This is a genomic window from Corynebacterium humireducens NBRC 106098 = DSM 45392 (genome assembly GCF_000819445.1).
Taxonomy (GTDB): Bacteria; Actinomycetota; Actinomycetes; order Mycobacteriales; family Mycobacteriaceae; genus Corynebacterium; species Corynebacterium humireducens.
In genome coordinates, this window is record NZ_CP005286.1 from 280,765 (window position 1) to 731,014 (window position 450,250).

The 450,250-nt window shown below is 68.3% G+C and carries 456 protein-coding genes, 7 tRNA genes, 3 rRNA genes, 1 other RNA gene, 6 pseudogenes and 2 riboswitches (2 of these 475 running past the window's edge); of the genes and pseudogenes, 281 read left to right on the plus strand and 192 right to left on the minus strand.

Features of this window, described 5'->3' with window-relative positions:
• On the plus strand, nucleotides 1-395 hold the 3' end of the coding sequence (locus tag B842_RS01370) for an HNH endonuclease signature motif containing protein (RefSeq protein ID WP_052437668.1). 739 nt of this gene lie to the left of the window's left edge; 395 of the gene's 1,134 nt are visible here — the last part of the coding sequence; the start codon falls outside the window, past its left edge; its stop codon occupies nucleotides 393-395.
• 51 nt (nucleotides 396-446) lie between these two features.
• Here the strand turns inward: B842_RS01370 and B842_RS01375 are convergent, their stop codons facing one another.
• From B842_RS01375 to B842_RS01385, 4 genes are all read right to left on the minus strand, one after another.
• Nucleotides 447-704 (minus strand): metal-sensitive transcriptional regulator, encoded by a 258-nt coding sequence (locus B842_RS01375; protein ID WP_040084752.1) that lies wholly within the window; start codon nucleotides 702-704, stop codon nucleotides 447-449.
• A 10-nt stretch (nucleotides 705-714) separates the two neighbouring features.
• Nucleotides 715-2,328: an FAD-dependent oxidoreductase gene (locus B842_RS01380; protein ID WP_040084753.1), complete on the minus strand. Its 1,614-nt coding sequence runs from the start codon at nucleotides 2,326-2,328 to the stop codon at nucleotides 715-717.
• Between the two features lie 24 nt (nucleotides 2,329-2,352).
• The gene (locus B842_RS13800) at nucleotides 2,353-2,520 is read right to left on the minus strand and encodes a hypothetical protein (protein ID WP_169744841.1); all 168 of its coding nucleotides are present in this window, start codon (nucleotides 2,518-2,520) and stop codon (nucleotides 2,353-2,355) included.
• Between the two features lie 106 nt (nucleotides 2,521-2,626).
• Nucleotides 2,627-4,333, minus strand: coding sequence for a long-chain-fatty-acid--CoA ligase (locus tag B842_RS01385; protein WP_040084754.1), 1,707 nt, complete (start codon nucleotides 4,331-4,333; stop codon nucleotides 2,627-2,629).
• 73 nt (nucleotides 4,334-4,406) lie between these two features.
• On the opposite strand from B842_RS01385, the gene mshA reads away from it, so the two are divergent.
• From mshA to B842_RS01405, 4 genes are read left to right on the plus strand one after another with little or no spacing between them, the layout of a single operon-like run.
• A complete protein-coding gene (gene mshA, locus B842_RS01390; protein WP_040084755.1) occupies nucleotides 4,407-5,678 on the plus strand; it encodes a D-inositol-3-phosphate glycosyltransferase in 1,272 nt (423 codons plus the stop codon).
• A 52-nt stretch (nucleotides 5,679-5,730) separates the two neighbouring features.
• On the plus strand, nucleotides 5,731-6,477 hold the full coding sequence (locus tag B842_RS01395; protein ID WP_040084757.1) for a phosphoglyceromutase: 747 nt from the start codon (nucleotides 5,731-5,733) through the stop codon (nucleotides 6,475-6,477).
• A gap of 10 nt (nucleotides 6,478-6,487) precedes the next feature.
• Complete coding sequence (locus tag B842_RS01400) at nucleotides 6,488-7,741, plus strand: sensor histidine kinase (RefSeq protein ID WP_040084758.1); 1,254 nt, start codon at nucleotides 6,488-6,490, stop codon at nucleotides 7,739-7,741.
• Complete coding sequence (locus B842_RS01405; RefSeq protein ID WP_040084759.1) at nucleotides 7,738-8,433, plus strand: response regulator transcription factor; 696 nt, start codon at nucleotides 7,738-7,740, stop codon at nucleotides 8,431-8,433. Before B842_RS01400 ends, B842_RS01405 begins: the two co-directional genes overlap by 4 nt.
• Before the next feature lie 4 nt (nucleotides 8,434-8,437).
• Here B842_RS01405 and B842_RS01410 read toward each other — a convergent pair whose 3' ends face one another.
• The gene (locus B842_RS01410) at nucleotides 8,438-11,083 is read right to left on the minus strand and encodes an ABC transporter permease (RefSeq protein ID WP_052437669.1); all 2,646 of its coding nucleotides are present in this window, start codon (nucleotides 11,081-11,083) and stop codon (nucleotides 8,438-8,440) included.
• The gene (locus B842_RS01415; protein ID WP_040084760.1) at nucleotides 11,080-11,952 is read right to left on the minus strand and encodes a DUF3109 family protein; all 873 of its coding nucleotides are present in this window, start codon (nucleotides 11,950-11,952) and stop codon (nucleotides 11,080-11,082) included. Before B842_RS01415 ends, B842_RS01410 begins: the two co-directional genes overlap by 4 nt.
• Nucleotides 11,953-11,986: 34 nt before the next feature.
• Between B842_RS01415 and B842_RS01420 the strand changes: the two genes are divergently transcribed.
• The 5 genes from B842_RS01420 to B842_RS13340 all read left to right on the plus strand — a co-directional run bounded on the left by B842_RS01420 (nucleotide 11,987) and on the right by B842_RS13340 (nucleotide 15,292).
• The gene (locus tag B842_RS01420; RefSeq protein WP_082028330.1) at nucleotides 11,987-12,937 is read left to right on the plus strand and encodes a Ppx/GppA family phosphatase; all 951 of its coding nucleotides are present in this window, start codon (nucleotides 11,987-11,989) and stop codon (nucleotides 12,935-12,937) included.
• 2 nt (nucleotides 12,938-12,939) lie between these two features.
• On the plus strand, nucleotides 12,940-13,791 hold the full coding sequence (locus tag B842_RS01425) for a hypothetical protein (RefSeq protein WP_040084762.1): 852 nt from the start codon (nucleotides 12,940-12,942) through the stop codon (nucleotides 13,789-13,791).
• 22 nt (nucleotides 13,792-13,813) lie between these two features.
• Nucleotides 13,814-14,629, plus strand: a complete 816-nt coding sequence (gene proC, locus B842_RS01430; RefSeq protein ID WP_040087211.1) for a pyrroline-5-carboxylate reductase — start codon at nucleotides 13,814-13,816, stop codon at nucleotides 14,627-14,629.
• 149 nt (nucleotides 14,630-14,778) lie between these two features.
• Entirely contained in the window at nucleotides 14,779-14,970 is a 192-nt protein-coding gene (locus B842_RS01435) for a helix-turn-helix domain-containing protein (RefSeq protein ID WP_040084763.1), read from the plus strand.
• A gap of 220 nt (nucleotides 14,971-15,190) precedes the next feature.
• Complete coding sequence (locus tag B842_RS13340; RefSeq protein WP_003855542.1) at nucleotides 15,191-15,292, plus strand: 30S ribosomal protein bS22; 102 nt, start codon at nucleotides 15,191-15,193, stop codon at nucleotides 15,290-15,292.
• Between the two features lie 58 nt (nucleotides 15,293-15,350).
• Here the strand turns inward: B842_RS13340 and B842_RS01440 are convergent, their stop codons facing one another.
• Nucleotides 15,351-16,415: an HAD-IB family hydrolase gene (locus B842_RS01440; protein ID WP_040084764.1), complete on the minus strand. Its 1,065-nt coding sequence runs from the start codon at nucleotides 16,413-16,415 to the stop codon at nucleotides 15,351-15,353.
• 89 nt (nucleotides 16,416-16,504) lie between these two features.
• Here B842_RS01440 and B842_RS01445 point away from each other — a divergent pair, with 89 nt between their 5' ends.
• The 23 genes from B842_RS01445 (at nucleotide 16,505) to B842_RS01555 (ending at nucleotide 38,775) form a co-directional block, all read left to right on the plus strand.
• Nucleotides 16,505-16,741, plus strand: coding sequence for a glutaredoxin family protein (locus B842_RS01445; RefSeq protein ID WP_040084766.1), 237 nt, complete (start codon nucleotides 16,505-16,507; stop codon nucleotides 16,739-16,741).
• 135 nt (nucleotides 16,742-16,876) lie between these two features.
• Nucleotides 16,877-18,208 carry a glutamyl-tRNA reductase gene (locus B842_RS01450; protein ID WP_040084767.1) on the plus strand — a complete coding sequence of 444 codons (1,332 nt, stop codon included), beginning with the start codon at nucleotides 16,877-16,879 and terminating at the stop codon, nucleotides 18,206-18,208.
• An 11-nt stretch (nucleotides 18,209-18,219) separates the two neighbouring features.
• Complete coding sequence (gene hemC / locus B842_RS01455; RefSeq protein WP_040084768.1) at nucleotides 18,220-19,119, plus strand: hydroxymethylbilane synthase; 900 nt, start codon at nucleotides 18,220-18,222, stop codon at nucleotides 19,117-19,119.
• A 28-nt stretch (nucleotides 19,120-19,147) separates the two neighbouring features.
• Complete coding sequence (locus B842_RS01460) at nucleotides 19,148-19,519, plus strand: hypothetical protein (RefSeq protein WP_040084769.1); 372 nt, start codon at nucleotides 19,148-19,150, stop codon at nucleotides 19,517-19,519.
• 47 nt (nucleotides 19,520-19,566) lie between these two features.
• Nucleotides 19,567-20,334 (plus strand): hypothetical protein, encoded by a 768-nt coding sequence (locus tag B842_RS01465; RefSeq protein ID WP_156119397.1) that lies wholly within the window; start codon nucleotides 19,567-19,569, stop codon nucleotides 20,332-20,334.
• Nucleotides 20,335-20,515: 181 nt separating this feature from the next.
• Nucleotides 20,516-20,740, plus strand: coding sequence for a hypothetical protein (locus B842_RS13555; protein WP_156119398.1), 225 nt, complete (start codon nucleotides 20,516-20,518; stop codon nucleotides 20,738-20,740).
• Nucleotides 20,737-21,840: a sensor histidine kinase gene (locus B842_RS13560; protein ID WP_040084772.1), complete on the plus strand. Its 1,104-nt coding sequence runs from the start codon at nucleotides 20,737-20,739 to the stop codon at nucleotides 21,838-21,840. Before B842_RS13555 ends, B842_RS13560 begins: the two co-directional genes overlap by 4 nt.
• On the plus strand, nucleotides 21,837-22,469 hold the full coding sequence (locus B842_RS01480) for a response regulator (RefSeq protein ID WP_040084774.1): 633 nt from the start codon (nucleotides 21,837-21,839) through the stop codon (nucleotides 22,467-22,469). The genes B842_RS13560 and B842_RS01480 overlap by 4 nt, the downstream gene beginning before the upstream one ends.
• 162 nt (nucleotides 22,470-22,631) lie before the next feature.
• Nucleotides 22,632-24,308, plus strand: coding sequence for a bifunctional uroporphyrinogen-III C-methyltransferase/uroporphyrinogen-III synthase (locus B842_RS01485; RefSeq protein ID WP_040084775.1), 1,677 nt, complete (start codon nucleotides 22,632-22,634; stop codon nucleotides 24,306-24,308).
• Nucleotides 24,309-24,552: 244 nt separating this feature from the next.
• A complete protein-coding gene (gene hemB / locus B842_RS01490) occupies nucleotides 24,553-25,548 on the plus strand; it encodes a porphobilinogen synthase (RefSeq protein WP_040087213.1) in 996 nt (331 codons plus the stop codon).
• The gene (locus B842_RS01495; RefSeq protein WP_052437671.1) at nucleotides 25,548-26,129 is read left to right on the plus strand and encodes a hypothetical protein; all 582 of its coding nucleotides are present in this window, start codon (nucleotides 25,548-25,550) and stop codon (nucleotides 26,127-26,129) included. Before hemB ends, B842_RS01495 begins: the two co-directional genes overlap by 1 nt.
• A gap of 7 nt (nucleotides 26,130-26,136) precedes the next feature.
• Entirely contained in the window at nucleotides 26,137-26,637 is a 501-nt protein-coding gene (locus B842_RS01500; RefSeq protein WP_040084776.1) for a hypothetical protein, read from the plus strand.
• 10 nt (nucleotides 26,638-26,647) lie between these two features.
• Nucleotides 26,648-29,257, plus strand: a complete 2,610-nt coding sequence (locus B842_RS01505; protein ID WP_040084777.1) for a heavy metal translocating P-type ATPase — start codon at nucleotides 26,648-26,650, stop codon at nucleotides 29,255-29,257.
• A gap of 44 nt (nucleotides 29,258-29,301) precedes the next feature.
• Nucleotides 29,302-30,369 (plus strand): uroporphyrinogen decarboxylase, encoded by a 1,068-nt coding sequence (hemE, locus tag B842_RS01510; RefSeq protein ID WP_040084779.1) that lies wholly within the window; start codon nucleotides 29,302-29,304, stop codon nucleotides 30,367-30,369.
• A 2-nt stretch (nucleotides 30,370-30,371) separates the two neighbouring features.
• Nucleotides 30,372-31,790 (plus strand): protoporphyrinogen oxidase, encoded by a 1,419-nt coding sequence (locus tag B842_RS01515; protein ID WP_040084780.1) that lies wholly within the window; start codon nucleotides 30,372-30,374, stop codon nucleotides 31,788-31,790.
• 9 nt (nucleotides 31,791-31,799) lie between these two features.
• A riboswitch (guanidine-III (ykkC-III) riboswitch) is annotated at nucleotides 31,800-31,863 on the plus strand.
• 22 nt (nucleotides 31,864-31,885) lie between these two features.
• A complete protein-coding gene (locus B842_RS01520; protein ID WP_040087216.1) occupies nucleotides 31,886-32,200 on the plus strand; it encodes a DMT family transporter in 315 nt (104 codons plus the stop codon).
• Between the two features lie 49 nt (nucleotides 32,201-32,249).
• Nucleotides 32,250-33,566 (plus strand): glutamate-1-semialdehyde 2,1-aminomutase, encoded by a 1,317-nt coding sequence (gene hemL, locus B842_RS01525; RefSeq protein ID WP_040087217.1) that lies wholly within the window; start codon nucleotides 32,250-32,252, stop codon nucleotides 33,564-33,566.
• 16 nt (nucleotides 33,567-33,582) lie between these two features.
• Entirely contained in the window at nucleotides 33,583-34,185 is a 603-nt protein-coding gene (locus tag B842_RS01530; RefSeq protein WP_040084781.1) for a histidine phosphatase family protein, read from the plus strand.
• A 1-nt stretch (nucleotide 34,186) separates the two neighbouring features.
• On the plus strand, nucleotides 34,187-34,786 hold the full coding sequence (locus B842_RS01535) for a TlpA family protein disulfide reductase (RefSeq protein ID WP_040084782.1): 600 nt from the start codon (nucleotides 34,187-34,189) through the stop codon (nucleotides 34,784-34,786).
• Nucleotides 34,783-35,577: a cytochrome c biogenesis CcdA family protein gene (locus B842_RS01540; protein ID WP_040084783.1), complete on the plus strand. Its 795-nt coding sequence runs from the start codon at nucleotides 34,783-34,785 to the stop codon at nucleotides 35,575-35,577. Before B842_RS01535 ends, B842_RS01540 begins: the two co-directional genes overlap by 4 nt.
• 69 nt (nucleotides 35,578-35,646) lie before the next feature.
• Nucleotides 35,647-37,254, plus strand: a complete 1,608-nt coding sequence (locus B842_RS01545; RefSeq protein WP_052437966.1) for a cytochrome c biogenesis protein ResB — start codon at nucleotides 35,647-35,649, stop codon at nucleotides 37,252-37,254.
• A 106-nt stretch (nucleotides 37,255-37,360) separates the two neighbouring features.
• Nucleotides 37,361-38,356 carry a c-type cytochrome biogenesis protein CcsB gene (ccsB, locus tag B842_RS01550; protein WP_040084786.1) on the plus strand — a complete coding sequence of 332 codons (996 nt, stop codon included), beginning with the start codon at nucleotides 37,361-37,363 and terminating at the stop codon, nucleotides 38,354-38,356.
• A gap of 158 nt (nucleotides 38,357-38,514) precedes the next feature.
• Entirely contained in the window at nucleotides 38,515-38,775 is a 261-nt protein-coding gene (locus B842_RS01555) for a helix-turn-helix domain-containing protein (protein WP_040084787.1), read from the plus strand.
• Here the strand turns inward: B842_RS01555 and B842_RS01560 are convergent, their stop codons facing one another.
• Genes B842_RS01560 through B842_RS01570 form a run of 3 tightly spaced genes read right to left on the minus strand, consistent with a single transcriptional unit; the run spans nucleotide 38,776 to nucleotide 40,581 of the window.
• On the minus strand, nucleotides 38,776-39,798 hold the full coding sequence (locus B842_RS01560; protein WP_040084789.1) for a hypothetical protein: 1,023 nt from the start codon (nucleotides 39,796-39,798) through the stop codon (nucleotides 38,776-38,778).
• 53 nt (nucleotides 39,799-39,851) lie between these two features.
• Entirely contained in the window at nucleotides 39,852-40,340 is a 489-nt protein-coding gene (locus tag B842_RS01565; RefSeq protein WP_040084790.1) for a nuclear transport factor 2 family protein, read from the minus strand.
• The gene (locus tag B842_RS01570) at nucleotides 40,303-40,581 is read right to left on the minus strand and encodes a hypothetical protein (RefSeq protein ID WP_040087219.1); all 279 of its coding nucleotides are present in this window, start codon (nucleotides 40,579-40,581) and stop codon (nucleotides 40,303-40,305) included. The genes B842_RS01565 and B842_RS01570 overlap by 38 nt, the downstream gene beginning before the upstream one ends.
• A gap of 35 nt (nucleotides 40,582-40,616) precedes the next feature.
• Here B842_RS01570 and B842_RS01575 point away from each other — a divergent pair, with 35 nt between their 5' ends.
• On the plus strand, nucleotides 40,617-40,952 hold the full coding sequence (locus B842_RS01575; protein WP_245631371.1) for a DUF4229 domain-containing protein: 336 nt from the start codon (nucleotides 40,617-40,619) through the stop codon (nucleotides 40,950-40,952).
• Here B842_RS01575 and B842_RS01580 read toward each other — a convergent pair.
• The 3 genes from B842_RS01580 to B842_RS01590 are packed head-to-tail and all read right to left on the minus strand — an operon-like array spanning nucleotide 40,949 to nucleotide 43,792.
• Nucleotides 40,949-41,884: an AEC family transporter gene (locus B842_RS01580; protein ID WP_040084791.1), complete on the minus strand. Its 936-nt coding sequence runs from the start codon at nucleotides 41,882-41,884 to the stop codon at nucleotides 40,949-40,951. The two genes, B842_RS01575 and B842_RS01580, sit on opposite strands and share 4 nt — an antisense overlap.
• Nucleotides 41,885-42,799 (minus strand): 1,4-dihydroxy-2-naphthoate polyprenyltransferase, encoded by a 915-nt coding sequence (locus B842_RS01585; RefSeq protein WP_082028334.1) that lies wholly within the window; start codon nucleotides 42,797-42,799, stop codon nucleotides 41,885-41,887.
• A 6-nt stretch (nucleotides 42,800-42,805) separates the two neighbouring features.
• Complete coding sequence (locus B842_RS01590) at nucleotides 42,806-43,792, minus strand: RluA family pseudouridine synthase (protein WP_052437673.1); 987 nt, start codon at nucleotides 43,790-43,792, stop codon at nucleotides 42,806-42,808.
• Between the two features lie 81 nt (nucleotides 43,793-43,873).
• Here B842_RS01590 and B842_RS01595 point away from each other — a divergent pair, with 81 nt between their 5' ends.
• A complete protein-coding gene (locus B842_RS01595) occupies nucleotides 43,874-44,740 on the plus strand; it encodes a hypothetical protein (RefSeq protein WP_040084794.1) in 867 nt (288 codons plus the stop codon).
• An 87-nt stretch (nucleotides 44,741-44,827) separates the two neighbouring features.
• On the opposite strand, the gene menE is transcribed toward B842_RS01595, so the two are convergent.
• From menE to B842_RS01610, 3 genes are read right to left on the minus strand one after another with little or no spacing between them, the layout of a single operon-like run.
• Nucleotides 44,828-45,955: an o-succinylbenzoate--CoA ligase gene (gene menE / locus B842_RS01600; RefSeq protein WP_040084795.1), complete on the minus strand. Its 1,128-nt coding sequence runs from the start codon at nucleotides 45,953-45,955 to the stop codon at nucleotides 44,828-44,830.
• A gap of 43 nt (nucleotides 45,956-45,998) precedes the next feature.
• Entirely contained in the window at nucleotides 45,999-46,961 is a 963-nt protein-coding gene (locus B842_RS01605; RefSeq protein ID WP_040084796.1) for a 1,4-dihydroxy-2-naphthoyl-CoA synthase, read from the minus strand.
• A 5-nt stretch (nucleotides 46,962-46,966) separates the two neighbouring features.
• Nucleotides 46,967-47,269 carry a 4a-hydroxytetrahydrobiopterin dehydratase gene (locus B842_RS01610; protein WP_040087224.1) on the minus strand — a complete coding sequence of 101 codons (303 nt, stop codon included), beginning with the start codon at nucleotides 47,267-47,269 and terminating at the stop codon, nucleotides 46,967-46,969.
• Nucleotides 47,270-47,324: 55 nt separating this feature from the next.
• Between B842_RS01610 and B842_RS01615 the strand changes: the two genes are divergently transcribed.
• Genes B842_RS01615 through B842_RS01640 form a run of 6 tightly spaced genes read left to right on the plus strand, consistent with a single transcriptional unit; the run spans nucleotide 47,325 to nucleotide 52,824 of the window.
• Nucleotides 47,325-48,323, plus strand: coding sequence for an o-succinylbenzoate synthase (locus B842_RS01615; protein WP_040084798.1), 999 nt, complete (start codon nucleotides 47,325-47,327; stop codon nucleotides 48,321-48,323).
• Between the two features lie 11 nt (nucleotides 48,324-48,334).
• Nucleotides 48,335-48,748 (plus strand): hypothetical protein, encoded by a 414-nt coding sequence (locus tag B842_RS13050; protein ID WP_052437674.1) that lies wholly within the window; start codon nucleotides 48,335-48,337, stop codon nucleotides 48,746-48,748.
• A 45-nt stretch (nucleotides 48,749-48,793) separates the two neighbouring features.
• A complete protein-coding gene (gene menD / locus B842_RS01625; protein WP_040084799.1) occupies nucleotides 48,794-50,422 on the plus strand; it encodes a 2-succinyl-5-enolpyruvyl-6-hydroxy-3-cyclohexene-1-carboxylic-acid synthase in 1,629 nt (542 codons plus the stop codon).
• Between the two features lie 56 nt (nucleotides 50,423-50,478).
• Nucleotides 50,479-50,868, plus strand: coding sequence for a DUF3592 domain-containing protein (locus tag B842_RS01630; protein ID WP_245631376.1), 390 nt, complete (start codon nucleotides 50,479-50,481; stop codon nucleotides 50,866-50,868).
• Between the two features lie 41 nt (nucleotides 50,869-50,909).
• On the plus strand, nucleotides 50,910-52,109 hold the full coding sequence (locus B842_RS01635; protein WP_040087227.1) for a glycosyltransferase family 4 protein: 1,200 nt from the start codon (nucleotides 50,910-50,912) through the stop codon (nucleotides 52,107-52,109).
• Between the two features lie 25 nt (nucleotides 52,110-52,134).
• Nucleotides 52,135-52,824: a demethylmenaquinone methyltransferase gene (locus B842_RS01640; RefSeq protein WP_040084801.1), complete on the plus strand. Its 690-nt coding sequence runs from the start codon at nucleotides 52,135-52,137 to the stop codon at nucleotides 52,822-52,824.
• Nucleotides 52,825-52,833: 9 nt separating this feature from the next.
• On the opposite strand, the gene B842_RS01645 is transcribed toward B842_RS01640, so the two are convergent.
• Nucleotides 52,834-54,093 carry a geranylgeranyl reductase family protein gene (locus B842_RS01645; protein WP_156119400.1) on the minus strand — a complete coding sequence of 420 codons (1,260 nt, stop codon included), beginning with the start codon at nucleotides 54,091-54,093 and terminating at the stop codon, nucleotides 52,834-52,836.
• Between the two features lie 100 nt (nucleotides 54,094-54,193).
• Between B842_RS01645 and B842_RS01650 the strand changes: the two genes are divergently transcribed.
• From B842_RS01650 to B842_RS01695, 10 genes are all read left to right on the plus strand, one after another.
• Complete coding sequence (locus B842_RS01650) at nucleotides 54,194-55,210, plus strand: polyprenyl synthetase family protein (protein WP_040084803.1); 1,017 nt, start codon at nucleotides 54,194-54,196, stop codon at nucleotides 55,208-55,210.
• A 92-nt stretch (nucleotides 55,211-55,302) separates the two neighbouring features.
• Nucleotides 55,303-55,385: transfer RNA gene (locus B842_RS01655), tRNA-Tyr, on the plus strand.
• 473 nt (nucleotides 55,386-55,858) lie between these two features.
• Nucleotides 55,859-55,931, plus strand: a tRNA-Thr gene (locus B842_RS01660).
• A 66-nt stretch (nucleotides 55,932-55,997) separates the two neighbouring features.
• A tRNA-Met gene (locus B842_RS01665) sits at nucleotides 55,998-56,069 on the plus strand.
• An 80-nt stretch (nucleotides 56,070-56,149) separates the two neighbouring features.
• Nucleotides 56,150-56,225, plus strand: a tRNA-Trp gene (locus B842_RS01670).
• A 117-nt stretch (nucleotides 56,226-56,342) separates the two neighbouring features.
• Nucleotides 56,343-56,666: a preprotein translocase subunit SecE gene (gene secE / locus B842_RS01675; RefSeq protein ID WP_040084805.1), complete on the plus strand. Its 324-nt coding sequence runs from the start codon at nucleotides 56,343-56,345 to the stop codon at nucleotides 56,664-56,666.
• A gap of 128 nt (nucleotides 56,667-56,794) precedes the next feature.
• On the plus strand, nucleotides 56,795-57,709 hold the full coding sequence (gene nusG, locus B842_RS01680; RefSeq protein WP_040084807.1) for a transcription termination/antitermination protein NusG: 915 nt from the start codon (nucleotides 56,795-56,797) through the stop codon (nucleotides 57,707-57,709).
• A gap of 267 nt (nucleotides 57,710-57,976) precedes the next feature.
• The gene (gene rplK, locus B842_RS01685; protein WP_040084808.1) at nucleotides 57,977-58,411 is read left to right on the plus strand and encodes a 50S ribosomal protein L11; all 435 of its coding nucleotides are present in this window, start codon (nucleotides 57,977-57,979) and stop codon (nucleotides 58,409-58,411) included.
• 87 nt (nucleotides 58,412-58,498) lie between these two features.
• Nucleotides 58,499-59,209: a 50S ribosomal protein L1 gene (gene rplA / locus B842_RS01690; protein ID WP_040084809.1), complete on the plus strand. Its 711-nt coding sequence runs from the start codon at nucleotides 58,499-58,501 to the stop codon at nucleotides 59,207-59,209.
• Nucleotides 59,210-59,336: 127 nt separating this feature from the next.
• A complete protein-coding gene (locus B842_RS01695) occupies nucleotides 59,337-61,247 on the plus strand; it encodes a heavy metal translocating P-type ATPase (RefSeq protein WP_169744842.1) in 1,911 nt (636 codons plus the stop codon).
• 7 nt (nucleotides 61,248-61,254) lie between these two features.
• Here the strand turns inward: B842_RS01695 and B842_RS01700 are convergent, their stop codons facing one another.
• Complete coding sequence (locus B842_RS01700) at nucleotides 61,255-61,602, minus strand: DUF6508 domain-containing protein (protein WP_040084811.1); 348 nt, start codon at nucleotides 61,600-61,602, stop codon at nucleotides 61,255-61,257.
• 329 nt (nucleotides 61,603-61,931) lie between these two features.
• Here B842_RS01700 and rplJ point away from each other — a divergent pair, with 329 nt between their 5' ends.
• The 5 genes from rplJ (at nucleotide 61,932) to B842_RS01725 (ending at nucleotide 71,973) form a co-directional block, all read left to right on the plus strand.
• On the plus strand, nucleotides 61,932-62,447 hold the full coding sequence (gene rplJ, locus B842_RS01705) for a 50S ribosomal protein L10 (RefSeq protein WP_040084812.1): 516 nt from the start codon (nucleotides 61,932-61,934) through the stop codon (nucleotides 62,445-62,447).
• A gap of 75 nt (nucleotides 62,448-62,522) precedes the next feature.
• The gene (rplL, locus tag B842_RS01710) at nucleotides 62,523-62,912 is read left to right on the plus strand and encodes a 50S ribosomal protein L7/L12 (protein ID WP_040084814.1); all 390 of its coding nucleotides are present in this window, start codon (nucleotides 62,523-62,525) and stop codon (nucleotides 62,910-62,912) included.
• Nucleotides 62,913-63,162: 250 nt separating this feature from the next.
• Nucleotides 63,163-64,110, plus strand: coding sequence for a cell envelope lipid trafficking protein PgfA (gene pgfA / locus B842_RS01715; RefSeq protein ID WP_040084815.1), 948 nt, complete (start codon nucleotides 63,163-63,165; stop codon nucleotides 64,108-64,110).
• 293 nt (nucleotides 64,111-64,403) lie between these two features.
• Nucleotides 64,404-67,904 (plus strand): DNA-directed RNA polymerase subunit beta, encoded by a 3,501-nt coding sequence (gene rpoB, locus B842_RS01720; RefSeq protein ID WP_082028335.1) that lies wholly within the window; start codon nucleotides 64,404-64,406, stop codon nucleotides 67,902-67,904.
• Between the two features lie 58 nt (nucleotides 67,905-67,962).
• Entirely contained in the window at nucleotides 67,963-71,973 is a 4,011-nt protein-coding gene (locus tag B842_RS01725) for a DNA-directed RNA polymerase subunit beta' (protein ID WP_040084818.1), read from the plus strand.
• Nucleotides 71,974-72,048: 75 nt separating this feature from the next.
• On the opposite strand, the gene B842_RS01730 is transcribed toward B842_RS01725, so the two are convergent.
• From B842_RS01730 to B842_RS01740, 3 genes are all read right to left on the minus strand, one after another.
• On the minus strand, nucleotides 72,049-72,714 hold the full coding sequence (locus B842_RS01730; protein WP_040084820.1) for a DUF1707 SHOCT-like domain-containing protein: 666 nt from the start codon (nucleotides 72,712-72,714) through the stop codon (nucleotides 72,049-72,051).
• Nucleotides 72,715-72,843: 129 nt separating this feature from the next.
• Nucleotides 72,844-73,497 carry an anaerobic ribonucleoside-triphosphate reductase activating protein gene (locus B842_RS01735; protein WP_174520277.1) on the minus strand — a complete coding sequence of 218 codons (654 nt, stop codon included), beginning with the start codon at nucleotides 73,495-73,497 and terminating at the stop codon, nucleotides 72,844-72,846.
• Nucleotides 73,463-75,256, minus strand: coding sequence for a ribonucleoside triphosphate reductase (locus B842_RS01740; RefSeq protein ID WP_245631372.1), 1,794 nt, complete (start codon nucleotides 75,254-75,256; stop codon nucleotides 73,463-73,465). The genes B842_RS01735 and B842_RS01740 overlap by 35 nt, the downstream gene beginning before the upstream one ends.
• Before the next feature lie 493 nt (nucleotides 75,257-75,749).
• Between B842_RS01740 and rpsL the strand changes: the two genes are divergently transcribed.
• The 6 genes from rpsL to B842_RS01770 all read left to right on the plus strand — a co-directional run bounded on the left by rpsL (nucleotide 75,750) and on the right by B842_RS01770 (nucleotide 81,827).
• The gene (rpsL, locus tag B842_RS01745) at nucleotides 75,750-76,121 is read left to right on the plus strand and encodes a 30S ribosomal protein S12 (RefSeq protein WP_040084824.1); all 372 of its coding nucleotides are present in this window, start codon (nucleotides 75,750-75,752) and stop codon (nucleotides 76,119-76,121) included.
• Between the two features lie 3 nt (nucleotides 76,122-76,124).
• Complete coding sequence (gene rpsG / locus B842_RS01750; RefSeq protein WP_040084825.1) at nucleotides 76,125-76,592, plus strand: 30S ribosomal protein S7; 468 nt, start codon at nucleotides 76,125-76,127, stop codon at nucleotides 76,590-76,592.
• Nucleotides 76,593-76,917: 325 nt separating this feature from the next.
• The gene (gene fusA / locus B842_RS01755; RefSeq protein WP_040084827.1) at nucleotides 76,918-79,041 is read left to right on the plus strand and encodes an elongation factor G; all 2,124 of its coding nucleotides are present in this window, start codon (nucleotides 76,918-76,920) and stop codon (nucleotides 79,039-79,041) included.
• A 331-nt stretch (nucleotides 79,042-79,372) separates the two neighbouring features.
• A complete protein-coding gene (gene tuf, locus B842_RS01760; RefSeq protein ID WP_040084829.1) occupies nucleotides 79,373-80,563 on the plus strand; it encodes an elongation factor Tu in 1,191 nt (396 codons plus the stop codon).
• Nucleotides 80,564-80,697: 134 nt separating this feature from the next.
• Nucleotides 80,698-81,105: an aspartate 1-decarboxylase gene (gene panD, locus B842_RS01765; protein ID WP_040084831.1), complete on the plus strand. Its 408-nt coding sequence runs from the start codon at nucleotides 80,698-80,700 to the stop codon at nucleotides 81,103-81,105.
• A complete protein-coding gene (locus B842_RS01770; RefSeq protein ID WP_040084832.1) occupies nucleotides 81,105-81,827 on the plus strand; it encodes a hypothetical protein in 723 nt (240 codons plus the stop codon). Before panD ends, B842_RS01770 begins: the two co-directional genes overlap by 1 nt.
• On the opposite strand, the gene B842_RS01775 is transcribed toward B842_RS01770, so the two are convergent.
• From B842_RS01775 to B842_RS01800, 6 genes are read right to left on the minus strand one after another with little or no spacing between them, the layout of a single operon-like run.
• Nucleotides 81,821-82,378 carry an Asp23/Gls24 family envelope stress response protein gene (locus B842_RS01775; protein ID WP_040084833.1) on the minus strand — a complete coding sequence of 186 codons (558 nt, stop codon included), beginning with the start codon at nucleotides 82,376-82,378 and terminating at the stop codon, nucleotides 81,821-81,823. The two genes, B842_RS01770 and B842_RS01775, sit on opposite strands and share 7 nt — an antisense overlap.
• Entirely contained in the window at nucleotides 82,375-82,911 is a 537-nt protein-coding gene (locus B842_RS01780) for a DUF6286 domain-containing protein (RefSeq protein WP_052437675.1), read from the minus strand. Before B842_RS01780 ends, B842_RS01775 begins: the two co-directional genes overlap by 4 nt.
• Nucleotides 82,901-83,329 (minus strand): Asp23/Gls24 family envelope stress response protein, encoded by a 429-nt coding sequence (locus B842_RS01785; RefSeq protein ID WP_040084834.1) that lies wholly within the window; start codon nucleotides 83,327-83,329, stop codon nucleotides 82,901-82,903. Before B842_RS01785 ends, B842_RS01780 begins: the two co-directional genes overlap by 11 nt.
• Nucleotides 83,330-83,512, minus strand: a complete 183-nt coding sequence (locus B842_RS01790) for a hypothetical protein (RefSeq protein ID WP_040084835.1) — start codon at nucleotides 83,510-83,512, stop codon at nucleotides 83,330-83,332.
• The gene (locus B842_RS13880; RefSeq protein WP_052437676.1) at nucleotides 83,509-83,838 is read right to left on the minus strand and encodes a hypothetical protein; all 330 of its coding nucleotides are present in this window, start codon (nucleotides 83,836-83,838) and stop codon (nucleotides 83,509-83,511) included. The genes B842_RS01790 and B842_RS13880 overlap by 4 nt, the downstream gene beginning before the upstream one ends.
• Nucleotides 83,804-84,241 (minus strand): Asp23/Gls24 family envelope stress response protein, encoded by a 438-nt coding sequence (locus B842_RS01800; protein ID WP_040084836.1) that lies wholly within the window; start codon nucleotides 84,239-84,241, stop codon nucleotides 83,804-83,806. Before B842_RS01800 ends, B842_RS13880 begins: the two co-directional genes overlap by 35 nt.
• 555 nt (nucleotides 84,242-84,796) lie before the next feature.
• Here B842_RS01800 and rpsJ point away from each other — a divergent pair.
• From rpsJ to B842_RS13925, 12 genes are all read left to right on the plus strand, one after another.
• Nucleotides 84,797-85,102 carry a 30S ribosomal protein S10 gene (rpsJ, locus tag B842_RS01805; RefSeq protein WP_003848085.1) on the plus strand — a complete coding sequence of 102 codons (306 nt, stop codon included), beginning with the start codon at nucleotides 84,797-84,799 and terminating at the stop codon, nucleotides 85,100-85,102.
• A gap of 29 nt (nucleotides 85,103-85,131) precedes the next feature.
• The gene (rplC, locus tag B842_RS01810) at nucleotides 85,132-85,788 is read left to right on the plus strand and encodes a 50S ribosomal protein L3 (protein WP_040084838.1); all 657 of its coding nucleotides are present in this window, start codon (nucleotides 85,132-85,134) and stop codon (nucleotides 85,786-85,788) included.
• Entirely contained in the window at nucleotides 85,785-86,438 is a 654-nt protein-coding gene (gene rplD, locus B842_RS01815) for a 50S ribosomal protein L4 (protein ID WP_040084839.1), read from the plus strand. Before rplC ends, rplD begins: the two co-directional genes overlap by 4 nt.
• Nucleotides 86,438-86,743: a 50S ribosomal protein L23 gene (rplW, locus tag B842_RS01820; RefSeq protein WP_040084840.1), complete on the plus strand. Its 306-nt coding sequence runs from the start codon at nucleotides 86,438-86,440 to the stop codon at nucleotides 86,741-86,743. Before rplD ends, rplW begins: the two co-directional genes overlap by 1 nt.
• Nucleotides 86,744-86,766: 23 nt before the next feature.
• Nucleotides 86,767-87,603, plus strand: coding sequence for a 50S ribosomal protein L2 (rplB, locus tag B842_RS01825; RefSeq protein WP_040084841.1), 837 nt, complete (start codon nucleotides 86,767-86,769; stop codon nucleotides 87,601-87,603).
• 15 nt (nucleotides 87,604-87,618) lie between these two features.
• A complete protein-coding gene (gene rpsS, locus B842_RS01830; RefSeq protein WP_040084843.1) occupies nucleotides 87,619-87,897 on the plus strand; it encodes a 30S ribosomal protein S19 in 279 nt (92 codons plus the stop codon).
• Between the two features lie 2 nt (nucleotides 87,898-87,899).
• Complete coding sequence (rplV, locus tag B842_RS01835; protein ID WP_040084844.1) at nucleotides 87,900-88,262, plus strand: 50S ribosomal protein L22; 363 nt, start codon at nucleotides 87,900-87,902, stop codon at nucleotides 88,260-88,262.
• A complete protein-coding gene (gene rpsC / locus B842_RS01840) occupies nucleotides 88,262-89,008 on the plus strand; it encodes a 30S ribosomal protein S3 (protein ID WP_040084845.1) in 747 nt (248 codons plus the stop codon). Before rplV ends, rpsC begins: the two co-directional genes overlap by 1 nt.
• 2 nt (nucleotides 89,009-89,010) lie before the next feature.
• Complete coding sequence (gene rplP, locus B842_RS01845) at nucleotides 89,011-89,427, plus strand: 50S ribosomal protein L16 (RefSeq protein WP_040084846.1); 417 nt, start codon at nucleotides 89,011-89,013, stop codon at nucleotides 89,425-89,427.
• Nucleotides 89,427-89,657: a 50S ribosomal protein L29 gene (rpmC, locus tag B842_RS01850; RefSeq protein ID WP_040084848.1), complete on the plus strand. Its 231-nt coding sequence runs from the start codon at nucleotides 89,427-89,429 to the stop codon at nucleotides 89,655-89,657. Before rplP ends, rpmC begins: the two co-directional genes overlap by 1 nt.
• A gap of 2 nt (nucleotides 89,658-89,659) precedes the next feature.
• A complete protein-coding gene (gene rpsQ / locus B842_RS01855; RefSeq protein WP_040084850.1) occupies nucleotides 89,660-89,944 on the plus strand; it encodes a 30S ribosomal protein S17 in 285 nt (94 codons plus the stop codon).
• Nucleotides 89,945-90,092: 148 nt separating this feature from the next.
• Nucleotides 90,093-90,269, plus strand: coding sequence for an adenylyltransferase/cytidyltransferase family protein (locus tag B842_RS13925; protein WP_248700185.1), 177 nt, complete (start codon nucleotides 90,093-90,095; stop codon nucleotides 90,267-90,269).
• On the opposite strand, the pseudogene B842_RS01860 reads toward B842_RS13925, so the two are convergent.
• Nucleotides 90,256-91,394, minus strand: a pseudogene (locus B842_RS01860) (ISL3 family transposase); the annotation flags it as partial. The gene B842_RS13925 and the pseudogene B842_RS01860 overlap by 14 nt on opposite strands.
• Before the next feature lie 125 nt (nucleotides 91,395-91,519).
• On the opposite strand from B842_RS01860, the gene B842_RS01865 reads away from it, so the two are divergent.
• The 5 genes and pseudogenes from B842_RS01865 to B842_RS01885 all read left to right on the plus strand — a co-directional run bounded on the left by B842_RS01865 (nucleotide 91,520) and on the right by B842_RS01885 (nucleotide 96,879).
• Nucleotides 91,520-92,758, plus strand: coding sequence for an IS256 family transposase (locus B842_RS01865; protein WP_040084852.1), 1,239 nt, complete (start codon nucleotides 91,520-91,522; stop codon nucleotides 92,756-92,758).
• A gap of 93 nt (nucleotides 92,759-92,851) precedes the next feature.
• Nucleotides 92,852-93,145: pseudogene (locus B842_RS01870) on the plus strand (helix-turn-helix domain-containing protein); the annotation flags it as partial.
• A 190-nt stretch (nucleotides 93,146-93,335) separates the two neighbouring features.
• Entirely contained in the window at nucleotides 93,336-94,946 is a 1,611-nt protein-coding gene (locus B842_RS01875) for an efflux RND transporter periplasmic adaptor subunit (protein WP_082028336.1), read from the plus strand.
• 14 nt (nucleotides 94,947-94,960) lie between these two features.
• Nucleotides 94,961-95,617 (plus strand): ABC transporter ATP-binding protein, encoded by a 657-nt coding sequence (locus B842_RS01880; RefSeq protein ID WP_061241406.1) that lies wholly within the window; start codon nucleotides 94,961-94,963, stop codon nucleotides 95,615-95,617.
• On the plus strand, nucleotides 95,614-96,879 hold the full coding sequence (locus B842_RS01885; protein WP_040084860.1) for an ABC transporter permease: 1,266 nt from the start codon (nucleotides 95,614-95,616) through the stop codon (nucleotides 96,877-96,879). Before B842_RS01880 ends, B842_RS01885 begins: the two co-directional genes overlap by 4 nt.
• A 37-nt stretch (nucleotides 96,880-96,916) precedes the next feature.
• Here B842_RS01885 and B842_RS01890 read toward each other — a convergent pair whose 3' ends face one another.
• Nucleotides 96,917-98,518 (minus strand): GTPase family protein, encoded by a 1,602-nt coding sequence (locus B842_RS01890; RefSeq protein WP_040084862.1) that lies wholly within the window; start codon nucleotides 98,516-98,518, stop codon nucleotides 96,917-96,919.
• Entirely contained in the window at nucleotides 98,518-100,209 is a 1,692-nt protein-coding gene (locus tag B842_RS01895; protein ID WP_040084864.1) for a dynamin family protein, read from the minus strand. The genes B842_RS01890 and B842_RS01895 overlap by 1 nt, the downstream gene beginning before the upstream one ends.
• An 81-nt stretch (nucleotides 100,210-100,290) precedes the next feature.
• Between B842_RS01895 and B842_RS01900 the strand changes: the two genes are divergently transcribed.
• The 6 genes from B842_RS01900 to B842_RS01925 all read left to right on the plus strand — a co-directional run bounded on the left by B842_RS01900 (nucleotide 100,291) and on the right by B842_RS01925 (nucleotide 103,131).
• Nucleotides 100,291-100,503 (plus strand): hypothetical protein, encoded by a 213-nt coding sequence (locus B842_RS01900; protein ID WP_040084865.1) that lies wholly within the window; start codon nucleotides 100,291-100,293, stop codon nucleotides 100,501-100,503.
• A gap of 69 nt (nucleotides 100,504-100,572) precedes the next feature.
• Nucleotides 100,573-100,797: a hypothetical protein gene (locus tag B842_RS01905; protein WP_040084867.1), complete on the plus strand. Its 225-nt coding sequence runs from the start codon at nucleotides 100,573-100,575 to the stop codon at nucleotides 100,795-100,797.
• 201 nt (nucleotides 100,798-100,998) lie between these two features.
• Entirely contained in the window at nucleotides 100,999-101,367 is a 369-nt protein-coding gene (rplN, locus tag B842_RS01910; protein ID WP_040084869.1) for a 50S ribosomal protein L14, read from the plus strand.
• Nucleotides 101,368-101,682, plus strand: coding sequence for a 50S ribosomal protein L24 (rplX, locus tag B842_RS01915; RefSeq protein ID WP_040084870.1), 315 nt, complete (start codon nucleotides 101,368-101,370; stop codon nucleotides 101,680-101,682). It begins immediately after the preceding gene.
• Between the two features lie 2 nt (nucleotides 101,683-101,684).
• Nucleotides 101,685-102,239: a 50S ribosomal protein L5 gene (gene rplE, locus B842_RS01920; RefSeq protein WP_040084871.1), complete on the plus strand. Its 555-nt coding sequence runs from the start codon at nucleotides 101,685-101,687 to the stop codon at nucleotides 102,237-102,239.
• Nucleotides 102,240-102,312: 73 nt separating this feature from the next.
• Nucleotides 102,313-103,131: a formate/nitrite transporter family protein gene (locus tag B842_RS01925; RefSeq protein WP_245631335.1), complete on the plus strand. Its 819-nt coding sequence runs from the start codon at nucleotides 102,313-102,315 to the stop codon at nucleotides 103,129-103,131.
• Here the strand turns inward: B842_RS01925 and B842_RS13055 are convergent.
• Nucleotides 103,128-103,427 (minus strand): ATP-grasp domain-containing protein, encoded by a 300-nt coding sequence (locus B842_RS13055; RefSeq protein WP_052437678.1) that lies wholly within the window; start codon nucleotides 103,425-103,427, stop codon nucleotides 103,128-103,130. The genes B842_RS01925 and B842_RS13055 overlap by 4 nt on opposite strands.
• A gap of 367 nt (nucleotides 103,428-103,794) precedes the next feature.
• A pseudogene (locus B842_RS14125) lies at nucleotides 103,795-104,052 on the minus strand (NAD-dependent epimerase/dehydratase family protein); the annotation flags it as partial.
• A gap of 542 nt (nucleotides 104,053-104,594) precedes the next feature.
• On the opposite strand from B842_RS14125, the gene rpsH reads away from it, so the two are divergent.
• Genes rpsH through rplO form a run of 6 tightly spaced genes read left to right on the plus strand, consistent with a single transcriptional unit; the run spans nucleotide 104,595 to nucleotide 107,275 of the window.
• On the plus strand, nucleotides 104,595-104,993 hold the full coding sequence (gene rpsH / locus B842_RS01935; RefSeq protein WP_040084872.1) for a 30S ribosomal protein S8: 399 nt from the start codon (nucleotides 104,595-104,597) through the stop codon (nucleotides 104,991-104,993).
• 17 nt (nucleotides 104,994-105,010) lie between these two features.
• Nucleotides 105,011-105,547, plus strand: a complete 537-nt coding sequence (gene rplF, locus B842_RS01940; protein ID WP_040084873.1) for a 50S ribosomal protein L6 — start codon at nucleotides 105,011-105,013, stop codon at nucleotides 105,545-105,547.
• 3 nt (nucleotides 105,548-105,550) lie between these two features.
• A complete protein-coding gene (gene rplR, locus B842_RS01945; protein WP_040084875.1) occupies nucleotides 105,551-105,949 on the plus strand; it encodes a 50S ribosomal protein L18 in 399 nt (132 codons plus the stop codon).
• A gap of 40 nt (nucleotides 105,950-105,989) precedes the next feature.
• Nucleotides 105,990-106,631, plus strand: coding sequence for a 30S ribosomal protein S5 (rpsE, locus tag B842_RS01950; protein WP_040084876.1), 642 nt, complete (start codon nucleotides 105,990-105,992; stop codon nucleotides 106,629-106,631).
• A 3-nt stretch (nucleotides 106,632-106,634) separates the two neighbouring features.
• Nucleotides 106,635-106,820: a 50S ribosomal protein L30 gene (gene rpmD, locus B842_RS01955; protein WP_040084878.1), complete on the plus strand. Its 186-nt coding sequence runs from the start codon at nucleotides 106,635-106,637 to the stop codon at nucleotides 106,818-106,820.
• Between the two features lie 5 nt (nucleotides 106,821-106,825).
• Nucleotides 106,826-107,275 (plus strand): 50S ribosomal protein L15, encoded by a 450-nt coding sequence (gene rplO / locus B842_RS01960; RefSeq protein ID WP_040084879.1) that lies wholly within the window; start codon nucleotides 106,826-106,828, stop codon nucleotides 107,273-107,275.
• Nucleotides 107,276-107,349: 74 nt separating this feature from the next.
• Here rplO and B842_RS01965 read toward each other — a convergent pair whose 3' ends face one another.
• A complete protein-coding gene (locus B842_RS01965) occupies nucleotides 107,350-107,649 on the minus strand; it encodes a hypothetical protein (RefSeq protein ID WP_040084880.1) in 300 nt (99 codons plus the stop codon).
• Nucleotides 107,650-107,712: 63 nt separating this feature from the next.
• Here B842_RS01965 and B842_RS01970 point away from each other — a divergent pair, with 63 nt between their 5' ends.
• The 17 genes from B842_RS01970 to B842_RS02050 all read left to right on the plus strand — a co-directional run bounded on the left by B842_RS01970 (nucleotide 107,713) and on the right by B842_RS02050 (nucleotide 122,172).
• Entirely contained in the window at nucleotides 107,713-108,177 is a 465-nt protein-coding gene (locus B842_RS01970; protein ID WP_040084881.1) for a MarR family winged helix-turn-helix transcriptional regulator, read from the plus strand.
• 19 nt (nucleotides 108,178-108,196) lie between these two features.
• Nucleotides 108,197-109,480: a hypothetical protein gene (locus tag B842_RS01975; RefSeq protein WP_040084883.1), complete on the plus strand. Its 1,284-nt coding sequence runs from the start codon at nucleotides 108,197-108,199 to the stop codon at nucleotides 109,478-109,480.
• A 147-nt stretch (nucleotides 109,481-109,627) separates the two neighbouring features.
• Nucleotides 109,628-110,950, plus strand: a complete 1,323-nt coding sequence (gene secY, locus B842_RS01980) for a preprotein translocase subunit SecY (protein ID WP_040084884.1) — start codon at nucleotides 109,628-109,630, stop codon at nucleotides 110,948-110,950.
• Nucleotides 110,947-111,492: an adenylate kinase gene (locus B842_RS01985; RefSeq protein WP_040084886.1), complete on the plus strand. Its 546-nt coding sequence runs from the start codon at nucleotides 110,947-110,949 to the stop codon at nucleotides 111,490-111,492. The genes secY and B842_RS01985 overlap by 4 nt, the downstream gene beginning before the upstream one ends.
• A gap of 74 nt (nucleotides 111,493-111,566) precedes the next feature.
• On the plus strand, nucleotides 111,567-112,361 hold the full coding sequence (gene map / locus B842_RS01990) for a type I methionyl aminopeptidase (RefSeq protein ID WP_040084887.1): 795 nt from the start codon (nucleotides 111,567-111,569) through the stop codon (nucleotides 112,359-112,361).
• Between the two features lie 29 nt (nucleotides 112,362-112,390).
• Nucleotides 112,391-113,071, plus strand: coding sequence for a L,D-transpeptidase (locus tag B842_RS01995; protein WP_040084888.1), 681 nt, complete (start codon nucleotides 112,391-112,393; stop codon nucleotides 113,069-113,071).
• A 189-nt stretch (nucleotides 113,072-113,260) separates the two neighbouring features.
• Nucleotides 113,261-113,479, plus strand: coding sequence for a translation initiation factor IF-1 (gene infA / locus B842_RS02000; protein ID WP_003854422.1), 219 nt, complete (start codon nucleotides 113,261-113,263; stop codon nucleotides 113,477-113,479).
• Nucleotides 113,480-113,677: 198 nt separating this feature from the next.
• The gene (gene rpsM, locus B842_RS02005; RefSeq protein ID WP_040084889.1) at nucleotides 113,678-114,046 is read left to right on the plus strand and encodes a 30S ribosomal protein S13; all 369 of its coding nucleotides are present in this window, start codon (nucleotides 113,678-113,680) and stop codon (nucleotides 114,044-114,046) included.
• 3 nt (nucleotides 114,047-114,049) lie between these two features.
• The gene (gene rpsK / locus B842_RS02010; protein ID WP_040084891.1) at nucleotides 114,050-114,454 is read left to right on the plus strand and encodes a 30S ribosomal protein S11; all 405 of its coding nucleotides are present in this window, start codon (nucleotides 114,050-114,052) and stop codon (nucleotides 114,452-114,454) included.
• 21 nt (nucleotides 114,455-114,475) lie between these two features.
• Nucleotides 114,476-115,081 (plus strand): 30S ribosomal protein S4, encoded by a 606-nt coding sequence (rpsD, locus tag B842_RS02015; protein ID WP_040084892.1) that lies wholly within the window; start codon nucleotides 114,476-114,478, stop codon nucleotides 115,079-115,081.
• Nucleotides 115,082-115,200: 119 nt separating this feature from the next.
• Nucleotides 115,201-116,223 carry a DNA-directed RNA polymerase subunit alpha gene (locus tag B842_RS02020; RefSeq protein WP_040084894.1) on the plus strand — a complete coding sequence of 341 codons (1,023 nt, stop codon included), beginning with the start codon at nucleotides 115,201-115,203 and terminating at the stop codon, nucleotides 116,221-116,223.
• Nucleotides 116,224-116,293: 70 nt separating this feature from the next.
• Nucleotides 116,294-116,887 (plus strand): 50S ribosomal protein L17, encoded by a 594-nt coding sequence (gene rplQ / locus B842_RS02025; RefSeq protein WP_040084896.1) that lies wholly within the window; start codon nucleotides 116,294-116,296, stop codon nucleotides 116,885-116,887.
• 106 nt (nucleotides 116,888-116,993) lie between these two features.
• A complete protein-coding gene (locus B842_RS02030) occupies nucleotides 116,994-117,200 on the plus strand; it encodes a YgaP family membrane protein (RefSeq protein ID WP_040084898.1) in 207 nt (68 codons plus the stop codon).
• 31 nt (nucleotides 117,201-117,231) lie between these two features.
• Nucleotides 117,232-118,080 carry a tRNA pseudouridine(38-40) synthase TruA gene (gene truA / locus B842_RS02035; RefSeq protein WP_040084900.1) on the plus strand — a complete coding sequence of 283 codons (849 nt, stop codon included), beginning with the start codon at nucleotides 117,232-117,234 and terminating at the stop codon, nucleotides 118,078-118,080.
• Nucleotides 118,081-118,157: 77 nt separating this feature from the next.
• Nucleotides 118,158-120,437 (plus strand): DUF6541 family protein, encoded by a 2,280-nt coding sequence (locus tag B842_RS02040; protein ID WP_245631336.1) that lies wholly within the window; start codon nucleotides 118,158-118,160, stop codon nucleotides 120,435-120,437.
• Nucleotides 120,438-120,481: 44 nt separating this feature from the next.
• Nucleotides 120,482-121,708 (plus strand): type VII secretion protein EccB, encoded by a 1,227-nt coding sequence (eccB, locus tag B842_RS02045; protein WP_245631334.1) that lies wholly within the window; start codon nucleotides 120,482-120,484, stop codon nucleotides 121,706-121,708.
• A 35-nt stretch (nucleotides 121,709-121,743) separates the two neighbouring features.
• Nucleotides 121,744-122,172, plus strand: coding sequence for a TIGR02611 family protein (locus B842_RS02050; RefSeq protein ID WP_040084903.1), 429 nt, complete (start codon nucleotides 121,744-121,746; stop codon nucleotides 122,170-122,172).
• Here the strand turns inward: B842_RS02050 and B842_RS02055 are convergent.
• On the minus strand, nucleotides 122,135-123,214 hold the full coding sequence (locus B842_RS02055; protein WP_169744843.1) for a S8 family serine peptidase: 1,080 nt from the start codon (nucleotides 123,212-123,214) through the stop codon (nucleotides 122,135-122,137). The genes B842_RS02050 and B842_RS02055 overlap by 38 nt on opposite strands.
• Nucleotides 123,211-124,557, minus strand: a complete 1,347-nt coding sequence (eccD, locus tag B842_RS02060; RefSeq protein WP_040084904.1) for a type VII secretion integral membrane protein EccD — start codon at nucleotides 124,555-124,557, stop codon at nucleotides 123,211-123,213. Before eccD ends, B842_RS02055 begins: the two co-directional genes overlap by 4 nt.
• A gap of 187 nt (nucleotides 124,558-124,744) precedes the next feature.
• Between eccD and eccCa the strand changes: the two genes are divergently transcribed.
• The 10 genes from eccCa to B842_RS02110 all read left to right on the plus strand — a co-directional run bounded on the left by eccCa (nucleotide 124,745) and on the right by B842_RS02110 (nucleotide 134,988).
• A complete protein-coding gene (gene eccCa / locus B842_RS02065; protein ID WP_245631333.1) occupies nucleotides 124,745-128,359 on the plus strand; it encodes a type VII secretion protein EccCa in 3,615 nt (1,204 codons plus the stop codon).
• Nucleotides 128,356-129,312: a type VII secretion-associated protein gene (locus B842_RS02070; protein ID WP_040084907.1), complete on the plus strand. Its 957-nt coding sequence runs from the start codon at nucleotides 128,356-128,358 to the stop codon at nucleotides 129,310-129,312. Before eccCa ends, B842_RS02070 begins: the two co-directional genes overlap by 4 nt.
• Before the next feature lie 169 nt (nucleotides 129,313-129,481).
• Entirely contained in the window at nucleotides 129,482-129,799 is a 318-nt protein-coding gene (locus tag B842_RS02075; RefSeq protein ID WP_040084908.1) for a WXG100 family type VII secretion target, read from the plus strand.
• Nucleotides 129,800-129,820: 21 nt separating this feature from the next.
• Nucleotides 129,821-130,108 (plus strand): WXG100 family type VII secretion target, encoded by a 288-nt coding sequence (locus tag B842_RS02080; RefSeq protein ID WP_040084909.1) that lies wholly within the window; start codon nucleotides 129,821-129,823, stop codon nucleotides 130,106-130,108.
• Nucleotides 130,109-130,568: 460 nt separating this feature from the next.
• Nucleotides 130,569-131,012 carry a 50S ribosomal protein L13 gene (rplM, locus tag B842_RS02085; RefSeq protein ID WP_040084911.1) on the plus strand — a complete coding sequence of 148 codons (444 nt, stop codon included), beginning with the start codon at nucleotides 130,569-130,571 and terminating at the stop codon, nucleotides 131,010-131,012.
• Nucleotides 131,009-131,557, plus strand: coding sequence for a 30S ribosomal protein S9 (rpsI, locus tag B842_RS02090; RefSeq protein WP_040084913.1), 549 nt, complete (start codon nucleotides 131,009-131,011; stop codon nucleotides 131,555-131,557). The genes rplM and rpsI overlap by 4 nt, the downstream gene beginning before the upstream one ends.
• Nucleotides 131,558-131,643: 86 nt before the next feature.
• Nucleotides 131,644-132,987 (plus strand): phosphoglucosamine mutase, encoded by a 1,344-nt coding sequence (glmM, locus tag B842_RS02095; protein ID WP_040084915.1) that lies wholly within the window; start codon nucleotides 131,644-131,646, stop codon nucleotides 132,985-132,987.
• A gap of 83 nt (nucleotides 132,988-133,070) precedes the next feature.
• Nucleotides 133,071-133,370, plus strand: coding sequence for a hypothetical protein (locus B842_RS02100; protein ID WP_040084917.1), 300 nt, complete (start codon nucleotides 133,071-133,073; stop codon nucleotides 133,368-133,370).
• Nucleotides 133,371-133,405: 35 nt separating this feature from the next.
• Nucleotides 133,406-134,758, plus strand: a complete 1,353-nt coding sequence (locus tag B842_RS02105) for a hypothetical protein (RefSeq protein WP_061241403.1) — start codon at nucleotides 133,406-133,408, stop codon at nucleotides 134,756-134,758.
• Nucleotides 134,758-134,988 carry a hypothetical protein gene (locus B842_RS02110; RefSeq protein ID WP_040084919.1) on the plus strand — a complete coding sequence of 77 codons (231 nt, stop codon included), beginning with the start codon at nucleotides 134,758-134,760 and terminating at the stop codon, nucleotides 134,986-134,988. Before B842_RS02105 ends, B842_RS02110 begins: the two co-directional genes overlap by 1 nt.
• A 63-nt stretch (nucleotides 134,989-135,051) precedes the next feature.
• Here the strand turns inward: B842_RS02110 and B842_RS02115 are convergent, their stop codons facing one another.
• Nucleotides 135,052-135,909 carry a poly(ethylene terephthalate) hydrolase family protein gene (locus B842_RS02115; RefSeq protein WP_040084920.1) on the minus strand — a complete coding sequence of 286 codons (858 nt, stop codon included), beginning with the start codon at nucleotides 135,907-135,909 and terminating at the stop codon, nucleotides 135,052-135,054.
• 144 nt (nucleotides 135,910-136,053) lie between these two features.
• Between B842_RS02115 and glmS the strand changes: the two genes are divergently transcribed.
• A complete protein-coding gene (gene glmS / locus B842_RS02120; protein WP_082028338.1) occupies nucleotides 136,054-137,904 on the plus strand; it encodes a glutamine--fructose-6-phosphate transaminase (isomerizing) in 1,851 nt (616 codons plus the stop codon).
• 13 nt (nucleotides 137,905-137,917) lie between these two features.
• Here glmS and B842_RS02125 read toward each other — a convergent pair whose 3' ends face one another.
• A complete protein-coding gene (locus B842_RS02125; RefSeq protein WP_040084922.1) occupies nucleotides 137,918-139,057 on the minus strand; it encodes an NAD(P)/FAD-dependent oxidoreductase in 1,140 nt (379 codons plus the stop codon).
• Nucleotides 139,057-139,254, minus strand: a complete 198-nt coding sequence (locus B842_RS02130; protein ID WP_040084924.1) for a ferredoxin — start codon at nucleotides 139,252-139,254, stop codon at nucleotides 139,057-139,059. Before B842_RS02130 ends, B842_RS02125 begins: the two co-directional genes overlap by 1 nt.
• A 153-nt stretch (nucleotides 139,255-139,407) precedes the next feature.
• Between B842_RS02130 and alr the strand changes: the two genes are divergently transcribed.
• Both alr and tsaE read left to right on the plus strand, forming a co-directional pair.
• Nucleotides 139,408-140,505, plus strand: coding sequence for an alanine racemase (alr, locus tag B842_RS02135; protein WP_040084925.1), 1,098 nt, complete (start codon nucleotides 139,408-139,410; stop codon nucleotides 140,503-140,505).
• Entirely contained in the window at nucleotides 140,502-140,990 is a 489-nt protein-coding gene (gene tsaE, locus B842_RS02140; RefSeq protein WP_040084926.1) for a tRNA (adenosine(37)-N6)-threonylcarbamoyltransferase complex ATPase subunit type 1 TsaE, read from the plus strand. The genes alr and tsaE overlap by 4 nt, the downstream gene beginning before the upstream one ends.
• 1 nt (nucleotide 140,991) lies before the next feature.
• Here tsaE and B842_RS02145 read toward each other — a convergent pair whose 3' ends face one another.
• The 5 genes from B842_RS02145 to B842_RS02165 all read right to left on the minus strand — a co-directional run bounded on the left by B842_RS02145 (nucleotide 140,992) and on the right by B842_RS02165 (nucleotide 145,573).
• A complete protein-coding gene (locus tag B842_RS02145; protein ID WP_040084928.1) occupies nucleotides 140,992-141,477 on the minus strand; it encodes a hypothetical protein in 486 nt (161 codons plus the stop codon).
• A 49-nt stretch (nucleotides 141,478-141,526) separates the two neighbouring features.
• Complete coding sequence (locus B842_RS02150; protein ID WP_040084930.1) at nucleotides 141,527-142,666, minus strand: CHAT domain-containing protein; 1,140 nt, start codon at nucleotides 142,664-142,666, stop codon at nucleotides 141,527-141,529.
• Nucleotides 142,667-142,753: 87 nt separating this feature from the next.
• Nucleotides 142,754-143,332 (minus strand): lipoprotein LpqH, encoded by a 579-nt coding sequence (locus B842_RS02155; RefSeq protein WP_040084931.1) that lies wholly within the window; start codon nucleotides 143,330-143,332, stop codon nucleotides 142,754-142,756.
• A gap of 88 nt (nucleotides 143,333-143,420) precedes the next feature.
• Nucleotides 143,421-144,350, minus strand: a complete 930-nt coding sequence (locus B842_RS02160) for a hypothetical protein (RefSeq protein WP_052437681.1) — start codon at nucleotides 144,348-144,350, stop codon at nucleotides 143,421-143,423.
• The gene (locus tag B842_RS02165) at nucleotides 144,347-145,573 is read right to left on the minus strand and encodes a hypothetical protein (RefSeq protein WP_052437682.1); all 1,227 of its coding nucleotides are present in this window, start codon (nucleotides 145,571-145,573) and stop codon (nucleotides 144,347-144,349) included. Before B842_RS02165 ends, B842_RS02160 begins: the two co-directional genes overlap by 4 nt.
• 78 nt (nucleotides 145,574-145,651) lie before the next feature.
• On the opposite strand from B842_RS02165, the gene B842_RS02170 reads away from it, so the two are divergent.
• On the plus strand, nucleotides 145,652-146,974 hold the full coding sequence (locus B842_RS02170) for a hypothetical protein (protein WP_061241400.1): 1,323 nt from the start codon (nucleotides 145,652-145,654) through the stop codon (nucleotides 146,972-146,974).
• Here B842_RS02170 and B842_RS02175 read toward each other — a convergent pair.
• Complete coding sequence (locus B842_RS02175) at nucleotides 146,971-147,786, minus strand: LPXTG cell wall anchor domain-containing protein (RefSeq protein WP_040084935.1); 816 nt, start codon at nucleotides 147,784-147,786, stop codon at nucleotides 146,971-146,973. The two genes, B842_RS02170 and B842_RS02175, sit on opposite strands and share 4 nt — an antisense overlap.
• A gap of 455 nt (nucleotides 147,787-148,241) precedes the next feature.
• The gene (locus tag B842_RS02180; protein WP_040084936.1) at nucleotides 148,242-149,690 is read right to left on the minus strand and encodes a tryptophanase; all 1,449 of its coding nucleotides are present in this window, start codon (nucleotides 149,688-149,690) and stop codon (nucleotides 148,242-148,244) included.
• Nucleotides 149,691-149,793: 103 nt separating this feature from the next.
• Here B842_RS02180 and B842_RS02185 point away from each other — a divergent pair, with 103 nt between their 5' ends.
• The 8 genes from B842_RS02185 (at nucleotide 149,794) to groL (ending at nucleotide 156,840) form a co-directional block, all read left to right on the plus strand.
• Nucleotides 149,794-151,407: an aspartate:alanine exchanger family transporter gene (locus B842_RS02185; RefSeq protein ID WP_040084937.1), complete on the plus strand. Its 1,614-nt coding sequence runs from the start codon at nucleotides 149,794-149,796 to the stop codon at nucleotides 151,405-151,407.
• Nucleotides 151,408-151,485: 78 nt separating this feature from the next.
• Nucleotides 151,486-151,962, plus strand: coding sequence for a hypothetical protein (locus tag B842_RS02190; protein WP_040084939.1), 477 nt, complete (start codon nucleotides 151,486-151,488; stop codon nucleotides 151,960-151,962).
• A 16-nt stretch (nucleotides 151,963-151,978) separates the two neighbouring features.
• The gene (tsaB, locus tag B842_RS02195; protein WP_040084940.1) at nucleotides 151,979-152,641 is read left to right on the plus strand and encodes a tRNA (adenosine(37)-N6)-threonylcarbamoyltransferase complex dimerization subunit type 1 TsaB; all 663 of its coding nucleotides are present in this window, start codon (nucleotides 151,979-151,981) and stop codon (nucleotides 152,639-152,641) included.
• On the plus strand, nucleotides 152,641-153,111 hold the full coding sequence (rimI, locus tag B842_RS02200) for a ribosomal protein S18-alanine N-acetyltransferase (protein ID WP_040084941.1): 471 nt from the start codon (nucleotides 152,641-152,643) through the stop codon (nucleotides 153,109-153,111). Before tsaB ends, rimI begins: the two co-directional genes overlap by 1 nt.
• A 10-nt stretch (nucleotides 153,112-153,121) precedes the next feature.
• Complete coding sequence (gene tsaD / locus B842_RS02205) at nucleotides 153,122-154,171, plus strand: tRNA (adenosine(37)-N6)-threonylcarbamoyltransferase complex transferase subunit TsaD (RefSeq protein ID WP_040084942.1); 1,050 nt, start codon at nucleotides 153,122-153,124, stop codon at nucleotides 154,169-154,171.
• Between the two features lie 92 nt (nucleotides 154,172-154,263).
• Nucleotides 154,264-154,695 (plus strand): hypothetical protein, encoded by a 432-nt coding sequence (locus B842_RS02210; RefSeq protein WP_040084943.1) that lies wholly within the window; start codon nucleotides 154,264-154,266, stop codon nucleotides 154,693-154,695.
• A 212-nt stretch (nucleotides 154,696-154,907) separates the two neighbouring features.
• Complete coding sequence (groES, locus tag B842_RS02215; RefSeq protein WP_040084944.1) at nucleotides 154,908-155,207, plus strand: co-chaperone GroES; 300 nt, start codon at nucleotides 154,908-154,910, stop codon at nucleotides 155,205-155,207.
• 19 nt (nucleotides 155,208-155,226) lie between these two features.
• Complete coding sequence (gene groL, locus B842_RS02220) at nucleotides 155,227-156,840, plus strand: chaperonin GroEL (protein ID WP_040084945.1); 1,614 nt, start codon at nucleotides 155,227-155,229, stop codon at nucleotides 156,838-156,840.
• Nucleotides 156,841-156,934: 94 nt separating this feature from the next.
• Here the strand turns inward: groL and B842_RS02225 are convergent, their stop codons facing one another.
• Nucleotides 156,935-157,264 (minus strand): WhiB family transcriptional regulator, encoded by a 330-nt coding sequence (locus B842_RS02225; protein WP_040084946.1) that lies wholly within the window; start codon nucleotides 157,262-157,264, stop codon nucleotides 156,935-156,937.
• Between the two features lie 346 nt (nucleotides 157,265-157,610).
• Between B842_RS02225 and B842_RS02230 the strand changes: the two genes are divergently transcribed.
• Entirely contained in the window at nucleotides 157,611-158,204 is a 594-nt protein-coding gene (locus tag B842_RS02230; RefSeq protein ID WP_040084947.1) for a sigma-70 family RNA polymerase sigma factor, read from the plus strand.
• Nucleotides 158,204-159,019, plus strand: coding sequence for a hypothetical protein (locus B842_RS02235; protein ID WP_052437683.1), 816 nt, complete (start codon nucleotides 158,204-158,206; stop codon nucleotides 159,017-159,019). The genes B842_RS02230 and B842_RS02235 overlap by 1 nt, the downstream gene beginning before the upstream one ends.
• An 80-nt stretch (nucleotides 159,020-159,099) precedes the next feature.
• Here the strand turns inward: B842_RS02235 and B842_RS02240 are convergent, their stop codons facing one another.
• On the minus strand, nucleotides 159,100-159,474 hold the full coding sequence (locus B842_RS02240) for a DUF5319 domain-containing protein (RefSeq protein ID WP_040084948.1): 375 nt from the start codon (nucleotides 159,472-159,474) through the stop codon (nucleotides 159,100-159,102).
• A gap of 121 nt (nucleotides 159,475-159,595) precedes the next feature.
• On the opposite strand from B842_RS02240, the gene guaB reads away from it, so the two are divergent.
• Complete coding sequence (gene guaB, locus B842_RS02245; protein WP_040084950.1) at nucleotides 159,596-161,116, plus strand: IMP dehydrogenase; 1,521 nt, start codon at nucleotides 159,596-159,598, stop codon at nucleotides 161,114-161,116.
• Between the two features lie 135 nt (nucleotides 161,117-161,251).
• Nucleotides 161,252-162,403 carry a GuaB3 family IMP dehydrogenase-related protein gene (locus tag B842_RS02250; RefSeq protein ID WP_040084951.1) on the plus strand — a complete coding sequence of 384 codons (1,152 nt, stop codon included), beginning with the start codon at nucleotides 161,252-161,254 and terminating at the stop codon, nucleotides 162,401-162,403.
• Between the two features lie 87 nt (nucleotides 162,404-162,490).
• Here the strand turns inward: B842_RS02250 and B842_RS02255 are convergent, their stop codons facing one another.
• Nucleotides 162,491-163,378 (minus strand): EamA family transporter, encoded by an 888-nt coding sequence (locus B842_RS02255; protein WP_040084952.1) that lies wholly within the window; start codon nucleotides 163,376-163,378, stop codon nucleotides 162,491-162,493.
• A gap of 47 nt (nucleotides 163,379-163,425) precedes the next feature.
• Between B842_RS02255 and guaA the strand changes: the two genes are divergently transcribed.
• Entirely contained in the window at nucleotides 163,426-165,027 is a 1,602-nt protein-coding gene (gene guaA / locus B842_RS02260; protein ID WP_082028339.1) for a glutamine-hydrolyzing GMP synthase, read from the plus strand.
• A gap of 74 nt (nucleotides 165,028-165,101) precedes the next feature.
• On the opposite strand, the gene B842_RS02265 is transcribed toward guaA, so the two are convergent.
• Nucleotides 165,102-166,199, minus strand: coding sequence for a PspC domain-containing protein (locus B842_RS02265; protein WP_052437685.1), 1,098 nt, complete (start codon nucleotides 166,197-166,199; stop codon nucleotides 165,102-165,104).
• 112 nt (nucleotides 166,200-166,311) lie between these two features.
• Here B842_RS02265 and B842_RS02270 point away from each other — a divergent pair, with 112 nt between their 5' ends.
• The 3 genes from B842_RS02270 to B842_RS02280 are packed head-to-tail and all read left to right on the plus strand — an operon-like array spanning nucleotide 166,312 to nucleotide 168,394.
• Nucleotides 166,312-167,508, plus strand: a complete 1,197-nt coding sequence (locus tag B842_RS02270; RefSeq protein ID WP_040084954.1) for an ATP-binding protein — start codon at nucleotides 166,312-166,314, stop codon at nucleotides 167,506-167,508.
• An 8-nt stretch (nucleotides 167,509-167,516) separates the two neighbouring features.
• Nucleotides 167,517-168,164: a LuxR C-terminal-related transcriptional regulator gene (locus B842_RS02275; protein WP_174520254.1), complete on the plus strand. Its 648-nt coding sequence runs from the start codon at nucleotides 167,517-167,519 to the stop codon at nucleotides 168,162-168,164.
• Nucleotides 168,164-168,394 carry a hypothetical protein gene (locus B842_RS02280; protein ID WP_052437686.1) on the plus strand — a complete coding sequence of 77 codons (231 nt, stop codon included), beginning with the start codon at nucleotides 168,164-168,166 and terminating at the stop codon, nucleotides 168,392-168,394. Before B842_RS02275 ends, B842_RS02280 begins: the two co-directional genes overlap by 1 nt.
• A 38-nt stretch (nucleotides 168,395-168,432) precedes the next feature.
• On the opposite strand, the gene B842_RS02285 is transcribed toward B842_RS02280, so the two are convergent.
• Together B842_RS02285 and B842_RS02290 are read right to left on the minus strand one after the other, a co-directional pair.
• Nucleotides 168,433-168,840: a hypothetical protein gene (locus B842_RS02285; RefSeq protein WP_040084957.1), complete on the minus strand. Its 408-nt coding sequence runs from the start codon at nucleotides 168,838-168,840 to the stop codon at nucleotides 168,433-168,435.
• Nucleotides 168,841-168,870: 30 nt separating this feature from the next.
• A complete protein-coding gene (locus B842_RS02290; protein WP_040084958.1) occupies nucleotides 168,871-169,728 on the minus strand; it encodes a hypothetical protein in 858 nt (285 codons plus the stop codon).
• Between the two features lie 94 nt (nucleotides 169,729-169,822).
• Here B842_RS02290 and B842_RS02295 point away from each other — a divergent pair, with 94 nt between their 5' ends.
• Nucleotides 169,823-170,485 (plus strand): hypothetical protein, encoded by a 663-nt coding sequence (locus B842_RS02295; RefSeq protein ID WP_306306302.1) that lies wholly within the window; start codon nucleotides 169,823-169,825, stop codon nucleotides 170,483-170,485.
• A gap of 1 nt (nucleotide 170,486) precedes the next feature.
• The gene (locus B842_RS02300) at nucleotides 170,487-172,031 is read left to right on the plus strand and encodes a Y-family DNA polymerase (RefSeq protein ID WP_040084959.1); all 1,545 of its coding nucleotides are present in this window, start codon (nucleotides 170,487-170,489) and stop codon (nucleotides 172,029-172,031) included.
• Here the strand turns inward: B842_RS02300 and B842_RS02305 are convergent.
• Nucleotides 172,028-172,672: an AMIN-like domain-containing (lipo)protein gene (locus B842_RS02305; protein WP_052437687.1), complete on the minus strand. Its 645-nt coding sequence runs from the start codon at nucleotides 172,670-172,672 to the stop codon at nucleotides 172,028-172,030. The genes B842_RS02300 and B842_RS02305 overlap by 4 nt on opposite strands.
• Before the next feature lie 150 nt (nucleotides 172,673-172,822).
• Here B842_RS02305 and B842_RS02310 point away from each other — a divergent pair, with 150 nt between their 5' ends.
• Nucleotides 172,823-173,764: a ferredoxin family protein gene (locus B842_RS02310; RefSeq protein WP_040084960.1), complete on the plus strand. Its 942-nt coding sequence runs from the start codon at nucleotides 172,823-172,825 to the stop codon at nucleotides 173,762-173,764.
• A 3-nt stretch (nucleotides 173,765-173,767) separates the two neighbouring features.
• Here the strand turns inward: B842_RS02310 and B842_RS02315 are convergent, their stop codons facing one another.
• Complete coding sequence (locus B842_RS02315) at nucleotides 173,768-174,124, minus strand: MerR family transcriptional regulator (RefSeq protein WP_040084962.1); 357 nt, start codon at nucleotides 174,122-174,124, stop codon at nucleotides 173,768-173,770.
• 109 nt (nucleotides 174,125-174,233) lie between these two features.
• Here B842_RS02315 and B842_RS02320 point away from each other — a divergent pair, with 109 nt between their 5' ends.
• Nucleotides 174,234-175,769 (plus strand): SulP family inorganic anion transporter, encoded by a 1,536-nt coding sequence (locus B842_RS02320; RefSeq protein ID WP_040084964.1) that lies wholly within the window; start codon nucleotides 174,234-174,236, stop codon nucleotides 175,767-175,769.
• Complete coding sequence (locus B842_RS02325; protein WP_040084965.1) at nucleotides 175,766-176,086, plus strand: hypothetical protein; 321 nt, start codon at nucleotides 175,766-175,768, stop codon at nucleotides 176,084-176,086. Before B842_RS02320 ends, B842_RS02325 begins: the two co-directional genes overlap by 4 nt.
• On the opposite strand, the gene B842_RS02330 is transcribed toward B842_RS02325, so the two are convergent.
• The 4 genes from B842_RS02330 to B842_RS02345 form a co-directional block, all read right to left on the minus strand.
• Nucleotides 176,079-176,849 (minus strand): HAD family hydrolase, encoded by a 771-nt coding sequence (locus B842_RS02330; RefSeq protein WP_040084967.1) that lies wholly within the window; start codon nucleotides 176,847-176,849, stop codon nucleotides 176,079-176,081. The genes B842_RS02325 and B842_RS02330 overlap by 8 nt on opposite strands.
• Nucleotides 176,850-177,056: 207 nt before the next feature.
• Nucleotides 177,057-177,734, minus strand: coding sequence for a methionine ABC transporter permease (locus B842_RS02335; protein WP_040084968.1), 678 nt, complete (start codon nucleotides 177,732-177,734; stop codon nucleotides 177,057-177,059).
• Nucleotides 177,731-178,780, minus strand: a complete 1,050-nt coding sequence (locus tag B842_RS02340) for a methionine ABC transporter ATP-binding protein (RefSeq protein WP_040084969.1) — start codon at nucleotides 178,778-178,780, stop codon at nucleotides 177,731-177,733. Before B842_RS02340 ends, B842_RS02335 begins: the two co-directional genes overlap by 4 nt.
• Nucleotides 178,781-178,885: 105 nt before the next feature.
• Nucleotides 178,886-179,746: a MetQ/NlpA family ABC transporter substrate-binding protein gene (locus B842_RS02345; RefSeq protein WP_040084971.1), complete on the minus strand. Its 861-nt coding sequence runs from the start codon at nucleotides 179,744-179,746 to the stop codon at nucleotides 178,886-178,888.
• 121 nt (nucleotides 179,747-179,867) lie between these two features.
• Here B842_RS02345 and B842_RS02350 point away from each other — a divergent pair, with 121 nt between their 5' ends.
• A complete protein-coding gene (locus B842_RS02350) occupies nucleotides 179,868-182,999 on the plus strand; it encodes an error-prone DNA polymerase (protein ID WP_040084972.1) in 3,132 nt (1,043 codons plus the stop codon).
• A 46-nt stretch (nucleotides 183,000-183,045) separates the two neighbouring features.
• On the plus strand, nucleotides 183,046-183,585 hold the full coding sequence (locus B842_RS02355) for a hypothetical protein (protein WP_040084973.1): 540 nt from the start codon (nucleotides 183,046-183,048) through the stop codon (nucleotides 183,583-183,585).
• A 135-nt stretch (nucleotides 183,586-183,720) separates the two neighbouring features.
• On the opposite strand, the gene B842_RS02360 is transcribed toward B842_RS02355, so the two are convergent.
• From B842_RS02360 to B842_RS02380, 5 genes are read right to left on the minus strand one after another with little or no spacing between them, the layout of a single operon-like run.
• Nucleotides 183,721-183,927: a hypothetical protein gene (locus B842_RS02360; RefSeq protein WP_040084974.1), complete on the minus strand. Its 207-nt coding sequence runs from the start codon at nucleotides 183,925-183,927 to the stop codon at nucleotides 183,721-183,723.
• 5 nt (nucleotides 183,928-183,932) lie between these two features.
• Nucleotides 183,933-184,790: a metal ABC transporter permease gene (locus B842_RS02365; protein WP_040084975.1), complete on the minus strand. Its 858-nt coding sequence runs from the start codon at nucleotides 184,788-184,790 to the stop codon at nucleotides 183,933-183,935.
• Entirely contained in the window at nucleotides 184,787-185,689 is a 903-nt protein-coding gene (locus B842_RS02370; RefSeq protein WP_040084977.1) for a metal ABC transporter permease, read from the minus strand. Before B842_RS02370 ends, B842_RS02365 begins: the two co-directional genes overlap by 4 nt.
• Nucleotides 185,686-186,423 carry a metal ABC transporter ATP-binding protein gene (locus tag B842_RS02375; RefSeq protein WP_040084978.1) on the minus strand — a complete coding sequence of 246 codons (738 nt, stop codon included), beginning with the start codon at nucleotides 186,421-186,423 and terminating at the stop codon, nucleotides 185,686-185,688. The genes B842_RS02370 and B842_RS02375 overlap by 4 nt, the downstream gene beginning before the upstream one ends.
• A gap of 5 nt (nucleotides 186,424-186,428) precedes the next feature.
• Nucleotides 186,429-187,367, minus strand: a complete 939-nt coding sequence (locus B842_RS02380; RefSeq protein WP_040084979.1) for a metal ABC transporter substrate-binding protein — start codon at nucleotides 187,365-187,367, stop codon at nucleotides 186,429-186,431.
• A gap of 110 nt (nucleotides 187,368-187,477) precedes the next feature.
• Between B842_RS02380 and B842_RS02385 the strand changes: the two genes are divergently transcribed.
• From B842_RS02385 to B842_RS02395, 3 genes are read left to right on the plus strand one after another with little or no spacing between them, the layout of a single operon-like run.
• The gene (locus B842_RS02385) at nucleotides 187,478-188,164 is read left to right on the plus strand and encodes a metal-dependent transcriptional regulator (RefSeq protein WP_040084981.1); all 687 of its coding nucleotides are present in this window, start codon (nucleotides 187,478-187,480) and stop codon (nucleotides 188,162-188,164) included.
• A 29-nt stretch (nucleotides 188,165-188,193) separates the two neighbouring features.
• Complete coding sequence (locus B842_RS02390; RefSeq protein WP_040084983.1) at nucleotides 188,194-188,643, plus strand: PH domain-containing protein; 450 nt, start codon at nucleotides 188,194-188,196, stop codon at nucleotides 188,641-188,643.
• Entirely contained in the window at nucleotides 188,640-189,944 is a 1,305-nt protein-coding gene (locus B842_RS02395) for a PH domain-containing protein (protein WP_040084985.1), read from the plus strand. The genes B842_RS02390 and B842_RS02395 overlap by 4 nt, the downstream gene beginning before the upstream one ends.
• Here B842_RS02395 and B842_RS02400 read toward each other — a convergent pair.
• Complete coding sequence (locus B842_RS02400; protein ID WP_040084987.1) at nucleotides 189,917-190,387, minus strand: tRNA (cytidine(34)-2'-O)-methyltransferase; 471 nt, start codon at nucleotides 190,385-190,387, stop codon at nucleotides 189,917-189,919. The genes B842_RS02395 and B842_RS02400 overlap by 28 nt on opposite strands.
• 24 nt (nucleotides 190,388-190,411) lie before the next feature.
• Between B842_RS02400 and B842_RS02405 the strand changes: the two genes are divergently transcribed.
• Nucleotides 190,412-191,266, plus strand: coding sequence for a bifunctional methylenetetrahydrofolate dehydrogenase/methenyltetrahydrofolate cyclohydrolase (locus tag B842_RS02405; protein ID WP_040084990.1), 855 nt, complete (start codon nucleotides 190,412-190,414; stop codon nucleotides 191,264-191,266).
• Nucleotides 191,259-191,579, plus strand: coding sequence for a DUF3017 domain-containing protein (locus B842_RS02410; protein WP_040084991.1), 321 nt, complete (start codon nucleotides 191,259-191,261; stop codon nucleotides 191,577-191,579). Before B842_RS02405 ends, B842_RS02410 begins: the two co-directional genes overlap by 8 nt.
• 70 nt (nucleotides 191,580-191,649) lie before the next feature.
• On the opposite strand, the gene metX is transcribed toward B842_RS02410, so the two are convergent.
• The 3 genes from metX to B842_RS02425 all read right to left on the minus strand — a co-directional run bounded on the left by metX (nucleotide 191,650) and on the right by B842_RS02425 (nucleotide 196,706).
• Nucleotides 191,650-192,744 (minus strand): homoserine O-acetyltransferase MetX, encoded by a 1,095-nt coding sequence (gene metX / locus B842_RS02415; RefSeq protein WP_245631332.1) that lies wholly within the window; start codon nucleotides 192,742-192,744, stop codon nucleotides 191,650-191,652.
• A 226-nt stretch (nucleotides 192,745-192,970) separates the two neighbouring features.
• Complete coding sequence (locus tag B842_RS02420; RefSeq protein ID WP_040084993.1) at nucleotides 192,971-194,302, minus strand: O-acetylhomoserine/O-acetylserine sulfhydrylase; 1,332 nt, start codon at nucleotides 194,300-194,302, stop codon at nucleotides 192,971-192,973.
• Between the two features lie 187 nt (nucleotides 194,303-194,489).
• Nucleotides 194,490-196,706 (minus strand): NADP-dependent isocitrate dehydrogenase, encoded by a 2,217-nt coding sequence (locus B842_RS02425; protein ID WP_040084995.1) that lies wholly within the window; start codon nucleotides 196,704-196,706, stop codon nucleotides 194,490-194,492.
• A gap of 98 nt (nucleotides 196,707-196,804) precedes the next feature.
• On the opposite strand from B842_RS02425, the gene B842_RS02430 reads away from it, so the two are divergent.
• The 6 genes from B842_RS02430 (at nucleotide 196,805) to B842_RS02455 (ending at nucleotide 202,085) form a co-directional block, all read left to right on the plus strand.
• The gene (locus tag B842_RS02430; RefSeq protein ID WP_040084997.1) at nucleotides 196,805-197,704 is read left to right on the plus strand and encodes an exodeoxyribonuclease III; all 900 of its coding nucleotides are present in this window, start codon (nucleotides 196,805-196,807) and stop codon (nucleotides 197,702-197,704) included.
• Nucleotides 197,705-197,707: 3 nt separating this feature from the next.
• Nucleotides 197,708-198,544, plus strand: a complete 837-nt coding sequence (locus B842_RS02435; protein WP_082028341.1) for a trimeric intracellular cation channel family protein — start codon at nucleotides 197,708-197,710, stop codon at nucleotides 198,542-198,544.
• Between the two features lie 60 nt (nucleotides 198,545-198,604).
• Nucleotides 198,605-198,793 carry a hypothetical protein gene (locus B842_RS02440; RefSeq protein ID WP_040084998.1) on the plus strand — a complete coding sequence of 63 codons (189 nt, stop codon included), beginning with the start codon at nucleotides 198,605-198,607 and terminating at the stop codon, nucleotides 198,791-198,793.
• Between the two features lie 78 nt (nucleotides 198,794-198,871).
• A complete protein-coding gene (gene trpS / locus B842_RS02445) occupies nucleotides 198,872-199,903 on the plus strand; it encodes a tryptophan--tRNA ligase (protein WP_040084999.1) in 1,032 nt (343 codons plus the stop codon).
• 145 nt (nucleotides 199,904-200,048) lie between these two features.
• Entirely contained in the window at nucleotides 200,049-201,128 is a 1,080-nt protein-coding gene (locus B842_RS02450) for a YhjD/YihY/BrkB family envelope integrity protein (RefSeq protein ID WP_040085000.1), read from the plus strand.
• 87 nt (nucleotides 201,129-201,215) lie between these two features.
• The gene (locus B842_RS02455; protein ID WP_040085002.1) at nucleotides 201,216-202,085 is read left to right on the plus strand and encodes an RDD family protein; all 870 of its coding nucleotides are present in this window, start codon (nucleotides 201,216-201,218) and stop codon (nucleotides 202,083-202,085) included.
• Here the strand turns inward: B842_RS02455 and B842_RS02460 are convergent.
• Nucleotides 202,027-203,244, minus strand: coding sequence for a D-alanyl-D-alanine carboxypeptidase family protein (locus B842_RS02460; RefSeq protein WP_052437689.1), 1,218 nt, complete (start codon nucleotides 203,242-203,244; stop codon nucleotides 202,027-202,029). The genes B842_RS02455 and B842_RS02460 overlap by 59 nt on opposite strands.
• Before the next feature lie 38 nt (nucleotides 203,245-203,282).
• Here B842_RS02460 and B842_RS02465 point away from each other — a divergent pair, with 38 nt between their 5' ends.
• Nucleotides 203,283-204,224: an amidohydrolase family protein gene (locus B842_RS02465; RefSeq protein ID WP_245631331.1), complete on the plus strand. Its 942-nt coding sequence runs from the start codon at nucleotides 203,283-203,285 to the stop codon at nucleotides 204,222-204,224.
• 32 nt (nucleotides 204,225-204,256) lie between these two features.
• On the opposite strand, the gene B842_RS02470 is transcribed toward B842_RS02465, so the two are convergent.
• Genes B842_RS02470 through B842_RS02485 form a run of 4 tightly spaced genes read right to left on the minus strand, consistent with a single transcriptional unit; the run spans nucleotide 204,257 to nucleotide 207,470 of the window.
• Entirely contained in the window at nucleotides 204,257-205,486 is a 1,230-nt protein-coding gene (locus tag B842_RS02470; RefSeq protein WP_040085003.1) for a hypothetical protein, read from the minus strand.
• 22 nt (nucleotides 205,487-205,508) lie between these two features.
• Nucleotides 205,509-206,390, minus strand: a complete 882-nt coding sequence (locus B842_RS02475) for a C40 family peptidase (RefSeq protein ID WP_040085005.1) — start codon at nucleotides 206,388-206,390, stop codon at nucleotides 205,509-205,511.
• Nucleotides 206,387-206,656: a YceI family protein gene (locus tag B842_RS02480; RefSeq protein ID WP_040085007.1), complete on the minus strand. Its 270-nt coding sequence runs from the start codon at nucleotides 206,654-206,656 to the stop codon at nucleotides 206,387-206,389. Before B842_RS02480 ends, B842_RS02475 begins: the two co-directional genes overlap by 4 nt.
• 43 nt (nucleotides 206,657-206,699) lie before the next feature.
• Nucleotides 206,700-207,470 (minus strand): metal-dependent hydrolase, encoded by a 771-nt coding sequence (locus tag B842_RS02485; protein ID WP_040085008.1) that lies wholly within the window; start codon nucleotides 207,468-207,470, stop codon nucleotides 206,700-206,702.
• Nucleotides 207,471-207,623: 153 nt separating this feature from the next.
• Between B842_RS02485 and upp the strand changes: the two genes are divergently transcribed.
• From upp to B842_RS02505, 4 genes are all read left to right on the plus strand, one after another.
• Nucleotides 207,624-208,259: a uracil phosphoribosyltransferase gene (gene upp / locus B842_RS02490; protein ID WP_040085009.1), complete on the plus strand. Its 636-nt coding sequence runs from the start codon at nucleotides 207,624-207,626 to the stop codon at nucleotides 208,257-208,259.
• A gap of 81 nt (nucleotides 208,260-208,340) precedes the next feature.
• Nucleotides 208,341-208,862: a helix-turn-helix transcriptional regulator gene (locus B842_RS13065; protein ID WP_052437691.1), complete on the plus strand. Its 522-nt coding sequence runs from the start codon at nucleotides 208,341-208,343 to the stop codon at nucleotides 208,860-208,862.
• A gap of 48 nt (nucleotides 208,863-208,910) precedes the next feature.
• Nucleotides 208,911-210,119 carry a M20 family metallopeptidase gene (locus B842_RS02500; protein ID WP_082028479.1) on the plus strand — a complete coding sequence of 403 codons (1,209 nt, stop codon included), beginning with the start codon at nucleotides 208,911-208,913 and terminating at the stop codon, nucleotides 210,117-210,119.
• A gap of 76 nt (nucleotides 210,120-210,195) precedes the next feature.
• Complete coding sequence (locus B842_RS02505; protein WP_040085010.1) at nucleotides 210,196-211,605, plus strand: NAD(P)H-quinone dehydrogenase; 1,410 nt, start codon at nucleotides 210,196-210,198, stop codon at nucleotides 211,603-211,605.
• 48 nt (nucleotides 211,606-211,653) lie between these two features.
• Here the strand turns inward: B842_RS02505 and B842_RS02510 are convergent, their stop codons facing one another.
• Nucleotides 211,654-212,976, minus strand: coding sequence for a short-chain fatty acyl-CoA regulator family protein (locus B842_RS02510; protein ID WP_040085011.1), 1,323 nt, complete (start codon nucleotides 212,974-212,976; stop codon nucleotides 211,654-211,656).
• 178 nt (nucleotides 212,977-213,154) lie between these two features.
• Between B842_RS02510 and prpD the strand changes: the two genes are divergently transcribed.
• The 4 genes from prpD (at nucleotide 213,155) to B842_RS02530 (ending at nucleotide 220,513) form a co-directional block, all read left to right on the plus strand.
• The gene (gene prpD, locus B842_RS02515) at nucleotides 213,155-214,669 is read left to right on the plus strand and encodes a 2-methylcitrate dehydratase PrpD (RefSeq protein ID WP_040085013.1); all 1,515 of its coding nucleotides are present in this window, start codon (nucleotides 213,155-213,157) and stop codon (nucleotides 214,667-214,669) included.
• Nucleotides 214,669-215,595 (plus strand): methylisocitrate lyase, encoded by a 927-nt coding sequence (gene prpB, locus B842_RS02520; RefSeq protein ID WP_040085014.1) that lies wholly within the window; start codon nucleotides 214,669-214,671, stop codon nucleotides 215,593-215,595. The genes prpD and prpB overlap by 1 nt, the downstream gene beginning before the upstream one ends.
• Nucleotides 215,596-215,638: 43 nt before the next feature.
• Nucleotides 215,639-216,790, plus strand: a complete 1,152-nt coding sequence (locus B842_RS02525) for a bifunctional 2-methylcitrate synthase/citrate synthase (RefSeq protein WP_040085015.1) — start codon at nucleotides 215,639-215,641, stop codon at nucleotides 216,788-216,790.
• Nucleotides 216,791-217,099: 309 nt separating this feature from the next.
• Complete coding sequence (locus tag B842_RS02530) at nucleotides 217,100-220,513, plus strand: pyruvate carboxylase (RefSeq protein WP_040085016.1); 3,414 nt, start codon at nucleotides 217,100-217,102, stop codon at nucleotides 220,511-220,513.
• A 66-nt stretch (nucleotides 220,514-220,579) separates the two neighbouring features.
• Here the strand turns inward: B842_RS02530 and B842_RS02535 are convergent, their stop codons facing one another.
• Together B842_RS02535 and B842_RS02540 are read right to left on the minus strand one after the other, a co-directional pair.
• Entirely contained in the window at nucleotides 220,580-222,352 is a 1,773-nt protein-coding gene (locus tag B842_RS02535) for an acetyl/propionyl/methylcrotonyl-CoA carboxylase subunit alpha (protein ID WP_040085017.1), read from the minus strand.
• A 303-nt stretch (nucleotides 222,353-222,655) separates the two neighbouring features.
• Nucleotides 222,656-223,537 carry a sulfurtransferase gene (locus B842_RS02540; RefSeq protein ID WP_040085019.1) on the minus strand — a complete coding sequence of 294 codons (882 nt, stop codon included), beginning with the start codon at nucleotides 223,535-223,537 and terminating at the stop codon, nucleotides 222,656-222,658.
• Nucleotides 223,538-223,792: 255 nt separating this feature from the next.
• On the opposite strand from B842_RS02540, the gene B842_RS02545 reads away from it, so the two are divergent.
• The 3 genes from B842_RS02545 (at nucleotide 223,793) to mmsB (ending at nucleotide 227,460) form a co-directional block, all read left to right on the plus strand.
• Nucleotides 223,793-224,857 carry a Cj0069 family protein gene (locus tag B842_RS02545; protein ID WP_040085020.1) on the plus strand — a complete coding sequence of 355 codons (1,065 nt, stop codon included), beginning with the start codon at nucleotides 223,793-223,795 and terminating at the stop codon, nucleotides 224,855-224,857.
• 159 nt (nucleotides 224,858-225,016) lie between these two features.
• Nucleotides 225,017-226,537 carry a CoA-acylating methylmalonate-semialdehyde dehydrogenase gene (locus B842_RS02550; protein WP_040085022.1) on the plus strand — a complete coding sequence of 507 codons (1,521 nt, stop codon included), beginning with the start codon at nucleotides 225,017-225,019 and terminating at the stop codon, nucleotides 226,535-226,537.
• A complete protein-coding gene (gene mmsB, locus B842_RS02555) occupies nucleotides 226,483-227,460 on the plus strand; it encodes a 3-hydroxyisobutyrate dehydrogenase (protein ID WP_346190134.1) in 978 nt (325 codons plus the stop codon). Before B842_RS02550 ends, mmsB begins: the two co-directional genes overlap by 55 nt.
• Here the strand turns inward: mmsB and B842_RS02560 are convergent.
• A complete protein-coding gene (locus B842_RS02560; protein ID WP_040085023.1) occupies nucleotides 227,429-228,022 on the minus strand; it encodes a TetR/AcrR family transcriptional regulator in 594 nt (197 codons plus the stop codon). The two genes, mmsB and B842_RS02560, sit on opposite strands and share 32 nt — an antisense overlap.
• Before the next feature lie 72 nt (nucleotides 228,023-228,094).
• Between B842_RS02560 and B842_RS02565 the strand changes: the two genes are divergently transcribed.
• A complete protein-coding gene (locus B842_RS02565; RefSeq protein ID WP_040085024.1) occupies nucleotides 228,095-229,114 on the plus strand; it encodes a 3-hydroxyisobutyryl-CoA hydrolase in 1,020 nt (339 codons plus the stop codon).
• Nucleotides 229,115-229,136: 22 nt separating this feature from the next.
• Nucleotides 229,137-229,913 carry an enoyl-CoA hydratase gene (locus tag B842_RS02570; protein ID WP_040085025.1) on the plus strand — a complete coding sequence of 259 codons (777 nt, stop codon included), beginning with the start codon at nucleotides 229,137-229,139 and terminating at the stop codon, nucleotides 229,911-229,913.
• On the opposite strand, the gene B842_RS02575 is transcribed toward B842_RS02570, so the two are convergent.
• From B842_RS02575 to B842_RS02590, 4 genes are all read right to left on the minus strand, one after another.
• On the minus strand, nucleotides 229,904-230,722 hold the full coding sequence (locus tag B842_RS02575) for a CoA transferase (protein ID WP_040085027.1): 819 nt from the start codon (nucleotides 230,720-230,722) through the stop codon (nucleotides 229,904-229,906). The two genes, B842_RS02570 and B842_RS02575, sit on opposite strands and share 10 nt — an antisense overlap.
• Before the next feature lie 27 nt (nucleotides 230,723-230,749).
• Nucleotides 230,750-231,253: a MarR family winged helix-turn-helix transcriptional regulator gene (locus B842_RS02580; RefSeq protein WP_040085028.1), complete on the minus strand. Its 504-nt coding sequence runs from the start codon at nucleotides 231,251-231,253 to the stop codon at nucleotides 230,750-230,752.
• Between the two features lie 45 nt (nucleotides 231,254-231,298).
• A complete protein-coding gene (locus B842_RS02585; protein ID WP_040085029.1) occupies nucleotides 231,299-233,041 on the minus strand; it encodes an AMP-binding protein in 1,743 nt (580 codons plus the stop codon).
• A gap of 107 nt (nucleotides 233,042-233,148) precedes the next feature.
• Entirely contained in the window at nucleotides 233,149-233,769 is a 621-nt protein-coding gene (locus B842_RS02590; protein WP_040085030.1) for a TetR/AcrR family transcriptional regulator, read from the minus strand.
• A gap of 103 nt (nucleotides 233,770-233,872) precedes the next feature.
• On the opposite strand from B842_RS02590, the gene B842_RS02595 reads away from it, so the two are divergent.
• Genes B842_RS02595 through B842_RS02610 form a run of 4 tightly spaced genes read left to right on the plus strand, consistent with a single transcriptional unit; the run spans nucleotide 233,873 to nucleotide 239,372 of the window.
• Nucleotides 233,873-235,081, plus strand: a complete 1,209-nt coding sequence (locus tag B842_RS02595) for an acyl-CoA dehydrogenase family protein (RefSeq protein ID WP_040085031.1) — start codon at nucleotides 233,873-233,875, stop codon at nucleotides 235,079-235,081.
• 30 nt (nucleotides 235,082-235,111) lie between these two features.
• Nucleotides 235,112-235,906, plus strand: a complete 795-nt coding sequence (locus B842_RS02600) for an SDR family NAD(P)-dependent oxidoreductase (protein ID WP_052437693.1) — start codon at nucleotides 235,112-235,114, stop codon at nucleotides 235,904-235,906.
• 11 nt (nucleotides 235,907-235,917) lie between these two features.
• A complete protein-coding gene (locus B842_RS02605; RefSeq protein WP_040085033.1) occupies nucleotides 235,918-238,248 on the plus strand; it encodes a GNAT family N-acetyltransferase in 2,331 nt (776 codons plus the stop codon).
• Nucleotides 238,245-239,372: an acetoin utilization protein AcuC gene (locus B842_RS02610; protein ID WP_040085035.1), complete on the plus strand. Its 1,128-nt coding sequence runs from the start codon at nucleotides 238,245-238,247 to the stop codon at nucleotides 239,370-239,372. Before B842_RS02605 ends, B842_RS02610 begins: the two co-directional genes overlap by 4 nt.
• A 12-nt stretch (nucleotides 239,373-239,384) precedes the next feature.
• On the opposite strand, the gene B842_RS02615 is transcribed toward B842_RS02610, so the two are convergent.
• Complete coding sequence (locus B842_RS02615) at nucleotides 239,385-239,807, minus strand: DUF3151 domain-containing protein (protein ID WP_040087257.1); 423 nt, start codon at nucleotides 239,805-239,807, stop codon at nucleotides 239,385-239,387.
• Nucleotides 239,808-239,890: 83 nt separating this feature from the next.
• On the opposite strand from B842_RS02615, the gene B842_RS02620 reads away from it, so the two are divergent.
• Entirely contained in the window at nucleotides 239,891-241,990 is a 2,100-nt protein-coding gene (locus tag B842_RS02620; RefSeq protein WP_040085037.1) for an acyltransferase family protein, read from the plus strand.
• Here B842_RS02620 and B842_RS02625 read toward each other — a convergent pair.
• The 4 genes from B842_RS02625 to B842_RS02640 all read right to left on the minus strand — a co-directional run bounded on the left by B842_RS02625 (nucleotide 241,987) and on the right by B842_RS02640 (nucleotide 246,052).
• On the minus strand, nucleotides 241,987-242,580 hold the full coding sequence (locus B842_RS02625) for a Maf family protein (protein ID WP_040085039.1): 594 nt from the start codon (nucleotides 242,578-242,580) through the stop codon (nucleotides 241,987-241,989). The genes B842_RS02620 and B842_RS02625 overlap by 4 nt on opposite strands.
• Entirely contained in the window at nucleotides 242,580-242,798 is a 219-nt protein-coding gene (locus B842_RS02630) for an acyl-CoA carboxylase subunit epsilon (RefSeq protein ID WP_245631330.1), read from the minus strand. Before B842_RS02630 ends, B842_RS02625 begins: the two co-directional genes overlap by 1 nt.
• A gap of 10 nt (nucleotides 242,799-242,808) precedes the next feature.
• Complete coding sequence (locus B842_RS02635) at nucleotides 242,809-244,350, minus strand: acyl-CoA carboxylase subunit beta (protein WP_040085043.1); 1,542 nt, start codon at nucleotides 244,348-244,350, stop codon at nucleotides 242,809-242,811.
• 70 nt (nucleotides 244,351-244,420) lie between these two features.
• A complete protein-coding gene (locus B842_RS02640) occupies nucleotides 244,421-246,052 on the minus strand; it encodes an acyl-CoA carboxylase subunit beta (protein WP_040085044.1) in 1,632 nt (543 codons plus the stop codon).
• A 152-nt stretch (nucleotides 246,053-246,204) separates the two neighbouring features.
• Here B842_RS02640 and B842_RS02645 point away from each other — a divergent pair, with 152 nt between their 5' ends.
• From B842_RS02645 to B842_RS13575, 10 genes are all read left to right on the plus strand, one after another.
• Nucleotides 246,205-246,981, plus strand: a complete 777-nt coding sequence (locus B842_RS02645) for a biotin--[acetyl-CoA-carboxylase] ligase (protein ID WP_040085045.1) — start codon at nucleotides 246,205-246,207, stop codon at nucleotides 246,979-246,981.
• 20 nt (nucleotides 246,982-247,001) lie between these two features.
• Entirely contained in the window at nucleotides 247,002-247,475 is a 474-nt protein-coding gene (locus B842_RS02650; RefSeq protein WP_040085046.1) for a PH domain-containing protein, read from the plus strand.
• Between the two features lie 84 nt (nucleotides 247,476-247,559).
• A complete protein-coding gene (locus B842_RS02655; protein ID WP_040087258.1) occupies nucleotides 247,560-248,777 on the plus strand; it encodes a 5-(carboxyamino)imidazole ribonucleotide synthase in 1,218 nt (405 codons plus the stop codon).
• 9 nt (nucleotides 248,778-248,786) lie between these two features.
• Entirely contained in the window at nucleotides 248,787-249,287 is a 501-nt protein-coding gene (purE, locus tag B842_RS02660; protein ID WP_040085048.1) for a 5-(carboxyamino)imidazole ribonucleotide mutase, read from the plus strand.
• 10 nt (nucleotides 249,288-249,297) lie between these two features.
• Entirely contained in the window at nucleotides 249,298-250,668 is a 1,371-nt protein-coding gene (locus tag B842_RS02665) for an aldehyde dehydrogenase family protein (RefSeq protein ID WP_040085050.1), read from the plus strand.
• Between the two features lie 58 nt (nucleotides 250,669-250,726).
• A complete protein-coding gene (locus tag B842_RS02670; protein WP_040085052.1) occupies nucleotides 250,727-251,002 on the plus strand; it encodes a hypothetical protein in 276 nt (91 codons plus the stop codon).
• The gene (locus B842_RS02675; RefSeq protein ID WP_156119405.1) at nucleotides 250,999-251,442 is read left to right on the plus strand and encodes a hypothetical protein; all 444 of its coding nucleotides are present in this window, start codon (nucleotides 250,999-251,001) and stop codon (nucleotides 251,440-251,442) included. Before B842_RS02670 ends, B842_RS02675 begins: the two co-directional genes overlap by 4 nt.
• A gap of 7 nt (nucleotides 251,443-251,449) precedes the next feature.
• Nucleotides 251,450-251,908, plus strand: a complete 459-nt coding sequence (locus B842_RS02680; RefSeq protein WP_040085055.1) for a YdcF family protein — start codon at nucleotides 251,450-251,452, stop codon at nucleotides 251,906-251,908.
• A 101-nt stretch (nucleotides 251,909-252,009) separates the two neighbouring features.
• Nucleotides 252,010-254,217, plus strand: coding sequence for an MMPL family transporter (locus B842_RS02685; protein WP_040087259.1), 2,208 nt, complete (start codon nucleotides 252,010-252,012; stop codon nucleotides 254,215-254,217).
• Nucleotides 254,218-254,234: 17 nt separating this feature from the next.
• On the plus strand, nucleotides 254,235-254,858 hold the full coding sequence (locus B842_RS13575; RefSeq protein WP_052437695.1) for a TetR/AcrR family transcriptional regulator: 624 nt from the start codon (nucleotides 254,235-254,237) through the stop codon (nucleotides 254,856-254,858).
• Nucleotides 254,859-254,912: 54 nt separating this feature from the next.
• Here the strand turns inward: B842_RS13575 and B842_RS02695 are convergent, their stop codons facing one another.
• The 6 genes from B842_RS02695 to B842_RS02720 all read right to left on the minus strand — a co-directional run bounded on the left by B842_RS02695 (nucleotide 254,913) and on the right by B842_RS02720 (nucleotide 260,258).
• Complete coding sequence (locus tag B842_RS02695; RefSeq protein ID WP_040085056.1) at nucleotides 254,913-255,110, minus strand: hypothetical protein; 198 nt, start codon at nucleotides 255,108-255,110, stop codon at nucleotides 254,913-254,915.
• Nucleotides 255,107-255,934 (minus strand): carbohydrate ABC transporter permease, encoded by an 828-nt coding sequence (locus tag B842_RS02700; protein ID WP_040085057.1) that lies wholly within the window; start codon nucleotides 255,932-255,934, stop codon nucleotides 255,107-255,109. The genes B842_RS02695 and B842_RS02700 overlap by 4 nt, the downstream gene beginning before the upstream one ends.
• Nucleotides 255,931-256,941, minus strand: coding sequence for a carbohydrate ABC transporter permease (locus tag B842_RS02705; RefSeq protein WP_040085058.1), 1,011 nt, complete (start codon nucleotides 256,939-256,941; stop codon nucleotides 255,931-255,933). Before B842_RS02705 ends, B842_RS02700 begins: the two co-directional genes overlap by 4 nt.
• Nucleotides 256,942-257,033: 92 nt before the next feature.
• The gene (locus tag B842_RS02710; protein ID WP_040085059.1) at nucleotides 257,034-258,335 is read right to left on the minus strand and encodes an ABC transporter substrate-binding protein; all 1,302 of its coding nucleotides are present in this window, start codon (nucleotides 258,333-258,335) and stop codon (nucleotides 257,034-257,036) included.
• 102 nt (nucleotides 258,336-258,437) lie between these two features.
• A complete protein-coding gene (locus tag B842_RS02715) occupies nucleotides 258,438-259,442 on the minus strand; it encodes an ABC transporter ATP-binding protein (protein WP_040085061.1) in 1,005 nt (334 codons plus the stop codon).
• Nucleotides 259,443-259,610: 168 nt separating this feature from the next.
• On the minus strand, nucleotides 259,611-260,258 hold the full coding sequence (locus B842_RS02720) for a TIGR03089 family protein (RefSeq protein WP_040085062.1): 648 nt from the start codon (nucleotides 260,256-260,258) through the stop codon (nucleotides 259,611-259,613).
• A gap of 43 nt (nucleotides 260,259-260,301) precedes the next feature.
• Between B842_RS02720 and B842_RS13805 the strand changes: the two genes are divergently transcribed.
• The 3 genes and pseudogenes from B842_RS13805 (at nucleotide 260,302) to B842_RS02735 (ending at nucleotide 263,362) form a co-directional block, all read left to right on the plus strand.
• Nucleotides 260,302-261,150 (plus strand): phytoene/squalene synthase family protein, encoded by an 849-nt coding sequence (locus tag B842_RS13805; RefSeq protein WP_040085063.1) that lies wholly within the window; start codon nucleotides 260,302-260,304, stop codon nucleotides 261,148-261,150.
• Nucleotides 261,147-262,686 (plus strand): annotated as a pseudogene (gene crtI / locus B842_RS13810) (phytoene desaturase family protein). The gene B842_RS13805 and the pseudogene crtI overlap by 4 nt, the downstream one beginning before the upstream one ends.
• Before the next feature lie 322 nt (nucleotides 262,687-263,008).
• The gene (locus B842_RS02735; RefSeq protein ID WP_040085064.1) at nucleotides 263,009-263,362 is read left to right on the plus strand and encodes a RidA family protein; all 354 of its coding nucleotides are present in this window, start codon (nucleotides 263,009-263,011) and stop codon (nucleotides 263,360-263,362) included.
• A gap of 1,109 nt (nucleotides 263,363-264,471) precedes the next feature.
• Here B842_RS02735 and B842_RS02745 read toward each other — a convergent pair.
• Nucleotides 264,472-265,679, minus strand: a protein-coding gene (locus B842_RS02745) for an IS3 family transposase (RefSeq protein WP_428839101.1) whose coding sequence is annotated in 2 segments (ribosomal slippage) — nucleotides 264,472-265,379 and nucleotides 265,379-265,679 — 1,209 coding nt in all. Because the reading frame shifts where the segments join, the coding sequence is not laid out codon by codon here.
• Nucleotides 265,680-265,752: 73 nt separating this feature from the next.
• Nucleotides 265,753-266,664 (minus strand): annotated as a pseudogene (locus tag B842_RS02755) (ISL3 family transposase); the annotation flags it as partial.
• A 137-nt stretch (nucleotides 266,665-266,801) separates the two neighbouring features.
• Between B842_RS02755 and B842_RS02760 the strand changes: the two are divergent.
• A pseudogene (locus tag B842_RS02760) lies at nucleotides 266,802-267,650 on the plus strand (ISL3 family transposase); the annotation flags it as partial.
• Between the two features lie 219 nt (nucleotides 267,651-267,869).
• On the opposite strand, the gene B842_RS13585 reads toward B842_RS02760, so the two are convergent.
• Both B842_RS13585 and B842_RS02770 read right to left on the minus strand, forming a co-directional pair.
• Complete coding sequence (locus B842_RS13585) at nucleotides 267,870-269,174, minus strand: P-loop NTPase family protein (protein ID WP_156119407.1); 1,305 nt, start codon at nucleotides 269,172-269,174, stop codon at nucleotides 267,870-267,872.
• A gap of 134 nt (nucleotides 269,175-269,308) precedes the next feature.
• Nucleotides 269,309-270,916, minus strand: a complete 1,608-nt coding sequence (locus B842_RS02770) for an LCP family protein (protein WP_040087263.1) — start codon at nucleotides 270,914-270,916, stop codon at nucleotides 269,309-269,311.
• A 25-nt stretch (nucleotides 270,917-270,941) separates the two neighbouring features.
• Here B842_RS02770 and B842_RS02775 point away from each other — a divergent pair, with 25 nt between their 5' ends.
• The 3 genes from B842_RS02775 to B842_RS02785 all read left to right on the plus strand — a co-directional run bounded on the left by B842_RS02775 (nucleotide 270,942) and on the right by B842_RS02785 (nucleotide 273,575).
• The gene (locus tag B842_RS02775; RefSeq protein ID WP_373277300.1) at nucleotides 270,942-271,895 is read left to right on the plus strand and encodes a glycosyltransferase family 2 protein; all 954 of its coding nucleotides are present in this window, start codon (nucleotides 270,942-270,944) and stop codon (nucleotides 271,893-271,895) included.
• Nucleotides 271,888-272,976, plus strand: a complete 1,089-nt coding sequence (gene manB / locus B842_RS02780; protein WP_040085069.1) for a mannose-1-phosphate guanylyltransferase — start codon at nucleotides 271,888-271,890, stop codon at nucleotides 272,974-272,976. The genes B842_RS02775 and manB overlap by 8 nt, the downstream gene beginning before the upstream one ends.
• 350 nt (nucleotides 272,977-273,326) lie before the next feature.
• The gene (locus B842_RS02785; protein WP_174520280.1) at nucleotides 273,327-273,575 is read left to right on the plus strand and encodes a WhiB family transcriptional regulator; all 249 of its coding nucleotides are present in this window, start codon (nucleotides 273,327-273,329) and stop codon (nucleotides 273,573-273,575) included.
• A gap of 58 nt (nucleotides 273,576-273,633) precedes the next feature.
• On the opposite strand, the gene B842_RS02790 is transcribed toward B842_RS02785, so the two are convergent.
• Nucleotides 273,634-274,089 (minus strand): metallopeptidase family protein, encoded by a 456-nt coding sequence (locus B842_RS02790; RefSeq protein ID WP_040085072.1) that lies wholly within the window; start codon nucleotides 274,087-274,089, stop codon nucleotides 273,634-273,636.
• An 87-nt stretch (nucleotides 274,090-274,176) separates the two neighbouring features.
• On the opposite strand from B842_RS02790, the gene B842_RS02795 reads away from it, so the two are divergent.
• From B842_RS02795 to manA, 4 genes are all read left to right on the plus strand, one after another.
• Nucleotides 274,177-274,671: a DUF3499 domain-containing protein gene (locus tag B842_RS02795; protein WP_082028482.1), complete on the plus strand. Its 495-nt coding sequence runs from the start codon at nucleotides 274,177-274,179 to the stop codon at nucleotides 274,669-274,671.
• A gap of 265 nt (nucleotides 274,672-274,936) precedes the next feature.
• Entirely contained in the window at nucleotides 274,937-276,310 is a 1,374-nt protein-coding gene (locus tag B842_RS02800; protein WP_040085073.1) for a phosphomannomutase/phosphoglucomutase, read from the plus strand.
• A 35-nt stretch (nucleotides 276,311-276,345) separates the two neighbouring features.
• A complete protein-coding gene (locus tag B842_RS02805) occupies nucleotides 276,346-277,362 on the plus strand; it encodes a hypothetical protein (RefSeq protein WP_040085074.1) in 1,017 nt (338 codons plus the stop codon).
• Nucleotides 277,363-278,523, plus strand: coding sequence for a mannose-6-phosphate isomerase, class I (manA, locus tag B842_RS02810; RefSeq protein ID WP_040085075.1), 1,161 nt, complete (start codon nucleotides 277,363-277,365; stop codon nucleotides 278,521-278,523).
• A gap of 30 nt (nucleotides 278,524-278,553) precedes the next feature.
• Here manA and B842_RS02815 read toward each other — a convergent pair whose 3' ends face one another.
• Complete coding sequence (locus B842_RS02815) at nucleotides 278,554-279,333, minus strand: hypothetical protein (protein WP_040085076.1); 780 nt, start codon at nucleotides 279,331-279,333, stop codon at nucleotides 278,554-278,556.
• 141 nt (nucleotides 279,334-279,474) lie between these two features.
• Here B842_RS02815 and B842_RS02820 point away from each other — a divergent pair, with 141 nt between their 5' ends.
• From B842_RS02820 to B842_RS02860, 10 genes are all read left to right on the plus strand, one after another.
• On the plus strand, nucleotides 279,475-279,828 hold the full coding sequence (locus B842_RS02820; protein WP_040085078.1) for a DUF4259 domain-containing protein: 354 nt from the start codon (nucleotides 279,475-279,477) through the stop codon (nucleotides 279,826-279,828).
• On the plus strand, nucleotides 279,829-280,440 hold the full coding sequence (locus B842_RS02825; RefSeq protein WP_040085079.1) for a dTMP kinase: 612 nt from the start codon (nucleotides 279,829-279,831) through the stop codon (nucleotides 280,438-280,440).
• Between the two features lie 6 nt (nucleotides 280,441-280,446).
• The gene (gene mtrA / locus B842_RS02830) at nucleotides 280,447-281,127 is read left to right on the plus strand and encodes an MtrAB system response regulator MtrA (protein ID WP_040085080.1); all 681 of its coding nucleotides are present in this window, start codon (nucleotides 280,447-280,449) and stop codon (nucleotides 281,125-281,127) included.
• 120 nt (nucleotides 281,128-281,247) lie between these two features.
• Nucleotides 281,248-282,690, plus strand: coding sequence for an MtrAB system histidine kinase MtrB (gene mtrB, locus B842_RS02835; RefSeq protein WP_211257058.1), 1,443 nt, complete (start codon nucleotides 281,248-281,250; stop codon nucleotides 282,688-282,690).
• Entirely contained in the window at nucleotides 282,687-284,387 is a 1,701-nt protein-coding gene (gene lpqB / locus B842_RS02840; RefSeq protein ID WP_040085084.1) for an MtrAB system accessory lipoprotein LpqB, read from the plus strand. The genes mtrB and lpqB overlap by 4 nt, the downstream gene beginning before the upstream one ends.
• A 12-nt stretch (nucleotides 284,388-284,399) precedes the next feature.
• On the plus strand, nucleotides 284,400-285,008 hold the full coding sequence (locus B842_RS02845; RefSeq protein WP_040085085.1) for a ComF family protein: 609 nt from the start codon (nucleotides 284,400-284,402) through the stop codon (nucleotides 285,006-285,008).
• Between the two features lie 90 nt (nucleotides 285,009-285,098).
• The gene (hpf, locus tag B842_RS02850; protein ID WP_040085086.1) at nucleotides 285,099-285,767 is read left to right on the plus strand and encodes a ribosome hibernation-promoting factor, HPF/YfiA family; all 669 of its coding nucleotides are present in this window, start codon (nucleotides 285,099-285,101) and stop codon (nucleotides 285,765-285,767) included.
• Nucleotides 285,768-285,886: 119 nt separating this feature from the next.
• Entirely contained in the window at nucleotides 285,887-288,418 is a 2,532-nt protein-coding gene (secA, locus tag B842_RS02855) for a preprotein translocase subunit SecA (protein WP_040085087.1), read from the plus strand.
• Between the two features lie 6 nt (nucleotides 288,419-288,424).
• Complete coding sequence (locus tag B842_RS13590; protein ID WP_156119408.1) at nucleotides 288,425-288,568, plus strand: hypothetical protein; 144 nt, start codon at nucleotides 288,425-288,427, stop codon at nucleotides 288,566-288,568.
• Nucleotides 288,561-289,841: an amidase gene (locus B842_RS02860; RefSeq protein WP_040085088.1), complete on the plus strand. Its 1,281-nt coding sequence runs from the start codon at nucleotides 288,561-288,563 to the stop codon at nucleotides 289,839-289,841. The genes B842_RS13590 and B842_RS02860 overlap by 8 nt, the downstream gene beginning before the upstream one ends.
• Here the strand turns inward: B842_RS02860 and B842_RS02865 are convergent.
• Entirely contained in the window at nucleotides 289,822-290,199 is a 378-nt protein-coding gene (locus tag B842_RS02865) for a hypothetical protein (RefSeq protein ID WP_040085089.1), read from the minus strand. The genes B842_RS02860 and B842_RS02865 overlap by 20 nt on opposite strands.
• A 91-nt stretch (nucleotides 290,200-290,290) precedes the next feature.
• On the opposite strand from B842_RS02865, the gene B842_RS02870 reads away from it, so the two are divergent.
• The 4 genes from B842_RS02870 (at nucleotide 290,291) to B842_RS02885 (ending at nucleotide 293,665) form a co-directional block, all read left to right on the plus strand.
• The gene (locus B842_RS02870; RefSeq protein WP_040085090.1) at nucleotides 290,291-290,701 is read left to right on the plus strand and encodes an HAD family hydrolase; all 411 of its coding nucleotides are present in this window, start codon (nucleotides 290,291-290,293) and stop codon (nucleotides 290,699-290,701) included.
• Nucleotides 290,702-291,208, plus strand: a complete 507-nt coding sequence (locus B842_RS02875; protein ID WP_040085092.1) for a DUF6912 family protein — start codon at nucleotides 290,702-290,704, stop codon at nucleotides 291,206-291,208.
• Between the two features lie 81 nt (nucleotides 291,209-291,289).
• Entirely contained in the window at nucleotides 291,290-292,333 is a 1,044-nt protein-coding gene (locus B842_RS02880; protein ID WP_040085093.1) for a ferredoxin reductase, read from the plus strand.
• 12 nt (nucleotides 292,334-292,345) lie between these two features.
• Nucleotides 292,346-293,665, plus strand: a complete 1,320-nt coding sequence (locus B842_RS02885) for a fatty acid desaturase family protein (protein WP_040085094.1) — start codon at nucleotides 292,346-292,348, stop codon at nucleotides 293,663-293,665.
• A 66-nt stretch (nucleotides 293,666-293,731) separates the two neighbouring features.
• Here B842_RS02885 and B842_RS02890 read toward each other — a convergent pair whose 3' ends face one another.
• The 3 genes from B842_RS02890 to aroA form a co-directional block, all read right to left on the minus strand.
• Nucleotides 293,732-294,091 (minus strand): hypothetical protein, encoded by a 360-nt coding sequence (locus B842_RS02890; protein WP_156119409.1) that lies wholly within the window; start codon nucleotides 294,089-294,091, stop codon nucleotides 293,732-293,734.
• A gap of 113 nt (nucleotides 294,092-294,204) precedes the next feature.
• A complete protein-coding gene (gene rsgA / locus B842_RS02895; protein WP_040085097.1) occupies nucleotides 294,205-295,212 on the minus strand; it encodes a ribosome small subunit-dependent GTPase A in 1,008 nt (335 codons plus the stop codon).
• Between the two features lie 12 nt (nucleotides 295,213-295,224).
• Complete coding sequence (aroA, locus tag B842_RS02900; protein ID WP_156119410.1) at nucleotides 295,225-296,505, minus strand: 3-phosphoshikimate 1-carboxyvinyltransferase; 1,281 nt, start codon at nucleotides 296,503-296,505, stop codon at nucleotides 295,225-295,227.
• Nucleotides 296,506-296,524: 19 nt separating this feature from the next.
• On the opposite strand from aroA, the gene B842_RS02905 reads away from it, so the two are divergent.
• A complete protein-coding gene (locus B842_RS02905; RefSeq protein WP_040085100.1) occupies nucleotides 296,525-297,187 on the plus strand; it encodes an SOS response-associated peptidase in 663 nt (220 codons plus the stop codon).
• On the opposite strand, the gene ybaK is transcribed toward B842_RS02905, so the two are convergent.
• Nucleotides 297,160-297,642, minus strand: coding sequence for a Cys-tRNA(Pro) deacylase (ybaK, locus tag B842_RS02910; protein ID WP_040085101.1), 483 nt, complete (start codon nucleotides 297,640-297,642; stop codon nucleotides 297,160-297,162). The genes B842_RS02905 and ybaK overlap by 28 nt on opposite strands.
• A gap of 68 nt (nucleotides 297,643-297,710) precedes the next feature.
• Between ybaK and B842_RS02915 the strand changes: the two genes are divergently transcribed.
• Both B842_RS02915 and B842_RS02920 read left to right on the plus strand, forming a co-directional pair.
• Nucleotides 297,711-298,322, plus strand: coding sequence for a sigma-70 family RNA polymerase sigma factor (locus B842_RS02915; protein WP_373277298.1), 612 nt, complete (start codon nucleotides 297,711-297,713; stop codon nucleotides 298,320-298,322).
• A complete protein-coding gene (locus B842_RS02920) occupies nucleotides 298,322-298,588 on the plus strand; it encodes an antirepressor (RefSeq protein WP_040085104.1) in 267 nt (88 codons plus the stop codon). The genes B842_RS02915 and B842_RS02920 overlap by 1 nt, the downstream gene beginning before the upstream one ends.
• A gap of 94 nt (nucleotides 298,589-298,682) precedes the next feature.
• On the opposite strand, the gene B842_RS14130 is transcribed toward B842_RS02920, so the two are convergent.
• Nucleotides 298,683-298,757 (minus strand): 50S ribosomal protein bL37, encoded by a 75-nt coding sequence (locus tag B842_RS14130; RefSeq protein WP_373277303.1) that lies wholly within the window; start codon nucleotides 298,755-298,757, stop codon nucleotides 298,683-298,685.
• Nucleotides 298,758-298,851: 94 nt separating this feature from the next.
• Nucleotides 298,852-299,112 carry a WhiB family transcriptional regulator gene (locus tag B842_RS02925; protein WP_040085106.1) on the minus strand — a complete coding sequence of 87 codons (261 nt, stop codon included), beginning with the start codon at nucleotides 299,110-299,112 and terminating at the stop codon, nucleotides 298,852-298,854.
• A gap of 514 nt (nucleotides 299,113-299,626) precedes the next feature.
• Here B842_RS02925 and B842_RS02930 point away from each other — a divergent pair.
• Complete coding sequence (locus B842_RS02930) at nucleotides 299,627-300,067, plus strand: hypothetical protein (RefSeq protein ID WP_052437697.1); 441 nt, start codon at nucleotides 299,627-299,629, stop codon at nucleotides 300,065-300,067.
• Here B842_RS02930 and B842_RS02935 read toward each other — a convergent pair.
• A complete protein-coding gene (locus tag B842_RS02935) occupies nucleotides 300,064-301,278 on the minus strand; it encodes an Rv3212 family protein (RefSeq protein WP_040085109.1) in 1,215 nt (404 codons plus the stop codon). The two genes, B842_RS02930 and B842_RS02935, sit on opposite strands and share 4 nt — an antisense overlap.
• Complete coding sequence (locus tag B842_RS02940) at nucleotides 301,275-302,660, minus strand: DEAD/DEAH box helicase (protein ID WP_040085110.1); 1,386 nt, start codon at nucleotides 302,658-302,660, stop codon at nucleotides 301,275-301,277. The genes B842_RS02935 and B842_RS02940 overlap by 4 nt, the downstream gene beginning before the upstream one ends.
• A 38-nt stretch (nucleotides 302,661-302,698) precedes the next feature.
• Between B842_RS02940 and B842_RS02945 the strand changes: the two genes are divergently transcribed.
• Genes B842_RS02945 through B842_RS02980 form a run of 8 tightly spaced genes read left to right on the plus strand, consistent with a single transcriptional unit; the run spans nucleotide 302,699 to nucleotide 314,838 of the window.
• A complete protein-coding gene (locus B842_RS02945) occupies nucleotides 302,699-302,926 on the plus strand; it encodes a DUF3107 domain-containing protein (protein WP_040085111.1) in 228 nt (75 codons plus the stop codon).
• 20 nt (nucleotides 302,927-302,946) lie between these two features.
• Nucleotides 302,947-303,855 carry a DUF3152 domain-containing protein gene (locus B842_RS02950; RefSeq protein ID WP_040085112.1) on the plus strand — a complete coding sequence of 303 codons (909 nt, stop codon included), beginning with the start codon at nucleotides 302,947-302,949 and terminating at the stop codon, nucleotides 303,853-303,855.
• Between the two features lie 11 nt (nucleotides 303,856-303,866).
• The gene (locus B842_RS02955) at nucleotides 303,867-304,640 is read left to right on the plus strand and encodes a TIGR02569 family protein (RefSeq protein WP_082028347.1); all 774 of its coding nucleotides are present in this window, start codon (nucleotides 303,867-303,869) and stop codon (nucleotides 304,638-304,640) included.
• A gap of 3 nt (nucleotides 304,641-304,643) precedes the next feature.
• Nucleotides 304,644-307,685 carry an ATP-dependent helicase gene (locus B842_RS02960; RefSeq protein ID WP_040085114.1) on the plus strand — a complete coding sequence of 1,014 codons (3,042 nt, stop codon included), beginning with the start codon at nucleotides 304,644-304,646 and terminating at the stop codon, nucleotides 307,683-307,685.
• Nucleotides 307,678-310,941, plus strand: a complete 3,264-nt coding sequence (locus tag B842_RS02965) for an ATP-dependent helicase (protein ID WP_040085115.1) — start codon at nucleotides 307,678-307,680, stop codon at nucleotides 310,939-310,941. The genes B842_RS02960 and B842_RS02965 overlap by 8 nt, the downstream gene beginning before the upstream one ends.
• A gap of 39 nt (nucleotides 310,942-310,980) precedes the next feature.
• The gene (locus B842_RS02970) at nucleotides 310,981-312,078 is read left to right on the plus strand and encodes a potassium channel family protein (RefSeq protein WP_040085116.1); all 1,098 of its coding nucleotides are present in this window, start codon (nucleotides 310,981-310,983) and stop codon (nucleotides 312,076-312,078) included.
• Nucleotides 312,050-312,793 carry an NAD(+) diphosphatase gene (locus B842_RS02975; RefSeq protein ID WP_040085117.1) on the plus strand — a complete coding sequence of 248 codons (744 nt, stop codon included), beginning with the start codon at nucleotides 312,050-312,052 and terminating at the stop codon, nucleotides 312,791-312,793. Before B842_RS02970 ends, B842_RS02975 begins: the two co-directional genes overlap by 29 nt.
• Nucleotides 312,790-314,838, plus strand: a complete 2,049-nt coding sequence (locus B842_RS02980; protein WP_040085119.1) for an ATP-dependent DNA helicase UvrD2 — start codon at nucleotides 312,790-312,792, stop codon at nucleotides 314,836-314,838. Before B842_RS02975 ends, B842_RS02980 begins: the two co-directional genes overlap by 4 nt.
• Here B842_RS02980 and B842_RS02985 read toward each other — a convergent pair.
• On the minus strand, nucleotides 314,793-315,668 hold the full coding sequence (locus tag B842_RS02985; protein WP_052437698.1) for a hypothetical protein: 876 nt from the start codon (nucleotides 315,666-315,668) through the stop codon (nucleotides 314,793-314,795). The genes B842_RS02980 and B842_RS02985 overlap by 46 nt on opposite strands.
• Before the next feature lie 33 nt (nucleotides 315,669-315,701).
• On the opposite strand from B842_RS02985, the gene B842_RS02990 reads away from it, so the two are divergent.
• Nucleotides 315,702-316,190, plus strand: coding sequence for a M48 metallopeptidase family protein (locus tag B842_RS02990; protein WP_040085120.1), 489 nt, complete (start codon nucleotides 315,702-315,704; stop codon nucleotides 316,188-316,190).
• Here the strand turns inward: B842_RS02990 and B842_RS02995 are convergent.
• Nucleotides 316,175-316,423: a Pathogenicity locus gene (locus B842_RS02995; protein ID WP_040085121.1), complete on the minus strand. Its 249-nt coding sequence runs from the start codon at nucleotides 316,421-316,423 to the stop codon at nucleotides 316,175-316,177. The two genes, B842_RS02990 and B842_RS02995, sit on opposite strands and share 16 nt — an antisense overlap.
• Nucleotides 316,423-317,814, minus strand: a complete 1,392-nt coding sequence (locus B842_RS03000; RefSeq protein WP_040085122.1) for a zinc-dependent metalloprotease — start codon at nucleotides 317,812-317,814, stop codon at nucleotides 316,423-316,425. Before B842_RS03000 ends, B842_RS02995 begins: the two co-directional genes overlap by 1 nt.
• A 115-nt stretch (nucleotides 317,815-317,929) precedes the next feature.
• Here B842_RS03000 and B842_RS03005 point away from each other — a divergent pair, with 115 nt between their 5' ends.
• Complete coding sequence (locus B842_RS03005) at nucleotides 317,930-318,970, plus strand: YlbL family protein (RefSeq protein ID WP_040085124.1); 1,041 nt, start codon at nucleotides 317,930-317,932, stop codon at nucleotides 318,968-318,970.
• Here B842_RS03005 and B842_RS13365 read toward each other — a convergent pair.
• Both B842_RS13365 and B842_RS03020 read right to left on the minus strand, forming a co-directional pair.
• Nucleotides 318,967-319,671 carry a hypothetical protein gene (locus B842_RS13365; RefSeq protein WP_373277302.1) on the minus strand — a complete coding sequence of 235 codons (705 nt, stop codon included), beginning with the start codon at nucleotides 319,669-319,671 and terminating at the stop codon, nucleotides 318,967-318,969. The two genes, B842_RS03005 and B842_RS13365, sit on opposite strands and share 4 nt — an antisense overlap.
• 31 nt (nucleotides 319,672-319,702) lie before the next feature.
• Entirely contained in the window at nucleotides 319,703-320,191 is a 489-nt protein-coding gene (locus B842_RS03020; RefSeq protein ID WP_373277301.1) for a PPA1309 family protein, read from the minus strand.
• Between the two features lie 138 nt (nucleotides 320,192-320,329).
• Between B842_RS03020 and B842_RS03025 the strand changes: the two genes are divergently transcribed.
• From B842_RS03025 to B842_RS03040, 4 genes are all read left to right on the plus strand, one after another.
• The gene (locus B842_RS03025) at nucleotides 320,330-323,290 is read left to right on the plus strand and encodes a UPF0182 family protein (protein WP_040085128.1); all 2,961 of its coding nucleotides are present in this window, start codon (nucleotides 320,330-320,332) and stop codon (nucleotides 323,288-323,290) included.
• A 99-nt stretch (nucleotides 323,291-323,389) separates the two neighbouring features.
• Nucleotides 323,390-323,466, plus strand: a tRNA-Met gene (locus B842_RS03030).
• 307 nt (nucleotides 323,467-323,773) lie between these two features.
• Nucleotides 323,774-323,850 (plus strand) — tRNA-Met (locus B842_RS03035).
• A gap of 207 nt (nucleotides 323,851-324,057) precedes the next feature.
• Nucleotides 324,058-325,260, plus strand: coding sequence for a S1 family peptidase (locus B842_RS03040; RefSeq protein WP_245631384.1), 1,203 nt, complete (start codon nucleotides 324,058-324,060; stop codon nucleotides 325,258-325,260).
• Nucleotides 325,261-325,340: 80 nt separating this feature from the next.
• Here the strand turns inward: B842_RS03040 and hisN are convergent, their stop codons facing one another.
• Complete coding sequence (gene hisN, locus B842_RS03045; RefSeq protein WP_040085131.1) at nucleotides 325,341-326,126, minus strand: histidinol-phosphatase; 786 nt, start codon at nucleotides 326,124-326,126, stop codon at nucleotides 325,341-325,343.
• On the minus strand, nucleotides 326,123-326,992 hold the full coding sequence (locus B842_RS03050) for an inositol monophosphatase family protein (RefSeq protein WP_040085133.1): 870 nt from the start codon (nucleotides 326,990-326,992) through the stop codon (nucleotides 326,123-326,125). The genes hisN and B842_RS03050 overlap by 4 nt, the downstream gene beginning before the upstream one ends.
• Before the next feature lie 54 nt (nucleotides 326,993-327,046).
• Here B842_RS03050 and B842_RS03055 point away from each other — a divergent pair, with 54 nt between their 5' ends.
• The 11 genes from B842_RS03055 (at nucleotide 327,047) to B842_RS03100 (ending at nucleotide 334,215) form a co-directional block, all read left to right on the plus strand.
• On the plus strand, nucleotides 327,047-327,466 hold the full coding sequence (locus B842_RS03055) for a hypothetical protein (protein WP_052437699.1): 420 nt from the start codon (nucleotides 327,047-327,049) through the stop codon (nucleotides 327,464-327,466).
• 52 nt (nucleotides 327,467-327,518) lie between these two features.
• On the plus strand, nucleotides 327,519-328,622 hold the full coding sequence (gene prfB, locus B842_RS03060; protein WP_040085134.1) for a peptide chain release factor 2: 1,104 nt from the start codon (nucleotides 327,519-327,521) through the stop codon (nucleotides 328,620-328,622).
• Nucleotides 328,623-328,712: 90 nt separating this feature from the next.
• On the plus strand, nucleotides 328,713-329,402 hold the full coding sequence (gene ftsE / locus B842_RS03065) for a cell division ATP-binding protein FtsE (protein WP_040085135.1): 690 nt from the start codon (nucleotides 328,713-328,715) through the stop codon (nucleotides 329,400-329,402).
• 12 nt (nucleotides 329,403-329,414) lie between these two features.
• Entirely contained in the window at nucleotides 329,415-330,317 is a 903-nt protein-coding gene (gene ftsX / locus B842_RS03070; RefSeq protein WP_040085136.1) for a permease-like cell division protein FtsX, read from the plus strand.
• Nucleotides 330,318-330,322: 5 nt separating this feature from the next.
• Complete coding sequence (locus tag B842_RS03075; RefSeq protein ID WP_040085137.1) at nucleotides 330,323-330,919, plus strand: hypothetical protein; 597 nt, start codon at nucleotides 330,323-330,325, stop codon at nucleotides 330,917-330,919.
• On the plus strand, nucleotides 330,919-331,557 hold the full coding sequence (locus B842_RS03080; RefSeq protein ID WP_040085139.1) for a hypothetical protein: 639 nt from the start codon (nucleotides 330,919-330,921) through the stop codon (nucleotides 331,555-331,557). Before B842_RS03075 ends, B842_RS03080 begins: the two co-directional genes overlap by 1 nt.
• 13 nt (nucleotides 331,558-331,570) lie before the next feature.
• Complete coding sequence (gene smpB, locus B842_RS03085) at nucleotides 331,571-332,059, plus strand: SsrA-binding protein SmpB (RefSeq protein WP_040085141.1); 489 nt, start codon at nucleotides 331,571-331,573, stop codon at nucleotides 332,057-332,059.
• Complete coding sequence (locus tag B842_RS03090; protein WP_040085142.1) at nucleotides 332,056-332,427, plus strand: DUF488 domain-containing protein; 372 nt, start codon at nucleotides 332,056-332,058, stop codon at nucleotides 332,425-332,427. Before smpB ends, B842_RS03090 begins: the two co-directional genes overlap by 4 nt.
• Nucleotides 332,428-332,473: 46 nt before the next feature.
• Nucleotides 332,474-332,850, plus strand: a transfer-messenger RNA (tmRNA) gene (gene ssrA, locus B842_RS13370).
• 191 nt (nucleotides 332,851-333,041) lie between these two features.
• Nucleotides 333,042-333,623 carry a hypothetical protein gene (locus B842_RS03095; RefSeq protein WP_040085143.1) on the plus strand — a complete coding sequence of 194 codons (582 nt, stop codon included), beginning with the start codon at nucleotides 333,042-333,044 and terminating at the stop codon, nucleotides 333,621-333,623.
• A 187-nt stretch (nucleotides 333,624-333,810) separates the two neighbouring features.
• Nucleotides 333,811-334,215: a hypothetical protein gene (locus B842_RS03100; RefSeq protein WP_040085144.1), complete on the plus strand. Its 405-nt coding sequence runs from the start codon at nucleotides 333,811-333,813 to the stop codon at nucleotides 334,213-334,215.
• Between the two features lie 70 nt (nucleotides 334,216-334,285).
• On the opposite strand, the gene B842_RS03105 is transcribed toward B842_RS03100, so the two are convergent.
• Both B842_RS03105 and B842_RS03110 read right to left on the minus strand, forming a co-directional pair.
• Nucleotides 334,286-335,377 carry a type I restriction endonuclease gene (locus B842_RS03105; protein ID WP_040085145.1) on the minus strand — a complete coding sequence of 364 codons (1,092 nt, stop codon included), beginning with the start codon at nucleotides 335,375-335,377 and terminating at the stop codon, nucleotides 334,286-334,288.
• A gap of 119 nt (nucleotides 335,378-335,496) precedes the next feature.
• A complete protein-coding gene (locus tag B842_RS03110) occupies nucleotides 335,497-336,732 on the minus strand; it encodes a WYL domain-containing protein (protein ID WP_040085147.1) in 1,236 nt (411 codons plus the stop codon).
• A gap of 200 nt (nucleotides 336,733-336,932) precedes the next feature.
• Here B842_RS03110 and B842_RS03115 point away from each other — a divergent pair, with 200 nt between their 5' ends.
• The 9 genes from B842_RS03115 to B842_RS03155 all read left to right on the plus strand — a co-directional run bounded on the left by B842_RS03115 (nucleotide 336,933) and on the right by B842_RS03155 (nucleotide 350,327).
• On the plus strand, nucleotides 336,933-337,940 hold the full coding sequence (locus B842_RS03115; protein WP_040087268.1) for a siderophore ABC transporter substrate-binding protein: 1,008 nt from the start codon (nucleotides 336,933-336,935) through the stop codon (nucleotides 337,938-337,940).
• Nucleotides 337,941-337,964: 24 nt separating this feature from the next.
• On the plus strand, nucleotides 337,965-338,984 hold the full coding sequence (locus B842_RS03120) for an ABC transporter permease (RefSeq protein WP_082028349.1): 1,020 nt from the start codon (nucleotides 337,965-337,967) through the stop codon (nucleotides 338,982-338,984).
• Nucleotides 338,977-340,044: an iron chelate uptake ABC transporter family permease subunit gene (locus B842_RS03125; protein ID WP_040085149.1), complete on the plus strand. Its 1,068-nt coding sequence runs from the start codon at nucleotides 338,977-338,979 to the stop codon at nucleotides 340,042-340,044. Before B842_RS03120 ends, B842_RS03125 begins: the two co-directional genes overlap by 8 nt.
• A complete protein-coding gene (locus B842_RS03130; protein ID WP_040085151.1) occupies nucleotides 340,041-340,796 on the plus strand; it encodes an iron ABC transporter ATP-binding protein in 756 nt (251 codons plus the stop codon). The genes B842_RS03125 and B842_RS03130 overlap by 4 nt, the downstream gene beginning before the upstream one ends.
• 729 nt (nucleotides 340,797-341,525) lie before the next feature.
• Nucleotides 341,526-343,048: ribosomal RNA gene (locus B842_RS03135) — 16S ribosomal RNA — on the plus strand.
• Between the two features lie 421 nt (nucleotides 343,049-343,469).
• A 23S ribosomal RNA gene (locus B842_RS03140) occupies nucleotides 343,470-346,545 on the plus strand.
• Between the two features lie 146 nt (nucleotides 346,546-346,691).
• Nucleotides 346,692-346,809: ribosomal RNA gene (gene rrf / locus B842_RS03145) — 5S ribosomal RNA — on the plus strand.
• Together the 16S, 23S and 5S rRNA genes form the textbook arrangement of a ribosomal RNA operon.
• A 231-nt stretch (nucleotides 346,810-347,040) precedes the next feature.
• A complete protein-coding gene (locus B842_RS03150) occupies nucleotides 347,041-347,799 on the plus strand; it encodes an ABC transporter ATP-binding protein (RefSeq protein WP_040085152.1) in 759 nt (252 codons plus the stop codon).
• Entirely contained in the window at nucleotides 347,796-350,327 is a 2,532-nt protein-coding gene (locus tag B842_RS03155) for an ABC transporter permease (protein ID WP_052437700.1), read from the plus strand. The genes B842_RS03150 and B842_RS03155 overlap by 4 nt, the downstream gene beginning before the upstream one ends.
• A 3-nt stretch (nucleotides 350,328-350,330) precedes the next feature.
• Here B842_RS03155 and B842_RS03160 read toward each other — a convergent pair whose 3' ends face one another.
• Genes B842_RS03160 through B842_RS03170 form a run of 3 tightly spaced genes read right to left on the minus strand, consistent with a single transcriptional unit; the run spans nucleotide 350,331 to nucleotide 354,892 of the window.
• Complete coding sequence (locus B842_RS03160) at nucleotides 350,331-350,978, minus strand: DUF3239 domain-containing protein (RefSeq protein WP_040085153.1); 648 nt, start codon at nucleotides 350,976-350,978, stop codon at nucleotides 350,331-350,333.
• Nucleotides 350,979-350,988: 10 nt separating this feature from the next.
• Entirely contained in the window at nucleotides 350,989-352,647 is a 1,659-nt protein-coding gene (locus B842_RS03165; RefSeq protein WP_040087270.1) for a DNA repair helicase XPB, read from the minus strand.
• A 22-nt stretch (nucleotides 352,648-352,669) separates the two neighbouring features.
• The gene (locus B842_RS03170; protein ID WP_040085155.1) at nucleotides 352,670-354,892 is read right to left on the minus strand and encodes a helicase-associated domain-containing protein; all 2,223 of its coding nucleotides are present in this window, start codon (nucleotides 354,890-354,892) and stop codon (nucleotides 352,670-352,672) included.
• Nucleotides 354,893-354,957: 65 nt separating this feature from the next.
• Here B842_RS03170 and B842_RS03175 point away from each other — a divergent pair, with 65 nt between their 5' ends.
• Complete coding sequence (locus tag B842_RS03175) at nucleotides 354,958-355,152, plus strand: hypothetical protein (protein WP_040085156.1); 195 nt, start codon at nucleotides 354,958-354,960, stop codon at nucleotides 355,150-355,152.
• Between the two features lie 200 nt (nucleotides 355,153-355,352).
• Here the strand turns inward: B842_RS03175 and B842_RS03180 are convergent, their stop codons facing one another.
• Complete coding sequence (locus B842_RS03180) at nucleotides 355,353-355,937, minus strand: transglycosylase family protein (RefSeq protein ID WP_052437701.1); 585 nt, start codon at nucleotides 355,935-355,937, stop codon at nucleotides 355,353-355,355.
• A gap of 13 nt (nucleotides 355,938-355,950) precedes the next feature.
• A riboswitch (cyclic di-AMP (ydaO/yuaA leader) is annotated at nucleotides 355,951-356,135 on the minus strand.
• A gap of 369 nt (nucleotides 356,136-356,504) precedes the next feature.
• Between B842_RS03180 and B842_RS03185 the strand changes: the two genes are divergently transcribed.
• A complete protein-coding gene (locus B842_RS03185; RefSeq protein WP_040087272.1) occupies nucleotides 356,505-356,888 on the plus strand; it encodes a cold-shock protein in 384 nt (127 codons plus the stop codon).
• 55 nt (nucleotides 356,889-356,943) lie between these two features.
• Here the strand turns inward: B842_RS03185 and B842_RS03190 are convergent, their stop codons facing one another.
• Both B842_RS03190 and B842_RS03195 read right to left on the minus strand, forming a co-directional pair.
• Complete coding sequence (locus tag B842_RS03190) at nucleotides 356,944-357,513, minus strand: DUF2771 domain-containing protein (protein ID WP_040085157.1); 570 nt, start codon at nucleotides 357,511-357,513, stop codon at nucleotides 356,944-356,946.
• Nucleotides 357,514-357,524: 11 nt separating this feature from the next.
• The gene (locus B842_RS03195; protein ID WP_040085159.1) at nucleotides 357,525-358,346 is read right to left on the minus strand and encodes a glutaminyl-peptide cyclotransferase; all 822 of its coding nucleotides are present in this window, start codon (nucleotides 358,344-358,346) and stop codon (nucleotides 357,525-357,527) included.
• Between the two features lie 29 nt (nucleotides 358,347-358,375).
• Between B842_RS03195 and B842_RS03200 the strand changes: the two genes are divergently transcribed.
• Nucleotides 358,376-359,074 (plus strand): DUF3027 domain-containing protein, encoded by a 699-nt coding sequence (locus B842_RS03200; protein WP_040085160.1) that lies wholly within the window; start codon nucleotides 358,376-358,378, stop codon nucleotides 359,072-359,074.
• Here the strand turns inward: B842_RS03200 and B842_RS03205 are convergent.
• On the minus strand, nucleotides 359,071-359,778 hold the full coding sequence (locus B842_RS03205) for an aminotransferase class IV (RefSeq protein ID WP_156119411.1): 708 nt from the start codon (nucleotides 359,776-359,778) through the stop codon (nucleotides 359,071-359,073). The two genes, B842_RS03200 and B842_RS03205, sit on opposite strands and share 4 nt — an antisense overlap.
• Before the next feature lie 116 nt (nucleotides 359,779-359,894).
• Between B842_RS03205 and B842_RS03210 the strand changes: the two genes are divergently transcribed.
• The gene (locus B842_RS03210) at nucleotides 359,895-361,391 is read left to right on the plus strand and encodes an NCS2 family permease (RefSeq protein ID WP_040085161.1); all 1,497 of its coding nucleotides are present in this window, start codon (nucleotides 359,895-359,897) and stop codon (nucleotides 361,389-361,391) included.
• Between the two features lie 9 nt (nucleotides 361,392-361,400).
• Entirely contained in the window at nucleotides 361,401-362,210 is an 810-nt protein-coding gene (locus B842_RS03215; RefSeq protein ID WP_040085162.1) for a TrmH family RNA methyltransferase, read from the plus strand.
• Here B842_RS03215 and B842_RS03220 read toward each other — a convergent pair.
• The 3 genes from B842_RS03220 to serC form a co-directional block, all read right to left on the minus strand.
• A complete protein-coding gene (locus B842_RS03220; RefSeq protein ID WP_040085163.1) occupies nucleotides 362,207-363,037 on the minus strand; it encodes a DUF6928 family protein in 831 nt (276 codons plus the stop codon). The genes B842_RS03215 and B842_RS03220 overlap by 4 nt on opposite strands.
• A gap of 9 nt (nucleotides 363,038-363,046) precedes the next feature.
• Nucleotides 363,047-364,024, minus strand: a complete 978-nt coding sequence (sepH, locus tag B842_RS03225; RefSeq protein ID WP_040085165.1) for a septation protein SepH — start codon at nucleotides 364,022-364,024, stop codon at nucleotides 363,047-363,049.
• A 109-nt stretch (nucleotides 364,025-364,133) separates the two neighbouring features.
• The gene (gene serC, locus B842_RS03230; RefSeq protein WP_040087274.1) at nucleotides 364,134-365,264 is read right to left on the minus strand and encodes a phosphoserine transaminase; all 1,131 of its coding nucleotides are present in this window, start codon (nucleotides 365,262-365,264) and stop codon (nucleotides 364,134-364,136) included.
• Between the two features lie 521 nt (nucleotides 365,265-365,785).
• On the opposite strand from serC, the gene B842_RS03235 reads away from it, so the two are divergent.
• Nucleotides 365,786-367,063, plus strand: a complete 1,278-nt coding sequence (locus B842_RS03235; RefSeq protein WP_040085167.1) for a citrate synthase — start codon at nucleotides 365,786-365,788, stop codon at nucleotides 367,061-367,063.
• Nucleotides 367,064-367,170: 107 nt separating this feature from the next.
• Nucleotides 367,171-367,530 (plus strand): FKBP-type peptidyl-prolyl cis-trans isomerase, encoded by a 360-nt coding sequence (locus B842_RS03240; protein ID WP_040085168.1) that lies wholly within the window; start codon nucleotides 367,171-367,173, stop codon nucleotides 367,528-367,530.
• A gap of 72 nt (nucleotides 367,531-367,602) precedes the next feature.
• Here B842_RS03240 and B842_RS03245 read toward each other — a convergent pair whose 3' ends face one another.
• Nucleotides 367,603-368,790, minus strand: coding sequence for an NAD(P)-dependent malic enzyme (locus tag B842_RS03245; protein ID WP_040085169.1), 1,188 nt, complete (start codon nucleotides 368,788-368,790; stop codon nucleotides 367,603-367,605).
• Nucleotides 368,791-368,862: 72 nt separating this feature from the next.
• On the opposite strand from B842_RS03245, the gene B842_RS03250 reads away from it, so the two are divergent.
• The 4 genes from B842_RS03250 (at nucleotide 368,863) to B842_RS03265 (ending at nucleotide 373,007) form a co-directional block, all read left to right on the plus strand.
• Nucleotides 368,863-369,714: an aldo/keto reductase gene (locus B842_RS03250; protein WP_040085170.1), complete on the plus strand. Its 852-nt coding sequence runs from the start codon at nucleotides 368,863-368,865 to the stop codon at nucleotides 369,712-369,714.
• 459 nt (nucleotides 369,715-370,173) lie between these two features.
• Nucleotides 370,174-370,455 (plus strand): DUF485 domain-containing protein, encoded by a 282-nt coding sequence (locus tag B842_RS03255; protein ID WP_052437703.1) that lies wholly within the window; start codon nucleotides 370,174-370,176, stop codon nucleotides 370,453-370,455.
• Nucleotides 370,456-370,459: 4 nt separating this feature from the next.
• Nucleotides 370,460-372,103, plus strand: coding sequence for a solute symporter family protein (locus B842_RS03260; RefSeq protein WP_040085173.1), 1,644 nt, complete (start codon nucleotides 370,460-370,462; stop codon nucleotides 372,101-372,103).
• Nucleotides 372,104-372,179: 76 nt separating this feature from the next.
• The gene (locus tag B842_RS03265) at nucleotides 372,180-373,007 is read left to right on the plus strand and encodes a hypothetical protein (RefSeq protein WP_245631400.1); all 828 of its coding nucleotides are present in this window, start codon (nucleotides 372,180-372,182) and stop codon (nucleotides 373,005-373,007) included.
• On the opposite strand, the gene B842_RS03270 is transcribed toward B842_RS03265, so the two are convergent.
• The 5 genes from B842_RS03270 to B842_RS03300 form a co-directional block, all read right to left on the minus strand.
• Nucleotides 372,976-373,803: a DUF1906 domain-containing protein gene (locus B842_RS03270; protein ID WP_040085175.1), complete on the minus strand. Its 828-nt coding sequence runs from the start codon at nucleotides 373,801-373,803 to the stop codon at nucleotides 372,976-372,978. The two genes, B842_RS03265 and B842_RS03270, sit on opposite strands and share 32 nt — an antisense overlap.
• Nucleotides 373,804-374,198: 395 nt before the next feature.
• Nucleotides 374,199-374,543, minus strand: a complete 345-nt coding sequence (locus B842_RS03275; protein WP_040085176.1) for a hypothetical protein — start codon at nucleotides 374,541-374,543, stop codon at nucleotides 374,199-374,201.
• Between the two features lie 463 nt (nucleotides 374,544-375,006).
• Nucleotides 375,007-375,390, minus strand: a complete 384-nt coding sequence (locus B842_RS13075; protein ID WP_052437705.1) for a hypothetical protein — start codon at nucleotides 375,388-375,390, stop codon at nucleotides 375,007-375,009.
• 3 nt (nucleotides 375,391-375,393) lie between these two features.
• The gene (locus tag B842_RS13080; RefSeq protein ID WP_082028350.1) at nucleotides 375,394-377,046 is read right to left on the minus strand and encodes a glycoside hydrolase domain-containing protein; all 1,653 of its coding nucleotides are present in this window, start codon (nucleotides 377,044-377,046) and stop codon (nucleotides 375,394-375,396) included.
• A 380-nt stretch (nucleotides 377,047-377,426) separates the two neighbouring features.
• On the minus strand, nucleotides 377,427-378,149 hold the full coding sequence (locus B842_RS03300) for an alpha/beta hydrolase family protein (RefSeq protein WP_040085178.1): 723 nt from the start codon (nucleotides 378,147-378,149) through the stop codon (nucleotides 377,427-377,429).
• Between B842_RS03300 and B842_RS03310 the strand changes: the two genes are divergently transcribed.
• Nucleotides 378,148-379,355, plus strand: a protein-coding gene (locus B842_RS03310) for an IS3 family transposase (RefSeq protein ID WP_373277311.1) whose coding sequence is annotated in 2 segments (ribosomal slippage) — nucleotides 378,148-378,448 and nucleotides 378,448-379,355 — 1,209 coding nt in all. Because the reading frame shifts where the segments join, the coding sequence is not laid out codon by codon here. The two genes, B842_RS03300 and B842_RS03310, sit on opposite strands and share 2 nt — an antisense overlap.
• Nucleotides 379,356-379,673: 318 nt before the next feature.
• On the opposite strand, the gene B842_RS03315 is transcribed toward B842_RS03310, so the two are convergent.
• The 9 genes from B842_RS03315 to B842_RS03360 all read right to left on the minus strand — a co-directional run bounded on the left by B842_RS03315 (nucleotide 379,674) and on the right by B842_RS03360 (nucleotide 392,253).
• The gene (locus tag B842_RS03315) at nucleotides 379,674-380,387 is read right to left on the minus strand and encodes a LamG-like jellyroll fold domain-containing protein (RefSeq protein ID WP_040085181.1); all 714 of its coding nucleotides are present in this window, start codon (nucleotides 380,385-380,387) and stop codon (nucleotides 379,674-379,676) included.
• Entirely contained in the window at nucleotides 380,384-380,992 is a 609-nt protein-coding gene (locus tag B842_RS03320) for a hypothetical protein (protein ID WP_040085182.1), read from the minus strand. The genes B842_RS03315 and B842_RS03320 overlap by 4 nt, the downstream gene beginning before the upstream one ends.
• Nucleotides 380,993-381,005: 13 nt before the next feature.
• Entirely contained in the window at nucleotides 381,006-382,874 is a 1,869-nt protein-coding gene (locus tag B842_RS13085) for a collagen-like domain-containing protein (RefSeq protein ID WP_052437707.1), read from the minus strand.
• 39 nt (nucleotides 382,875-382,913) lie between these two features.
• Nucleotides 382,914-384,121 (minus strand): IS3 family transposase gene (locus B842_RS03335; RefSeq protein WP_428839102.1). Its coding sequence is split into 2 segments (ribosomal slippage): nucleotides 382,914-383,821 and nucleotides 383,821-384,121, totalling 1,209 coding nucleotides; the frame shifts between segments, so codons are not numbered across the junction.
• A gap of 145 nt (nucleotides 384,122-384,266) precedes the next feature.
• On the minus strand, nucleotides 384,267-384,944 hold the full coding sequence (locus B842_RS03345; RefSeq protein WP_040085186.1) for a DUF7172 family protein: 678 nt from the start codon (nucleotides 384,942-384,944) through the stop codon (nucleotides 384,267-384,269).
• A gap of 2 nt (nucleotides 384,945-384,946) precedes the next feature.
• Entirely contained in the window at nucleotides 384,947-385,159 is a 213-nt protein-coding gene (locus B842_RS13595) for a hypothetical protein (protein WP_156119414.1), read from the minus strand.
• Between the two features lie 74 nt (nucleotides 385,160-385,233).
• Nucleotides 385,234-386,403, minus strand: coding sequence for a hypothetical protein (locus B842_RS03350; protein ID WP_040085187.1), 1,170 nt, complete (start codon nucleotides 386,401-386,403; stop codon nucleotides 385,234-385,236).
• A complete protein-coding gene (locus tag B842_RS03355; protein ID WP_040085188.1) occupies nucleotides 386,400-387,695 on the minus strand; it encodes a hypothetical protein in 1,296 nt (431 codons plus the stop codon). The genes B842_RS03350 and B842_RS03355 overlap by 4 nt, the downstream gene beginning before the upstream one ends.
• A gap of 13 nt (nucleotides 387,696-387,708) precedes the next feature.
• Complete coding sequence (locus tag B842_RS03360; RefSeq protein ID WP_156119415.1) at nucleotides 387,709-392,253, minus strand: tape measure protein; 4,545 nt, start codon at nucleotides 392,251-392,253, stop codon at nucleotides 387,709-387,711.
• Nucleotides 392,254-392,571: 318 nt separating this feature from the next.
• Between B842_RS03360 and B842_RS13600 the strand changes: the two genes are divergently transcribed.
• A complete protein-coding gene (locus B842_RS13600) occupies nucleotides 392,572-392,766 on the plus strand; it encodes a hypothetical protein (RefSeq protein ID WP_156119416.1) in 195 nt (64 codons plus the stop codon).
• A 277-nt stretch (nucleotides 392,767-393,043) separates the two neighbouring features.
• Here B842_RS13600 and B842_RS03365 read toward each other — a convergent pair whose 3' ends face one another.
• The 17 genes from B842_RS03365 to B842_RS03440 all read right to left on the minus strand — a co-directional run bounded on the left by B842_RS03365 (nucleotide 393,044) and on the right by B842_RS03440 (nucleotide 407,495).
• Complete coding sequence (locus B842_RS03365) at nucleotides 393,044-394,282, minus strand: IS256 family transposase (protein ID WP_040084852.1); 1,239 nt, start codon at nucleotides 394,280-394,282, stop codon at nucleotides 393,044-393,046.
• A gap of 533 nt (nucleotides 394,283-394,815) precedes the next feature.
• Entirely contained in the window at nucleotides 394,816-395,457 is a 642-nt protein-coding gene (locus tag B842_RS13375) for a DUF2335 domain-containing protein (protein WP_082028351.1), read from the minus strand.
• 161 nt (nucleotides 395,458-395,618) lie between these two features.
• Nucleotides 395,619-396,086, minus strand: coding sequence for a DUF7240 domain-containing protein (locus B842_RS03380; protein ID WP_156119417.1), 468 nt, complete (start codon nucleotides 396,084-396,086; stop codon nucleotides 395,619-395,621).
• A gap of 63 nt (nucleotides 396,087-396,149) precedes the next feature.
• Entirely contained in the window at nucleotides 396,150-396,629 is a 480-nt protein-coding gene (locus B842_RS03385) for a hypothetical protein (RefSeq protein WP_040085196.1), read from the minus strand.
• A gap of 37 nt (nucleotides 396,630-396,666) precedes the next feature.
• Nucleotides 396,667-397,080, minus strand: a complete 414-nt coding sequence (locus B842_RS03390) for a hypothetical protein (RefSeq protein ID WP_082028352.1) — start codon at nucleotides 397,078-397,080, stop codon at nucleotides 396,667-396,669.
• 3 nt (nucleotides 397,081-397,083) lie between these two features.
• Nucleotides 397,084-397,299: a hypothetical protein gene (locus B842_RS13605; protein WP_156119418.1), complete on the minus strand. Its 216-nt coding sequence runs from the start codon at nucleotides 397,297-397,299 to the stop codon at nucleotides 397,084-397,086.
• Nucleotides 397,300-397,351: 52 nt separating this feature from the next.
• The gene (locus tag B842_RS03395; protein WP_052437708.1) at nucleotides 397,352-397,864 is read right to left on the minus strand and encodes a hypothetical protein; all 513 of its coding nucleotides are present in this window, start codon (nucleotides 397,862-397,864) and stop codon (nucleotides 397,352-397,354) included.
• 3 nt (nucleotides 397,865-397,867) lie between these two features.
• Nucleotides 397,868-398,581, minus strand: a complete 714-nt coding sequence (locus tag B842_RS13090) for a hypothetical protein (protein ID WP_156119419.1) — start codon at nucleotides 398,579-398,581, stop codon at nucleotides 397,868-397,870.
• 94 nt (nucleotides 398,582-398,675) lie between these two features.
• Entirely contained in the window at nucleotides 398,676-399,245 is a 570-nt protein-coding gene (locus B842_RS03405) for a hypothetical protein (protein ID WP_040085198.1), read from the minus strand.
• 228 nt (nucleotides 399,246-399,473) lie between these two features.
• A complete protein-coding gene (locus B842_RS03410) occupies nucleotides 399,474-400,235 on the minus strand; it encodes a hypothetical protein (protein WP_052437710.1) in 762 nt (253 codons plus the stop codon).
• A 78-nt stretch (nucleotides 400,236-400,313) separates the two neighbouring features.
• A complete protein-coding gene (locus B842_RS03415) occupies nucleotides 400,314-400,661 on the minus strand; it encodes a hypothetical protein (protein ID WP_040085199.1) in 348 nt (115 codons plus the stop codon).
• A gap of 10 nt (nucleotides 400,662-400,671) precedes the next feature.
• The gene (locus B842_RS13095) at nucleotides 400,672-401,403 is read right to left on the minus strand and encodes a hypothetical protein (protein WP_052437711.1); all 732 of its coding nucleotides are present in this window, start codon (nucleotides 401,401-401,403) and stop codon (nucleotides 400,672-400,674) included.
• Nucleotides 401,404-401,499: 96 nt separating this feature from the next.
• Nucleotides 401,500-403,146: a major capsid protein gene (locus tag B842_RS13100; protein ID WP_052437712.1), complete on the minus strand. Its 1,647-nt coding sequence runs from the start codon at nucleotides 403,144-403,146 to the stop codon at nucleotides 401,500-401,502.
• 92 nt (nucleotides 403,147-403,238) lie between these two features.
• Entirely contained in the window at nucleotides 403,239-403,388 is a 150-nt protein-coding gene (locus tag B842_RS13610) for a hypothetical protein (protein ID WP_156119420.1), read from the minus strand.
• A complete protein-coding gene (locus tag B842_RS13105; protein WP_052437713.1) occupies nucleotides 403,385-405,688 on the minus strand; it encodes a phage minor head protein in 2,304 nt (767 codons plus the stop codon). Before B842_RS13105 ends, B842_RS13610 begins: the two co-directional genes overlap by 4 nt.
• A gap of 4 nt (nucleotides 405,689-405,692) precedes the next feature.
• A complete protein-coding gene (locus tag B842_RS03435; RefSeq protein WP_052437714.1) occupies nucleotides 405,693-407,177 on the minus strand; it encodes a phage portal protein in 1,485 nt (494 codons plus the stop codon).
• A complete protein-coding gene (locus tag B842_RS03440) occupies nucleotides 407,178-407,495 on the minus strand; it encodes a hypothetical protein (RefSeq protein WP_052437715.1) in 318 nt (105 codons plus the stop codon).
• 98 nt (nucleotides 407,496-407,593) lie between these two features.
• Between B842_RS03440 and B842_RS14050 the strand changes: the two genes are divergently transcribed.
• From B842_RS14050 to B842_RS03450, 5 genes are all read left to right on the plus strand, one after another.
• Nucleotides 407,594-407,725, plus strand: a complete 132-nt coding sequence (locus B842_RS14050) for a hypothetical protein (RefSeq protein WP_281178881.1) — start codon at nucleotides 407,594-407,596, stop codon at nucleotides 407,723-407,725.
• 52 nt (nucleotides 407,726-407,777) lie between these two features.
• Nucleotides 407,778-407,933, plus strand: a complete 156-nt coding sequence (locus tag B842_RS13615; protein WP_156119421.1) for a hypothetical protein — start codon at nucleotides 407,778-407,780, stop codon at nucleotides 407,931-407,933.
• Nucleotides 407,930-408,148 (plus strand): helix-turn-helix transcriptional regulator, encoded by a 219-nt coding sequence (locus tag B842_RS03445; protein ID WP_040085201.1) that lies wholly within the window; start codon nucleotides 407,930-407,932, stop codon nucleotides 408,146-408,148. Before B842_RS13615 ends, B842_RS03445 begins: the two co-directional genes overlap by 4 nt.
• Nucleotides 408,149-408,262: 114 nt before the next feature.
• Nucleotides 408,263-409,792 (plus strand): hypothetical protein, encoded by a 1,530-nt coding sequence (locus B842_RS13620; protein WP_156119422.1) that lies wholly within the window; start codon nucleotides 408,263-408,265, stop codon nucleotides 409,790-409,792.
• Entirely contained in the window at nucleotides 409,789-410,658 is an 870-nt protein-coding gene (locus B842_RS03450) for a DNA adenine methylase (RefSeq protein WP_040085203.1), read from the plus strand. The genes B842_RS13620 and B842_RS03450 overlap by 4 nt, the downstream gene beginning before the upstream one ends.
• Nucleotides 410,659-410,672: 14 nt before the next feature.
• Here the strand turns inward: B842_RS03450 and B842_RS03455 are convergent, their stop codons facing one another.
• Nucleotides 410,673-411,071: a hypothetical protein gene (locus B842_RS03455; protein WP_156119423.1), complete on the minus strand. Its 399-nt coding sequence runs from the start codon at nucleotides 411,069-411,071 to the stop codon at nucleotides 410,673-410,675.
• Between the two features lie 118 nt (nucleotides 411,072-411,189).
• Here B842_RS03455 and B842_RS03460 point away from each other — a divergent pair, with 118 nt between their 5' ends.
• Nucleotides 411,190-412,503, plus strand: a complete 1,314-nt coding sequence (locus tag B842_RS03460; RefSeq protein WP_040085205.1) for an ISL3 family transposase — start codon at nucleotides 411,190-411,192, stop codon at nucleotides 412,501-412,503.
• Between the two features lie 38 nt (nucleotides 412,504-412,541).
• Nucleotides 412,542-413,294 (plus strand): terminase large subunit domain-containing protein, encoded by a 753-nt coding sequence (locus B842_RS03465; RefSeq protein WP_052437716.1) that lies wholly within the window; start codon nucleotides 412,542-412,544, stop codon nucleotides 413,292-413,294.
• Here B842_RS03465 and B842_RS03470 read toward each other — a convergent pair.
• The 22 genes from B842_RS03470 to B842_RS13380 form a co-directional block, all read right to left on the minus strand.
• Complete coding sequence (locus B842_RS03470) at nucleotides 413,281-414,594, minus strand: ISL3 family transposase (RefSeq protein WP_040085205.1); 1,314 nt, start codon at nucleotides 414,592-414,594, stop codon at nucleotides 413,281-413,283. The two genes, B842_RS03465 and B842_RS03470, sit on opposite strands and share 14 nt — an antisense overlap.
• Before the next feature lie 102 nt (nucleotides 414,595-414,696).
• Nucleotides 414,697-415,020 carry a hypothetical protein gene (locus tag B842_RS03475; RefSeq protein ID WP_040085207.1) on the minus strand — a complete coding sequence of 108 codons (324 nt, stop codon included), beginning with the start codon at nucleotides 415,018-415,020 and terminating at the stop codon, nucleotides 414,697-414,699.
• 31 nt (nucleotides 415,021-415,051) lie between these two features.
• Complete coding sequence (locus B842_RS03480; protein WP_040085210.1) at nucleotides 415,052-415,504, minus strand: hypothetical protein; 453 nt, start codon at nucleotides 415,502-415,504, stop codon at nucleotides 415,052-415,054.
• 4 nt (nucleotides 415,505-415,508) lie between these two features.
• Nucleotides 415,509-415,763 (minus strand): hypothetical protein, encoded by a 255-nt coding sequence (locus B842_RS03485; RefSeq protein ID WP_040085211.1) that lies wholly within the window; start codon nucleotides 415,761-415,763, stop codon nucleotides 415,509-415,511.
• A 138-nt stretch (nucleotides 415,764-415,901) separates the two neighbouring features.
• Nucleotides 415,902-416,228 (minus strand): hypothetical protein, encoded by a 327-nt coding sequence (locus tag B842_RS03490; protein ID WP_040085213.1) that lies wholly within the window; start codon nucleotides 416,226-416,228, stop codon nucleotides 415,902-415,904.
• Nucleotides 416,229-416,684: 456 nt separating this feature from the next.
• Nucleotides 416,685-416,900, minus strand: a complete 216-nt coding sequence (locus B842_RS03495) for a hypothetical protein (protein WP_040085214.1) — start codon at nucleotides 416,898-416,900, stop codon at nucleotides 416,685-416,687.
• Nucleotides 416,897-417,103 (minus strand): hypothetical protein, encoded by a 207-nt coding sequence (locus B842_RS03500; protein WP_040085216.1) that lies wholly within the window; start codon nucleotides 417,101-417,103, stop codon nucleotides 416,897-416,899. Before B842_RS03500 ends, B842_RS03495 begins: the two co-directional genes overlap by 4 nt.
• Nucleotides 417,096-417,380 carry a hypothetical protein gene (locus B842_RS03505; RefSeq protein ID WP_040085217.1) on the minus strand — a complete coding sequence of 95 codons (285 nt, stop codon included), beginning with the start codon at nucleotides 417,378-417,380 and terminating at the stop codon, nucleotides 417,096-417,098. The genes B842_RS03500 and B842_RS03505 overlap by 8 nt, the downstream gene beginning before the upstream one ends.
• A 10-nt stretch (nucleotides 417,381-417,390) precedes the next feature.
• A complete protein-coding gene (locus B842_RS03510; RefSeq protein WP_040085218.1) occupies nucleotides 417,391-417,828 on the minus strand; it encodes a hypothetical protein in 438 nt (145 codons plus the stop codon).
• Nucleotides 417,803-418,201, minus strand: coding sequence for a single-stranded DNA-binding protein (locus B842_RS03515; RefSeq protein WP_052437717.1), 399 nt, complete (start codon nucleotides 418,199-418,201; stop codon nucleotides 417,803-417,805). Before B842_RS03515 ends, B842_RS03510 begins: the two co-directional genes overlap by 26 nt.
• A gap of 3 nt (nucleotides 418,202-418,204) precedes the next feature.
• A complete protein-coding gene (locus B842_RS03520; protein WP_040085219.1) occupies nucleotides 418,205-418,399 on the minus strand; it encodes a hypothetical protein in 195 nt (64 codons plus the stop codon).
• Complete coding sequence (locus tag B842_RS03525) at nucleotides 418,392-418,709, minus strand: hypothetical protein (RefSeq protein WP_040085220.1); 318 nt, start codon at nucleotides 418,707-418,709, stop codon at nucleotides 418,392-418,394. Before B842_RS03525 ends, B842_RS03520 begins: the two co-directional genes overlap by 8 nt.
• Nucleotides 418,702-419,184: a hypothetical protein gene (locus tag B842_RS03530; protein ID WP_040085222.1), complete on the minus strand. Its 483-nt coding sequence runs from the start codon at nucleotides 419,182-419,184 to the stop codon at nucleotides 418,702-418,704. The genes B842_RS03525 and B842_RS03530 overlap by 8 nt, the downstream gene beginning before the upstream one ends.
• Before the next feature lie 30 nt (nucleotides 419,185-419,214).
• Complete coding sequence (locus tag B842_RS13815; protein WP_169744844.1) at nucleotides 419,215-419,664, minus strand: hypothetical protein; 450 nt, start codon at nucleotides 419,662-419,664, stop codon at nucleotides 419,215-419,217.
• Nucleotides 419,665-420,267: 603 nt separating this feature from the next.
• Complete coding sequence (locus B842_RS03545; protein WP_040085225.1) at nucleotides 420,268-420,723, minus strand: hypothetical protein; 456 nt, start codon at nucleotides 420,721-420,723, stop codon at nucleotides 420,268-420,270.
• Complete coding sequence (locus B842_RS03550) at nucleotides 420,723-421,118, minus strand: RusA family crossover junction endodeoxyribonuclease (RefSeq protein ID WP_040085226.1); 396 nt, start codon at nucleotides 421,116-421,118, stop codon at nucleotides 420,723-420,725. Before B842_RS03550 ends, B842_RS03545 begins: the two co-directional genes overlap by 1 nt.
• Nucleotides 421,115-422,323: a hypothetical protein gene (locus B842_RS13625; RefSeq protein ID WP_156119424.1), complete on the minus strand. Its 1,209-nt coding sequence runs from the start codon at nucleotides 422,321-422,323 to the stop codon at nucleotides 421,115-421,117. Before B842_RS13625 ends, B842_RS03550 begins: the two co-directional genes overlap by 4 nt.
• Nucleotides 422,324-422,326: 3 nt before the next feature.
• Nucleotides 422,327-422,608: a WhiB family transcriptional regulator gene (locus B842_RS14135; RefSeq protein ID WP_040085227.1), complete on the minus strand. Its 282-nt coding sequence runs from the start codon at nucleotides 422,606-422,608 to the stop codon at nucleotides 422,327-422,329.
• A gap of 3 nt (nucleotides 422,609-422,611) precedes the next feature.
• Entirely contained in the window at nucleotides 422,612-423,463 is an 852-nt protein-coding gene (gene recT / locus B842_RS03565) for a recombination protein RecT (RefSeq protein ID WP_052437719.1), read from the minus strand.
• Nucleotides 423,464-423,491: 28 nt separating this feature from the next.
• Nucleotides 423,492-424,484, minus strand: a complete 993-nt coding sequence (locus B842_RS03570; protein WP_040085228.1) for a YqaJ viral recombinase family nuclease — start codon at nucleotides 424,482-424,484, stop codon at nucleotides 423,492-423,494.
• 66 nt (nucleotides 424,485-424,550) lie between these two features.
• On the minus strand, nucleotides 424,551-424,859 hold the full coding sequence (locus B842_RS03575; RefSeq protein WP_040085229.1) for a helix-turn-helix transcriptional regulator: 309 nt from the start codon (nucleotides 424,857-424,859) through the stop codon (nucleotides 424,551-424,553).
• Nucleotides 424,856-425,086: a helix-turn-helix domain-containing protein gene (locus B842_RS13380; RefSeq protein WP_040085230.1), complete on the minus strand. Its 231-nt coding sequence runs from the start codon at nucleotides 425,084-425,086 to the stop codon at nucleotides 424,856-424,858. The genes B842_RS03575 and B842_RS13380 overlap by 4 nt, the downstream gene beginning before the upstream one ends.
• A 159-nt stretch (nucleotides 425,087-425,245) precedes the next feature.
• Here B842_RS13380 and B842_RS03585 point away from each other — a divergent pair, with 159 nt between their 5' ends.
• Genes B842_RS03585 through B842_RS03595 form a run of 3 tightly spaced genes read left to right on the plus strand, consistent with a single transcriptional unit; the run spans nucleotide 425,246 to nucleotide 427,389 of the window.
• A complete protein-coding gene (locus B842_RS03585) occupies nucleotides 425,246-425,710 on the plus strand; it encodes a hypothetical protein (protein WP_156119425.1) in 465 nt (154 codons plus the stop codon).
• 51 nt (nucleotides 425,711-425,761) lie between these two features.
• Nucleotides 425,762-426,160: a hypothetical protein gene (locus B842_RS03590; RefSeq protein ID WP_052437720.1), complete on the plus strand. Its 399-nt coding sequence runs from the start codon at nucleotides 425,762-425,764 to the stop codon at nucleotides 426,158-426,160.
• Nucleotides 426,160-427,389 (plus strand): tyrosine-type recombinase/integrase, encoded by a 1,230-nt coding sequence (locus B842_RS03595; RefSeq protein WP_040085232.1) that lies wholly within the window; start codon nucleotides 426,160-426,162, stop codon nucleotides 427,387-427,389. Before B842_RS03590 ends, B842_RS03595 begins: the two co-directional genes overlap by 1 nt.
• Nucleotides 427,390-427,487: 98 nt before the next feature.
• Here B842_RS03595 and B842_RS03600 read toward each other — a convergent pair.
• Nucleotides 427,488-427,560: transfer RNA gene (locus tag B842_RS03600), tRNA-Arg, on the minus strand.
• Nucleotides 427,561-427,686: 126 nt separating this feature from the next.
• Here B842_RS03600 and B842_RS03605 point away from each other — a divergent pair.
• Nucleotides 427,687-427,965, plus strand: coding sequence for a cg0963 family protein (locus B842_RS03605; protein WP_040085234.1), 279 nt, complete (start codon nucleotides 427,687-427,689; stop codon nucleotides 427,963-427,965).
• Here B842_RS03605 and B842_RS03610 read toward each other — a convergent pair.
• Genes B842_RS03610 through B842_RS03625 form a run of 4 tightly spaced genes read right to left on the minus strand, consistent with a single transcriptional unit; the run spans nucleotide 427,962 to nucleotide 430,366 of the window.
• Nucleotides 427,962-428,216 carry a mycoredoxin gene (locus B842_RS03610; protein ID WP_040085235.1) on the minus strand — a complete coding sequence of 85 codons (255 nt, stop codon included), beginning with the start codon at nucleotides 428,214-428,216 and terminating at the stop codon, nucleotides 427,962-427,964. The genes B842_RS03605 and B842_RS03610 overlap by 4 nt on opposite strands.
• 1 nt (nucleotide 428,217) lies before the next feature.
• A complete protein-coding gene (locus B842_RS03615; protein ID WP_082028484.1) occupies nucleotides 428,218-428,751 on the minus strand; it encodes a dihydrofolate reductase in 534 nt (177 codons plus the stop codon).
• Nucleotides 428,752-428,756: 5 nt separating this feature from the next.
• Nucleotides 428,757-429,563, minus strand: a complete 807-nt coding sequence (locus tag B842_RS03620; protein WP_040085237.1) for a thymidylate synthase — start codon at nucleotides 429,561-429,563, stop codon at nucleotides 428,757-428,759.
• Nucleotides 429,564-429,607: 44 nt separating this feature from the next.
• Nucleotides 429,608-430,366, minus strand: a complete 759-nt coding sequence (locus B842_RS03625; RefSeq protein WP_040085239.1) for a 3'(2'),5'-bisphosphate nucleotidase CysQ — start codon at nucleotides 430,364-430,366, stop codon at nucleotides 429,608-429,610.
• A 34-nt stretch (nucleotides 430,367-430,400) separates the two neighbouring features.
• Here B842_RS03625 and B842_RS03630 point away from each other — a divergent pair, with 34 nt between their 5' ends.
• Together B842_RS03630 and B842_RS03635 are read left to right on the plus strand one after the other, a co-directional pair.
• A complete protein-coding gene (locus B842_RS03630) occupies nucleotides 430,401-434,966 on the plus strand; it encodes an ATP-dependent helicase (RefSeq protein WP_040085241.1) in 4,566 nt (1,521 codons plus the stop codon).
• A gap of 143 nt (nucleotides 434,967-435,109) precedes the next feature.
• Complete coding sequence (locus B842_RS03635; protein WP_052437721.1) at nucleotides 435,110-435,958, plus strand: DNA-formamidopyrimidine glycosylase family protein; 849 nt, start codon at nucleotides 435,110-435,112, stop codon at nucleotides 435,956-435,958.
• On the opposite strand, the gene B842_RS03640 is transcribed toward B842_RS03635, so the two are convergent.
• Both B842_RS03640 and B842_RS03645 read right to left on the minus strand, forming a co-directional pair.
• Complete coding sequence (locus B842_RS03640; protein WP_040085243.1) at nucleotides 435,855-436,505, minus strand: DedA family protein; 651 nt, start codon at nucleotides 436,503-436,505, stop codon at nucleotides 435,855-435,857. The genes B842_RS03635 and B842_RS03640 overlap by 104 nt on opposite strands.
• Before the next feature lie 10 nt (nucleotides 436,506-436,515).
• Nucleotides 436,516-437,031 carry a DUF1707 SHOCT-like domain-containing protein gene (locus B842_RS03645; RefSeq protein WP_169744846.1) on the minus strand — a complete coding sequence of 172 codons (516 nt, stop codon included), beginning with the start codon at nucleotides 437,029-437,031 and terminating at the stop codon, nucleotides 436,516-436,518.
• 40 nt (nucleotides 437,032-437,071) lie between these two features.
• Here B842_RS03645 and B842_RS03650 point away from each other — a divergent pair, with 40 nt between their 5' ends.
• The gene (locus B842_RS03650) at nucleotides 437,072-437,485 is read left to right on the plus strand and encodes a YccF domain-containing protein (protein WP_040085245.1); all 414 of its coding nucleotides are present in this window, start codon (nucleotides 437,072-437,074) and stop codon (nucleotides 437,483-437,485) included.
• A 21-nt stretch (nucleotides 437,486-437,506) separates the two neighbouring features.
• On the opposite strand, the gene B842_RS03655 is transcribed toward B842_RS03650, so the two are convergent.
• On the minus strand, nucleotides 437,507-438,628 hold the full coding sequence (locus B842_RS03655; RefSeq protein WP_156119426.1) for an HNH endonuclease signature motif containing protein: 1,122 nt from the start codon (nucleotides 438,626-438,628) through the stop codon (nucleotides 437,507-437,509).
• 110 nt (nucleotides 438,629-438,738) lie between these two features.
• Nucleotides 438,739-440,226: a glutamate-cysteine ligase family protein gene (locus B842_RS03660; protein WP_040085248.1), complete on the minus strand. Its 1,488-nt coding sequence runs from the start codon at nucleotides 440,224-440,226 to the stop codon at nucleotides 438,739-438,741.
• Between the two features lie 104 nt (nucleotides 440,227-440,330).
• On the opposite strand from B842_RS03660, the gene B842_RS03665 reads away from it, so the two are divergent.
• From B842_RS03665 to B842_RS03675, 3 genes are read left to right on the plus strand one after another with little or no spacing between them, the layout of a single operon-like run.
• Nucleotides 440,331-441,101: a hypothetical protein gene (locus tag B842_RS03665; RefSeq protein WP_156119427.1), complete on the plus strand. Its 771-nt coding sequence runs from the start codon at nucleotides 440,331-440,333 to the stop codon at nucleotides 441,099-441,101.
• A complete protein-coding gene (locus B842_RS13385) occupies nucleotides 441,098-441,304 on the plus strand; it encodes a hypothetical protein (protein WP_040085250.1) in 207 nt (68 codons plus the stop codon). The genes B842_RS03665 and B842_RS13385 overlap by 4 nt, the downstream gene beginning before the upstream one ends.
• A complete protein-coding gene (locus B842_RS03675; RefSeq protein WP_082028355.1) occupies nucleotides 441,297-443,117 on the plus strand; it encodes a radical SAM protein in 1,821 nt (606 codons plus the stop codon). Before B842_RS13385 ends, B842_RS03675 begins: the two co-directional genes overlap by 8 nt.
• Here B842_RS03675 and pgi read toward each other — a convergent pair.
• Nucleotides 443,114-444,751 carry a glucose-6-phosphate isomerase gene (pgi, locus tag B842_RS03680; protein ID WP_040085252.1) on the minus strand — a complete coding sequence of 546 codons (1,638 nt, stop codon included), beginning with the start codon at nucleotides 444,749-444,751 and terminating at the stop codon, nucleotides 443,114-443,116. The two genes, B842_RS03675 and pgi, sit on opposite strands and share 4 nt — an antisense overlap.
• Nucleotides 444,752-444,854: 103 nt before the next feature.
• Between pgi and B842_RS03685 the strand changes: the two genes are divergently transcribed.
• Entirely contained in the window at nucleotides 444,855-445,157 is a 303-nt protein-coding gene (locus tag B842_RS03685; RefSeq protein ID WP_040085253.1) for an antibiotic biosynthesis monooxygenase family protein, read from the plus strand.
• A 17-nt stretch (nucleotides 445,158-445,174) separates the two neighbouring features.
• The gene (locus tag B842_RS03690) at nucleotides 445,175-446,635 is read left to right on the plus strand and encodes an NAD-dependent succinate-semialdehyde dehydrogenase (RefSeq protein ID WP_040085255.1); all 1,461 of its coding nucleotides are present in this window, start codon (nucleotides 445,175-445,177) and stop codon (nucleotides 446,633-446,635) included.
• Here the strand turns inward: B842_RS03690 and B842_RS03695 are convergent.
• From B842_RS03695 to B842_RS03705, 3 genes are read right to left on the minus strand one after another with little or no spacing between them, the layout of a single operon-like run.
• Nucleotides 446,632-447,204 (minus strand): class I SAM-dependent methyltransferase, encoded by a 573-nt coding sequence (locus tag B842_RS03695; RefSeq protein ID WP_040085256.1) that lies wholly within the window; start codon nucleotides 447,202-447,204, stop codon nucleotides 446,632-446,634. The two genes, B842_RS03690 and B842_RS03695, sit on opposite strands and share 4 nt — an antisense overlap.
• 45 nt (nucleotides 447,205-447,249) lie before the next feature.
• Entirely contained in the window at nucleotides 447,250-447,603 is a 354-nt protein-coding gene (locus B842_RS03700; protein WP_040085257.1) for a hypothetical protein, read from the minus strand.
• The gene (locus B842_RS03705) at nucleotides 447,596-447,901 is read right to left on the minus strand and encodes a chorismate mutase (protein WP_040085258.1); all 306 of its coding nucleotides are present in this window, start codon (nucleotides 447,899-447,901) and stop codon (nucleotides 447,596-447,598) included. The genes B842_RS03700 and B842_RS03705 overlap by 8 nt, the downstream gene beginning before the upstream one ends.
• Nucleotides 447,902-447,956: 55 nt before the next feature.
• Here B842_RS03705 and pcrA point away from each other — a divergent pair, with 55 nt between their 5' ends.
• Nucleotides 447,957-450,250, plus strand: partial view of a DNA helicase PcrA gene (gene pcrA, locus B842_RS03710; RefSeq protein ID WP_040085259.1) — the 5' portion only. It continues 37 nt past the right edge of the window; the window shows 2,294 of its 2,331 coding nt (coding positions 1-2,294); it begins with the start codon at nucleotides 447,957-447,959; the stop codon falls past the right edge of the window.

The window sequence follows — 450,250 nt, forward strand, 5'->3', positions numbered from 1 at the left end:
TGGCCACCGTGGGGGTGGTGGGTCTGTACGACCCGGTCTCCGGTGGGGTGAACATGTACCGGGAGGAGCGTTTCGCCACCTGGAAGCAGCGGATGCTGTTGGCGGCGGAGACGATCCTGTGTCCGCACCCGGGGTGTACCACTCCGGCGAGTCAGTGCCAGGTGCATCACCTGACAGCGTGGGAGCAGGGTGGGGAGACCAACATCGAGAACCTGTCGATGGCATGCGCGGTGCACAACGCGCGCAATGATGATGATCCGAATGCCCCACCCCGGAATGGGCGCCTGGAGCGCCGACCTGGTGGGGTGGTGCATCTGCCGCCGGATGGTGGGCCACCACGGAGCAACATTCACCCGATACGGAAACTCTCCGCCATGGCGCTCATCAACGCCTGAGAAACAGACAGGCGCCCGACCCACACGGGGTCGGGCGCCTACCGGGGCGTGCTACGCCAGCGAGAGGAACATCCGCTCGAGCTTCTTCTCGTCGAGCTCGGAGCCCTCGGAGGTGAAGCACTTCTTCATGCCTGTCGAGACGATGAGGTAGCCGGCCCGGTCGATGGCCTTGGCCACGGCCGAGAGCTGCATGACGGCGTCCTCGCACTCCTGTCCCTCCTCGAGCATGCGGATGACAGCCTCGAGCTGTCCCTTCGCGCGCTTGAGACGGGTGACGGAGGGCTTGACCTCTTCCGGGGTGAGCTGCATGTTACCGATCCTAATTCCGTGACAGCTGGCCATGGGTCCACGTCACATATCCGCCATCGAGGTTTGCGGCCTCGATGCCCAGGTTGCCCAGGAGACTACAGGCCACGTGCCCGCGCAGGCCAACCTGGCAGTGCACGAGAACCTTCTTGTCCCTGAATGTATCTGCATTATCCCGCAGGTCGTCAACGGAGATGTTGACGGCCCCCGGGATCTGGCCGCGCTGGTACTCGCCGGGAGTACGCACGTCGACCAGGGTCCAGCCGTCGGCGAGCGCCTCGTCGAGTTCGTGCCACTGGAAGGTGCGCTCGCCCTGGACCATGTTGTCGTTGATGAAGCCGACCATGTTGATCGGGTCCTTCGCGGAGCCGAACTGCGGCGCGTAGGCCAGTTCGAGGTCGGCGAGGTCGGTGGCGGTGAGGCCGGCGCGCATGGCGGTCGCGAGGACGTCGATACGCTTGTCGACGCCGTCGCCTCCCACCGCCTGCGCACCCAGGATGAGGTCGGTGTCGGCGTCGACGACGACCTTGAGGTGGATGGTCTCCGCGCCCGGGTAGTAGCCGGCGTGGTTCGCCGGGTGCAGGTGGATGACGCGGATGTTCCGGCCGGCGCCGCGGGCGCGCCGTTCGTTCCAGCCGACGGAGCCGGCGGCGAGGCCGAACACGCCGACGATGGCGGTGCCGAGCGTCGGGGTGCGCTGCACGTCGCGGCCGGTGATGATGTCGGCGACGAGGCGGCCGTGCCGGTTCGCGGTCTGGGCGAGGGGCACGAGGGTGTCCTCGCCGGAGACGTGGTCGGCCTTCTCGGCGGCGTCGCCGACCGCGAAGATCCGCGGGTCGGAGGTGCGCTGCCGGTCGTCGACCTTGATGCCGCCGCGCTCGCCGATGGCGAGGCCCGCGGCGACCGCGAGTTCGTTCGCCGGGCGGACGCCGATGCTGGCGATGACGAGGTCGGCGGGGATGACGCGGCCGTCGGAAAGCTCGAGTGTGTCGGCGCCGATGCTGGTGGTGTCGCCGTCGGTGATGACGGTGACGCCGTTGTCGGTGAGCCGCTTCTCGACGATCGCCGCCATCTCCTCATCCAGCGGGGTGAGGATCTGCGGGGCACGCTCGATGACGGTGACGTCGAGACCGCGGTGGCGCATGTTCTCCGCGACCTCGAGGCCGATGAAGCCGCCGCCGATGACGGCGACGGACCTCACGTCGTCGGTGAGGGCCGCGATGATGGCGTCGACGTCCTCGATGGTGCGCAGGTGCAGGGCGCGCTCGATGCCGGGGATCGGCGGGATGATGGGGGTCGCACCCGGGGAGAGCACCAGGTGGTCGTAGGCGATGGTGTCGCCGGTGTCCGTGGTGACGGTCTGCTTCTCGCGGTCGATGGCGGTGGCGCGGGTGTTGATGCGCACGTCCAGGTTGAACCGCGCGGCGAGGGACTCCGGGGTCTGCAGGAGCAGGGAGGAACGCTCGGGGATGACGCCCGAGACGTGGTAGGGGAGTCCGCAGTTCGCGAAGGAGACGTGGCCGGAGGCCTCGAGGACGATGATCTCCATGTCCTCGTCACGACGGCGCAGTCGGGCTGCGGTGGACATACCGCCGGCGACACCGCCGACAATCACTGTGGTGGTCATAGGTGGATGCTACCCCCGGGGTGGCTAGCGTCCGAAGATGCCGGCGAAGATGCCGGGCTTCTTGTCGGCGGCGGACTCGGTGCAGGTGCACCACTGGTTGTCCGGGACGGAGGCCTTCACCTGGTCAATATGCTGGCCGCAGCCGCTCCAGGTGGTCTTCTTGCAGGACGGGCAGTTGACGGGACGGCACATGGGTCACTCCTGTGGGGTTGTTGGGGTCCGTGAATATTACGGATCCCAATATACCCCCCAGGGTATCCACTTTGGCAAGTGTCCGTGCCCCGAATCACATTTTCCGCTACTTCTCCAGCAGGCGCAGCAGATCCTCCTGGACCTCCCGGCGGCGGATCTTGCCCATCTGGTCACGGGCGAGTTCCTCGAAGTGGTAGAAGGTGCGGGGCACCTTGTAGCGGGTGAGGCGCTCGCGGGCGTAGGCCTTCAGGCCCTCCGGGTCCATCGCCGCGCCGTCGCGGAGCGTCACGCAGGCGACGACGTCCTCGGAGCCGTCCTCGCGCGGGCGACCCACGACCGCCAGGTCCACGATGTCCGGGTGGTCGCGCATGGCCTCCTCCACCTCGGCGGGGTAGACGTTGAAGCCGCCGGTGATGATGACCTCCTTGATGCGGGCCACCAGGCGGATGAAGCCGTCCTCCTCCATGACGCCGATGTCTCCGGTGCGGTACCAGCCGTCGTGGAAGCTGTTCTCCGTCGCCTCCGGCTGGTTGAGGTAGCCGGGGAACACCTGCGGACCCTTCACCAGGATCTCGCCATCGGTGCCGTCGGGCTGCGTCTTGTCCAGGTCCTCCGGGTCGGCGATGCGTACCAGGGTGTCCGGGAAGGGGATGCCGACGTAGCCGGGGCGGCGGTCGTCGTTCATGGGGTTGCCCACGATGACCGGGGACGTCTCCGTCAGGCCGTAGCCCTCCACGAGCCGGCCGCCGGTGTACTTCTCCCACTTCTCCACCGTCGACACCGGCAGGGTCGCCGCGCCGCAGAAGGCGTTGCGCACGCCGGAGATGTCGATGTTGTCCTTCTCGGCGGCCTCGACGATCTTCTCGTAGAGGGTCGGCACGCCCGGCAGCCACGTGGGGGTGCGCTTCTTCATCACGTCCATGATGAGGGGGATCTTCGGGGCGGGCAGGAGGATCATCTCGCCGCCGATGTACACCGACAGGGTGCCGACCATCGTCAGGCCGTAGGCGTGGAACATCGGCAGGGCGGCGAGCATGCGTTCGTCCTGCTCGCCGAGGCCCGGCACCCAGTTCTTGCCCTGCAGCATGTTGGCGAAGAGGTTGCCGTGGGTGAGCTGCGCGCCCTTCGGGGCGCCGGTGGTGCCGGAGGTGTAGAGGATGAGGGCGATGGAGTCCCTGGTCACGGTGGGCTCGGACTCGATGTCGTCGCCCTCGCCGCCGATGGCGGAGCCGAGGAGCACCTCCCACGGGACGGTGTTCGGGGCGGAGGCGGACAGGGCCTCGCGCTGCTCCTTGACCTTCTTGATCGGCAGCTTCAGTGCCAGCTGCTTGAAGGTCGGCATGGCCTCGATCATGTTGACCGAGATGATGGTCTCCAGGGAGGTCTTGCCGCGCAGCTTCTCCAGCGTGGGGGCGGCCTTGTCCCAGGCGATGACCACCCGGGCGCCGTGGTCGGCGAAGGGGCCCTCCAGCTCGTGGGCGGTGTAGAGCGGGTTGTGCTCCACGACCGTCGCCCCCAGCTTGAGCACCGCGTAGAAGGCGGCGATGTGCTGCGGGCAGTTCGGCAGGATGATCGCGACCCTGTCGCCCGGGCGGACGCCGAAGGCGCGCAGGCCGGCGGCGGCGCGGCGGACCTGGCGGTCGAGATCGGCGTAGGTCTGCGACTTGCCGAAGAACCAGGTGGCAGACTTCTCGGCGTTGATGGCCAGGTTGTTGTCGTAGACGTCGAGCAGGGTCGTCTCGTCGTAGTCGAGAGAGTGGGGGGTCCACTCGGGGTAGTGCTTCAACCAGGCCTTGGTCTCGAATGCCGACATGAGGGTGCCTTCCGCTGCTGGGTTCCTGTGAGGTGGGGACCAGTATACGGACGGCCGCACCTATCATTGGGGCATGCGCGTCGCGATGATCTCCATGCACACCTCTCCGCTGCAGCAGCCCGGCTCGGGGGATGCCGGTGGCATGAACGTCTACGTCCTTAACACCGCCCGGGAACTCGCCCGGCAGGGGGTGGAGGTGGACATCTTCACCCGCGCCACCCGCCCGAGTCAGGGGGAGGTGGTGGACGTCGAGAAGGGGCTGCGGGTGATCAACATCGTCGCCGGGCCCTACGACGGCCTCGAGAAGGAGGCGCTGCCCACGCAGCTGGCGGCCTTCGCCGGCGGCGTCGTGCAGTTCCACCGCTGCAACGACGTGGACTACGACCTCATCCACTCCCACTACTGGCTGTCCGGCCAGGTCGGCTGGCTGCTCCGCGACCTGTGGGAGGTGCCGCTGGTCCATACCGCGCACACCCTGGCGGCGGTGAAGAACGCCCACCGGGGCGACGACGACTCCCCGGAGTCCGAGGCGCGGCGCATCTGCGAGCAGCAGCTCGTCGACAATGCCGAGGTGCTCGTGGTCAACACCCAGGAGGAGACCCTCGACCTCATCGACCACTACGACGCCGACCCCGACCGCATCGCGGTGGTCACCCCCGGCACCGACACCGCCCTGTTCACCCCGGGCACGGACCGCAACACCGAACGCTCGCGCCGCCTCCTCGGTATCCCCCTCGACGCCGAGCTCGTCGCGTTCGTGGGCCGTCTCCAGCAGTTCAAGGGCCCGCAGGTGCTCATCCGCGCGACCGCGGAGATGCTGCGCCGCAACCCGGAGCGCAAGCTGCGCGTCATCATCTGCGGTGGGGCCTCGGGAGCCGCGACCACGGAGCGCCAGTACATGAATCTGGCCGCTGAGCTAGGGGTGTCGCGGAGGGTCCGCTTCCTCGACCCCCGCCCGCCGGAGGAGCTGGTGACCATCTACCAGGCCGCCGACATCGTCGCCGTGCCCAGCTACAACGAGTCCTTCGGACTGGTCGCCATGGAGGCGCAGGCCTGCGGCACCCCGGTGGTCGCCGCCCGCGTCGGCGGTCTGCCGGTCGCCGTCTCCGAGGGGGAGACGGGAGTGCTTGTCGACGGCCACGACACCGGCGACTGGGCCGACGCCCTGGAGAACCTCCTCGACGACGACGACACCCGCCTGCGGATGGCGACCGACGCCGTCCAGCACGCCGCGAACTTCTCGTGGTCGAACTCCGCCGCCCAGCTGGCGGCGGTGTACGCCGAGGCCCTGAGCCTGGAGGTCGACAACTGCCCGCAACGCCGCGAACGGGCCGAAGGGCTCTAAACGGGGGGTATTAATCCGCACGCTACCGGCGGAATCGTGGCATATTGGAGACATGACCAACGGAAAGCTCATTCTTCTTCGCCACGGGCAGAGCCAGTGGAACAAATCGAACCAGTTCACCGGCTGGGTGGACGTTGACCTGACCGAGCAGGGCGTCGCCGAGGCTGTCCGCGGCGGCGAGATGCTCAAGGAGGCTGGTCTCCTGCCGGACATCGTCTACACCTCCCTGCTGCGTCGTGCCATCCGCACCGCGAACATCGCGCTCAACGCCGCCGACCGTCACTGGATCCCGGTCGTCCGCGACTGGCGTCTCAACGAGCGCCACTACGGTGCGCTGCAGGGCCTGGACAAGGCCGAGACCAAGGACAAGTACGGCGACGAGCAGTTCATGGCGTGGCGTCGTTCCTACGACACCCCGCCGCCGGAGCTGGCCGACGACGCCGAGTACTCCCAGTCCGACGATGTGCGCTACGCCGCCCTGGAGAACGCACCGCGTACCGAGTGCCTCCTGGACGTCGTCAAGCGTTTCATCCCGTACTACCAGGAGGAGATCGAGCCGCGCGTCAAGCGTGGCGAGACCGTCCTCGTCGCCGCGCACGGCAACTCCCTGCGCGCGCTGGTCAAGCACCTGGACAACATCTCGGACGAGGACATCGCGGCCCTCAACATCCCGACCGGCATCCCGCTGGTCTACGAGCTGGATGCTGACGGCAAGGTCGTCAACCCGGGCGGCACCTACCTCGACCCCGAGGCGGCCGCCGCCGGTGCTGCCGCTGTCGCGGCACAGGGTGGCAAGTAGCCTGTAGGGCGTGTCCGCCGTTCTCGCGTTCCTGTTGGGCGTCGCCGTCACCGGCGTCGCCTTTCCGGCGTTGAACTGGGCACGTAAGCGGATAGTCCGCCACCGTTCCTCGGCCACGCTCGAGGACAACCAGGTCACCACCGTCGGCCAGGTCCTGCACCTGGCCATCCAGGGTTCCCCCACGGGCGTCACCGTCGTCGACCGCGGCGGTGAGGTGATCCTGTCGAACGCCCGCGCCCACGAGATGGCCCTCGTCCACGACCGCACCCTCAACGAGCAGGTGTGGCAGGTGGCGGGGGAGGTCTTCGCGGACAAGGAGTCCCGCACGCTCGACCTCTCCATGCCCTACCGGCGCACGGGCAACCGCGTCTTCTCGGTGCGCGCACTGGTCAAGCCGTTGACGCTCGTCGACGACCGCTTCGTCATCATCTACGGCACCGACGAGAGTGAGAACGTGCGCATGGAGTCCGCCCGCCGTGACTTCGTGGCGAACGTCTCGCACGAACTCAAGACCCCGGTCGGCGGCATGGCGCTGCTGGCCGAGGCCCTCCTGGAGGAGGTCGACGACCCGGAGCACGTCATGTACTTCGGGCAGCGCCTGCACAAGGAGGCCCACCGCATGGCGGGCATGATCAACGAGCTCATCTCGCTGTCGAAGCTGCAGGGAGCGGAGCCGCTGCCGGAGATGGAGCCCGTCTCCGTCGACGACATCATCGACGAGGCCTTCACCCGCAACCAGGTCGCCGCCGACAACGCGGACATCACCCTCACCAAGGGCGCCGACTCCGGCGTCTTCGTCATGGGTGACAAATCCCTGCTGGTCACCGCGGTGTCGAACCTCATCTCCAACGCCATCAACTACTCCCCGCAGTCGGTGCCGGTCTCAGTGTCGCAGAAGGTGGCGAACGCGGACGTCGTGCTCATCCGCGTCACCGACCGGGGCATCGGCATCTCCCCCGAGGACCAGAAGCGCGTGTTCGAGCGTTTCTTCCGCGTCGACAAGGCGCGTTCCCGTTCGACGGGTGGCACCGGTCTGGGGCTGGCGATCGTCAAACACGTGGTGGCGAATCACGGCGGTAACATCAAGGTGTGGTCCCGTCCGGGTACGGGATCCACATTCACCATCGAACTTCCGATTCACCATCCCGACCCCGCGCCGGCCGCGATGACGGCGACGGGGCAGGATGATGAGGCACCATCCACCGGAACACTGCGTCAGGCGGTGTCCCGGGTGGCGACACGTCGAAAGGACAAAGCATCATGACGACGACCATCCTCATCGTCGAGGACGAAGAGTCTCTCGCCGATCCGTTGGCGTTCCTCCTGCGCAAGGAGGGCTTCGAGGTGATCATCGCCGGCGACGGTCCGACGGCGCTGGTGGAGTTCGAGAGGAACGACATCGACATCGTGCTGCTCGACCTCATGCTGCCGGGCATGTCCGGCACCGACGTGTGCAAGCAGCTGCGCACGACCTCCTCCGTCCCGGTCATCATGGTCACCGCGCGTGACTCCGAGATCGACAAGGTCGTCGGCCTCGAGCTGGGCGCGGACGACTACGTGACCAAGCCGTACTCCTCCCGTGAGCTCATCGCCCGCATCCGTGCGGTGCTGCGCCGTGGTGCGGACACCGACAACGCCGCCGACGACGTGGAGGAGCAGATCCTCGAGGGGGGCCGCGTCCGCATGGACGTCGAGCGCCACACCGTCACCGTCGCCGGGGAGCCGGTGCCGATGCCGCTCAAGGAGTTCGACCTCCTGGAGTACCTCCTGCGCAACTCCGGCCGGGTGCTCACCCGTGGCCAGCTCATCGACCGCATCTGGGGCGCCGACTATGTCGGGGACACCAAGACCCTCGACGTGCACGTGAAGCGCCTGCGCTCCAAGATCGAGGAGGAGCCCTCCCGACCGAAGCACCTGGTCACCGTCCGCGGCCTGGGCTACAAGTTCGAGGCCTGACCGCTCACCTCTCAATGGCCTCGAGCGGGGGGATGGCGGCCGCCTTCACGGCGGGGACGATCGAGGCCAGGATGCCGACGACCACCGCCGCCCCCACCATGAGCATGATGGCGGGCCAGGGGACCTCCTGCACCGTCAGACCCTTCACGGCGAGCACCCGCACGGCGGCCCAGCCGGCGGCCGTGCCCGCGACGACGCCCACCACCGCGCCGTGCACGGTGATGATGAGCGACTCGACCTCGATGATGCGCCGGATGTCGCCGCGCTGCAGCCCGATGGCGCGGAGCGTGCCGATCTCGCGGACACGTTCCGCCACGGAGAGCAGCAGCGTGTTGATGATGCCCAGCGTCGCGATCACCACCGCCAGCGCGAGCAGCGAGTAGATGATGAGCAGCAGCTGGTTGATCTGGGTGCCCAGCGCGGTGCTGTACTCCGAGTTCGACTTCACCTGGACGACCAGCAGCGGGGACATCGCGGCGTCGAGGTTGCGGCGCAGCTGCGTGGCGGGCACGGAGCCGTCGGAGGTGACGAACACCGACTGGCGGTTCACCTGGGCCGCGGCGTTGTCCAGCACCGCCTCGGCGGCGGCCCAGCTCACCGCGATGTGGCCGAGCAGGGCGGTCTCCTGGTAGATGGCCGTCACGGGGATCCAGATGGCGTTCTCCTCGACGCCCTCGTGGACGGTCAGGGGGATGTAGTCGCCGACGCGGAGGTTGTTCTGCTCCGAGTACTCGGCGGACAGGGCGGCGGCCGGGGCGGACCCGTCGCTCAGCGCGCCGCTGGTGACACCGAGGTCCATGAACAGCGAGAAGTCGTTGTCGAGCACGGTGGTGGTGCGGTGATTCCAGTTGTCGGCCTGGAGCGGCGCGGACATGAGGGTGCCGGTCTCCGCGACGCCCTTCACCTGGTCGGTCACCTCCCGGATCTCGGGCGGGAGGAAGAGGCCGCTGCTGTTGCTCGCGCGGCCCTGCACGGAGCCGCCGCCGAGGCTGTCGAGGACGAAGGGGGCCGTGATCGTCGACTCGATGGCACCGGACACGCTCGCCCTCGCGGAGGCGCCGACGGTGCCCACCCCGGCGACGAGCCCGACCCCCAGGGCCAGGGCCAGGGCGGAGGTCGCCGAACGGCGGGGGTTGCGCACCGCGTTCTGCCGGGCGATGGTGCCCACGATTCCCAGGGGGAGGGTGAGGATCCGCCCGAGCGTCAGGCCGACGGCCGCGACGAGGGTCGGTCCGGCGAGCACCAGGGACCACAGGCCGAGGACCAGGCCGAGGGCGATGAGGGACAGCCGCAGGTCCACCGAGAGCACCCGGTCGTTCACCGAGCTGATGTACGCCGCACCGAGGATGAGCAGCGCGCTGAGCGACGTCACCGCCCCCGCCAGGAGGAGCTTGAGCCGGGGGACGCGGGAGGTGCGGGTGTCGGAGAGGTCGAAGGACTGCACCGGCGGCAGCATGGCGGCGCGCCGGGCGGGGGCGAGGGAGGCCGCCATCGTGATGACCACGCCGAAGAGCAGGGGAATGACAAAAGCCTCGGCCGGCCACACCATCGGCAGCGTCGCCAGCTCCCCGCCGGTGGCCGCGAACACCGCCAGCAGCACCGAGACGAACGCCACCGCCAGAGCGACGCCTACGACCGAACCGGCCAGGCCGACGAGCGCCGCCTCCAGGATGACGCTCACCGCCACCTGCACGGTGGACACCCCGAGGGAACGGAGGAGGGCGAACTCGCGGGTGCGCTGGCCGACGACCATCGCGAAGGTGTTGACGATGTTGAGGGACCCGATGAACAACGCCACCGCGCCGAAGATCACCAGGATGTAGCGCACGAACTCCAGCTGCTGGAGACGGTCGTCGGTCATGCGCTCGATGATCTGCTCGGGGAGCAGGGGGGTCAGCCCCCGGTAGGTGAGCCCCAGGCGGTTGCGCACGTCCATGGGGTCGGTGCCCGGCTCCACCGAGATGACGACCTGCGACGCGAAGTCCCCCTCCGTGAAGGAGGACAGGTAGGCGTCCGGGGTGAACATCACCCCGATCCAGCCGGTCGTCTCCCGGGGGGACTCGTAGACGCCGACGAGGCGGACGTCGAGACGCTCCTGGGGGCTGATGACCAGCAGCCGGTCACCGACCTCCAGTCCGGCCCGCCGGACGGCGTTCGCGTTGACCATCACCTCGTCGGGGGTGATGGGCCAGCGGCCCTCGAGGATCGACGGGACGGGGCCGACGATCTCCCGGAACGGGTAGGCCGCGAACGGGTGGGCGCCCGAGGAGCCGGCCTGCAGGGGGGTGCCGTCCGGGCCGACGACGATGATGCCGGAGGCGCCGGCGGAGCGGGTGCCCGTCGGCAGGCCGGGGCCGTCACCGATGACGTTGACGGCGCGGACGTCCGGCCAGGCGCGGACCTCGTCGATGACGGAGAAGGGCACCCCCTGCGGGGAGGAGGAGCTGCCCACGAGCCCGACGTCGACGCCGTCGACGCCGGCGTCGAGGATGTCGTCGAAGGAGCGTGCCAGCGACGAGGTGAGCAGCAGCGACCCGGCGATGAACGCGGTACCCAGGACGACGGACAGGAAGGTCAGGGCCAGTCGGCCCCGGTGGGCATGGAGGGAGCGCCTGGAGACGCGGAGGACCGGAGCCAGGCGACCCCTCATCGCGACGCCGGGTGGACGGCGGTGAACCCTCCGGCGGCGCGACGCTCGCAGTGCTCGGCGAGGATGTCGTAGGAGGGCTGACCCATCAGGGCGATGAGCTCCCGGCGCATCGACTTCCACAGCGGGTCCGGGTGGGTGTGGCACGCGCTCGCGCTCGAGCACCACCAGTCGAAGTCCTCGCCGCCGTTGCCCCAGGCACGGCGGTCGTACTCGCCGATGGTGGTGCGCAGGATCTCGACGCCGTCGGTACGCTCCTCATAGTCCTCGTAGCGGCGCAGCGGCACCTGCCAGCACACCTCCGGCTTCTCGACGGTCAGGTCGCGCCCCTCGGCCACCGCCCACTGGTGGATGGCGCAGCCGGTGCCCGTCGGCCAGCCCGCACGGTTGGCGAAGATGCAGGCGCCGCCGACGGTCTTCGTCTTGAGCGAGGGCTCGGCCTCGCCGTCGTCGCCGTCGAGTTCATCCCACACCAGCCAGGGCTCGAGGTCGATGGCCTCCCCCGTGGCGAAGTACTCGTCCACCCCCTTAGGGCGGTGCTGCCAGTACTTCGCGGGCATCTCGTGCACGGCGTTGTACAACTGGTCCCGGTCGGTCTCGTCGGCGAGGTAGGCGCCGTGGACACAGCAGCCGATATCGGTCTGCTGGAAGTCGATGCCCTGGCACGCCTCCTGCCCGAAATGGCAGGTGTAGTGGGATTCCACCCAGGTCAGGTCGATGCTGAAGGTGTGCAGGGGGTCTTCGGGGTTGACGAACTCGAACCACTCCCGCGGGAAGTCGGGAGCAGCCTCAGCGCCGGCGAGAATCTGCTTGCCGGCGGGAGAGGACTCGGGGAAACCCAGAAAAACCTGGGTCGAACGTGGGCGATTCACACTTGACTACGTTAGACCGTCTACCCTTGGACATGTGCGACTAGGTGTATTGGACGTGGGCAGTAACACTGTCCACATGGTGGCGGTTGATGCCCGGAACGGTGGTCACCCGACCCCGATGAGCGACTGGAAGACCAGCCTGCGACTCGTCGAGCTCATCGACGGCGACGGCGCCATCGGTGACAAGGGTGTCAAGAGGCTGACGAGGGCCGTGGCTGAGGCCGCGGACCTCGCGAAGACCCTCGGATGTCAGGAGGTCATGTCCTTCGCGACGTCGGCGGTCCGTTCGGCGACGAACTCCGACGAGGTCCTCGACTCCGTCGAGGGGGACACGGGCGTGCGCCTCGAGGTTCTCTCCGGCGAGGACGAGGCCCGGCTGACCTTCCTCGCGGTGCGCCGCTGGTACGGCTGGTCCGCCGGCCGCATCACCAACCTGGACATCGGCGGCGGCTCCCTCGAGCTGTCCACCGGCTCCGACGAGACCCCCGACGTCGCGATCTCCCTCGACCTCGGCGCCGGTCGACTCACCCACCAGTGGTTCGACACCGACCCGCCGGAGCGCAAGAAGATCAACCTGCTGCGCGACTACATCGACGCCGAGCTCACCGAACCCGCCCGTCAGATGCGCGCCTACGGCACCGCCGGACTGGCCGTCGGAACGTCGAAGACCTTCCGCACCCTCGCCCGCCTCACCGGCGCCGCACCCAGCGCCGAGGGCCCCTACATCAAGCGCACCCTGACCGCACCGGGTCTGCGCCAGCTCATCGCCTTCATCTCGCGCATGACCGCCGCCGACCGCGCGGAGCTCGAGGGCATCAGTTCGGACCGTTCGCACCAGATCGTCGCCGGTGCGCTCGTCGCCGAGGCCAGCATGCGTGCCCTCGGCCTGGAGAAGATCGAGATCTGCCCGTGGGCGCTGCGCGAGGGCGTCATCCTCCGTCGCATCGACAAGGGGCTCGACCCGATCCCTGAGGAAAGGAAGTGACCATGAGCGACAAGCAGCTGACAGTCGCAGAGTTGCTCGCCCGCTCCGGCCGGGACACCGGGGACAGCAAGACCCCCCGCCCCCGTCGCCGACGCAGCCTGGAGGAGGGCGGCATCTCCGTCGCCGAACTCACCGGATCGATCCCGGCCGTCAAGGCCAAGCCCGCGGAATCCCGGCACTCCTCCGTGCCCATCGACGCCCCGGAGGGGGAGACCACCACCCCCGCCGCGCAGGTCTCCGACAAACAGGACAAGCAGGAACTGAGCCCGGTCGACCGGACCGCGGCGAAGGTCGCGGAGAAGCAGGCGGAGAAGGCCGAGAAGACCGAGGCGCCCGCGAAGGCCGAGGCGCCTGCGAAGACGGCCACCCCGACCCCGGGCACCGACGAGACAGTCGTCTTCCAGAAGGTCCCGGGTGAGGCGGCGGAGACCCCGGCCCCCGAGACCGGCGAGATGCCGGCGGTGAAGACCGCCGTCGCCACCTCCACCACCTCCACCGTCTCCGCCGTCGCGACGGCGGAGGACGTCGAGAAGCAGGAGGAGTCCGACGCCCTCGAGGTCACCGAGGACGCCGAGGATGGGGAGGACGAGGTCGAGGAGAAGACCTCGGTCACCGGTGTGATCCTCATGGCGCTGATCGGCATCGTGCTCGGCGTCGTCGTGTTCAAGGGCTTCGAGCTGCTCTGGGAGAGCTTCTCCCGTCCGGTGGTCGCCGTGCTGGCCGTGCTGGCGACGGTGGGCATCGTGGGTGTCGTGAAGGCCCTGCGTACCGCGAATGACGGCCTGTCGATGTTCCTGGCGGGACTCGTCGGTCTGGTGATGACGTTCGGACCGTTGGCGGTCGTGCTCATCTGATCGATGTGGCACTCTGGTGGCCATGACGAAAATTGTGGTTATCGGAGGAGGCAAGATCGGCGAGGCGCTGATCTCGGGTCTTGTCAACGCGGGTGTCTCCCCGCAGTCGATCACGGTCACCGGCCGTCGCCCCGAGCGTGGCGAGGAGCTGCGTGAGCGTTACGGCGTGCGTGACTCGACCGACAACCGGCAGGCCGCCGAGGACGCCGACGTGGTGTTCCTGTGTGTGAAGCCGAAGATGATCCTCGATGTGCTGGGGGAGATCAGCGGGGCGATCGAGGAGAATGACGTCACCACCGTGCTGGTGTCCATGGCGGCCGGTGTGACGCTGTCCGCGATGGAGGACGCCGTCGTCGCGGGTACCCCCGTCGTGCGTGTCATGCCGAACACCCCGATGCTCGTGGGTCGTGGCATGAACGCCATCGCGACGGGACGGTTCGTCACCCCCGAGCAGCTGGAGCAGGTGCAGGAGCTCCTCTCGGTCGTCGGTGAGGTCCTGCCGGTCGCGGAGTCGGACATGGACGCCGTCACGGCGCTGGCGGGCTCCTCGCCCGCGTACTTCTTCCTCGTGGCGGAGGCGCTCATCGACGCCGGCGTCTCCCTCGGACTCACCCGTGACGTCGCGGAGAAGCTGGTGGTCACCTCCGCTGCGGGGGCGGGGATCATGCTGTCGGAGTCCGGGCAGGACCCGGCGACGCTGCGGGCCAACGTGTCCTCCCCGGCGGGCACGACGGTGGCGGCGCTGCGGGAACTGGAGGAGTCCGGCATCCGGGGGGCCTTCTTCCGGGCGACGGAGGCCTGCGCGCAGCGTTCGGAGGAGCTCGGGAACACCCTCTGAGGGGTACCATGGGGGAAAATCCGGAAAATATCGGGCACTTAAGTCGCAGCAGTCACACAATTCACGCTAAGCTTGTCCAAGCACGTGCGTGTCCGTCCTGCGGGAGGGGAAGCCTGCAGCGCGCCACATGCTGAAGGGTTGAATGAAATATGACTAATGCAGACAAGGGCACCTTTCTCACGGTTGCGGAGGTCGCGGAGATCATGCGCGTCTCGAAGATGACCGTGTACCGGCTGGTTCACTCCGGTGACCTGCCGGCGGTCCGCGTGGGCCGTTCCTTCCGTGTTCACGAGAAGGCGGTCGACGATTACCTCGACTCCTCGTACTACGAGGTCGGTTAAGTCCCCCGATGCGGCGCCGGTCACCCCTGTGGGTGACCGGCGCCGCAGTCTTTCCGTCGTTTTCTAAGGGGAGCCACTTTTGGAGGCGCGGCAGGGCGCCGGTATGATGAATCCCATTCGTGCCGACGGTACCTACCCGCGCAGCCAGCGTGGTCGAGAGTGCACCTCGAGGAAAGTCGGCAGGTTACGTACGTACTCACTCACGATCTGAGGAGACCCCATGGGTTCTGTCATCAAGAAGCGCCGCAAGCGCATGTCCAAGAAGAAGCACCGCAAGATGCTGCGTCGTACCCGCGTCCAGCGTAGGAAGCTGGGCAAGTAGTACCGGACGATCACAGGCCGTTCCCTCCGGGGGACGGCCTGTGGTGATTCCGGGGGGACTACTGCTGGTGCGGAGTCGGACGCCTCCGGAACACCCGCCAAGAACCCAGGCTGGCCGCCGCGGTGAACAGGGCGGGCAGCCCGAAGGTGCGGATCGCACGGCGCACCGAACGGTAGTCCCGGACCTGCCAGCCGCGGCGCGCGGCCTCCTTGCGCAGCTTCGTGTCGGGGTTGATGGCCACGGCCGTGCCGACCATCGACAGCATGGGGATGTCGTTGATGGAGTCCGAGTAGGCGGTGCAGCGCTGCAGGTCGAGCTGCTCGATGGCGGCCAGGGCGGCGACGGCGTGCTTCTTGCCGGGCCCGTGGAGGATGTCGCCGACGAGGCGGCCGGTGAAGCGGCCGTCCTCGACCTCGGCGACGGTGCCCAGCGCCCCGGTGAACCCGAAACGCCGCGCCAGGATCTGGGCGAGCTGGACGGGGGTGGCCGACACCAGCCACACCTGGTGGCCGGCGTTGAGGTGCATGCGGGCCAGTTCGCGGGTGGCGGGCCAGGCCTTGTCGATCATGGAGGAGTCGACGATGTCCTCGCACAGTTCCACGAGCTCGTCGACACGCCTGCCCCGGATGAACTCGAGGGCCTGGTTGCGGCCCTCCGCGACGTCGGCGGCGTTCTCGGAGCCGGTGACGCGGAACTTGATCTGCTTCCAGGCGATCGGGAGTATCTCGGAGAGGCGGAAGTACTTCCGGCGGGCCAGTCCCATGGCGAACACGATCAGGGAGGAACCCTGGATGAGGGTGTTGTCCACGTCGAAGAAGGCGGCGGCGCCGACGTCCTGCGGGATGTCGGGGTCCGGCACGGAGATGTGGAGGCCGCCGGCGGCCTCGATGGAGCCGGAGACGGAGTCGACGCCCGAGGAGAAGGCGTCGAGCTCGATGCCGAAGGTCTCCTGGACGGCGGCTGCCGCGGCGGCCTCGCCGGCGGTGCGCTGCGACTCCTCGTCGATGGGCGGCAGGGCGCGGTCCTCGAGGAAGCGCCGGAGGTTGCCTCGGGTGGCGCTCCAGCTGGCGAGGAACTCCGCAGGCGTTCCGGGGAACAGGGGATCCGGGTGGGAGGGGCTCACGTCGCGGTCCGAGCCTTCCTGTGTGCTTCGGTGGATGGGTGGGGCGGTATCGTGTCCATGGTAGGCCCGGATGAAGGAGACTGTGGACCATGGCGGAGTCGGTGGAGCTGTTGATCCGGACGACGTGTGGCTCGTGCGCGCGCGTCGAGAAGCAGATCACGCCTGTCGTGGAGGCGGCGGGACTGGTGCTCGACGTGGTCAACGTCGACGAGGACCGGGGTCTGAAACTCGAGTTCGGTGACCGTGTTCCCGTGGTGCTCGTCGACGGCGACGAGTTCGCGTGCTGGGAGGTCGACAGTGAAGAACTTGCGGCGGCGCTGGCCTGATCGGGCCGGTCGGCTGTGGATTTCCCGCACATCGGGGGTATCCTTTTGTATGATCCACCCCGCGGGTGTGTGCACGGCACGCCCCGGGGTCTGTGAATTGAAGTGTCCGTGATGCGGAAAGCGGTGAAGGAAAACGTGAGTGTGCTCGTCGTGGGAATGTCTCACCGGTCGGCACCGGTGGCGCTGCTCGAGCGACTGAGTATGGATGAGACCGTCCGCCACGACACGACCTCACGCCTGGTGCAACGCCCCTCGCTCAGTGAGGCGATGATCGTGTCCACGTGCAACAGGCTCGAGATCTACTCGGTGACCAACTCGTTCCACTCCGGCGTCCAGGACGTCGTCGAGGTGCTCCACGAGATCTCCGACGTCGACATCGACACCCTCCGCGGCTACCTCTACGTCCGGTACGCGGACGCGGCGGCCGAGCACATGATGGTGGTCGCCTCCGGTCTCGACTCCATGGTCGTCGGCGAACAGCAGATCATCGGCCAGGTGCGCACCGCGTACCAGGAGGCCAGTGAGAAGGGCACCGTCGGACAGACGCTGCACCGCCTGGCGCAGACCGCCCTGCACACCGGCAAGCGCGTCCACTCGGAGACCGACATCGACGACGCCGGCGCCTCCATGGTCTCCGTCGCCGTCGACGAGGCCCTCGTGCACCTCCGCGCCGAGAATCTGGAGGGTCGTGTCGCCCTCGTCCTCGGCGCCGGGGCGATGGCCTCCCTGGCGGCGACGCACCTGGGCCGGCTCGGTGTGGAGAAGCTCGTCATCTCCAACCGCACCCGCAGCCGCGCGGAACGCCTCGCCGAGCACTCCCGTGAGGCGGGCGTCCCGGCCGACGTCATCGACTTCGACGACCGTGCCTCCGCCCTGTCCTACGTCGACCTCGCGGTCTCCGCGACGGGCGCCGACGACTTCACCATCACCCCCGCCGACATCCCGGCGGAGCGCCCCCGCGACCTCATGCTCGTCGACCTGTCCATGCCGCGTGACATCGACGACGCCGTCGTCGAGTCCGAGGGCGTGCACCTGGTCAACATCGAGCGCCTCCACCAGACCATCTCCGGCCGCGGCGAGAACGCCACCGGACACGAGGAGGCGCTGGCCATCGTCGCGGAGCAGCTGCAGGAGTACAGCTCCGAGCAGCGGGTCCGCGACGTCGTCCCCGCCGTGTCCGCCCTGCGCCGGCACGCCGCGGAGCTCATCGAGTCGGAACTGGACCGCCTGCGCGGGCGTACCCCGGCCATCGACGACCCCGACTTCGAGGAGGTGTCGCGGACGGTGCGCCGGGTCGTCGACAAGCTCCTCCACGAGCCGACCGTGCGCGTGAAGCAGCTCGCCGCCGAGTCCGGCGTCGTGTCCTATGAATCCGCGCTCCAGGAGCTGTTCGGCCTCCAGACCGAGGCTCCGGCCGTCGCCGTCGACGTCGCCGACCTGCCCGAGGGCAAGCTCACCACCAACTAAGGAGAACACACGTGACCCGCACGACCCTGAAGATCGGTACCCGCCGCTCCAACCTCGCCACCACCCAGTCCGGGCACATGCGTGACGCCCTCATTGCCGCCGGTTACGAAGCCGAGCTGCACCTGGTGACCACCGCCGGTGACGTCAACATGGCGCCCGTCGAGCGCATCGGCGTCGGCGTGTTCACCCAGGCGCTGCGGGAGGCCCTGCACGCCGGGGAATGCGACATCGCGGTCCATTCCTTCAAGGATCTGCCCACCGCCCCGGATGAGCGTTTCCACCTCGTCGTGCCCGTGCGCGCCGACGCCCGCGAGGCCCTCATCGCCCGCGACAACCTCACCCTGGAGCAGCTGCCGCAGGGCGCCCGGGTGGGCACATCCGCGCCGCGCCGCATCTCCCAGCTCAAGGCCGTGCGTCCGGACCTGGACATCCGTCCGCTGCGCGGCAACATCGAGACCCGCATGGGCTATGTCACCGACGGGGAGCTCGACGCCGTCGTGCTGGCCTACGCCGGCCTGTCCCGCGTCGGGCTGGGGGAGCGCGCCACCGAGGTCTTCGGCCCGGACGTGATCCTGCCCGCCCCGGCCCAGGGTGCCCTGGCCATCGAGTGCCGCGCCGATGATGAGGAGGCACGCGCCGCCATCGACCTGCTTCTCGACGCCGCCGCCTACACCTGCGCGAACACCGAGCGCATCGTGCTCAACCGTCTCGAGGCCGGCTGCACCGCCCCCGTCGCCTCCCATTCGACGATCGACGCCGACGGCACCATCCACCTCACCGCGGGTGTCTTCGCCCTCGACGGCTCCACCCAGCTGGTCTACGAGGGCTCCGGCACTGATCCGGTGACCCTCGGTGAGGCTGCCGCTGCTGATCTTCTGGGCCGCGGCGCGGCGAACCTGATCGACCGTTAGCCGGCGGGCGTATACACTCGCCAACACCATGGCTGTTCTGAAGATCAGCGACCGGCAGGTGACGGTCGCCCTTGACTGGTGGGAGAAGCTCGCGGCACGACGTTCGCACTTCACCATCCCGACCCGTGTGATCACGGGTGTCTCCGTCGTCGATGACGCCTGCGGGCTGGCGCATGCCGTGCCCGCCGGGCGCCGTGCCCCCGGCACACGCATCCGCGGCGTCACCAACACCGGCACGTTCACCGCGGCGGACGGTACCGGGGCCAGCACCTTCGCGGTATGTCACGGCAGTGGTCTGGGCATCATCCTCGAGCTGAAGTCCGCCACCGTCAACCGCATCATCATCTCCACACCGCTGGCGGGGAAATACGCCGAGCAGCTGGCCGAGATCTGCCCCTGAGGTAGGGGCGTCGACCACTGGTGGGGGCCAGGGGTAGACGAAAGAGGATGGTGCAGTTCGCGGGGCTGTCGGACACTGGTTGCCGGGTCAGGCCGATGGGGCCTGACCATGAGCACAGACAGGAATCTGTAGTGGCACATCGAATTACCACCGTGTTGCTGGCGACGAGTGTCGTGGCGGCCCTGGGGATGACAACTTTAGTTCCCACGGCGACAGCTGCCCCCAAATCCCTGGAGCTTCCGGCCCCGGGTCCGGTGAGTGCGGAAGCTGTGTATCTCGGGGAAGTCGATCTGATGCCGGAGCAGCAGGACTACTTCGACAATGTTGTCGCGATCGGCGCGGAGTTTGAATACGACGAAGAGGGAAAACTCACTCTTCCGACGAGCGACGCGTCGTTGCTTGATCAGGGCTTTTCGCGGGAAGAGATCCGGTTACTCCGCGAGAGCATTGCGGGAGCAGGGAATCACGTCGGTGCCGTTGCGCCTGACCGCACGCAATATCTTCCAGCCCCGAACGTTCACGTTTCGAATGGAACGCTCTACATTTCAAATCACGATCTGAAAGCCGGCATTGCGACCGGCATTGCCACAGCTGCAGCGATTGGCCCCGCAGCACTTCAGGCAGCATTCATCGCTCTGGGTACCATGCTTGGTGGCCCCGCGGGCACCATCATCGGCATTACCATTGCGATTGCAGGTGCGCCGAGCATGATCGAATTGGCAGGACGGGTCACATTCGCTCTTGCCACGGGGCAAGGGACCTATATTCGTCCTGTTGCTTCGTACCCGCCCATGGAATTCGGGTACTGGCGGTAGCTTACTGCCTCACTTGATCAGCTGAAGAAGGGGTGAAGCCATGACCTGGAGAGACACTGGAAAGTGGGTACTCCACCTTGCTCCGTTGATCTGGTGGGGAGGCCTCGCATCGTATGTGCGGGTGAGGTCCGCGACCCCCGGGAATCCCCCGGTCGGTGACCTCGCGGCGACTGTTCCGTTTATGGCCATCGGGCTCGTGGCACTTGCCGCAATTGTCTGGTTGCGGAAGTCGGACCTGAAGCTGTTGACCACAGTATTCGTTGCGATGGCCACCATCACTCTGGCCGTGTTCGTTACCGACTGGGATGGCTGGAGTTTCTATCTCCCGGTTGGGTTGTCGGCGGTCGTGCTTCAGTACCTGGTGTACCGACCTTATTTGGGTGGCACGCGGAAGCGACAACAATGATCTGGCTTCGGCGCCGACTCGCCGACGGCGGGTGGGAGGTCCTGCTTGCCAGCGGCATCCTCGTCGCAGCGCTCATCCGGCAGGGGCACTGGTATAGCTGGTCCACCGCCTCCGCGCTCATCCTGTTCGCTGCGGTGTTCGTCGCCAACGTGAGCGGCGTCCGAGCCACGGTCATGGTGTGCTGTTCGCTCTTCTCCCTGTTCATTGACCCGGACCTCTGGCCAGGGCTCGCCCTGTACCAGGGCTTCATCATCGTTGAGCTGCTCTTTTTCCGCTGTTTTCACCGTTCTGCGATGATTACTTCCGCAGCTGTCTTCGCGTGGTTCGCCGTGGCGGGTCCGGATGAGGTCGGCGTCTACGGGTTGACCCTGAATATCTACTTCGCTGTTGCCGGACTTGTTGTCGCTTTCCTGGTGGCGCGGCTGAGAGTGCTGCTTCACGTCGAGAAGGAAAATCTTCGGCTCATGCGCAGTGTCGTTGAGAATCAGCTTCGCAGCGACCTCGCTGTTCGGGTCCACGATGACATTGCCGGCTCTCTCACCCGGGTGGTTCTTCGGGCGGAGCGCCTGAGAGAAACCATGAACAATGACCGGGCCTCGAGCGAGGCCTCTGAGATCGCGCATTCCGCACGGCAGGCACTCCAAGGGGCTCATCACCTGATCACTGGGCTCGCCCGCGGCTCCGGGTCCCCGGAAGTCGATGCGGTGACCATCGAACAGGCGTTACGGAAACACTCGGCACTGCTGGCGCAGCTCGGGATGCCCGTGGACGCCAGCATTGAAGGCACACCAGCACAAGTTCCACCAGAGACCAATGACCTGATCAGACAAGCTCTCGCTGAAGGCGTACTCAATGTCGCGAAGCACGGTGCGGCTAATGAGACGGTCCGCATCCGTCTCGACTACGGGGATGCGGCGATCCTGCAGATCGTCAACCAACTCAATGCCAACCCCGACGCCCCGTCGACAGGAAGTGGTATGGGTATTCAAAGCATGCGCCGCGCGTTCACAGCCGCGGGCGGAACACTCCACGCGGAGGCAGCGGGTAATGTGTGGATGCTGGTCGCAAAGTTGCCACTGAAGACGAAGGAGAGTGCGTGAGTCCCACCCGTCTCCTTGTGGTTGACGATGACCCGCAGGTCCTCGACGTTCTCCCGTCCTACTTCACTGAAGCGGACGGGTTCGTCCTTGCAGGCACTGCCGCCGACGGCTTTCAGGCCCTCGATGCAGTCGCCAGGCTGCACGTCGATCTGGTCCTCACCGACGTCCGGATGCCGGGGATGGATGGCGTGGAACTGGCACGTCGTCTGGCGCAGAACCCCCACGGCCCCGGTTGTCTCGCCCTGACGAGCTACAACGACGAAGTCGCCATGGTGACGTTGCTGAGGGCGGGCGCACGGGGTTATGTGAAAAAGTCTGCACCCCCGGAGGAGGTCCGCCGGGCGGCCAAAGTCGCCGCCGGGGGAGGAGTGGTCATGTCCGGGCAGGTTGCGGCGGCGCTGCGGAGCAACCTCCGTCACCCCGAACCGCCGACAGACGGTTTCACTGACAGGGAGATGAGCGTCCTCCGGCAGGTGCTCCTGGGTAAATCCAACAAAGGCATCGCCACCGATCTGCACCTGGCCGAGGGAAGCGTAAAGAAATACGTGTCCGCCCTGCTCCTCAAGTTCGGCGTCCCATCCCGGCTGGAACTGGTGGTGAGGGCCATGGAACGGGGCTTCCGTCCGTGAGTCCCGGCAGCCGGAGTTTTCGTATTCCGGCGTTCCTAATTTAAGGTGTGAATACCACACTGTGTACGCCCCCGAATGATATGGCCCCCTTTGAAGCCCTCCGACGGGGCGTGCATCTGTGTCATGCCCTGTTGTGAGTAGTCCACACTAGAAAAGATCTGTATGAGCATGGTCCCTCAGACCTCCCAGCCGGGAAAGGTCGTCTTCGTCGGCGCAGGCCCCGGAAACCCCGAGCTGCTGACCGTTCGTGCCCGCGAGGTCCTCGCTGCAACATCCATCGCCGTGACCGACCCGGGCGTGCTCAATGGTGTGCGCGAGGTGGTGGCCTCCGCGCTGCCCGTTCCCCAGGAGCGTCTCGACGCCGCCGAGGCCGAGTACGAGCGCATCTGCGCCGAGGCCAAGGAGGCCGGCGCCCGCCGCCGTCCTCCGCGCCCGCCGGCACCGACCGCCGCTGACATCCGCGAGGTCATCTCCGCCCGACCCGATGAGATCGTCGCGCAGCTGCGTGACGCCCTCGCGGAGGATGACGGCGATGTCATCCGCCTGGTCACCGGCAACCCCCTGACCCGTGATTCCACGATGGCGGAGATCGCCGCCGTCGCCGCCGCCGGCATGGAGTTCCAGGTCGTGCCGGGCATGTCCCTGCCTTCCACGGTGCCCTCCTTCGCCGGTATCGGCCTCGGCTCCACCTACACGGAGACCGACGTCACCGGCAACAACATCGACTGGGATCAGCTCGCCTCCGCCCCGCAGCCGCTCGTGCTGCAGGCCACCGCAGACGACCTGCCGACCATCGCCACGGAGCTGTCCGCCCGCGGCATGGTCCCCGAGACCCCGGTCTCCGTCACCGTCAACGGCACCACCCGCCTGCAGCGCACCCATGACGCCACCCTGGGTACCCTGGGCCGTCTGGATGCCGAGCTGCCGGGTCAGCTGGTGGTCACCCTGGGCAAGGGCGTCGACGACCGCACCAAGTACTCCTGGTGGGAGAACCGTCCGCTCTACGGCTGGCGCGTGCTGGTGCCGCGTACCAAGGAGCAGGCCGCTGCGATGAGTGCGCGCCTGTCCGGCTACGGCGCCATCCCGCAGTCCGTGCCGACGATCTCCGTGGAGCCGCCGCGCAACCCGGCCCAGATGGAGCGCGCCATCAAGGGCATCGTCGAGGGCCGCTACCAGTGGGTCGTGTTCACCTCCGTCAACGCCGTCTCCGCGGTGTGGGAGAAGATCGTCGAGTTCGGCCTCGACGCCCGCTCCTTCGCAGGTGTCCGCCTGGCGGCCGTCGGCACGAAGACCGCCAAGGCCATCAGCGACCTGGGCATGACCCCCGAGCTACTGCCGGCCGTGACCGAGCAGAACGCCGCGGGCATCGTCAAGGTGTTCCCCGAGTACGTCGAGGACCTCGACCCCGTCGGGCGCGTCCTGCTGCCGCGGGCGGACATCGCCACCGACGTCCTCGTCGACGGACTCGTCGACCTGGGCTGGGAGGTCGACGACGTCGTCGCCTACCGCACCGTCCGGGCCGCCCCGCCGTCCGCCGACATCCGCGAGATGATCAAGTCCGGTGGCTTCGACGCCGTCTGCTTCACTTCGTCCTCGACGGTGAAGAATCTCGTCGGCATCGCCGGTAAGCCGCACCCGCGCACCATCATCGCATGCATCGGTCCCATGACCGAGGCCACCGCGAAGGAGATGGGCCTGCGCGTCGACGTGGTCCCGGAGATCGCCGAGGTCCCGGAACTCGTCGACGCTCTCGCGGACCACGTCGCCGGACTGCGTGCCGCCGGGCAGCTGCCGCCGCCGCGCAAGAAGCGCCGCACGCGCCGGAAGACGACCTCCTAGTCCCGGAAGCCTCACGCGCCTGTCTCAACCTGTCGAATCTGTTCTCGAGGGCATCCCGCGACCTGCGGAGACGATGACCCCGTCCAGACAGAATCGACAGGTTGAGACAGGCGCTTCCGGCATCAGGCGCATGCACTCCTGAATTCGTGGGAGCAGGCGAGCGCCTATGATGGCGGGGAACACCGACTGACCCACTTTTCCGGAAGGACCAGCGCCCGCTGTGACTGACCAGTCCACCCCTTTCCTGTCTGTGCCCACCCGTCGCCCGCGCCGCCTGCGCTCGAACCCGGCGATGCGTGAGCTCGTCGCGGAGACGGCTCTGCGCCCGGCGGATCTCATCCTGCCGATGTTCATCGCCGACGGCATCGACGCCCCGCGTGCGATCTCCTCGATGCCGGGCGTGCAGCAGCACACCCTGGACTCCCTCAAGCGCGCCGCCCACGAGGCCCTCGAGGCCGGGGTGCGTTGCGTTGACCTGTTCGGCGTGCCGCTCGACGAGGACAAGGACGCCGACGGCACCCCCTCCTGCCGGGAGGACGGCGTGCTCAACCGCGCGCTGGTCGCCATGCGTGAGGAGTTCGGCGATGACCTGCTGCTCATGGCGGACACCTGCCTCGACGAGTTCACCGACCACGGCCACTGCGGTGTCGTGCGGGAGGACAGGTGGGGGCGGGCGGTCGTCGACAATGACGTCACGCTGGACCTCTACCAGAAGATGGCGGTCGCGCAGGCCGACGCCGGCGCCCACATCGTCAGCCCCTCCGGCATGATGGACGGCCAGATCCTGGCCATCCGTGAGGCTCTCGACGCCGCCGGCCACGAGGACGTCTCGATCATGGCCTACTCCGCGAAGTACGCCTCCGCGTTCTACGGCCCGTTCCGCGAGGCCGTCGGCTCCTCCCTCGAGGGGGACCGCCGCACCTACCAGCAGGACCCGGCGAACCTCCGGGAGTCGCTGCTCGAGGCGGAGCTCGACATCGACGAGGGCGCCGACTTCATCATGGTCAAGCCGGCGATGCCCTACCTCGACGTGCTCGCCGCCGTCGCCCAGATGTCCCCGGTCCCGGTCGCCGCGTACCAGGTGTCCGGCGAGTACGCGATGCTGCAGGCCGCGGCCGCCAACGGCTGGCTCGACCTGGAGGCCGTGATGATGGAGTCGCTGACCTCGATCAAGCGGGCCGGCGCGAACCAGATCCTCACCTACTTCGCGACGGACGCCGCCCGACTGCTGAACCGCTGATGACTGACGCCACCGACACTACTGGCACCACCGGCACCACCGGCACCGACAAGAAGCCGGAGACGGTCCGCCTCATGCTGCTGCTGTTCGCGGTGGCGGTCGGCGGGGAGATCATCCACCAGATCCTCAACGTCACCATCGGGTTCATGGACCCGTCCGCGCTCATCGCCACCGCGAAGGAGGCGATGAGTGAGGAGCAGCTGGCGGAGATCACCGACGGCCGTCTCCGGGCCACGGTCATCGCGTCGATGCTGCTGGCAGGTGGTTTCGGCATCGCCGTGATGGGACTGCTGGCGTTCATGCTGGTGCTCATCCACCGGCGTTCCAGCTACGCGGGCCTGGCCCGTCGCATGCTGCTGGTGTTCGGCTTCTACTTCGGCTTCCGCATCCTCATGCTCTTCATGGCCAGCCCGGGCGGGAACAACGTGCCCGTGGCAATGTATCTGCTTGACGGCAGCGTCCAGATCCTGGTCGGGGTGGCCGCCGTCCTGGGTCTGGTCTTCTCCCTCCGGGTGGAGACGCTGAAGTGGACCCGTGAGATCGACGCGTCCGGCAAACGGATCGACCCACGAAGGAAGTGAGCCACAGATGCCCAGCATGTTCCCCGGCATGGTGCCCTCCCCGGATGACCCCAACCGCGGCCCCCGTCGTACGCCCTCCGGGGCCGACCCCGGCACCTGGCCCGGCTCACTGAAGTGGGGCTACTACGTCAGCGTGGCGGCCGCGATGCTCATGGTGGTCACCGGCATGATCGGTCTGGCACAGGACCACGGGGCCACCCCCGACGTCAGTGCGGAGGTCATCGCCGCCTTCCACCGCAACGTGCGTTTCATCGGCGTCTACAACATCATCGCGGGTCTGACCGTCGCCGCCCTCGCGGCGCAGCTGAGGTCGGGTGGCAGGATCTCCCGCCGCATCCTGGTGGGTGTGTTCGCGCTCTCCATCTTCTTCAACATCGCGGCCTTCGCCATCCAGGTCAGCGGGTTGGCGGCTGTCGTGATCTGCGTGCTCCTCGGTGTGGCGGCCGTCATGATCTTCCGCCCGGACGCCAACGCCTACATCGCGCGGATGAGCAGCAGCAACGACTAGTCTGACGGGCATGGACCGCAATGATCAGGTGACGTCGGCGCTCGAGGAGGCCCGGGCTGCGGCGCGGGCTGTCGGGATCGACGTCGACACCGGGCCGCTGCAGGTCGACGACGACCGCCCGAAGGTCTCCTACGCCTTTGAACTGGAGGGTCTCACCGCCGCCCCCGACGTCGCCGACATCGAGATGGCGCTGGAGGAGATCCCCGGTGTCCGTGCGCGGGTGGTGTTCCCCAAGTCGACCGTCTGGATCACCGCCCCCGACACCGTGGACCCGGACGACCTGGCGGCGGTGATCGCCTGCTTCGACGTCCGCGCCACCCTCACCGACTCCTCGCTGCGCCGCCGCATCATGCGGCCGGACCTGGTGGAGCGGCCGCGGCCGACGGTCCGCGCCAGCCGTCTGCCCTGGAAGTACCGCCGCCACCTCGAGGACGAGGAGCGCAATCTGGAACGTGCCCGGCGCTCCGGTTTCCTGCTCGAGCAGGAGGACCGGGAGCGGCTGGAGGCCGCCCAACCGCGGGACCTGCTGTTCACGGCCCGTGACCTGCTCACCCCCACCCGCTTCATCGTCAGCCTCATTCTCGCGGTGCCGGTGCTGCTCATGTCCTATCTGGAGACGCTCCAGTTCGACGGCTGGCAGTGGCTCTCCCTGGGCCTGGCGCTGCCGGTGGTGACCTGGGGGGCGTGGCCCTTCCACCGGGCGATGGTCGGAGGCGCCCGCCGCGGACTGACGGCTCTCGACGCCGCCAGCTCGGTGGCGGTCATCGCAGCGACGATCTGGTCGATCGTCATGCTCCTGTTCACCGCGGCCGGTGACCTCGGCTGGCACTCGACACCGCACTGGTTCGCGTTCCAGCAGCAGCGCATCGTCGACGGCGAGCTCTTCCTCGACGTGGCCTGCGGCATGACGGTGCTGCTCTTGGCGGGGCGGCTGCTCACGATGCGCACGCGCGTCAGCCTCCTCGAGGAGATGGACGCCCGCCGGCCGGGGCCGCAGCACATGGTGCACGTGGCGCCGAAGACCCGCGTGCCCGGCACCCCGGCCCGGGGCCAGGCCGAGGAGGAACGGATTCCGCTGCAGGAGGTCAACGTCGGCGACGACATCGTCGTCCTGCCGGGGGAGGTCATCCCCGTGGACGGCACCGTGGTGGGTGGTTCCTGCACGATCAGCCGCGGGCTCATCAACACGGGCGGCGGTGACCGCGAGCAGGTGAAGGTCAACTCCTACGTGCACGCCGGCTCCCGCAACCTGGACGGCCGGATCAAGGTCCGCGTCGTCCACACCGGGCACCGCACCCGCATCGCGGCGATCCACCGCTGGGTGGAGGAGGCCAACATCAAGCAGCAGCACTCGACGCTGCTGTCGACCCGTACCGCGGCCATGCTCATCCCGGCGGCCCTCAGTCTGGCGGCGCTGGACTTCCTGCTGTGGGTGCTCATCGCGGGCAACTTCAACGCGGCCTTCGCCACCTCCCTGGCGGTGCTCGCCTCCGTGGCCCCGGTCGCCCTGGCGCTGTCTCCGGCCCTGGCCATCCGCCACGGCATCGAGGCGGCGGCCCGGAACGGCATCCTCATCCGGGACGGCGCGACGATCCGCCGGACGGAGATGATCGACACGGTCATCTTCAACCGGGTGGGCACTCTGGCGGAGAACTCCATGACCGTGGAGTCCGTCACCGCCGCCCGCGGGGAGAACCCGGAGCTGATCCTCCGTGTCGCCGGCGCCCTGGCGCTCGAGTCCGACCACCTCGTCTCCCGCGCGCTGGTGAAGGCGGCCCGTGAGGCCCGTGACACAGGCGCCGGCGGCGACGACGTCCCCCACTGGATCGAGGTGGCGCACGCCGAGAGTGACGGGGAGGGCACCTTCCGGGGTCTCGTCGAACTCCCGGTGACCGCCCCCGACGGCACAGTCACCATGACCCAGGTCGAGGCGTCGGTGTGGCGTCCCCGCACCATGTCCGACCTGCACGGACGCCTCGCGGCGGCGGTCGTCTCCGGCGGCACCCCCATCGTGGTGCGCTGGAAGGGCCGGGACCGCGGCGTCATCAGCCTGCATGACACCGTCAAGGACGACGCCCAGGAGGCGATCGAGCAGCTCGAGCAGGAGGGCATCGAGACGATCATGCTCTCGCGGGACACGTACCCGGTGGCGCGTCGTTACGCGGACCGCATCGGCGTCTCCCAGGTGCTGGCGGGCATCGCCCCGGCGAAGAAGCCGCACACCGTCCGCGCCGTACACACGCAGGGCGCGACGGTGGGCATGGTCGGCGACGTCTCCGTGCTGTCCTCCCTGCGGGTGGCGGACGTGGGCATCCTCGTCGGGGACGGCAGCACCAGCGACGAGGTCGACCAGATCACCCACTCCGGTCACCCGGACGTGGACATCATCGTGCTGCGGCAGGACGTCTCCGCGATCCCGGAGCTCATCGCCCAGTCGCGCCGGGTGTGCCGCATCATCGACCAGAACATCCTCTTCTCCTGGGTCTACAACGGGGTGGCGCTGGTGGCCTCCGTGGCGGGCGTCCTCCATCCGATGGCGGCGACCTTCCTCATGCTCGGTTCCTCCCTCCTCATCGAGGCCCGCTCGAACAGCGCGCGTACTTTCCGACGCGCGGCGTAGACCCAATTACCCCCGACTACAACTTTTGGACCACAATGGTGCACATGACTCGTCGTTCCATTCCCGATGCCCCGTTCCTCGCCGCCGCTGCCGGCCGTACCCCGTCCCGTACCCCGGTGTGGTTCATGCGTCAGGCAGGACGTTCGCTGCCCGAGTACCTGAAGGTCCGGGAGGGGATCTCCATGCTGGACTCCTGCTTCATGCCGGAGCTGCTCGCGGAGATCACCATGCAGCCGGTCCGTCGCCACGACGTCGACGCCGCGATCCTCTTCTCCGACATCGTCGTGCCGCTGCGTGCCGCGGGCGTCGGCGTGGAGATCGTCGCCGGACGGGGTCCGGTGATGGACAAGGCCATCACCACCCGCGCCGACATCGACGCCCTGCCGATCCTCGACCACGAGGTCGCCGAGGTCACCGAGGGTATCCGCATCATCCTCGACGAGCTGCAGGACCACCAGGCCCTCATCGGTTTCGTCGGCGCCCCCTTCACCCTGGCCAGCTACCTGGTCGAGGGTGGCCCGAGCCGGAACCACGAGAAGACCAAGGCCATGATCCACGGTGAGCCGGACACCTGGCACGCCCTCATGGAGCGTCTCACCCCGACGATCGTCGCGTTCCTGCGCCAGCAGATCGACGCCGGCATCGACGCCATGCAGCTCTTCGACTCCTGGGCAGGTTTCCTCACCGAGCGTGACTACCGGGAGCATGTCCTGCCGTACTCCGTCGAGATCCTCAAGGAGATCGAGGGCGAGATCCCGCGCATCCACTTCGGTGTCGGCACCGGTGAGATCCTCGGCGCGATGTCCGAGGCCGGTTCCGAGGTCATGGGCGTCGACTGGCGGGTGCCGCTCGACGTCGCCGCCGAGCGCATCCACGCGGCCTCCGGCCCGAAGGTCCTGCAGGGCAACCTGGACCCGGCGATCCTGTTCGCCGGCCGGGACGCCGTGGTCTCCGAGGTCGCCCGCATCAAGGCGGAGGCGGCCCGCGCCATCGAGGCCGGCCACGCGACGGCCCACATCTTCAACCTGGGCCACGGCGTCCTGCCGAACACCAGGGCGGAGGACATCACCGAGGCCGTCTCGATCATCCACGCCACCAACGAGGAGAACTAACGGTGGAACCCACCAGGTACGCCATCATCGGCGCCGGCCTCGCCGGCCTGACCAGCGCCTACGAGATCCGCAAGACGGATCCGGGGGCCGTCATCCATGTCTTCGAGGCGGAGGACCGCATCGGTGGCAAGCTGTTCACCGTGCCCTTCGACTCGGGTCCCACCGACATGGGCGCCGAGGCGTACCTGGCCCTGCGTTCCGACGCGACCGACTTCTTCACCGAGCTCGGCCTCGCCGACGACCTGGTCAGCCCCTCGGGTCTGCGCTCACTCGTCTACTCCGACGGGGAGCTGCGCGGCCTGCCCGCCGGCGGCGTCATGGGCATCCCGGCCTCGTCGGACCCGGTGGCGCACGTCGTTTCCGCGGAGACCGCGGCGCGTATCGACGCCGAGGCCACCGACGCCCCCTCCATCGACTGGGAGGTGGGGGGCGACGTGAGCGTCGGCAAGCTCGTGACGGAGCGCTACGGCGCGGAGGTCACCGACCGCATCGTGTCCGCCCTCCTGGGTGGCGTGTACTCCTGCGCGGCCGAGGACCTCGGCGTCCGGGCGACGATCCCGCAGCTCGCGGAGGCCCTCGACGAACTCGCGGAGGCAGGGGAGAAGGTCACCCTGTCCGCCGCGGTGCGGATCTGCGAGGCACGCCGCACCCCGCGCGACCCGGGGGCGACCCCGACGCCGGTGTTCGCCACCTTCCGCCACGGCTACGCGCAGGTCTATGAGACGCTGGCGGAGAAGTCCGGGGCGGACATCCACCTCGACGCCTTCGTCTCGTCGGTCACCCGGGATCTGCGCGGCTTCCACCTCAAGGGCCCCGGCGTGAGCACCGAGGCCCCCTACGACCGGCTCATCGTCGCCACCCCGGCGCCGACCACGGCCCCGCTGCTCCGGGAGGTCGCCCCGGCCGCCTCCGCGGCGTTGAAGTCCGTGCAGCTGGCGTCCTCCGCGGTGGTGGGCATGAGGTTCGACTCGGACGAGGGGCTGCCGGAGAACTCCGGCGTGCTCGTCGCCATCGACGAGCCGGGCGTGCAGGCCAAGGCCTTCACCTTCTCCTCGCGCAAGTGGCCGCACATCGGCGCGCGCGGCGGGGCGCTGGTCCGCGCCAGCTTCGGCCGCTTCGGTGACGACGCCCTGGTGCGCGCCGAGGAGGACCTCCTCGTTGACGCCGCCCTCGACGACCTGCAGACCATCACCGGCTTCGACGGCCGCGCCGCCGGACTCTCCGAGATCTACGTCCAGCGCTGGTTCGGCGGTCTCCCGCGTTACGACGAGACCCACCTGGCCACCGTCGCCACGGTCCGGGCGGCCGTCGCGGAGGTCCCCGGCCTCGAGGTGACCGGCGCGTGGGCCGGGGGAGTGGGCGTGCCCGCCGTCATCGACGACGCACGCGCCGCCGTCGCCCGCGTCATCCAGGTAGGATAAGCGCTCGACATCAGCCCGGGGGTCCGGGCCCGGACGAGGGAGCCGTACCCGGCGTTGCGACAAGACGGCCAGGAAGGTTTCCCGTGTCCGTCACCCTGTCCTGGGTCATCCTCGTTCTCTCCGGCGCGTTCGAGGCGGTGTGGGCGGTCGCGCTCGACCGCTCCGACGGGTTCACCCGGCTGTGGCCCTCCGTCGTGTTCTTCGCCGCGCTCTTCGTCTCGATGGGTGGCCTGGCGGTCGCGCTCAAGCAGCTGCCGGTCGGCACCGCCTACGCGGTGTGGGTGGGCATCGGGGCGTCGATAGCCATCGTGTGGTCCTTCGCCACGGGCCAGGAGATGTTCTCCCTGGCGAAGGCCTTCTTCTTCGCCATGATCATCGGCGGGATCATCGGACTGAAGTTGGTCAACTGACCGGGGGGAAAGTTTAACCCCGGTTGACCCCGGTCGTATGATGGTGGGCATGACTCTGAGCTCCCCGACCTCCGCACGCACCCAGAAGTCCGCGCAGATGCACGACCGTGCCCGCACCCTCATCCCCGGCGGGGTGAACTCCCCGGTCCGCGCCTTCGGCTCCGTCGGCGGCCAGGCCCGCTTCATCGACTCCGCCCACGGCTCCACGCTCGTCGACGTCGACGGCAACGAGTACGTCGACCTCGTCTGCTCCTGGGGCCCGATGATCAACGGCAACGCCCACCCGGAGATCACGGACGCCGTGGTCAAGGCGACGGCGAAGGGCCTGTCCTTCGGTGCGCCGACCGAGGCGGAGATCGAGCTCGCCCAGATGATCATCGACCGCACCTCCGTCGAGGAGGTCCGCCTGGTCAACTCCGGCACCGAGGCCACCATGTCCGCGGTCCGCCTGGCCCGCGGCTTCACGGGCCGCTCCAAGATCATCAAGTTCGACGGCTGCTACCACGGCCACGTCGACGCGCTGCTGGCCGCCGCGGGCTCGGGCGTCGCGACGTTCGCGCTGCCGGACTCCCCGGGCGTCACCGGCGCCTCCGCGGCCGACACCATCGTCGTGCCGTACAACGACCTGGAGGCCGTGAAGCAGGCCTTCGCCGAGCACCCGGGCGAGATCGCCGCCGTGATCACCGAGGCCGCCGCCGGCAACATGGGCACCGTCGCCCCGCGCGAGGGCTTCAACGCCGCCCTCAAGGAGATCGCGCACGCCGACGGCGCGCTGCTCATCATGGACGAGGTCATGACCGGTTTCCGCACCTCCTACTCCGGCTGGTACGGCGTCGACGGGGTGGCGGGCGACCTCACCACCTTCGGCAAGGTCGTCTCCGGTGGTCTGCCGGCCGCCGCCTTCGGTGGCCGCGCCGACATCATGGAGCACCTCGCGCCCTCCGGCCCCGTCTACCAGGCGGGCACCCTGTCGGGTAACCCCGTCGCCATGGCCGCCGGCATGGCCTCCCTGCGTCTGGCCTCCGAGGACATCTACCCGCTGCTCCACCAGCACGCCGACCGCCTCTCGGGCCTCATCTCCGAGGCACTCACCCGCGAGGGCGTGGCACACCACATCCAGCGTGCCGCGACGATGTTCTCCGTGCGTTTCGCCGAGGGCGAGGGCCACAACTTCGCCGACATGAAGGCCGCGGACACCTTCCGCTTCCCGCCGTTCTTCCACGCCCTGCTCGACAACGGCGTCTACGCCCCGCCGAGCGTCTTCGAGACCTGGTTTGTGTCGACCGCCCTGAGCGACGATGATTTCACCCGTATCGAGGAAGCACTCGTCCCGGCCGCCCAGGCCGCCGCCGCAGCCACCGCGTAAAGGAAACACACCCTCCATGTCGCACACGATCGTCCACCTCATCCGCCACGGCGAGGTCCACAACCCGGAGCGCATCCTCTACGGCACCATCCCCGGGTACCACCTGTCCTCCCGGGGCCGTTCCCAGGCGGCCCGCGTGGCCCGCACCTTCGAGGACCACGACGTCACCTTCCTCGGCGCCTCCCCGCTGCAGCGCGCCCAGGAGACCGCGGAGCCTTTCGCGGAGACGCTGCTCCTCGACGTCGAGACGATCCCCGAGATCGTCGAGGCCGGCAACCGCTTCGAGGGTCTGCGCACCAAGGGCTGGAACTCCCAGCTGTGGAATCCGGTGCGCTGGCCGCTCATGTTCAACCCCTTCGAGCCGAGCTGGGGCGAGGCGTACGTCGACATCGCCGAGCGGATGATGGGCGCCGTCGAGAAGGCACGCCGTAAGGCGGAGGGCCACGAGGCGATCCTGATCAGCCACCAGCTGCCCATCGTCATGGTGCAGCGCAGCGTGCTCGGCGTCCCGCTGGCCCACGCCAGCCGCCAGTGCGAGCTGGCCTCCGTGACCTCGCTCGTCTTCGACGGTGACGAGATCACCGACATCTTCTACACCACCCCCGCGAAGGACATCTGACATGCGCCTGCGTGCGATCGCGGCCGTGCTCAGCGCGGCCGCGCTGACGCTGACCGCCTGCGGCCAGGACCCGGACGCCGCGAAGAGCGCGGTCGCCGTCGGCGGCACCTTCCAGTTCCACTCGCCCGGCGGGCAGATGGAGATCTTCTACGACGAGTCCGAGCGCGCGCCGCTGCCGGACATCTCCGGTGACTCCCTCATGGAGGAGGGCACCGAGATCTCCCTGTCCGATTTCGAGGGCGAGGTCGTCATCCTCAACGCCTGGGGTCAGTGGTGCGCGCCGTGCCGTTCCGAGGCGGATGACCTGCAGCGCGTCCAGGAGGAGATCGAGCCGCTCGGCGGGACGATCCTGGGCATCAACGTCCGTGACTACAACCGGACGATCGCGCAGGACTTCGTCATCGACAACGGCCTGACCTACCCCTCGCTGTACGATCCGCCGTTCCGTTCCGCCGCCCTGCTCGGCGGCGTGCCGACGTCAGTCGTGCCGACGACGATCATCCTCGACCGCCAGCACCGCCCGGCCGCGGTGTTCCTCGAGGCGGTCACGGACCGCGAGCTTCTCGACGCCGCCCTGCCCCTCATCGAGGAAACTGCATGACCGAACTCGGGCAGCTCTTCGCCGACGCCGCCGCCTCCGGCCCCCTGATCCTGGGGCTGCTCGCCGCGGCGGCCGCCGGCCTGGTCAGCTTCGCCTCCCCGTGTGTCGTGCCGCTGGTGCCGGGTTACATGTCCTACCTCGCCGGTATCGTCGGCGGGGAGGTGCGGCACGACGCGCAGTACGGCGCCGTCGTGACGAAGAAACGGCAGTGGGCCGTCGCCGGGGCGGCGTTGATGTTCATCCTCGGGTTCACGGTGGTGTTCGTGCTGGCCACGGTCACCGTGTTCGGGGCGATCAGCATGCTCACCCTCAACGCCGAGACCCTCATGCGGGTCGGCGGTGTGATCACCATCGTCATGGGCGTGGTGTTCATGGGCATGATCCCCGCCCTGCAGACCGACACCCGCATGGCCCCGAAGCGGCTGACCACCTGGGTGGGCGCCCCGCTGCTCGGCGGCGTGTTCGCCCTCGGCTGGACGCCCTGCCTGGGGCCGACCCTCGCGGCGATCATCTCCGTGTCCGCCGGCACCGAGGGCATGACCGCCGTCCGCGGCGTGGCGCTCATCATCGCCTACTGCCTGGGTCTCGGCCTGCCGTTCCTGGTCATCGCGCTGGGTTCCGCCCGGGCGATGCGGACGATCGGCTGGCTGCGGAGGCACTCCCGCAAGGTGCAGCTCCTCGGCGGCGTGCTCATGATCCTCGTGGGACTCGCCCTGCTCACCGGCGCGTGGGCACACTTCATCAACTTCGTGCGTCAGTGGACCGTCGAGTACGGCGCCACGATCATCTAGGAAGAGACGGAAAGAGCATTGCGTACGGTCGTGACGTACCTCAAGAAGGCCTGGCACTGGCTGACCAGCATGCGCACCGCCCTGGTGCTGCTGTTCCTGCTGGCCATCGCCGCCATCCCCGGCGCCCTGCTGCCACAGCGCTCCCTCAACGAGGAGAACGTCAACGAGTACATCGCCAACAACGGCCGACTCGCCGAGTTCTACGACCGGCTGCAGCTCTACGACGTCTTCGAGTCCACCTGGTTCCTCGCGATCCTCACGCTGCTGACGATCTCCCTCATCGGCTGCATCCTGCCGCGCTCCTGGGACCACTACTTCGCCTGGAAGACCCCGCCCACCCGCGCGCCGCGGAACCTCGGACGCCTGCCGCTGCACGCGGAGGGCGACGTCGACAAGCCTGTCGAGGAGGTCGCCGCGGAGGCCCGCGGACTGCTGCGCCGCTGGCACGTCGCGGAGTACCAGCCGACGGATGACCGGGCGGGTAAGTTCTCGCTGGCGGCGGAGCGGGGTTACGCGCGTGAGCTCGCCAACCTGCTGTTCCACCTGGGGCTCGTCGGCATGATCGTCACCGTCGCGCTGGGCCGGATGGTGTACTACGAGGGTCAGGTCATCGTGGTGACGGAGTCCGGCAACTACGAGACCCCGCTCGGCGACCAGAACACCGAGTTCTGCAACACGTCGACCGCGAACTTCGACTCCTTCCGCGCCGGCCCGCTCTTCGACGGCACCGGCCTGACCACCTTCTGCTTCGACGCGCACGACTTCTCCGCGGACTACCTGCCCAACGGCCAGGCCGAGATGTTCACCTCGAACGTCTCCTACGCCGTCGGGGACGACATCCACCGGCCGAAGTCCGAGTGGACCGACTACGAACTCAAGGTCAACCACCCGCTGCGCGTCGAGGGTGACCGCGTCTACCTGCAGGGCCACGGTTTCGCCCCGACCTTCACCGTCACCTGGCCCAACGGCGAGTCCCGCACCCAGACCATCCAGTGGCGCCCCGACGACCTGACCTTCTTCCTGTCCTCCGGCGTCATGCGCTTCGACCCGCCGGCCGGCATGTACCCGGAGCTGTACGACCGCCGCCAGAACCAGATCGCCATCCAGGGTCTGTTCGCCCCGACGGCGCAGTGGGACGGCGAGAACAACGAACTGCTCACCTCCCGTTTCCCGGCGATGACCGACCCGGCCGTGGCCATCGACATCTACCGCGGCGACGCCGGCCTGGACACCGGCCGCGCCCAGTCGATCTTCAGCCTCGACACCGCGCTGCTGCACTCCGGTCAGCTGCAGAAGATTGAACGCGTCAACCTCTCCCGCGGGGACTCCGTCACGCTGGACGACGGCACCGTGGTCACCTTCGACGGTGCCAGCGAGTTCGCCAACTTCCAGATCTCCCGCGACCCCTTCCAGCCGTGGGTCCTGGTGACCACCGTCATCATGCTGGCCGCCCTCGTCGGCTCGCTGCTGATCAAGCGCCGCCGCATCTGGATCCGCCTGGCCCCGCGCGAGGACGGCGGCACCCTCGTCGAGCTCGGCGGCCTGGCGCGTACCGACCGGGCCGGCTGGGGCGCGGAGTTCGACCGCATCCACCGCGAACTCCTCGGCCTGCCCGACCCGGACGAGGTCGAGGAGGACCTTCTCGTCCCCGAGGATGCCCGCCTCGTGGCCAACTAAAGTTGGGGAATAGGTGGCCCAAGGGTTGGAATCGCCCGGTCCGGTGGGGTACCGTCACAGAGGTATCTCACCGGCCCACCTGACTACCTGAGGGTGTCCTTCACACATGACCGTCAATCAGACTCTCTCCAACTTCTCGGACGTCGCCTTCCAGTCGGCGTTCGTCATCTATGTGCTGGCTCTCGTGCTGTCGCTCGTCTACTACGGCCGCATGCAGAGCGTCATCGACGCCCGCCGGTCCCTCGCCCGCGCCGAGCAGAAGGAACTCGTCGCGGTCGGTGACGGCGGTTCCACCGTGCTCGACGACGCCCCGGACCTCTCCGAGGTGGAGAAGCTCGAGGCCGGCGCCAACAAGTTCGGCGGCATGACCCAGGCGATGGTGTGGCTGGGCATCATCGTGCACTCGGTCTCCGCGGTCCTGCGTGGCCTGGCCACCAACCGCTTCCCCTTCGGCAACCTCTACGAGTACGTGCTGGTCACCACCGCCTTCATCATGATCGGTGCGGCGCTGGTCATCCAGCGCAAGGAGTGGCGCATCGTCTGGCCGTGGCTCCTGCTGCCGATCCTGGCGCTCCTGTTCTTCGGCGGCACCAAGCTCTACGCCGACTCCGCCCCGGTCGTCCCGGCCCTGCAGTCCCACTGGCTGCCGATCCACGTCTCCATCGTCTCCTCCGGCGCCTCCCTCGGTGTGCTCTCCGGTATCGCCTCGCTGCTCTACCTGCTGCGCATCTGGCAGCCGCAGGGCAAGGAGCACGGCTTCTTCGGCGCCATCGCCAAGCCGCTGCCGAGCACCAAGAAGCTCGACGGCATGGCCTACAGGACCGCGATCCTCACCCTGCCCGTCTTCGGTCTGGGCATCGTCCTCGGCGCGATCTGGGCGGAGGCGGCCTGGGGCCGCTTCTGGGGCTGGGACCCGAAGGAGACGGTCTCCCTGATCTCCTGGGTCCTCTACGCCGCGTACCTCCACGCCCGTGCGACCGCCGGCTGGCGTGACTGGAAGGCCGCGTGGATCAACATCGCCGCCCTGGCGACCACCATCTTCAACCTCTTCTTCATCAACATGGTCGTCTCGGGCCTCCACTCCTACGCGGGACTCAACTAGACCGCTGCTGAACAGCACGCACGCCGCGCCAGAACTCTCTGGCGCGGCGTTCCTGTTTCCCCTGATGTGCCGGGCCTCCCCGCCGCGCGGACCCCGATGAGTCTCCGCAGGCTAGACTTGAACATATTCCGAACAGCTTCTGAGGGAGGAGTCGGACAGTGACAGGGACGTCAGCCCCCAGGAAGAAGACCGGCAAGCCTGCCGGCGACGATCCGGTGCTTCTCGATCTCGGTGCCCGGCTGGCTCAGCGCCGCCGCGACATCGGCGCCCTGCAGGCGGACATCGCGGAGAAGGCCGGGGTCTCCCGCTCCACGCTCCACACGATCGAGCACGGCGGCACGGGGGTCCGCTGGGAGAAGGTCGCCGCTGTGGCGCACGCCCTCGGCATGGCCATGACCTTCGAGGTCACGGACGGGTAGTCAGCCGCTGACCACCGGATCCCACACGCGGAGCATGCCCACGGGCATGCCGGCGTCGGTGGGGTAGCCCATGTCCGCGGGGTCGACGTCGAGGGCGACCCGTCGACCGACCAGCGGCCGCCACGTGGCGGAGTCGTCGCTGTACTCCGACCTCTCACCCAGGCTGATCTCGGAGACCGTCTCGGTGCGTTCGGACCACGGCCCCTGGGACGCGGTGACCTCCTGTGGGGCATCCAGGAGGAGGGTGTAGTAGCGGTTGCTCTCCGGCTCGCCGTTCGGTGAGGGCTCCCCGCCGGTCATCTCGCTGGTGCTCTTCTCCGCGACGACACCGGTGAAGCGCACCATGCCCGCGGCTGGTCCGCTCTGTGGCGACGTCGGGGCGGGGGCGGCCGCGGGCGTCGCGCCGCGGAGAGCCGCCAGGCCGGAGTGGTCGGTGGAGGGCAGCCACGTGATCGTCTGGTGGTCCGGCAGGGCGCCGAGCGCCTCGAAGACGGTGGGCTCCCCGACGCTCACCAGCGACGTCCCCGTCAGGCGGTAGAGCGTGCTCGTGCCCTCGCGCTGCGTGGACACGTAGTCGACCTGGTACACGCCGGCCCCCGACCGGGAGGCCTCCAGCCGCGCCCGGCTGCCACCGGCTCCGGCGGCCCCGTCGACGAGGTAGTCCGTCGAGCGGATGAGCTGCCCGTCGGCGTCGGTGGAGTACAGGTGGACGCGGGAGAACTCCGTGCCGTCGATCCGGAGCAGCATGTCGGGCCGGTGGTCGCCGGTGGCCTCCACGATGGCGTAGGACCACGAGCCCGTGGGGTGGAAGCGGCTCATGCGGTCCTCCGGGTAGGTGGGGGGATTCTGCAGCACGCCGCGGTAGGCGTCGGCGGTGTGGTCCCCGTTCTGCTCCGGCTGGGGCGCGGCATCTGCCGCGGCGGCCGTCTCGGTGACCACCACCGTCTCCACAATGGCCTGTTCGTTCCCGGCGCTGCAGCCGGTGAGGAGGAGGACGGTGGCGAGGCCGAGGACTGGACGCATGGGGGCTCCCTGGGGCGCGGAGGGGTAGTCAGGAAGCAGCCTAGTCCGCGTGCCTACCCCAGGCGCGGCATCAGCCACTTCTCGACGCCCCGCACGATCCACCCGAGCGGGCGCGCCGCCACCGACGCCGCCCGGGCCCCGGGACGCAGCGCACCCCGCGACGCCAGGCCCGGGCCGATCCGCCCGAGCAGCATCACCGCGGCGGGCATCGGCCGGATGAACAGGGTGATCTCGCTGATGAGCCCGTCCCCGTCCAGGCGGAGCCACTGGATCTCCTCCAGGTTCTGCCCGTCGAGGACGTTGTGCCCCCACAGGACCCAGTCGTCGCCGGACCCGGTGAGGCGGTGGATGCGGATGTCGTCGAGAAGCGCGAACGCCGACTCGAAGACCGCCATGACGGCGTCCACGCCGCGGAAGTCGAAGCCGTCGGTCAGCGGGGAGACGAGCCGCACGTCGGCGGCGAGGCAGGCGCGCATGCCGGCGAGGTCGAGCCGGCGGTCGGCCTCAGTCCAGCGGTGGATCGTCGTCGGTGTCGGGTTCACGGTATCGCTCCTCGGCACGCCTGCGGCGTTCCTCTTCCTCGCGTTCCGCGGCCTCACGGGCGCGGCGTTCCTTGAATCGGTCCTTCTCGATCTTCCACAGGAACTCCTCGTCGTCATCCGGCCCCTTGATGGCCCGGGGCTGCGGCTCCACCTGACTGCGCTTCCATGTCTTCGGCCCGAAGGCCTTCCACACGAGCACAATGGCGACGACAACCAGCAGTACGAGTAAAAGACGTCCCATGTGGCCCACTCTAATGGCAGCAGTAGACTGCAGGTGTGACTGCACCAGATACTCCCCAGCACCCTTCCGACGCGCCCCCGGAGCTTGATCCGGCGGTCCGCCGCCAGGCGAACATGGCGCTGCTCAAGTACGGCGGCGCCCGACTCGGGCTGTTTGTGGTGTTGACCATCGTCATCCAGCTTTTCGCCGTGCTTATCGACGCCCCCGTGCCCCTCGTCATGTCCGCCCTGCTGGCGCTGCTCGTGGCGTTCCCGCTGTCGATGCTCGTGTTCAAGGGCATGCGTGTCGAGGCCAACCGTTCCGTCGGCGCCTGGAACGCGCAGCGCAAGGCCCGCAAGGAATGGGTCAAGCGGGAGCTGGACGCCCGCTAACGTCCGAAGAGGAGCGCGATCACCAGCATCACCGGCAGGGAACCGAACGTGGTCAGGAAGACGGTGTCGCGCGCGATGATCATGCCGCGCTGGTAGGAGGCGGCGAAGTTGTACACGTTCTGCGCCGCCGGCAGCGTGGCCAGGATGACCGACGCATAGAGTTCGTTGCCCTCCAGCCCCAGGCTCAGGGCGATGCCCCACGCGATGAGCGGCATGCCCACCAGCTTGAGTCCGGTGGCGACGATCGTGCCCGGCCGGTCGGCGGGGGTGGTCAGCGGAGCGGTGTTGCGCAGCGACGCACCGAAGCTGATGAGGATCATCGGGATCGACGCACCACCGAGGATCTCCAGGGGGCGCATGACCGGGTCGGGGATCTGCAGGCCGACGAGCGCCACGACGAGGCCGAGCACCGAACCGATGACCACGGGGGAGAAGACCGCCGTGCGCACCGGACCCCAGATGCGGGCCACGCGGGACCGTTCGCCCGAGTCCTCGGAGACCAGGCCCGCGAGGATGAACGGCGTGAACACGACCATCTGCAGGACGAGGACAGGCACGACGTAGGTGGCCTCGCCGAGGACGTAGACGCTCACCGGCAGGCCGATGTTCACCGAGTTGAAGTAGCAGGAGGAGGCCGCGCCCATCGTCGTGGTGGGCAGGTCCTGCCGGAAGAACAACGTTGACGCGATGATGTACACGACCGCGGTGGCGACCGTCGCCAGGAAGATGACGAGGATGACCGGCGAGAACAGCGTGTCGGCGTCCGACTTCGCCACCGACGAGAACAGCAGCGCGGGCGACGCGGCGTAGAACGCGACGCGGTTGAGCACGAGGCGTTCACGGTCGTCCCGGATCACCCCGGTGCGTGAGAGGATCACGCCGACGGAGATGACCGCCAGGATGATGGCGAAGCCGGTGATGACCCCCGACATCTACAGGCCCGGCGCGTTGAGGAAGAGCACCACCGCGGTGACGACGGCCCACACCAGCATCGCCTGGCCGGTCGTCTTGATCAGCGGGATGAGCGCCGGCCCCCGGTTGCCGCGCAGGGCGACCATGATGCCCTTGAACGCCAGGGGCAGGGCCACCAGCGCCAGTGCCAGGTAGGGCAGCTGCGTGGCCAGGAGCAGGGAGACGAGGAAGGGCGTGAGCGCCAGCGCCGTGTAGAGGTAGCGGGTGTTGCGGTCGCCGAGACGCACCGCGAGGGTCACCTTGCCGGCGGCGGTGTCCGAGGGGATGTCGCGCAGGTTGTTGGCCAGGTTGACCGAGGATGAGATCGCGCCGATCGCCACCGCACCGCCCAGGCCGACCCAGGAGACGGCCCCGGCCTGCGTGTACTCGGTACCCAGCACGGCGACGAGGCCGAAGAAGATGAACACGGCCACCTCCCCGAGACCGCGGTAACCGTAGGGGTTCTTGCCGCCCGTGTAGAACCAGGCGCCCAGGATCGCCACCGCGCCGACCAGGATGAACCACCAGGCACTCGCCAGGGAGAGCGCGACGCCGGCCACCGCCGCCACCCCGAAGGAGAGGAACGCCGCACGCTTGACGTCCGCGGGCGCGGCGAGGCGCCCACCGGTCAGGCGCGCCGGGCCGGTGCGGTCCTCGTCGGTGCCGCGGATACCGTCGGAGTAGTCGTTGGCGTAGTTGACGCCGACGATGAGCGCCCACGCGACCACGAGCGCCAGCAGGGCCCGCCACCAGGAGAAACCACCGGCGAAAGCGGCGGCTCCGGAGCCGACGATGACGGGGGAGAAGGCGTTGGGCCAGGTGTGCGGGCGCGCGGCCTGCCACCAGTCCCGCGGCGTGGCCGGGTAGGGGTGAAGATCAACGGACATGGGGCTCATTGTGCTTCATCGCCGTCGCGGACGCCGAGCCGGGGTGCGGCGCGGGCCCTGCGGGGCGTCCCGGCGCCCGCCCGCCAGGCGGTCCAGCGTGCGGTCCCAGTCGGGGGAGGTGGGGGCGGTGACGTCGAGAAGTGTGCCGTCCGGCAGCGGGATGCGTAGGGAGTGCGCGTGCAGGAACATCCGGCGTCCCCCGAGGCGGGCGATCTCGGCGGTGAAACGCGGGTCGCCGTAGCGGGAGTCGCCGGCGATGGGGTGTCCGGTGTGGCTGGTGTGCACGCGGATCTGGTGCTTGCGGCCGGTGATCAGCTGCGCGCGGATGAGGGTGGCGCGTCGGCCGAAACGGCGCTGCACACGCACGTGGGTGAGGGCGTCCTGGCCGTCGGGGCGGACGGTGACGCCGGAGTCGGTGGTGAGGAGGGGGGCGTCGATACGCGTGAGCGTCTCCGGGTAGGCACCCCGGACGAGCGCGAGATAGTGGCGTTCGACGTCCCCGGCGCGCAGCACCTCCTGCAGGTGGCGCAGCATGGTCGGCCGCTTCGCCACCATGAGCAGGCCGGACGTCTCCCGGTCGATGCGGTGAGCCAGCTCGAGTTCCTCCCCCGGGCGGAGCTCGCGCAGCGCCTCGATGACACCGGCCTGCACGCCGGTGCCGACGTGGACCGCCAGGTCGGCCGGCTTGTTGAGCACCAGCAGATCAGCCGTCTCGTGCACGATCGCCCCCGCGACCGCCTTCTTCACCGCACCCGGCACCGCGACCCTGTCCGGCGGGGGCAGGTCCAGCGCCGGCACGGAGATGACCTCCCCGGCGGCGAGGCGGTGGTCCGGTTTGGCCCGGCGGCCGTCGACACGCACCGCGCCCTTACGCAGCAGCCGGAAGATCACTCCCGCCGGCACCCCCTTGAGGCGGGAGCGGAGGAACTTGTCCAGGCGACGCTCGGCGTGCTCCTCGGAGACGGTGATCTCGTGGGCGGGGGAGCGTCGGTAGGCATTCATGTCGGCTACACCCTACCCTGTACCCGGGGCCGGGCGGCCGGCAGGCAACCACGGGGCCGGAAAAGTAAGGTGGTGCGGGTTATGTGGATTTCTTATGTGCTTGGCCAGGCGGTCAGCTTCTTCTTCACCCTGTTCAGGATGATTCCGCTGGCGTGGAACAACCGTTTCTCGCGGACCCGTTTCCCGCAGGAGGGCGACGTGGTCATCTCGCTGACCTCCCACGGCGAGCGGCTCAACCGCGTCCACTACACGCTCGAGTCGATCGTGCGCGGGCACAGCCGGGCACCCGTCGTGCTGTGGCTCGACCGGAGGGACTACGAGTCCGAGTGGCCGCGCTCCCTGCGCCGCCTCGTCGGTCGGGGCCTCCAGGTGCGCTGCTCCGACGGGCTCTACGGCCCGCACACCAAGTACTGGGGGCAGTTCCGGGAGGTCGTCGGCACCGGCACCCGCGTCGCCACCATCGACGACGACATGATCTACCCCGAGTGGTTCCTCGAGCGGCTGCTGTTCATCGGTGACCTGCGCAGCGACGTCGTCATCGCCTACCGCGCGCACCGCATCGAGCTGCGCGACGAGGAACTGCTCCCGTACGTGAAGTGGACCGCCGCCGACACCTGCCGCGCCAGCTTCCTGCACTTCGCCACCGGCGTCTCCGGCGTGCTGTACCCGGCCAGCTTCATCGACTACGTGGTCGGGCAGGGCGACGTCTTCCAGGAGCTGACCCCGCGTGCCGACGACGTCTGGCTCCACGCCTGCGCCCTGCGTTCCGGGCACCGTGTCCGCCAGGTCTACTCGCACCCGCGGAACTTCGCGGTGGTGCCGTCGACGCAGTCGGGGGCGCTGGTCATCGGCAACACGCTCATGGGCGGCAACGACGAGCAGATCAACCGCGTGTACACGGACGAGGACGTGGCGAAGCTGGTCGCGGCGAGCCGCTCGGAGGACTAGTCACGGCTCTTTGGGGTGGGTTGGGTGCTTTGGTGCTGATTGATCCGCCCCAGAGTGCTCAACCCGCCCCACAGAGCGGTGACATAATCAGAAGAGCTTCTCGACGCCCCGCCGGTCCACCTTCCCCGGCCCCGTGAGCGGCAGCGCGGCCACGCGCCGCAGGTCCTTCGGCAGCTGCCAGCGGGGGAGATGGTCGAGCCCCTCGATGACCTCGCCCGGGGTGGCCGACCCGGTGTAGGCGGCGACGATGGCCTGCCCGAGCCGCAGATCCGGGATGCCGACCACGCAGGCGCCGGTCACGCCCGGGACGGCGAGCATCGCCTGCTCGAGGACCTCCGGCTGGAGCTTGAGGCCGCCGGAGTCGATGATCGCGTCGAGGCGGCCCGTGACCCGCAGCGAACCGTCCTCGATGGTCCCGGCGTCCGAGGTGGCGAACCAGCCCTCCTCCGCGAAGGCCACGTGGTCGGGGTCGTTGCGGTAGCCCTGCGCGATCATCGGCCCGCCGAGGTGGATGCGGCCCCGGTCGACGCGGACCCGCGCGCCGGGCAGCGGGTGCCCGCCATAGACGCAGCCGCCGGCGGTCTCGGAGGACCCGTAGGTGGTCACCACCGTGATCTGCATGTCCCGTGCCGCCCGGGCGAGCTGCGGGTTGAGGGCGGCGCCGCCGACGAGGACGGCGTCGAAAAGCCGCAGTGCCTCGATCCCCCGGAGAGTGTCCATGAGTTTGGCCAGCTGCATCGGGGTGAGCGACGTGTAGCAGCGGTCGCCGGTGGCGTGGAGCTCCGCGGCGGCGGCGGCGAAGTCGGCGGTGTGGAAACCGAGGCGCAGGTCAAGGGCCAGGGGGTCGACGCCCGCGATGAGCGAGCGGACGAGCACCTGCAGCCCGGCGATGTGGTGAGCGGGCATGGCCAGCAGCCACTGCCCCTCGCCGCCCAGGCGCCGGTGGGTGGCGTCGGCCGAGCTCACCAGGTTGGCGGGTGTGAGCTGCGCGCCCTTCGGGGTGCCGGTCGAGCCGGAGGTGGCCACGACCAGGGCGATGTCCGGGGAGATGGGCTCCCCGGCGCGCTGGGAGTCCCGCAGCAGCGTGGCCCGGGTCGGGTCCTCGGCCGGGACGGGCAGGAGGGTGCGCTGCCCGGCGATCGCCTCCTCCAGCACCGGCAGGATGGCGACGGGGTCGCGCGGGTCGACGATGAGGGGTTCCAGGAGGCGGGTCACGGGCGTTGATCCTAGCGTGGCCCCACGGTCCACCAGGTGGGAACTAGTAGTAGAAGGGGTACTGGTCCCAGTCGGGGTCGCGCTTCTGCAGGAAGGAGTCGCGGCCCTCGACGGCCTCGTCGGTCATGTAGGCCAGGCGGGTGGCCTCGCCGGCGAAGACCTGCTGGCCCATGAGGCCGTCGTCGAGCAGGTTGAACGCGAACTTGAGCATGCGCTGGGCAGTGGGGGACTTGCCGTTGATCTCGCGGGCGACCTGGATGGCCTCCTCCTCGAGCTGGCCGTGGTCGGCGACGATGTTGACGGCACCCATGCGCTGCATGTCCTCGGCGGAGTAGGCGCGGCCGAGGAAGAAGATCTCGCGGGCGAACTTCTGGCCGACCTGCTTGGCCAGGTAGGCGGAGCCGTAGCCGGCGTCGAAGGAGCCGACGTCGGCGTCGGTCTGCTTGAAGCGGGCCTCCTGGCGGGAGGCGATGGTCATGTCGCAGATGACGTGCAGCGAGTGCCCGCCGCCGGCGGCCCAGCCGTTGACCACGGCGATGACGACCTTCGGCATGGTGCGGATGAGGCGCTGCACCTCCAGGATGTGGAGGCGGCCGCCCTCGACCTTGGTGCGGGCCTCGTCGATGGTGGAGGCGTCGGCGGCGGCGTCGTCGGAGTCGTGCTCGCGGGCGTACTGGTAGCCGGAGCGGCCGCGGATGCGCTGGTCGCCGCCGGAGCAGAACGCCCAGCCGCCGTCCTTCTCGGAGGGGCCGTTGCCGGTGATGAGGATGACGCCGACGTCGGGGGTCCGGCGCGCGTGGTCGAGCGTGCGGTAGAGCTCGTCGACGGTGTGCGGGCGGAAGGCGTTGCGCACCTCGGGGCGGTCGAAGGCGATGCGGACGATACCGTCCTTGCGCTCCGTGCCCACGTGGCGGTGGTAGGTGATGTCGGTGAGGTCCTCGAAGCCCTCGACCGCCTTCCACTGGGAGGCGTCGAAGGGGTTGTCTGTGCTGTAGCTGCGGGTCATGTCCTTCAGCTTAGGTTGAGGCCCTTCGCGTGGTCGTTGATCACCCGGGCCAGCTCGACGTCGCGGATGGTCAGCCCGCCGACGTCGTGGGAGGACAGGGCGACGTCGACCGCCCCGTAGGTGAGGGTGATGTCGGGGTGGTGGTTGGCCTCCTCGGCGGACTCGCCGATGAGGTTGACCAGCTGGAGGGCGGTGGCGAAGTCACCGGTGTCGAAGGAGGCGGTGATGTGGTCCCCCTTGTTGTCCCAGCCGGTGAGGTCGGCGTCGGTGATCTGTTCGGGGGTGAGGATCTGCTTCTTGTCGGTCATGGACGCCATTGTGCGGAAAAACCGGTTCCGCCGCCATGACGTTACTGTGAGACCCATGCACATCGATGAGATCCTGGACCGTTCCCATGTCGTCGCGCTGCCGATGGCGGTGCGTTTCCGGGGGGTCGACACGCGGGAGGCCCTGCTCATCGATGGTCCCGCCGGCTGGGGTGAGTTCGCCCCCTTCCTCGAGTACGACGCCCGCGAGTCCGCGGCGTGGCTGCGCGCGGGGCTGGAGGCGGCGTTCGAGGGTTTCCCCGCTTACCGACGCTCGGTCGTCGAGGTCAACGCCACCGTCCCGGCGGTCATCCCGGGGGAGGTCGAGTCGGTGCTGGCCCGCTACCCGGGGTGCCGGGTGGTCAAGGTGAAGGTCGCGGAGAAGGGGCAGACCCTCGCCGACGACGTCGCCCGTGTGCAGGCGGTGCGTGCGGTGCTGCCGCAGGCGGTCGTGCGTGTCGACGCCAACCGCGGCTGGACCGTCCCCGAGGCCCTGGAGGCCGCCCGGGTCCTCGGCCCGCTGGACTACATGGAGCAGCCCTGCCACTCGGTGGAGGAGCTCGCACAGCTGCGCGGTGAGCTCATGCGCGCCGGGCTGTTCGTCCGGGTGGCCGCCGACGAGTCCATCCGCCGGGAGGAGGACCCCTACCGGGTGGCGGAGCTGAGGGCGGCCGACGTCGCCGTGGTCAAGGTCGCCCCGCTGGGTGGGGTGCGGCCGGTCCTCGCGCTCACGGAGCATCTGCGGGCCCGGCACATGGACGTCACGGTCGCCTCGGCCCTGGACACGGCGGTGGGCATGAACGCCGGCCTCGCCGCCGTCGCCGCGCTGCCGGTGCTGGAGGACGATGACGGCCTCGACGTCCCGCCCGCCGCCGCCGGACTGGCCACCGGGTCGCTGTTCGTCGAGGACGTCGCCGCGCCGCGGGAGATCGTCGACGGGCACATGTCCGTGGAACCTGTGGTCCCTGACCCCGCCCGCCTGGCGGCCTTGGAGGCACCTGCTGATCGTCGTGACTGGTGGTTCGCCAGGGTCCGCGAGGCGCTGCAGTACGTGTAGCTTTAGGCATCATGAGCGATGACACCCGCTACCTCGGACCGACCGGCGCGGACGGAGAGCCGCCCCGCCAGTACTTCCCCAGTGAGCAGGAACAGCAGTGGAACCAGCAGCAGCCGGACTACCAGCAGTACATGGTGCCGGAGACGCCGCAGCCGGCGGCGTCGAGAAGCGGCGGTGCCCTGCCCCTGGTCATGGGCATCCTCTTCGGCCTGACGCTCCTCGCGGCCGGCCTGTTCTTCTTCCTGTGGCGTAACGCCGCGGCGGAGCTCGCGAAGCCGGTGCCGCCGGTGACGGTGACGCAGACGACGTCGGTGACCGTCACGGAGACGACCACGGCGCTGCCGCCCATCCCGACCGAACTGCCCACCGAACTGCCGGAGATCGACGTCGAGGGCTGGCTCAACGACCTGCTCGGCTCCCGCTAGTCGCCGCGGTTCGGCCCGCCGGGCCCGCTCAGTAGACTCAGGCACATGGTCAACCAGGTCAACCAGAACGCACAGCCGGACTCCGTGGAGCTGGCGCAGGTCGTCGTCGAGCAGCTCTCCCCTCACGTCAGCGATGTGGTGGTGTGCCCCGGGTCGCGGAACTCGCCGCTGAGCCTGGCGCTGCTGGCGCGGCAGGACATCCGCGTGCACGTGCGTCACGACGAACGCGCCGCCGCCTTCCTCGCCCTCGGCATCGCCAGGGTGCAGAAGCGGCACGTGGCCGTCGTCATGACCTCCGGCACCGCCGTGGCCAACTGCCTGCCCGCGATGGTCGAGGCCTACTACTCCCACGTCCCGCTCGCGGTGGTCAGCGCCGACCGCCCGCGCCGCATGCAGGACACCGGGGCCAGCCAGACCATCGACCAGGTGGGCATCTTCGGCCGCTACGCCCCGACCACGGAGATCTCCGCGCGGGGCCACATCCCCGAACTGGCGGAGGCGTTCACGACGCAGCTGCAGGTGCACGTCAACGTCGAGTTGGACGCCCCGCTCGTCGGTGCGCAGCTCCCCGAGACGCCCACCAACCGCACCCTGGGGCGTGCCCCGGGCCCCCGCCCGCACGACCACGGGGAGGTCGCCGTCGATCTGAGCCGGGACACCCTGGTCATCGCCGGTGACGAGGCCTGGACCGTCGAGGGGCTGGAGGACGTGCCCACCATCGCCGAGCCGACCGCCCCCGCCCCCTACCACCCGGTGCACCCCCTGGCGGCGGGGATCTTCCGCAAGCCGCAGATCAGCGCCAACGACTACGTGGTGGACACGAAGCCGGAGCAGATCATCGTCGTCGGGCACCCGACGCTGCACCGGGACGTGCTGGCCCTGATCAACGACCCGGACATCGAGCTCGTCGTCCTGTCCCGCACCGCCGACTTCACCGACCCGCGCCCGGACTCCCGGCGCGGCACCACCGTGAAGGTCACCGGTGAGCCGACGAGGCAGTGGATGAAGATCTGCGACGCCGCCTCCGACCTGGCGGCCGACACCGTGCGCCTGGTCATCGCCGACCCGAGCCACGGCTTCACCGGGCTGCACGCGGCGGCGGCGGTCTCCGACACCCTCGGCACCGGCGACACACTCGTGCTCGGCGCCTCGAACCCGGTGCGGGACGCCAGCTTCGTCGGCCTGCCCTACGACGGGGTGGACACGTACTCGCCGCGCGGCGCCGCCGGCATCGACGGCACCGTCTCCCAGGCGGTCGGCATCGCCCTGGCCACCCAGGCCGCGCACCCCGACGAGCCGCGTGCCCCGCGCACCGTCGCGCTCATCGGTGACGTCACCTTCCTCCACGACGTCGGCGGCCTCCTCATCGGGCCCGCCGACACGCACCCGGAGAACCTCACCATCGTGGTGGCCAACGACGACGGCGGCGGCATCTTCGAGACCCTCGAGATCGGCGCCCCCGAGCTCCGCGCCTCCTTCGAGCGGGTCTTCGGGACGCCCCACGGGGCGTCGATAAGCGAGCTGTGCGCGGGCTTCGGCGTCGCGTACCGGGAGGTCACGGAGCTGCGTGAGCTTCTCGACGCCCTCAGCGAGCCCCACGACGGCTTCACCGTCATCGAGGCCCGCACCACCCGCGCCACGCGCCGGGCGATGCACGAGGCGCTCCGGAAGTGAGGGAGCGGATCGGGCGGCGGGGCCGGCAGCTGGTGCTGCTGCTGTGGGCCGCGGTGATGCTCGGGGCGGTGGCGCTGGTCGCCGGGCCCTTCCTCAACGACCGCGCCATCGACGAGGACCCGGGCCGGGCGCTGGCGACCGTCACCGGCGTGAGCCGGCTGCGCACCACCGTCGACTTCCGCGACGAGCAGGGCATCTACCACGCGCCGTCGACCGGGCTGCTGTACCCCACGGGCCTCGGGGAGGGGCAGCGCGTGTGGGTGACCTACGCGAAGGGGGACCCGGACCTGGTCAAGGTGGAGGGCCGCGAATGGACCCTTTCTATCATCCCCGCCTTAAGTGTCGCTCTAGTGGCAACGGTTGTCGCTGCCGTATTGTGGTGGGCAATCGGTCGGGTCACCAGACCGCGACCCAGTTCACCCGAAATTCGCCCGACGTTGACCTGAAACTCAGGGCGTCGTCGTCTAGGTAGGAGAACATGTCGTCCATGCGTGTTGCCATTGTCGCCGAATCCTTCCTGCCCAACGTCAACGGTGTGACGAACTCGGTTCTCCGCGTTCTGGAACACCTCCACCGCGAGGGGCACGAGGCGATAGTGGTGGCACCGGGGGCCCGGGACTTCCAGGAGGAGATCCACGAGTACCTCGGCTTCGAGATCGTGCGCGTGCCCACCGTGCGCATGCCGCTCATCGACTCGCTGCCGATCGGCGTCCCCAACGCCACCGTCACCGAGGCCCTCCGCGGCTTCAACCCGGACATCATCCACCTCGCCAGCCCCTTCGTGCTCGGGGCCGCCGGCGCCTACGCCGCCCGCCAGCTGCGCATCCCGGCGGTGGCGCTCTACCAGACCGACGTCGCCGGCTTCGCCTCCAAGTACCACCTCGCCCCGCTGGCCGCCGCCGCCTGGGAGTGGACCCGGCACATCCACAACATCTGCCAGATGACCCTGGCGCCCTCCTCGCTGACCATCGCCGACCTGGAGGAGCACGGCATCAACAACGTGCGCCACTGGGGCCGCGGCGTCGACGCGGTGCGTTTCCACCCGGAGAAGCGCGACCCGGCGCTGCGCCGACAGTGGGACCGCACGGGCCGCAAGAAGATCGTCGGCTTCGTCGGCCGCCTCGCCGCGGAGAAGGGCGTCCACCGCCTCGCCTCCCTCCACGGCCGCCGCGACATCCAGCTGGTCATCGTCGGCGACGGTCCCTCCCGCCCGGAGCTCGAGGAGCTCATGCCGAAGGCGGTGTTCACCGGCGCCCTCGGCGGCGAGGAACTGGCCCGCGCCTACGCCTCCCTCGACCTGTTCGTCCACGCCGGCGAGTTCGAGACCTTCTGCCAGGCCATCCAGGAGGCCCAGGCCTCCGGCGTCCCGACCATCGGCCCTCGCGCCGGCGGCCCGGTCGACCTCATCCAGGAGCGCTACAACGGACTGCTTCTCGACGTCGACACGTTCTCCCGCGACCTCCCCGTCGCCGCGGAGTGGATCCTGCACCGCGAGCGCCACGACCAGCTGTGCCGCAACGCCCGTACCTCGGTGGCGAACAAGACCTGGGAGGCGCTGTGTGAGCAGCTCCTCGGCTACTACGCGGAGGTCATCGAGGAGACCCGTCGCGTCCCGCTGACCTTCTTCGGCCCCCGCCCGGAGCTGCCGCTGTGGGCCGCCCGCGCACTGGGTGCGCGCGTCGCCTGAGGGGGCCTCGCCTACACTCAGGTGCGTGGCTAAGGCAGACCTGGACAAGAAACCCTTCGACGTGGCGTCGATGTTCGACGCCGTCGGTGAGAGATACGACCTGACCAACACGATCCTGTCCTTCGGGCAGGACGCCCGGTGGCGTCGTCGGACCCGCGAGCGTCTCAACCTGCGGCCGGGCGAGAAGGTCCTCGACCTCGCCGCCGGCACCGCCGTGTCGACCGTGGAGCTGGCGAAGTCCGGCGCCTGGTGCGTGGCCTGCGACTTCTCCCAGGGCATGCTCGCCGCGGGCCGGGACCGGGACGTGCCGAAGGTCTGCGGCGACGGCATGCAGCTGCCCTTCGCCGACAACACCTTCGACGCCGTCACCATCTCCTACGGCCTGCGCAACATCCACGACCACGAGGCCGGCCTCCGGGAGATGGCGCGCGTGACCCGGCCGGGCGGAAGGCTGACGATCGCCGAGTTCTCCACCCCGGTCGTGCCGGTGTTCGGCACGCTGTACAAGGAGTACCTCATGCGCCTGCTGCCCAAGGTGGCGCGCCTGGTGTCCAGCAACCCGGAGGCCTACGAGTACCTCGCGGACTCCATCCGCGCGTGGCCGGGCCAGGAGGGCCTGGCGCGGGTGATCAACGACAACGGCTGGGAGAACGCCGGCTGGCAGAACCTCAGCTTCGGCATCGTGGCGCTGCACTCGGCGACCAAGCCGCTGTAGAGGGGCCTGCTACACCGTCGAGGACCAGAGCGGCGTGTCCCGGCGGGCCCGGGACACGACCCCGCCGGACAGGCGCCAGAGGCGGGCGACGAGGTCACGGTCCTCGTCGGTGATGAGGTTGCCCATGAGCCGCGCCGCCGCCGGCATGACGACTGCCCCCACCGGCCCCCGCAAACCCAGCGGCCCGACGACCGGCAGGAACCGCGGGTACGTGAGCAGCCGCGCGGCGGTCCGGGCCAGGAGGAAGGCCTCGCCGTAGGCCCCGCGCAGCAGGTGCGGCCACACGAGGGTGAGGTCGCGCCGGCCGGCGTCGAGAAGCAGGTCGACGGCCATCTCGGCGGACTCCATGCCGTAGTCGATGCCCTCCCCGTTGAGGGGGTTGACCAGGGCGGCGGAGTCGCCGATGAGCAGCCAGTTCGGGCCGGCGACGTTGGACACGGCGCCACCCATCGGCAGCATCGCCGAGGTGACGTCCTGCTCGGGGCCCAGCTGCCACTCCGTGCGCTTCTGCGCGGCGTAGTGGGAGAGCAGCCTCTTCGTGTTGACCCGCGCCGGACGGGTGTCCGTCGACAGCGCGCCGGCGCCGAGGTTCACGCGGCCGTCACCGAGGGGGAAGATCCAGCCGTAGCCGGGCTGGACGACACCGTCGGCGTCGAGAAGCTCGACGTCGGAGTGGATCCACGGCTCCGTCGACATGGGCGACGTGCAGTAGGAACGCGCGGCGATGCCGTACACCTCACCGCGGTGCCACTCGCGCCCCAGCAGCTTGCCGAACGTGGACCGCACCCCGTCGGCCACCAGGACCCATCGCGCCCGCACCTGCTTCTCGATGCCCCCGTGCCGCACCGTCACCTCACCGATCCGACGCCCCTCACGGCGCACCGCCGTGGCCGTCGCGCCCTCCCACAGGGTCGCGCCCCGCGCGACGGCGGTACGCACCAGGAGGTGGTCGAACTCGGTGCGCGGCATCGCCGAACCGAGGGTGCCGTAGTGCCCCTCCGGCCAGGGGGCGGTGACGGAACCGCCGAATCCGCGCAGCTTGAGACCCTTGTTGTGGTAGTCCCGCGTCACCTCGTCAGCCAGGCCCAGACGACCCAGCTGGTGGATGGCCCGCGGGGTGAGCCCGTCGCCGCAGGTCTTGTCGCGGGGGAAGGTGGCGGTGTCGACGAGCAGGACGTCGAGGCCGGCGTCAGCCGCATGGATCGCGGCAGCCGCACCCGCGGGACCCGCACCGACAACAAGGACATCCGCGTCACAGACCACACTCATGCGCCCCATTGTGACACCCTGACTACGGAGGGCGGCAACTTTGGACTACGGTTGAACCCGATCAACCTGACCCTCATCACCGTTGCAAGGACATTCCGACATGACCCACGGCACTACCTACCAGCCCAGCCCGGCGGGGCACGTGGACCTGGGAGACGCCGAGCTCAACGAGCGCATCGCGACCGGAATGACCGAGGTCGAGGTCATGCTGCGCGAGGAACTGGCGAAGGGCGAGGACTTCCTCGTCGACAAGGTCACGCACCTGCTCACCGCCGGCGGCAAACGCTTCCGCCCGATGATGACGCTCCTGGCGTCCGAGTACGGCCCCCGCGCCGGCTCCCTCGAGGTGGTCAAGGCCGCCGCCGTCCTGGAGACCGTGCACCTGGCGACTCTCTACCACGACGACGTCATGGACGAGGCCGAACTCCGCCGCGGCGTCGACTCCGCCAACGCCCGCTGGGACAACTCCGTCGCCATCCTCGCCGGCGACATCCTGTTCGCCCACGCCTCCCGCCTCATGAGCGAACTGGACACCCACACCGTCGGCCACTTCGCGCAGACCTTCCAGGACCTGGTCACCGGCCAGATGCGCGAGACCATCGGCGCGGAGGACCGGGACCCCGTCGAGCACTACATGGACGTCATCCGCGAGAAGACCGGCATCCTCATCGCCTCCTCCGGCTACCTCGGCGCGTACCACGCCGGCGCCAGCGAGGAACACTGCGACGCCCTCCAGCGCATCGGCATGGCCGTCGGCATGATCTTCCAGATCGTCGACGACATCATCGACATCTTCTCCGACCACGAACAGTCCGGGAAGACCCCCGGCACCGACCTCCGGGAGGGCGTGTTCACCCTCCCCGTGCTCTACGCCCTCGAGGAGGACAGCGAGGTCGGCGAGGAACTCCGCGGACTGCTCACCGGACCACTCACCGAGGACAAGGACGTCGAGCGGGCCCTGGAGCTCTTGGGGCGCTCCCAGGGGCGTCAGCGTGCGCTTGACGACGTCCACCGCTACCTCGCCGACGCCGAGGCCCAGATCGGCCGCCTGCCCGACTGTGCCGCCACCGACGCGCTGCGCCTGCTGGCCGGCTACACGATCCGCCGCGTCGGTTAGCTGGAAATAGGTGCACTGAGCAGCCGATTTGCGGATTGCTCGGGGTGTCATAGTAAAGTGTGTAACGCACCACGCGAGTGGTGCTGAAGTTTGCCAGATTGCCCGAGCGGCCAAAGGGAGCGGACTGTAAATCCGCCGGCTCACGCCTACAGAAGTTCGAATCTTCTATCTGGCACACGGATGGGAACCCATCCGGACAGCAATGTCCGGGTGGGTTTTCTGCATTTCGGGGTGGGGTCGGGTCGGCGCGGTGTCGGCGTCGCTGCGCTGCGGCACGTTCGAGAGGAGATGTTCGGAGGGGGAGTGGTCTCGAACGTGCGGGGCGGCTGGCGGGGTCCTCCCGACGATGTCGGCCCGAACATGTCCTCTCGACCCTGTGGCGGCCGACTGGAGGTCACCCAGCGGCCCCAGGGCACAGACACGGTCCCCGCAGCGCCGGCCGCTTCACAGGCCCCACAGGACGCCTCCAAGCATGCCGCCAGCAAGCCACTTTAAGCGCGCCTCAAAGCACGTTTATAGCGCGTTATAGAGCGTTGAAAAACATGGGTTGACCTGGCGATTTGTGTTAGTAAGCAACATCGGGTTAATCTTTACAAGGCTTCAACGGAGCGGCCAAGAGAAATCAAGGCCAAAACTTCAAGAGGCTGTGCCCCCTTAGCTCAGTCGGCAGAGCGTTTCCATGGTAAGGAAAAGGTCATCAGTTCGATTCTGATAGGGGGCTCTGTTTCTTTTCTCCCTCGGTCGCGAGTTAACCGTCGGTGGCTGGGAGAGTGTGAAACAGTCACCTGGCGGTGTAGCTCAGTGGTAGAGCAAGCGACTCATAATCGCTGTGTCGCGGGTTCAATTCCCGCCATCGCTACCGGTTAGCCACCGGAGGGGATATTTCGGTAGAGATGGTCCTTCTGGTAAGGTGAGCCGTGCTGTTTGATCAGCGCACCTAGGGGCGTAGTTCAATTGGTAGAGCAACGGTCTCCAAAACCGTAGGTTGCAGGTTCGAGTCCTGTCGCCCCTGCCAATACGGGCCGGTCATCGAGGATCATTCCTCGGGACCGGCCCGTTCTGCTTGCCGTGCCATGCTTCTGGTAGGCTCATCGGAGTCCTGAACACGAGAGAACATTTTGCGAGGAGTGCTGTGACCGATCGACAGCCCAACCAGCCCGGTGCTGCCCGTCCCACGGGCAAGCGTCAGCTCGCCGGTGTCGGCACGACCTCGAGTGCCTCCTACGAGGCGAAGCGTGTCGTGAAGGCCGACGCGGAGGACGAGAAGCCCGGCGGTGGCGTCGCGTCGTTCATCCCGGAGGTCGTCTCCGAGATGCGGAAGGTCATCTGGCCGACGGCACGTCAGATGGTCGTCTACACGCTCGTCGTGTTCGCGTTCCTCATCGTGGTGACGGCGCTGGTGTCCGGCGTGGACTTCATCGTCGGCCTCGGAGTTGAGAAGGTTCTCACTCCTTAGGTAGAGTCGTCACCATCAGATTTCATCCCGCCGGACCTGTCGAGGGTCGGCGGGATTATTCATTGGGCCGCGGCCGCTAGACTGGCGCGAAAGGCCCACCACGTAGGAAGACACGTCTGGAGCACACCATGACCGACGAGAACATCACCAACGACGAGTTCGACACCGAGGACCGGGAGATCAGCGACGCGGAGCGTCTTCTCGGCGATGACCCCTCGAACGTCGACGAGACGATCGACGCCGAGCCGGCGGTTGCCCCGACGACCGACGAGGACGTCCCGGAGGCCGCCGAGGACGACACCGACGAGGACGAGGTCGTCGAGAAGGAGCCGCAGGAGCAGGATGAGGTGGCAGCTGCCGCCGCCGCTCTCGGCGACACCACCGAGGAGGACGCGGAGGCCGAGTACCGTCGCCGTCTGCGTCGTTACGTCTCGGAGCTGAAGAAGCTGCCGGGTGACTGGTACATCATCCAGTGCTACTCGGGCTACGAGAACAAGGTGAAGACGAACCTCGACATGCGTGCCCAGACCCTCGAGGTCGAGGAGTACATCTACGACGTGGTCGTGCCGATCGAGCAGGTCCTGGAGATCAAGGACGGCAAGCGCAAGCTCGTGAAGCGCAAGCTGCTGCCGGGTTACGTCCTGGTCCGCATGGAGATGAACGACAAGGCGTGGTCCGTCGTGCGTGACACCCCGGGTGTCACCAGCTTCGTGGGCAACGAGGGCAATGCCACGGTGGTCAAGCACCGGGACGTCGCGAAGTTCCTCATGCCGAAGGAGGCCTCCGTCGAGGGCGAGGCCGCGGCGGTCACCGCCGACGGCGAGAAGGTCGTCGCCATGCCGGACGAGCAGGCGAAGCCGACCGTCGCGATCGACTTCGAGGTCGGCGAGGCCGTCACCATCCTCACCGGTGCGCTGGCGTCCGTCTCGGCGACGATCTCCGAGATCGACCCGACCACCGGCAAGATCCAGGCGCTGGTGTCGATCTTCGGTCGTGAGACCCCGGTGGAGCTCACCGCGGACCAGATCGAGAAGATCAACTAGGCCGCTTTCCGACGCCACCCCCGTTCCCCCTCGTCACCGAGGGGGAACGGGGGTTTCGCTTTCCGGTGGGCGGGATTTGGGGCATGGCCGCCCGATGCCGTAGGCTTGACCCTCGCGCGTGTACGCATGCGCGACCCAGAAACATTCATCCCCGGTGGCCGGGATACGCGGAGACCCAGCGGCAGACGCTGGTAGCGGGGCCCGGCATCCGGACGGGGGTCGTCATCATCGTGGCGGTCCACCGGTAACCAGGAACGAGGTAATTCGATGGCTCCCAAGAAGAAGAAGGTCACCGGTCTGATCAAGCTGCAGATCGAGGCTGGCGCCGCTAACCCGGCTCCCCCGGTCGGCCCGGCTCTCGGTGCCCATGGTGTCAACATCATGGAGTTCTGCAAGGCCTACAACGCCGCCACCGAGTCCCAGCGTGGCAACGTGATCCCGGTTGAGATCACCGTCTACGAGGACCGCAGCTTCGACTTCATCCTGAAGACCCCGCCGGCAGCCAAGCTGCTGCTCAAGGCCGCTGGTCTGCAGAAGGGTTCCGGCGTGCCGCACACCCAGAAGGTCGGCAAGGTCACCATGGCCCAGGTCAAGGAGATCGCCGAGACCAAGCAGAAGGACCTCAACGCCCGCGACATCGACGCCGCCGCGAAGATCATCGCCGGTACCGCCCGCTCCATGGGCATCGAGGTCGAGGGTTAATCCCCTCCCTTCTCTCACCCTGAACATCACGTGGCAGGGCCCGCTTCGGCCCGTCGACCACACCAATCCCGCAAAGGAATTGACACAATGAGCAAGAACTCCAAGGCATACAAGGCCGCCGCCGAGAAGATCGACAAGGGTCGCGTCTACTCCCCGCTCGAGGCTGCGAAGCTCATCAAGGAGACCTCCTCCAAGAACTTCGACTCCACCGTGGACGTCGCCATCCGTCTCGGCGTCGACCCGCGTAAGGCCGACCAGCTGGTCCGCGGCACCGTCTCCCTGCCGCACGGCACCGGTAAGACCGTCCGCGTCGCCGTCTTCGCCGCCGGCGAGAAGGCCACCGAGGCTGAGCAGGCCGGTGCCGACGTCGTGGGCACCGACGAGCTGATCGAGGCCATCAACGGTGGCACCATCGACTTCGACGTCGCCATCGCCACCCCGGACCAGATGGCCAAGGTCGGCCGCGTCGCCCGCGTCCTGGGCCCGCGTGGTCTGATGCCGAACCCGAAGACCGGCACCGTCACCACCGACGTCGCCAAGGCTGTCGCCGACGTCAAGGGCGGCAAGATCTCCTTCCGCGTGGACAAGGCCTCCAACCTGCACGCCGCCATCGGCAAGGCATCCTTCGACGAGAAGGCTCTGGCTGAGAACTACGGCGCTCTCCTCGACGAGCTGCTCCGCATCAAGCCGTCCTCCGCCAAGGGTGTCTACCTGAAGAAGATCACCCTGTCCTCCACCAACGGCCCGGGTGTCCCGGTGGACTCCGGCGTCCAGAAGAACTACGCCTCCGAGGCCTAGTTCCCGGCTGCTTGTCGACGCCCCGCCCGCTCCTCTCCGGAGCAGGCGGGGCGTTCTGCGTTCCCTGCCCGGTGAGGTAAGCCTGTACTTGCTGGTCAGGCGCGGTTTTTTCCGGGACAATGGTGTTATGACCACCGCAACCGCGCCCCCTGTCCCTCGCCAGCCCGCGATGCTCTTCCTCCGTTCCCGGGACGGCATCATCACCCTCGCCACGGTCGTGGCGATCATCGTGCACCTCATCCTGTGGTTCGGCGTCGGCCTGGACGGGTGGGCCCGTGACTGGCCGCTCGTGGCCATCGTCGTCGTCGGCGGCCTGCCGCTCATGTGGGAGGTGCTCAAGTCGGCGATCGCGACCCGCGGTGGCGCCGACACCCTGGCGGCGGTGTCCATCATCACCTCGGTGCTGCTGGGGGAGTGGCTGGTCGCCGCGATCATCGTCCTCATGCTCTCGGGCGGTGAGGCGCTGGAGGAGGCGGCGTCGAAACGCGCGTCGGGCACCCTCGACGCGTTGGCCCGGCGTGCCCCCACCACCGCGCACCGGCTGCGGGGAAGGTCGATCCTCGACGGCACCGAGGAGGTGCCGGTGGAGGACATCGCGGTGGGGGACCTCGTCGCGGTGCTGCCGCACGAGCTGTGCCCGGTGGACGGCGAGGTGGTCGAGGGGCACGGCACGATGGACGAGTCCTACCTGACCGGTGAGCCCTATGTGGTGAGCAAGTCGAAGGGCTCGGAGGTCATGTCCGGCGCCGTCAACGGTGACACCCCGCTCACCATCGTGGCCAGCCGGCCGGCGCAGGACTCGCGGTACGCGCAGATCGTCGGCGTGCTGCGGGAGGCGGAGGAGAACCGCCCGGGCATCCGGCGTCTGGCCGACCGGCTGGGTGCCTGGTACACCGTCATCGCGCTCAGCCTGGGTGCGTTGGGCTGGGCGATCTCGGGCGACCCGGTGCGGTTCCTGGCGGTCGTCGTCGTAGCCACCCCGTGCCCGCTGCTCATCGGTGTGCCGGTGGCGATCATCGGGGCGATCTCCCTGGCGGCGCGGCGGGGCATCATCGTGAAGAATCCGGGGATGCTGGAGAACGCCTCCAAGGTGCGGACGGTGATGTTCGACAAGACCGGCACGCTGACCTACGGGCGTCCGGTGATCACGGAGATCCACACCGGCCCCGGATTCGCGGAGGACGAGGTCCTCGCACTCGCGGCCTCCGTGGAGCGCTACTCACGGCACCCGCTGGCCAACGCCATCCGCGACGGTGCGGCGGAGCGTGACCTGCCGCTGCCGGACGTCACCGAGGTGTCCGAGAAGCCCGGCCAGGGTCTCACCGGCATGGTGGGTGGCCGGCACATCCGCATCACCAACCGGAAGACCGCCCACCAGATCGATCCGGCCAGCCGGGAGCACATCCCGGTCACGCCCTCGGGCATGGAGTCGATCGTGCTCGTCGACGACGCCTACGCCGCCATGATCCGCCTGCGGGACGAGCCGCGTGCCTCCGCCGCAGAGTTCATCGCCCACCTGCCACGGATGCACGACGTGGACAAGCTCATGATCATCTCCGGCGACCGCGAGTCCGAGGTGCGCTACCTCGCGGACCGGGTGGGCATCGGGGAGGTGCACGCCGGGGTGAGTCCGGAGGGGAAGCTGGCGATCGTCGAGAAGCACAATCAGCGGGGGCCGACGATGTTCCTCGGCGACGGCATCAACGACGCGCCGGCGATGGCCGTCGCCACCGTCGGCGTGGCGATGGGCGCGGACTCCGACGTCACCTCCGAGGCCGCCGACGCCGTCATCCTCGACTCCTCCCTCGAGCGTCTCGACGACCTCCTCCACATCGGTGCCCGCATGCGGCGGATCGCGCTGCAGTCGGTCATCGGCGGCATGGCGCTGAGCATCATCGGCATGATCCTCGCCGTGTTCGGCCTGCTCACCCCGCTGATGGGCGCCATCGCACAGGAGGTCATCGACGTGCTCGCCGTGCTCAACGCGGCGCGCGTGGCGGTGGTGCGTGGTCCGTTGAGCGACTTCGACGGGAAGTAGCCCCCGGTCAGGTCGCGGGCGTCAGTTCGAGCCAGCGCTCGAAGAGCCACATGCCCTTGCCGCACTCGAACATCCGGTCCCAGGCGCCGTCACAGAAGCGCTCCTCCCGGGCCAGCGACGTGAGCAGCAGGAGGGTGGTCTGCCGGTCGAGCGTGGCCACCCGTTCGGGCGTGAGCTCGGCGTAGAGGTCCGCGCCGGCCCGCCAGTTGGGCCAGTCGTGGGCGAGGGGCCCGTGGTCCCGGAGGAAGTCCATCGCCTCGCTCACCGGAGGGTGCTCCTCCGCCGGGGTCCATCCCCGCGGGGAGCTCATGTGGGAACGCAGCTTCTCGACGATCGCCGCCAGTCCTTCGCGCATTATTTCCTCCCGGACTCAGAGTGTCGTGGATCACATTGCTCTCCAGTCTCCCACGCGATTTGGAGTTGGTCGAGGGTTGGCACTAATATCATGAAGCGAAGTTTGAACGGCTCCCTTCTGGGGGATCCGAGCTCAAGTTTCACCGCAGACCGTCGGTCATCCGAGAGGATCGAAGGCGTCCAGGAATCTGGACCGGCCCACGCAGGAGACACTTTCGAGCCACCACTCCTTCCACGGAGTTGATGCGCCCTGTGCTCTTGCACGGGGCTCTTTTCATTGGGAAGGGCCCCGGCGGATCAACCACCACGTAATTGGAAGGAGGCGAAGTAATGGCAAACGCGAAGAACACCGCCGAGCTCGCAGAGCTCAAGGCAAAGTTCGAGGAGGCATCCTCCATCGTTCTCACCGAGTACCGCGGCCTGACCGTTGCGCAGATCTCTGAGCTGCGTAACGCTCTGGGCTTCGACGTCCAGTACTCCGTCGCCAAGAACACCCTGATCAAGATCGCTGCCCAGGAACAGGGCATCGAGGGTCTTGACGAGCACCTGACCGGCCCGACCGCCGTCGCCTTCATCAAGGGCGAGGCCGTCGACGCCGCCAAGGTGATGAAGAAGTTCGCCGATGACAACAAGGCGTTCATCGTCAAGGGTGGCTACATGGACGGCAACGCTCTGTCTGCCGACCAGGTCAAGGCCATCGCCGAGCTGGACAACCGCGAGACCACCCTCGCGAAGCTGGCCGGTGCCATGAAGGGCAATCTGGCAAAGGCCGCAGGCCTGTTCAACGCCCCCGCTTCCCAGGTCGCACGCCTCGCAGCTGCGCTCCAGGAGAAGAAGGACGCGTAAGTCGCCATTCGGCGCATCACACCCCCCAAACACTTCGGGTCTGTCGGAACAGGCCCTTAAAGAAAGGAAGCCACCATGGCTAAGCTCACCAAGGACGAGCTCATTGAGGCCTTCAAGGAGATGACCCTGATCGAGCTCTCCGAGTTCGTCAAGGAGTTCGAGGAGGTCTTCGAGGTCACCGCTGCTGCTCCGGTCGCCGTCGCTGCCGCAGGTGCCGCTGGCGACGCCGGCGCTGCCGCTGCTGAGGAGAAGGACGAGTTCGACGTCGTCCTCGAGGACGCCGGCGCCAAGAAGATCGGCGTGATCAAGGCTGTCCGCGAGCTCGTCTCCGGCCTGGGCCTGAAGGAGGCCAAGGAGCTTGTCGAGGGTGCCCCGAAGGCCATCCTCGAGGGTGCCAACAAGGAGGACGCTGAGGCTGCCAAGGCCAAGCTGGAAGAGGCCGGCGCCAAGGTCTCCCTCAAGTAGGCTTCTGCTTCTCGACGCCCCCGTGCTCCGTTTCGACGGAGCACGGGGGCGTTGTCCGATTCCTGGGGTCATGGTGCACGCAGTCCTCTGACCCTGCATGCCGGTGAATGTCGGGCTTCTTCTGCTGTTGGTGCGGAGAACACCATCAGGCGAAAGGTTTTCAGTGTTGTCGAGGAAATCTGGTGTCGCGAATCGCGCCGAGCAGGTCCGCTCAATGAGCGGGAAGGAGAGGGAAGGTAGAGTCATCGGCATGCTGCCCATGTCCCGTCTGCTCTCCTTCCTCCTGCTCGGCGTCGGTGTGGCTCTGCTGGTGGCGGGGCTGGTCGCGCCACGATTCCTCCCGGAGGACGCCCGCCTGCCGCTCGGGTTGGAGGCCACCACCTACACGCTTGTCGACGACGCCGCTGACACCCGCCTCATGACTGACCCGGACGGCCGCGTGGTCACCGCCCCGGTGACGCATCAGCTGCACATGGAGATCCAGAACCCCTCCGACGCGGACACCGCCACCTTGCGCATCGGCGAGACCTACATGCGTGGCAGCCAGCAGGAGGAACTGGACCGGCTCATCTCCGCCGAGGTGTGGAGCTACGGCATCGACCGCACCACCGGGGCGGCGACCACGCCGGCCACCCTCACGGACCAGCTCGCCAGCCCGGTGAGCGAGGTGGACGTCGACGGGGTGTGGCTGAAGTTCCCCTCCGACGCGCAGCAGACCACCTACGAGGTCTTCGACCCGCAGCTGCGGGAGACCCGCCCGGCCGAGTTCGTCGAGGAGCTCGAGATGAACGGCCGTTCCGTGTACCGCTACCGGCAGGAGATCGGGCCGACGGACCTGAGCACCCTCTACGAGTCGCCCTTCAACGTGGTCACCCTGCCCGACTTCACCGAGCTCCACTGGTTCCACTCCGTCACCCGCGACCTGCTCGTCGACCGTGTCTCCGGTCTCGTCGTCGAGATCCGCGAGGACATCGACTCCTGGTACGGCGCCCCGGAGAGTGAGGAACGTCAGCAGATCCTGCGCTTCGAGGGCCGCATGCCGCAGGAGCAGATCGACACCCTCCTGGATGAGGCCTCCGCCGTCCGTGATCCCGGCACCTCCGGGACCATCCGCTGGGTGGTTGTCGGCGTCGGTGGTGTGCTCACCCTGATCGGCCTCGCGGGCGCCTTCGGGGCGTTCGGACGGGGACGTCGATAAGCGGGTGACACGCCCGCTTGTTGCGTCACGCGGGGAGAGTCATGGTAGAGTCCCCGCCTGAATCCGGACACACCCCACCAGCACCGGGGCTTGCCAAAGAGACGATCTTGATATAGGCTACTTCGTTGCGCTGGAATTCGTCTCTGGGCTGCTAGGAAACCTTGATCAAACGACCTGCAAAAGTCGACTTGACAAGGTGATTTTGTGCTACCTGGGGACGGTCATTCCACAGCAGACCGAATGCTAAATCTACCAGCGGATCCGGTGGCCCGAACAGCCACAGTCCGCGTGAGGTGCTGGAAGGACCCATCTTGGCAGTCTCCCGCCAGACCAAGTCAGTGGCCGATATCCCCGGAACTCCGAAGCGCTACTCGTTCTCCAAGAACGCAGAGCCGATCGAGGTCCCGGGTCTCCTTGACCTGCAGCGTGAATCCTTTGCATGGCTGATCGGTACGCCCGAGTGGCGCGCCCGCCAGCAGGAGGAGCGTGGGCCGGAGGCCCGCGTCACCAGTGGTCTTGAGGACATTCTCGAAGAGCTCAGCCCGATCCAGGACTACTCCGAGAACATGTCCCTCTCCCTGTCCGCCCCGCGATTCGAGGACGTCAAGTACTCCGTCGATGAGTGCAAGGACAAGGACATCAACTACTCCGCCCCGCTCTACGTGACGGCGGAGTTCATCAACAACGAAACCCAGGAGATCAAGTCCCAGACCGTCTTCATCGGCGACTTCCCGATGATGACCGACAAGGGCACGTTCATCGTCAACGGCACCGAGCGTGTCGTGGTCTCCCAGCTGGTCCGCTCCCCGGGCGTCTACTTCGATCAGACGATCGACAAGTCCACCGAGCGTCCGCTGCACTCCGTCAAGGTCATCCCGTCCCGTGGCGCCTGGCTCGAGTTCGACGTCGACAAGCGTGACACCGTCGGCGTTCGCATCGACCGTAAGCGTCGCCAGCCGGTCACCGTCCTGCTCAAGGCACTGGGTTGGACCACCGAGCAGATCCAGGAGCGCTTCGGCTTCTCCGAGATCATGATGTCCACCCTCGAGTCCGACGGTGTGGCCAACGTCGACGAGGCACTGCTCGAGATCTACCGCAAGCAGCGTCCGGGCGAGCAGCCGACCCGCGATCTCGCGCGTTCCCTGCTCGACAACGCCTTCTTCCGCCCGAAGCGCTACGACCTGGCCAAGGTCGGCCGCTACAAGGTCAACCGCAAGCTCGGTCTCGGCGGCGACCACGAGGGCCTGATGACCCTCACCGAGGAGGACATCGCCACCACCCTCGAGTACCTGGTCCGCCTGCACGCCGGCGAGCGCACCATGACCTCCCCGACGGGTGAGGTCATCCCGGTCAACACCGACGACATCGACCACTTCGGCAACCGTCGTCTGCGTACCGTCGGTGAGCTCATCCAGAACCAGGTCCGCGTGGGCCTGTCCCGCATGGAGCGTGTCGTGCGCGAGCGCATGACCACGCAGGACGCCGAGTCGATCACCCCGACCTCGCTGATCAACGTCCGCCCGGTCTCGGCCGCCATCCGTGAGTTCTTCGGCACCTCCCAGCTGTCCCAGTTCATGGACCAGAACAACTCGCTGTCGGGTCTGACCCACAAGCGTCGTCTGTCCGCCCTCGGCCCGGGCGGTCTGTCCCGTGAGCGCGCCGGCATCGAGGTCCGAGACGTGCACCCGTCCCACTACGGACGCATGTGCCCGATCGAGACCCCGGAGGGACCGAACATCGGTCTGATCGGTTCTCTCTCCTCCTACGCACGTGTCAACGCGTTCGGTTTCATCGAGACCCCGTACCTCAAGGTCGTCGACGGCAAGATCACCGACGAGGTCCACTACCTCACCGCCGACGAGGAGGACCGCTACGCCATCGGCCAGGCGTCCACCGAGCGTGACGCCGAGGGCAACATCACCACCAACCGCGTCGAGGTCCGCCTCAAGGACGGCGACATCGGTGTCCGTGACCCCAAGGCCGTGGACTTCATCGACGTCTCCGCACGTCAGATGGTCTCCGTCGCCACCGCGATGATTCCGTTCCTCGAGCACGATGACGCCAACCGTGCCCTCATGGGTGCGAACATGCAGCGTCAGGCCGTGCCGCTGGTCCGCGCCGAGGCCCCCTACGTGGGCACCGGCATGGAGAAGCGTGCCGCCTACGACGCCGGTGACATGGTCATCGCGCCGAAGGCCGGCGTCGTCGAGAATGTCTCCGCCGACCTGATCACGGTCATGGACGACGACGGCATCCGCGACACCTTCCTGCTGCGCAAGTTCGAGCGCACCAACCAGGGCACCTGCTACAACCAGACCCCGCTGGTCAACATCGGCGACCGCGTCGAGGCCGGCCAGGTCCTCGCCGACGGTCCGGGCACCCACAACGGTGAGATGTCCCTCGGCCGCAACCTGCTGGTCGCGTTCATGCCGTGGGAGGGCCACAACTACGAGGATGCGATCATCCTCAACCAGAGCATCGTCGAACAGGACATCCTCACCTCGATCCACATCGAGGAGCACGAGATCGACGCCCGCGACACCAAGCTGGGCGCCGAGGAGATCACCCGTGAGATCCCGAACGTCTCCGAGGACGTCCTGCGCGACCTCGACGAGCGCGGCATCGTCCGCATCGGTGCCGACGTCCGCGCCGGCGACATCCTCGTCGGCAAGGTCACCCCGAAGGGCGAGACCGAGCTGACCCCGGAGGAGCGCCTCCTGCGCGCCATCTTCGGTGAGAAGGCCCGCGAGGTCCGCGACACCTCCATGAAGGTGCCGCACGGTGAGAACGGCAAGGTCATCGGTGTCCGTCGCTTCGCCCGTGAGGACGACGACGATCTGGCACCGGGCGTCAACGAGATGATCCGTGTCTACGTCGCCCAGAAGCGCAAGATCCAGGACGGCGACAAGCTCGCCGGCCGCCACGGCAACAAGGGTGTCGTCGGCAGGATCCTGCCGCCGGAGGACATGCCGTTCCTGCCGGACGGAACCCCGGTCGACATGATCCTCAACACGCACGGTGTCCCGCGTCGTATGAACATCGGCCAGGTCCTCGAGATCCACCTCGGCTGGCTCGCAGCCGCCGGCTGGAAGGTCGACCCGACCGACCCGGAGAACGCCGAGCTGATCAAGACCCTGCCGGAGGACCTCTACGACGTCCCCGCCGGCTCCCTGACCGCCACCCCGGTCTTCGACGGTGCGACCAACGACGAGCTGGCAGGTCTCCTGCGCAACTCGCGTCCGAACCGCGACGGAGAGGTCATGGTCAACCCGGACGGCAAGGCCGTGCTCATCGACGGTCGCTCCGGTGAGCCCTTCCCGTACCCCGTGTCCGTGGGCTACATGTACCAGCTCAAGCTCCACCACCTGGTGGACGAGAAGATCCACGCCCGCTCCACCGGTCCGTACTCCATGATCACCCAGCAGCCGCTCGGCGGTAAGGCCCAGTTCGGTGGCCAGCGCTTCGGTGAGATGGAGGTGTGGGCGATGCAGGCATACGGCGCCGCCTACACCCTGCAGGAGCTGCTGACGATCAAGTCCGATGACGTCGTCGGCCGTGTCAAGGTCTACGAGGCCATCGTCAAGGGCGAGAACATCCCGGACCCGGGCATTCCGGAGTCCTTCAAGGTTCTGCTCAAGGAGCTGCAGTCCCTGTGCCTCAACGTGGAGGTCCTCTCCGCCGACGGCACCCCGATGGAACTGTCCGGCTCCGATGACGACGAGCTCGACGCTGCCGGATCCTCGCTGGGCATCAACCTGTCCCACGACGAGCGTTCCGACGTCGACGCCTCCTAACCTCTAACCCGATATTCGCCATTCAATCCCTCCCCACCGGGAGGGGAAAGGGAGTTACGTGTTCGACGTAAACCTCTTCGAAGAGCTCCGCATCGGCCTGGCCACCGCCGACGACATTCGCCGCTGGTCCAAGGGCGAGGTCAAGAAGCCGGAGACAATCAACTACCGCACCCTCAAGCCGGAGAAGGACGGTCTCTTCTGCGAGCGCATTTTCGGCCCCACCCGGGACTGGGAGTGCGCGTGTGGCAAGTACAAGCGCGTCCGCTACAAGGGCATCATCTGTGAGCGCTGTGGCGTCGAGGTGACCAAGTCCAAGGTCCGTCGTGAGCGCATGGGCCACATCGAGCTGGCCGCCCCGGTCACGCACATCTGGTACTTCAAGGGTGTGCCGTCCCGCCTGGGCTACCTGCTGGACCTCGCCCCGAAGGATCTCGAGCGGATCATCTACTTCGCCGCGAACATCATCACCTCCGTCGACGACGAGGCACGTCACAACGACCTGTCCACCCTCGAGGCGGACATGCTGCTCGAGAAGAAGGACGTCGAGGCGGACGCCGAGGCCGAGATCGCCGAGCGCGCAGCCAAGCTGGAGGAGGACCTCGCCGAGCTCGAGGCCGCCGGCGCCAAGGCTGAGGCCCGTCGTAAGGTGCAGACCGCCGCCGACAAGGAGATGCAGCACATCCGCGAGCGCGCGGAGCGTGAGATCGACCGTCTCGAGGAGATCTGGCAGACCTTCGTCAAGCTGGCTCCGAAGCAGATGATCATCGACGAGACCGTCTACGAGGAGCTCCTCGACCGCTACGAGGAGTACTTCACCGGCGGCATGGGCGCGGAGGCCATCCAGACCCTGATCCGCAACTTCGACCTCGACGCCGAGGCCGAGGAGCTGCACACCATCATCAACGAGGGCAAGGGCCAGCGTAAGATGCGTGCGCTCAAGCGCCTCAAGGTCGTCGCCGCGTTCCAGCGTTCCGGCAACGACCCGGCCGGCATGGTCCTGGACTGCATCCCGGTGATCCCGCCGGAGCTGCGTCCGATGGTCCAGCTCGACGGTGGCCGTTTCGCCACCTCGGACCTGAACGACCTGTACCGTCGCGTGATCAACCGCAACAACCGCCTCAAGCGCATGATCGACCTCGGCGCGCCCGAGATCATCGTGAACAACGAGAAGCGCATGCTGCAGGAGTCCGTCGACGCCCTGTTCGACAACGGCCGTCGCGGCCGTCCGGTCACCGGACCGGGCAACCGCCCGCTGAAGTCGCTGTCCGACCTGCTCAAGGGTAAGCAGGGTCGCTTCCGTCAGAACCTGCTCGGTAAGCGAGTCGACTACTCCGGCCGTTCGGTCATCATCGTCGGTCCGCAGCTGAAGCTCCACGAGTGTGGTCTGCCGAAGCTCATGGCGCTCGAGCTGTTCAAGCCGTTCGTCATGAAGCGTCTGGTGGAGAACGACTACGCGCAGAACATCAAGTCCGCGAAGCGCATGGTCGAGCGTCAGCGTCCCGAGGTCTGGGACGTCCTGGAGGAGGCCATCGCCGAGCACCCGGTGATGCTCAACCGTGCGCCGACGCTGCACCGCCTGGGTATCCAGGCCTTCGAGCCGAAGCTCGTCGAGGGTAAGGCCATCCAGCTGCACCCGCTGGCCTGTGAGGCCTTCAACGCCGACTTCGATGGTGACCAGATGGCGGTCCACCTGCCGCTGTCCGCTGAGGCGCAGGCCGAGGCCCGCGTGCTCATGCTCGCCTCGAACAACATCCTGTCCCCGGCGTCCGGCAAGCCGCTGGCGATGCCGCGTCTGGACATGGTCACGGGTCTGTACTTCCTGACCATGGACAAGGCCGAGGGCGAGATCGGCGGCCAGGGCGCCTACAAGCCCGCCGACGAGAACGGTCCGGCACAGGGCGACTACTCGTCCTTCGCCGAGGCCATCATGGCCCGTGACCGTGGTGTCCTGGGTCTGCAGGCACCGATCCGCGTCCGCATCTCGCACCTGCGTCCGCCGGCCGAGATCGAGGCCGAGTTCTTCCCGGAGGGCTGGGAGCAGGGTCAGGTCTGGACCGCCCACACCACCCTGGGCCGCGTCATGTTCAACGAGCTCCTGCCGTGGAACTACCCGTACCTCGAGGGCGTCATGGTCCGTAAGGGCGGCGGCGCGGGCTTCATCATGCTCGGTGACGTGATCAACGATCTCGCCGCCAAGTACCCGATGATCACCGTGTCCCAGACGATGGATAAGATGAAGGACGCCGGCTTCTACTGGGCGACCCGTTCCGGCGTCACCATCGCCATGTCCGACGTCATCGTCCTGCCCAACAAGGACGAGATCCTCGAGGCGTACGAGGCCGAGGCCCGCGAGATCGAGCACAAGTTCTGGGTCAAGGGTGCGCTGCGTGAGCGTGACCGCTACGACCGTCTCGTCGAGCTGTGGCAGGACGCCACGAACAAGGTCGGTAAGGCCGTCGAGGAGCTGTACCCCGACGACAACCCGATCCCGATGATCGTGAAGTCCGGCGCCGCCGGCAACATGCGTCAGATCTGGACCCTGGCCGGCATGAAGGGCATGGTCGTGAACTCCAAGGGTGACTACATCACCCGTCCGATCAAGACCTCCTTCCGTGAGGGCCTGTCGGTCCTGGAGTACTTCAACAACTCCCACGGTTCCCGTAAGGGCCTGGCCGATACCGCTCTGCGTACCGCCGACTCGGGTTACCTGACCCGTCGTCTCGTCGACGTCGCGCAGGACGTCATCGTCCGCGAGGACGACTGTGGCACCCGCCAGGGTGTCCGCGTCCCGGTGGCCGTCGAGGTCAAGGACGCCGACGGCAACGTCACCGGCTACACCGAGCACTCGCTGGTCGAGACCTCCGTCTCCGGACGTGTCTTCGCCACCGAGGTGACCGGCGAGTCCGGCGAGGTCCTCTACGAGGCGGGTTCCGACCTGACCGACGAGGCCATCGACAAGCTCGTCGAGCTGGGCATCACCGAGGTCAAGGTCCGCTCCGTGCTGACCTGCCAGACCCCGACCGGTGTCTGCGCGAAGTGCTACGGCAAGTCCATGGCCTCCGGCCAGCTGGTCGACATCGGCGAGGCCGTCGGCATCGTCGCCGCCCAGTCGATCGGTGAGCCCGGTACCCAGCTGACCATGCGTACCTTCCACCAGGGTGGTGTCGGTGGTGACATCACCGGCGGTCTGCCGCGTGTCCAGGAGCTGTTCGAGGCCCGCGTGCCGAAGAACGCCTCCCCGATCGCGGAGTTCTCGGGCACCGTCGCCCTCGAGGATGACGGCAACTTCTACAAGCTGATCCTCACCTCCGACGATGGTTCCGAGGAGAAGGTCTACGAGAAGCTGTCCAAGCGCCAGGGCCTCGCCCAGGTGAAGGTCCCGATGGACAACAACCCGTCGGTCCTCATCGAGCGCACCCTGCGCGACGGTGACCACGTCGAGCTCGGTGACCGCCTGCTCCGCGGCCCCGCCGACCCGCATGACGTCCTGCGCGTCCTGCGTCGTCGCGGCGTCGAGAAGCACCTGATCGACGAGGTGCAGGCCGTGTACCGCACCCAGGGTGTGGCCATCCACGACAAGCACATCGAGATCATCATCCGCCAGATGCTGCGCCGCGGCACCGTCATCGACGCCGGTTCCACGGAGTTCCTGCCGGGCACCCTGGTCGACCTCACCGAGGCCCGCCGCATCAACGCGGCGGTCCGCGCCGAGGGCGGCCAGCCGGCGGAGCTGCGCGACCAGATCATGGGCATCACCAAGGCCTCGCTGGCCACGGAGTCCTGGCTGTCCGCCGCGTCGTTCCAGGAGACCACCCGTGTCCTGACCGACGCCGCGATCAACAAGCGCTCCGACCAGCTCATCGGCCTCAAGGAGAACGTGATCATCGGTAAGCTGATCCCGGCCGGTACCGGTATCTCGCGCTACCGCAACATCCAGGTCAAGCCGACCGAGGCGGCCCGCAACGCGGCCTACTCGATCCCGACCTACGGCGACTCCATCTACGGTGACGACGGCTACGCCGAGTTCACCGGCGCCTCCGTCCCGCTGGACGAGGACTTCCAGATGTAGTTCCACCGGATGACCCACGAAGGCCCCGAGGATTCACTCCCCGGGGCCTTCGTGCTGCCTGCGGACGATCCCGGGTCAGCGCACGCCGCGGGCCTTGCGGGTGACCTCCACCCCGCCCATGAGCGCCAGGCCCCGCAGGCGGATCACCGGCGCATCCAGCGGGATGTCCTCCCGTGCGAGGGTGACGCTCTTGTCGTCGCTGACCCCGAAACCGCCAATGATACCGACTCCGTCGCAGATGATCCGGACGTCCTCCGGGACGGTGATCTCGATCCCGCCCATCACGGCGACAGCGTGGATGACCGTCTCACGGGCGCTGAGGCGGGCGTGCCGCAGGTCCAGGACGGTGCCGCCCATGAGGGCCAGGGAGGTGTGCGTGGGGGCGCACAACCAGCCACCGGCGCGTTCGGAGCCGCCCATCACGGCGACACTGAAGGAGTCCCCGCCGGGTTCACCGGTGACCTGCTGCAGCGACATCGCCTGGGCCTGCGGGGGAGGCGTCGGCGTGTGATCGGGCCGCACGGCGGGCAGCTGCTGGTCGAGGACCCGGGCCGGATCCGGGTACAGGTCAGCCAGGGGGAGAAGCAGCTCGTCGCGGTACTTCGTGGCCCAGACCGTGGAGGTGCGTTCATCGAATTCCGCGTAGTCGAGCTTCCCCTGGGCGAAGGCGTGGCTCAGGGCCTCTGCTGCCCGGCTGCGGTCCTCGTCGCTGGCGCGGAGGCGGGACGGATCGTTGCTCATGCCCTGATGGTACGGGGCACCGGCGGGGGACGCGTGTCTCAACCTGTCGAATCTGTGCACGGCACATCTGTATACGTGCAGCTCAGGGAAGGCGCGGAAAAACACGTTCGACAGGTTGAGACACGGGGGTCAGGCGACCCGGTGGTGGCCGTCGGCGTCGACGCCGCGGGCGTACTGCACGACCAGCTCATGTCCGGCATCGCGGACCCGCGCCCGCAGTTCCGGCAGCTGTCGTTCGAGGAGGGAGCCCGGCCACACGGTGGTGCGCACCTGGACCTCGACTCCGGCGGCGGTCACCACGTCGAGGGACTCCCACATCCGCCGGGCGGTGGCGGGCGTGCAGCCGACGACGCCGGGAGTGGAGGCCGGCAGCCCCTTGACGTCCAGGCCTATCCAGTCGGGGCGCGTGGTGGGCTCGGCGAGCAGGGCCGCCAGCCGGGTGGGGGAGTATCCGCTGGTGTGCAGGCCCACGGGGAAGCCCCGGGCACGGGTCGCGGCCACCGCCGCCCCCAGCCCGCGGTGGACGGTGGGTTCGCCCCCGGAGATGACCAGGCCGTCGAGGAGTCCCCGGCGGGTGTCGAGGAACTCCAGCACCCCGGGGAAGGACACCTCCCCACCGCGGAACGCCTGCAGCGTCGGGTTGTGGCAGTAGCGGCAGGACAGCGGGCAGCCCTGCGTGAAGACGGTGGCCGTGAGGAGCCCCGGCCAGTCGGTCGCGGAGAAGGGGATCACCCCGGCGACGGGCAGGTCAGGCACGGGTCGGGTCGAAGTAGACGCGCTCACGGAACTCCCCCTTCTTGCCGGTGTTGAAGCTGCTCACCGGGCGGAAATAGCCCATGACGCGGGTCCACAGCTCGGTGGGCTCCCCGCAGTCGGGGCACGCCGGGTGCTCGCCGGAGAGGTAGCCGTGGGTGGGGCAGACGGAGAAGGTCGGGGTGATGGTGAGGTAGGGCAGCCGGAAGGTGGACAGGGCCCGGCGCAGCAGCGTGGCGCACGCCTCCCCGGACTCCAGGGCGGCTCCCATGTAGAGGTGCAGCACCGTGCCGCCTGTGTACCTCGCCTGCAGGTCCTCCTGGGCGGCGAGCGCGGCGAAGGGGTCCGGGGTGTGCGACACCGGCAGCTGCGTGGAGTTGGTGTAGTACGGCTCCTCGTCGGTGCCGGCCTGCAGGATGCCGGGGTAACGCTCCCGGTCGGCGCGGGCGAGGCGGTAGGTGGCGCCCTCGGCGGGGGTGGCCTCCAGGTTGTAGAGGTGCCCGGTCCTCTCCTGCGCCTCCACGAGCAGGGTGTTGAGGTGGTCGAGCAGCCGCCCGGCCAGGGCGTGGCCCTGCGGGTCGGTGATGTCGTAGGCGTCGCCGGTGAAGTTGCGGATCATCTCGTTGCAGCCGTTGACGCCGATCGTCGAGAAGTGGTTGTCGAGGCCGGGCAGCCAGCGTGCGGTGTAGGGGTACAGGCCGGCGTCGAGCTGCTTCCCGACGAACGCCCGTCGCCGCTCCAGCGTGTCGACGGCGAGGTCGACGAGTCGGGTGGTGGCGTCGAGAAGCGCCTGTTCATCGCCGGCGTGGACGTGGCCGAGGCGGGCGCAGTTGAGGGTGACCACGCCGATGGAGCCGGTCAGTTCGGCGGACCCGAACAGCCCGTTGCCGCGGGCGATCAGTTCCCGCAGATCGAGTTGCAGGCGGCAGCACATGGAGCGGATCATGCCGGGGTCGAGGTCGGAGTTGAGGAAGTTCTGGAAGTAGGGCAGACCGTAGCGGGCGGTCATGTCGAAGAGCGCGCGGGCGTTGGGGGAGTCCCAGTCGAAGTCCGCGGTGATGTTGTAGGTGGGGATGGGGAAGGTGAAGGGGCGGCCGTCCGCGTCGCCGGCGCCCATCACCGCGATGAAGGCCCGGTTGATCAGGTCCATCTCCTCCTGCAGGTCCCCGTAGGTGAAGTTGACGGGTTCGCCACCGATGAAGGGGTACTGGTCGCGCAGGTCCGCGGGGCAGACCCAGTCGAAGGTGAGGTTGGTGAACGGTGTCTGCGTGCCCCACCGGGAGGGCACGTTGAGGTTGAACACGAACTCCTGGAGGGTCTGCTCGACCTGCTCGTAGGTGAGGGAGTCGAGGCGCACGAACGGCGCCAGGTAGGTGTCGAAGGAGGAGAAGGCCTGCGCACCCGCCCACTCGTTCTGCAGGGTGCCGAGGAAGTTGACGATCTGCCCGCACGCCGAGGACAGGTGCCGCGGAGGGGTGGAGGAGATGGTGCCCGGCACCCCGCCGAATCCCTCGGCCAGCAGCTGGCGCAGCGACCAGCCGGCGCAGTAGCCGGAGAGCATGTCGAGGTCGTGGATGTGGAGATCGCCCTCCCGGTGGGCGCGGCCGGCGTCCGGGTGGAAGACCTCGTCGAGCCAGTAGTTGGCGACCACTTTCCCGGAGGTGTTGAGGATCAGCCCGCCCAGGGAGAAGTCCTGGTTGGCGTTGGCGTTGACGCGCCAGTCGCGGCGGTCGAGGTACTCGTCGATGGTGGTGGCGGGGGAGATGGAGGCGCGCGTCAGGGGAGTCATGACCTCCACCATAAGTTGGAATTACCCCGTTGTAACTCTCGCTAATGAGTTTCATAGCCACATGGTGTGGTGTGTTGCGGGCGGCCGCACCACTACATGTTGTGTCACGCCGTGGGGTGCTTCCGGTGGCCACCCACAACATGTGGGCCGGGGAGGGGCCGGAATCGCGTCCCCCCGATCGGGTGACCGGCGGGTGATCGTGCCTCCCCGGACGTCCCGGGTGCCCGGGGAGGAAGGTGGCGTCGAAAAGGGGATTTGGGGATGGGGAGGGGATTCCGGTAACGTGCACGGAAGTCCCACGTCTCCATGGTGGGAGCCTGAACTTCCTCCCGGTAGGCCAGCGAGAGCGGCTGACTGGGTTACGCACGTTTAAAAGCGAGACCGGAGAAACCCGGCCCCGCACCAGGTGTGCGGGTGTCAGGCGAAATCAACTTCCGAAGTCTCTCGGTCGGCTCATCCGGCCGGATAAGCCGATCAACACAGAAAGACGGTTATGCCCACTATTCAGCAGCTGATCCGCAAGGGTCGCCACTCCAAGGCAGCGAAGATCAACTCCGCTGCCCTGAAGGGTTCCCCGCAGCGTCGCGGCGTGTGCACCCGTGTGTACACCACCACCCCGAAGAAGCCGAACTCCGCTCTGCGTAAGGTCGCCCGTGTGCGCCTGACCACCGGCATCGAGGTCTCCGCCTACATTCCGGGCGAGGGCCACAACCTCCAGGAGCACTCCATGGTGCTCGTCCGTGGCGGTCGTGTGAAGGACCTCCCGGGTGTCCGTTACAAGATCGTCCGCGGCACCCTCGACACCCAGGGTGTCAAGGACCGCAAGCAGGCCCGCTCCCGCTACGGCGCCAAGAAGGGACAGTAAACAATGCGTAAGAACCGTGCAGTCGTTCGTCCCGTCGTCAAGGATCCGGTCTACAACTCCGAGATCGTGACCCAGCTGGTCAACAAGGTCCTCCTCGACGGCAAGAAGTCCACCGCCGAGCGCATCGTCTACGGTGCCCTCGAGGCCTGCCGCGAGAAGACCGGCACCGACCCGGTCGGCACCCTCGAGAAGGCTCTGGGCAACATCCGCCCGGACCTCGAGGTCCGCTCCCGCCGCGTGGGTGGCGCCACCTACCAGGTTCCGGTTGAGGTCCGCCCGGGCCGCTCCAACACCCTGGCTCTGCGCTGGCTCGTCACCTTCACCCGTCAGCGTCGCGAGAACTCGATGGTTGACCGTCTCGCCAACGAGATCCTGGATGCGTCCAACGGTCTCGGTGCTTCCGTGAAGCGCCGCGAGGACGTCCACAAGATGGCCGAGGCCAACCGCGCCTTCGCCCACTACCGCTGGTAGTAGCAGGAAATCACACCACGATGGCCCAGCACCCTGTCGCACTCCTCCGTCCCTCACCGTCCTGCCGCGTCTCCACTGCGGCCGGCCGGCCGGGGCGGGTCTGAGGCGACTCGTTGTTGGGCCACTGGTGTCTTTCCGGGTGGGCCGCGAGGCGCACCCACTGAGCTAGACCACTGATTGACGTACACTTGGATGTCGGCGAATTTCGTCACTGACGGGTGCCAGCACGGCCAATCAATGGCAGTATTGAACAAGAACTATCCACCGACGGCGTCCCAGGCGTACAACGCGCGGGCGTCCAAGATCTACAAGTTGGGGTAAGACTGTGGCACAAGAAGTGCTTAAGGACCTGAACAAGGTCCGCAACATCGGCATCATGGCCCACATCGATGCCGGTAAGACCACCACCACTGAGCGCATTCTCTTCTACACCGGTATCAACCGTAAGGTCGGCGAGACCCACGACGGTGGCGCCACCACTGACTGGATGGAGCAGGAGAAGGAGCGCGGTATCACCATTACCTCCGCTGCGGTCACCTGTTTCTGGGACAACAACCAGATCAACATCATCGATACCCCGGGTCACGTCGACTTCACCGTCGAGGTTGAGCGTTCCCTGCGCGTTCTCGATGGCGCCATCGCCGTCTTCGACGGCAAGGAGGGCGTCGAGCCGCAGTCCGAGCAGGTCTGGCGTCAGGCCACCAAGTACGACGTCCCGCGTATCTGCTTCGTCAACAAGATGGACAAGCTGGGCGCTGACTTCTACTACACCGTCGGCACCATCGTCGACCGCCTCGGCGCCAAGCCGCTGGTCATGCAGCTGCCGATCGGCGCTGAGGATGACTTCGACGGCGTCGTCGACCTCGTCGACATGAAGGCCCTCACCTGGCGCGGCAAGACCGAGATCGGCACCGAGGCCACCGTCGAGGAGATCCCGGCCGACCTGCAGGAGCGCGCCGAGGAGTACCGCGAGAAGCTGCTCGAGACCGTCGCAGAGTCCGACGAGGAGCTCATGGAGAAGTACTTCGGCGGCGAGGAGCTGACGAAGGAGGAGATCCAGGGCGCCATCCGCAAAATGGTCGTCAACTCCGAGATCTACCCGGTCTTCTGTGGCACCGCCTACCGCAACAAGGGTGTCCAGCCGCTGCTCGACGCCGCTGTCGCCTACCTGCCGAGCCCGCTGGACGTCGGCGAGGTCATCGGCTCCGCCGTCAACAACGAGTCCGAGAAGATCACCCGTAAGCCGTCCACCGACGAGCCCTTCTCCGCTCTGGCCTTCAAGATCGCCGCTCACCCGTTCTTCGGCAAGCTGACCTTCGTGCGCGTGTACTCCGGTCGCGTCGTCCCGGGTGACCAGGTCATGAACTCCACCAAGCAGAAGCGCGAGCGCGTCGGCAAGCTCTTCCAGATGCACGCCAACAAGGAGAACCCGGTCGAGGAGGCACTCGCCGGCAACATCTACGCGTTCATCGGCCTGAAGGACACCACCACCGGTGACACCCTCTGCGCCACCGATGCACCGATCATCCTGGAGTCCATGGACTTCCCGGACCCGGTCATCAAGGTCTCCATCGAGCCGAAGACCAAGGCCGACCAGGAGAAGCTGGGCGTCGCCATCGGCAAGCTCGCCGAGGAGGACCCGACCTTCACCGTCGAGCTGGACGAGGAGTCCGGCCAGACCGTCATCGGCGGCATGGGCGAGCTCCACCTCGACGTCCTCGTCGACCGCATGAAGCGCGAGTTCAAGGTCGAGGCCAACGTGGGTGCCCCGCAGGTCGCGTACCGCGAGACCATCCGCAAGCCCGTCGAGAAGCTCGAGTTCACCCACAAGAAGCAGACCGGTGGCTCCGGCCAGTTCGCGAAGGTCATCATCGGCATCGAGCCCTACGCTCCGGCCGAGGAAGAGCTCGAGGAGGGCCAGTCCCCGCTGTACCACTTCGAGAACGCCGTCACCGGTGGCCGCGTCCCGAAGGAGTACATCCCGTCCGTCGACGCCGGTATCCAGGACGCCATGCAGTACGGCTTCCTCGCCGGCTACCCGCTGGTGAACATCAAGGCCACCCTGATCGACGGCCAGTACCACGAGGTCGACTCCTCTGAGATGGCGTTCAAGATCGCCGGCTCCCAGGCTCTGAAGGAGGCTGTCGCCAAGGCGAAGCCGGTCCTGCTCGAGCCGCTGATGGCCGTCGAGGTCATCACCCCGGAGGAGTACATGGGTGACGTCATCGGTGACATCAACTCCCGCCGCGGCCAGGTCAACGCCATGGAGGACCGCTCCGGCGCCAAGGTCGTCAAGGCCAAGGTCCCGCTGTCCGAGATGTTCGGCTACGTCGGTGACCTGCGTTCCAAGACCCAGGGTCGTGCGAACTACTCCATGGTCTTCGACTCCTACGCTGAGGTTCCCTCCAGCGTCTCCGAGGAGATCATCGCTGAGCGCACCGGCGCTTAAGCTCCCCCGGTGAACCCCTCCCACCGAGGCCTGCCGACGTCCCCGTGCCGACGTCGGCGGGCAGGGTGGGGAACACCAAACACGGAGGGTAGCGGCTGCGCTGAGCAGACACCCCAGGGTGTGTGCTGAGCCGGCCGTTACCCACCGTGAGATCCCGGATCGGGTCAGCCGGCCGCGGTTTGAAAAAACGGCGGTGTAAATCTAGGATCGTGTAACTGGCACATTGTGAAACGCCATCCGGCGCGCCCTGAATCAGGTCGTACCGGCATGGTGACTGTCAACCACGTGGCTGCGAAGGTCGTAGCCACCATGAAGTCCAGGAGGACATACAGTGGCAAAGGCGAAGTTCGAGCGTACGAAGCCCCACGTCAACATCGGCACCATCGGTCACGTTGACCACGGCAAGACCACCACCACCGCCGCCATCACCAAGGTTCTGGCCGACGCTTACCCGGACCTGAACGAGTCCTTCGCCTACGACGCCATCGACAAGGCGCCGGAGGAGAAGGAGCGTGGCATCACGATCAACATCTCCCACGTCGAGTACCAGACCGAGAAGCGTCACTACGCACACGTTGACGCCCCGGGTCACGCCGACTACATCAAGAACATGATCACCGGTGCCGCTCAGATGGACGGTGCCATCCTCGTGGTCGCCGCCACCGACGGCCCGATGCCGCAGACCCGCGAGCACGTGCTGCTGGCCCGCCAGGTCGGCGTCCCGTACATCCTCGTCGCCCTGAACAAGTGCGACATGGTCGACGATGAGGAGATCATCGAGCTCGTCGAGATGGAGGTCCGCGAGCTGCTGGCTGAGCAGGACTACGACGAAGAGGCTCCGATCATCCACATCTCCGCTCTGGGCGCCCTGAACGGCGAGCAGAAGTGGGTCGACTCCGTCCTCGAGCTCATGCAGGCCTGCGATGACTCCATCCCGGACCCGGAGCGCGAGACCGACAAGCCGTTCCTGATGCCGGTCGAGGACATCTTCACCATCACCGGTCGTGGCACCGTCGTCACCGGCCGCGTCGAGCGCGGTCAGCTGAACGTCAACGACGAGGTCGAGATCATCGGCATCAAGGAGAAGTCCACCACCACCACCGTCACCGGTATCGAGATGTTCCGTAAGCTTCTCGACTACACCGAGGCCGGCGACAACTGTGGTCTGCTGCTCCGCGGCATCAAGCGTGAGGACGTCGAGCGCGGCCAGGTCATCATCAAGCCGGGCGCCTACACCCCGCACACCGAGTTCGAGGGTTCCGTCTACGTCCTGTCCAAGGACGAGGGCGGCCGCCACACCCCGTTCTTCGACAACTACCGTCCGCAGTTCTACTTCCGCACCACCGACGTCACTGGTGTCGTGAAGCTGCCGGAGGGTGTCGAGATGGTCATGCCGGGCGACAACGTCGACATGTCCGTCACCCTGATCCAGCCGGTCGCCATGGACGAGGGCCTGCGCTTCGCTATCCGCGAGGGCTCCCGCACCGTCGGCGCTGGCCGCGTCACCAAGATCATCAAGTAAGTCACCTTACTGATCTGACCTGAAGGGTCCGGAGGGGTTCATCCCCGCCGGGCCCTTCGGCGATTCAGAAGGTTACGCAAACGTAACCGTCCACCCCTTTGGTAAAAGCGGGTGGTGCAGGTATCTTCTTACGCATGCTCAAGACCATCCTGGGGGCCAAGATCCACCGCGCCACCGTCACGCAGGCCGACCTGAACTACGTCGGTTCCGTCACGGTGGACGCCGACCTGCTTGCTGCGGCCGGACTCATCGAAGGTGAGAAGGTCGCGATCGTGGACGTCACCAACGGTGCACGTCTCGAGACCTACGTCATCACCGGTCGACCCGGTACCGGAGAGATCTGCATCAACGGTGCCGCCGCGCACCTCATCCACCCGGGTGACATCGTCATCCTCATCTCCTACCTGCAGGCCACTCTCGAGGAGGCCCTCGAGTACGAGCCGCGCATCGTCCACGTCGACGAGAACAACCGCATCGTCGCCCTGGGCAACGACATCGCGGAGGCCGTCCCGGGCTCCGACTGCGTCTCCGCCCGCTTCTGATGCAGGACCCCCTGCGCATTCCCGGCGTCCTCGCCGCGGTGCAGCGGGTGTGGGAGGGGCAGCCCGACCTGTCGTTGCCGACGTTGTTCGGCATCCTGTCCAACCGGGGTATCGGGTGGGGCGCCACCGATGAGGACCTCGTGCGTGAGCTCGGGGTCCTCGCGCGTGTCCACCCCGGGGAACTGCCGCTTGTCGACGCCCGCGTCACCGCCCGTTACCTCCTGCGCACGGAGTCGCCGGAGCACCGCGTCATGGTCGACCCGTGGCGCGTCATCGTCCGCCGTCCGGGGGTGACGGCGCAGCCGGGTGTGTGGTCCTACGCCACGCTGCGGCCCGCCTTCGTCGGCGGTCCGCTGGTGGTCACCTCGCAGGAGGGCATCGACCACCGTCTCGGGGTGCTCAGCGGGATCACGCTTCTCGACGCCGCCCCGTCCGCCACCGTCCCGTCCCTGTGCGGGGTACAGCGCCGCGACCGGGGCGACGCGGTGCACCTCATCTCCCTCGCCGACGACTCGACGGTGCTGCTCTCCCACGGCCTGGAACGTTTCGTGGCCGGCCGCCGCAGCCTCGACCGGGAGGAGAGGACGTGGGAGTCCCTGGTGCAGTGCCGTCCCGGGGTGCCCCTGGTGGTGCAGCCGCCGGGAGGGGGCCCGCCGGTGGAGTACGCCGCGGTCCAGGAGATCCTGTCCGTCGAGGACGCCCCCTGGTCGGAGGATCACTGATCCGCGGGCAGCAGGTGCAGCCGGTACTCCGTGGTGACGGTGATCCCCGGGGTGGCGGCCCGGAACTCCTTCTCCACCTGCTCGAGGGTGTCGCGCAGGGCGGGGATGTCCGCGCCTGGTCGGGCACGGACCGTGATGGTCATGGTGGGGCGGTCCCAGTAGCGGGTGACGCTGTGCAGCACGGAGTCGACGCGGGGGTGCTCCTCCAGCTCCCGGGCGATGGCCCCGGCCAGCGTCGCCAGGTTGAGCTCGATGGTGCCCGCGGTGCCGGACGCCGGTGACGTGACCCGGCTGACGCGGTAGCGACGCAGATTGAGGGCGATGAGCCAGCCCCCGAGCACGGCGCTGACCACCAGGAGGCCGGCGAGCAGCCAGTCGAACCAGGGCTGTTCCGGGGCGGCGCGCCACGCGGGGAAGTCGATGAAGTCGGTCAGCCGCTGGGACAGGGGCAGGTCGAGGTAGAGCCCCACCGCCCAGGACCCGCCGGCCAGGATGAGCAGCCCGACGGCGAGGACGACCAGCCGGTTGAAGTAGTTGATCCGCCGGTTCACCGCTGCTCCCCGCTCTCCGCGAGCGGCCGCTGCCGCACCTGGAGCGTGAGGCCGACGCCGAGGGAGTCGAGGAGGGGGGTGAGGGCGGCGTCGACAAGCGGGGCGAGGTCCTCCCGGTGGCCGGTGACGGAGACGTGGGCGGTGTCCCCGCTGACGTGGCTGGCCGCGGAGGCGACGCCGGGGACCGTGCGGGCGGCGGCGCAGAGCATGCGGGAGACGTCGACGGGGCGCATCCACACGGGGGCCGTGGACTGGATGCGCCGGTGGGTGCGGGTCCGCGGACGGAAGGCGCTCCACACGAGCAGCAGGCCGAGCAGGGCGGCGATCACGCCCGTCGGCAGCATCCAGGGCTGGTAGGTGGCGTTGCCGATGGTGCGGAAGATCGGGTCGGCCCACGGCTCCCAGTCGATGGAACGGGAGTTGCGCAGCCAGATCTCCCGGCCGCAGAGGACGGCGACCACGAGCAGCGCGAGGCCGATGAGGATCGCGACGTAGCGGGCCAGGGGAGTGGCGCGGGGGATGTCAGCGGACACGGCGCCTCCCCACCGTCACGGGACGCAGCCGCACCGGGGCGGGCGTGGTCACGGGGCGCAGGCTCGGGTGCGTCGGATGGGCGGCGACCAGCCCGGCAGTCACCGGACGCCCGTTGACTACCGGACCGACCACGACGTTCACCCGCGTGACGGTGAGGCCGGTCATGTCCTCCACGGAGTGCGCGATCGTCGTGCGGACGGCCTCCGCCACCGCCGTCACCGGCGAGGGCCACACCACCGCGATGAAGGCCTCGATGGAGCAGGTGCCGGCGGCGTCGTCGACGACGACGTCGTAACGCGGGTAGCTGCGGCCCGCGATCCGCTCCAGGCTGCGCCCCAGCTCCGTGGTGCCCGGGACCGACGCCGCGGCGACGGCCACGATGCGGGACACGGCCTTCTCGGTGATGCGTAGTGCCATCTAGTCCTGCCCCCTGACCGCCCGGGACAGTGCCCGCAGGTCGATGCGGCCGTCGAGATGGGCGCCGATGACGCCGCCCAGCCCGCCGAGGACGAGCGCCAGGAGCAGGCCGGTCCACCCGCCGAGGATCGCGGCGAAGGCCAGGGCCAGGCCGAGCATGACGCCGGTGCGGGTGTGGTTCACGGGGTGCCTCCCGTCGCGTCGGCGAAGACGATGTCGAGGTGCGGTGGGGCGTCGGCAAGTTCCTGCGTGACGACGCCGCGCACCTCCGCCGCCACCTCCGCCAGCGGCCGCGCCGCAGAGAGGTCGACGACGAGGTGCACCTCGAGGACCTCCGGGGTGTGCCGCAGGCCCACGACACGGTGCCGGGGATAGAGGAGCGCGACCTCCCCGAAACGTCCCGGGTGCAGACCGGCGACGCCCGGGATGCCACGGAGGCGGGCGGCGAGCCGGTCCGCGACCGTGCGGTCCGGCCTACTGGACGCGGGACGCGTGATCTGCGTGGACATCGGGCTCCTCCTCCGGGCCGCCCTCGAGGTGGACGTCGTGGACCGTGACGTTGACCTCGGTGACCTCCAGGCCCGTCATCCGCTCCACGGCGGTGATGATGTTGGAGCGGATCGCCTCCGCGAGGTCGTGGATGGCGACGCCGTACTCGGCCACGATCGACACGTCCACCGCCGCCTGCTTCTCACCGACCTCCACGTGCACGCCCTGCTGGATGTTCGCCCCGCCGGCGAAGGACTCACGGAAGGCGCCCACCATGCGGGCCCCGGTGCCTCCGAGGGCGTGCACCCCCGACACCTCGCGGGCGGCGAGCCCGGCGATCTTGCCGACCACGACATCCTCGATGCGGGTCACGCCACGGCTGCCCGTGATGGTGAGGTCAGACGGGGGATGCGGCTCCGACATGATGTGACTCCTACGACAAACGGGGCGGTTGGGTGATCTCCATACTAGTTCCGGTCGAGGGGGTTTGTTTTCGGCGCCGTGACGTGCTTTAATACATGGGTTGCTTTAACACGACATGACCACGGGTGCAGCCCGGGAGGCCATCGTCGCTGGTGAGGCAAACATGACACCTTCGTCAGACGGTCCGTCAGGGCTGGCTGGGAAGGCTCCGTAATCGGGTCAAGGTCACCTACAAGGTTCGACATACCCGAGCGCGGAGACCGGAGAAGGGGCATGGCAAATAAACAGCGGCAGTACACGTAAGGGCCCACGCTTATCGCGAGATATACGTTCCCTTCCACTTGACTACGGGTCTTGTACCCCGTCAGGAGCACTTCCGGTTGCGTTGTTTGTCGGTTCGACATGAACAGCCCCGGACACCTCCCGGCCAGTCATGGCAGTCAGTAACTGGCGTTGCGCCCAGGCCCCATAGCCCGGACAACGTTATAGAGAAATCGAGAAGCGAATTCCCACCGCTCCATCAGGGATGTGGGACAAGCGAGGAAGAGGATAAGCGTGGCCGGACAGAAGATCCGCATTCGGCTTAAGGCCTACGACCACGAGGCGATCGACGCATCCGCTAAGAAGATCGTCGAGACCGTCACCCGCACGGGTGCCCGCGTCGTCGGCCCGGTGCCGTTGCCCACCGAAAAGAACGTGTACGCCGTTATTCGTTCTCCCCACAAGTACAAGGATTCTCGCGAGCACTTCGAGATGCGCACCCACAAGCGCCTGATCGACATCCTCGACCCGACGCCGAAGACGGTTGATGCCCTCATGCGCATCGATCTTCCGGCCAGCGTCGACGTGAACATTCAGTGATCGACGAAATACTTGGCGGAGAATAAATAATGAGTGAAAACGAGATCAAGGGCATTCTGGGCACCAAGCTCGGCATGACCCAGGTCTTCGACGAGGAGAACCGGGTCATCCCCGTCACCGTCGTCGAGGCCGGGCCGTGCGTCGTGACCCAGATTCGCACCAAGGACATCGATGGCTACAACGCCATCCAGATCGCCTACGGCGAGATCGACCCGCGCAAGGCCAACAAGCCTGCCGCAGGTCACTTCAAGAAGGCCGGCGTCACCCCGCGTCGCCACGTGACCGAGATCCGCATGGACGACGTCTCCGGCTACGAGGTCGGCCAGGACATCACCGTCGAGATCTTCGACGGCGTCAAGTTCGTCGACGTCACCGGCACCTCCAAGGGTAAGGGCTTCGCCGGCGGCATGAAGCGCCACGGCTTCGCCGGCCAGGGCGCCGCCCACGGCAACCAGGCCGCTCACCGTCGCCCCGGTGGCATCGGTGCCGCTGCTACCCCGGGTCGCATTTTCAAGGGCAAGCGCATGGCTGGCCGTATGGGTACTGACCGCGTCACCACCCAGAACCTCAAGGTTCAGAAGATTGACGCCGATGCCAACCTGCTGCTCATCAAGGGCGCAATCCCGGGTAACCGTGGCGGCATCGTGACCGTTAAGACCGCAGTGAAGGGCGGTGCTCACGCATGACCAATCTGAAGCTCGACGTCCACACCGCTGACGGTAAGACTGACGGCCAGGTTGAGCTGCCGGCCGAGATCTTCGACCGTGAGGTGTCCATCGCTCTGATGCACCAGGTCGTCAACGCCCAGCTCGCCGGCGCCCGTCAGGGCACCCACTCCACCAAGACCCGTTCCGAGGTCCGTGGTGGTGGCCGCAAGCCGTTCCGCCAGAAGGGAACCGGTCGCGCCCGTCAGGGTTCGATCCGCGCTCCGCACTTCACCGGCGGCGGCATCTCGCACGGTCCGAAGCCGCGCGACTACAGCCAGCGCACCCCCAAGAAGATGAAGGCCGCCGCACTCGCAGGCGCCCTGACCGACCGCGCACGCAACGCTCGCATCCACGTGATCACCGAGCTCGTTCCGGGTCAGACCCCGTCGACCAAGTCGGCACGCACCTTCATCGAGCGCCTGACCGACCGCAAGTCGGTTCTGCTCGTCGTCGGCCGCGAGGACCTCAACGCCCGCCGCAGCGCCAACAACCTGCCGGGTGTCCACATCCTGGATGCCGGCCAGCTGAACACCTACGACGTCCTCAACTCGGACGACATCGTGTTCTCCGTTGAGGCGCTGCACGCCTTCATCAACCGCAACGCTGTTGCGGACCAGGAGGAGAACTAATGGCAAAGATCGCCAACCCGCGTGACATCATCATCGCGCCGGTCGTCTCGGAGAAGTCCTACGGCCTGATGGAGCAGAACGTCTACACGTTCCTCGTCGACCCGACCTCCAACAAGACCCAGATCAAGATTGCCGTGGAGCAGATCTTCGGCGTCAAGGTGGACTCCGTGAACACCGCGAACCGCGAGGGCAAGCGCAAGCGCACCCGCACCGGTTACGGCCAGCGTAAGAACACCAAGCGCGCCTACGTCACGCTCCGTGAGGGCAGCGACTCCATCGACATCTTCGGCGGCTCCGCCTCCTAAGGGTCGAGAGAAAAGGACACATTATGGCTATTCGTAAGTACAAGCCGACAACCCCGGGTCGCCGTCAGAGCTCCGTCTCCATGTTCGACGAGATCACTCGTTCGACCCCGGAGAAGTCTCTGCTGCGCCCGATCCACAAGACCGGTGGCCGCAACGTGCACGGCCACATCACCACCCGTCACAAGGGTGGCGGACACAAGCGTCGCTACCGCGTCATCGACTTCCGTCGCAACGACAAGGACGGCGTGCTGGCCAAGGTCGCTCACATCGAGTACGACCCGAACCGCACCGCCAACATCGCTCTGCTCCACTACTTCGACGGCGAGAAGCGCTACATCATCGCCCCGAAGGGTCTCAAGCAGGGCACCATCGTCGAGTCCGGCGCCAACGCCGACATCAAGGTGGGCAACAACCTGCCGCTGCGCAACATCCCGACCGGTACCACCATCCACAACGTCGAGCTGAAGCCGGGCGCCGGCGCCAAGCTCGCACGTTCCGCTGGTGCGTCCATCCAGCTGCTGGGTAAGGAGGGCACCTACGCGGTCCTGCGTATGCCGTCCTCCGAGATCCGCCGCGTCGACATCCGCTGCCGCGCAACCGTCGGCGAGGTCGGCAACGCCGAGCAGATCAACATCCGCTGGGGCAAGGCCGGCCGTATGCGCTGGAAGGGCATCCGCCCGTCTGTCCGTGGTGTCGTCATGAACCCGGTCGACCACCCGCACGGTGGTGGCGAGGGCAAGACCTCGGGTGGTCGCCACCCGGTGTCGCCGTGGGGCCAGAAGGAAGGCCGCACCCGCAACCCGAACCGCTACTCCAACAACATGATCGTGCGTCGTCGCCGGTCCAACAAGAAGCGCTAAGAGGAGGTTAACGATATGCCACGCAGCCTTAAGAAGGGCCCGTTCGTCGATGAGCACCTCCTCAACAAGGTGGATGCTCAGAACGAGGCCGGCACCAAGCAGGTCATCAAGACCTGGTCCCGCCGTTCCACCATTCTCCCGGACTTCATCGGTCACACCTTCGCCGTCCACGACGGTCGTAAGCACGTGCCGGTGTTCGTGGACGACTCCATGGTCGGTCACAAGCTGGGCGAGTTCGCACCCACCAAGACCTTCAAGGGTCACGTCAAGGACGACAAGAAGGGACGTCGATAGCGATGAGTGACACCATCACCTCCGCACGCGCGACGGCCAAGTACGTCCGCACCTCCTCGATGAAGGCTGGCCGCATCCTGGACCTGGTCCGCGGCAAGTCCGTCTCCGAGGCACTCGCGATCCTGAAGTACGCTCCGCAGGACGCTGCCAAGGCCATCGCCAAGGTGGTCGCCTCCGCAGCTGCCAACGCCGAGAACAACTTCGGCCTGGACCCGCGCACCCTGGTCATCTCCGAGGCCTACGCCAACGAGGGTCCGACCATGCGTCGTTTCCAGCCGCGCGCTCAGGGCCGTGCTTTCCAGATCCGCAAGCGCACCAGCCACATCACTGTTGTGGTTGAGAGCCAGAAGGAAGGGGCCAAGTAGTGGGCCAGAAGATTCATCCTCACGGCCTCCGGCTGGGCATCACTTCCGACTGGAAGTCCCACTGGTTCGCCGAGCAGAACTACGCTGATTACGTCGCCGAGGACATCAAGATCCGTGAGTTCCTGTCCACCGGACTGGAGCGCGCCGGAATCGCCGATGTCGTCATCGAGCGCACCCGTGACCGCGTCCGCGTCGACATCCACACCGCCCGCCCGGGCATCGTGATCGGTCGTCGCGGTGCTGAGGCCGACCGCATCCGCCGTGAGCTCGAGAAGCTCACCGGCAAGATGGTCGCCCTCAACATCCTCGAGGTCAAGAACATCGACGCGAACGCGACCCTGGTCGCGCAGTCCGTCGCCGAGCAGCTGGTCAACCGTGTCGCGTTCCGTCGCGCCATGCGTAAGGCCATCCAGTCCGCCATGCGCCAGCCGCAGGTCAAGGGCATCAAGGTTGTCTGTGCGGGTCGTCTCGGCGGTGCCGAGATGGGCCGTATCGAGCGCTACCACGAGGGTCGCGTTCCGCTGCACACCCTGCGTGCCGAGATCGACTACGGCACCGCAGAGGCCCACACCACCTTCGGCCGTATCGGCGTCAAGGTGTGGATCTACAAGGGTGACGTCGTCGGCGGCCGTCGCGAGTCCGAGATCAACGCACCGGCCGAGCGCCGGGGACGCGGTGACCGCAACGCACGCCCGCGTCGTGGCGGCCAGCGTCGTCAGCGCGCCGAGCAGAAGCAGGAGGGTTAAGAATGCTTATCCCCAAGCGCGTGAAGTTCCGTCGCCAGCACCGTCCGCACCGTTCGGGCATCTCCAAGGGCGGCAACAAGATCAGCTTCGGTGACTACGGCATCCAGGCTCTCGAGCCGGCCTATGTCACCAACCGCCAGATCGAGTCGGCCCGTATCGCCATCAACCGCCACGTCAAGCGTGGTGGCAAGGTCTGGATCAACATCTTCCCGGACCGCCCGCTGACCCAGAAGGCACTCGGTGTGCGTATGGGTTCCGGTAAGGGCCCGGTCGAGAAGTGGGTCGCCAACGTCAAGCCGGGTCGCATCCTCTTCGAGATGTCCTACCCGGATGAGGCAACCGCCCTCGAGGCTCTGCGCCGCGCCGGCCAGAAGCTGCCCTGCAAGGTCCGCATCATCAAGAAGGAGGACCAGTACTAATGGCAACCGGTACCCCTGCTTTCGAGTTCCGCGAGCTTGATGCCGCGGAGCTGGAGAACCGCCTGAACGAGGCCAAGGAAGAGCTGTTCAACCTGCGCTTCCAGCTGGCCACCGGTCAGCTGACCAACAACCGCCGCCTTCGCACGGTCAAGCGCGACATCGCCCGCATCTACACTGTCATCCGCGAGCGTGAGCTGGGCCTGTCCGTCGTTCCGGGAGCTGAGGCTTAATCATGAGTGAGGCAAACGTGAACGAGAACAAGAAGGAGAAGGGCGCTCGCAAGATCCGCACCGGCTACGTGGTTTCTGACAAGATGCAGAAGACCATCGTCGTCGAGCTCGAGGATCGCAAGCAGCACGCCCTCTACGGCAAGATCCTGCGCACCAACTCCAAGGTGAAGGCGCACGACGAGGACGAGATCGCCGGCATCGGCGACCGCGTCCGCATCCAGGAGACCCGTCCGCTGTCCAAGGACAAGCACTTCCGTCTCATCGAGATCGTCGAGAAGGCCAAGTAGGCTCTCACCGCCTACCGCCCGAAGACCCCCGCCCCCGGAACCCTGTTCTGGGGGCGGGGGTCTTTCTGCTGCAGTGAGACTCTCGTCACAACTGAGTCGTGTTAATGTGTCGTTAACTTGATGCAGTAAGGCTGAGGGGTTGTTTGGCGTGAGTGAACAGCAGATCCCGAATCAGACTCCCCGGGTCGGATACGTACCCGGTGGCTTCGACATGCTGCACGTGGGACACATCAACGTCCTCATCGCCGCCCGTGATCTGTGTGACTACCTGGTCGTGGGAGTGGCCACCGACGAATCCGGCTCTTCACGATTTAGAGTGCGTTGATCCTGGTTTGCAGCTGCCCGGAGTGAATCAGTGACCGCAAGATGTAGTGGTTGAGGTTCCTGAACCCCGGGGCGATGCCGCGCAGGTGCTCGAGCCGTCCGTTGATCGCCTCGACCGGCCCGTTGGATGCGCCGATATCGAAATAGGCGAGGATGTCCTCACGCCGGCGCCACAAGGTGCGCCCGAGTTGGGCGAGCTCCTCCAGCCCGGCGGGTAGTCCCTTACGAATGCTGTTGATCACCCTGCTCATCAGCTTCTTTCCCTCCGATTTCTTCGGATGCCCGTACGCCTGGATCATGTCCTGGTAGAACATCCAGGTGACCTCGAGTGCGACGTACTCATCGTCGGTGGCCCACAACAGGTCCAGTCGCTGTTTCTGCCGCTGCGTGAGGTAGTTCGTGCGGGTCAACAAGGTCCGGCGGTGCTTGTACAACGGGTCGTCCTTGCGTCCACGACGCCCGGTGGTCTCCCGTTGCAGTCGCTGCCGGCACCCGCTGAGCTTCCCAGCTGCCAGATGGATTACGTGAAACGGATCCATCACCTTGGTTGCGTCCGGGAGGACCTGGTCCACGGCGCAGGCATAGCCGGCAAACCCGTCCATGGTCACCACCTGCACCTGCTGGCGGAACTTAGGGTCGCGTTCCTGCAGCCACGTGCGCAGCACTTCCGCGCTTCGTCCGGAGCGGATCTCCAGCAGTCGGGCAGGCCCACGCCCATCCACCAGCGGGGTGAGGTCGACGAGGATGGTCACCAGGTTCGACGGTTCCGTGGGGCGACGGGTGTGTTTCCAGACGTGCTCGTCGACGCCGAGGATGCGCACCCCGTCGAGGTGGTGCGGGTTGTCGTAGACGAGCTTACGGCAGGCATCGAGTGCCACCTGGTTGACCAGCTCCCACCCGATACCCAACGCTTTGGCGGTGGCGGACACGCTCATCCGGTCGATCGCCAGTCGCTGGAGGATCCAGCGGGTGACCCGGTGGGTGAGCTTCGCACCGTCATCGGCACACGTCAGGGAGGCCTGGAAGATCTTCCTGCCGCAGGCTGGATAGCTGCAGGTGAACCTCGGGGGACGCGCACGTGCAGACGGGTGGGAAACCCGACGACGGGAAGGTCGACCAGGGGCCGGACGGGTGACGTCCGTTAGCGTGGTGTATCTGTAACTGCCGGTGAGGACCCCATGGAAGATGTGGGCGACCACCGCAGTACCTTTCGAATCAACTCCTACATCTCCTCGAAAGGGACAACCCACGATGGCCGCTGGCCCCCATCATATCGACCCGACCACCTACCTCGACGACCTACTGTCTCAAGCCTCCCCGGACCTGATGAGACAGATGCTGCAGAATTTCATCAACCAGATCCTGTCCACCCAGGCCGACCAGATCTGCGGCGCCGATTACGCCACCACATCCGAGTCCCGCACCAACGTCCGCAACGGCTACCGCCACCGAGACCTCGACACCAGAGTCGGCACCATCGACGTCGCCGTGCCGAAACTACGCACCGGTTCCTTCTTCCCGGACTGGCTGCTGGAACGACGCACCCGGGCCGAACGGGCCCTGACCACCGTGATCGCCACCTGCTACCTCAAAGGCGTGTCGACCCGCAGGATGAACGACCTGGTCGCCAGCTTGGGGATCAACAATCTCTCGAAATCACAGGTCTCAGAGATGGCCAAAGATCTTGATCAGATGGTGGAGGATTTCCGGACCCGCCCGTTGGATTCTGGCCCGTATCTGTATGTTTCCTGCGACGCGTTGACCATGAAGGTCCGTGAAGGCGGGCGGGTGGTCAAGACCTCCGTCCTGCTGGCCACCGGCGTCAATGCCGAAGGCTATCGGGAACTACTCGGTATGCAGGTCGCCACCTCGGAGTCGGTGGCCTCCTGGACCGGTTTCTTCCGCGATCTCAAGGCCCGGGGCCTGGACCAGGTGTACCTGGTCACCAGCGACGCGCACCTGGGGATCCAGCACGCCATCGGCGAGGTGCTGCCCAACGCCTCCTGGCAGCGGTGCCGCACGCACTTCGCTAAGAACCTCTCCGGGCTGGTGCCCAAGACGCAGTGGCCGACGTTGTCGGCGATGTTTCAGACGATCTTCCAGCAACCCGATGCCCAGGCTGTGTGGGATCAGGCACGGGAGGTGGTGGGCTTCTGTGAGCAGAAGTTCCCGCATGTCGCGGACTACCTCGAGGAGTCCCTCGACGAGCTGCTGGCTTTCACCCACGCCCCGAAGGCGGTGTGGACGAAGGTGTGGTCGAACAACCCGACCGAAAGGCTCAACCGGGAGATCCGCCGGCGCACCGACGTCGTCGGGATCTTCCCCAACCGCGAGGCCGTGGTCCGCCTCGTGGGTGCCGTGTTGGCGGAGCAGCACGATGATTGGATCCAGCAGAAGCGCTACATGTCGCTGACGAGCCTGGAGCAGACGAAGGCGATGATGGCTGCCCACCTCATCGATGCCGGCGAAGCCACTCAGGAGGTCGCATGAGCCAGTCTCACCATCGGGCTCGTGCCGGTCCCTGACACCGTCATGCTGCTTGTTTTATCGAAAGGCAGATACACCACTCCCGCGGACTTGACCTACGTCGCCCGGCGTACCGAGGAGGGGTTGTCGAAAAGGGAGATTATTCGCTGCCTGAAGCGCGCGATCGTCCGGGAGATCTACCGGGTCATATGCACCAGGCGCAGTACGCCACAGCCCAGGGATCTTCGTCGGGATGAGTTGAAAGAACTGCGTATCGCGAAGCATCTCACCCAGGTGGTTGTAGCGAAGCATCTGGGGTGTGCCCCGGCGAGGATCAGTGACATCGAGACTGGAAAACGTCCGTTGACGGAATTAGCATCGGCCTACGAAAAATTTCTGAAAAGCGCTTGACACAATATAGGAGCATCGCAACCCGAAGAGCCCGAAAAGGGGAGACCTTAGGCCGATATAACCGCACGTAGGGGCATATATTCTGCAAATTGGCCCACGGGGGCGTTGGCGCCTCTGTCGGGAAACCTTCAGGGGAATATCCGGGGATACCCTGAGGCTCTGGGAGTCATAGGCCGTTACACTAGTTGCTGTGAAAAGTCTTACCTTCTCCCGTCTCTCTGACCGTCGTGTACTGCTGGCCCTCGGCGTGGTCCTGCTGCTGGCCCTCGGCGCAGCCGCCTGGGGGATCCTGCGCCCCGGGGCGGGCCCGGTGCTGGCCGCGAACGAGGTCACGGAGCTGCGGCCCCGGGAGGTGGTCTCGACGGTGCCGGTGACCGCCACGGTCGAGTCCCGGCACTCTGTGGCGCTGTCGACGCACCTCAGCGGTGCGGTGGAGGCCCTGCACGTGCGTGTCGGCGATCGGGTGCAGGAGGGGCAGGTCCTCGCGGAGATCGACGTCTCGGGGGTGCAGAAGGAGATCGACACCCAGCTCTCCCAGCAGCTGGCCACCGACGCCGCGAACCTCTCCGCCGTCGAGAACGCCCAGCTGCAGCACCAGCACCTGCAGGACTCGGTGAATCAGGGACTCAATCCGCAGATCACCGCGGCCGAGGCGGCCCTGAGGCAGGCGGAGTCCCAGTACACGGAGGCCGAGGAGGCCTTCGCGGTGAAGCGCGCCAACGTCGAACAGGGGGCGGAGGCTGAGCTGCACTCGCAGGCGACCGCCGTCGACAATGCCCGACGGGACGTCTACTCGGCGGCCCTGGACGCCGCGCGGGCCGGCATGGCCACCGTCAACACCGCCCTCGCCGCCGACGCCGACGCCGTCTCCCCGATCCTCGGTGAACTGCAGGCGGACCACCGCTACGACAGCGCCGACAAGTCCCTCACCACGGCGCAGGAGAGCTACGACCTCACCCTGCGCCGCCTCGACCAGGAGCTGGCCAACCAGCAGCGGGCCGTCGCCCAGGCCTTCGCCGCCCGGACCGAGGCGGCCGTCGCCCTGGAGGCGACGAAACTCGGTGTCCAGCAGCAGCTCGACACCAGTGCCGCCGCCGTGGACCAGGCCTGGCGGGGCATGGCGGCAGCGCAGTCGGCCGCCGGCCAGTCCGTGAGCCGCCTGCGCGTGGACATCTCCGCGCGGGAGGCGCGGGCCCCGATGGCGGGGGTGGTCACCGCGGTGGGGGCGAAGCAGGGGACGGCCGCCACCGGACCGCTGTTCACCATCGCCGACCCCGAGCGCCTCATTCTGCGTTCGAACGTGAAGGAGATCGACGCCGCGAAGATCTCCGTCGGTGACGAGGTCACCTTCACCACCCCCGGCACGGGGACGAAGAGGTACACCGGCCGCGTGCTCAGCGTGTCGCCGGTCGCCCAGGCCCCCGCGGCCGGCGCCGGTGAGTCCGGCGGGCAGTCCCCGCGCCCCGAGTTTCCGGTGGAGATCGAGGTGACCGGTGACGTGGAGGGTCTGCGGATCGGTGGCAGCGCGAAGGTGCAGATCGTCACCGACAAGGAGACGAAGGGGCTGGCCGTGCCACGGGAGGCGCTTCTCGACGACAACGGCAGCCACCACGTCCTCGTACTGCGTCCGGTCGACGGTGGGCACGAGGTGACGAAGGTGCCGGTGACCATCGGCATCCTCACCGACCTCGAGGCCTCCGTCAGCGGCGTGGAGGCCGGTGACCTGGTGCTCAACCAGGCGGCGAATCACCGGGACTCGGTGGGCCAGCGGGTGAACGTCGAGAAGCAGGCCGATCAGTGACCGCACTCATCGAGATGCGGGACATCGTCAAGACCTTCAACATCGGCACCCCGGCGGAGATCACGATCCTCCACGGCTGCGACGTCACCGTCGAGGAGGGCGAGTTCGTGTCCGTCATCGGCGCCTCCGGCTCCGGCAAGTCCACGCTCATGAACATCATCGGCCTGCTCGACCGGCCGACCTCGGGCACGTACAGCCTCGCCGGGACCGACGTCCTCGGCATCTCGGACGACCAGCTGGCCCGGTTCCGCAGCCAGAAGATCGGCTTCGTGTTCCAGAACTTCAACCTCATCGGGCGTATCGACGCCCTCCGCAACGTCGAGATGCCCATGATGTACGCAGGCGTCCCCGCGCGGGAGCGGCAGGAGCGGGCCCGGGAACTGCTTGAGCTGGTGGGCATGGGGGACCGGACCGGGCACCTGCCCAACGAACTGTCGGGTGGACAGAAGCAGCGCGTCGCCATCGCCCGTTCCCTGGCGAACTCACCTGACCTGCTGCTCGCCGACGAACCGACCGGTGCCCTCGACTCCGCGACCGGACGCCTGGTCATGGACCTCTTCCACGAACTCCACCGGGACCACGGCATGACCATCATGTTCATCACCCACAACCCGGAACTCGCCGAGGAGACCGGGAGGATCATCACCATGAGGGACGGACTCATCGCATGAGCATCTGGGAATCCGTGGGGCTCGCCCTGGGCAGCCTCCGCACGAACAAGATGCGTTCGATGCTCACGCTGCTCGGCGTCATCATCGGCATCGCCGCCGTCATCGCCATCATGACCCTGGGCAAGGCGATGCAGACCCAGACGATGAAGAGTCTCGAGCAGTTCGGCGTCAACGACATCACCCTGCAGGTCCAGTCCCGTGACGAGGATCAGGAGTCGGCCGGACCGGTGTTCTCCGCCGTCACCGTCGAACCCTCCGCGCAGATCACGCCCGACATGGTCGACGAACTGTCCCGCCGCTTCGCGGACCGCGTCAGCGGCGTCTCCCTTGAGGCGGGCAGCCACACGGGCAAGCTCACCCGGGGGCTGGCCACCGGGCAGGCGCGGGTGAGCTACGTCAACGCCGACGCCGTGAGCATGAACAACCACACGCTGTCGGCGGGGCGTCTCCTCTCGGCCGATGATGTGGCCGGTGACCGGGCGGTGGCGGTCATCTCGCCGGAGATCGTCCAGAGGTTCTTCAACGGTTCCCCGCAGCAGGCCATCGGCCAGGACCTCGACGTGGAGATCGACGGACAGTACCTCTCCCTCCAGGTGGTCGGGGCGTACGCGCCGGCCGGGCAGCAGTCCGTCCTCGTCGGCTCCATGGAGGAGGCGCTGGTGTACGCGCCCTACCCGTTGGAGTCGCGTATCTCCACCAAGGCGACCGGCAACGTCGACTCCGTGCGGCTGCGCGTGGCGCCGGACGTGGAGGTGGAGTCCCTCAAACGGGACATCCAGGCGTGGGCCGACGTCCGCTACGACGACAACCCCGACTACCGCGCCAAGGTGCTGGACATGAAGAAGGAGGTCGAGCAGCTCAACCAGACGATGAACATGATGAGTGTCGCGATCTCCGCCATCGGCGGCATCTCGCTCCTCGTCGGCGGCATCGGTGTCATGAACATCATGCTCATCACCGTGACCGAGAGGACCCGGGAGATCGGTGTGCGCAAGGCACTGGGCGCCACACGCCGGCACATCCGCACCCAGTTCGTCGTCGAGGCGATGATCGTGTGCCTCATCGGCGGCGTCATCGGTGTGGTGCTCGGCGGTGGACTGGGCATGGTGGGCGCGAAACTGCTGGGTCAGTTCGTGCTGCCCCCGGTGGCGGTCGTCATCGTCTCCCTGCTCTTCGCCCTCGGCATCGGCCTGTTCTTCGGCTACTACCCGGCGAACAAGGCCGCCAAGCTCGACCCCATCGAGGCGCTGCGCTACGAGTAGGCCGTCCCGCCCTCCGGGGTGGGCCTGCGCCCCGCTCCTAGTTCCCGGCGTTCCCGGCCGCCCGCCGGATGGCGTCCAGGAACTCGAGGTAGCGGGCGCGCACCGCGAGGAGCGGTTCGACGACCTTCTCCTGGGAGATGGACGCCACCTCCCTGCGCAGGGCGCGCCGGGTCCGGTGTTTCACGCCGGAGCCGATCGCCAGGCCGAAAACCCCGGTGAACATGCCCAGCACGATGCCGAGCAGCAACCCGCCGACGATGAGCAGCGTCGGGATCGGCCAGCCCTCGATGTCGGGGATGATCTCGTCCATGAAGGGGTAGAGCACCCCGGGCAGGAAGGCGGCGAGCAGGTACCAGCCGATGCCCACCAGCGCGGCGACGAGCGCCAGCCACTGGACCACGGTGAACAGCCCCCAGGCCCGCGAGGGCTGGGCGGGCAGCTTCGTGCGTGCCGCGGCGCGGTCGAGGTCCTCGGGCAGCGAGTCGACGATCTGCTCCGTCTGGTCCACCACCGCCGACGCCCAGCGGTCCGGCAGTCCGGCGGACACCGCCTGGGCGTAACCACGTACACCCCGGTTGGCCACAGCCCGGCCGGAGGCGTCGAGCTGCGGGATCGAGGAACGGTGTACGCCGGTCTCGTCGGCGTCCTCCCGCAGACCCAGCCGCTTGAGGGGGTCGGCGCGCAGCCGCAGCAGCCAGGAGGTGAGCAGCCAGCCCGTCTTCTGTCCGAGCCGTTTGCGGTACGCCGCGGCGGTCGCGGCGGCGAGGCGGTCCGCGCCGGCGGCCTCCGCGAGATGGTCGTCGAGGCGCCGCTTGTCCGTCGCGGTGGGTTCCTTCAACGACTGCCTGCCGACGAACGGGGCCGTCACCGTCCGCAGGTCCGCCTCGATGCGGGCCTGCTGTGCGGAGTGTGCGGAGGCGACCTTCGCGATCGCCTTCCGCAGGTCGTCGATGCCGGAACCGTCCCGGGCGGAGGTGCGGATGACGCTGACCTTCTTCAGACCGTCGTCGACGAGCAGCTGCTCCAGGGAGGCGGAGACGCGGCGGGCATCCTCCGCGGTGAGGCGGTCGGACTTGTTGAGCACCGCGAGGGTGACCGAGCTGTGCGAGGCGTGCGGGCGGATGAAGTGGTCGTGGATGATCGAGTCGGCGTACTTTTCCGGGTCGGTCACCCACACCAGCACGTCGACCTGGCCGGCCAGGCGGGTGGCGATGGCCCGGTGCTCCGGCTCCACCGAGTCGAAGTCCGGCAGGTCCAGCAGGATCACGGGGCCCGCGCCGGGCGCGAAGTCGCCGGTGCGGTTGCGGCGGTCCTCGACCTGCAGCCAGTCCAGCAGCTCTTCGGAACCCGCGGGGTCCCACACCGCCGCCAGCGGGGAGGAGGTGGTGGGACGGCGGGCGGCGGTCTTGCCCAGGTCCTCGCCCACCACCGCGTTGAACAGGGAGGTCTTGCCGGAGCCGGTGGCGCCGAAGAAGCCGACGACGGTGTGCTCGCCGGACAGTGCGCGTCGTTCCGCGGCGGCGTCCGCCACCCGGGCCAGGGCGGCGTGCTCGGCGGGGGAGACGAGGCCCTCGCCCAGGTCGGTGGCCTCCCGCAGGGCCTCCAGGCGTTCGGTGAGGCTCAGTTTCTTCCGGAACATCAGGCTTCTCCCGTCTGGGTGCGGACATCGCGTTCGGCGGAGGCGGCGGCGTCGAGAAGCTCCCCGGCGGAGGTGCCGGCGGTGAGCTCGTCGGTGATGTCCCAGTAGCGGGCACGCTCGGCGTCGAGCAGCGCGGTGGTGCGCTCGTCGAGGTCCTCGCGGGCGCGGGCGGCCATGCGGCGCACCGCCTCCTCACCGAACACCGTCTCCAGGAGTTTCTGGCCGACGACCGCGGAACCACCGGCGATGGCGATCTCGCCGCCGGTGAGCCCGGCGGTGGAGGCGAAGACGATGAGCATCAGCGCCACGGTGACCACGTTGAGGCCCAGGGACATGATGCGGGCCTTCATGCGCTTGTCGCCGGCGGTGGACTGGATCGTCTCGACGAGCCCGGCCTGCCAGTCACGGACCAGCCGCGCGGCGATCTCGTCGATGCCCGGGCTGGCGTGGGCCAGACCCGGGTGGGCGGCGGCGCGCAGCTCCGGGGCGACGGAGCCGAGGTGGGACCAGCTGCGGGTGGCGGCGGTCTCGGCGGCGTCGACGATGACGGCGTGGAGGCCGGCCTCGATCTCCGTCTCCACCTCCCGCACCGGGGCGGGACGGCCGGTGAAGAAGCTGCCGATCGCGTCCAGCGCCGCCGAGTACCAGCGCTCGATGGTGCGGAAGGCGTCCGAGGTGCCCACGAAGTCCTGCCAGCGCTGCAGCACCTCCTGCCGCAGCAGGTTGCCGTCGGAGGTCGCGTCGATGACGTGACGACGCGCGGAGGCGTAGGTCTCGTCGAGGGCGTCGCCGAGCATCCCGGCGAACTCCTCCTGCCGCTGCCGGGTGTCCGCCAGCGCCTCCACCCGCTTGTTCACGCTGCCCAGGGCGCCGAGCACCGTCTTCGCGGCCATGGTGCGGCGGGCCGCGGCGTCCGCGGCGAGGTGGTCGAGGTGGGTGCGCAGGGGATTGACCAGGGCGGCGGGCAGCAGATCCTCCACCTGGCCGGCGTCCGGCACCGTGAACATGGTGGCGTCGCCGAGGCCCGCCTCCGTCATCATGCGGCGCAGATCATCGGGCACGGTGGCCAGCGCGTCCTCGTCCACGCGGTTGAGCACCACGATGACCTCGATGTCCCGCCCGGCGGCGTCGTGCAGGAAGTTCCACACCAGCTGGTCGGCGTAGCGCGAGGGCGTGGTCACGAACACCCACAGGTCGGCCGCGGCCAGCAGCTGGGAGGCGAGGGCGCGGTTACGGTCGTCGATGGAGTCGAAGTCGGGGGCGTCGAGAAGCGCCAGCCCGGGGCTGATCGACTCGGTGCTCACCAGGCGCAGCGACGTCGCCGAGGGGTTCGCGCCGGGTTCGCCCTGTTCCCGGGCCAGGCCCGGGAGGACCCGGGTGGAGTGGAACCAGGCGGAGTCGGAGGGGTGGCTCACCAGCACCGGCTGCCGGGTGGTGGGGCGGATGACTCCCGAGGTGGACACCTGCCTGCCGACGAGGGCGTTGACCAGCGTCGACTTGCCGGATCCGGTGGAGCCACCGACCACCGCCAGCAGCGGGGCGTCGATGTGGGCCAGGCGGGGCAGGATGTAGTCGTCGATCTGGGCGACGACGGCGCGGGCCTCCGCCTCTGCTGTCGGGTTGGTGGAGAACTCCGTGGCGGCCACCGCGTCACGCAGCCTGCCGACGGACTCCAGGGTTGTTTCGGTCACAGTCACATTCTTTCAGAATTCACTCAGGTTGGCCCGAACTCCCGCCACCCGGACCGCGCGGTTCTGTGCTTGACTGGGGCCATGTTCCGCAGCCTGCGCAATACCGTCACCGGCCTCGTCGCCCTCGACGGACTGGCGGTGACGGCCGCCTGCGGACTCCTGCCCGATGCCGGCCCCGCCGTGGAGAGGATGCAGCACAACGCCGCTGAACAGGGGCTGGACGGGGAGGTCCGCTTCCTGGCCCGTTCCATCGGCGGACTGGGGACCGCCCCGCACGTCACGGTCTCGGGGTAGCGGGCCACGCCGGAGGATCTGGAGAGACTGCTCGAGCTTCTCCGGCAGAGCGAGCAGGTGGCCCGCGACATGAGGACGGAGCGGCTGGGTGTGAGCGTGAGGATGACGGTGGAGGACGGCCACGCCGACCTGCTGCCGACGCTCGCCGGGCGACTGCGTTCCCTGGACCGGGGGACGTGGGCCTTCGCGCGGGTCGACGGCATGACGCTGAAGACCGTCGTCGGGGGAGCCTGGGAGCACCCCGCGGAGAGCCCGGAGGAGGAGGCGTGGCGGGCGATCCTCGAGAAGCGGTGATTTGGATTCCCACCTGCCCCTATGGTTGAATATCCGGGTTGACCGTGCTGGTCGGCGACGTGTGCTTTTCCGGACGCGACGCCGAGACCCTTCGACCCTGAACAGGGGTTCGTCGATAAGCGCGGAAAACTGCAAGACATAGACCAGGTGCGTTCAGGCCGGAAATCTGACGCACGTCAATCCAGGTCAAGGAGACCCATCGTGATCCAGCAGGAATCGCGTCTCAAGGTCGCCGACAACACCGGTGCACGTGAAATTCTGTGCATCCGCGTGCTCGGCGGTTCCGGTCGACGCTTTGCTGGCATTGGCGACGTCATCGTCGCCACTGTCAAGGAGGCCGCCCCGGGCGGCAACGTGAAGGCCGGCGAGATCGTCAAGGCCGTCATCGTCCGCGCCAAGAAGGAGACCCGTCGCACCGACGGCTCCTACATCCGCTTTGATGAGAACGCTGCCGTCATCATCAAGCCCGACAACGAGCCCCGTGGTACCCGTATCTTCGGCCCTGTCGCCCGCGAGCTGCGCGACAAGAAGTTCATGAAGATCGTGTCCCTGGCTCCGGAGGTGATCTAGTTGAAGATTCACAAGGGCGATATGGTCCTCGTCATCTCTGGCCCCGACAAGGGTGCCAAGGGCAAGGTCATCCAGGCGTTCCCGCAGACCGAGAAGGTTCTCGTCGAGGGCGTCAACCGCATCAAGAAGCACGTCGCCGACTCCTCCCAGGAGCGTGGCGCACAGTCCGGCGGCATCGTCACCCAGGAGGCCCCGATCCACGTCTCCAACGTGATGGTCCTGGACTCCGACGGCAACCCGACCCGCGTCGGCTACCGCTTCGACGAGAACGGCAAGAAGGTCCGTGTCTCGCGTCGTAACGGGAAGGACATCTAGGCATGAGCGAGAACTACACCCCCCGTCTGAAGACCCGTTACCGTGAGGAGATCCGCACCAAGCTCGGTGAGGAGTTCTCCTACGACAACGTCATGCAGATCCCGGGCGTCGAGAAGGTCGTCGTCAACATGGGCGTCGGCGAGGCTGCCCGTGACTCCAAGCTGATCAACGGCGCACTCGAGGACCTGACCCTCATCACCGGTCAGAAGCCGCAGCTGCGTCGCGCCAAGCAGTCCATCGCGAACTTCAAGCTCCGCGAGGGCATGCCGATCGGTGCCCGCGTCACCCTGCGTGGCGACCGTATGTGGGAGTTCCTCGACCGTCTGCTGACCGTCGCCCTCCCGCGTATCCGTGACTTCCGCGGTCTCTCCGACCAGCAGTTCGACGGCCACGGCAACTACACCTTCGGCCTCACCGAGCAGACCATGTTCTACGAGATCGACGTCGACAAGGTCGACCGCCCGCGTGGTATGGACATCACCGTCGTCACCACCGCGACCAACAACGACGAGGGTCGTGCTCTGCTCCGCGAGCTCGGCTTCCCGTTCAAGAAGTAACCACTTCTTCCCGACGCCCCCTTCCCCTCGTGGGAAGGGGGCGTTCGTCGTTGCCGGGGGAGGGGCTGGTTCAATGGCGGGTATGCAGCCGATCCACTCCAGCGCGACTGCCGCGATCACCGCGAAGGTCGCGCTTTTCGACGCCGACCTCCCCCGCTTCGCCGTCCGCTCCATCCTGGCGGGCGTCTACCTCACCCTCGGCACCGCTTTCGCGGTGGTGGCCGGCAACGCGGTCGAGGTCCTGGCCCCCGGGCTCGGGGGCGTCGTCTTCGCCCTGCTCTTCGGCCTGGGACTGTTCTCCATCGTGGTGCTGGACTCCGAGCTGGTGACGGGCAACATGATGTCCATGTCCTACGGGGTGGTCGCCCGCCTGGTGTCCGTGCCGAAGGCCCTGTGGCTGCTGGTGGTGTGCACCGTGTTCAACCTGGTCGGCGCCCTGCTGGTGGGGCTGGCGCTGGGGCAGGCGGCGAAGTTCTCGGGCCTGACACCGGACCACCTGCTGGGTGTCCTCACCGCGGGCAAGCTGGTGAAGGGGCCGGCGCTGGTGGAGGCGATCCTGGCGAACTTCGTGGTGAACATGGGCATCCTCGCGGCCCTGCGGACCCCGGACATCACCGCCAAGTTCTTCAGCATCGTGCCGCTCATCGCCATCTTCGTCGGGCTGGGGCTGGAGCACGTCGTGGCCAATTTCTCCCTGTTCAGTCTGGCGTTGTTCTCGGTGCCGTCCGTGCTGTCCGCCCCGGCGGTGGCCCTCAACTGGTCCGTCGTGTGGCTGGGCAACCTCATCGGCGGGGGACTGCTCATCGGAGGGGTCTACGCCTGGCTGGCGGGTGGGGAGGCGGACGCGGAGGCGCCGGTGAGGTCTCCCGCGACTCCGGGACGTCCGGGCTAACGGCAACCCAAGTCAGGGGAGAGCCCCGGCTCGAGGTCCGCGGTGAGGTCCTCCAGGAGGGCGTCGAGGATCTCCGGCGCCAGGGCGCTGTGCGCGCCGAAGCGGGCGTTGACCGAGAGGACCACGGGGCGTCCGTCGGCCAGGCAGCGGAGACTGACGTTGACGGGGCCCCGCAGCCCGAGCGCCCGGGCCGCCCCCAGGGCGATCCGGCCGACCTCCGGGTGCTCGTCCGCGGGGAGGCGCTGGACCTCGCGCCCACTGCCGTCCTCTCCGCCGAGCTTCTCGACGACGACCACTGTCGGCGGTTTGTCCCCTGGGGGGGGGGAGGTAGACCATCGGGGCGAACTCCTGCCCCGGTGCGAACTCCTGGAGGAGGACGTTCTCGCCGACGTCCGCCCACTCGGACTCCGCCATCAGGCCCGGGTGGATCTCCCGTACCCAGCGGGGACCGCGGCACTCCCGGGGCTGGATGACGGCGCGGTCACCGACCGCCTCCACCATGGTGGCCGGATCCTGGTGGAACTCCGGACGGGTGAAACGGGGGATGGGGACCCAGCTCTCCTCCAGGAGCAGCATGGTGCGGTACCTGTCGCAGGAGACCTCCACGTCAGCGGGCTCCGGGACCACGACCCGGGCCGGGTAGAAACGACACTCCCGGGCGGCCCGGGCCAGGGCCGGGAGCTCCTCCTGGACGGTGGGGATGATCACGTCGACGTCGTGGCGCCGGACGAGGTCGCTGAGGTTGTCGATCAGGTCCGGGTCGCTGGCCGCCGGCACCTGTTCGGCGGCGTGGAGGGCGGGGTGGTCGACGGGTTCCGTGTCGACCCCGATGATGCGGTGGTGGCTGTGGCGTGCCTCCGCGAACTGGGCGAGGAGGGCTTCACCGGCCGGGCCCTGGACACCAGTGATGAGGATGTTCATGGGACTACCTCCTTCGCTGTGTCGGTCGGGGCCCGGCAGCGGGCGTGCAACGCGGGCCCGGACCGGCAGGGGCTGGAGCCCCGTGGTTCCCGGGACGGTGGTCGGTGTAACGTCACTACAATTTTAGGACCATCGCCTGAGGCCGTCAATCAATTGTATAGAGGTATTATCACTCTGACCTGCAGTTTTGCCGGGGATAGCTTTGTGTCGGGGGGATTGCGGGAAGCGGTGGGGGTGCGCCGGGGTGTGCTGTGACGCCCGGACGAGGTGAGAATCCGGAGGGATTTTGGTATCCGGGGCGCGGACCTGTAGTCTTGACCGCTGGACTTGTGTTCCCGTGAGGGAACGCCGGCCAATCCAAGAACTGAACATCCCAACTTTGTTGCAGGCCCCCCGCCAATCTGTGGCGACCGGGTGAAAAGCGGCAGCGAGCGCCCCAGACTACTGAGTCTGCGGGAGCGTCAAGTGGCCCGACGGAACACCCTGTTAACGCCCCTCGGTGGGAGCGGAACCGTGACGAGAAAGGTATACGGTCACAACACATGACCATGACTGACCCCATTGCCGACATGCTGTCGCGCGTGCGCAACGCAAACCATGCGCACCACGACACCGTGTCGATGCCGTCCTCGAAGATCAAGGTGAACATCGCCGAGATCCTCAAGCAGGAGGGCTACATCGCCAACTACACCGTCGAGGACGCCAAGGTCGGCAAGACCCTGTCCCTCGAGCTGAAGTACGGCCCGTCCCGCGAGCGTTCCATCGCTGGTGTCCGCCGCGTCTCCAAGCCGGGTCTGCGCGTGTACGCCAAGTCCACCAACCTGCCGCAGGTCCTCGGTGGCCTGGGCGTGGCGATCATCTCCACGTCCCAGGGCCTCCTGACCGACCGCCAGGCTACCGAGAAGGGTGTGGGCGGAGAAGTTCTCGCCTACGTCTGGTAACAGGGAGGATTTGAACAATGTCGCGTATCGGTAAGAACCCGATCACCATCCCGTCCGGCGTCACCACCTCGGTGAACGGCCAGCTCGTCGAGGTCAAGGGCCCGAAGGGCACCCTGTCCTTCGAGGTCCCGGCCCCGATCACCGTCGCCGTCGAGGACAACGAGATCGTTGTCTCCCGTCCGGACGATCACCGCCAGAACCGCGCACTCCACGGTCTGTCCCGCTCCCTCGTCAACAACCTGGTTGTCGGCGTGACCGAGGGCTACACCATCAAGATGGAGATCTTCGGCGTCGGTTACCGTGTCCAGGCCAAGGGCAAGAACCTCGAGTTCTCCCTGGGCTACTCCCACCCGATCCTGATCGAGGCTCCGGAGGGCGTCACCTTCGCGGTCGACGGCACCACCAAGTTCTCCATCACGGGTATTGACAAGCAGCAGGTCGGACAGATCGCAGCCAACATCCGTCGTCTGCGGAAGGACGACCCCTACAAGGGCAAGGGCATCCGCTACGAGGGTGAGCAGGTCCGTCGCAAGGTCGGAAAGACGGGTAAGTAAGCAATGAGCACTGAGAACACCAAGCGCACCCCGGTCGGCAAGGACATCTCCACCCGCCGTCGCGAGGCTCGCGCACGTCGTCACTTCCGTATCCGCAAGACCCTGCGTGGCACCCCCGAGGCGCCGCGTCTGGTCGTGCACCGCAGCTCCCGCCACCTGCACGTCCAGGTCATCGACGACCTGGCCGGCCACACCCTGGTCGCCGCCTCCTCCATGGAGCCGGAGATCCGCTCCTTCGAGGGCGACAAGAAGGCCAAGGGCGCAGAGGTCGGCAAGCTCATCGCTGAGCGTGCCAAGGCCGCAGGCATCGAGCAGGTCGTCTTCGACCGTGCGGGCTACAAGTACCACGGCCGCATCGCCGCTCTGGCTGATGCCGCTCGTGAAGGTGGTCTGAAGTTCTAATGACCATCTCCATCAAGAACATCAACGGAAGGAATGCGTAATGCCGGGACGTGAACGGCGTGACGGCGGACGCTCCGCCGACAACACCAACGAGCGCAACGAGCGCCAGGGCCGCGGCGGCAACCGTCGCGACCGCGACGATCGTCGCAACCAGCAGCAGGACGAGCGCGACAAGTACATCGAGCGCGTCGTCACCATCAACCGTGTCTCCAAGGTCGTCAAGGGTGGTCGTCGCTTCAGCTTCACCGCTCTCGTGATCGTCGGCGACGGCCAGGGCATGGTCGGCGTCGGCTACGGCAAGGCCAAGGAAGTTCCCGCCGCCATCCAGAAGGGTGCAGAAGAGGCTCGCAAGAACTTCTTCCGCGTCCCGATGGTCGGTGGCACCATCACCCACCCGGTCCAGGGTGAGGCTGCAGCGGGCATCGTCATGCTCCGCCCGGCCGCCCCGGGTACCGGTGTCATCGCCGGTGGCGCAGCCCGCCCGGTGCTTGAGTGCGCCGGTGTCCAGGACATCCTCTCGAAGTCCCTGGGTTCCGACAACGCCATCAACGTCGTCCACGCCACCGTGGCCGGCCTGAAGCAGCTGGTCCGCCCCGAGGAGGTCGCCGCACGTCGCGGTAAGACCCTCGAGGAGGTCGCCCCGGCTCGTATGCTGCGCGCACGCGCAGGTCAGGAGGCGTAAACCATGGCACTGAAGATCACCCTCGACAAGGGTTACATCGGTGAGAAGCCGAAGACCCGTGCAAATCTGCAGGCCCTCGGCCTGCGGAAGATCCGCCAGTCCGTGATCAAGCAGGACAACGAGGCCGTCCGCGGTCAGATCCACGTTGTCCGCCACCTGGTCACGGTCGAAGAAGTGGCAGGGGAGTAGGAACCATGAGCGATATCATCAAGCTCCACGATCTGCGTCCCGCAAAGGGCGCCAACAAGCCCAAGCACCGCGTCGGTCGCGGTGAGGGTGGCAAGGGCGGCAAGACTGCCGGCCGCGGCACCAAGGGCACCAAGGCCCGCAACAAGGTTTCCGCAGCGTTCGAGGGTGGCCAGATGCCGCTCCAGATGCGTCTGCCGAAGCTCAAGGGCTTCAAGAACCCGAACAAGGTCACCTTCCAGGTCGTCAACGTCGTCGACCTCGAGAAGGCCTTCCCGAACGGTGGCGACGTCACCGTGGCCGACATCGTTGCAGCGGGCCTCGTGCGCCCGAAGCAGCCGGTGAAGGTCCTGGGCAACGGCGACCTCGGCGTCAAGCTGAACGTCACCGCGACCAAGTTCTCCAAGTCTGCCGTCGAGAAGATCGAGGCAGCCGGCGGAACCGTCACCGAGGCCTAAGACAGCTTCGCGACGCCACGTCGTCACAGCACCCCCGCACCGTCCACCGGTGCGGGGGTGCTGTCGTTGGCGGGTCAGTCGGTCACGGGTTGGGGGTGGGAGAAGCCGAAGATGGCGAAGCCGAGAAGCAGGACGAGGAAGGGGGCGGCGATGGCCACCAGCGCGACGATCCCCAGGATCCACCTGCGCTGTGCGAGGGCGACGAGGGTGGCGAAGATCAGCACCGGCACCAGGACGACGTAGTAGCTCGTGTACATGGTCTGACCCCACTCGTGCGGGACCGTCCAGATGACGTAGCTGAAGGCCCACTGCAGGGCCACGAGGGTCCAGGCGAGAGGGCCGAAGGAGGGGCGTCGGAATGCATCGAGTCGCATGAAAACAGTATGACATGTGGTACGGCCACGCGCCTGATATGTAACCAGTTGTACAATTGGGGCATGGACACCTCCGCCGACCACACCCGTGAGGCGCTCTTCGCCGGCGTCCTCCTCCTGGCCAACCGCATGCAGCGCGAGTACGACTCCCGGCTCGCGCCCCTCACCCTCAAGCAGTGGCTGGCGCTGGCGGTGGTGGACAACCTCCCGCAGCCCGTGCCCTCGGTGGGCGTCATCGCGCGGGCTCTGGGCACCACACACCAGAACACCAGCAAGCTCCTCAGGGCGCTGGAGGCCCGCGGACTGCTGGAGTCCGCCCCGTCGCCGGAGGACCAGCGCGCCCGCACGATCGCGGTGACCCCGGCGGCCCGGATGTCGCCGGAACAGGAGGAGTGGGGGCAGCGGATGCTCGACGAGCTGTACGCGGGCGTCGACAAGCAGGAGCTGGCCACCTGCCTGCACGTGCTGGAGCGCATGTCCCGCAACCTGTGCGGCGAGAGCCTGCTGCCGCCGAAAGGGGAGGGGTGACCGTGTCCGTCCTCGCCTGGTGCTCGCACTGCTGGCGTTCCTCGCCGCGCCGCTCAGTCTCGTGGCGGGTGCCGTCCTGCTGGTGCTCTCACTACTGTCCGCCGGCGGGCACCTGCGGCGGGGGACCGGACGCCGGGTCCTCGGGGTCGCTCTCGTGTGCGCGCTCGCGGCCGGCGGCCTGCTCGCCTTCGAGACCTGGGAACGGTACCGGCCCCCGGGGATGGCGGCAGTGGACACGGCCGCCTACGAGCGGCCCGGCACCGACCGTGACGTGTGGCTGCCGCTGACCGCCGCCCGCTACGAGGTCACGGCGCTGGCGCTGCTGGAACTGGAATCTGACGCCGATCCCGTCTACTCGGGCTTCGAGCCCCAGTTCATCGACCGCGGCGCGGAACGCGGCTACCGGGTCATCGGCTACCGCCACGACGGCTACGCCGACTTCTTCGACGACCTGACGCTGCGCCCCGACACCGGGCTGAGCAGCGGCGTCACCGGCAAGGGGCTGGGGGAGTACTCCCGGCAGGACCTCGGGGACCCGACGATCGAGGTCGACGGGCACGGCCGGGCGACCATCCGTTTCCGCCTGGTGGATCCCGCGGGCCGCCGGGTGAGCGTGGACATCCGCGAGGGCGTCACCGCACGCTCGGTGCCCCTCAACGTGCTCGCCCCGATCGGCATGTCCTCCACCGACCCGGAGGAGTTCCCGCTGTTCATGGTCAACGACCTCGAGTTCCTGCGTACCCGTCACCTGACGTCCGAGGTGCTTGTCGACGACACCCCGGTGGCACTGCTCGACTTCCCCGGGCCCGTCCCCCTGCAGGGGCAGGTGCGCAGCTGGGCCAAGTACACCCTCGACGCCGAGATCATGGAGATATTCCCCACCGACGGGGCAGAGATTACCCGGGTGCGCACCACCGGCGACCGCTACGAGGAGGACGGCACCCGCTACCTCTTCGCCGGCGACGCCCTCGAACGGATCCACCTCGTGGACACCGAGATCGTCTTCGACCCGCCACTGGACATCGCGGTGGCCGGGAAGGGCCGGGTCACCATGACCTCCTACCCCGATCGGGGTCACGTCGCCGGGGACTGGAGCGTCACCCGGACGGGGCAGCGCAGCGAGCTGCACATCGCCCTCGACGAGGTCCGGGTGCCCCGGCAGCGGGGGCTGATCTACCGGCTCATCGTCAACGACCGCTCCCTCTTCGCTGCCTGGCCCAGGGAGTACTCCTTCACTGCCCGCGTCGATCTTGGCACGGGGCAGCGGGAGGCGCAGTGGCGCAACGCGGATCCGCAGGGGTGAGCGGGGCGTCGGGAAGCGGGGGAGAGACAGACAGCCACCGTGACTGAGCCGTTACATGAGGGCGCTGGTAGGCTGAACCAGTCAATCTTGTCAATTCCCTCACCCCCTTCCGCTCCGCGCGCGGGGGGAGTGTGGCCAGGAGGATCCGTGTCCGCCATTATCCAGGCATTCAAGGACGTCGACCTGCGGAAGAAGATCATCTTCACCGTGCTCATGGTGATCATCTACCGCATCGGTGCGCAGATTCCGTCGCCCGGCGTCGACTACGCGTCGATCAGTGGTCGACTCCGCGAGCTCACCCAGGAGCAGGGCAGCGTCTACTCGCTGATCAACCTGTTCTCCGGTGGTGCGCTGCTGCAGTTGTCGATCTTCGCGATCGGCATCATGCCGTACATCACGGCGTCGATCATCACCCAGCTGCTCACCGTCGTCATCCCCCACTTCGAGGAGCTGAAGAAGGAGGGGCAGTCCGGTCAGTCGAAGATGACGCAGTACACGCGTTACCTCACCCTGGCGCTGGCGCTCCTGCAGTCCGCGGGCATCGTCGCCCTCGCCGACCGCGAGCAGCTCCTGGGCCAGGGCATCTCCGTGCTCATCCCCGACCGCACCATCTGGGACCTCATCCTGCTGGTGCTGGTCATGACCTCGGGTGCCGTCCTCGTCATGTGGCTCGGTGAGCTGATCACCGAGAAGGGCGTGGGCAACGGCATGTCGCTGCTCATCTTCGCCGGTATCGCCACCCGTCTGCCCACCGACGGCATGAACATCCTCCAGACCTCCGGTGGAGTCGTGTTCGCGGTGGTCGTCGCCGCCGTCGTCGCCCTCGTCGTGGGCGTCGTGTTCGTCGAGCAGGGCCAGCGCCGCATCCCGGTGCAGTACGCCAAGCGCATGGTGGGACGTCGCCAGTACGGCGGCACGTCCACCTACCTGCCGCTCAAGGTCAACCAGGCCGGCGTCATCCCGGTCATCTTCGCGTCCTCCCTGATCTACATGCCGGTGCTCATCACCGAGATCGTCAACTCGGGCAACGCGGGGGCGGCCGACAACTGGTGGCAGCGCAACGTCATCCAGTACCTGATGACCCCGTCGTCGTGGCAGTACATCCTCCTGTACTTCGTCCTCATCATCTTCTTCTCCTACTTTTATGTGTCGGTTCAGTACGACCCGGCCGAGCAGGCGGATAACATGAAGAAGTACGGCGGCTTCATCCCGGGCATCCGCCCGGGGCGACCGACCGCGGAGTACCTCGGTTTCGTCATGAACCGACTGCTCTTCGTCGGCGCCGCCTACCTCGGCATCATCGCTGTGCTGCCGAACATCGCTCTCGACCTGGGTGTGGGCAACGCCAGCGCAGGCATGACGGCGTTCGGTGGTACCGCCATCCTGATTATGGTGTCGGTCGCCCTGACCACTGTGAAGCAGATTGAATCCCAGCTTCTCCAAAGCAACTACGAAGGACTCCTCAAATGAGACTTGTACTCCTCGGACCCCCCGGTGCCGGCAAGGGCACCCAGGCCGTTCTCCTCTCAGAGAAGCTGGGTGTGCCGCACATCTCCACCGGCGACCTCTTCCGCGCCAACATCGGCGAGGGCACCCCGCTGGGTGTCGAGGCCAAGAGCTACATCGACGCGGGCAAGCTCGTCCCGACCGACGTCACCGCACGCATGGTGAAGTCCCGTCTCGAGGAGGCCGACGCAGCTGAGGGTTTCCTCCTCGACGGCTTCCCGCGCACCGTCGAGCAGGCCGAGATCCTCCAGGACCTGCTCGCCGAGAACGGCCAGAACCTGGACGGCGTGCTGAACTTCGTCGTCGCCGAGGACGTCGTGGTCGAGCGCATGCTCGCCCGTGGCCGTGCCGACGACAATGAGGAGACCATCCGCACCCGTCTCGGCGTCTACCGTGACGAGACCGCCCCGCTCATCGAGCACTACGGCGATCAGATCATCTCCATCGAGGCGGAGGGCGAGGTCGAGGAGATCAACGACCGCGCCATGGCAGCCCTCGGTAAGTAAGACCCGCACCACCCTCCGGCCGCGACCCGTCCACGGGCCGCGGCCGGTTCCCTTTTCCCCACAGGAGCATCCACATGGGATTCCGATCCAAGCGCCGTGTCATCCCGGCCAAGTCCCCCGGCGAACTCGACGCCATGCAGGCCGCCGGCGAGATCGTCGGCCGGGCCCTGCAGGCCGTGAAGGCCGCCGCCGCCCCCGGCGTGAGCACCCTCGAGCTCGACCAGATCGCGGAGCAGACCATCCGCGACGCCGGCGCCGTCCCGAGCTTCCTCGGCTACGAGGGCTTCCCCGGCTCCATCTGCGCCTCCCCCAACGACGTCATCGTCCACGGCATCCCCTCCGCGGACGTCGTGCTGCAGGAGGGAGACCTGCTCTCCGTCGACTGCGGCGCCACCTTCGAGGGCTGGGTCGGTGACTCGGCGTGGACCTTCGGCATCGGGGAGGTCGACGAGGACATCGAGAAGCTCAACCTGGCGACCGAGTGGGTCCTCCACGAGGGACTCAAGGCCATGGTCCCCGGCAACCGCCTCACGGACGTCTCGCACGCCCTGGAGCAGGCCACCCGCGCAGCGGAGCAGAAGTTCGGCGTGCAGCTCGGCATCGTCGAGGGCTACGGCGGGCACGGCATCGGGCGCACCATGCACGAGGAGCCCTTCCTGGCCAACGAGGGCCGCCCCGGCCGGGGGCCGCGTATCCAGGCGGGTTCGGTGCTGGCGATCGAGCCGATGCTCACGCTCGGTACGACGGACTCCGCCGTCCTCGAGGACGACTGGACCGTGGTCACCCTCGACGGTTCCTTCTCCTCGCACTGGGAGCACACGGTCGCCGCGACCGACACGGGGCCGCGGATCCTCACCCCTAGGCGGTAGAAAACCTCTTTCGGGTTTATACTTTACGCATGCGTTCCATTTCCCGCCGTTTCGGTGCTGTTCTCGCCTCCGTCGTCACCGCCGCCACCCTGCTCGTGGCGCCCGCCGCCGCCCAGGCGCAGGACCTGTCGTCGCAGGTCGGTTCCTCGCAGCAGGACCTGCAGGATGCGGCGTGGAACACCCGCAACCAGATCCACCGTCAGACCCGGGTGCTCGACCCGCAGTCGTCCAACGCCGTGCGAGGTGCGGTGGACGCGGCCCTCGAGTCCGCCTACCCGGGCCTGATCAACCAGCGCATGGAGGCCGCCCGCCCGAAGCCGGCACCGGCGCCCGCCCCGGCTCCGAAGCCGTCCTTCGACTACGGCCCGTGCCCGGCTGACGCGAAGGTCTGCGTCGACATCGACGGCCGCCGCACCTGGCTGCAGAACAACGGCGAGCTCTACTACGGCCCCGCCTACCACGCGCCGGGCAAGCCGGGCGAGGAGACCCCGCGCGGCACCTTCTGGGTCAACCGCAAGGTCAAGGACGAGGTGTCCTACCTCTTCAACAACGCCCCGATGCCGTACGCCGTGTACTTCACCTACAACGGCCACGCCTTCCACCAGGGCAACACCTACTACGAGTCCGCCGGCTGCGTCCGTCTCGCACCGCAGGACGCGCAGAAGTACTTCAACGATCTGCAGATCGGCGACAAGGTCTTCATCTACTAGGACCGGTTTCTCCGGGTTTGAGGGGCGTCGGGAAGCGGGGGAGAGCTTCCCGACGCAACGGGGGTTTGGTTTTCCACGCCTGTGCAGGTAGTGTGTCTGTTTGGTGTATACGCGAATGCGCATACCCCTGCAGTAGATCTGTGAAACCAGCACGGTAGCCGCTCAGACGGCACCAGGAATGTGGAGGATATGGCTAAGGAAGGCGCCATCGAGGTTGAGGGCCGCATTGTCGAGCCCCTGCCGAATGCAATGTTCCGTGTCGAGCTCGACAACGGACACAAGGTTCTCGCTCACATCAGTGGCAAGATGCGCCAGCACTACATCCGTATCCTCCCCGAGGATCGCGTCGTTGTGGAGCTGTCTCCGTACGACCTGACCCGCGGACGCATCGTCTACCGCTACAAGTAAGAACACCCGCCTCCTTACTCACCGGCGTGGCACCCGGGGCGCATCACTGTGCCCCGCACGCCCGTTCACCTTCAGCCGCGGTGGCTGAAGCCCCACGAAACACGATCCATCGTCCGGTCATCGGTCCGGGCAAAGCATCGCCAGGTGGGGACGAGTAGGGAGAAAACCACCGTAAACAACCCGAAAGGTACGTACCACATGGCACGTCTTGCAGGTGTTGACCTTCCGCGCAACAAGCGCATGGAGGTCGCACTCACTTACATCTACGGCATCGGCCCCGCCCGTGCCGCCCAGCTTCTCGCAGAGACCGGCATCTCTCCCGACCTGCGCACCGACAACCTGTCCGATGACCAGGTTGCCGCCCTCCGTGACGTTATCGAGTCCTCCTGGAAGGTCGAGGGTGACCTCCGCCGCGAGGTGCAGGCCGATATCCGTCGCAAGATTGAGATCGGCTGCTACCAGGGTCTGCGCCACCGTCGTGGCCTGCCCGTCCGTGGCCAGCGCACCAAGACCAACGCACGTACGCGTAAGGGTCCGAAGAAGACGATCGCCGGAAAGAAGAAGTAGAACATGCCTCCGAAGACTCGCTCTGGCGCGCGCCGCACTGGTCGTCGCGTCGTCAAGAAGAACGTGGCCCAGGGCCACGCCTACATCAAGTCCACCTTCAACAACACCATCGTGTCCATCACCGACACCACCGGTGCTGTCGTGTCCTGGGCCTCCTCCGGCCACGTCGGGTTCAAGGGCTCCCGTAAGTCCACCCCGTTCGCCGCGCAGATGGCCGCCGAGAACGCTGCCCGCAAGGCAATGGACCACGGCATGAAGAAGGTCGACGTGTTCGTCAAGGGCCCGGGTTCGGGCCGCGAGACCGCAATCCGTTCCCTCCAGGCCGCCGGCCTCGAGGTGTCCTCCATCTCGGACGTCACCCCCCAGCCGCACAACGGCTGCCGTCCGCCGAAGCGTCGTCGCGTCTAAGAAAGGAAGAGGTAACTTACCATGGCTCGTTACACCGGCCCTGTCACCCGTAAGTCCCGCCGCCTCCGCGTCGACCTCGTCGGCGGAGACATGGCATTCGAGCGTCGCCCCTACCCCCCGGGTCAGGCTGGCCGCGCCCGCATCAAGGAGTCCGAGTACCTCCTGCAGCTGCAGGAGAAGCAGAAGGCGAAGTACACCTACGGTGTGCTCGAGAAGCAGTTCCGCCGCTACTACGCCGAGGCGAACCGTCGCCCCGGCAAGACCGGTGACAACCTGCTCGTCCTGCTGGAGTCCCGTCTGGACAACGTCGTCTACCGTGCAGGCCTCGCCCGCACCCGTCGTCAGGCACGTCAGCTCGTCTCCCACGGTCACTTCCTCGTCAACGGCAAGAAGGTCAACGTGCCTTCCTACCAGGTGTCCCAGTACGACATCATCGACGTGCGTGACAAGTCCCAGAAGATGATCTGGTTCGAGGAGGCCCAGGACGGCCTCGTCGACGCTGTCGTCCCGGCCTGGCTGCAGGTCGTTCCGTCCACCCTGCGCATCCTCGTGCACCAGCTGCCCGAGCGCGCCCAGATCGACGTTCCGCTGCAGGAGCAGCTCATCGTCGAGCTCTACTCGAAGTAAGACTTCCCCTCCGGCGCGGCTCTGCCGTGCCGCGAGGAGAAATCCTCTTCATCTGCATCAACGCATCCCTCGTTTTCTTCACCGACGTCAAATAGCGGGCGTCGACAAAGGAGAGTCCCATGCTCATTTCCCAGCGTCCTGTGCTCACCGAGGAGTACATCGATACCGCTCGTTCCCGGTTCATCATTGAGCCGCTCGAGCCGGGCTTCGGCTACACCCTCGGCAACTCGCTGCGCCGTACCCTGCTGTCGTCCATCCCGGGCGCAGCCGTCACCTCCGTCAAGATCGACGGTGTGCTCCACGAGTTCACCACGATCAGCGGTGTGAAGGAGGATGTCTCCGAGATCATCCTCAACATCAAGGGTCTGGTCCTGTCCTCCGACTCCGACGAGCCGGTGGTCATGTACCTGAGCAAGGAAGGCCCGGGAGAGGTCACCGCAGGCGACATCCAGCCGCCGGCCGGTGTGGAGATCCACAACCCGGACATGCACATCGCGACCCTCAATGAGCAGGCACGTCTGGACATCGAGTTCATCGTCGAGCGTGGCCGCGGCTACGTTCCGGCGGCCCTCACCGCTGGTGGTGGAGACATCGGCCGTATCCCGGTCGACCAGATCTACTCCCCGGTGCTGAAGGTCACCTACAAGGTCGAGGCCACCCGTGTCGAGCAGCGCACGGACTTCGACAAGCTGATCATCGACGTCGAGACCAAGAACTCCATCACCGCCCGTGACGCCGTCGCGTCCGCCGGCAAGACCCTCGTCGAGCTCTTCGGCCTCGCCCGTGAGCTCAACGTCGCCGCAGAAGGCATCGAGATCGGTCCCTCCCCGCAGGAGACCGAGTACATCGCCGCCTACGGCATGCCGATCGAGGACCTGAACTTCTCCGTTCGTTCGTACAACTGCCTGAAGCGTCAGGAGATCCACACCGTCGGTGAGCTCGCAGAGTGCACCGAGTCGGACCTGCTGGACATCCGCAACTTCGGTCAGAAGTCCATAAACGAAGTGAAGATCAAGCTCGCCGGCCTGGGTCTGACCCTGAAGGACGCACCGGAGGACTTCGACCCCTCCACCATCGAGGGCTATGACGCCGCCACCGGCGACTTCGTCGACAGCGAGCCTGCAGCTGAGGAAACCGAGTAGCACGCCCCCGCGGCCCCCGGTCTGACCGGGAGCCCACGCGCTCACCAATACGTACCCGAGGAGTACCAACATGCCTACCCCCAAGAAGGGCGCCCGTCTCGGCGGCTCCGCAAGCAACCAGAAGAAGATCCTCTCTAACCTGGCTGCCTCGCTGTTCGAGCACGGTGCAATCAAGACCACCGACGCCAAGGCCAAGACCCTGCGTCCGTTCGCGGAGAAGCTGATCACCAAGGCCAAGGACGGCTCCGTCGCCGCCCGCCGCCAGGTGCTCGCCGAGCTGCCGCAGAAGGACGTCGTCGCCTACCTCTTCAACGAGCTGGCGCCGAAGTTCGAGAACCGCCAGGGTGGTTACACCCGCATCATCAAGCTGGAGAACCGCGCCGGCGACAACGCCCCGATGTCTCAGATCTCCCTCGTTCTCGAGGAGACCGTGAGCGCCGAGGCCACCCGCGCCACCCGCGCCGCAGCCTCCAAGAAGGCTGCCGAGGAGTCCGCCGAGGAGTCCGAGGTCAAGACCGAGAACGTCGAGGTCAACGCCGAGGACACCGCGGCTGACCCGGCTGAGCCGGCCGAGGGCGACGTCTCCGCTGAGGCTCCGGCCCAGGAGGGCTCCGTCGCCGAGGCCGAGGCTGAGGCCAAGGCTGAGGAGACCGAGGACAAGTAGGTCCCCGTCCCCCCGCAGACACACCGCACGCTCCCTCCGGGGAGTGTGCGGTGTCTCTCTTTTCCGGGCCCTCCCGTCGACACCGGTGCAGGCGTAGTCTGAGTCCATGAACCTGACACCGAATGAGTCCCCCGTCGACCGCGGCGCCCGCGGTCTCGTCGCCGTCCTCGCCGCGATCCTGGCCTTCACCGTCACTGAGCCGGGCAAGCCCGCCGGCATCGGCCTGCTCGCTGTCTCCGCCATCATGGGGCTGACCGCCGTGGTCGGCTTCTGCCCGATCTACCGTCTGCTGGGTATCGGCACCCGGAAGTAGGCGACGGGGCAGGGGGTAGTCTTGACTGACCATGACTGACCACCTCATCCGCCTGCGCCTGGACCTGGCGTACGACGGCACCGACTTCCACGGCTGGGCACGTCAGAAGCAGCCCGGCCTGCGCACCGTGCAGGGCGTCCTCGAGGACGCCCTGTCACTGATTCTGCGTATCGACGCCGCCCTCACCGTCGCCGGCCGCACCGACGCCGGGGTGCACGCCGCCTGGCAGGTCGCCCACCTCGACGTGCCGGCCTCCAGCCTCGCGCAGCGCAGCATCGACGGCGACCCCGGGCGTCTGGTCCGCCGCCTCGCGCGGCTGCTCCCCGCCGACGTCCGCGTCCACGCGATCACGGAGGCCCCACCGGGTTTCGACGCCCGCTTCTCCGCCCTGCGCCGCCACTACGTCTACCGTGTGACCACGCACCCGCGGGGCCCGCTGCCCACCCGGGCACGTGACACGGCGCACTGGCCGCGCCCGGTCGTCTTCGAGGACCTGCAGGCGGTCGCCGACGTCCTCGTCGGGCTGCACGACTTCGTGGCCTTCTGCCGCGCCCGGGAGCACGCCACCACGATCCGGGAGCTCCAGGAGTTCACCTGGCACGACGTGTCCACCCGCACGGAGCCGCAGCTCTACGAGGCCCACGTCACCGCCGACGCCTTCTGCTGGAACATGGTCCGCTCCCTCGTGGGGACGTGCCTGACGGTGGGGGAGGGGCGTCGGGAAGCATCTCTGGCGGGACAGCTGCTCACGGAGACGGAACGCTCGCCCCTCGTCCCCCTCGCCCCGGCGAAGGGCCTGAGCCTGCACGGCGTGGACTACCCCGCGGACGAGGAACTCGCGTCCCGGGCGGAAGTGACCCGTGACCGGCGGAGCCTGTGACGTGTAAACCCGCGGGGTTGTAGAGTAATGGCTTGTTTGTGATTGAACCACTTGAGTGAGAGGTGTCCGGGGTGGAGATGTACCAGCTGGTGCTGATTGCGGCGCTGGTGTTCACCATGCCCGGTGCGGCGGTGGGATGGGTGTCGGGCCTGCGGCTGCCGTGGGCGCTGGCGACCTCCATCCCGGTGACCTTCGGCCTGTTCGGACTGGCGGGCTGGGTGCTCGGCCAGCTGGACATCCGTTACGACTGGCTCTCCTTCGTCATCTTCTGGCTCCTCGTCCTCGTCCTGGCGGCGCTGTGGCGGGGTGGTTTCCTCCTCGTCGCCCGCCGTCGGCGTCCCGCCGCAGACCCGGAGGAACCCCGCGGCAGCCCCTGGTCCCGGGTGTGGGAGAACAGGCAGGGCGGCGTCCTCGACCCGGCCTGGATCCTTCCGGCGGCGGGCGTCATCACCGGCGGGTGGCTCATCATCGACCACAGCATGAGGCTGTTCGAGAAGGTCCCCCGTGGCCTGGGCAACATCGTCCAGGGCTGGGACGTCCACTGGCACGCGTCGATGGTGCGGTGGTTCATGGACGCCGGCATCGGCGACCCGACCCGCATGGGCGAGCTCCGGCACCTGGAGACCGGCGACCACATGTACTACCCCTCGGCGTGGCACGTCGGGGCGGGCCTGGCCGGCGAGGCCGCGAACATCAACCCCATTGAGGCGCTCAACCTCACCAGCGTCGTGCTGCCCGGCATGCTGCTGCCGCTGTCCGTCGCGATGATCGCCTGGAAGATGGTCGGTCGCGGTGGCCTCACGGCCCAGCTGGCGGCCGGTGTCGCCGGTATCGCCGTGTTCGGTTCCCCGGTGCTCATGTGGGTCGGCTACTACGTCGGCGTGTGGCCCTACCTGGGGTCCCTGGCGGCCTCGGGTGTGGTCATCGCGCTGTTCATGCACGTGCCCTACCGTCCGGTGGCGGCGTTCGCGGCGATGATCTCGCTGACCGGCATGGTGCAGATGCACCCGGCCCCGGTGACCATCGTCGTCCTCGCGCTGGCCCTGTGGTGGCTGCTGTACCTGGTGTGGGTGCCGTCGCACCGCCCGGACACGGGGAGGCAGGCGCTGTTCGTGCGTCTGCGGGACGTCGGGTGGCTGGCGTTGGCCGGTGGCCTGGGCGTGGCGATCCTCCTGCCGCAGCTGCTCTCCGGTTCGGAGGCCAGCGAGGAGGTCTCCTCGTGGACCGCGTTCGAGGACGTCACCCGCGCGGAGTCCTGGGCGAAGGCCCTCGAGATGCAGACCCGCCACACGGACATGTTCCCCGACTTCAACCAGACCCTGCTGCTGTGGCTGGCCGGCCTCGGCGGCGTCGCGCTGCTCGTGTGGCGCCGCAACCTGTGGGCGCCGCTGTTCTGGTTCCTCTCCGCCGCGATGACCGCCAACGCCCTCATGCTCTTCGGGGAGCCGTGGGGCGACTGGCTCAACATCATCGGCACCCTGCACTACGCCACGGCACACCGTCTGGTCATGCCGGTGGCCATGTTCACCTACGCCGCCGCCGCGGTGGGTGTCGCGGTGCTCATCCGCCTCATCAGCCTGGCGCCGCTGAAGATGAACACCACGTGGGCCCGGGTGTCGGTGGCGCTGTCGGTCATCCTCGGCGTCGGTGCCGGCTACGGCACCGCCCTGTGGGCCACCCGCGACAGCGTCCTCGAGGGCGTGGAGGCCACCCTCAACAGCCCGCGTGTCGACGACCGCATGGTCAGCGAGGCCGATATCCGCGCCTTCGACTGGCTCTCCGCGCAGCCCGGCGCGTACGAGGGCTCCATCTTCGGTGAGCCCGCCGACGGGCACGGCTGGATGTACGCCTACAACGGCCTGCCCGCGGTGATGCGGCACTACCTGTGGCCGGACGTGCACCGCACCTCGGCCACGGACCTGCTCTACTGGCACCCGGATCTGCTGGGCGTGGGGAACCACGGTGACCCCGACCAGATGAACAATGTCGACAAGGCGGCGGAGCAGCTGGACGTGCGTTTCTACTTCGTCTCGCCGTGGAGTTTCTGGGAGTTCCAGGAGCCGCGCTTCCAGATGATCGACGGGCTGTGGGAGACCCCGGGCGTCACCCCGGTGTACCGGGACCACAACGTCTCGATCTTCGCGGTGAACCGGGCGTTCACCGACGAGGAGCTGCTGCGGATGCGCGCCCCGGGGAACTCCCCGGAGGAGCTGCCGCCGCTGCCTCTCGACGCCACCGGCGCCCCCACCTTCCACCGGCCCACGAAGCCGGACATGGGCGGCGCGAATCCCCTGGAGACCCCGGGGAACCCGGCCCTCGACGACCCTCCGGTTGAGATCCCCGCGACCCGGCCTTAGTCTGACGCCGTACACCGTCACAGTCATTCAGGGGGGGGGATGGCGTGGGTCAGTCAGTGCTGCCGACCACCCGCGCGCAGGTGTCCGGTCACCGGTTCCTGCGCCGCCGGGTCGAGCACGGCCTCGTGCTCGGTGACATCCGCATGATCCACGACCCGTTGGCCGCCCGCTCGCGGGCGCTGCTCTTCGGTGTGGTGGCGGTGGTGATGATCGGGCTAGGCGCGGGGCTGCTCGCCTGGCTGCGACCCGCCGCGCACCCGGGGGAGGCGCCGATCCTGCAGACCTCCGGGGGCGCGTTGTTCGTGCGTGTCGACGACCGCGTCCACCCCGTCACCAACCTCGCCTCCGCGCGGCTCATCGCCGGCGGTGACGAGGACCCGGCGCGGATCGGGGACGGGGTGCTCGCGGAGCTGGAACGGGGCGTGCCGGTGGGGATCCACCCGGCGCCGCTGGTGCTGGGGGAGTCCCCGGCCGGGGAGCCGGAGTGGTCGGCCTGCGCGGACGGCGAGGGCGTGGTGACCGTGGCGGTCGGCGACCACACCAACCCCCTCGGCGGGCACCGGGGCGTGCTGGCCACCGGGGCGGGCGCGGACTGGCTGCTTACCACCGCGGGGCGGCACCGCCTGCCGCACCCGGAGTCCCCGGAGGGACGGACCGTGCGCCGGGCCCTCGGGGTGACGCCCACGACCCCGCGCTGGGAGCCGCCCGTCGAGGTGCTCAACGCCGTGCGGGAGCTCGATCCGGTGCTGCTGCCGGAGGCCCCCGCGGAGATCCTCGACACGGGGACGGGGCTGTGGGCGCTGCTGCCGACGGGCGTCGCCCCTCTCAGCGACACGCAGGCGGAGGTGCTCGCCGCGACCGGCGTGCCGCGCCGGGCCGTTCCCCGGGAGGAGCTGTCCCACCACCCGGACACCCCCTATGACGTGCGGCTGCCCGCCGTCGCCCCGCTCTTCCTCGATCCGCGGGAGGTCACCGTGTGCGCCACGGACGGACAGGTGGCCACGCTCGTCTCCGACACCCGGCCGGTGGCCCTGTCCGGGACGGGGGTGGCGGACGAGTTCCGGGGCGGGGTCCGCGCGGCCCTGGCGGTGGACACGGGCCACGGGCACCACGTGGTGGACACGACCGGCCTGCGGCACCCGGTACCCGAGCGGGAGGATCTGGTGGCGCTGGGGCTGCCGGAACCCGTCGCCGCCCCCTGGTCGGTGGTCCGCCTGCTGCCGGAGGGACCACCCCTGTCGCGGGTGGCGGCCCTGCAGGCCAGCTACTGAGGGAACTTCCGCGCGGGGCCGGGCGTTGAACATGCATGCCGTCGATGAGAGAGATGGTGTCGGACCGCATCGACCGGATCAAGGACACCCACTCCCGCGCCAAGGAGGGCCGTTACGGCTTCCTGGTGCGGCCGCTGACACTCACCCTCGGGTGGACGATCCTCATCATCGGCGTCGTCACCATCCCGCTGCCCGGGCAGGGGTGGCTGACCACCTTCATCGGCGTGGGCATCCTCTCCCTGGAGCAGGCGTGGGCGAAGAATCTGCTCGTCCGGGGCGTGCACGTCTACGACCGTTTCTTCGACTGGTTCCACCGGCAGCGGCAGTCGGTGCGGATCACCCTGGTGACCCTGCTCATCGTCGTCATCTGGATCGTGTTCCTCGGCGTCGGCTACGGCATGTGGCGGGCCGGCACCCTCGACTTCCTCACGCCCTGGGCCCACGAGCTCGAACTGGTGCGGTGAGCAGCACGGCGAGCAGCGCCACCAGGAGGAGGGTTCCTGCCCGGGCGGGCACGCCGCCGGTCTCCGCCCGGTGCTTCTCGACGCCCACCTCCCGCCCCTCCCGCGCGTAGTCACCCGCCAGGTGGGTCACCGTCGTGTGCGTGTCGACGACACCATGCCCCGGTTCCGCGGCCTCCACGATGCGGTGCCGCAGGTCAGCGGCCGAGTCGAAGGGGTGCCGTTCCCGCAGCAGCGCCGCCACGCCGGACACCACGGGGGCGGCGAAGCTCGTGCCCTCGAAGGAGGCCTCCTGCCCCTGGGCGTTGACGGTGCCCGTGGCATGGCCGTGCCCGGCAGGCGACAGCCCCACCGGGACCCGTCCGGCGGCGGCGACCTGCCCGCCGGGCAGCACGTACCCGGCCAGGGCGTGCGGGTCCCCGGGGTGGACCGCCCCGACGGCGAGGACGGTCTCCTCGTGCGCCGGGTGGACCACCATGCCCGGCTGGCACTGGCCACCCGCGTTGCCGGCGGCCGCGACGACGACCACCCCGTCCTCCTCCGCGCGCCGGAGGGCGTGGTGGAGCGGGGCGGCGTCGAGAAGCACCGCGGGATCGAGGCAGGACACGACGGAGATGTTGATCACCCCGGCGCCCGCGTCGAGGGCGGCGTGGACCGCCTGCGTGAGGGTGTCGAGGGTGCCGCCGGAGGAGTCGCGGTAGTGGCCGCTCGACTGCCGGATGCTGAGGATCTCCGCACCCGGGGCGACCTCCCGGATGACACCGGCGACGACCGTCCCGTGGCCGTCGCAGTCGAACCAGGGGTCCGGCGCCCACGGGGAGACCAGGTCCGCGACCGGCTCCACGTGCCCCAGGGAGGGGTGCGGGGCGACGCCGGTGTCAATGACCGCCACCCGGACACCCTCCCCGCGGGCGATGCGGTGCACGTCGGGTTCCGCGGCGACCGGGGGCGGCGCCTCGACCGGGCGGACGCAGGCGACGTCCTGGGCCGCCGCCGGGGGAGCGAGCAGCAGCGCGGGGACGAGCAGCCCCGCGGCGCGCCTCACCCCAGCCCCCGGATGAGCACGAAGAACCCGGCCAGGTGGGCGGCCAGCGGCAGGGACGCCGCCAGGGCCAGGGACTCGGCGTGCTCCCACCACACGACGGTGGTCGGCTCCACCTCCGGGACCCGGGGCACCCACAGCGGGGCGGTGAGTGCGGTCGCGGCGCACGCGAGGGCCGGCACCCACTGCGCCGGGTGACCGGGGTCGGTGGCGGCCCACACCCCGGCGAGGCAGGCGACGAACCCGACCGACATCCACGACCACGCCGGCACCACCTGCCGGTGCCGGGAGGCGTGGAGGGCGACGGCCCCCAGGGCCGCCACGCACAGGGCCTGCGCGAAACCTCCGCCGTGGGCACCGACGGTGAGCAGCGCCGGGGTAAGGGCCAGGGCGGCGCCGAGGGCGGCCCCGTCGTGGAGGCGGCGGGCGCGCCGGGCGCGGGCGTCGACGTCTGCGGGGCCGCCGTCACCGCCGTCGGAGTTGTCCGCCACCCCGAGATCCTGTCCCGCGGTGGGTAGCCGCGGCACCCGCAGCCCGGCGACGCGGATGACCAGGTCCGGCAGCTGCCCGGTGAACACCACCCCGGCGGCGATGACCAGCGCCGCGGCCGCCACGGCGGGGTCGGCGGCATGCGCGGGGAGGAAGGCCCCGACGGCGCCGACCGCGCCCAGTCCGAGCAGCGTGGCGGTGGCTGCGGCGGTGCGGGGGCCGGTCCCGCGGAGGACGATGAGCAGGACCAGCACGGCCGTGGCCGTCGCCGCCGCGCTGAGGGCGGCCCAGCCGAATGTGTGCGGGTGGGTGAGCTCCTCCGGGCGGGCGGCCTCCACCACGGCGGCGGCCGCGGCCCCGGCCGCCAGCAGACAGATGACCGGGGCGAGGACACGGACCTCACGGCGGGCGAGGAGCAGCAGGAGGGCGACCCCCGCCGCCAACGCCAGGGCCTGTGACCAGGGAAGATACGTACCGGCGAGGATGAGCGACGCCAGGGTGCCGGTCACCGACCCGGCCGCCGCCAGCCCCCGGGTGTCGGCGTCGACGTCCGCCTCGACGAGGGCCTCGGCGGCGTCGCGGATGACGGGCAGGGTGCCCTCGTGACGCGGGGAGAGGACCACCACCGCCCCGTGGTCGAGCGACGTCCGGTGCAGCGGGACCGCCGGGCCCAGCGGGGTACCCGCGGCCGTGGTCGCCAGCCAGGGCCGGGAGATCCGGGGCGCGCCCACCAGGGTGACGATCTCCGGGATCACCTCCGCCAGCGTGGAACCCGCCGGGACCGCGACGTCCGCCTCCCGCAGGTAGGTGCCGATCTGGAAACGGGTGGTCAGACGCAGGACATGGTCCACGGACACAGTGGGATCCCCCTCGGATCGGCGGGCGCACCCCCTGTGCCTCCCGCATCACCGGGCATTGTCCACCGGGGAGGGCGGGCTGTCCACCGGAGGGACGGCGGCGAGCGGGCGTCGGGAAGCTGTCCTATCATGACGGGCGACTGCGCCGGTTGGGGTGACCGGCGGGCACATCCGGAGGGGGATGGGGATGTCTCTGCCCATGGACGCCGTCAGCACCGGCGTCATCGTCACACCGCTCACGCCTGCCGAGAGGGAACCGGCGCCGCCGTTGCCGCAGGGCACGCTCAGCGTCGAGCAGGTGCCGGCGGCGCACCGGCCGGGACCGGTGCCGCTCATCCGGATCCTCATGCCGGTCATCATGGTGGCCGGCATGGTCGCGATGGTGGGGCTCATGCTGCTCGGCGGGGCCGGAGCCAACCCGATGTTCCTGCTGTTCCCGCTGATGATGGCGATGTCGATGCTCATGATGTTCGCGCCCCCGCAGGGCGAGGACGCCGACGACACGCGCCGCACCTACCTGCGGCACCTCGGGGCGCTGCGGGAGCAGGCCCTGCGCAACGCCGCACGCCAGCGGGCGCACGAACTGCACCGGCACCCGGAGCCGACGGAGCTGTGGACGCAGGTCGACGGGCCCCGCCTGTGGGAACGCGGGCCGGAGGACCCGGACACGCTGGAGGTGCGCATCGGCACCGGGGACACCGCCCTGTGCACCCCCGTGCAGGTGCCGGACTCCGGCGCGGCGGAGGACCTTGACCCGGTGTGCGCGGTGAGTCTGCGTCGCACGGTGCAGGCGGTGGGCACCTGCCCGGCGATGCCGGTGGCGGTGCAGCTGCAGGCCTTCCGGTTCCTCGCCATCGGCGGCCCCGGGGCCGGGGACCTGGCGCGGGCGATGGTCGCGCAGCTGGTGGTCGCGCACGGCCCGGAGACGGTGGCGGTCTCCGCGGTCGGCGGCGGCTGGGACTGGCTCAAGTGGCTGCCGCACACCCGCCGCCCGGAGCAGGCCCGCCACCGGATCCTCGTCGTCGACCACACCACCACGACCGGCGCCGAACCCTACCTCGACGACCCCACGTGGACCACGATCATCGACGTCGGCTCGTGCGCCACCACCGCCCTCGGGATGCGGGCGGAGCAGGAGGGACTGTCGCTGTCCGCGGACGGGGACCTGGTGGCGCACACGGCGGCGGGCGTCGAGAAGCTCGGGCGGGCCGACCGCCTGCGGCCGGCGGAGGCGTTGATCCTGGCCCGCGCCCTGACACGTTTCCGCCGGGCGGACGGCGCGACAGCCGACGGCGGCCGCGACCTCACCGCGCTCCTCGGCCTGGCCGACATCGAGCAGCTCACCCCGGAGACCATGTGGCCGGGGCGGGAGCTGAGCCCCCACCGCCTCGTGGTGCCGATCGGGACGACGCCGCAGGGGGTGCCCGTGCGGCTCGACCTCAAGGAGTCCGCGCACGGCGGCATGGGGCCGCACGGGCTGTGCATCGGCGCCACCGGGTCCGGCAAATCAGAGCTGCTGCGCACCCTGGTGGTGTCGCTGGCGGCGACGCACAGCCCCGAGGAACTCAACCTCGTGCTCGTCGACTTCAAGGGCGGTGCCACGTTCCTCGGGCTCGAGGGCCTGCCGCACACCTCGGCGGTGATCACCAACCTGGCGGACGAGGCCGTGCTCGTGGAGCGCATGTACGACGCCCTCTCCGGGGAGCTCAACCGCCGCCAGGAGGTGCTGCGGGAAGCGGGCAACTTCGCCAACGTCACCGAGTACACGACCGCCCGCCTCGGAGGCCGTGACCTGCCGCCGCTCCCGGCGCTGGTCATCGTGGTCGACGAGTTCTCCGAGCTGCTGGCCGCGCACCCCGACTTCGCGGACCTCTTCGTCGCCGTCGGCCGCCTGGGACGTTCCCTGCACGTGCATCTGCTGCTGGCCAGCCAGCGCCTCGAGGAGGGACGTCTGCGCGGCCTCGACTCCCACCTGTCCTACCGGATCGGCCTGAAGACCTTCTCCGCCGCCGAGTCACGCCAGGTCCTCGGCGTCACCGACGCCCACCACCTGCCGGCCGAACCCGGCGCGGGCTTCCTGCGTCACGACGCCGACCAGCTCCTCCGCTTCCGGGCCGCCTACGTCTCCGGCCCGCTGGAACGCCGCGCCGTGCCGACCGGCGCGCCGGGCCGGGTGGAGCTGTTCACCGGCTGGGAGCAGTTCGATGAGGCGGAGGCGCCCACGGTCATCGACGAGTCCACGACGCTTCTCGACGCCGTCGTCACCCGCGCCCGCGCCACCGCCGCCGCCCGCCGGCAGGAGGCGCACCGGGTGTGGCTGCCGCCCCTGCCCGCGGCGGTGGAGCTGGCCGGCGTCGCCGAGGACGTCGGTGACCTGCGGGCGGCGGTGGGCATCATCGACCTGCCCTACCACCAGCGCCAGGACCCGCTGGTGCTGGACCTGGCGGCGGCCGGCGGGCACGTGGCGGTGTGCGGCGGCCCGCAGACCGGCAAGTCGACGGCGCTGCGCACCATCGTCGCGTCCCTGGCCGCCACCCACGGGACCGACCGGGTGCGCTTCTACGTCATCGACCTCGGCGGCGACCAGCTCGCCACCCTGGATCGCCTGCCGCACGTCGCCGGCGTGGCCGGGCGCGCGGACCCGGAGCGGGTGCGCCGCATCGTCGACGAGGTCACCGGCCTCGTCGAGGACCCCGCGGAGGAACGTCGGCACACCTTCCTCGTCGTCGACGGCTGGCACGCCCTGGCCGCAGACTTCGAGGACCTCCTGGAGCCGTTGACGGGGCTGGCGGCGGACGGGCCGTCGAAAAGTGTGCACCTCATCGTGTCCACCCCACGGTGGACGGTGCTGCGGCCTGCGGTCCGGGACCTCATCGCGCACCGCCTCGAACTCAAGCTCGGGGAGGCGATGGACTCGCTCATCGACCGCCGGGTGCAGCAGAAACTGCCCGCCCTGCCCGGTCGGGGGCTGGACCCGGAGGGACGGCCGATGCTCGTGGCCCGCAGCTCCAACCAGGACCTCGCGCACATCGCGGCGGCGTCGGCCGGGCAGGAACCGGTGCCCGCGCTCAAGGTGCTCCCGCCGCTGGTGCACGCGGCGGAACTCGCGCCGGGCGGGCCGGGGATCGCGTTCGGAGTCGGTGGCCCGCGCCTGGCGACCCTGTGCTGGGACCCCGCCACCAGCCCCCACCTGCTGTGCATCGGCGGGCAGGGCGCGGGCAAGTCGACGCTGCTGGCCACCGTCATGGAGGGCATCGCCCGACTGGGGCGGGAGGCGGCGAGGATGGTCGTCATCGACCACCGGCGGGCGCACCTCGGGCGTGTCGACGACTCCCTCCTCGCCGCCTACTCCGCCACGACCACGGCGACCGCGGAGACGCTCCGCGACGTGGTGACGACCCTGAACGCCCGCCTGCCGGGTCCCGACATCACCCCGGCGCAGCTCGCCGCCCGCGACTGGTGGAGCGGCCCGGACATCCACCTGGTCATCGACGACCTCGACCTCGTCGCCGACCACGACCTCACCCGCCTCACCGGGCTGCTGCCGCACGCCCGCGACATCGGCCTCCACCTCATCCTCGCGCGTAAGTCCGGCGGCATCGGCCGCGCGCTGTTCGCACCGTTCCTGTCCGCCGTCCGTGACCAGTCCCCGGCCGTCCTGCTTCTCGACGCCGACCGCGACGAAGGCACCGTCCTCGGAATCCGCCCCGTCCCGCAGCCACCCGGACGCGGCACGTGGCAGGTCCGCGGAGAGACGGTCGGGGTGTGCCAGGTCGCCGTCCCCACCCAGGAGAAACCATGAGCGCACCCACCCTGCCCGGCACTCTGACCATCACCGTCCTCGACACCGCCACCATCTTCGAGGGCCCCGACACCGTCTACCGCTACGACCTGCCCGGCACCGGCATCATCGACGGCTGGGCCCTGCCCGCCGTCCTCGACCAGGCGAAGGAACTGTGCAGCCTCAACTGGCCCGACGTGGAGGTCATCGTCGACGCCGACGACCCCACCACCGAGGTGCTCACCCGCTCCCTGCTCAACAAGGGCGTGGCCGCCTACCCCTCGGAGGTGCTGCGGGAGAAGGCCCTGCCTGAACCGGAGGAGGTGCCCCTCACCCGTCCCACCCGGCGCGCCGGACGACACCGCCTGGAGGGACTGCCCGTCGACCCCTTCCACGTGATCGTCGGGGTGGTCGTCCTCGCGATCCTCGGGCTGAGCTGGTGGGTCGTCGGCGGGACGCGGTCCCCGGCGCCGGCTGCGGCACCCGCGTCGACGGCGCCGGCTGCACCCCCGGTGACGACGAGTGCGGAACCGGTGACGTCGACAAGCAGCACACCGGAACCCCGCGCCGTCCTGGAGCACGAGTCCCTCCGGGTGGAGGTGCCGCGCGGCTTCCACCTCGAGGACCGCGAGGGCCTGCTCCTGGCCACCGGCGACGACCCCGACCTGCGGATCCGGCTGGCCGCCGACCCCGTGTTCACCGTGCCGCCGGAGGAGGTGGAGGCGCAGATCCACGCGATGATCGACACCGACGACACCCTGCACCCCCTCGACCCCGAACGCGCGGCGCGGGGCCTGCAGGTCATCCGCTACCGGGAGACCCCCGGCGACGGCTCCGAGGTCACCTGGCACACCTGGATCGAGGACGCCCACCAGCTCTCCGTGGGCTGCCACACCCGCACCGAACCGACCCTCCCGCAGAAGGCGGCCTGCCGCATGGCCTTCGACTCGGTGGAGCTCCTCGGGGCCCACTGACCTGCGGGTACGAGGTGGGGGAAAGTATTTCGCCGGGCGCGGGAACCTTTGGCGGGTTTCCGGAGTCCAACAATGGTGGAGAGGCCGCGGAGACGGCCCTCCGGGGGACGGTCGGGGAGGGGCCCCGACTCCGGACCCCGCACACACATCAACTCGGGAGGGGCAAGACATGACACAGATGTTCAGGACCGAAGCCGACGTGATGCTGGCGACCGCCGGCCACGTCGACACCACCAACAACGAGGTACAGGGCGAACTGACCCGCCTCCAGGGCGTCGTCGACGGCGTCCGCGGCAGCTGGGCCGGCAGCGCCCAGGTGTCCTTCGACCAGCTCATGCAGCGGTGGAACACCTCCGCGCGGGAGCTGCGCGAGGCGCTGACCAGCATCTCGGACAACATTCGTCACAACGCGCGCTCCTTCGAGTCCATGGAGGCCCAGAACGCGCAGGCATTCACCAACGTCGGCGGCCAGGGCCTCGCGCTCTAGCCACAGGAAAGGACACAGACAATGGACGCAATCAAGTACCAGTTCGGCGCCATCGCAGCCGCCGCCGGCGACATCAACGCCACCTCTGGCCGCATCAACGCGCTTCTCGACGACCTCAAGTCCCAGCTCCAGCCCATGGTCGCGACCTGGGAGGGCGAGTCCGCCACTGCCTACGCCGAGGCGCAGGCAAAGTGGGACCGTTCCGCCGCGGAGCTCAACACCATCCTGGCCACCATCTCCCGCACCGTCTCGGAGGGCAATGACCGCATGTCGGACGTCAACCGCATGGCGGCCGCCAGCTGGGGCTGATCCCGCATGATCCTGCTGCGGCGGTGCCGGACCGTCCCTGACACTGACAGGGCACGGACGCGACCCTGGTCCGGCACCGGGTGCGGTCACCCGGGCAGGTGACCGCGCCGTCACTGCGGCTTGCTACCGCCCGTCCTCTCCGTCGCCGGGGAGGGCGGGCGGTTTTCTGCGTGGTGCCGCGGGGCGTCGGCAAGGTCGAGACGACATCGTCGAACTCACATCGTCGGGAGGGCGCCCCACGGCGTCGGCAAGGTCGAGACCACTCTCCCTCCGACCATCTCCTCTCGAACCTGCGCCAGGGGCCACCAGGAGGCGGTTTGGTTTCCGTGGCCCCCACCCCTTACACTGGACAAGTTGTGTGCGCTGTGCACGGGTCTCCACCGGCCGCCGTGTCCAGCTATGCACCCACCAGCACGATCCATGGCCGGCAGCCCCCAGACAGACTTTCAAGGAGTCATTAGTGTCTACTTACCACCCGAAGAGCGGTGACATCACCCGTAAGTGGTACGTCATCGACGCCACCGACGTGGTGCTGGGCCGACTCGCCACCCACGCAGCAGGCCTGCTGCGCGGCAAGGGCAAGCCCCAGTACGCACCCAACGTTGACTGCGGTGACCACGTCATCGTCATCAACGCCGACAAGGTTCACGTGTCCTCCAACAAGCGTGACCGCGAGATGCGCTACCGCCACACCGGTTACCCGGGTGGTCTGCGCTCCATGACCCTGGGCAAGGCTCTGGACACCCGTCCGGAGCGCGTGGTCGAGGAGGCTATCACCGGCATGATGCCGCACAACAAGCTCTCCCGCGCTTCCGTCAAGAAGCTCCACGTTTTCGCCGGCTCTGAGCACCCGTACGCCGGCCAGCAGCCCGAGACCTACGAGATCAAGCAGGTGGCACAGTGACCGAGCAGAACCAGAACGAAGATCTGAACGTGGCTGAGGCTGGCGACATCGAGGCCGCCACCGCCGCCACCGAGGAGTTCAACTACACCATCGGCGATGCCGTCGCTCCGGAGGTTTCCGAAGACGAGGCCGCCGAGATCGCCGCTCCGATCGAGCTGGACGGTCCGATCCAGACCGTCGGTCGTCGTAAGCGCGCCATCGCCCGCGTCCACCTGGTCGCCGGCTCCGGTGAGATCACCTGCAACGGCCGCTCCCTCGAGGAGTACTTCCCGAACAAGCTGCACCAGCAGGACATCATGCAGCCGCTCGCTCTCCTGGAGCGCGAGGGCCAGTTCGACATCCAGGCGAACATCGCCGGCGGTGGCCCGACCGGCCAGTCCGGTGCCCTGCGTCTGGCTATCGCCCGTGCGCTGAACCTGTACAACCCGGCTGACCGCGCCGCCCTGAAGAAGGCCGGACTGCTCACCCGTGACGCTCGTGCAGTCGAGCGTAAGAAGGCTGGTCTGCACAAGGCACGTCGTGCCCCGCAGTACTCCAAGCGTTAAGCTCCGTCTTCGCCTGTCGACGCCGCTCCACCACACGGTGGGGCGGCGTTCGCCGTTCCCGGGCGGGGCGGGGCATAATGTCCGTCATGACTCGACTTTTCGGTACTGACGGTGTTCGTGGACTGGCGAACAAGGATCTGACTGTCTCCCTGGCGTTGCAGCTGGGTGCGGCGGCGGCGGATGTGCTCACGAAGCACCGTAAGTCGAGTGAGCGTCGTCCCACCGCGATCGTCGGTCGTGATCCGCGTGTCTCGGGTGAGATGCTCGCCGCCGCCCTGTCGGCCGGCATGGCGTCCCGTGGCGTCGATGTACTGCGTGTCGGTGTGATCCCGACCCCGGGCGTGGCCTTCCTCACCGACGACTACGGTGCGGACATGGGCGTGATGATCTCCGCGTCGCACAACCCGATGCCGGACAACGGCATCAAGTTCTTCTCGGCGGGTGGCCGGAAGCTGCCGGACGCCGTCGAGGACGAGATCGAGGCGGCGATGGCGTCCCTGCCGGAGAACGGTCCGACGGGCACGGGTGTGGGCCGTGTCATCGAGGAGTCCCCGGACGCGCAGGACCGTTACCTCAAGCACCTGGCGGCGTCCTCCCCGGTCAGCGTCGCGGGCATCAAGGTGGTCGTCGACGCCGCGAACGGTGCGGCCTCGGTCGTCGCCCCGAAGGCCTATGAGGCGGCGGGTGCGGAGGTCATCGCGATCCACAACAAGCCGAACGCCTACAACATCAACGACAACTGCGGTTCCACCCACATCGGGCAGCTGCAGAAGGCGGTCATCGAGCACGGTGCGGACCTGGGTCTGGCGCACGACGGTGACGCGGACCGTTGCCTGGCGGTCGACGCGGAGGGCAACCTCATCGACGGTGACCAGATCATGGCGATCCTGGCGGTGGCGATGAAGGAGAAGTCCGAGCTGCGGAAGAACACGCTCGTCGCCACGGTGATGTCGAACCTGGGTCTGCGTCTGGCGATGGAGGAGCAGGGCATCACCATGCTGGAGACGAAGGTCGGCGACCGGTATGTCCTCGAGGAGCTCAACGCCGGTGACTACCGCCTGGGTGGGGAGCAGTCGGGGCACATCGTCCTGCCGGTGCACTGCACCACCGGTGACGGCACCCTCACCGGTCTGAAGCTGATGGCGCGGATGGCGGAGACCGGGAAGTCCCTGGCGGAGCTGGCCGGCGTGATGAAGGTCCTGCCGCAGGTGCTCATCAACGTGCCGGTGGAGAACAAGGCCGGGATCATGGGCTCCCCCGAGGTGCAGGCCGCCATCGAGGCCGCCGAGGCCGAGCTGGGTCACTCCGGCCGTGTCCTGCTGCGTCCCTCGGGTACGGAGGAGCTGTTCCGCGTCATGGTCGAGGCCGCGGAGACCGAGCAGGCGCGTCGCGTCGCGGGTCGCCTCGCGGCGGTGGTGGCCGCCGTCTAGCCACCCCCGGGAACCTTTCGCCCCCTTGAGCAGTCCAATGATGGTGAACCCATCCACCACGGACGCCACAAGGGGGATTTCTCATGTCCGGGATCCATCTCGACCACGGGGCCGCGCTGCAGGCGCTGTCCCGTCTGCTTCTCGACGGCGAGGAGCAGCACCGCCGCCACCTCAGCACCCGACCCGCCCTGCCGGTCGCCGCTCTCGGCCGTGACTTCGCCGCACACGGCGCGCAGATCGCGGCGATGCTGCACCGTGTCCACGACACCGGCAGGGAGCGTATCGACGCCCTGCGTACCACCGCCGAGTCCGCCGCGGCGCAGGTGCGGGTGTTCGGGGACATCGACAAGCACCTGGGCGCGCACCTGCGGGGTGTCCACTGATGTCGGGCCCGCTGATAGCGGAGGGATTCAGCAGCGTGACCCGGATGCTCGCGGGCGCCTCACACGGCGCGTACCGCGGGCCGGGGGTCTCCGCGGACACCATCGCGCAGGCCGTGTCCGCGACGGAGGGACTCGACGCGGGGCAGCTGGTCACCGCCACCCGGGCCGCCGTCGGCGAGGCGGACGCGACGACGCTGCAGGGTGGGATCCTCGGGCAGGTCGCGTCGACCCTCGGTGAGGTCGCGATGGGGGAGATCCTCCGCCGGGTGGTGGACCACGCCCGGGACTGGTTCGACAACCGCGACCGCTCCGGGGAGCTTCTCGACGACTCCCGGCACGCCGCCGACGCCCTCGAGGACATCGACGCCGTCGCCGAGACCGCCTGCACCGAGGTGGTGCTCGCGCTGCGGGCGGTCATCGCGCAGCTGTGCACCTTCCTCAACCACCTCGATCCCGCAGTGCACACGCGGGAGTTCTCCGAGTGCGTCGGCGCGGGCGCCGCACTCATCGAGGACGCCGGGCAGCTGATCCTCGACTGCTGCCAGGACCGCGACACCGCCGTCGCGGCCTGCCTCGACGAGTTCCTCGCCCGGGGCACAGCCCTCTGCGAGGCACCCGTGTGCCGCACCGAGGTCGTGGACTGCCCACCAGCGGTGCCTCCCGCACCGGAATCTGCGCCGGAGCCCGTGGCACCGCCGAAGAAACTGGTGGAGGTGTCGGCCATCCCGCAGGCGGTGGAACCACCGGCCCCTGAACCGGTGGAACCTGCACCGCCGCCGAAGAAACAGGTGGAGGTGCCGGTCGCCCAGTCCGCACCGGAGCCGCCTGCCCCGGCCCCTGAGCCGGCAGAACCCACTCCACCGCCGAAGATGGTGGAACCGTCGACCCCTGAGCCGGCAGACCCCACTCCGCCGCCGAAGAAACAGATGGAGGTACCGACGACGCCGCAGTCCGCACTCGTAGAGGAGCCGGTGGAACCACCGGTTACTGAACCGGCCCCGGAGGAACCCGCCGTCACGGAGGAGGTGTGCGTGGAGACCCCGGCGGGGGAGGTTCACTGCGGAGTGCTCGGGGAGGTCGGCATGGGCATCGCCCTGCTGGGGCTGGCCCTGCTGATCGGGGCCCTGGAGGACTGCCTTGTGGAGATCGAGGCCCCGGTGGAACCGGAGCCGCTGCCGGAACCTGAGCTCCCGGTGGAACCTGCGGCGGTGGAGCCTCCGCCGCCGCCCAAGCAGGTGGAGAACCCACCGACACCGGTCGCTCCACCTGCGCCGGAGACACCCCTGACGTCCCCGGTTCCCCCGGCACCTGCGCCGGAAGCACCACCGACACCACCATCCCCACCGGCCGCGGTGCCGGGTAGCGCACGAAAGGCAGGAGCCTGGTAATGGAGTTCGAGGAGTTCGCCAAGCAGTTCCGGCAGCGTACGACGCAGCGGATGATGGAGTTCGAGAAGGCGTTGGCTGCGGCGCAGCAGCGGGTGGAGCACGCGGTCGCGGCCCCGGCCCCGCGCAGGACACCACCGGCGTCACAGACATCACCGCAAGCCGAGCAGCCCCTGCGCACCCGGCGCGGTGCGGCGCGCGGGCAGGTGCAGGGGCTGCTGCGGAAGGGCTGAGGACACGAACGGGGTCGCCCCACCGCACGGGCAGGGGCGACCCCGGTCGGGGACCGGCCTGAATTACAGGCGGGTGCTGGAGGTCAGGTCGATGTTGGCCTTGTCTGCGAGGTCGGCGTCGCTGAAGGAGGTGACGTTCCTGCCCTCGGCCAGCTGCGCGGAGAAGGCGGCGTACTTGCGCTCGCCGCCCAGCTGGTGGAGGAGGAAGCCGGTGAGCAGGCCGCGGGCGGTCTCCTGGGCGGAGTAGCGCGGGATGCCCTGGCCGAGTGCGAGCTTGATGAGGGTGTCCTCGGAGAAGCCGGCCTGGTTGCCGTTCTTCACCTCGCGGTAGACCACGTCGCCGCCCCAGTTGAAGGCCACGCGGGCGGGGTTGCCGGGGTCGAGGAGGTCGCCGACGAGTCCGGGGTGGCCGCCGCCGATGACCAGGCCGGGGGCCTTGACCGCGCGGGCGGCCTCCGTGGCGGGCGGGGCGGTGACGGCGGGGTAGAGGGCGCCGACGGCCTTGATGCGGGGGTTGTTGGCTGCGCAGAGGATGGCGGCACCGGCTCCCATGCCGTGGCCGGCGATGCCGAGCTTGCCGGGGGAGACGGTGACCTTGCCCTGGCCGAGTTTCACGCCGGCGGCGATCTGCAGGGCGGTCTCCAGGTCGGAGGAGAAGCCGCGGTGGTCGGGGACGAGGCCGGTCTCGGTGTCGGGGGCGGTGACGACGATGCCCCAGCTGGCGAGGTGGCGCAGGGTGGCGTGGTAGGTCCGGACGGGCTTCATCCAGTCGTGTCCGAAGGCGATGGCCGGCACGCTGTTGCCTTCCGCGGGGGCGTAGACCTTGCCGGGCAGTCCGGCGTAGTCGAGGTCGCCGACGAGCACGCGGTGGGGGCCGCGCTTGGACAACTGGGCCAGGTGCTTCTTCAGATTCGCAGACACGAACCCAGGATAACGGATGGGCGGCGTTATGAATGTCACACCACGGAAAACCCCGTGTTGAGGGGCGGGTGAGGGGTTGGGCGGGGCGTCGGAAAGCATCTTGTACCTGTTGTGCGACAGGGGGATTCCTCTACGATTCTCCCCATGTGTGGAATCGTTGGATACGTCGGTGAACGACAGGGACTGGGCCTCGCGCTGGAGGCGCTGCGACGCATGGAGTACCGCGGCTACGACTCGTCGGGTATCGCCGTCAATGACGGCACCATCGACGTGGTGAAGAAGGCCGGCAAGCTGGCGAACCTCGAGGAGATCCTCGACCCCGCGGCGCTGCCGGGCACCACCGCGATCGGCCACACCCGCTGGGCCACCCACGGCCGCCCCACGGACGCGAACGCGCACCCGCACGTCAGTTTCGACGGCCGCGTGGCCATCGTGCACAACGGCATCATCGAGAACTTCGCGCCGTTGCGGCAGGAGCTTCTCGACGCCGGCGTGACCCTCCACTCCGACACCGACTCGGAGGTCGCCTCGCATCTGCTGGCGCGCGCCTACAACGAGGGGGAGACCGCCGGGGACTTCCGCGCCTCGGCGCTGGCCGTGCTGGGCCGCCTGGAGGGCGCCTTCACGCTGTTGTTCACGCACGCCGACCACCCGGACCAGATCATCGCCGCCCGCCGCTCGACGCCGCTGATCGTGGGCGTCGGGGAGGGGGAGATGTTCCTCGGTTCCGACGTCGCCGCGTTCATCGAGTACACCCGCAACGCGGTGGAGCTGGACCAGGACAACGTCGTCGTCATCACGCGGGACGGGTACGAGGTCCTCAACTTCGACGGCTCGCCCGCCGAGGGCCGTCCCTTCACCATCGACTGGGACCTGGCCGCCGCGGAGAAGGGCGGCTTCGACTCCTTCATGATGAAGGAGATCCACGAGCAGCCGGCGGCCGTCCGCGACACCCTCGGCGGGCACTTCCACGACGGGCGCGTCTTCCTCGACGAGTCCCGCATCTCCGAGCAGGACCTCAAGTCGGTCAACCAGGTCTTCGTCGTGGCCTGCGGCTCCGCGTACCACTCGGGCCTGCTGGCCAAGTACGCCATCGAGCACTGGGTGCGTGTCCCGGTGCAGATCGAGGTGGCCTCCGAGTTCCGTTACCGGGACCCGGTCCTCGACGAGCGGACGCTGGTGCTGGCCATCTCCCAGTCGGGGGAGACCGCCGACACCCTGGAGGCCGTCCGTCACGCGCGTGCCCAGGGGGCGAAGGTGCTCGCCGTGTGCAACACGAACGGCTCGCAGATCCCGCGGGAGTCCGACGCGGTGCTGTACACCCACGCGGGCCCCGAGATCGGCGTCGCCTCGACGAAGGCGTTCCTCGCGCAGGTCGCCGCGAACTACATCGTCGGGCTCGCCCTGGCCCAGGCGAAGGGCACGAAGTACCCCGACGAGATCGCGGAGATCTGGCAGTCGCTGGAGGAGATCCCCACCCGGATCGAGGAGCTTCTCGACGTCCGCGGGCAGGTCGCCGGCATCGCCGCGGAGCTCGGCGCGGTGCAGACCATGCTCTTCCTCGGCCGCGGCGTCGGTTTCCCCGTCGCCCTCGAGGGGGCGCTCAAGCTCAAGGAGCTGGCCTATATCCACGCGGAGGGTTTCCCGGCCGGGGAGCTCAAGCACGGCCCGATCGCCCTCATCGAGGAGGACCTGCCGGTGGTCGTCGTCGTGCCCTCCCCGCGGGGCGTGAAGCTGCTGCACTCCAAGATCGTGTCCAACATCCAGGAGATCCGGGCCCGCGGGGCACGCACCATCGTCATCGCGGAGGAGGGGGACGAGGCAGTCCGGGAGTTCGCCAACTACCTCATAGAGATCCCCGCGACCTCCTCCATCATGCAGCCGCTGCTGGCGACGGTGCCGCTGCAGTTCCTCGCCGCCGACATCGCCCGGCAGTGCGGCAACGAGGACATCGACAAGCCGCGCAACCTGGCCAAGTCGGTGACGGTCGAGTAGACCGCCGCCGGTCTCAGCCCTCCCCGGCCGCCAGCCTGTGCAGCCGGGGGATCGGCATGCGCATGTCCAGGGCCGCCGCCGCGTGGTGCTCCGGCCAGCGGATGACGAAGGCGCGTTCCTCCAGGGAACCCTTCACCACCTCCGGGGCGACGTCCTCCCGTGGCGGGGAGCCGGACACCTTGAGGCCCACGCCCCACTGGTCGGTCCAGAAGTAGAAGGGGTGGTCGCGTTCGGCGGCGGCGTCGCCGTTGAGCAGGCCGTCCGCGGCGACGCGCCCCTGCTCGATGGCGGACGTCCACACCGGGGAGCGGCGGGGCCCGTCCGGGCCGTCGAGCCAGCATACGTCCCCCGCGGCGACGATCCCCGGGTGCCCGGGGACGCGCTGGCGGGAGTCGACGATGAGGCGGCCGTCGGCAAGTAGTCCGGAGTCGGCGAGCCAGTCGACGGCCGGGTCGTCGCCGATGCCGGTGAACACGATGTCCGACTCGATGACCTCACCCGAGGGCAGCGTCACGGCCATGCCGTCCGCGGTCTCCGCGACGGAGTCGACGAGGGTGTCGAGGATGCGCACGCCCGCCTCCTCCGCCAGCGTCGTGAGGAGGCCTCCCAGCAGGGGACCCAGGTGCATGGACAGCGGGACCCCCGGGTTGAGCAGGGTGACCTCGCAGCCCAGGCCGACGGCCGCGGAGGCGACCTCCATGCCGAGCGGGCCACCACCGATGAAGGTCACGCGCGGCCGCTCGAGGAGCTTGGCCCGCAGCCTCTCCGCGTCCGCCAGGGAACGCAGCGTGAACTCGCGGGGGGAGTCCGTGAGGTGGCGCGCCCGCGAACCGGTGGCGATGACCAGTCCGTCGTAGGGGAGGGAGGTGCCGTCGTCGAGAAGCACCGTCCGGGCGTCCGTGTCGAGGGAGACCGCCCGACGCCCGAGGAGTTCGACGGTGTCGTCCGTGTCCGCGCTGATGCGCGGCAGCGGGGCGAGGTGGATGCCGCCGTCGCCGGGGGCGAGCGCCGCCTTGGACAGCGAGGGGCGGGAGTACGCCTCGACGTCCTCGGCACCGACGTAGGTCAGGGTGCCGGTGAAGCCGAGACGGCGGAGGTTGTCGCCGACGGTCAGCCCCGCGATGCTGTGGCCGACGATGACGATCCGGTCCATCACTCCACCAGCCGGAGCGCGGAGACGGGGCAGACCCGGACGGCGTCGCGGGCGTCGTCGAGCTGTGAGGGGCTGAGGTCGCCGGGGACATCGATGATGAGGTTGTCGTCGTCATCGAGGTGGACGAGGTCCGGGGCGGCCTGCTCGCACAGTCCGTGGGCCTCGCAGCGGTCCTTGTCGAGTTCCAGTCGGGTCATGATTCCTCCTTGTGAGACGGGTATGTGACCAGCGTCGCAGAATATGAACGGAAAAACCAGGTTTAAGGAAAAATGGGTGCCGGATCATGGCGTGCCCCGCCTCCGGAGGGCGGGACTGCGGCACGCCGGGCCGGGAGTGGCACAATGTCACCCATGGAGCTCTTGACCACCCGCATCGACCTGGATGCCATCGCACACAACACCCGCCTGCTCAAGGACCTGGTGGGTGACGTGCGGCTCATGGCCGTGGTCAAGGCGGACGGTTACGGGCACGGCGCCGGCCGCGTCGCGCAGGTCATGGCGGAGAACGGCGCCGACTGCTTCGGCGTCGCCACCCTGCAGGAGGCCGTCGACCTGCGCAACGAGGGCATCGCCAAACCCATCCTCGCCTGGATCTGGTCCCCGGAACAGGACCTCACCGAGGCGCTCTCCCTCAACATCCAGCTCGGCATCCCCTCGGTGGCGCACGCGCAGGCGCTTGTCGACGCCGCCGTGCCCGCCCGCGTCTCCGTCAAGGTGGACACCGGGCTGCACCGCTCGGGCGTCGACGAGGCGGACTGGGCCCGCGTGTTCACCCTCCTGCACGAGGCGGAGCACCTCACCGTCACCGGCGTGTTCTCCCACCTGGCCTGCGCCGATGAGCCGGACAACCCCACCAACGACGCCCAGGCCGCCGCCCTCGGGAGGGCCATCGACCTGGCCCGTTCCCTGGGCCTGGACATCCCGGTCAACCACCTGTGCAACTCACCCGGCACGCTCACCCGTCCCGACCTGCACCACGAGCAGGTGCGCGTCGGCCTGGCGCTCTACGGGCTCTCCCCGCTCCCGGACGTCGACCCCGGACTGCGTCCGGCGATGAGCTGGATCGGGCGGATCACCGTGGTCAAGCCGATCGAGCCGGGCGAGTCCACCTCCTACAACCACACCTGGACTGCCGAGGAGCCCGGCTGGCTGGCGGTCGTCCCCGCCGGATACGCCGACGGCGTGCCGCGCTCCTGGCAGGGAGACCTGCAGGTGGGCATCGGCGGCAAGCTGTACCCGCAGGTCGGGCGCGTGTGCATGGACCAGATCGTCGTCTCCCTGGGGGCCAACGAGTTCGGGGTCCAGCCCGGCGACGAGGCCGTCATCTTCGGTGAGGGAGGACTCAGCGCCACCGAACTGGCCGCCGCCACCGGCACCATCAACTACGAGATCATCTGCCGGCCCACCGGCCGCACCGTCCGTGAGTACGAGGGAGGGATCGACCTGTGAGCTTCCCCGCGGAAGGCACCCGGGAACTGACCACCGCCGAGGACACCCAGGCCTTCGCCGAGGAACTGGGCCGCACCCTGCAGGCCGGGGACGTGGTCATCCTCGACGGCCCGCTCGGCGCCGGCAAGACCACCTTCACCCAGGGCCTGGCCCGGGGCCTGCAGGTCAAGGGGCGTGTGACCTCGCCGACCTTCGTCATCGCCCGTGAGCACCGCTCCACGGTCGGCGGGCCGACGCTCATCCACCTCGACGCCTACCGGCTCCTCGGGGAGGGCTCCTCGGGGGACCCGCTCGGGGAGCTCGACGCGCTCGACCTGGACACCGAACTCGCCGACGCCGTCGTGGTCGCCGAATGGGGCGGCGGGCTGGTGGAGCAGATCGCCGAACGCTACCTGCTCGTCCAGTTCGACCGGGAGACGGCCGTGCTCCGCGACCCGGACTCGGAGGCGCGGATCATCACCTGGCGGTGGGTGGACGCGGCCTGACTCAGGCCGCGAACAGCCGCGCGGCCTGCAGGTAGTAGGGCTCGGACTCGCGGCCGGCGTTGAGGCTGCCGAAGGTGCCCGGCTCGATGGTGCCCTCCCCGTCGGCCCGGCGGTCGAAGATGTAGAGGATGGGCTCCGCGCCGAGGCGGGCGAAGGTCTGCCGGACGTCGTGCGAGCCTAAGGCCCGGGCCAGCGCGGGGGCGGCGTCGAGGTGGGCGTCGAAAAGCGCGCACACCTCGGTGAGCCGCGGGGTCCGCAGGGCGATGCCGGAACGCTCCGGGCACCAGCGGGCCACCGGGGAGGCGTCCGCGCCGGGGCCGTCGGAGTCGCCGAGGTCGGCGAGGACGGCGAACCAGGGGAGGAGGGTCTCCTCGGTGCGCACGAGGGTGGCGCCGTAGATCTTGTCGCCGGGGAGGTGGTCGGTGTGTTGCTCGAGGGCCTCGACGAGCGCCGAGGACAGTACATGGCTGAACGGTGTGATGGTCATGGTGCCTCCTGGGATGAGGTCGAGCACACCACACCCTAATCGTTGGGGGTCAGCCCTGCCTGTCGAGACGCCAGACCGCCGGTGCCGCCCACCAGGCAGGATTGTCCGCGGCACGTCCCTCCGCGTACCAGGCGCGCGCCTTCGCGAGCTGCCAGTCCAGCAGCGACCGCACCGGGTCCTCCGCCCGCAGCGCACGGTCGGTGGCCAGGATCAGCTCCCGCAGCGGCTGCACCCCGGCGTCCAGGGTGTCCAGGGCGGCCTCGGTGGGCAGGGTCCACAGGCTGGCCACGACCGTGTCCGCGCCGCAGGCCACGGCGGTGGTCGCCAGGCCGAAGGGTTCGGGGTAGCGCAGGTCGGAACCCGAACCGCAGCCGAGGAGACCGACCCGCGCCGGGGCCTGCCATCCCGCACGCAGCAGGTCACCGGCACTCACCGGCTCCGCGAGGTGCAGCGTCGAGGACTCCGCGGAGGCGGACTCCACACCCGCGGCCGACACGTGGCCGACGAACAGCAGACTCCGGGCCCGCGCCGACAGGGAGAGGAACTCCTCCCGCCCGAGGGTGGTGCGGGCGAGCTCCGGGTAGGTCACCGCCTCCGGGACGGTGGTGGGGCGCAGGAGGGCGGCCAGGGGGTCCGTGGGCGTCGGCCTGCCGAGCACCGACCCCAGGGGGCCGGTGGGTGGCTGGCCGGGGATCTTCGGGTCGATGACCATGAGCTCCCCCGCGGGCTGCGCGCCGGGACGCGGCTCCGGGGCGAGGGCGACCACCGAGTCGGGGGCGTAGAGGCTCACGTCGGCGACGTCACCGAGCATCCTGTCCTTCCTGCCTGTCGGCAGCAGCGCCCAGGGCACCTGCGCGAGGCCCGGGGAGGGACGGATCAGCAGCTGTCGGCGGCGCGCAGGGTGGAAGTTACGGAGCAGCTCAGGCGGGAGGAGCAGCTGGGAGAGCTGCGAGAGGTACGTCCACGTGTCCTGGGGGGAACGGAAGGCCCCGTCGTGGAACGTGCGTCGCAGGGCCTCCTCCTGGGTCTCTCCGGGGACGGCGTCGGGGAAGCTGCGTGCGAAGGAGTCCCGCAGGGCGGCGTTCCGCTCCGGGCTGATCCGGGCGGTGCGCACCTCCGCGGAACCCTCCACCCGCCAGGAGAAGTAGGTGTGGACGGCATCCGCGTACGTGAGGAAGACCCTGCTCATGAGGGTCCACGTTAGACCAGGGGTCCCCGGACAGCAGCGCAACGTTAAAGGCCCCGGCCGTGGGCCGGGGCAGAGGGGTCGGGCGGACTAGGGGCAGGTGACCGAGAGCTCGAAGGACTTCTCCTGCGGGCCGGCCATCGGGTTGTTCATGTCCGCCGCGGTGAGGACACCGGTGATCTCGTAGGTGTTGCCGTTCTTCGTGGCGGTGGCCTCGTTGCCGGGGATGCCTGCGGCGTAGGCCAGGGCCTCGCCGGTCTCGGTGGAGCCCATGCCGACCGCCTGGACCTCCGGGTTGTCGCCGGTGCTGAGGACAGCGCTCAGACCGGTGGCGGAGTCCATCGTGGCGGAGGTGGAGCCGACCGAGAGGGAGATGGTGTCGCCCTGCTCGGCGCAGACCACGGTGGCGTCGGTGATCTCGACCGGGGTGCCGTCGACGGAGGCGCTCCACTCGCCGCCGGTGGTGACGGTGGTGTCACCCGCGGTGATGGTCGTGGCGTCGCCGGACTTGCCGGACTTGCCGGACTTGCCGGAGTCGGCCGCCGCAGCCGCGGTGGTGGTGGCGGAGTCGCCGGAGTCGGCGGAGGAGTCGGAGCAGGCGGTCAGACCGAGGCCACCGATGAGGGCGGCGGCAGCGGCGGCGGTGAGCTTGAGGGCGGTGCGGTTCATGATCTTCTCCTTGGCTTCCCGGTCAGCCCCTGTGGCTGTCCGGTGATCTCAAGGTATGAAGGGGCCGCGGCTACCGTTCACAAAAAGCTCACCAGTCCTCGATGATGAGTTCGCGTTCCGCCTGGTAGAGGGGGCCGTTGTGGTCGGGGGTCCCGGTGCGGCGCTGCGCGACAAGCGTGCGTACCGACGCCCGCTCCTCACCGTCCTCCGCCACGTCCACGCCGATCCGGACGTCGACGTCGGCGGCGGTGAGGGCCCACGCGGCGGCCGGTTCCAGGGGCAGGGACAGCTGCGCGGTCCCGGCGGCGTCGAGGACGCCCGCGGCCTGCGCCGCACCGGCGGTGGCGCGCACGGCGATGCCCGCCACCTGCGCGCCGGGCAGCAGCTGGACCGCGACGGACAGCTCGGGGTGGTCGGTGACCTCGAGGACCCAGGCGACGGCGTGTTCGGAGGCGTCGATACGCCCGGCCGGCACCGCCGCCCAGGCGTGCGGGCTGGTGCCGCTCAGCACGGCGGTGGCCCCCGGGGTGAGGCGGTCACCGGCGACCAGCGCGTAGTCCTCGCGGGTGGGGACGGTCGGGGCCGGGACCGCCACCCCGAGGAGCTCCAGGGCCCGGGCAGCCAGCGGGTGGCGCAGGGTGCGCAGCGCCTCCTCGTCGAGGGGGATCTCCCCGTCGGGGGAGAACGCCATGATCTCGTCGAGGTCGTCGGTGAGCAGGGCGAGCTCGGCGTCGAGAAGCGTCCGGTCCAGGGGTGGGACGCCGTCGAGGACGCTGGTCGGCCACCAGGCACGCAGCCAGTGGCCGAAGGCGAGGTGACGCAGCCGCGCCGCCAGGGGCCGGTTCCACGCCGGGGCGTGATCCTCGCCGCGGAGCAGCCCGACGTGGGCGGCCTCGCCGATGAGGAGATGCAGCCAGTCGGCCTCGGCCGGGTCGTGGACGGTGAGGCGGGGGAGGGTGTCGTCCCGGAGCGGCCACTCGAGGGTGGCGCCACGGGCCTGCAGTGCGAGGGTGATCATGCGGCGGACTCCAGGGCGTCGCGGATGAGCTGGCGGTGGTCGTACATGACGGAACGGGCCACACCCGTGAGCAGGTCCCACACCTCGTCGGTGTCGGCGGGGGAACGGCCCAGGACGTCGAGGCCGTGGAGCCGGGCCCACAGGCGGTTGAGGTAGGGCAGCCAGAAGGCGTGGAGCTCGGCGACGACCTTCTCCTGCCGGGGGTCGATCGCCTGGCCGGCGGCGAGCAGGCGACGCAGGTGCAGGACGTAGGCCTCCTTCGCCAGACGGGACTGCACCTGCCGCAGCAGGGTGGGACCGAAGTCCCGTCGTCCGGCGAGGGGCTCCAGACCGGCGGCCAGGAGCACGCCGGCGGCGAAGGTGGAACGCCAGAAGGGGTCGTGCAGGCCGAGCGGGGCGAGCGCGCGGTCGACCTCGGCGGCGAGCAGGTCAGCGGCGGAATCGGCCTGCTCCCGGGCGCGGCGCAGGGCGGCGCGGGCGCGGATCTCCAGGGAGCGGTCGAGGGCGTGGGTGGACTCGCCGCGCAGGGGCGGGGCCGGCAGGGGGTCCGCCGCGGACAGACGCAGTCCCGCGACCGGGCCGGGCCACTCGAGTGCGGTGAACAGGGCGTCGAGCTGGCCCGGCGTGTGCCGCAGCGCCGTGCCCCACACGGCCACCTCGTGTGACTCCTCGAGGGTCTCCCCGGAGTCGAGCAGGTCCCACAGCTCGGCGGCGAGCGTCCCGAGGTCCGGGGCGGGGCCGGGGGCGTCCCACCCGGGGAAGGGGTCGGCGGGGAGGGCGTCGAGAAGCGGGGCGAGGTCGCCGACGGAGACCTCGCCGTGGACCGCCGCGATGACCCCGTCGCACAGGTCGGCGGCGTCCGCGCCGGGGGCTCCGTGGAGGCTGGCGAGCTCGAAGGCGCGGGGGAAGTAGAGCTCCTGGGCGTTGCCGTCGGTGATACGCGCGCGGCGCCGCGCGGCACGCAGCAGCAGGAACCAGTCGCTCGTGTGCTCCAGGCGGGTGCGGTGGGCGTCGAAGAGCTCGGTGAGCGCGGACGCCTCCGCCGGGCCGAGCAGCGGGGCGGCGAGTTCCGGGCGCAGACGGGGCCGGATGACGAGGGGATCGAGCAGACACTTGACCGCGCGGGCCACCGGCAGACCGTCGCGGGTCAGCGCGGGGGCGTTCACCGACGCCGCCACCCAGCTCTCCGCGAGCACCGCCCGCCGCGGACGCATGTCACCCATGTTTCCCTTCCTCATGAGACGATGTGTGCCGTGCCCAGTGTAAACACGACAACGGAGTTCAGCGCCCTACTCGAGACCGTGACCGCGCAGATGGAGAGCGGTGACCCCGCGTGGGAGCGGTCCCTGGCGCAGGCCCGCGCGTCGGTGGGACGGCTGCCGGCCGCGGAGCAGACGGTGGCCGAGGTGCGGCTGCTCGTCCTCGACAACCGGGTGGCGATCCTCCGCGGAGACCTGCGGGCCGCCCGCTGCGCCATCGGGGAGGCCCTGTTCCTCGTCGACGACGAGGATCCCGGCAACGCCCAGATGCGTTTCCACCTGCTCGGGGCGCTGCTCGGGACCCATCTCCACGCCGAGGACCTCACGGCGGCATCCGGGGTGCTGGGGCTCATGCGGGAGGCCGGGTGGGATGACCCCCTGGCCGATGCGATGCTGCGCCTCCGCGAGGCGGACCTCGCCCTCCGGCAGCACGACTACCGGCTCGCGCAGGCCACCTACGCCGAGGCGGTCGACCTGCTGCGCAGGGACCCCACCCAGGGGGAACTGCTCGGATCGGCGCTGGTGAGCCTGGCGACGGCGCACTCCTTCGCCGGTGACGCCGATGCCGCGGAACGTACCGCCGCCCAGGCGCGTGGTCTCGCCTCCACCCGGGCCGAGGACCTCGCCGGGCTCCACGAGGTCGACATCAACGTCGCCCGCATCCGCGGGGACGTGGAGGAGATGCGCCGCCTCTACGCCGAGTACCAGCAGTTCGCGGCCGAGCGGGGAAGCGGACTGCGGACGGACCTGACCCTGGAGGCCGCCGCCGGGACCGCCCTGGAGGCCCAGGCCGCAGGTGACCACGTCGGCGCCGCCCACCTCTACCGGGAGCTGGCCCGGCAGCAGAGCACCCCGGCGAACGAGGCCCTGTCGCTCATGCGGGCCGCCGCCGCCACCTGGGACAGCGGGGACCACCGGGCGGCGTTCGCGCTGCTTGACGACGCCGCCGCGCTCCTCCGCGGCGACTCCTACCTCACCCTGCGGGCCAGCCTCGAGGTGTACCGGGCGCAGTTCCTGATGCAGCTGCCGCAGCTGTACATCCCCATGGTGCAGGCGCTGCTCCCGCGGGTCCAGGCCGCGGCGATCGTGCTGCGGCACCTGTCCTTCCAGGTGGACACGGCCCCGGCGCGCCGGGAGTTCGCACTCCACTGGGCGACCGAGGCCGTGGAGGTGAGCTGCCACCTCGCGTTCGAGATCGGCGACAACCGGGGCGTGGCCGACATGATCGAGCTCGTCGCGGCGACCCCGGCGGTGCGGGTCGCCGGACCGTCCCTGCTCATAAGTGCGCCGCCGCGAACCCGGGGCCTGGATGAGGCCTACGGGATCGCGGCGGCGGAGTACGGGGTGCTGATCCTGGAGGATTAGGCGGCGCGGCGCTTCAGGATGAGCGCGGCACCACCGGCGGCGGCCAGCAGACCGACGGCCAGGATGGTCAGGACACCGCTGATGCCGGTGTTGGCCAGCTGCTGCTGCTGGGCGGCCTGGGCGGCGGTGGCCGGGGCAGCTGCCGGGGCGGCGGCTGCGGTGTTGGCGGTGTTGGCGGCGGCCGGGGCGGCAGCCGGGGCGTTCACGGCCTGCTGCTGGGCCAGGACCTTGAAGTCGACGAAGTTCTCCTGGCCTGCGCCGAGGACCTGGGACTCGCTGCCCCGCTCGTTGCCCTGGCCCTCGCCACCGCGGGTGCGGTCACCTTCGCCACCCTCGCCGCGCTCGGTACGGGTCTCGTCCATGCACGGGACCTCGTGGCGCTCGGTGCGGGTGCTGGACTCGGTGACGTCCTCCTCGACGACCTTGAAGGTGACGGTCTCGGAGACCTGGTTCTTGGAGAAGCTGAAGTGGAGTGCCTCGGCGGTGTACTCACCGGCCGGGGTGCCCTCCGGGATGTTGGCGGTGATCGCGTGGTTGGCGCGGTCCTGGCCCTCGCCGACGGCCTTCTGCTGGAAGGTCCAGCCCTGCGGGCCCTTGACCTCGCCGACCTGCCAGTCGCTGGCGCGGGTGCCGGTCTCGGCGACGGTGCGGGTGCCCACGACCTTCTCCTCGGTGATGACCTTCTCCACGTAGCACTGGTCGCCGACCTTGATGATCTCCTCGGCGCCCTCGCCGGCGACGGCGGTGGGGAGGAAGGCGAACGGGACGAGGGAGGCACCGGCGACCGCTGCGGCAATACGCTTGTTGAACATGTTTTTCCTTCGTGTGATGTTTTGTTGTCGGTAGTCGCTCTGGGCTCGGGCCAGGCGGTGGAGATTTCGGGATTTGGTGCCGAACAGGTGGATTCCTTGCTGTGAGTACCAACACTAAGCCACACCGTTGGGGGAGTGTTGATCGAGACGCGCCGCACACGCGAAAGGCCATTAAAATACTACGTATTTCAGCCCTTTACGGGGGTAAAAAGGGGCCGGCCCGGTCGTTCTGGTTGCGATTGTCAAAAATCTCACGGACGAAATGTGACGGCGGTGAATTGGAGGGAAACGGGTGATTTTTGAGGAAAGCCATTGCGACGGAATTGTAGGCCGAAGCTATGGGCTAGATAGGTCGCTTGTTCTGCGATTTCGGGCAGCAAAAAGCCGGATGATGTCCGATTGTGTGGCAATCGGACATCATCCGGCGATGATGCGGGAGAGACCTCCGGGAGCGGCTAGAGCGAGTCGCCGAAGTCCTCGCGGAACTTCTCCACCAGCTGCTCCAGCCAGTCGTTCTTCGGCTTCAGGCGACCGTAGAAGAAGCGCAGGATCTCCGGCTCCTCCTCCCACTCGAGGCCGCCGATGAGCTGACGGTTCTGGTACAGCCAGTCGAGACGGTCGATGACGTAGTTGACCTGGGAGAGGGTGAACACGCGGCGCGGCATGGCCAGGCGGACCAGCTCCATGTCGGCCAGCGGCTCGACACCTTCTGCGTCACGTGCCTCGGACATCGTGCCGCGCTCCATGCCGCGGACGCCGGAGCAGACGTAGAGGGCGGCGGCGAGGGCGGCGGCCGGGTACTCGGTCTGCGGGATGTGGTCGACGAAGCGCATGGCGTCGACGTGGGCGCCGAGGCCGCCGGCCGGGGTGATGACCGGGATGTTGCGCTTGTCCAGCTCGGTGACCATGTACTCGATGAACTGCGGACCCTGGTTGATCATGTCCTCGTCCATGGTCTCGTCGAGACCGACGGTGATGGCCTCCATCTCACGGACGGACATGCCGCCGTAGGTGAGGAAGCCCTCGAACATCGGGACGTAGCCGCGCATCTTCTTGTACAGCTCCTCGTCGCGGATGCAGATGCCGCCGCCACGGCCGAAGCCGAGCTTGCGGGCGGAGAAGTACAGCACGTCGGAGAGGTCGGCGATCTCCTTGGTGATCTCGCGGATCGACTTGTCCCGGCAGGACTCCTCGCGGACCTTGTTGAAGTAGAGGTTGTCCGCCAGCAGGGAGGCGTCGAGAACGAGCGGGATGCCGTGCTCGCGGCAGACGGCGGAGACCTCGCGGAGGTTCTGCACGGAGAAGGGCTGGCCACCGATGAGGTTGGTGCCGGCCTCCATGCGGACGTAGGACAGGGCCTCGGCGCCGCGCTCGTCGATGAGCTTCCGGAGCGCGTCGACGTCGAGGTTGCCCTTGAACGGGTGGTCGGAGGTGACCTCGAGGCCCTCCGGGATGACGAGCTCCACGACCTCGCCGCCGTTGACGGTGATGTGCGCCAGGGTGGTGGTGAAGTGGTAGTTCATCGGCACGAGGGTGCCCTCGCGGACCATGACCTTGGAGATGATGTTCTCCGCGGCGCGTCCCTGGTGGGCGGGCAGGAAGTACTCCATGTCGAAGATCTCGACGAGCTTGTCGTGCAGACGCGTGTAGGTGGCGGAGCCGGCGTAGGCGTCGTCGGCCATGAGCATGGCGGCCTGCTGGTCCTGGGACATGGCGTTGACACCGGAGTCGGTGAGCATGTCGAGGAAGACGTCCTTGTTCTCCAGGAGGAAGGTGTTGTAGCCGGCCTCGGCCATCGCCTCCTTGCGCTCCTCGATGGGCAGAAGGGTGAGCTTCTGGATGATGCGGACCTTGTGCATCTCGAGCGGCAGCTGCTGGCCGCGGAAGAACGTCACCTTCGACACGGTGAGACTCCTTGTTTGAATGAATGTAATTCGGCTGGACCGTCTGCCATTGTCCCACGCGCCACGGTTGCCCGTCCCGTCACCCGGGAGTTCAATGGGATCTGTGCTGGATTTCCTCGTAGCCCAACCCCTCGTCGCCCTCGTCGCGATTCTCACCGTGGGCCTCGCCCTGGGGAAGATCCGCGTCCTCGGGATCTCCCTCGGTGCGGCGGCCGTCCTCTTCGTCGCGCTCGGCCTGTCGACGGTCGACCCGGGCATCCAGATCCCGCCCCTGCTCTACCAGCTCGGCCTGGCGATGTTCGTCTACGCGATCGGCCTGACCGCCGGCGCGCAGTTCTTCGCGGAGTTCCGGTCCCGCGGCTGGCGGCTCACCCTGTTCATGGTCGCGCTGCTGGCCACCCTCGTCGGCGTGGCCTACGGCGCCGTGAAACTCCTCGGACTCAACGAGCTCATCGGTGTCGGCATGTTCGCCGGCGCGCTGACCTCGACGCCCGGCATGGCCGCGGTCGTCGAGATGGTCGAGGGAGGGACGCTTGTCGACGCCTCCCGTTCCGCCGAACCCGTCATCGGCTACTCCCTGGCGTACCCCGGCGCGGTGATCGGCTCGATCCTCGTCGCCGCGGTGGGTGCGGCGCTGCTGAAGGTCAACCACGTGGAGGACGCGCGGAAGGAGGGCCTCATCATCGCGCCGCTGCAGTGGGACGGCGTGCTCATCGGCCCTGGCGTCGAGGGCACCGTCGCGCAGCTGCCGACGCTGGCGGGGGCGGAGATCATCGCCACCCGCATCGTCAACGGCCCCCACGACCACCGGCTGGCCGCCCCGACGGACCGTCTGCACGAGGGGATGGTCCTGCTCATCAACGGCACGCAGGAGGCGATCACCACGGCGCAGCGCACCCTCGGGCAGCCGGCGCAGGTGACCATCGAGGGCACCGACCTGGTGTACAAGCGCATCACGGTGTCTAACCCGCGGGTGGTGGGGCGGAGGATCGAGGACCTCGACACCGTCTCCGCCGGTTTCCAGATCGCCCGCATCCGGCGCGGCGACGCCGATGAGGTCCCGCACCCGGACGACGTGCTCAACTACTCGGACCGCGTCCGCGTCGTCGCCCCACCCAACCGCATGGCCGAGGCCCGCGCCTTCCTCGGCGACTCGGAGCGTTCGCTCGCGGCCCCCGACCTCCTGCCCTTCGCCCTCGGGCTGCTCGCCGGTCTGCTGCTCGGTTTCATCCCGGTCCCGCTGCCCGGCGGCTCCGTCCTGTCGCTGGGCTTCGGTGGTGGCCCCATCGTCGCGGGGCTCATCCTCGGTGCGCTGCACCGCACGGGGCCGGTCACGTGGACGATGCCGTACCACGCGGTGCACACCCTCAGCACCCTGGGGCTCTCGCTCTTCCTCGCGGGCGTGGGCACCACCGCGGGCGCCGGATTCCGGAAGGCGCTCACCGACCCCTCCTCGCTCACCGTCATGGCCGCGGGGCTGTTCATCACAGTCGTCTCGGCGCTCATCAGCGCGGTGGTCGGCATGCTGGTCCTGCGTCTGACGTGGGACGAGTCGATGGGTGTGGCGGCCGGTGCGACGACCAACCCGGCGATCATCTCCTACCTCAACGGGCAGACCGGCACCGAGCTCGCCACCCGTGGCTACGCCACGGTGTACCCGACGGCGATGATCGGCAAGATCGTCGCCAGCCAGATCCTGCTTCTCCTTCTTGTCTAGGCGGTGAGATTCAGCGGACTGCCAGACTGGGGGAGTACTGTGAGCGGGTCTGTCGATCAACCCCTCTAGGAGCCCTCTGTGTCGCTGTCCTCCACCGCCAAGTACCTCATCGCCATCGTCCTCGTCGCCTGGATCGGCGTCCTGGCGCTGCTGATCAGCCTGCGCCCCATGGCCGAGACCCGCTTCAGCACCGCCGGCGCCCTCGAGCAGGCCGTCGCCTCTGTGGCGTCGGGGCAGGGCATCGTGGGTCTGGTCCCGCAGGACCTCTACGGCGAGGAGTGGATCGCGGCGGCCATCGTCTGCCCGTACGCCACCGAGGAGGGCATCGCGCGCAACCTCGACGTCGACGCCTCCGAGCTGGAGCTGGGCGGCGCGGGCGTCCCGGAGGACACCAACTACCTGCTGCTGCGTTCCGCTGACGGCGGCCACGCCTTCGACCGCATCGACCGCGCCGACATCGACCTGTGCACCGTCCCGCTGGGCCAGTACATCGACTCCCGCGCCATGCTCCCGCTGGGCAAGACCGAGCAGGGTGGCTGGGCACTGCTCAACTAGCACTAGGGTGGGTGTCGTGCTTGTACTGGCGATCGACACCTCCACCCCCGACCTGGTCACCGGCCTGGTCGACACCTCCACCGGCCGCAGCTGGGACCGGGTGATACCCGGCACGCGCGCGCACAACGAGCAGCTCACGCCCACCGTCCGGGCCCTGCTTGCCGACGCCGCCGTCACCTTCCCCGACCTCGGGGCCGTCGTCGTCGGCTGTGGCCCGGGCCCCTTCACGGGGCTGCGCGTCGGCATGGCCTCGGCGGCCGCGTTCGGCGACGCCCTGGGCATCCCGGTGCACGGCGTCTGCTCCCACGACGCGATCGCCCGCCGCCTGCCTGCCGGACGGGCGCTGGTGGCCACCGACGCCCGCCGCCGGGAGATCTACTGGGCCACCTACGCGGAAGGGGTGCGTACGGCGGGGCCGGACGTCGTGAAGCCTGCGGAGCTGCAGGTCCCGCACGACGTCGACGTGCTCTCCGTGCCGGAGCACCTGGCGTCGCAGCTGCCGGAGGCGCTCCATGCGGTCCCGCACCACGATCTCGTCCCGGACGCCGCCTCCCTGGTGGCCGTCGCGGACCTCGACGCCCCGCCGGAGCCGCTCGTCCCGCTCTACCTGCGCCGCCCCGACGCCAAGGAGCCGCAGCCGGCGCCCAGGTCCCCCGCGATCCCGGAGGTGGAGCTGTAGTGGAGATCCGCCGCCTCACCTTCGAGCACGCCGCCCGCTGCGCCGAGCTCGAGGAACTGCTCTTCCCCGGGGAGAACCCCTGGACGCGCGACATCTTCGTCGTCGAGTTCGCCCAGCCGAACCACCTCTACCTCGGTGTCTTCGACGATGACGAGCTGCTCGCCTACGGCGGCATCGCGCAGCTCGGCCCGCGGGAGGACCCGGAGTTCGAGATCCACACCATCGGCGTCGACCCCGCGCAGCAGCGCCGGGGGCTGGGACGCCTGCTCATGGACCAGCTCATGCGCCTGGCGGACGGCCTCGACGGGGAGGTCTTCCTCGAGGTGCGCACCGACAACGAGGCCGCCATCGCCATGTACCGGTCCTTCGGTTTCGAGGTCATCGGCGAGCGCAAGGGCTACTACCAGCCCTCGGGCGCGGACGCGTACACGATGAAGCGGCCTGCGGGAAGCGACCGCCGCGGGGTGTAACCTCAGGACCATGATTGTCCTGGGTGTGGAGACCAGCTGCGACGAGACCGGTGTCGGCGTCGTCGAGCTCGCCGACGACGGCACCGTGACCATCCTCGCCGACACCGTGGCCTCGTCCATGGCCGAGCACGCCCGCTTCGGCGGTGTCGTGCCGGAGATCGCCTCCCGCGCGCATCTCGAGCAGATGGGCCCGGTGATGCGGGCGGCGCTGGAGGAGGCGGGCGTCGGGAAGCCTGATGCGGTGGCCGCCACCGTCGGCCCGGGGCTGGCTGGCGCGCTGCTCGTCGGCGCCTCCGCGGCGAAGGCCTACGCCGCCGCGTGGGACGTCCCCTTCTACGGGGTCAACCACCTCGGCGGGCACGTCGCGGTGGCCAACCTGGAGGGGGAGGCGCTGCCGCACTCGGTGGCGCTGCTCGTCTCCGGGGGCCACACGCAGCTCCTCGAGGTGGAGGCCGTGGGGCGTCCGATGCGGGAGCTGGGTTCCACGCTCGACGACGCCGCCGGTGAGGCCTACGACAAGGTGGCCCGCCTCCTCGGGCTGGGGTACCCGGGTGGCCCGGTGATCGACAGGCTGGCCCAGCGCGGCGACCGGGACGCCGTCCCGTTCCCGCGCGGCCTGATGAAGCGGGTCGACGAGGAGCGGGGACACCGCCACAACTTCTCCTTCTCCGGGCTCAAGACCTCGGTGGCCCGCTACGTCGAGGCCGCCGAACGGGAGGGCCGGGTCATCTCCGTGGAGGACGTGTGCGCGTCCTTCCAGGAGGCCGTCTGCGACGTGCTCACCTTCAAGGCCGTCCGGGCCTGCCAGGACGTCGGGGCGCAGGTGCTGCTGCTCGGCGGCGGGGTGGCGGCGAACTCGCGGCTGCGGGAGCTGGCGGGGGAGCGCTGCGCCGCGGCCGGCATCGGGCTGCGTGTCCCGCGTTTCTCCCTGTGCACCGACAACGGCGTCATGATCGCCGCGCTGGCCGCCCAGCTCATCCACGAGGGCTCCGGGGCCAGTGATCTGGGCGTGGGCACCGACCCCTCGCTCGAGGTGGAGATCCCGCTCGTCTCGTCCTAGGGGAACCCGGGGGGCCTGCGTTCGCGCTGCGCGACCGGGGGCGCGGGGTTACGGTGAGCGGTGACACGTTTTCCCGCTCCTAAGGACCGCTCATGATCACCGGATTCCTGGTACGCCCTGACCTGACCCACAACATCGTCGAGTTCGAGCTGGACTCTGCCGCGCAGTTCCTCGGCGGCATCAGCCAGGACCGCGTCGCCGTCGCCTTCCAGGAGGACGGCACCGACTACGCGGCCCTGTTCAACCCGGAGGCCAAGAGCAACGGCGCCGAGCCGAACCCGGTCGCCTCCCTGGGCCGGAACGCCGCCGCCACGGGCAACGCCGCGTTCTTCTCCGATCCGACCGCCGCCATCTGCGGCACGGTCATCTTCGTCGGCGCCGAGGGCGAGGACATCACCCTCGACGACATCCGGCGCGTCAAGGACGGCATCCGCGCCGTGCGCAACTACCAGGAGGACCAGCCGGAGGACTACCGCCTGTGGCGTGCCGCCGTCCTCAACATGGGGCAGCTGCGCATCGACTAGCCCGCCGTCCCCGGCAGGCGGGTGGCGGTCCCCCGGGTGGGGGACTCCCGGCCTCCGGGGCGTGTTGGCAGCCCGAAAGGTTGAGTGCTGGCACTCGCGTAGGTAGAGTGCCAGGAAGGTTGTCTCACCCACAGTTGTTCACCCGCGACGACGGCTGTGCTGGCACCACAACCGGCACATACAACTCTCTCAACTTTTCACGGAGGAATATCGTGGCAAACGTCAACATCAAGCCGCTCGAGGACAAGGTCCTGGTCGAGATCACCGAGACCGAGAACACCACCGCCTCCGGCCTCGTCATCCCGGACTCCGCCAAGGAGAAGCGCCAGGAGGCGACCGTCGTCGCCGTCGGCCCGGGCCGCATGGACGATGACGGGGACCGCATCCCGGTGGACGTCAAGGTCGGCGACGTCGTCATCTTCTCCCCCTACGGTGGTACCGAGCTGAAGTACGAGGACAAGGAGTACCTCCTGCTCTCCGCTCGTGACCTGCTCGCCATCGTCGAGAAGTAGTCGGGGGTAACACAGCCCCATGGCAAAGCTCATCGCATTCGACCAGGAGGCCCGTGAGGGCATCCAGCGCGGCGTGAACACCCTCGCCGACGCAGTGAAGGTCACCCTCGGCCCCCGCGGCCGCAACGTCGTGCTCGACAAGGCCTTCGGCGGCCCGCTGGTCACCAACGACGGTGTCACCATCGCGCGTGACATCGACCTCGAGGACCCCTTCGAGGACCTCGGCGCCCAGCTGGTCAAGTCGGTCGCCATCCAGACCAACGACGCCGCCGGTGACGGCACCACCACCGCGACCCTGCTCGCCCAGGCACTCATCGCCGAGGGCCTGCGCAACGTCGCCGCCGGTTCCAATCCGGTCGAGCTCAACAAGGGCATCGCCGCAGCCGCCGACAAGACCGTCGAGCTGCTGAAGTCCCGCGCCACCGAGGTGGCCTCCTCCACGGAGATCGCCAACGTCGCCACCGTCTCGTCCCGCGACGAGATCGTCGGCGAGATGGTCGCCGGCGCCATGGACAAGGTCGGCAAGGACGGCGTCCTGACCGTCGAGGAGTCCCAGTCCATCGAGTCGTCCCTGGACGTCACCGAGGGCATCTCCTTCGACAAGGGTTTCCTGTCGCCCTACTTCATCACCGACATCGACTCCCAGCAGGCTGTGCTTGACGACGCCCTCGTGCTGCTCGTCCGCAACAAGATCTCCTCCCTGCCGGACTTCCTGCCGATCCTGGAGCAGGTCGTCGAGTCGGGCAAGCCCGTCCTCATCATCGCCGAGGACATCGAGGGCGAGCCGCTGCAGACCCTCGTGGTCAACTCCATCCGCAAGACCCTGCGCGTCGTCGCCGTGAAGTCCCCGTACTTCGGCGAGCGCCGCAAGGCCTTCATGGACGACCTGGCCGTGGTCACCTCCGCGACCGTCGTCGACCCGGAGATCGGCATCCACCTCAACGAGGTCGGCGCCGAGGTCTTCGGTTCCGCACGTCGCGTCACCGTGACCAAGGACGAGACCGTCATCGTCGACGGTGCCGGCACCCCGGAGGAGGTCGAGTCCCGCCGCGAGCAGATCCGCCGCGAGATCGAGAACACCGACTCCACCTGGGACCGCGAGAAGGCGGAGGAGCGACTGGCCAAGCTGTCCGGTGGCGTCGCCGTCATCCGCGTCGGCGCCCCGACCGAGACCGAGGTCAACGAGCGCAAGCTGCGCGTCGAGGACGCCATCAACGCGGCCCGCGCGGCCGTGCAGGAGGGCGTCATCGCCGGCGGCGGTTCCGTCCTCGTGCAGATCGCCGAGGAGCTCAAGGCCTGGGCCGAGGAGTTCGAGGGCGAGCAGCGCACCGGCATCCTGTCCGTGGCCCGCGCCCTGGTGAAGCCGTGCTTCTGGATCGCCGACAACGCAGGCCTCGACGGCGCCGTCGTCGTCGCCCGCACCGCCGAGCTCCCGAACGGTGAGGGCTTCAACGCCGCCACCCTCGAGTACGGCAACCTCATCGAGCAGGGCATCATCGACCCGGTGAAGGTGACCCACTCCGCAGTGGTCAACGCCGCCTCCGTGGCCCGCATGGTGCTCACCACCGAGGCGTCCGTGGTGAACAAGCGTGAGGAGCCGGAGGCTGCGGCCCACGGCCACCACCACCACTAGTCACCACTGGTCACCCCGGCGCACACGCGCTGAAGCCCGGTCCTGAGCCATTGTGCTCGGGCCGGGCTTTGGTGTCTGTGCGGGGGAGTGGGGGTCAGCTGCGGGCGGTGGCGGGGACGCGGGCGGCCTGACGGCCGCCCCGGACCATGCCGCGGTTGCGCAGGACCGTGAGACGCTCGGACTCGGAGAGTCCGCCCCAGATGCCGTAGGGCTCGGCGACCTTGAGCGCGTGCTCGCGGCAGGCGGAGATCACGGGGCAGGTGTGGCAGATGGCCTTGGCGCGGTTCTCACGCTGGGCGCGGGCGCGACCGCGCTCGCCGTCCGGGTGGTAGAACACATCCGACTCTTCGCCCCGGCAGGCGCCGTGGAGCTGCCAGTCCCAGAAATCGGCGTTCGGTCCGGGAAGCAGGTGCGGCTGTGACATGTTCTGATTCTCCTCAGGTAAAGAAGTCATAGACTCGTGTGCATCGGTGCAGAGTCCGGGACGGTGAGTCACACTCTCCGACGCACCTGTGGAGTGTGTACCGACGTGATGAACATCAAATGGCCGGTATGTGTCCCAGTGGTGGACCGGGCATGACCGCAATGTGGCCTCCTCGGCCGCCAGACTCCTGACCTGCATGAATGCGATAGGTTAACCCTTAATGAACTCTTGGTGCACTAGCAGCTGGCATGGAGGATGCGGAAATGAAACTCGGATTCCGGGGTGAACAGGTATCCTGGTTCCGCCTGTGCCACAAGGGGCCGCAGGTGATCCGGAGGAGTGCTACGTGAGTGAGACCGAGGCAGAGCTGGCCGACCTTGTGCCGCTGGCCGTCGACGGTGACCGTCGTGCACTGCAGAGGATCATGGCGATCGTCCATCCGATGGTCCTGCGTTACGCCCGCGCCCGCGTGGGCGGCGGAAGGACGCCGACCCCCGAGGACATCGCCCAGGAGATCTGCCTCGCGGTCGCGACGTCGATAGGCAACTACGTGGACAAGGGTCGCCCCTTCATGGCCTTCGTCTACGGCATCGCCTTCAACAAGGTGGCCGACGCGCACCGCGCCATGGCCCGTGACCACTCGCTGCCCACCGACGAGGTGCCGGACACCGTCACCGAGCGCGATACCCCCGAGGACTACGCCCTCACGACCGACGGAAGTAACAGAGTGAGGGCTCTGCTCGATTCATTAAGTGAGAAGGCGCGCGACATCGTGATTCTGCGCGTTTTCGTCGGACTGTCGGCGGAGGAGACCGCCGCGGTCGTGGGCAGTACCCCCGGTGCCGTGCGCGTGGCGCAGCACCGTGCGCTGGCCACGTTGCGCAAGACCCTGGGCACTCAGGATGACGCCCAGGCCACGGAGAATGAAGGAGCACAGTGATGAAGCGTAGGCATCCCGATGCCACAGCAGGTGACATCACCACACAGCTGAAGCCGCTGATGGATGATGACGCCTTCCTCACCGAGCTCTCGCAGGGCCTCGACCCCTCCGACGGCACCGACGAACTCGCCGCGCTCTTCCTGGAGCTGCGCGAGGACGTCGAGAAGCAGATGCCGCCCGCCCCGCTCATCGAGGGCGCCGACGAGGAGCCCGTGGTCATCTCCCTGGTCGCCCGCCGCCGCGCCCGCCGCGGACGCCCCTTCGTGTCGGGCCTCATCGGCGCCGCCGCCGCGACGCTGGTCATCGCCGGCTCCGGCTCCATGATCTACAACGCCACCCCCGGCTCCCCGCTGTGGGGCATGTCCAGCGCGCTGTTCAGTGACCGCGCCGCCGTCGTCGAGCTCGCCGGCACGCTGGAGGAGATCGACTCCCGCGCCGCCGAGGGCGACATCGACGGCACCCGCGAACTCCTCGAGGAGGCCCGCCGCGTGGTGCAGAACCTCCGCGACGCCCAGTCGCCGACCGGGCAGCAGACCCCGCGTGAGTCGGGCACCACGGTGACCGCCACGACGACGGCCACCCTGCCGGGCGAGACCCTCGCCCCGGAGCCGGTCGACCCGACCACCGAGACCGTCACGGAGACCGCGCACCAGACCACGACGGCGACCGTCACGGTCACCCAGGGTCCGCCCCCGATCCGGGACAACCCGCTGCCGAACCCGGTGGAGCCGGTCCCGCTGCCGGAGCCGGTCGATCCGGTGGAGCCGGCGCCGACGGTGGCCCCGACCCTGGCCCCGCCGCAGATCCAGGAGTAACGGTCCGGGAGTGAGACACGAAGAGACCGCCGGCAGAACCTGCCGGCGGTCTCTTCATGTGTTCCCCTCTGACGGGGCCTCTAACGGGGCGCGTTGATCCCGTCGAGGAATCCGACCGCGTAGTCCCAGGGGACGTAGGCGTTCACGTCGGGCTCGACGGAGGGCTCGTGCACCGGGGCGAGCTCACCGCGCAGGGTGGCGGCCATGTTGGCGGCCATGATGTCCCAGTCGTAGTAGTGCAGGTCGTCGCAGTCCTCGCACAGGAAGAAGATGCCGAGGATGCCGTGCGGCGTCAGCTCCTCCCGGAAGCGGGCGACGAGGGCCAGATCCTGGGTGATGTGCAGGCGCTCCTCGTCGGTCAGCGGGGGTGCCGGCTCCTCGGGGTCCAGGAAGGACGCCGGATCGTTCGGATCGTCGGCGAACGGGTCGAGCGGCATCTGCGAGTCGTAGTTCACACTCGTCACCCTATTGTGGACCAGCTCAATGGGCAATTCCCTGCCGCTACCTGTCAAGAGGGAAAAGGGATTAGGGTGTAGTCATTGCGGAAGCCACACAGTGCGAAGGAGCCACATTTCCATGACCGATCAGCGTGTGTCCACCGGGGGCGACGATCCTCACAAGATTGCCCTTCTGGGCCTGACCTTCGACGACGTCCTGCTCCTGCCGGCGGAGTCGAACATCATCCCGAGTGAGGTGGACACCTCCACCCAGTTCACCAGGAACATCCGCCTGGGCATCCCGGTCATCTCCGCGGCGATGGACACCGTGACGGAGGCCCGCATGGCCGTCGCCATGGCCCGCCAGGGTGGCCTCGGCGTCCTGCACCGCAACCTCTCCGCGGAGGAGCAGGCGGAGCAGGTCGAGATCGTCAAGCGTTCCGAGTCCGGCATGGTCACCGACCCGGTCACCGCCACCCCGGACATGACCATCGGCGAGGTGGACGCACTCTGCGCCCGTTACCGCATCTCCGGTCTGCCGGTCGTCGACGCCGAGGGCATCCTCGTCGGCATCTGCACCAACCGTGACATGCGCTTCGAGCCGAACATCGACCGTCGCGTCGCCGAGGTCATGACCCCGATGCCGCTCGTCGTCGCACCGGAGGGCGTGACCAAGGAGCAGGCTCTCGAGCTGCTGTCCGCCAACAAGGTGGAGAAGCTGCCGATCGTCGACAAGCAGGGCAAGCTCGCCGGCCTCATCACCGTCAAGGACTTCGTCAAGACGGAGCAGCACCCGAACGCCTCCAAGGACGACCAGGGTCGCCTGCTCGTCGCCGCCGGCATCGGCACCGGTGAGGAGTCCTGGGACCGTGCCGGCCAGCTGGTCGAGGCCGGCGTCGACGTCCTCGTCGTCGACTCCGCCCACGCCCACAACAACCGCGTCCTCGAGATGGTCTCCCGCGTGAAGAAGGACTTCGGCGACCGCGTCGACGTCGTCGGCGGCAACCTGGCCACCCGCTCCGCCGCGCAGGCCATGATCGACGCCGGCGCCGACGCCATCAAGGTCGGCATCGGCCCGGGCTCCATCTGCACCACCCGCGTGGTCGCCGGTGTCGGTGCCCCGCAGATCACCGCCATCATGGAGGCCTCCGTCCCGGCCCACGCCGCCGGCGTCCCGATCATCGCCGACGGTGGCATGCAGTACTCCGGTGACATCGCCAAGGCCCTGGCCGCCGGAGCGTCCTCCGTCATGCTCGGCTCCATGCTGGCCGGCACCACCGAGGCGCCGGGCGACATCGTCGTCGTCGGCGGCAAGCAGTACAAGCGCTACCGCGGCATGGGCTCCATGGGAGCCATGCAGGGCCGTGGCCTCACCGGTGAGAAGCGTTCCTTCTCCAAGGACCGTTACTTCCAGGCCGACGTCCGCAGCGAGGACAAGCTCGTGCCGGAGGGCATCGAGGGTCGCGTCCCGTTCCGCGGCTCCATCGACGCCATCACCCACCAGCTCGTCGGCGGCCTCCGCGCCTCCATGGGCTACACGGGCTCCGCCACCATCGCCGAGCTGCAGACCAAGCAGTTCGTGCAGATCTCCACCGCAGGTCTGAAGGAGTCCCACCCGCACCACATCCAGCAGACCGTCGAGGCCCCGAACTACCACTAGTCCGCGGCTCCGCGGAGATCGTCCGCTGAAAGTTGGCCGGAGACCCACTGTGATGGGGCTCCGGCCTTCGTGCTGTGCGGTAGAGTTGATCCGTCATGTCCGCCCGCAACCGGGCAGAAGAAAGGGAACGCCACCATGCGCGACTACGTCGAGATCGGAGTGGGCCGGGAGGCCCGCCGCACCTACAGCCTCGAGGACATCTCCATCGTCCCGTCCCGGCGCACCCGCTCCTCCAGCGATGTCGACACCACCTGGCACATCGACGCCTACACCTTCGGTATCCCCGTCATGTCGCACCCGACCGACGCACTCGCCAGCCCCGAGTTCGTCATCGAGATGGACCGGCAGGGCGGCCTCGGTGTCATCAACGCCGAGGGCCTGTGGGGCCGTCAGGCGGATCTCGACGCCGCCGTGGCCCGCGTCGTCGAGACCGTCAACGCCGTCGACAGCATGGACTTCACCGGGGAGCAGGCCATCGCCCTGCTCCAGGAGCTGCACTCCGCGCCCATCGACGAGGACCTGCTCGCCGAGCGCATCGGTGAGGTCCGGGCCTCCGGCGCCACCGTCGCCGTCCGCGTCAGCCCCCAGCGGGCCCGTGAGCTGGCCCCGATGGTGATCGAGGCGGGCGCCGAGATCCTGGTCATCCAGGGCACCATGATCTCCGCCGAGCACGTCGCCACCGGCGGCGAGCCGCTCAACCTCAAGGAGTTCATCGGCTCCCTCGAGGTGCCGGTCATCGCCGGCGGCGTCGCCGACTACACCACCGCCATGCACCTCATGCGTACCGGTGCCGCCGGCGTCATCGTGGGTGGCGGCACCAACACCAACGAGTACGCGCTCGGCATCGAGGTTCCGATGGCCACCGCCATCGCCGACGTCGCCGCCGCCCGCCGCGAGTACCTCGACGAGACCGGTGGCCGCTACGTCCACATCATCGCCGACGGTGAGCTGTCCACCTCCGGTGACATCGCCAAGGCCATCGCCTGCGGTGCCGACGCCGTCATGCTCGGCACGACCCTGGCCCCGGCCGCCGAGGCCGCCGGCAAGGGCTGCTTCTGGCCGGCCGTCGCCGCCCACCCGCGCTTCCCGCGCGGTCTGGTGGAGACCCCGCAGGAGTACCTCACCGAGGGTGTCGAGCCGCCGAGCCTGGAGAAGATCCTCCAGGGCCCCGCAGCCGACCCCTTCGGCAACCAGAACATCGTCGGCGGCCTGCGCCGCGCGATGGCCAAGTGCGGTTACACCGACCTGAAGTCCTTCCAGAAGGTCGGCCTGGCGGTCAAGCGCTAGGCTCGGCCAGCACCGGAGCAGCCCGGTCACCACGTCGGTGGTGACCGGGCTGCTCTTCTGTTTCTGGGGTGACCCCCGACGGGGCGGTCACGCGGACTGCTGCGTCTCCTCCCGCTTCTCCGCGGGGGCGGGCCGTGCCGTGAGTGTCGTGCCCATCGACGCCGCGACCACCATCCCGACCGCGACGAGGAGCCCGACCGAGGCGGTCTGACCGAGCACGATCCAGCCGATGAGGGCCGCGAACACCGGTTCCAGGGCCAGCAGCACCCCGAACACGGCCGGCGGCAGCGACCGCAGTGCCACCAGCTCGAAGGAGTAGGGGATCAGCGACGCCAGCACCGCGGTGAGCACTGCCAGGCCGAGCAGGGCGGGGGAGAGGACGATCGTCGCCACCCCGGTGGCCCCGAAGGGGGCCACCACCGCCGCGGCGATGAGGAACGCCATCGCCAGTCCCCCCTGGCCGGGCACGATGCGGCCGACGCGCCGCGACATGAGGATGTAGCCCATCCAGAACACACCGGCGACCAGGGCCCAGGTCACGCCCCAGAGGTCGAGGGGTTCGCCGGTCCAGGAGTCCCAGCCCAGCAGCGCCAGCCCACCTGCGGCCAGGCCCACCCAGAGGAACTCCCGCGCCCCGCGCGAGAGGATCGCCGCGAGCAGGAGAGGCCCGATGAACTCGATGGTGACGGCGGGCGCCAGCGGGATGAGGGCGATGGCGGCGTAGTAGAAGCCGTTCATCCCCGCCAGGGTCAGGGCGAACAGTCCCACCGCCAGCCACTGCTGACGTGACCACGCGCGTAGCGCCGGCCGGGCGATGAGCGCCAGCAGCAGTCCCGCGACGAGCAGACGGACGGTGGTCACACCCCACGGCCCGGCGTGGGGGAACACGTGGGTGGCCACCGCGCCGCCGAGCTGCAGGGAGGCACAGGAGGCGAGAACCAGTCCCACGGCACCGGGAGACACACGATCAGACATAGTGACCTCACCATAGCTGGGCTGGGGATACGCGGTCGTCGAGAAGCATGTCGGGACCGCGGCCCCCGCGTAGTAGTATCGAATCCGTGACTTCCGCATCCCCCCGCCCCGTCCTCGTCGTGGACTTCGGCGCACAGTACGCCCAGCTCATCGCCCGGCGCGTACGTGAGGCCCGCGTCTACTCCGAGGTTGTCCCGCACACCGCCACCGTCGAGGAGATCAAGGCCAAGAACCCGGCCGCGCTGGTCCTCTCCGGTGGCCCGTCCTCCGTCTACGCCGACGAGGCTCCGAAGCTGGATCCGCAGATCCTCGAGCTCGGTATCCCCGTCTTCGGCATCTGCTACGGCTTCCAGGCGATGACCGCCGCTCTCGGCGGCACCGTCTCCGAGACCGGTGCCCGCGAGTACGGCCGCACCGACCTCGAGGTCGTCGGCGACGGCGGCGTGCTCCACGACCAGCTCGACGCCACCCACAAGGTGTGGATGAGCCACGGTGACGCCGTGACCGAGGCCCCCGAGGGCTTCACGGTCACCGCCTCCTCCGCCGGTGCGCCGGTCGCGGCGTTCGAGAACGTCGGGAAGAAGATGGCCGGCGTGCAGTACCACCCGGAGGTCCTGCACTCCCCGCACGGCCAGCAGGTGCTCACCCGCTTCCTCACCCAGATCGCCGGCCTCGAGCCGACCTGGACCGCGGCGAACATCGCGCAGCAGCTCATCGACGAGGTGGCCGCGCAGATCGGCCCCGAGGGCCACGCCATCTGCGGCCTGTCCGGTGGCGTCGACTCCGCTGTCGCCGCCGCCCTCGTGCAGCGTGCCATCGGTGACCGCCTGACCTGTGTCTTCGTCGACCACGGTCTGCTGCGTTCCGGCGAGCGTGAGCAGGTGGAGAACGACTTCGTCGCCGCCACCGGCGCCCGCCTGGTCACCGTCGACGAGCGGAAGGCCTTCCTGGACAAGCTCGCCGGCATCAGCGAGCCGGAGGCCAAGCGCAAGGCCATCGGCGCCGAGTTCATCCGTTCCTTCGAGCGTGCCGTCGCCGGCGTCCTCGAGGGCGAGCAGGTCGACTACCTCGTGCAGGGCACCCTGTACCCGGACGTCGTCGAGTCGGGTGGCGGTTCCGGTACCGCGAACATCAAGAGCCACCACAACGTCGGTGGCCTGCCGGACGACGTCGAGTTCGAGCTCGTCGAGCCGCTGCGCCTGCTGTTCAAGGACGAGGTCCGTGCCGTGGGCCGCGAGCTGGGCCTGCCGGAGGAGATCGTCAACCGTCAGCCCTTCCCGGGCCCGGGCCTGGGCATCCGCATCATCGGTGAGGTCACCGAGGAGCGCCTGGAGATCCTCCGCGCCGCCGACCTCATCGCCCGTACCGAGCTGACCGCCGCGGGTCTGGACGACCAGATCTGGCAGTGCCCGGTCGTGCTGCTCGCGGACGTCCGTTCCGTCGGCGTCCAGGGTGACGGCCGTACCTACGGCCACCCGATCGTGCTGCGCCCGGTCACCTCCGAGGACGCGATGACCGCCGACTGGGTCCGCATCCCGTACGAGGTGCTCGAGCGCATCTCCACCCGCATCACCAACGAGGTCAAGGACGTCAACCGCGTCGTGCTCGACGTGACCTCGAAGCCGCCGGGAACCATCGAGTGGGAGTAGACCTCCCCACGTGACAGCGCCCCTGACAGTGAGTGTCAGGGGCGCTGTGCTTTTGCTTGTCGACGGCCGCGGCGTCAGTCCTGCGGGGCTGCCGGGGCCTGCGGCGCCGCCGCCTGGGGCGCGGTCACCCGCACCGGCCCGATGCCGCCGCTGACCGTCAGGTACAGGGTCTCACCGTCGGCCTCCGGGTTGTAGAGGCCGGGGGAGCAGTTGCTGTCGCCCAGGCCGTCGTCGCAGGACAGCTGGACCGGCACGAGCTTCGGGAGGTGGACGTTGAGGGGGCCGACACCGCCGGAGACGAGGACGTGGTGGGGGTCGATGAGCTCGGGGAGCCCACGGAGGTCGACGACCGTGTCCCCGACGCCGCCGTCGTAGGTCAGGGGCAGCTCCGCCTCACTCGTGGGGGCGTACTCCAGGGTGCCGAAGGGCTCGTCCTTCACCACGCCGATGCCGAACATCGTGGCCAGGGCGCTCATCACCCCGAGGGCACCGACGACGCCGAGGGCCACCCACGGCCAGACCCGTGGCTTGCGGGGCGTCGGCTGCGGGGCCGGGCCCGGGTCGGGCAGGTCCCAGGCGAAGGGGGCCGCCCCGAGCGGGTCCCAGGAGGGCGGGGTGGCCCGTCCCGGGGGAGTGTCGGCGCCCTCGGCGGGGGTGTACATGGACAGGTCGACGGGCTCGGGCATGGTGCGGACGGGGGCGTCGGCAAGCAGGCCGGCCGGGGGCTGCGGCTGGTGGGCGTGGAGGAACCACCAGGCGACGATGAGGAGGGCGATGCCCAGCAGCCCGATGGAGCCGCGCCCGTCCCCGGCGGTGAACAGTCCGGAGGTGATGACGAAGAAGAACATCAGCCACCAGCCGGTGCTGCGTTCCTTCCGGTCCGGGGGCCCCAGCTCCTCCTTGCGGCGTATGACGGCCTCCGCCGGGGACAGCGCCAGGCCGTAGCGGGGCATGGTCATCCAGGCCAGGAGGTAGGCGGGCAGTCCGCCGCCGAGGAAGAAACCGACGACGAACAGCACACGCACGACGGTCGGGTCGACCTGGTAACGGACGCCGATGCCCTCACAGACACCGGCGATCTTGGCGTTGCCGCCCTGTTCGGAGGGGATCCGGGGCGGGCGGGTCTCCCACATCTCCCGGAAGGTGTCGGTGAAGGATGTCTGTGTGCTCATGACCTCATTGTCGGTGAGCGCGGCGGCGGGCGGTATCGGGATTCGCCCGGATTTCCGGATCTCAGGGTCTGCCCCGATGTGCGGGGGTGGGGGCTCTGACAGAATCACAGGCATGGATACCTCTGCCTCCGCGGTCCCGTACGGGGCCGACCGCCCCGCGATGCCGCCCTACCCGACGTACCACCGCGCCGGGTCGCAGCGGGTCATCGCCGGTGTGGCGGGTGGCCTGGCCGCGCACCTGGGCGTGGACGTGTTCTACGTGCGGCTGGCGTTCATCGTCGGGGCGTTCCTCTCCGGCCTGGGCGTCGGGGTGTACGCGGGACTGTGGGTGTTCTCGAAGGCCTCCGACGCGGTGGTGCCGGCCCCGGGCAGGCACGAGTTCTCCCGGCCGGCGTACCTCGTGCTGGCGGCGGTGGGCGTGGCCGGCTTCCTGGCGTCGGTGGCGCTGGTGTCGGGTCTGCCGGGGGCGGTGCTCGTGCCGCTCATCGTGGCGGGTCTGGGCGCGACCCTGGCGTGGCAGGCCTACGACCGCGGATTCGGGTCCGGGCGCAGTTACGTCACGATCTTCGGCGGGGCGGTCCTCGTCCTCGCGGGTGTCCTGATGACGGTGTTCTTCGCGGAGAACGTCGGTGGTTTCACCGCGGCGCTCGTGGGTGTGATGCTCACGTTGGCGGGTGTCGCGGCGCTCGGCGTCCCGCTGGTCGTGCGGCTGTGGAACTCCCTGGCGGAGGAACGGGCCGCGAAGGCGGCCAGCGAGGAGCGCGCCGAGATCGCCTCCCGCCTGCACGACTCGGTGCTGCAGACGCTGGCGCTCATCCAGAAGCGTGCCGACGACCCCGTCGAGGTCGCCCGCCTGGCGCGCGGTCAGGAGAGGGAGCTGCGGCAGTGGCTCTTCGACGCGGAGGAGAAGGCGATGCAGTCGGTGTTCGCGGCCGTCGAGAAGGCGTGCGGTGAGGTCGAGGACCTCTTCAGCATCCGGATCGCCCCGGTGACGGTGGGCGAGGACGTCGACCTCACGGAGGAGACCCAGACGGTGGTGCTCGCGGCGCGGGAGGCGATGGTGAATGCGGCGAAGCACGCGGGCGTCGAGAAGCTCGATGTCTACGCGGAGATCCTCGCCGGCGAGCTGAGCATCTTCGTCCGTGACCGCGGCGCCGGTTTCGACCCGGAGGACATCCCGGCGGACCGCCACGGCATCCGCGACTCCATCGAGGGCCGCATGGCCCGCATCGGGGGCGGCGCCCGCATCCGTTCGACGCCGGGGGAGGGCACCGAGGTCTCCGTGACCTACCGACTGCCGGTATCCTGAGCGGCATGGTGAAGGTGTTCCTCGTCGACGACCACTCAGTCTTCCGTTCCGGCGTCCGCGCCGAGCTCGCCGGGCAGGTGGACATCGTCGGCGACGCGGGGACCGTCGCCGACGCCATCGACGGCATCAACGCCGCGTGCCCCGACGTCGTGCTTCTCGACGTCCACATGCCCGACGGCGGCGGCCTCGCCGTCCTGCGCGGCGTCTCCGTGGACACCGTCTTCCTCGCGCTGAGTGTCTCCGACGCCGCCGAGGACGTCATCTCCCTGATCCGCGCGGGTGCGCGTGGCTACGTGACCAAGAACATCTCCGGCGCGGAGCTGGCCGAGGCGATCGAGCGCGTCCACTCCGGTGACGCCTACTTCTCCCCGCGGCTGGCGGGTTTCGTGCTCGACGCCTTCGCCGGCGGCGAGATCGTGGAGGACGAGCCCGAGGAGCCGAAGAAGATCGAGGACCCGGTGGTCGACGCGCTGACCCGCCGCGAACTGGAGGTCCTGCGTCTGCTGGCGCGCGGCTACACCTACCGGGAGATCGGCTCCGAGCTGTTCATCTCCGTCAAGACGGTGGAGACCCACGCCTCCAACATCCTGCGCAAGACCCAGCAGTCCAACCGCCACGCGCTGACCCGCTGGGCCCACTCGCGGGACCTGGACTGATGGCACGCGAACCGAAGACCTACGAGTTCAACCTGGGCCGGGTGCTCGTCGCGGCGGCGATCTTCACCGCGATCCTCGCCTGGCAGGCGGACCTCTCCTGGAACTGGTGGGCCCCGGCCTTCTTCATCATCTCCGCCGTGTTCGCCCTCATGCACGCCTTCTACAACTGGGCGAACCTCAAACTCAACGAGATGGGGCACCGGGCGCGGGAGGTGGAGGACCAGCTGTAGGTGGCGGTGACATCTCCGTCCCTGCGTGAGGGGTGTACTTACGCGTACGCCAGTGCCCGGGTGCCGTCGACATGCGGGAACACCAGGTACATCCACCCGAACACGGCCAGTCCGACGAGGACGGTGCCCCAGATCGGCAGGGGGGCGAACACCGGCACGATCATGAGGGCCAGCCACACGAGGAACAGCGGCATCATCTGGCCGAGCTGCGGCTTGATCACCGCGTTCCTCGCCTCGAGGAACTCCTTCATCTCCCGGCGGTAGGGGTGGCCGAACAGCAGGAGCAGCCCGGCGGCGATCGCCCCCACCATGACACCGACCTGGATCCCGCGGGCCAGGTCCGTCGACAGCGCCGCCACGCCCACGGCGATGAGCAGGGAGGTGCCCACGCGGACGATCGGCGGGGTGGGGATGGGCGTGCGGCGGGAGCGGATGTCGGAGTACATGGTGTTTTACGCTAGCAGCCGGGGTGGGGGCTATCCGCAGGCCCAGTCGAAGACGTCGTTCTCCAGGTCGATCTGGGCGTTGCCGCCGCCGAAGTTGAGGGGACCGAACTCCTCGATCTCCAGGTGACGGGGGCCCAGCCCCTTCGGCAGGGCCTGGATGGGGAAGACGGTGCCGCCGAAGTGGCAGCGGCCCTCGTGGGCGTCGCACCAGCGGGACCACTCGTCCTCCTCCCCGTACTCGGGCTGGCGGTAGCCCGCGCCAGTGTCGTCCCAGGCGTTCTCCGGGGCGAGGCCCACGTTGGGGTCGCCCTCCCGCGGGCCCATCCAGATGCCGGTGCTCGTGGAGTGCTCGGCATCGTCCCAGGCGTTGGGGCCTTCGTCGGTGGCCTCCCGGTCCGGCAGGCGGACGTCCTCCGGCGGGGCGCAGGGAGTGCCGCTCAGTTCATCCTCGGTGAGCCAGAGCAGGGCGAACTGTCCGCCGATGATGTCCTCCATGCGGCGCAGGCGGGGGTGCTCCCGGCCCACGGTCCCGGCCAGCTGGGCGAGGAAGGGGTCGGCGGCCTGCTCCGGGGTGAGGGGGTGTCCGGAGAGGATGGCGGTGACGTCCTCATCCTGGTCGGCGAACTGTCCCTCCCCCTGGAAGAAGGCGATCCCGACCAGGTCCGGCCCCTGCGTGCGGTACCCCTCCGGGACCCGGACGGTGAGGACGTGTGCCATGGGGAGTCCCGTGAGGGGACCGCGGGGCCACTGCTCCGGGGTGATCGCGGGCCCGTGGGGGCCGGTGTGGCCGACCCTGACGGCGTCGGTGAGGACGAGGGGGCCGGGGCGGTCGGGGTGCTTCCGGAGCCGGGCGGGGTCAGATCCGAAGCCGAGATCGTGGGCGTGCATGTCGACACGGTAACTGAGCAGGGCGGTTGACGCAGCGCGACCGGGGACGCATACTGAAACGGTGAATAGAACGGGTGTTCGGAAACTGCAGGGGGTGGACGACCTCGCGGGCCTCAGCCGGGCCGAGCGGGTCGATCTCCTGCGTTCCCGGATGGCGGCCCTCGGCGGCGGTGTCCCGCAGCCGACCGTCGGTGGACCGGACGTCATTGCCGTGCCCTCTGACCTGGCCCGCGTCCTGCCGGGCGGGGGTCTGGTGCGCCGGGTGGTCACCCAGGTGTCGGACTGCCCGGCGCTCATCGTCGAACTCATCGCCCAGGTTACCGCGACGGGCGGACACGTCGGGGTGGTCGGCTGGCCGGAACTCTCCCTCGCCGGTGTGGTCGAAAACGGGCGTCTGGAGAGCATTATCGTCGTGCCCGACCCGGGCGCGGACCCGCTGGGGATCGTCGGCGTGCTCGTCGAGGGGCTGGACCTGGTGGTCGCACGGTGGGCGGTCCCGCTGGAGCTCTCGCCGGTCCGCGCGCGTCCGCTGCTGGGCAGGCTGCGCGGCGGTCAGGCGGCGCTGGTGCTCGTCGGGGCGGGGGTGCCCTCCCCGCACGTGCGTGTCGACGCCACGGTGACCACCTTCCGTGGCATCGGCCGGGGGGCCGGGCGGATACGGGGCGTGGACATCGCCGTGCGCGTCGAGGCGAAGGGACGTCCCCCGGCGTCGACGACCGTGACGGTGGGGCAGCGGGCGGAACTGCGGGTGGTGTGACGTGCGCGTCGCCGCCCTGTGGTTCCCGGACTGGCCGGTGCAGGCGACACGCATCGACGACGAGGATCTGCCCGCCACCCTGGCCGTCGCCCGTCAGCACCGCATCCACGTCTGCTCGGATGCCGCCCGCCGCACCGGGGTGCGCCGTGGCATGCGCGTGCGTCAGGCACAGGCCGTGTGCCCCGACCTGGTGGTTCTCGACGAGGACCCCGACCGCGACGGGCGGATGTTCGAGTCGATCGCCGCCGGCCTCGACGACGTCGCCGCCTCCGTGGAGGTGCTCCGTCCCGGCCTGGTCGTCGTCGAGGCAGGTGCCGCGGGCCGCTTCCACGGCTCGGAGTCGCGCGCCGTGGAGATGCTCATCGACGCCGCCGCCCGCCGTGGCGTCGACGCCCAGGTCGGGGTGGCCGACGAGATCGCCACCGCGCTCATCGCCGCCCGCGTCGGGGGCGGGCAGGTCGTCCCTGCGGGCGGGTCGCGGACCTTCCTCGCCGGGCAGCCGGTGGAGCTGCTCGCAGCGGAGACCTCCCTGCACTGCGATCATGCCCTCGTGCAGTCGCTCGGGGACCTCGGCGTGCGCACCCTCGGGGAGCTCGCCGCCCTGCCCGCCACGGCGGTGACCACCCGTTTCGGTGCCGACGGGGAACGCTGCCACCGCATCGCCCGCGCCGCCGCCGACCGCCGCGTGGCCCCGGAGCTGCCGGCCGCGGACCTCTCGGTCGCGGTCACCCCGGAGGACCCCATCGACCGGGTCGACGCCGCCGCCTTCGCCGCCCGGCAGCTGGCCGCCATCCTCCATGAGCGGCTGCGCGCCGCCGGTCTGGTCTGTCTGCGGCTGCGGGTGCTGGCGGAACTGTCCGACGGCACCCGCCTGGAGCGGGTGTGGCGCACCCGCGAGGCGCTCACCGAGTCCGCCACGGCGGACCGGGTGCGCTGGCAGCTCGACGGCTGGCTCACCGCCGGTGGCGCCGGGGCCCTCGCCGCGCTCATCCTCGAGCCCCTGGAGACGGGCCCGCCGGACATCGTCGGTGCGTTGTGGGGTGAACACCGCGACACCACCCGGGTCCGGCGCGTCGTGGGGCGGGTGCAGTCGACCCTGGGGGTCGACAGGGTCCTCGTCCCGCGGCTGATCGGCGGCCGGGGAGTGGCGGAACGCATCGCCTTCGTGCCGTACGGGGAGGAGGGGGGCGTCGAGAAGCAGGGGACGTGGCCGGGACGCATACCCGGACCCCTGCCCGCGCACCTGCGGCACCCGGCGACGCAGGTGCGGCTGCTCAGCCGGACGGCGCGGGACGTGACAGTGACGGCGGAGGCGTTGCTCAGCGACGTACCCTATGCGGTGGGCTGGGGCAACCGCCGTTACCGGGTGGCGGCGTGGGCGGGGCCGTGGCCCGTCGACGCCGGATGGTGGGGCCCGGAGGCGCAGAAGGTGGCGCGGCTGCAGGTGGTCGGGCAGGCCGAGAATGAGCGGCACCCCCGCGCCTGGCTGCTGCTGTGGCTGGGCGGGGGTGTGGGGTGCTGGCGGATCGAGGCGGGATACCGCTAACGGTGGCGGACGTCGATGACCAGGCGGTGCGGGTCGTGGAGGACCGCCACGGAGTAGGGCAGCTTCTCCTTGAGGCCGATGATGAACTGGGAACGGCCCTCGAACGTGCCGACGGCCTGCACCTGCGTGACGTTGCCGGAGCCCGCGACCGTGCCGATCCGCGGATCCTCGATTCCCAGCTCGAAGGGGTAGGCCGTGCCGTCGATGTTGACGTTGAGGGCCACCGACCCCGGGAACTCCACCGGATTGCCGGACCCCTGCTGCGTCGGGGCGGTGGTGTAGTCGATGAACCAGCCCGGCTCGCCGTCGCCGGCCAGGTCGAAGACGATCCGGTCGAAGCCCTCGTGGGCGGCGACGCGCACCGACTCGACGACCAGCAGGGAGGGGGCCGCCGGGCGGGCGGTCTTGAGTGCGACGTCGCCCTCGCCGAGCGGGGCGACCTTGCCCGTGCCTCCGAGGGTGGCGGCCGTGATGGTCCCGACCAGCGAACGCTCCTCCCCGCCGACGTTCTTCGCGCCCCCGGACTCCATCCCGGTCCCGGTGCCGCAGGCGGCGAGGCCGAGGGAACCTGCGGCGAGGATGGCTGCGAGGGTTGTGCGGCGTTGCGAGGATCTGCGAAGCGGCGCCCGGGAGTCAGTCATGTTCTTAACCGTAGCCACAGGAACCCCTCCCGATGAACTCAGAAAGGGGGTTCCGGGCGGATCGTGAACAAATCGTTGCAAACCGGTCACTGGTGTCTCCCGGGCGGGGGTGGCGACCTGTGCTAGAAACAGATCGCTAGGCTGGACCACATGACTGATGCTGCCGATGTTGCCCCCCTGCGCTGCTCAGACGTCCCCGGCGAACCGCTTCCCGGGTCCGCGAAACAGGAACGCGTCTACGTCATCCTCGAGTGGCCGCACGGCTGGAGCCGCGACATCCTCGACGGCGGCGTCTTCGGTGAGGAGCTCACCGCCCGCCTCAAGGAGAAGCTGGGCAAGGACGCCGGACTGCAGCTCATCCGCCACCCCGGCCGGGACGGCCGACGCATCACCAGCCACCACCTGTTCCTGGTGTTCGCGGAACAGGGGCGCATGGAGAAACTGCTTGTCGACGGCCCCGAGGCCATCCTCGACCTCGACCTCTCCGGCCCCGGCCGCAACGGCGCCGAGCCGGTGGACGCCCCGCTGGTCCTCGTCTGCACCCACGGCAAGCGTGATGTGTGCTGCGCCCTCAAGGGGCGGCCGCTGGCGGCGGAACTGTCGGCGCAGCACCCCGGCGACGGACTTCCGGTGGTGTGGGAGACCTCCCACACCAAGGGGCACCGTTTCGCGCCGTCGGTGCTGCTCATGCCGTGGGGATACAGCTACGGCCGCCTCACCGGGGAGACCGGTGACGCGCTGGTCCGGGCGGCCCTCCAGGGGCGCTACTTCTACCCGGGCAACCGCGGGCGGGGTCTGCACGGCCCCCGCGGCCAGGTCGCGGAGCTGGCTGTCGCCCGGCAGCTGCTGCTGGCGGGGGAGGACCTGTACTTCGGCGGACTGGCGGTGCTGGACGACACGGACGGCGCGGACGGCGCAGCCAGCGTCGTCGTCGTGCACGCCGACGGCCGTTCCTGGCATGTCCGGCTCGAACCGCGGGAGATCCCCGGGGTGGTCTCCTCCTGCGGCGACGCCCCGAAGACGGGTCAGGTGTGGGTGGCCACCAGCATCACCGCCGACCAGGCGGACCTGGGGTGGGACGACCGGGAGTAGGGGTCACAGCTCCTCGATGATGCCGAGGAACTCCTCGGCGTAGCCCACCCGCTGGCGCAGCTTCGCCAGGCGGTTGCGGGCCTCCTCGTGCACGCGCTCGATCGTGGCGCGGGCCCCGGGGGAGTCGGGGTTCTCGGCGGCGTCGAGGAACTCCCGCATCTCCTCGAGCGTGAACTGCAGCGGTTTCATGCGGCGCACGAGCAGGATGCGTTCGACGTCGCGTTCGGAGTAGAGGCGGAAGCCGCCGGGGGTCTTGCCGGAGGGGGAGACGACGCCGACGTCGTCGTAGTGGCGCAGTGAGCGGATGGACAGTCCGGTCCTCTCGGCGACCTCGCCGATCTTCATGCCCTCATCGTCCATGCTCAGCACCCTTCCCGGAGTTGTACCCGGCAAACTCTACCGTTACGGTAGGTTTCGTTTTCCGACCTCTCCCATCCACCGTAACCGTTGACCCCAGGAGACCCCTCACGTGTCACACACCGTTGTCGACGCCGCCCCCGACCAGGCAGCCCCCACCGGCGTCGCGGCCTCCTTCCGCCACGCCTTCTCCTCCGCCACGCGCCTGCGTACCGAGGTCCTCGGCGGGCTGGTCGTCGCCCTCGCCCTGATCCCCGAGGCGATCGCCTTCTCCATCCTCGCGGGCGTCGACCCCCGCGTGGGCCTGTTCGCCTCCGTGACCATGGCCGTCACCATCGCCTTCACCGGTGGACGCCCGGCCATGATCTCCGCCGCGACCGGGGCCGTCGCGCTGGTCATCGCCCCGGTGATGCGCGACCACGGCTACGACTACTTCATCGCGACGGTCCTGCTCGCCGGCGTCATCCAGATCGCGATGGCGGTGCTCGGCGTCGCGAAGCTCATGCGGTTCATCCCGCGCTCGGTGATGACCGGCTTCGTCAACGCCCTGGGCATCCTCGTGTTCACGGCGCAGCTGACGCACCTGTGGGACGTGCCCTGGCTGGTGTACCCGTTGTTCGTGCTGGGCATCGTCATCATGCTCGGCTTCCCGCGGATCACCACCGTCGTCCCGGCGCCGCTCATCACCATCGTCGTGCTCACCGGCCTGGTGCTCCTCCTCGGCTGGGACGTCCCCGACGTCGCCGACCAGGGCGAACTGCCGAGCTCCCTGCCGGAGCTCTTCCTCCCCGCCGTCCCGCTGGACCTCACGACCCTGCAGATCATCGCCCCCTACGCCTTCGGCATGGCGCTCGTCGGACTGATGGAGTCCCTCATGACCGCCAAACTCGTCGACGACCTCACCGACGTCCACTCCGACAAGACCCGCGAGAGCTGGGGGCAGGGTGTGGCCAACCTCGTCACCGGCCTCTTCGGCGGCATGGGCGGCTGCGCCATGATCGGCCAGACCATGATCAACGTCCGTGAGGCCCGGGCCCGCACCCGCCTGTCGACGCTCCTCTCCGGCGTCTTCCTGCTCATCTTCGTCGTCGCCCTCGGCGACATCGTCGGCATGATCCCGATGGCCGCGCTCGTGGCCATCATGGTGCTCGTCGCGCTGGGCACCATCGACTGGCACTCCGTCCACCCGCGCACCCTGCGCCTCATGCCGCGCAGCGAGACGCTCGTCATGCTCGTCACCGTCGTCGCGACGCTGGCCACGCACAACCTCGCCGTCGGCGTCATCCTCGGCGTGCTCACCGCGATGATCATGTTCGCCCGCCGCGTCGCCCACATGGTGGAGATCGAGAAGGTCCGGGAACTCGACGTCGACGACGACGGGAAGATCGACATCCGCACCTACCGGGTCCGCGGCCAGCTCTTCTGGGCCTCCTCCAACGACCTCGTCTACCGCTTCGACTACAACGACGACGCCGGCCACATCGTCATCGACCTGTCGCAGGCGGAGATCTGGGACGCCTCCACCGTGGCCACCCTCGACGCCATCCAGCAGAAGTTCCAGTCCCGCGGCCGGATCGTCGACATCATAGGCCTCGACGGGCAGAGCAAGTACCGCCTCGACCGGCTCTCCGGCAAACTGGGGCCATGAGCGACTTCTCCACCTGGGTCACCGCCCGCCGCCAGCGGGCCGCCGCCGCGATGGCTGAGCTGTCCGGCAACGCCTCCGCCTGCGCGATGGGGCGCGCCGGGCGCAGCTTCCCGGCCTTCAAGTACCACGAGGGGGCGACCGCCTCCCTCGGGGCGCTCACCCGCGCACTGCGCCGGGGAGAGGGGGAACGGGGGAGCGTCGAGAAGCTCCTGGGGGAGTGGCAGACGCCCGGCGGGGTCGGCCGCGACTGGGAGGCCTACACCGCCGGCGGCCGCGAGGCGCTGGAGGAGGCCCGCGAACAGCTCGACGCTAGGTGAGGCGGCGCAGCGCCGGGGCGACGGCCTCGATGACCTCGTCCGCGGCGTCCATCACCTCGTCGGGGGACCAGGAGAAGGCGTAGGAGCGGTCCGCGATCGCGTGGAGCGCCAGGTCGTTCCAGGAGTCACCGAAGGTGTAGAGCGTGACCTCCTCACGCGGCAGCCCCAGGTGGGCGATGACCTCCCGCATGCCCGTCGCCTTGTCGACTCCCGCCGGCACGATGTCCAGGAACGTGCGGTGGATGTGCACCGCCAGCTCGGGGTGGGCGCGCAGGATGTCGTCGCGCAGCTGCCGCTGGCGGGAGGGGTTGTTCGGCACCCACACCGGCAGGCAGGCCACGTCCCCGGTGTCCAGCTCCGCGAGGTCCACCCGCACCCAGTCCTGCAGGATCGTGCCGGTGAACCGGGCGGGCTCCGCCGAGAGCAGCGCGTCCGGGCCGTGCAGCGGCATGGCGTAGACGGCGACGGAGGGGTCGTCGAGGAGAGGGACCAGGATCTCGCGCAGGCTGTCGACGGGCACCGTCCGGGAGAAGAGGTAGTCCCCCGCGCGGTCCGCGACCCCCGCCCCGGTGAACGCCACCGAGTAGTCGAAGGTGAGGTCGTAGGGCTGCAGGGCGCTCTGCAGCGCCGAGAGGGACTTGCCCGTGGCCGCGACCGCCAGGTGGCCCGCCTCCTGCCAGGCGCGGATGGCGCGGATGTCCTCCTCGGCGATGCCGTGGGGGAACAGCAGGGTGTCGTCGATGTCGAAGGCGGCGATCTTCATGACATCCAGGCTAGCTGCGTTCTGAGGTACCCGTCTGTGTCTGCAGGCCAGGTTGTGTCCTGGGGAAACAGTGCGGTCGAGCGGGCAGAAGGGTACTTCCGCACGGCAGGTCGTCGCCCCGACGTGTTCTCGATCGGGAGCCCCCGTTTCGGCTCCGGGTACGCAAAACCCCCGACACGGGGTCGGGGGTGTGAACGGCGGGCGACGCTAACGCCGCATGAGCTTTCGCGAGAGCCAGTTGCCCAGCAGCTGCGCGATCTGCACGATGATGACGATGACGATGACCGCCGCGTACGTGACCTCCAGGTCGTAGGCGCGGTAGCCGTAGACGATGGCGAAGTCACCCAGGCCACCACCGCCGATGTAGCCGGCCATCGCGGACATGTCGACCACCGCGATGAAGATGAACGTGTAGCCGAGGACCAGCGGGCCGAGGGCCTCCGGGATGATCACCGTGCGGATGATCCGCCACGGCCCCGCCCCCATGGCGCGGGCGGCCTCGATGACGCCGGGGTCGATGGCCACGAGGTTCTGCTCGACGATGCGGGCCACGGCGAAGGCGGCGGCGATGCACATGACGAAGATCGCCGCGGACCGGCCGATGGTGGTGCCCACGACCTGGACCGTCACCGGCGCCAGCATGGCGATGAGCACGATGAAGGGGATCGGGCGGACGAAGTTCACCAGGATGTTGAGCGTCCAGTACAGCGGCTTCGACTGCAGGATGCCGCCCGCGCGGGACGTGTACAGCAGCAGGCCGATGAGCAGGCCGCCGAGGCCGCCGAGCACCATCGTGAGGGACACCATGACGAGGGTGTCGCCGATGGCGTCGATGAAGGTCGGGCCGAGACGGTTCCAGTCTGCGGCGAGGAGGGTCTCGTTCATCGCGTGATCTCCTGGATGTCGGTGGTGCGGGACAGCGTGTCACGGAACTTCTCGACGGCCGCGTCCGGCCCCGTCACCCGGACGGTCATCTTGCCGAAGGACTGCCGCTGCAGCGTGGTGACGCCGCCGTGGACGATGTTGATGAGCATCCCCTCCTCACGGCCGGCGGCGGCCGCGGCGAAGAACCCGGAGTCCTCCGTGAGGGTGATGGTGAACAGGCGGCCCTCGTGGGCCAGCAGGTCCTCCGCCTCGACCTGGTCGGGGGTGTTGCGCAGCGAGGTGGACACGAAGCGCCGCGCCACCGCAGTCTGCGGGCGGGAGAACACCTCGTAGACGCTGCCGTGCTCGACCACCCGGCCGGCCTCCATGACGGCGACCTTGTCGGCGATGGAACGCACGACGTCCATCTCATGGGTGATTACGACGATGGTGATGCCCAGCTCGCGGTTGATCTCCCGGAGCAGGTCGAGCACGTCCTGGGTGGTCTCCGGGTCGAGGGCCGAGGTGGCCTCGTCGGCGAGCAGGAGCCGCGGGTTGGTGGCCAGGGCGCGGGCGATGCCGACGCGCTGCTTCTGGCCGCCCGACAGCTGCTCCGGGTAGTTGTCGCCCTTGTCGCCCAGGCCGACGAAGTCGAGGAGCTCGGCGACGCGCCGCCGCCGCTCCGCGCGCGGCATGCCGGCCAGCTCCAGCGGGTAGGCGATGTTGCCGGCGGCCGTGCGGGACTGGAAGAGGTTGAACTGCTGGAAGATCATGCCGATGCCCCGGCGGATCGAGCGCAGCTTGGACTCGGGGAGTCCGACGATGTCGGTGCCGTCGAGAAGCAGCTGGCCGGAGGTTGTGGAGTCCAGCCCGTTGATGAGGCGGACGAGCGTCGACTTGCCGGCGCCGGAGTAGCCGATGACGCCGAGGATCTCGCCGGGTTCGACGGTCAGGGTGACGCCGTCGACGGCGCGGGTCTCGGTCTTCCGCTGGTTGGTGAAGACCTTGGTCACATCGCGGAACTCGATGCGGGTACCGGTACGCGGCCGGGTGGGTGGTGCGGTCACAGGTTCGGTCACGGTGTTCTGGGGGCCGTTCTGGGAGGGGGACTGGTCAGGTAAATGCTAAACCCCGCCGCGGGAACGCGACGGGGCAGGTGGGCGGAGTGCGGCCTACTGCTCGCGGGCCGCGAGGCGCTCCATGATCGCGGCGAGCTCCTCGGGCGAGCGCTCGACGGTGACGGCGGTGTTGCCGGAGGTCTCCAGGACGGCGGCGGTGACGGCCGGGTCCTTCCACAGCTCGGCGAGACGGATGAGGGTCTCGTCGTCGGCCTTGTCGCGGGTGGTCACCCAGGCGTTGATGTACGGCTCGGCCTGCTCGGTGCTCGGGTCATCCTGGAAGATGGCGAGGGACGGGTCGATGCTGGCGCGCTCCAGGAAGGAGTTGTTGATGATGGCCGGGCGACCCTCGTGGTAGGCGGTGGTGGTCTGGGCGGCGTCGACGGTGACGATGGAGACCTTGGACTTCTCGGTGTCGACGTCGGCCGGGGTCGGGTTGTAGACGCTGTCGTCGCGCAGGGTCACCAGACCGGCCTGGGCGAGGACGTTGATGGCGCGGCCCTGGTTGGTGTCGTCGTTGGGGATGACGACGCCCTCGCCCTCGATGCCGTCGAGGGAGTCGTGGTCCTTCCAGAACAGGGACAGCGGGTTGATCTCGGTGGCGGCGTACGGCACGAGGTCGGCGTTGGCGCCTTTGTTGTAGGAGGCGAGGAAGTCCAGGTGCTGGAACTTGTTGACGTCGATCTCACCCTGCACGAGCGCGTCGTTCGGGGTGTTGTAGTCGGAGAACGGCACGATCTCGATGTCGATGCCCTCCGCCTCGACGATGTCGGCGAAGACGTCCCACTCCTTGAGCTGGGCGTCGGTGGTGCCGATGCGGACGGTCTCCCCGGAGGAGCCGGAGCCGCAGGCGACGAGGCCCACGGAGGCGATGACGGCGGCGGCGGTGCCGGCCAGGAGGCGACGGAAAGTCATGGTGGTGTCCTTACGTGTTCGGTTCGTTGGTTCTGAAACCTAGCACCGGGCGTACCGCTCTGTCTAGTCCTTGCCGCGGGCAGTGTGGCACATCTGTTCGATCAGGGGTAGATTGCGGGGCATGGGATTCCACGGTGGGGCACACCTCGGCTGGTCGCGGCTGGAGCGCATCCTCTCCGGCCGCCCGGGCCCCACGCCCGTCCCGGTCGGCCATCTCGGGGAGGGTGCTTGCCGACGCCGCCCCGTCGCCCCCTCCGCCCTCCCCTTCGCGGAGCTCCACGCCGTGAGCTCCTACAGCTTCCTCCACGGGGCCAGCGATCCCGAGGCCCTCGTGGAACGGGCCGCCGAACTGGGGATGACCGCGTTGGCGCTGGTGGACAGGGACGGCTTCTACGGTGCCGTCAAGTTCGCCGAGGCCGCCGCGGAGGTGGGTCTGCCCACCGTGTTCGGCGCGGAACTGACCCTGGGGGAGCGGGTCCTCCCCGTCCTGGCGCGCGGTCCGGAAGGGTACCGGCGGCTCTCGCACCTCATGACCGACGCCCACCTGGCCGGCGGAACGAAGGGGGAGGTGGCCTACCCGCCGCTGGCCGGGATCGCCGGGGTGCTGGACGGGCACGGGGTGGTCCTGCTGGGACCCGCCTGGATCGCCGACGTCGATCACGTGGTCGATCTGTTCGGGGTGGAGGGTGCCGTGCTCGAGTACCCCGTCACGATGACCCCGGAGGACGCGGACCACCACGAGAAACTTGACGCGTGTAGACGGCACGGTCTACGCGGCATCGCCACCGCGACCCCCGCTGCCGCCACCCGCCGGGAGGCCCGCCTGGCCGGGGCGAAACGGGCCCTGGCCAGGCGCCTGTCCCTCGGGGAGGCCGAACCCGACCTGCACCCCATGGGCGCGCCCTGGCTGCGTTCCGGGGAACAGCTGGCCCGGCTGCTGCCGGGACGCCCCGAGCTGCTGGCCGCCTCCGTGGAGCTGGCGCAGGAGTGTGCCTTCACCCTCAACCTCGTCGCCCCCGGGCTGCCGGACCACCCCACCCCGGAGGGGCACACCGAGATGACCTGGCTGGCCGAGCTGACACGGCAGCGGGCGCGACGGCGGTACGCCTCCCGCCCCGCGGACATCCGGGACCGGGCCGCCGCCCAGATCGAGCACGAACTGGCGGTGATCGGGGAGCTCAACTTCCCCGGCTACTTCCTCATCGTCACCGACCTCGTCGACTTCTGCCACGACCACGACATCCTCTGCCAGGGGAGGGGCTCGGCGGCGAACTCGGCGGTGTGTTTTGCACTGGGCATCACCAACGCGGAACCCGTCTCCGCGGGGCTGCTCTTCGAACGTTTCCTCTCCCCGGACCGCGACGGCCCGCCGGACATCGACATCGACATCGAGTCCGGCCGTCGGGAGGAGGTCATCCAGTACGTCTACGAGCGCTACGGCCGCGACAGGGCGGCGCAGGTGGCCAACGTCATCACCTACCGCACGAAGGGGGCGCTCCGCGACGCCGCCCGCGCCCTCGGCCACCCGCAGGGGGCGGTGGACGCCTGGTCGAAGGGCACCGCCGAACCCCCGGCCGCCGTCGTGGACCTGGCGGCCCGGTTCAAAGGACAGCCCCGCCACCTGGGCATCCACTCCGGCGGCATGGTCATCTGCGACCGGCCCATCGCCGACGTCGTCCCCGTGGAGTGGGCCCGGATGCCGGGACGCTCGGTGGTGCAGTGGGACAAGGACGACTGCGCCTCCGCCGGCCTGGTCAAGTTCGACCTGCTGGGCCTGGGCATGCTCGAGGCGCTGCACCACATGATCGACCTCGTCGAGGAGCAGCACGGGCAGCGCATCAACCTGTGGGAACTCGACCTCGCCGACGAGGGCGTCTACGACATGCTGTGCCGCGCCGACGCCGTCGGGGTCTTCCAGGTGGAGTCCCGCGCCCAGCTGTCGACCCTGCCGCGCCTGCGTCCCCGCTGCTTCTTCGACCTCGTCGTCGAGGTCGCCCTCATCCGCCCCGGCCCCATCCAGGGCGGCTCCGTGCACCCCTACCTGCGGCGCCGCGCCGGGCAGGAGGCGGTCACCTACGACCACCCCGTGCTGGAGAAGTCACTGGGCAAGACACTCGGCATCCCCCTGTTCCAGGAGCAGCTCATGCAGATCGCCGTCGACGCCGCCGGATTCAGCGGCGCGGAGGCCGATGCGCTGCGCCGCGCGATGGGCTCCAAACGTTCCCCGGCGCGGATGGCGGCGCTCCGGGACCGCTTCTTCCGCGGCGTGTGGGACACCAACGGCATCGGGGAGGAGGTGGCGGAGACACTGTGGAACAAGATCGTCGCCTTCGCCGCCTACGGATTCCCCGAATCGCACTCGCAGTCCTTCGCCTCGCTGGTGTACTTCTCCGCCTGGTTCAAGCACCACCACCCGGCGGAGTTCTGCGTGGGGCTGCTGCGCGCCCAGCCGATGGGCTTCTACTCGCCGCAGTCGCTCATCCAGGACGCCCGCCGCCACGGCGTGGAGATCCTGCCCGTCGACGTGCAGACCTCCGGGGAGGAGGCCTGCGTCGACCGGGGTCGCATCCGCCTCGGCCTCAACCTGGTCAAGGGGCTGGGGGCGGAGGCCGCCGCCCGCATCGCGGCCGCCGCGCCCTTCACGGGCATCCCCGACATGGCGCGCCGGGCGGACCTCTCGGTCGCGCACGTCGAGGCGCTGGCCCGGGCCGGGGCGCTGGCGGGCCTCGGGGTGGACCGTCGGCAGGCACTGTGGGAGGCGGGCATCGCCGCCACCGAACGCGAGGGCATGCTGCCGGGGCTCTCCGCGGTCACCGCGCCCACGCTGCCCGGCATGAACGCCCTCGAGCTCATGGTCGCCGACATCGCCGCCACGGGCGTCACCCACGACCGGCAGCCGCTGGAGGTGCTGCGTTCCTCGCTTGCCGACGCCGGCGTGGTCACCGCCGCCGCCCTTCGCACCGTCCCCGACGGCACCCGCGTCCGCGTCGCCGGGGTGGTCACCCACCGGCAGCGTCCCCGGACCGCCTCCGGCCTGACCTTCCTCGGCATGGAGGACGAGACGGGGCTGCTCAACGTCATGGTCTCCGTGGGGTTGTGGAACCGCCGCCGGACGGTGGCGCGCACCGCGAAAGCCCTGGTGGTGCGCGGTATCGTGCAGAACGCCTCGGGGGCGGTGACCGTGGTCGCCGACCGGTTGGAACCGCTGGCACTGGGGGAGTGGCTCAGCCGTGGTTCGCGTGACTTCCGCTGACCCGGCCGGGCATGTCGGGCTCATGCGGTCCACCTATGATTGAGGCATGGAGACCGCATCCTCTTCCCGGGTAACGCTCGATCAGATCGCCGATGACATTGCCGCCGCCACCACCGTCACAGACGTCCTGTCCTCCCTGATCCGCGAGTGCGACCTCTCCACCGCGGAGGCCTCCCGCGTGGTGCAGCTGCAGGCCGACCAGCTGTCCAGTGCCCTCTTCCCGGCCGGTTTCTTCCCCGTCGGCGAGGTCTACGACGAGGACCGGTACCAGGAGTGGCTCATCCGGGGGCTGATCGACACGTTCAGCGGGGGAATCGACAAGCTGGAGGAGGACGTGGCCGGCTTCCTCCGGGTGGTGTTCGGCCAGGGAGACGAACCGACCGCCGAGTTCAACGCCGCCATCTTCCTGGGGGCGAAGAAGCGGGTCGCCCAGGCGATCTCCTCTGTGCCGGTGGGCCTCTTCTGCCGTGACGGCATCGCGCACCTCAGGGAGCACGGCGCCCAGTGGCAGAACCACCCCTTCACCTCGCCCGGCTGGTCGGACTCGCGGTCCTATGAGGTGCGCCGCGACGACGAGGGGCTGTAGGGCCGCGCCACCTGCGCCACCCCACCCCGTCCCTCCGCAAGGTCGAGACCACACGGTCGAGCGGAGACTGGTCTCGACTCTGTGGGTGCCCTGGCGGGCTGGTCCCGAAGAAGTGGTCTCGACCGTGTCGGGCGGCTACAGCCAGTGGTCGCGGGCGTACTCCAGGAACGCGAGGATTGCCGCGGCGGCGATGGTGCCGGCCAGCCACACGCCCAGGAAGAAGATGATGTCCAGGAAGTCGAGGGGCATCTCGCGGGTCATCAACGTCGAGGCGAAGGCGATGAGCACGGCGACGGTGGCGCCGGTGGGCATCTTGGCGATGAGGTATTCGAGGGCGGTCACGTCAGTCAGCGTAGCTGGCGGCGTCGGGAAGCATGGCGTGTACTCAGCAGCACCGCGAGAAACAGCACACCGTAGAACACCGCCATCGCCGCGGAGGTGGACGTGTCGGTGACGTAGGCCAGCCAGAAGCCGGTGCCCGCGCCGGTACCGGCGATGGTGAGGGTCCACAGGATCATCCGGTCGAGGCGGGTGCTGAGGAGCAGCGCGGTGGCGGCGGGGGCGACCACGAGGGCGATGACCAGGATGGCGCCGGCCGCGTGGAAGGCCGCCGTGACGGTGACCGAGACGAGGAACATGAAGGCCAGGTTGAGCCGCCGGACGGGGATGCCCTGGACGGCGGCGGCCTGGGGGTCGAAGGTGGAGGCCTTCATCTGGGGGAGGAAGGCGGTGAGGAACAGTGCGTTGACGCCCAGCACCGCGAGCATGACGTAGAGGTAGGCGGGACCCGCATCGACACCACCCACCAGCAACCGGTCGAAGGACGCCAGGTTGAGGTCGCCGACGAGGACGGTGTGGACGTCGAGGTGCACGTGCGCGAAGCGGGAGGTCACGAGGATGATGCCCCCGGCGAAGAGGGCGGGGAAGATGAGGCCCTGGGGGGCGTCGCCGGTGAGCAGGCGGGTGGCGGTCAGCCATTCCGAGCCGATGACCACGAGCAGCCCGGTCGTGGCGGCCCCCAGGATGAGCCAGGGGGACCGCAGGTCGTAGGTCAGCATGAACCCGACGACGATGCCGGGGAAGACGGCGTGGGACATGCCGTCGACAAGCATGGAGTTCTTCCGCAGGACCACGAACACGCCGGGCAGGGCACAGGCCAGGGCGGTGACCACGGCGAGGGCCGCGGTGCCGAGGATGAAGATCATGACACGACCTCCAGGGAGAGACGGCGGTGCCGCCACGCGCGGGCGACGATGCTGCGCGGGGAGAACACCAGGGAGAGGAGCAGGAGGACGAAGAGGACGAGCACGATGACGGGCCCGGTGGGCAGCGGCCCGAGGGCGATCGACAGGTAGGCGCCGAGGGCGGAGCCCACCGCGCCGAACACACCGGAGAGCACGACCATGCCCCGCATCGTCCGCGTCCACTGCCGGGCGGCGGCCGGGGGCGTGACCACGAAGGCCACCATGAGCACGAGTCCGACGGCCTTGACCCCGATGACCGTCGCCAGGGCGATGGTGACGAAGATGAGCGGGTCGACCCTCCGGTGGGAGAAGCCGAGCAGGCCGGCCAGGTCACGGTCGAAGGTCGAGAGCACGAACTCCTTCCAGAACACCGCCACCACCAGCAGCGCCAGCGCCCCGACGACGAGGGAGACGGTGAGGTCGGCGCGCGTGATGGTGGAGGCGTTGCCGAAGAGGTAGTCCTGGATGCCGCCCTTGCCGGGCAGCGGGTGGCGCTGGATGTACTGCATGAGCAGCATGCCCAGGCCGAAGAGACTGGACAGGACGACGGCCATGGCGGTGTCGACGGCGATGGGGGAGACCCGGGTGATGGCGTTCGCGGCGGCGATGGCCAGGGTCCCGGCGAGGGTGGCGCCGACGAGCATGCCGGTCATGGAGCGGCCGTCGAGACCCAGGGCGGTGAGCACGAGGAACGCCAGGAGGGTGCCGGGGAGGGCGGCGTGGGCGATGACGTCGCTGATGAGCGACTGCCGACGCAGGTAGGCGAAGGATCCCAGGGCGCCGGCGACGGCCCCGATGACGGTGGTCCCGGCGGTGACCATCATGTAGGTGTGGTCGGCGAAGAAGCTGGTCGGGCTCATGGTGTCACCGAGAGCCCGTAGGCGGCGGCGATGTTCTCGTGCGTGAAGTGGGTCGACACCTCGCCGCTGGCCACCACGCCGCGGCGGGCGTCGCCGCCGAGCAGGGTCACGTGGTCGCAGTAGTCGGCGACCGTGGACAGGTCGTGGTGGACGAGGATGACGGTCCGGCCCTGTGCGCGCAGGTCATGGAGGACGTCGACGATGGCCTGCTGGGAGAAGGCGTCGACCCCCTGGAAGGGTTCGTCCATGATGAACAGGTCCGGTTCCTGGGCCAGGGTGCGGGCCAGGAACACGCGCTGGCGCTGGCCGCCGGACAGCTGCCCGATCTGGCGGTCGGCGAGGTCGGTGACACAGGTGGCCTCCATGGCGCGGGCGGCGGCCTGCTTCTCCGCCCTGCCGGGCCGGCGCAGCCAGCCCAGCCGTCCGTAGGTGCCCATGAGCACGACGTCGGCGACGGTGGTGGGGAAGTCCCAGTCGACCGAGGTGTGCTGCGGCATGTACCCGACCTGCTGGCGGACCTGCGCGAGCGGACGCCCGAAGAACAGGGCGTCACCGGAGGCCGGGGGCACCAGCCCGAGCATGGCCTTGAGCAGGGTGGACTTGCCGGAGCCGTTGGGGCCGACCACACCCATGACCACCCCGACGGGGACCGTCAGGGAGATGTCCCGCAGGACCGGGGTGGAGTGGTAGGCGACGGTGAGGCCGCGGGCCGCGGCGGCGACAGACGGAGACATCTCCCCTACCCCGCGTTCCTCGCGCCCAGGCCCCGGGCGACGGTGCTGACGTTGTGCTCGAACGCGCCGAGGTAGGTGTCCACGGGGGCCTCCGGGCCGAGGGAGTCGGCGAAGAGTTCCTCGGCGGAGATGGTGACGGACCAGCCTCGGGAGGCGACGGCCTCCTCGAGCGAGGTGATCGCCTGGGGGCTGGCCTGGTTGTCACGGAAGATCACCGGGATGCGGTTGTCCGCGATGTAGTCGGCGAGTTCGGAGAGTTCGGTGGGGGAGAGCACCGCCTCGGTGGAGATGAAGTCGGTGGCGCGGACCTCCAGGTCGAAGGTCTGCCCGAAGTAGCCGAAGGCGTCGTGGCCGGTGACGAGGATGCGCGGGGCCTCCAGGTCGGCGAGTTCCCGCTGGGAGCGTGCGGCCAGCTCGGCGATCTGCCCGTTGTAGGTCCGGGCGTTGTCGCGGTAGGTCTGTGCGTTGTCCGGGTCCTCCTCGGCGAGGCGCTCGGCGATGTCGTCGACGACGAGCTGCCAGGCGTCGGGGCTGTTCCACACGTGGGGGTCGAACAGTTCGTTGCCGTCGGGGTCGGTCTCGTCCCAGGGGAGGAGCAGGTCCTGCGGCAGACGGTCGCCGAGGGCGCGGTGCCGGTCGCCGAGCGACTCCAGCTGGGTGATCATCTGTGCCTCGAGGTACAGGCCGTTGGAGAAGACGATGTCGGAGGTGCGCAGGGTCTCGACGTCGCGGGTCGACGGCTGGTAGGTGTGCGGGTCGCCGCCGGGGCCGACCATCGTGGTCACCTGCGCGTCGGGGGCGATGGTGCGGACGGCGTCGGCGATGTAGCCGGTGGTGGCGTAGACGGTGAGTGGGCGGTCGGCTCCGGTGCCGCCGTCCCCGGCGCAGGCGCTGAGGGGCAGGAGCAGGGCGAGGGCCGTGGCCGCCCCGAGGATGCGTCGCATTGAAACGTCCTTTCTGGTATTCTGGACTATCAAGTTCAATGGATTGAACTTCCAGGTACGGTAGTGCCTGACCTGCCGGGAGGCAAGACGGCTCCGGCTACCATGGCCCCATGCACGTCCATGACCTCCCCGACCGTTCGCAGGACTACCTCAAGGCCCTGTGGGACATCGCGGAGCTTTCCGACGCCCCCGGCACCCCCGCCGCCCTCGGCGACCTCGCCCGCCTCACCGGTCAGAAATTGCCCACCGCCTCCGAGGCGGTCAAGCGTCTGGCCCGCCAGGGTCTCGTCCACCACGAGCCCTACGCCGGCGTCACCCTCACCGCCGAGGGGCGTCGCCTCGCGCTGGCGATGGTGCGCCGCCACCGGCTCCTGGAGACCTTCCTGGTCACCGTCCTCGGCTACACCTGGGACGAGGTCCACGAGGACGCTGACCTGCTGGAACACGGCGTCTCCGACCGGCTTCTCGAGCGCATGGACGCCCACCTCGGCCACCCCGCCCGCGACCCCCACGGCGACCCGATCCCGACGGCGGACGGGAGCGTCGAGAAGCTGCCGGGCCTGAGCCTCACCGCCGTCGCGCCGGGCACGGAGGTCCTCGTCGAGCAGATCAACGACCGCGACCCGGACCTCCTGCGCTACCTCGCGGGTCACGGCATCGTCCCCGGCGCCCACCTGCGTGTCGACGCCGCCCCCGCCGCCGGCCTGCTCACCGTCACCGTCGCCGGGGTCCCGGTGCCCGTCGCGGAGTCCAGCCTCGGCGACATCCGCGTGAGCCTGCCGGGGTCGGCGGAGTAGTTCACGCCCGCTTTCCCTAGGGTGGAGGCGTGAACCCTGTCTCCCCGAAACTCGTCACCGCCCGCTACATCGGCCGCCTTCCGGCGTTCGTCATCGCCGCGGGGCTCCTCGCGGCCCTGGCCTGGTGGGTGAGTCCGTGGTTCTGGATCGGCGCGGGCGTGTTCCTGGCGCTCCTCGCCTGGCAGGTGTGGCTCATCCCGGCGCAGGTCAGGCTGCTGGGATGGCAGGAGACGGAGGATGAGCTGCTCATCACGAAGGGACGCCTGTGGCACACGTTCACGGTGGTGCCCTACGGGCGGATCCAGTTCGTCGACGTCACCGCCGGGCCCGTCGAACGCGCCCTGGGGATGAAGACGCTCAAGCTGCACACGGCGTCGGCGTCCTCGGACTCGGTCGTCGAGGGGCTGCCCGCCGACACCGCCGACGCCCTGCGTGACCGGCTGGCGGTCAAGGCCCGGGAGAGGATGAGCGGGCTGTGAACAACTGGCGTCACGTCCACCGCCTCACCCCGCTGCTGAAGTTCTGGACGGTCATCCTGGCCGTGCTGGCCGTCGTCGTGGTCAACGTCAACGTCGCGGTGCTCACCCGGGCATGGGCCTGGCTGGAGCAGGGCCAGTTCCTGCCCCTGCTGGGCCTGGCGGGCGCGTTCGTCCTGGCCTGCGCCCTGGTGTGGTTCGCGTCCCAGGTGTGGTGGCAGGCGATGGGTTTCCGCCTCGACGCCGAGGAGGTGTCGCTGCGGCAGGGGGTGTTCAACAAGGCGCTGCGCACCGCGCGTTATGACCGCATCCAGGCGGTCGACGTCGTCGAGTCCGTCGTCGCCCGGGTCTTCGGGCTGGCGTCCGTGCGGGTGGAGACGGCCGGCGGCGGTGACTCCGTCATCGAGATCGCCTACCTGCCCCGGGCGGAGGCCGAGGCGGTGCGCCGCGAGGTCCTCGCCCGCGCCCGCACCACGCCCGCCCCCGGGGCCGACCACCCCGAGCAGGGCCGGGTCATCGTCCCGGAGATCCCCGTCGCCCGTTCCCTGGCGGCCGCAGCGCTGCAGGGCAGCAGCCTCGGCGGCGTCCTCGCGGTGTTCTCGGTCCTGCTCTCCCCGCTGAGCTGGGCCACCCTCGTGCCCGTCCTCCTCGGTTTCGTGCCCGTCATCTGGAATCAGATCGACAGGGCCTGGCGTTTCACCGCGCGTCTCGACGACGACACCCTCCACCTCTCCTACGGTCTGGCCGACCGTCGGAAACAGTCGATCCCGCTGGAACGCATCCACGGCGTACGCCTCGTCCAGCCTGCCCTGTGGCGGGCCACCGGCTGGTGGTTCGTGTCGGTCTCGGTGGCGGGCTACGGCGCGACGTCGGGACGCAACTCCGCGACGACCACCCTCCTGCCCGTCGGTTCCCGGGAGCAGGCCGACGCCCTGCTGGCGGTCATCGCCCCCGCCCCGCTTGTCGACGCCCCCACCTACACCTCCCCGGCCCGCGCCCGCTGGGTCTCACCCATCGACCTGCGCCAGCAGTCGGTGACGGTGCGCGACGACGCCGTGATCACCCGGAAGGGACGCCTGAGCACCCGGATCGCGGTGATCCACCCCAGCCACATCCAGGAGCTCTCACTCACCCGCGGGCCCCTGCAGCAGCTCCTCGGCCTGTGCACGGTGCGTTTCGACCTCGTGCCCGGGCCCGTCCGCATGGCCGGGGAGGACCTCACCCCCGAGGACGGCAACGCCCTGCTCAACCAGCTGCGGCGGCGTGCCCTGCCCGCCTACACCCCGCCCGGGAAGCCGAGCTGACGCCAGGCCTCGTAGGTGGCCACGGCCGCCGAGTTGGACAGATTCATCGAGCGACGCCCCGGGATCATGGGGATGCGCACCTCGTGTTCCAGGCGCGGGTGCGCGAGCACCGACTCCGGCAGGCCGGTGGTCTCGGTGCCGAAGAGCAGGGCGTCACCCTCCCGCCACGCCACGTCGGTGTGCCACACGGTCGCCTGTGTGGTGAAGGGGAAGATGCGGGAGGAGGGGAGCGTCGACAAGCATTCCTCGAAGGAACCGTGGACGGTGACCTCCGCGAGGTCGTGGTAGTCCAGACCGGCGCGGCGCAGGTGCTTCTCGCTGAGATCGAAACCCAGCGGCTCCACCAGGTGGAGGTGCGCCCCGGACCCCGCGCACATGCGGATGGCGTTGCCCGTGTTCGGGGGAATGACGGGGTTATCGAAGATGACGTGCAGTCGGGCCATTCACAAGAGTCTAGGATGAGGGGCGTGACTGCGATCAAACTTGACGGACAACTCTACCGCGACGAGATCTTCGAGGACCTGGCGAAGCGCACCGCCGCCCTCAAGGAGAAGGGCATCGTCCCCGGCCTGGCGACGGTCCTGGTCGGCGACGACCCGGCCTCCCACTCCTACGTGAAGATGAAGCACCGCGACTGCGAGCAGATCGGCATCAACTCGATCCGTAAGGATCTGCCGGCGGATATCTCCCAGGAGGACCTGCTCGCCGTCATCGACGAGCTCAACAACGACCCGGCCTGCACCGGCTACATCGTGCAGCTGCCGCTGCCGAAGCACCTCGACGAGAACGCCGTGCTCGCCGCCATCGACCCGGACAAGGACGCCGACGGCCTCCACCCGGTCAACCTGGGCAAGCTCGTCCTCAACGAGCCGGCCCCGCTGCCGTGCACCCCGAACGGCTCCATCCACCTGCTGCGCCGCTTCGGCGTCGAGCTCGACGGCGCGAAGGTCGTCGTCATCGGCCGTGGCGTGACCGTCGGCCGCCCGATCGGCCTCATGCTCACCCGCCGCTCCGAGAACTCCACCGTCACCCTGTGCCACACCGGCACCAAGGACCTGGCGGCGGAGACGAAGAACGCGGACGTCATCATCGCCGCCGCCGGCGTGCCGCACATGCTCACCGCCGACATGGTCAAGCCGGGTGCCGCGGTCCTCGACGTCGGCGTCTCGCGTCTCGACGGCAAGCTCGCCGGCGACGTCCACCCCGACGTCTGGGAGGTCGCCGGCTACGCCTCCCCGAACCCGGGCGGCGTCGGCCCGCTGACCCGCGCCTTCCTCGTGGCCAACGTCGTCGAGAGGGCGGAACTGCTCGCAGGTGAGTAGACCCCTGGATAATCCCCACGACCTGGACGTGGCGCCCTCGCGGCTGCCCCGGTGGGTGCAGTGGGGATTCGTCGTGTGGTTCCTGCTCGGCGTGGTCGTGGCGAGCGTCTTCGCGCTCACCGAGCACTGGCGCCGCGCGACGTTCGTGCTCGGCGTCTCACTCATGTGGCTGGCCGTGGTGCGCTACGCGTGCGACTCCCGCATCGTCGGGGTGTTCGCCGTGCGCTCCCGGCGTTTCGACGCCGCCTTCTGCACCGTCCTCGGGGGGACGATGGCGTTCCTGGCGGCCTCGGTGGACGCGCTGGGCTCGTGACCCCGCGAAACGTGCCGCGAGGGGGCTCCCAACCGATGGCTGGGAGCCCCCTCGCGGCACGTTCGGGTTGCTAGATGAGGTAGCCGTCGTCCTCCTGGGCGTCCTCGTCCAGCACGCTGAGGACGAAGAAGCGCCGGAGGATGCGGTCCATCTGCCGGAACTCCGCCAGGAAGGCGTCGTGGCCGACAGGGGAGGAGATCCGGGCGATGCCCATCAGCTCACCGACGTTGCGGGAGAGGTGCTCCTGCTGGTGGTACGGGTACAGGATGTCCGTGTCGACGCCGACGATCATCGTCGGCACCGTGCAGGCCGCCAGCGCCTTGTTCAGGCCCCCGCGGCCCCGGCCGATGTTGTGCCGGTTGAGGGCCTCGGTGAGGGTGACGTAGCTGCCGGCGTCGAAACGCTCGACCAGCTTGCGGCCGTGGTACTGCAGGTAGCTCTCGACGGCGAAACGCTGGGCGGGGTCCCGGAAGGTGCCCAGCGGGTTCTCCCCGTCCTGGCGGGCGGCGCCGAAACGCTCGTCGAGCTCCTGCTCACCGCGGTAGGTGAGGTGGGCGATGCGGCGGGCGGCGGCGAGGCCGGCGTCGGGGGAGGCACCGGTGTCGTAGAAGTCGCCGCCCTGCCAGGCGGGGTCACGCTCGATGGCGGAGATCTGCGCGGACTGGATGCCGATCTGCCAGGCGCTGGCCCGGGCGGAGACGGCGATGACGCACACGGCGTTGACCTTGTCCGGGTACATCATCGCCCACTCGAGGGTGCGGGCACCGCCCATGGAACCGCCGAGGACGGCGTGGATGCGGGAGACGCCGAGGGCGTCGAGGAACTGCTTCTCCGCGGTGACCTGGTCGCGGATGGAGATCGCCGGGAAGCGGGATCCCCAGCGGCCGCCGTCGGGGTGTTCGGAGGCGGGGCCGGTCGAGCCCTGGCAGCCGCCGATGACGTTGGTGCACACGATGCACCACGCGTCGGTGTCGAGCGCCCGGCCGGGGCCGAGCAGGTCACACCACCAGTCGGCGACGTTGGTGTCGCCGGTGAGGGCGTGTTCGATGAGCACGAGGTTGTTCATCCCGTCCGGGTCTCCCCGGAACTCGCCCCAGCGGCGGTAGGCGATGGTGACGTCGTTGATGACGCCACCGGCCTCCGTGTGGAGATCACCGATGCGCACCTGCGCGAGTTCGCCCTGGGGGGCCAGGTTGAGGGTAGAGATGGAAACTCACCGTCCTAGTGGTCTGGTGGGGGTCCCGGGGGACAGTTTGTCGTCCTCGGTGCCTACATTCGGCACGGTCTCCTGAAAGGGTAGGTTTCCGCGCGTGACCACGCAAACAGAAGGGTCGCCGACATCCACGTCTCCCCAGGTGGGGGACGTGAATGTATGTGGACCAAGCTGTCTCTTAGACGGCGTTCAGGGCGTTCTCCAGGTCGGCGATGATGTCGGTGATCTTCTCGATGCCCACCGACAGGCGGATCGTCCGCTGCGTGACCTGCGCCCGCGCCAGGCCCTCGGCGTCGGACTGGGAGTGGGTCGTCGTCGCCGGGTGGACCACCAGGGAGCGGACGTCGCCGACGTTCGCCAGGTTGGAGTGCAGCCGCAGCGCGTCGATGAGGGTCCAGGCGTTGGCGCGGTCCTGCTCGTCGGAACCCGCCGGGGCGAGCTCGAACGTGAGCACCGAACCGGTGTAGGTCAGGCCGAGCCTCTCCTTCACCGCGCGGTAGGGGGAGTCCTCCGTGCCGGCGAAGTTCACCTTCGCCACCTTCGGGTGGTTGCGCAGGAACTCGACGACCTGCAGGGCGTTCTCGTTGTGCCGCTCGACGCGCAGGCTCAGGGTGTCCAGGCCCTGCAGCGTCACCCAGGCGTTGAAGGGGCTTATCGACGCCCCCGTGTCGCGCAGCAGACCCACCCGGGCCTTGAGGCCGAAGGCCGCGGCACCGAGGTCGGCGTAGCGCAGACCGTGGTACGCCGGGTCCGGGGTGACGAACTGCTCGTGGACCGGCTGGCCGTCGCGCTCGACGGTCCAGTCGAACTTGCCGCCGTCGACGAGGATGCCGCCCAGGGCGGAGCCGTTGCCGGTGTAGAACTTGGTGAGGGAGGCGACGACGACGTCGGCACCCAGCTCCAGCGGGCGGACCAGCGCGGCGGTGGCGATGGTGTTGTCCACGATGAGCGGCACACCGTTGCGGTGCGCGACCTCGGCGACGGCCGGGATGTCGAGGATGTCCGCGGCCGGGTTGCCGAAGGTCTCGCCGTAGAAGGCGCGGGTGTTCGGCCGGACGGCGGCCTGCCAGGACTCCGGGTCGGCCGGGTCCTCCACGAAGCCCACCTCGATGCCGAGGCGCTTGAGCGTCACCAGGAAGAGCGTCTCCGTGCCGCCGTAGAGGTGCGGGGAGGTGACGATGTGGTCGCCGGCGCCCGCCACGTTGAGGATCGCCGCCGTCTCCGCGGCCTGGCCCGACGCGAACGCCACCGCGTGGACGCCGCCCTCGAGCGAGGCGAGGCGGTTCTCCAGCACCTCCACGGTGGGGTTGGTCAGGCGCGAGTAGACGGGACCGAGGTCCTCGAGGGCGAAACGCTGCTTCGCGTGCTCGGCCGAGTTGAAGACGTAGGAGGTCGTCAGGTGGATCGGCTGGTTACGGGAACCGGTCGCGGGGTCCGGGTTCTGGCCGGCGTGGATGGAGCGGGTCTCGAAGTCCCACTGGTCTGCTGCGGAGTTGTCGTATCGGGTCATGGGAGAAGAGTACGGCGCACCGCTTTTCGACGTAAACCGAGCTGTCTGTCCAAACCCTGTCTCCGCAGTTCAGGGCGCATGAATAAAAATAAAGGGACGGTAGACCAAGTGGTTCGTCCGGGGCCCTGCCCAAAGGCGACGCCGCCCTGCCCCGGTGGCGGGGCAGGGCGGCGTCGGAAAGCGGGGGTTACTTCTTCAGACCGTCGATGATCTCGTTGAACTTCGCGGACGGACGCATCACGTCGGAGGTCTTCTCATCGGACGGGGCGTAGTAGCCGCCGAGGTCCACGGCGGAACCCTGGTTGTCGATGAGCTCCTGGTCGATGGTCGCGGCGTCGGCGGCCAGGGCCTCGGCGACCGGCTGGAAGGTCGCGGCCAGCTCGGCGTCGTCGGACTGTGCGGCCAGGGCCTCGGCCCAGTAGGACGCGAGGTAGAAGTGGGAGCCACGGTTGTCGATCTCGCCGACCTTGCGGGACGGGGACTTGCCCTCGGACAGGACCTTCTCGGTGGCCTTGTCCAGGGCGTCGGCCAGGACGGCGGCCTTCGCGTTGTCCTGGGTGCGGGCGACGTGGCGCAGGGACTCGGCCAGGGCGAGGAACTCACCGAGGGAGTCCCAGCGCAGGTGGTTCTCCTCGACGACCTGCTGGACGTGCTTCGGGGCGGAGCCACCGGCACCGGTCTCGAAGAGGCCGCCACCGGCCATCAGCGGCACGACGGAGAGCATCTTGGCGGAGGTGCCCAGCTCGAGGATCGGGAAGAGGTCGGTGTTGTAGTCACGCAGGACGTTACCGGTCACGGAGATGGTGTCCTCGCCGCGGCGGATGCGGTCGACGGACAGCTGGGTCGCCTCGACCGGGGAGAGGATGCGGATGTCCAGGCCCTCGGTGTCGTGGTCGGCCAGGTACTTCTCCACCAGGGTGGTGAGGTTGCGGTCGTGGGCGCGCTCCGGGTCCAGCCAGAAGACGGCCGGCATGCCGGAGATGCGGGCGCGGTCGACGGCCAGCTTGACCCAGTCCTGGATCGGGGCGTCCTTGGTCTGGCAGGCGCGCCAGATGTCGCCCTCGGAGACCTCGTGCTCGAGCAGGACGTCACCGGCGGAGTTGCGGACCTCGACCTTGCCGTCCGCGGCGATGCGGAAGGTCTTGTCGTGGGAGCCGTACTCCTCGGCCTTCTGGGCCATGAGGCCGACGTTCGGGACGGTGCCCATGGTGGTCGGGTCGAAGGCGCCGTTGGCCTTGCAGTCGTCGATGACGGTCTGGAAGACGCCGGCGTAGGAGGAGTCCGGGATGACGGCCAGGGTGTCCTGGGTCTTGTCGTCCTTGTTCCACATCTGGCCGGAGGTGCGGATCATGGCGGGCATGGAGGCGTCGACGATGACGTCGGACGGGACGTGCAGGTTGGTGATGCCCTTGTCGGAGTTCACCATCGCCAGGTCAGGGCCGTTCTCGAGGGCCTCGTCGAAGGCACGGCGGATCTCCTCGCCGTTCTCCAGTTCCTCGAGTCCGGAGAAGATGGCGCCGAGGCCGTTCTCGCCGTCGAGACCGGCGGCCAGCAGCTCCTCGCCGTACTTCTCGTAGACGTCGGCGAAGAAGGCGCGGACGACGTAGCCGAAGATGATCGGGTCGGAGACCTTCATCATGGTGGCCTTGAGGTGGACGGAGAACAGGATGCCCTCGTCCTGGGCGCGCTTGACCTGCTCGGCCAGGAACTCCTGCAGGGCGGCGGCGCGCATGACGGTGCCGTCGACGACCTCGCCCTCGAGGACCTTGAGGTCGTCGCGGAGCTTGGTCTCGGTGCCGTCGGTGGCGACGTGGACGAAGGAGAGGGTGTCCTCGGCCGGGAGGATGACGGACTGCTCGTTGTGACGGAAGTCGTCGGAGTCCATGGTGGCGACGTTGGTCTTGGAGTCGGCGGACCACTCACCCATGCGGTGCGGGTTCTTGCGGACGAAGTTCTTCACGGCCTCCGGGGCACGACGGTCGGAGTTGCCCTCACGGAGTACCGGGTTCACAGCGGAACCCTTTACTACGTCGTAGCGCTTGCGGGCGTCCTTCTCCTCGTCGGTCTCCGGGGAGTCGACGTAGTCGGGGAGGTCGTATCCCTGGTCCTGCAGCTCCTTGATGGCTGCCTTGAGCTGCGGGACGGACGCCGAGATGTTCGGGAGCTTGATGATGTTGGCTTCCGGGGTCTTGGCCAGGTCGCCGAGCTCGGTGAGGGCGTCAGCGACTCGCTGCTCCTCGGTGAGGCGGTCCGGGAACTGGGCCAGGATGCGGCCGGCCAGGGAGATGTCGCGGGTCTCGACATCGATACCCGCGGTGGCGGCGAAGGCCTCAACAACAGGCTTGAACGAATAGGTCGCGAGCAGCGGGGCCTCGTCGGTGCGGGTCCAGATGATCTTTGCCATGTAACTCCCTAACGCTTTCTTCAATCTCGGCAGTGTCAACGGCTAAGGATACCCGGCGGGGCAGGGGCCCTGCCACCAACGGCGATATGGTGGTTCCTATGAGTCTGACCATCACCTCCGTCAACGTCAATGGAATCCGCGCCGCCGTCAAGCAGCGCAACGAGGACAATCCGGGCATGCTGGCCTGGCTGGAGCAGTCCCCGGCTGACGTGGTGCTCCTGCAGGAGGTGCGCGCGACCGTCGAGGAGTCCGTCAAGGCGTTGCAGCCCGCCCTCGACGCGGGCTGGCACTACGTCGGCGCCCCGGCGGTCGCCCGGGGTCGGGCGGGGGTGGGCATCCTCTCCCGTGCCCCGCTTTCCGACGTCCGCGTGGGTCTCGGTTCCTTCCTCGATTCCGGCCGCTGGATCGAGGGCACGTACGAGGGCGTGCGGGTCGCCTCCCTCTACCTGCCCTCCGGTTCGGCGGGTTCGGAGAAACAGGACGAGAAGTACCGCTTTCTCGACGAGTTCGGCCCCTACCTCGACAGCCTGGCCGCGGAGTACGAGGACATGGTCATCGGCGGCGACTGGAACATCTGCCACCGCCGCGAGGACCTGAAGAACTGGAAGGGGAACATGCGCAAGTCCGGCTTCCTCGCTGATGAGCGGGCGTTCATGGACTCCGTGTTCGGCTGTTTCCCGGACGGGTCGCCGCAGGAGAAGCCCGGACTGGGGGAGTACTTCGGGGTGGTCGACTACGACGGGCGTACCATCCGGGGTACAGCCACCGAACCGCGGTGGTTCGACGTGGCCCGCCGCCTCCAGCCGGAGGGGGACGGACCCTACACCTGGTGGACCTACCGTGGGCAGGCGTTCAACAACAACGCCGGCTGGCGCATCGACTACCAGGCGGCGACGAAGAGCATGCTCGACCGAGCCGAGCGCAGCTGGGTCGACCGCGCACCCACCGTGGAGACCCGCTGGTCCGACCACTCCCCACTGAATGTGACCTACTCATAGATCATGGACGCTGTCGATACCGCACATCTGCTCGTCATCACCTTCGTCATCGGCATCACCGCCGAGGCCATTACCGCTGCCCTGGCCGCCGGTAAGCAGCGGATGGACCTCTTCGGTGTCGTGGCCCTGGCCGCGCTCACCGCTCTCGGCGGCGGCACCATCCGCGACATGGTGCTCGACACCTACCCCCTGACGTGGGTGGAGCAGCCGGTCTATCTCGTCATCGTGGTCGTCACCGCACTGGTGACGGTGTCCCTGTCCTTCCTCATGCACTACTTCCGGAAGGTGTTCCTGCTCGCCGACGCCGTCGGCCTCGCCACCTTCTCCGTCATCGGCACCCAGATGGCCCTGGAACTGGGTTACGGCTTCGTCATCGCGTGCGTGGCCTCGGTGGTCAACGGCGTGTCGGGCGGCATCCTGCGCGACCTGATGAGTGACCGGGTGCCGCTGGTGTTCTCCAAGGAGCTCTACGCGACGATCTCCATCATCGCGACGTCCATCTACATGGGCCTGCTGGCCATGGGGGTGGGGGAGAACTGGACGATCGTCATCACGCTCGTCGCGGCCTTCGTCATCCGCGTCATCGCCATGTACTTCGGACTCAGCCTGCCGGTGTTCGAGTACCAGACGGAGGGGGAGTCGAAGAACCCCCGCTCCTCCCTGCACTACCAGTCCACCCGCCGCAGCCTGCTGCGCTCCCGCAACCGCGTCTCCTTCGACACCTCCCGGTACTCCCTGCTCAGCAAGCTGCCGGGGCGCAAGGGCAAGGCCCAGAAGAAGCAGCGGTGGGTCCTCCCGGAGGATGATCCCGAGACCGATCTCGAGGACAACCCCAGTTAACTCCCCCGGGTGCTAAAGTCATTGCACGACTGTCGAACTTAAAGAGAAGTGGAATACAACATGAGCGCTCTCATCTACCTGGTCCTTGGTGCCGCCCTCCTCGCCGGTGGCGTGTTCTGGTACATGGCTGTCGGCTTCTCCGTGATGGCCGTTGTCGCTGCCCTGGTCATGGGCACCGGCGGTGCCCTCATCGTCTCGGGCATCGCCGTCCTGCTGGACAAGTACAGCCCGACCTCCCGCAAGCTCTAGGCGGATCCGGGCGGAAGGCGGCGTCGATAAGCAGGTCATCGACGCCGCCTTAAGCATTGCGGGCTACACTCAACAGCCATGAACGAGCAGAACCCGTCGACCGAATCCCGCCAGCGCGTACTCTCCGGCATCCAGCCGACCGCCGACTCCTACCACCTGGGCAACTACCTGGGTGCGCTGAAGCAGTGGATCGAGCTGCAGAACAACTACGACGCGTTCTACTTCATCCCCGACCTGCACGCGATCACCGTCGACCAGGACCCGGAGGAGCTGCGCCTGCGCACCGTCGCGGGTGCCGCCCAGCTCATCGCCCTGGGCATCGACCCGGCCAAGTCCACCCTGTTCGTCCAGTCGCATGTGCCGCAGCACGCGGAACTGACCTGGGTGCTCAACTGCCTCACCGGCTTCGGCGAGGCGTCGCGCATGACCCAGTTCAAGGACAAGTCCGCCAAGCAGGGCACCGACCGCGCCACCGTCGGACTGTTCACCTACCCGGTGCTCATGGCCGCGGACATCCTCCTGTACAAGCCGCAGTACGTGCCGGTCGGTGAGGACCAGCGCCAGCACCTCGAGCTGACCCGCACCCTCGCCGAGCGCTTCAACTCCCGCTACGGCGAGACCTTCGTCGTGCCCGAGGGCTTCATCCCGGAGGGCTCCGCCAAGATCCAGGACCTGCAGAACCCGACCGCGAAGATGTCCAAGTCCGCGGACAACCCCAAGGGCTGCATCAACCTTCTCGACGACCCGAAGACCTCCGCCAAGCGCATCCGCTCGGCCGTCACCGACAACGACGGGGTCATCGCCTTCGACAAGGAGAACAAGCCGGGCGTGTCCAACCTGCTGGTCATCCAGTCGGCCCTGACCGGCACCCCCGTCGACGACCTCGTCGCCGGCTACGAGGGCCAGGGCTACGGCGCCCTCAAGGTCGACACCGCGGACGCCCTGGAGGCGTTCACCACCCCGCTGAAGGCGCGTTTCGACGAGCTCATGGAGGACCGCGGCGAACTCGAGCGCATCCTCGCCGCCGGTGCGGAGCGGGCCCGCGAGGTCTCCGAGCCGCTGCTCCAGGACGTCTACGACAAGGTCGGTTTCCTGCGTCCGCTGCGCTGACCGGACGCTGACCGGACGCTGTACCGGCGCTGTACCGGCGCCGGTGTAACGGTTCAGCAGCAGCGGGTGCACGGCGCCGCGTTCTTACCTACCGTTGAAGTCATATCAACACACTGATAGATGCGACATTCAACGAGGAGTTCCCGTGGCCACCAGCACACACCCCGATGAGCGTTACACCGACGAGTTCGGCATTGAACGGGTCCGCGACGACGAGCCCGGTGCCGTCGACAAGGTGCGGGAGAAATCCGAGATGGTCGACCATCTCATGCGGATGCAGCAACGCTACTCGTCCATGGGCGGCAACCAGTACTCGGCGGGCATCACCTACTTCTCCGTGCTGGCGATCTTCCCGCTGCTCATGCTGGTGGTGGCGGGCATCGCCACCTTCCTGGCCAACAGGCCCGAGGTCCTCGGGCAGGTGCAGGACCAGATCTCCGGGGCCGTCGACGGCGAGGTGGGCGTGCTCATCAACGACATCCTCGAGACCGCCATCGACCAGCGTGGCGCTGTCGCCGGTATCGGTGCGCTGACCGCCCTGTGGTCGGGGCTCGGCTGGATGAACAACCTGCGTTACGGCGTGTCCAAGATGTGGAAGGTCGACCCGACGGCGGTGGGCAACTTCTTCAAGAACAAGTTCTCCGACTTCCTCGGCCTCCTCGGCCTGGGCCTGGCGCTGGTGCTGGCGTTCTCGGTCACCGCGATCGGCAGCTCGGGGCTCACGGAGTACGCGCTCGACTTCGTCGGGCTCGGGCATGTCCCGGGTATCCGGGTGGTCACGTTCCTCGTGGCCGTGGTCGTCGGTGTCCTGGCGAACTTCCTGGTCATGGCGTGGTTCGTGTTCTACCTGCCGCGCACGAAGGTGCCGCGCCGCTCCGGCGTGCAGGCCGCCCTCATCGGGGCGGTCGCCTTCGAGGTGATCAAGCAGCTGGGTTCGCTGTTCGCCTCCAACGCCCTGTCCAACCCGGCGGGTGCGACCTTCGGGCCGATCATCGGACTCATGGTCCTGCTCTACCTCGTGTGGCGTCTGGTCATGTACGTCTCCGCGTGGGCCGCGACCACCGAGGAGTCCATGCAGCTGGCGCAGATGCCGGCCCCGGAGCCGGCCGTCATCCGCGTCCGCCAGGAAATCCGGCGGGGGCCGGGCGCCGGCACCGCCGCCGGCCTGGGTGCTGCGGCGGCCGCCGTCGGCGCGGGCGTCATCGCGCTGCTCCGCCGGAAATAGGGGTCGGTATCAGGGCAACTCCTGATGTGGGATCGGGTCCCGTCTCCTAGTCTGGAGTCACAACAACCCGCAGCGAAGGTGACTGACATGACTTCCCCGATGCCGAATCTCTACGAGATCCTCTCCCTCGACCGCTCCGCCTCCTCCGAGCAGCTCGCCCGGGCGATCGCCGACCGCGACCTCGAGCTCGAGCAGCGGATGCTCCCCGACACCGACCCGCAGCGGCGTCAGCTGCACACGGCGTTCTCGGTCCTCGCGGACGAGCAGCGCCGCGCCACCTACGACGAGGCGCTGTCCTCCTCCCGGGCCCTGGAGTGGTCCGACCTGGAGTACCTGGGCAACTTCGGGTCCTTCCCGGACCCGGTGTTCCGACCCCAGCCCCAGTCGGCGCCCCCGCCGCAGTCGAACCCCTACAACTACCCGACCTACAGCCCGGAGGCCCCGGCCCCCGGCCCGGTGAGCAACCCCTTCGCCCAGCCCTACACGGCCCCTACGCCTGCCCCGTACGGGGGCCCGGCCCCGGTCCCGGACGTCCACGCGGACCGTCCCTCGGCGGGTCTGCGTCTGGGCATGGCGCTTCTCGACGGCCTGACGTTCTCCATGGTCTCCGGCCTCCTGCTGGTGGGCGCGAACTCCGAGAACGTCTTCTCCGGCATGCTGGTGGGACTGGTCGGCGTGGCCTGGTTCCTCGGCTTCGAGGTGCTCACGGGCGCCTCCCCGGTCAAGCACCTCTTCGGTTACCAGGTCCGCGACTCCGCCACCGGCGAGAAGCTGAGCTGGGAGCAGTCGCTGAAGCGTCAGTGGTGGCGGGCGGTCAGCGTCGTGCCGGTGATCGGCTGGCTGGCCAGCTTCATCGGCATGATCGCCATCGGCACCTCGATCAAGCCGCAGACCGGTTTCATCGGTTCCCACGACCGCTGGGCCGGCGCCGAGGTGGTCCGGAAGCCCGGACGCTGAGCACCGCCGTCACCAGCGCGAGCAGCACCACGGCAGTCACCGCGATGACCCCCGGTTCCTCCAGGAGCCGGGGGTCCTCCGGTTCCCGGACACCCGGCACCTCGACGGGGTCGGGCTCCGGCGCGGGGGTCGACTCAGGCGCCGTGTCCACGGGCTCCAGCAGGCCGACACCCGTGCCGGCGGTGGTGCGGAAGGCGGCGTCGAGAAGCAGCTGTGCCTGGCGCCAGGGGCGTGCCTTCTCGACGGTGGTGTCCAGCACCACCGCGAACAGCCGGCGTCCCCCGTGCTCCTTCGCGCCGACGAAGGTGTGGTTCGCGTCGTCGGTGTACCCGGTCTTGCCGCCGAGGCCCTCCGGGTCGTTGCGGAGCAGCCCGTTGTCGTTCCACACCTCGTAACCCTCCCGGTCGTCGTAGCCGGGGAAGGGGATGTGCCCGGTGCCCATGATGGCCAGCAGCTCCGGGTTCCGGTACGCGGCGCGGTAGACCAGGCCCATGTCGAAGGCGGAGGTGGACATGCCGGGGGCGTCGAGGCCGGAGTAGCTGGCGGCGACGGTGTCGGTGGTGCCGAGCTCCCGGGCCAGGTCGTTGATCCGGCGCAGCGTGACCTCGTCACCGCCGAGCTCCTGGGCGAGGGCGTGCGCGGCGTCGTTGCCGGAGGCGAGCAGCAGGCCGTGGAGCAGCTGGTCGACGGTGTACGTCCCTCCCGCGCCGATGCCCACCGCGGAGCCGATCTGGTCCGCCGACTCCCGGCCGACGACCACCTCGGTGGAACGGTCCAGCTCCTCCAGGACGACCATCGCCAGCAGCATCTTGATGATGCTCGCCGGACGGTAGCGTCCGTGCGGGTCCTTCGCGGCGATGATCTCACCGGAGTCGATGTCCGCGACCAGCCACGCACTGGCGTGGACCTCGTCGGGCACGGTGAGACCCGGCGGCGCGGACACCCCGCACGGCCCCCGGTGGACCACGGGCAGGGGAGTGGGTTCCGCGCCGGGCACGGGCACCTCGGAGGTGGTGCGCGGCTCCGGTGGGCGGACCGCGTGGGGGCAGTCGTCGGTGACCGGGGCGTGTTCGCGGGTGGGCGGGGCCTCCGCGGTGGAGGTGGGCGTCAGGGGCGTGCCCAGCGCCGCGACGAGCGCGAGGGAGGCGAGGATCTTCATGGCTGAGGCCATCGTAGGCCGCGGTTAGTATGGTCCCCATGAATGACATCTCGGCAGTAGTCGCCGACCTGCCCAAGGTCCTGCTCCACGACCACCTCGCCGGCGAACCGGCCCAGAACCCCGACGCCCTCGCCGCGCAGGTCCGCGGGCACCTCGAGCGCCTCGCGGCCGACCGGGTCGTCCACGTGGAGCTGCGCATCACCCCCGAGCTGCACACCGCCGACGGGCTCACCCTCCAGGAGGTCATCGACTGCGCGGTCGCCGGACTCGACGTCCCGCTTGTCGACGCCCGCCTCATCCCCACCGCCCTCCCCGACGGGGACGTCGCGGCCGTCGCGGAGCTGGCCGTGCGCAACCACGGCGAGCATGTCGCCGGTTTCGCCGCCACCGCCGGCACGGGGTCCCTGACCCGCCACTCCGACGCCTTCCGCCTGCTGCGGGAGAACTACGTGCCCTTCGTCGTGGACGCCGGCCTGGACGGTGGCCACGGTGGCATCGAGGAGATCGGCGAGGCCCTGCAGCTCGGGGCCGTGCGCCTGGGACACGCGGTGAACCTGGTCGACGACTTCCACATCGACACCGAGGGCTTCGAGGGGGTCCTGCCCGGCCGGGTCTCCGGCTGGGTGCGTGACCGTCACGTCACCGTCGACCTCTCGCCGACCCACGAGGTCGACGCCGGGGCCGTCCCGGACCTGGCCGAGCATCCGCTGACCCTGCTGCAGCAGCTCGGCTTCACGTGCACCGTCAACACGGGTGCGGGCGCGGGCACGCTGAGTGAGGAGTTCTCCCGCCTCGCCGAGGTCCACGGCTACGGGCTGGAGGAGTTCTTCGACCTGACCGTCAACGCCGTGAAGGGGGCCTTCCTCACCGAGGTCGAGCGCCAGGATCTGCTCGAGCGCATCATCCTGCCGGCCTACGAGGCGCAGGACCTCGAGGCCGGGCTCGACGAGTTCGGGGAGCACGGGGACTTCACCGGGTAATCGGTGGGGTGCCCCGGGCGTCGATAAGCCCCCTAGAACTTGGAGAAGCGCTTGACCAGCATCTCCTCCAGGTCCTTCCACGAGTTCGCGTGGTCGGTGAAGGGCTTGGAGGGCACGTAGCCGGGGGTCTCGGTGGAGCCGAGCATGTAGGAGAGGTAGTCCTGCGTGCGCGGGTTGGCCAGCAGGTAGGAGTTGAGCGAGTCGTCGGCGGCCCAGTCGGCGGCGTCGGCGAACAGCTCGTAGCCGCGGGACATCTGCGCGGTGTCCACGGCCTCCGGGCCGGCGTTGATGTCCGCGACGAGCCCCTGGTACGAGTACTGGTTGTCCGGGTGGACGATGACGTCGAGTTCGCCGGCGTTGGCGTGGGTCATGACGGTCTCCCAGGTCGGGAGGGCGGCCATGTCGTGCTCGTCGTTCTCGACGAGCCAGCGGGCCAGCTGGCGGGTGGTCGGGAAGGTGAAGATCTCGCCGTACCGGCCCAGGAACACCGGGCGGCCGTCCATGTAGCAGCGCAGCGTGTAGACGGACTTGCCGTCGAGGGTGACCTTGATCGGGTCGATGCCGGCCACGCCCCAGACGGAGGAGTCGTACGGGTCGGCCTGCTCCTCGGCCTCCTTGGCGGCGGCCTCCGCGGCGGCGCGGGCCTCGGCGGTGGCGATGCGGGCGTTGTCGATGAGCTTCTGCGCGGCGGCGGTCTCCTCCTCGGAGACGTCGATGACGCGGACCTGCTCGTCGAGACCCTTGACCACCATCGGCCAGTTGTCCAGGACGGTGCGGCCGACGGCGGACCACTCGCCGAGACCGTGCTCACCGGAGTAGTGGTCGGCGCCGCGCTGGACGTTGCCCAGCACGGAGTGGGAGGCGAAGAAGAGGATGACGTCGTCGATGCCGAGGACCTCGGCCAGCGACTTCGTCATCTGGAAGGAACGGGCCACCGCGCCGACGTTCTCGTAGGACGGACGACCGGCCAGGAACGCCGGGGTGCCGATGATGTCGAAGGTCTCCTTCTTGTCCGGCACGATCATGTCCGCCGGCTGCGCGGAGAACTGGCCCCACTTCGGGTGGGAGACCAGGTCGTGGCGCTTCCCGGACTGCAGGAAGGCGTAGAGCTTTGCCGGGGAGGTGAAGAGGTAGAGCCCGGCCTCGTCACCGAGGAAGGCCTGCCATTCGGCCCCGTGCTCCTTCCAGCTCGGCGCCCACAGGGTGTAGTAGTCGCCCTCGGTCAGAGACAGTTTCACGGGAATGATCGCACGGGAGGTCATGGGGCGGGATTCTACCGGAGTCCTAACCCGTCGGCCGCCAGAAGCCCTTGAACGCCATCCCGGCGTTACTGGTCCGCAGCGGGTTGAGGGAGACGGGGTCACCCGCCTCGATGAGCTGGCCGTCGCCCGCGTACATCGCGACGTGCCCGTCCCACACCGCCAGGTCCCCGGGCTGCAGCTCGTCCATGCCCACCGGCACGCCGACGTTCTGCTCCTGCGCCAGCCGCGGCAGCTCCACCCCGGCCTGCCGGTAGGCCCACTGGGTCAACCCGCTGCAGTCGAAACCGGCGGGCGTCGTGCCTCCCCACAGGTAGGGGGTGCCCAGCGCGCTCTTCGCCGCGGCCACCGCAGCGTCACCCGCCGACGACTGCTTGTCGACGTCCCGGGGCTCGTCCTCCACCGTACCCTCCGGGGCGGCCTCCTCCGTGGGGGCCGGCAGCGCGGCGGTGTGGTCCGTGGCGGCGACCCGGTCGAGGTCGGCGGCGAGCGGGGCGAGCAGCGAGTCGAGGTCGGTGACCCGGGCGGTGGCCTCGTGGACGAAGACCTGCCCCAGGTGCTGCAGTTCCAGCAGCGCCCCGGCCTGCGCGCCGGGCACCGGGGACAGCAGGCGGGGCAGGACGCCCGACGCCTGCCGGAGGAGTTCGTGGCCCAGGTGGGTGAGCTCGGCGCGCGTGGTCTCGACGTGGGCGGCGGCCCGGTCGCTGAGCTCCGTGACCAGGGCCCGGTCCCCGCTCAGGGCGCGGGCGGCCTCGACCAGCACGGTCCCGCCGGTGCTGCCCTGCGCGAGCATCTCCGCGAGCGGGACCGCCGCCTGGAAGTCCGGCAGGGCGGGCAGACGGACCGGGGACAGGTGGGCGGGATGCAGGCCGACGATGTGCTGCAGCGCGAGGACGACGTCCCTCATGCGAGCCTCCCGAGGTCCGCGGCGAGGAGGTGGTCGGCGTCCTCGAGGTCCGTGACCGCCCGGTGCGAACGCTCCCCGAGCAGGCGGGCCCGGTCGTGGACGCGGCGGGTCTGGGTGTCGAGGTTGAGGAGGGCGTCGAGAAGCGCGTCCGCGAAGCGGCCCTCCCCGGAGACGGTGACGGGGGTGGCGGGTGGATGGACGGCGGCGTCGAGAAGCTCGGAGGAGAGGAGGCGGGCATGGGCGGGATCGAGACGCAGGGTGCTCATGCCTTAATTGGACTGCGGAAACGGCCGAAAGGTTCCCGCGGATCTAGGAGACCGTGGTCCCCGAGGCCACGGCGATGGTCTGCGCTGCCACCAGCAGGGAGAACACGGCCAGCAGCATCCGGTCGGCGAACCCGGACGCCGGGATGCGCAGGGGCTTCGGCAGCCGGAACTTCCACCAGCGGCGCCGCCCCACCGGCACCAGCGGAGCGAGCAGCGGGATGCCGTTGCGCGTGATGGAGTCACCCGCCAGGTGGGTGAGCACGCCGACGGTCACCGCGGAACCCATCACGAGCGCGGACGACGTCGTCGGGACATACACCCAGGCACCCGCCGCCACCAGCGCCGAGACGCCGGTGACCGCCAGCCAGTCCTTCTTCTTCGACCACTCCGGGAGCAGCCCCCGGATCGCCAGACCGAGGAACACGAACAGCAGACCGATCTCCGCCGGCTTCCCGAACGCACCGATCAGGTAGGAGGCCGCCACACCCGCCAGGAGCGCGAACCACAGGGTGTGCGTCGCCGTGCGGTGCCCGTGGCCGCAGCGCCTGTCGCGGGAACCACGGGTGAGATTGACGAAGGACCGCGCGGTGCCCTCCATCACCCGCGACAGCGCGAGGGAGAAAGGACCGAAGGAGCGGGAGACGGTGGCCTGCGGGGAATCGAGGTCCGGCAGGAGGGCGGCACCCGCGGCGATCCCCGCGTAGACGAACGCCTCCTCCGGTGAACTGACCCCACCCCAGGAGGCGGGCAGCGCCTGGGCGACGGCGAGGCCGACGGCGGCGCCGCTCATCGAGTGGGTGGGGCCCATGACCATGGTGGTGGTCCTTTCGTGGTCGTGCTCCCGGGAAGAAAGACGAGGACCCCTCCGGGAAGGGGTCGAGAGTTTGATGCTACCAAGCGGGGTGGGGTCTGCGGAGGTGCGCCGGCAGACATTACCCGCCGCGCGTGCGCGTCTATTCTGGGGCGCATGGAGATCACCATCGTCGACCATCCGCTCGCCGCCTCGCGACTGACCATCATGCGCGATGAGCGCAGTGACAACGCCGCCTTCCGCGCCGCCCTCGCCGACCTCGGCGCCATGCTCGTGTACGAGGCCTCCCGGGACCTGCCCGTGGAGCACTTCGACTGCCGCACGCCGGTGGCCGTCGCCGACGGCACCCGCCTGCAGGATCCGCCGATCATCGTGCCCGTCATCCGCGCCGGGCTGGGCATGATCGACCCGGCGCTGTCGATGATCCCGGACGCGCAGGTCGGTTTCATCGGGCTCGCCCGCAACGAGGAGACCCACGAGCCGGTGCCGTACCTGGAGGCGCTGCCGCACGACCTGAGCGGCCGCACGGTGTTCGTCGTCGACCCGATGCTCGCCACCGGTGGTTCCCTGCTGCACGCCATCCGGCTGCTCGCCGAGCGGGGTGCCACCAACATCACGGCGATCTGCATGGTCTCGGCGCAGCCGGGTGTCGACGCCCTGGCGGACTCCGGTCTGCCGGTGCGTCTGGTCACCGCGTGCGTGGACCCCTCGCTCAACGCGGACGCCTACATCGTCCCTGGTCTCGGCGATGCCGGCGACCGTCTCTACGGTCCGCGCAACATCGATCTGTAACCCTGCGGGACGGTTCCCGCCACGCGACTCCGCCCACTGCAGTGGGCGGAGTTCTCCCATTCCAGTGGGCACCGTGGAGGAATGGCGCAGGAACAGGACTGGAACGGCTGGCCGAGCTTCGGGCTCAGCCTCGGCCGTAACCTCCGTCGCCTGCGCAAGGCCCGCCGACTGACGCAGGACGACCTCGCCGAGCTCACCGGCCTGACGCGCAACACCATCTCCAACATCGAGAGGAACCTCGGCAACGCCGACACCCCCGGCGATCCCCGCCTGTCCACCGTCTACCGTCTGGCGCGGGCCCTCGACGTCCCACCGGCCGTCCTGCTGCCCGCCGGCGGCGAGATGGTGGCGGACATCTGCCCGGCCGACGCCTACGGAATCACGCTGCGCTGGCCCGCGGACACCGTCCTGGAGCCCTTCCGCGCGGAGTACGTCGACCACGGCACCGGGCCGCGCTACGAATCGGTGGTGGTGGACGAGGCCCGGGAGGTCCGGCAGAGCAGGAGGAAGCGGGGAACCCGGGCAGCACGGGGCAAGGGCACTCCCGCGGTCGAGGGTGGCGGCCAGGGTGGGGACGACGGTGGGGATTCCGTGACGGAGTAGCATTGAGGCCGTTGACCCTCTGGTGTGGTCTGCGGAAAGGGGCAGTTCGTGAAGGGTATCGCCGCACGCGTCGATGACTGGCTGATCCGGCACAAGGACGAGGTGATCGGCTGGCGTCGTCACCTGCACTCCCACCCGGAGCTGTCGCACATGGAGTACGAGACCACCGAGTTCATCGAGGAGACCCTCCGCAACCGGGGTCTGACGCCGCACCGCTTCCCCGGGACCGGTCTCATGGTGGACATCGGGCCGGACACCGACGACAAGCTCGCCTTCCGGGCCGACATCGACGCGCTGCCCGTCACGGAACTGACGAAGCTGCCCTTCGCCTCCGCGGTGCCGGGCGTGTCGCACTCCTGCGGCCACGACGTCCACACGACCATCGCCCTGGGGTTGGCCTGTGCGCTGGCGGACCACGCCGACTCCCTCACCCACGGCATCCGCGTCATCTTCCAGCCGGCGGAGGAGGTCATGGACGGCGGGGCCACCGACGTCATCGCCTGGGGTGGTCTCGACCGTGTCGGCTCGATCTTCGCGGTGCACGTGGAGCCGAAGCTCAAGGTGGGCAAGGTCGGCGTGCGCACCGGCGCCATCACCTCGGCTGCGGACGTCCTGCGGATCAAGGTGGCCGGCCCGGGCGGGCACTCCTCGCGTCCGCACCTGACCAACGACGTCGTCTACGCGCTGTCCTCGCTGGTCACGCAGCTGCCGGCGCTGCTCTCGCGCCGCATCGACCCCCGCACCGCAACGGTGCTCGTCTTCGGTTCCCTCAACGCCGGCTACGCCCCGAACGCCATCCCGGAGTCCGGCCAGCTCACCGGCACGATCCGCACGGCGGACATCACCACGTGGCGCACCCTGCAGGAGCTCCTCGAGGAGCTCATCACCCAGGTCCTCGCGCCGACCGGCTGCTCGCACGAACTGTCCTACCAGCGGGGCGTCCCGCCGGTGCTCAACGACGACGTCGCCACCGCCATGCTTGCCGACGCCGCCCGTGCCATCGACCCGCAGGCCGTCGTCCAGGCGCCGCAGTCCTCCGGCGGCGAGGACTTCTCCTGGTACCTGGAGAAGGTCCCCGGCTCCATGGCCCGCCTGGGATGCTGGTCCGGCGAGGGACGGATGGGCGACCTGCATCAGGGTGACCTGGTGGTCGACGAACGCGCGATCGGCGTCGGCATCCGTCTGTTCGCCTCCGTGATGGAGCAGTACGCGGAGGTCACCGGAACGGGTGGAACCAGCGGCGGCTTCCTCTCCTAGCGACTAAACTCGGGCAGCAGTTCTGCACAACCCGAGTGAACCCGCATACCTTGAAATCGCGCGTGGAGGAGACCCCTTGAAGAATCGCATCGTCATCATCGGTGGAGGACCGGCCGGCTACGAGGCCGCCCTGGCCGGAGCCAAGTACGGAGCGGATGTGACGGTCATCGAGGAACGCGGCATCGGCGGCTCCTCTGTCCTCCTCGACTGCGTGCCCTCCAAGTCCTTCATCGCCGGAACCGGCATCAAGACCGACCTGCGTCGCGCCGATGACATGGGCCTGAACTCGCTGCTCGGCCGCGCCCGCATCCACCTGCCGGCCCTCAACCAGCGTGTGAAGAACCTGGCGCAGGAGCAGTCGGACGACATCATCGTCCAGCTCGAGCGCGCCGGCGTACGTTTCGTCCACGGCCGCGGCCGCTTCGCGGAGTCGCAGATCGACCAGGTGCACCACGAGATCACCGCCACCCTGGAGGACGGCACCGAGGAGGTCTACGAGGCCGACCTCGTCCTCATCGCCACCGGCGCGACCCCGCGCATCCTGCCGAACGCCAAGCCGGACGGCGAGCGCATCCTCACCTGGCAGCAGGTCTACGACCTGGAGGAGGCCCCCGAGCACCTCATCGTCGTCGGTTCCGGTGTCACCGGTGCGGAGTTCGTCTCCGCCTTCGCCGAGCTCGGCGTCAAGGTGACCATGGTCGCCTCCCGTGACCGCATCCTCCCGCACGACGACGCCGACGCCGCAGACGTCCTCGAGCACGTCCTCTCCCAGCGCGGCGTCTCCCTGGAGAAGCACGCCCGCGTGGAGTCCGTCACCCGCACCCGGGACGGCGGCGTCTGCGTGAAGACCTCCGACGGCCGCGAGATCTTCGGCTCCCACGCCATCATGTCGATCGGTTCCATCCCCGCCACCGAGGGCCTGTGTCTGGAGAACGTCGGCGTGAAGACGACGGACTCCGGCCACATCAAGGTCGACCGTGTCTCCCGCACCAACGTCGCCGGCATCTACGCCGCCGGTGACTGCACCGACCTGTTCCCGCTGGCCTCCGTCGCCGCGATGCAGGGCCGCATGGCCATGTACCACGCTCTCGGCGAGGGCGTCACCCCGATCCGCCTCAAGACCGTGGCGACGGCCGTGTTCACCCGCCCGGAGATCGCCGCCGTCGGCGTCACCCACGCCCAGGTGGAGAGCGGCGAGGTCTCGGCCCGCGCCGTCGTCCTGCCGCTGCAGTCCAACCCGCGCGCGAAGATGCGTTCGCTGAAGCACGGCTTCGTCAAGCTGTTCTGCCGCCGGAACTCCGGCCTCATCATCGGCGGTGTCGTCGTGGCCCCGTCCGCGTCCGAGCTGATCCTGCCGATCGCCATCGCCGTGTCCAACAACCTCACCGTCAAGCAGCTCGCCGAGGTGTTCGCGGTGTACCCGTCGCTGTCGGGCTCCATCACCGAGGCGGCCCGCCGCCTGGTGGCCACCGACGACCTGGCCTAGATCCCACGGGCAACCGCCCCGGCGCAGGTGCCGGGGCGGTTTCGCGTCTCAGTAGGTGGTGTAGGAGAAGTCCAGGGTGGCGTCGAGGTCGACGACGACCTGACGTCCGACATGGGGGAACGCGCGCTGGGGGCAGCGCTCGCGGGGGCAGGTGGTGCAGCCCGGGCCGATCGGGGTGGCGGAACCGGGGGAGAGGTCCAGGCCGGTGGCGTAGACGAGGCGTTCCGCCTGGTCCAGGTCGCAGCCGAGGCCGACGGCGAACTCCTTGCGGGGCTGCCCGAAGCCGTGGATCTGGCCCGCGACGGTACGGGCGATCCACAGGTAGTGGCGGCCGTCGGGCATGCCGGCGACCTGGCGGGTGACCCGTCCCGGGGTCTCGAAGGCGCGGTGGATGACCCACAGCGGGCAGGAGCCGCCGGAGCGGGAGAAGTGGAAGCCGGTCGCCGACTGGCGCTTGGAGATGTTGCCCGCGCGGTCTGTGCGGACGAAGAAGAAGGGGACGCCGCGGTTGCCGGGGCGGTTGAGCGTCGACAAGCGGTGGCACGTGGTCTCGAAGCCGGTGCCGAAGTGCACCGCGAGGCGGTCGATGTCGTAGCGGACGTCCTCCGCGGTGGTGAGCATCTGCTCGTAGGGCATGACGACGGCTGCCGCGAAGTACTGGGCCAGCGCCAGGACGGCGATCTCGCGGGCCTCCTCGGTGGGCAGTTCGGCGGCGATCTCACGGAGCAGTTCCTCGTGGCCGGTGAGCCCGTACTGGAGGGCGAGCTCGAAGCACAGCTGCGCCTCGGACAGGCCGGTGCGCAGGTGCAGTTCGCGGGTCTCGGGGTGGTAGACGCGGCGGGGGCCGGTGGTGATCTTGCGGAAGCGGACGACGATACCGAGGTCGCGGTCGAGGGACGTCGCCAGGCGGGTGAGGCGCAGCTGCGGGTCGCCGAGGCGGCGGGCCAGCTCCTCGCCGAGGAGGTCGAGTTCGTGGACGTAGTTGTGGGCGTCGTAGAAGAAGTCGCGGACGAGGCGGTAGGGGGAGTCGTCGATGGGGGAGGGGGCGCGGTCGGCGAGCTCGAGGACCTGCCCGACGAGCTCCGGGTAGCGGGCGGCGAGGTCGGCGAGCTGGTCGTCGGGGACGGTGGGGAAGGCGTCGCGGAGGGCTCCGATGGTGCGGGCGTCGTGGTCGGGGGAGAAGAAGGCGGGGTCGACGTCGAAGTGCTGTGACAGCGCCATGAGGACGGTGACGGTGAGGGGGCGCTGGTCGTTCTCGAGCTGGTTGAGGTAGCTCGTCGACAGGCCGAGACGCTTGGCCATGTCCTGCTGCGTGAGGCCGCGACCCCTCCGCAATGTGCGGATCCGTGCCCCCGCGAAGTGCTTGCTCATGTGATGCCCTCTCCGGTGATTCCCTGTGTGACCAGCGCTTTCCACAAGTTTTGCAGTAAGCGCGGTGTGATGCCACAACTTTACACAGACTTCACTGTGACTCCCAACACAAAATTCGCACTACTGTGAGGGCCAACGCAGAACCAGCCAGCACAGAACGAGGAGTAGCTCGAGAACCATGATCAACCACACCGTGCGTACCTACCGCTCCGCCGAGGACTTCCCCCACGAGGAGCACCTGGCCTACAAGATCGCCCGCGTCGCCGCCGACCCGGTGGAGGTCCCGGAGGAGACCAAGGAGATGATCATCAACCGGATCATCGACAACGCCGCCGTCCAGGCCGCCGCGGTTCTCCGCCGCCCCGTCACCTCCGCCCGCGTCATGGCCCAGGCCCGCCCCGTCACCGACGGCCGCGGCGCCTCCGTCTTCGGCCTCCCGGGCAAGTACGCCGCCGAGTGGGCCGCACTGGCCAACGGCACCGCCGTCCGCGAGCTCGACTTCCACGACACCTTCCTCGCCGCCGACTACTCCCACCCGGGGGACAACATCCCGCCGATCCTCGCCGCCGCCCAGCAGGCCGGCAAGGGCGGCCGCGAGCTCATCCGCGGCCTGGCCACCGGCTACGAGATCCAGGTCGACCTGGTCCGCGGCATCTGCCTCCACGAGCACAAGATCGACCACGTCGCCCACCTCGGCCCGTCCGCCGCCGCCGGCATCGGCACCCTCCTCGACCTCAACGTCGAGACCATCTACCAGGCCATCGGCCAGGCGCTCCACACCACGACCGCCACCCGCCAGTCCCGCAAGGGCGAGATCTCCTCCTGGAAGGCCTTCGCCCCGGCCTTCGCCGGCAAGATGGCCATCGAGGCCGTCGACCGCGCGATGCGCGGCGAGGGTGCCCCGTCCCCGATCTGGGAGGGCGAGGACGGCGTCATCGCCTGGCTGCTCTCCGGTCCGGGCCACGAGTACACCGTCCCGCTGCCGGCCGAGGGCGAGGAGAAGCGCGCGATCCTCGACACCTACACCAAGGAGCACTCCGCCGAGTACCAGTCCCAGGCCCCGATCGACCTGGCCCGCTCCATGGGCGAGCGCCTCGCCGCCGAGGGCAAGGACCTGGCCGACGTCGAGTCCATCGTCCTGCACACCTCGCACCACACCCACTACGTCATCGGCACCGGCTCGAACGACCCGCAGAAGTTCGACCCGAAGGCCTCCCGCGAGACCCTCGACCACTCCATCATGTACATCTTCGCCGTGGCCCTCGAGGACCGCTCCTGGCACCACGAGCGTTCCTACGCCCCGGAGCGCGCCAACCGCCCGGAGACCATCGAGCTGTGGCACAAGATCTCCACCGTCGAGGACCCGGAGTGGACCCGCCGCTACCACTCCTCCGACCCGAACGAGAAGGCCTTCGGCGCCCGCGCCGTCATCACCTTCAAGGACGGCTCCGTCGTCGAGGACGAGCTGGCTGTCGCCGACGCCCACCCGCTCGGTGCCCGCCCGTTCGCCCGCGAGCAGTACATCGAGAAGTTCCGCACCCTGTGCGAGGGCGTCGTCTCCCGGGAGGAGCAGGACCGCTTCCTCGCCGCCGTCCAGGACCTCGAGAACCTGACCGACCTGGCCGAGCTCAACATCGAGCTCGACGAGGACGTCCTGGCCCAGGCACCCACCGTCGGCGAGGGTCTGTTCTGATGGCCGGCCTGTTCTCCTCCCAGGTGACGCCGACCGAGCGTCGGAAAGCCTTCCGCGACGGCCTGAACAGCGGAAAGATCCAGAAGTTCCCGGGCGCCTTCTCCCCGCTGGTGGCACGCGCCATCCAGGAGGCCGGCTTCGACGGCGTGTACGTCTCCGGTGCCGTCGTCGCCGCCGACCTGGCCCTGCCGGACATCGGACTGACCACCCTCAGCGAGGTCGCCCACCGTTCCCGTCAGATCGCCCGCGTCACCGACCTGCCCGTGCTCGTCGACGCCGACACCGGCTTCGGTGAGCCGATGTCCGCGGCCCGCACCATCTCCGAGTTCGAGGACGCCGGCGTCGCCGGCTGCCACCTCGAGGACCAGGTCAACCCGAAGCGCTGCGGCCACCTCGACGGCAAGGAGGTCGTGCCCACCGAGCTCATGCTGCGGCGCATCACCGCGGCGGTCAACGAGCGTCGCGACGACCAGTTCGTCATCTGCGCCCGCACCGACGCCGCCGGCGTCGAGGGCATCGACGCCGCCATCGAGCGTGCCAAGGCCTACGCCGACGCCGGCGCCGACCTCATCTTCACCGAGGCGCTGCACACGCCGGCGGACTTCGAGAAGTTCCGCGCCGCCGTCGACGTGCCGCTGCTGGCCAACATGACGGAGTTCGGCAAGTCCGAGCTGCTCTCCGCCCAGCAGCTCGAGGAGCTCGGCTTCAACGCCGTCATCTACCCGGTGACCACCCTGCGCATCGCCATGGGACAGGTCGAGGAGGCTCTCGCGGAGATCGCCGCCACCGGCACCCAGACCGGGTGGGTCGACCGCATGCAGCACCGCTCCCGCCTCTACGAACTGCTCCGCTACAACGAGTACAACGCCTTCGACCAGGAGGTTTTCACGTACTCCGCCGACACCTACCAGCCCACCTTCCAGTAGCCCACCAGCAACTCCTGACATTCCTTGAAAGGGGATGAGTACCATGTCCGACAACACCAACATCGAGGTCCGCAAGGGTCTCTACGGCGTGATCGCCGACTACACCGCAGTCTCCAAGGTCATGCCGGAGACCAACTCCCTGACCTACCGCGGATACGCCGTCCAGGACCTCGTCGCAGAGTGCTCCTTCGAGGAGGTCTTCTACCTCCTGTGGAACGGTGAGCTGCCGAACGAGGAGCAGCTGGCGGAGTTCAACAGGCGCGGCCGTTCCTACCGCAAGCTCGACGCCGGCCTGATCGCACTCATCCACTCCCTGCCGCTCGACTGTCACCCGATGGACGTCATGCGCACCGCCGTGTCCTACATGGGCACCAAGGACTCCGAGCACTTCACCCCGGACGCCGACCACATCACCCACGTCGGCCACAACCTCCTCGCCCAGCTGCCGATGGTGCTGGCCATGGACATCCGCCGCCGTCAGGGCCTCGACATCGTCGCCCCGGACCCGGACAAGTCCGTCGCCCACAACCTGCTGTCGATGGTCTTCGGCAACGGCCCGGAGTCCCCGGCGTCCAACCCGGACGACGTGCGTGACTTCGAGAAGTCGCTCATCCTCTACGCCGAGCACTCCTTCAACGCCTCGACCTTCACCTCGCGTGTGATCACCTCGACCCGCTCGGACGTCTACTCCGCGATCACCGGTGCCATCGGCGCCCTCAAGGGCCCGCTGCACGGCGGCGCCAACGAGTTCGTCATGCACACCATGCTGGAGATCGACGACCCGGAGAAGGCCGCCGACTGGGTCAACAACGCCCTGGACAACAAGGACCTCATCATGGGCTTCGGTCACCGCGTGTACAAGAAGGGTGACTCGCGTGTCCCGTCCATGGAGGCGTCCTTCCGTGACCTCGCCGAGCGTCACGACGGCGCCAAGTGGGTCGCCATGTACGAGAACATGCGCGACGCCATGGACGCCCGCACCGGCATCAAGCCGAACCTGGACTTCCCGGCCGGCCCGGCGTACCACCTGCTCGGCTTCCCGGTCGACTTCTTCACCCCGCTGTTCGTCGTCGCCCGCATCGCCGGCTGGACCGCCCACATCGTGGAGCAGTACAACGACAACTCCCTGATTCGTCCGCTCTCCGCCTACAACGGCCCCGAGCAGCGCCAGGTCACCCCGCTGGCCGCCCGTTAGCCCCACGGCCGGCACCGGACCACCGCGACGCCCACGGCACTGCCCACACATTGGGGTGGTGCGCGTGGGTTTCGCTGTTCGGAACACCTGTCGGCCCATTCCGCAGGGCGGGACAGAAACGGCCTTTCGGGCGCCCGTCCCGCGGAGTGCGGAAATGGACCGCACCGGGTCCACCACCTGCAGATACCCCCTGTGACTAGGGGATACTCCCCCGAAGACAACCCTCTTTCTTGCGATACTGTGGTGTGCCAGAGAGCTCACCCGCTCTCAGACACACCCCCGACATGACGTTCGGAAAGGAACCCCACCGTGGCCACAACCACTCTGCCAGCCTTCACAAAGGTGCTGGTCGCCAACCGCGGCGAGATCGCCGTCCGCGCCTTCCGTGCCGCCTTCGAGACCGGTGCCTCCACCGTCGCGGTCTACCCGAAGGAGGACCGCAACTCGCACCACCGCTCCTTCGCCTCCGAGGCCGTGCGCATCGGCACCGAGGGATCGCCGGTCAAGGCGTACCTCGACATCGACGAGATCATCCGCGCCGCCAAGAAGACCCACGCCGACGCCGTCTACCCCGGCTACGGTTTCCTCTCCGAGAACGCCCAGCTCGCCCGCGAGTGCGCCGAGAACGGCCTCACCTTCATCGGCCCGCCGCCGGAGGTCCTCGACCTGACCGGCGACAAGTCCGCCGCCGTCGAGGCCGCCCGGAAGGCCGGACTCCCGGTCCTGCAGGACTCCGAGCCGTCCACCGACATCGACGAGCTCGTCGAGATGTCGAAGGACTTCACCTTCCCGATCTTCGTCAAGGCCGTCGCCGGTGGCGGTGGACGTGGCATGCGCTTCATCGAGAAGCCCGAGGACGTCGCCCAGCTGGCCACCGAGGCCTCCCGCGAGGCGGAGGCCGCCTTCGGTGACGGTCATGTCTACCTCGAGCGTGCGGTGCTCAACCCGCAGCACATCGAGGTCCAGATCCTCGCCGACCACACCGGCGACGTCATCCACCTCTACGAGCGTGACTGCTCCCTGCAGCGCCGCCACCAGAAGGTCGTGGAGATCGCCCCGGCCCAGCACCTCGACCCAGCCCTGCGCGACCAGATCTGCGCCGACGCCGTGAAGTTCTGCCGCTCCATCGGCTACGTGTGCGCCGGCACCGTCGAGTTCCTCGTCGACGAGAACGGCAACCACGTCTTCATCGAGATGAACCCGCGCATCCAGGTCGAGCACACCATCACCGAGGAGGTCACCTCCGTCGACCTGGTCAAGGCGCAGATGAACATCGCCGCCGGCGCGACCCTCAAGGACCTCGGCCTCACGCAGGAGTCCATCAAGCTCCACGGCGCGGCCCTGCAGTGCCGCATCACCACCGAGGACCCGGCCAACAACTTCCGCCCGGACACCGGCACCATCACCGCGTACCGCTCCCCGGGTGGCGCGGGCGTGCGTCTCGACGGCGCCGCGTCCCTCGGCGGCGAGATCTCCCCGAACTTCGACTCCCTGCTGGTCAAGATGACCTGCCGCGGCGCCGACTTCGCCACCGCCGTCGCCCGTGCCCAGCGCGCGCTCAACGAGTTCACCATCTCGGGCGTGGCCACCAACATCGGCTTCCTCCGCGCCCTGCTGCGCGAGGAGGACTTCCAGACCCGCCGCATCTCCACCAACTTCATCGGCGAGCACCTCCACCTGCTGTCCGCCCCGCCGGCCGACGACGAGGCCGGCCGCATCCTCAACTACCTCGCGGACGTCACCGTCAACCGTCCGCACGGCAAGCGCCCCACCGAGATCCGTCCGGTGACCAAGCTGCCGGCCCGCGACGACAGCCCGCTGCCGCGCGGTTCCCGCGACGTCCTGCGTGACCTGGGCCCGCAGAAGTTCGCCGAGCAGCTGCGCAACCAGGACGCCCTGGCCGTCACCGACACCACGTTCCGTGACGCGCACCAGTCGCTGCTGGCCACCCGCATCCGTTCCTCCGCGCTCGTCGCCGCCGCCGAGCACGTCGGCCGCCTGACCCCGGAGCTGCTCTCCGTCGAGGCGTGGGGCGGTGCGACCTACGACGTCGCGATGCGTTTCCTCCACGAGGACCCGTGGGAGCGTCTCGACGACCTGCGCCGCGCCATGCCGAACGTCAACATCCAGATGCTGCTGCGCGGCCGCAACACCGTCGGCTACACCTCCTACCCGGACAGCGTCGGCCAGGCCTTCGTCAAGGAGGCCGCCGACTCCGGCGTCGACATCTTCCGCATCTTCGACGCCCTCAACGACGTGGACCAGATGCGCCCGGCCATCGATGCCGTCCTGGAGACCGGCACCACCGTCGCCGAGGTCGCCATGGCCTACTCCGGCAACCTGCTGGACCCGAACGAGAAGCTCTACACGCTCGACTACTACCTCCGTCTGGCCGAGGAGATCGTCGAGTCCGGTGCCCACATCCTGGCCATCAAGGACATGGCCGGTCTGCTCCGCCCGACCGCGGCCTCCCGCCTGGTGAAGGCGCTGCGCAGCAACTTCGACCTGCCGGTGCACGTGCACACCCACGACACCGCCGGCGGTCAGCTGGCGACCTACCTGGCCGCCGCGCAGGCGGGTGCCGACGCCGTCGACGGCGCCTCCGCCCCGCTGGCCGGCACGACCTCGCAGCCCTCGCTGTCCGCGATCGTCGCGGCCTTCGCCGACACCCACCGCGACACCGGCCTGTCCCTGCAGGCCGTGTCCGACCTCGAGCCCTACTGGGAGGCCGTGCGCCAGCTCTACGCCCCCTTCGAGGCGGGCGTGCCCGGCCCGACGGGCCGCGTGTACAAGCACGAGATCCCGGGTGGTCAGCTGTCGAACCTGCGCACGCAGGCCAAGGCCCTGGGTCTGGAGGACCGCTTCGAGCTCATCGAGGACTACTACGCCGCCGTCAACGAGATGCTGGGCCGCCCCACCAAGGTCACCCCGTCCTCCAAGGTCGTCGGCGACCTGGCGCTCCACCTCGTCGGCGCGGGCGTCGACCCGCACGACTTCGCCAATGACCCGCAGAAGTACGACATCCCGGACTCCGTGATCGACTTCCTCCGCGGTGACCTCGGCAACCCGCCCGGTGGCTGGCCGATGCTGCGGGAGAAGGCCCTGGCAGGTCGTTCCTCCACGCAGTCCAAGCTTGTCGACGTCGCCCCGGAGGACGAGGAGGCCCTGCAGAGCGCGGACCGCCAGACCCGCCGCTCGACCCTGGACAGGCTGCTGTTCCCGAAGCAGGCCGCCGAGTTCGCGGAGCACCGCCGCCAGTACGGCAACACCGCCGCCCTCGAGGACCGCGTGTTCTTCTACGGCCTCAAGGAGGGCGAGGAGAACGTCATCCGCCTCATCGGGGAGCACGGTCAGCCGCCGATGGTCGTGCGTCTCGACGCCGTCGGTGAGCCCGACGAGAAGGGCATGCGCCAGGTGGTGACCAACGTCAACGGCCAGATCCGTCCGATGAAGGTCCGTGACCGCTCCGTCGAGTCGGTCACCGCCTCCGCGGAGAAGGCCGACACCACCAACCCGGGCCACGTCGCCGCGCCGTTCGCGGGTGTCGTCATGGTCACCGCGAAGGTGGGCGACGAGGTCAAGGCCGGCGACCCGGTAGCCGTGATCGAGGCCATGAAGATGGAGGCCACCATCACCGCCTCCAAGGACGGCGTGGTCGACCGCGTCGCCCTGGCCCAGGCCACGAAGGTGGAGGGCGGCGACCTCATCGTCGTCATCGCCTAGCCGCACAACGCGAAAGCCCCGCCACTCCTTCCGGGAGTGGCGGGGCTTCTCTGTGCGGGTGGGCCGCTACTTGATCTCGAGCAGGACCTGGCCCTTGGTCACGCCGGCACCGGCCTCGACGGACAGGCCCTCGACCTTGCCCGACTTGTGGGCCTTGACCGGGTTCTCCATCTTCATGGCCTCGAGGACCACGACGACGTCGCCCTCGGCGACCTCCTGGCCGTCCTCGACGTTGACCTTGATGACGGTGCCCTGCATCGGGGCCGCCACAGCGTCACCGGAGGCACCTGCGGCACCGCCGGAGGCGCGGCGCTTCTTGGCCTTCTTCTTCGGGGCGGCGCCGCCACCGATGGCCAGATCGCCCGGCAGGGAGATCTCGACGCGGCGGCCGTCCACCTCGACGACGACCTTGTGGGCCGGGACGGACTCGTCCTCGGGCAGGTCGGCCGGGTCGACGAAGGGCTCGATCGGGTTGTCCCAGACCTCCTCGATCCACTTGGTGTAGATCTCGAAGCCGTTCTCGTCACCGACGAACGCCGGGTTCTCGACGATGTGGCGGTGGAACGGGATGACGGTCGGCATGCCCTCGACGATGAACTCGTCCAGTGCACGTGCGGCGCGCTGCAGCGCCTCCTGGCGGTTCTCGCCGGTGACGATGAGCTTGGCCAGCATGGAGTCGAACTGGCCGCCGATCACGGAGCCCTCGCGGACGCCGGAGTCCACGCGGACACCCGGGCCGTCCGGCTGCTGGTAGCGGGTCACGGTGCCCGGGGCCGGCATGAAGTTCAGGCCGGCGTCCTCGCCGTTGATGCGGAACTCGAAGGAGTGGCCGCGCGGGGTCGGGTCCTCGGTGAAGCGGAGCTTCTGGCCCTCGGCGATGCGGAACTGCTCGCGGACCAGGTCGAGGCCGGTGGTCTCCTCGGTGATCGGGTGCTCGACCTGCAGGCGGGTGTTGACCTCGAGGAAGGAGATCAGGCCGTCGGAGCCGACGAGGTACTCGACGGTGCCGGCGCCGTAGTAGCCGGCCTCGCGGCAGATGCGCTTGGCGGACTCGTGGATCTCGGCGCGCTGCTCGTCGGTGAGGAACGGGGCGGGTGCCTCCTCCACGAGCTTCTGGAAGCGACGCTGCAGGGAGCAGTCACGGGTGCCGGCGACGATGACGTTGCCGTGCATGTCGGCGAGGACCTGGGCCTCGACGTGGCGGGCCTTGTCCAGGTAGCGCTCGACGAAGCACTCGCCGCGGCCGAAGGCGGCGACGGCCTCACGGGTGGCGGACTCGTAGAGTTCCGCGACCTCCTCCATCTTGTAGGCGACCTTCATGCCGCGTCCGCCGCCACCGAAGGCGGCCTTGATGGCGATCGGCAGGCCGTACTCCTCGGCGAAGGCGACGACCTCCTCGGCACCGGCGACCGGGTCCTTGGTGCCCGGCACCATCGGGGCGTTCGCGCGCTGGGCGATGTGGCGGGCGGTGACCTTGTCACCGAGGTCGGCGATGGCGGACGGCGGGGGGCCGATCCAGATGAGGCCGGCGTCGATGACGGCCTGGGCGAAGTCGGCGTTCTCGGCGAGGAAGCCGTAGCCCGGGTGGACGGCGTCGGCGCCGGACTTGGCGGCGGCCTCGATGATCTTCTCGATCACGAGGTAGGACTCGGCGGAGGACTGGCCGCCCAGGGCGAACGCCTCATCTGCCATTCCGACGAACGGCGCATCCGCGTCCGGCTCGGCGTAGACGGCGACGCTGGCGATGCCCGCATCCTTGGCGGCTCGGATCACACGGACCGCGATCTCGCCGCGGTTGGCCACGAGGACCTTCGTGATCTTCTTGGTCTCTACTGCCACTTTGGGGGTCCCTTTCATGTGCTGCGTTGGTGGTTCGCGTCGGCCCGCCCGCGTGAGGCGGCCGCGCGACGCATGCGACTATTCTTGCACACAAAAACGTGAGCATTCCGTCAGGTTCGAGATTTTGCCCGAAAAGATCGTGAATCGCCAGTAGAACCGCCCTGAAATCATTTTGTTATCTTCGGCGTGCCGCGGGGACATGTCGCCGTCCGGCACTTTCGGGGGCGAAACCGTCGGGCCGGGGAACGCGAAAAACCCGGCCCCCGCGCGGGTGCGCGGGGGCCGGGGGCGTCGGAAAGTTCTTTATGCGTGCGGGGCCTGGCCCCGGGCGATGGGCATGCGGACCATGTTGCCCCACTCGACCCAGGAACCGTCGTAGTTGCGGACCTTCTCGAAGCCGAGGAGGTACTTCAGCACGAACCAGGTGTGCGCGGTGCGGTCGCCGACGTGGCAGTACACCGTCGTCTCCGAGGCGGGGTCGAGGGCGGAGTAGAGCTCGTCGAGCTCCGCGCGGGACCGGAAGCGGGAGTTCGGGTGGACGTTGTCCTGCCAGGGCAGGTTCACGGCGGTGGGGATGTGGCCCTTGCGCAGGGTGGGGGCCACCGCGGGCTCCTCGCCGTCGCCGAGCAGCCCGTTGTATTCCTCGAGGGAACGGACGTCGACGATGGTGGCCGAGCCGATCTGCTCGAGCATCTCGTTGACGAAGACGCGGTAGTCGGTGTCGTTGCGCTCGACGACGGGGTAGTCGGCGGAGGGGTACTCGGGCACGACGTAGGAGGTGTCGCGCTCCTCGGCCATCCAGGCGTCGCGGCCGCCGTCGAGAAGCCGGACGTCCTCGTGGCCGAAGAGCTCGAAGACCCACAGCGTGAAGGCGGCCCACCAGTTCGACTGGTCGCCGTAGATGACGACCGTGTCGTCGCGGGAGATGCCCTTGGAGTTCATGAGGGCGGCGAAGGCCTCGCCGTCGATGATGTCGCGGGTGACGGGGTCGTTGAGGTCCTTCTGCCAGTCGATGCGCACGGCGCCGGGCAGGTGGCCGATGTCGTAGAGGAGGGAGTCCTCGTCGGACTCGATGACGCGCAGTCCGGGGCTGCCCAGGCGGGCGGAGAGCCAGGACGCGGAGACGAGCCGCTCGGGGTGGGCGTACTCCTGGAAGGGCGCGTGAGGATCGAAGGGGACGGCCACGGTGGTCCCGCCTTTCTGGCGAATACGAGAGCTGGAGGCCGGATCCGTCGGGGTTTTAGTGTGACGAATCGGCGCGAGAGTCTGCTCCCAGAGTAGATCAGGGGGGTGCGGGGGGTCACGTGGGGGAGTGGAGTGTGTCCTTAATTACTAGTTGTTTTCTCATCTCTCTCATTCTCCTCCCAGGCACTAAAATTGCATGTTAACGGCCAGAACCATATGTGCCGGACAACGCGTTTTCCCTGAAAGGGGTGCTCAGTGCACAAGGCAATTGTCGTCTTCGAGGTCGAGGGCGGATCCGACAAGTACTTCGACGGCCACCGCAAGGACACCATGCCGATCGTCAACGCCATCAAGGCGAAGGGCTGGCATGCCGAGGTCGTCTACTTCCGTCCGGAGTGGGCCGACGACATCTTCGACTACGTCACCGCGAACTTCGACGCCTACATCTCCCGAGTCAACCCCGGCAACATCCCCGGCGGTGAGGAGGGTTACTTCGCGCTCCTCGCACGCCTCGACTACGAGGGCATCGTCGGCATGTCCACCCCCGTCGAGATGATGGCCTACGGCGCCAAGGACGCCCTGGTCAAGCTCCGTGAGACCGAGCTGGTGCCCAGCGACACCTACGCTTACTACGAGCCGGAGGACTTCCACGCGAACTTCCCCGTCTCCCTGTCCTACGGCGAGCGGGTGCTCAAGCAGAACCGCGGCTCCACGGGCTCCGGCATCTGGCGTGTCCAGATCGTGGACAAGGACCTGGCCGCCTCCGTCGAGCCGGGCACCGCCCTGCCGCTGGACACGAAGATCAAGTGCACCGAGGCCGTGGACAACCACACCGAGATCCGTGAGCTCGGCGAGTTCATGGACTTCTGCGACCAGTACGTCCTGGGCCGCAACGGCATGCTGGTCGACATGCGCTTCATGCCGCGCATCGTCGAGGGCGAGATCCGCATCCTGCTGGTCGGCCCGCACCCGGTGTTCGTCGTGCACAAGAAGCCGGCCGAGGGCGAGGACAACTTCTCGGCCACCCTCTTCTCCGGCGCCACCTACACCTACGACAAGCCGGAGGTGTGGCAGGAGCTCATCGACATGTTCGACGAGGCCCGCCCGGTCATCGCCGAGAAGCTCGGCGGCGACAACATCCCGCTCATCTGGACCGCGGACTTCATGCTCGACGACGCCCCCGACGGCGGCGACACCTACGTCCTCGGTGAGATCAACTGCTCCTGCGTGGGCTTCACCTCGGAGCTCGACATGGGCATCCAGGAACTGGTGGCCGAGGAGGCCATCGGCCGCGTCGAGAAGAAGTACGCCGACGCCTGACATTCCTTACACGCAGACAGCGCCGGTCCCTGCGGGGGCCGGCGCTGTCCGCTTGTCGACGCCCCGCGCCTGGGGTGAACGCCGTTCACCTCTGGTGACGCCTGCCGACCGTGGATAGCGTGATGTGCACCACAACATCCGTTCCCCTGAGGAGATCCCATGGTCCGCGCAATCCACCACTTCATCGACGGGGCCGTCCGCCCCGGCACCTCCGGCCGCACCGCCGACGTCATGAATCCGTCGACGGGCGCGGTGCAGGCGCAGGTCGACCTGGCCACCGCCGAGGAGGTCGACGAGGTCATCGCGAACGCGGCGCAGGCGCAGCCGGGCTGGGCCCGGATGAACCCGCAGAAGCGCGTCCGCGTGCTGGTGGAGTGGGTGCGCCTGATCAACCGGGACATGGACGACCTCGCCCGGCTGCTCTCCCTCGAGCACGGCAAGACCCTCGACGACGCCCGCGGCGACATCCAGCGCGGCCTCGAGGTCATCGAGTTCTCCTTCGGCGCCCCGCACCACCTCAAGGGGGAGTACTCCGACTCGGTCGGCACCGGGGTGGACACCTACTCGATGCGTCAGCCGCTGGGGGTGGTCGCCGGCATCACCCCGTTCAACTTCCCGGCGATGATCCCCCTCTGGAAGGCGGGCCCGGCCCTGGCCGCGGGCAACGCCTTCGTGCTCAAGCCCTCCGAACGCGACCCCTCCGTGCCGGTCCGCCTGGCGGAGCTCTTCGTCGAGGCCGGCGGTCCGCCCGGGGTGTTCAACGTGGTCCACGGCGACAAGACCGCCGTCGACGCGCTGCTGGACAGCGACGTCATCCAGGCGGTCGGCTTCGTCGGCTCGACCCCGATCGCGCAGTACATCTACGAGCGCTGCGCCGCCACCGGCAAGCGCGCCCAGTGCTTCGGCGGGGCGAAGAACCACATGCTCATCCTGCCGGACGCCGACCTGGACCAGGTGGCCGACGCCCTCATCGGGGCGGCCTACGGGTCGGCCGGCGAACGCTGCATGGCCATCTCCGTGGCCGTGCCCGTCGGCGAGGAGACCGCCGACCGGCTGCGCGACGCCCTGGTGGAGCGCATGGGGTCGCTCAAGGTGGGGCACAGCCTCGACCCGGAGGCCTCCTACGGTCCGCTCGTGGCGCAGTCCGCGCTCGACCGGGTGCGTGACTACATCGGCCAGGGGGAGGCGGCCGGCGCGGAACTGCTCGTCGACGGCCGCACGCAGGCCGCCACCGACGCCGAGTTCGAGGGGGAGTCCCTCGCCGGGGGCTACTTCATCGGCCCGACGCTCCTCGACCACGTCACCCCCGACATGTCCGTCTACACCGACGAGATCTTCGGCCCGGTCCTCGTCATCGTCCGGGCCCGCGACTTCGAGGAGGCGCTCGCCCTGCCGAACGAGCACGAGTACGGCAACGGCGTGAGCATCTTCGCCAGCAGCGGCGAGGCGGCCCGCGAGTTCGCCCAGCGGGTCCAGGTCGGGATGATCGGCGTCAACGTGCCCATCCCCGTGCCCATCGCGTACCACACCTTCGGCGGCTGGAAGGCCAGCGGTTTCGGCGACCTCAACCAGCACGGACCGGACGCGTTCCGGTTCTACACCCGCACCAAGACGGTCACCAGCCGGTGGCCCCGACCGGCCCGCAGCGGCGCGGACTTCGCCATGCCGCTCATGGACTGACCGGACGCCACAGGGAAGATATTAAGGAGCAGACAGTGAAGAACATCGCTTTCATCGGACTGGGCAACATGGGCGGCCCCATGGCAGCCAACCTCGTCCGCGCCGGGTACACCGTCCGGGGCGTCGACGTCGTCGAGCAGGCGCAGGCCGCCGCCCGCGAGCAGGGCGTCGAGGTGGTCCCCACCGCCGCGGAGGCCGCCCGCGGGGCGGACGTCGTCATCACCATGCTCCCCACCGGGGCGCTCGTGCGGAAGGTCATCGAGGAGGTGCTGGAGGGCGGCGTCGGGAAGCCCCTGCTGTTCATCGACTCCTCCACCGTCTCCGTCGCCGAGTGCCGCGACAACGCCGCCGTGGTGCGGGCGGCCGGGTACCGCTTCATCGACGCCCCGGTCTCCGGCGGCACCGTCGGCGCGCAGGCCGGCACCCTGGCCTTCATGGTCGGCGGCAGCGCGGAGGATGTCGCGGAGGCGGCGCCGCTTCTCGACGTCATGGGCCGCGTCACCACCCACTGCGGGGAGGTGGGCGCCGGGGAGGCCGCGAAGCTGTGCAACAACATGGTGCTCGGGGTCCACCAGGTCGTCATCGCGGAGGCGATGATCCTGGGACGCCGCCTCGGGCTTGATCCGCGGACCCTCCACGACGTGATGGCCGGTTCGACCGGCGCCAGCTGGGCGCTGACCACCAACTGCCCGGTGCCCGGGGTGGTGGAGTCCGCCGCGTCCTCCCGGGATTTCGCGGGCGGGTTCGGCACGGACCTGATCATCAAGGATCTCCACCTGGCGCAGGTCAGTGCCACCGACACCGGGACGCCGACGCCGCTGGGCGATCTCGCGGCGGCGCTGTTCCGGGAGTCCGCCGCGGCGGGTCACGGCCGACGGGACTTCTCGGCGGTCATCGAGCTGCTGGAGTCGCAGAGCCGGTGAGGATGTCCTGCACCAGTCGCGCGTAGTGGTGGTGCAGCTCCTCCCGGTCGAAGGACGTGAACTCCGTGTCCCCGACCCGCCGCATGAATGACAACCCGGTGAGCAGTGCGACCGCGGACTGGGCCCGGAGTTCGGGTGCCGGGTACGGGTGGGGCGCCTCCGTGGCGATGCGCCGGGTGAGCACCTCGAGGATGTCCCCGGAGATCCGCCGCCCGATGGCGCTCAGGGAGTCGACCGAGCCGCCGGTCACCGACAGGGTCCGGATCATGGAGTAGTGCGCCGTGAAGGGAGCGGACAGCGTCTCCCCGACGGCGGTCCACCCCAGGTCCTCGAAGGGGCCGGCGAACAGGGCCCGGGCGGAGGATGAGAAGTCGACGGTCTCCTCGAAGAGGCGTTCCTTGCTCTGGAACAGCTTGATGATGAGCGTCGTGCTCACCCCGGCCTCCCGCGCGATGGCGGCGAGGGAGACCTCGGCGAAGGAGTAGGAGCTGAACAGTTCGCGGGAGATCTCCAGGACACGGTCCCGGGTGGAGGTATCCGGGGGAGCGGTAGGGGCGGACATGCGTCTCAACATACCCGTCCGCGACACAAAACGATACGATACGAACGATAACTGTACTAAACGGAGGTTCCGATGAAGAATGACATGCATGACGGGGAGGTCCTCGTCAGGAGGCGGGGACGCGCGGGCGTGCTCACGCTCAACCGCCCCCAGGCGATGAACGCCCTCACCGCGGAGATGGTGACGACCCTCACCCGGGCGCTGGAGCAGTGGCGCGACGATCCGGAGGTGGACCTCGTCATCATCCGGGGCGCCGGCGACCGCGGGCTGTGCGCCGGCGGTGACATCGCCGCCCTCTACCGCCACGCCCGCGACAACCCCGCCGTCAACGACGCCTTCTTCCGGGAGGAGTACGCCCTCAACCGGCTCATCGCCGAGTACCCCAAGCCCTACGTCGCCTTCATGGACGGCATCGTCCTCGGCGGTGGCGTGGGAGTGTCCGCGCACGGCTCGCACCGCATCGTCACCGGGGACACGCGGATCGGGATGCCGGAGGTGGCCATCGGCTTCGTCCCGGACGTCGGGGGCTCCTGGCTCCTGGCCCAGGCCCCCGACCACCTGGGGACGCACCTCGCCCTCACCGGCATGCACGTCGGGGCGGGCGCCGCGCTGGAGGCGGGGCTGGCCGACTGGTACGTCGAGAAGGAGTACCTCGACCAGCTCTGCGAGGACCTGTGCCGCACCGGCGACGCGTCCACCATCGCCGCCTACGCCACCACCCCGCCCACGGGTCTTGCCGAGCGGGAGCAGGTCGGGCAGGTCTACGACGCGCCCGACGTGGAGGAGATCCTCCGGCGGCTGGACGCCACCGACGCCGACTGGGCGCGCGACGCGGCCGTGCGGATCCGGCGGGCCAGCCCGCTCGCCGTCCGGGTCGCCTTCGAGGCCCAGCGCCGGATCCGCGAGAACCTCTACACCCTGCCGGAGGCCCTCGGGCAGGAGCTGCGGGTCGCCGAGACGCTGCCGCGCCAGCCCGACTTCGTGGAGGGGGTGCGGGCCCAGATCATCGACAAGGACCGTAACCCCCGCTGGCAGCCGGCCACCCTGGCGGAGGTCTCCGACGCCGCCGTGGCCCACGTGTTCCAGGAATGACCCCCGACAGCAGGAGAAGACCATGCAGAACTACGAGAACATCCTCACCGAGCTCACCGGCCGCGTCCTGGTGATCACCCTCAACCGCCCCCGGGCCCTCAACGCCCTCAACCACGCCACGATGGAGGAGATCGTCGACGCGGTCACCCGCCACGACGACAACCCCGACGTCGGCTGCATCATCATCACCGGCAACGAGAAGGCCTTCGCGGCGGGCGCCGACATCAAGGAGATGGTGGACAAGTCCGCCACCGAGATGTACACGAGCAACTGGTTCGCGGGCTGGGAGGGACTCACCCGGGCCCGCACCCCGCTCATCGCCGCGGTCGCCGGCTACGCTCTCGGCGGGGGCTGCGAGGTGGCCATGATGTGCGACATCATCATCGCCGCCGACACCGCCCGGTTCGGTCAGCCCGAGGTCAACCTCGGCGTCCCCCCGGGTATGGGCGGCTCGCAGCGGCTCACCCGCGCGATCGGCAAGTCCAAGGCCATGGAGATGTGCCTCACCGGCCGCATGATGGACGCCCACGAGGCGGAGACCGCCGGACTCGTCGCCCGGGTGGTGCCCGCCGCGGAGCTTGCCGACGCCGCCCTCGACCTCGCCACCACCATCGCCGCCCGCTCCAAGGTGGCCACGACGATGATCAAGGAGGCCGTCAACGCCGCCGACGAGATGACGCTGTCACAGGGCGTCCTCTTCGAACGCCGCATCTTCCACGCCGCCTTCGCCTCCGCGGACCAGAAGGAGGGCATGTCCGCTTTCGCGGACAAGCGCGACCCGGAGTTCCGTCACCGCTGACAGGCGCTGAGCGGGATGTCGTGCTCCGCGGCCCACTCCACCCAGTACGCGGTGGGGTGGGCCCGGAAGTGCCCGCGGAGCCCCTCCCGTTCCGTGGTCCCGGTGACCTTCTCCACCCGCTCCCGGAAGTGGGGCTCCAGGGCGGCCAGCGCCACCGAACCGTCGCTGGTGTCGTAGACGTCGTAGCAGGGGTCCCCGCCGCCGAGCAGCTGCCCCGGTCCCGTCAGCCCGTGGGTGAGGGGCAGCGCCATGAACGCCGCCGCCTCGGAGAGCGCCACCCGGCGGTGGACGGGACGGCCGGTGGCCTCGACGAGCATCACGCCCGACAGCGCCTCGAAGGCGGCCTGCTGGCCACCCGCCATGTCGGAGACGAGGGTGCGCGGCAGCTGCCGGTCCACCAGTCCCTGATCCGCCTGGTACGTGAGGTCATGCCCCGGGCGGTCGGCGTCCGCGCCGGGGAATCCGACGATGTCCACCTGGCACAGGCGCGGGTTGAGGGCGCTGGTGGTGCGGAAGTCCATCCCCATGCGGACCAGGGCCTGCGGACGGGAGGAGGTGATGAGCACATCCGCCCGGGCGAGCAGCTCGTGGGCGCGGGCGCGGCCGGCGTCGGAACGCAGGTCGAGGGTCAGCAGCTCCTGCCCCTCGTGCAGCGCGTCGAAAAGGGTGGGGGAGTAGCTGTTCATCGGGTCGCCGCCGGGCGGCAGGATCGTGGTGACCTGCGCCCCGGCCTCCTGCAGGGCCCGCGTGGCGACGGGGCCCGGCAGGTTGACGGCGACGGAGAGGACGTGGAGGGAGGACAGTGGCATGGGGCTCCTCGGGGAGGGTAGGGGGCCTCAACCCTCCCGCGGCTGGTGGTCGAGCACGGTGCCGCACAACGAGATGAGCAGCTCCGCCTGCTCCGTGTCCAGGCCGAGGTCGAGGAAGACCCTGTTGAGTTGGGGGGTGGCGGCGTTGACCAGGGCGATGCCCTCGTCGGTGATGCCGATCAGTGTCCCGCGGCCGTCGCGGGGGTTGGGCAGACGGGTCAGCAGGCCGTCCTTCTCCAGGCGACGCACCGTGTGCGTCATCGAGGCCGGCTGCACCTGGAGACGGGAGCTCACCTTCGACATGGGCAGTGCCCGCGCCGAGGAGAACATGAGCAGCGCGAGCACCTCGTAGCGGGCGAACGTCAGGGCGAAGGGCTCCAGGGCCGCATCCACGCGGGCCCGCAGCACGTGGCCGGTGCGCACGACGGAGGTGAGGGCCGCCATCCCGGGGGTCGCCTCGGACCAGCCGCGGTGATCCCAGTGACGGCGGGCGGCGGAGAGCGGGTCGTGGGGGACGGAGGAGGTGTTCATGATCCTCCGTGACTTTAGTCCACTGCCCGCCCCGTCCTGGGCGTGTCAGTCGCGGAGTGCCGGGAAATCCGAGTCCGCGTACTCGGTGGGCACGGTGGTGGCGCCGCCGTCGGTGGCGTGCATCTGGTCCTCCCGCTTACGCAGCTCCACGCGGCGGATCTTGCCGGAGACCGTCTTCGGCAGGTCGTGGAACTCCAGGCGCCGGATCCGCTTGTACGGGGCCAGTCCGTCACGGCAGTGCCGCAGGATCGACTCGGCCACCTCCGCGGAGGGCTCCGCCCCGTCGACGAGGCTGACGTAGGCCTTCGGCACCGCCAGGCGGATCGGGTCGGGGGAGGGAACCACCGCCACCTCGGCGACCAGCGGATGCTCGATGACCACCGACTCGAGCTCGAAGGGGGAGAGGCGGTAGTCGCTGGCCTTGAACACGTCGTCGCCGCGCCCGATGTAGGTGAGGTAGCCCTCGGCGTCGCGCTCGGCGATGTCGCCCGTGTGGTAGAAACCGTCGCGGAAGATCTCCGCGTTCTTCGCCGGCTCCTCCAGGTAGCCCGGGGTCAGCCCGACCGGGGGCGAATCCAGCCGCAGGCAGATCTCCCCGTGGTCGCCGATCTCGTCGGTCGCCGGGTCCTTGAGCACGACGTCCATGCCCGGGAGCGGGCGACCCATGGAACCTGCCTTGACCTTCTGCCCGGGGGAGTTCGCGACCTGCAGGGTGGTCTCCGTCTGGCCGAATCCGTCCCGCACCGTCGTTCCCCAGCCGCGCTCCACCTGGGCGATGAGCTCGGGGTTCAGCGGCTCGCCGGCGGCGACCACCTTGCGCGGCGGATTCGCCATGGACGCGAGGTCCGCCTGCACGAGCATGCGCCACACCGTCGGCGGGGCACAGAAGCTGGTGACCTTCTCCTGCTCCATCTTCTCCATGAGCGCGCGGGCGTCGAAACGCGCGTAGTTGTAGACGAAGACGGTGGCGCCGGCGATCCACGGGGCGAAGAAGTTGGACCAGGCGTGCTTCGCCCAGCCGGGGGCGGCCACGTTGAGGTGGACGTCCCCGGGGGTGAGGCCGATCCAGTACATCGTGGTGAGGTGCCCGACGGGGTAGGACGTGTGCGTGTGCTGGACCAGCTTGGCGCGTGACGTGGTTCCGGACGTGAAGTAGAGGAGCAGCAGCTCGTCCGCCGCCGTCGGCTCCGTCAGGGAGAACTCGGAGGGGGCGGCGAAGGAGTCCGCGAAGTAGTGCGTGCGGTGCCGGGACTGGGCGGGGGAGTCGCCGCCGACCTGGATGATCCCCAGATCCCCGGGCACCTCCCCGAACTTGGAGGCGTCGGCGGCGTTGGCGATGACCCAGGAGACGCCCGCCCTGTGGACCCGGTCCTCCAGGTCGGCGGAGCCGAGCATGGTCGTCGCCGGGTTGAGGACGACCCCGGAACGGATGCAGGCCAGCATGGCCTCCCACAGTTCCACCTGGTTGTTGAGCATGAGCATCACCCGGTCACCCCGGCGGATGCCGATCGAGTGCATCCAGGCGGCCAGCTGGGTCGAGCGCTCCGTCATCTGGGCGAAGGTGCGGCGGGTGTCGGAGCCGTCGATCTCGGAGATGACGAGTGCCTCCCGGTCGCGGGAGTCGGCGTCGGTGGCGAGGTGGTCGAACCAGTCGGTGGCGAAGTTGAAGTACTCGAAGCGGGGCCAGTGGAAGGAGTCGCGGGCGGCGTCGTAGTCGTGCTGCAACCGGACGAGGTGGTCGCGGGCGGCGCGGAACTGCTCGGTGACGGTGGTGGTGGACAGGGTCATGTGTTTCCCTCCGGGAGTGCGGGTGTGATGCAGGTCGCAGCCCACCATAGTTTGAGTTCAAACTATCGTCACCCCTTTTATGGAACGGGAGGGGCCCTTCCGGGGCCTCAGGCGGAGGGGGTGCGGTGTGCGACCACCCCGTGGAGGATGAGCTGGCCGAGCTCCCGGTAGGCGTCCTGGGCAGGGAGGATGGTGTTGAACTCGCCGCTGCGGATCAGGTCCATCGCGGACTCGATGACGGTGGCGGTGAAGCGGGCGGAGTGCCGGCGGAACTCCCCCGACTCCACCCCCGCCTCGATGGCGCGGATGATCCGCTCGGTGGCCAGCTCGGTGTTGCGGCGGTACACCTGCTGGCCGACGGGGTCGCGGTGCAGGTCCGCGATAAACGCAGGTGAGGCGGGTTCGAGTGCGGTGACGATGGCGTCGAAGTAGGACTCCAGCGCCGCCGCCGAGCTGCGGTGGCCGGCGAGGGCGGCGTCGGTACGCACCGCGATCTGGCGGAAGAAGCTCACCAGGACGCGGGAGACGATGGCGTCCCGCGTGGGGCCGAGCGCGTACAGCGTCGTCTTGGAGCACCGCAGGTCGCGGGAGGCCCGGTCGATGGTGAAGTCGGCGAATCCCCGGGTGAGGAACTGGTCGAGGAGGGCGTCGAAGACGCGTCGCTGCCGGTCGGTGAGGGGTGCCGCGGAGGGCTTTCCGGGGGGCGTGGGGGAGTCGGGGGTGGACATGTTTCATCTCCAGATTCTCGGTTGCGCGTGAAATTATCGGGATCAGACGATACAGTCATCGTTCAGACCGTACTGACAGCCCTCTGAACCCGAAGGAGCGGACATGCAGACCGCCACTCGTCTCCAGACCAGAAAGCCCGTCGACCCCACCCTGATCCCCTTCCCCGACGCCGACATCCTCGGCATCGCGGACATGCTCGCTCCCGAGGAGCGGGCCCGCCTGGAACAGGTCCGCACCGTCCTCCAGGAGGAGATCCGGCCGGCGGTGGGGAAGTACTGGGACCATGAGGAGTTCCCCTTCGATCTTCTCACCCGTCTCGGGGAGATCGGCCTCGGGGAGCTCGAGATCACCGGCGGGTCGCGTCTGCTCCGCGGGCTCATCTACGCCGAGGTCACCCGCGCCGACGTCTCCCTGTCCACCCTCGTGGGCGTGCACAACGAGCTGGTGGTCGACCTCATCGACCAGCTCGGATCCCCCGCCCAGCGGGAGGAGTGGCTGCCGGGCCTGCGCACCTTCGCCCGCACGGGCTGCTTCGCCCTCACCGAACCCGAGCACGGCTCGGACGTCGCCGGCGGGCTCGTCACCTCCGCGACCCGCACGGCGGACGGATGGCTGATCAACGGCGAGAAGCGGTGGATCGGCCTGGGGACGTTCGCGGACTTCGCCGTCCTCTTCGCCCGCGACACCGCCGACCAGCAGGTGAAGGGCTTCATCGTGGAGCTCGACCGGCCCGGGGTGCACCGACGCAAGATCAGCAACAAGACAGGCCTGCGCATCATGCAGAACGCCGACCTCGTGTTCGAGAACGTGGAGATCCCGGCCGGGAACCACATCCCTGGCGCGCGCTCCTTCGCGGACACCAACATCTTCCTGCGCAACTCCCGCGCCTGGGTGGGGTGGCAGGCCGCCGGCCTGCAGCTGGCGATCTTCGACGTGGCCCGTGACTACGCCGTCAACCGTCAGCAGTTCGGCCGCAGCATCGCCCGCTTCCAGCTGATCCAGGAGAAGCTGTCCCGGATCCTGGGCAACACCTCCGCCACGTTGTCGATGATGACGCGGATCGCCCACCTGCAGGAGACGGGCGGCTTCGACATGCCGCACGCGGCGCTGGTCAAGGGGACGGGCACGCGCCTGTCCCGGGAGTCGGCGGCGCTGGGACGGGAGGTGCTGGGCGGCAACGGCATCGTCTCCGACTACGGGATGGCCCGCCTCTTCGCCGACGCCGAGGCCATCTACACCTATGAGGGGACCTACGACATGAACGCGCTCATCGTCGGTCGTGCCGTCACCGGCCAGTCCGCCTTCGTCTAGACACCCCGCCCCCAGAGGAGAGAATCACCCGTGAACACCCAGTACCCCACCAACACCACCACTGCCCCAGCCACCGCCATCGTCACCGGCGGTGCCTCCGGACTCGGCGCCGCGACGGTCCGCCGGCTGGTCGACACCGGCCACCACGTCGTCGCCCTCGACCTGGAATCCAGCATCGACCGGGCCCGCGCGGAGGGCACCGCCCTGGAGCCGGTCACCTATCTCGCGGCCGACGTCACCGACCCCGCTCAGGTCCGGGCGGGCGTGGAGGCGGCCTGCGCCATCGCCCCGCTGCGGGTGGTGGTGGCCTGCGCGGGGATCCTCTACTCCGAGCGCATCCTGCACCGGGGCGGGCACCATGACCTCGAGGGCTTCGCCCGGGCCATCTCCGTCAACCTCAACGGCACGTTCAACATCCTCACCCTGGCGGCGGAGGCGATGGCCGCGCAGGAGCCGGTCACTGAGGACGGGGAGCGCGGCGTCATCGTCCTCACGTCCTCGGTGGCCGCGTTCGAGGGGCAGATCGGGCAGGCCGCCTACGCCGCCTCCAAGGGCGGGGTCAACGCGCTGACGCTCACGGCGGCCCGTGACCTGGCGCGCTCCGGCATCCGGGTCAACGCCATCGCCCCCGGCGTGGTGGAGACCCCGATGATGGCGCAGATCACGCCCGAGTTCCGGCAGGAGCTGGAGGCCCGCGTGCCCTTCCCGGCGCGGCTGGCCCGCCCCGGGGAGTTCGCCGCCCTCGTGGGCACCTTCCTGGACAACCACTACCTCAACGGCGAGGTCGTGCGTCTCGACGGTGCCCTGCGCATGCCGCCGCGCTAGGGTGTGCGCCCATGACCCCCACACCGCCCGGTCGGGAGGCCGACGTCATCCTCGCGGACGGAACCGTCGCGGTACTCCGTCCCGTCCTGCCGACGGACCGCCCCCTGTTCGTCGAGTTCTACTCCCACGTGTCGGAGGAGTCCCGGTACCTCCGGTTCTTCGGCCCCCACCCGGAGCTCACGGAGCAGGATCTGAGCGACTGGGTGGACGTGGACGGCCGGGACCGGGTGACCCTCGTGCTCACCCGGCAGGGGCGGATCGTGGCCACCGCCCACTACGCGCTCGTGCCGGACGCGGCACCGGAGCGCGTGGCGGACGTGTCCTTCCTGGTCAGCGACGACACCCAGGGCAGAGGGGCCGCGAACATCCTGCTGGAGCACCTCGCCCAGGTCGGGCGGGAATCGGGTGTCACCCGCTTCTCCGCCGAGATGATCACCTCGAATCAGTCGATGCGGCAGGTCTTCCTCCGCGCCGGGTACGACGTGCGCCCCGCCCTGGAGGACGGGGTGATCACCGTCGACTTCGCCATCGACCCCACCGAGCGGTCCCGCACCGTCATGCACCAGAGGGAGCACCGGGCGGAGGCGGCGTCGATAAGCGCACTGCTCACCCCCGCGGCGATCGCGGTGCTCGGCGACAGTGAGCGCATGGCGCCCCTGACCGCGGCGATCCGCGCCAGCGGCTACCCGGGGCGGGTGGACACGCACCTGCGGGACCCGGTCGACCTCGTCATCGCCGGGTACGGGCCGGACCTGCCGGACGTCATCGCGGGGGCCGCCCGCCACGGGGCCCGCGGCATCGTCGTGCTGGCCGACGGCGACAACCCCAACCTGAGCACCGCCGCCGCGGCGGCGCTCGTCTCCCGGGCGCGGGCCCACGGGATCCGCGCCTGCGGGCCGGCCTCCCTGGGGCTCATCAACACGGCTCTGCCCCTCAACGCCACCCCGGCCCCCGCCGTGCCGGCGGGCAGGGTCGGGCTGTTCACCCAGTCGGCGGGAGTGGCCACCCTCACCCTGTCCCGGGCCCTGGAACGCGGCTGCGGGCTCTCCTCCTTCGTCGCGTCCGGGGCGTTCGCCGACGTCACCGCCAACGACCTCATGCAGTACTGGTCGGACGACCCGGACACCGACATCTGCCTGCTCACCCTCGACGCCATCGGCAACCCGCGGAAGTTCTTCCGTGTGCTGCGCCGCCTGGCGCTGGAGAAGCCGGTGGTCATCTTCACCCCCAGCCGGGCGCTGCTCTCGGCGCGCCACCACACGGCCGTGGGCCTGGTGGCCGTGCCCCCGGGCGCACTCGACGAGGTCATCCGCCACGCCGGGGCCATCGTCACCGCGCGCCGGGACACCATGTTCGACGTCGCCGGGATCCTCGACCGGCAGCCGGTGCCCCCGGGCCGCCGCGTGCGGGTCATCTCCAACTCCGCGGGGCTCACCGCGCAGATGCGGCAGGCCGCCCACCGTTTCGGCCTCCACCCCAGTGCGGTGACGGTCTCCGGGGACCCGGTCGAGGGGCTCATCCGCGCCGCCCGGCAAGCGCTGGCCGACCCGCACGTCGACATCGTGCTCACCGCGGCCGTGGAGATCAGCCACCCCGTCTCCGGACCCGTGCACCGGGGACTGGAGGAGCTCGCCGCCGCGTGCCGACGCCCCCTCGTCGGCGTCTTCGTCGGCTTCGGCCCGCCGCCCGTCGGCGCCGACCTGCCGGTGTTCACCTCCTACGCCGACGCCCTGGAAGCCCTGGCGCTCATCGCCGACAACGAGGAGAAGCGCGCCGCGGCCCGCCCCGACCCCGCCGATGAACTGGCCCCGTCCCCGGAGGAGGACGCCACCGGGCTGCTCCGCGGGCTGCTCGCCGCGCACCCGGGCGGCGGGTGGCTGAGTGACTCCGAGTGCGGGCGGCTGCTCGCCGCCTACGGCATTGACACTGCAGACACGGCAGACACCGCCGGCACCGCCGTCACCATGCGCGCGGTGGAGGATCCGGTGCTCGGCCCCATCATGTCCGTGGGGCTCGCCGGTCCGGTCCCTGAGCTTCTCGACGACCGCTCCTGGCGCGTCCCACCCCTGCGCCGCCGGGACGCCCGGGACATGCTCACCGGTCTGGGCACCGCCGCGCTGCTCACGGGACACGACGGCGCGGAGTCCGCTGACCCGGCCGACCTGGCCGCCCTGGAGGACCTGCTCATGCGGCTGGGACGGCTCAAGGACGAGCTGGTCAGCGTCGTCGAGGTGGAGCTCAGCCCCGTCCTCGCCGGGCCGGACGGGGCGCGGGTCACCGGGGCGCGGGCCCGTGTGCTCCCCCTAGGCCCGGAGCGTGACCCCCTCGCGAGGTCCCTGTGACGCCGCTGCTCCTCCACACCGGGGAGCTCACCCGCTACCACTTCGGGGCCGGCCACCCGATGAGCCCCCACCGGGTAAGCCTGGCGGTGCAGCTGGCCCGTTTCCTCGGGCTCACCGACCTCTTCGACGTCATCGAACCACCCCCGGCCCGGGATGACCTCCTCCTGCGGGTGCACACCCCGGGCTACCTGGCGGCGTTGCGTTCCGGGCGGGCGCACCCGGAGCACGGCATCGGCACCCCGGACCAGCCCCTCGCCCCCGACCTGCCGCCGGTGGCGTCCCGGATCGTGGCGGCCTCGGTCGCGGCGGCGGAGGCGGTGTGGGAGGGCCGGACGTCGCGGGCCGTGAACCTGGCGGGCGGGCTGCACCACGCGGCGCGCGACCGGATGAGCGGGTTCTGCATGTTCAACGACGCGGCGGTCGCCATCGACCGGCTCCTGGAGCTGGGGGCGCAGCGGGTCGTGTACCTCGACCTGGACGCGCACCACGGGGACGGCGTCGAGAAGCTCTACTGGGATGACCCCCGCGTGCTCACCATCTCGATCCACGAGTCGGGCCTCTACCTCTTCCCCGGCACCGGGCACGCCGGGGACATCGGGGGACCGGGGGCGCTGGGGACGGCGGTCAACATCGCCCTGGACCGGCGGACGGGGGATCGGGAGTGGCTGCGGGCGGTCCACGGCATCGTCCCGCCGCTGCTGCAGGCCTTCTCCCCGGAGATCATCGTCAGCCAGCACGGCACCGACGCCCACCGCGCGGACCCCCTCACCGACCTGGAGCTCAGCGTCGACGTCATGGGACTGGTGTACCGGACGGTCGGGGCCTGGGCGCGCCGCTACGCGCAGGGCCGCTGGGTGGCGCTGGGCGGGGGCGGCTACCACGTCGACTCCGTCGCCCGCGCCTGGGTGCTGCTCCTCGCGGCGGTCGCGGACGTGAGCATCGACGCCACCGTGCGCATGCCCCGCGCCGGCGGTCTGCTGACGTCGCCGACGCTGGGGGACCCGGGCGCGGAGGAGCGGCTGCGTGACTACCGCCCGGGGATGGTGCTCAGCGAGCGGCCGGCCGCCGCGCTGCGGGCGACCTCCCGGGCGGTGTTCCCCTACTGGGGGTTGCAGCCCTACTGACGGGCGCCGGGACTAGGCGACGTCGTCGATGAGGCGCCCCACGCACTCCGGGTCGGCGTCGGAGAGCATCTGGCGGCAGCGGTCGTACTCGTTGTCCTCGCCGATGAGCTTCGCGGCGCGGGCCAGCGCGGCGATCGCGCGGAGCACCGGCTGGTTCGGCTCGTGCGCGAAGGGGACCGGGCCCCAGCCCTTCCAGCCGTTGGCGCGCAGGCGGTCGAGGGAGCGGTGGTAGGCGGTGCGGGCGTGGGCGTAGGCGGTGAGGAGGGCGGCGTCGTCGAGTGCCCCGGCCGCGAGCAGCATCTCGGCGCGGGTGACCCACACGAGCGGGCTGTCGGGGTGCTTGAACGCGGTCTCGGAGGAGGCGGTGTCGAGGCCGGCCGCCGGGTCGGCCGGGAGGTGCAGGGGCGGGGGCGCCATCATGTCGTTGATCTTCATGTCCACCGAGCCTAGTGATCTTTTCTCCGCCCCGATCTGCGCTGTTACCCTGACTGGGTACTTGAGGAAGGAAATGAGGTTCCATGCAGTCGTCGGACACCGTCGTGCAGGCACCCCCGGTGAGGTCGGTGTCCTACCGATACGACCTGGACGGGCTCCGGGGCATCGCCATCGCCTTTGTCGTCCTCTTTCACGTGTTCGTCGGGCGGGTGTCCGGCGGCGTCGACGTCTTCCTCCTGCTCAGCGGGTACTTCTTCCTCGGTTCGCAGCTGCGTTACGCGCGCCGGGAGGACGCCTCCCCGAACCCCTGGTGGCCCCTCTGGCGCACCATCCGGCGGCTCTACCCGGGGCTGCTGGTGGTGCTCGGCACGACGGCCACGGTGGTCATGCTCGGCATCCCCTGGATGCGCAGCGTGGAACTCATGGACCAGTTCACGGCGAGCCTGCTCTACTACCAGAACTGGACGTTGGCCTCGCAGGACGCGGACTACAACGTCGCCTCCGGCGGGGTCAGTCCGCTGCAGCACCTGTGGTCGATGGCGGTCCAGGGGCAGTTCTACGTCATGGCGATCGCCCTGGCGATGGTCGTCCTCTGGGCGCGGCGGGCCGGCGTCGATCTCTCCCGGTGGGTGACGGGGTTCCTCGCCGTGGCCACGGTCGCGTCCTTCGTCTATGCGACGTGGCTGCACGGGGAGTGGCAGGAGCTCAACTACTACTCCACGTGGTCGCGCATGTGGCAGCTCACGCTGGGTGCCCTCCTGGCGCTGCACGCCCACCGGGTGCGGGTGAACCCCCGCCTGCAGGAGCTGTTCATCGTGGTGGGCCTCGCGATGGTGCTGACGACGGGCCTGCTTCTCGACGGCGCCCGCCTCTTCCCGGGCCCCGCCGCCCTGTACCCGATCGGCGGTGCCGTCCTGGTCATCCTCGGCGGGGGACAGGGCCGCGTCGCCGGGTGGCTGGCCCACCGCTCGATGCGCTGGCTCGGTGACATCGCCTACCCGCTGTACCTGTGGCACTGGCCCCTGCTCATCCTCAGCCTCATCGTGCTGGGCCTCGACGAGGTCCCCTGGTGGCTGGGTGTCGCGGTCGTCGCGGTGTCGCTGCTGCTCGCGGACGTGACGCACAGGTTCGTCGAGAAGCCCCTGCGGCAGCACGCCCCCCGCCCCCGCGCGGGCGAGCGGCGGGTGCAGGAGGCGATCGCGCAGCTGCGCACCTCCGCGGTGGCCCGCGCCCGCGCCGTCGGGGCCGGCGTCCTGGCGCTCGTCATGGCGACGCTGCTCATCCTCCAGGGCATCTGGGAGGTCCGCCTCCACCTCGCCGGGGGACTGCTTCTCGACGCCACCCAGTACCCCGGCGCCGCCGCCCTCACCGGCGCCCCCGTGCCCGACAAGAAGGTCCGCCCGGACCCGGAGCTCGCGGGCGCGCTGATCTCGCGGATCTGGACGGAGAAGTGCATCTCCCGCTTCGGCGACGACCCGCACGTCCTGCCTGTCGACGAACGCGGCTCCGACTGCGTCTTCGGCGATCCGGCGGCGACCCGGGACGTCTACCTCGTCGGCGGCTCCCACTCCGAGCAGTGGGTCATCCCCCTCGACGTGCTGGGCAAGGAGCACGGCTTCCGGGTCATCCCGCTGGTGCGGCAGTCCTGCCCGACGTTCGTCGAGGAGCGCGACGGTCTCTTCGAGCCGGACTGCGCCCTGTTCAACGAGCAGGTCATCGACCGCCTCGCGGAGGCGCGGCCGGAGCTGGTCATCTCGACGACGACGCGCCCCTTCCTGGAGTCCGGTGACTTCCAGGAGGGCGTCCCGGAGTCCTACCTCACGTTCTGGGACTTCCTCGCCGAGGAGCGCATCCCCTTCGTCGGTCTGCGCGACAACCCGTGGAAGTTCCTCCCGGACGGCTCCGACGAGTCGATCCCGTTCTGTCTCCGCGTGGCCGAGGACCCGGCGCACTGCGGCGTGGTGGAGGAGGACTTCTACCGGCCGGTCGATCCCGCGGCGGCGTACCTGGCGGACATCCCCACGGCCCGCGCCGTGGACACCTCGTCGTGGTACTGCACGGACGGGTTCTGCCCGGCGGTGATCGGCAACATCCTCGTGTACCGCGACGGCAACCACCTCAGCCTCGCGTACCTCAACTCCCTGGTGCCCCAGGTGTGGGCGGAGATCGGGGAGTTCCTCTAGGAACGCCAGAAGGCGCTGGCGTCGAGCCCGAAGCGGTACAGGGCCCGGCGCACGGTCGGCAGGCTCAGTCCGATCACCGAGGACGGGTCCCCCTCGATCCGGTCGATGAACCAGCCGCCGAGGGCCTCCAGGGTGAAGGCACCGGCGCACTGCCAGGGCTCACCCGAGGCGGCGTAGGCGCGGATGTCGGCCTCCGAGGCTGCGGCGAAGTGCACGGTCGTGGAGGTCGTCTCCACGAACTCCTCACCCCGGTGGACGATGCAGTGGCCGGTGAGCAGCTGCGCCACCTTGCCGGCCTGCTCGCGCCAGCGCTCGACGGTGGCCTCCTCGGTGTGGGGTTTGCCCTGCAGGCGGCCGTCGAGAAGCAGCATGGAGTCGCCGCCGATGACCACGTCCCCGTGGAACTGCCCGGCGACGGCGTGGGCCTTGGCGCGGGCCAGGGCCGCGACGGCGTCGGCGGGGGAGGCGTCCTGCAGGGACGCCAAGAGGGCGTCCTCGTCGACGTCCGCGGGCTGGATGACGGGGTCGACACCGGCGTTGGCCAGGATCATCCGCCGCGACGGGGACGAGGACGCGAGAACGATCCGCATCAGTAGAAGGTGACGTTGCGGAACGCGTTCGGGTTGTAGAGCGTGGTGCGCTGCAGGCGGTCCTCCGGGCGGCCCCAGAGGTTGCGCTCGCCGGACTCCTCGTCCGGGCGCTTCTTGGCCAGGGCGGTGAGCACTGCGGTGAGGGCAGCGAGCTCGGTGGCGTCCGGGTTGCCCTTGAGCACGCGGAACAGCGGCTTGGCGGCGGTGGTGGTGGTCACGATCGGCTCCTTAGAGGGGGATGTTTCCGTGCTTCTTCGGCAGGGTCTGGATCACCTTGCGGTCCAGCAGGCGCAGACCCTCGATGAGCTGCGGACGGGTGGTGGACGGCTCGATGACCGCGTCCACCAGGCTGCGCTCCGCGGCGAGGTAGGGGTTGATGTGGTTGTCGGCGTAGGCCTGCTCGTCGATCTTCCCGTCGAGGGCGGCCACGGCGGCCGGAGCCTCGGTGACGGCGATCTCCGCGGTCGGCCACGCGAAGACGAGGTCGGCGCCCAGGTCCTTCGACCCCATCAGGACATACGACGGGCCGATGGCCTTCCGGGTGATGACGGTGACCTTGCCGACGGTCGCCTCGGCGTAAGCGTATGCCAGCTTGGCACCCCGGCGCAGCACTCCGGCGTGCTCCTGGTCCTCACCCGGCAGGAAACCGGGGGAGTCGACGAACTCGACGATCGGGATGTTGAAGGCGTCGCAGGTGCGGATGAAGCGGGCGGCCTTCTCCGCGGAGGCGGAGTCGAGACAGCCGGCGAGGTCGGTCGGCTGGTTGGCGACCACACCCACCGCGCGGCCCTCGACGCGGGCCAGCGCGGTGATGATGTTGGGCGCGTACCCGGCCTGCAGCTCCAGGAGCTCGCCCTTGTCGACGATCCGGCGCACGACCTCGTGCATGTCGTAGGTGTGGGCGTCGGAGTCGGGGATGAGGGAGTCGAGCTCGCGGTCGGTGTCGTTGACCTCCAGGGAGGTCTCGGTCTCCGGGCGCGGGGCCTCGGCGCGGTTGTTCGACGGCAGGTGGCCGACCACGTCCCGCACCAGGGAGAGCGCCTCGAGGTCGGTGGGGGCCGTGAGGTGCGCGGTACCGGAGGTGGAGGCGTGCACGGCGGCGGAGCCCAGGGACTCCGGCGTGGCGGCCTGCCCGGTGACCTTCTCCACCACGTCGGTGGCGGCCAGGTGCAGCGAACCGCCGTCCTCGACCATGACGACGACGTCGGCGAAGACCGGTGGGAGGGCGTGCATGCCCTCGGTGTGGCCGGTGATCACGGAGATCTGCGGGATGAGACCCGAGGCGGTCGTGGCGCGGGACAGGATCCTCGAGTACATCGACAGGGTGACGATGCCCTCGGCGACACGCGGACCCGCGCCCTCGTGGATGCCGATGACCGGCACGCCGGTCTTGATGGCCAGGTCGTAGACCTTGATGATCTTCTCGCCGTACACCTCACCCAGGGCGCCGTCGAACACGGTGGAGTCCTGCGAGAAGACGCAGACCTTCCGGCCGTTGACCGTACCGTAACCGGTGACGACACCGTCGGTCAGCGGGCGCTCGGCGTCGAGGCCGAACTGGGTGGAACGGTGGCGTGCGAGGGCGTCGGTCTCGACGAACGAGGCGTCGTCGAGGAGTGCCAGCACACGCTCGCGTGCGGTGGCCCGACCGGAGGCGTGGGTCGCCTCGACGGCGTCGGTCCCCACCGGGGCCTCGGCCTCCGCCAGGCGGGCACGCAGGTCGGCGAGCCTTCCGGCGGTGGTCGTGAGATCAGGGGAGGTGGAAGTCATGGTCCTCTAGTCTAGACGGCTACGCCCCGCCCACGACACTTCAGGCGCAGGCGGGGCGTACGGGGCCGGTTTACAGCGGGATGTTGCCGTGCTTGCGGGCCGGGCGGGACACGTTCTTGTCCTTGTACAGGCGCAGGTTGCGGGCGATCATGCCGCGGGTCTCGGACGGCAGGATGACCGCGTCGATGAGACCGCGCTCGGCGGCCTTGTACGGGTTGAGCATGTGGTCCTCGTACTCGCGCTCGAAGGACTTCGCCAGCTCGACGACGTCGAGGCCCTTGTCGGTGGCCTCCTTGAGCTCCTTGCGGTAGATGAAGCCGACGGCGCCGGCGGCACCCATGACGGCGATCTGGGCGGTCGGCCACGCCAGGTTGACGTCCGCGCCCAGGCCCTTGGAGCCCATGACGCAGTACGCGCCGCCGTAGGCCTTGCGCATGGTGACGGTGATCTTCGGGACGGTGGCCTCACCGTAGGCGTAGAGCAGCTTCGCGCCACGACGGAGGATGCCGCCGTACTCCTGGCCGGCGCCGGGGAGGAAGCCCGGGACGTCGACAAGCAGGACGATGGGGATGTTGAAGGCGTCGCAGGTGCGGATGAAGCGGGCGGCCTTCTCGGAGGAGTCGATGTCGAGGCAGCCGGCGTAGACGGACGGCTGGTTGGCGACGAAGCCCACCGACTGGCCCTCGATGCGGCCGAAGGCGATGACGACGTTCTCGGCGCGCTCGGCCTGGATCTCCAGGTACTCGCCGTCGTCGGTGAGGCACTCGATGACCTCGCGGACGTCGTAGGGCTGGGTCGGGGAGTCCGGGATGATGCCGTCGAGCTTGAGGTCGTCGGCGGTGATGTTGTCACCCACGGCGCCCTCGTCGGCGGTGAACTCGTCGTACGGGGCGACGGTGCGGTTGTTCGACGGCAGGAAGCCGACCAGGTCATGCACCCAGTCGAGGGCCTCCTCGTCGGTCTTCGCGGTGAAGTGGGAGTTGCCCGCGGTGGTCATGTGGGTCTGGGCGCCGCCCAGCTCCTCCTGGGTGATCTCCTCACCGGTGACGGTCTTGATGACGTCCGGGCCGGTGACGAACATCTTGGAGGTCTTGTCCACCATGACGACGAAGTCGGTCAGGGCCGGGGAGTAGGCGTTGCCGCCGGCGCAGGCGCCCATGATCACGGAGATCTGCGGGACGACGCCGGAGGCGTGGATGTTCTGGTAGAAGGTGCGGGCGATCATGTCCAGGGACACGGCGCCGTCCTGGATGCGGGCGCCGGCACCCTCGTAGAGGCCGATCAGCGGGCGGCCGGTGGTGACGGCCAGGTCCATGATCTTGATCATCTTCTCGCCGTAGACCTCGCCGAGGGCGCCACCGAAGACGGTGCCGTCCTGGGAGAAGATGCACACCTCGCGGCCGTCGATGGTGCCCCAGCCGGTGACGATGCCGTCGGTGGTCGGGCGCTTCTTGCCCATGCCGAAGTCGGTGGTGCGGTGCTTGGCGAGCATGTCGGTCTCGACGAAGGAGCCCTCGTCGAGGAGGTAGTCGAGGCGCTCACGCGCGGTGAGGCGCTCCTGGGAGTGGACGCGCTCGACGGCCTTCTCACCCATCGGGTAGGTGGCCTCGGCACGGCGACGCTTCAGGTCGGCGATCTTGCCGGCGGTGGTGGTGACGTCGGTCAGCTCGGACAGGTCCGTCAAAGGTGAGGAAATGGTCATGTTTGGGGAGTGTAGACCTCTTTGCGGCTAGTTTCCATAACGAAACCTATGTGATGCCCGTCACTTCTTGCGTTTTCGCAGGTGGCTCTAGTTTTTTCGGCGAAACAACGGCGTGTCGGAAGTGGCGCGTGTGACGGGATAGGCTGGTCCCCGTGACTTCTGCCTCCTTCTCCGCGCGCCTACCCCAGTACGCCCAGGTCCGCTGGGTCGACACCACCGGCTCCACCAACGCCGACCTCCTCGCCGACACCACCGCCCCCGCCTTCTCCGCCCTCGCGGCCGGGGAACAGACCTCCGGCCGGGGCCGCCTCGGCCGCCCGTGGGTCTCCCCCCGCGGGGCGCAGTCCATCATGTCGGTCCTCCTGCGGCCCGGGACCGCCGAACTCGACCGCCTGGGCACCGTGCCGCTGGCCGCGGGGCTGGCGGTCCTCGACGCCGTCCGCGCCGTCGCAGGCGTGCAGGAGGGGCCGGAGCTCAAGTGGCCCAACGACGTCCTGTGGGACGGGCGCAAGCTCTGCGGCATCCTCGCTGAGGGCGCCGGCTTCCCCGAGGACCCCCGCATCGTCGTCGGTCTCGGCGTCAACGTGTCCCTGACGAAGGAGCAGCTGCCCGTGCCCCACGCCACCTCCCTCGCCCTGGAGGGCGTCGACGTGAGCACCGAGGACGTCACCGTCGCCGTCCTGGAGGCGCTCCACCGGCGCCTCACCCAGTGGGCGACCGGGGACCGCAGCCTCATGGACGACTACCGGCGCGAGTGCATCACCATCGGCAAGCCCGTGCGCGTGGAGGCGCCCGGCGGAGACCTCCACGGCACCGTCGCCGACATCGCCCCGGACGGCCGCCTCGACCTGCTCGCCGACGACGGCGACCGGCACCTCATCTCCGCGGGCGACGTCACCCACCTGCGCCGCACCGACGCCCGCTACTAGTAGGGGTAGGATCCGCGCCCATGGCACTGTTCCGACCGGTGGAGGGGGAGGTGGTGCGCGCCGACCTCACGGCGCCGCTGCACACCCTCACCTTCCCGACCCTGGAACTCATCCTCGTCACCGGACTGAGCTGGATGCTCATCGGCTGGCTCGACCAGCCCGGCATGTACACGGACCCGCAGCTGCGCAACGCCGTCCTCGTCGTCTGGCTGCTGCTCGCCTGCTGGCGTTTCGTCCTGCCGCTGCTCAAGGCGCGCCGCCGCCGCTTCGTGGTCACCGACCAGCGCCTCGTGGTCCGCGCGGGGGAGTTCCGTTCCCGCACCGACTCCATCCCCTTCCGCGACATCCGCTCCGTGCAGCGGCGCCGCAGCGGCATCTTCCTGGCCATCAGCGGCTACGACCGGCCCCTCTACTTCCCGGACGTGCCCCGCGCGAAGCGCGTCGCAGCCCTGATCGAGGAGTCCCTGCCCCCGACGCCCACCCGGTACTGGTAGCGGCCCGTCGGCGGAGGAACCGGAGGAAACGGAGGAAACGGAGGAACTTCGGGGAAACACCGGCCGCTGACTATAGTTATGGCCGTGACTGAACCTGCAGGAAACCCGAACGCCCACGTCCCCGGCATGCCTGTCGTCGCCGTCATCGGCGACGGTCAGCTGGCCCGCATGATGCAGACGGAGGCGATCGAGCTCGGCCAGTCGATCCGCCTCCTCGCCGGCGCACCCGACTCCTCCGCCGCCCAGGTCGCGGCGGACGTCGTCCTCGGTGACTACACCGACCTCGACGACCTGCGCACCGCCGTCGCGGGCGCCAGCGTCATGACCTTCGACCACGAGCACGTCCCCACCGAGCACCTGCACCAGCTCATCAGCGAGGGCGTCAACGTCCAGCCGGGCCCCGACGCCCTGGTCAACGCCCAGGACAAGCTCGTCATGCGCGAGAAGCTGCGCTCCATCGGCGCCCCGGTCCCGCCGTTCGCGGCCATCGGGTCCGTCGCCGACGCCCGCGCGTTCTCCGACTCCGTCGACGGCGCCGTCTGCCTCAAGGCCCGCCGCGGCGGCTACGACGGGCACGGCGTGTGGTTCCCGGAGCCCGCGGAACTGGAGTCCCTCGTGCAGGAGCTTCTCGACGCCGGCACCCCCCTCATGGCCGAGAAGAAGGTGGCACTCGTCCGCGAGCTGTCCGCCATGGTCGCCCGCCGCCCCTCCGGCCAGGTCCAGCCGTGGCCGGTCGTGGAATCCGTCCAGACCGACGGCATCTGCACCGAGGCCGTCGCCCCCGCCCCGGACCTGTCCCCGGAACTGGGGCAGCAGGCCCGCGACCTGGCCGTCACCATCGCGCAGGAACTCGGTGTCACGGGCGTCCTGGCCGTGGAGCTCTTCGAGTACCGCGATGAGAACGGCGAGCCGGCCATCGCCGTCAACGAGCTGGCCATGCGCCCCCACAACACCGGCCACTGGACCCAGAACGGCTGTGTGACCAGCCAGTTCGAGCAGCACCTGCGCGCCGTCCTGGACTGGCCGCTGGGGTCTGTCGAGCAGACCGCCCCGGTCACCGTCATGGCGAACGTCCTCGGCGGGCAGACCGACCCGGAGAAGCCGATGGCCGAGCGCATGCTCGACGTCCACGCCCGCTTCCCGCAGGCCAAGATCCACATGTACGGCAAGACGTACCGCGCGGGCCGCAAGATCGGCCACGTGAACATGTCGGGTGAGGATCTGGGACGCGTGCGTCGAGAAGCGAACCTGGCAGCCGACTACCTCGTCAACGCCCGCTGGGCTGACGGCTACACCGCATAAGGAGAACCAATGTCCCCGCTTGTCGGCATCATCATGGGCTCGGATTCGGACTGGCCCACCATCGCCCCCGCCGCCGAGGCGCTCGCCGAGTTCGGCGTGCCCTTCGAGGTCGGCGTCATGTCCGCGCACCGCACCCCGGAGCGCATGCTCGCCTACGCCAAGTCCGCGCACGAGCGGGGCCTGAAGGCCATCATCGCGTGCGCCGGTGGCGCCGCCCACCTGCCGGGCATGGTCGCCGCCGCGACGCCGCTGCCGGTCATCGGCGTGCCGCGCGCGCTGGCCGACCTCGACGGCATGGACTCCCTGCTCTCCATCGTGCAGATGCCCGCCGGCGTGCCGGTGGCGACCGTCTCCATCGGCGGCGCGAAGAACGCCGGCCTGCTGGCCGTGCGGATGCTCGGGGCGGGGGACCCGGCGCTCGTCGAGAAGATGGCGCAGTACCAGCAGAACATGGCCGCCGAGGTGGAGGCCAAGGACGAGCGTCTGCGGAAGAGCCTGCTGGAGGGGTAAAGATGGGGGCATGACCACTGTTGCCCTCATCAACCCCAGCACCGGCGAGACCGAGGAGACGTTCCCGCGTTTCGACGACGCCGACCGCGACGCCCTCCTCGACCGCGCCGTCACCGCCCAGCGTGCGTGGCGCGCGACCCCGCTCGAGGAACGCGCCGCCGTCCTGCGCCGCACCGCCGCCCTCTACCGCGAACGCGCCGAGGACCTCGCCGGCCTCATCGGCCGCGAGATGGGCAAGCTGCGCCGCCAGGGGCTCGGCGAGCTGCGGATCGTCGCCGACATCTACGACTGGTACGCCGAGCACGCCCACGAGCTGCTCGCCCCGCAGGAACTGCCCGCGCAGGGGGCGCTGCGCACCTTCGTGCGGAAGGACGCGCTCGGCGTCGTCCTCGGCATCATGCCGTGGAACTTCCCCTACTACCAGGTCGCCCGCTGGGCGGCACCGAACCTGCTGCTCGGCAACGCGCTGGTGCTCAAGCACGCCTCCCTCTGCCCGCTGTCCTCGCAGGCCTGTGAGGACGTGCTTCTCGACGCCGGCCTCCCCGCCCACGTCTTCCGGAACGTCCGCGCCTCCGGCTCCCAGATGGCCGATTTCATCGCGGACCCGCGGATCGCCGCGGTCTCCCTGACGGGGTCAGAAGAGGCGGGTGCGGCCGTCGCGGAGGTCGCGGGCGCGCACCACAAGAAGTCCGTCCTCGAGCTCGGCGGCAACGACCCCTTCCTCGTCCTCGACGACCACAACCTGGAGAAGGTGCTCGGCCGCTACGTCAGCGCCCGCATGGCCAACGCCGGGCAGGCGTGCAACGCGCCGAAGCGGCTCATCGTGCTCGCACCCTTCTATGAGCGGGCCCTGGAGTTCCTCCGGGAGCGCATCGGCGCCCTGCCGGTCGGCGCGTGGGACGACCCGGACGCGAAGGTCGGGCCGCTGTCGTCGGTCGAGGCCCGCGACGAGATCGTCCGGCGCCTCGCGGAGGGCGACGCCACCGTCGTGGTCGGCGGCCGACCGCTCGACCGCCCCGGCGCCTTCCTCGAGCCGACCCTGCTCACCGACGTCGACCCCGCCTCCGACCTGGGCTGCAACGAGATCTTCGGGCCCGTCGCTATCCTCCACCGCGCGGCCGACGTCGAGGAGGCCGTCGCCCTGGCCAACGACACCGACTACGGCCTGGGCAGCTACGTCTTCGGGTCCGACCTGGAGCTGGCGCAGGAGGTGGCCTCCCGCATGGAGGCCGGCATGACCTACGTCAACGAGACCGGGGCCTCCCGCCCCGGCCTGCCCTTCGGCGGCATCGGGCGTTCCGGATACGGGCGCGAACTGGGGGAGTGGGGCGTCGACGAGTTCGCCAACCTGCACCTCTTCCGCGTCAGCCCGGCACTGTAGGGGACCTGTTCGAACACCCGGCGGGTGACGTGTCGGAGTGGCGCGATACCGTCAGGGGGTGACTGACACCGCCCCCGCACCCACCACCCCGGCGGACGGCCCCGAGGACATCCGGTGGCTGCGTACGCGCCGCCGCACGGCGACCACCGCCGCCGAACAGGCCGTCGTCCGCCATCAGCTGAGCCGTCTGGCCCGCCACCTGGAGCAGCGCCCTGCGGCCGAGTCGCCGACCCACTACGTGGTGCTCGCCGTCGTCACGCTGATCGGCGGGATCACCCTCGGCGTCGGCCTGTACGCCCTGGCCGACTCGATGTGGATGTGGTTGACCTCATGAGCAGGCAGAACTCCGGTTGCGGCATGCTGCTCATCGGCGTGTTCGTCCTCGCCGCGGTCTTCTGGGCGGTGGGCGTGGTGCTGTGGCTCCTGGCGCTGGCCGTGCCGGTGGCGGGACTGCTCGGGGCCGGCTACTTCCTGGTCCGGGCGACACAGGTCCGCGACGAGGCCGTTGAGCGTGCCGCCGCAGACGCCGAGCTCGAGATCCTGGTGCAGGACGCCGCCTTCGACCTGGCGGACACCATCACCCGGTGGGACACGCTGGTGTTCACCAAGGGGATCGGCACGGAACTGCAGGGCCATGAGGAGGAGGCTGTCGCCATCCAGCAGCAGCTGTTCGCAGCGCACGAGGCACTGCTCTCCGCCCCGACCCTGCCGCACCGTCTCCGGGCGGTGGTCCGGGCCGACGAGCTCCGCGAGTCCGCCGAGCGGTACCTCTAGGGCGCCCATGCCGCTCCTCATCCTCGGTGCCCGCACGTTGCACGGCTACCCCAGCCGCATCCTCGTGGACCGGCTGCGCCGTGCGCTCCCGCTTGTCGACGCCGCCCCCGTCGTCGTCTCCGGCGACGGCGAGGCCGCCGTCATGGAGCAGTGGCTCACCGCGCACGGCGTCGACCCGGCCCTGATCGTGCGGGAACCCCGTGCCCGGTCGACGAACGAGAACCTCGAGAACGCCCGTGCTCTGTTCCCCGACGTCCCGCGCTGGACGATCGTGACCTCCGACTTTCATGTCTGGCGCACGCGCCTGTGGGCCTGGCACCTGGGTGTCCCGGCGGACGTGGTGGGGGCGCCGACGCAGCGTCGCGACCTGCTCGTGGCGGTGCTTCGGGAGTGCCTGGCGCTGCCGCACTCGGCGCTGCGGATCGCGTGGCGGCGGGTGAGGTCGATCGCCGGTGAACACCGCTGATCCCGGGGCGCGTGGGGGCCGGAAATCACCGGCGATCCACCGCGAAATAGTTCTCAACGAGCAATCTTGCGCAATGGGCAATTCGGTGGAAGTGTGGTGGCATGTCCACACTGCTCGCCCGACTGGGCTCCCACTCCTTCCGCCACCCCGCCCGGGTGCTGGCCGTCTGGCTGCTGATCCTCATGGCGGTCATCGCGCTCGTCCTCAGCACGGACGGCCGCATCCGTTCCTCCGTCACCGTCGACGGCACCCCCGCGCAGGAACAGCTCGACCGGATCAGGGCCGAGCTTCCCGACGCCGGCGGCGCCCAGGGCTCCATCGTCTTCCGCGCCGGCGACGACACGCCTCTCGACGCCGCCGAACTCGGGACCGTCGCCGCGGCGGTCCGTGCCGCGGAGGGGCTGGACTTCGTCGTCGACAAGGCGGCCCGTACCGCCCAGCGGCAGGCCGAACTGCAGGCGCGGGCGCAGTCCCCGCAGCAGCTCCAGACCATGACCGCCATGCTCGGCGAGCTCCAGCGCGGCACCGACCCGCAGGGCCGGCCCCTCGTCCTTGACGGCACCCCGGTCCCCGGCGTGACCCTCAGTGTCGACGGCACCATCGCCGTTTACGACGTGCAGCTCAGCGACGCCCTCGACGACCTGCCCCCGGGCGTGGCCGACGAGCTCATGGAGGCGGTGGACGGGCAGCTCGCGGGGACCGCGCTGCAGGCCTACCCGAGCGACTCACTGCTGCCGCTGGAACCGCCGGTCGGCGGGCATGAGCTGGTGGGTCTCGCGGTGGCCGCGGTGGTCCTCCTGCTCACCCTCGGTTCCCTCGTGGCCGCCGGTCTCCCGCTGCTCACCGCGGTGACGGGCGTGGCCATCGGCGTGGGCGGGGCGTTCGGCCTCTCCGGCTTCTACACCATGACCTCGACCACGCCGGTGCTGGCGCTCATGCTCGGCCTGGCGGTGGGCATCGACTACGCCCTGTTCATCCTCCACCGGCAGCGTTCGCTCATCCTCCACGAGGGCATGAGCGCGCACGACGCCACACGACGGGCGGTGGGCACCTCCGGCACGGCCGTCGTCTTCGCCGGGCTCACCGTCATCGTCGCCCTCCTCGGCCTGCTCGTCCTGCGCATCTCCTTCGTGTCCACTATGGCCCTGGCCACCGCGGCGACCATCGCGATTGCGGTGTCGCTGTCGGTCACCGCGCTGCCGGCGCTGCTGGGGCTGGTGGGCGAACGGGTCGTCGGGAAGCGTGCCCGGGCCCGCGCCGCAGCGGGCGGGAAGGCGGAGGAGCACCGCGTGGACCGCGGCTGGGCCCGCGCCCTCACCGCCCGCCCGCTGGTGGTCATCGTCGGCGTGGTCCTCGCGCTGGGGCTGCTGGCGCTGCCGGTCGCCGACATGCGCCTGGGGATGCCGGGTGGAGGGGCGGCGTCGGAAAGCTCCCCGGAGAGGATCAACCACGACCTCACCGCACGGGCACTCGGGGAGGGCGCGAACGGGCCGCTGCTCGTCGCCGTGGAGAAGCCGGCCGGGGAACCGGATCTGGCGGGTGTCCGGGCGACGCTCGACACGCTCGGCGGCTTCGAGGGCGTCGCCAGCGCGGCGCTGCGCGGCACCAGCGAGCACCTGGAGATCTACGCCCTCACCCCCGTGACCGGCCCTCTCGCGCCGGAGACCACCGACCTGGTCCACGATCTGCGCGACGCCGGCTACGGCGTCACCGGACTCACCGCGATCAACATCGACCTCTCACAGAAACTTGCCGACGCCGTCCCGCTCTACCTCAGCATCATCGCGGGACTCTCCCTGCTCATCCTGCTGCTGGTGTTCCGTTCCGTCGTCATCCCCGTCGCCGCGACGCTGGGTTTCCTGCTCACCATCGGTGCCACCTTCGGCGTGACCACGCTGGTGTTCGGCACCGTCCTCAGTTTCCTGCCCATCATGGCCACCGGCATCCTCTACGGCCTGGCGATGGACTACCAGCTCTTCCTCGGCACCGCGATGCGCGAGGCGTACGTCCACGGGGCCACGCCCCGGGAGGCTGTCGTCGAGGGATTCGCGCACGCCAGCCGCGTCGTCGTCGCGGCGGCCGTCATCATGATCTCGGTGTTCGGCGTCTTCGTGCTCACCGACGACATCACCATCCGCCAGTTCGGCCTCACCCTCGCGGTGGGCATCCTCATCGACGCCCTCCTCATCCGCATGGTCCTCATCCCCGTCGTGATGAGCCGGGCGGGCCGCGCCGCATGGTGGCTGCCCCGCTGGCTCGACCGCGCCCTGCCGCGTCTCGACGTCGAGGGGTCCGCCCTGCGCAACTGATGTGTCATGCTGGATCCATGACCTCCAGCCTCAGAGACACCAAGCGGGCGGCCACCCGGCGCGCGCTCGCCGACGCCACCTACCGCCGTGTCCGCGAGCACGGTTTCGACGGGGTCACCATCGAGGAGATCACCACCGACGTCAACGTCTCCCGGCGCACCTTCTCCAACTACTTCGCCAACAAGGAGGAGGCGGTGGCCTTCGTCCCCGTGGACCGCATCCGCGCGGAACTGGAGGAGTGGGTCGTCCCGGAGCAGGCGGACATCCCCACGGCCGTCCGCTCCGTCGTCGGGCACCTCATGAACAGCGGCCTGCCGCTCCTGCTCGCCGAACTGGACCGCCTCGGCCGCAGCCACACGCCCTTCGGCCCCCACGCCCGCGAGGCGCAGTGGGCGGTGTGGGAGGCCGTCGGCGACAGGCTCCGCGCCGAACTGCTTATCGACGACCCCCGCGAGCGCCGCAACCTCGCCATGCTGCTCGGTGCCCTGTACGGCATCGTCTCCGCCCGACTCGCCGAGTCGGAGGAGGCGGCGGACCTCGCCGCGGTGCAGGAGAGCGTCGCCGAGGTGTTCACCTGGCTGGAACCGGCGATCCGGGGGCAGGCCGGGGCGCCGGGCGCCGGCGGCGTCGATCGCCGGTGAGCATCGCTGATCCCGGGCGTCGCGGGGGCCGGTGTTCACCGCCGATCGACCGAGCTAGCGGCGGCGCCACACCCACCACGTGAGCCCGACGAACACCGCCGCCACGACCCCCGGCCACAGGGCCGGCTCGGGGGAGAAGAGGTTGAGCACCGCCTGCACCAGCGCGAGGAAGGCGAAGAAGCCGAGGAAACCGAGCAGGGTCTCGTGCTGGAGCGTCCGGCGGCGACCCCGCCCGGGATCGGGGTCGGTCACGCCTTCACACCACCGGCGGTGAGGCCGGAGACGATGCGCCGCTGGAAGATGAGCACCATGATGATGAGCGGGACCGTCACCAGGGCACCCGCCGCCATGATGGAGGCGTAGGGGTACTCGAAGGCGCTCGGCCCGGAGAAGCGGGCGATGGCGACGGTGACGGGCTCGGTGGCGGTCGTCGAGAGCTGGCGGGCGAGCATGAACTCGTTCCAGGTGGCGATGAACGCCAGGATCGCCGTCGTGAACAGCGCCGGGGCCGCCAGGGGGAGCAGCACGAGGCGGAAGGCCTGGCCGCGGGAGGCGCCGTCGACACGCGCGGCCTCCTCCAGCTCCCAGGGCAGCTGCCGGAAGAAGGACACCAGGGTGTAGATCGTCAGCGGCAGGGCGAAGGAGATGTTCGGGATGATCATCGCGCGGTAGGTGCCGATCCACCCGAGGTCGCCGAAGAGCTGGAACAGCGGGGTGACCAGGGCGATGCCCGGGAACATCGACGCGGCGAGGATGATGCCGGTGACCACGCCCTTGCCGGGGAAGTTCAGCCGGGCGAGGGCGTAGGCGGTGAAGACGCCGACCATGACGGCGAGGGAGGTCGTCGCCACGGAGATGAGCAGCGAGTTGCCGATCGCCCCGAGGAAGTCGTTGCCCTTGTTGGTGGCCAGCGCGTCGCGGAAGTTCTCCAGGGTGACGTGCGTCGGCCAGGGGGTGGTGTCGAAGGTGTAGCGCTTGTCGCGCAGGGCGACGATCACCATCCAGTAGAAGGGCGCGAGGCCCCAGAACATGATGAACAGCACTCCCAGGTAGTGCCACAGTGTTGCGCGCCTCATGACACGAGCTCCTCTTCCTCCATCTTGACCTGCCTCCGCTTCCGCATCCCGGGGACCTTCCGGCCCTTCACGCCGCGCTGTCCCGACACGTCGGCGCCGAGGAAGCGGATCATGATGAACGCCACGGCGAAGATGAGCAGGAAGATGAGCGTCGACAGGGCGGAGGCGGAGTTGAAGTTGTTCTGCCGCATGTCCTCGACCACCAGCTGCGAGATGGTCGCGGTGGGGGAGTTGGAGGACGCGGAGATCATGATGACCGGCAGGTCGTACATGCGCAGCGCGTCGAGCGTGCGGAACAGCACCGCCACCATGAGGGCCGGCTTGACCAGCGGCATGGTGATGAGCCGGAACTGCTGCCAGCGGGAGGCGCCGTCGACACGCGCGGCCTCGTAGACGTCCTTGGGGATCATCTGCAGGCCCGCGAGGATGAGCAGTGCCATGAAGGGGGCCGTCTTCCACACGTCGGCGATGATGACCGCGGAACGCGCCGCCCAGGGGTCGGTCGTCCAGGAGATGTTCGTGTCGAAGAGGGAGTTGACGATGCCCCGGTCCGCGAAGATGAACTGCCACAGCTTCGCGGTGACCGCGGTGGGGATGGCCCAGGGGATGAGCACCGCGGCGCGGACGAGACCCCGGCCGCGGAACTCACGGTTCATCACCAGCGCCATGAACATGCCGAGGATGGTCTCCAGGGCGACGGTGACGACCGTGAAGAACAGTGTGATCCGCACGGCCGGCCAGAAGTCGGTGGCGAGCACCCCCGGCGGACAGGTGGAGACCGTGCCGGAGGGGGACATGCAGCGGTTCGACAGCCAGTACAGGTAGTGGTCGAGTCCGGCGAAGCCACCTTCGACGAAGAGTCCGGTGGTGGGGTCGAGCGACTTGTCCGCCTGGAAGGACAGGAAGATCGCGCGCAGGATCGGGTAGCCGATGACGATGGCCAGGACGATGAGCGCGGGGGCGATCAGCCAGGCCGCGGAGCGGGCCTGACCGGCACGTGTGTTCATGTGCGGCTCCTTCGGTTCAGTGTTACGTCCCACACAACCACAAAAGACCTGCCCGGGGTGGGCAGGTCTTTCACGGTGAGGCGGTGTGGCGCTTAGCGGGAGGCCTGCTCGATGGCGGCCTTCATGTCGGCGGTCGCGTCATCGACGGACTTGCCGGCGGTCAGGGCGGCGTAGGCGTTGTCCTGGATGGCCTTGGAGACGGCCGTGTAGAACGGGGAGACCGGACGCGGTGCGGCGTTCTCCAGGGACTCCTTCAGGGCCGGCAGGTACGGGAACTGCTCGACCAGGGCGTCGTCCTCGTAGATGGAGGCGAGGACCGGCGGGAAGGAGGCCTCGGCGAAGGAGGTCTGGTTCTCCTCGTTGATGATGAACTTGATGAAGTCCAGCGCGGTGCGCTTGTTCTCGGAGTTGATGTTGATGCCGTTGTTGTAGCCACCCAGGGTGGAGACACCGACACCGTCCTTGCCGACGAGCGGCTGGACCTCGAACTTGCCCGCGACCTCGGAGGTCTCGCCCTCGGCGTTGGTGTACATGTACGGCCAGTTGATGGCGTACGCGGTGTCACCGCCGACGAACGCGAGGTTGGTCTCCTCCTCCGTGGCGGAGGTGGACGCGGAGGAGATGGTGCCGTTCTCGTAGGCGTCGACAAGCGCCTGGAGGCCTTCCTTGGCCTGGTCGGAGTCGACGGTGACGTCACCGGCGTCGGAGAGGACGGAGCCGCCCCAGCCCTCCATGAAGCCGACGGTGTTGACGGTCAGGCCCTCGTACTGCTTGAGCTGCAGGGTGAGGCAGTCGGTCTCGAGCCCGGCGCAGGACGCCTCGAGCTCGGCCCAGTTGGTCGGGGCCTCCGGGATCAGCTCGGTGTTGCGGAAGAGCAGCTGGCCGTTGGTGTTCTGCGGCAGTGCGTAGAGGGTGCCGTTGTAGGTGGCGGAGTCGACGGTGGACTGCAGCAGGTCGGAGGTGTCGACCTCCAGGTCGCCGGTCAGCGGTGCGAGCCACTGGTTGGCGGCGAAGTCGGCGGTCCAGACGACGTCGAGCGCCATGACGTCGTAGTCGGAGTTGCCCGCCTGCAGGGACTGCACGAGGGTCTCACGCTGGGCGTCGGCCTCACCGGCGAGCTCACGGAGGGTGACCTGCTCGTCCGGGTTCTGGGCGTTCCACTTCTCGATGATCGGGGTGATCTTGTCGGTGTCGTTCTTGCCCATGGCGAAGGTGATCGGGCCGCGACCCTCCTCCGAGTCGGAGGCTGCCTCGGTGGCGGTGGTGGTGTCGGTTGCCGTGGCGGTGGTGGTCTCCCCGGTGTCGCCGCTGTCGGCGCAACCTGCGAGAACCACGGTCGAGACGATGGCGATGGCCGCCAGGGAACGGCCCGGGCGCTTCAGTGCGATGTTCATCTGTGATTCACCTTTCATAAAACTACGGTTGTTCCTTAATGTAGTGACGCAGGTAATAGCCCGGACCTAACTTGTTCCCGATCACCCCCTCGCGGGGGTGTGTCAGAGACGGTTTCCCGAGGACGGGTCAAAACGGTGCGCCGCCGCCGGGTCGTACGCGAACGTGACCGCCGACCCACGCTCCGGCACCGCCCGGTCACCCAGCCGCGCGACCAGCCGCACGCCCTCGCTCGTGGCGTACACGTAGGACTCGGACCCGAGCTCCTCCACGAGGTCCACGGTGGCCGCCCGGGTCACCCACCCCTCCGGCGCCTGCTTGTCGACGACCACCTGCATCGCCTCCGGCCGCACCCCCAGGGTCACGCCCTCCCCCGGGAAGAGGTTCATCGAGGGGGACCCGATGAAGCCGGCGACGAACTCGTTGACGGGGGAGTCGTAGAGCTCCCGCGGGGGAGCGACCTGCTGGAGGACGCCGTCCTTGAGCACCGCGACGCGGTCACCCATCGTCATCGCCTCGACCTGGTCGTGCGTGACGTAGACGGTGGTCGTGCCGAGGCGGCGCTGCAGGGCGGCCAGCTCGGCGCGGGTCTGCACACGCAGCTTCGCGTCGAGGTTCGACAGCGGCTCGTCCATGAGGAACACCTTCGGGTCACGCACGATCGCGCGGCCCATCGCCACGCGCTGCCGCTGACCACCGGACAGGTCCTTCGGCTTGCGGTCGAGGAACTCCTCGAGGCCGAGCATCTCCGCGGCGTCCTGCACCCGCTTCCTGATGTCCGCGGCCGGCATCTTGGCCAGCTTGAGGGCGAAGCCCATGTTCTTCGCCACGCTCAGGTGCGGGTACAGCGCGTAGTTCTGGAACACCATCGCGATGTCCCGGTCGCCCGGCTCCACGCCGGTGACGTCCTTGCCGTCGATGAGCAGGTGGCCGGAGTCGACGGGCTCGAGCCCCGCCAGCGCACGCAGCGTCGTGGACTTCCCGCAGCCCGAGGGGCCGACCAGCACGAGGAACTCGCCGTCCGCGATCTCCAGGTCGAGATCCTTCACCGTCGGACGCTCCGCGCCCGGGTAGCGGATGGACACCTTGTCGAATGTGACCGTTGCCATGTGTGAACGATAACACCGAAGCGCATCACCGGAGCGCGTCACGCTGGGACGGGCAGGCCCCGTGTTCGCAGGTACCCGTCTGTGCGCCGGACGGCGGGAAACGCCAGGTCGAAAAATGAGGGTCACGGGGAAAAGGGTATCTCCGCACGGGGGTGGGTCCGCAGGACCCTACAAACGGGCGGTCACCTTCTCCGCTGCGGCGATCTCCTCGAGCCGCGCCGCGTCGACCATCCCGGCGACCACCACGGCGGAACCACCCGCGGACATCGGCTCGAGGACGGCGCGGACGAGCCCCTCCTCGGTGCTCCACCCGGTGGACAGCACACGCTCCGGCCCGCTGTCGGCCACCACGATGTCGAGGAGCGAGGGCGCGGGGCCGTAGAAGTCGTCGCCGTAGAAGCGGACCGTCGGACCGAAGTCGACGGCGCCGGCGGGGAGCTCACCGCCGGACTCGACGACGCCCCGGCCGAAGGGGTCGTCGGTGACCAGCACGACGTCGGAACCGGCGCCCGCCCAGGAGTCGAAGGACTCCGGCGACGTGAACACGACGTCGCCCTCCCCGTCGAAGCCCCACTCGACCTCCGCGGCCAGGGCCCCGAGCACGATGGCCACGGCCTGCCAGCTCACGGGCAGGTCGATGACGATGCGGGAGGAGGGGTCGAGGTCGAGTTCCTCGAGCAGCATGTTGCCGACTTTCGCCGCCCAGTTGTCCAGGGTCACTGCGGAGAAGTCGAGCCGCGCGCCGGTGGACTCGTTGTAGACGGTCAGCCGCGGGGTCGAGGGGTCGGTCCTGAGCAGATGTGCGAGAAGCTCCATGCCGCCCCATGGTAGGCAGCTCGCGTGGGATACGCTGCTATCCATGTCAGAGATGGTGGATCCCCTGCGCAGGTTCGACCGGATGGCCCACCGGGCCGCCCGGGAGGTCATCGGCAGTTACTCCACCAGTTTCTCCCTGGCGGCGAAGCTGCTGGCGCCGGGCATCCGCCGTGACGTGCAGAACATCTACGCGATGGTGCGTGTGGCGGACGAGATCGTCGACGGCCCCGCCGCGGAGGCCGGCGCCAGCCCTTCCGCGCTTCTCGACACCTACGAGCAGTCCGTCCTCGCCTCCCTCACGGGACGCTTCTCGGTGGATCCCGTCGTCCACGCCTTCGGCCTCACCGCCCGGCGCTGCGGCATCCCGGCGGAGCACGTGACGGCCTTCTTCCGTTCGATGCGGGCGGACCTCACCGAGACGTCCCACACCCCGGAATCCCTCGAGGCGTACATCTACGGTTCCGCGGAGGTCGTCGGGCTGATGTGCCTGGCGGCGTTCCTCGTCGACCACCCCGTCACCCCGGAGGAGCGGGCGCGCCTCGAGCACGGGGCGCGGGCACTGGGCTCGGCGTTCCAGAAGATCAACTTCCTCCGCGACCTCGCGGAGGACTCCCGCGACCTGGGCCGCAGCTACCTCGGGGATCTGAGCGACGACACGAAACCGGCGTTCATCGCCGGGATCCGCGAAGAGCTCGCCGCCGCCCGCGACGTTCTCCCGCTGCTGCCCGGGCAGGCACGTGTCGGCGTCCTCGCGGCCACGGACCTCTTCTCCGAGCTCACCGATCTTCTCGACGCCGCCCCCGTCGCCGAACTCCGCGCCCGCCGACTGAGCGTGCCGATGCGCCGCAAGGTCGCTCTCGCCGCCCGCGCCATGGTGAAGGCGGGCCGATGAGCACCGCCGGGAAGGGCCGGGCGCTGGTCATCGGTGCCGGAGTCGCCGGTCTGGCCACCGCCGCGCTGCTGGGCCGTGAGGGTTACGACGTCACCGTCCTCGAACGCACCGACGCCGTCGGCGGCCGCGCCGGGATCCACGAGGTCGACGGGTTCCGCTTCGACACCGGCCCCTCCTGGTACCTCATGCCCGACGCCTTCGAGCACTTCTACCGACTGCTGGGCACGTCGAGTGAGGAGCAGCTCGACCTCGTCCCCTCGATCCCGCGTACCGGCTCTTCCCGGAGGGGGAGGAGCCCCTCGACGTGCCCTCCGGTCCCGGGATATTCCGGCTGGCGGAATCGCTCGAGCCCGGGGTGGGGGAGAAGCTGCGCCGCTACCTGGAGTCTGCGGGGGACTCCTACGGCATCGCCGTCGACAGGTTCCTCTGCACGACGTTCTCCGACCCCCGCTCCTTCCTCCACCCCGCGACGCTGCGCCGTTCGGTGAAGCTGACGACGCTGATCACGCAGAGCCTGGCGGGGTTCGTCGAGAAGCAGTTCCGGGACCACCGCCTGCGGCAGATGCTCACCTACCCGGCGGTGTTCCTGTCCTCGCACCCGGAGCGCACCCCCGCGCTGTACCACCTGATGAGTCACACGGACCTCGTGCAGGGGGTGCGTTTCCCGGTGGGCGGATTCGCGGCCGTCGTCCGGTCCCTCGAGAATCTCGCGCGGGAGCAGGGCGTGGAGTTTCGGCTGGGCGCGGAGGTGACCGCCATCCGCAGCGCTGAGGGCCGCGCCACCGGCGTCGAGCTCACCGACGGCACGCTTCTCGACGCCCCCTCGTCGTCTCCGCCGCCGACCTCCACCACACCGAGACCCGCCTGCTCCCGCCGGAGCAGCGCACCTACCCGGAGAAGTACTGGAGGCGCCGCGAGCCGGGGCTGGGCACCGTCCTCGTCCTGGCCGGCGTGCGGGGCGAGCTCCCGGAGTTGACGCACCACAACCTGCTGTTCTCCCGCGACTGGACCCCCGACTTCGACGCCGTCTTCGACGGCACCGGCTCGGGGCGTGCCTCCCGGTCGATCTACGTGTCCAAGACCTCCGCCACGGAGACCGACGTGGCACCGGAGGGGCACGAGAACCTCTTCCTCCTGGTCCCCGTCGCCGCCGACCCCGCCCTCGGGCACGGGTCCCTCTACCGGGGGACCGGATCGCCCGCGGTGGAGGCCATCGCCGATACCGCGCTCAGGCAGCTCGGCGAGTGGGCCGGCGTCCCCGACCTCGGCGACCGCGTGGTCGTGCGGGAGCCCCTCGGCCCGGCGGACTTCGAGTCGCAGTTCCACTCCTGGTCCGGCGGTTCCATCGGCCCCGCGCACACGCTGTGGCAGTCGGCCTTCTTCCGCGGCCGCAACGCCTCCCGCAAGGTGCAGGGCCTCTACTACGCCGGTGCGACCACCGTCCCGGGCGTCGGTGTGCCGATGTGCCTCATCTCCGCGGAGAACGTGGTCAAGCGCCTGCGCGGAGACCGCTCCGCCGGGCCGCTGGAGGGGTGAGGGGCCGGGGATCTCCCCGCTAGGATCGGGAATCATTCACCCCCCGGTGGCCGTGATCCGACCCGACACGAAAGGAGAGCCCCATGAACGGCTCTGCCTGGTATCTCTTCGAGTTTCTCTTCTGGAACGTGTTCGCCCGCTCGAGTCTGCTGCTCGACTCGGCGACCTTCCTCTCCAGCCTCGGAGGCTGACGCCGACGCCAGGGTGACCCGTGCCGTGAGCGTCTGGTACTCCCTTTTCAGGGGTGGTTTCCGGAAATGGTGGCGGACGTCACGCCGGCTCGCCATCATGGGGTGAATATCGACCCAGAAAGGACCACCTCATGCAGCCGACCTCCGATCACCCCTACGCGATGGCCAAGCGGGCCGGTGACTTCATCTTCGTCTCCGGTGCGCTGTCCGTGGACAAGGACTACCAGCCGGTTGAAGGCCGCAGGGAGGCCCTCGCGGCGGCACTCGAGCGCATGACCGAGCGCCTCGCCACCGCGGGCGGCGAGCTCAAGGACCTGGTGAAGCTCACGTACTTCGTCACGGACATCACCCTGCGCGAGGAGGCCAATGAGCAGTTCTCCGAGCACTTCGCGGAGGCCCGCCCGGCGCGCACCTTCCTCGAGGCCTCGAACCTGCCCTACGGGGCGACGGTGGAGATTGACGCGATCGCGTACGTGGGGGAGTGACCGAATAGGAGGGACGTAATTGTTTGAAGCGCATACGAACCTAAGAACTTGAGAAGGTGTTTCGCGAAAACTCGTGATTTACATGCGCTGCTCGTTGGTATTGGGAAGTGATCTCGAATTTGGATTGAATTCAGTTTTCGATATTGATGGGCAATTTGGATAGTCATTGCGATCGTGTCGCCACACCTGATGTCTAAATCCTTGGGCAAGTGCGGTCTTCCTGCAAGGTCTGACATTTATGAGAGGTCTGACTCCGCTATTGAGGTTAGTGGCAATGGCGAAACAAGGTGCTGCTTCGTTGAGGTCTCGATGTTCTTCCTCGGGAGGTTATGAACGGTGTGAGCGCAAACATGAGAACTTCCATGACACGCTGCAACTCCCCCACTGACCATTGCGGGAAGACAACGCCTCGTCCACCTGGTCTTTAAACAAGGTGGGACCCATCGCCGAGCCGCAGAACGATTCCATGTACCTGCTGACACCGTCAACGGGTGGGTGCAACGAGCCCGGGCCTGCGAAGACCTGTCCGACCGGACCAGTCGGCCCCGTTCCTGCCTACACCGACTACGCGCACGCACCGAACGACGCCTCATCACTCTGCGTGTCACCCGCCGGTTGGGACCGCACCGTATCGGCTATCACGATCCACAGTGGGCCAGATCCTGGCCCTGTGCGACATTCCCCGCCTGGCGGTATACAGCCAGCCCGGCGCTGCGAGTATCTCCACCCCGGTGACATGGCCCACGTCGCCATCAAAAACTTGGACTCATGCCTGACGGGGGTGGGGAGAGAATCTACAGTCGTGGCTCTGCACAGAACCACACCTCAGGACGCTAACGTGATGCTCAGTCGCGGCCGGGGCGTTGGGTATATCTACCTTGCTCACGTCGTCGAGGACCATTCCCGTGTGGCCTACTTCGAGACCCTGGGAGATGAGAGGAGGGGGACCGCTGCCGGGGTCTGGACCCGCGCCTGGGCCTTTGGGTTTCAAAGTGACGCGGGTGATGACCGATAACGGGCTCTTCACGATTTGGAGTGCGTAGCTGACCACGGGGTGGGGTTCGGGGTGGCAGGGCCCGACCCCCGGAAAGTAGACACAGGGGATGTGATCAGGAAGCAGATCTCAGCATAACAGGACACCGCTCCTCAAACACTGCTGGCGCGAGATATTTACACCAGGAATGTCGACGCGTGGTGTTGTAGCGGGTACACCAGCGGAAAACATCTCGCCGGCACTGCAACTGATTGGTAAACGTCTTCGCGTCCTGGAGGACCTCGCGCTTCAACGCGGCGTTAAATGACTCCGCCAAGGCATTGTCAGCACTGGCACCAATCGCGCCCATCGACTGCCGGATCCCTAACTCCCCGCACGTGTCCTGGAACGCATGCGAGGTATAGACACTTCCGTGATCCGAGTGAAAAACAGCATCCTTTAGACTTCCACGCTGTCCCTTCGCCATCACCAGCGCGTCCTGGACCAGGGAGGTGCGCATGTGATCGGCGATCGCGAAGCCGACCAGCCGGCGGGAATAGCAGTCGATGACGGTGGCCAGGTACATATTCGACCCGTCCGCGATCGGCAGGTAGGTGATGTCGCCGACGTAGACCCGATTGGGATGCTCAGCGGTGAATTTCCTTCCCACGAGATCCGGAAAAACCGACTTCTTTCCCTCGGACACCGGGGTGGTGATCTTGCGTTTCTTCGAATACCCGAACAGCTTCAACGAGCGCATGATGCGGGCGACTTTCTTGTGGTTGACCGGGGTTGCGGTCGAATCGTCGTTGAGTTCCGCAGTGATGCGTTTCGCCCCGTAGCATCCGCGTTCCTTGGTGAACACGGCCTTGACCCTTGCGCCGAGGATCGCGTCGCTGAGCAGACGTTTCTTCCTGGTGGCGGAGGTGTTTTTCCATTTGTAGTACGAGGACCGATTGAGCTGGAGGACCTCGCATAACCGCTTAACCGAATGGTCGTTCCGGGCGTCGTCAACGAACTGGAAGCGGATCACCAGTTCGTCTCTTCCGCAAAATATTTCGCGGCCTTGCGCAGAATGTCGCGTTCCTCCCGGAGTCTGCGAACTTCTCGTTCCAGCTGGCGGATGCGTTCCGCTTCGGTCACCACGGTCGGTGTGTCAGAGCTGGAGGAAGAATCCGAGCTGCTGGTGCGGGCGCCGGTGCCGTATTTGCGGACCCAGATCTGGAGCGTGTTGCGGTTGACGCCGAGTTCTGTGGCGAGGGCGTTGATCGATACCCCGGGTGAGTTCTCGTAGAGGGCGACCGCGTCGCGGCGGAACTCCTCGGTGTAGGTCTTGATCGGCATGGTGGCAGGTTACCTTTCTTCCCCGGCAGAAAGCCGGGTTGTCGGGTGTCTACCAAACAGGGGTCAGGTCCATGAGGTAGTCCGTCCTGGTCAGTAGCGTGCGACGGTGCTTGTACAGCGGATCGTCCTTGCGGCCCCGGCGTCCGGTGGTCTCTCGTTGGAGCCGTTGCCGGCATCCGGTGAGCTTGTCAGCTGCCAGATGGACCACGTGAAAGGGATCCATGACCTTGGTGGCGCCCGGGAGGACCTGGTCGACAGCGCTGGCGTAGCCGGTGAACCCGTCCATGGTCACGACCTGCACCTGCTCCCGGAAGCCAGGGTCGCGTTCCTGCAGCCACGTGCGCAGCACGTCTGCGCTGCGGCCTGGGCGGATATCCAGTAGTCGGGCCGGCCCACGTCCGTCGACCAGCGGGGTGAGGTCGACCAGGATCGTCACCAGGTTGGACGGCTGGCCTGGCTTTCGGGTGTGCTTCCAGACATGTTCGTCCACACCGAGGATCCGGACTCCATCGAGGTGGGAAGCATTGTCGTAGACGAGCTGGCGGCAGGCATCCAGTGCGACCTGGTTGACCAGCTCCCACCCGACGCCCAGCGCTGTGGCGGTCGCAGCCACGCTCATCCGGTCAATCGCTAGTCGCTGGAGGACCCAGCGGGTGACGCGGTGGGTGAGCTTGGATCGGTCATCCGCGCAGGCCAGTGAAGCCTGGAAGATCTTGCGGGGACAGGACGCCATCGTGCACAGGAATCTGGGGACGCGCACATGCAGGCGGGTGGGGAACCCCACCACCGGCAGGTCGACCAGAGTCCGGACCACGTGATCACGTTTCGTCCCGGGGTGTCCGCACTCGGGACAGGTGGTGGCCACGGCCACCGGGGTGGCGTCGATGATGGTGATGTTGCCGGCGTCAGCGGCTCCGGTGATGGTCAGGCCGATTTCTGCCGTGCGGCAGATGGTGTCGGCGACGAGGTTGCCACTAGGCTGCACAGTAGGGTCCTGGTTCGGTCAGATGGAAGCTTCGCAACTCTCATCTTGTACCGGCCAGGACCTCTACATGTTGTGCCACCCCGAACCCCACCCCGTGGTCAGCTACGCACTCCAAATCGTGAAGAGCCGACAATGCTTCCCACCTCGATGGAGTCCGGATCCTCGGTGTGGACGAACATGTCTGGAAGCACACCCGAAAGCCAGGCCAGCCGTCCAACCTGGTGACGATCCTGGTCGACCTCACCCCGCTGGTCGACGGACGTGGGCCGGCCCGACTACTGGATATCCGCCCAGGCCGCAGCGCAGACGTGCTGCGCACGTGGCTGCAGGAACGCGACCCTGGCTTCCGGGAGCAGGTGCAGGTCGTGACCATGGACGGGTTCACCGGCTACGCCAGCGCTGTCGACCAGGTCCTCCCGGGCGCCACCAAGGTCATGGATCCCTTTCACGTGGTCCATCTGGCAGCTGACAAGCTCACCGGATGCCGGCAACGGCTCCAACGAGAGACCACCGGACGCCGGGGCCGCAAGGACGATCCGCTGTACAAGCACCGTCGCACGCTACTGACCAGGACGGACTACCTCACCGAGCGGCAGAAACAGCGACTGGACATGCTGTGGGCCACCGATGACGACTACGTGGCCCTGGAGGTGACGTGGATGTTCTATCAGGACGTGATCCAGGCGTACGGGCATCCGAAGAAGTCGGAGGGCAAGAAGTTGATGGACCGGATCATCAACACCCTGCGCAAAGGCTTGCCGAAAGGTCTGGAGGAGCTGGCTCAACTCGGGAGAACCCTGTGGCGTCGGCGGGAAGATGTCCTGGCGTACTTCGATATCGGGGCGTCCAACGGTCCGGTCGAGGCGATCAACGGACGGCTTGAGCATCTACGCGGGATTGCTCTGGGGTTCAGGAATCTCAACCACTACATCTTGCGGTCACTGATCCACTCCGGCCAGATACACAACCGGATCAACGCACTCTAAATCGTGAAGAGCCCGATAACGGAGCCTGATACCGTTCCTGTGCGTTTGCCGCTTCCCTCGGCGAGGATGTGATGACCGAGTGGGCCTACGCCCAGCCCTATGCGAGCAAGCAACGTATGCGGATTTCTTGCATAACTACAATTTCCACCCAGACCGCTATCGGCAGGCTAGCTCCAAGCGATGCGTTCACAACGTCACAGAGCAGTACACCTAGGGCCGCTAGTCTGTCGGCGGTAAGAGAGTTGTATTTCTGCTCTCGGGAAGGTGTATGGCCTTCAGTGAACTCGGGGCCCATCTTAGGTAGTAGGCAAAAAATGGGTCTACCAAGTGTAGCGTGGAATATTCGGGATCGTAATCGAGGACAGGCTCACCTTCGATTTTCTCTCTAGCGATGTTGGTCATTTGGTCGAGTACGTTTGTTACCTCATGTCGCTGCGGTAAGTCCGATTTCATGACTTCGCGAAGGGCACTGCGTATTTCGTCGTACGTGAGCATTGTGCGTGGTCCGGTATGCTCTATTGCAGCCAAAACGGCGCCGTAGATATCAGTATGTACTCCACTTTTTAGAATGCGCGGCTTTCGGTCAGTGCGAGTTCTAGGGCCAGTTTTCAGCAAGTCAAATGCAGACTTAGAGGTGGCCGATGCCTTCTGCTCGAAGAATGGTTTCCATTCGGGAGCTGTCAGTGTGAGAGCATGCTCACTCCCTCGTCTTGCTCCGTTCTCATGGCAAAGTTCAAGGCAGTGAGTCTGCATGAGATGCGGACTTCCGAAACTCTCGTCTACTAGTCGATCGACGATTTCTGGATTGCATTGGAAATTCAGTGCGGAGAATCCCTGACGGGCAATAAGGGCGAGGTCATGGTTGCTCCAGGGCTCGACAGTGAGTGTTTCGACCCTTGCGGTCATTTCCTTCTCGACTCGCACTACATCGTAAGCTCTGTGGGGGACGGCAGCTACAATTACGCCCAGTCCGTCGAATATAAGATCTTTAAGGCCTCTGACGATATTGAGTTGTTCAGAGCTTTCAATATAGTGGAAATCGTCGACAATGATAGCTGGAGCCTGGTCCTCTCGCATTAGTTTTCGCAACCATTTGCGGGCTGCGGGCCGAGGTTGTGAAGCGCGGCTACGTGCTATTGACTTGAGTCTTGAAGATTCTGAATGCGATTCGGCTGATCCTCGTGCTATATGTGCATCGATTTCCGCGTTATATGACTCGCCGATGGTTCCCTCTACTGCTCCTGCGATAGAGTGGTCGGTGAAGACTTCTAGTTCGTCGCAAATTGCTTCCCAGAAATCTTGGGCTGAGTCAATTGCTCCTCCTGAAAGCCAAACAGCATTTGGAATGAGCCGCTTCAAGAGTACGGTTTTTCCGGATTTCGTAGGGCCAGACACCGACAGTAGGGGCTTCTGCTTTCTTGAAACCCATTCCTCTAGTTCGGGCTCAAGTGATAGGTGTTCCCGCTTAACGTAAGTTTCTGTTGGCATACCGCCCGGAATAAAGACCTCGTCTACTCTCTTCATGTTCGTAGACTGTATCAAACCGCAGTGGGTTCTCGACGTGTCTGGAAGGTCTAATCTTCATTGACTGTCAACGAGACAGTCTCGGTATGTTCGTGCGAGCTATGTCCTAGAGCTTGATGGATTCTCGTGAAGTCCTAGTTCACGCACCTCGGCCCGTCGCCGCCGGCGTCGATCTCGGGGGCGACCTCCGCCTCCCCGAAGTCGGAACCCGGGGTGCCCACGGTCTCGGTCTCGCCGACGCCGACCCCGGCGCCCGAGGACGGGCCGACGGAGGAGTCGCCCACCAGGGAGGCGTCGCCGAGGGGGCCGGACCACTCGTCGTGGGTGACCACGATGAGGGTGTCCGAGTTCAGGCCGGCGTTCTCGGTGACCGGCAGCCCGCCGAGGGCCTCCGCCAGGGCGATGGCGTCCGGGTCGGAGGCGTCGGCGGCGACGACCTGCGAGAAGGTGTAGATGCCCGGCAGCGCGTTGGTGACCTCGACCACGGAGTAGCCCTCCGCGGACAGCCAGCCGCCGACGTTGCCGGCCAGGCCGGTGGTGAATCCGGCGTTGAGCACGTGGATGTCCTTGCCCGGGAGCTGCATCTCGGCGGGCGCGTCCCCGGCGGCGTCCTCCGGGGCCCCGGTGATCTCCATTGAGCCGAGCAGCTCGTCCATGAAGGCGTGCACGGTGGGGACGTCGACGGTGACGATGGACTCGCCGTAGTCGCCGACGCCGTCGATGGAGGTGACCGGGATGGTGTTGAACACGACGTTGCCGCCCGCGAGGTTGGCCAGCTGGGTGGCGAACGACATGATGTCCCAGTTCTGGTCGATGACCACGGAACGTTCGACGGCGGTGCCCATGTCGGAGAGTTTCTGTGGGTTGGTCAGGGTGCCGGCGGCGAGGACCTTGTTCACCAGGGAGGCCATGTAGGCCTGCTGGCGGACGATGCGGTCGAGGTCGCCGCGGGGCAGGCCGTGGCGCTGGCGGACGAAGGCGAGGGCCTGGGCGCCGTCGAGGGTCTGCACGCCGGCGTGGAAGTCGGCGCCGGAGAACTCGTCCTGGACGGCGTTGTTGAGGCAGACGTCGACGCCGCCGACGGCGTCGGTGAGCAGGACGAAGCCGAAGAGGCCGATCTCGGCGTAGTGGTCGACCTCGATGCCCGTGAGGTCGGAGACCGCGCCGATGAGGCCCTGGCGGCCCGCCTCGGTGGCCTGCCGCTCGATCTCCAGGTCGGAGGCGCCCCGGGCCAGGAGCTGCTCCGCCTTCGCCCCCTTGTGGGCGGCGAAGACGCCGTTGATCTTCATGTTGCCGTACTTCTCGTCGGCGATGTAGGTGTCACGGGGGATGGACACGGCGGTGGCGGAGGAGCCGTCGTTGGGCACACGGATGACCATGAGGGTGTCGGTGTTCTCCTCACCGTCGTCGACGCCGGCGCGCAGGCGGGCGAGCTCCTCGTCGGAGAGGGGGTTGCCCTGGGCGTCGGTACGCGAGTCGGAACCGACGAGCAGGATGTCCGTCGCCCCGTCGGGCGCCCGGCCCTTGAGGCCCTGGCCACCGCCGAGCAGGAGGTTGCCCGCGGAGGCCATGTCGTTGCCGAGGCGGCCGACGGCGGCGTAGCCGAGGCCGGAGGCGAGCAGCACCAGGACAGACAAGAACGCCAGCAGCGCCTTGAGGGGCGCGGGGCCTGCCTGACGTGCCGGGGCGGCGGCGGACGGGGCGGGCTGGATGTCGCGCACACGGCGATACTTGTCACTCACGGGGGTCAAGTCTAGGTCATGGCGAGTGGCGCAGCGGGTCGCCGACGGGGATCGACACTATGCTTCACACATTGTGACCACCTCCCAGACTCCGATCGCCGTCATCACGGTGACCTATTCCCCGGGGCGCCACCTCCGGGCGTTCCTCGACAGCCTGCCGGGCGCCACCTCCCGGGGCGTGCATGTCGTGCTCGCCGACAACGGTTCCCGGGACGGGGTGCCGGAGGAGGCGGCGTCGAGAAGCGGGAACGTCGAGTTCCTGCCCACCGGAGGCAACCTCGGCTACGGCACCGGCATGAACGTCGGCGCCCGCCACCTGCGGCCCGCCCGCGACGCCGGTGACATCGACCCCGAGTACCTGCTGCTGAGCAACCCGGACGTCGTGTTCGGGGAGGGCGCCATCGACGCGATGATCGCGTGCATGGAGCGGCACCCCGAGGCCGCGGCCGTCGGACCGCGGATCGTCGAGCCGGACGGTTCCATCTACCCGAGCGCCCGCGCGGTGCCGACGCTGCGCAACGGCATCGGCCATGCGCTCCTCGGGCAGGTGTGGCCCTCGAACCCCTGGACGCGGTCCTACCGGGACAACGCCGACATGGACAGTGAGCGGGAGGCGGGCTGGCTCTCGGGCTCCTGTCTGCTGGTGCGCTGGGACGCCTTCGACGCCGTCGGAGGTTTCGACGAGCGCTACTTCATGTACATGGAGGACGTGGACCTCGGTGACCGTTTCGCGCGCGCCGGGTTCCGCAACATCTACTGCCCGTCCGCCGAGATCGCCCATGACAAGGGGCATGCGGCAGGCCGCCACGCCGAGACGATGCTCCCGGCCCACCACGAGTCGGCGTACCGTTTCCAGGCCGACCGTCTGCCGCACCCGTGGCAGGCACCGCTGCGGGGGCTCATCCGCGCGGGTCTCAACGCCCGCAGCGCGATCGCCGTCACCCGGGCACGCACCAACCGAAAGGACTCCCATGTCTGATGCCATTGATCCTTCGCGTACCGACGCCGTCATCCTCGTCGGCGGCCGCGGCACCCGTCTGCGTCCGCTGACGGTCAACACCCCCAAGCCGATGCTGCCGACCGCCGGCTACCCGTTCCTGCAGCACCTGCTCGCGCGCATCAAGGCGGCCGGGATGACGCATGTCGTGCTCGGCACCTCCTACAAGGCGGAGGTCTTCGAGGAGTACTTCGGCGACGGCTCCGACATGGGCCTGGAGATCGAGTACGTCGTGGAGGAGGAGGCCCTCGGCACCGGCGGCGGCATCCGCAACGTCTACGACAGGCTGCGCCACGACACCGTCATGGTCTTCAACGGTGACGTCCTCGGTGGCACGGACCTGCGCGCCATCCTCAGCACCCACGCCGAGAAGGACGCCGACCTCACGATGCACCTCGTGCGCGTGCCGGACCCGCGGGCCTTCGGCTGCGTGCCCACCGACGCCGACGGCCGGGTGCTGGAGTTCCTCGAGAAGACCGAGGACCCGCCGACCGACCAGATCAACGCCGGCTGCTACGTCTTCCGCCGGGAACTCATCGAGGAGATCCCCGAGGGGCGCGTCGTCTCCGTGGAGCGCGAGACGTTCCCGCAGTTCCTCGAGCAGGGGCGTCGCGTCTACGGCCACGTCGACTACGCCTACTGGCGTGACATGGGCCGCCCGGACGACTTCGTCCGCGGCTCCTCCGACCTGGTGCGCGGCATCGCGCACTCGCCGCTGCTCGAGGGGCGTACCGGTGAGTCGCTTGTCGACGAGACCGCGGGCGTCGCCGCCGGCACGATCCTGGTCGGTGGCACGTGGGTCGGCCGTGGCTCGGAGATCGGTGCGGGCTGCCGCCTGGACGACACGGTCGTGTTCGACGGCGTGACCATCGAGCCGGGTGCGGTCATCCGTGACTCGATCATCGCCTCGGGCGCTCGCATCGGTGCGAACGCCCGGATCACGGGGTGCGTCATCGGTGAGGGGGCCCAGATCGGTGCCCGTTGTGAGCTCCAGGACGGCATGCGCGTGTGGCCTGGTGTGATCATTCCGGACAATGGAGTCCGTTTCTCCTCGGATGCGTAACGACACGCCGGGGGAGTGCCCCAGATCCTGTCAGTTGTTGCCAGGAAGGTAGTGCACCACAACATGCCGTACCCCCGCGTCCTACCCCCTATAATGTGACCCTGTTACTCGTGTGACTGGTGTGACTGGCCGCCAGCGGGAATGTGATTTCCGGGATTATGCCCGCTGATTCCGGTTGACGGGATTCGTCGACCGTGTGTGTAATCGCATCAGTGTAAGAAGCACCACAACGATCATCGGCGGACGTCACCGCCGAACGCCGAACGGAGAAGGGGGGCACCATGGACAACAATGGTGACGGCACCGTTTTCCGTGGAGGGCTTGCGAGCGTCAATGGAGCAGCCGTGGAAATGAGCCTCGACGAGCTTTTCGGGGCGGTGGAGAGGGAATGGCAGGACCAGGCCCTGTGTGCACAGACCGACCCGGAGGCGTTCTTCCCCGAGAAGGGCGGCTCCACCCGCGAGGCCAAGCGCATCTGCATGGCGTGCGCGGTCCGGGACGAATGCCTCGAGTACGCACTCGAGCACGATGAGCGCTTCGGCATCTGGGGCGGACTCTCCGACCGAGAGCGTCGCCGTCTGAAGAAGCAGATCGGCTGACTCCCCGGAGAACGGGCGGCGACCCTGCGGGGTCGCTTTTGTGATTCCGGGGGGGCGCCTAGAACTGGAATCCCGGGTCGATGTCCCGCGGATCCAGGTTGAGGTACTGCGCCACCAGGGCGGTGAGGATGCCGGTGAGCAGCTCATCGCGCTCCTGCGGGCTGGCGCAACGCTGCTCAACGGGCATGCGGAACAGCACGAGACGGGCGCGGGTGGGGCGCCCCTGGGGGTCGACGCCCGCCGGGATGACACGGCCGAGGGGGACGGGGCCGTCGGCCACGATCTCGTCGGGCAGCACGGTCATGTCGGCGCGCAGCCGCATGCGGGGGACGGTGTCCACCGCGATGTCGAGGTTGGCCAGCTGCTCCGGGTAGGAGTGCAGGATCGGGGCGTAGGCCTCCAGGACGGCGACGTCGAAGGACTCCGCGCGGGTGCGGTAGCGGGGCGCGTCCATGGGGAGCAGCGGCCCGCGTACTCCCCGGCCGTGGCGGTCGCGGAACGTCCTGGTGTGCATGGGGATGATGCTAGTTCGCCCGGTCCGCGAAGGGGTTGCGGCGCGCGGGGTACCAAATCCTCAAGGAAATGTTTAGACTTGGTGGCCGTGAGCCAGTTCCGACGTTGTTCCCGCCCGGGTTGCGGCAAGCCTGCCGTGGCCACCATGACGTACGCCTACGCCGAGTCCACCGCCGTGGTCGGCCCGTTGGCGCCCGCCGCCGAGCCTCACAGCTGGGATCTGTGTGACCACCACGCGGAGAAGATCACCGCCCCGCTCGGGTGGGAGATGCTGCGTGTCAACCACATCGACATCGACGATGACGAGGACCTCACCGCACTGGCCGAGGCCGTGCGTGAGGCCGGCCGCGTGACCAGCGGTCTCGTCGAGTCCGAGGGCCCCGAGCTGCATCCCGAGGACCCCGCCGACCCCGAGACCTCCCTGCATCCGGTCCACCGCGCCCGTCGTATGCAGGACGAGAGGCAGCGCCGTCGCGCCCACCTGCGGGTGGTCCCGGCGGAGGGGGAGTCCGAGTTCCCCGGGGCTGATGACGCCGACGACACTGACGGTGCCGACGCTTCTGTGGACTACCCCGAGAACTGAGAACCGGCAGAAGCCGGCTCAGAACTTTCCTATGCGGGGCTGGGGTACGGAACGTTCCACCTGTGTGGCGGTGACTGGCCCCGCCACCCTCGCCGGCACAGCGGCTGAGCTTCCTGATAGTTCGGCCCTGCAGACGATCCGACTGTCCCGTCGCTCCAGGATCGCGGACGCGTCACCGGCCGCAGCCCTGCCGTCCTGACAGTGAACATCCACCTGACGGGGGTAAGCTCTTCTGCTTAGTGACCGCCGAAGAGCAGGAGACCCCATGACCCAGCGCACCCGCGAAGATGTATCCCGTGTGATCAAGGCCTACGACGTCCGCGGAGTCGTCGGCGAGGAGATCACCCCCGAGTTCATCCGGGACGTCGGTGCCGCCTTCGCGGGCCTCCTGCGTGCCGAGGGCGAGAGCCGGGTCGCCGTCGGCCACGACATGCGCCCCTCCTCCCCGGAACTGGCGGCCGCCTTCTCCGAGGGCGTGCGCGCGCAGGGCCTCGACGTGGTCATGCTGGGCCTCAACTCCACCGACCAGCTCTACTTCGCCGCCGGCACACTCGGCTGCGCGGGCGCGATGTTCACCGCCTCGCACAACCCGGCGCAGTACAACGGCATCAAGCTGTGCCGTTCCGGCGCGCGCCCGGTGTCCCAGGACACCGGACTGTCCGACATCATCGACATGCTTGTCGACGGCGTCCCGGCCTACGACGGCCCGGTGGGCGTCGAGAAGCACCAGGACACCCTCGAGGTGTACGGCGAGTACCTCCGTGATCTGGTGGACCTGCACAGCATCCGCCCGCTCGTCGTGGCCGTCGACGCGGCGAACGGCATGGGCGGACACACGGTGCCCGAGGTGTTCAAGGGACTGCCGCTCGATGTGCGGGCCCTGTACTTCGAGCTCGACGGCACCTTCCCCAACCACGAGGCCAACCCGCTGGACCCGGCGAACCTCGTCGACCTGCAGAGGTTCACCGTCGAGCAGCACGCCGACATCGGCCTGGCCTTCGACGGCGACGCCGACCGCTGCTTCTTCATCGACGAGAAGGGTGAGCCGGTGAGCCCGTCGGCGATCTGCGCGATCGTCGCGAAGCGTTACCTCCAGGAGAACCCGGGGGCGACGATCATCCACAACCTCATCACCTCGAAGTCGGTGCCCGAGATCATCGCGGAGGAGGGTGGCACCGCCGTGCGCACCCGCGTCGGCCACTCCTTCATCAAGGCGAAGATGGCCGAGACCGGCGCCGTCTTTGGTGGCGAGCACTCCGCGCACTACTACTTCTCCGAGTTCTTCAACGCCGACTCCGGCATCCTCGCCGCCATGTACGTCCTCGCCGCCCTCGGCTCCCAGGACAAGCCGCTGTCCGAGATGATGGCCGAGTACAAGCGCTACGAGGCCTCCGGTGAGATCAACTCCACCGTCGAGGACCAGGCCGCCAGCACCCAGGCCGTGCTCGACGCCTTCGCCGACCGCATCGAGAGCGTCGACCGCCTCGACGGCGTCACCGTGGAACTGAAGGACACCCCCGCGTGGTTCAACGTCCGCGCCTCCAACACCGAGCCGCTCCTGCGCCTCAACGTGGAGGCCCCGACCCGCGCGGAGGTCGACGCGCTCGTCGAGGAGATCCTGGCGGTCATCCGCGGCTGACCGGCCCGGGGCCGACCGGACACTATCCTGAGAGAATGGACGACCGCATGGACAACAGCTCGCTCGACGCCTACCTCGACGGCTCCGCCTACGGTGGTGAGACCGTGCGGTTCTACGACGTCGCACACGAAGGTGCGCAGATCCGCGCCGTCGCCGGGGCGATCCCGCAGATGGCGGGCCTGTACGGGCTGCAGCCCCGCAGCGTCGTCGTCATCGCGACGGACCAGGTGGCGACGGCGTCGGCACGCTTCGTCACCCGGATGCGCTCCCCGCTGCGCGTCCCCGTGGTGATCACCGACTCGCTGCCCACCTACGTCGGCGCCCTCGACATCGTCATGGTCGTCGGTGACCGCGCCGACGACCCGGACGTCTCCCAGGGGCTCATCGCCGCCGACCGCCGCGGTGCCACCACCCTGCTCGTCGGCCCGCCCCGCGGCCCCATCCTGGAGGACGCCCCCTCCGGCACGATCCTCATCCCGGCGTTGCCGACCGTCTTCGGCGCCTCGCCGGCCCGCTCGATCACGGCGATCAGCACCGTGCTCGACCTGCTGGAGGAGGACCCCGACCTCGTGTCCCAGCGGCTGGAGGACACCGCCGGCCTCATCGACGAGGAGCTCGAGCAGCTCTCGCCCGAGCGCGACACCGTGGTCAACCCCGGCCGACAGCTCCGCGAGTTCGGTGACCTCTCCCGCGTGCTCCACACCGGAGGCAACCGCACCGGCGCCGCCGTCGCGGAGATCATGGCCGTGCTGTGGTCACGCAAGGGCATCCCGTCGGGGGTGACCGCCATGGACGAGCTGGAGATGCCGGCCCCCGCCCCCGTCCGCGATGTCTTCCACGACCCGCTCATTGACGGCCCCCTCGATTTGATACCGTTGAGGACTGTTGTCTGGGCGGAGAACCCAGACGTGGCCGCCGCGTTCCCCGACGCCCTCGCCGTGAACTGCGAGACACCCGGTGTCGGTCCGCTGGCCGCTGCGCTGAAACTCATCACCCGGGGACTCGCGGCCACGACGTACGACCTGCCTGAAGCACCAAGCGAGGACTACTGAATGCACAAGCTCACCGGCACCCTCCGGAGCTACCCCTGGGGCTCCCGCACGCTCATCCCCGAGCTGCGCGGGGAGCCGTCCCCGTCCTCCCGTCCGGAGGCGGAGCTCTGGTTCGGTGCACACCCGGTGGGTTCCGCGCTTGTCGACGGCATCCCGCTCACCGACATCATCGCCGCCGACCCGCAGGCCGCCCTCGGCCCGCGGGTGCAGCGGGAGTTCGGTGACGGCCTGCCCTTCATGCTCAAGCTGCTCGGCGCCGCCGAGCCGCTGTCCCTCCAGGCCCACCCCTCGGCGGAACAGGCCCGCGACGGCTTCGACCGGGAGAACCAGCTCGGCATCCCGCTGACGGCGCTCAACCGCAACTACCGCGACCCCTTCCACAAGCCGGAGCTCGTCGTCGCGCTCACGGACTTCTACGCGATGGTCGGTTTCCGCCCCCTGGAACGCACCCTCGAGCTCTTCTCCGCGCTGCACTGCCCGGAGCTCGACCGCTACCTCACCATCCTCGACCCCGAGTCCGAGGAGAGCAGCCTGCGCGGCCTGTTCACCACGTGGATCACCATCCCCTCCGTGGCCCGCAACGAGCTCATCGACGGCATCGTCCGGGCCGCCCGGGAGCAGCTCGACCGGGACGACTGGATCTCCGGCGTCCTGCGCACCGTCCTGGAGCTGCACGAACGCTACCCCGGTGACATCGGCGTCCTCGGTGCGCTCCTGCTCAACCACCTGGTGCTCCGTCCGGGCGAGGCGATCTTCCTCGAGGCCGGTCACCTCCACGCCTACGTCTCCGGGCTCGGCGTCGAGGTCATGGCCAACTCCGACAACGTGCTGCGCGGGGGCCTGACCTCGAAGTACGTCGACGTCCCCGAGCTGGTGCGCATCCTGCGCTTCAACTCGATCACCGACCCGGTGGTCAAGGTCCGCGACGGCGAGTACCCCGTGCCGGCGCCGGAGTTCCGGCTGCACCGTTTCGAGCTGGCCCCCGCCGACGCCTTCGGCTACGACCACGACGGGCCGGCCATCGCCCTGTGCACCGCCGGTGAGGTCCAGCTGGGCAACCTGGGCCTGCTCCCGGGGGAGGCCGCCTGGATCCCGGCCGGCGACCCCGAGTGGGAGGTCTCCTCGGTCGAGGGCGGCGAGCTCTTCATCGCCTGCGCCTAGTCAGCGCATCCGGCCCGCGACGGGCGCGGGTCAGGAGCTGCGTGCGGGAGGCAGTCCGGCGGAGACGTGCTGTGACGGCTGTGCCGTGGTGACGGCGGCCTGCTCGATCTCCGGTTCCGGGGCCGGAGCCGGAGCCTCGGCCGGTGAGGGGGCCGCGGGTGCGTCCCCGTCCTCCGTCGCGGTGGGCCCCATGGGGGTGGTGGGCTCCGGTTCGGTCGTCGCGGACGCCGCCCCGGACTCGGGGGTCGGCTCCGGGCTGAGTGCCGGCAGGGTGGGCTCGGGAGTCTCGGGGGTCCCGGGGGTGAGGCCCGGCTCCCCGGGGAGCACCGGGGTCTCGGTGGGGGTCGTCTCCTCCACGTCGGTGGGCTCGGTGGGCGCGGTGGAATCCGGGGTCTCCGGCGTCTCAGGCGTCTCTGCGGGCTGGGTCATGAGCTCGGTCGGCTCCGCCGGGGTGTCCGACGTGGGGGCGACGGGACGGATGTTCTCCGGGCGGTACACGGTCGTCGGGGCGATGGTGCTGGGCACCGCCTGGACGATGGCGTGCGGGGCGAGGAAGGGGTCGTCGGGAAGCGGAGGGGCGGGCGCCTGCGGCGCGGCCTCCAGCGAGACCTCCTCCGGCTCGGAGGTGGGGGTGATGAGCGCGACGGGTGCCGACTCTGAGAGGGTGGATACCTCGGGTGTGGCCGTGGCAATATCAGAGGCGGAAGGGGTCGTGGGAGCTCCGGCGCGCCAGACTCCGTAGCCGATGACGCCGGCGGCCATCAGGCCGACCGCGATGAAGAGATAGACGCGACGTGTGTCCGTGTTCACCTGGGCCCCCTTCCGAGGCATGCTGGTAACAACTCGGTAACAACATATCAGACGAATAAGTTCGACACGACTAGTTTTGCGGATCTCATCTCATCATTGTGTGGGCCCCGCAGAGCATCAGAGAGGAAAAGGGAGACAGTAATGAGCGCTTGGGACGTCGCCATCTTCAACGAGGACGACAACATCGATTTCCTGGAGGAGCTCAGTGACCTCGACAACGACGACATCGTGGAGGCCGTCCGCGATGCCTGCCTGCTCGTGCTCAGGCAGCCCAACGTGGACGAGGTGGAGAAGCTCAACGGCCTCGCCGCCGCGACGATCGCCGCCATCTGGGCCGGCGCGCCGTTCTCCGCCGGTGACGTGGCCGACACCTACCCGTTCATCCGGGAGCTCATCGGCGCCGGCGACGAGGCACTCAACGAGGCGGCCGCCGAGCTGCTCGAGTCGGTGGAGGACGACGAGGACGTCGAGGTCTTCACCGAGGCCCTGTCCTAGATGATCATCGCGATCGAGGGGATCGACGGCGCGGGCAAGAACACGCTGACGCGTGCCATCCGCGAGCGTGTCGACGCCGACATGCTGGCGTTCCCCCGCTACGAGACCTCCGTGCCCGCCCAGCTGGTGCAGGAGGCCCTGCATGGGCGCATGGGGGACCTCACGGACTCCGCCTACGCCATGGCGACGCTGTTCGCGCTGGACCGGCACGGGGCGCGGGAGCAGCTCGCGCCCTACGTCGACAGTGACCGGATCATCCTGCTCGACCGCTACGTCGCCTCGAACGCCGCCTACTCGGTGGCGCGGCTGCGCGACGCGACGGTGGCCGACTGGGTCCACGACCTCGAGTTCGGGCGGCTCGGCCTGCCGCAGCCGGACCTGCAGGTGCTGCTGGCGACGGAGCCGGAGACGGCGTCGCAACGCGCCGCGCAGCGGGAGGCGCAGGACGCGAGCCGGGAGAGGGACCGTTACGAACGTGACGCGGACCTGCAGCAGCGCACCTATGATGCATATCTGGGGCTCGCCGAGCGGAGCTGGGCGGGTCGCTGGCTAGTGACCACGAGCGCGGACGTAGTATTGCAAGAGATTGCACACATAACACAAGGACTGTGACTTTCCATGGCACCCAAGATTCTCGTCGTCGACGATGATGCGTCGATCTCCGACATGCTCACTCTCGTCCTGGAGACGGAGGGGTTCGACCCGGTTCCGGTCATGGACGGCAATGAGGCGGTGCCCGCGTTCCGTGAGCACCAGCCGGACCTGATCCTGCTCGACCTCATGCTGCCCGGCATGAACGGCGTCGACATCTGCCGTGCCATCCGCCAGGAGTCGAGCGTGCCGATCGTCATGCTCACCGCCAAGACCGACACCGTCGACGTGGTCCTCGGCCTCGAGTCCGGCGCCGACGACTACATCACCAAGCCCTTCAAACCGAAGGAGCTGATCGCCCGCATCCGGGCGCGTCTGCGCCGCACCGAGTCCGAGCCGACCGAGATCCTCGAGGTCGGCGACCTGACCATCGACGTCCCGGAGCACACCGTCAAGCGCGGCACCGAGGAGATCGCCCTCACGCCGCTCGAGTTCGACCTGCTCCTGGAGATGGCGCGTAAGCCGCGTCAGGTCCACACCCGTGAGGAACTGCTCGAGAACGTGTGGGGTTACCGCCACGCCTCCGACACCCGTCTGGTCAACGTGCACGTGCAGCGTCTGCGCGCGAAGATCGAGAAGGACCCGGAGAACCCGCAGATCGTGCTCACCGTGCGTGGCGTCGGCTACAAGACGGGCATGGGGGAGTAGCCCATATCCCCGCAGCTTCCCACCCAGCTCAACCGGGCCTATGAGCGCGTCAGTGAGACATGGCGGACCTCGCTGCAGGTACGCGTCATCGGCTCGATCTTCGTCGCGTCCGCGGTGGTCATGCTCATCCTCGGGATGGCACTGATCTCCGTCGTGACGTCGCGTCTGGTGGACGCGAAGCTGGACATCGCGAACTCGGAGATCGACCGCGCGCGCGTCTCCGTCGAGAGACAGATCGACGCCACGTCGGCGACGTCGACGATGCAGGTGCGCCTCAACTCCGCCCGCGCCTCCCTCACGCAGCGCACCTCGCAGACCGCCACCGCGACGGTCTACGAGCCGGTGCTCGTGGTGGCCAACCAGGACGGCACGACGACGACCTCCCCGGAGGGCTACCGCATCCCGGAGAAGCTCCGCCGCTTCGTCAGCGAGGACCAGATCTCCTACCAGTTCGCCACGATCGACCGGGATGACGGTTCGACGTACAACGCGCTGGTCATCGGCACGCCGACGGAGACGGACATCCCCGACCTGCAGGTCTACCTGGTCATGTCGATGGAGTCCGACGCCTCCACCCTGGCCCTGCTGCGCGGTCTGCTCAGTGCGGCGGGCGTGGTGGTGGTCGTCCTCCTCGTGGGAATCGCCTGGCTGGCGACGCAGCAGGTCACCGCACCCGTCCGTTCCGCCTCCCGCATCGCCCAGCGGCTCGCCGCCGGTCACCTGCGTGAGCGCATGATCGTCGACGGCGAGGACGAGATGGCGCGTCTGGCGCTGTCCTTCAACGACATGGCGGAGAAGCTCTCGAAGCAGATCCACCAGCTCGAGGAGTACGGCAACCTGCAGCGCCAGTTCACCTCGGACGTCTCCCATGAACTGCGTACCCCCCTGACCACGGTGCGCATGGCCGCGGACATGATCGCCTCCGACCCGGACAGCCTCGAGCCGCACACGCGGCGCGCCTCGGAGCTCATGATCCGCGAGCTCGACCGCTTCGAGGAGCTGCTCGCGGATCTGCTGGAGATCTCGCGTCACGACGCCGGCGTCGCCGACCTCTCCGAGGCGCGTATCGACGTCCGCTCGTGCATCACCTCCGCGTGGGAGCAGACCTGCCACATCGCCGAGAAGCTCAACGTCGACGTGCGCTTCCACACCCCGGAGGAGCCGGTGCTGATGACCGGCGACTCGCGTCGCATCGAGCGTGTCCTGCGCAACCTCATCGCCAACGCCATCGACCACTCCGAGGGCAACCCCGTCGACGTCACCCTCGCGGAGAACGACGACGCCGTGGCCATCACGGTCACAGACCACGGCGTGGGCCTCAAGCCCGGCCAGGAGGAGCTGGTGTTCAACCGCTTCTGGCGTGCCGACGCCTCCCGCCGCCGCCACTCCGGCGGCACCGGCCTCGGCCTGGCGATCGCCCGTGAGGACGTCGTCCTCCACGGCGGGCAGCTCGACGCGGCGGGCAACCACGGCGTGGGCTCCCAGTTCCGCGTGGTCCTGCCGCGTGAACCGCGCAAGCCGATCACCGAGAGCCCCCTGGAACTGGAGGCGCCGACATCATGAACCGTCTGAGGAAGCTGGTGGCGCTGGCCGCCACGACCGGTCTGCTCACCGCCTGCACCACCCTGCCCACCAACACCGAGCCGCAGGCCCTGCGCTCCTTCGAGCCGCAGGTGGAGGAGGAGTCCAACCTGGGCCCCCGCCCGGGCCGGGAACCCGACCTGCTGCTGCGTGACTTCTACACCGCCAGCGCACACCCCACGCAGAACTTCCAGACCGCCCGCGCGTACCTCACCTCCGACACCGCGCAGCAGTGGGACGCGAACGAGTCGATCCTGGTGGTCAATCGCATCGACCTGGTGACGGCCGCGGGCGCCACCCCGGAGCGGCGCTCCTTCAACGTGCGTGGTGCCGTCGTCGGCCGGATCACCACCGGCGGCGCCTACGAGCCGGAGAACGGCGTCTACGAGGCCACGATCGAGATGATCCGCACCGGCGGCGAGTGGCGCATCGAGTCCCTACCCGCTGGCGTGGTGCTCGAACGCACCGAGCTGCGCAACCAGTTCCAGCCGCAGCGGGTGTTCTTCTTCGAGCCGGGCGGACAGGTGCTCGTCTCGGACCGCCGCTGGATCTACTCCGGCCACCAGGCGCTCGACTCCGCGCTCATCACCCTCATGATGGAGGGGCCCTCGCCGACGCTGTCGCCCGGCGTGCGTCGCGTGCTGCCCACCGACGCGACCTTCGCGGGCGTCGTCGACGGGGTGTACCACTTCACCGGTTTCGCGGACGTCGACTCCGACGACCGGCTGCTCTTCGCCGCGCAGCTCGTGTGGACCCTCGCCGTGGCGAACATCCCCGAGCCCTATTCCGTGGTCGTCGACGGGGCGCCCCTCGCGCCGGGCTACGAGCAGCTCAAGACCGACGACTTCGCCGAGTTCAATCCGCGGATCAACGCGGCGGCCCCGGTGCCGCTGTACTCGCTCACCGACGGCGTGGTCAGCCGTGTCTCCTCGAACCAGGTCATGCCGGTCGAGGGGGACCTGGGCAGCCTCGGGGACATCGAGTCCGTGGACATCACCGGGGAGGGCACCGTGGCGGCCGTCCGTCGCCGGGGGGAGGAGTCTGTGCTGCTGGTCGGCGACCTCGGCGGGGACCTGGGGGAGGCGCTGCGGGCCCAGACGATCTCGCGGCCGACCTTCGAGTTCGACCCGGCCATCCAGTGGGTGGTCGTCGACGGGGACAAGATCGTCCGGGTCGTCCGGTCCGGGCCGACCGGGGAGTTCAGCCCCACCGACGTCGACACCTCGGCGCTGGACGACGTGCCGGGGGAGATCTCCGTCATCCGTCTGTCGGACTCGGGGGCCCGGATCGCCATGATCATCGAGGGCCGGCTCCACGTCGGCGTCGTCGAGCGTCCGGGGCCGGCGGAGCGGCGCATCGTCAACCTGCGGGAACTCGCCCCGCAGCTGGGCGGTACGGCACTGTCGCTGGACTGGCAGCCGGACGGCTCGCTCCTGGTGGGCACCTCCACCCCGGAGACCCCGGTGTGGCGCGTCGAGCAGGACGGTTCCGCTGCGACCTCCCTGCCCTCCGGCAACATCACCGCTCCGGTGGTGGCCGTCGCCGCCACGCCGTCGATGCTCTACCTCACCGACTCCCACGCGACCCTGCAGCTGCCGACCAGCGGGGGCGACAACGTCTTCTGGCGTGAGGTCTACGGCCTCCAGGGCGTCCGCTCGGCCCCGGTGGCGGCCAACTAGATGGACATCTAGATGGATCTGCTCCTCCCGCGGCGGTGCGCCGGCTGCGCCGCCCCGGGGGAGCACCTGTGCCCGCGATGCCGGCAGGCGCTGCGCACCCCGCCCCGGCGCATCCACACCCGCGTCGACCCGCACGTGCCCGTGTGGTCGCTCGGGCCCTACGACGGCACCCACCGCCGGGTGGTCCTCGCGATGAAGGAACACCGGCACCTCGCGGTCCGGGGGATGCTCGGCCCGGTGCTCGCCGCAGCGGTGGAGTTCCTGCAGGTGCGCGGGGAGATCGACGCGGCGCCCGCCCCCGTGCTCGTCCCCGCGCCCACCCGTGCCCGGGCGGCGCGGCTGCGGGGCGGGGACCCGGTGGCCGACGTCTGCCGGGCCTCCGGCCTCGCGGTGAGCGAGGCACTGCGGCACCGCCCCGGGGTGGCGGACCAGGTGGGACTGGGCGTCGCGAAGCGGAGGAGCAACCTCGCCGGGGCGCTGGAGCTGCGGCGGATCCCGCCTGGTCGGGTGCTGCTCGTGGATGATGTCGCGACCACCGGATCGACGCTCGCGGCCAGCTCAGAGGCCCTTTTGGCGGCGGGGTGCCGGGTGGTCGGCGCCATTGTGATCTGCCACGCTTGAAAGGCGGGGGGGTGATGGCCGCCCGGTTATGACCAGATGTACGATGGGGGTTGACTTGAAGTTGTCCCACCAATAGTAGGGAGGAAGCAGATGACATCACCTGCTGAGAACACCGATGTCCTGAGCCCCGAGGCACAGGTCACCATCACGGGCCGTAACGTTGAGGTGCCGGAGCACTTTGCCGAGCGCGTCAACTCCAAGCTCGCGAAGATCGAGCGCCTGGACCCGACCCTGACCTTCTTCCACGTGGAACTCCAGCACGAGCCGAACCCGCGCCGTGAGTCGGAGTCCGACCGTATCCAGATCACCGCCACCGGTAAGGGCCACCTGGCTCGCGCCGAGGCCAAGGAGGACAGCTTCTACGCAGCCCTGGAGACCGCTCTGGCCAAGATGGAGCGTTCCCTGCGCAAGGTGAAGGCACGTCGTTCCATCTCCCGCTCGGGCCACCGTGCCCCGACCTCGACCGGCGTCGCCGCCGCGGAGATGGTCGCCGAGGCCCAGAAGGCCCGCGAGGAGCAGGACCAGTACTCCGTCGACCCGTACGCCGACACCGTCAAGGACGTCGTCCCGGGCCAGGTCGTCCGCACCAAGGAGCACACCGCCACCCCGATGAGCGTCGATGACGCCCTGTCGGAGATGGAGCTCGTCGGGCACGACTTCTACCTCTTCATCAACGAGGAGAACAACCGTCCGTCCGTGGTCTACCGTCGTCACGCATTCGACTACGGTCTGATCTCCCTGGCGGAAGAGTCCCAGTAGGAACTGCATCAGTACCACGCGAGGCCGTCGTCCCCATCCCGGGGGCGGCGGCCTCGCGCTTGTTGCGTACAATGACGCGGAAGAAACTAGTTCCCATCTGATCCTAAGGACGACTGCACGTGTTTGGACTGTCCAGGCTGCTTCGCGCCGGTGAAGGGCGCACCGTTAAGCGTCTCCACAAGATGGCGGAGCAGGTGATCGCGCTCGACGACGAGTTCTCCGCACTGAGCGACGCCGAGCTCAAGGCCAAGACCGACGAGTTCCGGGCCCGCCTGGCAGACGGTGCCACGCTCGACGACATCTTCCTCGAGGCCTTCGCCACCGCCCGTGAGGCGGCGTGGCGTGTCCTCGGCCAGAAGCCCTACCACGTGCAGATCATGGGTGGCGCGGCCCTGCACTTCGGCAACGTCGCCGAGATGAAGACCGGTGAGGGCAAGACCCTGACCGCGGTGCTCCCCGCCTACCTCAACGCCCTCGAGGGCAAGGGCGTCCACATCGTCACGGTGAATGACTACCTGGCCAAGCGTGACGCCGAGATGATGGGCCGTGTCCACCGCTACCTCGGCCTTGAGGTCGGCGTCATCCTCTCCGAGCTCCAGCCGGACCAGCGTCGTGCCGCCTACGAGGCGGACATCACCTACGGCACGAACAACGAGCTCGGCTTCGACTACCTGCGTGACAACATGGCCCGCAGCCTCAGCGAGCTGGTCCAGCGCGGCCACAACTTCGCCATCGTGGATGAGGTCGACTCGATCCTCATCGACGAGGCCCGTACCCCGCTCATCATCTCCGGTCCCGTGGACGGATCCTCGCAGTTCTACCACGTGTTCGCCACCCTGGCGCCGCGCATGAAGGACGGCATCCACTACGAGGTGGACCACCGCAAGCGCACCGTCGGTGTGCTCGAGGAGGGCGTCGAGTACGTCGAGGACCAGCTGGGCATCGACAACCTCTACGCCCCGGAGCACTCCACCCTGGTCAGCTACCTGAACAACGCGCTGAAGGCGAAGGAGCTGTTCGTCCGCGACAAGGACTACATCGTCCGTAACGGCGAGGTCCTCATCGTCGACTCCTTCACCGGCCGTGTCCTCGCCGGCCGCCGCTACAACGAGGGCATGCACCAGGCCATCGAGGCCAAGGAGAATGTGGAGATCAAGAGCGAGAACCAGACCCTCGCGACGATCACGCTGCAGAACTTCTTCCGCCTCTACGACAAGCTGGCCGGCATGACCGGTACCGCCGAGACCGAGGCCGCCGAGCTGCACCAGATCTACAAGCTCGACGTCGTCCCGATCCCGACGAACCGCCCGAACCAGCGCCAGGACCTCACCGACCGCGTCTACAAGACGCAGGAGGCGAAGTTCGCGGCCGTCGCCGACGACATCGCGGAGCGTGTGGAGAAGGGCCAGCCGGTGCTGGTCGGCACCACCTCCGTCGAGCGTTCCGAGTACCTGTCCGAGCTGCTGCAGCGCCGCGGCATCGCGCACAAGGTGCTCAACGCGAAGCACCACGAGCAGGAGGGCCAGATCATCGCGCAGGCCGGCCTGCCCGGTGCCGTCACCGTGTCCACCAACATGGCCGGCCGTGGTACCGACATCGTCCTCGGTGGCAACCCCGAGGTCATCCTCGACATCAAGCTGCGTGAGCGTGGCCTCGACCCCTTCGAGGACGAGGAGGCCTACCAGGCCGCGTGGGACGAGGAGCTGCCGAAGGCCCGCCAGCGCGCCAACGAGCTCGGCGACAAGGTCCGGGAGGCCGGCGGCCTCTACGTCCTGGGCACCGAGCGCCACGAGTCCCGCCGCATCGACAACCAGCTGCGTGGTCGTTCCGGCCGTCAGGGCGACCCGGGTGAGACGCGCTTCTACCTCTCCATGCGCGATGAGCTCATGGTCCGTTTCGTGGGCCAGACCATGGAGAACATGATGAACCGCCTCAACGTCCCGGACGACGTCCCGATTGAGGCGAAGATGGTCACCAACTCCATCAAGGGTGCGCAGGCGCAGGTGGAGAACCAGAACTTCGAGATGCGCAAGAACGTCCTGAAGTACGACGAGGTGCTCAACGAGCAGCGCAAGGTCATCTACGCCGAGCGCCGCGAGATCCTCGAGTCCAAGGACATCCGCGAGTACATCCGCCACATGATCGACGAGACCGTCTCCGCCTACGTCGACGGCGCCACCGCCGTCGGCTACGTCGAGGACTGGGACCTGGACCAGCTGTGGAACGCCCTCGAGTCCCTCTACGGCCCGACGTTCACCTGGCAGTCCCTGCTGGAGCAGAACAACGGCGAGCTCACCGCCGACCAGCTGCGGGAGGCCCTCCTCGCCGACGCGAACGCCCAGTACGACGAGCTGGAGGCCAACGTCTCCCGCCTCGGCGGCGAGGCCCAGATGCGCAACATCGAGCGCATGGTCATCCTGCCGGTCATCGACACGAAGTGGCGCGAGCACCTCTACGAGATGGACTACCTCAAGGAGGGCATCGGCCTGCGTGCCATGGCGCAGCGCGACCCGCTGGTCGAGTACCAGAAGGAGGGCGGCGACATGTTCAACGGCATGAAGGACGGCATCAAGGAGGACACGGTGCGTAACCTCTTCATGCTGCGTAAGCAGTTCGAGCCGCAGCCGGAGCCGGAGACCACCCAGGTCTAGCCTCCCGTGGACGATCTGGTCCGGGAGCTGCTGCTCAGCCGCGGCATCCCCGTCACCGAGGGGGAGGCCGAGGTGCTCGCCGAGCGGCACCGCGCGCTCCGCGAGCTGCGCCCGCCGAGCCCGGGGCCGGAGGAGTGGGCCGGTGACTGAGCTGCTTCTCGACGACGCCCTCACCGCCGGCCGCGCCCTCGCCGCCGGCGAGATCACGCCGGTCGAGCTTGTCGACGCCCAGCTCGCCCGCATCGACGCCCAGGACCCGGGCATCGGGGCCTATATATCGGTGCGTCACGACGCCGCCCGCGCCGAGGCCCGCGCCCTCACCGCAGAGCTGGCGGCGGGGCACTCCCGGGGGCCACTGCACGGCGTGCCGGTGGCACTCAAGGACAGCATCCACGTCGGCGGCGAGGTGACCACGCTCGGTTCGCGGACCCACCGCGACTTCGTGGCGCCCCATGACGCGACGGTGGTGGCGCGGCTGCGGGCGGCGGGCTGCGTCATCCTGGGCAAGCTGCAGATGAACGAGTACGCCTGGGGCGTCACCGGCGACAACCCCTGGTACGGTCCGGCCCGCAATCCGCGGGTCCTCGGCACGCTGGCCGGCGGCTCCAGCGGCGGCAGCGCGGCGGCCGTGGCCGGGCACCTGGCCTTCGCGGCCCTCGGGGCGGACGCCGCCGGTTCCATCCGCCTGCCCGCCGCGGTGTGCGGGGTGGTGGGACTCAAGCCGACGCACGGGCTGGTACCCACCCACGGGGACGTGCCGCTGGCCCCGACCCTCGGGTGCCTCGGCCCGCTGACCCGTTCCGTCGCGGACAACGCCGCGGTGCTCGGCGCTCTCACCGGCCGCACCTACCGGTCCTCCGGCGGGCCGCCGCTGGTCATCGGCGTGGAGGAGGAGCACCTCCTGGCGGGCGTCGGGAAGCGGGTGGCGGAGCTGTTCCACGCGAGCGTCGGGAAGCCGGGGTGGGAGGTGCGTCCCGTGTCCGTGCCCGCCCTGCGCGACGCCTCCTGGGCGACGTCCACCATCGCCCTGGCGGAGGCCGCGGCGATCCACCACCGCACGCTGCAGGAACGCCCGCAGGACATCTCCCTGCCGGTGCGTCTCAACCTCCAGCTCGGGGAGGTCGTCTCCGCGGTGGACTACCTCGAGGCGCTCCGGGTGCGGGAGGCAGTCCGCGCGGACCTCGACCGTGCGCTCGCCGAGGTCGACGTCATCCTCGCGCCGACCCTGCCCTCCCCGGGTCTCTCCCTGCGCGGGGACCTCACCGCGCTGCTCGTCCCCGCGAACCTCACCGGCCATCCGGCCCTGACGGTGCCGGTCGGAGAGATCGACGGCCAGCCCGTCGGGGTGCAGGTCATCGGACGCCACCACGACGAGGAGACGGTCTACCGCGCCGGGCAGGCCCTCACAGCACCCGGAAGCTGACCAGCCGCCGTTCCGCGACGCGACCGGTGAATGCGTGGGCGCGGCCGCCGGAGACGGCGGTGCCGAAGACCTCGCCGTCGGCACGCAGGTGGAGGGTGTCGAGGCGCACCTGCCCCCGCATCCCCTGCCGTTGCCGCGCGGCGACGTGCACGCGCACGGGCCCGTCGAACTCGGTGGGGCGCAGGTGCGGCAGCGGGCGCATGCCGAAGGCGGTCTCCAGGGCGATCCGCACGAGGGCCTCCGCGCGGCGCTGCACGCCGGTTCCGCGGGGCGGGGGCGGGGGAGGAGTGGCGTCTGCGGGTGGTGGGGCGGGAGTGAGCACCTTGAGGTGCGTGAGGCCGGGGACGGGGGACAACATGGCTGCTCCAGTGGGTCACCGGGCACGGACGCGGGGTGGGCTGGGTATCATTGTGGCACGTAGTAAGCGAATTGACATGAGGGAGCAGCGAGTGCGTGGACTGATCGTCGACTTTGTCGGGGTACTGGACGGACCTGAGGAGGATCAGCGCCGCTGGCGTGAGCTTTTCGCGGCGGCGAAGGCGAACGGTGTCTCCACCGCGATCCTCTCGAATGACCCGGGCGGCCCGGGGGCCGAGCACATCCGTGAGTGGGAGTTCAAGGGCATCGTCGACGCCGTCGTGCTCTCCGGGGAGGTCGGCGCCGAGAAGCCGGAGCCGGAGGCGTTCGCCGCCGCGGCCGCCGCCCTCGACCTGCCGATGAACGACTGCGTTCACGTCGACGACTCGATCCTCAACGTGCGTGGCGCCGTCGAGGCGGGCCTGGTCGGCGTGCTGTACCAGGTCTTCGACCGCGCGGTCATCGAGATCTGCTCCATCTTCGACATCGAGGGCGAGTTCTAGGTGCGCGTCTACCTGCCGGCGACCTTCGCCATGCTCACCGGGCTGCACGAGACCGGCGTGATGTCGGCACGCTCCGGCTGGGGCTTCGCGGCCACTCCCGCGCTGCTGGAGTTCTACACCTCCGGCGACGAGGACGAGATCGGCTACGCCGCCTTCCTCGACGCGGCGGAGGCCTCGCTGCGGCTGCTGGCCATCGGCGACGAGGAGACCTTCCCGTACCGCCGCGTGGTCGTGTCCGTCGACGTGGCCGACGAGGTGGTCACCCTGACGCCGGAGAACGGCGAGTCGGTGGTGTCGCTGAACCCCGCGCAGATCCGCGTGGAGGACATCGCCGCGATCCACATCGACACCGAGGAGTCCGAGGAGGCGACGAAGGCGGCCATCGCGGCGGTCGACGCGGCGGATCTCGGCGACGAGGACGCGGAGCTGACCGTGGGGGACGCCCAGGACAACTTCATGGCCTTCTACGACCCGACTGAGCTGCCGTTTCTCATAGAGCTCCTCTAATTGGTTTCGTCCGGTGATGGACAAGGGGGTTACGTTGGCGTAGGCTACGCTGACGTAACCAACTGACTGAAGGAGGGGCCGATGACCGAATCGCCCGATGGACTCGCACGCTTCCGCGGCATTCTGCGCCGATTCACCACCCCGTTGCTGCCGGACGACTACACCGTCCTGGCCAACCCGCTGTGGTCGAGGCGCGAACTGCGCGGCAAGATCGAGAGTGTCGAACGCTGCCCGGACGACACCATCCACCTGGTCATCCGCCCCGGCTGGGGCGTGCCCGTCACCTTCGAGGCAGGCCAGTACATCGGCATCGGTCTCCGCGTCGACGGACGCTACACCTGGCGCTCCTACTCCCTGACGAACGTCCCGGACACCCGCGACGGACTGTTCTCCATCACCATCCGCGCCGTGGAGAAGGGCAAGCTCTCCACCCACCTGGTCGGCACCGCCCGCCCGGGCATCAACGTGCGCCTGGCCGCCCCGGCCGGTGACTTCCACCTCACCGACCCGCTGCCGGAGAAGCTGCTGTTCGTCACCGCCGGTTCCGGCGTCACCCCGGTGATCGCCATGCTCCGCAGCATGGAGGGCCGCCGCGACAGCACCGACATCAAGGTCGTCCACTCGGTGCGCAACCGCTCCGACCTCATCTTCGAGGACGTCCTCGCGGACTACGACGCCCACATCCAGGTCACCTCCGAGGAGGGCCGCGTGTCGCCGCAGGTCCTGGAGAAGCTGGTCCCCGACTTCCGGGAGCGCGTCGTCTACGCCTGCGGACCGGCCACCATGCTCGACGAGCTGGAGTCCTGGGCCTCCGACAACGACATCGAGATCCGCGTCGAGCGTTTCACCCTCGACCGCGCCTCCGACGCGAAGGGCGGCACGATCACCTTCGCCCGCCAGGGTGTGCAGACCACCGTCGACGGTGCCACCACCATCCTGGAGGCCGGCGAGGCCGCCGGCGTCCAGATGCCCTTCGGCTGCCGCATGGGCATCTGCCAGACCTGCGTCCGTGAGCTTGTCGACGGCCACGTCCACGACCTGCGCACCGGCGACACCAAGGAGCCCGGCTCCCGCATCCGTACCTGCGTCGGCGTGGCCGCCGGCGACGTCACCATCGACGCATAAGGAGACCTCACCATGGCTATCGACAACATCAAGGCATACTCCCACCTCAGCGACGAGGACATCCGTGAGATCGGTCGTCGCCTCGACGCCATCAAGGAGGAGTTCGAGGCGGACCTCGGCGAGAAGGACGTCCGCTACATCAAGAGCCTCATCCGCACCCAGCGCTACATGGAGATCGCGGGCCGTGGCGCCCTGATCTTCTCCGGCTGGCGTCCGGCCTGGCTCGCGGGCGTCGCGCTGCTGTCGCTGTCCAAGATCCTCGAGAACCTCGAGATCGGCCACAACGTCATGCACGGCCAGTGGGACTGGATGAACGACCCGGAGATCCACTCCACCACCTGGGAGTGGGACAACGTCTGCCCCTCCTCCCAGTGGATGCACACCCACAACTTCGCGCACCACAAGTACACCAACATCCTCGGCATGGACACCGACGTCGGGTACGGCGTCCTGCGCGTCACCCGTGACCGCAAGTGGACCCCCATGCACGCCTTCCAGCCGGTCATCAACGTGACCCTGGCGTCGCTGTTCCAGTGGGCCGTCGGCTTCTACGACGTGGAGCTGGGCAAGGTCGCCGCCGGCCGCGCCACCTGGAAGGAGACCGCCCCGAAGTTCTGGGAGACCATGCGCAAGGCCGGCACCCAGGGCCTGCGTGACTACGTGCTCTTCCCGGCCCTGTCCGGCCCGAACTTCATGCGCACCGTCTCCGCCAACGCCACCGCCAACTTCGTGCGTTCCGTGTGGGCCTACGCCGTTATCTTCTGCGGCCACTTCCCGGATGAGGCCGAGACCTTCACCAAGGAGCAGTGGAAGAACGAGACCCGCGACGAGTGGTACCTCCGTCAGATGCTCGGCTCCGCGAACTTCCGGGGCGGCAAGATCCTCACGATCCTGTCCGGCAACCTGAACTACCAGATCGAGCACCACCTCTACCCGGACATGCCGTCCAACCGCCTGGCGGAGATCGGCAAGCGCGTCGAGGCGATCTGCGAGGAGTTCGACCTGCCCTACAACACCGACTCCTTCCCGGTGCAGCTGCTCAAGGTCCAGAAGACCCTGCTCAAGCTGACCCTGCCGAACAAGTACCTCGCCGCCGACCGCGACAACGCCCCCGAGGTGCGTTCCAACGCGGCGTTCACCAAGTACCCGGAGGTCTCAGAGAAGCTCTGGGTCGGCGCCGACGAGAACGGTCAGCGTGCCGGCCTGCGCACCGGTCTGCCGCTGCTGGCCCAGCTGCGTCCGACGGTGAAGGAGGCCATGCTCAACTTCACCGGCCGCACCCCCGAGTGGCGCCGGAAGGTCGCCGCCGCCGAGGCCCAGAAGGCCGTCTAGGCTCCTGCTTGTCGACGCCCCACCCTCCCCGGCCTGTCCCGGGGAGGGCGGGGCGTCTTCCGTGGTTCAGCGGTGGGGGAGTTCGGTCCAGGTGATCTCGACCTCGGCGTCCGCGCCCTCCGCCACCGCGTGCAGTTTCCCGGCCCAGTGGGCGATCGAGTCGAAGGCGTCCTCGCCCTGCGACACGATCCAGGCGGTGGTGTGCAGGTCGTTGAGCCGGAGCAGGTCCGGGATCTCGCACCCGCCGGCGTGGGTGACGCCGCCCTCCCGGGGCAGTGCGTCCCGCCAGGCGGTCAGTGCCTCCCACACCTCATCGCCCCGGTGGTGGGAGTGCAGGTCCACCTGCAGGGTGACCACGGAGTCCTCGCTCCACTGCGTCGGCCCGATGCGGGCCCAGCCGTAGTTCAGTTCGTATCGTTGTGCCATGACCACAGCGTAGGTGCGTCACCTGCCGCGGAAACAGGGCCGGCGGGACAGTGTGCGTGAGTCCGCAGACAACGCCCAGTCAGTCCGCAGACGAGGACGCGACCGGGGCGGGGTCACAGCTCCCACTCCTCCTTGGAGCGCAGCGCCTCCAGCAGTTTCCGTACCGCGTCACGGCGCCGCGCCGAGGCAGTGTCCGGCTCGAAGTCGTCCAGGGCGCACTCCGGGTCGGCCGGGGGACCGAGGTGGGAGCAGCCGCGGGGGCAGTCCTCGGCGGCGGCCGCGAGGTCGTCGAAGACCCGGATGACGGTGTCGTCGTCGACGTGGGCCAGGCCGAAGGAGCGGATGCCGGGAGTGTCGATGATCCAGCCGCCGTCCTCACCGGGTAGGCGCAGGGCGACGGACTGGGTGGAGGTGTGGCGGCCCTTGCCCACGCCGGAGACCTCGCCGGTCTCCCGGTAGGCGTCGGGGACGAGGCGGTTGACCAGCGTGGACTTGCCCACGCCGGAGTGGCCGACGAGGGCGGTGACCTTCCCGGCGACCAGGTCGGTGACGGGGTCGAGGGGGTCGTCGACACCCGCGATGACCACGGGGACGTCGAGGTCGGCGAACTCGGCGGCGAACGGCGCCGGGTCGGCGAGGTCCGACTTGGTCAGGCACAGGACGGGCTGGACGTTGCCCACGAAGGCGGCGATGAGGGCACGCTCGACGAAGCCGGAGCGCGGCGGGGGATCGGCGACGGCGCTGACGATGAGCAGCTGCTCCGCGTTGGCCACCACGATCCGTTCGTAGGGGTCCGTGTCGTCGGCGGTGCGGCGGAGAACGGAGGTGCGTTCCTCGAGCTTGACGATGCGCGCGAGGGTGCCCTCGCGGCCGGAGGTGTCGCCGACGACGCCGACGCGGTCGCCGACCTCGACGGGGGTGCGGCCCATCTCGCGGGCCCGCATGGTGACGATGGGGTCCTCCCGGCCGTCGAGCACCACGCCCCAGCGGCCCCGGTCCTTGGTCACGACCATGCCGAACTCGGCGTCGTCATGGGCGGGCCGGTCCTTGGTGCGCGGACGGGTGCCGCGCCGGGAGGGGCGGATGCGGACGTCGGATTCGTCCCACTGTCGTCTACTCATGAGGCCTGCGTCCTACCCACGTGCGACCATGTCCTCCCACATCGTCTCGAAGCCCGGCAGCGTCTTCGCGGTGGTCTGGACGTCGTGGACCTCGACGCCGTCGACACGCAGGCCGATGATGGCGCCGGCGGTGGCCATGCGGTGGTCGGCGTAGGAGTGCCACACGCCGCCGTTCATCACGGTCGGGGTGATGCGGAGGCCGTCGGGCAGCTCCTCGCAGTTGCCGCCGAGGTTGTTGATCTCGGCGGCGAGGGCCGCGAGACGGTTCGTCTCGTGGCCGCGCAGGTGCGCGATGCCGGTGAGCTCGGAGGGGGTCGACGCGAGGGTGGCCAGGGCGGCGACGGTGGGGGTGAGCTCACCGATGTCGGACATGTCCAGGCTGATGCCCCTGAGCACGCCGGCATCGGGGCCGGTGACCTGCAGGTCGTGTCCCGGACCGGAGTCGGCGGTGAGGATGTCGACCTCACAGCCCATGGTCTCGAGGATGAGGCGGATCGCGTCGCCCGGCTGGGTGGTGTCCAGCGGCCAGTCGCGGACGCGGACGGTGCCCCCGGTGACGGCGGCGGCCGCGAGGAACGGGGTGGCGTTGGACAGGTCGGGTTCGACGTGCCAGGTGCGTCCCTGGATGGGGCCGGGGTGGACCTTCCAGGAGTTCTCGGTGACGTCGACCTTCACGCCCGCCTTGCGGAGCATGTCGACGGTCATCTCGATGTGGGGCAGGGAGGGCAGGCGGCCGCCGACGTGGCGGACGGTGATGCCCTTCGTGAAGCGGGGGCCGGCGAGCAGCAGGCCGGAGACGAACTGGGAGGAGCCGGAGGCGTCGATCTCGACGACGCCGCCCTCCGGGGTGCCGTTGCTCGTGACGGTGAACGGCAGGGAGTCGCCCTCGATGCTGACCCCGAGGGTACGCAGGGCGTCGAGAATGGTGTTCATCGGGCGGACGCGGGCCTGCGGGTCGCCGTCGAAGACGACGGTGCCGGAGGCCATGGCGGCGACGGGCGGGACGAAACGCATGACCGTGCCGGCGAGACCGCACTCGACCTCACCGCCGTGCAGTGGTCCGGGTTCGACCCGGACGACCCCGTCGACGTCGAGAATGTGCACTCCGAGGGTGCGCAGGGCACCGGCCATGAGGTCGGTGTCGCGGGAGTGCAGCGCGTTCTCGATGACCGACGGGTAGTCGGCGAGGGCGGCGAGGATGTAGGCACGGTTGGTGATCGACTTGGATCCGGGGACGTGTTGGGTCCACCTGATCGGTCCTGAAGCAGTGGGCGCAGGCCAAAGGGCAGTCATGGGGTCCATAATAGAGACTATGTGCGGCCGATTCGTTCTGTTCACCTCCGACGAGTCGCTTCTCGACGCCGTCGGCACCCTCCCGGGGGTCACCGAGGTCCATGCACCGGACGGCACCCCGCCGCCCCGCTACAACCTGGCGCCCACCCAGATGGTGCCGCTGGTGCGCCTCGCCCCGCCCCGGGCGCAGGTCGACCCCGCCCGGTGGGGGCTGCTCCCGCACTGGAAGAAGGACGACTCCGGCCCGCCGCTGTTCAACGCCCGCGGTGAGACGGTGGCCACCAAGCCGAGCTTCCGGGACGCCTTCCGCAGCCAGCGGGGGCTCATCCCCATGGACGGCTACTACGAGTGGCACGACGACGGCACCGGCAAGCAGCCGTACTTCGTCTCCCTCGGGAAGGTCATGTGGGCGGCCGCGTTGTGGGCGACCGGCCTGGACCGCCTCTCAGCGACGATGGTCACCACCGACTCCCACGGCCCGCTGGAATGGCTGCACAACCGCCTGCCGCGCCTGCTCGCCACCGAGGAGATCGAGCAGTGGACCACGGGTACCCCCGAGCAGGCCGCCGAACTGCTGCACCCCACGTCGGCCGACTACCTGGAGCGGCTCACGGTGCGGCCCGTCGACAGGGCGGTCGGCAACGTGCGCAACGACTACCCGGAGCTGATCGCCGAGAACTGAGCCCCCGTCAGCCGCGCCAGGTCCTGCGGGTCGAGCGCGATGTCGAGGCCGCGCCGTCCACCGGAGACGTACACCTGCGGCTGCTTCTCGACGCTCGCGTCGATCACCGTCCGCAACCTGCGTTTCTGCCCCAGGGGAGAGATGCCGCCGGTGACGTACCCGGTCGCACGCTGCGCCTTCGCCGGGTCGGCCAGATCGAGGGACTTGACCCCGAGGGCTGCGGCGGCCTTCTTCAGGGAGAGTCGGCCGGTGACCGGCACGCAGCACACCGCCAGTTCCCGCCCGGTGTCGACGACGAGCGTCTTGAGGATGAGGTGCGGGTCGACGTCCAGTGCCGCGGCCGCCTGCTCGCCGAAGTCGTCGGTGCCGGCCTCGAAGGTGTGGAGGAGGTGGGGCACGGCGGCGTCGAGAAGCACGCGCACGGCGGCGGTGGGGGCGGAGGGTCGTCTGGCCACTCATCTACAATGGATGAGAATCGACCTGGAACACAAGAAAGGCGCCGATGTCGGATACTTCGGGTGCTTTGGGCACTCAGGGCACTGAGCTCGCGAACCGCTTCGAGGAGGAGGCACTGCCGCTCCTCGACCAGCTCTACGGCGGCGCCCTGCGCATGACCCGCAACCCCACGGACGCCGAGGACCTGGTGCAGGAGACGTACCTCAAGGCGTTCCGCGCCTTCGACTCCTTCAAACCGGGCACCAACCTCAAGGCCTGGCTCTACCGGATCATGACGAACACGTACATCAACGTCTACCGGAAGAGACAGCGTCAACCCGTCCAGGCCCCCGCCGAGGAGATCAGCGACTGGCAGCTCTACACCACCAGTTCGCACGATTCCACGGGTCTGGAGTCGGCCGAGGTCGAGGCCCTGAAGAACATGCCGGACGGCAAGATCGCGGAGGCGATGAACCAGCTCTCCGAGGACTACCGCATGGTGGTCTACTACGCCGACGTCGAGGGCCTGGCGTACAAGGAGATCGCCGAGATCATGGACACGCCCATCGGCACCGTCATGTCACGACTGCACCGGGGAAGAAAGCAGCTCCGTCAGTTGTTGAAGGAAGTGGCGCATGCACAGGGCATCGGCCTCGATCACCCTGACATGGACATCACGACCCCGGAAGCGAGCAAGTAATGAAGGAACCCTGCATCGGCCGTTGCGAGGAGATCCAGGCCCAGCTGTGCACGCTCTTCGACCCCTCCACCACCCCTGAGCAGGCACGGGAGATCCTCGCGGTCATCGCCGAGTGCCCCCACTGCCACGGTCGTCTGCGTTCGGAGCGGGAGATCCGGGCGCTGCTGCAGAAGTGCTGCAACGCGGAGGCCGCGGCGCCGGCGACGCTGCGGCAGCGGATCTCGATGCAGATCCGTGAGGTCCGGGTGACGCGTTACCAGGGGTGAGGCCGGGCGGGGCCGGGGGCATCCGGGGGAGAAAAGCAGAGACCGCCCACCGAGCGTGTGCTCGGTGGGCGGTCAAGCCGCTTTACATCCTGCTTTAGGAGTTCGGGCGCTTACCGTGGTTTGCGCTCTTCTTGCGACGGGCACGGCGCTTGCTACCACGCTTGCTCATGTGATTCTCCTTGGGTGAGAGGGGTTGTCAACTTCCGACAACTCTAGCGCTCGGGCCCGGTCGCGAAAAATTGAGGTCTTGTTTAGGAACCTGGTTATGCAGCGACGCGGGTGCGACGGCCGCGGGAGTTGCGACGCTTCAGTGCGCGACGCTCGTCCTCGGACATGCCGCCCCACACGCCGGCGTCCTGGCCGGTCTCCAGGGCCCACTTCAGGCACTGGGAGGTGACGGGGCAGCGGTTGCAGACGATCTTGGCCTTGGCGATCTGGGACAGGGCCGGACCGGAGTTGCCGACCGGGAAGAACAGCTCGGGATCCTCGTCGCGGCAGACGGCCTCGTGGCGCCAATCAGACATGGGTTATTCTCCTTACACAGTTGGAACGCGGGCGAAACGGTGCACACCAGAATGGCGGCCACGGGTGTGGCCGACTGAAAAACAAGTTGCATCCCCCACGATGTCGGGTCCGGGCGCGGGGCCCTCACCTCGTTCATGTGGCGTTAACCCCGTGGTGTGTCAGGGTTAAGGGCCGATTTACCGACCGGCCGTTTTGCTACCCGAGAATAATGGCACGTGAACACAAAGTGCGCTAGGGGTAAACGCCGAATTGTGTCGTAATTCACACAATATTATCCATTGTTAAGGTTGCAAAGTGTTCTGTGTCACTGTTTTGGGGCTTTGTCATCGACGCTATGACCTGCGCAAACGCTAAAGTGCCTGCAAGCATGCCGAGGCTCCGAACGTCAAGTTCTCCGTCCCTCCGGCCGTTACGCAGCCTGTCAAGTCATGTCCGGCGCGCCGCAACCGCCACCTGACGTCCGGCCCCTCGGGAGCATCCGCCCAGCGGAGCGGGGGTATAGAGTAATGAGCCGTGACTGACGTGAACCCCAGCCCCCAGCGTCCCCTGCCGCCCGCCCCCATCCGGTGGGCCGGCCTCATCGCCATCGTGCAGTCGGCCATCGTGCTCGCCTTCGCCGGACTCCTCGTCGCCCGGGACATCATGGGCGCACGCGAGGCGGACCTCGTCTCCGACAGTGCCAACATCAGCTGGGTCGGCACCGGCACAGCGGTCTTCCTCGGCCTGATCTTCGGTGCCGCGATCTTCGCCGCGATCTGGATGATGCGCGGCCACCAGTGGGGCCGGGGCCTCGTCATCTACCTGGAGATCATCACCCTGGGTCTGTCGTACTTCATGTTCACCGGCGGCCTGTGGCCCGCCGGCGTCGCCACCGCCGCCTCCGCGATCGCGGCGCTGTTCTTCCTCTTCAACCCCCGCTCACTGGAGTGGGCGGAGGCCAGGCACGGCTTCTAGACCTCCGGGACGAGCCCCACGACGAGGTCGCCCCGCTTCTCGACGACCGTCCCGCCTGCCACACCCAGCGTGACCATCCCCTCGTACCCGCCGCGGTCGACGGGGATGGTCCTCTCTGTCTCACCGGTCGTCCAGTCGACGACGCTGATGCCCTCCGGCACGGGCACGAGCAGACGCTCGCCCACCGCGACGCCGGTACCCAGCGCCGGGATCTCGTGCTGCACCTCGAGATCGCCCGGGGAGAAAAGGAGGAGGCTCCCGCCGTCGAACCAGGTGAGGTGGTGCGGCAGGTCCGCGGCGACCGGGGCGTGGGGCAAGCCCTCCGCTGCGGTGGGCAGGGGAGCGCCCCGCTCGTGGCGGTGCAGCTCGACGCCCTCGTCCGAGTAGGACACGACGGCCCCCTCGGTGACCACAGCCGCGCCCTCCTCGCCGACGGCGACCAGGAAGGCGCCTGCGTCGGAGAGCTGTACCGAGGTCCTGATCTCCGGGGTGCGGGACTCCTCCGGGGTGGCCTCCTGGAAGCGGAGCCAGACGCCGTCGTCGCACACCTCGGTGACCGCCAGCAGCTCGGTACGGGTGAGGGCGGAGGTCAGCTCACACCCCGGGTGCGGCTGCAGGTTCGGTTCCTGCCGTCCCTCCACGTGGCCGTACTCGACGGTGCGGACCATGTCCGAACGCCACAGCTCCAGGCGGTCGGCACCCACCGTGCCGATCCGGTCGTTCGAGGCCACGGCGACGACGTCATCAGGGGAGATGGCGGAGCGGGTGCGCTCGTACCTGCCGGTCGAGGTGTCGATGGAGACCACGTCGCCGCATCCGTGGTCCGCCCGCCACGTGGTGACGACCCGGCCCCACGCCGCACCGAGGGAACACAGCTCGAGGTCACGCTCGTAGTCCCACACGACCCCGCCCGTGGGGGAGGGGTCGACGGCGAAGACACGGTGACCGTTGTTGGTCATGACCAGCCCGTCCGAGATGACGGGCTGGTGGACGCCGGGCAGGGGCACGTCAGGCAGGGACCATGACTCGACCAGGGCCCGGGGGACCTCCTCCAACGGTTCCGCGGCGACATGCTCCACCTCGGCGGAGTTGAGGTGGGAGGAACGGACGGGGGAGGTCAGCCACACGCCGGCGACGGCGGCGACGGACACGGCGGTGATGACACCGGTGGCGATGAGGTCACCACGGGTGCGGCGGAGCGGACGATTCATCGGCGGCGACCCCGCCCGCCGCGTTCGCCACGGTCGCCGTGCTCACCCCGGGGAGCGCGCGCGGAACCGGAACGCGGGCCGCGCGGGGTGCGGGGGCCACGGCCCCGCACGGCGGCGGCCGCCCCACCGAACACCCGTCGCGGCTTGCCCACGGACTCCTGGGCGCCCTCGGGGATCGAGAGGGCGTCGAAAAGCTCCGGTGACGTGGAGAACCACTGCGGCGGCTCCGGCAGATCCAGGTCGAGTTCCTCGTTGATGGCCTTCCACTTGGGCAGCTCGTCGTAGCCCACGAGGGTGATGGCGGTGCCGGAGTGTCCCGCGCGGCCCGTGCGGCCGATGCGGTGGACATAGGTCATCGGGTCGTCCGGGGTCTGGTAGTTGATGACGTGCGTGACGTCGTCGATGTCGATGCCACGCGCGGCGACGTCGGTGGCCACGAGGATCTCGATGGTGCCGTCGCGGAAGGCGTTGAGCGACTTCTCACGGGCCGGCTGCCCCATGTCACCGTGGACCGCGCCGACGGTGAAACCACGACCGGCCAGCTCCTCGGCGACCTCCGCGGCGGTGCGCTTCGTGCGCGCGAAGATGATGGTGCGCCCCCGGCCGTTCGCCTGCAGGATGCGGGCGGTGACCGCCGGCTTGTCCATGCGGTGCGCCATGAAGACGACCTGCTCCGTCGTGGAGTGGGTCTGCGCGGCACCGGCCTCCTCCGCGCGGATGTGCACCGGCTGGCTGAGGAAGCTGCGCGCCAGGGTGATGATCGGACCGGGCATCGTCGCGGAGAAGAGCATCGTCTGGTGCTCGTGTTCGAGAGCGCGGAGGATCTTCTCGATGTCCGGCAGGAAACCGAGGTCGAGCATCTCGTCGGCCTCGTCGAGGACGAGGATCGCGACGCGGTCCAGCTGCAGGTCACCGCGCTGGTAGAGGTCGATGATGCGGCCCGGGGTGCCGACCACGACGTCGACGCCCGCCTCCAGCGCCTCGATCTGCTCCTCATAGGGGCGGCCACCGTAGATGGTGGTCAGACGCACCGGGATCTTCGCGGCGGCGCGGGCGAGGTCCTCGCCCACCTGGACGGCGAGCTCACGGGTCGGGACCACGACCAGGGCACGCGGGGTGCCGTCGAGCTCCTCGACGTCGGCCGAGTCGAAGACGCGGTCGAGCAGCGGCACACCGAAACCGAGGGTCTTGCCCATGCCGGTGCGGGCCTGACCGATGAGGTCCGTGCCGTCGAGCGCCAGGGGGAGGGTCAGTTCCTGGATCGCGAACGTGCGGGTGATTCCCTCGGCGGCGAGAGCCTCACAGATCTCCACCGCCACACCGAGTTCAGCAAAGGTCGGGGAGGCGGACCGGGACGAGGAATGCGAGGTAGGTGCAGACACAACCTAGATACTATCGGTCCCGGTCTATGATGGGGCCCATGGATATCAAGATCGGTTTTGCAGATTCGCCCCGTGAGCTCGTGATCACCACCGAGGACAACCAGGAGGACGTGGCCAACCAGGTCGCCGCGGCCCTGGAGAATGACCAGGCGACGCTGCAGCTGACCGACGCCAAGGGCGTCCGCTACATCGTCCGCGCCCGTCAGATCGCCTGGGTCGAGCTGGGCACCACCACCCAGCGTTTCGTCGGTTTCGCCGGCGCCTGACCCTCCGGACCACGTACTCCATGAGCTCCCGCTCCTCCGGGTCCGTGCTGGCCCGATACGCCCGTGACCTGGGATGGCGTGCCTACGCCATCCCGGTTCTCGTCGTGATCACCGTCTGGGTGCTTTTCGACGTCTTCACGTCCCCCGCGGAGACGGACACGATGGACGGCGCCGTGAGCGCCACGTCACGGACCGAGAACCGGGACGCCACCGAGGGCGACGGGACCAGGCACGGACCGAACCCCGCCGACGACCCCGACCAGGCGCTGCCGATCAACCAGCTCCCGCCCGGCGGCCCGTTCACCGAGCAGGGCGAGGGGACCTTCCGCACGGTGGGTACCCCCGGCATGACCGCGGGTGAGGGGCTGGAGACGGTCATCCGTTACGTCGTGGAGGTGGAGGACGGCGTCGACACGGCCGGTTCCGGTGGCGACGACGCCCTGGCCGCCATGATCGACGCCACCCTGTCCAACCCCAAGGGCTGGACCAACGACACCGCCTTCCGCTTCGAGCACGTCGCCCCCGACCAGGAGCCGACCATGCGGATCCAGCTCACCAGCGTGGGCACCACCCGCGAACTGTGCGGCGGCCTCGACCTCGAGATGGAGACCAGCTGCCACATCCGCATCGACGGCGTCTCCCGCGTGCTCATCAACGAGTCCCGCTGGGTCCGCGGCGCCGCCCCGTTCAACGGCGACCTCGGTTCCTACCGCCAGTACCTGGTCAACCACGAGGTCGGCCACGGCCTGGGCTACGCCGCCCACGAGCCCTGCGGGGCCGACGGCGAGCTCGCGCCGATCATGATGCAGCAGACGCTCTCGCTCAACAACGCGGAGCTCCACGCCATCAACCCGGACGAGGTCTACCCGGACGAGAACGTCACCTGCCGCTACAACCCGTGGCCGTACCCGCGGCCCGTGGTGCTGTAGGGAGCGCCCGCATGATGTACCAGGAGACCGTCCCCGCCCACGTGGTCAACGCCTTCCAGGGCGAGTCCGGCATGCCGGAACCGGCCGGTCACGCCTGGGACCACGGCTGGCGGATCGGCCCCGTCGTGTACTCCCGGGCCTCCGGCGTCGCCGCCGGCTGGTCCGCGAAGCTGCGCGGCTCCCTCCACGTCGACGGGGTGCGTCTGGCCCGCCCCGTGCGGTCCACCGACGGCCGTTTCATCGTCGCCGGCTGGAAGGCCTCCACCTGGATCGACGGGGAGCTGGCGCGCCGGGTGGATGAGACGGTGCTGGTGGCGCTCCGGCTGACGGAGGCCCTCGCGGGGCTCAACGGGCATGCACTGCCCCCGGAGCCGGAGGCCTCCGACCCCTTCGTCCTCGCCGAGCACCGTGCGTGGGAGGAGGACGCCCCGGAATACCGGGAGATCACCGGGCCGCTGCAGTTCGGACACGCGGATCTGCTGGCCTGTACCCTCTACCACGGGAATCAGGCTCCGGCGGTGACGGACCTGGTGCCCTTCGCCGCGCCCCGCCCGCCCGCGTACACCGCCGCGCTGGTCATGGTGGACGGCCTCATCGCGGGGGCCGTCGACGACGGCATCATCGACCGTTTCCGTCACCTGCCGGACATCGACCAGCTGCTGCTGCGGGCGGTCGCCTACCGACGCCACGTCAACGAGCTGCACCCGCGGGGGTCCTCGAACGCGCGGGCCCACATCCGGAGGGTGGAGGATCTCCTCATGTCGGAGGCAGCTGATACAAACTAGGGCATGACGTCTCCTGCCCCGAAGCCCGTGGTCCGCCTCGTCGCGCGGAACCGGGATCTGCCCACCCGTACCTGGCCCGGCGAGCTGCCCACGAGCGGTGTCTGGCGGGTGACGGGGCCCGCGGGTTCCGGCGTCACCAGCCTGCTGGTGGACACCGTCCTGGCGCGTATCGACGCCGGCGTGGACCCCACCGGCATCCTCGTCGTCGCCGCCTCCAAGGAGACGGGCGCGCTCATCCGCCGGGAGCTCACGGACCGTCTCGCGGGCACCGACTTCGCCTCCGAGGCCCCGCTCGTCCGTTCGGTGCACTCACTCGCCTTCGCGCTGCTGCGGGACGCCTCCGAGGACCCGGTGCGCCTCATCACCGGCGCGGAGCAGGACGCCGTCATCCGGGACCTGCTGCGGGGGCACGCCGAGGAGGGGCGGGGGACCTGGCCGGCCGAGCACCGTCCCGCCCTCACCTTCGTGGGTTTCGCCCGCCAGCTGCGTGACTTCCTGCTGCGTGCCGCCGAGCGGGGCCTGTCCCCGGAGGACCTCGAGCGCCTGGGGCAGCAGTACCGCCGTCCCATCTGGAGCGCCGCCGGGGACTTCCTGCGGGAGTACGAGCAGACGATGGCGCTGTCCGCGGCGTCGAGCTACACCAGCTACTCCGCATCGGAGCTGGTCAGCGCGGTGCTGGAGAAGCCCGTCAGCTCCCGCTGGCACACCCTCGTCGTCGACGACGCCCAGCACCTCGACCCGACCTCCGCCGAACTCATCCGCCGCCTCATCCCGGGCACGGAGCTGGTGGTCGTCGGCGGTGACCCGGCGCAGTCGATCTTCCGCTTCCGCGGTGCGTCCCCGGAGTTCCTCACCGACCTCCCCGTCGACCGGGAGATCGTCCTGCCGGAGTCCCGCCGCGACCCGGAGCGTGAGGTGGTCATCGTCGACTCGACCACGGTGCAGAACGCCCTGATCGCCGACCGTATCCGGCGCGCGCACCTGCTGGAGGACGTCCCGTACTCCGACATCGCCGTCATCGTGCGGTCGACCGGCCAGATCGCCCCGGTGCGTCGCGCGCTGCTCGCCGCGGGGGTGCCCGTCCACCTCAACCCGACGGACGTGGTGCTCTCGGAGCAGCGCATCGTGGCCAACCTGCTCCTCGGCGTCCGTGCACTCACCGAGGAACTCCCGCCCGCCGACCTGGAGGACCTGCTCCTCGGCCCCGTCGGTGGCGCCGATCCGGTCACGCTCCGCCGCCTCATCCGCGGTCTGCGGCGTTTCGACCCGGCCACCCGCGGCATGGACACCCTCCGCGGCCTGCTGCTTCCCGACGCCCCCCTGCCCGACTTCGGCGACCTGCTCACCGACCGGGAACGCGCGATCCTCGACCGCATCCGCGGGGTGCTCGAGGCGGGACGCGCGGCGCTGGGCAGCCGCAACGTGGAGGAGGTCCTGTGGGCGGTGTGGTCCGCCACCGGCCTGGCCGACCACCTGCTCGCCGCCTCCCTGCGCGGCGGTGCCACCGGTTCGCAGGCGGACCGCGACCTCGACGCCATGATGTCGCTCTTCGACGCCGCCGGCGACTACGCCGAGCGCCGCCCCACCGGCTCCGTCCGCGGCTTCCTCACCCACATCGAGGAACAGGAGCTGCCCACCGGCGTCCGCGACCGCCGCACCGCCACCCCGGAGGCCGTCACCCTGCTCACCGCGCACGGCACCGTCGGCGGTGAATGGGGCCACGTCGTGCTGGCCGGAGCCCAGGAAGGGGCATGGCCCTCCCTCGGCTCCACCGGATCGCTCTTCGACCAGGAGGAACTCGTCGAGCTCCTCGACTCCGACATCGACCCCGACCTGCCGATCTCCCACACCGCCGAACGCCTCAAGGAGGAACGCCGCCTCTTCCACGTCGCCGCCTCGCGCGCGACAGAGCGGCTGCTCATCACCGCCGTCCACGTCCCGGAGGGCGATGACCCGACCGAACCCTCCCGCTTCATCGAGGAGTTCTGCACCACCCACGGGCTGGAGGCGCAGCGCCACGCCGTCGACCCGGCGGACGACACCGCCGACTACGACCCCCTGCACGTGCGGCTGCTCTCCGTGCCCGGCCTGCTCGCCGAGCTGCGGCGCGTGGTCTGCGACGAGTCCGCGCGTGCCGACGAACGCACCCAGGCCGCCCGCCAGCTCGCCCGCCTCGCGGCGGCCGGGATCCCCGGCGCCGCACCGGAGGAGTGGTGGACGACCACGGAGGCGTCGACAAGCACGCCCCTGCCGGCGGTGACCGCGCTGTCGCCCTCCCGCATCGAGGGACTGCTGACGTGCCCGCTGCGGGAGGTCGTGGGCAAGCTCTACGACGAGGAGGAGTCCCCGGTCGCGCTCACCCGCGGCAACCTTGCCCACTACTTCCTCGAGGCACTCGGCAGGGGAGTGGACCCGGAGGTCGCCGCCCGGCTCACCGAGGAGGCCTTCGCCGCGATCCAGGATGACCCCGTGTGGCGGGAGGAGACCGCCAGGCTTGACTTCGCCCGTCTGCTGTCGCGTACCCGCGAGTGGTACGAGTCGTCGCAGGTCAACCACTCCCTGGTGGGCGTCGAGATCCCGGTGGACGTGAACGTCGCCGAGGGGGTGCGTATCCGTGGGCGGATGGACCTGCTCAACGTGGACCCGGAGGGGCGCCACACGATCGTCGACCTGAAGACGGGCCGCTCCCTCCCGAGTCAGGAGAAGGTCCAGGAACACGCCCAGCTCATGGCCTATCAGCTGGCGCTCACCCGGGGCGCGCTGATCGACGGCACTGTCACCGACTCACCACCCGGCACCCCGACGCTGGAGGTGGAGGGCGGGGTGCTCGTCTACCCGGGTGCGGACAACGTCAGCGTCCCCACCCGCACACAGGCAGCGAAGTCCGCGGAGGAGCTCGAGGAGTTCGCCGCACTGCTGCCCCCGCTGCTCAGCGAACTCACCGGTCCGCAGCTCACCGCCCGGGCCAACGACACCTGCGACAACTGCCCCATCCGAGCCCTCTGCCCGATCCAGACCGAAGGAATGCTGACCACCCATGCCTGACCACCACGCACCCAAGGTGACCCCGGAACTGCTCTCCGCCTGGCTCGGGCAGGAGCACCGGCCGACTCCGCAGCAGTCCGCGATCATCGGCGCACCACCCGGCCCGCTGCTCGTCGTCGCCGGCGCGGGTGCCGGAAAGACGGAGACCATGGCCGCCCGCGTCGTGTGGCTGGTGGCCAACGGCTACGTCACCCCCGACCAGATCCTCGGTCTGACGTTCACGCGCAAGGCGGCCCAGGAACTCGCCGCCCGTATCCGGCACCGCCTCGGCGTGCTGGCGGGCATCCCGAAGATCAGCCAGCTCGACCCCTCCGGCCAGCTGGCCGATGACCTGGCGCACCTGGCACCCACCGTGTCCACCTACGACGCCTACGCCGCCCAGCTGGTCCGCGAGTACGGGCTCCTCGTGCCTGTGGAACCGGCCGGACGCATGATCACCGCCGCTGAGCTGCACGGTATCGCCCACCGGGTCGTCTCCGACTACCGCGGCAGGCACTCCTCGACGAACCAGGTCAAGACCGTCACCGAACGCGTCCTGGGTCTCATCACCGAGATGGGCAACGCCGTCGCGCAGGAGGAGGACGTCGTCGAGGAGACCCTGGCGTTCATCCGGGAGCTCGAGTCCCTGCCGCCGTACGGAAAGAAGGCACCCGACTACTTCACCAAGGACCAGCAGACGTGGCTCAAGGCGCAGCGCGAGCGCCTCGATCATTTCCCGCTCATCCACGAACTGCGTGCTGAACTGGCCTCCCTCGGAGTGACCACCTTCAACGAACAGATGTCGGTGGCCGCCCGCCTGGCCTCCACCCACGCGTCGGTGGGGGAGTCCCAGCGTCGTCGCTTCAAGGTCGTCATGCTCGACGAGTACCAGGACACCTCCCATTCCCAGCGCGTCTTGCTGTCCAGCCTGTTCGGCGGTGAGGACAGGGACATCACCGTCACGGCGGTCGGCGATCCCATGCAGGCCATCTACGGCTGGCGTGGCGCCACCTCCGAGAACCTGCGCGAGTTCGTCAATGACTTCCCCGCGGACGGTGCTCCGGCCCCGAAGAGGCAGCTCACCACCTCCTGGCGCAACCCCCCGGAGATCCTCGACCTGGCCAACGGCATCTCGGGGCAGCTGCTCGGTACCGGCCCCGACCGTGCGGTTGAGCCCCTCGACCCACGCCCCGGAGCGCCCACCGGGGACGTGGCCCTCGGCTACTTCCGTACCAGGGAGGAGGAGATGGACTTCGTCGCCGACCGTCTGGCCGCGGAGTTCCACGCCAAGCAGGAGGCCAAGGCCGCGGCGGCCTCCATCCGGGACGAGGAGGAGCGGAGGAAGGCGCTGAAGAAGGCGACCTTCACCGGTGCTGTGCTGGTGCGCAAGAACCGGCACACCGCCGACATCGCCCATGCCCTGGAGGTCCGGGGCATCCCCTACGAGATCTTCGGTCTCGGTGGGCTGCTCAGCCTGCCGGAGATCGCCGACGTCGTGGCTGTCGCCACCATGCTCGTCCGGCCCCAGGACTCCCCCGCGGCCCTGCGGGTGCTCACCGGCCCGATGGTCGGTCTGGGACTGTCCGACCTGGTGGCGCTGCGTAACCGGGCACGCAACCTGACCGCCGGCGGAGAGGGGCACACCCGCCACGACATCGACCCTGACCTGCCGGCGGAGGACCGTCTGCGCGCCCAGTTGGCCGCACTGGTCGACGAACCTCCGGAGCAGGTCTCCGGCCTGACGGACGCCGTCGCGGACCTGGGGGAACTCAGCCGCTACTCGGAGGAGGGGGTGCGCCGTCTGAAGCGGCTCAGCTCGCAGCTGCGCCGTCTGCGTACGAACAGCCTCAGCAAGTCCCTGCCGGACCTGTTCGCCGACATCATCGAGGTGTTCGGCGTCCGCACCGAGGTGCTCACCCGACCGGGCCCCACCGGTGCCGTCAACCTGGACGCGTTCCTCGACATGGTCGCCGCCTACCCGGGGGACAACCTCGGCGCGCTGCTCGACTACTTCGACCTGGCACGCGAGCATGAGGACGGACTCGCTCCGGGAGACGCCGCGGTGAAGGACGAGTGCGTCCAGATCATGACCGTCCACAAGGCCAAGGGACTGGAGTGGGACGTCGTCAGCGTCATCCGGGCGGACCAGTCGACCTTCACGGGTAACACGGAGACCTTCCTCACCCAGTCGCAGAGGATCCCCGACGCAGACGACGTCGACACGACCGAGGCGGAGAACCGGTCGCAGTTCTCCAGGATCTACGGCGAGTACAGGGAGGGGAAGAAGGCGGAACTGGCGGAGGAGAACGCCCGTCTGTTCTACGTCGGCATCACCCGCTCCGAACGGGTACTCACCGTCACCGCCTCCCCGGCGGGTCGTTCCCCCAAGCCCTACGAGCACCTGGAGACCCTCCGCCGGCTCGCGCCCGACGCCGTGGTGGCCTGGGAGACGGACGCGGACGTCGAGAAGCAGGAGCAGGAGCCGGAGAACGGCACGTTCCCGCAGCTGGACCCCCAGCCCGCGGCCCTGGCCGGCGCAGAGCTGGTGCGTCAGGCCCTGGCGGAGCTGCCCGCCCCTGCGGCGGGCGAGACCTTCGACTTCTGGGAGGCGGAGGTCACGGCGCTGATCGAGGAGCACGAGGCCGCGCAGGCCCCGGTCGTGGAGGTGGCGCTGCCCGGTGAGCTCACCGCCACGGACCTGGTGAATCTGCGGGCGGATCCGCTGCAGTTCGCGCGTCGGCAGCGACGTCCCGTGCCGTTCCGGCCGAACCAGTACGCCAAGCGCGGCACGGCCTTCCACGAGTGGCTCGAGGACCGTTTCGGGGCCACGGCGCTGCTCGACGAGGATCAGCTGCCGGGCCTGGACGAACAGCCCGTCGACGCCGATGACCTGGTGAAGCTCAAGGAGTCCTTCCTGGCCAGCGAGTGGGCGGAGCGGACCCCGGAGTTCGTGGAGCAGCCCTTCGAGGTGACCATCGGCGGGTCGGTGGTGCGCGGACGCATGGACGCCGTGTTCCGTGACCCGCAGGACCCGGAGGGCTGGCTGATCGTCGACTGGAAGACCGGCCGGCCGCCGAGCGGTCCGGACCGGAAGGCCGCGATCATCCAGCTGGCGGTGTACCGGGAGGCGTGGCGCCGGATCATCGGCGAGGACGTCCCCGTGCGTGCCGCATTCCACTACGTGGGCTGGGGCGAGACCCTCGAGCCGCACGATCTGCCAGGTCATGCGGAACTGGAGCAGATGTTGGCGGAGGCGGTCGTCGACAAGGAGGCGTAGGCAGTAGAGTCAGGGAGCAGAAACAGGAAGGAGTCGGGCATGCGCAACCGCATCCGCGCGAGATTCCGCGGTGACACGGAGCTGAGCAAGCTGCCGGATCACGCACTGCTCGGGATCATCAACATCCCCGGCTCCGTGGCGGCGAGCCCGTGGGCGCTCATCGGGCGCCGTGTGCTCTACGCCTATCTCCTGCTGCTCCTGGTGGCGACCATCGTCTACCTGGACAAGGACGGCTACACCGAGGACCTGACGTTCATCGACGCGTTCTACTACTCGGCCGTGTCCCTGTCGACGACCGGTTACGGCGACATCACCCCGGTGACGCAGTCCGCGCGACTGATCAACATCGTGGTGATCACACCGATCCGAATCGCCTTCGTTATCCTCCTCGTCGGTACGACCCTGTCGGTGCTGACGGAGAATTCCCGCAAGACCCTGCAGATCCAGCGTTGGAGGAAGTCCGTGCGCAACCACACCATCGTCATCGGCTACGGCACCAAGGGGCGTTCCGCCGTGTCGGCGCTGCTCGCCGACGGCGTGCCGGCCAACCAGATCGTCGTCGTCGACACGGACAAGCAGGCGCTGGCCCGCGCCGAGAATCAGGGTCTGGTCACCGTCTACGGTTCCGGCACCAAGGCGGAGGTGCTCAAGATCGCCGGTGTCACGCGCGCCCGTTCCGTCGTCGTCGCCCCGAGCATGGACGACACCGCCGTGCTGGTCACGCTGTCGGTCCGGGAGATCGCGCCGTCGGCGATGATCGTCGCCAGCGTCCGCGAGTCCGAGAACCAGCACCTGCTGGAGCAGTCCGGCGCCGACTCGGTGGTCATCTCCTCGGAGACCGCCGGCCGTCTCCTCGGTCTGGCCACCGTGACACCCTCGGTCGTGGAGATGATGGAGGACCTGCTCAGCCCCGACGAGGGCTTCTCCGTCGCGGAACGTCCCATCGCGGAGGACGAGGTCGGCGCCAACCCGCGTCACCTCGCCGACATCGCCCTCGGACTGGTCCGCTCCGGCGAGCTCTACCGCATCGACTCGCCCGAGGCCGAGACCGTCGAGCCGGGCGACCGCCTCCTGTTCATCCGCCACGTCACCGGGGAGGACGTGAAACATGTTCCTGCCGATCGGCCCCGCGGGTGAGGTCCCCGTCGCGGAGGACGGCGCACCCCTGCGCTTTCCGACGTCCCCTTTCCCCGGCCTGACCGTCCAGGTCACCGCCGACCTGCACGCCGTGCGTGTCAGCCGGGAGCAGCTGGAGTCCCTGCTGCCCGCCGGTGGGCGGGTGGCCGACCCACGGGTCTTCGGGCATGACCGCACGATCTCCCGGGCGATCGCCCTGCTGCGGCACCGGGAGCTGTCGGGTTTCGACCCGGTCGACGGGACCCCGCTGTCCTACGGGGCGGACGGGGTCGTGGCGGTGGGTGGCGCGGGCCGCCGGATCTTCCCGCGCCTGGACCCGGCGGTCATCGGTCTGGTGGAACTGGCGGGGGAACAGCGCATCCTGCTGGGTCGGAACGCACGCCGGGGCTCCTACTGGTCGCTCATCGCGGGGTACGTCGAGCCGGGGGAGAACCTCGAGGAGGCCTTCGCCCGGGAGGTCCGGGAGGAGACCGGCCGCCGCGTGCGTGACGTGCGCTACTGGGGCAGTCAGCCCTGGGCGGTGAGCAGTTCGCTCATGGTGGGGTTCACGTCCCTGACCAGCGACGAGAATCCGGTGGGGGAGACCGACGGGGAGCTCGTCGAGACCCGCTGGGTGGCGCGTGCCGAGCTGGACGATCTACCCCTGGCCCGTCCGGGTTCGATCGCACATGCGATGATCACCGAGTGGAGGAACGCAAGGAGGACCACCCAGTGATCGACCTGTCCGAGCTCGACGACGACCAGCGTGTCGCCGCCACCGCCCCCCGCGGGCCGGTGTGCATCCTGGCGGGTGCCGGCACGGGTAAGACCCGCACCATCACCTACCGCATCGCCCACCTCATCGACCGCGGTTTCGTCAGCCCGAACCGGGTACTGGCCGTGACGTTCACGTCGCGGGCCGCCGGGGAGATGCGGCACCGCCTCCACCTCATGGGCATCGGCGGGGTGCAGGCGCGGACGTTCCACGCGGCGGCGCGTCGGCAGCTGTCGTACTTCTGGCCGCAGATCGCCGGATCCCTGCCGTGGCGTCTGCTGGACAACAAGTTCCCCCTCGTCGGCCGCGCCGCCCGGGGCGTGGGCGTGGAGTCCACCACGGAGAACGTGCGTGACCTCCTCGGGGAGATCGAGTGGGCGAAGGCCAGCCTCATCACCCCGGACCAGTACCCGGAGCGCGTCGAGAACTCCGACCGCACCCCGCCCGTCCCGGCACTCAAGGTGGCCGAGGTGTACCGCCGTTACGAGGCGGCGAAGACCACCGAGGAGGGCATGCTCCTCGACTTCGACGACCTGCTCCTCCACGTCGCCGCCGCCCTGGAGAACGCGCCGGGCGTGGCCGACGAGTTCCGGGAGCAGTACCGCACGTTCGTCGTCGACGAGTACCAGGACGTGACCCCGCTGCAGCAGCGGGTCCTGCAGGCGTGGCTCGGCGACCGGGACGACCTCACCGTCGTCGGCGACGCCAACCAGACCATCTACTCCTTCACCGGGGCGACCCCGCGGTACCTCCTCGACTTCCCGCGGACGTACGAGAACGCGACCCTGGTGAAGCTGCAGCGTGACTACCGTTCCACCCCGCAGATCACGGACCTGGCGAACACCGTCATCGGGCAGGCCACGGGCCGGGCCGCCGGCACCCGTCTGGAGCTGCAGGGCATGCGTCCCGACGGCCCGGCGCCCACCTTCAACGCCTACGACGACGAGCCCACCGAGGCCCGTGAGGTCGCCGGGCAGATCCTCACCCTGCTCAACCGGGGGGTGCCCGCCAGTGAGATCGCGGTGCTCTACCGCATCAACGCCCAGTCGCAGGTCTTCGAGCAGGCGCTGGCCGACGCCGGCATCGTCCACCAGGTGCGCGGCGGGGAGGGCTTCTTCACGCGCCCGGAGATCCGGCAGGCGATCTCGGAGCTGGTCCGCGTCGCGCAGCGCACCGACCTGCCCGATGACCCCGTCGCCGTCACCCGCGCCGCCCTCGCCCCGCTGGGGCTGACCCCCACGGAGCCGGAGGGCGCGCAGGCCCGCGAGCGCTGGCAGTCGCTGGTCGCGCTCGTCGACCTCGTGGAGGAACTCGTCCGGGCCCAGCCGGACCTCGACATGACGGGTGTGCTCCAGGCGCTGCGCCAGCGTGCCGAGTCGAAGCACCCGCCGACCATGGAGGGCGTGACCCTGGCCAGCCTCCACGCGGCGAAGGGTCTGGAGTGGGACGCGGTGTTCCTCGTCGGGCTCGTCGAGAACACCCTGCCCATCTCCCACGCCATCAAGGCCGGTGCGCATCAGATCGAGGAGGAGCGCCGCCTCTTCTACGTCGGCATCACCCGCGCCCGTGAGCACCTCCACCTGTCCTGGTCCCTGGCCCGGCAGGAGGGCGGCCGGAAGTCGCGCACCCGCTCCCGCTTCCTCGACGGGGTGGTCCCGGAGCTGGAGATCGAGAAGGTCCCGGCCCGCACGGTCCGCCCGAAACGCTGCCGCGTGTGCGGCGGGGAACTGACCACCCCGGCGGAGAAGGTCCTGGGCCGCCACGAGGACTGCCCCTCCGGCGCCGACGAGGAGATCTTCGAGACACTGCGCGCCTGGCGCGCTGAGGCCTCCCGGGAGGCCGGCGTCCCTGCCTACATCGTCTTCTCCGACGCCACCCTCATGGCGCTGGCCGAGGCACTGCCCGCCGACCGCAACGAGCTTCTCGACGTCCCCGGCGTCGGCCCCGTCAAGGTCCAGCGCTACGGCGCGCAGCTGCTCGCCGTGCTCGAGACCTTCCGCTCGTAGACGAAGCACACCGGGCACCGCGGGTGGACGTCGAGCACCTCGCGGGAGACCCCGGCCCACGGGTCGGTGGTGAGCAGATCGCCCGGCGCGGGGGAGGGGAGCACCACCCCGGGCGGGGCGGGGACGTCGACCAGCGACGCGACGACGGCCGTGGCCTGCGCCGCCACCATCGCCAACGTGGCCGGCACCGGACTCACCGGCCCACCGGGCAGCTGCGTGACCACCCGGTGCCAGAAGGGGTCCCGGTCGGTGAGGTGCAGGTCGGCGCAGAGGGGGCAGGGGCCGGTGTCGTCGATACGCAGCGGACCGATGACCCCGCGGTGGTCGAGCACCGACACGCTCACCCACGTCCGCGCGAAGCGGGTGAGCATCGGCGCCATCGCCCGCGAATGGGCGAGCCGGTCCACGACCACCACCGGGACGGTCACCTCGGCCGCCGCCAGGTAGGCGTACTCGGACTCGCCCCGGAGCGGGGTGCGCACGTCGATGCCCGAACGGTGCAGCAGCTCCGATAGCGTCTGTGCCAGTCGGCCGCGCCCCAGCAGGATGACGCCGTGTTCCCGGCGGGGCACGAGGATGCGGTAGGCGAGCAGGTCATCGAGCAGGCTCACTGCCGCGGCACGGGACAGCCCCGCCGCGCACAGGCCGGTGAGCAGGGCCTCCCGGGGGCGGGCGCGCCGGGCCCCGAGCAGCGTCGCCATGATGAGCGGGGCGTGCGACGTCTCGATGACGCCCGCCCGCGTCGCGTCCAGACCGAACTGCAGTGCGTCCCGGCCGCGCAGATAGACGTGCGCCCCGTCGGCCAGTCGCAGGCTGATGCCTTCCCCCATGGACACATCTGACCACAGATACAATGCCGTGGCATGCCCACCGTTGAGGTCATCCGTTCCGCCCGCCGCACCCGCACCGTGCAGGCCCGTCTCGTCGGCGACACCGTCGAGGTGCGTATCCCCGCGCGGATGACGAAGGCGGAGGAGGAGCAGGCCGTCGCCGACATCCTCGCCCGCCTCCGGCGGAAGCAGATGTCCACGGCCACCTCCGACGAGGCGCTGCGGGCCCGGGCCGAGGACCTCAACGCCCGGCTTCTCGACGGCCGCGCCACCATCGGCTCCATCCGCTGGGTGTCCAACCAGCGCACCCGCTGGGGGTCATGCACGCCCTCCACCGGGGCGATCCGCATCACCGACCGGCTGCAGCAGGTGCCGGACTACGTCCTCGACGCGGTGATCCTCCACGAACTCGTCCACACCTTCATCCCCGGGCACGGGCCCGAGTTCTGGGAGTGGGCCGACCGCGCCCCGCAGGCGGAGCGGGCGAAGGGCTACCTGGAGGCCTATCAGCGTTTCGGGTGAGAGTGCGCGCGTGCCGCGGACACGGCACCTTCCACGGCCTTCCGTGCCTGGGGCGAGTTACGCCAGCACGTCGAGCCGGTGGCGGCTGCCCCGCCGTCGAGGATGTCCGCGGGGTCCGCGGCGGCGAGCGCCCCCAGGCTGGTGTACCCGAGCTGCTCCAGCCGGGAGACCACCGCAGGGCCGACGTACCGGACGGCCAGCAGGATCTCCCGTTCGGCCGGGTGGAACGGCACTACTTCTCCCGGTTGTCCGGGTTCTCCGGGTCCTCAGGGGACTCCGGGTCCTTCCCCTCCTGCTCCCGCAGCATCTCCTCGAGCTTCGCGAACTCGCGGTCGAACTCGTCGGAGTCGCCCTCGCCGAGCAGGCCGTCGATGAAGTCGGCGGAGTTGTCCAGCTGCTCCGCGGAAGGCATGAGGTCCGGGTGCTCCCAGATCCCGTCGCGACGCTCCTGGCCGACGGCGACGTCCACGCGGCGCCACAGCTCGACGGCCTCGGCGACCTTCGGGGCGGCGAACTCGATGCCGACGATCTTGGCGAAGGCCTGCTCGGCGGAACCGCCGGTGGCACGGCGGCGGCGCCACGCCTCGGTCATGACCGGGGTCGAGGGGATGCGCTCACCCATGGCCCGGTCGACGACGTACTCGACCCAACCCTCGACGAGGGCCAGCAGCGTCTCCAGGCGGGAGACCGCCTGGGCGTTGCGGGAGGAGATCCGCGGGGAGAGGTCCATGCCCTGCAGGCGCTGCATCGCGTCCTGGATGGCGGCCGGGTCCCCGGACTCGAGGTTGAGCTCGCGGGTGGCCTCCTCGATGTGGGAGGTGTCGATGACCAGGCCGGCGGCGTACTCCTCCACGGAGGACACCAGACGCTCGACCAGCCACGGCACGTGGCGGTAGAGACGCTGGCGTGCGGACTCGCGGGCCGCGATGTAGACCATGAGCTCCTGGCCGGCGACGGTGAGCTCCTTGCCCGCGGCGGTGATGTTCGCCGGCAGGAGGGCGGTGACGTCGGTCGGGGCGACCGGCAGGCCGAAGTCGGAGCCGGTGAGGGCCTGCTTGGCCAGGTCACCGAGGGCGTTGCCCAGCTGCATGCCGAAGTTCATGCCGGACATCTGGTTCATCATCTGCAGCATCGGGCCCATCATCTCGCGGGCCTCCTCCGGGAGGGAGGCGAGCTGGGCGTCGGCCATGTGCTCGGCGACCGGGCTGACCAGGCGCTTCCACATGGGCAGGGTCTGGGTGAGCCAGTCCTCGGCGTTCCAGGCCACGACGCGGCCACCGGCGGTGGGCATCTGGGTGGCGTCGTCGAGCCACAGGTCCGCGAGACGCGCGGCCTCCTCGACGGCCGTGCGGTCCTGGTCACGCACCGGGGTGACCTGTCCGATCTGCTGCCGTGCGATCCGCTCCGCGAGGGCGTAGTTCACCGGTCCCTGGCCCTCGGGGGAGTTCATCGAGGAACCCATGCCCGAGAGCATCTGGCCGAACTGGCTGAGCATGTCGCCCAGCCCGCCCGATCCGTCAGCACCGCCGAAACCGAACGCGCCGAACGGGTTCTGGTCGCGGCGCGACTTGTCGTCGTCATCGTCGCCTGGTCCGAAAGAGAAGCCGAATCCGCCTGTGTTCATGGCACCCAATCTACCGGCCGCCGCGGACCACGGGCCATGATGTCGGCAACGCTGACAGCGAACACAGGTACCCTGATCTCTCGTGAACGCGACATCGACCCCAGCCAGCCGCCGCATGCGCACCCTCGTGTGGGGTGGAGTACCGGTCCTGGCCCTGGCCGCGCTGGTCTCCATGGACCACATCCCGGGCACGGACATCTCCCTGACCGTCCCGTACGCGGCGGAGGGGCCGGGCCCGATGTTCGACACCCTCGGTGAGGTCGACGGCATCCCGGTGGTGGAGATCGACGGGGCGGAGTCCGACGACACCGCCGGGGAGCTGCGGATGACCACCGTCTCCGTGCGCTCCGGCATGACGCTCGCGCAGGCGCTGAGCCGCTGGCTCACCACCGACGACACCCTCGTTCCCATCGAGCAGGTCTTCCCGCCGGACCTCAGCCCCGAGGAGGTGGAGCAGGCCAACAAGCAGGCCTTCACCTCCTCGGAGGCCGCGGCCACCGTCGCCGCGATGAACCATCTGGGCCGTCCGGTGGAGATCGTCGTCGCCGACACCATCCCGGAGTCGGCGGCCACCGGCCGTCTGCTCAGCGGTGACGTGATCGTGGGGGTTGACGGGCAGGGCGTCGACAAGCCGGGGCAGGTGCAGGAGATCGTCCGGTCGAAGAAGCCGGGCGACGACATCACCCTCGAGCTGCGCCGTGACGGGCGGACCGTCACCGAGACCATCGAACTGGGGGAGAACCCGCACGACGGGAGGGTCCCGATGCTCGGCGTCTACATGAACTCCCAGCCGGTCAACGGGCTCGAGGTGTCCTACAACCTGCAGGACATCGGCGGTCCGAGCGCGGGCATGATCTTCTCGCTGGCGGTGATCGACAAGCTGACGCCGGGGGAGCTCAACGCGGGGCGCACCGTCGCGGGCACGGGCACCATCGCGGAGGACGGTTCGGTGGGCACGATCGGCGGCATCGAGCACAAGGTGCGGGCGGCGGCCGAGGACGGCGTCGAGCTCTTCCTCGCGCCGGCGGGCAACTGTGCGGGGGCGCTCAAGGGGCAGAAGGGCGACATCGTCGTGGCGAAGGTGAACAACCTCGCCGAGGCGATCACCGCGATGGAGGACTTCGGGGCGGGCCGCGACGTCGTCACCTGCGGTTAGGCGTTGGTCTCCTCAGCTTCTTCCGGCTCCTCGGAGGGGCGTTCGGCGAGGCCGAGCTCGTAGATGCGCTCCTCCGGGTCCACGCGGTCGGAGGAGACCATCTGCTGCATGACCAGGCCCTCGTCATTGTCGACGACCGTGATCACCGCCGTCGTCCCCAGCGTCGACCAGCCCACGACCCGGCGGCCCGTGTCCTCCACGACACGCGAGCTGCGCAGTTCCGTGATGAGCTGCGTCGTCGACGCCGCCTTCGACATCGACTGGAAGAACTGGAACTGTCCGACCTCCGGGCCGGAGCACTCCCACGCGTTCGCGATGCTGTCGTTGCACGCCTCGAACTGACGGAACAGCGACGCCGGCGCCACGGAACCGAAGATCTTCTGGACCTTCTCGACGTCCGCGGGCACCCCACGACTGCTTGTCGACGACACCGTCGTCGACTTCGACCCCGTCTCCCGGGGAGCCCGGGTGGTCGTCTCCTCGGAGGTGGTCTCCTCGGTGGTGGTCGCCGCCGAGGAGACGGTGGTGGGGGTGGCCGTGGTGGTCGGGGCGGCGCTCGTCGGGGATGCCGTGGTCTCCGACGGCTCCGGGGCCTCCCCCTCGGAGGAACACGCCACGAGGCCGACGCTGAGCAACGCCGCCGAGGCGACGGCGGTGGCGCGGGCGAGGCGGGCAGGGCGGTGAAGTCGCACGGGGCTCAGGCTCCTTGGGGGAATGATGTTCCGGCCCAGTCTAGTCGACCGGATCCGGGTCCTGCTCGAGTCCGAAGCGCAGCGCCTGGAGCACCCCGGGGGCGACGTCCGGGCCGCCCCGCAGCTCGATGTTGTCCTCGGCGAAGGCGCCACCCTCCTCCAGTTCCTCCTCGGTGGGACGCAGCTGGAGGAGCGTCAGTTCGACGCCCTCCTCCCGCAGCACGCCGGAGAAGAGGCGGGCGGGGCGGGCGTCGGCAAGCGTGGGGTCCGCGGAATCGCGGAACATGATCTCCTGCGCCAGCACCACACCCCCGACGAGCTCCGGCCACGCCAGACGGGAGAGGTAGTCGCCGAGTTCATCGGAGCCCGGGAGGATGTGTTCGGGCAGGTCCTGGACGACGAGCGTGAGCGGGGCGGCCTCGTCCGGATCGGCCAGCTGATCGGCCAGCAGCCGGGTGGGCACGAGCGCGAACAGGGTCGGTGCGGCGTCCCAGCCCTCGGCGTGCACGAACTCGACGGCCTCCATCATGGCCTTGTTCAGCGCCTGCGCGGTATTTTCGGGAACAGTCACGGGCCCTCCTTCGTTGGTCACACAGGGGTGTACTTCTCTAGGCTAAGGACAGTACACCGGCAGAAATGTATGTCTTAAATATTTAGGAGAAGGACTTTGGCCACCGGCCTCTCACAACCCTCCCCGTCCGTCAGCAGACCACCCAAGGTACTCAGCTGGATCATCGGCATCGTCGCCGCTCTGTTCATCCTGGCTCCCCTGGCCATCGGCTTCTACACCGACTGGCTCTGGTTCGGCGAAGTCGACTTCCGTGGCGTGTTCACGAAGGTCCTGCTCGTCCGTTTCGCGCTGTTCTTCGCGTTCGCCCTGATCGCCGGCTTCATCATCTGGCTGGCCGGCTTCTTCACGTGGCGCAACAGACCGGACACGCTGGAGACCATGGACCTCAACTCCCCGGTCCACCAGTACCGCCAGGCCCTGGACAAGTCCGTCCGTGCCCTGCTCATCGGCATCCCCGTCGTCGTGGGCCTCTTCGCCGGCTTCGTCGGCCAGGGCACCTGGCGCACCGTGATGATGTTCCTCAACGGCGGGAACTTCGGGGTGAAGGACGCCCAGTTCGGGCATGACCTCGGCTTCTACGCCTTCAACCTGCCCATGATCCGCCTCACCGTGGACACCCTGTCCATGCTGCTGGTCGTCGCGTTCATCATCTCGATGATCGGCCACTACCTCCTCGGCGGCATCCGCATCGGCAACCAGGCGATGGGCATCAAGGGCTACATCTCCCGCGCCGCCCGCATCCAGCTCGCCGTCACCGGCGGCCTGTGGATGGTGCTGCAGGCGGTGTCCTACTTCCTGGACCGCTACACCCTGCTGTACTCCTCCCAGGAGACCTTCACCGGCGCCAGCTACACCGACATCCACGCGCACCTGCCGGCCAAGATGATCCTCATGATCATCGCGGTCTTCGTGGCCGTGGCGTTCTTCTCCGCGATCGTGCTCAAGGACCTGCGCATCCCGGCGCTCGGCGTCGTCCTGCTGCTGCTGTCCTCCTTCGTCATCGGCGTGGCCTGGCCGCTGCTCATGGAGCGCTTCTCCGTCCAGCCGAACCGTGTGGCCAAGGAGGCGGAGTACATCTCCCGCAACATTGAGGCCACCCGTCACGCCTACGGCCTGACCGACGAACAGGTGACCTACCTCGAGGACTGGGGCGCCGGCGGCGCCTCCGACGAGGCCGTCGCCGCCGACGAGGCCACCATCTCCAACATCCGCCTCCTCGACCCGGAGATCCTGTCCCCGACGTTCACGCAGATGCAGCAGCTGCGTAACTTCTACGGCTTCCCGGAGACCCTCAACGTCGACCGCTACGAGGTCGACGGTGAGATGCGTGACTTCGTCGTCGCCGCCCGCGAGATGGACCCCAACGCCCTGCGCGAGAACCAGCGCGACTGGATCAACCGCCACACCGTGTACACCCACGGCAACGGCTTCATCGCCGCGCAGGCCAACACCGTCGACGAGGCGGCCCGTGACGCCGGTTCCACCCGCGGTGGCTTCCCGGTGTTCACCGTCTCCGATCTGCAGACCAACGCCGCTCGCCAGGCAGCGGAGGAGGCCGAGGAGCTCGGCATCAAGGTCGACCAGCCGCGCATCTACTACGGCCCGGTCATCGCCAACTCGAACGACGGCGCCGACTACGCCATCGTCGGTTCCGACGGCTCCGGCCCGGTCGAGTACGACACCGACAACTCCTTCTACACCTACGACGGCAAGGGTGGCGTCGACATCGGCAACATGTTCAACCGTGCCGCCTTCGCCATGCGCTACCAGGAGATGAACCTCATCCTCTCCGACCGTGTCCACGGCGAGTCGAAGATCATCTTCGAGCGTGACCCGCGGTCCCGCGTCGAGAAGGTCGCCCCGTGGCTGACCACCGACTCCAAGACCTACCCGGCCGTCATCGACGGTCGCGTCAAGTGGATCGTCGACGGCTACACCACGCTGCGTGCCCTGCCGTACACCGAGCAGACCTCGCTCACCGAGACCACCGTCGACGCCCTCAACCCGGATGGCACGACCCGCGCGCTCATCACCGACAACGTCGGCTACATCCGCAACTCGGTCAAGGCCACCGTCGACGCCTACGACGGCACCGTCGAGCTCTACGAGTTCGACACCGAGGACCCCGTCCTCAAGGCGTGGCAGGGCATCTTCCCGAACACCGTGAAGCCGGAGTCCGAGATCTCCGACGAACTGCGTCAGCACCTGCGCTACCCCGAGGACCTGTTCAAGGTCCAGCGTGACCTGCTGGCCCGCTACCACGTCTCCGACCCGGGCACCTTCTTCACCAACGACGCCTTCTGGTCCGTCTCCGAGGACCCGACCGCGCCGGAGGGCCGCTCCAACCTCAACCAGCCGCCGTACTACATCGTGGCCGCTGACCCGGAGACCAACGAGTCCAGCTTCCAGCTGATCACCCCGTTCCGTGGCCTCAACCGCCAGTTCCTCTCCGCGCACATGGCCGTCAGCTCCGACCCGGAGACCTACGGCAAGATCACCGTCCGCGTCCTGCCGACCAACACCCAGACCCAGGGTCCGAAGCAGGCACAGGACGCCCTCATGTCCTCCGACCAGGTGGCGCGTGACCGCACCCTGTGGGAGGGCACCAACGAGCTGCACAACGGCAACCTGCTGACCCTGCCGGTCGGCGGCGGCGAGATCCTCTACGCCGAGCCGATCTACTCGCAGCGCAAGAACCAGGAGTCGGCGTTCCCGAAGCTCCTGCGTGTGCTCGTGTCCTACAAGGGCCGCGTCGGATACGCCCCGACCATCTCCGAGGCGCTCGCCCAGGTCGGCATCGACCCGCGCGCCGCCCAGGACATCGCCGGCTCCGAGACGACCCCCGAGCCGGAGACCCCGGACACCACGGACGAGGACGCGGCGGAGGAGACCCCGACCCCGCCGGCCTCCGGCACCGGCACCGAGGGTGAGGCCATCGACCGCATCAACGAGGCGCTGCGCAAGCTCGAGACCGCCCGTGACGGCTCCTTCGAGGAGTACGGCAAGGCACTCGACGAGCTGGACCGCGCGGTGGCCGAGTACCGTTCCGCCAACTAGCACCCACCTGGCCTGGGGATTTGCCTGAATCCCCGGGCGGTGGGTATAGTTCAACACCTGCTACGGAAACGTGGCCAGGTGAAAGTGAATAGCACCCGTCGCGGGGTGGAGCAGCTCGGTAGCTCGCTGGGCTCATAACCCAGAGGTCGTAGGTTCGAATCCTGCCCCCGCTACCAATTCACCACGGAACCCTCCCGACTTAGGTCGGGAGGGTTTCGTCGTTCCCGGGGTGCTCGGACAAGGTCGAGTTCACTTCTTCGAGAGGAGGCCCGTGGGGGCCGGACATGTTCGAGACGAGTCTCCGCTCGACCATGTCCTCTCGTCGTTGCGGTGGACCCCGCACTCCACGCCTGTCCCCGGGCACTGGTCTTGCCCGCCCGTGTCCCGCGGAAGCGTCCTGAACTGGCGATTTGGGTTCCGGGTGGGGAGGTTGGTATAGTCACACATGTCGTTACGGCGACGGTGTAAGTGAATAGCACCCATCGCGGGGTGGAGCAGCTCGGTAGCTCGCTGGGCTCATAACCCAGAGGTCGTAGGTTCGAATCCTGCCCCCGCTACCAATTCACCACGGAACCCTCCCGACTTCGGTCGGGAGGGTTTCGTCGTTCCCGGGGGCGGCGCGGTGGTTTCCGCGTAACCTTTCGGATACGACATCCATGTCCATGCTCGGTCGCGGGAACGACGTGGCATGATGTGAGGGTATTCCTGCAGCTCCACCAGAAGAGGACCCCACCCCTATGCGACGGCACGCCCGCGTTAAGAACTCCATGACGGCAGCGATCGTGACGGGTGCGGTGATGCTCGCGGTGCCCGCGGTGGGCGCCGTCAGCTCGGAGGGCGCGACGTCGGACACCACGCCGCTGACCTCCTCCGTCGTGGACTCCACCACCGAGATCACCGGCACCGAGGTCGACTCCGCGGATGTCGTCAACAGCGTGCGTGCCCAGCTGGCGGCACTGGGGGTGCAGGTGCCGGGCGTCGACAGGGCCGTGACCGACGCCATCGACCACGCCATCGTCACTCACGTGCCCCACACGCGGCTGCGTGCGGAGGAGGTCACCGCCGACAACACCGACACCGCCGACACCACCGCAGCAGAGGAGCAGACCACCGAGATCACCGGCGACACGCCGCCGAGCATCCGGGGGCTGTCCTCCCTGCCGGGGGAGCGGGCCGCCTACTCGGACGGTGAGGCGCTGGTCCCGGAGGAGCAGGCCGGTCTCGACCAGAACTACCGCTGGGTCAATGACCCGATCGCCAAGGTCATGGCCGGCAAGCCCTCCTCGGAGTGGATACTCCACCGTGTGCCGGTGTCCTGGTTCGACGCCCCGCGCATCCCGGAGGAGTCGATGGTTGTGCAGGAGCAGGGGGCGTCGCTGTACGGTCCGGGTACGCCGATTGTCGTCGGCAAGTCGAAGATGTGCACCATCGGTGTCGTCGGCACCGACGCTGAGGGCCGGAAGGTCGGCATCACCGCCGGCCACTGTGGTGATCCGGGGGAGAAGGTGTGGTCCGCGGACTCCTGGCAGGTCGGTGCGTCCGGCACGGTGGTCACGAGCAACAAGCTCCACGACTACTCGGTCGTCGAGCTGGGTTCCAACACGCAGATCACCCGCAGCTACAACGGCGTGACCGTCAACAGCATCGGTGGCCCGGCCCGTCCGGGTGACATCCTGTGCAAGCAGGGCGTGGCCACCGGTCACACCTGCGGCAACGTGTGGACCTCCGACGCGGAGATCCACATCTCCCAGCTGTGCGCGATGGTCGGCGACTCCGGTGCGCCGGTCATGGCGGGGGACCGCATGGTCGGTCTGATCTCCGGTGGCGTGCTCTCTGACCAGCGCTTCTCCTGCCGCACCCCGCTGCAGGGCCAGCTGTTCATGCCGACCGTCTCCACCAGCATGGACACCGTCCTGCAGGATCTCGACGCCCGGGGTGGCGTCGGCGCCGGCTTCCGCCTGGCGGACTGACCTGCACAGAAGCACACGCAGACACTGAGAAAGGGCCTCGTTCTCCCGGGAGAACGAGGCCCTTTCTCGGTGTCCGGGGCCTAGCGGTTGAGGGCGGACAGGGCGGCGTCGTGAAGCAGGCCGTTGGTGGCGACGGCGTCGCCGCCGTGCGGGCCGTCCTCGCCGGCGAGGGAGGAGAAGCGGCCGCCGGCCTCGGTGACCAGGATCGACAGGGCGGCCAGGTCCCAGAGGGAGACCTCGGGCTCGGCGGCGATGTCGACCGCGCCCTCGGCGACGAAGCAGTAGGAGAGGAAGTCACCGTAGCCGCGCAGGCGCCAGGTCGCGTCGGTGAGGCCGACGAAGTGCTCGCGCAGGCCACGCTCCTGCCAGCCGGAGAGGGAGGAGAAGGAGAGGGAGGCGTCGGCAAGCTCGGAGACGCCGGAGACGCTGAGCTTCTTCGGGGAGCCGCCGTTGAAGGTGCGCCAGGCGCCGGAGTCGGCGGCGGCGTACCAGCGGCGGGCGAGCGCCGGGGCGGAGATGACGCCCACGACCGGCTCGCCGTCGACGAGCAGGGAGATGAGGGTGGCCCAGACGGGGACGCCGCGGACGAAGTTCTTCGTGCCGTCGATCGGGTCGATGACCCACTGGCGGCCCTCGTGGCTGGCCTCGCCGCCGAACTCCTCGCCGAGGATGGCGTCGGCGGGACGCGCCTCGGCGAGCTTCGCGCGGAGCGCCTCCTCGCAGGCGATGTCGGCGTCGGAGACCGGGGTCATGTCCGGCTTGGAGGTGACGTTGAGGTCGGTGGCCTCGAAGCGGTCGAACGTGAGGGAGTCGGCGAGGTCCGCGAGTTCGAGGGCGAGGGCGAGGTCATCGGTGTAACTGGTCATGCAGACATACTAACCAGCGCGGACGCGACCTGTTCCACTGCGCGGGAATTGCCGGCCACGCACCACGTGACCCCACCGGCCTCAACCTTCACGCCCTCACCACCGGCACCGGCGACCAGCGCGAGGCCGGGCAGCCAGTCCCAGTCCTCGACGGAGTGCTGCACCCACAGGCCGAGGGACCCGTCGGCCACGGAGGCCAGATCCACGCTGCCGGCACCGAGCATGCGCAGCGTCGCCACCTTCCCGACGGCCCGCATCCACGCCTCCGCCCGCTCCGGCCGCGCCAGGGAGGTGGGGTGGATGTAGGTGCCCAGGCACAGCTGGTCGGCGTCCACGTCCTGCAGCTTCGCGACGCCCTGTCCGTCCCGCGTCGTGGGAATCTCCGGGCCCCCGAGCCACGTGTAGCCCATCGCCGGACGGTGGACGGCACCGAGGATGAGCGTGTCCGGGTTCGCCGGCTCCCCCTCGACCAGGGCCAGGGCGGAGCACCAGTAGTCGGAGCCGGAGGCGAAGTTGTAGGTGCCGTCGACCGGGTCGACCACCCAGTGGCGGCCGTAGGTGGAGGTGCGCTCGGCCCCCTCCTCGCCGAGGATGCCGTCCTCCGGGCGCAGCTGGGCCAGCGCCCCGGAGATGAAGTCCTCCGCCGCGCGGTCGGCGATGGTGACCACGTCGGACACGGAGGTCTTCTGCTCCGTGGGCACACCCTGCTCACGCAGACGCCAGGCCAGGCGGCCGGCGTTGTAGACGAGCGCCTGGGCGAGGTGCTCATCGGAATCCTGTTCATGGGCGATGACGAAGGTCTTGGTGATCGCGGCGATCATGTCGTCGAGGCTGGCGGCAGGGTGCTGTTGAGTCATGCGGTCCATTGTGCCCCGTGCGGTGACACACCTCAGGACGAGGGCGGACCTATCGTGGGGGACATGACCCTCCTCGGACTCCTCGTCATCGGGCCGGTGCTCTTCCTGCTCATCGCCCACCGGGGGAAGCCGGGGGCGGTGCCGACCATGCTGATCGCGTTCCTCGGTGGCCTGGTGGTGTGGCTGGCCACCATGAGCTGGCCGCTCGGTCCGCACGGGGACTACCTGCCCTGGCAGGTCGTGCTCTCCGGGTCCCTCATGGTGCTGCTCACCGTGGTGGCCGCCGTCCGGTGCCCCGCCGTGGGCGGGCCCGTCGGCTGGAGCGCGGCCAGCGGTTTCGCCCTGGCCTGGGGTGTCTGGGCCTTCGCGCAGGACGACACGGGGCAGTCGGGGGTCGGGCTCATCTTCCTCCTTCTCGGGGCCGGTGGATCCCTGGCGTTGGTGGGGCTGCTCGTCGGCGCGCTGCGCAGGCGCGTGGGTTGAGGGGCTGAGGGTCTGCGGGCGGGCGTCGGCAGGCACAGTAGAGTAGGGGGTTATGCGACCGGAACTCTCTGCAGCACTCGACGACCTCAACTCCACCCTCACCACCATCGAGAAGGTGATGGACCCGGAGGAGATGTCCGCCCGCGTGCGGGAACTCGAGCAGCAGGCCGCCGACCCCAGTCTGTGGGACGACCCGGACCACGCCCAGCAGGTCACCTCCGAACTCTCCGCCGTGCAGGGCAAGCTGCGCAAGCTCACCGACCTGCGCCAGCGACTCGAGGACCTGCCCATCATGTACGAACTGGCGGAGGAGGAGGGCGAGGGCGACGAACTCGCCGACGAGGAGCTCGCCGACATGCGCGCCCAGATCGAGGCGCTCGAGGTGCAGACCATGCTCTCCGGCGACTACGACCAGCGTGAGGCCCTCATCAACATCCGCTCCGGCGCCGGTGGCGTCGACGCCGCCGATTGGGCGGAGATGCTCATGCGCATGTACACCCGCTGGGCGGAGAAGAACGGCCACAAGGTCGACGTCTACGACATCTCCTACGCGGAGGAGGCGGGCATCAAGTCCGCCACCTTCGTCATCCACGGCGACTACATGTACGGCCAGCTCTCCGTCGAGCAGGGCGCGCACCGCCTGGTGCGCATCAGCCCCTTCGACAACCAGGGCCGCCGCCAGACGTCGTTCGCGGAGGTGGAGGTGCTGCCGGTCGTCGAGAAGGTCGACTCCATCGACATCCCCGATGCCGACGTGCGCGTCGACGTCTACCGTTCCTCCGGTCCGGGTGGACAGTCGGTGAACACCACCGACTCCGCCGTCCGTCTGACCCACATCCCGACGGGCATCGTGGTGACGTGTCAGAACGAGAAGTCGCAGATCCAGAACAAGGCCTCCGCGATGCGCGTGCTGCAGGCGAAGCTGCTGGAGCAGAAGCGCCAGGAGGAGCGCGCCGAGATGGACGCCCTCGGTGCCGGCGGCCAGGCGTCCTGGGGCAACCAGATGCGCTCCTACGTCCTGCACCCGTACCAGATGGTCAAGGATCTGCGCACGAACTACGAGGTCAACGACCCGTCGAAGGTGCTCGACGGGGACATCGACGGTTTCCTCGAGTCCGGCATCCGCTGGCGGATGGCGCAGCAGCAGGCGGAGTAGCCTGCCGCCGACGCAGCCCCAGGTGTCGCGTTCCCTGTGAATCCTCCCACCCGCCCCGATCGCCGCAGGCCGTTGGCTAAGGTGTGAGACGTGATCACCTTCGACTCCGTCACCAAGGTCTACCCGACCTCGACGCGTCCGGCCCTGGACAACATCTCCCTGACCATCGACAAGGGTGACTTCGTCTTCCTCATCGGGCCCTCCGGCTCCGGCAAGTCCACCTTCCTGGAGCTGCTCATCCGGGAGGAGAACGTCACCGAGGGTGACATCCACTTCGCGGATTTCCACGTGAACAAGCTGCGCGGCAGGCAGATCAACGAGCTGCGCCGCCGCATCGGCTACGTCTTCCAGGATTTCCGCCTGCTGCCGAAGCTCAACGTGCACGACAATGTGGCGTTCGCGCTGGAGGTCATCGGCAAGTCGCGCGCGCAGATCGCCAAGGCGGTCCCCGACGTGCTCGACATGGTCGGCCTGGCCGCCAAGGCGGACCGCATGCCCAACGAACTGTCCGGCGGTGAGCAGCAGCGCGTGGCCGTCGCCCGCGCGGTGGTCAACCGGCCGCTGCTCCTGCTCGCCGACGAGCCGACCGGCAACCTCGACCCCGAGACGTCCGACGGCATCATGGCGCTGCTCAGCCAGATCAACCGCGGCGGCACCACGGTCGTCATGTCGACGCACAACGCCCGCGCGGTCGACGACATGCGCCGCCGGGTGATCGAGCTGCACCTCGGCAAGCTCATGCGTGACGACGCCCGCGGCGTCTACGGCGAAACCCGCTAGAAGGAGACACCCATGACACTCGGATTCGTTCTCCGTGAGGCCCTGCGCGGACTGGGCCGGAACATCACCATGTCCATCGCGCTCATCATCACCACCGCGATCTCGTTGGCGCTGCTGGCGACCGGTTTCCTGGTCACGCAGATGACCGAGGACACCAAGGGGATCTACCTCGACCGCGTGGAGGTGATGATCCAGCTCGACGAGGACATCTCCGCGAACGACAGCGACTGCTCCTCCGAGGCGTGTGTCGAGGTCAAGGGGCTTCTCGACGGCGCCGACGGCGTCGAGTCCGTCATCTTCCGCTCGCGTGAGCAGTCCTTCGAGCGTTTCGTCGAGGTCTTCGAGCACACCGACCCGCAGCTGGTCGCCGAGACCTCCCCGGACGCCCTGCCCGCCGCGCTGCACGTGCGCCTGAGTGATCCGCTGGACCAGCGGCCGCTGGAGCCGGTGCGTGACCTGGAGCAGGTGGACACCATCGTCGACCAGGTCGATGACCTGCGGGGGGCGACCGACAACCTCGACGCGGTGCGCAACGCCACGTTCCTGCTGGCGGCGGTGCAGGCGGTGGCGGCGGTGTTCCTCATCGCGAACATGGTGCAGATCGCGGCCTTCGCGCGCCGGGAGGAGATCTCCATCATGCGCATGGTGGGTGCGTCCCGGTGGTACACCGAGGCGCCCTTCGTGCTGGAGGCGGTCCTGGCGACGCTCATCGGCGCGGTCCTCGCGGCGGCGGGGCTGTTCCTGGGCAAGGAGTTCGTCATCGACAAGGCGTTGGGCGGGCTGTACGATTCGCAGCTCATCGCACCGCTCACCACGGGCAGTATCTGGCTGGTGATGCCCCTCGTGGCCGTCGCCGGCATCCTCTTCGCCGGCCTCACCGCTCAGGTGGCGCTCCGCAGCTATGTGAGAAAGTAGACCCCATGACCTGGACCCTGGCACTGACCGCCACCCCCCTCGGACTCGGCACCGCGAAGCTCGGGGCGTCGGGCATCATCGAGATCACCGGCTTCTTCCCGGAGGTCGACCGCGCCGTGCGATTCTCCGCCGAGGGGGAGGAGACCCGTGTCCCCGACAAGGTCGTCCTCATCATCGAGTCGGATCTGCAGCCGCACGAACTCAAGTGGTACCTGGGTGAACTCGTCATCGCGGGTATCCCGGGGCACAACGTGCAGGTGCGCAACGACGTCGAGGTGCTCTCCACCGCCCTCGGTGAGCAGGCCACGCTGGTGACGTACCCGACGGCCGCCCCGAAGAAGAACTTCTTCGGTCCCCAGCCGGAACCGCGGCCGACCCCCGTGACCGTCTCCTTCCCGACGCTGGGGGAGAGGTCCTACGAGCGTGTCGACGTCGCGAAGCTGGCGCTCGAGTTCCCCACCGAGGACTCCCTGGTCACCATGCCCCCGCCCTCGGATACCCCCGTGGAGCTCAACCCGGAGCGCAACATCAACACGACGCGCATGGTGCTCATCCTCGTCCTCGCGCTCATCGTCGTCCTCGCGGTGGTGTTCCTGCTCTGATGTGGGAACTGGGTCTGTCGTACGGGGATGGCGGCGTCGGGTGCGCGATCACCGGTGCCGCGGGCGTGCAGCTCATGGGTTCCTTCCCGACGCTCGCCCGGGCCGTCGATGTCGCCGCCCGCGCGACCGACGGTGCCCCGCAGCGTGTCGTCCTCGTGCACCCGGCGGACCTGCCCGTCACGCAGCTGGGCAGGGTCGTCGGGGACCTCGCCCTCGCGGGCGTCACCGGGGACGACGTCCAGCTGCTCACCGACGTCGAGGTCCTCCATCGCCTCACCGGCCACCGGGTGCTGCTCATCGACGCCGACCGTGACCTCCTCACCGTCCATCCCGGGCGCAGCGAGCGTTTCGACGCGGACCGGGTGGCGGCGCTCGTCGCGAAGCACCCTTGGGAGACGACCGTGGCCCTGACCGGGCACCCCGAGAACCGCGACCGCTACCACGTGGCGGTGCGTGACCACGGACCCATGATCGTGGAACGCGCGGCGCTGGCCGCCCTCGCCCTGCAGGTGCCCGCGACCACCGCGCTCAGCTCCACCCCGCGGACCGCCGGGGCGCTCCGCCGGCGTCCGGTCGCGCCGTGGGTGCTGGCGGCGATCCCGGTGATCGCGCTCATCCTGCTGATTCTCCTGCTGTAACATGGTCCTGACTATGGGCAAGAAGAAAAAGAATCAGGATCGCAGCATCCTGGCCACCAACCGCCGGGCCCGGCACGACTACCACATCCTCGAGACCTACGAATGCGGCATCGTGCTGGTGGGCACGGAGATCAAGTCGCTGCGCGAGGGCAAGGTGTCCATCGCCGACGCCTTCGCCACCGTCGACGAGGGCGAGGTGTGGCTGCGCAACCTCCACATCCCGGAGTACTCCATGGGGTCGTGGACCAACCACCCGCCGAAGCGCACCCGCAAACTCCTCCTGCACCGCCGCGAGATCGACTCCATCATGGGCAAGGTCCGCGACGGCAACCGCACCCTCGTACCGCTCCAGCTCTACCTCAAGAACGGATACGTCAAACTCGAGCTCGGCCTCGCGCAGGGTAAGCAGGACTACGACAAGCGCCAAGACATCAAACGACGCACCGAGGAACGCGAGATCACCCGCGAACTCGGCCGCCGGGTGAAGGGCATCACGGGATGATCCACACCGCCAAGGTCCACGACGTCCTCCGTGGCGACGCCACCGTCCACGGCCGGGGCGTGCTCACCGACCGACTGTGGCCCCGTGGGGTGGCGAAGGCGGACATGGAGTGGGCGTGGCTGAAGAACGTCGCCCCCAGCACCGAACTGCGGAAATGGTACGGCCACGACCCGGAGAAGTGGACGGAGTTCCGGAAGCGCTACCGCGCGGAACTCGATGAACTGGCGGCGGAGGGACAGGAGGACGTCGAGAAGCTCCTGCAGTGGGCGGAGGACGACCTCACCCTCCTCTACGGTGTGGCCGACCGGGAGCACAACCAGGCGATCGTTCTCGCGGAGTGGTTGACGAAGCGGCTTCACAAGAGTTAGCATGAACCATCCTGCGGAACGATTGCACAATCCCGCCGCAGAGTACGGGGCTGATTCAGGTTTCGACTTCGTATATTGAGCCAGGGGAAGCGTGCCGGTGCAGGCTGAGGACCACCGTAAGCGTCGCAGCAAACCCATAAGCGCCGAGAACACTCAGCGCGACTACGCCCTCGCTGCCTAAGTAGCGACCGCGTGTCTGTCAGACCGGGCTCGTTCCCGACCCGGACCCTGGCATCGACTAGGGAACTTGCCGTCCGGCCGCGTCAGCGGGGTTGGACGGGACACCCACCGCTGACTGGGCCCATCATCCGGAACGTGTTCGTCCGAGCCGGAGGGTCGAGCAGAGATCCAGCGCGAACTGCGCACGGAGAAGCCCTGGCGAGGTTGCGGAGGACCCGGGTTCAATTCCCGGCAGCTCCACAGAAGGCAAAACCCCTGGTCGTCACTGACCGGGGGTTTTGTCGTGTCTGTGCAGGTGGTGGCCCTGTGCGGCCCCGAACGGTGAGGTCCCGCAAGGGCCCAGAATGAACCTGTTACGGGAATATTGTAGGAATCCCACCCCCCACGTTCTGCGTGCGCTGCGACGTGCAGGACCCGGTAGTAGCATCGCCCGCATGACTGACTTCACCCGCCTGGATGCCGCCATCTCGACCACCCTCCGGGAGGGTGTCGCCGAACTGCTTGCCGCCGACCCGACCCTGACTCTGATGGCCTGCGGCGTCGTGGAGGACCTGACGGGGTTCTACGTCGCCGGGGCCGGGGCGGAGTGGCTCGCAGAGGCGCAGTCGGGAGGTGAGGAGGATCTCGCAGCCCTGTGGTACCCGTCGGAATGGCCGCTGGAGGCAGAGCACCCCGAGGATGTCCCACCCGGACGCGTGGCCAGCGCCATCTGGGAACTGTCGGGTTGTCAGGCGTTCGGTACCGGGGACGTGATCGACGATGACGCCTACGCCGCCCTGACCCGTGATTACGAGGAGCGGATCGTGCTCGCCCTCCGGGAGCTCCGTGAGGAGGGCGTGCTGCGCAACGGGTCGGGGGAGCAGATCCTGGTGTGGCTGCACTCCTCCGATGAGTCCGCCCCCGACCTCGACGCCCGGACTTTCGCCGCGCTTCAGGAGCCGGCGCTGGCGGCGCTCTTCAGGGACCGTTTCGGGGACGGCGGCAGGGTCCTGGTGGAGAGGATTCTGGGCCCGTAGCGGGCACGGAAGAATCCCCTGGGTGGTGGCGGTTTCCGTCCATCTCTCGGCGCTCCGACGTGGGGCGTCGACAAGCAGCTTGTCGACGCTCTGTGGCGGCCCGCCACCGGGCGGTACTTGACGTGACCGCATTCTCTCGCTATCCTTTGTTGTAGATACGTCAACAACTTAGCGAGGAGCAACAACCATGTCCTTCATCTCCGATGCCATTCTGCGCGGCGTTACCGGTGCCTTCATCACCAACTCCGGTGTGGGCAAGATCGGCATGCCGGCCGAGTACTCCGCCGGCATCCAGCAGGCCGCCGCCACCGGCATCCCGGCCCTGGCCAAGCTGCCGTCCGACAAGTTCGGCACCTGGCTCGGCTACGCGGAGACCGCCATCGGCGCCTCCCTGCTCGCTCCGTTCGTCTCCAACAAGCTGGCCGGCGCTGCCCTCACCGCCTTCTCCGGTGGCCTGCTGTCCATGTACTTCCGCAACCCGGAGAACACCGAGGCCGACGGCATCCGCCCGTCCCAGGAGGGCATGGCCCTGTCCAAGGATGTGTTCATGCTGGCCATCGGCCTGGCACTGATGACCAAGGGTGGCAAGTAGTCGGCTTAAGCAAAAGTAAAGTGCCGCCGTCCCCGGGTTGGGGCGGCGGCACTTTCATCTCTTCGGCAGCCTAATTGTCACGAAGGGCTGAGACCCGGGCCCGGAGGGCATGCGAGTGCTCGTAAATATCCTCGATATCCCCCAGGTCGTGGTAATGCTCCCTGCGGTTTTCGTCGAAAATCCCGATGCGAGGAACCTTTCGGTCGAAGTAGAGCCGCGCGATCGGCTTGCGGTTGTTGTCCTGGTAAAGGATCGCGCAGTAGGACTTGGCGTCACGCATCGTGATGTCTGCGCTCGGGACTTCGGCGCAGCCAATGGCACGGATGATGCCGTAGGCGTGCAACTCCTCCTCCGTGGTGACGATGCCGTCCTCGGGAAGAATGTCCTCCTCCTGCGGGATCTCTGCGGGGTCCTCGGGAGACGCCACTCGGTCGGCGCGGTTTTCGTCAAGTTCCTGGGCGGACCTGAGTCGCCGGTTAGCCTCGTCCTTGAGGAACTGCGACTGGGCAGTGGACACCAACTTCTCGAACACCTCGAGATTTGCGGCGGTCATCCGCTTGCTGGTCACGCGGGCGGCGAGCTGTTTGACCCATTCGGTGTCCGGCTCGCGGAACTGGGAGGACAGGACCTTCTTGAGCTCGGCGACGTACTTGAGTTCTTCCGCGCTGGCGGCAATGGTGTCGAAGTCAAACTTCGACTTGGTGCACATTTCCAAGTGCGGGAAGACACGGTCATCGACGTTGGAAAGGTCGATGGTCATGAAGGGTTTCTCGTCCATGCGGTTAGCCGCATCGAGCTGGGCGTAGAACTTGTACACCTCGCCATTGGTGAGGATGGCGAACTCGGTGTCGGTGACATTGAAGTACCGGACGAGCTGGTTCGCGTGATCGAGATGGAGGGGAGCGCCGACCTTCTTGCACTCGATGAGGAATCGGAAGTCGTCGCCGATCTTGATGGCGAAATCGACCTTCTCGCCCTTCTTGATCCCCACGTCTGCGGTGTACTCGGGAATGACCTCGCGCGGATCGGTGACGTCGTATCCCAGAACATTATTGATGAACGGGATGACGAATGCGGTCTTTGTGGCCTCCTCTGTCTCAATTACAGACTTCAGCTCGCGAACGCGATTTGCGAGGTTGTAGATCTCCTGGGCAATGGACATGGATCGTGCTTTCCTTAACTGACGTGTGGATTCGGCGGGGCAAGTGTTTTTGCTTGAGAATGCATACAGGTTATCCGTTACCTGCGGAATCTTCAGGGCATTGAGGAGGTTGCAAGTAGTCACCAGGCGCGCCGGACGCGGGAGATCTGGTCGATCCGGAACGTCCGGTCCTCGCCGCGGAGGTGGCAGAAGCCGCGGAGCAGGGTGTTGCTCACCAGGGTGGGGTTGGTGATTGTGCGGCGCGACTCGACGCCCGCCTTGTTCCGGTAGTCGATGGTCACCGCGGTGCCCAGTGTCAGGGCCTCCGCGAGGATCTGGGCCTCCGCGGCGGGAAGGTCGTCGTACAGCCTCATCCCTGTCCGTGCGATCTCTGCTCGGATACGCGTGGGGCGCTCCGGCGGAACCTCCTCGACTGTCGTCCGGCGGGTGAGCAGCAGGGACGTGACGTCGCGTCGTGTCGCCAGGAGATTGCCGCCGATGACCCGGGGATCGTATGTGCGCAGCAGGGGGTCGAGGGCGACCGACGTCTCGGAGAGCGGGGAGTCGAAGGCGTAGAGGTAGTGCCGGCCGAGGGCACGCACCGGGGACGTCGTCTGCGTGGCGGGGGTGCGGACGGCGAACTCCGGGTACGTCCACAGTTCGGCGGCGCTGAGGTCGGTGCCGTCGGGAATCCACGAGTGGGGATCTGGCTCCAGCAGTGCCCGGTACTCCTCCACGAGGGAGGCCTGTGGATCGGCGGCGAGCAGGTCCTGTAGTGGTCCGATGGCGGGGTCCGGGCTCTGCCAACCGAGGAGTCGGCTGGTGGCGTCGACCCCTGCGGGGAGGTCTACCGGGGAGGGGTGGCCCAGAGGGTGTGTGTCCGCGATGGTGCGGGCTGCCGCCGCCATCACCCGGGCGGGGTCGAGAGGTTCGGGCATGGCGGCGATGTCCTCCCGGAAAGTGGGGGAGGCCAGGAGGTACACGACCGCGCGCGTGAAGATGTCGCCGGCCGCGGGGTGTTCCTGGGGCAGGCTGCGACGCAGCCGGTGGGCGACGAGCAGGAGCGCGACGGCGCTGCGGGACAGGGCCTGCCGGATGTCGGAGTTCCACTCGGTGACAGCGAACACGGGGTGGTCGGGCGGGTCGGTCAGGGCCGGGCCGAGCAGTTCCTCGGGGTCGATCCGGAAGCGCGTGCCCTCGGGGAGGACGTGGCCGGAGTTGACCAGGTCGTGGAGCAGCCAGGCCACCCTGTCGCGGTCAGGGGGTACGGGCCAGCCGCAGGGGTCGAGGCTACGGAGGGTGGCGGCGGCGTCGTCAAGCGTGAAGGTCTCGCCGAGGTGGGGGAGAGCACGCAGGAGTGTCCGGGAGTCGTTCATGCCTCCAGCGTAAGGCGCTTCCCCGACATGGTCGGGGGGACGTGTTCGAACCTGCAGGTGGGAGGATGGATCTCCGGCACGGTGGAGGTAAGCCTTGCCTTAGTTAGGGTTGCCTTGTATCGTCTCCGTCCGGGGCGCCCTCACCTCACCACCAGGACGCTGGTGCACGACAACAACCCATGAAGGACACCACTGACACCATGGCACGCTTCCGCCACACCTTCCTTGCCGCCGTCGCCGCCTCCGCCCTGCTGCTGACCGCCTGCTCCGACGCCACCGGCACCACCGCCGGCACCGATGCCGACGTGAGCACGGCGGCGTCGGAAAGCACGATCACCGTCGAGGACAACTTCGGCACCCAGGAGATCACCCTCCCCGTGGAGAGGATCGCCTCCACCGACAACCGCACCTTCGAGGTTCTCGACGCCTGGGGCGTCGACCTCGTGGCGGCACCGAAGCGGCTCGTGCCGTTCACCGTCGAGGGCTACAAGACGAATGACGAGATCATCGACCTCGGCACCCACCGCGAACCGGACCTCGAGGCACTCACCGCCGCGCAGCCGGACCTCATCATCAACGGTCAGCGCTTCGCGCAGCACTACGACGCCGTGAAGAAGCTCAACCCGCAGGCCGTCGTCGTCGAGTTCGAGCCGCGCAAGGGCGAGCCGCTCGACGCCGAGCTCAAGCGCCAGGTCGAGGAGCTGGGCAAGGTCTTCGGCAAGGAGTCCGAGGCCGAGCAGCTCATCGCCGACTTCGACGAGGCGCTCGAGCGCGCCAAGGCCGCCTACGACCCGCAGCAGAAGGTCATGGCCGTCAACGTCTCCGGCGGCACCATCGGCTACATCGCGCCCAAGGTCGGACGCACCTACGGCCCCGTCTTCGAACTGCTCGGCCTGACCCCGGCGCTCGAGGTCGCCAACGCCTCCGACGACCACCAGGGCGACGACATCTCCGTCGAGGCCATCGCCTCCGCCAACCCCGACTGGATCCTCGTTCTCGACCGCGACGGCGCCACCGACACCCGCAACACCGACGAGTACGTCGCTGCTGCGCAGGTCATCGAGGGTTCCGATCCCCTGAAGAACGTCACCGCCATCCGCGAGGGCCAGGTCGTCTACGCGCCGGCGGACACCTACACCAACGAGTCCATCATCACCTACACCGAGATCCTCAACGGTCTCGCGGACGCCTTCGAAGCGGCCAGGTAAGACCCGCAGAAAGCTGGCCAGAGCATGACCACATCAACGACAGAGACGGCACAGACGCAGAAGACACAGACGCCCCCGGCCCGGAACGCCCGGACGAGGAGGAGACTCCTCGACTGGAGGTTGGCCCTCGGGGTCGTGGTCGTCCTCGTCCTGCTCGGCGTGTCACTGTCGGTGGGGGAGTACGACATCCTCGGCACCGACGACGGCTGGGAGATGTTCGCCGCCACCCGCATCCCACGCACCATCGCGCTGGTCCTGGCCGGCGCCGCGATGGCGATGTCGGGCCTGGTCATGCAGCTGCTCACGCAGAACCGTTTCGTCGAGCCGACGACCACCGGCACCACCGAGTGGGCCGGCCTCGGTCTGCTGGCGGTGACCTACTTCATCCCGGCGGCCTCGATCATGGACCGCATGCTGGGCGCGGTGGTCTTCGCGTTCATCGGCACGATGGTGTTCTTCCTCTTCCTCCGTCGTGTCTCGCTGCGGTCGAGCCTCGTCGTGCCGATCATCGGCATCATGCTCGGCGCGGTGGTGAGTTCCGTGTCCACCTTCTTCGCCCTGCAGACGGACATGCTCCAGAGCCTGGGCGTGTGGTTCGCCGGGTCCTTCACGGACATCCTCCGCGGACAGTATGAGGTGCTGTGGGTCGTGGTCCTCGTCGTCGTGGCCATCTTCCTCTTCGCCGACCGTCTCACCGTCGCCGGCCTGGGCGAGGAGATCGCCACCAACGTCGGCCTTAACTACCACCGGCTGATCCTCATCGGGACGGGGCTGATCGCGGTCGCTACCGGCGTGGTCACCGTCGTGGTCGGCAGTCTGCCGTTCCTGGGGCTCATCGTGCCGAACATCGTCTCGATGTTCCGCGGCGACGACCTGCGTTCCAACCTGCCGTGGGTGGGGTTGCTGGGCGTCGGCATCGTCACCGTCTGTGACCTCATCGGACGCACCATCATCTCGCCCTTCGAGATTCCGGTGTCCGTGATCCTCGGCATCATCGGTGCGGCCGTCTTCATCACCCTGATCGTGAGGCAGCGCCATGGATAGCAACACTCGCGTCGAAAACCTTCTCATCGGGGATGTGCGGTCGGCCGGCCCGCGGTCGTCGCGTCCGGTCGGCGCCTTCCGGACGGCCGACGCCGCCCGCCGGTACTGGATCATCCTGTCCGCGCTCGTCGCCGCCGGACTGCTCTTCGCCGGCGGGCTGCTGGCCTGGAACAACCCGATGCCCTTCGGCACCGAGACGTTCTGGCTCATCGCCGAACGGCGGGCCGATGCCCTCATCGCGATGGCCGTCGTCGCCGTCAGCCAGGCGGTGGCCACCGTGGCCTTCCAGACGGTGACGAACAACCGGATCATCACCCCGTCGATCATGGGTTTCGAGTCGCTGTACACCGCGATCCACACGACGACGATCTACTTCTTCGGCGCCGCCGGGCTCATCGGGGCGCGGACGCTCGGGACCTTCCTCGTGCAGCTGGTGCTCATGATGGGACTGTCCCTCCTGCTGTACTCGTGGCTGCTGACCGGTCGCCGCGGCAACATGCACGCGATGCTGCTCGTCGGCATCGTCATCGGCGGGGGCCTGGGCTCGGTGTCGACGTTCATGCAGCGCATGCTCACCCCGAGTGAGTTCGACGTGCTCACCGCGCGACTCTTCGGCTCGGTCAACAACGCCGACCCCGCGTACTACCCGGTGGCGATCCCGCTGGTCGTGGTGGCCACGGCGCTCCTGTACCTCAACTCGCGCCGGCTCAACGTCATCTCCCTGGGGCGTGACGCCGCCACGAACCTCGGCCTGAATCACCGGGCGGTGGCGATCTCGACGCTGGTGCTCATCTCGGTGCTCATGGCCGTGTCGACCGCGCTCGTCGGCCCGATGACGTTCCTCGGGTTCCTCGTTGCGACGCTGGCCCACCAGTTCGCCGGCACCTACGACCACCGGTACCTCTTCCCGATGGCCACGGCAGTCGCCTTCGTGGTGCTTACCGGCGCCTACTTCATCATGAACCACATTTTCGACGCCCAGGGCGTCGTCTCGATCATCATCGAGCTGGTCGGTGGTTCCGTGTTCCTCTTCGTCATCCTCCGAAAGGGTCGGTTGTGATCACTCTCCGGAACGTCCGCAAGGACTACAACAGCGACGTCGCCATCGGCCCGGTGGATCTGGAGATCCCGGCCGGCGGCATCACCGCCCTCGTCGGCCCGAACGGTGCCGGCAAGTCGACGCTGCTCACCATGATCGGTCGGCTGCTGGGCATGGACTCCGGTGACATCCGGGTCGCCCAGTTCGACATCACCACGACGAAATCGAAGGATCTCGCCCGTGTCCTGTCGATCCTGCGCCAGGAGAACCACTTCATCACCCGGCTGACCGTCCGTCAGCTCGTCGGTTTCGGCCGCTTCCCCTACTCCCAGGGACGTCTCACCGCAGAGGACGAGGAGATCATCTCCCGCTACATCGACTTCCTCCGCCTCACGGATCTTGAGGACCGCTACCTCGACCAGCTCTCCGGCGGCCAGCGGCAGCGCGCCTATGTCGCGATGGTCCTGTGCCAGGAGACGGACTACGTGCTTCTCGACGAACCCCTCAACAACCTCGACATCGCCCACTCCGTCGAGATGATGAAGCACCTGCAGTCCGCCGCCCGGGAATTCGGCCGCACCATCATCGTCGTCCTCCACGACATCAACTTCGCCGCCCGCTACGCGGACTACATCTGTGCCGTGAAGTCGGGACGCATCGCAGAGTTCGGTACACCGGAGGAGGTCATGCGGGACGACATCCTCACCGACATCTTCCACACCCCGGTCCAGGTGATTGACGGACCCCAGGGCCTCCTCGCCGTCTACCACTAGGGCTGCTCGCTTATCGACGCCCCGGGCACCTGCCGTTCACGCGGCGCAGCGTTTGCATGGTGTCCGGAGGGCCGTTGAAGAGTGTCGTTTAATGCGTCTGAACTGGCGATTTGCCTTATCGCGAGCAAACTTCGTATAGTTTTCATCGTTGCCAAGAACGGTTACCGAGAGGTTGCTGGGAAGGGAACAGAGAAAAATAAAAACAAGAACTTCACAGCCTGGATTTGACACAGTCAGTCCGATAGCGTAAGTTCAATAAAGCCGCTTGAGAGCCGGAGTCCGAGAGGGAAACGGGGAAAAGCGTGCGGATGTTGTGTGAGAACTCAATAGTGTGCCAATGTACTTTTGTTTGTGGTCTATTGGTTGTGTGTGCCGGCCAGCCTCGGGCGTATGATGTTCGGGTTGGTGGGTGTGTGCCGGGTGGTACCTTCTTCTATGACAGGGTGCCACTGGAAATAATGCGCATCAGTGTTGTCTGGTGTGAGTTGTTGTGGCGCAGACATGATCATGACCGTGAATTTTTTCCGGCCTCCTTCTTCTTCCTCGTCGAAGTGGTGGGGGCCGGGTTGCGGACATGTCCCCGGTACCAGCCTGTGGTTGGTGTGGGGGTGTTTGTGAATCATCATTTTGGACAATCATTTTCATCATCGCCCGGTTGGGTGGTGGTGTGCTGGTTGTTTGTTTTTGGTTGGGTTTGGGCTTTCCTGCCTGATTCTTCTGATAGAAGTTTTTGTGGAGAGTTTGATCCTGGCTCAGGACGAACGCTGGCGGCGTGCTTAACACATGCAAGTCGAACGGAAAGGCCCCAGCTTGCTGGGGTACTCGAGTGGCGAACGGGTGAGTAACACGTGGGTGATCTGCCCTGCACTTCGGGATAAGCCTGGGAAACTGGGTCTAATACCGGATAGGACCCTCCTTTAGTGTGGGGGGTGGAAAGATTTTTCGGTGTGGGATGAGCCCGCGGCCTATCAGCTTGTTGGTGGGGTAATGGCCTACCAAGGCGTCGACGGGTAGCCGGCCTGAGAGGGTGGACGGCCACATTGGGACTGAGATACGGCCCAGACTCCTACGGGAGGCAGCAGTGGGGAATATTGCACAATGGGCGGAAGCCTGATGCAGCGACGCCGCGTGGGGGATGACGGCCTTCGGGTTGTAAACCTCTTTCGACAGGGACGAAGCCTTTTGGTGACGGTACCTGTATAAGAAGCACCGGCTAACTACGTGCCAGCAGCCGCGGTAATACGTAGGGTGCGAGCGTTGTCCGGAATTACTGGGCGTAAAGAGCTCGTAGGTGGTTTGTCGCGTCGTCTGTGAAATTCCGGGGCTTAACCTCGGGCGTGCAGGCGATACGGGCAATACTTGAGTGCTGTAGGGGAGACTGGAATTCCTGGTGTAGCGGTGAAATGCGCAGATATCAGGAGGAACACCGATGGCGAAGGCAGGTCTCTGGGCAGTAACTGACGCTGAGGAGCGAAAGCATGGGTAGCGAACAGGATTAGATACCCTGGTAGTCCATGCCGTAAACGGTGGGCGCTAGGTGTAGGGGTCTTCCACGACTTCTGTGCCGTAGCTAACGCATTAAGCGCCCCGCCTGGGGAGTACGGCCGCAAGGCTAAAACTCAAAGGAATTGACGGGGGCCCGCACAAGCGGCGGAGCATGTGGATTAATTCGATGCAACGCGAAGAACCTTACCTGGGCTTGACATACACCGGACCGGGCCAGAGATGGTCCTTCCCTTGTGGCTGGTGTACAGGTGGTGCATGGTTGTCGTCAGCTCGTGTCGTGAGATGTTGGGTTAAGTCCCGCAACGAGCGCAACCCTTGTCTTATGTTGCCAGCACGTGATGGTGGGGACTCATGAGAGACTGCCGGGGTCAACTCGGAGGAAGGTGGGGATGACGTCAAATCATCATGCCCCTTATGTCCAGGGCTTCACACATGCTACAATGGTCGGTACAACGCGTCGCCACACCGTGAGGTGGAGCTAATCGCTGAAAGCCGGCCTCAGTTCGGATTGGGGTCTGCAACTCGACCCCATGAAGTCGGAGTCGCTAGTAATCGCAGATCAGCAACGCTGCGGTGAATACGTTCCCGGGCCTTGTACACACCGCCCGTCACGTCATGAAAGTTGGTAACACCCGAAGCCAGTGGCCCAACCCTTGTGGAGGGAGCTGTCGAAGGTGGGATCGGCGATTGGGACGAAGTCGTAACAAGGTAGCCGTACCGGAAGGTGCGGCTGGATCACCTCCTTTCTAAGGAGCTTTTTCAAGTCCACGTCTGACAGTTGTCGTCGGTGGCGTCGGTCGGTTGGTGGTCACGAGTGTTGACCCGCCGGCCACAAGTTAATCGGGTGGACGCGCATCGTGCGGCCACGCAGCCGAGTGTGATCACAGATTTGTGGGTATGTTGGCACGCTGTTGGGTGTCTGGGACAACATGGTTGTTTCCGGTGATCGCTCATCTTTCCCGCCTGCCGGTGGGGGGACGTGGATGTCCTCGTGCTGGTGGTTTCGGGGGTGGGTGGTGTGTTGTGTGAGAACTGTATAGTGGACGCGAGCATCTTTATTTTTTGTGTGCCGCACATCCCTGGCTCCTTTTGGGGGTTGGGTGGTGTGTGGTTGTTTGTTCAAGTTGTAGTTCACCGGTCGGCCGTGTCGTTACGCGGTCGGCTGTTGTGTGTTTGTGTAAGGGCACATGGTGGATGCCTTGGCATGCTGGGCCGATGAAGGACGTGTAAGGCTGCGTTAAGCCTCGGGGAGTTGCCAATAGAGCGTTGATCCGAGGATGTCCGAATGGGGAAACCCGGCCACCGTGATGGGTGGTCACCCCACGATGAATTCATAGTCGTGGTGGAGGTTGACGCGGGGAAGTGAAACATCTCAGTACCCGTAGGAGGAGAAAATAACAATGATTCCGTTAGTAGTGGCGAGCGAACGCGGATGAGGCTAAACCGTGTGTGTGTGATACCTGACAGGGGTTGCGCATGCGGTGTTGTGGGATGCATCTTCCCGGGGGCTGTCACCCCCGGGCGCACAGTGTCGTGGTTAGCGGAAGTGGTCTGGGAAGGCCCACCGAAGAGGGTGAGAGTCCCGTACGTGAAGACCAGGAGCTGTGCGTGATGTTGTTCCCGAGTAGCAGCGGGCCCGTGAAATCTGCTGTGAATCTGCCGGGACCACCCGGTAAGCCTAAATACCCAGTGTGACCGATAGCGGATAGTACCGTGAGGGAATGGTGAAAAGTACCCCGGGAGGGGAGTGAAATAGTACCTGAAACCGTGTGCCTACAATCCGTCAGAGCACCTCTTGTGTGTGATGGCGTGCCTTTGGAAGAATGAGCCTGCGAGTCAGCGGCATGTCGCGAGGTTAACCCGTGAGGGGTAGTCGTAGCGAAAGCGAATCCTAACGAGGGTGAGTAAGTGGCATGTCCTGGACCCGAAGCGGGGTGATCTACCCATGGCCAGTGTGAAGCGATGGTAAGACGTCGTGGAGGCGCGAACCCACTTAGGTTGAAAACTGAGGGGATGAGCTGTGGGTAGGGGTGAAAGGCCAATCAAACTCCGTGATAGCTGGTTCTCCCCGAAATGCATTTAGGTGCAGCGTTGCGTGTTGCTTGCTGGAGGTAGAGCTACTGGTTGGTTGAGCGGGACCACAATCTTAGCAATGTCAGCCAAACTCCGAATGCCGGTCAAGTTAGCGCAGCAGTGAGACTGTGGGGGATAAGCTTCATAGTCGAGAGGGAAACAGCCCAGATCGCCGGCTAAGGCCCCTAAGGGTGTACTAAGTGGAAAAGGATGTGGGATCGCGAAGACAGCCAGGAGGTTGGCTTAGAAGCAGCCATCCTTGAAAGAGTGCGTAATAGCTCACTGGTCGAGTGGTTCTGCGCCGACAATGTAATGGGGCTCAAGTACACCGCCGAAGCCGCGGCAAAAACAGTAGTTTTTGGGTAGGGGAGCGTCGTGCATGCTGTGAAGCAGTACCGTGAGGGGCTGTGGAGTGTGTGCGAGTGAGAATGCAGGCATGAGTAACGAATTGGCAAGTGAGAATCTTGCCCGCCGGATGACTAAGGGTTCCTGGGTCAAGTTCGTCTTCCCAGGGTGAGTCGGGACCTAAGGCGAGGCCGACAGGCGTAGTCGATGGACAACGGGTTGATATTCCCGTACCCGTGTATGTGCGCCCGTGGTGAATCAGTGATACTAACCACCCACAAACCTTCTGGCAGCATCTTTGATGCTGTTAGTTGGCGCGTGCGTGGGGCCTAATCTGGTAGTAGCCAAGTGATGGGGTGACGCAGTGGGGTAGCCGTGCCACTTATTGGATTGTGGTGTAAGCGTGTAGCACGAGGGGACAGGCAAATCCGCCCCTCATGATGTGTGAGACGTGATGCGTAGCCCGTTGTGGGTGATGTCGGTGATCCCGTGCTGTCGAGAAAAGCCTCTAGCGATGTACATACATGGCCCGTACCCCAAACCGACACAGGTAGTCAGGTAGAGAATACTAAGGCGTTCGGGTGAACTGTGGTTAAGGAACTCGGCAAAATGCCCCCGTAACTTCGGGAGAAGGGGGGCCGTCACTGGTGAAGCATCTTGCATGTGGAGCTGGTGGTGGTCGCAGAGAATAGAGGGAAGCGACTGTTTATTAAAAACACAGGTCCGTGCGAAAACGATGAAGTTGAGGTATACGGACTGACGCCTGCCCGGTGCTGGAAGGTTAAGAGGACCTGTTAGCGACCTTCGGGTTGCGAAGCGGAGAATTTAAGCCCCAGTAAACGGCGGTGGTAACTATAACCATCCTAAGGTAGCGAAATTCCTTGTCGGGTAAGTTCCGACCTGCACGAATGGCGTAACGACTTCCCTGCTGTCTCAACCACAGGCCCGGTGAAATTGCAGTACGAGTAAAGATGCTCGTTACGCGCGGCAGGACGAAAAGACCCCGGGACCTTCACTATAGCTTGGTATTGGTGTTCGGTTCGGTTTGTGTAGGATAGGTGGGAGACTTGGATCACATGACGCCAGTTGTGTGGGAGTCGTTGTTGAAATACCACTCTGATCGGATTGGACACCTGAACCTTGGCCCATGATCTGGGTTGGGGACAGTGCCTGGTGGGTAGTTTAACTGGGGCGGTTGCCTCCTAAAATGTAACGGAGGCGCCCAAAGGTTCCCTCAGCCTGGTTGGCAATCAGGTGGTGAGTGTAAGTGCACAAGGGAGCTTGACTGTGAGAGTGACAGCTCGAGCAGGGACGAAAGTCGGGACTAGTGATCCGGCACCAACTTGTGGATGTGGTGTCGCTCAACGGATAAAAGGTACCCCGGGGATAACAGGCTGATCTTCCCCAAGAGTCCATATCGACGGGATGGTTTGGCACCTCGATGTCGGCTCGTCGCATCCTGGGGCTGGAGTAGGTCCCAAGGGTTGGGCTGTTCGCCCATTAAAGCGGTACGCGAGCTGGGTTTAGAACGTCGTGAGACAGTTCGGTCTCTATCCGCCGCGCGCGTTGAAACTTGTGGAAGGCTGTCCCTAGTACGAGAGGACCGGGACGGACGTACCTCTGGTGTGCCAGTTGTTCCGCCAGGAGCAGGGCTGGTTGGCTACGTACGGAAGGGATAACCGCTGAAAGCATCTAAGCGGGAAGCCTGTTTCGAGATGAGGTTTCTTTTGAGGTTCCCCATAGATGATGGGGTTGATAGGCCGGATCTGGTAGCACTGTAAGGTGTGGAGGTGACCGGTACTAATTGACCGACAAAAACACACAAACAATCCCCCTCTTGGGGGTGTGTGCAACGCAACGTAACAAACAACAAGCATGAAGTATCGTGCTCGCGTCCACTATGCAGTGTCTGACACAACACGCCCGTCACCGGGACCCCCACCTGTGTGGTGGTGGTTGTCCTGTGGGTGTGTCGGTGGTTGATAGCGGCAGGGAAACGCCCGGTCCCATTCCGAACCCGGAAGCTAAGCCTGCCCGCGCTGATGGTACTGCACTCGGGAGGGTGTGGGAGAGTAGGTTGCCGCCGACGCTAAAAATTACATAACTGAATATTCGAGGCAGCAGCCTCCACCCTCGGGGGGATGATCCCCGGGGGTGGGGGCTGCTGCTTTTGTGATTCCAGAAACCGCCGACCCCGCAGCCGCAGATAGTTTCAGGGACGAAATCAGGGTGTCCACGGATGGTGGCGTGATGCCTTCTGGATGACAATGGGGGTACGGCGACAATCTCGCCCTTCCCGTTGACACAGAGATGAGCAGACATGGACCACCAGCAGAAGGACCACCCCGAGACCCCTCTCCCCGCGGCCCGCGCCGTCAACCTGCACAAGCAGTACGGGGAGGGGGAGACCGCCGTCCACGCCCTCGACGGGGTGACCGTCGACCTCGGACGGGGGCAGTTCACGGCGATCATGGGTCCGTCGGGGTCGGGCAAGTCCACGCTGATGCACTGCATGGCGGGCCTGGACGCCCCGACGAGTGGCGCCACCTACATCGGCGAGACCAACCTCGCGGAGCTGAAGGACAGGGAGATCACCGCCCTGCGGCGTGACCGGCTGGGCTTCATCTTCCAGGCCTTCAACCTGGTGCCCACCCTCACGGCCGAGGAGAACATCACGCTGCCGACGAAGATTGCGGGAGGGGACGTCGACAAGCAGTGGTTCGATGAGGTGACCGCGCGCTTCGGCCTCACCGACCGCCTGAACCACCGCCCGGCGGAGCTGTCCGGCGGACAGCAGCAGCGCGTGGCCTGTGCGCGGGCGATCGTCGGTGGGCCGGACATCATCTTCGGTGATGAGCCCACCGGCAACCTCGACTCCAACTCCTCGCACGAGGTGCTCGCGATCCTGCGGGCGGCGGTGGATGAGATGGGGCAGACGGTGGTCATCGTCACCCATGACCCGAGGGCGGCGGCGTGGGCGGACCGGGTGCTCTTCCTGGCGGACGGCCGGCTGGTCAACGAGCTCCATGAGCCGACAGCCGAGGACATCCTCGCGGTGATGACGGGATTCGACCAGTGAAGTCTCTGAGCATCCTGCAGAAGATCTCCCTGCGCAGTCTGTCGGCGCACTGGCTGCGCTTCCTCATGACGCTGCTCGCCGTGGTCCTGGGGACCACCTTCGTGGCCGGCGGCTTCATCCTCACCGCCTCCCTGTCGAAGGCCTTCAACGACATCACCCACGGGCAGTACAAAGGCGCCGACCTGGTGTTCAACGCCACCATGGATCATCCGCTGACCCTCGACATGGCCGCGGAGATCGCCGCCCGCCCGGATGTGGAAAAGGTCGAGCCCACCGACATCCTGCCCATCGTGCTTCTCGACGCCGCCGGCGACGCCTACCAGTCCGGCGGCGCCGGCACGTGGCTCCTCCCGTTCCTCCCCACGGAGAAGACGGTCACCTCGACCTTCGAGATCTCCGAGGGGCGCGCCCCCGAGACCTCCTCGGAGGTGGTGATCAACAGCGGTGCCGCCGCCCGCGGGGACCTCCGGGTGGGGGACAGGGTGACGGTCATCGACGCGCAGCGGCGCACCGAGATGGAGATCGTCGGCATCACCGAGGCCGACATGGCCAGTGGCGGCTGGGCCGGCGTGCAGGTCGCCGAGGACGTCTTCCACTCCGTGTACTCCGACGGCGTCCACACCGGCCGCATCCTCGTGCGTGGCGACGTCCCCCTGGAGACCCTCCGGGCCGAGTACCCCGGCTTCGACCTGCAGACCGCCGACCAGGCCGCCGAGGAGGAGTCGAAGGAGATCAGCGAGGTCCTGGCGTTCTTCACCTACCTCATGCTCGCCTTCGGATTGATCGCGCTGCTGGTGGGCACGTTCATCATCTCCAACACGTTCTCCATGACCGTGGCGCAGCGCACCAGGGAGTTCGCGCTGCTGCGTGCCCTCGGCATGTCCCGCGCGCAGCTGACCGGTTCCGTGCTCGTGGAGGCGGCGCTCATCGGTGTCGTCGGTTCCGCGCTGGGCATCGTCTTCGGCGTCGGCCTGGTGAAGCTCATCGTCGCGCTCATGGAGCACTTCGGCCTCGGTCTGCCCAACGCCGGCGTCGGCCTGGACGCGATGAGCGTCGCGGTGCCGCTGGTGGTGGGTGTGATCGTCACCCTCATCAGCGCCTGGGTGCCCGCGCGCCGCGCCGGCCGCGTCCACCCGGTGCAGGCCATGCGCTCCGGTGACCAGTCCAGCACGCAACCGGTGACGGGCCGCGGCATCGCCGGCGCCGTCCTGCTGCTCGCCGGCCTGGCGGCGACCCTGCTGGCCGCCTTCTGGACCGACTGGTCCACGAACACCCGGACGGTGCTCCTCGGTGCCGGGGCGGTGCTGCTCATCCTCGCGGTCCTGCTGCTGCTCGCGGCGGTCGCCCGGTACCTGTTCACCCTCCGGCCGCCGGGCAACGCGGTCGTCCCGCTGCTGGCCGGCACCAACCTTTCCCGCAACCCGCGCCGCACCGCGGCGACCGCCTTCGCGCTCACCCTCGGCGTCGCCCTGGTCACCGCGGTCGGCATCCTCGGCGCCTCCACGAAGGAGTCCGTCTTCGGGGCCATCGAGGAGGAGCTCCGCGCGGACGCCGTCATCAGCGGCGGGGTGGTGAGCAACCAGTCCATCCCGGCGCAGGCCCTGGACAACATCGCGGGGATGGACGGGGTGGAGGGCCTGGTCACCGTCACCTGGGTGCCGGCGACCGTCGGGGGACGCGCCGGATCGATGGACGGCACCGGCGGCGTCACGGCCGTCATGGAGGCCGACCCCACCCTCGCCCTCAACCTGGAGGTCGTCGACGGTGACTTCGTCGGCATCGCGGACCGCCCCGGCGTCGGGCTCAGCAGGGACACCGCCCGTGACCTCGGCGTCGGGGTGGGGGATGAGGTGGAGGTGGGCTCCTCGCTGACCACCGCCACCGTCCGGGCGCCGGTCCGGGTGATCTGGGAGGACACCTCCTCCTACACCCCTCTGGCCGTCTCCCGGGCGACCGCCGCCGAACTGCTGCCCGACACGCGTGCCTGGTTCACGCAGACCGCCTACGTCAGCTTCGCCGGGGACGGGGACCACGGTCCCCTCTTCGAGGAGGTCGCCGACGAGGTGAAGAGCTACGGCATCCTCCAGATCATGACCCCGGAGGAGTTCCGCCTCTCCGCCGCGGAGCAGATCGACCAGCTCCTCATGCTGATCTACGCACTGCTTGCGCTGAGCGTGGTCATCGCGGTGCTGGGCATCATCAACACCCTGGCGCTGTCGATCATGGAACGCACGCACGAGTTCGGGATGCTGCGGGCCGTCGGCATGCAGCGGCGTCAGGTCCGTCGGATGATCACGCTCGAGTCGGTCCACATCGCCCTGCTGGGGGCGTTCGCGGGCATCGTCACGGGCGTGTGGCTCGGGTGGTGCCTGGTGCGCACCCTCGCCTCGCAGGGCATCGACCGCTGGGCCATCCCCTGGGACCAGCTGGCCGTGGTGCTCGTCGCGGCGGTCCTCGTCGGCGTCCTCGCGGCGCTGTGGCCGGCCCGCCGGGCGGCGCGCACCTCACCGCTGGCGGCGGTCGACTGACGGCTAGAGGACCAGCAGGTTGAACTTCGTCGCCTTGGCCTCGTCGAGACGCCTGCGGGCCTTGTCCAGGCGGGACCACTGGTCCTCGGGGATGGCGCGGCGGGCGGCGGTGACGATCTCCTGGTCCGGGGTGCCCCAGGCGATCGGCATGGGGGAGATCTCGTCCCAGTGCTCCTGCTCGCCGAGGCTGCGACGGCCCTGCACGGCGACGACGGGGATGCGGGTGCCGAGCTTCGGCTCGGTGACGCCCTCGATGCGGTTGACGGTGCGCAGCGCGACGCCCCAGCGCGGCGGGGCCTCCGCGTTCACGTTGGTGTTGACCAGCGCCATGATGACGTAGTCCCGTTCGTTGACCTCGGCGATCATGGCGGGGGCGAGCGGGTAGGTGTCGTAGAGCTGCTGCGCGCCGCCGACCTTGCGCGGCACGACGACCGCCAGGAAGAGGCTGAGCAGGCCGAAGGTCAGGGCGATGATGCCGCCGATGAGCCCGACGGCGGAGCCCTGCCCCCACCAGGCGAAGAGGCCGGCCGCGGCGAGGATGAGGAGCACCCCGAACACGATCGCGGAGACCTGCAGCCGCTTCGTGTCCTTGAGCATCTCGTTGTTCTTCTTCGTGAACGCCTCGTCCACCTGGAACTTGAATACCTTCATGGGCAACAGCCTAATTGAGCTGGTCGAGGTCGTCCGCATCGACGATGCGGTAGGCGTAACCCTGTTCGGCGAGGAAGCGTTGACGGTGGGCGGCGTACTCGGAGTCGAGGGTGTCGCGGGAGACGACGGAGTAGAAGTGGGCGTCGCCGCCGTCGGCCTTGGGCCGCAGCAGACGGCCGAGACGCTGGGCCTCCTCCTGCCGGGAACCGAAGGTGCCGGACACCTGGATCGCCACCGCGGCCTCGGGGAGGTCGATGGAGAAGTTCGCCACCTTGCTCACCACGAGGACGCTGAGATCCCCGGAGCGGAACCGGTCGAAGAGCTCCTCGCGCCGCCTGTTGGAGGTGCGGCCCTCGATGACGGGGGCGTCGAAACGCGCGGAGAGCTCCTCGAGCTGGTCGAGGTAGGCGCCGATGATCAGCGTCGGCTGCCCCCGGTGCCGTTCCAGGAGCTTCTCGACGACGCGCATCTTCCCGCTGGCGCTCGCCGCCAGGCGGTAGCGGTCGGCGGTCTCCGCGGTGGCGTAGGTCATGCGCTCCGACTCGCTCATGGTGGTGCGGACCTCCACACACTCGGCGGAGGCGATGAAGCCCATGGCCTCGATGTCCTTCCAGGGGGCGTCGTAACGCTTGGGGCCGATGAGGGAGAAGACGTCGCCCTCGCGGCCGTCCTCGCGCACCAGCGTGGCGGTCAGCCCGAGGCGGCGGCGGGACTGCAGGTCGGAGGTCATGCGGAACACCGGGGCGGGCAGGAGGTGGACCTCGTCGTAGATGATGAGGCCCCAGTCGCGGGAGTCGAAGAGCTCGAGCGCCCGGTACTCGCCCTGCGTGCGGCGGGTGACCACCTGGTACGTGGCGATGGTGACCGGGCGGATCTCCTTGCGCTCACCGGAGTACTCGCCGATCTCCTCCTCCGTCAGCGTGGTGCGGCGCAGCAGCTCGTTGCGCCACTGGCGGCCGGCGACCGTGTTGGTCACCAGGATGAGCGTGGTCGCCTGCGCGCGGGCCATCGAGGCCGCCCCGACCATTGTCTTGCCGGCGCCGCAGGGCAGGACGACGACGCCGGAGCCGCCCTCCCAGAAGGAGTCGGCGGCGTAGCGCTGGTAGTCGCGCAGCTCCCAGTCCTCGTTCGCGGTGGACAGGGCGATGGGGTGGGACTCGCCGTCGACGAAACCGGCCAGGTCCTCGGCGGGCCAGCCGACCTTGAGCAGCTCCTGCTTGAGCCGGCCCCGCTCGGAGGGGTGGACCGGGATGTTCTCCGCGTCGATGGGCTCGCCGAGCATGGGGCGGATCTTCCGGTGGCGCTGGAGTTCCGCGAGGATCGCCGGCTCCGCGGACTCGAGGATCAGCCCGTGCGCCGGGTGCTTGTGCAGGCGGACGCGGCCGTAGCGGGACATGGTCTCGGCGACGTCGACAAGCAGCGGCTGGGGGACGGGGAACCGGGAGTAGCGCTCGAGGATGTCGACGACCTGCTCCGCGTCGTGCCCCGCGGCCCGGGCGTTCCACAGCGCCAGGGGCGTGATGCGGTAGGTGTGGACGTGCTCGGGGGCGCGCTCCAGCTCCGCGAAGGGGGCGAGCGCCGCGCGGGCCTCGTCGGCCTTCGCGTGGTCGATCTCCAGCAGCACCGTCTTGTCGGACTGCACAATCAGGGGTCCATCACCAAAAGCCATGCGGACCATTATGTCAGCCGGGTCAACCCAGCAGGACCTCCGTGATCCGGTGCAGCATGAAGCGCTGCACCTCGCCGGTCGCCTCGTCGAGGGCATCGACCTGCCCGCCCGTCACCGTCAGCGGCGTCACGGAACGGTGCACGGCCCGCCCGTGCTTGTCGACGAAACCCACCGTCACCGACCGCCCGCCCCGCGCCGCGGCCTGCAGGATCGCCAGCGTCGTCTGCGTGTCCTTCGGGGAGACCGTCTCACCCGAGTCGTGGCGCCGGATGGCGGCGACGGCCGCCGCGATCCGCGCCTCATCCGGGGTGCGGGAGGTCCGGACCGGGATGTCCGGGGCCGGCAGGCGGGCCGGCTGCGGGCGGATGTCCAGGGCCGCGCCCGTGGCGTCCTCGGCGACGGGCTGGAAACCGGCGGCCCGCAGCTCCTCGATGACCTCCACGAGCGGTGCCTGGGCGACGGCGACGGTGGGGGCGATGATGTGCAGGGCCACCTTCTCGGCGGCCGGGGTGCGGGCGGCCTCGGCGAGCAGCGAGGGGTCGTCGCATCGCAGGTAGCTCAACGCCGGGCCGCCGCGCAGGGTGCCGTGGCGGCGGGCGACGTCGTCGATGAGGTAGTGGATGGCCTGCGGCACCTCACCGAGCGTGTGGTCCGCCAGCCAGGTCCGCAGCTCCTCCGCGGTGCGGCCGGCGTCGAGGGCGCGACGCAGGGAGGCGTCGGTGACGCGGTAGACGCTGGCCAGTCCCGCGGACTCGAGGTCACCGAGCAGGTCGAGCTCCGTCTGCAGGTCACGGGGCAGGGGACCGGGGGCGAGGATCGTCATGTCGCCCTGCGGGATGAGGCGCTCCACCGTCCCCGGGGTGACCTCCTCCGCGACGGCCAGCGGGTCGGCCGTCGGGTCGAGCAGGGCCCGCAGCAGGGAGGTGGCCGTGTCCTCCGCGCCCCCGGCGAGCAGCCCGATCCAGCGGGCCTCCGCGAGGATCGCGTCGACCGTGACGTCCGGCAGCAGGGTGGCGGCGATGGGGTGGGTGAAGAAGAAGTCGTCGCGCATCTGCTCCTCGGTGAGCCCGATGCCCGGCGGTGGGAGCGCGTAGGTGCTCATCACGGTGCGGCGGTGCTCGGCCAGCGGCGGGCGCTTCATCGCGTCGGACAGCAGCCGGATCGGGGCCTTCTTCTCGTCGTGCGTGCCGATGAGCCACGGCGCCCACGGCGAGGACAGCCACCCGGCCGCCATGGTCATCCAGCGGGTGGCCAGGTCGGCGTCCAGCCACTCGTCGGCCGCGAGAGTGGGGGCGAGGCAGTCCTCGTCGCGGACGTCACCCCGTCCCAGCAGACCGGCCGCCATGCCCAGGCTCACCAGGCGGTGGATCTCCTCCTCCTCGACGGTGAGCGCGCGGGCCAGGGCGGTGACGGTGCGCACGCCGACCCCGCCCTCCTTGAGCAGCGGCGCCGGTTCCGCGCCGAGCAGCTCGATGAGGCGGCGCAGATGCCGCGCGACCTCCAGGCCGGCGCCGGCCCCGACGTGGTCGGCGCGGGTGCAGGCCCGGTCGTCGGCGAGCAGCTCACCGAGGACCCGCGGCGAGGGGGTCAACGGGCGGCGGACGATGTCCCGCCCCCGCAGCGCCGCCCGGACGCGCCGGGGGAGTCGGACCGTGGCCGCGTCGACCCGGATGAGCAGCCCCGCGTTGATCAGCTGCGGGATCGGGTGCGTCGGGTCGGCGTCCGGGGCGGCGTGCTTCGTGCAGCCGACGCCGCCGGAGTGGGAGAGGGTGTTCATGATGGCGCGCTGCTTCTCCGACAGCCCCTCGATGGTGGCGGGGGTGAGGGTGGCCGGGGTGTCGTCGAGAAGCTGCCAGTCGGCGGGCAGGGAGGCCATCACCTCACCGGCCACCCGCAGGGCCGCCTCGTCCCCGTAGAGCAGGGCCAGCCCGCGCAGGCGGGTGATCGCGGCCTCCACGAGTGCGGGATCCGCCGGAACCTCGTTGACGACGTCGGTGGCGGTCACCGGCCGGAGCTCGCCGCCCAGGTTGGCGGCGGCCTCCAGGGTGGCCAGTTCGAGGGCGGTGAGGCCGCGCGCTGCCCGTCCCACCGACGCCCGCAGCTGCAGTCGCGCGGCCAGGGGGGTGATTCCCGGGGGTAACGGGAGGACGACATCTGGGCGCGCACGCAGCAGATTCGCCAGCTCGTGGTCATCCAGAGACGACAACCAGGTGCGGAAATCAGGGGTTTCGGGGGTGGCAGACATGGTGCCGCCGATTTTAGTTGCAGTTCAAGTTACTTTTCCGGTCCAGGTTTGCAACAATATGGGGCATGGCTAACGTTGAGAAGAAGGGCTACGTCGATCCGGGCTGGCCGAAGCACATCCCGCGTACCGACGGCCACGTGGTGACCGAAATTACCTCCACCCTGGCTGGTGCGTCCAGCCCCTACGGTGACGACCTGGTTCTGCCGCTGCCTGCGGAAGAAATCGCGTACGTCCACCCGTACACCCGCATCAACAAGTAGGTAGTACGGACCCTTTCCAAGACGCCGCGGAGCCCCCGCGTGCCCACCGGTTCTCCGGTGCGGCACGCGGGGGCTCCGTCGTTGTGTCGTCGCTGCAGGGCGCTGCGGGGGAGGGCAGGGCAAAAACACAAAACCCCCGTCCTCCGGGGGAGGCGGGGGCTGCGGGGTGACGCCCGGGGGCGTCGGCAAGCGGCGGGAGCCTAGCGCGGCAGGGTGATGCCGTACTGGAGAGCCTGCTCGCGGATGAGCTCGTAGACGTCCGGGGTGACGGTCTCGGAGGAACCGGCCGGCAGGAGGGCGGCGACCTCGGCCGGCAGGGCCTTGGCGGCCTCAGCCTGGGCGGCGACCGGCGCGACGTACTGTGCGGCAGCCGGGGTGGCGGCCGGGGCTGCGGACGGGGCCGGAGCAGAGAGGTTGCGCGGGGTCGGGGCGGAGTTCAGGCCCAGCTTGCGGGAGCAGGCGGGCCAGGCGCCCCAGCCCTGGCCGGCGAGGGTCTTCTCGGCGATGGCGATCTGCTGCTCGCGGGAGGCCAGGTTGGCGGTCGGCGCGAACTGGGTGCCACCGTAGGCGGCCCAGGTGGACGGGGAGAACTGCAGGCCACCCTGGTAGCCGTTGCCGGTGTTGATGGCCCAGTTGCCGCCGGACTCGCACTGCGCGAGGCGGTCCCAGTCGGAGTCCGGGGCTGCGGCGGCGGCCGGGGCCAGGAGGGCGGCGGCGGTGCCGAAGGCGGCGGCGGTGGCGGTGAACTTGGCTGCGGTGACGGACTTACGGAAGTGACGTGCCATGGTTTTTTCTGTGTTCCTCTCATGTCATCGCCTGCGAGGTGAGCTGTCGGGTTCGGGCGGAGGATCACTGTGCCCGGCCTCTGTGAGGCTTCACCCCGAGGAAGACTGTTCCGGAGGAACGGCCGACCGGTGCGGATCGGGGTTGATCCGCGGTGGTTTCCCCGCCCCTGTCCACATGGGTATTCACGTTTCGGATGCACATGCCGCGCAGTCGTCCGCCTCCTGGACAGGGTTCGGCGTGGGTGGCGGGAACGGTTCTGCGCTGTGCCTGCGGGATACGATAACGGTTTATAACGGTTTAGTCACGTGCATCTCTCGTTTTGGTGGCGGGGAGGCGGGGGATGGTCCGAGAAGCCGCCAAAGCCGCTGGTCACAAAGTTTGGTCCCCCTAATATGATTCACGTCACATAGGGTGGTCGTGTCAACGAGTCAGCGAGGCGGGTGCCCCTGTGTAACGAAGTTGTCCCCGCGAACGAAATATCGTCACACGATCGGGCGGGGGTATACTGATTCCTTCACGATCGACCGTGGAAAACACACGATCAACAGGAAGGAAAGGTGAACACTGTGCCGATCGGCAAGGTGAAGTGGTACGACGCCGATAAGGGCTTCGGTTTCGTCTCCAACCCGGGGAGCGAGGACGTCTACGTGGGTAAGCAGGTGCTCCCCGAGGGCGTGGACGAGCTCCATCCCGGCCAGCGCATCGAGTTCGATTTCGCCGCCGGCCGTCGCGGCCCCCAGGCACTGCGCGTCAAGGTGCTCGACACCTCGCGTCGCCGCGCCGTCAACCGCCGCAAGCCGGAGGAACTGGGCAGCATGATCCAGGACCTCACGACCGTCCTCGAGTCCCAGGTCCAGCCGGGACTGGCCGCCGGCCGCTACCCGGACCGCCAGGTGGCGCGTCAGGTCGCGGAGATCCTGCGCGCCGTCGCCAAGGAACTGGACGCATAAGAGAAGAACCCCACGGCCACAGGGGCCGTGGGGCAGGGGAATCAGAGGGGGAAATCTAGGGGGTTGCGGGGTCCTCGGGGGCCCGGAGCTCGCGCTCACCGTCCATGGTGCTCAGGGACCACACGGTGGCGTAGGGGGTCTCCTCGCCGTCGGCGTCATGGCCGATCATGGCGGAGGAGATCTCCACCACCATCAGGCGGGGACGGGGATCGCCCTCGTTGACCGGATCGACCGAGCCGGGGATCTCCACCGAGTCGGTGTCGTAGGCACCGTGGAACTGCTGGTCGTTGACCGCCGGATCGTCGTAGATCATGAGCAGCTGCCAGTCGTGGTCGTGGATCGGCTCGGGGATGTCCAGGACCAGGGTGTCGTCCGGCCCCATCGGCAGGTTCGGCACCTCACCCTCCGGGCACTCCAGGCCCGGCTCACACACGAGATAGGGGGCGACCTCGATCTGCGTCCCACCGACCGTCGCCGTGACGGTCACGTCCTGCGGTTCCGGCCCCGGCCGGTTGTTCCACCAGTTCTGGGCGAGCACTGCCGCGACGACAATGATCACCACGGCGATGAGGAGGGTGAGGAACTGCAGCAGCGACTTCTGACGCGCCTTCTTCGGGGTGGTCATGGCTCCACATCCTACTCAGCGGGCACGAGCTCGACCTCGTAGAGGTCGGGCCAACGCTTGCCGGTGAGCAGGAGACGATCCGTCCCCGGCAGGTGCGCGATGCCGTTGAGCACGTGATCCGGGTCGGGGACAGCGTTGTTGGGCAGGACCCCGCCGTCGATGACGGCGGTGACGGTGCCGGGGGCGTCCCCCGCGACGTCGATACGCAGGATGTCGGTGCTGAGGAAGACGTTGGCGTAGACGTCGTCGCCGACGCACTCGAGCTCGTTGAGCGCCGTCCGGGCGACCCCGTCGAGGGTGACGTCGATGCGTCCCAGCTCGGCGAAGGTGTCGGGGTCGAGGCGGCGCAGCTGCGTGGTCCCGTCCGACATGATGAGCTCCTCGCCGGTGGAGCACAGGCCCCAGCCCTCGCCGGGGTACGTCACCCGGTCGATCTCCTCCAGGGTGGCGGCGTCCCGCTTGAGCGCCACCCCGGCCTTCCACGTCAGCTGCCACACGTGGTCACCGTGGCGGGTGATCCCCTCGCCGAACCACGTGGGGTCGATGTCGGCGGACGCCAGCTCCTCGCCCTCCAGGGTGGTGCGGTAGACGCGGGACTCGCCGTATCTGCCGGTGCTGACCAGCAGCGTGCCCTCCTCCTCCACCTCGAGGCCCTGCGTGAAGCTGGTGGAGTCGAAGGGGTGGGTGTCCACGATCCGCGGCACCAGGCGTTCCACCGCCACCGGTGCCCCGTCGGGGGTTCCCGGGGTGTCAGGGGAGCAGGAACTGGTGCCCAGGGCAGACAGCGCGAGGAGCGTCCCGGTGGCGACGCGGAGGGGGAGGAGGAGAGCCATGCCACTCATCATGCCGCACATGGCCCATAATGAGGAGCGTGTCCACTTCTTCTCAGCACCGTCGCAAAAGCCCACTTCTCGACGCCCACGCCGTCGACCTCGCCCGCACCGCTCTGGAGGAGCTGGGGGACGGACCCGTCGGGGAACACATCGGTGTCCAGGGGCTGACCCGCAACGTCGCGACGCACCGTTTCGCCGCCGACGTCCCCGGCTACAGCGGCTGGGAGTGGAACGCGGTCCTCGCGTGCGCCTCCGGGTCCCGCCACGTCACCGTCAACGAGCTGGCCCTCGTGCCGGCCCCCACCGGCGAGGCCCTGCAGGCCCCCGAGTGGGTGCCGTGGGCGGACCGCATCCGGCCCGGTGACCTCGGCCCCGGCGACCTCATGCCCCCGGAGCCGGGCGACGAACGCCTCACCGAGACAGAGGACGGACGCACCGTCCTCTCCCGCAAGGGCCTCGAGGACGCGAAGCAGCGCTGGCGCACCGGCGACTACGGCCCGACGAGCGAGTTCGCCGAGAAGGCCACCCTGAACTGCCGGACCTGTGCCTTCTTCGTGCCGGTGGGGGACACCCTCGGCGAGAATTTCGGCGCGTGCGTCAACGAGTACTCCGCGGACGGTCACGTCGTGCACGCCACCTACGGCTGCGGCGCCCACTCGGACACCCCGCCGGACACCCTCATCGAGGAGGCCCCCGACGCCTTCGACGACGAGTCCCCGATCTTCTAGACCTCCTGGGCCAGCTCCCACATCCGCTCGTTGAGCTCCCGGTGCGTGGGAGCCCCCATACGGGGTGGGTTCGGGATTCGCGGGGGCAGGACGGAGCCGTACTCCAGCCAGCCGGTGACCTTCCGGATTCCCTCGACGGAGCTGAGCAGCCACGTCTCGTTGGCCCGCAGCTGCGGCATGGTGAACCCTTCAGGGTGTTCAACAACACGTACGCCGGCCTCTGTGAGCATCTCGAGGGCGGCGTTGAGCGTGATGGAGTCCGCCGCCCGCGGGTGCGCGGAGACGTTGGCTGTGCCTTCCCTGAGGAACAGGACGGCCGAGAAGATCCCCTGGATGACCATGCCCTGCTCGTCGATGAGCAGTCCCGAGTCGGAGCCGGAGTGGCGCAGCATGTTGAGCTGACGGGCCTGCCAGCCGAAGTCCGGGCCCTTGCGGGTGGGACGTCGCCGCTGGTCGAGGATGCCCTGGGCGTCGACGACGGCCTCGTCGCTGACCTGCATGGAGGGGTAGAGCTCCACGTCGATGGTGGTGCGGCCGACGCGGATGAGGGGACGGTAGACACCGGGACCGGCCTCGCGCAGCCGGGCGCGGACCTGCTCGACCGCGTCCGGGTTGTAGGACGCCTCCTCACGGAGCCGGTCGAGGTGAGCATCAAGATTGGCGACACGGCCGTCGCGCATCATGAAGGTCGAGGTGTACAACACAGGGCATCTCCTTGGCTCAGGTGCGCACCTGAATCTACCTAAGTTTTGTGCAAATGAGGCCGGGGTGAGAAATTAGCGTCGTACCCACAACCTGATCATGAACAGGGGAACCGCGCATGAGCACATCCGTGCCGCAGTCCGTGTCGTCTGACGCGCCATCTTCCGTACCTCCGCAGTCAGGGGGCGCCCTCGACCGCTACTTCAGCATCTCGGAGCGCGGCTCCTCGATCGGCGCGGAGATCCGCGCCGGCGTGGTCACGTTCTTCGCGATGGCCTACATCATCATCCTCAACCCCCTGATCATCGGCACCACCGCCGACGTCAACGGCACCGTCCTCGGCGTCCCGCAGGTTGCGGCCGTCACGGCCCTGACCGCCGGTGTGATGACCATCGCCTTCGGCCTCATCGCCCGCTACCCCTTCGGCATCGCCGCCGGCCTGGGCCTCAACACCCTCGTCGCCGTGACCATGGTCGCCGGTGAGGGCCTGACCTGGCCCGAGGCGATGGGCCTCGTCGTCATCGACGGCATCATCATCGTCCTGCTCGCCGTCTCCGGCTTCCGCTCGGCGGTGTTCCGCGCCATCCCGTCGTCCATGAAGGCCGCGATGGGCGTGGGCATCGGCATGTTCATCGCCATGATCGGCCTTGTCGACGCCGGCTTCGTCCGCCGCATCCCCGACGCCGCCGGCACCACCGTGCCCGTCGGCCTGGGCATCGACGGCTCCATCGCCTCCTGGCCGACCGTCACCTTCGTCCTCGGCCTCATCATCTGTGGCTTCCTCGTGGTCCGTGGCGTGCGCGGCGGCCTGTTCATCGGCATCCTGGCCACCACGATCATCGCCATGATCGTCGAGGCGGTCTCGCACTCCGGCCCGTCCTTCGTCGACGGCCAGCCCAACCCGACCGGCTGGTCCCTGGCCGTGCCGGTCCTGCCCGAGGGCTTCGGCGGACTGCCGGACCTCTCCCTGGTCGGTGCCGTCGACATGGTCGGCGCCTTCACCCGCGTCGGCGTCCTCGCCGCCTCCCTGCTGGTGTTCACCCTGGTCCTGGCCAACTTCTTCGACGCCATGGGCACCATGACCGCCCTGGGCAAGCAGGGTGGCCTGGTTGACGAGACCGGCGTCCTGCCCGACATGAAGAAGGCCCTGGTCGTCGAGGGCTTCGGCGCGATCGTCGGTGGCGCGACCTCCTCGTCCTCGGCCACCGTCTACGCGGACTCCGCCGCGGGCGTCGGCGACGGTGCCCGCACCGGCCTGGCGAACATCGTCACCGGCGTGCTCTTCCTGCTGGCCATGTTCCTCACCCCGCTCTACGAGGTCGTCCCCATCGAGGCCGCCGCCCCGGTCCTGGTCATCGTCGGTGCGCTGATGATCGCCCAGATCGTCGACATCGAGTGGACCCAGTTCCACATCGCCCTGCCGGCGTTCCTCACCATCGTGGTCATGCCGTTCACCTACTCCATCGCCAACGGCATCGGCGTCGGCTTCATCGCCTTCTCCCTCATGGCCGTCGCGGCGGGCAAGGCCAAGGAGGTCCACTGGATCATGTGGCTCGTCTCCGCGCTGTTCGTCGTCTACTTCGGCATGGACCCGATCCTCGCGGCCCTGGGTTAATCTGGGCTGATGCGACTGCGTATCGACGACCCCGCCGACCCCCGCCTCGACGACGTCCGGGACCTCAACCGTTCCGACGCCGCCGACCGCCGCCTCGTCATCGCCGAGGGCCCGCTGGTGGTGGGACGTCTGCTGGAGTCGCGTTTCCCGGTGCGCTGCATCGTGGGCTTCGGCCCGAAGCTCGACGCCCTCGAGGCGGAGGGCGTGCCCGAGGACATCCCCCGCTACGAGGTGAGCCGGGAGACGCTCGCCGCGGTCGCCGGCTTCGACATGCACCGCGGGCTGCTGGCCGTCGCGGACCGCGCCCCGGAGACCCCGCTCGCGGAGATCCTGGCCACAGCACGCACCGTCGTCGTCCTCGAGGGGGTGGGCGACCACGAGAACATCGGCGCCATGTTCCGCAACGCCGCGGGGATGGGCGTCGACGCCGTGCTCTTCGGCAACGGCTGCGGCGACCCGCTCTACCGCCGCGTCGTCCGCGTGTCGATGGGGCACGTGCTGCGCCTGCCCTACGCCCACCTGGAGGGCACGTACACCACCTGGCAGCGTTCCCTGCAGCAGCTCTCCGACGCCGGCTTCCACCTCGTCTCCCTCACCCCCGACCCCGCCGCCGAGCACCTCGCGGACGCGCTGGAGGGGCGGGAGAAGGTGGCGCTGCTCGTCGGCGCCGAGGGACCGGGGCTGACCGAGCACGCGATGAGGGCCACCGACGTCCGCGCCCGGATCCCCATGGCGCCGGGCACGGACTCACTCAACCTGGCCACGTGCGCCGCGATCGCGTTCTACGAGCGGGACCGCTCGACCCGCTCGCTGGGCTAGTCGCGGTCGGAGTGCCGGATCCTCTCCTGCGCCCAGCGTCGGGCGGCGTTCAGCCGTCGTCCGGCCGTCCCGGCGGCGCGTCGGAGGGTCGCCAGGGAGCGGTCGGCCCAGTGGGTGACCTCCGGCTCCTCGGTCGGGGTCTCGTAGTCGTCGTAGCCGCTGGCCAGTGACACCGGCTCCCGCCGGGCGTCGCGCTCGCGCTGGCGGCGGGGGCCGTCCACCGCGCGTGGTGCGGGGCGCCCGTCCACGGCGTAGGCGACGATGTGGATGTCCGGCCCCTCGGGGGAGACGTCCACTCCGAGCCAGGCCTGCTGTGCCGCGGCGACCAGGTCGACGGGCTCGAAGGGCAGGGAGATGCCGCCGATCGCCTCGGCCCGCTCACCGGCCCAGAAGGGGGCCTCGAAGGGGACGGGCAGGCCGACGTCCTCGTAGGTGCGGGAGCGTTCGGCGCACAGGGAGCGTTTGAGCACCCCGCCACGCCAGTGCGCGATGCCGCCGTAGCCGGACTCCTCGTTCACCGCGAAGGCGTAGACCTCGGCGGCGGGGACGGAGTCGAGCAGCCGGGGGCTGATGTCGGAGAGCGCCGGAGTGTCCGTGAGGATCGTCTGCACGATCGTCACCCCGGGGAAACCGGCGACGTAGTACTCGCCGGCGGAGGCGTGGGCGGAGCGGTTGAGCGGGAACTCCCCGATCGGGGTGATCGGCCACGCGGGGTTGAGCTGCGCGAGGTACTTACGTCCGAAGCCCCGGTCCGCCCGGGGCTCTGCGGCGATGATGCGCGCGGGATCGGCCGCGGTGACGAACCACAGGGTGACAACAGTCTCCACGCGCGCCCCCTAGTTCCGCGGGCGCTTCGTGTTGGTCCGCACGCCCAGCAGCACGTCCTCCCAGTGCGGTGTCACCGCTTTACGACGCCGCCTCGTCGGCGTCCTCTCCTCCGGGGCCCGGTCGACCTCCTCGCCCTCGATCTCGTCGGGCACCGCCTCGATCCCGGAGCCCCCGGCGGGGGTGCCGGTGTCCTCGTCGTCGAAGCTGTCCTCGGGGGTGTCGTCGTAGCGGGAGCCCCGGCCCACCGAGGTGAGGGTGCGCACCGGCTGGACGAAGTCGGGGTCGGTGAGGTCCGCGGCGACCGGGTTGCGGGCCTCCGCCGTCGGCTGCGGGGAGGAGTAGCCGTGGATCGCCCACTCGGCCTCGTTCTCGGAGAGGCCGGCGGTCCAGCTGACGCGCGCCACCCAGGTGCCGTCCTCCTCGCGGAAGGCGTCCCACGTGGTGTCCGAGACCGAGTTCCCGCGGGCGGCGAAGGCGGCGGCGAGCACCTCCCACAGGGTGAGCTTGGCGGGGCCGTTCTCCCGGACCGGGTGGGCCTGCTTGGCCAGCTCGGTCATGCGGGCGCGTTCCAGGAGCACGGGGTGGGCGAAGGGCTCGACCCGGGACGGGGCGACCCCCATCTCCTCGGCGAGCTCGTCGACGGAGGCACCCGCCCGGATGCGGCCCTGGATCTCACGCGGACGCATGGTCAGAGGGGCGGTGAGCAGCGGGTCGGGGGCGGGCAGGACCCGCTCGCGGGCGGCCTCCTGCGTCTCCGCGGGCTCCGGTGCGGACTCCTCCGCCGGGGTGACGTCATCGACGGCGGTGACGGCGGCGGTGCCGGACTCCGTGGGGGAGGGGTCCTCCGGGACGTCGGCAAGCAGGAGCGCACGGGTGGAGGCCACGTCCAGTGAAGTGACGTCGAGGAAGAACTGTCCGCCGTCCTCGGTCCGGAACACCAGGGAAGTGGCCGAGGACTCTTCAGGGACGAGGAACAACTCGCGCATGCGTTCTCCTTCTCTCGTGATGAATACCACCCTAACGCAGACATGCGCCGGACCGTGTGAGGTCCGACGCATGTTGGGTGGTGTGCGGGTGCCCGCGACTACCTGGCGACTACTTGGCGGCGACGCCCGAGTCGAGGACGTGGTCGATCGCCTTGGTGAGGGTCACGATGTCCTGGGAGTCGATCGCCGGGAACATGCCGATGCGCAGCTGGTTGCGGCCCAGCTTGCGGTAGGGCTCGACGTCGAGGATGCCGTTGGCACGCAGGACCTTGGCGACGACCGCCGCGTCGACGGAGTCGTCGAAGTCGATGGTGCCGACGACGAGGGAGCGCTTCGCCTTGTCGGTGACGTACGGGGTGGTCTCCTCGCGGGCCTCGGCCCAGTTGTACAGGGCGTCGGAGGAGGCGGTGGTGCGGGCGACCATGCCGTCCAGGCCACCGTTCTCGTTCATCCACTTGACCTGGTTGTCCAGCATGAGCAGGGTGCCCACGGCCGGGGTGTTGTAGGTCTGGTTCTTCAGGGAGTTCTCGACGGCGGTCTGCAGGTCCAGGAACGCCGGGATGTGGCGGCCGGACTCCTTGATCTTCGCGATGCGCTCCATGGCGGCCGGGGACATGGCGGCGAGCCACAGGCCACCGTCGGAGGCGAAGCACTTCTGCGGGGAGAAGTAGTAGACGTCGGTGTCGGCGATGTTCACCGGGAGGCCGCCGGCGCCGGAGGTGGCGTCGATGACGATGAGGGAGCCGTCGGAGCCCTCCGGGCGGACGATCGGCACCATGGCGCCGGTGGAGGTCTCGTTGTGGGCCCAGCCGATGACGTCGGTGCCCTCCATGGCCTGCGGCTCCGGGGCGTCGCCGGCCGGGGCCTCGATGATGGTCGGCTCATCCAGCCACGGTGCCTGCTGGGAGGCCTTGGCGAACTTGGAGGAGAACTCACCGTAGGACAGGTGACCGGACTTCTTCTCGATGAGGCCGAAGGTGGCGGCGTCCCAGAATGCGGTGGCGCCACCGAGGGACAGGATGATCTCGTAGCCCTCCGGCAGGGAGAACAGGTCGGAGAGGCCCTCACGGACCGAACCGACGACATTCTTCACGGCCGGCTGGCGGTGCGAGGTGCCGATGATGTCGCGGCCGCCGTCGACGATGGCCTGGATCTGCTCCGGGCGGACCTTGGAGGGGCCGCAGCCGAAACGACCGTCTGCCGGGAGGAGATCTGCGGGGAGGGTGGGGAACTCGGTCATGGAGATGACGTCCCTTTCGTGGTCGGTGAAGTGCTGTCCAATCGAGAACAACCTTAGTATCTCCCCTCCCACCCGTTGACCGGAACCCGGGTGTTAGGGTTGACACCGACAACGGGGGTAGTTGCTGGGGTAGGCAAAGGGGCTTATCCTCGCAAATTCAATGGGGGTGACCTGCTTTTCTGAAATCTGTTGCCTCCATCACATCATTTGCTAAACTGTGCCCTGTTCCACCTCATGGACGGCGGCCCTCCCCCCAAGGGAGCAGCGCAAACACCGTGCGGTGGCAGCACAACTGCACAGGCACGGACCGGTCTGGAGAGCCCCACTCAGAGCAGTGGGGGGAAGTAGACTGGAAAACCGTCCACACCATAGTGATAGCGTCCCCTAAGCTGATACATGGCTCACCGCCATGTCGGAGTTACGGTGGGCGTCACACTCATCGAAGTTCCTCACGACGGCTGACCCCCTACCGGGGCAGGTCGACAACGAAGTCTGAAAGGTACACAGTGGCTACTGACAACATGGATAAGGCCGTACTCAACTACCCCGGCGGCGAGTTCGAGATGGACATCATCAAGGCCACCGAGGGCAACGATGGTGTCGTCCTCGGCAAGATGCTTGCCGACACCGGCCTGGTCACCTTCGACCCGGGCTACGTCTCCACCGGCTCCTGCGAGTCCGCCATCACCTACATCGACGGCGAGAACGGCATCCTGCGCCACCGCGGCTACGACATCGCCGACCTGGCAGAGAACGCCACCTTCAACGAGGTCTCCTACCTCCTGATCAACGGCGAGCTGCCGACCGTCGAGGAGCTCCACCAGTTCTCCGACGAGATCCGTCACCACACCCTGCTGGACGAGGACTTCAAGTCCCAGTTCAACGTGTTCCCGCGTGACGCTCACCCGATGTCCGTCCTCGCCTCCTCCGTCAACATCCTCTCGACCTACTACCAGGACGAGCTGGACCCGCTGAACGAGGCCCACCAGCACAAGGCGACCGTCCGCCTCATGGCCAAGGTCCCGATGCTGGCCGCCTACGCGTACCGCGCATCCAAGGGTGCCCCGTACATGTACCCGGACAACTCCCTCAACGCGCGCGAGAACTTCCTGCGCATGATGTTCGGCTACCCGACCGAGCAGTACGAGATCGACCCGGTCATGGTCAAGGCCCTGGACAAGCTCCTCATCCTGCACGCCGACCACGAGCAGAACTGCTCCACCTCGACCGTCCGCATGATCGGCTCCGCACAGGCGAACATGTTCGTCTCCATCGCCGGCGGCATCAACGCCCTCTCCGGCCCGCTGCACGGTGGCGCGAACCAGGCTGTCCTCGAGATGCTCGAGGAGATCAACGGCCAGGGTGGCGACGCGACCGACTTCATGAACCGCGTGAAGAACAAGGAGAAGGGTGTCCGCCTCATGGGCTTCGGACACCGCGTCTACCGCAACTACGACCCGCGTGCCGCGATCGTCAAGGAGACCGCACACGAGATCCTCGAGCACCTCGGTGGCGACCACCTGCTCGACCTCGCCATGAAGCTCGAGGACATCGCCCTCAACGACGAGTACTTCATCTCCCGCAAGCTGTACCCGAACGTCGACTTCTACACCGGCCTGATCTACCGCGCCATGGGCTTCCCGACGGACTTCTTCACCGTCCTGTTCGCCATCGGCCGTCTGCCGGGCTGGATCGCCCACTACCGCGAGCAGCTGGCGACCACCACCAAGATCAACCGCCCGCGTCAGATCTACACCGGCAACACCCTGCGCACCGTCACCCCGCGTGAGGAGCGCTAGTACCTCCGTCTAGTACGGACGTCATGAAACCGGGCACGACACCACCTCCATATACTGGGGGCGTTGTGCCCGGTTTTTCCATGCGACAATTCTGAAGGAGACACATCATGACCAAGCCCCAGATCGAAGCCCAGACCGGTCCCGCACCGGAGGAGCTCGTCTCGGTCGACCTCGTCGTCGGTGACGGCGAGGAGGCCAAGGCCGGTGGCCTCGTCGAGGTGCACTACGTCGGCGTCGATTTCGAGTCGGGCCAGGAGTTCGACTCCTCCTGGGACCGCGGCCAGTCCATCGAGTTCCCGCTCAACGGCCTCATCGCCGGCTGGCAGGAGGGCATCCCCGGCATGAAGGTCGGCGGACGTCGTCAGCTGACCATCCCGCCGGAGCTCGCCTACGGTCCGGCAGGTGGCGGCCACCCGCTGTCCGGCCGCACCCTGGTCTTCGTCATCGACCTGCTCAGCGTCGGATAGGCGAGCGTCGGAAAGCACGCCTCACGCAGTGACGCCCCGGAACCACAGGTTCCGGGGCGTCGTTGTCTTCGACTAGGAGTTGGCGGCCGCCCAGGCGGCGGCGACGGCCTTGCTCACGGCGGGGGCCACGGCGGGGTCGAGGGGGGAGGGGACGATGTGCTCGATGTCGAGGTGCTCCTCCGCGACCTTCGCGATGGCCCGGGACGCCGCGACCTTCATGGCGGGGGTGATCTCCGTGGCGCCGGCGGCGAGGGCGCCGTGGAAGATGCCCGGGAAGGCGAGGACGTTGTTGATCTGGTTCGGCAGGTCGGAGCGGCCCGTCGCCACGACCGCACCGTAGCGGTAGGCGAGGTCCGGGTCGATCTCCGGGTCCGGGTTGGCCAGGGAGAACAGGATCGGGCGGTCGGCCATCACCTGCAGCGCCTCCTCGGGGATGGAGCCGGCGGACAGACCGATGAAGGTGTCGGCGCCCCGGAACGCCTCCACGACGCCGCCGTTGACGCTGCGCGGGTTCGTGGACTCCGCCAGCTCCTGCTTGACGGCGCTGAGGTTGCTGCGGTCCTCGTGGATGACGCCGCGGGAGTCGAGCATGACGATGTCGGTGACTCCGGCGTCGGTGAGGATCTTCTGGCAGGCCACACCGGCGGCACCGGCGCCGGAGATGACGACCCGCAGATCAGCCATGTCGCGGTCGAGGAGGCGGCAGGCGTTCGTCAGGGCGGCGAGGATGACCACGGCGGTGCCGTGCTGGTCGTCGTGCATGACCGGCATGTCCAGCTCCTCGATGAGGCGACGCTCCACCTCGAAGCAGCGCGGCGCGGAGATGTCCTCCAGGTTGATGGCGCCGAAGGAGGGGGCGATGGCCTTGATGACGTCCACGAGGCGGTCCGTGTCCGTCTCGTCGAGGACGATCGGGACGGCGTTGAGTCCGGCGAAGCGGTCGAAGAGCTGGGCCTTGCCCTCCATGACCGGCAGGGCGGCGCGCGGCCCGATGTCCCCCAGGCCGAGGACGGCGGTGCCGTCCGAGATGATCGCCACGGTGTGTCCCACCCCGGTGAAGCGGCTCGCGAGCGCAGGGTTCTCCGCGATCGCGGTGCACACGCGGGCGACGCCCGGCGTGTAGCAGAGGGAGAGGTCGCGCTGGGTCTTCAGCGGGCGGGCGGTACGGATCGACAGCTTGCCACTCTCGTGGGCGGCGAAGATCTCATCGTCGGACAGCTCCGCGATGTGGTGGACGTGGGGGTTTCGGACATCAGTCATGGATCCAATCCTATTGGCAGAACCGGAGGTCTTCGGGGTGTTCCACGCCTGTCTCGGGTGTTTGGGGGCACAATGGGGGACATGCGCATCCCCCCGACCCTCACCCTCAACGACGGCACCGAGATCCCCCAGCTCGGGTTGGGTACGTGGAATCTGACGGGGGAGGAGGGGAAGCGGGTCATCCGCGAGGCCATCGCCCTCGGCTACCGGCACATCGACACCGCCTCGGCCTACGGCAACGAGGAGATCGTCGGGCAGGCCGTCGCCGACGCCATCGCCGCGGGGGACGTCACCCGCGAGGAGATGTTCATCACCACGAAGGCGTGGCAGGACGAGCAGGGCGCCGAGAACATCCCCGGTGCTTTCCGACGCTCCCTCGACCGCCTGGGTCTCGACTACGTCGACCTCTATCTTGTGCACTGGCCGCACGCCGCGCAGAACCGTTACGTCGAGAGCTTCGAGGCCATCGCCCGCCTGCAGGGGCTGGGCCTCGTGCAGGCGGTGGGGGTGGCGAACTTCTATGAGGAGGTGCTGCGGGAGGTCGTCGAGAAGGTGGGTGTCGTGCCCGCCACCAACCAGGTGGAGCTGCACCCCGGCTTCTCGCAGGCGTCCCTGCGTGAGGTGCACCGGGAGCTCGGCGTGACGACGGTCGCGTGGTCGCCCCTCGGGCGCGGCATCGTGCTGGCCAACCCCGTCGTCGGCGCGGTGGCGCGGAAGGTGGGACGGACCCCAGCGCAGGTGGCCCTGCGGTGGGCGATGCAGCTCGGGTGCGTGGTCATCCCCAAGTCGGCGCGGCCCACGCGTCTGGCGGAGAACCTGGCTGCGATGGACTTCACATTGACCCGGGAACAGGTCGAAGCTGTGACATCTCTGGACACTCAGCCGGGCTTCGGTAGGATCTTCGAGGACCCGCGGGTTTTCTGAGGAATTGCGGTTGCCTGAATAAAAAATCCCCTGACCTGGGGAAATAGCTTAAGAACTCAATCATGTGAACGTCTGTGGTCAGTGTTCGCCACATTTGTGAAGATCGCGGAAGTTGCGAAGTTTGGCTTTGCAAACTTAGCGAGACGACATGAGTTCCCGAGCGGGGGTAGTTGTGCTACCAATCCCGATGCAGGTCGCACGGGGTCGTGGGGGTGATGCGGGGCACATTGTGGGGCAATGTTGTCCGTTCACTTCAATGTTGCAATGTGAGCCAGGTAACTTACATTTGCAGCACAGAGTGTGATTACTTACACAGGGCGCCCGTCCTGAGGTGAGGGTCACCGAAAGCTCGACCCCCGGAGGTTCCGGGGCCAACACGAAAGAGAGAACACAGTGAGCGCGACTCCAGTTGTCCGACCGGATGGCCGGCGCGAGCCGACGTCCGAGGAATTTATCTCGATGCAGGCGAGTCCGCAGTTCCAGGAACTGCGCTCCGTCTTCCGTAAGTTCACCTTCCCCATGTCCGCAGCCTTCTTCATCTGGTTCCTCGTGTACCTGCTGACGGCAACTTTCGCGGCTGACTGGATGGCTACCCCCGTCGGTGGTGGCTTCAACTACGGCATCATCTTCGGCCTTCTTCAGTTCTTCACCACGTTCCTGATCACCTGGATCTACGTGAAGTTCGCCAACAAGAACATCGAGCCGCGCACCGCCGCGATTCGCCAGGAAATGGAGGGTTAGGACAATGGACCTCACCTACCTTGCACAGGAAAACACGGGCAACCCGCTCCTGAACATCGCGGTCTTCGTCGTGTTCATCGTCGTCACCATGACCGTCGTCATGCGTGCCGGCAAGACCACCTCCGAGGCCTCCGACTTCTACACCGGTGGCGCATCCTTCACCGGTACCCAGAACGGCCTCGCCATCGCAGGTGACTACCTGTCGGCAGCCTCGTTCCTCGGTATCGTCGGCTCCATCGCACTGAGCGGTTACGACGGATTCCTCTACTCCATCGGCTTCTTCGTCGCCTGGCTGGTCGCCCTGCTGCTCGTCGCCGAGCCGCTGCGTAACGTCGGCCGCTTCACCATGGCTGACGTGCTCTCCTTCCGTCTGCGCCAGAAGCCGGTCCGTGTGGCCGCCGCTGTCGCGACCCTCGCGGTCTCCCTCTTCTACCTGATCGCCCAGATGGCCGGTGCCGGCTCCCTGGTCTCCGTCCTCCTGGACCTGCACGGCACCACCGAGCAGGCCATCGTCGTCGCCGTCGTCGGTGTCATCATGACCGCCTACGTCCTCATCGGCGGCATGAAGGGCACCACCTACGTCCAGATGATCAAGGCCGTCCTCCTCATCGGTGGCGTCGGTATCATGACGATCTGGACCTTCATCGCAGTCAAGGGTGGCTTCTCCACCCTGTTCAACGACGCCATCTCGGCACACCAGGTCTACATCGACGCCAGCCCGGACGTCGCCTACGCGGCCGAGGACATCATGAAGCCGGGCCTGAAGTACGGCGGCACCCTCACCAAGCAGCTCGACTTCATCTCCCTGGGCCTCTCCCTGGTCCTCGGTACCGCTGGTCTGCCGCACGTCCTCATGCGCTTCTACACGGTCCCGACCGCCAAGGAAGCACGTAAGTCCGTCACCTGGGCCATCGTCCTCATCGGTACCTTCTACCTCATGGCCATGGTCCTCGGCTACGGTGCCGCTGCACTGGTCGGCCCGGAGCGCATCCTCAACGCCCCTGGTGGCGCCAACGCCGCAGCCCCGCTGCTGGCACTGGACCTCGGTGGCTCCATCTTCATGGCCCTGATCTCCGCTGTCGCCTTCGCCACGGTTCTCGCCGTCGTCGCCGGCCTGGCGATCACCGCCTCCGCCTCCGTCGCCCACGACGTCTACAACAACGTCCTCCGTGACGGCAAGGCCTCTGAGGAGGAGACCGTCCGTGTCTCCCGCATCACCGTGATCGTCCTGGGCATCGTCTCCATCATCCTGGGCATCCTGGCCATGTCCCAGAACGTCGCGTTCCTGGTCTCCCTGGCCTTCGCCGTGGCAGCCTCCGCGAACGTCCCGACGATCCTGTTCTCCCTGTACTGGAAGCGCTTCAACACCGCCGGTGCCGTCGCCTCCATGTACACCGGTGTCATCGCCTCCCTGGTGTTCATCTTCTTCTCCCCGGCCGTGTCCGGTGTTCCGAGCGCCATGTTCCCGAACGCCGACTGGTCCTGGTTCCCGCTGACCAGCCCGGGTCTGGTTGCGATCCCGCTGGCCTTCCTGGCCGGTATCATCGCCACCCTGGCCACCAAGCCGGACAACCTGGATCACCTGGCCGCCGAGATGGAGGTCCGCTCCCTCACCGGTGTCGGCGTCGAGGCTCCGGTCGACCACTAGTCGCCTGACCTCCCGCCAGACCGGGCAGCATCCCAGCGCCGCCATCCACGTGATGGCGGCGCTATCATGTTCAGACGTGTCAACAAATTTCTCCCGGGCGGTGATCGCCGTGGTCACCACGGTGCTGCGCGCCATCCCGTTGGTCGCGGTCCTCGGCCTCCCACGTGAGGCCCCGCTTCCCGACGCCGCCGGGGACCCCGCCGGGGGCGTCGAGAAGCAGCAGGTCCGGCCCGTCACCGTCGACGGACCGGACCTCGAGTCATTCGTGGAGAACTCCACAGGCTCCCAGGTGAGCTTCTACCGCATCTCCGACGGGAAACGCACCGGCACCGCCACGGAACGCTTCGCGCGGCCCGCACTGAGCCTCATCAAGCTCTACATCGCGGAGTACGTCATCGAGCACGGCACCCTGACCGAACAGTACGAGGCGATCAACATGATCAGCTCCTCGGACGACAGGTCGGCGGGGGAGCTGTACCGGAAGTACCCCGACTCCATCGACGTCGTGGCGAAGAAGTACGGACTGCTGTCCACACGGGCCGCCGACCGGTGGGGATTCTCGGTGACGTCCACCTACGACGCGGTCAACTTCATCGCGCAACTGCTCGAGAGGGACCCCATGCACCCCATCCTGGTGGCCATGGCGGAGGCGACCCCCATCGCCGCCGACGGCTACGGCCAGGACTTCGGGACCTCGGTGCTGCCCGGGGTGATCGGCACCAAGTGGGGATGGTCGGACAAGAAGGACCTGCACTCCTCCGTGTCCTTCGGCGAGAACTTCGTCGTCGCCGCCGCCGTCACCGGCAGCGCCGACGACCTCACCGACCTCGTCGAGTTCCAGCTCACCGACGAGGTGGAGGAGGCCGGCAGGGCTACAGGCTCGAAGCCGTCCGCAGCAGGTTGAGCAGCTGGGTCAGCTGGTCGGTGGACACCTCCGGCGCCGGGGGAACGGGCGGGACCGGCACGTGGGGCACGTGCGGGGTCCACTGCCCCCAGTCGCTGGCGTACACGTTGTTGATGTCCACCTTGACGCCGTCGATGACCCGCTGATCCTCCCGCGGGAGCTGGTGGATCGTCGTGCGCGGGTGGATGCGCCCGCCGGATCCCCAGTCGTGCATCCAGAAGAACTCACCGATCCCGTCCTGCGTGCACCACTCGATGACGTGGTAGTTGCCGTACACGCCCGTCTGGTAGCCCGCCGCGTGCAGGGCCGCGCTGAAGGCCTGCAGGTAGGGGCGGATCTGGTTCTCGTACTGGGCGCGGGTCGGGTTGTCGTCGATGGCGATGTAGATCGGACGACCCTTCGGACCACCGGCGGCGACGTGCAGCGCAATCGCCTGCGGGGCGTGCTCCAGGGCGCCTGCGGCCCCGCGCAGCCAGTCGGCGGTCTCGGCGCGGCCGAACTGGTACACCGAGGCGGTCTGGAGGCCGTACTGGGCGAGGGAGACGGTCTCCGCGAGGGTGACCGGCTTGCCCAGCATCCAGTTCTCCGTGCCCGGGCGGCGCTGCGAGACGTAGCGCACGGCACCCAGGTGGCCGGCTCCCCGGATGGCGGCGGCCGAGGGGACCCCGGCGGCGTAGTCGATGACGGTGCCCAGGATGCGGCCCTGGGCGGCGGCCTGCGGGGCGGCGACGCCGATGGTGCCGGCGGCGAGGGCGAGGGCGGAGGCGCGGAGGAAACCGCGGCGGTTCATGGGCATGGTGGGTCTCCTGGAGGTATCACACTGACAACACCTGTCACAATAGCAACGGACGGTGGGGGAGCGTCGGCGGCGGCGTCGATCGCCGGTGAACAGTGGGCTCCGGGGCGGCCGGATCGGGCGATGCTCACCGGCCATCGACCGTGGCGACCCATGAAAGAACCCCCGTTGATACAGGTCAACGGGGGTGTGCTGCGCCCCTGAGAGGAATCGAACCTCCGACACCCGCTATACGCATCTGCGTAATAATACTGGTAGAGGATCGTGTCATTTAGCTGGTAGCCAGCGAATTTCTCGAACTCCAGCTGGTGCGAATGTGTGCGTACGTGTCTGCTTGTGTGGCGTAAACCGGTGGATAAGTGGTGGATCACCTCCCTGCGTAATCACTCACCCACTCAGTCAGGCAGATCAGCCCGCACCTCCATCGGCGGCGTCGGCCACCTACTACGGTCCGGGTGCGCCTCACGCCAGTCCAGCACATGACGACGCCACGCATCATCCTTACGCTCCAACGCCTGCAGCCGACCATCCAGCCGGCCGATCTTCTGATCTCGCGCGGCGAAACCCTCCTCCATGACCCCAAGAACCCGGTCCACCGCCGTCTGAATCTTCCCGTCCTCCTTCTCCTGCGTCACCGTCTGAACCTTCGCACGTGCCGCCACCCGCGCCGAAGCGTAGGACAGCCACGCAGCAATGACGACACCAAGGAAGCTAAGAACGTGCTCGGGCTCGACCTGCACTATGCTCCCCCTCAATCGGTCTGATCTGGATCTCCGTCCGGGCACCCCTCCACAGGGACCAGAACGTCAGCAGGACCAGCGACGAATAGACGCTGAACCCGACATAGCCGCGGGCGAAGTCCCCCACCAGTGCACCACCAAGGTGACTGGCCGCCCACAGTGCATGGATACCGACGACCGCCCCCGTCGCCAGGGTGGCGACCAGGTGTCGATGCCACACTGCCCCGGCGAGCGCGAGCACCCCGACCCCGGCCCACACCAGTGCCCACACGTGGAATCCGAAGTACGCTTCCGCCGGGTGGGTGACCTGGGTGTGAATCCACTGGTAGGCGGCCGCGTGACCCCACGCGCTGTATGCCAGGACCAGCAGGGCCGAGGCGTCGCTGAGCAGCCACCCGCGGAGGCGGCGGGCCCACGGCTGGACAGGGGCAGGAAGGTACTCGATTGGCACGGGGAACCTGACCTAGTGGTAGACGGAGAACCCGGGGCGGAGGTTCTCGACGACCTCACGGCCCGCCCTGATCGTGTCGCCCACCTGGCGGGCTGCATCCACGGCAGCGGCCGGCACCGGCATCTGGGCCTGGTACTCCCGGGCAGCACGCGAGACACCAGACGGAGTCAGCGCCTGCGGGGTGGCGGCGTGGATGACGACCTCAGCCGTGCCGATGATCAGCGCGATGACCGCGGACACCCACAGTGGGGCACCCACCGCGTACACCGTGGCAACCTGGGCGATCTGCAGGACCACGCCGGCTACCGCGGTGAGGGAGTCCTTGCGGCGCAGGAACCACGACTGCTTCGCGATCGCCGCGGCGCCGGCCTGCTGGACGGGGGAGAGCTGGGACATGGCTTAGGACTCCTTCTCGGAGGCGGTCATGGCGGAGTCGGCCGTCGGGGCGGGGCCGGTGGTCATGACCCGCTCGAAGGTGGCCTTGGCATTGCGGGCCGCATCCGTCAGCCGATCCCAGATCGCTGGGAGCATGTTGGCGTGCATGTCCTCGATCTTCCGGTCGTTGTCGAGGATGTAGCCCACCAGCGTCTCGCGGTGCTCAGACCGCTCACCGTCGGCGTTCTCGTAGCGGGACTGGAACTTGTGGGTGAGCTCGAAGTGGATGCGGTCGATCTTCGCCGCCAGCTCTTCCTGGCGCTCAACGGGCAGGGACATGAATAGACCTCCTGTGGTCTCGGTAGTAAACGGGGGGTTGTCGATCAGGTGCTGGACGTCACGACGGAACGCGTCCATGTTCAGGTTGGGGTCAACCTTGCGGCTGGGGGCGTACTCCTTGTGGCCGGGCAGGTGGGCACGGTCGGCGGTCAGGCCCTTGTACCAGAGCACCGCAGCCGCGGAGCGCACGCACGCGTCGTACAGTTCGGGCTCCCACGGCTCCCGGCCGGAGTTCTGTGGCTCGATCCCGATGTAGCGGGCATTGCCCGAGGTATACAGCTTCGGGCCGGTGGCCGACGGTCGGGTGACGTAGCCCTGGCCGGCGGCACCACCACACCCCGGGTCTGCCAGGCCGGCGTGGTAGGCGATACCGGCGCCGAGAATCTCCACGGTGCCGTCGCGGTGACCGAACAGCGTGGCGGACAGTCCACCGCCGACGCCGGGGTTGTCGGCGACGTAGCCGGGGGAGGTGCGGTCCGGGGTGGAGCCGCCGGTGTGGTGCATCATGAAGCCGACGATGTCGGTGAAGTCACCGTGTCCGCGGGTACGCCACCCGGGGTGTTCGATGACGGTGACTCCGAACAGGCGCAGGACGTCGGGAAGCCAGGTCGGGTCGCCGGTCCCGGTCGGGTCCGGCTGGATGCTGGTAGCGCTCATGGGTGCTACCTCCTTTCGGGTCGGGGACGGGGCGACAGTGGGTGGGTGCTGTCCCCAGTAGCTGTGGCGGATGTCGTTGACGTCGACGGTCACACCGTCGATGACGGGGCCGGGCGTGGAGGGGGTGTCGACGATCCGCTGGTACAACACAGCACCGGGGTGGATCACGCCTGCCGACCAGGAGCGGGTCTGCCACATCAGGTGCTTGCTCCCACCGAGGTCAGCGATCACCGCGTCCTCGCGGGCCCAGTCGCACACCCGGGAGTGGCCGTAGATTCCTACCCGGTCCCGGCCGAGCACCCGGCAGGCGGCCCGGAAGTACTCCGACGCCACGAGGTTCCACTGGGCCAGGGTGATGTCGAAGTCGACGGCGAAGAACACCGGCCACCCGTCCATGCCGATGGAGCGCAGGTGCTCGTCGGCGGCACGGGCGTCGAGTTCCCCGCCGACTTTGCCGCGGAGGACGTCGGGGTGGCGGTCCTTGCCGAACTGCCACACCGCGGCGACGTCTACTCCGTTGTTGTGCAGGTCGTTGATCTCGTCGCGGTGGACGGGCTTGCCACGCATCCACTCGGCACCCCGACGCGGTGGGCTGACGTACCTGACGACGCCCGAGTGGCCGGCACGTCTGATCGCTGCCGCGGCCGGTACACCGGCGGCGTAGTCAACGGCGGTAGCCAAGGAGTTCCCCTCTCAGTTTCGTTACAGTCCGCACGCTAAGGGGGAGGGGTGACGGATCGCCGTCGGAATGCGTAACACTCGGACTATGGTTGGCGATGTAAGTACTGAACCTGCCATGGAATTCGAAAGGAACTCGCGATGAACGGTGGCCCCATGTATCAAGGACTTGAGAGCTCGAAAGACCCTGGCCTGTGGGTGGGAGGCATCTTTTTTGGTGGACTTCTGTTGAGCTTCATTTTCAAGCTCATCAATGGAATCCCGCTCACTGAGCAGCGATCCAGCTAGACAGCTTCCTGAACTCAAAAGGTAACTAGCGCTCGAGAGCGCATGAGGGTGCCGTCCCGACGAACTCGGGACGGCACCCTCGTTGCATCTTTGTTCTAGATGCGTGCACCCCAGTAGTTGAGGTGGTTGATGGAGTGGCCCAGGGCGGTGCGGCCACCGAAGATCGGGTAGGACGGATCGTTGTAGCGACCGTGGGCGTTCTCGTTCTGGTAGCGCATCATCGCCTCAGCAGTGTTGATGGTCTTGGCGAGGTTAGCCGGAGTCGCAACCGCGCCGTTGATCAGCGCGATCAGCTTCATCACGCTGTCAGTGGTAGCTGCCTGCGCCTGCGGGTTGCCGACGCCGGTGTGCTCCAGGATGTCGTGAATCTCCTTGCCCCAGGTGTTATCCAGGTCAGTGTTGGTGAACAGGTCGTCGGCGTGGGCGTAGGCGAAGTAGTCGATCGGCCAGGTGTTCCAGACCGGCTGACCTGCGACACCCTCGAACTTGAGGCGGTTCGGATCATCCAGGTGGAAGGACTTGCCCTTCGCGCGGTACGGGGAAGCGAAGACGTGTGCCCAACGGCAGTCACCGACGCGGTGCTGCATGTCGCCTTCGACGAGTGCCTTGACCACCAGGTCGGCGACAGCACCGCCCTGGGAGAAGCCGGCGATGCCGAAGGTTCCCGGGGTCTCGTTGATGAGGCGCTTGACCTCGGCAACGCCCTGGTCGCGAGACTCAGCGTAGGACGGGGAGCCGAGGTGCAGGACCTGACCCCTGTTTGGTAGACACCCGACAACCCGGCTTTCTGCCGGGGAAGAAAGGTAACCTGCCACCATGCCGATCAAGACCTACACCGAGGAGTTCCGCCGCGACGCGGTCGCCCTCTACGAGAACTCACCCGGGGTATCGATCAACGCCCTCGCCACAGAACTCGGCGTCAACCGCAACACGCTCCAGATCTGGGTCCGCAAATACGGCACCGGCGCCCGCACCAGCAGCTCGGATTCTTCCTCCAGCTCTGACACACCGACCGTGGTGACCGAAGCGGAACGCATCCGCCAGCTGGAACGAGAAGTTCGCAGACTCCGGGAGGAACGCGACATTCTGCGCAAGGCCGCGAAATATTTTGCGGAAGAGACGAACTGGTGATCCGCTTCCAGTTCGTTGACGACGCCCGGAACGACCATTCGGTTAAGCGGTTATGCGAGGTCCTCCAGCTCAATCGGTCCTCGTACTACAAATGGAAAAACACCTCCGCCACCAGGAAGAAACGTCTGCTCAGCGACGCGATCCTCGGCGCAAGGGTCAAGGCCGTGTTCACCAAGGAACGCGGATGCTACGGGGCGAAACGCATCACTGCGGAACTCAACGACGATTCGACCGCAACCCCGGTCAACCACAAGAAAGTCGCCCGCATCATGCGCTCGTTGAAGCTGTTCGGGTATTCGAAGAAACGCAAGATCACCACCCCGGTGTCCGAGGGAAAGAAGTCGGTTTTTCCGGATCTCGTGGGAAGGAAATTCACCGCTGAGCATCCCAATCGGGTCTACGTCGGCGACATCACCTACCTGCCGATCGCGGACGGGTCGAATATGTACCTGGCCACCGTCATCGACTGTTTCTCCCGTCGGCTGGTCGGCTTCGCGATCGCCGATCACATGCGCACCTCCCTGGTCCAGGACGCGCTGGTGATGGCGAAGGGACAGCGTGGAAGTCTAAAGGATGCTGTTTTTCACTCGGATCACGGAAGTGTCTATACCTCGCATGCGTTCCAGGACACGTGCGGGGAGTTAGGGATCCGGCAGTCGATGGGCGCGATTGGTGCCAGTGCTGACAATGCCTTGGCGGAGTCATTTAACGCCGCGTTGAAGCGCGAGGTCCTCCAGGACGCGAAGACGTTTACCAATCAGTTGCAGTGCCGGCGAGATGTTTTCCGCTGGTGTACCCGCTACAACACCACGCGTCGACATTCCTGGTGTAAATATCTCGCGCCAGCAGTGTTTGAGGAGCGGTGTCCTGTTATGCTGAGATCTGCTTCCTGATCACATCCCCTGTGTCTACTTTCCGGGGGTCGGGCCCGCAGGAGGGGGTCACGGTCGCCCGGGATGACGCCGAAGGATGCCGGGTAGTTGACGAACTTGACGTCCCAGACATTGCGGTCGAGGTCAGTCGCATACGGCGCGAGCAGACCAGTCGGGGTGCTCGGGGTGGAACCCGGCTTGATCTCCCAGGTGCCCGGAATGACGAACAGAGTATGGCGAGCCATTACTGTCCCTTTCTGCCGATCATGTCGGCGAGTAAGAAGGTGAAGTCGCACGTCTGTACGACCACCCCGGAACGTAGAGACAGGGGGTGACACGTCAGATCGCGATGCCCCAACCCCGAAACTCCGCACTCTGATCCGGCACAACACCCCACACCCCACGCATCTGCGACGCCGACAACGCACGCGTGAACACCGCCACCGGCCCCGCCTCACCCACCAACGGCGACGCCCCCGCCGCACTACGCCCCACCACCACCGGAGTAGTCATCTCCAACCGCACCGCCCGACCGAACAACCCCGGATCGATGTACCCCGCCCGGGACCAGTCATCATCAACCCACAGCCGCACATCCACACCACCGCTGTCCAGCCCGAACGGACCCGGCCGGCGAGTGACCACCACACCGATCAGGTGCCAGTGGCCATCGTCAACACGCCGCCCACCCGGCACCCGGATCGACCACCCACCATTCGTCGACGCAATCCCCGTCGCCGGGAGACCATCACGGCCGACCTCGAGGGTCACCCACGTCGAACCGTTCTCCCGGCCCACCAGCCGCCTCGTACTACTGTGTGCACCACCCCGGAACCACGCCAACATGGTGAACGTCCGTGCCCCCGTCAGGTCAGGAAGCGACTGCACCCGCACCTCACCGCTGAGAAGCCGTGTGACCTGCCCACCCAGCCCGGGCACCACCTGCGCCCCCTGGTGGGACAGCACACCCGCACTCGCCTTCGGCGCCCCGCTCTCCGCGTGCACCAGCACCGCGGGGGACAGCCCACGCAGAGCCTCAACAACCGCGGTCACTTCGTTGCCACCTCCTCCATCCGCAGCGACACGACAATCCCCGCCGCATCCGTCGCCTCCACGGTCACGGGGATGGACTGACCGTCCGCCCGGGCGATCTCCACGACCGACGTCGTGGCCTCCGCCCCAGCTGTCACCGTGACCCGGTGCCCAGCCGCGCGCACCACCACCGGCTGCGACCCCGGAGTGCCCACCACCACCGTGATCCGGGTGATCGTGGCCGCCGCGTCCGCCCGGATCAGGGGTGCTGTCACCGTCGACAACGGAGCATCCGTGACCGTGAAATCCCGGTAGTACACCCGCGGCGCCAGATCACTCGCTGTCAGCCGGCCCTGCAGCGCGCGCGTCAGATCCTCGTCATTCACCAGCGTCGACAAGTCCAGGCCCGTCAGCTCCTCAAGCAGAGTGACCGTCTCCGCTGGGAGACGCAGCGTGACATCCGTCTCGAGGGTGCCCCCACCCTCAAGGCCGGCACCCGCGGTGATCCTGCGGCCCAGCGGCGGGTACTCGCCCGAGCCCTGTAGCTCACGGAGACGGGCAATCATCAGGTCGACTGTCTCCGACGCGCGGTTGTCCTGCGGGGTGGTCTGGTTAGGGGTAGTCATGGGGGATCGTCTCCTAGCTGGTGGGGAACTCGAACTGGCCGTACAAGGTCGACCCGTTGGCGTCGAGCGTGAAGCCCTGGTTGTACGGGTTGCCGGTCGCGTTGCCGTTGCTGTCGTTCCAGATTTGGAACGGAGCAAGCCGGGTGTCGGTCTGGGATTTGGACACCTGGAAGTGCACGTTGCGCGACCCAGGGATCACCACCGGTGTCGCGTTCATCAAGAAGTTGGCGGCCGCCGAGTAGTAGATCCCCGACCCGGGAACCTCGGGAATAGTCGACGGCGGGGTGACCGGCAGAGTGAGGTACACCCACCCACCACCAGAGGACGCGCCCGTTCCCCACCGGACTTGGTAGAAGCAGCGGAACATCCCCCGGTCCTGCCTCCACCGGTAGCGAAACGACCCACCGGCGCCCAGGTTGATCGTCCCACCGTCACGAAATGTCATGCCCGTGCTCGACCATCCGGGCACGGTGTAGTCCTGGCCGTCACGGCCAGCCGGGCCCTGCGGTCCGGTGGCACCCGTCGCACCCTGGTAGCCACGCGGACCCTGCTCACCCGTCGGACCCTGCGGCCCCTGCGGGCCACGGAACGCCACCGCCGGGGACCAGCCCACCGGAAGGCGCTGCACCGCTGTGCCGTCGGCCAGGGCGTAGGCGTCACCCACCTGCGCATTCGACGGGAGATCGCCGATACCGGTGACGCTGCCCTTGAGCAGGAAACCCGCACCGTCGGCCCCGTCCACACCGGCCGGTCCCTGCGGTCCGGTCGCTCCCTGGGTGCCGGTGAGCCCACGATCTCCCTGCTCGCCCTTCTCACCCCGCGGGCCCACCGGGCCGGGCTCACCCTGTGCACCGTCGGCACCAGCCTGCCCCGCCGGGCCGGTGGCACCCGGAGGGCCCTGGTCGCCGACCGGGCCGGGATCACCCTTCGGCCCCGGATCGCCCTTCGGGCCACGCACCGGGCCCACATCGGTCCACCCGGTGCCAGACCACACGTGCAGATGCCCGTCATTCGCGGTGACGTACCCCTGGCCGGCATCCCCGGTACCCAGCCCAGTCGGCAGGTCCGCAGCGGCTGCGACAGTGCCGGCGATCGCCACGCTCTTACCGTCCTCACCACGCTCACCCGGCTCACCCTGCGGGCCCGCCGGGCCACGATCACCCTGCGCACCAGTCGCGCCGACAGGACCCTGATCACCACGCGGCCCCTGCAACCCGCGCTCACCCTGCGGGCCAGGCTCACCCACCAGCGACGCCAGCCACTCGTCCTCAGTGCCCTCGAAACCCCGCAGGACAGCAATCTGGTAGGCGTCCTTCCCGGACTCACCGGCCGACTGCTTCGCCTCCTCCGCCGCGTCAAGCGCGATCTTCGCCGCAGCCGAGGCGATACCCCCATAGTCCAGGAGCTCGTCACGCAGCACCTGCACCCCGGCCTCCAGGGCCTGCACCGCACGGTCAGCCAGGTCACGGGTGTTGTCCCGCAGGGCAGAGGCATCACGGATGATCTGGGTGAGGTCCGGCCAGTCCACCACCCACTCCCGGGACGCCCCTTCATCAACGCCGACCGTCACGATCAGCTGCGCGTCGGTTGCCCGCATGCCCAGGATGCGCTCGCCAGGAAGCGTCGTAGCCCCCAGCTCGATGAGATCCCACACCTCCTGCATCGTGGGGAAGTACTCGGCAGCGGCCGGCTCCTCGATCATGGCGACCACGTCGACGTAGTTGCGGACGACGTGCTGCTCCCAGAACTTCGTCCACCGGATCACCATCGTCTCCCCGCGGCGCAGGAAGGTGGTGGACACCAGGCCGCGGATACGGACGAACGTGCCGACTTGCGGGAAGTGGTAGTAGTCCTCGCGCCGTTCACTCGGGTAGGGGGTCACCAGGGCCCGACCCCCGGAAAGTAGACACAGGGGATGTGATCAGGAAGCAGATCTCAGCATAACAGGACACCGCTCCTCAAACACTGCTGGCGCGAGATATTTACACCAGGAATGTCGACGCGTGGTGTTGTAGCGGGTACACCAGCGGAAAACATCTCGCCGGCACTGCAACTGATTGGTAAACGTCTTCGCGTCCTGGAGGACCTCGCGCTTCAACGCGGCGTTAAATGACTCCGCCAAGGCATTGTCAGCACTGGCACCAATCGCGCCCATCGACTGCCGGATCCCTAACTCCCCGCACGTGTCCTGGAACGCATGCGAGGTATAGACACTTCCGTGATCCGAGTGAAAAACAGCATCCTTTAGACTTCCACGCTGTCCCTTCGCCATCACCAGCGCGTCCTGGACCAGGGAGGTGCGCATGTGATCGGCGATCGCGAAGCCGACCAGCCGACGGGAATAGCAGTCGATGACGGTGGCCAGGTACATATTCGACCCGTCCGCGATCGGCAGGTAGGTGATGTCGCCGACGTAGACCCGATTGGGATGCTCAGCGGTGAATTTCCTTCCCACGAGATCCGGAAAAACCGACTTCTTTCCCTCGGACACCGGGGTGGTGATCTTGCGTTTCTTCGAATACCCGAACAGCTTCAACGAGCGCATGATGCGGGCGACTTTCTTGTGGTTGACCGGGGTTGCGGTCGAATCGTCGTTGAGTTCCGCAGTGATGCGTTTCGCCCCGTAGCATCCGCGTTCCTTGGTGAACACGGCCTTGACCCTTGCGCCGAGGATCGCGTCGCTGAGCAGACGTTTCTTCCTGGTGGCGGAGGTGTTTTTCCATTTGTAGTACGAGGACCGATTGAGCTTGAGGACCTCGCATAACCGCTTAACCGAATGGTCGTTCCGGGCGTCGTCAACGAACTGGAAGCGGATCACCAGTTCGTCTCTTCCGCAAAATATTTCGCGGCCTTGCGCAGAATGTCGCGTTCCTCCCGGAGTCTGCGAACTTCTCGTTCCAGCTGGCGGATGCGTTCCGCTTCGGTCACCACGGTCGGTGTGTCAGAGCTGGAGGAAGAATCCGAGCTGCTGGTGCGGGCTCCGGTGCCGTATTTGCGGACCCAGATCTGGAGCGTGTTGCGGTTGACGCCGAGTTCTGTGGCGAGGGCGTTGATCGATACCCCGGGTGAGTTCTCGTAGAGGGCGACCGCGTCGCGGCGGAACTCCTCGGTGTAGGTCTTGATCGGCATGGTGGCAGGTTACCTTTCTTCCCCGGCAGAAAGCCGGGTTGTCGGGTGTCTACCAAACAGGGGTCAGGTCCCCATGACCGGGGCCGTCCTCTCAACTGGGGGGTGTTTGCCCTGCATGGTGCCGATAGGCGGTGACCGCCTTCGGTCAGACAGCCTCCGGGTAGGCCCACAGCAGAAGCGTGTTCGAGAACGCCTCCGTCCGGGCGACGTAGTGATCCGGGTTGGCGTAGCCGTCCCGGTTCCACCACCGGTACGGGGTGATCAGCGCGGCCCGGAACCGAACATCAATCGACTCACCCACCCCGACGCGCACCGGCTCAAGCATGAGCGAGGACTCCGGCATCGACGCCCGGTACTGGCCGTAGCGGGGTGAGACGCCACCACCCTCACGACCTTCGACTCCGATGTCGATGCCACCACCCCACTCGGTGTTCCACACGCTGGTGGGGTCCGGCTCCGGGGCCAGCACGTTCGTGAGCTGGTCAACGCCAACCCGGTGGGTGTAGCGCTCACGGATGAACGCGAAGTTAGGGGCAGAGAGGTACATGGTGCGCCGTGCCCGCTGAATCTGGGTCTGCACCACCACCGGCACGCCGTAGTCGTTCTTCCAGTGCACCCGCTGGTCGATCATCGTCTTGAGGGCAGGGGAGTTCGACGACTCCTCCGGGACCACCGAGGCAGCGGCGTGTGCCCCGTGGTTGCCGTCGCCGGTGGACTGCACCGTGGACCGTGCCACCACCCTGGACATGGCGGAGCGGTCCAGGCCGAGCACCCCACCGTTGGTGGTGAACTGGCTGGTGGTGAACTGGGTGGGTTGCGTCATGGCTACTCCTTGTCGACGGTGCGGGGCTCAGCTGCGGCGAGGGTGTCCCGCCGGCCGGTGGGGATGTGGTCTGCCACCAGATCACCGGTGACGGGTGACACCGACACCATCCAGTTGCCCATGCGGATACTGCGGGGGTTCTCCAACGCGGTAAGTCGCTTCTCGACGCGGCGGGCCCATTCGGCGTCACTGGTCGGGGATGTGTGTAGGGACACTGTGGTCGTTCCTTTCTGGCCGATTTGTCACCCTGGGAGTGACATTGTTCACAAACATGGGGACAATCTGGGCGCTACACCGGGGGAACAGCCACCTCGTCCTGCCCCTCCACACCAGCCGCACCCGACCCCGTACCCGTGTGCTGCGACGCCGCCAACTCCTTCTCATACGGCGACCGCCAGTCCAGGTCCGCCGGGTCCGGCAACTCAGCCACCACGTCAGACGCATTGACCTCCGAGAACGTCACCGACACCTCCTCACCACTGGCATCGGCCGTGACCTCCACCTCGGTGATCTGCATGACCGACCCGATCACCACACCGGTCTGCCGCGTCGACACTGGCACCCGCACCCCAGGAACCAGCTCCTCAATCGTCACCGGCGCCGTCGGCAGCAACCGGGAACCCGACGGCACCTCCACCCGCCGCGGCGCCACCTTCGCATCCCGAACCACCCGCTCAGCCTGCTGCTCACACTCCTCCGCCCGCACCAGCCCATCAGCCTTCTCGATCGACTGCACCAACCCCACCGGCGTGGACCCTACGGTGTACTGCCCCCACACCCCCTTGCCCACGACCAGAGCGTCGGTGACCACCTCCGACCCGTCCTTGACCACGGTGATCTGCCCGTCGACGTGATGGTCCGTGACCTGTGCTGTCGTGTACTCCGCGGCGACCGGGCCGATGAGCAGGCGGCCGGCGTTCACACACCACACCAGGCCGAGCTCCTCCAGGTGTGCCACGACGTCACTGAGCATGCACTCCGCCGCCGTCCACCCCGCGGTGACCCACAGGCGCGACTCCCTCGCGGTGATCGCCTCCACCAGTCCGGTGACATCGGCGTACCCGCACGCATCCTCGACCATCGTCCGCATCACCTGGGTGGCATCGTGCTGCGCCCACGTCCGGTTGTGCGGCACCCGACGCCGGGAGAACAGGACACTTCCGTCCGCGGCGGTGATCTCCGCCCTGGTGCCTGACACCCGGGTCGTCATGACCACGCCGTGCCACACGAGCAGGTCGTTGCGGTACACGCTCATCAGATGCACCCACGGTTCCAGGCGGTGCGCCACATCCGGCCGCATGAGCGCCACCACGGTGGCCTGCGTCGTCGCGTTCCGCTCCCGCCGCCACGTGACCGTCTGCTGCGTCTGATCCGTCGTCTGCCACAGCACCCGCCCCGACCACGCCTCCCGGAGAGTGACCGAGTACTCCCCGGCACCAAGGACACCTCGCACGGTCATGGCTGCCTCACCAGCCCATCCACGTCGACGCGCACCTGATCGTGCACATTCTGCAGGGTGTCGATCACCAGGGTGTACGGCTGGGAGCACCGCAGAACAGGGGATCGCCACGGCCCACCCCACCGGCCTGTGACCACCGGGGTGGCGTCGAGAAGCAGCCCATCAGCCGTCACCACGGTGGCATCCCCGGTCACCGCATCGAGCGTCAGCGACGAGTTCGGCGGGATGTACCCGATCATGGCCTCACCCAGGCTGCCACAGGTGATGTCCGACTCTGACGCCACGACACCCTGCACCCACTGCACCCGGACTGCCCGCTCGGCCTGCGGGCCCGTCGTGACCGTCACCGACGGCACCGCCTCCGCCCACCGGGGCAGACGCCCCGCATCCAACGTCCACTGTGTCCGCCGCGACAGCAACGGCTGCATCCCCACCGTCGCCGCCGGACTCACCGGCCGTGGCAACGACACCAACGGCGCCGCCGCCGGGTCCACCAACAGGCCCACATCCTGCTGGCACTGCTCGAACACCCCACCAGGGCCGACGTTCTCGAACCGCAGCGACAGCGGTTCACCGGCCGCCGGCTGCAGCCCCGACACCAGGCGCGTCGGGGTGCGCCACACCCACGGCACACCCGCCGTCAACGTGAACGACACCCGCGCCACCGTCGCCCCACGATCCTCTGCGGTCCACGGGGAGAACGACTCCTCCACCCGCAGACCCTCCGTCTGGGTGACCTGGGCAACCATCCGGGACTGGGCGTTCCCCAGCGCCTGCACCTGCGACGGGGTCATCTGCGCGTCGAACGCCGGCGCCGACTCGAGGAACAGTAGGTTACGTGGGCGGCCACCGTCCTGGCAGGTATCTCCCCGCAGGGCAGCCCCCAGCCACCCCAACCCGTAGGCCAGTCCCGCCGGCGTCGCGCCGATGACCAGGGCCTCGATCTCGATCTCCCGCGGTGGAGTCCGAAGTACGCCGAACCCACCACCGGCGACCGCCCCCTCGATCACCTCCCGGTCCAGGGGAGTGGAGTCCAGGCCGTCGACCCGCAGCGGCCACACGCCGGCGAACTCGGCGCTGGCACTGTCGGTGCGGTCGTACCACGGGCAGTCCTCGTCCACCTCCGGCAGCACCCAGTTGGTGGTGCGACCCAGCCAGTACGGCAACATCGGCCACGAGTCATCGGTGACGATCTGCGTGCTGGTGTTGCGCACCCCGTTGCGCATGTAGGCCACGGTGCGGGCGGTGTTGGCGATCTCGGTCTGACCGAGCTGTAGCCACCCTCGATGCATCCGGGTCTCCTTCCTAGACGAGCAGTCGGGTCAGGCGGTCCTCGACCGCGTCGGCCGCGGCCTTCGGGTCCGGGGTGACGATGTTCTGGGTGACGTGCACCTGCCTGCTGACACCGCCACCGTAGGGCCCGCCGGTGCCGCCGTTACCCTGGCGGATCACCGGCTCCGGGGTGGCATCGAGCCAGTCCACCAACCGTTCGAAGCTCTCGGTCTGCCGCGCGGACAGCACCCGCTCCGGTTCGAACGCCGTCTTGTGGAACCACCCCTGGCCTTCGCCCATGATCCCGCCGAGGTGGTAACCCCCGGCCCGGTCGTACCCGGCCGGCAACGAGCCGTAGGTCGCCATGGTGTACCGCATCGACGCTGCAGTGTTCGCCCGGGGGTCCCAGATGTTGTTCGGGAACCGCAGGTCACGCCATCGGGCGAACGTCGAGCCGATGACCTGCATCAGCCCCTTCGACGGGTCGCCCCGCATAGCGTTGATGTCCCACAGGTTGATCGCCCTGGGGTCACCACCGGACTCCTGATTCATGCGGCGCAGCGTGTTCTGCAGCCAGGAGGCGGGGTGCCCGTACAAGCGCAGCAGCGCCGACACCATCGGCGCCCACTGCTCCACGTTGCCGCCCCCGCCGGTCATGGAGAACGACTTCTCGAACTCCTCCTCGGCCTTCTTCCGCACCGCGTTGTGCAGCTTGTCACCGATCTTCGGCGGCCACTGGTCCACAAGGCCACCACCCTTCGGGGCGTTCTTGATCGCGTCGGTGAGCTTCTTCTCGGCGTCACCGGCGAACATGGACATCCAGTCCATGTCGACATCCCATCCCGCGCCGTCGAAGCTGCTGGTCACGTTCCCCGGGGCGGGCAGGGGAACACGGCTGGCGACGTGCACGTGGTTGCGGTGCTGCGCGTTCGTGGCCGGCCCGTAGTTCAGGGGGCGGCCGTTCTTGATGTTCTGCCAGCCCCGCAGTGGGTAGTGGATGAGCTCGGCCAGCATCCGCCCGTAGTTCTGGTGGAAGAACCTCGCGGCGGCCTGCATGCCCGGGGTCGTGTCATATCCGTCGGAGAAGTCCACGGCCATGCCCGCGCCGTGCAGGTCCGGGGTGTTGCGGTAGGTGGAGGTGATGCTCATGCCGGGGAAGAAGCGGCGCACCAGGGCGGTGATGGAGGGGACGACGCCACCGCCGGCGAACCTGCCGAGGTACTTCTCGACGCCCTTGACACCACCCAGGCGGGCAGCGGCATTCAGCCCGTCGATCTCGTGCGTGCCCAGCGCGCGGGTGACTTCCGGACGCATGATCGCCTCACCACCGGACAGGTCGACCGCAGCACCGGTGGCGGGGTTGATAAACCGATAGACGTCCTTGCCCGGGGTGTATCCCGGCAGCACGTCGTACACACCACCACGGTTGAACCGCACAGGGTAGGGGGACATCTTCGAGGTGCCCAGCAGGTCAGCCACGCTGTTCCACATCCCGACGACACCGTCGTTGAAGATCGACGTGATCGTGAACCGCACCGGCGTGGCCGTCAGGTCACGCATGCGGCTCATGTGCTGGCCCACCGCGTTCGCACCGTTGGCGAAAGCCCCCACCACGGTGGACAGGCCGCCGCGGATTCCTGCGAACGCCGGATCAATCGTCGACACCTTCGCCTGCATGATGCCCGACGCCATGCTCGCCCACGCCGGGGTGATCTGCGACCCGGTGGCGGTGGCCACAGCCGCGGCGGTCGCCGCCATGTTCTGCTGCACCCCGGCCAGAGCCGGGGCGATGATCCTGCCCTGGGCCGTAGCCACACCAGCGGCCATGTCCGCCCACGCCGGGGTGATCACCCCCGCGGCCTGATCCACCGTCGTGGTCGCCGTGTCGGCCATGGTCTGCTGCAGGCCCACCAGAGCAGGGGACAGCGTGTCGTCGGTCGCCGCGACCACCGCGGCGGTCATCGACTCCCACGCCCCACCATCCGGTGCGGCCGCCACCGTCGGCACCACCGCCGGCGACAGGCCACCCGTCGGAGTGGCAGCGTCCACGAGCCCGCCGGCAGCAGCACTGACCGCCGCCTGCATTCCGCCGATACCCTCGATCAGGCCTTCACCGATGTTCCGGCCGTACTCCGCGAACACCCTCGACGGTGAGGCGATGCCCATGCCCTCCTTGAACGCGTCCTTCGCCCACCCCGGCACGACGGACAGGAACGCATCCCGCATGGCCCCGGCCTTCGACTTCACACCAGAGATCAGACCGTTGACGATGTCCGCACCAGCGTTGTACAGCCATGACCCGGCGTCACGGAACCAGGCGACGACGTTGTCCTTCCACCCCTTGATGGTGTCGGACAGTCGCTGGAACCCGCTGACCACCCAGTCGATCATCGGGGCGACGTACTCCTGCCATAGGCCGACAGCCGCGCGGCCAGTGGTAGTGAACCAGCCGATGACGACGGTGAGCATCGCCACCACCCGGTCCCGAAGCCAGACGAACCCGCCGACCACCGCGTCGACGACTGGTTGCCCATAGGAGGCCCACTGGACACCCAGCCAGGCAGTCACCTCGTTCCACTTCTCCGCGACCCAGTCCAGGCCGGCACGGACCCGATCACTCAGCCACGCGAACTTCTCGACGACCCAGTCCACGACCGGCTGGCCGTAGTTCGCCCACGCCAGGCCCAGACCCACCACGACGACGTTCCACAGGCCAGCAAGGTAGCGGAGGTACCAGGACACACCCGTCCACAGACCCCCGAACACCGCGACCACAGCGTCGATAACGGGCTGACCGTAGGCATCCCAGCCCGCGCGCAGCCCCTCGACCATGCCGGTCCAGGCGTCCCGAACCCACTGCGCCGCGTCTCGTACCGCGTCGACCACCGCGACGAACGCCCCGGCCAGCTTCTCCACCAGCCACGACACCACATCCGCGATGACACCGATCAGCGGGGCCAGGACGTTCTCCGCCAGCCACCCGATGACCTTCGCCACGACCTCCACGACCTTGGCGACCGCCAGCAGCGCCCCGATGAACAGACCAAGAGCGGCCAGCACGACCCCACCGATCACAGCGCCGAGCACCTTCAAGATCGGTAGCAGAACCGGGGCCAGTGCCTTCACCACCTCCCACACGGTCTTCACGACCGCGCCGACGACCTGGGCAAGGGACTGGAACACGGACCACAACGCACCGGCCACCGACCCCAGGGCAGACCACACGGCCGACCCCGTAGCCTCGAACACCCCCCGCATCACGTCCCAGACCTGGGACACCACACCGGCGGCCTTCTCCCAGCCCTCCTGGACCGTGGTGATCGTGTCCATGATGAACCGAGCTGCCCCGGTACCGATCAACTGCTCCAGCGCCCCGTAGCCACTGTCACCACCACGCAGGGCCGTCGTCAGCTCCTCCCACGCCTTACCAACGGTGTCCAGAGCGTCCTGCACCCATTCCACCGCGGGCGCAGCAGCACTCTTGACCGACTCCCACAGCCCGATCCAGAAACCCCGGAACGCCTCCGACCGCTTCCACAGGATCACGAACCCCGCGACCAGGGCAGCAACCAACCCGATGACAATGCCCACCGGGCCAGTCGCCGCCCACACCGCAGCACCCAACGCCTTCAGGTGGACTCCCAGCGACATGACCAGCCCCACAACACCCGGGGTAAACGCCAACGCCAACCCCGCCCCGAGAGCCTGAACCACACCAGCAGTCACCTCAGCAGCCCGGCCACCCTCCTCGAACCAGCCGATCAGCCGCTTCAACGGAGCCACCGCCCCCTTGGTCACTGCGATACCGAACTCCACCGCCGCAGTCATCCCCGGGATGAACGGCTCCAGAATCGTCGCACCAAGGTTCTTGATCGCCGTCTGGAAGTTGCTCATCTTCGCCGGCAGGGTCTCACCCATCTCCTTCGCGAAGTCACCCATCCCGGCGTTGATCGCCCCGATCACGTCCTCGAACGTGATCTTGCCTTCCTCACCGAGCTTCTTGACCTCCTCCACGCTCTTACCCATGTACTCGGCGACGTAGTTGTAGATGTTGATGCCCGCCTGCTGCAGCTGCATCGCATCCCCACCCATCAAGCGGCCGGCCGCGCTGATCTGCTGCAGCACCGCACCCACATCCGTGCCCGACCCCTGGGCCGCGGCCGACAGGTTGGTGAACGCCTTGATCGTGTCATCCATCGGGGTGCCCATCTTCACACCCGACTGGGCGAACATCGCCGAGTACTTCGCCGCGTCCGACAACGACACACTCGTCCCGGTCACCTGGTCCGACAGCTTCGCCATCTGCGCTTCGGTCTGCTCCGAGGTCAATCCGATGTTCTTGAACATGATCTCGGCACGCTGCATGTCCATCAGCCGGTCGAACCCACCTTTGAGCATCGCCATCGGCCCCGCGACGGCCACGAGAGCCCCGGCGATGCCCGTGATCGCGGGTGGGATCCGCAGGGCTGCCTGCTCCGCCCCATGAAAACTGGTGGTCAGGTGGGTACGGATACTGCCCGCTGCACGGCCCGCAGCAGACGCCGCCTGACTGAGCACCCCCTGAACCCGCCCACTCATCCCCTGGAACGCAGTGGACGTGGCCTGCGCTGCCCGCGACGCATGGTCAGCAATCCCCCTCAGACTGCTTCCCGCCCCGCGCGCGGCCTGATCCGCAGCACTCGACACACCCCGCATGCCGGAGGCCATGCCACTGGCTGCCTGCTCACCGGATCGCGCACCAGCGGTACCGACCGTCCCCAAGCTCCGGGACGCACTCTCAGCCGCCCGCTCCGTCACCCGGGCCGCGGCCTGCGCCCCACTACCCAGGCCCGTGGCCACGGACTCACCAGCCCGCTGTGCAGCCTTCTCCACCGCAGGGAAACCGCGCTTACCGACTTGATCAACGGCCCGATCCGCGCGGTCAGCGCCATCCTCGACGTGCTTCCCGAGGGCATCACCCGCCTGCCGGGCACGCTTCTCGACGCCAGTGGGAAGGCGGTCGAGGATCTTGTCGATCTTCGACAGCGCCAGCTCCATCTTCTCGACGAGCACGTCAGAGACCTGGCCGACATCAGCCTCGAACTTGATTGATGCCTTACCCACCTGAGTCATGAACAACATGCTGCCGAGCAAGGGTGACAGCATTAGGCTGTCGGCATGACCACACCCGACGACTTTGACGATCAGGCAGATGTTCTCGAGCGAGCCGAACGGGCTGCGCATGTTCGCGGGCGTCCACAGCACGAGTGGTGGGACGAACTTGATCGACTCCAGGGGTCAAGTCCGCGGGAGTGGTGTATCTGCCTTTCGATAAAACAAGCAGCATGACGGTGTCAGGGACCGGCACGAGCCCGATGGTGAGACTGGCTCATGCGACCTCCTGAGTGGCTTCGCCGGCATCGATGAGGTGGGCAGCCATCATCGCCTTCGTCTGCTCCAGGCTCGTCAGCGACATGTAGCGCTTCTGCTGGATCCAATCATCGTGCTGCTCCGCCAACACGGCACCCACGAGGCGGACCACGGCCTCGCGGTTGGGGAAGATCCCGACGACGTCGGTGCGCCGGCGGATCTCCCGGTTGAGCCTTTCGGTCGGGTTGTTCGACCACACCTTCGTCCACACCGCCTTCGGGGCGTGGGTGAAAGCCAGCAGCTCGTCGAGGGACTCCTCGAGGTAGTCCGCGACATGCGGGAACTTCTGCTCACAGAAGCCCACCACCTCCCGTGCCTGATCCCACACAGCCTGGGCATCGGGTTGCTGGAAGATCGTCTGAAACATCGCCGACAACGTCGGCCACTGCGTCTTGGGCACCAGCCCGGAGAGGTTCTTAGCGAAGTGCGTGCGGCACCGCTGCCAGGAGGCGTTGGGCAGCACCTCGCCGATGGCGTGCTGGATCCCCAGGTGCGCGTCGCTGGTGACCAGGTACACCTGGTCCAGGCCCCGGGCCTTGAGATCGCGGAAGAAACCGGTCCAGGAGGCCACCGACTCCGAGGTGGCGACCTGCATACCGAGTAGTTCCCGATAGCCTTCGGCATTGACGCCGGTGGCCAGCAGGACGGAGGTCTTGACCACCCGCCCGCCTTCACGGACCTTCATGGTCAACGCGTCGCAGGAAACATACAGATACGGGCCAGAATCCAACGGGCGGGTCCGGAAATCCTCCACCATCTGATCAAGATCTTTGGCCATCTCTGAGACCTGTGATTTCGAGAGATTGTTGATCCCCAAGCTGGCGACCAGGTCGTTCATCCTGCGGGTCGACACGCCTTTGAGGTAGCAGGTGGCGATCACGGTGGTCAGGGCCCGTTCGGCCCGGGTGCGTCGTTCCAGCAGCCAGTCCGGGAAGAAGGAACCGGTGCGTAGTTTCGGCACGGCGACGTCGATGGTGCCGACTCTGGTGTCGAGGTCTCGGTGGCGGTAGCCGTTGCGGACGTTGGTGCGGGACTCGGATGTGGTGGCGTAATCGGCGCCGCAGATCTGGTCGGCCTGGGTGGACAGGATCTGGTTGATGAAATTCTGCAGCATCTGTCTCATCAGGTCCGGGGAGGCTTGAGACAGTAGGTCGTCGAGGTAGGTGGTCGGGTCGATATGATGGGGGCCAGCGGCCATCGTGGGTTGTCCCTTTCGAGGAGATGTAGGAGTTGATTCGAAAGGTACTGCGGTGGTCGCCCACATCTTCCATGGGGTCCTCACCGGCAGTTACAGATACACCACGCTAACGGACGTCACCGACTCCAGGCGGCAGGCGACCTGGCAAGCTCAGAGACCTTGCTCGAAGAGATGCGTGACGCTGTGGAGCGAAGCTCAGAAATCGCGGGCTGGGGCATCCCATTTGCCCCGACACAGGGGCTGGTAGCGATCTATCTGCATCAACAGGATGTTTCTTCGGCCAAGGCAGCCCTCGAGCGATACTTGGCTGCGGTCGATCGTTACCGCAAGCACGAGCCTGTCGGGGGAGACACCGGCGTTAGACGGGCCCACGAGTGGCTGGCGGTAATCAGATCCCGGGAGTGAAATTGAGTCGGACTGCCACACGGTAGTGAATGGAGCTCTCGTTTTCCTACATGAAACCGGAATACCCGCAGGTCACTTCTCCTCAGCGAACCTGAAAACAAGCAAGTCGTCGACGGTGAACTGCGAAATCACGCTTCCTCGCGGCCGCTGCCATCTTCCTTCGAGGCAGGCTTCCACCGGGCTTGGTTCACCGGACGGATCAGCACGCCGGCACCGCTGAGGAAGCCGAGAACACCCATCGCAATGGCGAATGGAGTGTTCCCGATCAGTGCCAAGCCGACAGCGGACAACAGAAACAGGACAGCCAAGACAGTGAACATCCACTGGCCTCGGCGAACTGCATAGGCATCTTCCCGGATCGAAGAAGCCAGCGCATTGTTGACCTCAGCGTTGGAAAGCGTCGCTGCGTTCGCTGCATCCGCCGACTTCTCCGCCATCGCCACAATGCGATTCGCCAGCCCCGGTTCAATCTGGTCGTACTCCAGAAGTTCTCGAGGCTCAGGAAGTGGGGCGATCCGAGTCACGGCCATCACTTGATGAGCGATCTCTTCCCTTACCGCCTGGTCGAGCAGTTCGCCTTCTAGCGCATGGTCTTCCGCTGCGTGTCCATAGCTGTTCGCAGGAACCGTCCCGTCTGCCCCCAAGCCTTCTGCACGTTCTCCATCGGGTCGTGCACTCGGGCCGCGTGAATCACTCGACCGTCGCTCGAGCGAGCGATCACGCGACGGCCCTCCGTCGCCTTCGGCATGATTGGTGTGCTCATCGGTCATCACTCCTCCTTATCGAGACCATGCTGTTGGCAATTCACAGGACAGATTCAGTACCAAGCTCACAGGCTATGGTGCCTCGATTATGCCACCAGAAACCGCGAGAATCACTACGTCTTGCAACAAGATACAACATCCTGCAACAAGTTTCGGGGTTCCGAGGCCTAGAATAGCCCGTCGAGCTCGGCTCCGTCTTCCCACCCAGGTGGAGGCCCCGCGGTGGAGGTATCCCGGCGGTACAGGTCACGAAGGAAACGCTCCCGATCCTCCTGCTTCTCCATGCTGTCCAGCAGCATCACCTCCACGACGTCGAGAAGTGCCGTCAGCGACGGCAGGGACCGCAACGGGTCGGGAATGCCCTTGTCGATCAGACGGCCGCGAATAGTGGACCACTGGGTGACCGTCGTGCGGCACAACCCCACGGTCGAGCGCCACGGCCGGGCAGTACCCACCTCGAGGACGGCGCCCACCAGGTCGAGAACATCAGGCTCACCGTCCATGTCGGCAACGACGTCGACCACCGCTGCCGTATCGAGACCCGCGGATTCGAGGACGGCCACGCAGGACGGCATGTAGTCCGCCGGGTCGGATGACGCGAGGCGGGCGACGTGCCCCGCGGCGGTAGGGGGCAACTCCTGCGGATCCCACCATCGGCCTGCCCATTCGACGGTCACCTCACTACCTCGGCAAGAGCATCAGCGGCGCGGACCGTTCTTCGGGGCCTTCGCCTCAGCACTATCCGCTGCCACGTCGATGACGTGGTTCATCAGGTCGCCGAACTCATCGTCACCGAACTCGTCGGCAGGGTCGGACATGCGCTCGAGAAGACTGTCGAAGGACTCCTCCAGCAGGTGGAATGACAGGAACTGCTGCATGGTCCGCATCATCAGCTCACCGTTGCGACGGTTGGCGGTGCCCAGGCCGAAGGCCATCAGCGCGGCCGGCTTCGGGACGTGGAACTGGAACACCGTGCCGGCGACGGTGGCCTCGTGAACCTTGGACACCTCAACGGACGTGTCAGGGGCGCCAGGGTCGATGATCTCGACGGCGGGTTCAGTGGGGGAGTGCTGGCGTGCTTCGAGCTCAGCAATCCGGGCGCGCATGGCGGCGACGTCCTCAGGATCGTTCCGGTTCGCGTCGGCGTCGAAAGCGACGCTGGAGTCAGGCTGGTGCATGGCGTGGTTCCTTTCTCGGGGATGGATAGTGGGGAGGCTAAGAAACAGGGGTGACTTCGAAGCCGAGGCGCGTGCCCTCCGCGCGGGCGGAGTTCAGCAGCCACGGCTGCGGCCTGCTGCCGGGGTGGTTCACTGACCGGGCGAAGACCCGGCCCGCTCCCTTCCCCCATGTGAGCGCCTTTACGCGGCGAGGCCGGATGACGTGCGGGCGGGTTCCCTCGTGGACGGCCAGGGCGTAGTCCTGCTCAGCGATGACCTCACCGCTGACGCGGGTCCCCTGGACGATGATGTTGCCTGCGCGGTGAGAGTTCTCCAGTTGGCCGGTGTCGAGCGGGGAGCGGTGGATGGCGGCGTTGAGGGTGCGGCGCTGGGCGGTGCGAATCAGCTTGGTTGCTTCGGCGCGCAGGTGGTCGCGCAGTGCACCTCCGTCGAGTTCGAACCGGGAGGCCATCGGTTAGTCCTTGACCTTGGTGACGTAGCCGCCCTGGAGGAGGGAGCGGATGTGGTCAGTGAGGGTCACGGTGGTTGTCTCTCCTGCACGCAGGAACGTGGTGGAGATCCGCCCCCGAATCGTCACAGTGTCCTTACGGGTCCGTACTCGAGTAGGGCGGTTCTTGACCGTGGTGGGCCTCGATGTGTCGTTCAGGTCGGTGGTGGTGTTGTCGGACATGCTCTTCCTCTCTCAGTGGGTGTACATCCCTGTGTGTAGCGCCGACTGGTGACTACGCCAGCTGAACAGTCAGCGACATCACCCACGCCAACACCCCACCCTGCGGGCCGATGGGTTCAGCTGCCGACCACGTGGCGGAGTGGATCAGGTTCTTGTCCTCGAGTCGGCGCGCAGCAAGACACAGGGCACGCTCAAGACGCGCCGCATCGTCCAACCCGACCAGGGCGTCATGCTCCATCCGCTCAGCCGAAGGCGGGTAGCCCTGCGCGTCGACGGTGCCGACACACCGGGCCGCACCCACCTGGATGATCGCCGCCGGCGTCCCTCGGCACGGGGCGATCGTGTCGGACTCCGCGGGGAACTGATCCGTGCGGAACAACCGGATGACGTTCGTCCACACCAGGCCGGGGCAGTCACCGACGAACAACCCGTCAAGGGCGACGTCCATGCCGGGGCGGTGCTCGACCTCCGGGACGACGCCACCCAACGGTGGGGACACAGGGTCCACGAACTGATCTCGGAGCGCTTCGATGACCTGGCCGGTGACGGGGATGATTCCACGCATAGGTCACCACACCTCCTGATCCGGGGACCACACGACACTGGGCTGGGCCTGCCGGTACGGGTTGTGCGCCCGAATCCACAGGTCGACTTCGGTGATACCGGTGGAGCCGGTGTCGTAGATTGCCTGCGGGTCGACCATCTGCACGGTCACTCCCTGCCTCTGGACCTGGGTGGCGCGTTGCGGCAGCCGGCATGTCCCACCGCTGGTGGCGGCCAGGATCTCCTTGGCGAGGTTGGCGACCATTCCATCGGCACCTGGTGGTGGCAGGAGTCCACGCTGGTAGCGAATGCCCCAGGTGCCGTACTCGGTGGTGGGCAGGGACAGGTCCTGCTGAGGCCAGGTCCCGGTCCTGCTCCACACGCGATCACCGTCGCGGTTGAGTGTGCCGTCTGGCATTTCCTGCCCATCCACAACCCACCCCAGGATGGTGTGGACAGGCCCGGGCAGGAGGATGCTGCCGGACCGATCGCAGGCCACTGCCTGGCAGACAGGTGCGTTCCTGCTGATCCCGGTGTCGAGAACCGGCACCCATCCCAGGCCGGGGGACAGGGGGATGCCCCGGTGCGGTGCACCGGGTGGGCAGGGGCGTGCCTCAACATTGGTGAGACCGTAACGGCGACCGGTCAGGGCCCAGAGGATCCCGATAGCCGCGCGGACGGCCTCAGTGACATCGTCAAGGTTGTCGTCGGTGACAGGTGGCAGGAGGTCCCAGTTCACGGGCCAGGACGGTGGTGTGGGCGTCGGTGTCATGGGGCTCATGCTGCCGCGCGGGGGTGACCACGCTCCTACCCACGAAGACCGGGGGAAGAAGTTACATACCGAGCGCCGAGAATACGATCGGTGCGATCTGGGCAACCACTGGCGCGGCGATCAGGTTAGTTGCAATCCAGCCGCCGGCCTTCCGGATGGCGGACAAGGCGCCGTTGATCTCGGCTTCCTGCTCGAGCTCGTCGGCCTTCGTTTCCTCGCCGTGCTGACGGAGGATCTCGACGACCTTCGTCAGGTCCTCTTCGTGGGCGATGTGCTGGGTGGCGGTGTTGTGGTTGCCGACTTGGTTGATGGAGGGGCCGTGGTTGTTGAAGGTGTTGGCGTTGATGATGGCTCCTTGAACAGCATTTCGAGCGAGCTCTTCGACTGACGTGCCGGTCTCAACGAAGTTGGATCCGAGGGGGGTAATGCTGACGCGGACTAATCCACCGCCCCACGTAGTGGGGCCTTCTACGAGTTCTTGCTGTGCAAGCCAGTCGACTGCAGCGTCGATTTCTTCGCGTGTAGCCGCATCTTCGCCCAAATGAGCCTCAATGGCGGAAACGCTAGGAAAGGAGTGGTTGAGTTCGTACACCGCGCGCAGCACGCGATCACGGAGGGGCCAATCGATCATAGGACCACTGTAGACAGCTCGGGCCAAGCAACGCAGCAGGGAACGCAGAAGCGGCCACCGCTAGCACCATCAGCACCGGCGGTGGCCGCTTCCCTCGGAAGAACCTCACTCCATGACGCGTACCCCGAAGAAGCGGACCTCGCCGGATTCGGAACCACACCAACACCTCGACGCGGTCCGTTCCCTCGGGGTACGCCGTGAAACTAACGGCGAGGGGTGACAGCGAACCTAGCCGCCGGCTTCCTCCCCGCCACCCACAGCCGCGAAGTACGGCGTCGGCAGCGTCAGCTCCACCGCACCATCAGTCACCGCCGGCGGGGCGATCGTGGTGCGTTCGAAATGCAGGTGCTCGTCCGCGCCGAACGGGCTGAGCAGACGACCCGCGGTGTTCTGCGCGTCCTGGGCGACGACGTTGTACGGACCCTTGCCCCACATCGGGGCGGCACCGGTGATGCCGGAAATGGTGAACGTCATGACGTTGGCACCGATCTCGAAGTCACCCATCGTGGCTTCCTTGATGTAGGGGAGCACGAAGTAGCCGAACGCCGGGGCCGTGGCCGTGGCCTCCGACAGGACACTGTCGTCGGTGGGCAGGACACAGTCATCGGCGCCGACACCGGTCCACAGCTCCACGCCGGCACCTTCGTTGACCTTGACCCGCTTGGAGGAGCGGAAGCCGACGGGCTTGTTGGCGTAGTCGAGGACGAGGGCGTCGTCGGTGAAGAACGACAGGAGTTCAGGGTCGACGGCGCAGAACTCGGCGGAGAACTCGTACCACTTGAGCTCCGGTGGGGTGCGGTCGGCGATGCAGATCTGGCCGTCGGCGTTGGCCTGTTCAAGGTCTTCGGCGTCTCGCATGGCCTTGGTCATGCTGACGGTGACGAAGCCGCTGGTGACGATGGTGGACTTCTCTCCGGCGATGGGCAGGCCGCAGTGTCCGACGCGGGTGGCGCGCAGTCGCTTGCCGCGCACGATTCCGGTGGCAACCATGGGGTGTCCTTCCTGATGGGTTGTTGGTGGCGCGGCCTCATCTGGGCCGTCACACCTTGTTGTAGGCGGGTGGGGTGACTACGCGAGCCCTGCAGTGGTGGCAACGGACGCCGGTACGCGCCACCCCGAGGGGGAGGTGACGGTGGCGACCTGGGCGGGGTCGTCGGCGGCGTCGAGAAGCCGGCGGGCGAGTACGGGAGTGTCGGCCGGGTCGATCGGGGTGATGATCACGGTGTCGCCGTCCACGCTGGTGACATGCCCGGGTGTTTCTTCGCCCGGGTCTCCGGCGGTGTCTTTGGCAGGTTCACCGTCGGCGGCCGCCTGCTCGGTGGCGGGATCCTCTGGGAAGATGTCGTCAGCGGGGGTCTCCGCGGGCTCCTTCTCCGGGGTGGCCTTACGGGCCGTGGTCTTGCGGGGGGTGGACACAGTGTTTCTCCTAACGGTTGACGGGGACAGCGAGAGTGGGTGACTCCCACCCCACGGTGATGACGCGCTCTGCCAGGGCAGCGCGAGTGTTGGTCACTCGGTCGAAGCTCATGCCGGTGACCACCGACCCACGGCGGATCATGACCGGGCCAGTGGCAACGAGCGTGTTCTCGAGGGCGCCGTAGCCGGAACCGAACACCCACCGGTGCCCACCGGGGGTGTACAGAACACCGCCCTGGCGGACGATCAGGCGCGAGTCGATCTGAGCGATCAGCCCGCGGCGGGCATGCACCACACCGGGGTAGCCAGCCTCACCGAGGGCGTCCTCGATGACCTCGAGCGCGTCCGCGACGCTGGACACAGCTGTTGCCGGGGTGATCGTGAGGAGTTGCTCGGCAGCGAACTTCTCGACGTCGACCGGGGCGGTGAGACGCAGGAGATGCGCGGCGCGAGCCTGAGCTTCCTCATCGGTGATACCCACCGTCTTGCACTCGTCAACGGCCCACACGATGGTGGAGGCGAAGTCCTCCGGGGTGGGGCGCTGGCCGGTCTTGTCCGGGGTGTCGTCCGGGGTGGGGCAGACAGTCGGCCAGTGGCCGTGCCCACCCTGGTTGGGAGAGGTGAGGGTGATGCCGCCGATGTGGCGGGACAGTGCTTCATCGGTGATCGTGGCCGCGTCGAACAGGCCGTGCGGCAGGGGATTAGCCGGTGGGGCGGTCACCGGGACGGTGGGCAGGGTCATGGTGCTCCTCTGGAGAAAAATGGGGTGACGCCCGGGGCGCACTCGGAGCCTGAGGGCCCCTGGTGAACCCCGGGCGTCATTGGGATACGGACAGGACTAGGGAGCAACGGCGGCGGTGTAGCGGGCACCGACCTCACCGTTGACGGCCACCGGGATGGTCACCAGTCGGGACTCCGGGCCACGCTTGCCAACGGCCACACCGTCCTCGGTGAACATCTGGACCTGACGGTTCTGCTTGATGAGGGTGGAGTCGTGGATGATGCCGAGGTTGATGACCGGCTCCGTCGCGGACCACCAGGTGCCGGCCGGGTACAGGACGACCTGCACCTCAGTCGGCCAGGCGACGGCCGGGGTCTTCGCGCCGATGACGTCGTTCTGCCAGTCGACGACGAACTGCAGGTTCGCGCCCAGGTTGCGGAAGTGCGCCTTGATCTGCTCGTCGGTGACCTGTGCGGGGAGCACCTCGTCGCGGTAGGCGAGGTCCGCACGCAGGACCGACAGCAGCCACTCGGGGGCGATGCCTTCCACGGATCGGGTACGCGGAATGCGGTGACGGGTGCGCATGTCTGCGACCTGCAGTTCGAGGGCGGACAGGACAGCACCGGCGGTGCCGAACATCGGGCCGGTGAGAGTTCCGACGACGGTGGAGCCGTCGACGACGGTCTTGATCCGGCGGGCTGACACCTTGTGCTGGTGAAGACGCAGTGCCTCGTCCACGAACTTCTTGGTCTGCTCCGGCCACGCCTTGTCCTGCAGGATGCCGGAGGTGATGCACACGCCCTCGACGTCGAGGCGGATCTCCTCGAACTCGCCGCAGGGAATCTCGATGCAGTTCTTTTCGGTGTTCGCCTGCGCCTGTGCTTCGGTCTGGTGGAAGCCGATGTCGTCGTAGAGCTTGTCGAAGTCGGGCTCCTTCGGGAAGCGGATACCGCCGCGCCGGATGGTCAGCTCCGGGAGGGACAGCAGGCCGGTGGGGGCCTCGACCGGCAGGAAGTCGTAGATCGTCTCGGAGGGGGCGCACCAACCACCGGCGGCGACGAGGCTGCCACCGTCGAGGCGGGACTCGTCAGTAATCTTCTCGAGCACTGCGAGAGCGTCGGACTCGTCGCTGACGGTGAACTCGGCCGGGGCGTTGCGGTCGAGGTAGGCGACGGTCGTCACGGAGCGGCCACCGGCGCCGATGACACGGGCGGCACGCCCCTGGGCGAGGTTGCCGAACTCCTCAGCAACACGGAGGGTGTCGACAACACCAGTCTCGTAGTTCTTCGCGCTGGTGGTCAGCCGGAAGCCGTGCTCCTGCTTCGGGAGATCGGTCTTGGTGCTGCCGGCCGCGGCGGAGAAGCGGGTACGGGAACCGGATGCGGCGACCGACTCCTGGGCTTCCTCCTCGTCGGAGGGCTCGCCGGGGGTGGCCTCCTCCGGGGTGTCGAGGGTGGGAGTGTCGACGCTGTCGTTCTGGGTGTCGTCGCCGCTGGTGTCGTCGCTGTCGGGGGTTGCCTTCTCCGCGAGGGCGGCGGCCATGTCGGCGGCGCTGGTGGCACGCTCGTCGGCTGCGGCCTGATCAGACAGGGCCGTGTCGATGGTGTTGATGCCTTCGACGAGGCGCTGCATGTGTGCCAGCTCCTCTTCGGTGGGGGCCTTGTCGGTGTCGTAGACATCGTTGAAGGCTTCCACGGCCTTGGCTCGGAGGTCGGCCAGGGCGTCGGCGTCGGTGGGCAGGGTGTCGGGGAACTCGAAGGGCATGTCGTCCCGTGTCCTTCCTGTGTGTTCGGAGGTGGCCCCGGCCTGTCCGAGGGCTCACGGTGAGTTGTAGGTGGGAGGGGTGACAGCGCCGGTCAGGTGACCAGTTCGATGCGGCCACCACCGTGGGAGGTGGCGTAGATGCGGGCCTCGGTCTCGCTGAGGAACAGGTGCTCGCTGCCGTCGTTGAGGGTCACCTTGTAGCGGCGGGGTGGGCGGGCCGAGCCGCAGAGTCCGCAGCTCACGGTCGCTCCCGCTGAACCTGGGAGGACAGGACCTGCGCGGCGAGGGTCCGGGCCTGGGTCTGCCGCTGGGTGGTGGCGGCTTCGGTGGCGCGGCGCTGTTCGTGGCGTCGGATCCCTTCGGCGACGGCGTCGGCAAGCCGGTCGTCGCGGGTGCGGCGGGGAACAACGGCGGCGGCGACCAGGGAGAGTTCCTCCCCGTGGGTGGCGGAGAAGCTGCGCGGGACGGGGAACCCGGGGGTGTTGACGCTCAGGGCAGCGACGAGCTCGAGGTTCCCGCCGACGTTGCGCCAGTCGCCCGACAACGGGGCGGAGGCACCGGCCCTGACGGTGGCGGCGTCGGCGTCGGGGTTGATGATGCCCGCGACCCAGATGCCGTGGGCGTCTTCACCTGCCCGGACGTAGGCCCAGCAGGTGCCGGTCTGGTCGTAGTGGGCGGTGGCGTCGGGGGCGGTGTACCGCGGTTCGGCGTGCCCACAGCCGACGGTGAGCCGACCGCAGGGCAGGGGGCCGGTGTCGGTGATCACGGTGGAGACGTGGAACAGGGCGTAGTCGGTGCGGGAGTGCGGTGGGGTGACACCGCGGCCGGGCATGCCGACATGCTCGGTGCCCCACAGGGCGAGGTGCCCGTACACGTGCCCGTCGTCGGTGACGGTCAGCGCGGTCGGCCCGGGGAGTCCGGGATCACTGAAGGCTTCCGCTGGGGCGGTGTCCTCGACGATGGTGGCGGCAGCGACCAGGGCGGCGGTTTCGGCGTCGGCGTCCGCGGGGGCCGGAACCTGGTCGCCGATGGTGATCTTGGCTTCCGCGAACGCCGGCTTCGACACCAGGGTGGCGGCCATGATGGTGCATGCGCGGACGTGCATGACCTCGGTGAACTCCGGGGACCATTCGATGTCCGCGTCGTCCGGGTCGACGGGGTTGCCGTCGGCGTCGAGGATCTGCCACTCGGTGACCATGTCGCACATGTCCACGCTCGGGCGGATCACTCCCTCGGCCAGCAGGTTCTGGGCCTCGATGCCGTCAGGGGTGTCGAACAGTTCTCCGGTGGCGTGGATCGCATGGGCGTCGACGGTGGCGGCGCTGATCTTGCCGACGACAACCGCGGTGTCGTGGCCACCGGAGGTAGCCCGCTGGAACAGCAGCGGCATGGGGAACTCGCGGAACTCGATGGTGGCGTCCGGGTCGATGATCCGGCCGTCGCCGGTGGGCTTGTTGATGGGGGCCAGCAGGCCCGACCAGGTGGTGCGCATGGGGGTTGTCTCCTTCACGGCGGCGGTCACAGGCTGGGGTTCACTATCACGGGCACGGGTGACACCGTCAGCTGCGCGGCGCCGCACCTCCGCCTGGGGGTCGCGGACCGTGCCGTCGGAGCGTTCACGTTCGGTCTGCCGGTCCGACTCATCCGGGAGGGGCTCGTCAGAGGTGAGGATGATCGTGGTGCAGCGGCAGTTGATCGATTCGTGCGGTGGCAGATGCGGATCACCGGGGTAGTCGGCTTCGTGGCCGCCGATGAGGAACTTGCCGTCCAGGGGGACGCGCTGGCCGTCGGCGGCGAAATGCGAGTCCCGGGTACGAGTGTCGATGCCACACACCCACACCTTGTGCAGCTCTTCCCCGGTGGTGGTGGCCTCCGTGCGGGCGGCCTGCAGATCAGCGGCGTTGATGATCCGGTTCGTCTCGGTGCGGGAGATCCGGTGTGCGCGGGTCATCCACTGCTCGTACCCGCCCTCGGTGGTGATGTCGAGGTAGTCGCGGGCCAGGCGTGCACGCTCCCACGGGGCCATGCCTTCCCGGGTCGCGGACGCCAGCTTCGTGACGAGGTCACGGTAGGCAGTCTCCGGCATGCCCTGCACCAGGTTGACCGTCTGCCGGGCGTACGCGTCGATGAAGTCCACCCAGGACGGAACCCACAACACCTGGTCGAACCCCACCGTGGGCACCCCGGCACGCGTGAGAGCGTCCACCGCCCGATTCACCAGGTCAGTGACTGCCCCGCCGGACGGGGGTGTTGTCGCGAGCTGCTCCCAGGTCATGCCACGGGCAGTGGACATGTCGATGAGCCGGCGGGCCGTCAACCCCACCAGCAGAGGAAGCACCTCGTCGTCGATGACCAGGTGCCACGCGGTGATGGCGGCCAGTAGGGCCTCCAGGTTCGGCAGGGAGTCGTCGGAGGCGTCGGCCAGCATCACCGGGTGGAGTTCGGCATCGATGGCGCGCAGCCACGTGTTGATCGCGTGCATGATCGCCTGGTCGATGATCGGGGTCCAGGTGTCGAAAGGGTCATCAAGGAACACCGGCATGGGTTTAGTCCTTCCGTGGTGGCGCCTTGGTAGGGGTAGGGGTGGCAGGGGTGGTGCTGGTGCCGATCGGGGCCAGTGGCTGCGTGGTGTCTACGTCCATGCCCAACAGGCGGGCGAGCATCGGCAGGAGACTGGGAGCGCCCTTCACGAGGGAGACCGCCAGCTGCTGTTGCTCCGCGCGGGTCATGTTCTCGGCTGGGGCGTCGTCGTCACCGAAGCCGAGGGCCTGGCGCAGGGCGGTCGAGCTGATCGCCCCGCGGTCGAAGGCGTTGACGGCATCCTCGCCACGGTTGGGGGTCTGCGCCAGGTCGGCAAGGTCGAACCACACGGTGAACAAGGTGCCGTCGATACCGGCATGCGCCAGCAGGGGGCGCAGGATCGCCTCAGTCAGGGCGTCGCAGATGAGGGTGGCCAGCGGGGCGAAGTGGGTGTTGATGGCGTCCTCGTCGACCAGCCACGCGTTCCAGTGGTTCGTTCCGCCGACGCCGGTGAGCAACTCCGGGGGAATGTCCAGCGACAGGGCCAGCCGGCGGATCGCTGAGTCACGGGTCTTGAGGTTCGTTTCGGTGACCTCGGACTCGAAGCGGATGTGGCGGATCTTGTCGAGGTGTTCACCGGAGGCCTTGAGCACGATCGGGACCATCGCCGCGGCGGAGGTCGGGTCGCTGATCGCGGTGGTCATGACCTGCTGCAGCTGGACCATGACGTCCTGGGCGGTGACCGACTTCTCGACGGTGACGGGCGCTCCTGCAGGCAGGCCGGGGGCGTCGGGGTCGGGCTGGGGTGCCTCGGTGACGGGCATGCTGATCTCAGAGGGCAGCAGGAGGATGCCGTTGCCCGCCAGGCGGGACTTACCGGCGCCGTCGATGGCCTGGGAGGTGCGGGTGATCTCGTTGAGGGTGGGTAGGGCGGCGCGGACGGGGGAGTCGGATTCGCGGCTATTTTTCGGGTGCGGGCGGTGGATGCGGGTGAGGATGTCGGTCGTGGGGTCGAAGGGGTGGTCGGTGCCGTCCTGGAGGCGGAGAGTGATGCGAGCACCGCGGGAGGTGATTTCGTCGGCGGACAGGACGTGCCATTCTTCGACGGCCTGTCCGTCGATGCTGCGGCTGATGACGGCGATCCAGCCTTCGCCGGGGACGGTGAGGTGGGTGACGAGTTTGGAGATCAGGGCGGCACGTCCGGCGGGGCCGCCGGCGATGTCGTTGACGATGCTGGCGGCGGTGGGGTTGTCGGTGGGGGAGGTTGAGGGGCGTCCGGTGGTGGGGTCGATGTCGGCGGCGTACAGGGTGACGCGGGACAGGCTGTTGGCGATGCGTTGGCAGACGTAGCGGAGTTCGCCGACCTTGTCGTAGGCGTCCCAGGCCTGTTTCTTCCAGCCGGTGGTGTCGGTGACCTGGTTGGTGGTTGTGGTGGTGTCGACGGTGGTGGCCGCGGCGGTGAGGCTGGGGGAGGCGAGCTCGCTGGGGATGGTGCGGGCGACGCGGGACATTTAGTTGTTCTCCTTGGTGATGAGGATTGCGGCGAGGTAGGCGACGGCCAGGGCGGTGGCGGGGAGGCCGTACCAGGTGGGTACGGCGAGGTGGTGGGTGGCGTCGGCGAGGATCCAGGCGGTGGGGGTGAGGGCGGCGGCGATCCAGATGCTGAGGCAGTAGGAGCAGTGGAAGAGGTAGGTCCACCAGCCGTCGTCGCCGTTGTAGCGGATGATCCAGCGTCGGAGGGGTTCGGCGAGTTTGTCGATGGTGATCAGGCGGGTGAGGCGGGCGACGGTGAGGGTGGTGATGAGCAGGAGGGTGAGTGTGGTTGCCATGTCAGGGGAGGGTAGGGGTGTGGGGTGACGTGGTGAACCACTTGCGATGTAGCACGGTAGCGTGCTACAATGTGATTAGAACTTAAGAGAGGAGGTACATGGACAACATCCCCTGGTGGATCGCCGGACTATACGCAGCCTGGAAAGCCGCCAACGAAACACTCAAAATCATCCTGGAACACAAGGCCAGAATGAAAGAGATCGAAACCAAGAAAGGAGAAAAGGAATGAACCCCGGGGCCTGCTCGAATCAGGCCCCGGGGAACATCCCCACACTACAACCATGAAGAACGCCATTACCAGCGCAGGCGTCATCGCCCTCATCGCCATCGCCATCACCCGCGGCCCCACCCCCCTGGCCATCGCCATCGCCCTGCCGCTCACCGCCCTCCTGGCCGCCGAGTCCATCCACCTCTATCGCACCTGGAGGGCCCTGTGAGGCCCACCATCATTGACGCCGACACCGGCCGCACCCTCTGGCGAGTCGCCGACTGTGCCGCCCACTGCGGAATCAGCGACGCCACCTGGCGCAGCTACGCCCGCAAGAACATGCCCCCACCCCCCGTCGCCCACCTCGACCCCCGCATCCCACTCTGGGACGCCCAGGCCGTCCAGGACTGGCACGCAGGGCGGCCCGGTGCGGCGAAAGTGTAAAGAGTCGCTCTGATCTGGCGAGATCTAAGCGCCCGCGGGCCTATGATCTATTTGGGCCAGTTCGGATGATGTGGGCACCTTCGAGCGTTGACTAGGAAAGGCGTGATCTAAGGCGTGAGTAAAGAGGACAGCGGACTGCCGAAGTTGCTGCCGCCACCTAAGGCCGCCCCGCCAAGGGCGGTCGCGGTTGATGATCTTCATCTTGATGAGCGAAATCCCCGCAATCGAAGTCAGCTGACCGACTATTCCGATCCGCTGCTCCACATGCTTGAGCTTCACGGAAAATCTTGCATTGACATGCTCCGAGACATCGTCTCTCAAGGGAAGTTGAATCCAAGTGAATTTCCCATCGTTACCCGGGAGAACGGAAAACTCGTTGTACTCGAGGGTAACCGCCGTTTAACCGCACTTAAGTTGTGGCGGGACCCATCAGTACTGGACTCCTCGTCCGCGCTGGCAGAAAAGTACGGTAAGCGGGTGGAAAGGGCAGTCCTCTCTTCGCGTTATTCGCCCATAGAGACAATCTTCGTGCACGAAGTTTCATCACGAAACGAAGCGCGGCACTGGATTGCGATCAAGCACGAAAGCGGCCAAGGGGGTCGGGCTACCTCTCGATGGAATGCTTTAATGCAGGAATCGTTTACTGCTGAGGAGGACCCGGCGAAACGTCCTGTGACGCTAGCTTTCGTGGACTTTGTGCAGGAAACTTGGCCTGAAGATTCCACTCTCAAAGAGTCGCTCAATAGCTGCCTTTCTCGGTACACAAACCTGCAGCGAGTTATCAAGAAACCCTTGGTGCGGGATTATCTAGGTCTTTCATTTGAGCATGGTTCGATCATCCCATTGTACCCCAAGGATGCTCTCCTTCCTCTCGTTAGACGGTTGATTGAAGATCTCGCGCGAGAAAAGTCAAGCTCTGGTGATTCTTGGTCGCGGATTTTCAACCTGAACAAGGATGCCAAAAAGTACTTCGAAGAAACGCCAGAACTCTTCGCGAAGAACTTGGCGCCCAAGCTGAAGCAGCCACTGCCTGAGTCGGCTAACAATCGCTCCACGGCTCAACCGCAGTCATCGAATATACGCACTACCTCTGAACCTCCGAGGAAAGCCAGCCATTCCCAAGAACTCCCTCCTTCGACTAACTCAGGCCAGGGGGACTTTTTCCCAGATCTTCCTCAGTCGCAGAAGCGTCGAAAAGTGGCTGCGCGATACATCTTTCGTGGCGTTCCGACAGATTTTTTCCCCGACCGGCTGGGGGATCTTATTCGCCAAACATCGCAACTGCCAGTTGATGACTATCATGAGGTGCTCGCAGGCCTGATCCGTCAAATTGTTGATCTGACGACGGCGTGGTACTTGGAGAAATACAAACCTAATTCTGGAGGGACTATAGAGGCAAGGGTGCGTAAGGTGATTCTGCTCGTCGACCCAGATGCGGAGAATCTCCCAAAGAAGGTTGAAGAATGGACAGAGTTGCAAAAGTTGCTCCGCGAGGCGAACAAAGATAATGGCCAAGCTCTGCAGCTGGGAGTTCATTCATGGAGGCTCTCCAATTCTCCGAATGAAGTATATACTCGGGCGAGTCTATGGACCCCGCTTCTGGTGTCTATGGGAGAAAAGTTGAGGCAGAATCAGCAGTCATGAGGTACCTGTCTCCGCTCCGATACCCTGGTGGCAAAGCCCGCCTGGCCCCCTATCTGGAGCGTCTTGTCGCGGCCCAGGACCGCCGACCGGCTCGGTACGCCGAACCCTTTGCTGGCGGCGCCGGAGCCGCGCTCAAGTTGCTGCGAGATGATGTCGTTGAGCATATCCACCTTAACGATCTCAACCCCGGCATCGCGGCTTTCTGGCGCTCCATCACCGAGCAGTCAGACGAGTTCTGTAGGCTGATCGAATCCACGGAACTGACGATCGAGCAGTGGCACATCCAGCGCGATCGTTACCTCCACCCCGATGATCACGCTGACCTGGAGCTCGGGTTCGCCACCTTCTTCCTCAACCGCACCAACAGGTCAGGAATCCTGGGGGCCCGTCCAATCGGAGGACTTAATCAAGAGGGAAAGTGGAAGCTCGACGCGCGCTTCAACCGCGAAGGTCTCATCACCCGCGTGGAGCTGATCGCAGCGATGCGTGATCGCATCCACATCACCCAGATGGAAGGTATCCACTTTCTAGAATCGGTTTCCCATTACGGGGATGATCTTTTCGTCTACGCAGACCCTCCCTATCTCGTCCAGGGCGAAGGGCTCTATCTGCACGCATTCGATGAGAATGACCACCTCCAGCTGGCGCAGAATCTTGCGTCGTCAGCATGCCCCTGGATGCTCACCTACGATGACGACCCACGAATTACCGATGCCCTCTACGGTGACGGTCGCTGTGCACGCTTCCCTATCGCACACACGGCCCACAAGCAGCACGTGGGAAGTGAGGCCGTCATTTTCTCGCCGAACCTCATCATTCCCGACATGGAGCTCACTACGGGGCGTGTGGCCCAGTGGATCACCTAGCAGGCTGTCGTCCGTCATCCGATGGGTGAGGCCCAGAACGCGCCCAATCCGGTGGACGGCGTCGCAACCTGTCCTGGTGTGGCGATCTCGGACTGCGAGCCCACCAACTGCATGCAGCGCTCGAACCCGTTGACCAGGGCGTCCATCCGGTCGGGGGAATCCTGCCCGGGTAGCCATCGGGTGGCTTGCTCCTCGAGTTCCGGGTGGCTGCCCACCATCCGTAGACGGCCTGTAGCTGAGGCCTGCCGGGTACCGGCCGCGCGGGCAACCTTGTCGCCCTTCGCCCGCCACGGGTGGATCCGAAAGGGCGGATCCGTCTGGTCGGGCACTGCGATCCCGTCGACCTGACGAAGTGCGGCCAGGGGATCGGTGGGCCGGTCCTCCTGGGCGGCGTAGGTAATCGGGCTCTTCACGATTTGGAGTGCGTAGCTGACCACGGGGTGGGGTTCGGGGTGGCACAACATGTAGAGGTCCTGGCCGGTACAAGATGAGAGTTGCGAAGCTTCCATCTGACCGAACCAGGACCCTACTGTGCAGCCTAGTGGCAACCTCGTCGCCGACACCATCTGCCGCACGGCAGAAATCGGCCTGACCATCACCGGAGCCGCTGACGCCGGCAACATCACCATCATCGACGCCACCCCGGTGGCCGTGGCCACCACCTGTCCCGAGTGCGGACACCCCGGGACGAAACGTGATCACGTGGTCCGGACTCTGGTCGACCTGCCGGTGGTGGGGTTCCCCACCCGCCTGCATGTGCGCGTCCCCAGATTCCTGTGCACGATGGCGTCCTGTCCCCGCAAGATCTTCCAGGCTTCACTGGCCTGCGCGGATGACCGATCCAAGCTCACCCACCGCGTCACCCGCTGGGTCCTCCAGCGACTAGCGATTGACCGGATGAGCGTGGCTGCGACCGCCACAGCGCTGGGCGTCGGGTGGGAGCTGGTCAACCAGGTCGCACTGGATGCCTGCCGCCAGCTCGTCTACGACGATGCTTCCCACCTCGATGGAGTCCGGATCCTCGGTGTGGACGAACATGTCTGGAAGCACACCCGAAAGCCAGGCCAGCCGTCCAACCTGGTGACGATCCTGGTCGACCTCACCCCGCTGGTCGACGGACGTGGGCCGGCCCGACTACTGGATATCCGCCCAGGCCGCAGCGCAGACGTGCTGCGCACGTGGCTGCAGGAACGCGACCCTGGCTTCCGGGAGCAGGTGCAGGTCGTGACCATGGACGGGTTCACCGGCTACGCCAGCGCTGTCGACCAGGTCCTCCCGGGCGCCACCAAGGTCATGGATCCCTTTCACGTGGTCCATCTGGCAGCTGACAAGCTCACCGGATGCCGGCAACGGCTCCAACGAGAGACCACCGGACGCCGGGGCCGCAAGGACGATCCGCTGTACAAGCACCGTCGCACGCTACTGACCAGGACGGACTACCTCACCGAGCGGCAGAAACAGCGACTGGACATGCTGTGGGCCACCGATGACGACTACGTGGCCCTGGAGGTGACGTGGATGTTCTATCAGGACGTGATCCAGGCGTACGGGCATCCGAAGAAGTCGGAGGGCAAGAAGTTGATGGACCGGATCATCAACACCCTGCGCAAAGGCTTGCCGAAAGGTCTGGAGGAGCTGGCTCAACTCGGGAGAACCCTGTGGCGTCGGCGGGAAGATGTCCTGGCGTACTTCGATATCGGGGCGTCCAACGGTCCGGTCGAGGCGATCAACGGACGGCTTGAGCATCTACGCGGGATTGCTCTGGGGTTCAGGAATCTCAACCACTACATCTTGCGGTCACTGATCCACTCCGGCCAGATACACAACCGGATCAACGCACTCTAAATCGTGAAGAGCCCGTATGGGGTGTCATCCGTGCCCTCGTGCAAGACCCCGACCGCCGATGCGTCATCGCCTCCTACTCCGATTACCTCGCTCGCTCGACCGCCCGCCAAGCCCGCAACATCATCCGCGAACACGGCCACGGCGCCACCGACCCCCTCACCGGCGCGTCCCTCCCCGACAAACTCGGACTGTCCCTCGCCGACGACAAGTCCGCGGCCGGCAACTGGAAACTCGCCGGCCACCGCGGCGGTCTCTACGCCGTCGGTGTCGGCGGATCACTGACAGGACAGCCCGCAGATGTGCTGGTCGTCGACGACCCTTTGAAGGGCATGGCCGAAGCCGACTCACAGGTCGAACGCGAGAAGGTCATCACCTGGTGGGAATCCGTCGCCCAGACCCGTCTTGCCCCGGGAGCCCCGGTGATCATCATCCAGACCCGCTGGCACGAAGCCGACCTCGTCGGTCACGTCCTCGCCCAGGACAAGCTTCGCGCGGAACCGCTGTGGAAGGTCGTGAACATTCCCGCCGTGGCCACGCCCGGTGTCCCCGACGCCCTCAACCGGCCAGCCGGGGAAGCGATGGACTCTGCCCGCGGCCGCACCCCCGACGACTTCGCCCGGATCCGGCAGGATGTCGGCGAGCGAGTCTGGTCCGCCCTCTACCTCGGGCAGCCCACCCCCGCCGGCGGTGGCCTGTTCTCCCAGGTGGACTTCAACCGGCACCGCGCCCCCACCACGGGCGGTACCCCAGCCGCACGGATTGTGGGCTCTTCACGATTTAGAGTGCGTTGATCCGGTTGTGTATCTGGCCGGAGTGGATCAGTGACCGCAAGATGTAGTGGTTGAGATTCCTGAACCCCAGAGCAATCCCGCGTAGATGCTCAAGCCGTCCGTTGATCGCCTCGACCGGACCGTTGGACGCCCCGATATCGAAGTACGCCAGGACATCTTCCCGCCGACGCCACAGGGTTCTCCCGAGTTGAGCCAGCTCCTCCAGACCTTTCGGCAAGCCTTTGCGCAGGGTGTTGATGATCCGGTCCATCAACTTCTTGCCCTCCGACTTCTTCGGATGCCCGTACGCCTGGATCACGTCCTGATAGAACATCCACGTCACCTCCAGGGCCACGTAGTCGTCATCGGTGGCCCACAGCATGTCCAGTCGCTGTTTCTGCCGCTCGGTGAGGTAGTCCGTCCTGGTCAGTAGCGTGCGACGGTGCTTGTACAGCGGATCGTCCTTGCGGCCCCGGCGTCCGGTGGTCTCTCGTTGGAGCCGTTGCCGGCATCCGGTGAGCTTGTCAGCTGCCAGATGGACCACGTGAAAGGGATCCATGACCTTGGTGGCGCCCGGGAGGACCTGGTCGACAGCGCTGGCGTAGCCGGTGAACCCGTCCATGGTCACGACCTGCACCTGCTCCCGGAAGCCAGGGTCGCGTTCCTGCAGCCACGTGCGCAGCACGTCTGCGCTGCGGCCTGGGCGGATATCCAGTAGTCGGGCCGGCCCACGTCCGTCGACCAGCGGGGTGAGGTCGACCAGGATCGTCACCAGGTTGGACGGCTGGCCTGGCTTTCGGGTGTGCTTCCAGACATGTTCGTCCACACCGAGGATCCGGACTCCATCGAGGTGGGAAGCATCGTCGTAGACGAGCTGGCGGCAGGCATCCAGTGCGACCTGGTTGACCAGCTCCCACCCGACGCCCAGCGCTGTGGCGGTCGCAGCCACGCTCATCCGGTCAATCGCTAGTCGCTGGAGGACCCAGCGGGTGACGCGGTGGGTGAGCTTGGATCGGTCATCCGCGCAGGCCAGTGAAGCCTGGAAGATCTTGCGGGGACAGGACGCCATCGTGCACAGGAATCTGGGGACGCGCACATGCAGGCGGGTGGGGAACCCCACCACCGGCAGGTCGACCAGAGTCCGGACCACGTGATCACGTTTCGTCCCGGGGTGTCCGCACTCGGGACAGGTGGTGGCCACGGCCACCGGGGTGGCGTCGATGATGGTGATGTTGCCGGCGTCAGCGGCTCCGGTGATGGTCAGGCCGATTTCTGCCGTGCGGCAGATGGTGTCGGCGACGAGGTTGCCACTAGGCTGCACAGTAGGGTCCTGGTTCGGTCAGATGGAAGCTTCGCAACTCTCATCTTGTACCGGCCAGGACCTCTACATGTTGTGCCACCCCGAACCCCACCCCGTGGTCAGCTACGCACTCCAAATCGTGAAGAGCCCCCATACGCCGACGCGGGTGGTCTTGCCTTCCTGTGGTGGGAAGCTGATCGCCAGGCGGGCGTCACGGGTGGTCAGGGCCCACTCGAGGGCCTGGTCGATGGTTTCCAGGGCGGGGGTCTGGACGGTGGTGGGGTCGATGGACTGGGCGAGGGCCCCGGCGGTGGGGTAGCGGTGGCCGACATCGATGCGGGTGGCTTCGCGGGCGAGGCGGTGCAGCAGGGCTGCTTTCTGTGCTTTGGTCCATCCGGCGGTTTCAGCGGCGACGACGTTGCGGAGGAGGTCATCAGGTGTGGTCATGCCAGCCATGCTGGTGGAGGCGGGTGACTGGTTAGAACGCGGTGGCGTAGATCGTGAGGATCGTGCTGAGGGCGGACAGGAACATCGCGTCGGCTTGTTCCTGGGTCAGGGTGGGGTCGGCGATGGTTTCCCCGAAGAAGTCGATGGCCTGGTCGATGGTGTCGATGTTGAATACGTGGCGGCAGAATCCGATTCCGATGTCGTGGCCGAGTCGGTTGTCGGGGTGGTCGTCGAGGGTGTCCTCTATAAGGGCTGCGGCGAGGTTGATGTTGGGTGGGTGCCCGTGGAGGTCTGCGATGAGGGGGCCGGCGACGGCCAGGGCGGCGAGGCCGACGTCGATGTTGGTGTTGCAGACGAGGGTGATCAGGTGTGCTGCGTGTTGTTCAGGGTGGGTGGTGAGGTCGGGGTTGGGCCAGACGAGTTCGACCGCGATTCGTCCTGCGAGGTGACGAATCGCGGCCTGCCGCCGGTCGTGTTCCAGCACGGTCCTAGGCGATTACAGCTCGCGGACGCTTCGTGTCCGGGTTGGCCGTTCTTGTCGGGAAGACCACGCTGAAGTAGGACGTCGCCGGGTAGTAGGTCTCCGTGTCGTCGACGACGATCTTGAGTGTGCCGTCCGTGTAGAGGGTCGCCATCTTGACAGCAACGGTCTGGCCGTCTTCGCGGGAGAAGTTGATGCGGATCGAGTCGTTCTTGACCTGGCGGCGAGTCGGGAAACTGATAGATCGGTTGGTGTCACTCATGAGGTGCCTTTCGGTTAGTAGTTGGATGTGCTCAATATTACCGAGATAGGCAAAAAAGTTTAGTATCCCTGGAAAAAGAAAACTCCCCATCAAAAAAGATGGGGAGTTTTAGATTTGGTTTGCTGAGGAATGCGTCATCTACGCGCAGAGTTCGCGTTTGCGGCTAGGTGAATTAGACACCCATTCGTCGACCATTTCGATGTGAGGCGCAGCCGGGCTACCCTTGCTGGGCCTTTCCTCCAGCTTCTGGAAGCTGATGATCGTAATTCCAAGAAGATCTGCAAGGCCGAGGGTGAAGATCTGAGCACCGTTCCAGTCCTTTGCGTCAATGTCAAAGGTGAGCTGGGGGGCGGAGGGGTTTTCGACCAGGGAGGAGCCGGGAATATCATCCAGGAAGTCGTAGTGTGCTTCCCAGTTGTTGTCTTCCACTTCAGCGGTGATGATGCAAACGGTGTAGTTCCTCATGGCTTGCGTTATCCTAATTCGTCTTAAAATTATTGGGGATCTTTGCCCCAGCTTTTCGGAGATCTGAGATGGAGTTTTTGTCACTCCGGTGATCGGAAGGGGTCTTTGAGAAAACGACGGGATAAGCCACTTGGCCATTGTCGTTTTTCAAATCTGGCGGAGGGGTGAAGCGGGGGTGGCCCCTGCTAGTGAAGTCCTGCGTCCAGCCCTGCTTGTCCAGAATCTTCTTGAGTTTGCTGAGACGCCGGGGGAGTTTTTTGGATGCCAAGTAACCTCCTGCGACTCTTTGTTGCGTGTCTTGACTCTAGCGGAGCTTCCGCAAAGCCGATAGCCCGGGTCGTTCAGACCTTGGACACCGGTAGGCAAGTTTTCCCTGTTCAGCGAGGGTGAGTGTTTCGCTTTCAGTCCACCCATACCCCAAGATGGGGGTAGTGGGGGGTTCGGGATTATCGGCCTTTACTCCTCTTCCGGGGTGTCGCGGAGTGGTAGATGCAGGATCTCGACGTCCTTGCCCTGGAGGTGGAGCTCCAGGGCGGCGAGGGCGGCGTGAGCGACGGCGTGGGTGTGTTCCAGGTGGCTGTTCAGGCGGAGGATCTCGGCCGCGAGGAGGCGGAGCGAGATGGTGGTGAACAGGGTCAGGGTGATGAGGCCGACGGTCAGGGTGGTGGTCATGGTGCGAGGGCTTCCTGTAGTGCCTCTGCCAGGGTGGGGTGGGTGGTGTCGGGGCGGGCCCAGAACTTCCACCGTTTGCGGGGCCTGGTCTTGACGGTCACGGGGCGGCCGGTCTCGACGCTGAGGTACATGGCTATCTGTCGGTCGAGGGCGGTGATACGTCGGTTGGGGGTGTAGTAGGTGATGGGCTGGGTGTCAGTCATGGTCGGGTCCGAGGGTTCCGGCGGTGATCTGCTGTCCCCAGGTCTTGAGTTGGTCTAGGCCGCCGTTGAGTCCTTCCTGGACCATGCGCATGGCGGTGCCGTAGGCGGGGTAGACGCTGCTGAGGAGGAGGGTGTTGGTGATGTCGGCGCGGGCGAAGGCCTGGATGAGGTGGTGGCTGAAGCTGCCGGGTTGGCGGGCGCCGGGTGCGGTGGGGTCGAAGTACCAGAGGACTTGCATGTAGGCGTCGTGGTCGCGGGGTGTGATGGTGGGGGTCATGGTGGTCTTTCTAGAGGGTGAAGAGGGCGGGCTGGTCAGTGCTCTTGGTGGCCGGCGGTTGGGTGCGGGGTGGTCGGTGGGGTGGGGCGGGTTGGCGGTGCTCGAGGGGGACGGTGGGGCCGTCGGCCCAGGGGTCGTAGTGGGTGCAGCGGTAGCCGTTGCCGAGGTCGGTGGTGTGGGCGTGCTGGTGTTCAGTGGGGGTGAGTTCGACCTGGACGCGGTTGGTCATCAGCCAGTGGACGCGGGAGGGGGTGCCGTGCCAGTCGATGAGGCCGATGATGAGGGTGTCTTCGATCCAGACGTCGAGGAGTTGGCACCAGTGGGCTGGTGTGGTGTCCGGGGTGTTGTGGGGGCGGGCGAAGACGTGGCGGCCGGGGTAGCGGCCGAGTTGCCAGGCGTCGATGCTGGCGTGGTGGGTGGGGTCAGAAGGGTGGGGTGTCGGTGTCATCGGGGGTGGTGGGTGGTTTGTCGTGGTCGTCGCGGTGGATGTCGACGACTTGGGTGAACAGGGCGGGGCTGATGGTGTCGGCGATCATGGTGACGATGGGTTGTTCGCCGTGGTCGCTTGCCCAGATTTCGGTGCGCATGTTGCCGGTGGCGATGATCTGGTGGCCTTTGCGGAGGGAGTCGACGGCGTTTTCGGCTTGGCGGCCGAAGACGGTGATGCTGATCCAGGTGGTGGGGCCGTCGATGTAGGTGCCGGTGCGGTCTTTGTAGCGTTCGGACCAGGCGAGGCTGAGGCGGGTGTAGATGGTGCCGGTGGTGGATTGGTGGAGTTCGGGGTCTTTGCCGAGGTGGCCGATGATGGTGGTGTGTGCCATGGGTCAGGTCTCCTCGAGGACGTGGGGGTCGGCCCCTGCCAGCTGGCGGGCTTTGATGTAGTCGGCGGCCTGTTGCTGTGCTGTGCGTGTGGTTGGGGTTCCGCTGTCGGGGGTGATGGTGCAGTTGCGGAAGGTGCGGTAGATGGGTTGGCCGTCGGGGCCGGTGGTCTGGACGGTGATGGTGTGGGGGTCAGACATGCTCGATGGCCTTGATGGTGTGGAGGAGGCTGAACCCGTCGTCTTCGTCAGGGTCGAAGATCTCGACCTGGTGGCCGGTGAGGGAGTCGGGGTCTGCCAGGACCTCTGAGGGGGAGATCCAGGACAGGAGTGCTGTGGGGCGGGTGAAGCCGGCGAGGGTGAGTTTCTTGGTGTTTGGGATGTGGGCTTCGGAGCCCCAGCAGGTGAGGGTGCCGTCGGGTTCCTGGTGGATGTGGAGGGGGCGGGGGATTTTGAGGGGGTCGTGTTCGGGGGAGTTGAAGTGGATGGTGGCCACAGGGTTGTCAGTCATCCTGGGCCTCCTTCTCCTGGTGGCGGCGGGCGTGGTCTGCTGCGGCGAGGCGGATGAGCTTTTCCAGGGTGTCTGTGTGCCAGTCAGTGGTGGACAGATTCAGCACGTGGGTGAAGGGCATGGCCTGACGCAGGGTGACTGAGTGGTGGCTGTCGGGGTTATGCCAGACGACGATGTTGACGGCGAACTGCACTCCGGACAGGTGCACGTCGAAGTCGATGTTTGCTGCGTCTTTGAAGGTGCCGGTGGTGAAGGCTTCCCCTTGGTCTCCGAGGAGGGCGTTGGCCAGGGCTGTTGCCCTGGTGGTGGCCAGGGTCTTCATCGTGGTGGTGGCGTGTTCGGGCAGGAGTTGCTTGGCTTCCTGGGCGACGTGGGTGAGGACGGATTTCACGCTGGTGTCGGGGGTGGTTTCTGCTTCCTGTTCCCAGGAGGTGACGAGCTGGTCCAGTTTCTGGGGGTCGATGTAGGTGGTCATGGTGTGGTTCCTTTCCGGGGTGGGGGTGGGTTAGCGCTCGGTGCCTTGGAATTCGGAGTAGTCGTGGTCGCAGGTGAAGTGGTCTGTGGGGTAGCCGTCGTCCTGCATGGCTTCGAGGGCTGCCTGCTCGTAGGTGTCTTCGCAGGCATCCACCTGACCTGTCCACAGGAAGTGGACGGTGAAGGTGCCTGGGTCCTTTGGGTCCTGCTCAATTTCTTCCACCAGGTCCAGGAGCTCCTTGTCAGGTAGGGCTGCCAGGAGTTCATCAGTCAGCTCTGCACGGTGCTCATCGTGGTAGGTGGGCACACCTTCAAAGGTGTGTGTGGCTCTCATCCAGACTTCCCAGGTGCCGCTGCTGGCGCGGTGGACTGAGGCGATGTGGGCGAGGGTGGCTTGGTTGCGGGTGTGGCGGGCTTTGGCTGCTGGGGTGGGGTTGGTGGGGGTTTTGAGGGTGGTTCCGGTGCAGGTTGTGCAGGTCATGGGTGGGGTCCGATCAGGAGGAGGGCGACGAGGAGGGGGTAGGTGATGGTGAGGATGGCGAGGGCGTAGAGGAGGTCTTTCCAGGTGATGGCGAGGGGGTCGGGCACCTGGGGAGGGGTATCCGGGGATTCGTTCGGGATTTTCATGGAAGAGCCTTACTGCGTGGGGCTGCGTACGTCTCGCATGGTATTCGCAAATGTACGCACTGAAAACGGGGTTCCCCATTCCGGGGGTGGTTAGTGGGGTGCTGAGCTTCGTTTCCCCGTGCCGAGCTGCGACAACGTCGCCATGACGTGAATGTCGTTTCGCGTCTCCAGCTCAGCGCACCGTTCAACGAGGCGCGAGTTGTCGCGCCGAACATTCGCAAACCTTCTCTCTGCCTGTGCGGCTCGTTCGCGCTCTTCGGCCAAGAGTCCCATCACCTCCGTCAGCAGCTCCGCTCGCACCCGCTTCACCTGCCTGGTCGAGCACTTCAGCCACCCAGCGATCTCCCGCACCGAATAGCCCCGATGGGTCAGCTCCGCCACCACCCACCGCGAATCCGGCATCGACAACTGCCGATAGTCCCTCCGACCATCAAGGACCGCCTCAGTCACATGATCATCAGGCATCCACGACTCCACTGGATCCCTCCTCTCCGTCCTTCACGCGAACAGCTGCCTGCGCCGCCTCCAGGACTTTCGCCACGGTCGCGTCCAGGTCGACATCCCCAGCGCTGAGCTCAACCTGCTGCGGAGCATCCAGCCCGAACAGCCGACAACGACGGTCGATGATGCGCAGCACCTGGTGGCCGGCATCCAAGTTGCCGAGCATCGCCTTCTCCCACACCGCGGCCTGCAGCGCGTCCAAACGAGCGCCCTCGACCTTGCGCAGCGAGTCCGCCTCAGCCCGGGGAATATCCCCCAGGGCACGCGTGTAGTCGTCGTGAACCGTGGACACCGATAGCTCTTCGGCGTCGGCAATCGCGCGAAAGCTCCGGCCCTCCAGACGAGCCTGAAGGACACGCTTACGCCGCTCAGCAAGAGCAGCAGCTCTCACCGGATCCGGCCTCCGCGCCACTACGCCACCTCCTTCGTCTCGATCTCCAACCACAGTCTCGAACGCCGGGGTGACCGATTAGCCGGATGAATCACCGGCTCCGGCGCCGACACGAACACCGCACTGTCATCCGGCACCAGGCCGTAGTCGACAAGACCGTCGATGCACGCCTTGACCGTCGGATACAGGTTGTGCCGATCCCGCCGGCGTCGAGTCGTCGGCAGGTAGTGAAGCGTCACCGTCGCGAACGAACAGCCCTGGGGGAGCTTCGCCGCCCGGGCGAGGATGTGGGTGTCGTCGCGGAGTTGGCGGGTGAGCTTGGCTCGGACGGCCCAGTGGTGTCGTTGGTTGGCGTGGAGGGGTGGGGTGGTGTGGGGGAGGTGGAGGGTGTGTTCGGTGGTCTTGTGTTCGGTCATGCGGTTTTGGTTTCTGGGTCTGTGTGGTCGTTTGCGGGGTTGGGGGTGTGGTTTGGGGGTTGGGGTGCGGGGTGGGGTTGTTTGTCGTCTGGTGGGTCGTTCTGGTGTGTTTCTGACGGGTTGCGGGTGGCAGTGTTGATGAGTTGTCGGCGTAGGGACGCGGATGTTCGTGGTTTGTGGGGTTGTCGGGTGGTGGTGATGGGGGTTGGGGGGTTGGTGTGGTCGCAGCGGATGGCGATGGGGATGCCGGCGTCGTCGAAGGTGTCGATGAGGCCGCGGTCGTCGCAGAGATGGCAGTTGTTGATGGCGGTACGGGTCAGGGATGCCTGGGTCTTTGCCTCCCGGGAAGCGGAGGCGTCGTCTACGAGGTTGCGGAGCAGCCCGGGGCCGGCGTCGGGGCGTGCCTGCCATGCCTTGAGCCCGGCGATGATGTCCTCGTTCGCGTAGCCCTGGCGGGTGAGGTTCTTGACAGCTGAGGTGAGTCCAGGGCGTGAGCCCGGACGGACCAACACCGCATGATCGATTGCTGCTGCCAGCTTGGCTGGTTTGTCGCTATCAACGTTGTAGCTAGCAGCTACCTCTACCCCTGTATTGGTCGGGTCGGGTCGGGTCGGGTCGGGGCGGTGTGACACCTGTGTGTGACTCACGCGCTTGTCACGGGAGGGTGTCACGTGTGAGTCACGCGTGACATTTTCCTGTTCGTGCTGGTAGTGGCTGTTGGGGCTGTTTGATTCAGGACGTGTTCTCGTTCTATTTGTGTGCAGATTGGGTCCATGTTCGGAGGCGAGTTCCGTTCTATTTGAGGTCACATTGGGGTGCAATTCGTGCTCAGATCGAGTGCGAATTGAGTCAAGATTGGCTCCAACTTGGCGTCGTTCCCGGGATCTTCTCTGTCGCTCTGCGCTATTCGCTCGCTCCTGGAGCTTCTGTTCTCGGGTGGGCTGAAAGTCCTCCCAGTCATGGAAGCGGTAGCACTTTGCACCGGAATCCGATTCGCATTCGACCCACAAGCCGACCTCAAGCAACACGCGAATCTGTGCTGGAGTTCCCTTGAGAACACGCACTTGAGAGGCTGGAATGACACCGTCGGTGAGATGGCGACCGCACCAAGCGCCGGCCTTAGCCCATAGACCGACAGCAGCGTTCGGCAGATCCAGGAATTTCGGATGATCGTAGAAACCGTCGTCGATCTTGAACCAGGTCATGGACTACCTTCTTTCGTTGGCGCGGGCGGCGAGTTGACGGATCGCTTTGTTCGTGGGGCGCGACGCGCTGGGGTGAAGCCCGATCCACACCCCGGCCCGCACGACACCGACGTCGCGATGAGTCAGGGCGTCCTGAGCGCACTCCGCCCGCACGGGGCACCCGGCACACAGCTGGAACGCAACCCTGTCGCGCTTGTCAGCTGGCACCAGGTGCGGTTGCTCGTCGAGGACGAACCGGGTGGGATCCTCACCCCGGCACGCCGCCCGATTCGCCCAGTGGCCCATCAATCAGAGCCCCTCCGACGGCTGCTGCTCAGCGGATGGTTCCACCGGCTGCCCGTCAGGTTCTCCGATGACCTCACCGTCGACATGCTCGGGGTAGTCAATCGCGGCCGGGGTGAGATCCACCCGGACTGAGCCGTCGGCCTCCAGGCCCTGGGCCATCTCCGTGGACTTCGGCAGCCACTTCGCCAGCTGGCGGACAGTGGTCTTCAGTGCCATGCCCTCGAAGTTCGTGGCCCACGGGCCGACGACCTTGCCGTCGCGGGTCTTCGCTGTGGCGTGGGCGTCCCGGTACTCGAGCATCTCGTCGTGGCTCATGATGTAGAACGCGTGGCCACCGGTGGTGAACTTCGCGACCGCGTAGTACGCGATCGGCTCTCCCTTCGGGCCGCGCATCACGGGCTTGTGGACGAGCTTGTCCTCCAGGCCATAGTCGACGTCGAAGGTGTCGTTGGCGTACACGGTGCGGGCGATCAGCGACTTGATCTGCCCCGACCGGTGGGCCAGCTCCACCAGGCCCTGGTAGCCGACCACGAGCTGGGCCCTGCGGGTGCGGGACTTGTTGTCCCAGAACGGCAGCAACCAGGCGTGCCCGAGGACACCGGGGCGCAGACCGAGCTGAGCGCAGGTCATGAGCCCACCGAGCACGGTCGCGGGGTCGCATTCACCGAGCTGGGGGTTCTGCCGCAGAGCGGTCAACGCGTCCCGGACGAGCTGGGCGGCCTCCATGCCGCGGGGCATCGCCATACGGAACTGCCCTTCCATCGACCGGACCTGATCCGCCAGGGTGACGGCCGGCCGCTGTGCGGGCGTGTTGGTGGTGGACTGGGTGAGTCGGTTCTCGAGATCTCGAGCCATGATGATTCTTCTCCTTGGGTGGGGTGGGTTAGTTCTTCGGACGGATGCTGACGGACTGGTAGCGCCGGTACAGCTGCTCGTGGTCGACCTTGAATGCCTCCAGGTCGAAGGAGGGGACGCGCATGTAGGTGGCGACCAGGTCCGGGTGGTCGGCTGTCAGACGCTTGAGGTCGATCCGGCCACGCTGGGTCTTCGCCCAGACACGGTTGCCGGTGACGAGCTCGTTGTGGCCGTCCATCAGGGCGGCGATCTTCGCGACCGCTTCCGACTTGCGTGCCTTGGCGTCCTTCTCCGCGGCGTCGGCCTCACGCCACGCCTCCCACACGTCCTCGATCTCCGCCGCCTGGACCTCCCTCACTCCGGGCTTGTGTGCCCACTCGCGGGTGATCGACTGCATCGTGCGGACGTGCCCGTCGACCGGGGGAGGGGTGTCAGTGACGACGTACTCCCAGAAAGTGGCCTCCGCCTCGGTGATGATGTCGACGATGGTGGGGTTGATCTCGATCTCGTGGATGAACAGACGGTTCCCGCCGACGAGGCCGGCGACGATCGCGTGGTCAGTGCCGAGGACCGCGGCGGAGTGGTGGACCTGGATTTCGGCGTGGTCCGGGATCTGCCCGTTCCACAGGTGGGAGTTGCGGAAGTGGGTGTTCTTCGCCTCGAACAGTGCTCCGGTGTCGGTCAGCCCGTCCGGGTTGCTGCGCTGCCACACTCGCTCCGGGTGAGCGAACGCGTGATCGGGCTTGGTGATCGTCAGGTCCAGACGGCGGGCGGTTTCCTCCCGGATGATCGGCTCCAGGAGGTGTCCCCAACGGCGGAGCTCCTCCGTGGCGTCGTCGACCGGTGGATCGAGCGGGACCTTGCCGGTCTTCTGCTCCCACAGGGAGTAGGCCGACTCGTAGGTCGACAGGCCGAGAATCGCGGACGCATCGGAGGATCCGACGCCTTCGCGGCGCTGCTCGAGCCATTCCTGGTAGGTGGCGGCTGGGGGAAGGGTGACGGGATGCAGTGATGTGGTCATGATGTGGTTCCTTGTCTGTGGTCTAGAACAGTGGGGAGGGGTCGTCGAGGTGGCGGGCGAGGTTCGTCATGGTCGGCCCCGGGTTGAGAAGGGGGAGTTGGCCCACTGGTCGATGTCGGAGCGGCGGTAGCGGACGGCGCGGCCGAAGCGGACGTACGGCGGGCCGGCGGGATCGTCGTCGGAGCGCCAGCGGCGCAAGGTGTTCTCGTTGATGCCGGTGATCTCGGCGACCTGCAGCGTTGAGAGGAACTCGGGTCCATCTACAGGTGACGGGTTGGGGGCCTTGAGCTGGTCGACGAGTTGGCTGACTTCCTCGCGGACGGCTTCGCGGACGGCGGCGGTGATCGCGGCGGTGATCAGGTCGGTGGTGTTCATGCTGCGTCCTCGGTGGCGGGGATGAGCATGGACTTCGGGACTTTCAGGACGGCGGCGACACGGCTGATGACTCGGCCGTTGGGGGAGCGGCGGCCGCGGATGAGGTCGTTGATGTAGGAGACGGAGAACCCGGTCTCGCGGGCGAGGGTGGTCTGGGTCATGCCGTCTCGGTCGAGGAAGGTCTGGGCTTCAACCCAGGGGCGGCGGGGTGTGTGAGGTGGGGTCATGGGCCTCACACTAAAGCGTAGAAATGCGAATGTCAACCAATGTGTGCGCGAATGTGGCGCAAGGTGGTGTGACCTGCAGTGTTCGAAAATTACATCCATGAAACTGCGTAAATTGGACAGGGCTGGCTGGTACGCGTACGCATAACTACGCTGATGTTCATGACCACACCGCAAGATGACCGGACCCCGGAGGGACAGCTCGTTGAAGCTGCTCGCACCAACCGCTCTCCGGTTCTCTCGATACGTAAGGCCGCGTCTATGGCCGGCATCTCCGAGGGCTGGTGGCGCCAGATAGTAAAGGGCTACAGGACGGTAAAGGGCGGGGTTCGCATCTCTGTCGACGCGCCTGCCGACACCTTGGCTGCAATGGCGCTGGCCGTCGGGGTGACGCCTGCCGAACTGCGAAGGATCGATCGTGGGGACGCTGCAGCTTCGCTCGAGCTCCTACTGCAGTCAACTCCCGATGGGTGGGATGGTGATCTGTCGGCGGTGCCCGATGATGAGCTCATCGCGGAACTCGACCGGCGGCTGCGGGATCGCCTCGGCGAAACTGCTCCACCCCAGCTACGCGCAGTCGCGCGGAGAGTCGACCCGGCAGACCGCTCCACCTTCGAAGGTGACTAGTTCGAAAACCCGGGAGCCCTCATGTCGAACCAATGTGCTAAACCGTGGGGTATGAAACCACACCACACCATCATCGACACCATCCCACTCCCCGACGGCATCGCCGGCATCACCGACGGCACCACCATCTGGCTCAACCCACGACTCACCGAAGCCGGCCGCCGCTGCACCCTCGCCCACGAACTCATCCACGTCGACCGCGGACTCCCACCACCAGGCCTAGAAGCCAAGGAAGAAACCAAGGTCGACAAAGCAACCGCACGCCAGCTCACCCCGGTCGAGCAACTTCTCGACGCCGTCATCTGGACCCACGGCGGCCACAACCACACCACCCTCGCCTGGGAACTCAACCTCGACCTCCCCACCCTCCGAACCCGCCTCGACGTCGTCACCCCCGATGAGCTCCACCTCATCAACCACGCCCTCGCTGAACTCGAGCAGGTGCCCTGATGGCCGGACGACCCCGCACCCCCATCGGCTCCTGGGGAGACATCCACGTCTTCACCACCCCCACCGGCGCCAAGGAAGCCCGCGCACGGTTCCGCGACGCCGACGGCAAACTCCGACGCGTCAGCGCCCGCGCACAATCCACCACCGCCGCCAAGCGCAAACTTCTCGACCGGCTCACTGCCCGCACCGCCGCCACCGCCGCTAACACCGGAGGAATCTCACCCGACACCACCATCGCTGACCTGTGCACCTACTGGCTCGACCGCAAGGACCGCCTCCGCCCCCAGTCCAAGGATGACTACCGGCAAACCATCACCGGCACCATCACCCCTGCCATCGGCAGCATCACCGTCGCCGAAACCACACCCGGCCGCATCGCCCGTTTCCTCGAAACCGTCAGCCCTGGCGTTCGTGCTCGCGCCCGCAGTATCCTCTCCCAGGCCTTCGCTCTTGCCATTTCCCACGACGCTATCCCCGACAACCCCGTGACCAAACTCCCCAAGGGGAAGCTCGTTCCTCGAAACATCGTCGTCCTCACCCCGGATGACCTCGTTGACCTCCGCCACGGCGTCCAGAAGTGGCAAGCAGGCCTCGTGGACGATAACGGAGCACCAAGCAAGCCTGATGGTCGTACCGCCGGCCGAGGGCACGACCTGCTGTCGTTCGTAGACATCCTCCTAGCCACCGGCTGCCGTCCTGGGGAAGTTGCCGCACTACGCTGGTGCGACATCGACTTCGACGCGGAGACCCCGACCGTCACGGTCAGTGCCACCATGGTTCGTACCAAGGGGCAAGGACTGTTCCGTCAGCCGTTCACCAAGGCTTCCGATGTCCGTCTCCTGGCGCTGCCCCCGTATGCGGTGCAGGTGCTGGCTGAGCTTCGCTCGAAGCAGCTCGACCCCGGTGACTCCACCCCGGTGTTCTGTACCGCAGTCGGTACTCACCGCGATCCTGACACCATCCGCAACCAGTGGCGCCGCGCGCGACAGGCGGCCGGCCGGGGCGACAACGAGAAGTTCAACTGGGTGGACTTCCGCGTGATGCGGCGAACCGTGGCCACGCTCATCGACGAGCTGTCCGGTGACAAGGACGCCGCCGCGCAGCTGGGGCATGCCTCTACCGCAATGACTCGGAAGCACTACATTGCTGCCCGGGCTGCCCAGGCACCGGATCTGACGGACATCCTGGAACGATTTGCCGAAACGCGGTTACGCAAGAATGCGTCATAGCTGGTCAGCAAAGTGGTGGATAAGTGGTGCACAGTGTCACATCGGGTCGAACTTAAACAAGAAAAAACCCCGCTGACCAGCGTCAACGGGGGTCTCGGCGCCCCTGAGAGGAATCGAACCTCCGACACCCGCTTTAGGAGAGCGGTGCTCTATCCACTGAGCTACAGAGGCAGGGCAGGTTGGGAACGTGATGTTCACCAAAGGTGAGGGTACCGTACATGGGCGGAGTGTTGGAAACCGGGGCGGGCCAACTATCCTGGAAGGGAACGTATTATTCCTGCCAGAAAGGACCACGCCGTGGCCCAGAACCAGCCGACCTTCATCGACGTCCAGCGACGGGACATCGTCGCCGAGATCGTGACCAAGGATGGTGTCCCGGTGCTGTCCATCGACAAGCAGGTGCCGGGCGGCTCCTCGAAGCGGCTGCTGCTGCTCAACAAGGTTGACGCGAAGCAGCTTTCCGACGTCCTCGACCACTACCTCAAGCAGGTCTACTCCCTGGAGCTCGCCGGCCTCAACGCCTCCCTGTCCCCGGAGGACATGGTCGCCCTCTTCGGTGAGGAGGACGAGGACTAGGAGCTGAGCTCCTCGAGCTTGCGGCGCACGGCGGCGGCCTCCGGGTTGGTGGCGTGCGTGCCGTCGGAGTACCGCACGGTCGGCACGACGCGGTTGCCGTCGTTGACCGACTCGACCCAGGCGGCGGCATCGGCGTCGAGTTCGACGTCGATGAGCTCATAGGGGGTCTCGGTGCGGTCGAGGCGCTTCTGCAGGTTGATGCAGTAGGGGCACCAGGTCGTCGCGTAGATGGTCACGTGGTTCTCGGCCATGTCAGGCTGCTTCCTTTCTCTCGTACCGCAGGAAACGGTAGCGCAGGGGAAGATCACTGGGCTGGTCGTCCAGGATCAGGCGTCCATTGTCGGACACGAGCCAGTCCGTGTCGGACACCAGCCCGAAGTTGTGGGGGATCTCGGGGGCGTACACGGCACGGTCGCCCAGCGCGTCGCCCAGCTGCACGCCGATGAGGGTCACCTCGAGGACGTCACAGTCCTCGATCGTCGCGGCGTACACCTGGCCGCCGCCCATGATCCATGCCTCGGGGGCGTCGATAAGCGGGATCTCGGAGACCACCGTGCCGCCGGCCGACCAGTCGCCGGGGGAGCGGGTGCTGAGGATGAGGTTCTCGCGCTGCGGCAGCGGACGGAACCTCTCCGGCAGGCTCAGCCAGGTACGGCGACCCATGATGACGGGGTGGCCGCTGGTGACCTCCCGGAAATGCGCGAGATCCTCCGGCACGTGCCAGGGCATGCCGGCGCCGTCGCCGATGATGCCGTCGAGGGACTGCGCCCAGATGGCGCCCAGCACCGCCATCAGACGGACACCCGGCCCCTGATGACGGGGTGCGGGTCGTAGCCGACGACCTCGACGTCCCCGAAGGTGTACTCCGTGATGCCCGCCGCCTTGCGCAGGTTGAGCTGCGGGTAGGGGCGCGGCTCGCGGGAGAGCTGCTCACGCACCTGGTCCAGGTGGTCGTTGTAGATGTGGCAGTCGCCGCCCGTCCAGATGAGCTCGCCGACCTCCAGGTCCGCCTGCTGCGCGAACATGTGCGCCAGCAGCGCGTAGGAGGCGATGTTGAAGGGCACGCCCAGGAACATGTCGGCCGAACGCTGGTAGACCTGCAGCGACAGGCGGCCGTCGACGACGTAGAGCTGGAACAGCAGGTGGCAGGGGAGCAGCGCCATCTCGTCGAGCTCCGAGACGTTCCATGCGGAGACGACGTTGCGACGCGAGTCCGGGTTCTCCCGCAGCATCGTCAACGCCTGCTCGATCTGGTCGATGTGGGAGCCGTCCGGCGTCGGCCAGGAACGCCACTGCACGCCGTAGACGGGACCCAGCTCGCCGTTCTCGTCGGCCCACTCGTTCCAGATGCGGATGTTGTTGTCCTGCAGCCACGTCACGTTGGAGTCGCCGCGCAGGAACCACAGCAGCTCACCGACGACGGAGTGCAGGTGCACCTTCTTCGTCGTGAGCAGCGGGTAGGAGTCCGCCAGGTTGTAGCGGAGCTGACGGCCGAACACACTGAGGGTGCCCGTGCCGGTGCGGTCACCCTTCGGGGCACCCTCCTCGAGGATCTCCCGGAGGAGGTCCTCGTAGGGCGTGGGAATCGAAGCGCTCATGGACGCCACGATACTCAACTTGCGGGTGTCCGAGGCCACCGCCTCTAGTAGTGGCCGTTGTCCCGGAAGTACTCCGCCGCCATGGTGAGGATCTCGTCCTTGAGCTCCGGACGGCAGATGACGATGTCCGGCATGTAGGTGTCCTTGTTGTTGTAGGTCAGCTCCGAGCCGTCGAGACGCGAGCAGTGCAGACCGGCCGCCGTGGCGACGCCCACCGGCGCGGCGGAGTCCCACTCGTACTGGCCGCCGGCGTGGATGTACGCGTCGTAGTCACCCAGCAGGACGTGCATGGCCTTGGCGCCGGCGGAGCCGATCGCGGCGGTCTGGAAACCCAGACGGTCGGCGATGCGCAGCGCCACCGCCGGCGGGCGGTTGTGCGAGATCGCGATCTTGCGGGAGAAGGGGCCCGTCACCGCCCGGGACTCGTCACTGCTGAACACCACACCCAGGTCCGGCAGGCCCACCGCGGCGTGAGTGGGGAAACCGTTCTCCACGAGAGCGACGTGCACGGCCCAGTCCTGGCGGCCCGTGGCGAACTCCTTAGTGCCGTCGAGCGGGTCGACGATCCAGACGCGGTCCTTCTCCAGGCGGGCGGGGCTGTCCGCCATCTCCTCGGAGAGGAAGCCGTCCTCCGGGCGGTGCTGCTCGAGCACCCGGGCGATCCAGTTCTGGGCGAGGTCGTCGCCTGCATCGCCGAGGCTGCGGCCACGCAGGGCACCAACATTGCGGACGCCCTTGAGGATCTCTCCCGTCCCCTGTGCGATCAGGCGGGTGAGGCGGGCATCGTCGAGATGAGCAGTCATGCAGAAAAGAATACCGCGCGGGTTAGAGTTGGGCATGACCAGAAGCATCCTCGACCGGTTCCGCCCGCAGGTGGCCACCTGGTTCGAGGAGGTCTTCGCCGCCCCCACCCCCGTTCAGGAGGCCGCCTGGGAGGCGATCTCGGCGGGGGACCACGCGCTCGTCGTCGCCCCGACAGGCTCCGGCAAAACGCTCGCCGCGTTCCTCTGGGCACTGAACAACCTGGTGGAACGGGAGGGGCAGCTGGCGTTGCCGGTGGGAGCGTCGGAGAGCGACGGCGAACGGGGCGTGCGGGTGCTCTACATCTCGCCGCTCAAGGCGCTCGGCGTCGACGTGGAGAACAACCTCCGCGCCCCGCTGACGGGCATCTCCCGGGTGGCGCAGCGCCTCGGGCTGGATGTGCCGAACATCACCGTCGGGGTGCGCTCCGGGGACACCTCGCCGGCGGAGCGGGCGCGGCAGGTACGCAGGCCGCCGGACATCCTCATCACGACGCCCGAGTCCGCCTACCTCATGCTCACGTCGAAGGCCGCGGGCATCCTGCAGAACGTCGACACCGTCATCATCGACGAGATCCACGCCCTCGCCGGCACGAAACGCGGCGTCCACCTCGCCCTCAGCCTCGAGAGGCTGGCGCGGCTGGCCGGCGACTTCCAGCGCATCGGCCTCTCCGCGACCGTCCGGCCCCTGGCGACCGTCGCCGACTTCCTCGGCGGCGACCGGCCCGTGGAGATCATCGCCCCGCCCGCCTCCAAGGAATGGGAGCTCGGCGTGCACGTCGGCGTCGAGGACATGTCCGACCTGCCGGTCCCCGAGGCGGGCTCGACGATCGGGGAGGCGACCATCGACGACCGGCTGGGCCTCAGCGCCCCCGAGGAGTCCGTCGAGGCCGCGCTTCCGCAGCAGCGGTCCATCTGGCCGTACATCGAGCAGGACATCTACACGCAGGTCATGGAGCACCGTTCGACGCTGGTGTTCGTCAACTCACGACGCACCGCCGAACGCCTCACCAGCCGCCTCAACGAGCTCTACGCCCGGGAGCACGACCCCGAGTCTCTGGCCCCGCCGCTGCGGCGCGACCCCGCGCAGGTGATGAAGTCCGTCGACACCGCCGGGGCCGCCCCACCCGTCATCGCGCGGGCCCACCACGGCTCCGTGTCCAAGGACGAACGCGCCCTCACGGAGCAGATGCTCAAGGAGGGTGCGCTCCGGGCGGTGGTCGCCACCAGCTCCCTGGAACTGGGCATCGACATGGGCGCGGTGGAACTCGTCGTGCAGGTCGAGTCCCCGCCGTCGGTGGCGTCCGGTCTGCAGCGCGTCGGGCGCGCCGGGCACTCCGTCGGCGCGGTCAGCCACGGCACCTTCTACCCGAAGCACCGCTCCGACCTCGTGCAGTCGGCCGTGACGGTCGCCCGCATGCGGGAGGGGCTCATCGAGGAGCTCCACGTCCCGGCCAACCCGCTGGACGTGCTCGCCCAGCAGACGGTGGCGGCCGTCGCGGCGGAGTCGCTGCGGGGCCGGGACCTCGACGTGGAGGAGTGGTACGCCACCGTCCGCCGGGCCCGCCCCTACCGGGATCTGGCACGTGACGTCTTCGACGCGGTCATCGACCTGGTGAGCGGCGTGTACCCGTCGACGGACTTCGCCGAGCTGCGGCCCCGCGTCATCTTCGACCGGATCACCGGCCGGCTGTCCGCCCGCCCCGGGGCGCAGCGCGTCGCCGTGATCTCCGGCGGCACCATCCCGGACCGCGGGATGTTCGGCGTCTTCCTCGTGGGCGGGGAGGGGGCGCCCCGGCGCGTCGGCGAGCTCGACGAGGAGATGGTCTACGAGTCCCGCGTCGGCGACGTGTTCACCCTCGGTGCCTCCAGCTGGCGCATCGAGGACATCACCCGCGACCAGGTGCTCGTCAGCCCCGCGCCGGGACACACCGGCCGCCTGCCCTTCTGGACCGGCGACTCCGCGGGCCGTCCCTACGAACTCGGCCTCGCCCTCGGCGCCTACCGACGCGACGTCCACGCCGACCCCACCCGCATCCGCGACCTCGACGACCACGCCCGCGACAACCTCCTCGCCTTCCTCGCGGAGCAGGAGGAGGCCACCGGAGTCCTCCCCGACGAGAGGACCCTCGTCCTCGAGCGTTTCCGCGACGAACTGGGGGACTGGCGCGTCCTCCTCCACGCCCCCTTCGGCCGCGGCGTCAACGCCGCCTGGGCTCTCGCCGTCGGGGCGCGGATCGCCGAACACACCGGCATGGACGCCCAGGCCGTCGCCGGTGACGACGGCATCATCCTGCGCCTGCCCGAGGGCGAGTCCGACCCCGACGCCTCCCTCTTCCTCTTCGACGCCGACGACATCGGGGAGGTGGTCACCCGGGAGGTCGGCAACTCCGCCCTCTTCGCCTCCCGCTTCCGCGAGTGCGCCGCCCGCGCACTGCTCCTGCCCCGCCGGCACCCCGGCAAACGCGCCCCCCTGTGGCAGCAGCGCCAGCGGGCGGCGCAGCTTCTCGACGTCGCCCGGAAGTACCCCAGCTTCCCGATCATCCTGGAGACCGTCCGCGAGTGCCTCCAGGACGTCTACGACCTGCCCGCCCTCACCGAGGTGTGCCGCGACCTGGCGACCCGCCGGATCCGCATCTCCGAGGTCACCACCGACCAGCCCAGCCCCTTCGCCTCCTCGCTGCTGTTCAACTACACGGGCGCCTTCATGTACGAGGGCGACAGCCCGCTGGCCGAGAAACGCGCCGCCGCCCTGGCCCTCGACCCGGCGCTGCTGGCCAAGCTGCTCGGCACGGTGGAGCTGCGGGAACTGCTCGACCCGGAGATCATCGCCGAGGTCCACGAGCAGCTGCGGCGGCCCCCGCGGACGCCGGAGGAGCTGGCCGACGCCCTGCGCCGCCTCGGCCCGCTGCCCCTCGACGAGATCCCCGTCCCCTGGGACAGCCTCGGCGACCGCGTCATGGAGGTCCGCATCGGCGGCCGCCCCCACCTCGCGCAGACCCTCGACGCCCCACTGCTCCGCGACGGCCTGGGCATCCCCGTGCCACCCGGCGTGCCCGCCCAGGTGGAGACCATCGTCGACGCCCTCGACCAGCTCGTCTCCCGGTGGGCGCGCACCCGCGGCCCCTTCGTCCTCCGCGACCTCGCCGACGCCTTCGGGCTCGCCGTCAGCGCCGCCCACTCCGCCCTGCAACCCCTGCTTGCCGACGCCCGCCTCATCGACGGCCACTTCCGCCAGGGCATCGACGACCGGGAGTACTGCGCCGCCGACGTGCTCTCCGTCATCCGCCGCCGCTCCCTCGCCGCCGCCCGCGCCGCCACCCGCCCCGTCATCGGGGCGACCTACGCGCGTTTCCTCGTCGACTGGCACCAGATCGACGGGCCTCTCCGGGGCGCCGACGGCGTGTTCAACGTCCTCGAGCAGCTCGCCGGGGTGCGGCTGCCCGCGAGTGCCTGGGAGACCCTCGTCCTGCCCTCCCGGGTCCGCGACTACGACCCGCTCCACCTTGACGAGCTCACCGCCAACGGCGAGATCCTCATCGTCGGGGCGGGCACCGCCGCCGCCCGCGACCCCTGGCTCATGCTCCTGCCCGCCGACATCGCCGCCGACCTCGTGCCCCACGTCGAGGCGGAGGGACTGACCTTCATCCAGGAGCAGGTCATGGAGGTCCTCCGCTGGGGTGGCGGCTTCCTCTTCGCCGACCTGCAACGCGCACTCACCGACCTGGTCACCGCCGCCGAACTGCGGGAGGCGATCTGGGGACTCGTCGACGCGGGGCTCGTCAGCCCCGACGGCTTCGGCCCCGTCCGGGCGCGCCTGGCCACCACCGGCGGCACCACCGCCCACCGGGCCCGCCGCCGCCCCAACCGCTCCCGGCTGCGCTCGGGGCCGCCCCTCGACATGGGCGGACGCTGGGCCCTCACCGTGCCACCCAGCCAGGACGCCACCACCCGCTCCGTCGTCCAGGGGGAGACCTGGCTCGACCGCTACGGCGTGGTCACCCGCGGCAGCGTCGTCGCCGAGGAGGTCCTCGGCGGCTTCGCCCTCGCCTACAAGGTGCTCAGCGGATTCGAGGAGTCCGGCAAGGCCCTGCGCGGCTACTTCATCGAGGGACTCGGCGCGGCCCAGTTCTCCACGCCGGCGGTCATCGACCGGCTCCGCGGCCTCGACGGTGACGGCCTGCCCCCGGACCTCCACGACCCGCAGCTCCACGTCCTCGCCGCTGCCGACCCCGCCAACCCCTACGGCGCGGCGCTGCCCTGGCCGGAGACCGGCCCCTCCCGCGCCGCCGGCGCCATGGTCGTGCTTGCCGACGGCGTCCTCCTCGCCCACCTCACCCGCGGCGGCCGCACCCTCACCGTCTTCGCCGAGGACCACCTCGACCTCGTCGTCAGGGCGCTGAGCAGCCACAACATCACCGTCGAGAAGCTCAACGGCCAACCGGTCTTCGACTCCCCGCTGCTGGGGGCGTTGCGGGAGGCGGGGGCGTCGATAAGCCCGCGGGGAGCGCGCATCGGCGGACGCGCCGCACCTCCCCGTACCCCCGTGAGGGGGCGGCGTGTGACGGACGTGATCGGGGAGATCAGCTTCGACGACGAATAGATGCAGCTGGTGTGACCCCGCCCACTGAACTGGGCAGAGTTACACCGGTGTCGGACGGCGCCGTTCCCCATACTTTCCCCGGGGGGATTACCCTCTGCGGGGCGCGGCCGGGGGACCGCGCCCCGCGGCTGTAGCGTGGAGGAATGCCCGAAGGTGACTCCGTACTCCAGCTCTCCCGGCGCCTGCAGTTCATGACCGGCCGGGAGGTCCTCCACACCTCCCTGCGCGTGCCGTCGGTGGCGCTGACCACCTTCGACGGGGAGATCGTCGATCGCGTCTGGCCCTACGGCAAACACCTGTTCATGCAGTTCGGCGACCGCATCCTCCACACCCACCTCAAGATGGAGGGCACCTGGGCCGTCCACCGCGTCGGCGACCGGTGGCGCAGACCCGGACACACCGCCCGCGTCGTCCTCCACCTCGCCGACACCCGGCCCATCGAGGTCGTCGGCCACTCCCTCGGACTCGTCCGCGTGTTCCCCACCGACCACTACCACGAACAGATCAGCCACCTCGGCCCCGACGTCCTCGGGGAGGAGTGGACCACCGGCGGCCGGGAGGAGGCCCGTCGACGCATCATCGCCGACCCCACCGCCACCATCGGCGAGGCCCTCCTCGAACAGCGCAACCTCGCCGGGGTCGGCAACGAGTACCGCGCCGAGATCTGCTACCTCTGCGGCATCCACCCCGCCCGCCGCGTGGCCGACGTCGACGTCGACCACGTCCTCGACGTCACCCGCCGCGTCATGTGGGCCAACCGCGACGCCCCCGTCCGCGTCACCACCGGCATCCGCCGCGCCGGGGAGACCACCTACGTCTTCGGCCGCCACAACCGCCCCTGCCGACGCTGCCGCACCCCCGTCCAACGGGCGATGCTCGGCGAACGCATCATCTGGTGGTGTCCGGCGTGCCAGCCTCCCGCCCCCGACTACGTCGCCGAGCCCGTCGTACCAGCAGGACCAGTACCCCGAGGAGCGCGATACCGGAGATGACGTACACCACCGTCGAGTACTGGCCGACATACCGCTCGACCAGGTGATAGTTGTCGCCGAGCACGACACCCGCGTAGACGAGCACCGCATTCCACAGGGCGGAACCGGCGAGCGTCATGAGGGCGAAAGGCACAGGATGCATCCGGCCGACACCCGCCGGAATCGAGATCAGCGAACGGATGCCCGGCAGCAGACGCCCGAAGAACACCGACCAGCGCCCGTACCTGTCGAACCAGTCGAGGGACCTGTCGACGTCCGCCGGATCCACCAGCCACATCCGGTCCGCGACCCGCCGCAACCGTTCCGCCCCGACCGCCGCACCCAGCCAGTACAGCAGGAACGCACCGGCCACCGACCCCGCCGTCGCCCAGACGAAAGCCGCCCACACGTTGAGCTCACCCCGCGAGGCGGTGAAACCCGCCAGCGGCAGCACCACCTCGGAGGGGATCGGCGGGAAGACGTTCTCGAGGAAGATGGCGACGCCGACGCCGGGAGCCCCGAGGACCTCCATGAGACGGACGACCCAGTCGACGATGGTGGTGATCATGGGGCCGACGCTACTCCAGCTCCCTCAACCTCCGTTTCGCACGCTCCAGACGGGCCTGCCGGGCCTCCTCCTCGGCCTTCTTCAGCTCCTCGTAGGCCTTCTCGTCGGAGTCGGAGAAACGGTTGACCAGCCGCGGGATCATCATCGCCGCACCCATGACCGGCCACACGACCCACGCCCAGGACACGCTGAACGCGAACATGAGGATGAAGAACGCCGCCAGGGTCACGCCGCCGATCACCCCGTCCCACTTCTCGATGAGGGCTCCACGCGTACGGATCCGCTCCAGTTCGGCGTCCTCGTCATGCTTCTCGACGAGTTCCCCGCCCCCACCCAGCGCCGCCTCCAGACGGCCCGGCAGGTCATCGAACAGCGGCCGGATCTCACCCCGGGTCCTCGCCTGCGACACCGCGAGGGTGCGCTCGTCGAACTCGACCGTGTCGATGCGCCCCTCGGTGAAGTGGTTGCCCAGGGCGGACATGGCGGCGAGACGCTCGGCGTCGGAAAGGCGGAGGTAATCGTCCATGGCGGCCATGATAGTGCCACTCTCCACTAGATTCGGAGGTGTGAAACTCCTGCTGAACATCATCTGGTTCATCACCGGCGGTTTTCTCCTGGCCGCCGGCTACGTCCTCTTCGGCATCATCGCGTGCCTCTTCGTCGTAACCATCCCGGCCGGCGTCGCCTCCTTCCGGATGGCCAACTACGCCCTCGCCCCGTTCGGACGGTCGGTCGTCCAGCCTGTCGGCGGGGTCGGCGGGATGTCCACGGTCGGCAACGTCATCTGGTTCCTCGTGGCCGGCCTGTGGCTGGCGATCGGCCACGTGTCGACGGCCGCCGCGCAGGCCGCCACGATCATCGGCATCCCGCTGGCGTGGGCGAACATCAAGATGATCCCGGTCACCTGCTTCCCCTTCGGCAAGCAGATCGTCGACTCGGAGCGCATCCCCTTCGGCTATGAGCCGATGGTCAAGCTCTAGGCAGGCTGACGCCCGGCCGGGTCAGCCGGTGACCAGGCCGCGGGCGGACAGGGCGCGGATCGGGTGGGGGTTCTGCCGCGGTGGGCTGCCGTCGGGTGGGTGGAACACGACTCCACCGGGTTCCCTCTCCACCCGTCCGTGCCGTGGGGGCTGGGACGGGTCGTCGTCGTTGCGTCCGTTGTGCAGCCGGCACAGCACCGTCATGGCCTGCACGTTGGTCTCCCCGCCCTTCTTCCAGGCGGTGATGTGGTGGATCTCGCTCTGATCCGCCGGGGTCGAGCACATCGCCTCGCAGGTCAACGACTCGGTGACCAGCATCATCCGCTGCTTCGGTGAGGCGGTGCGTTCGGAACGGTAGGCGTTGACGGGGCCCGCCACGGGGTCGTAGATGCCGGCGACGTGGTGGTCGGCGGTGACCTGCTCGACGAGTTCCTTGCCGGTCATCGTCGTGCCGTCGGTCAGGCCGAAGACGGTCTCGTCGCCTTCGTGGCGCAGGACCTTCGCCCACTCGGGCAGCGGGATGACCACGTAGGGGATCGGCGCCACCGGGCCACCGCCCCCACCCCGGGAGGCGAGGAAGGAGTCGTACATCGCCTGCTCGTAGCTCAGCGTCGGGTCCTTGAGACGGAGCGACTTCGCGCCGGCGCGCACGTGTCTGAGGAGGCCCTCGATCTCGCGTTCCGGGCCGGTGACCGTGAAGGTCCGCAGGCCCAGGGCGTCGGTGTTCTTCCCGCCCTTGAGGGCCCGGCGGCTGCGGGCCTTGCGTTCGGCGTCGGCGACGTCGCGGTTGTACTCGCGGACCCGGGCGGCTGCGGCGCGGTCGATCTCCTCGACGGTGCCGGTCAGGCCGCACAACTCCACGCGCAGCTCCCACTCGGTGACCGCCGCCCCGGACAGCAGCTTCCGGGTGTGCTTCTCGACGACCATCAGCGCGTCGAGGGACAGCCCCGCCCCGACGTCCCGGGCGGCGGCCTGGAGCTTCCAGGAGCGGGTGGGCCCGTGGTACACCTCGGCGAGGGTCACCCAGGCCCCGGCGTCGCGGTAGCCGAGCGCGTCGAGGTCGGCGCGGGTGAGGGTGCCGGCGGAGAGGTCCGCCAGGACCGGCATGGCGCGCAGTGCCTGCAGCAGCTCGAGGGTGCTCATGGCCTGCACGGTAGGCGGCGGGCACGGGGGCGTCGAGAAGCACCTTGCCGGGCCTGTGGACAACACCGGGTTATCCACAGAAAAGCCGGTCGGGAACGATCCCCACTTGACTAGGGCGTGATCCTCCAGGTGTGAACCGGCTCGCCGGTGGCCTGGTTGTCCAGGTAGCGGCGCAGCATCTCCGCCAGGGCGGCGCGCCGCTCGGGGGAGTCCGGCTTGGAGCCCGCGGGGGTGAGCGCCTTGACGGTGCGCAGCTGCCACATGGCGCCGTTCTGGCGGGTGCGGGCCCGCTCGCGGATGATGTCGAGGTTCTGGGTGATGAGGTCCTCGTCGACGTCGAGGGCGCGCAGACCCTCCCGGGCCTGGTCGAGGAGGTGGTCCTGGATGAGGGTGGCGACGTCGATACGCCCCAGCGTCGGCCAGTCGAGGCGGGCGAACATGCCGGCGCGGGCGGCGTAGAAGAAGTTCTGCTCGGCGTCCTTGAACGTCAGCCGCGACCACACGGGGCGGGTCTCGGACGACAGGTACTTGACCAGCCCGTAGTAGAAGGCGGAGTCGGCGACGATGTCGGTGACGGTCGGGCCGGCGGGCAGGATGCGGTTCTCGACGCGGATGTGCGCGCGCTGCTTGCCCGGCGCGTAGATCGGCCGGTTCCAGCGCCACACCGTGCCGTTGTGCAGGTTGAGGTGGTGCAGGGTGGGGGACTGCCCCTCGAAGACGGGTTCCCCGGAGGCGCCGCGGTCCTCGGGCAGCAGCGGGGAGAAGTAGCGGACGTTCTCCTCGAAGAGGTCGAACACCGAGGTGATCCAGCGTTCGCCGAACCAGACGCGGGGGCGCACGCCCTGGGCGACGAGCTCGGGGGTGCGGGTGTCGATGGACTGCTGGAACACCGGGATCCGGGATTCGTGCCACAGTTTGCGGCCGAGGAAGAGCGGGGAGTTGGCGGCCAGGGCGACCTGCACGGAGGCCATCGCCTGGGAGGCGTTCCACGCGTGGGTGAACCGGTCCGGCGGCACCTGGAGGTGCAGCTGCATGGAGGTGCACGTGGACTCCGGGGCGATGTCGTCGAAGTCGAGGCGGCACTCCTCCTCGTTGGACAGGTCGATGTGGACGAGTTCGCCGCGGCTCTGCATGATCGCGTTGTTGAGGCCGCGGTAGCGGTTCTCCGGGGTCATCCACGACGGGTCGGCGAGGAATTCGGGGGTGACGGTCGGGAGGGTGCCGATCATCGCGACGCGGGCCCCGACCTTCTCCGCCGCGGCCTGCACCTCGGCGAGGCGGGAGGTGATGCCGTGGTACAGCTGGCGGAGGCCGTCACCGGCGACGGACAGCGGCGGGTGGTTGAGCTCGACGTTGTACATGCCGATCTCGGACTGGTACTCGTCGCCCAGCTGGGCGAGCACCTCCTGCCCCTTCAGCGCGGGCTGCATGTCCTCGTCGACGAGGTTGAGCTCCAGCTCCAGGCCGATCGTGCCGCGGTTGCCGAACTCCGCCTTCTGCAGGTGCCGGTCGAAGACCTCGAGGTCATTGTTCAGCTGCTGGCGGTAGCGCGTGCGCTGCTGCGGGGTGTACGTGTCTGTCGATACTGCGTCGCCCATAAGACAAGACACTAGTGCCCGGCGCCTTCCCGCGGGGCGGAAATGCCTGGTGGGGTCACCCGCTCGTCCTGCGCTTGCAGACGCAAGGGCCTAGGATCCCCGGTATGTCCAGATCCTTGCCGTGGCCGGTGGCGATCCTGCTCCTGTACCTGGTGGTCGCCGCCAGCACGGGCGTGAGCGTGTTCACTCTCCTCTGGGGCACCGGGGTGGTCGCCTTCGGGCTCTTCCTCACCGCGGTGGTCCTGGCCGTGATCAGCACCCTGCGTAGCGGCCCGGCACCGGTCGAGTGGCCGGACGCGAAGGTCGGGGTGGCGACGGTGTGGGAGGTCCAGTCGGTCACCGAGCTCAAGGACGGCCGCCGGCTGGTCACCGTGGGAGTCCAGGTAGAGCCCGCCGACGGCGGCGTGCCCTTCAACTCCACCTTCACCCGACGGGTGCCGCAGGCGTCGGTCGCCGGGATCCAGCCCGGCCTGCAGTTCCCGGCGATGTACCGTCCGCAGCGGCCGGAGAAGGTCAAGATCGCGCGCGGCAGGAAGCAGCAGGCGGCCCAGGACTTCTTCAACCACGTCCGCGTGCGGGACGGGATGGTGCAGCCGCTGGAGCTGCAGGCCGCCCGGGAGGGGGTGCTCACCGAGGCGGACGTGGTGAGCATCAACCCCACCGGCCAGGTGCGGGGAAGCTTCCCGGTCTATGACGTGGTCCTGCGGGTCCGGCGCGCGGGGGCCACCCCCTACGAGCACCGCAAGTCCATGCCGTTGAGTAGCTTCGAGCACGGTCTGCTGGCGGCGACCCCGAGTGTCCGGGTGAAGTACCTGCCGGAGAATCCGCAGGCGGTGGCGGTGGCCATCGAGAATCGACAGGAGGAACTTACATGATCCGACGTTTCAGTGAGCGATTCGGCCGTCAGGAGGCCGGTGGTGCGTCGACAGGGGGCGCGGACCCGTTCAGTGAGTCGGCCAGCTTCTGCAACGGCTGGGCCGGCGTCCTCGACTTCGGGGGCGACAGCTCCGACGCGGGCGGCGGCGACAGCAGCAACAACAATAACAACAACAATAACAACAACAATAACAATGGATGACCTGCTGTTTCACCGGGCGATCAAGCTCACCTTCGTCCCGAACCAGTTCTGCAACCTCGGCTGCACGTACTGCTACCTCGGCGACCTGACCAACAACCGTGACAACCCGGACGACGTCGTCGCCGAGTTCTCCCGCATCTGCGACCACCTCGGGCACCAGGGCATCCTCGTCGACCAGCTGCTGCTCCACGGCGCGGAGATCTCCACCCTGCCGGAGCCGGTGCTGTGGGAGCTCTTCGAGTTCTACACCGCCTACCGACGCACCCACCGCCTCGAACTCAAGGCCCTCGGCCGGGGCGGCGCGGCGATCCACATCAAGACGAACCTGTACAACTTCCACCAGCTGCGCCCCCTCTTCGAGGAGTACGAGGTCTCCATCTCCGGCAGCTTCGACCTGCCGTTCTCCCTGCACGAGAAGTTCCGGGTGACCAAGGCCGGGAAGTCGACGCTCCAGCGCACCATCGACAACGTGCTGCTGCTCGGCGAGTACCCGCACCGCAAGCAGATCAGCTGCGTCGTCGGGCGCGAACACCTGGAACGGATCGACGAGTTCGTCGCGGACCTCATGTGGCTGGACGAGCACGGCTTCGACATGGTCACCGACTTCTACATCATGTTCGCCTACGACTCGGTGAACTCCGGTGACTCCAGCCAGCTCAACCAGGCGCAGATGGTGGAGTTCTTCGAGGGTGTCCTCGACCGCGTCCGCGGCACGAAGTTCGAGCGCGCCGTGTACTACGAGTGGTTCAAGGAGTTCACCCACGGCTACTGCACCCACCAGATCAACTGCGGGTCCAACAACTTCCTGGTGCAGAAGAACGGCGACGTCTACCCGTGCCACCGCGCCCAGGCGGAACCGGAGCTGAAGTTCGGCAACATCCACCACCTGGGTCTCCCGGAGATCGCGGAGAAGGGGGCCGCGACCATCCGGGCCTACGAGGCCGCCAACGAGGAACTGTCGCAGGACTGCATCAACTGCGAGTACTTCTACCTCTGCTACGCCGGCTGCCCGATCGAGCGCAACAACAACCGCGGCAACCGTTCCTACACCTGCGGCATCCAGAAGGCGCTGTACCGGGCGCAGCCGCGGCGATTCCCGCCGAAACCTGAGGCGAGCCGCCGCCTGGTGGACTCCTTCATCCGCCAGAACCAGCCGCACATCTACGACGACCTCAGCGTGCCCCGGGTCGCCCGGTTCAACCCGGAGATCCTCGACGAGGACAACGCGATCACCGCGATCATCGCCCGCGACCCCCAGCTGCAGACCCTCTTCCGGCGCGGGGCCGTCACCCTGGCGGTCAACGGCCACGAGCGGGAGCTGTTCAGCAGCCACCTCTACGGCCGGATGACCCAGGCGGCGCTGACCCCGGACGACGAGGTGCTCCTGCACATCGCCGACGACCTGTGGGAGCTCAATGCCGGGGAGGGGTCCCTCAACGCGGTCAAGCTGCAGCTGCTGCGCGACACCCGCGTCGTCTACGGCGATGAACAGCGCGAGAAGATGGAGCACGTGGCCACCGTCGACCTGTACCCGGCGGAACTGACCCGCACGGGGGAGGGATGGAGCCTCGACCTGGTGCCCTTCCTCCGGCAGTACGCGCACCTGCTGCTGCCCGGCTACGGCAACCTGCTGTCGGTGACCACCCTCCGGGCCCGCGAGTACCACTACTCCAAGCACGCCCGGAACGCCTTCTACCACCTGGAGACCGTGAACCTGCCGTTCCACGAGTTCCGGTTCAGTTACGGGGAACGGGGCGACGTCGAGAAGCAGAGGGCCGGCACCCCCCTCGGGATGCCGGCCCTGCCGAACTAGCGGTTCGCGCGGTACCAGCGCACGAGCGCGTCGGTGGAGGAGTCGCCGGAGTCGACCTCCTCGGCGCCGGAGACGGCGGCGGCCAGCTGGTTGGCCTGCTGCTTGCCCAGCTCCACGCCCCACTGGTCGAAGGAGTTGATGTCCCAGATGACGCCCTGGACGAAGGTGATGTGCTCGTAGAGGGCGATGAGCGCGCCGAGCACCGCCGGGGTGAGCTCCTCCGCGAGGATGGTCGTGGACGGGCGGTTGCCCGGCATGACCTTGTGGGCGACGAGGTCCGCGGACACTCCCTCGGCGGCGATCTCCTCGGCGGTCTTGCCGAAGGCCAGCACCTTGCTCTGGGCGAAGAGGTTGCCCATGAGCAGGTCGTGCATGGAGCCCTCGCCGGTGGCGGTCGGCAGGTCGTTCTTCGGGCGGGCGAAGCCGATGAAGTCGGCCGGGACGACGCGGGTGCCCTGGTGCATGAGCTGGTAGAAGGCGTGCTGGCCGTTGGTGCCCGGCTCGCCCCAGTAGATCTCACCGGTGGCGTAGTCGACGGCGGTGCCGTCGTGTCGGACGGACTTGCCGTTGGACTCCATGGTCAGCTGCTGCAGGTAGGCGGCGAAACGGGAGAGGTCCTGAGAGTAGGGGAGGACCGCGTGGGTCTCGAAGCCGTGGAAGTTGACGTACCAGATGCCCAGCAGCGCCATGAGGACGGGCACGTTCTTCTCGAAGGGGGTCGCGCGGAAGTGCTCGTCCATGGCGCGGAAGCCCTCGAGGAAGCGCATGAAGTCCAGCGGGCCGATGACGGCCATGAGGGACAGGCCGATGGCGGAGTCGACGGAGTAGCGGCCGCCTACCCAGTCCCAGAAGCCGAACATGTTGTCGGTGTCGATGCCGAACTCGGCGACCTTCTGGGCGTTGGTGGACACCGCCACGAAGTGCTTCGCGACGGCCGACTCGTCCCCGTCGAAGGCCTGCAGCAGCCAGCGCTTCGCGGCGTGCGCGTTGGCGAGGGTCTCCTGGGTGGTGAAGGTCTTGGAGGCGATGATGAACAGGGTCGACTCGGGGTCGAGCTCGTCGAGGGTGGCGGACATGTCGGCCGGGTCGACGTTGGAGACGAACTCGGCGGTGATGCCGGCGGTGGCGTAGGAGCGCAGCGCCCGGGCGGCCATGGCCGGGCCCAGGTCGGAGCCGCCGATGCCGATGTTGACGACCTTCTTGATGGTGCGGCCGGTGTGGCCGAGCCAGGTGCCCGCACGCAGGGAGGAGGCGAAGTCGCGCATGCGGCCGAGCACCTCGTGGACGTCGGCGGCGACGTCCTGGCCGTCGACCTCGAGGTCCTCCTCGACCGGCAGACGCAGGGCGGTGTGCAGCACGGCGCGGTCCTCGGTGTTGTTGATGTGCACGCCGCTGAACATCGCCTCGATGGCCTCGGTGAGCTGCGCCTCCTTGGCGAGGGCGACGAGGGAGGCCACGGTGGCGTCGTCAAGCAGGTTCTTGGAGAGGTCGACGTGGAGACCGGCCGCATCGAAGGTCAGCTTCTCCGCACGCTGCGGATCCGCGGCGAACAGCTCCCGCAGGGTCTGACCCTGGGTGCGCTCGAACTCGGACTCCAGGTTCTTCCATTCAGCGGAGGTGGTGATGTCGGCCATGGGTCGGGCTCCTCAATGCGGGGATATGTTCGGGACACTCACGAATCTAGTGACTTTCCCGGGTGTCCGCCGGGGAAGCGGCCGGTTGGGCACAATGGGGGGCATGAGCATCGTGAAAATCAACGCCATCACCGTCCCCGAGGGCGCCGGCCCGCAGCTGGAGGAGCGCTTCGCCGCCCGGAAGAACGCCGTCGACCAGGCACCCGGCTTCGAGGGTTTCCAGCTTCTCCGCCCCGTGGCCGGGGAGAACCGCTACTTCGTGGTCACCCGCTGGGCCGACGAGGAGTCCTACATCGCCTGGCGCGACGGTGACGCCCGGGCCGCCCACGGTGGGGACCGCAAGCCCGTCGCCACCGGCGCGGAACTGCTCGAGTTCGAGGTCGTCCTCGACTCCACCCGGGATTAAGGAGTAATGGTGGGGGTATGAACCCCACCACACTTCTCGCCTCCGCCCCGAGGGGACTCTTCCTCGACGGGGCCTTCGTCGATTCCTCCGACTCCGGCACCCTTGAGGTGATCAACCCCTCCGACGGCACCGTGCTCACGGAGGTGGCCTCCGCCACCGAGGAGGACGTCCGCCGCGCCCTCGACCTGGCCTGCGCCGCTCAGACGGAATGGGCGGCGACCCCGGCGCGCGAGCGTTCCGAGATCCTCCGCCGCGCCTTCGAGCTCATCACTGCGCACACCGAGGAGCTCACCTGGCTGCAGTCGGCGGAGCTGGGGCGCGCGCTGCCGGACTCCCGCGCCGAGGTCGCCTACGGGGCGGAGTTCTTCCGCTGGTTCGCCGAGGAGGCGGTGCGGGTGCGCGGCGACTACCGGCACAGCCCCGCCGGCAACGCCCGCATCATCGTCCACCACCAGCCGGTCGGCCCGTGCCTGGCGATCACCCCGTGGAACTTCCCGCTCGCGATGGGCGCCCGCAAGATCGTCCCGGCGCTGGCCGCGGGCTGCACGATGATCGTCAAGCCCGCCTCGAAGACGCCGCTGACCATGCTGTACCTGGCGAAACTCCTGCAGGAGGCGGGCCTGCCCGACGGCGTCCTCGCCGTCGTGCCCACCGCCTCCTCCTCGCGGGTGTCCGCGCTTCTCGACGACCCCCGCCTCCGCAAACTCACCTTCACCGGTTCCACCGAGGTCGGGCAGATGCTCGCCGCGCAGGCCGCGCAGCATTCGCTGCGCGTCTCCCTCGAACTCGGCGGCAACGCCCCCTACATCGTGTGCGAGGACGCCGACCTGGACCTCGCCGCCGAGGCCGTCGCCGTGGCGAAGATGCGCGGTGCCGGCCAGGTGTGCATCGCGGCCAACCGCTTCCTCGTCCACGCGGACGTGCGTGAGGAGTTCGTGGCGCGCGCGGTCAAGGTGATGGAGTCCTTCCGCATCGGTCGCGGCACCGACGAGGGCGTCACCTACGGCCCCCTCTCGGGTGCGGACCAGCTGGAGACCGTGTCCTCGCTCGTCGACGACGCCCTCTCGCGCGGTGCCTCCCGCCCCCTCGGCGGCACCCTGCCCGCGGACCTGCCGGAGGGTGGCTTCTACTTCCCGACGACCGTCCTCACCGACATCCCCGCCGACGCGGAGATCCTGTCGACGGAGATCTTCGGACCCGTCCTCGCGGTGGCGACCTTCGACACCGACGACGAGGCCGTGGAGATGGCCAACGACACCCCCTTCGGCCTGGCGGCCTACCTGTTCTCGGAGAACCTGGAGCGCGCGTTGTCCCTGGCCGAACGCATCGAGGCCGGCATGGTCGCGGTGAACAAGGGGGCACTGTCCGACCCGGCGGCCCCCTTCGGCGGAGTCAAGGAGTCCGGCCTGGGACGGGAGGGTGGCTTCGAGGGCATCCACGAGTACCTCGAGCCGAAGTTCATCTCGCTGCCTCTCTAGGGTTTCGTCCAGCGCAGCAGATAGCGGTAGTAGAGGCCCCGGCGGATCCGCGCGCCGGGCAGGAGCTGCCGCGCAGTGGAGCGGATCTCGGCGAGGCTCTCCCGGGGTGCGGCGACGGGGACCCCGATGTCGCGTGTCTCCCCGTGCAGCCACGATCCGAGGCGGACGGGAAGGACCTGCAACGCGGAGATGATCCAGTCGCCGGGGCTCCGGTTGGCGGCCAGCCCGACGACGAGCAGCTCCCGGGCCTTCGTCAGCGCGGCGGTGAGATCCATGTGGTGGAGGCTGGCGACGAAGATGATGACGTCGTAGGGGTGTTCCGGGGAGTGGTCGGCGAACGATTCCTTCTCGACGCGCGCGTGGGGGAGGTGCGCCAGGCGTTCTGCGGCCCGGCGGGCGGTCGCGGAGTCGGGCTCGAGGCCGACGACGGCGTCGGCAAGCGGGGCCAGCTTCTCCAGGAGAAGACCGTCGCCGCACCCGACGTCGAGCACGCGGGAACGTGGCTGCCCGGCAACGATGCCGAGCAGCCACGGGTGGTAGGCGGAGTTGTGGTTCCAGCAGGTGTGCACGGCGGGGGAACTCCTCTCTGGGGCTGGACAGGCCCGCCCGTCGGCTCAGCAGCGCCTGAGGTTCACGTGGGTCTGGAAGCCCGGGAAAGGGTCGCGTTCGGTGGGGCCGCAGAAGAACAGCTGCTGGCGCACGGTCTCCTCGTGCTCCGGGTCGAGTGAGAGGACGCACTGCACGGTGAACAGCTCGAGCGGGTCCGGGTCGAGTCCTTCGTGGACGGCGGTCTCCCGCAGGGAGGCGAGCAGCCCGGGGTCGTCGGCCGACTCCGGGTACGCGGAGAGGAAGTGGACGGTGGCGTGGCCGGGAGGGATGGCGGCGACGCGGGCGGCGAAGAGGTCGGAGGCGGCGTCGAGAAGCGCAGGGTCGGCGACGAACCAGGTGGTGACCAGCAGGCTATCCAAGGCGGCCGCGGCCCAGCTGCAGCAGGGCGTTGGCGATGACGGGTCCCTCGGGGCCGAGTTCCTCGCGGAACTGGTTGATGATCGCCACCTCGCGGGTGTGCACGAGGCGGGTGCCGCCGGAGCCCATGCGGGTCTTGCCGATGGCACGGGAGACCTCCGTACGGCGCTTGACGGCGTCGAGGATGATGCGGTCGAGGCGGTCGATCTCCCGGCGGTACTGCTGGATCTCCGCGTCGGACAGCGGGTCATCGGTGCCGGAGGGCATGCGGATCTCAAAGTCGCGGGCAGCATCAGTCATGGGTGACATTGTGCCACGGGAGGTCATGTCGGCAGCGACTAGTAGGTTGTTGTACATGCAGCCAACCTCCACTGATCTCACTCTCGGTCTCAACGAACAGCAGAAGGCGGCGGTCGAACACGCGGGTTCGCCGCTGCTCATCGTGGCGGGCGCGGGGTCCGGCAAGACGGCCGTGCTCACGCGGCGTATCGCGCACCTCATGCGCGACCGTGGGGTGGCGCCGTGGGAGATCCTGGCGATCACGTTCACCAACAAGGCCGCCGCGGAGATGCGGGAGCGTGTCTCCGCGCTGGTGGGGCCGGTGGCGGAGCGGATGTGGGTGGCCACGTTCCACTCGGTGTGCGTGCGTATCCTGCGGCAGCAGGCGCAGCTGGTGCCGGGCCTGAACACGAACTTCACGATCTACGACTCGGATGACTCGCGGCGGCTGCTGGGCATGATCGCGAAGGACCACCAGCTGGACCTGAAGAAGTTCACGGCCCGGGTGCTGGCGAACGCGATCTCGAATCTCAAGAACGAGCTCATCTCCCCGGAGGCGGCGGCCGCGGACGCGGAGGTGATCCGCAACCCCTTCGACGTCACCGTCGCGGAGGTCTACGCCGACTACCAGCGGCGCCTGCGGGCGGCGAACGCCGTCGACTTCGACGACCTCATCGGCGAGGTGGTGCGCATCTTCCAGCAGCACCCGCAGGTGGTGGACCACTACCGTCGGCGTTTCCGCCACGTGCTCATCGACGAGTACCAGGACACCAACCACGCGCAGTACATGCTGGTGGCCACGCTCGTCGGCACGGGGTCAGACGCCCCGGAGCTGTGCGTGGTGGGTGACTCGGACCAGTCGATCTACGCCTTCCGTGGCGCGACGATCCGCAACATCGAGGAGTTCGAGCGCGACTACCCGCAGGCCCGCACGATCCTCCTGGAGCAGAACTACCGGTCGACGCAGACGATCCTCAGCGCCGCCAACGCGGTGATCTCCCGGAACGACGGCCGCCGGGAGAAGAAGCTGTGGACCGCCCTCGGGGAGGGCTCGCAGATCGTCGGCTACGTCGCCGACAACGAGCACGACGAGGCCCGTTTCATCGCGGGGGAGGTGGACGCGCTCGTCGACAAGGGGCGCAGCTACCACGACATCGCCGTCATGTACCGCACCAACAACGCCTCCCGCGCGCTGGAGGAGGTGTTCATCCGCGCCGGCATCCCGTACAAGGTGGTCGGCGGGACGCGCTTCTACGAGCGCGCCGAGATCCGCGACATCGTCGCCTACCTGCGCGTCCTGGAGAACCTGGACGACACGGTCAGCCTGCGGCGCATCATCAACACCCCGCGCCGCGGCATCGGCGACCGCGCGCAGGCCTTCCTGGCGCTGCACGCGGAGAACAACGGCATGTCCTTCGGACAGGCGCTTCTCGACGCCGCCGAGGACAAGGTTGCCCTCCTCGGCGCCCGCGGCCGCAACGCGGTGCTGAAGTTCAACGAGATGATGGACGGCATCCGCGCGGAGATGCCCACGCTCGACATCGGCGAGCTCATCTCCCTGGTCCTGGACGCGACGGGCTACCGCGAGCAGCTGGAACTGAGCAACGACCCGCAGGACGGGGCCCGCCTGGACAACCTCAACGAGCTGGTGTCCGTGGCCCGTGAGTTCGCCTCCGAGGCGGCCAACATGGTCGCCTACGCGGAGATGGACGGCGGGGAGTTCTCCCTCGAGGAGGGCGAGCCGGAGCCGGGTTCCCTGCAGGCCTTCCTGGAGAAGGTCTCGCTGGTGGCCGACGCCGACCAGATCCCCGACAACGAGCAGGGCGTGGTCACGCTCATGACGCTCCACACGGCGAAGGGGCTGGAGTTCCCCGTGGTGTTCCTCACCGGCTGGGAGGACGGCCAGTTCCCGCACCTGCGGGCCCTCGGGGACCCGGAGGAGCTGGCGGAGGAGCGGCGCCTGGCGTACGTGGGCATCACCCGCGCCCGCGAGCAGCTCTACCTCACGCGCGCGATGCTGCGCTCCTCGTGGGGCAACCCGATGACGAATCCCCCGAGCCGTTTCCTGGCGGAGGTGCCGGAGGAGCTCATCGACTGGCGCCGGGAGGAGCCGGAGCAGTCCTGGGGTTCCTCGTGGGGCGCCGGCGGGAGCGGCGGGGGCGGCGGCTGGGGCCGGCACACCCCGCAGCGCACCGCACCGCGGAAGCCGGGCCTGCCGAAGGCCCGCCCGACGAACAACAACCTGCAGCTCGTGGTGGGGGACCGCGTCAACCACGACAAGTACGGGCTGGGCACGGTCATCGCGGCCGACGGTTCGGGGGCGCGCGCGACGGTGACGATCGACTTCGGTTCCGCCGGCAAGGTGCGCCT

Coding starts and splice junctions, on each gene's coding strand:
- B842_RS01375 (WP_040084752.1), bottom strand. CDS start 704: ATGCAGCTCACCCCGGAAGAGGTCAAGCCCTCCGTCACCCGTCTCAAG.
- B842_RS01380 (WP_040084753.1), bottom strand. CDS start 2,328: ATGACCACCACAGTGATTGTCGGCGGTGTCGCCGGCGGTATGTCCACC.
- B842_RS13800 (WP_169744841.1), bottom strand. CDS start 2,520: ATGTGCCGTCCCGTCAACTGCCCGTCCTGCAAGAAGACCACCTGGAGC.
- B842_RS01385 (WP_040084754.1), bottom strand. CDS start 4,333: ATGTCGGCATTCGAGACCAAGGCCTGGTTGAAGCACTACCCCGAGTGG.
- mshA (WP_040084755.1), top strand. CDS start 4,407: ATGCGCGTCGCGATGATCTCCATGCACACCTCTCCGCTGCAGCAGCCC.
- B842_RS01395 (WP_040084757.1), top strand. CDS start 5,731: ATGACCAACGGAAAGCTCATTCTTCTTCGCCACGGGCAGAGCCAGTGG.
- B842_RS01405 (WP_040084759.1), top strand. CDS start 7,738: ATGACGACGACCATCCTCATCGTCGAGGACGAAGAGTCTCTCGCCGAT.
- B842_RS01410 (WP_052437669.1), bottom strand. CDS start 11,083: ATGAGGGGTCGCCTGGCTCCGGTCCTCCGCGTCTCCAGGCGCTCCCTC.
- B842_RS01425 (WP_040084762.1), top strand. CDS start 12,940: ATGAGCGACAAGCAGCTGACAGTCGCAGAGTTGCTCGCCCGCTCCGGC.
- proC (WP_040087211.1), top strand. CDS start 13,814: ATGACGAAAATTGTGGTTATCGGAGGAGGCAAGATCGGCGAGGCGCTG.
- B842_RS01435 (WP_040084763.1), top strand. CDS start 14,779: ATGACTAATGCAGACAAGGGCACCTTTCTCACGGTTGCGGAGGTCGCG.
- B842_RS13340 (WP_003855542.1), top strand. CDS start 15,191: ATGGGTTCTGTCATCAAGAAGCGCCGCAAGCGCATGTCCAAGAAGAAG.
- B842_RS01445 (WP_040084766.1), top strand. CDS start 16,505: ATGGCGGAGTCGGTGGAGCTGTTGATCCGGACGACGTGTGGCTCGTGC.
- B842_RS01460 (WP_040084769.1), top strand. CDS start 19,148: ATGGCTGTTCTGAAGATCAGCGACCGGCAGGTGACGGTCGCCCTTGAC.
- B842_RS01465 (WP_156119397.1), top strand. CDS start 19,567: ATGGTGCAGTTCGCGGGGCTGTCGGACACTGGTTGCCGGGTCAGGCCG.
- B842_RS13555 (WP_156119398.1), top strand. CDS start 20,516: ATGGCCATCGGGCTCGTGGCACTTGCCGCAATTGTCTGGTTGCGGAAG.
- B842_RS13560 (WP_040084772.1), top strand. CDS start 20,737: ATGATCTGGCTTCGGCGCCGACTCGCCGACGGCGGGTGGGAGGTCCTG.
- B842_RS01485 (WP_040084775.1), top strand. CDS start 22,632: ATGAGCATGGTCCCTCAGACCTCCCAGCCGGGAAAGGTCGTCTTCGTC.
- B842_RS01495 (WP_052437671.1), top strand. CDS start 25,548: ATGACTGACGCCACCGACACTACTGGCACCACCGGCACCACCGGCACC.
- B842_RS01500 (WP_040084776.1), top strand. CDS start 26,137: ATGCCCAGCATGTTCCCCGGCATGGTGCCCTCCCCGGATGACCCCAAC.
- B842_RS01505 (WP_040084777.1), top strand. CDS start 26,648: ATGGACCGCAATGATCAGGTGACGTCGGCGCTCGAGGAGGCCCGGGCT.
- hemE (WP_040084779.1), top strand. CDS start 29,302: ATGACTCGTCGTTCCATTCCCGATGCCCCGTTCCTCGCCGCCGCTGCC.
- hemL (WP_040087217.1), top strand. CDS start 32,250: ATGACTCTGAGCTCCCCGACCTCCGCACGCACCCAGAAGTCCGCGCAG.
- B842_RS01530 (WP_040084781.1), top strand. CDS start 33,583: ATGTCGCACACGATCGTCCACCTCATCCGCCACGGCGAGGTCCACAAC.
- B842_RS01535 (WP_040084782.1), top strand. CDS start 34,187: ATGCGCCTGCGTGCGATCGCGGCCGTGCTCAGCGCGGCCGCGCTGACG.
- B842_RS01540 (WP_040084783.1), top strand. CDS start 34,783: ATGACCGAACTCGGGCAGCTCTTCGCCGACGCCGCCGCCTCCGGCCCC.
- B842_RS01545 (WP_052437966.1), top strand. CDS start 35,647: ATGCGCACCGCCCTGGTGCTGCTGTTCCTGCTGGCCATCGCCGCCATC.
- ccsB (WP_040084786.1), top strand. CDS start 37,361: ATGACCGTCAATCAGACTCTCTCCAACTTCTCGGACGTCGCCTTCCAG.
- B842_RS01560 (WP_040084789.1), bottom strand. CDS start 39,798: ATGCGTCCAGTCCTCGGCCTCGCCACCGTCCTCCTCCTCACCGGCTGC.
- B842_RS01570 (WP_040087219.1), bottom strand. CDS start 40,581: ATGGGACGTCTTTTACTCGTACTGCTGGTTGTCGTCGCCATTGTGCTC.
- B842_RS01580 (WP_040084791.1), bottom strand. CDS start 41,884: ATGTCGGGGGTCATCACCGGCTTCGCCATCATCCTGGCGGTCATCTCC.
- B842_RS01585 (WP_082028334.1), bottom strand. CDS start 42,799: ATGAGCCCCATGTCCGTTGATCTTCACCCCTACCCGGCCACGCCGCGG.
- B842_RS01590 (WP_052437673.1), bottom strand. CDS start 43,792: ATGAATGCCTACCGACGCTCCCCCGCCCACGAGATCACCGTCTCCGAG.
- B842_RS01595 (WP_040084794.1), top strand. CDS start 43,874: ATGTGGATTTCTTATGTGCTTGGCCAGGCGGTCAGCTTCTTCTTCACC.
- B842_RS01605 (WP_040084796.1), bottom strand. CDS start 46,961: ATGACCCGCAGCTACAGCACAGACAACCCCTTCGACGCCTCCCAGTGG.
- B842_RS01610 (WP_040087224.1), bottom strand. CDS start 47,269: ATGACCGACAAGAAGCAGATCCTCACCCCCGAACAGATCACCGACGCC.
- B842_RS01615 (WP_040084798.1), top strand. CDS start 47,325: ATGCACATCGATGAGATCCTGGACCGTTCCCATGTCGTCGCGCTGCCG.
- B842_RS13050 (WP_052437674.1), top strand. CDS start 48,335: ATGAGCGATGACACCCGCTACCTCGGACCGACCGGCGCGGACGGAGAG.
- menD (WP_040084799.1), top strand. CDS start 48,794: ATGGTCAACCAGGTCAACCAGAACGCACAGCCGGACTCCGTGGAGCTG.
- B842_RS01630 (WP_245631376.1), top strand. CDS start 50,479: ATGCTCGGGGCGGTGGCGCTGGTCGCCGGGCCCTTCCTCAACGACCGC.
- B842_RS01635 (WP_040087227.1), top strand. CDS start 50,910: ATGCGTGTTGCCATTGTCGCCGAATCCTTCCTGCCCAACGTCAACGGT.
- B842_RS01645 (WP_156119400.1), bottom strand. CDS start 54,093: ATGAGTGTGGTCTGTGACGCGGATGTCCTTGTTGTCGGTGCGGGTCCC.
- B842_RS01650 (WP_040084803.1), top strand. CDS start 54,194: ATGACCCACGGCACTACCTACCAGCCCAGCCCGGCGGGGCACGTGGAC.
- nusG (WP_040084807.1), top strand. CDS start 56,795: ATGACCGACGAGAACATCACCAACGACGAGTTCGACACCGAGGACCGG.
- rplK (WP_040084808.1), top strand. CDS start 57,977: ATGGCTCCCAAGAAGAAGAAGGTCACCGGTCTGATCAAGCTGCAGATC.
- rplA (WP_040084809.1), top strand. CDS start 58,499: ATGAGCAAGAACTCCAAGGCATACAAGGCCGCCGCCGAGAAGATCGAC.
- B842_RS01695 (WP_169744842.1), top strand. CDS start 59,337: ATGACCACCGCAACCGCGCCCCCTGTCCCTCGCCAGCCCGCGATGCTC.
- B842_RS01700 (WP_040084811.1), bottom strand. CDS start 61,602: ATGCGCGAAGGACTGGCGGCGATCGTCGAGAAGCTGCGTTCCCACATG.
- rplJ (WP_040084812.1), top strand. CDS start 61,932: ATGGCAAACGCGAAGAACACCGCCGAGCTCGCAGAGCTCAAGGCAAAG.
- rplL (WP_040084814.1), top strand. CDS start 62,523: ATGGCTAAGCTCACCAAGGACGAGCTCATTGAGGCCTTCAAGGAGATG.
- pgfA (WP_040084815.1), top strand. CDS start 63,163: ATGCTGCCCATGTCCCGTCTGCTCTCCTTCCTCCTGCTCGGCGTCGGT.
- B842_RS01730 (WP_040084820.1), bottom strand. CDS start 72,714: ATGAGCAACGATCCGTCCCGCCTCCGCGCCAGCGACGAGGACCGCAGC.
- B842_RS01740 (WP_245631372.1), bottom strand. CDS start 75,256: ATGACTCCCCTGACGCGCGCCTCCATCTCCCCCGCCACCACCATCGAC.
- rpsL (WP_040084824.1), top strand. CDS start 75,750: ATGCCCACTATTCAGCAGCTGATCCGCAAGGGTCGCCACTCCAAGGCA.
- rpsG (WP_040084825.1), top strand. CDS start 76,125: ATGCGTAAGAACCGTGCAGTCGTTCGTCCCGTCGTCAAGGATCCGGTC.
- panD (WP_040084831.1), top strand. CDS start 80,698: ATGCTCAAGACCATCCTGGGGGCCAAGATCCACCGCGCCACCGTCACG.
- B842_RS01770 (WP_040084832.1), top strand. CDS start 81,105: ATGCAGGACCCCCTGCGCATTCCCGGCGTCCTCGCCGCGGTGCAGCGG.
- B842_RS01785 (WP_040084834.1), bottom strand. CDS start 83,329: ATGGCACTACGCATCACCGAGAAGGCCGTGTCCCGCATCGTGGCCGTC.
- B842_RS13880 (WP_052437676.1), bottom strand. CDS start 83,838: ATGTCCACGCAGATCACGCGTCCCGCGTCCAGTAGGCCGGACCGCACG.
- B842_RS01800 (WP_040084836.1), bottom strand. CDS start 84,241: ATGTCGGAGCCGCATCCCCCGTCTGACCTCACCATCACGGGCAGCCGT.
- rplC (WP_040084838.1), top strand. CDS start 85,132: ATGAGTGAAAACGAGATCAAGGGCATTCTGGGCACCAAGCTCGGCATG.
- rplD (WP_040084839.1), top strand. CDS start 85,785: ATGACCAATCTGAAGCTCGACGTCCACACCGCTGACGGTAAGACTGAC.
- rplW (WP_040084840.1), top strand. CDS start 86,438: ATGGCAAAGATCGCCAACCCGCGTGACATCATCATCGCGCCGGTCGTC.
- rplB (WP_040084841.1), top strand. CDS start 86,767: ATGGCTATTCGTAAGTACAAGCCGACAACCCCGGGTCGCCGTCAGAGC.
- rpsS (WP_040084843.1), top strand. CDS start 87,619: ATGCCACGCAGCCTTAAGAAGGGCCCGTTCGTCGATGAGCACCTCCTC.
- rplV (WP_040084844.1), top strand. CDS start 87,900: ATGAGTGACACCATCACCTCCGCACGCGCGACGGCCAAGTACGTCCGC.
- rplP (WP_040084846.1), top strand. CDS start 89,011: ATGCTTATCCCCAAGCGCGTGAAGTTCCGTCGCCAGCACCGTCCGCAC.
- rpmC (WP_040084848.1), top strand. CDS start 89,427: ATGGCAACCGGTACCCCTGCTTTCGAGTTCCGCGAGCTTGATGCCGCG.
- rpsQ (WP_040084850.1), top strand. CDS start 89,660: ATGAGTGAGGCAAACGTGAACGAGAACAAGAAGGAGAAGGGCGCTCGC.
- B842_RS01865 (WP_040084852.1), top strand. CDS start 91,520: ATGGCCGCTGGCCCCCATCATATCGACCCGACCACCTACCTCGACGAC.
- B842_RS01880 (WP_061241406.1), top strand. CDS start 94,961: ATGCGGGACATCGTCAAGACCTTCAACATCGGCACCCCGGCGGAGATC.
- B842_RS01885 (WP_040084860.1), top strand. CDS start 95,614: ATGAGCATCTGGGAATCCGTGGGGCTCGCCCTGGGCAGCCTCCGCACG.
- B842_RS01890 (WP_040084862.1), bottom strand. CDS start 98,518: ATGTTCCGGAAGAAACTGAGCCTCACCGAACGCCTGGAGGCCCTGCGG.
- B842_RS01900 (WP_040084865.1), top strand. CDS start 100,291: ATGTTCCGCAGCCTGCGCAATACCGTCACCGGCCTCGTCGCCCTCGAC.
- B842_RS01905 (WP_040084867.1), top strand. CDS start 100,573: ATGAGGACGGAGCGGCTGGGTGTGAGCGTGAGGATGACGGTGGAGGAC.
- rplE (WP_040084871.1), top strand. CDS start 101,685: ATGAGCGAGAACTACACCCCCCGTCTGAAGACCCGTTACCGTGAGGAG.
- B842_RS01925 (WP_245631335.1), top strand. CDS start 102,313: ATGGCGGGTATGCAGCCGATCCACTCCAGCGCGACTGCCGCGATCACC.
- rpsH (WP_040084872.1), top strand. CDS start 104,595: ATGACCATGACTGACCCCATTGCCGACATGCTGTCGCGCGTGCGCAAC.
- rplF (WP_040084873.1), top strand. CDS start 105,011: ATGTCGCGTATCGGTAAGAACCCGATCACCATCCCGTCCGGCGTCACC.
- rplR (WP_040084875.1), top strand. CDS start 105,551: ATGAGCACTGAGAACACCAAGCGCACCCCGGTCGGCAAGGACATCTCC.
- rpsE (WP_040084876.1), top strand. CDS start 105,990: ATGCCGGGACGTGAACGGCGTGACGGCGGACGCTCCGCCGACAACACC.
- rpmD (WP_040084878.1), top strand. CDS start 106,635: ATGGCACTGAAGATCACCCTCGACAAGGGTTACATCGGTGAGAAGCCG.
- rplO (WP_040084879.1), top strand. CDS start 106,826: ATGAGCGATATCATCAAGCTCCACGATCTGCGTCCCGCAAAGGGCGCC.
- B842_RS01965 (WP_040084880.1), bottom strand. CDS start 107,649: ATGCGACTCGATGCATTCCGACGCCCCTCCTTCGGCCCTCTCGCCTGG.
- B842_RS01970 (WP_040084881.1), top strand. CDS start 107,713: ATGGACACCTCCGCCGACCACACCCGTGAGGCGCTCTTCGCCGGCGTC.
- B842_RS01985 (WP_040084886.1), top strand. CDS start 110,947: ATGAGACTTGTACTCCTCGGACCCCCCGGTGCCGGCAAGGGCACCCAG.
- map (WP_040084887.1), top strand. CDS start 111,567: ATGGGATTCCGATCCAAGCGCCGTGTCATCCCGGCCAAGTCCCCCGGC.
- B842_RS01995 (WP_040084888.1), top strand. CDS start 112,391: ATGCGTTCCATTTCCCGCCGTTTCGGTGCTGTTCTCGCCTCCGTCGTC.
- infA (WP_003854422.1), top strand. CDS start 113,261: ATGGCTAAGGAAGGCGCCATCGAGGTTGAGGGCCGCATTGTCGAGCCC.
- rpsM (WP_040084889.1), top strand. CDS start 113,678: ATGGCACGTCTTGCAGGTGTTGACCTTCCGCGCAACAAGCGCATGGAG.
- rpsK (WP_040084891.1), top strand. CDS start 114,050: ATGCCTCCGAAGACTCGCTCTGGCGCGCGCCGCACTGGTCGTCGCGTC.
- rpsD (WP_040084892.1), top strand. CDS start 114,476: ATGGCTCGTTACACCGGCCCTGTCACCCGTAAGTCCCGCCGCCTCCGC.
- B842_RS02020 (WP_040084894.1), top strand. CDS start 115,201: ATGCTCATTTCCCAGCGTCCTGTGCTCACCGAGGAGTACATCGATACC.
- rplQ (WP_040084896.1), top strand. CDS start 116,294: ATGCCTACCCCCAAGAAGGGCGCCCGTCTCGGCGGCTCCGCAAGCAAC.
- B842_RS02030 (WP_040084898.1), top strand. CDS start 116,994: ATGAACCTGACACCGAATGAGTCCCCCGTCGACCGCGGCGCCCGCGGT.
- truA (WP_040084900.1), top strand. CDS start 117,232: ATGACTGACCACCTCATCCGCCTGCGCCTGGACCTGGCGTACGACGGC.
- B842_RS02040 (WP_245631336.1), top strand. CDS start 118,158: ATGTACCAGCTGGTGCTGATTGCGGCGCTGGTGTTCACCATGCCCGGT.
- B842_RS02050 (WP_040084903.1), top strand. CDS start 121,744: ATGCCGTCGATGAGAGAGATGGTGTCGGACCGCATCGACCGGATCAAG.
- eccCa (WP_245631333.1), top strand. CDS start 124,745: ATGTCTCTGCCCATGGACGCCGTCAGCACCGGCGTCATCGTCACACCG.
- B842_RS02070 (WP_040084907.1), top strand. CDS start 128,356: ATGAGCGCACCCACCCTGCCCGGCACTCTGACCATCACCGTCCTCGAC.
- B842_RS02075 (WP_040084908.1), top strand. CDS start 129,482: ATGACACAGATGTTCAGGACCGAAGCCGACGTGATGCTGGCGACCGCC.
- B842_RS02080 (WP_040084909.1), top strand. CDS start 129,821: ATGGACGCAATCAAGTACCAGTTCGGCGCCATCGCAGCCGCCGCCGGC.
- glmM (WP_040084915.1), top strand. CDS start 131,644: ATGACTCGACTTTTCGGTACTGACGGTGTTCGTGGACTGGCGAACAAG.
- B842_RS02100 (WP_040084917.1), top strand. CDS start 133,071: ATGTCCGGGATCCATCTCGACCACGGGGCCGCGCTGCAGGCGCTGTCC.
- B842_RS02110 (WP_040084919.1), top strand. CDS start 134,758: ATGGAGTTCGAGGAGTTCGCCAAGCAGTTCCGGCAGCGTACGACGCAG.
- glmS (WP_082028338.1), top strand. CDS start 136,054: ATGTGTGGAATCGTTGGATACGTCGGTGAACGACAGGGACTGGGCCTC.
- B842_RS02125 (WP_040084922.1), bottom strand. CDS start 139,057: ATGGACCGGATCGTCATCGTCGGCCACAGCATCGCGGGGCTGACCGTC.
- B842_RS02130 (WP_040084924.1), bottom strand. CDS start 139,254: ATGACCCGACTGGAACTCGACAAGGACCGCTGCGAGGCCCACGGACTG.
- alr (WP_040084925.1), top strand. CDS start 139,408: ATGGAGCTCTTGACCACCCGCATCGACCTGGATGCCATCGCACACAAC.
- B842_RS02145 (WP_040084928.1), bottom strand. CDS start 141,477: ATGACCATCACACCGTTCAGCCATGTACTGTCCTCGGCGCTCGTCGAG.
- B842_RS02150 (WP_040084930.1), bottom strand. CDS start 142,666: ATGAGCAGGGTCTTCCTCACGTACGCGGATGCCGTCCACACCTACTTC.
- B842_RS02155 (WP_040084931.1), bottom strand. CDS start 143,332: ATGAACCGCACCGCCCTCAAGCTCACCGCCGCCGCTGCCGCCGCCCTC.
- B842_RS02160 (WP_052437681.1), bottom strand. CDS start 144,350: ATGATCACCCTCGCACTGCAGGCCCGTGGCGCCACCCTCGAGTGGCCG.
- B842_RS02165 (WP_052437682.1), bottom strand. CDS start 145,573: ATGGGTGACATGCGTCCGCGGCGGGCGGTGCTCGCGGAGAGCTGGGTG.
- B842_RS02175 (WP_040084935.1), bottom strand. CDS start 147,786: ATGTTCAACAAGCGTATTGCCGCAGCGGTCGCCGGTGCCTCCCTCGTC.
- tsaD (WP_040084942.1), top strand. CDS start 153,122: ATGATTGTCCTGGGTGTGGAGACCAGCTGCGACGAGACCGGTGTCGGC.
- B842_RS02210 (WP_040084943.1), top strand. CDS start 154,264: ATGATCACCGGATTCCTGGTACGCCCTGACCTGACCCACAACATCGTC.
- groL (WP_040084945.1), top strand. CDS start 155,227: ATGGCAAAGCTCATCGCATTCGACCAGGAGGCCCGTGAGGGCATCCAG.
- B842_RS02225 (WP_040084946.1), bottom strand. CDS start 157,264: ATGTCACAGCCGCACCTGCTTCCCGGACCGAACGCCGATTTCTGGGAC.
- B842_RS02235 (WP_052437683.1), top strand. CDS start 158,204: ATGAAGCGTAGGCATCCCGATGCCACAGCAGGTGACATCACCACACAG.
- guaB (WP_040084950.1), top strand. CDS start 159,596: ATGACCGATCAGCGTGTGTCCACCGGGGGCGACGATCCTCACAAGATT.
- B842_RS02250 (WP_040084951.1), top strand. CDS start 161,252: ATGCGCGACTACGTCGAGATCGGAGTGGGCCGGGAGGCCCGCCGCACC.
- B842_RS02255 (WP_040084952.1), bottom strand. CDS start 163,378: ATGTCTGATCGTGTGTCTCCCGGTGCCGTGGGACTGGTTCTCGCCTCC.
- guaA (WP_082028339.1), top strand. CDS start 163,426: ATGTCGGGACCGCGGCCCCCGCGTAGTAGTATCGAATCCGTGACTTCC.
- B842_RS02265 (WP_052437685.1), bottom strand. CDS start 166,199: ATGAGCACACAGACATCCTTCACCGACACCTTCCGGGAGATGTGGGAG.
- B842_RS02270 (WP_040084954.1), top strand. CDS start 166,312: ATGGATACCTCTGCCTCCGCGGTCCCGTACGGGGCCGACCGCCCCGCG.
- B842_RS02280 (WP_052437686.1), top strand. CDS start 168,164: ATGGCACGCGAACCGAAGACCTACGAGTTCAACCTGGGCCGGGTGCTC.
- B842_RS02285 (WP_040084957.1), bottom strand. CDS start 168,840: ATGTACTCCGACATCCGCTCCCGCCGCACGCCCATCCCCACCCCGCCG.
- B842_RS02290 (WP_040084958.1), bottom strand. CDS start 169,728: ATGCACGCCCACGATCTCGGCTTCGGATCTGACCCCGCCCGGCTCCGG.
- B842_RS02305 (WP_052437687.1), bottom strand. CDS start 172,672: ATGACTGACTCCCGGGCGCCGCTTCGCAGATCCTCGCAACGCCGCACA.
- B842_RS02310 (WP_040084960.1), top strand. CDS start 172,823: ATGACTGATGCTGCCGATGTTGCCCCCCTGCGCTGCTCAGACGTCCCC.
- B842_RS02315 (WP_040084962.1), bottom strand. CDS start 174,124: ATGGACGATGAGGGCATGAAGATCGGCGAGGTCGCCGAGAGGACCGGA.
- B842_RS02325 (WP_040084965.1), top strand. CDS start 175,766: ATGAGCGACTTCTCCACCTGGGTCACCGCCCGCCGCCAGCGGGCCGCC.
- B842_RS02330 (WP_040084967.1), bottom strand. CDS start 176,849: ATGAAGATCGCCGCCTTCGACATCGACGACACCCTGCTGTTCCCCCAC.
- B842_RS02335 (WP_040084968.1), bottom strand. CDS start 177,734: ATGAACGAGACCCTCCTCGCCGCAGACTGGAACCGTCTCGGCCCGACC.
- B842_RS02345 (WP_040084971.1), bottom strand. CDS start 179,746: ATGACTTTCCGTCGCCTCCTGGCCGGCACCGCCGCCGCCGTCATCGCC.
- B842_RS02350 (WP_040084972.1), top strand. CDS start 179,868: ATGGGATTCCACGGTGGGGCACACCTCGGCTGGTCGCGGCTGGAGCGC.
- B842_RS02355 (WP_040084973.1), top strand. CDS start 183,046: ATGGAGACCGCATCCTCTTCCCGGGTAACGCTCGATCAGATCGCCGAT.
- B842_RS02365 (WP_040084975.1), bottom strand. CDS start 184,790: ATGATCTTCATCCTCGGCACCGCGGCCCTCGCCGTGGTCACCGCCCTG.
- B842_RS02370 (WP_040084977.1), bottom strand. CDS start 185,689: ATGAGCCCGACCAGCTTCTTCGCCGACCACACCTACATGATGGTCACC.
- B842_RS02375 (WP_040084978.1), bottom strand. CDS start 186,423: ATGTCTCCGTCTGTCGCCGCCGCGGCCCGCGGCCTCACCGTCGCCTAC.
- B842_RS02380 (WP_040084979.1), bottom strand. CDS start 187,367: ATGCGACGCATCCTCGGGGCGGCCACGGCCCTCGCCCTGCTCCTGCCC.
- B842_RS02385 (WP_040084981.1), top strand. CDS start 187,478: ATGCACGTCCATGACCTCCCCGACCGTTCGCAGGACTACCTCAAGGCC.
- B842_RS02400 (WP_040084987.1), bottom strand. CDS start 190,387: ATGGCCCGACTGCACGTCATCTTCGATAACCCCGTCATTCCCCCGAAC.
- B842_RS02420 (WP_040084993.1), bottom strand. CDS start 194,302: ATGACCCGATACGACAACTCCGCAGCAGACCAGTGGGACTTCGAGACC.
- B842_RS02425 (WP_040084995.1), bottom strand. CDS start 196,706: ATGGCAAAGATCATCTGGACCCGCACCGACGAGGCCCCGCTGCTCGCG.
- B842_RS02430 (WP_040084997.1), top strand. CDS start 196,805: ATGAGTCTGACCATCACCTCCGTCAACGTCAATGGAATCCGCGCCGCC.
- B842_RS02435 (WP_082028341.1), top strand. CDS start 197,708: ATGGACGCTGTCGATACCGCACATCTGCTCGTCATCACCTTCGTCATC.
- B842_RS02440 (WP_040084998.1), top strand. CDS start 198,605: ATGAGCGCTCTCATCTACCTGGTCCTTGGTGCCGCCCTCCTCGCCGGT.
- trpS (WP_040084999.1), top strand. CDS start 198,872: ATGAACGAGCAGAACCCGTCGACCGAATCCCGCCAGCGCGTACTCTCC.
- B842_RS02455 (WP_040085002.1), top strand. CDS start 201,216: ATGACTTCCCCGATGCCGAATCTCTACGAGATCCTCTCCCTCGACCGC.
- B842_RS02460 (WP_052437689.1), bottom strand. CDS start 203,244: ATGAAGATCCTCGCCTCCCTCGCGCTCGTCGCGGCGCTGGGCACGCCC.
- B842_RS02465 (WP_245631331.1), top strand. CDS start 203,283: ATGAATGACATCTCGGCAGTAGTCGCCGACCTGCCCAAGGTCCTGCTC.
- B842_RS02470 (WP_040085003.1), bottom strand. CDS start 205,486: ATGACCTCCCGTGCGATCATTCCCGTGAAACTGTCTCTGACCGAGGGC.
- B842_RS02475 (WP_040085005.1), bottom strand. CDS start 206,390: ATGAGGGACGTCGTCCTCGCGCTGCAGCACATCGTCGGCCTGCATCCC.
- B842_RS02480 (WP_040085007.1), bottom strand. CDS start 206,656: ATGAGCACCCTGCGTCTCGATCCCGCCCATGCCCGCCTCCTCTCCTCC.
- B842_RS02485 (WP_040085008.1), bottom strand. CDS start 207,470: ATGGTCATGGGCCCCACCCACTCGATGAGCGGCGCCGCCGTCGGCCTC.
- upp (WP_040085009.1), top strand. CDS start 207,624: ATGGAGATCACCATCGTCGACCATCCGCTCGCCGCCTCGCGACTGACC.
- B842_RS13065 (WP_052437691.1), top strand. CDS start 208,341: ATGGCGCAGGAACAGGACTGGAACGGCTGGCCGAGCTTCGGGCTCAGC.
- B842_RS02510 (WP_040085011.1), bottom strand. CDS start 212,976: ATGAGCAAGCACTTCGCGGGGGCACGGATCCGCACATTGCGGAGGGGT.
- prpD (WP_040085013.1), top strand. CDS start 213,155: ATGATCAACCACACCGTGCGTACCTACCGCTCCGCCGAGGACTTCCCC.
- prpB (WP_040085014.1), top strand. CDS start 214,669: ATGGCCGGCCTGTTCTCCTCCCAGGTGACGCCGACCGAGCGTCGGAAA.
- B842_RS02525 (WP_040085015.1), top strand. CDS start 215,639: ATGTCCGACAACACCAACATCGAGGTCCGCAAGGGTCTCTACGGCGTG.
- B842_RS02550 (WP_040085022.1), top strand. CDS start 225,017: ATGGTCCGCGCAATCCACCACTTCATCGACGGGGCCGTCCGCCCCGGC.
- B842_RS02560 (WP_040085023.1), bottom strand. CDS start 228,022: ATGTCCGCCCCTACCGCTCCCCCGGATACCTCCACCCGGGACCGTGTC.
- B842_RS02565 (WP_040085024.1), top strand. CDS start 228,095: ATGAAGAATGACATGCATGACGGGGAGGTCCTCGTCAGGAGGCGGGGA.
- B842_RS02570 (WP_040085025.1), top strand. CDS start 229,137: ATGCAGAACTACGAGAACATCCTCACCGAGCTCACCGGCCGCGTCCTG.
- B842_RS02575 (WP_040085027.1), bottom strand. CDS start 230,722: ATGCCACTGTCCTCCCTCCACGTCCTCTCCGTCGCCGTCAACCTGCCG.
- B842_RS02580 (WP_040085028.1), bottom strand. CDS start 231,253: ATGAACACCTCCTCCGTCCCCCACGACCCGCTCTCCGCCGCCCGCCGT.
- B842_RS02585 (WP_040085029.1), bottom strand. CDS start 233,041: ATGACCCTGTCCACCACCACCGTCACCGAGCAGTTCCGCGCCGCCCGC.
- B842_RS02590 (WP_040085030.1), bottom strand. CDS start 233,769: ATGTCCACCCCCGACTCCCCCACGCCCCCCGGAAAGCCCTCCGCGGCA.
- B842_RS02595 (WP_040085031.1), top strand. CDS start 233,873: ATGCAGACCGCCACTCGTCTCCAGACCAGAAAGCCCGTCGACCCCACC.
- B842_RS02605 (WP_040085033.1), top strand. CDS start 235,918: ATGACCCCCACACCGCCCGGTCGGGAGGCCGACGTCATCCTCGCGGAC.
- B842_RS02615 (WP_040087257.1), bottom strand. CDS start 239,807: ATGAAGATCAACGACATGATGGCGCCCCCGCCCCTGCACCTCCCGGCC.
- B842_RS02620 (WP_040085037.1), top strand. CDS start 239,891: ATGCAGTCGTCGGACACCGTCGTGCAGGCACCCCCGGTGAGGTCGGTG.
- B842_RS02625 (WP_040085039.1), bottom strand. CDS start 242,580: ATGCGGATCGTTCTCGCGTCCTCGTCCCCGTCGCGGCGGATGATCCTG.
- B842_RS02635 (WP_040085043.1), bottom strand. CDS start 244,350: ATGACTTCCACCTCCCCTGATCTCACGACCACCGCCGGAAGGCTCGCC.
- B842_RS02640 (WP_040085044.1), bottom strand. CDS start 246,052: ATGACCATTTCCTCACCTTTGACGGACCTGTCCGAGCTGACCGACGTC.
- B842_RS02650 (WP_040085046.1), top strand. CDS start 247,002: ATGGCACTGTTCCGACCGGTGGAGGGGGAGGTGGTGCGCGCCGACCTC.
- purE (WP_040085048.1), top strand. CDS start 248,787: ATGTCCCCGCTTGTCGGCATCATCATGGGCTCGGATTCGGACTGGCCC.
- B842_RS02665 (WP_040085050.1), top strand. CDS start 249,298: ATGACCACTGTTGCCCTCATCAACCCCAGCACCGGCGAGACCGAGGAG.
- B842_RS02675 (WP_156119405.1), top strand. CDS start 250,999: ATGAGCAGGCAGAACTCCGGTTGCGGCATGCTGCTCATCGGCGTGTTC.
- B842_RS02680 (WP_040085055.1), top strand. CDS start 251,450: ATGCCGCTCCTCATCCTCGGTGCCCGCACGTTGCACGGCTACCCCAGC.
- B842_RS02685 (WP_040087259.1), top strand. CDS start 252,010: ATGTCCACACTGCTCGCCCGACTGGGCTCCCACTCCTTCCGCCACCCC.
- B842_RS13575 (WP_052437695.1), top strand. CDS start 254,235: ATGACCTCCAGCCTCAGAGACACCAAGCGGGCGGCCACCCGGCGCGCG.
- B842_RS02700 (WP_040085057.1), bottom strand. CDS start 255,934: ATGAGGCGCGCAACACTGTGGCACTACCTGGGAGTGCTGTTCATCATG.
- B842_RS02705 (WP_040085058.1), bottom strand. CDS start 256,941: ATGAACACACGTGCCGGTCAGGCCCGCTCCGCGGCCTGGCTGATCGCC.
- B842_RS02710 (WP_040085059.1), bottom strand. CDS start 258,335: ATGAACATCGCACTGAAGCGCCCGGGCCGTTCCCTGGCGGCCATCGCC.
- B842_RS02715 (WP_040085061.1), bottom strand. CDS start 259,442: ATGGCAACGGTCACATTCGACAAGGTGTCCATCCGCTACCCGGGCGCG.
- B842_RS02720 (WP_040085062.1), bottom strand. CDS start 260,258: ATGGAGCTTCTCGCACATCTGCTCAGGACCGACCCCTCGACCCCGCGG.
- B842_RS13805 (WP_040085063.1), top strand. CDS start 260,302: ATGTCAGAGATGGTGGATCCCCTGCGCAGGTTCGACCGGATGGCCCAC.
- B842_RS02735 (WP_040085064.1), top strand. CDS start 263,009: ATGCAGCCGACCTCCGATCACCCCTACGCGATGGCCAAGCGGGCCGGT.
- B842_RS13585 (WP_156119407.1), bottom strand. CDS start 269,174: ATGAAGAGAGTAGACGAGGTCTTTATTCCGGGCGGTATGCCAACAGAA.
- manB (WP_040085069.1), top strand. CDS start 271,888: ATGTCTGATGCCATTGATCCTTCGCGTACCGACGCCGTCATCCTCGTC.
- B842_RS02785 (WP_174520280.1), top strand. CDS start 273,327: ATGAGCCTCGACGAGCTTTTCGGGGCGGTGGAGAGGGAATGGCAGGAC.
- B842_RS02790 (WP_040085072.1), bottom strand. CDS start 274,089: ATGCACACCAGGACGTTCCGCGACCGCCACGGCCGGGGAGTACGCGGG.
- B842_RS02800 (WP_040085073.1), top strand. CDS start 274,937: ATGACCCAGCGCACCCGCGAAGATGTATCCCGTGTGATCAAGGCCTAC.
- B842_RS02805 (WP_040085074.1), top strand. CDS start 276,346: ATGGACGACCGCATGGACAACAGCTCGCTCGACGCCTACCTCGACGGC.
- manA (WP_040085075.1), top strand. CDS start 277,363: ATGCACAAGCTCACCGGCACCCTCCGGAGCTACCCCTGGGGCTCCCGC.
- B842_RS02820 (WP_040085078.1), top strand. CDS start 279,475: ATGAGCGCTTGGGACGTCGCCATCTTCAACGAGGACGACAACATCGAT.
- B842_RS02825 (WP_040085079.1), top strand. CDS start 279,829: ATGATCATCGCGATCGAGGGGATCGACGGCGCGGGCAAGAACACGCTG.
- mtrA (WP_040085080.1), top strand. CDS start 280,447: ATGGCACCCAAGATTCTCGTCGTCGACGATGATGCGTCGATCTCCGAC.
- mtrB (WP_211257058.1), top strand. CDS start 281,248: ATGCTCATCCTCGGGATGGCACTGATCTCCGTCGTGACGTCGCGTCTG.
- lpqB (WP_040085084.1), top strand. CDS start 282,687: ATGAACCGTCTGAGGAAGCTGGTGGCGCTGGCCGCCACGACCGGTCTG.
- B842_RS02845 (WP_040085085.1), top strand. CDS start 284,400: ATGGATCTGCTCCTCCCGCGGCGGTGCGCCGGCTGCGCCGCCCCGGGG.
- hpf (WP_040085086.1), top strand. CDS start 285,099: ATGACATCACCTGCTGAGAACACCGATGTCCTGAGCCCCGAGGCACAG.
- B842_RS02865 (WP_040085089.1), bottom strand. CDS start 290,199: ATGTTGTCCCCCGTCCCCGGCCTCACGCACCTCAAGGTGCTCACTCCC.
- B842_RS02880 (WP_040085093.1), top strand. CDS start 291,290: ATGACCGAATCGCCCGATGGACTCGCACGCTTCCGCGGCATTCTGCGC.
- B842_RS02885 (WP_040085094.1), top strand. CDS start 292,346: ATGGCTATCGACAACATCAAGGCATACTCCCACCTCAGCGACGAGGAC.
- B842_RS02890 (WP_156119409.1), bottom strand. CDS start 294,091: ATGGCACAACGATACGAACTGAACTACGGCTGGGCCCGCATCGGGCCG.
- rsgA (WP_040085097.1), bottom strand. CDS start 295,212: ATGAGTAGACGACAGTGGGACGAATCCGACGTCCGCATCCGCCCCTCC.
- aroA (WP_156119410.1), bottom strand. CDS start 296,505: ATGACTGCCCTTTGGCCTGCGCCCACTGCTTCAGGACCGATCAGGTGG.
- B842_RS02905 (WP_040085100.1), top strand. CDS start 296,525: ATGTGCGGCCGATTCGTTCTGTTCACCTCCGACGAGTCGCTTCTCGAC.
- B842_RS02920 (WP_040085104.1), top strand. CDS start 298,322: ATGAAGGAACCCTGCATCGGCCGTTGCGAGGAGATCCAGGCCCAGCTG.
- B842_RS02925 (WP_040085106.1), bottom strand. CDS start 299,112: ATGTCTGATTGGCGCCACGAGGCCGTCTGCCGCGACGAGGATCCCGAG.
- B842_RS02935 (WP_040085109.1), bottom strand. CDS start 301,278: ATGAATCGTCCGCTCCGCCGCACCCGTGGTGACCTCATCGCCACCGGT.
- B842_RS02945 (WP_040085111.1), top strand. CDS start 302,699: ATGGATATCAAGATCGGTTTTGCAGATTCGCCCCGTGAGCTCGTGATC.
- B842_RS02950 (WP_040085112.1), top strand. CDS start 302,947: ATGAGCTCCCGCTCCTCCGGGTCCGTGCTGGCCCGATACGCCCGTGAC.
- B842_RS02955 (WP_082028347.1), top strand. CDS start 303,867: ATGATGTACCAGGAGACCGTCCCCGCCCACGTGGTCAACGCCTTCCAG.
- B842_RS02960 (WP_040085114.1), top strand. CDS start 304,644: ATGACGTCTCCTGCCCCGAAGCCCGTGGTCCGCCTCGTCGCGCGGAAC.
- B842_RS02965 (WP_040085115.1), top strand. CDS start 307,678: ATGCCTGACCACCACGCACCCAAGGTGACCCCGGAACTGCTCTCCGCC.
- B842_RS02970 (WP_040085116.1), top strand. CDS start 310,981: ATGCGCAACCGCATCCGCGCGAGATTCCGCGGTGACACGGAGCTGAGC.
- B842_RS02975 (WP_040085117.1), top strand. CDS start 312,050: ATGTTCCTGCCGATCGGCCCCGCGGGTGAGGTCCCCGTCGCGGAGGAC.
- B842_RS02985 (WP_052437698.1), bottom strand. CDS start 315,668: ATGGGGGAAGGCATCAGCCTGCGACTGGCCGACGGGGCGCACGTCTAT.
- B842_RS02990 (WP_040085120.1), top strand. CDS start 315,702: ATGCCCACCGTTGAGGTCATCCGTTCCGCCCGCCGCACCCGCACCGTG.
- B842_RS03000 (WP_040085122.1), bottom strand. CDS start 317,814: ATGAACACAGGCGGATTCGGCTTCTCTTTCGGACCAGGCGACGATGAC.
- B842_RS03005 (WP_040085124.1), top strand. CDS start 317,930: ATGCGCACCCTCGTGTGGGGTGGAGTACCGGTCCTGGCCCTGGCCGCG.
- B842_RS03020 (WP_373277301.1), bottom strand. CDS start 320,191: ATGATGGAGGCCGTCGAGTTCGTGCACGCCGAGGGCTGGGACGCCGCA.
- B842_RS03040 (WP_245631384.1), top strand. CDS start 324,058: ATGACGGCAGCGATCGTGACGGGTGCGGTGATGCTCGCGGTGCCCGCG.
- hisN (WP_040085131.1), bottom strand. CDS start 326,126: ATGACCAGTTACACCGATGACCTCGCCCTCGCCCTCGAACTCGCGGAC.
- B842_RS03050 (WP_040085133.1), bottom strand. CDS start 326,992: ATGGACCGCATGACTCAACAGCACCCTGCCGCCAGCCTCGACGACATG.
- B842_RS03055 (WP_052437699.1), top strand. CDS start 327,047: ATGACCCTCCTCGGACTCCTCGTCATCGGGCCGGTGCTCTTCCTGCTC.
- prfB (WP_040085134.1), top strand. CDS start 327,519: ATGCGACCGGAACTCTCTGCAGCACTCGACGACCTCAACTCCACCCTC.
- ftsX (WP_040085136.1), top strand. CDS start 329,415: ATGACACTCGGATTCGTTCTCCGTGAGGCCCTGCGCGGACTGGGCCGG.
- B842_RS03075 (WP_040085137.1), top strand. CDS start 330,323: ATGACCTGGACCCTGGCACTGACCGCCACCCCCCTCGGACTCGGCACC.
- B842_RS03080 (WP_040085139.1), top strand. CDS start 330,919: ATGTGGGAACTGGGTCTGTCGTACGGGGATGGCGGCGTCGGGTGCGCG.
- smpB (WP_040085141.1), top strand. CDS start 331,571: ATGGGCAAGAAGAAAAAGAATCAGGATCGCAGCATCCTGGCCACCAAC.
- B842_RS03090 (WP_040085142.1), top strand. CDS start 332,056: ATGATCCACACCGCCAAGGTCCACGACGTCCTCCGTGGCGACGCCACC.
- B842_RS03095 (WP_040085143.1), top strand. CDS start 333,042: ATGACTGACTTCACCCGCCTGGATGCCGCCATCTCGACCACCCTCCGG.
- B842_RS03100 (WP_040085144.1), top strand. CDS start 333,811: ATGTCCTTCATCTCCGATGCCATTCTGCGCGGCGTTACCGGTGCCTTC.
- B842_RS03105 (WP_040085145.1), bottom strand. CDS start 335,377: ATGTCCATTGCCCAGGAGATCTACAACCTCGCAAATCGCGTTCGCGAG.
- B842_RS03110 (WP_040085147.1), bottom strand. CDS start 336,732: ATGAACGACTCCCGGACACTCCTGCGTGCTCTCCCCCACCTCGGCGAG.
- B842_RS03115 (WP_040087268.1), top strand. CDS start 336,933: ATGGCACGCTTCCGCCACACCTTCCTTGCCGCCGTCGCCGCCTCCGCC.
- B842_RS03120 (WP_082028349.1), top strand. CDS start 337,965: ATGACCACATCAACGACAGAGACGGCACAGACGCAGAAGACACAGACG.
- B842_RS03125 (WP_040085149.1), top strand. CDS start 338,977: ATGGATAGCAACACTCGCGTCGAAAACCTTCTCATCGGGGATGTGCGG.
- B842_RS03150 (WP_040085152.1), top strand. CDS start 347,041: ATGGACCACCAGCAGAAGGACCACCCCGAGACCCCTCTCCCCGCGGCC.
- B842_RS03160 (WP_040085153.1), bottom strand. CDS start 350,978: ATGAAGGTATTCAAGTTCCAGGTGGACGAGGCGTTCACGAAGAAGAAC.
- B842_RS03165 (WP_040087270.1), bottom strand. CDS start 352,647: ATGGCTTTTGGTGATGGACCCCTGATTGTGCAGTCCGACAAGACGGTG.
- B842_RS03170 (WP_040085155.1), bottom strand. CDS start 354,892: ATGTCTGCCACCCCCGAAACCCCTGATTTCCGCACCTGGTTGTCGTCT.
- B842_RS03175 (WP_040085156.1), top strand. CDS start 354,958: ATGGCTAACGTTGAGAAGAAGGGCTACGTCGATCCGGGCTGGCCGAAG.
- B842_RS03180 (WP_052437701.1), bottom strand. CDS start 355,937: ATGGCACGTCACTTCCGTAAGTCCGTCACCGCAGCCAAGTTCACCGCC.
- B842_RS03190 (WP_040085157.1), bottom strand. CDS start 357,513: ATGACCACCCCGAAGAAGGCGCGTCAGAAGTCGCTGCTGCAGTTCCTC.
- B842_RS03195 (WP_040085159.1), bottom strand. CDS start 358,346: ATGGCTCTCCTCCTCCCCCTCCGCGTCGCCACCGGGACGCTCCTCGCG.
- B842_RS03200 (WP_040085160.1), top strand. CDS start 358,376: ATGAGGAGCGTGTCCACTTCTTCTCAGCACCGTCGCAAAAGCCCACTT.
- B842_RS03210 (WP_040085161.1), top strand. CDS start 359,895: ATGAGCACATCCGTGCCGCAGTCCGTGTCGTCTGACGCGCCATCTTCC.
- B842_RS03215 (WP_040085162.1), top strand. CDS start 361,401: ATGCGACTGCGTATCGACGACCCCGCCGACCCCCGCCTCGACGACGTC.
- sepH (WP_040085165.1), bottom strand. CDS start 364,024: ATGCGCGAGTTGTTCCTCGTCCCTGAAGAGTCCTCGGCCACTTCCCTG.
- serC (WP_040087274.1), bottom strand. CDS start 365,264: ATGACCGAGTTCCCCACCCTCCCCGCAGATCTCCTCCCGGCAGACGGT.
- B842_RS03235 (WP_040085167.1), top strand. CDS start 365,786: ATGGATAAGGCCGTACTCAACTACCCCGGCGGCGAGTTCGAGATGGAC.
- B842_RS03240 (WP_040085168.1), top strand. CDS start 367,171: ATGACCAAGCCCCAGATCGAAGCCCAGACCGGTCCCGCACCGGAGGAG.
- B842_RS03245 (WP_040085169.1), bottom strand. CDS start 368,790: ATGACTGATGTCCGAAACCCCCACGTCCACCACATCGCGGAGCTGTCC.
- B842_RS03250 (WP_040085170.1), top strand. CDS start 368,863: ATGGGGGACATGCGCATCCCCCCGACCCTCACCCTCAACGACGGCACC.
- B842_RS03255 (WP_052437703.1), top strand. CDS start 370,174: ATGCAGGCGAGTCCGCAGTTCCAGGAACTGCGCTCCGTCTTCCGTAAG.
- B842_RS03260 (WP_040085173.1), top strand. CDS start 370,460: ATGGACCTCACCTACCTTGCACAGGAAAACACGGGCAACCCGCTCCTG.
- B842_RS03270 (WP_040085175.1), bottom strand. CDS start 373,803: ATGCCCATGAACCGCCGCGGTTTCCTCCGCGCCTCCGCCCTCGCCCTC.
- B842_RS13075 (WP_052437705.1), bottom strand. CDS start 375,390: ATGTCCCAGCTCTCCCCCGTCCAGCAGGCCGGCGCCGCGGCGATCGCG.
- B842_RS03300 (WP_040085178.1), bottom strand. CDS start 378,149: ATGGTGGCAGGTTACCTTTCTTCCCCGGCAGAAAGCCGGGTTGTCGGG.
- B842_RS03320 (WP_040085182.1), bottom strand. CDS start 380,992: ATGACTACCCCTAACCAGACCACCCCGCAGGACAACCGCGCGTCGGAG.
- B842_RS03345 (WP_040085186.1), bottom strand. CDS start 384,944: ATGACGCAACCCACCCAGTTCACCACCAGCCAGTTCACCACCAACGGT.
- B842_RS03350 (WP_040085187.1), bottom strand. CDS start 386,403: ATGACCGTGCGAGGTGTCCTTGGTGCCGGGGAGTACTCGGTCACTCTC.
- B842_RS03355 (WP_040085188.1), bottom strand. CDS start 387,695: ATGCATCGAGGGTGGCTACAGCTCGGTCAGACCGAGATCGCCAACACC.
- B842_RS03360 (WP_156119415.1), bottom strand. CDS start 392,253: ATGAGTGGGCGGGTTCAGGGGGTGCTCAGTCAGGCGGCGTCTGCTGCG.
- B842_RS03365 (WP_040084852.1), bottom strand. CDS start 394,282: ATGGCCGCTGGCCCCCATCATATCGACCCGACCACCTACCTCGACGAC.
- B842_RS13375 (WP_082028351.1), bottom strand. CDS start 395,457: ATGACCGATGAGCACACCAATCATGCCGAAGGCGACGGAGGGCCGTCG.
- B842_RS03385 (WP_040085196.1), bottom strand. CDS start 396,629: ATGCACCAGCCTGACTCCAGCGTCGCTTTCGACGCCGACGCGAACCGG.
- B842_RS03390 (WP_082028352.1), bottom strand. CDS start 397,080: ATGGCCTCCCGGTTCGAACTCGACGGAGGTGCACTGCGCGACCACCTG.
- B842_RS13605 (WP_156119418.1), bottom strand. CDS start 397,299: ATGTCCGACAACACCACCACCGACCTGAACGACACATCGAGGCCCACC.
- B842_RS03395 (WP_052437708.1), bottom strand. CDS start 397,864: ATGCGTGGAATCATCCCCGTCACCGGCCAGGTCATCGAAGCGCTCCGA.
- B842_RS03405 (WP_040085198.1), bottom strand. CDS start 399,245: ATGATCGATTGGCCCCTCCGTGATCGCGTGCTGCGCGCGGTGTACGAA.
- B842_RS03410 (WP_052437710.1), bottom strand. CDS start 400,235: ATGGTTGCCACCGGAATCGTGCGCGGCAAGCGACTGCGCGCCACCCGC.
- B842_RS13095 (WP_052437711.1), bottom strand. CDS start 401,403: ATGACCCTGCCCACCGTCCCGGTGACCGCCCCACCGGCTAATCCCCTG.
- B842_RS13100 (WP_052437712.1), bottom strand. CDS start 403,146: ATGCCCTTCGAGTTCCCCGACACCCTGCCCACCGACGCCGACGCCCTG.
- B842_RS13105 (WP_052437713.1), bottom strand. CDS start 405,688: ATGCCGGTGTTCCTTGATGACCCTTTCGACACCTGGACCCCGATCATC.
- B842_RS03435 (WP_052437714.1), bottom strand. CDS start 407,177: ATGTCCCGCGTCGCCCGCACCATCCCCAGCGAGCTCGCCTCCCCCAGC.
- B842_RS03440 (WP_052437715.1), bottom strand. CDS start 407,495: ATGGCAACCACACTCACCCTCCTGCTCATCACCACCCTCACCGTCGCC.
- B842_RS14050 (WP_281178881.1), top strand. CDS start 407,594: ATGGACAACATCCCCTGGTGGATCGCCGGACTATACGCAGCCTGGAAA.
- B842_RS13615 (WP_156119421.1), top strand. CDS start 407,778: ATGAAGAACGCCATTACCAGCGCAGGCGTCATCGCCCTCATCGCCATC.
- B842_RS03450 (WP_040085203.1), top strand. CDS start 409,789: ATGAGGTACCTGTCTCCGCTCCGATACCCTGGTGGCAAAGCCCGCCTG.
- B842_RS03475 (WP_040085207.1), bottom strand. CDS start 415,020: ATGACCACACCTGATGACCTCCTCCGCAACGTCGTCGCCGCTGAAACC.
- B842_RS03485 (WP_040085211.1), bottom strand. CDS start 415,763: ATGAGTGACACCAACCGATCTATCAGTTTCCCGACTCGCCGCCAGGTC.
- B842_RS03490 (WP_040085213.1), bottom strand. CDS start 416,228: ATGAGGAACTACACCGTTTGCATCATCACCGCTGAAGTGGAAGACAAC.
- B842_RS03495 (WP_040085214.1), bottom strand. CDS start 416,900: ATGACCACCACCCTGACCGTCGGCCTCATCACCCTGACCCTGTTCACC.
- B842_RS03500 (WP_040085216.1), bottom strand. CDS start 417,103: ATGACTGACACCCAGCCCATCACCTACTACACCCCCAACCGACGTATC.
- B842_RS03505 (WP_040085217.1), bottom strand. CDS start 417,380: ATGACCCCCACCATCACACCCCGCGACCACGACGCCTACATGCAAGTC.
- B842_RS03510 (WP_040085218.1), bottom strand. CDS start 417,828: ATGACACCGACACCCCACCCTTCTGACCCCACCCACCACGCCAGCATC.
- B842_RS03515 (WP_052437717.1), bottom strand. CDS start 418,201: ATGGCACACACCACCATCATCGGCCACCTCGGCAAAGACCCCGAACTC.
- B842_RS03520 (WP_040085219.1), bottom strand. CDS start 418,399: ATGTCTGACCCCCACACCATCACCGTCCAGACCACCGGCCCCGACGGC.
- B842_RS03525 (WP_040085220.1), bottom strand. CDS start 418,709: ATGACTGACAACCCTGTGGCCACCATCCACTTCAACTCCCCCGAACAC.
- B842_RS03530 (WP_040085222.1), bottom strand. CDS start 419,184: ATGACCACCTACATCGACCCCCAGAAACTGGACCAGCTCGTCACCTCC.
- B842_RS13815 (WP_169744844.1), bottom strand. CDS start 419,664: ATGACCTGCACAACCTGCACCGGAACCACCCTCAAAACCCCCACCAAC.
- B842_RS03550 (WP_040085226.1), bottom strand. CDS start 421,118: ATGACCGAACACAAGACCACCGAACACACCCTCCACCTCCCCCACACC.
- B842_RS13625 (WP_156119424.1), bottom strand. CDS start 422,323: ATGACCTGGTTCAAGATCGACGACGGTTTCTACGATCATCCGAAATTC.
- B842_RS14135 (WP_040085227.1), bottom strand. CDS start 422,608: ATGGGCCACTGGGCGAATCGGGCGGCGTGCCGGGGTGAGGATCCCACC.
- recT (WP_052437719.1), bottom strand. CDS start 423,463: ATGGCTCGAGATCTCGAGAACCGACTCACCCAGTCCACCACCAACACG.
- B842_RS03570 (WP_040085228.1), bottom strand. CDS start 424,484: ATGACCACATCACTGCATCCCGTCACCCTTCCCCCAGCCGCCACCTAC.
- B842_RS03575 (WP_040085229.1), bottom strand. CDS start 424,859: ATGAACACCACCGACCTGATCACCGCCGCGATCACCGCCGCCGTCCGC.
- B842_RS13380 (WP_040085230.1), bottom strand. CDS start 425,086: ATGACCCCACCTCACACACCCCGCCGCCCCTGGGTTGAAGCCCAGACC.
- B842_RS03585 (WP_156119425.1), top strand. CDS start 425,246: ATGACCACACCGCAAGATGACCGGACCCCGGAGGGACAGCTCGTTGAA.
- B842_RS03590 (WP_052437720.1), top strand. CDS start 425,762: ATGAAACCACACCACACCATCATCGACACCATCCCACTCCCCGACGGC.
- B842_RS03595 (WP_040085232.1), top strand. CDS start 426,160: ATGGCCGGACGACCCCGCACCCCCATCGGCTCCTGGGGAGACATCCAC.
- B842_RS03610 (WP_040085235.1), bottom strand. CDS start 428,216: ATGGCCGAGAACCACGTGACCATCTACGCGACGACCTGGTGCCCCTAC.
- B842_RS03620 (WP_040085237.1), bottom strand. CDS start 429,563: ATGAGCGCTTCGATTCCCACGCCCTACGAGGACCTCCTCCGGGAGATC.
- B842_RS03625 (WP_040085239.1), bottom strand. CDS start 430,366: ATGACTGCTCATCTCGACGATGCCCGCCTCACCCGCCTGATCGCACAG.
- B842_RS03630 (WP_040085241.1), top strand. CDS start 430,401: ATGACCAGAAGCATCCTCGACCGGTTCCGCCCGCAGGTGGCCACCTGG.
- B842_RS03635 (WP_052437721.1), top strand. CDS start 435,110: ATGCCCGAAGGTGACTCCGTACTCCAGCTCTCCCGGCGCCTGCAGTTC.
- B842_RS03640 (WP_040085243.1), bottom strand. CDS start 436,505: ATGATCACCACCATCGTCGACTGGGTCGTCCGTCTCATGGAGGTCCTC.
- B842_RS03645 (WP_169744846.1), bottom strand. CDS start 437,031: ATGGACGATTACCTCCGCCTTTCCGACGCCGAGCGTCTCGCCGCCATG.
- B842_RS03655 (WP_156119426.1), bottom strand. CDS start 438,628: ATGAGCACCCTCGAGCTGCTGCAGGCACTGCGCGCCATGCCGGTCCTG.
- B842_RS03660 (WP_040085248.1), bottom strand. CDS start 440,226: ATGGGCGACGCAGTATCGACAGACACGTACACCCCGCAGCAGCGCACG.
- B842_RS03665 (WP_156119427.1), top strand. CDS start 440,331: ATGTCCAGATCCTTGCCGTGGCCGGTGGCGATCCTGCTCCTGTACCTG.
- B842_RS13385 (WP_040085250.1), top strand. CDS start 441,098: ATGATCCGACGTTTCAGTGAGCGATTCGGCCGTCAGGAGGCCGGTGGT.
- B842_RS03675 (WP_082028355.1), top strand. CDS start 441,297: ATGGATGACCTGCTGTTTCACCGGGCGATCAAGCTCACCTTCGTCCCG.
- pgi (WP_040085252.1), bottom strand. CDS start 444,751: ATGGCCGACATCACCACCTCCGCTGAATGGAAGAACCTGGAGTCCGAG.
- B842_RS03685 (WP_040085253.1), top strand. CDS start 444,855: ATGAGCATCGTGAAAATCAACGCCATCACCGTCCCCGAGGGCGCCGGC.
- B842_RS03690 (WP_040085255.1), top strand. CDS start 445,175: ATGAACCCCACCACACTTCTCGCCTCCGCCCCGAGGGGACTCTTCCTC.
- B842_RS03705 (WP_040085258.1), bottom strand. CDS start 447,901: ATGACTGATGCTGCCCGCGACTTTGAGATCCGCATGCCCTCCGGCACC.